Source organism: Dokdonella sp. (assembly GCF_017744955.1).
GTDB lineage: Bacteria > Pseudomonadota > Gammaproteobacteria > Xanthomonadales > Rhodanobacteraceae > Dokdonella_A.
Genome location: NZ_JAGIAG010000001.1, coordinates 457,888 through 919,260 on the forward strand (window position 1 = coordinate 457,888; position 461,373 = coordinate 919,260).

Annotated in this window: 370 protein-coding genes, 2 tRNA genes and 2 pseudogenes (2 of these 374 cut by a window edge); 192 read left to right on the forward strand and 182 right to left on the reverse strand. The window is 69.2% G+C overall.

The genetic code is table 11. The features are described 5' to 3' along the window. Positions 1–772, forward strand: partial view of a Dyp-type peroxidase gene (locus J7520_RS01870; RefSeq protein WP_291183193.1) — the 3' portion only. It extends 158 nt beyond the left edge of the window; 772 of the gene's 930 nt are visible here — the last part of the coding sequence; its start codon lies beyond the left edge, outside the window; the stop codon is at positions 770–772. A 34-nt stretch (positions 773–806) separates the two neighbouring features. Here J7520_RS01870 and J7520_RS01875 read toward each other — a convergent pair whose 3' ends face one another. Then, a complete protein-coding gene (locus J7520_RS01875; RefSeq protein WP_291183195.1) occupies positions 807–1,847 on the reverse strand; it encodes a LysR family transcriptional regulator in 1,041 nt (346 codons plus the stop codon). A 120-nt stretch (positions 1,848–1,967) separates the two neighbouring features. Here J7520_RS01875 and aceB point away from each other — a divergent pair, with 120 nt between their 5' ends. From aceB to J7520_RS01895, 4 genes are all read left to right on the forward strand, one after another. After that, entirely contained in the window at positions 1,968–3,566 is a 1,599-nt protein-coding gene (gene aceB / locus J7520_RS01880; protein ID WP_291183197.1) for a malate synthase A, read from the forward strand. A gap of 64 nt (positions 3,567–3,630) precedes the next feature. Continuing rightward, positions 3,631–4,932, forward strand: a complete 1,302-nt coding sequence (gene aceA / locus J7520_RS01885) for an isocitrate lyase (protein WP_291183199.1) — start codon at positions 3,631–3,633, stop codon at positions 4,930–4,932. 306 nt (positions 4,933–5,238) lie between these two features. Continuing rightward, positions 5,239–6,309, forward strand: a complete 1,071-nt coding sequence (locus J7520_RS01890; RefSeq protein ID WP_291183202.1) for a GGDEF domain-containing protein — start codon at positions 5,239–5,241, stop codon at positions 6,307–6,309. Positions 6,310–6,474: 165 nt separating this feature from the next. Continuing rightward, on the forward strand, positions 6,475–9,123 hold the full coding sequence (locus J7520_RS01895) for a putative peptide modification system cyclase (RefSeq protein ID WP_291183204.1): 2,649 nt from the start codon (positions 6,475–6,477) through the stop codon (positions 9,121–9,123). A 68-nt stretch (positions 9,124–9,191) separates the two neighbouring features. On the opposite strand, the gene J7520_RS01900 is transcribed toward J7520_RS01895, so the two are convergent. Next, positions 9,192–9,479 (reverse strand): NHLP-related RiPP peptide, encoded by a 288-nt coding sequence (locus J7520_RS01900; RefSeq protein ID WP_291183206.1) that lies wholly within the window; start codon positions 9,477–9,479, stop codon positions 9,192–9,194. Positions 9,480–9,683: 204 nt separating this feature from the next. Here J7520_RS01900 and J7520_RS01905 point away from each other — a divergent pair, with 204 nt between their 5' ends. Then, the gene (locus J7520_RS01905; protein ID WP_291183208.1) at positions 9,684–10,847 is read left to right on the forward strand and encodes a putative peptide maturation dehydrogenase; all 1,164 of its coding nucleotides are present in this window, start codon (positions 9,684–9,686) and stop codon (positions 10,845–10,847) included. Between the two features lie 124 nt (positions 10,848–10,971). Here the strand turns inward: J7520_RS01905 and J7520_RS01910 are convergent, their stop codons facing one another. The 5 genes from J7520_RS01910 to J7520_RS01930 all read right to left on the reverse strand — a co-directional run bounded on the left by J7520_RS01910 (position 10,972) and on the right by J7520_RS01930 (position 16,599). Beyond that, positions 10,972–11,553 (reverse strand): nucleotidyltransferase family protein, encoded by a 582-nt coding sequence (locus J7520_RS01910; protein ID WP_291183210.1) that lies wholly within the window; start codon positions 11,551–11,553, stop codon positions 10,972–10,974. Then, positions 11,550–12,608: an XdhC/CoxI family protein gene (locus J7520_RS01915; protein ID WP_291183212.1), complete on the reverse strand. Its 1,059-nt coding sequence runs from the start codon at positions 12,606–12,608 to the stop codon at positions 11,550–11,552. Before J7520_RS01915 ends, J7520_RS01910 begins: the two co-directional genes overlap by 4 nt. Before the next feature lie 169 nt (positions 12,609–12,777). After that, a complete protein-coding gene (locus J7520_RS01920) occupies positions 12,778–14,559 on the reverse strand; it encodes a potassium/proton antiporter (protein WP_291183214.1) in 1,782 nt (593 codons plus the stop codon). 72 nt (positions 14,560–14,631) lie between these two features. Next, positions 14,632–16,128 (reverse strand): YifB family Mg chelatase-like AAA ATPase, encoded by a 1,497-nt coding sequence (locus tag J7520_RS01925; RefSeq protein WP_291183216.1) that lies wholly within the window; start codon positions 16,126–16,128, stop codon positions 14,632–14,634. A 201-nt stretch (positions 16,129–16,329) separates the two neighbouring features. Continuing rightward, positions 16,330–16,599 carry an accessory factor UbiK family protein gene (locus J7520_RS01930; protein ID WP_291183219.1) on the reverse strand — a complete coding sequence of 90 codons (270 nt, stop codon included), beginning with the start codon at positions 16,597–16,599 and terminating at the stop codon, positions 16,330–16,332. 411 nt (positions 16,600–17,010) lie between these two features. Here J7520_RS01930 and J7520_RS01935 point away from each other — a divergent pair, with 411 nt between their 5' ends. Continuing rightward, positions 17,011–17,349: a P-II family nitrogen regulator gene (locus tag J7520_RS01935; protein ID WP_291183221.1), complete on the forward strand. Its 339-nt coding sequence runs from the start codon at positions 17,011–17,013 to the stop codon at positions 17,347–17,349. Between the two features lie 72 nt (positions 17,350–17,421). On the opposite strand, the gene J7520_RS01940 is transcribed toward J7520_RS01935, so the two are convergent. Beyond that, positions 17,422–17,979 carry a TMEM165/GDT1 family protein gene (locus J7520_RS01940; RefSeq protein ID WP_291183222.1) on the reverse strand — a complete coding sequence of 186 codons (558 nt, stop codon included), beginning with the start codon at positions 17,977–17,979 and terminating at the stop codon, positions 17,422–17,424. 325 nt (positions 17,980–18,304) lie between these two features. Here J7520_RS01940 and J7520_RS01945 point away from each other — a divergent pair, with 325 nt between their 5' ends. Next, complete coding sequence (locus J7520_RS01945; protein WP_291183224.1) at positions 18,305–19,882, forward strand: winged helix-turn-helix domain-containing protein; 1,578 nt, start codon at positions 18,305–18,307, stop codon at positions 19,880–19,882. 48 nt (positions 19,883–19,930) lie between these two features. On the opposite strand, the gene J7520_RS01950 is transcribed toward J7520_RS01945, so the two are convergent. The 4 genes from J7520_RS01950 to J7520_RS01965 form a co-directional block, all read right to left on the reverse strand. Next, entirely contained in the window at positions 19,931–21,073 is a 1,143-nt protein-coding gene (locus J7520_RS01950) for a serine hydrolase (RefSeq protein ID WP_291183226.1), read from the reverse strand. 235 nt (positions 21,074–21,308) lie between these two features. After that, positions 21,309–22,379: a serine hydrolase domain-containing protein gene (locus tag J7520_RS01955; RefSeq protein WP_291183228.1), complete on the reverse strand. Its 1,071-nt coding sequence runs from the start codon at positions 22,377–22,379 to the stop codon at positions 21,309–21,311. Between the two features lie 143 nt (positions 22,380–22,522). Beyond that, complete coding sequence (locus J7520_RS01960; protein WP_291183230.1) at positions 22,523–22,834, reverse strand: hypothetical protein; 312 nt, start codon at positions 22,832–22,834, stop codon at positions 22,523–22,525. Positions 22,835–22,849: 15 nt separating this feature from the next. Next, the gene (locus J7520_RS01965; protein ID WP_291183232.1) at positions 22,850–23,077 is read right to left on the reverse strand and encodes a hypothetical protein; all 228 of its coding nucleotides are present in this window, start codon (positions 23,075–23,077) and stop codon (positions 22,850–22,852) included. 174 nt (positions 23,078–23,251) lie between these two features. Between J7520_RS01965 and J7520_RS01970 the strand changes: the two genes are divergently transcribed. After that, on the forward strand, positions 23,252–23,845 hold the full coding sequence (locus J7520_RS01970) for a GNAT family N-acetyltransferase (RefSeq protein ID WP_291183233.1): 594 nt from the start codon (positions 23,252–23,254) through the stop codon (positions 23,843–23,845). A gap of 78 nt (positions 23,846–23,923) precedes the next feature. On the opposite strand, the gene J7520_RS01975 is transcribed toward J7520_RS01970, so the two are convergent. The 3 genes from J7520_RS01975 to J7520_RS01985 all read right to left on the reverse strand — a co-directional run bounded on the left by J7520_RS01975 (position 23,924) and on the right by J7520_RS01985 (position 25,816). Beyond that, positions 23,924–24,811, reverse strand: coding sequence for an RNA polymerase sigma-70 factor (locus J7520_RS01975; protein ID WP_291183235.1), 888 nt, complete (start codon positions 24,809–24,811; stop codon positions 23,924–23,926). Positions 24,812–24,893: 82 nt separating this feature from the next. Next, the gene (locus tag J7520_RS01980) at positions 24,894–25,304 is read right to left on the reverse strand and encodes a cupin domain-containing protein (protein ID WP_291183236.1); all 411 of its coding nucleotides are present in this window, start codon (positions 25,302–25,304) and stop codon (positions 24,894–24,896) included. 32 nt (positions 25,305–25,336) lie between these two features. Continuing rightward, positions 25,337–25,816: a carboxymuconolactone decarboxylase family protein gene (locus J7520_RS01985; protein ID WP_291183238.1), complete on the reverse strand. Its 480-nt coding sequence runs from the start codon at positions 25,814–25,816 to the stop codon at positions 25,337–25,339. Between the two features lie 237 nt (positions 25,817–26,053). On the opposite strand from J7520_RS01985, the gene J7520_RS01990 reads away from it, so the two are divergent. The 9 genes from J7520_RS01990 (at position 26,054) to J7520_RS02030 (ending at position 35,740) form a co-directional block, all read left to right on the forward strand. After that, positions 26,054–27,067 (forward strand): LysR family transcriptional regulator, encoded by a 1,014-nt coding sequence (locus J7520_RS01990; protein ID WP_291183240.1) that lies wholly within the window; start codon positions 26,054–26,056, stop codon positions 27,065–27,067. A gap of 147 nt (positions 27,068–27,214) precedes the next feature. Further along, complete coding sequence (locus J7520_RS01995; protein WP_291183242.1) at positions 27,215–27,994, forward strand: SDR family oxidoreductase; 780 nt, start codon at positions 27,215–27,217, stop codon at positions 27,992–27,994. 40 nt (positions 27,995–28,034) lie between these two features. Beyond that, positions 28,035–28,583, forward strand: coding sequence for an Ohr family peroxiredoxin (locus J7520_RS02000; protein ID WP_291183244.1), 549 nt, complete (start codon positions 28,035–28,037; stop codon positions 28,581–28,583). 15 nt (positions 28,584–28,598) lie between these two features. After that, positions 28,599–29,894: a cytochrome bc complex cytochrome b subunit gene (locus tag J7520_RS02005; RefSeq protein ID WP_345776897.1), complete on the forward strand. Its 1,296-nt coding sequence runs from the start codon at positions 28,599–28,601 to the stop codon at positions 29,892–29,894. 36 nt (positions 29,895–29,930) lie between these two features. Then, on the forward strand, positions 29,931–30,938 hold the full coding sequence (locus J7520_RS02010) for a bestrophin family ion channel (RefSeq protein ID WP_291183246.1): 1,008 nt from the start codon (positions 29,931–29,933) through the stop codon (positions 30,936–30,938). A 338-nt stretch (positions 30,939–31,276) separates the two neighbouring features. Next, the gene (locus J7520_RS02015; RefSeq protein WP_291183248.1) at positions 31,277–31,486 is read left to right on the forward strand and encodes a hemin uptake protein HemP; all 210 of its coding nucleotides are present in this window, start codon (positions 31,277–31,279) and stop codon (positions 31,484–31,486) included. A gap of 139 nt (positions 31,487–31,625) precedes the next feature. Then, on the forward strand, positions 31,626–33,878 hold the full coding sequence (locus tag J7520_RS02020) for a TonB-dependent hemoglobin/transferrin/lactoferrin family receptor (protein WP_291183250.1): 2,253 nt from the start codon (positions 31,626–31,628) through the stop codon (positions 33,876–33,878). A gap of 21 nt (positions 33,879–33,899) precedes the next feature. Continuing rightward, positions 33,900–34,574 (forward strand): hypothetical protein, encoded by a 675-nt coding sequence (locus J7520_RS02025; protein WP_291183252.1) that lies wholly within the window; start codon positions 33,900–33,902, stop codon positions 34,572–34,574. Positions 34,575–34,585: 11 nt separating this feature from the next. Further along, on the forward strand, positions 34,586–35,740 hold the full coding sequence (locus J7520_RS02030; protein ID WP_291183254.1) for a DUF6607 family protein: 1,155 nt from the start codon (positions 34,586–34,588) through the stop codon (positions 35,738–35,740). A gap of 157 nt (positions 35,741–35,897) precedes the next feature. Here the strand turns inward: J7520_RS02030 and J7520_RS02035 are convergent, their stop codons facing one another. From J7520_RS02035 to ppc, 3 genes are read right to left on the reverse strand one after another with little or no spacing between them, the layout of a single operon-like run. Further along, complete coding sequence (locus tag J7520_RS02035) at positions 35,898–36,197, reverse strand: addiction module antidote protein (protein ID WP_291183256.1); 300 nt, start codon at positions 36,195–36,197, stop codon at positions 35,898–35,900. After that, the gene (locus J7520_RS02040; RefSeq protein WP_291183258.1) at positions 36,194–36,496 is read right to left on the reverse strand and encodes a type II toxin-antitoxin system RelE/ParE family toxin; all 303 of its coding nucleotides are present in this window, start codon (positions 36,494–36,496) and stop codon (positions 36,194–36,196) included. The genes J7520_RS02035 and J7520_RS02040 overlap by 4 nt, the downstream gene beginning before the upstream one ends. Positions 36,497–36,542: 46 nt before the next feature. Then, positions 36,543–39,245, reverse strand: a complete 2,703-nt coding sequence (ppc, locus tag J7520_RS02045) for a phosphoenolpyruvate carboxylase (RefSeq protein ID WP_291183260.1) — start codon at positions 39,243–39,245, stop codon at positions 36,543–36,545. A gap of 322 nt (positions 39,246–39,567) precedes the next feature. Here ppc and J7520_RS02050 point away from each other — a divergent pair, with 322 nt between their 5' ends. Continuing rightward, positions 39,568–40,350, forward strand: a complete 783-nt coding sequence (locus J7520_RS02050) for a 4-vinyl reductase (RefSeq protein ID WP_291183262.1) — start codon at positions 39,568–39,570, stop codon at positions 40,348–40,350. Between the two features lie 190 nt (positions 40,351–40,540). Continuing rightward, positions 40,541–41,290, forward strand: a complete 750-nt coding sequence (locus tag J7520_RS02055; protein WP_291183264.1) for an MHYT domain-containing protein — start codon at positions 40,541–40,543, stop codon at positions 41,288–41,290. 34 nt (positions 41,291–41,324) lie between these two features. On the opposite strand, the gene J7520_RS02060 is transcribed toward J7520_RS02055, so the two are convergent. The 10 genes from J7520_RS02060 to bioB all read right to left on the reverse strand — a co-directional run bounded on the left by J7520_RS02060 (position 41,325) and on the right by bioB (position 52,868). Next, positions 41,325–42,317 carry a multidrug resistance efflux transporter family protein gene (locus tag J7520_RS02060; RefSeq protein ID WP_291183266.1) on the reverse strand — a complete coding sequence of 331 codons (993 nt, stop codon included), beginning with the start codon at positions 42,315–42,317 and terminating at the stop codon, positions 41,325–41,327. Next, positions 42,314–43,186, reverse strand: a complete 873-nt coding sequence (bioC, locus tag J7520_RS02065) for a malonyl-ACP O-methyltransferase BioC (RefSeq protein ID WP_291183268.1) — start codon at positions 43,184–43,186, stop codon at positions 42,314–42,316. Before bioC ends, J7520_RS02060 begins: the two co-directional genes overlap by 4 nt. After that, entirely contained in the window at positions 43,183–43,944 is a 762-nt protein-coding gene (gene bioH, locus J7520_RS02070) for a pimeloyl-ACP methyl ester esterase BioH (protein WP_291183271.1), read from the reverse strand. The genes bioC and bioH overlap by 4 nt, the downstream gene beginning before the upstream one ends. Before the next feature lie 9 nt (positions 43,945–43,953). Further along, complete coding sequence (locus J7520_RS02075; protein WP_291183274.1) at positions 43,954–44,382, reverse strand: endonuclease domain-containing protein; 429 nt, start codon at positions 44,380–44,382, stop codon at positions 43,954–43,956. Further along, on the reverse strand, positions 44,379–44,570 hold the full coding sequence (locus J7520_RS02080) for a hypothetical protein (RefSeq protein WP_291183276.1): 192 nt from the start codon (positions 44,568–44,570) through the stop codon (positions 44,379–44,381). The genes J7520_RS02075 and J7520_RS02080 overlap by 4 nt, the downstream gene beginning before the upstream one ends. After that, positions 44,567–45,820 carry an 8-amino-7-oxononanoate synthase gene (gene bioF / locus J7520_RS02085; protein ID WP_291183277.1) on the reverse strand — a complete coding sequence of 418 codons (1,254 nt, stop codon included), beginning with the start codon at positions 45,818–45,820 and terminating at the stop codon, positions 44,567–44,569. Before bioF ends, J7520_RS02080 begins: the two co-directional genes overlap by 4 nt. A gap of 41 nt (positions 45,821–45,861) precedes the next feature. Then, positions 45,862–48,420, reverse strand: a complete 2,559-nt coding sequence (locus tag J7520_RS02090) for a serine/threonine-protein kinase (RefSeq protein WP_291183278.1) — start codon at positions 48,418–48,420, stop codon at positions 45,862–45,864. 85 nt (positions 48,421–48,505) lie between these two features. Then, the gene (locus J7520_RS02095) at positions 48,506–51,247 is read right to left on the reverse strand and encodes a serine/threonine-protein kinase (protein WP_291183280.1); all 2,742 of its coding nucleotides are present in this window, start codon (positions 51,245–51,247) and stop codon (positions 48,506–48,508) included. Next, the gene (locus tag J7520_RS02100; RefSeq protein ID WP_291183282.1) at positions 51,244–51,810 is read right to left on the reverse strand and encodes an ECF-type sigma factor; all 567 of its coding nucleotides are present in this window, start codon (positions 51,808–51,810) and stop codon (positions 51,244–51,246) included. Before J7520_RS02100 ends, J7520_RS02095 begins: the two co-directional genes overlap by 4 nt. A gap of 44 nt (positions 51,811–51,854) precedes the next feature. After that, positions 51,855–52,868, reverse strand: coding sequence for a biotin synthase BioB (bioB, locus tag J7520_RS02105; protein WP_291183284.1), 1,014 nt, complete (start codon positions 52,866–52,868; stop codon positions 51,855–51,857). Here bioB and J7520_RS02110 point away from each other — a divergent pair. The 6 genes from J7520_RS02110 (at position 52,867) to J7520_RS02135 (ending at position 63,586) form a co-directional block, all read left to right on the forward strand. Continuing rightward, entirely contained in the window at positions 52,867–53,742 is an 876-nt protein-coding gene (locus J7520_RS02110; protein ID WP_291183286.1) for a ComF family protein, read from the forward strand. The genes bioB and J7520_RS02110 overlap by 2 nt on opposite strands. Positions 53,743–54,053: 311 nt before the next feature. Then, complete coding sequence (locus J7520_RS02115; protein ID WP_291183288.1) at positions 54,054–57,953, forward strand: NACHT domain-containing protein; 3,900 nt, start codon at positions 54,054–54,056, stop codon at positions 57,951–57,953. Positions 57,954–58,272: 319 nt separating this feature from the next. Next, positions 58,273–58,818 carry an ECF-type sigma factor gene (locus tag J7520_RS02120; protein ID WP_291183290.1) on the forward strand — a complete coding sequence of 182 codons (546 nt, stop codon included), beginning with the start codon at positions 58,273–58,275 and terminating at the stop codon, positions 58,816–58,818. Then, positions 58,815–61,667 (forward strand): serine/threonine-protein kinase, encoded by a 2,853-nt coding sequence (locus tag J7520_RS02125; protein WP_291183292.1) that lies wholly within the window; start codon positions 58,815–58,817, stop codon positions 61,665–61,667. Before J7520_RS02120 ends, J7520_RS02125 begins: the two co-directional genes overlap by 4 nt. A gap of 155 nt (positions 61,668–61,822) precedes the next feature. After that, complete coding sequence (locus J7520_RS02130; RefSeq protein ID WP_291183294.1) at positions 61,823–63,193, forward strand: hypothetical protein; 1,371 nt, start codon at positions 61,823–61,825, stop codon at positions 63,191–63,193. Positions 63,194–63,331: 138 nt separating this feature from the next. Beyond that, positions 63,332–63,586, forward strand: coding sequence for an ECF-type sigma factor (locus tag J7520_RS02135; RefSeq protein ID WP_291183296.1), 255 nt, complete (start codon positions 63,332–63,334; stop codon positions 63,584–63,586). On the opposite strand, the gene J7520_RS02140 is transcribed toward J7520_RS02135, so the two are convergent. Further along, the gene (locus J7520_RS02140) at positions 63,577–64,956 is read right to left on the reverse strand and encodes a serine hydrolase domain-containing protein (protein ID WP_291183298.1); all 1,380 of its coding nucleotides are present in this window, start codon (positions 64,954–64,956) and stop codon (positions 63,577–63,579) included. The genes J7520_RS02135 and J7520_RS02140 overlap by 10 nt on opposite strands. Positions 64,957–65,407: 451 nt before the next feature. On the opposite strand from J7520_RS02140, the gene J7520_RS02145 reads away from it, so the two are divergent. Together J7520_RS02145 and J7520_RS02150 are read left to right on the forward strand one after the other, a co-directional pair. Beyond that, complete coding sequence (locus J7520_RS02145; protein ID WP_291183300.1) at positions 65,408–65,974, forward strand: ECF-type sigma factor; 567 nt, start codon at positions 65,408–65,410, stop codon at positions 65,972–65,974. A 214-nt stretch (positions 65,975–66,188) separates the two neighbouring features. Beyond that, positions 66,189–67,700, forward strand: coding sequence for a HEPN domain-containing protein (locus J7520_RS02150; protein ID WP_291183302.1), 1,512 nt, complete (start codon positions 66,189–66,191; stop codon positions 67,698–67,700). Positions 67,701–67,998: 298 nt separating this feature from the next. On the opposite strand, the gene J7520_RS02155 is transcribed toward J7520_RS02150, so the two are convergent. Then, positions 67,999–68,424 carry a hypothetical protein gene (locus J7520_RS02155; protein WP_291183303.1) on the reverse strand — a complete coding sequence of 142 codons (426 nt, stop codon included), beginning with the start codon at positions 68,422–68,424 and terminating at the stop codon, positions 67,999–68,001. Positions 68,425–68,683: 259 nt separating this feature from the next. After that, on the reverse strand, positions 68,684–70,600 hold the full coding sequence (locus J7520_RS02160; RefSeq protein WP_291183305.1) for an AAA family ATPase: 1,917 nt from the start codon (positions 70,598–70,600) through the stop codon (positions 68,684–68,686). Positions 70,601–71,431: 831 nt separating this feature from the next. On the opposite strand from J7520_RS02160, the gene J7520_RS02165 reads away from it, so the two are divergent. From J7520_RS02165 to J7520_RS02200, 8 genes are all read left to right on the forward strand, one after another. Next, positions 71,432–74,020 (forward strand): serine/threonine-protein kinase, encoded by a 2,589-nt coding sequence (locus J7520_RS02165; protein WP_291184869.1) that lies wholly within the window; start codon positions 71,432–71,434, stop codon positions 74,018–74,020. Between the two features lie 167 nt (positions 74,021–74,187). Beyond that, a complete protein-coding gene (locus tag J7520_RS02170) occupies positions 74,188–75,801 on the forward strand; it encodes a hypothetical protein (protein WP_291183307.1) in 1,614 nt (537 codons plus the stop codon). Positions 75,802–76,034: 233 nt separating this feature from the next. Continuing rightward, positions 76,035–77,474, forward strand: a complete 1,440-nt coding sequence (locus J7520_RS02175) for a DsbC family protein (protein WP_291183309.1) — start codon at positions 76,035–76,037, stop codon at positions 77,472–77,474. A gap of 157 nt (positions 77,475–77,631) precedes the next feature. Further along, on the forward strand, positions 77,632–78,201 hold the full coding sequence (locus tag J7520_RS02180) for an ECF-type sigma factor (RefSeq protein WP_291183311.1): 570 nt from the start codon (positions 77,632–77,634) through the stop codon (positions 78,199–78,201). Then, positions 78,201–80,993, forward strand: a complete 2,793-nt coding sequence (locus J7520_RS02185; RefSeq protein ID WP_291183313.1) for a serine/threonine-protein kinase — start codon at positions 78,201–78,203, stop codon at positions 80,991–80,993. Before J7520_RS02180 ends, J7520_RS02185 begins: the two co-directional genes overlap by 1 nt. Before the next feature lie 276 nt (positions 80,994–81,269). After that, positions 81,270–83,123, forward strand: coding sequence for a hypothetical protein (locus tag J7520_RS02190; RefSeq protein ID WP_291183315.1), 1,854 nt, complete (start codon positions 81,270–81,272; stop codon positions 83,121–83,123). A 347-nt stretch (positions 83,124–83,470) separates the two neighbouring features. Beyond that, entirely contained in the window at positions 83,471–83,728 is a 258-nt protein-coding gene (locus J7520_RS02195) for a helix-turn-helix transcriptional regulator (RefSeq protein ID WP_291183317.1), read from the forward strand. 14 nt (positions 83,729–83,742) lie between these two features. Next, positions 83,743–85,053, forward strand: a complete 1,311-nt coding sequence (locus J7520_RS02200; protein ID WP_291183319.1) for a type II toxin-antitoxin system HipA family toxin — start codon at positions 83,743–83,745, stop codon at positions 85,051–85,053. A 31-nt stretch (positions 85,054–85,084) separates the two neighbouring features. Here J7520_RS02200 and J7520_RS02205 read toward each other — a convergent pair whose 3' ends face one another. The 5 genes from J7520_RS02205 to ubiA form a co-directional block, all read right to left on the reverse strand. Next, positions 85,085–85,537: an RES family NAD+ phosphorylase gene (locus J7520_RS02205; protein ID WP_291183321.1), complete on the reverse strand. Its 453-nt coding sequence runs from the start codon at positions 85,535–85,537 to the stop codon at positions 85,085–85,087. After that, positions 85,534–85,962, reverse strand: a complete 429-nt coding sequence (locus J7520_RS02210; RefSeq protein ID WP_291183324.1) for an antitoxin Xre/MbcA/ParS toxin-binding domain-containing protein — start codon at positions 85,960–85,962, stop codon at positions 85,534–85,536. The genes J7520_RS02205 and J7520_RS02210 overlap by 4 nt, the downstream gene beginning before the upstream one ends. A gap of 90 nt (positions 85,963–86,052) precedes the next feature. Next, positions 86,053–86,451 carry a PIN domain-containing protein gene (locus J7520_RS02215; protein ID WP_291183326.1) on the reverse strand — a complete coding sequence of 133 codons (399 nt, stop codon included), beginning with the start codon at positions 86,449–86,451 and terminating at the stop codon, positions 86,053–86,055. A gap of 10 nt (positions 86,452–86,461) precedes the next feature. Next, complete coding sequence (locus tag J7520_RS02220; RefSeq protein ID WP_291183328.1) at positions 86,462–86,686, reverse strand: type II toxin-antitoxin system VapB family antitoxin; 225 nt, start codon at positions 86,684–86,686, stop codon at positions 86,462–86,464. Positions 86,687–86,744: 58 nt separating this feature from the next. After that, positions 86,745–87,641, reverse strand: a complete 897-nt coding sequence (gene ubiA / locus J7520_RS02225; RefSeq protein WP_291184873.1) for a 4-hydroxybenzoate octaprenyltransferase — start codon at positions 87,639–87,641, stop codon at positions 86,745–86,747. 712 nt (positions 87,642–88,353) lie between these two features. Here ubiA and J7520_RS02230 point away from each other — a divergent pair. Both J7520_RS02230 and J7520_RS02235 read left to right on the forward strand, forming a co-directional pair. Further along, the gene (locus J7520_RS02230) at positions 88,354–88,860 is read left to right on the forward strand and encodes a hypothetical protein (RefSeq protein ID WP_291183330.1); all 507 of its coding nucleotides are present in this window, start codon (positions 88,354–88,356) and stop codon (positions 88,858–88,860) included. 62 nt (positions 88,861–88,922) lie between these two features. Then, positions 88,923–90,563, forward strand: a complete 1,641-nt coding sequence (locus J7520_RS02235; RefSeq protein WP_291183332.1) for an FMN-binding glutamate synthase family protein — start codon at positions 88,923–88,925, stop codon at positions 90,561–90,563. Positions 90,564–90,569: 6 nt separating this feature from the next. Here J7520_RS02235 and J7520_RS02240 read toward each other — a convergent pair whose 3' ends face one another. From J7520_RS02240 to J7520_RS02250, 3 genes are all read right to left on the reverse strand, one after another. Continuing rightward, positions 90,570–90,923, reverse strand: coding sequence for a PIN domain-containing protein (locus J7520_RS02240; protein WP_291184875.1), 354 nt, complete (start codon positions 90,921–90,923; stop codon positions 90,570–90,572). A gap of 9 nt (positions 90,924–90,932) precedes the next feature. Then, the gene (locus tag J7520_RS02245; protein ID WP_291183334.1) at positions 90,933–91,190 is read right to left on the reverse strand and encodes an AbrB/MazE/SpoVT family DNA-binding domain-containing protein; all 258 of its coding nucleotides are present in this window, start codon (positions 91,188–91,190) and stop codon (positions 90,933–90,935) included. Between the two features lie 70 nt (positions 91,191–91,260). Further along, complete coding sequence (locus J7520_RS02250; protein WP_291183337.1) at positions 91,261–91,869, reverse strand: DedA family protein; 609 nt, start codon at positions 91,867–91,869, stop codon at positions 91,261–91,263. A gap of 146 nt (positions 91,870–92,015) precedes the next feature. Here J7520_RS02250 and J7520_RS02255 point away from each other — a divergent pair, with 146 nt between their 5' ends. The 4 genes from J7520_RS02255 (at position 92,016) to J7520_RS02270 (ending at position 94,783) form a co-directional block, all read left to right on the forward strand. After that, entirely contained in the window at positions 92,016–93,449 is a 1,434-nt protein-coding gene (locus J7520_RS02255; RefSeq protein ID WP_291183339.1) for an amino acid permease, read from the forward strand. A gap of 39 nt (positions 93,450–93,488) precedes the next feature. Beyond that, positions 93,489–93,565, forward strand: a tRNA-Arg gene (locus tag J7520_RS02260). A gap of 301 nt (positions 93,566–93,866) precedes the next feature. After that, positions 93,867–94,346, forward strand: coding sequence for a c-type cytochrome (locus J7520_RS02265; protein ID WP_291184877.1), 480 nt, complete (start codon positions 93,867–93,869; stop codon positions 94,344–94,346). Positions 94,347–94,408: 62 nt separating this feature from the next. After that, positions 94,409–94,783, forward strand: coding sequence for a VOC family protein (locus tag J7520_RS02270; protein WP_291183340.1), 375 nt, complete (start codon positions 94,409–94,411; stop codon positions 94,781–94,783). A gap of 28 nt (positions 94,784–94,811) precedes the next feature. On the opposite strand, the gene J7520_RS02275 is transcribed toward J7520_RS02270, so the two are convergent. Continuing rightward, positions 94,812–95,414: an ACP phosphodiesterase gene (locus J7520_RS02275; protein WP_291183341.1), complete on the reverse strand. Its 603-nt coding sequence runs from the start codon at positions 95,412–95,414 to the stop codon at positions 94,812–94,814. Between the two features lie 47 nt (positions 95,415–95,461). Between J7520_RS02275 and J7520_RS02280 the strand changes: the two genes are divergently transcribed. From J7520_RS02280 to J7520_RS02325, 10 genes are all read left to right on the forward strand, one after another. Continuing rightward, complete coding sequence (locus J7520_RS02280) at positions 95,462–96,154, forward strand: alpha/beta fold hydrolase (RefSeq protein ID WP_291183343.1); 693 nt, start codon at positions 95,462–95,464, stop codon at positions 96,152–96,154. After that, positions 96,151–97,260 carry a cell division protein ZapE gene (gene zapE / locus J7520_RS02285; protein ID WP_291183346.1) on the forward strand — a complete coding sequence of 370 codons (1,110 nt, stop codon included), beginning with the start codon at positions 96,151–96,153 and terminating at the stop codon, positions 97,258–97,260. The genes J7520_RS02280 and zapE overlap by 4 nt, the downstream gene beginning before the upstream one ends. A 295-nt stretch (positions 97,261–97,555) precedes the next feature. Next, entirely contained in the window at positions 97,556–99,067 is a 1,512-nt protein-coding gene (locus tag J7520_RS02290; protein ID WP_291183348.1) for an efflux transporter outer membrane subunit, read from the forward strand. Positions 99,068–99,291: 224 nt separating this feature from the next. Beyond that, the gene (locus tag J7520_RS02295; RefSeq protein WP_291183350.1) at positions 99,292–100,461 is read left to right on the forward strand and encodes an efflux RND transporter periplasmic adaptor subunit; all 1,170 of its coding nucleotides are present in this window, start codon (positions 99,292–99,294) and stop codon (positions 100,459–100,461) included. Positions 100,462–100,546: 85 nt separating this feature from the next. Continuing rightward, entirely contained in the window at positions 100,547–103,657 is a 3,111-nt protein-coding gene (locus tag J7520_RS02300) for an efflux RND transporter permease subunit (protein ID WP_291183352.1), read from the forward strand. A gap of 106 nt (positions 103,658–103,763) precedes the next feature. Then, the gene (locus tag J7520_RS02305; protein ID WP_291183355.1) at positions 103,764–105,290 is read left to right on the forward strand and encodes a glycosyltransferase family 39 protein; all 1,527 of its coding nucleotides are present in this window, start codon (positions 103,764–103,766) and stop codon (positions 105,288–105,290) included. Positions 105,291–105,327: 37 nt separating this feature from the next. Next, positions 105,328–106,155: an NADPH-dependent 7-cyano-7-deazaguanine reductase QueF gene (queF, locus tag J7520_RS02310; RefSeq protein ID WP_291183357.1), complete on the forward strand. Its 828-nt coding sequence runs from the start codon at positions 105,328–105,330 to the stop codon at positions 106,153–106,155. A gap of 139 nt (positions 106,156–106,294) precedes the next feature. Next, positions 106,295–106,603 carry a LysM peptidoglycan-binding domain-containing protein gene (locus J7520_RS02315; protein WP_291183360.1) on the forward strand — a complete coding sequence of 103 codons (309 nt, stop codon included), beginning with the start codon at positions 106,295–106,297 and terminating at the stop codon, positions 106,601–106,603. A gap of 19 nt (positions 106,604–106,622) precedes the next feature. Continuing rightward, the gene (locus tag J7520_RS02320) at positions 106,623–107,117 is read left to right on the forward strand and encodes a hypothetical protein (RefSeq protein ID WP_291183362.1); all 495 of its coding nucleotides are present in this window, start codon (positions 106,623–106,625) and stop codon (positions 107,115–107,117) included. A 232-nt stretch (positions 107,118–107,349) separates the two neighbouring features. Then, positions 107,350–108,570: an MHYT domain-containing protein gene (locus tag J7520_RS02325; protein ID WP_291183365.1), complete on the forward strand. Its 1,221-nt coding sequence runs from the start codon at positions 107,350–107,352 to the stop codon at positions 108,568–108,570. Positions 108,571–108,640: 70 nt separating this feature from the next. Here the strand turns inward: J7520_RS02325 and J7520_RS02330 are convergent, their stop codons facing one another. Further along, on the reverse strand, positions 108,641–109,579 hold the full coding sequence (locus tag J7520_RS02330) for a DegV family protein (protein WP_291183367.1): 939 nt from the start codon (positions 109,577–109,579) through the stop codon (positions 108,641–108,643). Positions 109,580–109,906: 327 nt separating this feature from the next. Between J7520_RS02330 and J7520_RS02335 the strand changes: the two genes are divergently transcribed. Continuing rightward, entirely contained in the window at positions 109,907–110,125 is a 219-nt protein-coding gene (locus J7520_RS02335; RefSeq protein WP_291183369.1) for a hypothetical protein, read from the forward strand. Between the two features lie 540 nt (positions 110,126–110,665). Here J7520_RS02335 and J7520_RS02340 read toward each other — a convergent pair. Continuing rightward, positions 110,666–110,821 carry a hypothetical protein gene (locus tag J7520_RS02340; RefSeq protein WP_291184907.1) on the reverse strand — a complete coding sequence of 52 codons (156 nt, stop codon included), beginning with the start codon at positions 110,819–110,821 and terminating at the stop codon, positions 110,666–110,668. A 51-nt stretch (positions 110,822–110,872) separates the two neighbouring features. Here J7520_RS02340 and J7520_RS02345 point away from each other — a divergent pair, with 51 nt between their 5' ends. From J7520_RS02345 to J7520_RS02360, 4 genes are all read left to right on the forward strand, one after another. Then, on the forward strand, positions 110,873–112,321 hold the full coding sequence (locus tag J7520_RS02345) for an N-6 DNA methylase (RefSeq protein WP_291184879.1): 1,449 nt from the start codon (positions 110,873–110,875) through the stop codon (positions 112,319–112,321). Further along, the gene (locus tag J7520_RS02350) at positions 112,318–113,409 is read left to right on the forward strand and encodes a BsuBI/PstI family type II restriction endonuclease (RefSeq protein WP_291183372.1); all 1,092 of its coding nucleotides are present in this window, start codon (positions 112,318–112,320) and stop codon (positions 113,407–113,409) included. The genes J7520_RS02345 and J7520_RS02350 overlap by 4 nt, the downstream gene beginning before the upstream one ends. 336 nt (positions 113,410–113,745) lie before the next feature. After that, a complete protein-coding gene (icd, locus tag J7520_RS02355) occupies positions 113,746–115,005 on the forward strand; it encodes an NADP-dependent isocitrate dehydrogenase (RefSeq protein WP_291183376.1) in 1,260 nt (419 codons plus the stop codon). 250 nt (positions 115,006–115,255) lie between these two features. Then, on the forward strand, positions 115,256–116,890 hold the full coding sequence (locus J7520_RS02360) for a hypothetical protein (protein ID WP_291183379.1): 1,635 nt from the start codon (positions 115,256–115,258) through the stop codon (positions 116,888–116,890). 53 nt (positions 116,891–116,943) lie between these two features. Here the strand turns inward: J7520_RS02360 and J7520_RS02365 are convergent, their stop codons facing one another. Continuing rightward, positions 116,944–119,361, reverse strand: a complete 2,418-nt coding sequence (locus tag J7520_RS02365) for a hypothetical protein (protein ID WP_291183382.1) — start codon at positions 119,359–119,361, stop codon at positions 116,944–116,946. Positions 119,362–119,512: 151 nt separating this feature from the next. Between J7520_RS02365 and aceK the strand changes: the two genes are divergently transcribed. After that, complete coding sequence (gene aceK / locus J7520_RS02370) at positions 119,513–121,222, forward strand: bifunctional isocitrate dehydrogenase kinase/phosphatase (protein WP_291183385.1); 1,710 nt, start codon at positions 119,513–119,515, stop codon at positions 121,220–121,222. A gap of 135 nt (positions 121,223–121,357) precedes the next feature. On the opposite strand, the gene J7520_RS02375 is transcribed toward aceK, so the two are convergent. Continuing rightward, positions 121,358–121,522, reverse strand: a complete 165-nt coding sequence (locus J7520_RS02375; RefSeq protein WP_291183388.1) for a DUF1328 domain-containing protein — start codon at positions 121,520–121,522, stop codon at positions 121,358–121,360. Positions 121,523–121,687: 165 nt separating this feature from the next. On the opposite strand from J7520_RS02375, the gene J7520_RS02380 reads away from it, so the two are divergent. Next, positions 121,688–122,617, forward strand: a complete 930-nt coding sequence (locus tag J7520_RS02380; protein WP_291183391.1) for a methyltransferase — start codon at positions 121,688–121,690, stop codon at positions 122,615–122,617. Positions 122,618–122,635: 18 nt separating this feature from the next. Here J7520_RS02380 and J7520_RS02385 read toward each other — a convergent pair whose 3' ends face one another. From J7520_RS02385 to J7520_RS02415, 7 genes are all read right to left on the reverse strand, one after another. Continuing rightward, positions 122,636–123,373 carry a DUF3379 family protein gene (locus J7520_RS02385; RefSeq protein WP_291183394.1) on the reverse strand — a complete coding sequence of 246 codons (738 nt, stop codon included), beginning with the start codon at positions 123,371–123,373 and terminating at the stop codon, positions 122,636–122,638. Continuing rightward, positions 123,360–123,878 carry a sigma-70 family RNA polymerase sigma factor gene (locus tag J7520_RS02390; protein WP_291183396.1) on the reverse strand — a complete coding sequence of 173 codons (519 nt, stop codon included), beginning with the start codon at positions 123,876–123,878 and terminating at the stop codon, positions 123,360–123,362. The genes J7520_RS02385 and J7520_RS02390 overlap by 14 nt, the downstream gene beginning before the upstream one ends. Positions 123,879–123,938: 60 nt before the next feature. Beyond that, on the reverse strand, positions 123,939–124,718 hold the full coding sequence (locus tag J7520_RS02395) for a plastocyanin/azurin family copper-binding protein (RefSeq protein WP_291183399.1): 780 nt from the start codon (positions 124,716–124,718) through the stop codon (positions 123,939–123,941). An 80-nt stretch (positions 124,719–124,798) separates the two neighbouring features. After that, positions 124,799–125,680 (reverse strand): ParB/RepB/Spo0J family partition protein, encoded by an 882-nt coding sequence (locus J7520_RS02400; RefSeq protein ID WP_291183402.1) that lies wholly within the window; start codon positions 125,678–125,680, stop codon positions 124,799–124,801. Positions 125,681–125,746: 66 nt separating this feature from the next. Next, positions 125,747–126,538, reverse strand: a complete 792-nt coding sequence (locus tag J7520_RS02405) for an AAA family ATPase (RefSeq protein WP_291183405.1) — start codon at positions 126,536–126,538, stop codon at positions 125,747–125,749. Next, complete coding sequence (rsmG, locus tag J7520_RS02410) at positions 126,535–127,200, reverse strand: 16S rRNA (guanine(527)-N(7))-methyltransferase RsmG (protein WP_291183408.1); 666 nt, start codon at positions 127,198–127,200, stop codon at positions 126,535–126,537. Before rsmG ends, J7520_RS02405 begins: the two co-directional genes overlap by 4 nt. An 82-nt stretch (positions 127,201–127,282) precedes the next feature. Next, positions 127,283–127,741 carry a hypothetical protein gene (locus tag J7520_RS02415; protein WP_291183410.1) on the reverse strand — a complete coding sequence of 153 codons (459 nt, stop codon included), beginning with the start codon at positions 127,739–127,741 and terminating at the stop codon, positions 127,283–127,285. Between the two features lie 261 nt (positions 127,742–128,002). On the opposite strand from J7520_RS02415, the gene J7520_RS02420 reads away from it, so the two are divergent. The 5 genes from J7520_RS02420 (at position 128,003) to J7520_RS02440 (ending at position 131,940) form a co-directional block, all read left to right on the forward strand. Continuing rightward, entirely contained in the window at positions 128,003–128,971 is a 969-nt protein-coding gene (locus J7520_RS02420) for a hypothetical protein (protein ID WP_291183413.1), read from the forward strand. 84 nt (positions 128,972–129,055) lie between these two features. Then, on the forward strand, positions 129,056–130,051 hold the full coding sequence (hemB, locus tag J7520_RS02425; RefSeq protein ID WP_291183416.1) for a porphobilinogen synthase: 996 nt from the start codon (positions 129,056–129,058) through the stop codon (positions 130,049–130,051). 138 nt (positions 130,052–130,189) lie between these two features. Beyond that, positions 130,190–130,999: a shikimate dehydrogenase gene (gene aroE, locus J7520_RS02430; protein ID WP_291184882.1), complete on the forward strand. Its 810-nt coding sequence runs from the start codon at positions 130,190–130,192 to the stop codon at positions 130,997–130,999. 3 nt (positions 131,000–131,002) lie between these two features. Next, complete coding sequence (locus J7520_RS02435; RefSeq protein ID WP_291183419.1) at positions 131,003–131,260, forward strand: YkgJ family cysteine cluster protein; 258 nt, start codon at positions 131,003–131,005, stop codon at positions 131,258–131,260. A gap of 14 nt (positions 131,261–131,274) precedes the next feature. Then, positions 131,275–131,940, forward strand: a complete 666-nt coding sequence (locus tag J7520_RS02440; RefSeq protein WP_291183422.1) for a thiopurine S-methyltransferase — start codon at positions 131,275–131,277, stop codon at positions 131,938–131,940. On the opposite strand, the gene J7520_RS02445 is transcribed toward J7520_RS02440, so the two are convergent. Together J7520_RS02445 and J7520_RS02450 are read right to left on the reverse strand one after the other, a co-directional pair. Beyond that, positions 131,937–132,473, reverse strand: coding sequence for a gamma carbonic anhydrase family protein (locus J7520_RS02445; protein ID WP_291183425.1), 537 nt, complete (start codon positions 132,471–132,473; stop codon positions 131,937–131,939). The genes J7520_RS02440 and J7520_RS02445 overlap by 4 nt on opposite strands. A gap of 45 nt (positions 132,474–132,518) precedes the next feature. After that, on the reverse strand, positions 132,519–133,319 hold the full coding sequence (locus tag J7520_RS02450; RefSeq protein WP_291183429.1) for a helix-turn-helix transcriptional regulator: 801 nt from the start codon (positions 133,317–133,319) through the stop codon (positions 132,519–132,521). Between the two features lie 190 nt (positions 133,320–133,509). Between J7520_RS02450 and J7520_RS02455 the strand changes: the two genes are divergently transcribed. The 4 genes from J7520_RS02455 (at position 133,510) to J7520_RS02470 (ending at position 137,995) form a co-directional block, all read left to right on the forward strand. Beyond that, a complete protein-coding gene (locus tag J7520_RS02455) occupies positions 133,510–134,481 on the forward strand; it encodes an alpha/beta hydrolase (RefSeq protein ID WP_291183432.1) in 972 nt (323 codons plus the stop codon). A gap of 79 nt (positions 134,482–134,560) precedes the next feature. Continuing rightward, complete coding sequence (locus tag J7520_RS02460; protein WP_291183435.1) at positions 134,561–136,621, forward strand: M3 family metallopeptidase; 2,061 nt, start codon at positions 134,561–134,563, stop codon at positions 136,619–136,621. Between the two features lie 11 nt (positions 136,622–136,632). Continuing rightward, a complete protein-coding gene (locus J7520_RS02465) occupies positions 136,633–137,175 on the forward strand; it encodes a pseudouridine synthase (RefSeq protein WP_291183438.1) in 543 nt (180 codons plus the stop codon). A 76-nt stretch (positions 137,176–137,251) separates the two neighbouring features. After that, positions 137,252–137,995, forward strand: a complete 744-nt coding sequence (locus J7520_RS02470; protein WP_291183441.1) for a class I SAM-dependent methyltransferase — start codon at positions 137,252–137,254, stop codon at positions 137,993–137,995. A gap of 8 nt (positions 137,996–138,003) precedes the next feature. Here the strand turns inward: J7520_RS02470 and J7520_RS02475 are convergent, their stop codons facing one another. After that, positions 138,004–138,711 carry a winged helix-turn-helix domain-containing protein gene (locus J7520_RS02475; protein ID WP_291183444.1) on the reverse strand — a complete coding sequence of 236 codons (708 nt, stop codon included), beginning with the start codon at positions 138,709–138,711 and terminating at the stop codon, positions 138,004–138,006. An 82-nt stretch (positions 138,712–138,793) separates the two neighbouring features. Between J7520_RS02475 and J7520_RS02480 the strand changes: the two genes are divergently transcribed. Continuing rightward, positions 138,794–139,426 (forward strand): flavin reductase, encoded by a 633-nt coding sequence (locus tag J7520_RS02480; RefSeq protein ID WP_291183446.1) that lies wholly within the window; start codon positions 138,794–138,796, stop codon positions 139,424–139,426. Between the two features lie 38 nt (positions 139,427–139,464). Then, positions 139,465–140,367, forward strand: coding sequence for a DMT family transporter (locus J7520_RS02485; protein WP_291183449.1), 903 nt, complete (start codon positions 139,465–139,467; stop codon positions 140,365–140,367). Between the two features lie 196 nt (positions 140,368–140,563). On the opposite strand, the gene J7520_RS02490 is transcribed toward J7520_RS02485, so the two are convergent. The 6 genes from J7520_RS02490 to J7520_RS02515 all read right to left on the reverse strand — a co-directional run bounded on the left by J7520_RS02490 (position 140,564) and on the right by J7520_RS02515 (position 149,072). Beyond that, positions 140,564–141,268 carry a DUF3060 domain-containing protein gene (locus J7520_RS02490; RefSeq protein WP_291183452.1) on the reverse strand — a complete coding sequence of 235 codons (705 nt, stop codon included), beginning with the start codon at positions 141,266–141,268 and terminating at the stop codon, positions 140,564–140,566. A gap of 146 nt (positions 141,269–141,414) precedes the next feature. Continuing rightward, positions 141,415–142,479 carry a peptidoglycan -binding protein gene (locus J7520_RS02495; protein ID WP_291183454.1) on the reverse strand — a complete coding sequence of 355 codons (1,065 nt, stop codon included), beginning with the start codon at positions 142,477–142,479 and terminating at the stop codon, positions 141,415–141,417. Next, positions 142,476–143,579 carry a MotA/TolQ/ExbB proton channel family protein gene (locus tag J7520_RS02500; RefSeq protein WP_291183457.1) on the reverse strand — a complete coding sequence of 368 codons (1,104 nt, stop codon included), beginning with the start codon at positions 143,577–143,579 and terminating at the stop codon, positions 142,476–142,478. Before J7520_RS02500 ends, J7520_RS02495 begins: the two co-directional genes overlap by 4 nt. Positions 143,580–143,803: 224 nt before the next feature. Further along, positions 143,804–146,350, reverse strand: coding sequence for an ATP-dependent helicase HrpB (gene hrpB, locus J7520_RS02505; RefSeq protein WP_291183460.1), 2,547 nt, complete (start codon positions 146,348–146,350; stop codon positions 143,804–143,806). A 113-nt stretch (positions 146,351–146,463) separates the two neighbouring features. Beyond that, a complete protein-coding gene (locus tag J7520_RS02510; protein WP_291183463.1) occupies positions 146,464–147,675 on the reverse strand; it encodes a hypothetical protein in 1,212 nt (403 codons plus the stop codon). Positions 147,676–147,866: 191 nt separating this feature from the next. Next, entirely contained in the window at positions 147,867–149,072 is a 1,206-nt protein-coding gene (locus tag J7520_RS02515; RefSeq protein WP_291183466.1) for a hypothetical protein, read from the reverse strand. A gap of 128 nt (positions 149,073–149,200) precedes the next feature. On the opposite strand from J7520_RS02515, the gene J7520_RS02520 reads away from it, so the two are divergent. Further along, on the forward strand, positions 149,201–149,983 hold the full coding sequence (locus J7520_RS02520; RefSeq protein ID WP_291183469.1) for a TatD family hydrolase: 783 nt from the start codon (positions 149,201–149,203) through the stop codon (positions 149,981–149,983). 5 nt (positions 149,984–149,988) lie between these two features. Here J7520_RS02520 and J7520_RS02525 read toward each other — a convergent pair whose 3' ends face one another. The 3 genes from J7520_RS02525 to J7520_RS02535 form a co-directional block, all read right to left on the reverse strand. Continuing rightward, on the reverse strand, positions 149,989–150,270 hold the full coding sequence (locus J7520_RS02525; RefSeq protein ID WP_291183472.1) for a hypothetical protein: 282 nt from the start codon (positions 150,268–150,270) through the stop codon (positions 149,989–149,991). A 116-nt stretch (positions 150,271–150,386) separates the two neighbouring features. Next, positions 150,387–151,163, reverse strand: coding sequence for an ABC transporter permease (locus J7520_RS02530; protein WP_291183475.1), 777 nt, complete (start codon positions 151,161–151,163; stop codon positions 150,387–150,389). A gap of 100 nt (positions 151,164–151,263) precedes the next feature. Further along, complete coding sequence (locus tag J7520_RS02535) at positions 151,264–152,196, reverse strand: ABC transporter ATP-binding protein (RefSeq protein ID WP_291183478.1); 933 nt, start codon at positions 152,194–152,196, stop codon at positions 151,264–151,266. 91 nt (positions 152,197–152,287) lie between these two features. On the opposite strand from J7520_RS02535, the gene J7520_RS02540 reads away from it, so the two are divergent. The 12 genes from J7520_RS02540 to ilvN all read left to right on the forward strand — a co-directional run bounded on the left by J7520_RS02540 (position 152,288) and on the right by ilvN (position 166,307). Further along, positions 152,288–153,031 (forward strand): FAD-binding oxidoreductase, encoded by a 744-nt coding sequence (locus J7520_RS02540; protein WP_291183480.1) that lies wholly within the window; start codon positions 152,288–152,290, stop codon positions 153,029–153,031. A gap of 89 nt (positions 153,032–153,120) precedes the next feature. Then, positions 153,121–153,888: a hypothetical protein gene (locus tag J7520_RS02545; RefSeq protein ID WP_291183484.1), complete on the forward strand. Its 768-nt coding sequence runs from the start codon at positions 153,121–153,123 to the stop codon at positions 153,886–153,888. Between the two features lie 31 nt (positions 153,889–153,919). Next, positions 153,920–154,324 (forward strand): DUF1801 domain-containing protein, encoded by a 405-nt coding sequence (locus J7520_RS02550; protein ID WP_291183487.1) that lies wholly within the window; start codon positions 153,920–153,922, stop codon positions 154,322–154,324. Positions 154,325–154,816: 492 nt separating this feature from the next. Next, positions 154,817–156,403 (forward strand): 2-isopropylmalate synthase, encoded by a 1,587-nt coding sequence (locus J7520_RS02555; RefSeq protein ID WP_291183490.1) that lies wholly within the window; start codon positions 154,817–154,819, stop codon positions 156,401–156,403. A 70-nt stretch (positions 156,404–156,473) separates the two neighbouring features. Further along, a complete protein-coding gene (locus J7520_RS02560; RefSeq protein ID WP_291183493.1) occupies positions 156,474–157,415 on the forward strand; it encodes a branched-chain amino acid transaminase in 942 nt (313 codons plus the stop codon). 133 nt (positions 157,416–157,548) lie between these two features. After that, positions 157,549–158,964 (forward strand): 3-isopropylmalate dehydratase large subunit, encoded by a 1,416-nt coding sequence (gene leuC / locus J7520_RS02565; protein WP_291183496.1) that lies wholly within the window; start codon positions 157,549–157,551, stop codon positions 158,962–158,964. 173 nt (positions 158,965–159,137) lie between these two features. Continuing rightward, the gene (gene leuD, locus J7520_RS02570) at positions 159,138–159,719 is read left to right on the forward strand and encodes a 3-isopropylmalate dehydratase small subunit (protein ID WP_291183499.1); all 582 of its coding nucleotides are present in this window, start codon (positions 159,138–159,140) and stop codon (positions 159,717–159,719) included. A 162-nt stretch (positions 159,720–159,881) separates the two neighbouring features. Beyond that, positions 159,882–160,949 (forward strand): 3-isopropylmalate dehydrogenase, encoded by a 1,068-nt coding sequence (gene leuB, locus J7520_RS02575; RefSeq protein WP_291183502.1) that lies wholly within the window; start codon positions 159,882–159,884, stop codon positions 160,947–160,949. Next, positions 160,946–162,640: a dihydroxy-acid dehydratase gene (gene ilvD / locus J7520_RS02580; protein WP_291183505.1), complete on the forward strand. Its 1,695-nt coding sequence runs from the start codon at positions 160,946–160,948 to the stop codon at positions 162,638–162,640. The genes leuB and ilvD overlap by 4 nt, the downstream gene beginning before the upstream one ends. 74 nt (positions 162,641–162,714) lie before the next feature. After that, the gene (gene ilvC, locus J7520_RS02585; RefSeq protein WP_291183507.1) at positions 162,715–163,689 is read left to right on the forward strand and encodes a ketol-acid reductoisomerase; all 975 of its coding nucleotides are present in this window, start codon (positions 162,715–162,717) and stop codon (positions 163,687–163,689) included. A gap of 50 nt (positions 163,690–163,739) precedes the next feature. Then, positions 163,740–165,605 carry a biosynthetic-type acetolactate synthase large subunit gene (gene ilvB, locus J7520_RS02590; RefSeq protein ID WP_291183510.1) on the forward strand — a complete coding sequence of 622 codons (1,866 nt, stop codon included), beginning with the start codon at positions 163,740–163,742 and terminating at the stop codon, positions 165,603–165,605. A gap of 180 nt (positions 165,606–165,785) precedes the next feature. Next, the gene (ilvN, locus tag J7520_RS02595) at positions 165,786–166,307 is read left to right on the forward strand and encodes an acetolactate synthase small subunit (RefSeq protein ID WP_291183513.1); all 522 of its coding nucleotides are present in this window, start codon (positions 165,786–165,788) and stop codon (positions 166,305–166,307) included. Here the strand turns inward: ilvN and J7520_RS02600 are convergent. From J7520_RS02600 to J7520_RS02615, 4 genes are read right to left on the reverse strand one after another with little or no spacing between them, the layout of a single operon-like run. Beyond that, positions 166,297–167,301: a spore coat protein U domain-containing protein gene (locus tag J7520_RS02600; protein WP_291183516.1), complete on the reverse strand. Its 1,005-nt coding sequence runs from the start codon at positions 167,299–167,301 to the stop codon at positions 166,297–166,299. The two genes, ilvN and J7520_RS02600, sit on opposite strands and share 11 nt — an antisense overlap. Next, positions 167,298–169,676 carry a fimbria/pilus outer membrane usher protein gene (locus J7520_RS02605; RefSeq protein ID WP_291183520.1) on the reverse strand — a complete coding sequence of 793 codons (2,379 nt, stop codon included), beginning with the start codon at positions 169,674–169,676 and terminating at the stop codon, positions 167,298–167,300. The genes J7520_RS02600 and J7520_RS02605 overlap by 4 nt, the downstream gene beginning before the upstream one ends. Further along, positions 169,630–170,388 carry a molecular chaperone gene (locus J7520_RS02610; RefSeq protein ID WP_291183521.1) on the reverse strand — a complete coding sequence of 253 codons (759 nt, stop codon included), beginning with the start codon at positions 170,386–170,388 and terminating at the stop codon, positions 169,630–169,632. The genes J7520_RS02605 and J7520_RS02610 overlap by 47 nt, the downstream gene beginning before the upstream one ends. An 8-nt stretch (positions 170,389–170,396) precedes the next feature. After that, the gene (locus J7520_RS02615) at positions 170,397–170,891 is read right to left on the reverse strand and encodes a spore coat U domain-containing protein (RefSeq protein ID WP_291183524.1); all 495 of its coding nucleotides are present in this window, start codon (positions 170,889–170,891) and stop codon (positions 170,397–170,399) included. Positions 170,892–171,178: 287 nt separating this feature from the next. Between J7520_RS02615 and J7520_RS02620 the strand changes: the two genes are divergently transcribed. From J7520_RS02620 to J7520_RS02645, 6 genes are read left to right on the forward strand one after another with little or no spacing between them, the layout of a single operon-like run. After that, positions 171,179–171,577 (forward strand): hypothetical protein, encoded by a 399-nt coding sequence (locus J7520_RS02620; protein WP_291183526.1) that lies wholly within the window; start codon positions 171,179–171,181, stop codon positions 171,575–171,577. A gap of 33 nt (positions 171,578–171,610) precedes the next feature. Beyond that, positions 171,611–172,015 (forward strand): hypothetical protein, encoded by a 405-nt coding sequence (locus J7520_RS02625; RefSeq protein ID WP_291183529.1) that lies wholly within the window; start codon positions 171,611–171,613, stop codon positions 172,013–172,015. Further along, a complete protein-coding gene (locus J7520_RS02630) occupies positions 172,012–172,206 on the forward strand; it encodes a helix-turn-helix transcriptional regulator (protein ID WP_291183532.1) in 195 nt (64 codons plus the stop codon). The genes J7520_RS02625 and J7520_RS02630 overlap by 4 nt, the downstream gene beginning before the upstream one ends. Positions 172,207–172,229: 23 nt before the next feature. Beyond that, the gene (locus tag J7520_RS02635) at positions 172,230–173,771 is read left to right on the forward strand and encodes an alpha/beta hydrolase (RefSeq protein WP_291183535.1); all 1,542 of its coding nucleotides are present in this window, start codon (positions 172,230–172,232) and stop codon (positions 173,769–173,771) included. Beyond that, positions 173,768–174,502, forward strand: coding sequence for an ATP-binding cassette domain-containing protein (locus J7520_RS02640; RefSeq protein WP_291183537.1), 735 nt, complete (start codon positions 173,768–173,770; stop codon positions 174,500–174,502). The genes J7520_RS02635 and J7520_RS02640 overlap by 4 nt, the downstream gene beginning before the upstream one ends. Further along, positions 174,499–175,674, forward strand: coding sequence for an ABC transporter permease (locus J7520_RS02645; RefSeq protein WP_291183540.1), 1,176 nt, complete (start codon positions 174,499–174,501; stop codon positions 175,672–175,674). Before J7520_RS02640 ends, J7520_RS02645 begins: the two co-directional genes overlap by 4 nt. A gap of 13 nt (positions 175,675–175,687) precedes the next feature. On the opposite strand, the gene yjjJ is transcribed toward J7520_RS02645, so the two are convergent. From yjjJ to J7520_RS02660, 3 genes are all read right to left on the reverse strand, one after another. Further along, a complete protein-coding gene (gene yjjJ / locus J7520_RS02650; RefSeq protein WP_291183543.1) occupies positions 175,688–177,067 on the reverse strand; it encodes a type II toxin-antitoxin system HipA family toxin YjjJ in 1,380 nt (459 codons plus the stop codon). A gap of 251 nt (positions 177,068–177,318) precedes the next feature. Next, complete coding sequence (locus tag J7520_RS02655; protein ID WP_291183546.1) at positions 177,319–180,879, reverse strand: indolepyruvate ferredoxin oxidoreductase family protein; 3,561 nt, start codon at positions 180,877–180,879, stop codon at positions 177,319–177,321. A gap of 70 nt (positions 180,880–180,949) precedes the next feature. After that, positions 180,950–182,182, reverse strand: coding sequence for a sterol desaturase family protein (locus J7520_RS02660; RefSeq protein ID WP_291183549.1), 1,233 nt, complete (start codon positions 182,180–182,182; stop codon positions 180,950–180,952). A 299-nt stretch (positions 182,183–182,481) separates the two neighbouring features. On the opposite strand from J7520_RS02660, the gene J7520_RS02665 reads away from it, so the two are divergent. Further along, entirely contained in the window at positions 182,482–184,464 is a 1,983-nt protein-coding gene (locus J7520_RS02665; protein WP_291183552.1) for a sigma-54-dependent Fis family transcriptional regulator, read from the forward strand. 82 nt (positions 184,465–184,546) lie between these two features. Further along, on the forward strand, positions 184,547–186,667 hold the full coding sequence (locus J7520_RS02670; protein WP_291183555.1) for a TonB-dependent receptor: 2,121 nt from the start codon (positions 184,547–184,549) through the stop codon (positions 186,665–186,667). A gap of 437 nt (positions 186,668–187,104) precedes the next feature. Here the strand turns inward: J7520_RS02670 and J7520_RS02675 are convergent, their stop codons facing one another. Both J7520_RS02675 and J7520_RS02680 read right to left on the reverse strand, forming a co-directional pair. Beyond that, positions 187,105–187,866 (reverse strand): glycine zipper 2TM domain-containing protein, encoded by a 762-nt coding sequence (locus tag J7520_RS02675; protein WP_291183558.1) that lies wholly within the window; start codon positions 187,864–187,866, stop codon positions 187,105–187,107. A gap of 273 nt (positions 187,867–188,139) precedes the next feature. Next, positions 188,140–190,446 carry a Tex family protein gene (locus tag J7520_RS02680; protein WP_291183561.1) on the reverse strand — a complete coding sequence of 769 codons (2,307 nt, stop codon included), beginning with the start codon at positions 190,444–190,446 and terminating at the stop codon, positions 188,140–188,142. A gap of 236 nt (positions 190,447–190,682) precedes the next feature. On the opposite strand from J7520_RS02680, the gene J7520_RS02685 reads away from it, so the two are divergent. Then, positions 190,683–191,024 carry a zinc ribbon domain-containing protein YjdM gene (locus J7520_RS02685; RefSeq protein ID WP_291183564.1) on the forward strand — a complete coding sequence of 114 codons (342 nt, stop codon included), beginning with the start codon at positions 190,683–190,685 and terminating at the stop codon, positions 191,022–191,024. A 30-nt stretch (positions 191,025–191,054) separates the two neighbouring features. Here the strand turns inward: J7520_RS02685 and J7520_RS02690 are convergent, their stop codons facing one another. The 8 genes from J7520_RS02690 to J7520_RS02725 all read right to left on the reverse strand — a co-directional run bounded on the left by J7520_RS02690 (position 191,055) and on the right by J7520_RS02725 (position 201,889). Next, the gene (locus J7520_RS02690; RefSeq protein WP_291183567.1) at positions 191,055–193,433 is read right to left on the reverse strand and encodes a TonB-dependent receptor; all 2,379 of its coding nucleotides are present in this window, start codon (positions 193,431–193,433) and stop codon (positions 191,055–191,057) included. After that, positions 193,433–194,008, reverse strand: coding sequence for an S-(hydroxymethyl)glutathione synthase (gene gfa / locus J7520_RS02695; protein WP_291184884.1), 576 nt, complete (start codon positions 194,006–194,008; stop codon positions 193,433–193,435). Before gfa ends, J7520_RS02690 begins: the two co-directional genes overlap by 1 nt. A gap of 136 nt (positions 194,009–194,144) precedes the next feature. Further along, positions 194,145–195,254, reverse strand: coding sequence for an S-(hydroxymethyl)glutathione dehydrogenase/class III alcohol dehydrogenase (locus J7520_RS02700; protein ID WP_291183570.1), 1,110 nt, complete (start codon positions 195,252–195,254; stop codon positions 194,145–194,147). 215 nt (positions 195,255–195,469) lie between these two features. Further along, positions 195,470–196,435: a beta-propeller fold lactonase family protein gene (locus J7520_RS02705; RefSeq protein ID WP_291183573.1), complete on the reverse strand. Its 966-nt coding sequence runs from the start codon at positions 196,433–196,435 to the stop codon at positions 195,470–195,472. 42 nt (positions 196,436–196,477) lie between these two features. Further along, on the reverse strand, positions 196,478–196,972 hold the full coding sequence (locus J7520_RS02710; RefSeq protein ID WP_291183576.1) for a c-type cytochrome: 495 nt from the start codon (positions 196,970–196,972) through the stop codon (positions 196,478–196,480). A 57-nt stretch (positions 196,973–197,029) separates the two neighbouring features. Beyond that, positions 197,030–198,646: a quinoprotein dehydrogenase-associated putative ABC transporter substrate-binding protein gene (locus tag J7520_RS02715; RefSeq protein ID WP_291183580.1), complete on the reverse strand. Its 1,617-nt coding sequence runs from the start codon at positions 198,644–198,646 to the stop codon at positions 197,030–197,032. Between the two features lie 97 nt (positions 198,647–198,743). After that, complete coding sequence (locus J7520_RS02720) at positions 198,744–200,615, reverse strand: PQQ-dependent dehydrogenase, methanol/ethanol family (protein ID WP_291183583.1); 1,872 nt, start codon at positions 200,613–200,615, stop codon at positions 198,744–198,746. Between the two features lie 287 nt (positions 200,616–200,902). Continuing rightward, entirely contained in the window at positions 200,903–201,889 is a 987-nt protein-coding gene (locus tag J7520_RS02725; RefSeq protein ID WP_291183586.1) for a pteridine-dependent deoxygenase, read from the reverse strand. A gap of 101 nt (positions 201,890–201,990) precedes the next feature. Between J7520_RS02725 and J7520_RS02730 the strand changes: the two genes are divergently transcribed. Both J7520_RS02730 and J7520_RS02735 read left to right on the forward strand, forming a co-directional pair. Continuing rightward, complete coding sequence (locus tag J7520_RS02730) at positions 201,991–202,284, forward strand: phosphopantetheine-binding protein (protein ID WP_291183587.1); 294 nt, start codon at positions 201,991–201,993, stop codon at positions 202,282–202,284. Positions 202,285–202,324: 40 nt separating this feature from the next. Continuing rightward, positions 202,325–202,885, forward strand: a complete 561-nt coding sequence (locus J7520_RS02735) for a cysteine hydrolase family protein (protein ID WP_291183590.1) — start codon at positions 202,325–202,327, stop codon at positions 202,883–202,885. A gap of 6 nt (positions 202,886–202,891) precedes the next feature. Here J7520_RS02735 and J7520_RS02740 read toward each other — a convergent pair whose 3' ends face one another. Next, positions 202,892–204,211, reverse strand: a complete 1,320-nt coding sequence (locus J7520_RS02740; protein WP_291183593.1) for an NAD(P)/FAD-dependent oxidoreductase — start codon at positions 204,209–204,211, stop codon at positions 202,892–202,894. Positions 204,212–204,286: 75 nt separating this feature from the next. On the opposite strand from J7520_RS02740, the gene J7520_RS02745 reads away from it, so the two are divergent. Genes J7520_RS02745 through J7520_RS02765 form a run of 5 tightly spaced genes read left to right on the forward strand, consistent with a single transcriptional unit; the run spans position 204,287 to position 209,214 of the window. Beyond that, positions 204,287–205,021: a xanthomonadin biosynthesis protein gene (locus tag J7520_RS02745; RefSeq protein ID WP_291183596.1), complete on the forward strand. Its 735-nt coding sequence runs from the start codon at positions 204,287–204,289 to the stop codon at positions 205,019–205,021. A 3-nt stretch (positions 205,022–205,024) separates the two neighbouring features. Further along, positions 205,025–205,324, forward strand: coding sequence for a hydroxymyristoyl-ACP dehydratase (locus tag J7520_RS02750; protein ID WP_291183599.1), 300 nt, complete (start codon positions 205,025–205,027; stop codon positions 205,322–205,324). Then, the gene (locus J7520_RS02755; protein ID WP_291183602.1) at positions 205,321–206,289 is read left to right on the forward strand and encodes an acyltransferase; all 969 of its coding nucleotides are present in this window, start codon (positions 205,321–205,323) and stop codon (positions 206,287–206,289) included. The genes J7520_RS02750 and J7520_RS02755 overlap by 4 nt, the downstream gene beginning before the upstream one ends. Beyond that, positions 206,198–206,869, forward strand: coding sequence for a LolA-related protein (locus J7520_RS02760; RefSeq protein WP_291183605.1), 672 nt, complete (start codon positions 206,198–206,200; stop codon positions 206,867–206,869). The genes J7520_RS02755 and J7520_RS02760 overlap by 92 nt, the downstream gene beginning before the upstream one ends. Before the next feature lie 32 nt (positions 206,870–206,901). Continuing rightward, a complete protein-coding gene (locus J7520_RS02765; RefSeq protein ID WP_291183608.1) occupies positions 206,902–209,214 on the forward strand; it encodes an MMPL family transporter in 2,313 nt (770 codons plus the stop codon). Between the two features lie 208 nt (positions 209,215–209,422). Here the strand turns inward: J7520_RS02765 and J7520_RS02770 are convergent, their stop codons facing one another. Together J7520_RS02770 and J7520_RS02775 are read right to left on the reverse strand one after the other, a co-directional pair. Continuing rightward, positions 209,423–210,535, reverse strand: coding sequence for a hypothetical protein (locus J7520_RS02770; RefSeq protein ID WP_291183611.1), 1,113 nt, complete (start codon positions 210,533–210,535; stop codon positions 209,423–209,425). Positions 210,536–210,650: 115 nt separating this feature from the next. Then, positions 210,651–212,972, reverse strand: coding sequence for a winged helix-turn-helix domain-containing protein (locus tag J7520_RS02775; protein WP_291183615.1), 2,322 nt, complete (start codon positions 212,970–212,972; stop codon positions 210,651–210,653). Between the two features lie 159 nt (positions 212,973–213,131). On the opposite strand from J7520_RS02775, the gene J7520_RS02780 reads away from it, so the two are divergent. Further along, a complete protein-coding gene (locus J7520_RS02780) occupies positions 213,132–213,527 on the forward strand; it encodes a phosphotransferase (RefSeq protein WP_291184886.1) in 396 nt (131 codons plus the stop codon). Positions 213,528–213,626: 99 nt separating this feature from the next. Beyond that, positions 213,627–215,903, forward strand: coding sequence for a M13 family metallopeptidase (locus J7520_RS02785; protein ID WP_291183618.1), 2,277 nt, complete (start codon positions 213,627–213,629; stop codon positions 215,901–215,903). A 19-nt stretch (positions 215,904–215,922) separates the two neighbouring features. On the opposite strand, the gene J7520_RS02790 is transcribed toward J7520_RS02785, so the two are convergent. After that, on the reverse strand, positions 215,923–216,516 hold the full coding sequence (locus J7520_RS02790; RefSeq protein WP_291183620.1) for an NAD(P)H-dependent oxidoreductase: 594 nt from the start codon (positions 216,514–216,516) through the stop codon (positions 215,923–215,925). Positions 216,517–216,537: 21 nt separating this feature from the next. Next, complete coding sequence (locus tag J7520_RS02795) at positions 216,538–217,131, reverse strand: LysE family transporter (protein WP_291183623.1); 594 nt, start codon at positions 217,129–217,131, stop codon at positions 216,538–216,540. A 107-nt stretch (positions 217,132–217,238) separates the two neighbouring features. On the opposite strand from J7520_RS02795, the gene J7520_RS02800 reads away from it, so the two are divergent. The 6 genes from J7520_RS02800 to J7520_RS02825 all read left to right on the forward strand — a co-directional run bounded on the left by J7520_RS02800 (position 217,239) and on the right by J7520_RS02825 (position 221,781). Then, on the forward strand, positions 217,239–218,126 hold the full coding sequence (locus J7520_RS02800; RefSeq protein WP_291183626.1) for a LysR substrate-binding domain-containing protein: 888 nt from the start codon (positions 217,239–217,241) through the stop codon (positions 218,124–218,126). A gap of 272 nt (positions 218,127–218,398) precedes the next feature. After that, a complete protein-coding gene (locus J7520_RS02805) occupies positions 218,399–219,229 on the forward strand; it encodes an AraC family transcriptional regulator (RefSeq protein WP_291183628.1) in 831 nt (276 codons plus the stop codon). 77 nt (positions 219,230–219,306) lie between these two features. Then, positions 219,307–219,483, forward strand: coding sequence for a hypothetical protein (locus J7520_RS02810; RefSeq protein ID WP_291183630.1), 177 nt, complete (start codon positions 219,307–219,309; stop codon positions 219,481–219,483). Positions 219,484–219,575: 92 nt separating this feature from the next. Next, a complete protein-coding gene (locus tag J7520_RS02815) occupies positions 219,576–219,725 on the forward strand; it encodes a hypothetical protein (RefSeq protein ID WP_291183633.1) in 150 nt (49 codons plus the stop codon). Between the two features lie 91 nt (positions 219,726–219,816). After that, on the forward strand, positions 219,817–220,545 hold the full coding sequence (fabG, locus tag J7520_RS02820) for a 3-oxoacyl-ACP reductase FabG (protein WP_291183636.1): 729 nt from the start codon (positions 219,817–219,819) through the stop codon (positions 220,543–220,545). Positions 220,546–220,665: 120 nt separating this feature from the next. Beyond that, a complete protein-coding gene (locus tag J7520_RS02825; RefSeq protein ID WP_291183640.1) occupies positions 220,666–221,781 on the forward strand; it encodes a glycerophosphodiester phosphodiesterase in 1,116 nt (371 codons plus the stop codon). Between the two features lie 45 nt (positions 221,782–221,826). Here J7520_RS02825 and J7520_RS02830 read toward each other — a convergent pair whose 3' ends face one another. Genes J7520_RS02830 through J7520_RS02845 form a run of 4 tightly spaced genes read right to left on the reverse strand, consistent with a single transcriptional unit; the run spans position 221,827 to position 225,804 of the window. Continuing rightward, positions 221,827–223,080 (reverse strand): cation:proton antiporter, encoded by a 1,254-nt coding sequence (locus tag J7520_RS02830; protein WP_291183644.1) that lies wholly within the window; start codon positions 223,078–223,080, stop codon positions 221,827–221,829. Further along, complete coding sequence (locus J7520_RS02835) at positions 223,077–223,838, reverse strand: glycosyltransferase family 2 protein (protein ID WP_291183646.1); 762 nt, start codon at positions 223,836–223,838, stop codon at positions 223,077–223,079. The genes J7520_RS02830 and J7520_RS02835 overlap by 4 nt, the downstream gene beginning before the upstream one ends. Beyond that, positions 223,835–224,605 carry a beta-ketoacyl synthase chain length factor gene (locus tag J7520_RS02840; protein WP_291183649.1) on the reverse strand — a complete coding sequence of 257 codons (771 nt, stop codon included), beginning with the start codon at positions 224,603–224,605 and terminating at the stop codon, positions 223,835–223,837. The genes J7520_RS02835 and J7520_RS02840 overlap by 4 nt, the downstream gene beginning before the upstream one ends. Before the next feature lie 8 nt (positions 224,606–224,613). Beyond that, positions 224,614–225,804: a beta-ketoacyl-ACP synthase gene (locus J7520_RS02845; RefSeq protein WP_291183652.1), complete on the reverse strand. Its 1,191-nt coding sequence runs from the start codon at positions 225,802–225,804 to the stop codon at positions 224,614–224,616. Positions 225,805–225,946: 142 nt separating this feature from the next. On the opposite strand from J7520_RS02845, the gene hemF reads away from it, so the two are divergent. Further along, positions 225,947–226,876, forward strand: a complete 930-nt coding sequence (hemF, locus tag J7520_RS02850; RefSeq protein ID WP_291183654.1) for an oxygen-dependent coproporphyrinogen oxidase — start codon at positions 225,947–225,949, stop codon at positions 226,874–226,876. Positions 226,877–226,897: 21 nt separating this feature from the next. Here hemF and J7520_RS02855 read toward each other — a convergent pair whose 3' ends face one another. Next, positions 226,898–227,389 (reverse strand): DUF2782 domain-containing protein, encoded by a 492-nt coding sequence (locus tag J7520_RS02855; protein ID WP_291183657.1) that lies wholly within the window; start codon positions 227,387–227,389, stop codon positions 226,898–226,900. A gap of 260 nt (positions 227,390–227,649) precedes the next feature. Between J7520_RS02855 and J7520_RS02860 the strand changes: the two genes are divergently transcribed. Together J7520_RS02860 and polA are read left to right on the forward strand one after the other, a co-directional pair. Beyond that, complete coding sequence (locus J7520_RS02860; protein WP_291183660.1) at positions 227,650–228,405, forward strand: hypothetical protein; 756 nt, start codon at positions 227,650–227,652, stop codon at positions 228,403–228,405. Positions 228,406–228,550: 145 nt separating this feature from the next. After that, positions 228,551–231,334, forward strand: a complete 2,784-nt coding sequence (gene polA / locus J7520_RS02865) for a DNA polymerase I (RefSeq protein WP_291183663.1) — start codon at positions 228,551–228,553, stop codon at positions 231,332–231,334. A 583-nt stretch (positions 231,335–231,917) separates the two neighbouring features. On the opposite strand, the gene J7520_RS02870 is transcribed toward polA, so the two are convergent. From J7520_RS02870 to J7520_RS02890, 5 genes are all read right to left on the reverse strand, one after another. Then, the gene (locus tag J7520_RS02870) at positions 231,918–233,294 is read right to left on the reverse strand and encodes an AMP-binding protein (RefSeq protein WP_291183666.1); all 1,377 of its coding nucleotides are present in this window, start codon (positions 233,292–233,294) and stop codon (positions 231,918–231,920) included. Between the two features lie 11 nt (positions 233,295–233,305). After that, positions 233,306–233,863 carry a Sua5/YciO/YrdC/YwlC family protein gene (locus J7520_RS02875; RefSeq protein WP_291183668.1) on the reverse strand — a complete coding sequence of 186 codons (558 nt, stop codon included), beginning with the start codon at positions 233,861–233,863 and terminating at the stop codon, positions 233,306–233,308. Positions 233,864–233,885: 22 nt separating this feature from the next. Further along, positions 233,886–236,351: a DNA topoisomerase I gene (locus J7520_RS02880; protein WP_291183671.1), complete on the reverse strand. Its 2,466-nt coding sequence runs from the start codon at positions 236,349–236,351 to the stop codon at positions 233,886–233,888. 311 nt (positions 236,352–236,662) lie between these two features. Beyond that, entirely contained in the window at positions 236,663–237,811 is a 1,149-nt protein-coding gene (gene dprA / locus J7520_RS02885; RefSeq protein ID WP_291183673.1) for a DNA-processing protein DprA, read from the reverse strand. A 168-nt stretch (positions 237,812–237,979) separates the two neighbouring features. Continuing rightward, positions 237,980–239,161, reverse strand: a complete 1,182-nt coding sequence (locus J7520_RS02890) for a LysM domain-containing protein (RefSeq protein ID WP_291183676.1) — start codon at positions 239,159–239,161, stop codon at positions 237,980–237,982. Positions 239,162–239,406: 245 nt separating this feature from the next. Between J7520_RS02890 and def the strand changes: the two genes are divergently transcribed. The 5 genes from def to J7520_RS02915 all read left to right on the forward strand — a co-directional run bounded on the left by def (position 239,407) and on the right by J7520_RS02915 (position 244,967). Next, the gene (def, locus tag J7520_RS02895) at positions 239,407–239,910 is read left to right on the forward strand and encodes a peptide deformylase (RefSeq protein WP_291183679.1); all 504 of its coding nucleotides are present in this window, start codon (positions 239,407–239,409) and stop codon (positions 239,908–239,910) included. Positions 239,911–239,994: 84 nt separating this feature from the next. Next, positions 239,995–240,918, forward strand: a complete 924-nt coding sequence (fmt, locus tag J7520_RS02900) for a methionyl-tRNA formyltransferase (protein ID WP_291183681.1) — start codon at positions 239,995–239,997, stop codon at positions 240,916–240,918. Next, positions 240,915–242,270: a 16S rRNA (cytosine(967)-C(5))-methyltransferase RsmB gene (gene rsmB / locus J7520_RS02905; RefSeq protein WP_291183684.1), complete on the forward strand. Its 1,356-nt coding sequence runs from the start codon at positions 240,915–240,917 to the stop codon at positions 242,268–242,270. Before fmt ends, rsmB begins: the two co-directional genes overlap by 4 nt. 4 nt (positions 242,271–242,274) lie before the next feature. Then, positions 242,275–242,799, forward strand: a complete 525-nt coding sequence (locus J7520_RS02910; RefSeq protein ID WP_291183687.1) for a DUF4390 domain-containing protein — start codon at positions 242,275–242,277, stop codon at positions 242,797–242,799. Further along, entirely contained in the window at positions 242,778–244,967 is a 2,190-nt protein-coding gene (locus J7520_RS02915; RefSeq protein ID WP_291183690.1) for an ATP-binding protein, read from the forward strand. The genes J7520_RS02910 and J7520_RS02915 overlap by 22 nt, the downstream gene beginning before the upstream one ends. 49 nt (positions 244,968–245,016) lie before the next feature. On the opposite strand, the gene J7520_RS02920 is transcribed toward J7520_RS02915, so the two are convergent. The 3 genes from J7520_RS02920 to J7520_RS02930 form a co-directional block, all read right to left on the reverse strand. Then, entirely contained in the window at positions 245,017–246,012 is a 996-nt protein-coding gene (locus J7520_RS02920) for a glycosyltransferase (RefSeq protein ID WP_291183692.1), read from the reverse strand. Further along, positions 246,009–246,881, reverse strand: a complete 873-nt coding sequence (locus J7520_RS02925; protein ID WP_291183695.1) for a glycosyltransferase family 2 protein — start codon at positions 246,879–246,881, stop codon at positions 246,009–246,011. Before J7520_RS02925 ends, J7520_RS02920 begins: the two co-directional genes overlap by 4 nt. Before the next feature lie 71 nt (positions 246,882–246,952). Then, entirely contained in the window at positions 246,953–247,723 is a 771-nt protein-coding gene (locus tag J7520_RS02930) for a glycosyltransferase family 2 protein (protein WP_291183698.1), read from the reverse strand. Between the two features lie 269 nt (positions 247,724–247,992). On the opposite strand from J7520_RS02930, the gene J7520_RS02935 reads away from it, so the two are divergent. From J7520_RS02935 to J7520_RS02960, 6 genes are all read left to right on the forward strand, one after another. Continuing rightward, the gene (locus tag J7520_RS02935) at positions 247,993–249,030 is read left to right on the forward strand and encodes a CDP-glycerol glycerophosphotransferase family protein (RefSeq protein WP_291183701.1); all 1,038 of its coding nucleotides are present in this window, start codon (positions 247,993–247,995) and stop codon (positions 249,028–249,030) included. Positions 249,031–249,109: 79 nt separating this feature from the next. Further along, positions 249,110–250,495 carry a sigma-54 dependent transcriptional regulator gene (locus tag J7520_RS02940; protein WP_291183704.1) on the forward strand — a complete coding sequence of 462 codons (1,386 nt, stop codon included), beginning with the start codon at positions 249,110–249,112 and terminating at the stop codon, positions 250,493–250,495. A 323-nt stretch (positions 250,496–250,818) separates the two neighbouring features. Further along, the gene (locus J7520_RS02945; RefSeq protein WP_291183706.1) at positions 250,819–251,790 is read left to right on the forward strand and encodes a DUF3298 domain-containing protein; all 972 of its coding nucleotides are present in this window, start codon (positions 250,819–250,821) and stop codon (positions 251,788–251,790) included. 346 nt (positions 251,791–252,136) lie between these two features. Beyond that, positions 252,137–252,919: a 3-hydroxybutyrate dehydrogenase gene (locus J7520_RS02950; protein WP_291183708.1), complete on the forward strand. Its 783-nt coding sequence runs from the start codon at positions 252,137–252,139 to the stop codon at positions 252,917–252,919. Next, complete coding sequence (locus J7520_RS02955) at positions 252,916–254,217, forward strand: patatin-like phospholipase family protein (RefSeq protein WP_291183711.1); 1,302 nt, start codon at positions 252,916–252,918, stop codon at positions 254,215–254,217. The genes J7520_RS02950 and J7520_RS02955 overlap by 4 nt, the downstream gene beginning before the upstream one ends. A 32-nt stretch (positions 254,218–254,249) precedes the next feature. Beyond that, positions 254,250–254,573 carry a tetratricopeptide repeat protein gene (locus J7520_RS02960; RefSeq protein ID WP_291183714.1) on the forward strand — a complete coding sequence of 108 codons (324 nt, stop codon included), beginning with the start codon at positions 254,250–254,252 and terminating at the stop codon, positions 254,571–254,573. Between the two features lie 80 nt (positions 254,574–254,653). On the opposite strand, the gene J7520_RS02965 is transcribed toward J7520_RS02960, so the two are convergent. Continuing rightward, a complete protein-coding gene (locus J7520_RS02965; protein ID WP_291183717.1) occupies positions 254,654–255,583 on the reverse strand; it encodes a lipid A biosynthesis acyltransferase in 930 nt (309 codons plus the stop codon). Positions 255,584–255,719: 136 nt separating this feature from the next. Here J7520_RS02965 and dtd point away from each other — a divergent pair, with 136 nt between their 5' ends. The 6 genes from dtd (at position 255,720) to J7520_RS02995 (ending at position 264,310) form a co-directional block, all read left to right on the forward strand. Continuing rightward, complete coding sequence (gene dtd / locus J7520_RS02970; RefSeq protein ID WP_291183720.1) at positions 255,720–256,160, forward strand: D-aminoacyl-tRNA deacylase; 441 nt, start codon at positions 255,720–255,722, stop codon at positions 256,158–256,160. Between the two features lie 180 nt (positions 256,161–256,340). After that, positions 256,341–258,188 carry an RNA polymerase sigma factor RpoD gene (gene rpoD / locus J7520_RS02975; RefSeq protein ID WP_291183722.1) on the forward strand — a complete coding sequence of 616 codons (1,848 nt, stop codon included), beginning with the start codon at positions 256,341–256,343 and terminating at the stop codon, positions 258,186–258,188. An 85-nt stretch (positions 258,189–258,273) separates the two neighbouring features. After that, a tRNA-Ile gene (locus J7520_RS02980) sits at positions 258,274–258,346 on the forward strand. A gap of 145 nt (positions 258,347–258,491) precedes the next feature. Further along, entirely contained in the window at positions 258,492–260,630 is a 2,139-nt protein-coding gene (gene fusA / locus J7520_RS02985; protein WP_291183724.1) for an elongation factor G, read from the forward strand. A 145-nt stretch (positions 260,631–260,775) separates the two neighbouring features. After that, complete coding sequence (locus tag J7520_RS02990; protein ID WP_291183728.1) at positions 260,776–261,366, forward strand: ECF-type sigma factor; 591 nt, start codon at positions 260,776–260,778, stop codon at positions 261,364–261,366. Continuing rightward, positions 261,326–264,310, forward strand: coding sequence for a serine/threonine-protein kinase (locus J7520_RS02995; RefSeq protein ID WP_291183729.1), 2,985 nt, complete (start codon positions 261,326–261,328; stop codon positions 264,308–264,310). The genes J7520_RS02990 and J7520_RS02995 overlap by 41 nt, the downstream gene beginning before the upstream one ends. A 39-nt stretch (positions 264,311–264,349) precedes the next feature. On the opposite strand, the gene J7520_RS03000 is transcribed toward J7520_RS02995, so the two are convergent. The 8 genes from J7520_RS03000 to J7520_RS03035 form a co-directional block, all read right to left on the reverse strand. Continuing rightward, complete coding sequence (locus tag J7520_RS03000; protein ID WP_291183733.1) at positions 264,350–264,634, reverse strand: hypothetical protein; 285 nt, start codon at positions 264,632–264,634, stop codon at positions 264,350–264,352. Between the two features lie 193 nt (positions 264,635–264,827). Then, a complete protein-coding gene (locus J7520_RS03005; RefSeq protein WP_291183736.1) occupies positions 264,828–266,201 on the reverse strand; it encodes an ATP-binding protein in 1,374 nt (457 codons plus the stop codon). After that, entirely contained in the window at positions 266,201–266,860 is a 660-nt protein-coding gene (locus J7520_RS03010) for a response regulator (protein WP_291183739.1), read from the reverse strand. The genes J7520_RS03005 and J7520_RS03010 overlap by 1 nt, the downstream gene beginning before the upstream one ends. 67 nt (positions 266,861–266,927) lie before the next feature. After that, positions 266,928–268,070, reverse strand: coding sequence for an N-acetylglucosamine-6-phosphate deacetylase (nagA, locus tag J7520_RS03015; protein ID WP_291183741.1), 1,143 nt, complete (start codon positions 268,068–268,070; stop codon positions 266,928–266,930). Further along, a complete protein-coding gene (locus tag J7520_RS03020) occupies positions 268,070–269,113 on the reverse strand; it encodes an SIS domain-containing protein (protein WP_291183744.1) in 1,044 nt (347 codons plus the stop codon). The genes nagA and J7520_RS03020 overlap by 1 nt, the downstream gene beginning before the upstream one ends. A 2-nt stretch (positions 269,114–269,115) precedes the next feature. After that, positions 269,116–269,826 (reverse strand): GntR family transcriptional regulator, encoded by a 711-nt coding sequence (locus J7520_RS03025; protein ID WP_291183747.1) that lies wholly within the window; start codon positions 269,824–269,826, stop codon positions 269,116–269,118. 267 nt (positions 269,827–270,093) lie between these two features. Then, entirely contained in the window at positions 270,094–270,888 is a 795-nt protein-coding gene (locus J7520_RS03030; RefSeq protein WP_291183750.1) for an alpha/beta hydrolase, read from the reverse strand. A gap of 19 nt (positions 270,889–270,907) precedes the next feature. Next, positions 270,908–271,948 (reverse strand): LacI family DNA-binding transcriptional regulator, encoded by a 1,041-nt coding sequence (locus tag J7520_RS03035; RefSeq protein WP_291183753.1) that lies wholly within the window; start codon positions 271,946–271,948, stop codon positions 270,908–270,910. Between the two features lie 191 nt (positions 271,949–272,139). On the opposite strand from J7520_RS03035, the gene J7520_RS03040 reads away from it, so the two are divergent. Continuing rightward, the gene (locus J7520_RS03040; RefSeq protein WP_291183756.1) at positions 272,140–273,837 is read left to right on the forward strand and encodes an Mbeg1-like protein; all 1,698 of its coding nucleotides are present in this window, start codon (positions 272,140–272,142) and stop codon (positions 273,835–273,837) included. A gap of 222 nt (positions 273,838–274,059) precedes the next feature. Further along, positions 274,060–274,713, forward strand: coding sequence for an ankyrin repeat domain-containing protein (locus J7520_RS03045; RefSeq protein ID WP_291183759.1), 654 nt, complete (start codon positions 274,060–274,062; stop codon positions 274,711–274,713). 30 nt (positions 274,714–274,743) lie between these two features. Here the strand turns inward: J7520_RS03045 and J7520_RS03050 are convergent, their stop codons facing one another. Further along, a complete protein-coding gene (locus tag J7520_RS03050) occupies positions 274,744–276,015 on the reverse strand; it encodes a sugar MFS transporter (protein ID WP_291183762.1) in 1,272 nt (423 codons plus the stop codon). Between the two features lie 320 nt (positions 276,016–276,335). On the opposite strand from J7520_RS03050, the gene J7520_RS03055 reads away from it, so the two are divergent. From J7520_RS03055 to J7520_RS03075, 5 genes are all read left to right on the forward strand, one after another. Continuing rightward, entirely contained in the window at positions 276,336–277,484 is a 1,149-nt protein-coding gene (locus J7520_RS03055; RefSeq protein WP_291183765.1) for a glucokinase, read from the forward strand. Positions 277,485–277,496: 12 nt separating this feature from the next. Continuing rightward, the gene (locus J7520_RS03060) at positions 277,497–280,229 is read left to right on the forward strand and encodes a TonB-dependent receptor (protein ID WP_291183768.1); all 2,733 of its coding nucleotides are present in this window, start codon (positions 277,497–277,499) and stop codon (positions 280,227–280,229) included. 163 nt (positions 280,230–280,392) lie between these two features. Next, the gene (locus J7520_RS03065) at positions 280,393–282,741 is read left to right on the forward strand and encodes a family 20 glycosylhydrolase (RefSeq protein WP_291183771.1); all 2,349 of its coding nucleotides are present in this window, start codon (positions 280,393–280,395) and stop codon (positions 282,739–282,741) included. 183 nt (positions 282,742–282,924) lie between these two features. Next, on the forward strand, positions 282,925–283,230 hold the full coding sequence (locus J7520_RS03070) for a DUF3606 domain-containing protein (RefSeq protein ID WP_291183774.1): 306 nt from the start codon (positions 282,925–282,927) through the stop codon (positions 283,228–283,230). Positions 283,231–283,307: 77 nt separating this feature from the next. Beyond that, on the forward strand, positions 283,308–285,032 hold the full coding sequence (locus J7520_RS03075) for an alkaline phosphatase (RefSeq protein ID WP_291183777.1): 1,725 nt from the start codon (positions 283,308–283,310) through the stop codon (positions 285,030–285,032). 136 nt (positions 285,033–285,168) lie between these two features. Here the strand turns inward: J7520_RS03075 and J7520_RS03080 are convergent, their stop codons facing one another. From J7520_RS03080 to J7520_RS03095, 4 genes are all read right to left on the reverse strand, one after another. Further along, entirely contained in the window at positions 285,169–286,260 is a 1,092-nt protein-coding gene (locus J7520_RS03080; RefSeq protein WP_291183780.1) for a hypothetical protein, read from the reverse strand. A gap of 122 nt (positions 286,261–286,382) precedes the next feature. Beyond that, positions 286,383–288,716, reverse strand: coding sequence for a winged helix-turn-helix domain-containing protein (locus J7520_RS03085; protein WP_291183783.1), 2,334 nt, complete (start codon positions 288,714–288,716; stop codon positions 286,383–286,385). Between the two features lie 10 nt (positions 288,717–288,726). After that, positions 288,727–289,323 carry a class I SAM-dependent methyltransferase gene (locus tag J7520_RS03090; protein WP_291183786.1) on the reverse strand — a complete coding sequence of 199 codons (597 nt, stop codon included), beginning with the start codon at positions 289,321–289,323 and terminating at the stop codon, positions 288,727–288,729. Between the two features lie 46 nt (positions 289,324–289,369). Continuing rightward, positions 289,370–290,461: a substrate-binding domain-containing protein gene (locus J7520_RS03095; RefSeq protein WP_291183789.1), complete on the reverse strand. Its 1,092-nt coding sequence runs from the start codon at positions 290,459–290,461 to the stop codon at positions 289,370–289,372. Positions 290,462–290,615: 154 nt separating this feature from the next. Between J7520_RS03095 and J7520_RS03100 the strand changes: the two genes are divergently transcribed. From J7520_RS03100 to J7520_RS03120, 5 genes are all read left to right on the forward strand, one after another. Beyond that, positions 290,616–291,140 (forward strand): formate dehydrogenase subunit gamma, encoded by a 525-nt coding sequence (locus J7520_RS03100; RefSeq protein ID WP_291183792.1) that lies wholly within the window; start codon positions 290,616–290,618, stop codon positions 291,138–291,140. Then, complete coding sequence (locus J7520_RS03105) at positions 291,137–292,720, forward strand: NADH-quinone oxidoreductase subunit NuoF (RefSeq protein ID WP_291183795.1); 1,584 nt, start codon at positions 291,137–291,139, stop codon at positions 292,718–292,720. Before J7520_RS03100 ends, J7520_RS03105 begins: the two co-directional genes overlap by 4 nt. A gap of 174 nt (positions 292,721–292,894) precedes the next feature. After that, positions 292,895–295,984: a formate dehydrogenase subunit alpha gene (gene fdhF, locus J7520_RS03110; RefSeq protein ID WP_291183799.1), complete on the forward strand. Its 3,090-nt coding sequence runs from the start codon at positions 292,895–292,897 to the stop codon at positions 295,982–295,984. A gap of 184 nt (positions 295,985–296,168) precedes the next feature. Further along, positions 296,169–297,062: a formate dehydrogenase accessory sulfurtransferase FdhD gene (fdhD, locus tag J7520_RS03115; RefSeq protein WP_291183802.1), complete on the forward strand. Its 894-nt coding sequence runs from the start codon at positions 296,169–296,171 to the stop codon at positions 297,060–297,062. Continuing rightward, positions 297,059–297,310, forward strand: coding sequence for a formate dehydrogenase subunit delta (locus tag J7520_RS03120; RefSeq protein WP_291183804.1), 252 nt, complete (start codon positions 297,059–297,061; stop codon positions 297,308–297,310). The genes fdhD and J7520_RS03120 overlap by 4 nt, the downstream gene beginning before the upstream one ends. A gap of 7 nt (positions 297,311–297,317) precedes the next feature. Here the strand turns inward: J7520_RS03120 and J7520_RS03125 are convergent, their stop codons facing one another. Beyond that, positions 297,318–298,214, reverse strand: coding sequence for a PHB depolymerase family esterase (locus J7520_RS03125; protein ID WP_291183807.1), 897 nt, complete (start codon positions 298,212–298,214; stop codon positions 297,318–297,320). A gap of 230 nt (positions 298,215–298,444) precedes the next feature. Between J7520_RS03125 and J7520_RS03130 the strand changes: the two genes are divergently transcribed. Both J7520_RS03130 and J7520_RS03135 read left to right on the forward strand, forming a co-directional pair. Beyond that, positions 298,445–299,779: an outer membrane protein transport protein gene (locus J7520_RS03130; RefSeq protein ID WP_291183810.1), complete on the forward strand. Its 1,335-nt coding sequence runs from the start codon at positions 298,445–298,447 to the stop codon at positions 299,777–299,779. 216 nt (positions 299,780–299,995) lie between these two features. Then, complete coding sequence (locus J7520_RS03135; protein ID WP_291183813.1) at positions 299,996–300,934, forward strand: DUF808 domain-containing protein; 939 nt, start codon at positions 299,996–299,998, stop codon at positions 300,932–300,934. Between the two features lie 179 nt (positions 300,935–301,113). On the opposite strand, the gene J7520_RS03140 is transcribed toward J7520_RS03135, so the two are convergent. Continuing rightward, positions 301,114–301,593 carry a GNAT family N-acetyltransferase gene (locus J7520_RS03140; RefSeq protein WP_291183815.1) on the reverse strand — a complete coding sequence of 160 codons (480 nt, stop codon included), beginning with the start codon at positions 301,591–301,593 and terminating at the stop codon, positions 301,114–301,116. Between the two features lie 67 nt (positions 301,594–301,660). Beyond that, positions 301,661–304,861 (reverse strand): bifunctional proline dehydrogenase/L-glutamate gamma-semialdehyde dehydrogenase PutA, encoded by a 3,201-nt coding sequence (gene putA / locus J7520_RS03145; RefSeq protein ID WP_291184889.1) that lies wholly within the window; start codon positions 304,859–304,861, stop codon positions 301,661–301,663. A 684-nt stretch (positions 304,862–305,545) separates the two neighbouring features. Between putA and coxB the strand changes: the two genes are divergently transcribed. From coxB to J7520_RS03165, 4 genes are all read left to right on the forward strand, one after another. Next, a complete protein-coding gene (gene coxB, locus J7520_RS03150; protein ID WP_291183817.1) occupies positions 305,546–306,445 on the forward strand; it encodes a cytochrome c oxidase subunit II in 900 nt (299 codons plus the stop codon). A gap of 89 nt (positions 306,446–306,534) precedes the next feature. Continuing rightward, the gene (gene ctaD / locus J7520_RS03155) at positions 306,535–308,166 is read left to right on the forward strand and encodes a cytochrome c oxidase subunit I (protein ID WP_291183820.1); all 1,632 of its coding nucleotides are present in this window, start codon (positions 306,535–306,537) and stop codon (positions 308,164–308,166) included. 141 nt (positions 308,167–308,307) lie between these two features. Next, complete coding sequence (locus J7520_RS03160; RefSeq protein WP_291183823.1) at positions 308,308–308,895, forward strand: cytochrome c oxidase assembly protein; 588 nt, start codon at positions 308,308–308,310, stop codon at positions 308,893–308,895. A 31-nt stretch (positions 308,896–308,926) separates the two neighbouring features. Then, positions 308,927–309,796, forward strand: coding sequence for a cytochrome c oxidase subunit 3 (locus J7520_RS03165; protein WP_291183827.1), 870 nt, complete (start codon positions 308,927–308,929; stop codon positions 309,794–309,796). 95 nt (positions 309,797–309,891) lie between these two features. On the opposite strand, the gene J7520_RS03170 is transcribed toward J7520_RS03165, so the two are convergent. After that, positions 309,892–310,101, reverse strand: coding sequence for a twin transmembrane helix small protein (locus tag J7520_RS03170; RefSeq protein ID WP_291183830.1), 210 nt, complete (start codon positions 310,099–310,101; stop codon positions 309,892–309,894). Positions 310,102–310,199: 98 nt separating this feature from the next. Here J7520_RS03170 and J7520_RS03175 point away from each other — a divergent pair, with 98 nt between their 5' ends. The 6 genes from J7520_RS03175 (at position 310,200) to J7520_RS03200 (ending at position 317,573) form a co-directional block, all read left to right on the forward strand. Further along, positions 310,200–310,892 (forward strand): SURF1 family protein, encoded by a 693-nt coding sequence (locus J7520_RS03175; protein WP_291183833.1) that lies wholly within the window; start codon positions 310,200–310,202, stop codon positions 310,890–310,892. Continuing rightward, entirely contained in the window at positions 310,889–311,440 is a 552-nt protein-coding gene (locus J7520_RS03180) for a hypothetical protein (protein ID WP_291183836.1), read from the forward strand. The genes J7520_RS03175 and J7520_RS03180 overlap by 4 nt, the downstream gene beginning before the upstream one ends. Further along, the gene (locus J7520_RS03185) at positions 311,437–312,609 is read left to right on the forward strand and encodes a COX15/CtaA family protein (RefSeq protein ID WP_291183839.1); all 1,173 of its coding nucleotides are present in this window, start codon (positions 311,437–311,439) and stop codon (positions 312,607–312,609) included. Before J7520_RS03180 ends, J7520_RS03185 begins: the two co-directional genes overlap by 4 nt. 25 nt (positions 312,610–312,634) lie before the next feature. Beyond that, complete coding sequence (gene cyoE, locus J7520_RS03190; RefSeq protein ID WP_291183842.1) at positions 312,635–313,540, forward strand: heme o synthase; 906 nt, start codon at positions 312,635–312,637, stop codon at positions 313,538–313,540. Positions 313,541–313,759: 219 nt separating this feature from the next. Beyond that, the gene (locus J7520_RS03195) at positions 313,760–316,774 is read left to right on the forward strand and encodes a S8 family serine peptidase (RefSeq protein WP_291183845.1); all 3,015 of its coding nucleotides are present in this window, start codon (positions 313,760–313,762) and stop codon (positions 316,772–316,774) included. A 10-nt stretch (positions 316,775–316,784) separates the two neighbouring features. Beyond that, a complete protein-coding gene (locus J7520_RS03200; protein ID WP_291183847.1) occupies positions 316,785–317,573 on the forward strand; it encodes a hypothetical protein in 789 nt (262 codons plus the stop codon). 57 nt (positions 317,574–317,630) lie between these two features. Here the strand turns inward: J7520_RS03200 and J7520_RS03205 are convergent, their stop codons facing one another. Both J7520_RS03205 and J7520_RS03210 read right to left on the reverse strand, forming a co-directional pair. Further along, positions 317,631–318,626 (reverse strand): bile acid:sodium symporter family protein, encoded by a 996-nt coding sequence (locus J7520_RS03205; RefSeq protein ID WP_291183850.1) that lies wholly within the window; start codon positions 318,624–318,626, stop codon positions 317,631–317,633. A 256-nt stretch (positions 318,627–318,882) separates the two neighbouring features. Then, a complete protein-coding gene (locus J7520_RS03210) occupies positions 318,883–320,910 on the reverse strand; it encodes a S9 family peptidase (RefSeq protein WP_291183853.1) in 2,028 nt (675 codons plus the stop codon). A 96-nt stretch (positions 320,911–321,006) separates the two neighbouring features. On the opposite strand from J7520_RS03210, the gene J7520_RS03215 reads away from it, so the two are divergent. The 9 genes from J7520_RS03215 to J7520_RS03255 all read left to right on the forward strand — a co-directional run bounded on the left by J7520_RS03215 (position 321,007) and on the right by J7520_RS03255 (position 333,781). After that, the gene (locus J7520_RS03215; protein ID WP_291183855.1) at positions 321,007–322,443 is read left to right on the forward strand and encodes an MFS transporter; all 1,437 of its coding nucleotides are present in this window, start codon (positions 321,007–321,009) and stop codon (positions 322,441–322,443) included. Between the two features lie 157 nt (positions 322,444–322,600). Continuing rightward, positions 322,601–325,456, forward strand: a complete 2,856-nt coding sequence (locus tag J7520_RS03220; protein WP_291183857.1) for a TonB-dependent receptor — start codon at positions 322,601–322,603, stop codon at positions 325,454–325,456. Between the two features lie 52 nt (positions 325,457–325,508). After that, positions 325,509–326,642: a membrane dipeptidase gene (locus J7520_RS03225; protein WP_291183860.1), complete on the forward strand. Its 1,134-nt coding sequence runs from the start codon at positions 325,509–325,511 to the stop codon at positions 326,640–326,642. Between the two features lie 35 nt (positions 326,643–326,677). Continuing rightward, complete coding sequence (locus J7520_RS03230; protein ID WP_291183862.1) at positions 326,678–327,157, forward strand: glutathione peroxidase; 480 nt, start codon at positions 326,678–326,680, stop codon at positions 327,155–327,157. Between the two features lie 27 nt (positions 327,158–327,184). After that, positions 327,185–327,574 carry a hypothetical protein gene (locus J7520_RS03235; RefSeq protein WP_291183865.1) on the forward strand — a complete coding sequence of 130 codons (390 nt, stop codon included), beginning with the start codon at positions 327,185–327,187 and terminating at the stop codon, positions 327,572–327,574. Between the two features lie 65 nt (positions 327,575–327,639). Continuing rightward, positions 327,640–330,081, forward strand: coding sequence for a transcriptional regulator (locus tag J7520_RS03240; protein WP_291183868.1), 2,442 nt, complete (start codon positions 327,640–327,642; stop codon positions 330,079–330,081). Between the two features lie 216 nt (positions 330,082–330,297). Continuing rightward, positions 330,298–331,506, forward strand: a complete 1,209-nt coding sequence (locus J7520_RS03245) for a kelch repeat-containing protein (protein ID WP_291183870.1) — start codon at positions 330,298–330,300, stop codon at positions 331,504–331,506. Between the two features lie 70 nt (positions 331,507–331,576). After that, a complete protein-coding gene (locus J7520_RS03250; protein WP_291183872.1) occupies positions 331,577–333,181 on the forward strand; it encodes an NAD(P)/FAD-dependent oxidoreductase in 1,605 nt (534 codons plus the stop codon). Positions 333,182–333,292: 111 nt separating this feature from the next. Next, positions 333,293–333,781 carry a nuclear transport factor 2 family protein gene (locus J7520_RS03255; RefSeq protein WP_291183874.1) on the forward strand — a complete coding sequence of 163 codons (489 nt, stop codon included), beginning with the start codon at positions 333,293–333,295 and terminating at the stop codon, positions 333,779–333,781. Positions 333,782–333,900: 119 nt separating this feature from the next. Here J7520_RS03255 and J7520_RS03260 read toward each other — a convergent pair whose 3' ends face one another. Both J7520_RS03260 and J7520_RS03265 read right to left on the reverse strand, forming a co-directional pair. Then, entirely contained in the window at positions 333,901–335,358 is a 1,458-nt protein-coding gene (locus J7520_RS03260; RefSeq protein WP_291183877.1) for an ATP-binding protein, read from the reverse strand. Then, positions 335,358–336,023, reverse strand: coding sequence for a response regulator transcription factor (locus J7520_RS03265; RefSeq protein ID WP_291183880.1), 666 nt, complete (start codon positions 336,021–336,023; stop codon positions 335,358–335,360). Before J7520_RS03265 ends, J7520_RS03260 begins: the two co-directional genes overlap by 1 nt. A 252-nt stretch (positions 336,024–336,275) precedes the next feature. On the opposite strand from J7520_RS03265, the gene J7520_RS03270 reads away from it, so the two are divergent. The 7 genes from J7520_RS03270 to J7520_RS03300 all read left to right on the forward strand — a co-directional run bounded on the left by J7520_RS03270 (position 336,276) and on the right by J7520_RS03300 (position 343,194). Further along, the gene (locus tag J7520_RS03270) at positions 336,276–337,217 is read left to right on the forward strand and encodes a DUF6268 family outer membrane beta-barrel protein (protein ID WP_291183882.1); all 942 of its coding nucleotides are present in this window, start codon (positions 336,276–336,278) and stop codon (positions 337,215–337,217) included. Positions 337,218–337,230: 13 nt separating this feature from the next. Next, positions 337,231–337,893, forward strand: coding sequence for a phospholipid methyltransferase (locus J7520_RS03275; RefSeq protein ID WP_291183885.1), 663 nt, complete (start codon positions 337,231–337,233; stop codon positions 337,891–337,893). Beyond that, on the forward strand, positions 337,890–338,360 hold the full coding sequence (locus tag J7520_RS03280; protein WP_291183888.1) for a 2Fe-2S iron-sulfur cluster-binding protein: 471 nt from the start codon (positions 337,890–337,892) through the stop codon (positions 338,358–338,360). The genes J7520_RS03275 and J7520_RS03280 overlap by 4 nt, the downstream gene beginning before the upstream one ends. A 101-nt stretch (positions 338,361–338,461) precedes the next feature. Continuing rightward, a complete protein-coding gene (locus tag J7520_RS03285; RefSeq protein ID WP_291183890.1) occupies positions 338,462–339,763 on the forward strand; it encodes an MFS transporter in 1,302 nt (433 codons plus the stop codon). Between the two features lie 203 nt (positions 339,764–339,966). Further along, complete coding sequence (locus J7520_RS03290) at positions 339,967–341,013, forward strand: DUF3617 family protein (protein ID WP_291183893.1); 1,047 nt, start codon at positions 339,967–339,969, stop codon at positions 341,011–341,013. A 1-nt stretch (position 341,014) separates the two neighbouring features. Continuing rightward, positions 341,015–341,845 carry a serine hydrolase gene (locus J7520_RS03295; protein ID WP_291183895.1) on the forward strand — a complete coding sequence of 277 codons (831 nt, stop codon included), beginning with the start codon at positions 341,015–341,017 and terminating at the stop codon, positions 341,843–341,845. Beyond that, positions 341,845–343,194, forward strand: a complete 1,350-nt coding sequence (locus J7520_RS03300; RefSeq protein ID WP_291183898.1) for a tetratricopeptide repeat protein — start codon at positions 341,845–341,847, stop codon at positions 343,192–343,194. The genes J7520_RS03295 and J7520_RS03300 overlap by 1 nt, the downstream gene beginning before the upstream one ends. Positions 343,195–343,263: 69 nt before the next feature. Here J7520_RS03300 and J7520_RS19905 read toward each other — a convergent pair. The 4 genes and pseudogenes from J7520_RS19905 to rpsU form a co-directional block, all read right to left on the reverse strand. Next, positions 343,264–344,322 (reverse strand): annotated as a pseudogene (locus J7520_RS19905) (toprim domain-containing protein); the annotation flags it as partial. Between the two features lie 192 nt (positions 344,323–344,514). After that, positions 344,515–345,168: pseudogene (locus J7520_RS19910) on the reverse strand (CHC2 zinc finger domain-containing protein); the annotation flags it as partial. A gap of 370 nt (positions 345,169–345,538) precedes the next feature. Then, positions 345,539–345,985 carry a GatB/YqeY domain-containing protein gene (locus J7520_RS03310; protein WP_291183907.1) on the reverse strand — a complete coding sequence of 149 codons (447 nt, stop codon included), beginning with the start codon at positions 345,983–345,985 and terminating at the stop codon, positions 345,539–345,541. Positions 345,986–346,085: 100 nt separating this feature from the next. Then, complete coding sequence (gene rpsU, locus J7520_RS03315; protein ID WP_131996031.1) at positions 346,086–346,301, reverse strand: 30S ribosomal protein S21; 216 nt, start codon at positions 346,299–346,301, stop codon at positions 346,086–346,088. A gap of 53 nt (positions 346,302–346,354) precedes the next feature. On the opposite strand from rpsU, the gene tsaD reads away from it, so the two are divergent. Beyond that, entirely contained in the window at positions 346,355–347,401 is a 1,047-nt protein-coding gene (tsaD, locus tag J7520_RS03320) for a tRNA (adenosine(37)-N6)-threonylcarbamoyltransferase complex transferase subunit TsaD (RefSeq protein WP_291183918.1), read from the forward strand. Here the strand turns inward: tsaD and J7520_RS03325 are convergent. Continuing rightward, positions 347,355–348,305: an alpha/beta hydrolase gene (locus J7520_RS03325; RefSeq protein ID WP_291183921.1), complete on the reverse strand. Its 951-nt coding sequence runs from the start codon at positions 348,303–348,305 to the stop codon at positions 347,355–347,357. The genes tsaD and J7520_RS03325 overlap by 47 nt on opposite strands. 92 nt (positions 348,306–348,397) lie before the next feature. Between J7520_RS03325 and folB the strand changes: the two genes are divergently transcribed. Then, entirely contained in the window at positions 348,398–348,751 is a 354-nt protein-coding gene (gene folB, locus J7520_RS03330) for a dihydroneopterin aldolase (RefSeq protein WP_291183925.1), read from the forward strand. After that, positions 348,748–349,236, forward strand: coding sequence for a 2-amino-4-hydroxy-6-hydroxymethyldihydropteridine diphosphokinase (folK, locus tag J7520_RS03335; protein WP_291183928.1), 489 nt, complete (start codon positions 348,748–348,750; stop codon positions 349,234–349,236). The genes folB and folK overlap by 4 nt, the downstream gene beginning before the upstream one ends. Positions 349,237–349,264: 28 nt before the next feature. On the opposite strand, the gene J7520_RS03340 is transcribed toward folK, so the two are convergent. Continuing rightward, positions 349,265–349,498, reverse strand: a complete 234-nt coding sequence (locus J7520_RS03340; RefSeq protein WP_291183931.1) for a hypothetical protein — start codon at positions 349,496–349,498, stop codon at positions 349,265–349,267. On the opposite strand from J7520_RS03340, the gene J7520_RS03345 reads away from it, so the two are divergent. Then, on the forward strand, positions 349,469–349,870 hold the full coding sequence (locus J7520_RS03345) for a hypothetical protein (RefSeq protein ID WP_291183935.1): 402 nt from the start codon (positions 349,469–349,471) through the stop codon (positions 349,868–349,870). The genes J7520_RS03340 and J7520_RS03345 overlap by 30 nt on opposite strands. A gap of 104 nt (positions 349,871–349,974) precedes the next feature. Here the strand turns inward: J7520_RS03345 and J7520_RS03350 are convergent, their stop codons facing one another. Beyond that, entirely contained in the window at positions 349,975–350,715 is a 741-nt protein-coding gene (locus J7520_RS03350) for a pteridine reductase (protein ID WP_291183938.1), read from the reverse strand. Positions 350,716–350,762: 47 nt separating this feature from the next. Between J7520_RS03350 and J7520_RS03355 the strand changes: the two genes are divergently transcribed. After that, complete coding sequence (locus J7520_RS03355; protein ID WP_291183941.1) at positions 350,763–351,977, forward strand: SAM-dependent methyltransferase; 1,215 nt, start codon at positions 350,763–350,765, stop codon at positions 351,975–351,977. Between the two features lie 146 nt (positions 351,978–352,123). Here the strand turns inward: J7520_RS03355 and J7520_RS03360 are convergent, their stop codons facing one another. From J7520_RS03360 to J7520_RS03375, 4 genes are all read right to left on the reverse strand, one after another. Beyond that, positions 352,124–353,362 carry a multifunctional CCA addition/repair protein gene (locus J7520_RS03360; RefSeq protein ID WP_291183944.1) on the reverse strand — a complete coding sequence of 413 codons (1,239 nt, stop codon included), beginning with the start codon at positions 353,360–353,362 and terminating at the stop codon, positions 352,124–352,126. Between the two features lie 85 nt (positions 353,363–353,447). Then, the gene (locus J7520_RS03365; RefSeq protein ID WP_291183946.1) at positions 353,448–354,377 is read right to left on the reverse strand and encodes a complex I NDUFA9 subunit family protein; all 930 of its coding nucleotides are present in this window, start codon (positions 354,375–354,377) and stop codon (positions 353,448–353,450) included. 45 nt (positions 354,378–354,422) lie between these two features. Beyond that, positions 354,423–356,564, reverse strand: a complete 2,142-nt coding sequence (locus J7520_RS03370) for a PQQ-binding-like beta-propeller repeat protein (RefSeq protein ID WP_291183948.1) — start codon at positions 356,562–356,564, stop codon at positions 354,423–354,425. A 122-nt stretch (positions 356,565–356,686) separates the two neighbouring features. Then, entirely contained in the window at positions 356,687–358,732 is a 2,046-nt protein-coding gene (locus J7520_RS03375; RefSeq protein ID WP_291183951.1) for a transglycosylase SLT domain-containing protein, read from the reverse strand. Between the two features lie 194 nt (positions 358,733–358,926). On the opposite strand from J7520_RS03375, the gene J7520_RS03380 reads away from it, so the two are divergent. Further along, on the forward strand, positions 358,927–361,812 hold the full coding sequence (locus J7520_RS03380) for a TonB-dependent receptor (protein WP_291183954.1): 2,886 nt from the start codon (positions 358,927–358,929) through the stop codon (positions 361,810–361,812). 163 nt (positions 361,813–361,975) lie between these two features. On the opposite strand, the gene J7520_RS03385 is transcribed toward J7520_RS03380, so the two are convergent. The 5 genes from J7520_RS03385 to J7520_RS03405 form a co-directional block, all read right to left on the reverse strand. Continuing rightward, entirely contained in the window at positions 361,976–362,785 is an 810-nt protein-coding gene (locus J7520_RS03385) for an endonuclease/exonuclease/phosphatase family protein (RefSeq protein ID WP_291183956.1), read from the reverse strand. A gap of 68 nt (positions 362,786–362,853) precedes the next feature. Then, positions 362,854–363,534 carry a thiol:disulfide interchange protein DsbA/DsbL gene (locus J7520_RS03390; RefSeq protein ID WP_291183959.1) on the reverse strand — a complete coding sequence of 227 codons (681 nt, stop codon included), beginning with the start codon at positions 363,532–363,534 and terminating at the stop codon, positions 362,854–362,856. Positions 363,535–363,721: 187 nt separating this feature from the next. Beyond that, positions 363,722–364,366: a thiol:disulfide interchange protein DsbA/DsbL gene (locus J7520_RS03395; RefSeq protein WP_291183962.1), complete on the reverse strand. Its 645-nt coding sequence runs from the start codon at positions 364,364–364,366 to the stop codon at positions 363,722–363,724. A gap of 40 nt (positions 364,367–364,406) precedes the next feature. Next, the gene (locus tag J7520_RS03400) at positions 364,407–365,105 is read right to left on the reverse strand and encodes a thiol:disulfide interchange protein DsbA/DsbL (RefSeq protein WP_291183966.1); all 699 of its coding nucleotides are present in this window, start codon (positions 365,103–365,105) and stop codon (positions 364,407–364,409) included. A gap of 217 nt (positions 365,106–365,322) precedes the next feature. Further along, positions 365,323–366,003, reverse strand: a complete 681-nt coding sequence (locus J7520_RS03405) for a c-type cytochrome (RefSeq protein ID WP_291183969.1) — start codon at positions 366,001–366,003, stop codon at positions 365,323–365,325. A gap of 125 nt (positions 366,004–366,128) precedes the next feature. On the opposite strand from J7520_RS03405, the gene yihA reads away from it, so the two are divergent. Next, entirely contained in the window at positions 366,129–366,767 is a 639-nt protein-coding gene (yihA, locus tag J7520_RS03410; RefSeq protein WP_291183972.1) for a ribosome biogenesis GTP-binding protein YihA/YsxC, read from the forward strand. A 108-nt stretch (positions 366,768–366,875) separates the two neighbouring features. Here yihA and J7520_RS03415 read toward each other — a convergent pair whose 3' ends face one another. The 3 genes from J7520_RS03415 to J7520_RS03425 form a co-directional block, all read right to left on the reverse strand. Further along, positions 366,876–370,418, reverse strand: a complete 3,543-nt coding sequence (locus tag J7520_RS03415) for a S8 family serine peptidase (RefSeq protein ID WP_291183975.1) — start codon at positions 370,416–370,418, stop codon at positions 366,876–366,878. Between the two features lie 42 nt (positions 370,419–370,460). Continuing rightward, positions 370,461–371,045, reverse strand: coding sequence for a GNAT family N-acetyltransferase (locus tag J7520_RS03420; protein ID WP_291183978.1), 585 nt, complete (start codon positions 371,043–371,045; stop codon positions 370,461–370,463). A 164-nt stretch (positions 371,046–371,209) separates the two neighbouring features. Beyond that, complete coding sequence (locus J7520_RS03425; RefSeq protein ID WP_291183981.1) at positions 371,210–374,701, reverse strand: hypothetical protein; 3,492 nt, start codon at positions 374,699–374,701, stop codon at positions 371,210–371,212. Positions 374,702–375,020: 319 nt separating this feature from the next. Here J7520_RS03425 and J7520_RS03430 point away from each other — a divergent pair, with 319 nt between their 5' ends. The 3 genes from J7520_RS03430 to J7520_RS03440 all read left to right on the forward strand — a co-directional run bounded on the left by J7520_RS03430 (position 375,021) and on the right by J7520_RS03440 (position 380,792). Continuing rightward, positions 375,021–375,968, forward strand: a complete 948-nt coding sequence (locus tag J7520_RS03430) for a LysR family transcriptional regulator (RefSeq protein ID WP_291183985.1) — start codon at positions 375,021–375,023, stop codon at positions 375,966–375,968. Positions 375,969–375,995: 27 nt separating this feature from the next. After that, positions 375,996–377,372, forward strand: a complete 1,377-nt coding sequence (locus tag J7520_RS03435) for a glutamate--cysteine ligase (RefSeq protein WP_291183988.1) — start codon at positions 375,996–375,998, stop codon at positions 377,370–377,372. A 111-nt stretch (positions 377,373–377,483) separates the two neighbouring features. After that, positions 377,484–380,792, forward strand: coding sequence for a S41 family peptidase (locus J7520_RS03440; protein WP_291183991.1), 3,309 nt, complete (start codon positions 377,484–377,486; stop codon positions 380,790–380,792). 39 nt (positions 380,793–380,831) lie between these two features. Here the strand turns inward: J7520_RS03440 and J7520_RS03445 are convergent, their stop codons facing one another. From J7520_RS03445 to J7520_RS03460, 4 genes are all read right to left on the reverse strand, one after another. Next, a complete protein-coding gene (locus J7520_RS03445; protein ID WP_291183995.1) occupies positions 380,832–381,698 on the reverse strand; it encodes an energy transducer TonB in 867 nt (288 codons plus the stop codon). 89 nt (positions 381,699–381,787) lie between these two features. Continuing rightward, the gene (locus tag J7520_RS03450; protein WP_291183998.1) at positions 381,788–382,138 is read right to left on the reverse strand and encodes a hypothetical protein; all 351 of its coding nucleotides are present in this window, start codon (positions 382,136–382,138) and stop codon (positions 381,788–381,790) included. Positions 382,139–382,224: 86 nt separating this feature from the next. Further along, positions 382,225–382,887: a dethiobiotin synthase gene (gene bioD / locus J7520_RS03455; RefSeq protein WP_291184001.1), complete on the reverse strand. Its 663-nt coding sequence runs from the start codon at positions 382,885–382,887 to the stop codon at positions 382,225–382,227. Continuing rightward, positions 382,884–383,609: a TMEM175 family protein gene (locus J7520_RS03460; protein WP_291184004.1), complete on the reverse strand. Its 726-nt coding sequence runs from the start codon at positions 383,607–383,609 to the stop codon at positions 382,884–382,886. The genes bioD and J7520_RS03460 overlap by 4 nt, the downstream gene beginning before the upstream one ends. A 102-nt stretch (positions 383,610–383,711) precedes the next feature. Between J7520_RS03460 and J7520_RS03465 the strand changes: the two genes are divergently transcribed. Together J7520_RS03465 and J7520_RS03470 are read left to right on the forward strand one after the other, a co-directional pair. Next, positions 383,712–384,197: a GAF domain-containing protein gene (locus J7520_RS03465; protein ID WP_291184007.1), complete on the forward strand. Its 486-nt coding sequence runs from the start codon at positions 383,712–383,714 to the stop codon at positions 384,195–384,197. 43 nt (positions 384,198–384,240) lie between these two features. Then, positions 384,241–384,675 (forward strand): TfoX/Sxy family protein, encoded by a 435-nt coding sequence (locus tag J7520_RS03470; protein ID WP_291184010.1) that lies wholly within the window; start codon positions 384,241–384,243, stop codon positions 384,673–384,675. Between the two features lie 13 nt (positions 384,676–384,688). On the opposite strand, the gene J7520_RS03475 is transcribed toward J7520_RS03470, so the two are convergent. Further along, the gene (locus tag J7520_RS03475) at positions 384,689–385,267 is read right to left on the reverse strand and encodes a TIGR00730 family Rossman fold protein (RefSeq protein ID WP_291184013.1); all 579 of its coding nucleotides are present in this window, start codon (positions 385,265–385,267) and stop codon (positions 384,689–384,691) included. Between the two features lie 146 nt (positions 385,268–385,413). Here J7520_RS03475 and J7520_RS03480 point away from each other — a divergent pair, with 146 nt between their 5' ends. Continuing rightward, complete coding sequence (locus J7520_RS03480; RefSeq protein ID WP_291184016.1) at positions 385,414–386,742, forward strand: hypothetical protein; 1,329 nt, start codon at positions 385,414–385,416, stop codon at positions 386,740–386,742. Here J7520_RS03480 and J7520_RS03485 read toward each other — a convergent pair. From J7520_RS03485 to glmS, 4 genes are all read right to left on the reverse strand, one after another. Then, positions 386,673–387,272 (reverse strand): hypothetical protein, encoded by a 600-nt coding sequence (locus J7520_RS03485; protein ID WP_291184019.1) that lies wholly within the window; start codon positions 387,270–387,272, stop codon positions 386,673–386,675. The two genes, J7520_RS03480 and J7520_RS03485, sit on opposite strands and share 70 nt — an antisense overlap. 64 nt (positions 387,273–387,336) lie before the next feature. After that, the gene (locus J7520_RS03490; protein WP_291184022.1) at positions 387,337–390,213 is read right to left on the reverse strand and encodes a serine/threonine-protein kinase; all 2,877 of its coding nucleotides are present in this window, start codon (positions 390,211–390,213) and stop codon (positions 387,337–387,339) included. Continuing rightward, positions 390,210–390,752: an ECF-type sigma factor gene (locus J7520_RS03495; protein WP_291184025.1), complete on the reverse strand. Its 543-nt coding sequence runs from the start codon at positions 390,750–390,752 to the stop codon at positions 390,210–390,212. The genes J7520_RS03490 and J7520_RS03495 overlap by 4 nt, the downstream gene beginning before the upstream one ends. Positions 390,753–390,820: 68 nt before the next feature. Beyond that, a complete protein-coding gene (gene glmS / locus J7520_RS03500; RefSeq protein ID WP_291184027.1) occupies positions 390,821–392,653 on the reverse strand; it encodes a glutamine--fructose-6-phosphate transaminase (isomerizing) in 1,833 nt (610 codons plus the stop codon). Between the two features lie 206 nt (positions 392,654–392,859). On the opposite strand from glmS, the gene J7520_RS03505 reads away from it, so the two are divergent. Beyond that, positions 392,860–394,260 (forward strand): TIGR03013 family XrtA/PEP-CTERM system glycosyltransferase, encoded by a 1,401-nt coding sequence (locus tag J7520_RS03505; RefSeq protein WP_291184029.1) that lies wholly within the window; start codon positions 392,860–392,862, stop codon positions 394,258–394,260. Between the two features lie 11 nt (positions 394,261–394,271). Here the strand turns inward: J7520_RS03505 and J7520_RS03510 are convergent, their stop codons facing one another. Further along, the gene (locus J7520_RS03510) at positions 394,272–394,943 is read right to left on the reverse strand and encodes a DnaJ domain-containing protein (RefSeq protein ID WP_291184033.1); all 672 of its coding nucleotides are present in this window, start codon (positions 394,941–394,943) and stop codon (positions 394,272–394,274) included. 460 nt (positions 394,944–395,403) lie between these two features. Here J7520_RS03510 and J7520_RS03515 point away from each other — a divergent pair, with 460 nt between their 5' ends. The 7 genes from J7520_RS03515 to galE are packed head-to-tail and all read left to right on the forward strand — an operon-like array spanning position 395,404 to position 410,372. Then, the gene (locus J7520_RS03515; protein ID WP_291184036.1) at positions 395,404–396,345 is read left to right on the forward strand and encodes a cupin-like domain-containing protein; all 942 of its coding nucleotides are present in this window, start codon (positions 395,404–395,406) and stop codon (positions 396,343–396,345) included. Then, a complete protein-coding gene (locus tag J7520_RS03520) occupies positions 396,342–398,291 on the forward strand; it encodes a non-ribosomal peptide synthetase (RefSeq protein WP_291184039.1) in 1,950 nt (649 codons plus the stop codon). The genes J7520_RS03515 and J7520_RS03520 overlap by 4 nt, the downstream gene beginning before the upstream one ends. Next, entirely contained in the window at positions 398,288–406,051 is a 7,764-nt protein-coding gene (locus J7520_RS03525) for a non-ribosomal peptide synthetase/type I polyketide synthase (RefSeq protein WP_291184042.1), read from the forward strand. The genes J7520_RS03520 and J7520_RS03525 overlap by 4 nt, the downstream gene beginning before the upstream one ends. Further along, complete coding sequence (locus J7520_RS03530; protein ID WP_291184045.1) at positions 406,048–406,830, forward strand: hypothetical protein; 783 nt, start codon at positions 406,048–406,050, stop codon at positions 406,828–406,830. The genes J7520_RS03525 and J7520_RS03530 overlap by 4 nt, the downstream gene beginning before the upstream one ends. Next, positions 406,827–407,597 (forward strand): alpha/beta fold hydrolase, encoded by a 771-nt coding sequence (locus tag J7520_RS03535; RefSeq protein ID WP_291184048.1) that lies wholly within the window; start codon positions 406,827–406,829, stop codon positions 407,595–407,597. The genes J7520_RS03530 and J7520_RS03535 overlap by 4 nt, the downstream gene beginning before the upstream one ends. Positions 407,598–407,608: 11 nt before the next feature. Next, positions 407,609–409,342 carry a hypothetical protein gene (locus J7520_RS03540; RefSeq protein ID WP_291184051.1) on the forward strand — a complete coding sequence of 578 codons (1,734 nt, stop codon included), beginning with the start codon at positions 407,609–407,611 and terminating at the stop codon, positions 409,340–409,342. A 40-nt stretch (positions 409,343–409,382) separates the two neighbouring features. Beyond that, positions 409,383–410,372: a UDP-glucose 4-epimerase GalE gene (gene galE / locus J7520_RS03545; protein ID WP_291184054.1), complete on the forward strand. Its 990-nt coding sequence runs from the start codon at positions 409,383–409,385 to the stop codon at positions 410,370–410,372. Here the strand turns inward: galE and J7520_RS03550 are convergent. Next, a complete protein-coding gene (locus J7520_RS03550) occupies positions 410,303–411,133 on the reverse strand; it encodes a YdcF family protein (RefSeq protein WP_291184057.1) in 831 nt (276 codons plus the stop codon). The two genes, galE and J7520_RS03550, sit on opposite strands and share 70 nt — an antisense overlap. A 278-nt stretch (positions 411,134–411,411) precedes the next feature. On the opposite strand from J7520_RS03550, the gene J7520_RS03555 reads away from it, so the two are divergent. After that, positions 411,412–412,854 (forward strand): hypothetical protein, encoded by a 1,443-nt coding sequence (locus J7520_RS03555; RefSeq protein ID WP_291184060.1) that lies wholly within the window; start codon positions 411,412–411,414, stop codon positions 412,852–412,854. Between the two features lie 339 nt (positions 412,855–413,193). On the opposite strand, the gene J7520_RS03560 is transcribed toward J7520_RS03555, so the two are convergent. From J7520_RS03560 to J7520_RS03650, 19 genes are all read right to left on the reverse strand, one after another. Next, positions 413,194–414,447 carry a hypothetical protein gene (locus tag J7520_RS03560; RefSeq protein ID WP_291184063.1) on the reverse strand — a complete coding sequence of 418 codons (1,254 nt, stop codon included), beginning with the start codon at positions 414,445–414,447 and terminating at the stop codon, positions 413,194–413,196. 461 nt (positions 414,448–414,908) lie between these two features. Continuing rightward, a complete protein-coding gene (locus J7520_RS03565) occupies positions 414,909–415,964 on the reverse strand; it encodes a glycosyltransferase (protein WP_291184065.1) in 1,056 nt (351 codons plus the stop codon). Between the two features lie 7 nt (positions 415,965–415,971). Then, positions 415,972–417,069 (reverse strand): glycosyltransferase, encoded by a 1,098-nt coding sequence (locus tag J7520_RS03570; protein ID WP_291184068.1) that lies wholly within the window; start codon positions 417,067–417,069, stop codon positions 415,972–415,974. Next, positions 417,069–418,625, reverse strand: coding sequence for a lipid II flippase MurJ (locus J7520_RS03575; protein ID WP_291184070.1), 1,557 nt, complete (start codon positions 418,623–418,625; stop codon positions 417,069–417,071). The genes J7520_RS03570 and J7520_RS03575 overlap by 1 nt, the downstream gene beginning before the upstream one ends. Then, positions 418,622–419,959 carry an O-antigen ligase family protein gene (locus tag J7520_RS03580; protein WP_291184073.1) on the reverse strand — a complete coding sequence of 446 codons (1,338 nt, stop codon included), beginning with the start codon at positions 419,957–419,959 and terminating at the stop codon, positions 418,622–418,624. The genes J7520_RS03575 and J7520_RS03580 overlap by 4 nt, the downstream gene beginning before the upstream one ends. A gap of 4 nt (positions 419,960–419,963) precedes the next feature. After that, entirely contained in the window at positions 419,964–421,826 is a 1,863-nt protein-coding gene (gene asnB, locus J7520_RS03585; protein ID WP_291184076.1) for an asparagine synthase (glutamine-hydrolyzing), read from the reverse strand. Positions 421,827–421,828: 2 nt separating this feature from the next. After that, on the reverse strand, positions 421,829–423,022 hold the full coding sequence (locus tag J7520_RS03590) for a glycosyltransferase (protein WP_291184079.1): 1,194 nt from the start codon (positions 423,020–423,022) through the stop codon (positions 421,829–421,831). Beyond that, positions 423,012–424,823 (reverse strand): asparagine synthase C-terminal domain-containing protein, encoded by a 1,812-nt coding sequence (locus J7520_RS03595; protein ID WP_291184082.1) that lies wholly within the window; start codon positions 424,821–424,823, stop codon positions 423,012–423,014. The genes J7520_RS03590 and J7520_RS03595 overlap by 11 nt, the downstream gene beginning before the upstream one ends. 63 nt (positions 424,824–424,886) lie before the next feature. Further along, positions 424,887–426,089: a glycosyltransferase gene (locus J7520_RS03600; protein ID WP_291184085.1), complete on the reverse strand. Its 1,203-nt coding sequence runs from the start codon at positions 426,087–426,089 to the stop codon at positions 424,887–424,889. Next, positions 426,079–427,326 (reverse strand): glycosyltransferase, encoded by a 1,248-nt coding sequence (locus J7520_RS03605; RefSeq protein WP_291184088.1) that lies wholly within the window; start codon positions 427,324–427,326, stop codon positions 426,079–426,081. Before J7520_RS03605 ends, J7520_RS03600 begins: the two co-directional genes overlap by 11 nt. Next, complete coding sequence (locus tag J7520_RS03610; protein ID WP_291184091.1) at positions 427,323–428,477, reverse strand: glycosyltransferase family 2 protein; 1,155 nt, start codon at positions 428,475–428,477, stop codon at positions 427,323–427,325. The genes J7520_RS03605 and J7520_RS03610 overlap by 4 nt, the downstream gene beginning before the upstream one ends. Further along, complete coding sequence (locus J7520_RS03615) at positions 428,474–429,265, reverse strand: polysaccharide deacetylase family protein (protein ID WP_291184093.1); 792 nt, start codon at positions 429,263–429,265, stop codon at positions 428,474–428,476. Before J7520_RS03615 ends, J7520_RS03610 begins: the two co-directional genes overlap by 4 nt. A gap of 13 nt (positions 429,266–429,278) precedes the next feature. Then, entirely contained in the window at positions 429,279–430,586 is a 1,308-nt protein-coding gene (locus tag J7520_RS03620) for an outer membrane beta-barrel protein (RefSeq protein ID WP_291184096.1), read from the reverse strand. A 71-nt stretch (positions 430,587–430,657) separates the two neighbouring features. Further along, positions 430,658–431,425 carry a polysaccharide biosynthesis protein gene (locus tag J7520_RS03625; RefSeq protein ID WP_291184099.1) on the reverse strand — a complete coding sequence of 256 codons (768 nt, stop codon included), beginning with the start codon at positions 431,423–431,425 and terminating at the stop codon, positions 430,658–430,660. Next, positions 431,422–432,975 (reverse strand): XrtA system polysaccharide chain length determinant, encoded by a 1,554-nt coding sequence (locus J7520_RS03630; RefSeq protein WP_291184102.1) that lies wholly within the window; start codon positions 432,973–432,975, stop codon positions 431,422–431,424. The genes J7520_RS03625 and J7520_RS03630 overlap by 4 nt, the downstream gene beginning before the upstream one ends. Before the next feature lie 40 nt (positions 432,976–433,015). Next, positions 433,016–433,642 carry an XrtA/PEP-CTERM system exopolysaccharide export protein gene (locus J7520_RS03635; protein ID WP_291184105.1) on the reverse strand — a complete coding sequence of 209 codons (627 nt, stop codon included), beginning with the start codon at positions 433,640–433,642 and terminating at the stop codon, positions 433,016–433,018. 134 nt (positions 433,643–433,776) lie between these two features. Next, entirely contained in the window at positions 433,777–434,784 is a 1,008-nt protein-coding gene (locus J7520_RS03640; protein WP_291184107.1) for an NAD-dependent epimerase, read from the reverse strand. 143 nt (positions 434,785–434,927) lie between these two features. Further along, positions 434,928–436,220, reverse strand: a complete 1,293-nt coding sequence (gene tviB, locus J7520_RS03645; RefSeq protein WP_291184110.1) for a Vi polysaccharide biosynthesis UDP-N-acetylglucosamine C-6 dehydrogenase TviB — start codon at positions 436,218–436,220, stop codon at positions 434,928–434,930. A gap of 98 nt (positions 436,221–436,318) precedes the next feature. Then, complete coding sequence (locus J7520_RS03650; RefSeq protein WP_291184112.1) at positions 436,319–436,861, reverse strand: hypothetical protein; 543 nt, start codon at positions 436,859–436,861, stop codon at positions 436,319–436,321. A gap of 250 nt (positions 436,862–437,111) precedes the next feature. Here J7520_RS03650 and J7520_RS03655 point away from each other — a divergent pair, with 250 nt between their 5' ends. Next, on the forward strand, positions 437,112–439,571 hold the full coding sequence (locus tag J7520_RS03655) for a winged helix-turn-helix domain-containing protein (RefSeq protein WP_291184115.1): 2,460 nt from the start codon (positions 437,112–437,114) through the stop codon (positions 439,569–439,571). Between the two features lie 441 nt (positions 439,572–440,012). After that, entirely contained in the window at positions 440,013–444,476 is a 4,464-nt protein-coding gene (locus tag J7520_RS03660; protein ID WP_291184116.1) for a delta-60 repeat domain-containing protein, read from the forward strand. A gap of 156 nt (positions 444,477–444,632) precedes the next feature. Here J7520_RS03660 and glmU read toward each other — a convergent pair whose 3' ends face one another. After that, complete coding sequence (gene glmU / locus J7520_RS03665; RefSeq protein ID WP_291184119.1) at positions 444,633–446,003, reverse strand: bifunctional UDP-N-acetylglucosamine diphosphorylase/glucosamine-1-phosphate N-acetyltransferase GlmU; 1,371 nt, start codon at positions 446,001–446,003, stop codon at positions 444,633–444,635. A gap of 359 nt (positions 446,004–446,362) precedes the next feature. Between glmU and J7520_RS03670 the strand changes: the two genes are divergently transcribed. Continuing rightward, a complete protein-coding gene (locus tag J7520_RS03670) occupies positions 446,363–447,964 on the forward strand; it encodes a tetratricopeptide repeat-containing sulfotransferase family protein (protein ID WP_291184122.1) in 1,602 nt (533 codons plus the stop codon). A gap of 306 nt (positions 447,965–448,270) precedes the next feature. Here J7520_RS03670 and asnB (J7520_RS03675) read toward each other — a convergent pair whose 3' ends face one another. The 12 genes from asnB (J7520_RS03675) to atpB form a co-directional block, all read right to left on the reverse strand. Further along, positions 448,271–449,965 (reverse strand): asparagine synthase B, encoded by a 1,695-nt coding sequence (gene asnB / locus J7520_RS03675; RefSeq protein WP_291184891.1) that lies wholly within the window; start codon positions 449,963–449,965, stop codon positions 448,271–448,273. Between the two features lie 107 nt (positions 449,966–450,072). Beyond that, on the reverse strand, positions 450,073–450,660 hold the full coding sequence (locus tag J7520_RS03680) for a hypothetical protein (protein ID WP_291184125.1): 588 nt from the start codon (positions 450,658–450,660) through the stop codon (positions 450,073–450,075). Between the two features lie 42 nt (positions 450,661–450,702). Further along, complete coding sequence (locus tag J7520_RS03685; protein ID WP_291184128.1) at positions 450,703–452,655, reverse strand: right-handed parallel beta-helix repeat-containing protein; 1,953 nt, start codon at positions 452,653–452,655, stop codon at positions 450,703–450,705. 117 nt (positions 452,656–452,772) lie between these two features. After that, positions 452,773–454,113 carry a hypothetical protein gene (locus J7520_RS03690; protein ID WP_291184131.1) on the reverse strand — a complete coding sequence of 447 codons (1,341 nt, stop codon included), beginning with the start codon at positions 454,111–454,113 and terminating at the stop codon, positions 452,773–452,775. 301 nt (positions 454,114–454,414) lie between these two features. After that, on the reverse strand, positions 454,415–454,837 hold the full coding sequence (locus J7520_RS03695; protein WP_291184134.1) for a F0F1 ATP synthase subunit epsilon: 423 nt from the start codon (positions 454,835–454,837) through the stop codon (positions 454,415–454,417). A 130-nt stretch (positions 454,838–454,967) separates the two neighbouring features. Then, complete coding sequence (gene atpD, locus J7520_RS03700) at positions 454,968–456,404, reverse strand: F0F1 ATP synthase subunit beta (RefSeq protein WP_291184137.1); 1,437 nt, start codon at positions 456,402–456,404, stop codon at positions 454,968–454,970. Positions 456,405–456,541: 137 nt separating this feature from the next. Then, positions 456,542–457,405 carry a F0F1 ATP synthase subunit gamma gene (gene atpG / locus J7520_RS03705; RefSeq protein ID WP_291184140.1) on the reverse strand — a complete coding sequence of 288 codons (864 nt, stop codon included), beginning with the start codon at positions 457,403–457,405 and terminating at the stop codon, positions 456,542–456,544. Positions 457,406–457,513: 108 nt separating this feature from the next. Continuing rightward, a complete protein-coding gene (atpA, locus tag J7520_RS03710; RefSeq protein WP_291184143.1) occupies positions 457,514–459,076 on the reverse strand; it encodes a F0F1 ATP synthase subunit alpha in 1,563 nt (520 codons plus the stop codon). Positions 459,077–459,259: 183 nt separating this feature from the next. Beyond that, positions 459,260–459,793 (reverse strand): F0F1 ATP synthase subunit delta, encoded by a 534-nt coding sequence (locus tag J7520_RS03715; RefSeq protein ID WP_291184146.1) that lies wholly within the window; start codon positions 459,791–459,793, stop codon positions 459,260–459,262. A 1-nt stretch (position 459,794) separates the two neighbouring features. Then, the gene (locus J7520_RS03720; protein ID WP_291184149.1) at positions 459,795–460,265 is read right to left on the reverse strand and encodes a F0F1 ATP synthase subunit B; all 471 of its coding nucleotides are present in this window, start codon (positions 460,263–460,265) and stop codon (positions 459,795–459,797) included. Positions 460,266–460,327: 62 nt separating this feature from the next. Then, on the reverse strand, positions 460,328–460,606 hold the full coding sequence (gene atpE, locus J7520_RS03725; protein ID WP_291184154.1) for a F0F1 ATP synthase subunit C: 279 nt from the start codon (positions 460,604–460,606) through the stop codon (positions 460,328–460,330). A gap of 176 nt (positions 460,607–460,782) precedes the next feature. Beyond that, positions 460,783–461,373 carry the 3' portion of a F0F1 ATP synthase subunit A gene (gene atpB / locus J7520_RS03730; protein WP_291184157.1) on the reverse strand. The gene runs 258 nt beyond the window's last position, so 591 of the gene's 849 nt are visible here — the last part of the coding sequence; the start codon falls outside the window, past its right edge — the gene reads right to left on this strand; its stop codon occupies positions 460,783–460,785.

The following is a 461,373-nucleotide window of genomic DNA, read 5'->3' on the forward strand; positions in this document are numbered from 1 at the left end:
GGTCGGTGGCCTCAGCTGCGTGATGGGCTTCGGTTCGGCCACCTGGGACCGGCTGTTCGGTGCGCCGCGACCGGCCACGCTGCATCCGTTTCGCGAGATCGAGGGCAAGCATCGCGCCGTCTCCACGCAGGGTGATCTGCTGTTCCACATCCGCGCCGCGAGCCCGGACCTGTGCTTCGAACTGGCGACGCAGATCATGATGCGCCTCGGCGATGCGGTCGCCGCGACCGACGAGGTGCACGGCTTCAAGTACTACGACCAGCGCGACCTGCTCGGCTTCGTCGACGGCACCGAGAATCCGGTGAACCAGGAGGCCGTCGACGCGGCGATCATCGGCGAGGAAGACCCGACGTTCGCCGGCGGCAGCTACGTCATCGTGCAGAAATACCTGCACGACCTGAAGGCGTGGGAGGCCGTGCCGGTGGAGCAGCAGGAGCGGATCATCGGCCGCAAGAAACTGTCCGACATCGAGTTCGCCGATGCCGCCAAGGCTTCGTACGCGCACAACGTGCTGACCTCGATCGAGGAGAACGGCGAAGAGGTGAAGATCGTGCGCGACAACATGCCGTTCGGCGAAGTCGGCAAGGGCGAGTTCGGCACCTACTTCATCGGCTATGCGCGCTCTCCGGCGCGGATCGAGAAGATGCTGACCAACATGTTCGTCGGACTGCCGCCGGGCAACTACGATCGGCTGCTCGACTTCAGCCGGGCAGTGTCCGGTTCGCTGTTCTTCGTGCCGTCGGCCACGTTCCTCGACGGCGTCGCGGCGTAGTCCGGCGCCTGCGGAGGCGCATTCGCGGACGCGCTCAGCGTTCGGAGTGGCCGGCTTCCCAGTAGTCGCGCCGCGCGAACAGATCCGGCCGCACCAGGTCGATGAACGCGCGCGCCTCGGCGCTGAGGTACTTGCCCTTGCGCACGACGACGCCGTAGCTGCGCTGCGGGAAGTACGCGCTCATGTTGCGCACGGCCAGTCGCTCGCGATCGTCCTCGCCGATGCAGATGCCGGTGACGATCGAGACGCCGAGGCCCATCGCGACGTACTGCTTGATGACTTCCCAGCCGCCGACCTCGATGGCGACGTGATACGGCACCTTGCGCTTCTGGAAGATCAGGTCGACCAGCCGATAGGTGGTCAGCCGCTTGGGCGGCAGGATCAGGCCGTACGGCGAGACGTCCTCCAGCGTGATCTCGGGCCTGCGCGCCAGCGGGTGGTCGAGCGGCGTGATCAGCATCGGATCGAAGTGGTACAGCGGTTCGTAGGACAGGTCGTTCGGCACGTCGAGCATCGAGCCGACGGCGAAGTCGACCTGGTCCGAGCGCAGCAGGGCGAGGCCGTCGGTGCCGGTCACGTTGTGCAGGTTCAGCGGGATGTCCGGATGGCGCGCACGAAACGTGGCGACCATGTCCGGCAGCAGGTACTGGATGGTCGAGTTGCCGCAGGCGATGTCGAGGCTGTCGTGGCCGAGGCCGCGGGTGCGCGCGCGGAACGCGTCGTCGAGCGCGTCGAGGCCTTCGATCAGCGGCTGCGCCAGCTCGTACAGCGCCTGGCCTTCGCGCGTCAGCACGACGCGCCGGCGGCGGCGCTCGATCAGGCGCGCGCCGAGCTCTTCCTCCAACGCGCGCAACTGCAAGCTGACCGATGGCTGCGACAGGAACAGTGCCTCCGCCGCGCGCGACAGCGTGCCGAGCTTGGCGATCATGCAGAACGCCCGCAACTGCTTGACGCGGCTGCCTTTGTAATAGAAGCGCGTGGTCGGTGCCGCGGTCTCGGCCGAAGCCGCCGTGCCGCGGTTCTTCGTCGACGCGCGCCGTGCTCCGCGGCGCGGGGTTTGCTCGGAATTCGCCATGGCGACCAGACGCTTATAGATACATTGACAATGCTAATGCTTTTCATTGAAACATATGTTTTGTCAAAAGATGATCCTTCGGCCTAGGCTTGTTGCAGAGCATCAAAGCAGGGCCGTCCGATGGCAATTCCGCAGCAGGTGATGCGCTCGGCATCGCCGGAAGTCACGCCCCCCCTCAGCGCGGCGCAGTCCGAGGTGCTCGGCACCGATGCACTGGCCTTTCTCGCCGATCTGCACCGGCGCTTCGAGGTGACGCGGCGCGAGCTGCTCGCCGCGCGCAAGACGCGCCAGGCCCGCTTCGATGCCGGCGAGCTGCCGGACTTCCTGCCCGAGACCCAGGCGATCCGCGACAGCGACTGGATCGTCGCGCCGATTCCCGCCGCGCTGCAGGACCGCCGCGTGGAGATCACCGGGCCGGTCGACCGCAAGATGATCATCAACGCGCTGAACTCCGGCGCGAAGGTGTTCATGGCCGACTTCGAGGATTCGACCGCGCCGAGTTTCGACAATCTGCTCGACGGCCAGCGCAACCTGCGCGACGCCGTCGCCGGCCGCATCGAGTTCACCTCGCCCGAGGGCAAGCACTACGCGGTCAAGCCGGATCCGGCCGTGCTGATGGTGCGTCCGCGCGGCTGGCATCTTCCGGAACGGCACGTGCGCGTCGACGGCGAAGCGATGTCCGGTTCGCTGTTCGACTTCGGCCTGTTCGCGTTCCACAACGCGAAGGCGCTGCACGCGGTCGACCGCGGCCCGTACTTCTATCTGCCGAAGATGGAAAGCCATCGCGAGGCGGCGCTGTGGAACGCGGTGATGGAGCACGCCGAGGATGCGCTCGGCCTGCCGCGCGGCGCGATCAAGGCCACCGTGCTGATCGAGACGCTGCCGGCCGTGTTCGAGATGGACGAGATCCTGCACGCGCTGCGCGCGCGCATCACCGGCCTCAACTGCGGCCGCTGGGACTACATCTTTTCCTACATCAAGACGCTGCGCGCGAAGCGCGAACGCGTGCTGCCCGAGCGCGGCCAGGTCGCGATGACGGTGCCGTTCCTGAAGCACTACTCCGAACTGCTGATCAAGACCTGCCACCGCCGCGGCGCGTTCGCGATGGGCGGCATGGCGGCGCAGATTCCGATCAACCACGACGCCGCCGCGAACGAGGCCGCGCTGGCCAAGGTGCGCGCCGACAAGCTGCGCGAGGTCGAGGCCGGCCACGACGGTACCTGGGTCGCGCATCCCGCGCTGGTCGCGGTCGCGCGCGAGGTGTTCGACGCGCACATGCCGACGCCGAACCAGCTCGGCGTCGCGCGCGCCGACGTCGTCGCCGATCGCCAGACCCTGCTCGAACCGAGCGCCGGCACGATCACCCGCGCCGGCTTCGCGGCGAATATCGAGATCTGCCTGCGCTATCTCGCCGCGTGGATCGACGGCCAGGGCTGCGTGCCGATCCATCACCTGATGGAAGACGCGGCGACCGCCGAGATCTCGCGGGCGCAGCTGTGGCAATGGCTGCATCAGCCGGGCGTGACGTTCGACGACGGCAGCGCGATCGACCTCGACGCCTTCGCCGCCGATCTGGCCGAAGCGCGCCGGCGCCTCGGCGCGACATCGATGCCGGGCCAGAACCGCGTCGACGAGGCGGCCGACCTGCTCGACGAGCTGACGCGCGCCGACGCGCTGGCCGATTTCCTGACGCTGGCGGCGTACGAGCGGCTGCCGTAAGCGGCGGCGACTGCCGCTCCTCCTTCCCATCCACGTTCTCTCCCCACCACGACGAGATCCCGCCATGAAGAACACGCTTCCCACGGCCGAACAGATCAAGCTCGACTGGACCAACAACCCGCGCTGGGCCGGCATCCGCCGCAACTACACGGCCGAGGACGTCGTACGCCTGCGCGGCACGGTGCACGTCGAGCATTCGCTGGCGCGCCTGGGCGCGGAGAAGCTGTGGAAGTCGCTGCACACCGACGACTTCGTCAACGCGCTCGGCGCGCTGACCGGCAACCAGGCGATGCAGCAGGTCAAGGCCGGCCTGAAGGCGATCTACCTCTCCGGCTGGCAGGTCGCGGCCGACGCGAACCTCGCCGGGCAGATGTATCCGGACCAGTCGCTGTATCCGGCCGATTCGGTGCCGGCGGTGGTCCGGCGCATCAACAACGCGCTGCTGCGCGCGGATCAGCTTCATCACGCGGAGGGCGACGACAGCGTCGACTTCCTGCAGCCGATCGTCGCCGACGCGGAAGCCGGCTTCGGCGGCGTGCTCAATGCGTTCGAGCTGATGAAGGCGATGATCGAAGCCGGCGCCGCCGGCGTGCACTTCGAGGACCAGCTCGCCAGCGTGAAGAAGTGCGGCCACATGGGCGGCAAGGTGCTGGTGCCGACGCGCGAGGCGGTCGAGAAGCTCAACGCCGCGCGCCTCGCCGCCGACGTGCTCGGCGTGCCGACCCTGCTGGTCGCGCGCACCGACGCCGAAGCCGCCGACCTGCTGACCAGCGACATCGACGCGAACGACCGGCCGTTCACTACCGGCGAGCGCACGGTCGAAGGTTTCTACAAGACGAAGAACGGCCTCGACCAGGCGATCAGCCGTGGCCTCGCCTATGCGCCGTACGCAGACCTGGTCTGGTGCGAAACCGGCAAACCGGACCTGAAGTTCGCCAAGGCCTTCGCCGAAGCGATCCACAAGGAATTCCCGGGCAAGCTGCTCGCCTACAACTGCTCGCCGTCGTTCAACTGGAAGAAGAACCTCGACGACGCGACGATCGCGAAATTCCAGAAGGAAATCGCCGGCTACGGCTACAAGTTCCAGTTCATCACGCTGGCCGGCTTCCACGCGCTGAACTACTCGATGTTCAACCTCGCCCACGGCTATGCGCGCCGTCAGATGAGCGCGTTCGTCGAATTGCAGGAGGCCGAGTTCGCGGCGGCCGAGCGCGGCTTCACCGCGGTCAAGCACCAGCGCGAGGTCGGCACCGGCTATTTCGACGCGGTCACGCAGACGATCCAGCAGGGCCAGTCCTCGACCACGGCGCTGAAGGGTTCGACCGAAGAGGAACAGTTCCACGGCGGGAAGTCGCAAGCCGCCTGACGATGCGGGCCTGCGCTCGCGGAGCGCAGGCCGCCGGCATCGGAACGAGCGGGGGAGGGAGAGGAAGGACCCGACAGCCGGGGTTCGCTGCGGGTTCAACTGTTCCGATGCCGGGGCTGCAAGGCTCCAGACGCGCAGGCGCGTCGGAGCGTCGCAAACGATTTCACGGCGACGATTCGACGGTGCCGCCGCCGGGAGGCTGCCGGCGCGGTACCGGTTTCCCGGGGAGTCGGCCGCGCCGCCGATATGTGCCGGTCGTCACATGGGTTAACATTGCCGACTCGACGAGCCGCGAGTGGGGGTTCGGTGGCCAGCGTCAAGGAAGAGCTTTCCAACGTGATCGCGGATGCCGTCGCAGCCGCGTCTCCGCGTGCCGGCGTGCAGCCACGTCAGCTCTCCGAAGAGGAACACGCGCTGTTCGCGCGCACCGGCCAGCACCGCGAAGTCGCGCCCGGCGAGGTCATCTTCCGCCGCGGCGAACTCGGTCGCAGCATGTTCGTCGTCGAGTCCGGCCAGATCCAGCTCGAATTCGGCGACGGTCTTCCCGACAAGCTGATCGGCCCGCGCGAATTCTTCGGCGAGCTGGTGCTGTTCGTCGGCAGCCACACCCGCGTCGCCAACGCCGTGGCGGTGACGCCGACCGGCCTGCACATCGTCGAGCACGACGCGTTCGAAAGCCTGCTCGACACGGAGCCGCGCCTGATCGCGCAGTTCATGCGGCGCTCGTTCTCCTATCTCGTCGCCAGCGAACAGCAGCTGATCCAGGGCCTCAAACGGCGCAACGAAGACTTGATGGTCACGCTCGACTCGTTGCGCCAGGCGCGCACGCAACTGACGACCGCCGAACGCCTCGTGCAGACCGACGAACTGACCGGCCTGTGCAACCGGCGCGGCCTCTACATGTATCTGGAACGCCTGCACCAGCAGCGCCTGCCGGAAACCGTGCTCGGCCTGCTGCTGGTCGACCTCGACCACTTCAAGCAGATCAACGACCGCTGCGGCCACCTGATCGGCGACCAGGTGCTGCGCGCGATCGCCGAGGAAGTGCAGAGCGCGGCCAGCTCCACCGACGTGCCCTGCCGCCTCGGCGGCGACGAGTTCGCGCTGCTGATGCAGATCACCGGCGAAGAGGAGCTGCGCGCGCGCGCGACCCAGATCATCGCCGCCGTGCACGCGCTGCGCTTTCCCGGCGTCGGCGAAGGGCTGGTCGTTTCGGTCAGCATCGGCGCCAGCCTGTGCGCGGACGGCATCGACTGGGCGGTCTGGTACAGCGACGCCGATGCCGCCCTGTACGAAGCCAAGGGCCGCGGCGGCGACGGCTACGAAGTGAACCATTCGGGCGGGCTGGCCGACGGAATGCTGCCGCAGCTGGCCTGAGTTTCCGCGACGGTTGGCGCGAGAATTGCTGTCCTGTCGGTACTTGCCGCGTTTCAACGTATCGGAAAGGATGAGCACGGATGCGAGCGGTGGCGCCTGGCACGCCATGCGCGCAAGATCACGTCGCGTCGTCGCCGGACGCCGGGGGGAACCAGCAGTCGAACCATGAACGCGCTCGCACAATCCGCACCGCCCATCGCGCAGCCGGCCACCGTGCCGTTGCTGCGCACGCTCGTGCTCTGCGATCTCGTCGATTCGACCGCCCTGGTCGGACGCCTCGGCGACCAGCGCGCCGCCGAGCTGTTCCGCAAGCACGACCGCGCGGTGCGCGATCTGCTGCAGACGCACGGCGGCCGCGAGATCGACAAGACCGACGGTTTCCTCGCCATGTTCGAGCGCCCGATCCAGGCGGTCGCGTTCGCGCTCGACTACCAGCGCCAGCTGCGTCGGCTCGGCGAGGACGAGCGCAATCCGCTGGTCGCGCGCGTCGGCGTCCACGTCGGCGACGTACTGACCTGGGACAACACGCCCGACGACGTCGCCAAGGGTGCCAAGGCGACCGAAGTGGAAGGCCTGGTCAAGCCGATCGCCTCGCGCCTGATGCAGCTCGCGCTGCCGGGCCAGACCCTGCTTTCCGGCGTCGCCTATTCGCTCGCGCATCGCGCCCAGGGCGAACTCGGCGAACGCCTCGCGACGGTGCGCTGGCGCACGCACGGCCGCTATCAATTCAAGGGCGTCCCCGATCCGATCCCGGTGTTCGAGGTCGGCGAGGAAGGCCTCGCTCCGCTCAAGGCGCCGCCGTGGTCCGGCAAGGCGCACCGCGAAGTGCCGTTCTGGCGCCGCCCGGCGAGCCTGACGATCGAACTCGTCCTGCTCGCGATCGTCGCCGCGATACCGCTGTGGTACCTGCTCAAGCCGGCGCCGGCGATCGCGTTCGCCAATCGCGACTGGGTCGTCGTCGGCGATCTCAAGAACCTCACCGGCGAATCGAAATTCGACGAGTCGCTGCAGACCGCGTTCCGCATCGGCCTCGAGCAGTCGCGCTACGTCAACGTGCTGTCGGACCTGAAGACGCGCGAGACGATCAAGCTGATGCGGCGCGATCCGGAAAAGACCTCGGTCGATCGCGCCGTCGGCTCCGAGATCGCAATCCGCGACGGCGCGCGCGCGCTGATCCTGCCGACCATCGCCGAGATCGGCGGCCGCGTGCGCGTGACCGCCGAGGTGATCGACCCGAACACGCAGACGACGGTGTACTCCGAATCCGCCGACGGGGTCGGCGAGCCGTCGGTGCTGCCTTCGCTGGACAAGGTCAATCAGCAGCTGCGCGTGCGGCTCGGTGAGGCGCTGGCGACGGTGTCGAACGAGTCGCGGCCGTTGGAAAAGGCGGCGACCAAGGATCTGGAAGCCCTGCGTGCCTACTCGCTGGGCCGACGTGCCTACAACTCGGGGGACATGAAGGAGGCGCTCGAACTGCTGCGGCAGGCGACGAAACTGGATCCCGACTTCGCCCTGGCCAGAACGACGATCGCGAGCATCCATTTCAACGTCGGCGAGAACACCGAGGCGCTGAAGGAAATCGACAGGGCGATGGCGGCACGCGATCGCCTGTCGCCCCGCGATACGCTTTTCGTGGAAGCCCGACGAGCCCAGTTCGGTTCTCCGGCGGCGGCTCTGGAGAAGTGGAAGGCACTCTCGAAGCTGTATCCGGACTTCGCCATTGCGCGAGGGTGGTTCGGCTACATGTCGTGGCAGTACGCCAACCGGTTCGACGATGCCATCCAGGCGTACCTCGACCTGAATTCTCCGCAGAACCCCGACTCGGGGTTGAGGGACGCCACGCTGGGCGTCTGGTACCTGGGGCAGGAAAAGTACGACGAGGCGCGGCGGCGCCTGACGAACTGGTCGCAGCTCGGATTCGCGGAGTCCCGGGCCGCCGTCGACGCCGCGCAACGGCAGTTCGACAAGCTGGATTCGATTCTGAAAAGCAACAAGAACGTGGACGTCGTCGGCGAAGACGTGACCACGCAGAACGCGCGCGTGGCGTTCGCGGTCGATCAGGGACGCTGGAACGAAGCCTGGAAAACCCTGGCCAAGAGCAAGTCGGAACTCGCACCGGAAAGAGCCCGGAGTCTGCGCAAACTGCGCGGCATCGAAGTGAGCTTGCGGACGCTGATGGGCGAGGACGATGCCGTCGAGCAGCTGCGGACGTTCATCCAGGAAGAAAAGCTCGCGCTCGAAAAGGAAAAATATCTCGACCGCACCGAGACGATCTTCCATCTGCTTTTCGCGGGCTATCTCGCCGCGACGAAAGACGACGTGAAGCTCGCGCAGCAGGCCATTGCGCAGATCGGCCCCGAAGCCGCGAGCGGCGAGTATCCGGTCCTGAGCCGAATGCTGGCGGCGACGCAGGCCGAAATCGCGCGGGCGAACGGGAAGCCCGAGGAAGCGATCCGTCTCTTGCAGGCTTCGCCGCTCGACGACAGCGAGCTCTTCGTCACGCGCGTCGCTCTGATGCATGCATACGCGGCCAAAGGGGACACGGCCGCGGCCTTGAAGCAGGCGGAGTGGCTGGCGAAGCGCCGCGGCCGGGCCTACACGGAGTACAACGCCGACTGGGTGGCCCGCCCATTCAACGTGGCCCAGTCCGATCTGGCACTCCTGAGCAGCGCCGAATTCTCCGCCGCGCTCGGCGACGCGAAGCAGGCGCGCGCATCATTGAGCGCGTTCACGCAGGCATGGCCGACGGCAAGAGAGTCCAAGCCGGTTTCGGCGCGCATTCAAAAGATCGAGACGCAGCTCGCGGGTTCCTGAAACCATGCGAACTGAAAGATCGATTTTTCCGTCGAATTAATTTTTATAAAGGTATAAATAAGCCCGTTCTATTGGTCCGAGCTGTCGATATGGACGGCGGGAACGCGGAACGAGCCATATACTTGAATGATGTCCTCGTCCAATTGCCGATTCGCGGCGAGGAAAGTCTCCTTGCTTCCGAGGCGCTTGGACATCAGGCAGCTCGCCTTCAAGTTCACGACGACGTGAAACGGAATGCCCAGCTCGACCAGCGCGGCTGCGGGCTTGTCTTCGTATCGGCGACGAAATTCGTCGTTCGTTGCGAGCTCGTGAATCAGCTTACGACACTGTTCGACGGTCAGCGTGGCGTCACTCATCGGATAAAACCCCTGGATTCAGCGAAACGTCGTTCTCCGAATGACGTTTCGCAATGATCGAAAAATCGCGTCGCGACTCAAAGTGTAGCCGCGCCGCGATCTGCGCGCCAATGTGTTGGGGGAAGTCGATCTCCCTTCCGCGAATGCAGTGATGTCTTTCGGTCGTGCTAGCCTAGCCGACCGTCCGAGAAAGAATGTCAGGCCATGCGCGTCCGTCGTTGCGCCATTGTCACCATCGAGCCGCGCGAACGACTGGCGTTCGATCTCGCGCTGGTCGTGGAAGGCGGCACCGGCCTGCATTCGGTCGTCGAGTGGGCAGCGTCGGCGCCTCACGTGGACGAGGAAATCGTGCTCACGCTGGAAGAGGTCGCACTGCTCGGCCAGCTGTCCCCGTCACGATGGAGCGACTTCGAAGAACTCGCGTCGGTGCACTCGCGTGACGTGTTGGAGTCCCTGGTGCACAAGCGGCTTCTCGTCGTCGAGGCCGAAAAGGAAAGCGTGCGCGAGCAGATTTTGCGGGACACCCATTGGCGTCCCGCTTCCGCAGCAATGCACTATGCGTCGCGCTGGCGAGGAATCGATACCCAGCTGATGGAGCGGGAGTTCAAGGAATATGCGCAAAGCAGCGTGCTCGCGCAGTTGGGTCCGCCTCCGCCGCCGGTTCGAGAACGCGTCCCGGCAGAGCAGCGCACCGCATTGCCGCCTGCCGAACCCACACCCTTCGACGCCTTGCTGCTCAAGCGCGTCACCTGCCGCAACTACGATCGTTCGCGTGAACTCGCGCTCGCCGATTTCTCGTCGGTGCTGTTCCGCACCTTCGGCGCGCGCGCCGTCGTCGAGACGGCGCCCGGCGTGCGCCTGCTGAAAAAAGGCGTGCCTTCCGCCGGTGGCTTGCATCCGACCGAAGCCTACCTGCTCGTGCAGCGTGTCGAAGGCGTCGCGCCGGGTCTGTATCACTATCACCCGGTCGATCACGCGCTGGAACCGATCCGTGCGCTGTCGGCGGATGAAGCGACGGAGCTCGCCAGGCGTTTCGTCGCGGCGCAGGCCTACTTCGTCGACGCGCACGTGATGGTGATTCCCGCCAGCCGCTTCCGCCGCAACTTCTGGAAGTACCGCAATCATGCGAAGGCGTACCGAGCGCTGACGCTCGACGTCGGCTACCTGTCGCACACGATCTATCTTTCCGCGACCGAGCTCGGCCTGGCCGCGTTCATCACCGCGGCGATCAACGAGATCGACATCGAAGAGGCCTTCGGCCTCGACCCGTTGGAAGAAGGTCCGCTCGCGGTGTGCGGCTTCGGCATCCGCGCCGCCGAGCGCAAGGAAGTCGAGTTCGATCCGCTGCATGCGGTGTGGCCGGACTGAGGTCGACTGCGCTGTTCCTCCAGTCGGAGTTCACCGTGCGGTGCGGCCGCAAAGCCGAACATCGGTCGGGCCGAATCTGCATTTTTCCATCACCAGCGGATTCTTCGAGACTCCCTACGCGGGCTCACCGGATCGCATCGAGATCGATCGACGTATCGAGATCGTGCGCGAGCGACGGTGCCTCAACGGCAACGACGTCGCGTGCGCGCAGCAGTTCGCGCGCGCCGACGTCGCCGCGCAATCGCATGAGATCGTCGAACCACGCGCGCGGAAGCAAGGCCGGCACGCCGAGCACGTCCGCGTAGGCGCTCGCGGCGGCGCGCCGCGGCTGTGCGCGCCAGGCTTCGCAGAGGGCGAGCAAATGGTCGGACCGCAGCGCCGGCTGATCGGTCAAGGCGATCAATGCGCCGTCGCAACGCGTATCCAGCGCCGCGACGCCGGCGCGCAACGAGGTCGACATGCCGCTCGCGTGATCCGCGGCGACGACGCTCCGCAACGGCAATCCATCCAGCGCGGCGTGCAGGCGCTCGGCGCCGTGACCGAGCACGACGACGCAGTCCAGCGGCACCGTCGCCAGTAATGCGCGCGCGGCGCGGCGCAGCAGTGGCTCGCCGTCGATCTCGATCAGCTGCTTGGCCCGCCCGAGCCGACGCGAGGCGCCGGCGGCGAGCAGGATCGCGCCATGCCTCGGCGCGGCGCGACTCATGCACCGTCGCGCCGCGTGAGCGCGCCTTGCAACTGCGCGACGATCGCCAGCGCGATCGCTTCGGCGCCTTCGCCGCCGAGCGGCAGGCCGACCGGCGCATGCAGACGCGGCCGCAGGCGCGCGGCCGCGTCGGGACCGATCTCCGCCAGCAAGTCGTCGCGGCGCGCGGCGGGACCGAGCAGGCCGACGTAGCCGATCGTCGTCGCGGCGAGACGGGTCAGGCCGCGCGCGTCGAGCAGGTAGTTGTGGTTCATCACCAGCGCGGCGTCGAAATGCGTGCCGTCGAGCAGGGTGGGCAGCGTGTCCGGCCCGCCGCCGTGCAGGCGATCGATGCCGCACCCTTCCGCGAAGCGCGCCCAGCGCTGTCGATGCTCGGCCAGTTCGACGCGCCAGCCGAGCATGCGCGTCAAGCGCAGCAGCGGGGGTGTTTCCGGGCCGGCGCCGAGCAGCAGTACGCGCGGTGCCGGGCGCACGACGAGCGCGATCGGCTCGTTCGGCGATCCAGGGTCGTCGTTCTTCGCCGTGCCGCGCGCGTCGAAGCGATGCCGGCGTGCCTCGGCCGCCGCGCCGTGGATGCGCGCCTCGCCGCCGCCGATGAAGTCCGTGGCATTGTCGAGCAGGAGTTCGAGCGCCGCTCCGAGCTCGTCCGCCTCGATCAGCGCTTCGCGCAGCGGCGATACCGCCGCCGGCAGCGGCAGCAGCCGCACGCGCGTCGAGCCACCGCAGCCTGTGCCGCTGCCGAACACGCGATCCTCATCGCCGCTGGTGTCGAAGCGCAGGTCGGTGGCGAACCCGCGCTCGAGCACGGCGCGTGCGGCGGTTTCGAGTTCGCCTTCGAGACAGCCGCCGGACAGCGCACCGACGTGCACGCCGTGCGCATCGAGCAGGATCAACGCGCCCGGCTTGCGGTAGGTCGAGCCGGTGGTTTCGACGACCACCGCGAGTACGCCGGCTTCGCCGCGCGCGGCCAGCGCGCGCGCGCCTTCGACGACGGCGCGCAGGCCGCCGAGCGGTGTCGTCGCGTCGACCTGTGCGGATGCGGGATCGTGCGTCACGAAGTACCTCGTTCAACATGGTGGAAGCCGCGCCGGTGAGCGTCGTTCGCATGGCCCCGAAGGCATCGACGACGCACGCGGTCCGTCTTCTCCGACGGGAGGAAAACCACAGCTCCGCCAGCGCCGAACCGATCGACGACGGAATGCATGACGTTGCCCGCGCGCGTTTTCAACGCTTCCCGAACAAGCGCGCGACACCGTCGAACAGCCGCGCCGGCCGCGCCAGCGCCGTGCCGAGACGTTCCAGTTTCAAGCCGACCTTGGCCACGCCGTCGTCGGACAGCTCGCGTGCGACCAGGGTGACCGGGCCGAGTCGCACGCGGTCGCCGATCTCGATCGTATGCTCGAAACGCTGCGCGAAGTGCTCGGCCAGGGTCAGCGGCGCGTCCTTGGCGCGCACGGCCAGGCCGTAGAACTCGGCGACGTCGGCGAGGCGCACGTCGGCGTCGAAGCTGAACTCGCCGAACAGCTCGCGCTCGGCTTCGCGCGCCTCGTCCGGCGGCGCGAACAGCCAGTCGAGCCGATAGACGCGGCCGGGCGGCGCGAGCAGGTAGGCGTAGTCGCCGGGCGTCAGGGTGCCGGCCTCGTCCGTGGTCAGGATCTCGCCGCCGCGCACGACCATCGTCAGCTGTGCCCAGCCCGGCACCGACGCGCCGCCGAGGATGCGCGCCTCGGCCGCGACCGGATAGCCGACGAGTTCGCGTTCGAGCGAACCGGGCAGGTCCAGTTCGACGCGGCGGATCAGCCGCTCGCGATGCGGCAGCGCGACGTCGAACAGGCGCGCGGCGAGGCCCAGCGTCCAGCCCTGCACCAGCAGCGAGACCAGCACGACGACGAAGGCGACGTTGAAGACCAGCTGTGCGTGCGGCAGCTGCGCCAGCATCGGGATCGAGGCGAGGAAGATGCCGACCGCGCCGCGCAGGCCTATCCAGGAAATGAACGCGATCTCGCGCTTGCCGTAGCGTCGCAGCGGCGCCAGGCAGGCCACCACCGCCAGCGGCCGGCCGACGAACATCAGGAACGCGGCCACGCCGAGCGCCGGCAGCAGCGATTGCAGCAGCAGCCGCGGCGAGGCGAGCAGGCCGAGCACGAGGAACATCGCGATCTGGCACAGCCAGGTGGCCGCGTCGAGCGTGCCGAGCAGGTTCGTCAGTCCGCCGCTGACGCGATTGCCGACCATCAGCCCGGCGATGTAGACGGCGAGGAAGCCGCTGCCGTGCAGCTGGCCGGTGATGCCGAACACCAGCACCGCGGCGGCCAGCGCGAACAGCGCCGACAGCGCATGATCGAGCTGCAGGCGGTTCAATCCGCGCGCGATCGCGCCGCCGCCGACCACGCCGGCGATGCCGCCGATGCCGAACTCGACGACGAATTCCTGCACCAGCGCGAGCGGCGACAGGCCCGCCGGCGTGGTGACGTACTGGACCAGCAGCATCGTCAGCAGGATCGCGGCGGGATCGTTCGCGCTCGATTCGATCTCCAGCGTCGCGCCGACGCGCTCGCGCAGCTGCAGGCCGCCGGCGCGCAGCAGGAACAGCACGGCGGCGGCGTCGGTCGACGCGACCACCGCGCCGACGAGGAAGCCGGTCATCGCGTCCAGCTGCAGCAGCCAGCTCGCGGCGACGCCGGTCAGCACCGCGCTCAGCAGCACGCCGATCGTGGCCAGCAGCATCGTCGGTGCCAGTACCCGGCGCACGGTGGCGAAGCGCGTGCGCAGGCCGCCGTCGAACAGGATGATCGCCAGCGCCAGCGAGCCGAGTTCGTAGGCGCCGCTGTAGTCGTCGAAGGCGATGCCGCCGGGACCGTCGGCGCCGGCGAGCATGCCGATGACCAGGAACACCAGCAGCAACGGCGCGCCGAAGCGACGCGCGATCACGCTCGAGGCGATGCCGACCAGGACCAGCGCCGATGCCGCGGCGAAAACCCAGTAGATGTGCTGGATGATGGTCATGCGCCGATCATAACGTCGTCGTCGGCATTCCCGATCGGGAATGCCGTCGGTTTTCGGCGACGGGCCGGCGACTCACTCGCCGAAGCGGCGGTGCTGGATCGCTTCGGACAGATGCGTCGCGTCGATGCGGGCGCTGCCGGCGAGGTCGGCGATCGTGCGCGCGACGCGCAGCACGCGGTGGTAGGCGCGTGCGGACAATCCGAGGCGTTCGACCGCGCGATCGAGCAGGCCATGTTCGCTCGCGGACAAGGCGCAGTCGCGCTCGACTTCGCGATTGCTGAGCCATGCGTTCGGCTTGCCGGCGCGTTCGAGCTGCAGCCGGCGCGCGGCGCCGACGCGTTCGCGCACGACGGCGCTGCTCTCGCCGCCGGCGGCGTCGCGCAGCTCCGCGTGCGGCACGCGCGGCATGTCGAGCTTCAGGTCGATGCGGTCGAGCAGGGGGCCGGAGATGCGCGCTCGGTAGCGCGCAATCGCCTCCGGCGTGCAGCGGCAGCGTCCGCTCGGATCGCCGGCGTAGCCGCACGGACACGGGTTCATCGCGGCGATGAGCTGGAAGCGCGCCGGGAATTCGACCTGGCGCGCCGCGCGCGAGATGGAGATGCGGCCGGATTCGAGCGGTTCGCGCAGCACCTCGAGCACGTGCCGGTCGAACTCGGGCAGCTCGTCGAGAAAGAGCACGCCGTGATGGGCGAGCGAGATTTCGCCGGGGCGCGGGATCGAGCCGCCGCCGACCAGCGCGACGGCCGAGGCAGTGTGATGCGGGTGGCGGAAGGCGCGCTGCTTCCAGGTCGCGACGTCGTTGTCCTGTCCGGCGACCGAGCGTATCGCCGCGAGCTCCAGGGCTTCGTGTTCTTCCAGCGGCGGCAGGATGCCGGGCAGCCGGCTCGCCAGCATGGTCTTTCCGGTTCCGGGCACGCCGCTGAGCAGGAGGTTGTGGCCGCCGGCCGCGGCGATCTCCAGCGCGCGGCGCGCCTGCGGCTGACCGCGCACGTCGGCGAGGTCGAGCGTGTCGGCGAACGCGCAGGGCGCGGCAACCGCGACGGCGTTGCCGAGTTCGGCGCGCCCGGTCAGATGCGCGCAGACCTCGAGCAGCGAGTCGGCGACGCGCACGTCGGCTTCCGCGACCAGCGCGGCTTCGGCGCCGTTGCCGCGCGGCACGATCACGCGCCTTCCGACGCGCGTGGCGTGCAGCACCGCCGGCAGTACGCCTTGCACCGCGCGCAGCTCGCCCGACAGCGCAAGTTCGCCGACGAACTCGTGGCCGGCGAGCGCTTCGCGCGGCAGGCCGCCGTTGGCGGCGAGGATGCCGAGCGCGATCGGCAGGTCGAAGCGGCCGCCGTCCTTGGGCAGGTCGGCCGGTGCCAGGTTCACCGTGACCTTGCGCTGCGGGTAGTCGAGCTGTGCGTTGAGGATCGCGGCGCGCACGCGATCGCGCGCTTCCTTCACCGCCGCCTCCGGCAGGCCGACGATCGACGTGCCGGGGAGACCGCCGGACAGGTGCACCTCGCAGGCCACCAGCGGTGCGGCGACGCCGGCCTGCGCGCGCGTGTAGACGACGGCGAGGCTCATCGGAGGCCGGGCTCCGGTTCCGGAAAAAGGCCCGCCACCCCTGCCAGGGGGTGAGCTGCGCGGGGCGGCGGGCTTCCCGGGAAAACGTCGAATGGATGCGGAGGCGAGATCATCGTGGCGATCGCGGGCACGAGCTTCCCCGTCGGCGCCGCGCGACCGTCGGCGCTCGTGTCGTGGCAACGCGTGTCGGCGGTGGCGGCGCTAGTGTTTCGGCTGCGTCGTCGCCGCGCCGACCAGGCGCTCGAGCGCGAGGATCTGCTGCTCGAGCTGCTCGATCTTCTCGCGCGTGCGCAGCAGCACGCAGCGCTGCACGTCGAATTCCTCGCGCGTGACCAGATCGAGCTGGCGCAGCCCGGACTGCAGCGCGCTGCGGAAATTCGCGGTGAGGTCGTCGCGCGCCTGCGCGAGACCGGGCGGAACCAGCGCGGCGAGTCGCTGCGCAAGGTCGTCGATGGATCGAAGCTCGATCATGGCTCACCCCTTCTGGGCATGATTCGGATGGTCGGATGACGCACCGCGCGGCCTGTGCCGGTCGCTGCGGCGTGGAACTTGCCGGCACCGAGGTGCCGCCGCCGCGGGCGCATCGGCGTCCGCGGCGAAGAACGTGGTACGGCAACGCCCGCGCCGTCCTGGCGCTCGAACGGACTCGATCCGTGAGGTCCGGTTCGCGGAATCCTTGGGGTCGACCGGCGGCGGGATTGGCCCGCCGCCGGTCGGAAGCTTCCGTGCGGCGCCGGTCCTTCGGCGCTGCCCCCATACCGGAAAGTCTAGCGGGCGCGGATCGCCGCGCCAGCCGACTGTTTCGGATTTGCGTGTAGGAAATTTCCTACACGAATCGACCCGGCTATAGTCGTAACGACATTTCATGGCGGGAACTGACAGATGCACATGGTCATGGCGATCATCAAGCCCTTCAAGCTCGACGAGGTGCGCGAAGCGCTCGCCGAGGTGGGCGTCCAAGGCATCACCGTCACCGAGATCAAGGGCTTCGGGCGCCAGAAGGGCCACACGGAGCTGTATCGCGGCGCCGAGTACGTGGTCGACTTCCTGCCCAAGATCAAGCTCGAGGTCGCGGTCAGCGACGACCAGCTCGAGCGCGTCGTCGAAACGATCGCCAATACCGCCAACACCGGCAAGATCGGCGACGGCAAGAGCTTCGCCTGGAAGCTCGACCGGGTGATCCGCATCCGCACCGGCGAGCTCGATGCGGATGCGTTGTAGAGCGGGGATTGGTGATTCGGGATTCGTGAGGGGCGCGCAAAAAGGCGCCATCGCGTCTCCTTTCATCACCGGCTAGCGCAGCAGGATCCACACGCCCAGCGCGGCGAACAGCAGCGCGGCGCCGATGCGCGCGGCCTTCAGCGGCAGCTTCTCGGCGAAGCGCGCGCCGAGCCAGACCACCGGCACGTTCGCCAGCAGCATGCCGATCGTGGTGCCGGCGACGACCTGCCACAGCGGCTGGTACTGCGCCGCCAGAACGACCGTGGCGACCTGGGTCTTGTCGCCCATCTCGGCCAGGAAGAAGGCGATCACGGTCGCGATCAGCACGCCGCGGCCGGCGCCGCGCATCGCGCCGTCCTCGTCGGCCTTGTCCGGGATCAGGGTCCAGGCGGCGACGGCGAAGAAGCTCAGCGCGACGATCCATTTCAACGCGTCGGGCGACAACCAGGCCGAGACCAGCGCGCCGACCGAGCCGGCGATCGCGTGATTGACCAGGGTCGCGACGAAGATGCCGATGCAGATCGGCCACGGCCGCCGGTACTTCGCGGCGAGAATCAGGGACAGCAGCTGCGTCTTGTCGCCGATCTCGGCGATCGCGACCGCGGCGGTCGAAACGAGCAGGGTTTGCATGGGAACTCCGGCGGGCTGGGGCAGTGGACGCAATGATTCCGCGCGCGCCGCCCCGGCCCGGGTCCGACGTGCGAGAACCAAAGGTCTTGCCGGGCGATCCGGAACGATCGCTGCGCGCCATGGCGTGTTCGCCAAGTGTGTTGACGCGCTTGCCGCAACGCATCGCCGCGGCCGGCTACTCCCCAATGGAGCGCGCGGAGTATAGAGCAGTTGGACGGGCGCGGCATCCGGTCGTCGGCCGGCCGCACGGTGCGCCGGCGGGGACGCGCGATCGGAGGGCGGGACCGGCAGCTCGCGTCTCGCGCATGGCATACGATGCGCGCCGATGAGTGCCGCCCGTCCGCCGATCTACGTCCTCGACGACCTGCGCGTCGATCTCGCCCGCCAGCGCGTGACGCGGGCGCAGGCCGAACTCGACGTGGCCGGACTCAGCTTCCAACTGCTGCGCTACCTGCTCGAGCAGGGCGACCGCGTGGTCGGCTTCGACGAGCTGATCGAGCGCGTATGGGCGCCGGCGGTGGTCAACGAGGAGACCGTCACGCAACGGATCAAGCTGCTGCGCCAGGCGCTCGGCGACGACGGACGCAATCCGCGCTACGTCCGCTCCGTGCGCGGCCGCGGCTATCAGCTGTGCAGCGCGCCGCAGCGGCTGGAAGCGGAAACGGTCGCCGCCGCGCCGCCGCGCAGGCGCGCGTACGCGATCGGCATCCTCGGCGTCGCCACGCTGCTGGCGGCACTCGCCGTGGCGCTGCATCGGCCTGTCGCGCCGGCGGCGCCGGCGAATGCGCGGGACGAGCTGCTGCAGCGCGCCCGCTACTACGCCGGCATCGGCCAAGCCGACAACAACGAGCGCGCCATCGCCTTGTACGAGGAGGCGTTGCGCGCCGCGCCCGACGATGCCGCGGCGAGCGTCGGCCTCAGCCGCGCGCTGAGCGCACGCATGTGCCTGTACAACGGCGCGCCGGACGCGGCGGCGCGCGCGCAGGCACTGGCCGAGGCGGTGATCGCGCGCACGCCCGGCGACAGCGCGGCGCACAACGCGCTGGCCTATGCACACGACTGTCGCGGCGAGATCGACGCGGCGATCGCCGAGTACGAACGCGCCTTCGCGCTCGACCCGTCGGCGCGCGCCGACAGCCGCGCCTCGGCGGCGAACCTGTACGCGATCCGCGGCCGTCTCGCCGAGGCGCTGGAAAGCAATGTCGCGGCCGAGCGCTCCGGCGCGAACCTGCGTTTTCTGGATCTGCAGATCGCGCGCAACCTCGAGCTGCTCGGCTTCGACGCGGCGGCCGAGCGGCGCTACGCGAAGATCTTCCGCCTGTATCCGGACAACGTGTTCGGCAACGTCGCCTGGCCGCGCTTCCTGTTCGTGCAAGGGCGCTACGCCGAAGCCGAGGCCGCATTGGCCGAGGCGCTCGACCGTCCCCGGCACCCGCAGCTGTTCCTGCTCGCCGGCGAGCTCGCGCTCGTGCGCGGGAATCGACCGCGCGCGGCGGAGGGGTTCGGCGAGGCGGTCGCGCTGCGGCCGCACCAGAGTTTCCCGACGACCTTGGCGCGTCTCCACGGCGTGCCCGCGGCGACTCCCGACGAACTCGCCGAGCGTGCCGCCGCGGTCGCGGAATCCGCGGCCGACCTGCCGGACGCGTGGATCGAGGTCGCCCTGCTGCGCAGCGGCGCCGGCGATCGCGTTGCCGCCGTCGCCGCGCTCGGCCGCGCGGTGGACGGCGGTTTTCGCGATCAGGCCTGGCTGCGGACCTCGCCGCTGTTCCGCCCGCTGGCGGACGAGCCCGGCTTCGCCGAGGTGGTCGACCGGATCGGTCGCGCGCTAGCCTCCGAGCGCGCGACCGTGCTGGCTGCCGCCTGGCTTCCGCCGGAGCTGATCGAACCGAAGTCGCATGACTGAACCTCCGTTTCGAGCCTCCGGCGGAGCCGCGCATCGGCTCGACGCGGATCAGCGGGCCGCGCCCGCCGCCGGCGCAGCGGCGAGAACGAGATCGCGGAACAGCTCCTGCGATTGCGCGTGCGCGTTGCGCTGGTTGTAGGCGCGGCTGGTGATCACGGCGACCAGGCCCTGCTCGGGCAGGACGAAGACGTAGTTGCCGCCGTTGCCGCTCATCGCCCAGACCGCGCGATCCTTGCCGTCCACGGCGTAGTGGAAGCGCCAGATCAGATAGCCGTACTCGGCGTCCTCGCGCGCCTTCGCGTGCGGCGTCAGCATCGCCTCGACCCAGCGGGAGGAGATCACCGGCCTGCCCTGCCAGCGGCCCCCGTCGGCGAGCACGGCACCGATCTTGGCGATGTCGCGGCTGCGGTAGCGTGTGCCGCCGCCGCCCATTACGATGCCGTCGGGCGAACGGTTCCACTGCGACGTCGCGATGCCGAGCGGTTTCTCCAGCACCTCGGCCGCGAACGCGTCGAGGGACCTGCGTGCTGCCCGTTCGACCACCGCACCGGCGACGAAGCTGCCGGCCGTGCAGTAGGAGAACGCGCGGCCGTACGGGCTGTCCGCCGGCTTGGCCATCCACGGCGCGAATCCCTTGATCGGCAGCTCGAGCGCGAAGCGCAGCCAGTTCTCGGTGACGTACATGCGTTCCTCGTTGCCGCTCGAGAACGGATTGTCGTCGTCGCATTCCCACAGCGAACTCATCGTCAGCAGGTCTTCCAGCGTGAACGCCTCCTTGCGCGGATCGGCGTTGCGCAATGGGCCGAGGTCGCGGAAGTACGGGTAGACCTTCGCCGATGCGTTCGCAATCAGGCCGCGATCGATCGCCACGCCGGCCAGCGCGGCGGTCAGCGTCTTCGTCGCCGAACGCATGTCGTTCGGCGTGTCGCGCGCGCCGCCGTTGAAGTACTGCTCGTAGACGAGCCGGCCGCGGTCGGCGACGAGGACGCTAGTGATGCCCTTCAGGTCCTGCGCGGCGATGCGCGTCTGGATGTCGCCGAGCTTAGCCGTGTTCCAGCCGAGCCGGCCGGCGTCGGCGCTGCGCCAGCCGTCGGCGAGTTCTTCGGGCACCCGGTAGGCGGCGGGTTCGGCGCCGGCCAGGGCGGGGGCGAGCAACAGGCCGATCAGCCATGTCCAGTTCCAAGGTCGCATGACGCACTCCGTTCGAAAGGAGGCGCCAGTCGAGCGCAAGGGCGGATGAAGTGCCGGAAAGGCGAATGAAGAACAATGAAGGCGGCCGATCGGCGCGGTGCGGCGGGCCGACCGCCGCGACGACGGCCCGCGTCGGGAGACGCCTGGCCGGGACCCGGGCGCCGAGCGGGCGGGTGGTCGAGCGGGGGCTTGCGCGGATTCCGGCGCGCGGAGCAGACGCGGAGATCCGCCGCGCTCACTCCACCGCGCGTTCGGCGATCCGCGCGACGAACTCGTCCAGGTCGGCAGCGCCCGTATTCGCCAGCACGACGATGGTGAGGTCCGGATCGAACACGTGAAACAGCTGCGCCTGCGCGCCCATGATCCGGCCGGGTCGTTTCACGACGCGGCGCGGAACGCCGCCGAGCTTGGTGTCGTACGACCACAGGCCGTAGCCGTAGTCGTCGAGTCCCGGCGTGAACATCCGGTCGAGCGATTCCTGGCGCAGCAGCTTCCGTCCGAACAGCGCCTGCGCGAACCTCGCCAGATCCGCGGTCGTCGAGTAGAGCGCGCCGGCGGCGTACCAGTTCTCCGGATACGCCGGCAGGTCCGGCGACAGCGCCTTCAGGTCGTCGCGATAGAAATAGGTATCGGCGAGCCCGGCGACGACGTCGCTCTGGTGCAGGAAGCCGCTGTCCTTCATTCGCAACGGATCGAGGATCTTCTCCTTCAGCACGCGCTCGTAAGGAGCGCCGTACAGGCGCTCGATGATCTTGCCGAGCACGACGTAGTCGCCGTTGTTGTAGTCGAACGTCGTGCCGGGCGCGTGCACCGGATCGCCGCTGCAGAAATCGACCAGCAGCTGATCGCTGGTGTACGGCTTCTGATAGGTCGGCAGGCCGTTGCGGATCGCATCGGCGGCGTCGGTGACCCGGTCGAAGTTCGGCAGGCCCGAAGTGTGGTTCAGCAGCTGATGCACGGTGATCGTGTCGCCGCCGCGGCCGGTGTAGTCGGTCAGGTAGGTGCGGATCGGCCGCTCCAGGTCGAGCTTGCCTTGCTCGCGCAGCTGCAGGATCAGCGTCGCCGTGAACAGTTTGGTGATCGAGGCGATCTTGTACTTCGTCTGCGTGCGGTTCGGAACTTCGAAGGCGAGGTTCGCCAGGCCGAAGCTGCGCGCGTAGTCCGGCTTGCCGGGGCGCGAAATGCGGATCGAGCCGCTGAAGCCATGCTGCTTCGCATAGGCCTCGATGAAAGCTTCCGGCACGGCCGCTCGCGCCGGCGCGGTGTGGGCGAGCAGCAGGACGACGAGCGAGAGGAACAGTTTCACGGGCGACTCCCGACGGACGATGACCGCCTAGGAGACGGTGTCCGGATCGTCGGTTGCGCGGAGTTCGGGAAACGGCCGGTCGGAAACGAAAACAGCCACGCAAGCGTGGCCGTCTCGATTCACACGGTACCGATGAGCGCCGGTCAGCCCGGAGTCGCCTCGCGAGTCGCCGTCAGTCCGCCGACGACCTTGCCTGCCGCCTCGCCTTCGCGCCGTCCGAGTTCGCGGGCGGTTTCGGCCAGCCATGCGTTCGCGCTGGCTTCGCCGTCCTCGCGTAGGCGGCGCTGGTATTCCGGCAGGAACTGGAGGAACGCCGCTTCGAGCGAAGCCTTCTGGTCCTCGTAGTGGCGGGCCAGCGCGGTCTCGTCGTCGGCGCTGATCAGGTCGTTGGCGCGCATTTCGGCCAAGCTGGCCAGATAGACGCGCCGTTCTTCCTCGGTTCCTGCGTTGCTCATCGTGAGAACCTTGCCTTAGTGCTGAAGCGCCTGGCTGAAGCCCTGACCGAAGCCCTGCGTGAAGTTGTCCAGGAACGACTGCTGCGCGTTCTGGTTCATGCCGGACTGGCCGAGCAGGTTGTTCAGCAGGCCACCAGCGGCGCCGCCGAGCAGGTTGCCGAGCATGCTGGTGAGCTGGCTGAGCAGCGGCTTGACGATGCTGCTGAGGACTTGAGTGAGCGCTCCGCCGACTACGTTACCCATGACGCGTTCTCCCTTAGCAAATGTGTAATTGACGGCGTCGTTCGCCGCGGTCGCGCCCGCGCCGCGGACGTGGCAGCTAGTTTCCTTGCCGCCGGTTCAGGGTCAATCTAGGGCGTGCCCGACCTCGGGATTGCCCTAGGTCCGCAAAGACCGCGCCTCGCTTATTGAATGACCATGACCTCCGACGCCTCCCCATCTGCCGTAAGCGCCTCCACTCCGACCGAGTTCCTGCAGACGCGTCGCATGCAGCTGGTCGATCTCCACTACGGACAATCACTCGATCTCCTGCGCCTCGGCCTGGAAAGTCGCGTTGCGCGCCATATTCTCGATGCGCCTCTGGACACGCTGCGCCAAGTCGTCGGCATGATCCAGCATACGCAGCGCACCGTGCTCGAACGGCCCGGCCTCGGCATCTGGTACGCGACCGACACGCGCGGGCAGTTCATCGGCATCTTCTCGCTGATGCCGAGCACCGAGATCGGTGAGATCGAGATCGGCACGCGCCTGCTGCCGCGCGCATGGGGGCGCGGCTACGCACTCGAAGGCGGCGCGGCGCTGTGCACCCATGCCTTCGAACGGCTCGGCCTGCCCCGCCTGATCGGCCTATGCACGCCGGACAACCGCTCGGTGCCGCCGTTGCTGCAGCGACTCGGTTTCGAGCCGGACGGCCGGACCGAACAGTTCGGCCGGCCCGCGCTGCGGTTCGCGCTGCCGGCAGTCGCGTATCGCGGCATTCGCCGGCGGAAGGCGGAGGTAGCGGTCGACTGACGGATCGGCGCGATGGCGCGGACGGGCTGAGAACCGGCGGGCACGATCACACCGCGAGGGCCGCCCGATGCGCCGGCCCTATTCCAGCGAGACGAGCTGCCGAGCGGCGATGCGCGCGAGCTTGTGCGGATTGCGCTGCACGTAGATGCGCAGCACCTTCTCGCCGTCGGTGTCGTAGGACTGTGCCGACTCCAGCTCGCCGTCCAGATAGCGCAGCACGCCCCAGCGGCCGTTGATCGACGCCAGCTCCACGCGCATGTCGCGCCCGGAGCCGAGCGTGGCTGCGTAGAAGAGCTGCGCGATGCGCCGACCGCCGACCATCGGCTCCGGAAAACTGGTGACGATGCCGCCGCCGTCGCCGACGAGTTCGGCGGATTCGGCGAGCAGGTCCTTCAAGGCGGCGAAGTCGCCGCCCGACATCGCTTCGACGAAACGGCGCATCAAGCGCCGATGCGCCGCCTCGGACACGGCATAGCGCGGCCGTGCTTCGCGCAGCTGGCGCTTGGCGCGGTGCACGATCTGCCGGCAGGCGGTCTCGGTCTTGCCGAGCAGGTCGGCGATCTCCGGGTAGTCGACGTCGAACACCTCGCGCAGCAGGAACGCCGCGCGCGCGTCGGGCGCGAGGCGCTCGAGCACGGTCAGGAACGCGATCGACAGATCGCTCGAGGCTTCCTGCAACTGTTCCGGCGTCGCCGGGCCGTCGGTGAGCACCGGCTCGGGAAGCCAGATGCCGGCATACTTCTCGCGCTCGACGCGCGCCTGGCGCAGGCGATCGACGGCGCGATGCGTCGTGGTGGTGACCAGCCAGGCTTCCGCATTCTCGATGCGCGCGACGTCGGCGTCGTGCCAGCGCGTCCATACGTCCTGCACCACGTCTTCGGCCTCGGCGAGCGAGCCGAGCATGCGGTAGGCGGCACCGAGCATGCGCGGCTGCAGTCGGCTGAAGATGTGGACGGGATCTTCCATACGGACATCGGCACGGCCCATGTACCCATTGTGGCACGCACCGATGTCGTTCATCGCGCGCCGCTCGCGCCGCGCGGCCCGCTCATTCGGCCGGAATCAGCGCCGGCTTGCCCTTGTCCTTGAGCAGGACCGCCAGGAATCGCGCGGGCTCGTCCTTGCTGGCGTTGCGTCCGATGGTGTGCAGGTCGTGCGGGCCCTCATGGAAGGTCTGGCCGGCGTGCAGGGTCACCGGCGTGCCTCCGGCGACACCCATGACGATCGATCCCTGCAGGACGTAGATGAAGGCGTGTGCGTCGTGGCGATGGACCGGATCGGCTCCGCCCGGCGGATAGTCGACGAGCAGCATCACCGCTTCCTTGCCCGGGAATTCCGGCAACTCCTGCGTCGTCAGCATCGTCACCGTCGGAGCGGGAGCGGCGGCCGCGGGACCGGCCGCCGCCGCGGCGCCGGAACAGAGCAGGGCCAGCAGGCCGAGTGGAACAATCGTGCGCATGGCAATCTCCTCGAATGTGTGTGGCCGCGGGCTCAGGCCAGATTGGCCTTGTCCAGGCCGAACGGCTTGTCCAGGCTGCCCGGCACCGAACGGAAGGCGACGTTGGCGCGGTTCCACGCGTTGATCGCCATCACGGCGTAGCTCAGGTCGCTGAGTTCCTTCTCCGACCACTGCGTGCGCACGCGCTCGTAGACGTCGTCCGGCACGCCTTGCGGCGGCAGCTGCGTGAGCGCTTCGGTCCAGGCGAGGGCGGCGCGCTCGCGCGGTGCGAACAGCGTCGATTCGCGCCAGATCGCGACGTGATGCAGGCGCAGCGGGCGTTCGCCGCGGATGGTCGCCTCCTTGACGTGCATGTCCACGCAGAACGCGCAGCCGTTGAGCTGCGAAGCGCGGATGTTGACCAGATCGAGGATCGACGGCTCGATCGAGGACTTCTTCACCTGCAAGCTGAATTCGACGAACTTCTTGAACAGGTCGGGGGATTGCTGCTGATAGTCGAGACGCTGGCTCATGCGAAAGCTCCGTGGCGGGATGGGGCCGGCGCGGCGTGCGCCGGGCTGGCCGCAAGGCTATGGTCCGCAGGCGGCGGCCAGTAGGCGCCTGCGCCGATACTTGGTGTTGCCGGCGAGGCACCAATGCGCCTGGATGTCACAACGTCTCGCGCTCGGACGTCTGGAAGACATGGACACTTTCCCGACCGCCTGCGCCGCGGGCGAAAGCCGTGTCGAGATCACGTACGGGCGATGCTCGTGAACGCGCTCGTGCAGGCGCCGCTCGACGGCCGCGATCCGCTGACCTCCAGCTTCTCGGCCAGCTATGCCGGCGTGGTCGCCTTCATCGCGGTCGCCACCGAAGGCAGCTTCGCGCGCGCCGGCGACCGCCTCGGCATCGGCCGCTCGGCCGTCAGCCGCAGCGTGCAGAAGCTCGAAGGGCAGCTCGGCACGCGCCTGTTCCTGCGCACCACGCGGGCGACCTCGCTGACGCGCGAGGGCGAGCGCTTCTTCGAGCACTGCCGCCCCGGCGTGGAGCGCATCCTGCAGGCGCTGGAGGAGATGCGCGATCTGCGCGAAGGGCCGCCGCGCGGGCTGCTGCGGATCGGCGCGACGCCGGGCTTCGGACGCAAGGTGGTCGCGCCGCTGCTGCGCCCGTTCCGCGCACGCTTTCCCGGGGTCGCGCTGGAGCTGCTGCTCGACGAGCGCGACGCCGACCTGGTGACCGGCCGCGTCGACGTGGCTTTTCGCGAAGGCGTGCTCGACGACAGCCAGGTGATCGCCAAGCAGCTGATCCCGATGCGAAGGCTGGTCTGCGCATCGCCCGCGTACGCGCGCCGCCACGGTCTGCCGCAGTCGATCGAGGATCTGGCGCGGCACGCCTGCATCAACCGGCGGCTGCCCAACGGGCGGCTGTGCCGCTGGGACTTCAAACGCGACGGACGCGCCGCCGACGCGGCGCCGTCGGCCGATCTCGTCTTCAACGATCCCGAGCTGGTGTTGCACGCGGTACTGGCGGGCGACGGCCTGGCGCAGCTCCCCGCCTATCAGGCCAGCGAACCGCTGCGTGCGGGAACCCTCGTGGCCTGCCTCGAGGCGTTCTCTCCCGACGACGGCGGCCACTACCTGTGCTACCTGAGCCGGGAGCAGCTGCCCAAGCGCATTCGCGCGTTCGTCGACTTCATGAGCGCGCAGGTGCGCGCGCTGGACCTGGACTGTTGCGCACGTCCGCAGGTGGAGCGCACGGCGCCGACCGTCGATGTCGCAGCCTGACTAGCCGATTGGTGCGCGGCGGGAAACATCGCGTGCCCGCCGCCGGGGCTACTGCGCGGCGCGGCGGCTTCCTAGCATTTCCGACACGTCATCCGGCGGTCGCGCGGCGACTGACCGGCCGTCTTCTGAGGCTTCGGGAAACGCATCATGAAAATCCTCGTCATCGGCGGTACCGGCCGCATCGGCAGCAAGGTCGTCGCGCGTCTGCGCGACCAGGGACACGAGGCGATCGCCGCGGCGCCGGCGACCGGCGTCGACATCCTCAGTGGCACAGGCCTCGACGCCGCGATGGCCGGCGTCGGTATCGTGGTGGACCTGGCCAATTCGCCGTCGTTCGAGGACGGCCCGGCGATGGAGTTCTTCCGCACGGCCGGACGGAACATCGCTGCGGCCGAGGCGAGAGCCGGAGTCGGCCATCATGTGGCGCTGTCCGTCGTCGGCACCGACCGGCTTCTCGCCAGCGGCTACTTCCGCGCCAAGCTCGCGCAGGAGCAGTCGATCCGTGATTCCGGCATTCCGTACACGATCGTCCGCTCGACGCAGTTCTTCGAGTTCCTGCCGGGCATCATCCAGTCCGGGGCCGAGGGTTCGACGATACGGCTGTCGCCGGCGCTGGTGCAGCCGATCGCTTCCGAGGACGTCGCCGAGGCGGTCGCGCACTTCGCCCTGCAGCCGCCCGCCGGCGGCATCGTCGAGATCGCCGGTCCCGAGCGCGAGTCGCTCGTCGGCCTGGCGCAACGCTTCATGAGCCTCACCGAGGACCCGCGCGAGGTGGTCGCCGACGCGCACGCCGCGTACTTCGGCGCGCAGCTGCAGAACGAGACCCTGGTTCCGGCCGGACCGGCGCGGAAGGGCGCGCTGGACTTCGAGCACTGGCTGGCGCAGTCGGAGTTCGCCGGCCTGGAAAACGGGCGCGGGCCGCACTGAGTCGCAGCGGCGACGCGCAGTCGCGCGGGCGGGATGACCCATGTCCGGATTGCAACGGCCGCCGTCGGATTTCCTCGACAAGTACCACGGCGAGGAGGCTCAGCCGCTCTACACGGCGCGAGTCGGCGTGAGCGGCGGGACGACCGGGCACGGCCGGGCTTCGGGCATCGCGAGATCCGACGACGGCGCGCTCGTCACGCACCTGCGCCTGCCGGCCGCGCTCGGCGGACCGGGCGGCGGCACGAACCCGGAGCAGCTGTTCGCGGCGAGCTGCGCGGCCTGCTTCCACGGCGCGCTGGTGCTGCTGGCGGAGCGTCGCGGTCTCGTGCTGGCGGACGTCGGCGTGGAAGCCGCGGTGACGTTCGCGCGCGATCCGGTCGACGGGCAGTTCCTGCTCTCGGCCGAGGTCCGCGTGTCCATGTCCGGGATCGATCGCCGCTGCGCGGCGGAACTCGTTCGCGGCACCGAGCGCATCTGCCCCTACACCAAGCTGTTTCGAGGCGGCATCGAACACGTGGTCTCGCTGGCGCCGGAGCCGGAGCCGGAGCCGGCGATTCCGTCCGGCCGCAATCCATCGATCGAGAGCTGACGCGGGAATCCGGCCATGGCACTGAAATGGGTACGCATTCGCCCGAACCACCGGCTGCTCGCCTGGATCGAGGAGCGCCTGCCGCTGCTCTCGTTCCTGGCCGCGCACACCAGCCGCTACTACGCGCCGAAGAACTTCAACGTCCTGTACTACTTCGGCGTGCTGGCCTTGGTCGTGCTGGTCAACCAGATCCTCACCGGCGTCTTCCTGGCGATGCATTTCCAGCCGTCCGCCGCCGGCGCGTTCGCGTCGGTGGAGCACATCATGCGCGACGTCGAATGGGGCTGGCTGATCCGCTACCTGCATTCGACCGGCGCATCGCTGTTCTTCGTGGTGATCTACGTCCACATGTTCCGCGCGCTGGCCTACGGTTCGTACAAGAAGCCGCGCGAGCTGGTCTGGATCCTCGGCCTGCTGATCTTCCTCGTGCTGATGGCCGAGGCGTTCATGGGCTACGTGCTGCCGTGGGGACAGATGTCGTTCTGGGGCGCCAAGGTGATCGTCTCGCTGTTCGGCGCGATCCCTCTCGTCGGCGACGGCCTCACGCAGTGGATCATGGGCGACTACCTTCCCGGCGACGCCACCCTCGGCCGCTTCTTCGCGCTGCACGTGGTCGCGCTGCCGCTGGTCCTGGTGCTGCTGGTGACGCTGCACATCCTCGCGCTGCACGAGGTCGGGTCGAACAATCCGGACGGCGTGGAGATCTCCGAGGCGACCTCGGAAGCCGGCGTGCCGCTCGACGGCATCCCGTTCCATCCGTACTACACGGTCGAGGACCTGTTCAGCACCAGCGTCTTCCTGTTGCTGGCTGCGTTCGTGGTCTTCTTCGCACCGACCTTCGGCGGCGTCTTTCTCGAGGCGGAGAACTTCATCGCAGCCAATCCGCTGGAGACGCCCGCGCACATCAAGCCGGTGTGGTACTTCGCGCCGTACTACGCGATGTTGCGCGTCGTCCCGCACAAGCTGCTCGGCGTGGCGGTGATGTTCGGCGCGATCCTTGCGCTGTTCCTGCTGCCGTGGCTGGACCGCGGCGCGGTGCGCTCGGTGCGCTACCGGGGTCGCGGATACCGGATCGCGCTCGCGCTGTTCGCCGTCTCCTTCGTGCTGCTCGGCGCCGTCGGCGCGGGCGTGTCGACGACGTGGATCCCGCGCCTGTTCGGCCCGGAGGCGGACGTCACCGCGATCGAGAACGCGTTCGGCCGCTTCTGGATGTTCGTTTACTTCGGGTTCTTCGTCTTCCTCCATCTCTACACGCGCTTCGGATTCGAGCGGACCAGGCCGGTGCCGGCCCGTGTCCGCTGTAGCGAATGAGCGCGCGCATCTCCCTGCCGCCTACGGAAAAGCCTCATGCGTATCGGAAAGCCCTACACCGTTTGGGAATTCGTCGTCTGGACGCGGCGCGCGAGCTACGTCCTGATCGCGCTCGCCGTCGTGCCGGCGCTGCTCCGTCAATGGGCGGGATGGACGTGGCTGACGATTCCGCTCGGCGTCGTCGTCCTGCTCGGCACCACGGTCGCGCTGTCGGCCGGATTCAAGATGCAGCAGACCTACGGCCGCATGCTGGAGGCGCAGCAGATCTGGTCGTCCATCGCCAGTGCCAGCCGCGCCTGGGGCTTCCTCTGCCGCGATTCCGTCGCCGATCCGGCGCGTGCGCGCGAACTCGTGCAGCGTCATTTCGCCTGGCTCGCGGCGCTGCGCCACCAGCTGCGCCGCACGATGCCGTGGGAGACCACCGACAAGGCCTACAACGTCGAGTACCGCCGCCTGTACCGCATCCACGAGCGCGAGGAATCGCTGGAGGCGGAGCTGGCCCGCTACGTCGGCCCGGATGACGCGGCCCGCATGCTCGCCTCGAGAAGTCAGGCGCTGCAGGCGCTCGATCTGCAGCGCGCGCAGACGCGGCGCCTGCTCGACGAGGGTGGCCTCGGCCCGGCCGCGTTCGCCGAGCTGCAGAAGGCGATCCGCGACTTCCAGGAACAGCAGGGACGCGCGGAGCGGATCAAGAACTACCCGTACCCGAGGCAGCACGCCTTCATCAATTCGCTGTTCGTGCGGATCCTCTGCGTGCTGCTGCCGCTCGGCGTGATGGGCGAGTTCGCCCGCCTGGACGGCCTCGTCGACGGATGGGCGAAGGGCCACATGGTCTGGTTCGGCGTTCCGCTCGGCATCCTGATCTCGTGGATGTACGCCTCGCTCGACCGTGTCGGCGAAAGCACCGAAAACCCGTTCGAGGGCGGCGCCAACGACGTGCCGATCACGCGCATCTGCCGCGAGATCGAAGACGACCTGCGCGAGATGCTGGGCGAGGCCGTGGATCGGCCTGCGTATGGCCTCGATGAGGACATCGCGCTGTAGGCGATCGCGCCGACGTCACCGACCCATTGCCAGTCCCGGGTTGGAAGTCCCGCTCTCCTGCGCGCGGGAGTTCGTGGCGCACCGGCCCGGCCGATCGGCCCGGTTACCGTCTGCACCCGATCGAGAATCTGCACCCGATCGAGAAATGGAATGGACATCCGCAGGCCGGCGACGCGGATCGTTCTGCCTTGGCTTCGCAAGACTTCGAAGGGCAGGTGCGACACCGGCAGGCAACAATCGGACGACGGCTTCCATGCCGCAGTCCGGCTATGCCGGTGATTGACACTCAAATGAGAATCGTTATCATTTACCCCGCCACCACGACGCGGGAGTAAGCCATGTTCGAGCCACATCATGCTGCGCCGGGCGTTTTCGACTCCGGCTCGCGCACGTCTTCGGTCAGCGATCATCGTCCGCGCAATCCTGCTCCGCAGCGCATCGCCAGCGGCAAGCTGCTCGGCGGCGGCAACGAGCTGGTGATCGAGCACGCCGGACAGGAATACCGCCTGCGCCTGACGCGCAACGACAAGCTGATCCTCACCAAGTAACACGTTTCCCCGCGCGGCCGCCGCCGCGCAAGCCGGCGCGCCGCGCCGGCCATCCGCTCCAACGTCGCCAGCCCGAGCCGGACGCCATCCCGGTTCCCCGCCAGCCAGTTGTTCCGAACGACTGTCGAACAGGGACCGCATGATCCGCACACCACTCGCCGGCGCCGTGCTGGCCGCGCTCGCCGGCGTCGCGCACGCCGAAACGCCCGAGCCCGAACTCGGCATCCTCGACGAACTCGACCGCATCGTCGTCACCGCGACGATGACGCCGCGCGCGCAGAAGGACGTCGCCAGCGAAGTCAGCGTGATCGACGCGCTGGAAATCGATCGCCGCCAGATGCACGACATCGCCGACCTGGTGCGCTACGAACCCGGCGTGTCGGTGACCGGCAGCAGCAGCGGCGGCAACCGCTTCGGCACCGGCGGCTTCGCCATCCGCGGCCTGTCCGGCAACCGCGTGCGCATCGAGGTCGACGGCATCGCGGTGCCCGACGCGTTCGCGATCGGCAGCTTCTCCAGCGCCGGCCGCGACGTCGTCGACGTCGATGCGCTCAAGCGCGTCGAGATCGTGCGCGGCGCGGCTTCCTCGCTGTACGGTTCGGACGCGCTCGCCGGCGTGGTCGCGTTCACCACCAAGGACCCGGCCGACTACCTCGGCAAGGACGGCGGCCAGTTCGCCTCGGCCAAGCTGCTCTACGACAGCGCCAGCCGCGAAACCGCGCTCAGCGGCACCTGGGCCGGCGGCAGTGCGCGCGACGGCGTCGTGCTGGTGGCGACGCATCGCGACGGCCACGCGCAGAACACGAAGGGCGAGGACGACAGCGCAGGCGCGCGCCGCACGCGCCCCAATCCGCAGGACACGCGCAGCGACGCGCTGCTCGCCAAGTACGTGCACGCCGCCGACTCCGGCCGCATCGACCGCCTCACCTTCGACGGCGAGCGCGGCAAGGTCGACACCGACGTGCTCAGCAGCCGCGGCTACAGCGCGATGACCAACACGCTGACGACGCGGCTCGACGGCCGCGACGAGAGCGAGCGCCTGCGCCTGTCGTTCGGCCAGGAGTTACCGCTCGTCTCCGCGTTCGCCGACCGCCTCGACTGGAAGATCTACGCGCAGCGCAGCGAAGTCACGCAGGACACGCACGAAGACCGCTGGTCGCAGAGCGACGCCGGGCTGGTCAATCCGAAGCAGCGCTTCCGCCGCTTCACCTTCGAGCAGCGCGTGCTCGGCGCGGAAGCGACCGCGCGCAAGGATTTCCGCACCGGCGGCGTCGAACACGCGATCACCTACGGCGTCGACCTCGCGCGTACGCGCACGCAGGAGCAGCGCGACGGCTGGCAGCGCGACGTCACCACCGGCGCCGTCACCAACGTGGTTTCGCCGGACACCTTCCCGGTGCGCGACTTCCCGACCAGCGACACCACCACCGCCGCGCTGTTCGCCCAGGACGAAATGCGTCTCGCCGACGGCCGCCTCAGCCTGATCCCGGCGCTGCGCGTGGATTACTACAAGATGGAGCCGCGCCACGACGGCGTGTTCGCCGAGGACAATCCCGGCGTCCGCCCGGTCGCGCTCGACCACACCAGCTGGTCGCCGAAGCTCGGCGCGATCTGGCGTTTCGACGACACCTGGTCGGCCTTCGCGCAGTACGCGCACGGCTTCCGCGCGCCGCCGTACAACGACGTCAACATCGGCTTCACCAACCTGCAATTCGGCTACACCGCGCTGCCCAATCCGAAGCTGAAGCCGGAAACCAGCAACGGCCTCGAGCTCGGCCTGCGCGCGAACGGTCGCTACGGCTACGCCAGCGTGTCCGCCTACGAGAACCGCTATCGCGACTTCATCGAGTCGCAGTCCTTCGTCGGCACGGACCCGGAGACCGGCTTGATGCTGTTCCAGTCGGTCAACCGCAGCCGCGTGAAGATCCGCGGCGCCGAAATCCGCTACGGACTCGATTTCGGCGCCTTCGCCGACACGCTCGCCGGCTTCTCGCTGAAGGGCAACCTGGCCTACGCGCATGCCGACGACGAGACCGCGAAGGAGCCGCTGGCCAGCGTCGATCCGCTCAGCGCCGTGGTCGGGCTCGCCTACGAGCGCGACGACTGGAGCACCGAACTGCTCGGCCGCTTCGTCGAACGCAAGGATCGCCTGCCGAAGCCGGCCGAAGGCGAAGCGGCGCCGTTCGCCGCGCCGGGCTACGCGACCGTCGACTTCTACGCGCGCTGGAAACCGTACGAGCGGCTCGAAGTGTTCGGCGCGCTGACCAACCTCACCGATCGACGCTACTGGAACTGGGGCATGGTCAACGCGATTCCGTACAGCGCGGCGACGATCAACCGCTACAGCGAACCGGGCCGCGCGGTGCGCGTCGGACTGCGCGCGACCTTCTGAGCCCAACCCCACGAGGCACGCATGAGCGACTATCACGACGACCGGAATGCGCTGCCGCCCGATCCCGCCGAGCCGCCGTTCGGCGCCTGGAGCGAGGCGAACGCGCCGCGCTCGGAAGCGCCGCCGCCGCGCGCGTCCGCCGCGCTCGATCTGCCGCGCCTGGCCGAATGGCTGCCGCGGCTCGGCGCCGTGCTGTGGCTGGAGCGTCGCGAGCGGCGCAGCCCGCCGCTGCGCGCGCTGATCGGCGCGCGCGGCATCGTCCTGCTCGAGCATCCGTCGCTCGCGGTGCTCGGCCGCTGCGTCGCGATCACCGCGCACACCGCGGTCACGCCGCAGGGACCGCGCGAATGGCTGAGCTTCCGCGACACGAAGGACGAAGTGCGCGCGAAGCTGTTCCTGCTGCCCGACACCGACTACCTCGCCTGGGACGAAATGGCCGCCGCGACGCGCCTCGCGCCGACCCGCGAGGACACGCCCGGCTGGCACGCGCACACCGCGTTCCTGCGCGGCGCGCTGGCACGTTTCGGCACGGCGTGGTGCGCGCGCGTGCTGCGCTTCGATGCCGGCCGCCTGCCGTGGTTGCGCACGCTCGACGCGCAGCCGCCGCTGCGTCTTTCCCTGCTCGGCCTCGAACTCGCGCGCACGATCGCGCGCAGCGAAAGCGCCGAGCTCGTCTCGCCCCTGCATTCCGCTTGAAGGAGATTCCGATGCGCCCGTTGCCAGCCCGCAAGCTTCATGTGCGACCCACCCAGGATCGCGACGGTCGGGTCGGATCGACCTGGTGTGCTGGATCGAGTCCTCGGAAGATCCACTCACGGCCGTCCCTGGCTGCACTTCTCGCGGTTGCCGCCGTCCTGACGCTTCCCGGTTGCGCCGCGTATGCGACCAAGCCGGCCAAGGAAGCGCCCAAGCCGCTGGCCGAAGCCGCGCCCGCGAACTACGTGCCGCCCTGCGCGCAGACACCGGCCACGCCGGAGGCCGCGTTCGACTGCGATCGCAAGAGCATCCTCGCGATGGCCGGCGAGTTCCGCGTGCGCTTCGCCTTCGACGAGACCGCCGCGCTGGCGCCCGGCTACGCGCCGCACGCGCCGCAGCGCTCCGGCGGCACCGAGCTGGTCGAAGTCATCGCCGACACCGGCGAGCGCATCTCGTTGCAGCACATCCTGGTGCTCGGCAAGGACCACACGGTCGTCAAGCACTGGCGCCAGGACTGGCAGTACCAGCCGAAGCAGATGCTGCGCTTCCGCGGCCTCGGCCGCTTCGACACGCAGGCCGTCGCCGAAGCCGACGCGCGCGGCGCGTGGTCGCAGACCGTCTACGAAGTCGACGACGCGCCTCGCTACGCCGGCCTCGGCCGCTGGGTGCACGCGAACGGCGAGAACGTGTGGGAGTCCGAACGCGTATGGCGCCCGCTGCCGAGGCGCGAGTACACCAAGCGCAGCGACTACCAGGCGCTCGAAGTGATCAACCGCCATGCGCTGACGCCGGCCGGCTGGATCCACGAGCAGGACAACACCAAGCTCGCGCTGAAGCCAGACGGCAGCACGCAGGCGCTCGCGCGCGAACGCGGCATCAACAGCTACACGCGCATCACCGACTACGACTTCGGCGCCGGCCGCGACTACTGGAAGAAGACCGCGGCGTTCTGGTCCGAGCTGCGCGAGGAATGGGCCCGCTACGAGGCGGCGCACCCGAATTTCACCACCAGCCCGGAACCGAACGGCGAGCCGCGCATCGAGAAGTTCTTCGCGCTGGCGGAGCGGGTCGAGAAAGGCGAGGCGGTCGCGCCGACGGAACTGCGCGCGGTGTTCGAGGAGTACGTGCGGCCGGCGGGCGCCAAGCTCGCCGCGAGTGACCGGTAGTTCACCTTGCGGAAGCTCGGAAGAGATGGCCGCTCGCGCGCTGGCGGAACGCAGCGCAAGTAAGGCGGAATGCCACTTGCTCGTGCCGGAGGAGGGCCATTCCTCGGTCGCCGGTCAATGCCCGCGTTTGCGGGCATGACGACCGAGCGTGGTGCCTTCAAGCCGCTTCGGCGGTCAGGCGCACGCCGAGTGCACGGGCGACCTTCAACACCGTATCGAAACGGGGTTTGGCACCGGGACTGAGGGCCTTGTACAGGCTCTCCCGCCCGAGGCCCGCATCCTTGGCGATCTGCGCCATGCCGCGCGCGCGCGCAATGTCGCCGAGCGCGAGGATCAAAAGGTCGCTGTCGCCGGTCTCGAGGACGGCGCTCACATACTCCGCAATCGCTTCGTCGTCGCGCAGATAGCGCGCGGCGTCGAACGGAAGGAGTTTGGCGCGTTTGCCGGTCTTGCTCATGATTCGATCTCCAGTTCGCGGGCAATGCGCTGTGCCCGTTTGATGTCGCGCGACTGGCTCGATTTGTCGCCTCCGGCGAGCATCACGATGATCAGCGCGCCGCGGCGTGTGAAGTACAGGCGATAGCCTGGTCCGGTATCGACGCGCATTTCCGAAATGCCTTCGCCGACCGTTTTCCAGTCTCCGAGATTTCCCGCTTCCGCGAAGCGCAGGCGCGCTGCGATACGCACCTGCGCGCGCGTGTCATCCAAGGCGTCGAGCCAATCCTGAAACGCTTGCGTCAGGCGGACCGTGTACATATCGAAAGTGTATCCAATAGGATACATTCGTCAACTGGGCGGTCCGTCAGCCGGTGTTCTGCAACGCCTGCGCAACCCCGTGCACACTCGACACCAGCGCGCGGAAGACCTCGTCGTCGGGACAGTCGGCCGCGCGCCAGCGCTGCAGCAGGTCGGCCTGGATCAGGTTCATCGGGTCGGCGTACGGATTGCGCAGGCGGATCGACTGCGCCAGGCGCGGGTCGTCGGCGAGCAGGCGGTCGCTGCGCTTCAGTCGCAATACCCAGTTCACCGTGCGCACGAATTCGTCGGCGAGACGCGGGAAGAACGTCGCATGCAGGGGACCGGCGAGTTCGGAGAAGCGCTCGGCGATGCCGAGGTCGCTCTTCGCCAGCATCATTTCGAGATCGCCGATCAGCGTGCGGAAGAAGGCCCAGTCGCGCGCCATCTCCTGCAGTACGGCTTCGTCGCCGCGCGCAGCGGCGGCGTCGAGCGCGCTGCCGACGCCGTACCAGCCGGGCAGGTTCGAGCGGCACTGCGTCCAGGCGAACACCCACGGGATCGCGCGCAGGCTGGCCACGCCGCCGGCGCCGCCGCGGCGCGACGGGCGCGAGCCGAGCGTCATGCGCTCGATCACGTCGATCGGCGTCGCCGCGCGGAAGTAGTCGACGAATGCGGGCGTGTCGACCACCAGGCCGCGATAGATCTTTTCACCGTCATCGGCCAGCGCGCGCATCGCCTCGCGCCAGCGCGCCTCGCGCGTCTCCGGCGGGCGCGGGCGCAAGGTCGCGTGCATCACCGCGCCGACGCTCTGCTCCAGGCTGCGCAGCGCGAGCGCGCGGATGCCGTACTTCTGGTGGATGACTTCGCCCTGCTCGGTCACGCGGAAGTGGCCGTCGACCGCGCCGCGCGGCGCGGCCATGACCGCACGCGAGGTCTTGCCGCCACCGCGGCTGACGCTGCCGCCGCGGCCGTGGAAGAACACCAGCGTGACGCCGGCCTCGCGCGCGACGTCGAGCAGTTCCACTTGCGCGCGCTGCAATGACCAGCGCGCGGCGAGCAGGCCGCCGTCCTTGGCGCTGTCGGAGTAGCCGAGCATGATCGTCTGGCGGTCGCCGCGCGCGGCCAGGTGCGCGCGATAGACCGGATCGGCCAGCAGCGCCCTGAACGTCTGCGGCGCCGCGTGCAGATCGGCGATCGTCTCGAACAGCGGCGCGACGTCGAGCGGCACCGTGCCGATGCCTTCGACCAGCCCGCCGGCACGCGCGAGCGCGAGCACGGCGAGCACGTCGGCGACGCTGCCGGCCATGCTGATGATGTAGACGCCGAGCGCGCCGTCGCCGTAGCGGCGGCGCGCATCGGCGAGCGCGGCGAACACCGCGACGCAGCGCTGCAGCGTCGGTGCGTCCTCCGGCGCCGGCAGCGATTGCTCGCCACTGGCGCAGGGCGCGAGGCGCTGCGCGCGCCGCGCCGCGTCGCGCGGCAGTTCGCCGAGCGCTTCACCGAGCGCGTCGGCGTGCACGCGCGAATCCTGGCGCACGTCCAGGCGCGCCAGGTGGAAGCCGAACGCGTCGATGCGGCGTTGCAGTCGGCGCACGGCGAACCAGCCGGCGTGCGCGCCGCCGTGGGCGCGCAGCGATTTGGCGATCAGCCCGACGTCGGCGGCGAACTCGGCCGGCTCGCGATACGCCTGCGGTTCGTCGTGCGCGGTCGCGGCGAGGCGCGCGCCGATCAGTTGCAGCAGGCCGCGATAGGGCATGTTGGCGTGGCGCGGGCGGATCTTCGCCGCGGCCTCGGGCAGCAGCGCGCGGTAGTCGGCCAGGCGCGCGAGCACGCCGCGCTCGATGCCGACGCGATCGCTGGTCTGCGTCAGCAGGCGCGCGAGTTCGGCGCATTCGTGGCGGTAGCGCGCGAGCACGATGCGGCGCTGCGTGCGCAAGGTCGCCGCGACCGTGTCGGCGCCGACGTTCGGATTGCCGTCCATGTCGCCGCCGACCCAGGAGGCGAAGCGCAGCAGGCGCGGCAGCCGCGGGCAGGTGCCGTAGACCGCGATCATCGCGTCCTCGAGCGTCTCGTAGAACACCGGCAGCACGCGGTAGATCGGATCGGCCAGGTAGAAGTCGACGTGGTCGAGCTCGTCCTGCACCGACGGGCGCACGTGCGAGATGTCGGCGGTCTGCCAGCCGCTGGTCAGCGCCATGCGCAGGCGCGCCCAGTCGACCGCGCGCTCGCCCGCGGTGCGCGGGCCGCTGAAGTCGGCGATCAGCGCGCGCACGATCTCCTGTTCCTTCTCCAGCAGCGCGCGCCGCGACGCCTCGGTCGGATGCGCGGTGAACACCGGCTCGACGTCGATGCGCGGCAGCGCGGACAGGATCTCCCCGGCGTCGACGCCGGCCTCCTTCAATCGTTGCAGCACGTCGTGCAGGCCGTCGGGTTGCGGCCGCGCGCCGGCGATCTGGTAGTCGCGGCGCCGCCGGATGCGCTGCACGCGCTCGGCCACGTTGACCACCTGGAAATAGGTCGAGAACGCGCGGCTGACCGCATCGGCGGTGGCGGCATCGAGCCCGGCCAGCTCCTGGGCCAGCGCGGCGGCTGGCTCGTCGTTCTGGCGGCGCTGGATGGCGGCGTTGCGCGCGGACTCGACGCGCTCGTAGAACGCCTCGCCTTCCTGCTCGACCAGCAGCTCGCCGACCAGGCGCCCGAGCCGGCGCACGTCGTCGCGCAGGCCCTGGTCCTGCGGTCCGAATTCGGCATCGCGGCGTTCCTGCATCGAGGCGCTCCGAGGGGTCGAGGACGCAGCTTAGCAATTCATGCTGCTTTGCAGCGAACGGCGCTCCGGGAAAAACCGGCGCCGGGCCGCTGCGCGGATTGCGATCGGCGTCTCAGTTCGGCGATCGACCGCGCCGGATTGTGCGAAAAAGCGTCCGCGCAGACATGAATTTCACAAAGATAACTGTGGAATTCATCTGCGGCTCGCCGACGCCAACCGCACCCAACCGTTCGCGGGAGGCCGGGTCCGCCGGGCGACGACCGCACTTCCGCGCTGCCGCAGGGTGCGTGCGGCGTTCGCGCAGTGTTGTCCGAGGGAGGCCATGGCCGATATCGAGTTCCGCGTCGTCTCCGACCGACGCGAAGGTCTGTTGCTGGAGCTGGGCCGATTGATCGTGGCCAGCGGCTTCACCTTGCAGCGCCAGCGCATGACGCGCGGCGACGAGGGCGTCGTGCTGACGATGGTCGTGCGCGGTCCGGAGCAGAACCTGCTCGCGCTGGAAGATCGCCTCGGCAGCCACCCGATCGTGCAGAGCTTCGAGGCCACCAGCGTCGACGCCAGCGCCGCGGCGACCGCCGCAGCGGCACCGCCCCCCGAGCCCGCGCGTCCGCGGACGCTGATGTCCGACGCGCGCCCCGAAACCACCGCGGCGGCGCCCGATCCCGGCCGCGTCGAAGCGCTGCTCGGCGCACTGGCGCGCGAGTACCCGGACGTGTTCAACCGCGTGCTCGCGTTCGAGCACGAGATCGCGCCGGCGCATCGCGAGGCGAGCACGCGCTACGCCGGCACGCGTCTGGGCGCGTGGATCTACAAGCGCGACTTCACCCTGGGCGCGCGCCTGAACCTGAGCGATTCGGTCAAGCACATCGCGCTGCCGGCGATGCGCCAGCTGCTGCGCGGCACCGAGCTCGACGGCGAGGCGCTGCGCATCAAGAACAGTCCGTTCACCGGCATCGGCCTGCATCGCGGGGCCAGCTGCCACTTCCTACGCGGCTGCCTGGAGGGGCTGCTGAACGAGCCGGGCCATCTCGGCCGGCCGCGCATCCTGGAAACGTCCTGCCGCAACACCGGCGCCGACGCCTGCGTCTTCACGTTCGCCGCCTGAGGATTTCGCCGGCGGCCGAAGGGACGCCGGCGAGCGCGATTCATGGATGGATCGACTGCGGGTCGGCGGCGCGAGCCGACGATCCGATGCAAGCGAGTCCGCAACCGCGCCGGCCTCGTCGAGTCGGGAAGGGACAGGAGCGTCCTTTCGCGACGACCACGTTTTCGCCCACCGGAGGAGGGGGTTCGCCATGCACGACCACGTCATTCAATGCATCCATGATCCGATGCTCGCCGCGCTGTCCTATCTGATCGCGGTGCTCGGCTCCTACACCGCACTGCAGCTCGCGATCGGGATTCCGGGCGCGGCTCATTCGCGCGATCGCACGCAGGCGATCGTCGCTGCCGGCGCGGCGATGGGCGGCGCGATCTGGGCGATGCACTTCATCGCCATGCTGGCCTGCCAGATGGACGTGCAGGTGACCTACGACGTGCCGCTGACCCTGCTGTCGGCGATCATCGGCATGGGTTCGTGCATGGCCGGCCTCGCCATCGCCGGCAGCGGCGTGTTCTCCTGGTCCAAGCTCGGCATCGCGGGCGTGTTCATGGGCGTCGGCGTCGCCGGCATGCACTACACCGGCATGGCCGCGATGCGCATGGCGGCGACCACGCATTACGACGTCAACGTCGTCGCGGTGTCGGTGCTGATCGCGATCGTCGCCTCGGCCGCCGCGCTGTGGCTGGCCTTCAACATGCGCGGCGTGGCGCAGATGCTCGGCAGCGCACTGGTCATGGGCGTGGCGGTCTGCGGCATGCACTACGTCGGCATGTCGGCGGCGACCTTCGTGCCGACCAGCGAGACGGTCAGCGCGGCGACCGCCGGCGGCATCGGCGGCCAGTATCTCGGCGCGACGATCTTCGGCGTGACGACCCTGCTGCTCGCCACCGTGCTGGCGATCAGCCTGGTGCGTCAGCAGCGCCGCGCGCTGGTGCGCATCTGATCCCTCGCGCGGCGGCGTTCGACGTCGCCGCGCCTCAGGCGCCGCGGTCGGTCCGCAGCGCCTGCGTCGTGCGCGCATCGCCGGCCGCCTTGCGGCCGACGAGGAGCCCCAGACCGACGATGCCGGCGATGACGAGCAGCGCGCCGAGCGCGGCATAGCCGCTCGGCGCCGCCTCGCCGAGGAAGAGCACGCCGAGCACGCTCGAGAACAGCAGCTCGGCCGCCTGCATCGCCTCGACCGCGCCGAGCGCGGCCGGATCGTTGCGCACCATGCCGGTGGCCTGGAAGAACAGGATCGTCGCGATCGTGCCGGCGCACAGCGCGACGCCGGCGGCGAGCAGCACCTGCGACCACGGCGGCGCGCCGGCCGCGCTGCCGGCGTAGGCGGCGACCAGCCACCAGAACGGCTGGCTGGCGAGCGTCATGCCGAACACGCGCTGGGTCGCGTTCAAGGTCTCGCCGCTGCGCTCCAGGTGCAGCAGGATCGCGCGGTTGCCGAGCGGGTACAGGAAGGCGGAGGCGGCGACCGCGAGCAACGCCAGCCAGGCGTCGCGGTCGAGATGGCCGTCGAAGTGCACCGCCTGCATGATCGCCACGCCCGCGACGATGACGCCGCCGAGCGCCAGCGCGCGTCCCGGCAGGCGCGCGCGTTCGTCGCGATAGAGCAGCGGCGCGAGCAGCATGCCGGCGATCACGGTCAGCTGGAACGTGCCGGCGACCAGCCACGCCGGCGCGAACGCCGCGGCCCAGGTCAGGCAGACGCAGAACAGCGCGAAGCCGACGCCGCTCCACAGCAGCCACGCCCACGGATGCGCGCGCAGCGCGCTCCACACCGGCGCGAAGCCGCCCTGCCACGGCATCACCAGCGCGAGCATCGGCAAGGTCAGGAGATAACGCAGCGAGGCCGACCAGGCCCAGTGGCCGCCGTCGCCGGCCATCGCGCGGTTCAGCACGTAGGTCGCGGTGAAGAACAGCGCCGAGGCCAGCGCGATCAGCACCGCGCCGACGGCCTGGCGTCGCGGCGTCATCGCCGGCTCCCGCGCAGGCGCTCGATCGGGAACGTGGCGACGTCCACGCCGCGCTCGCGCCGCGGCTGGCCGGGTTCCGGCGCGTGCGCCTGCGCGTAGACGACCTCGTAGGTCGCCGGCAGCACGCCGTCGACGCGGAACGTTTCGTAGGCCTCGACCACGCGCGCCAGATGCGCCTTGCCGGTCAGCGCGCGCGCGCGCTGCGTGTCGGCGTTGGTCGCGCCGATCGCGCGCAGCTCGCGCATCAGCGTACGCGCGTCGGTGTAGGTGAGCACGAAATCGTCGCGCTCGAGCACCGGGTCGCGAAAGCCGCTGACCAGCAGCGCGTCGCCGATGTCGTGCATGTCGACGAAGCGGCTGACGTGCGGCGTGCGGTCGATCGCGGCGAACGCGGCGCGCAGTTCCTTCAGCGTGTCCGGGCCGAAGGTCGAGAACAGCAGCAGGCCGCCGGGCCGCAGCACGCGGCGGAACTCGGCCAGCGCGAGGCCGGGGTCCTCGCACCATTGCAGGCAGAGATTGGAATGCACCAGGTCGACGCTGGCGTCGGCGAGCGGCAGCGCCTGCGCATCGCCGGCGACGCGCGCGAACGCCGGCGGCGTGCCGGCGCGTCGCGTCGCCGCGTGCAGCATCGGCAGGGCGAGATCGAGCGCGAGGATGTCCGCGTCGGCGAAGCGCTCGCGCAGCGCCGCCGAACCGGTACCCGGACCGCAACCGACGTCGAGCACGCGCTGCGGCACGAAGTCCTCGCCGTCGAGCCGTTCGCGCAGGCGCAGGCCGACCTCGGCCTGCAGCACCGCGTGTTCCTCGTAGCTGTCCGCGGCGCGGCCGAAGGCGCGGCGGACGTGGTTCTGGTCGAGTCCCGCGCTCATGCCGGCAGCTCCGCCTCGAAGGCCGCGATCGCCGCGGCGACGGCCTCGGCGTGGCCGACGAACGGCGCGTGGCCGCTGTTGAGTTCCAGGAAGCGGCCGCCCGGCGCGTGCTGCGCGGCCCACTGCATCGCGCCCGGCGCGACCAGGCGATCGCGCCGCCCGGCGATCCACAGGCTCGGCATCGACAGCCGCGCGAGATCCTCGCGCAGGTCTTCCGTCTCGAGCGCGCGCAGGCCGTCCTGCAAGGCGGTGATGGATGGCTCGCCGCGTTCGAACACCTGCCGCTTGAGATCGCGCAGTTCCGCCTGCGCATTCGGTGCGCCCATCGTCTCCAGCGCCAGGAAGCGCTCGATCGCGTCGCGATAGCGCGCCTCGAGATCGGTGCCGAAGGCGGTGAACACTTCCATCGGCACGCCGTACGGCCAGTCGGGAGCGGCGACGAAGCGCGGACTCGACGCGATCATCGCCACGCCGCGCACGTGCCCGGCGTGCTGGAGCGCCGCGCGCAACGCGACCGCGCCGCCGAGCGACCAGCCGACCCACAGCGCGCGCGGCGTTTCCGCGGCGATGCGTCGTGCGCAATCGGCGACGTCGAAGCCGGTCTCCTTGCAGGCGTAGCCGTGGCCCGGCAGGTCGACCACGTGCACGCGAAAGCGCGGCACGAGTGGTTCCAGCAGCGGCGCGAAGATGCCGCCGTGCATGGCCCAGCCGTGAATCAGGACCAGGTCCGGTCCATTGCCTTGAACGTCGATATGCATAGGCGTGCTTTAGCCCTCCCCTTCAAGGGGAGGGTTGGGTGGGGATGGTGTTCGGACGGGTACGAAGTCGCCGGAGCCGGCGCGCGCAATCAACTGCGCCTGAATCGCCTCCAACAGCCCCTCGAGATTGCCGAACACGTCATTGTTCCAGAACCGCAGCACGACGAAACCGGCGCCTTCGAGAAATCGCGTCCGCCGCGCATCGTAGCCGCTTGCATCGGCGTGCTGGCTGCCGTCGAGTTCGACCACGACGCCGCGATCGAGGCAGGCGAAGTCGAGGATGTAGTCGCCGAACGGATGCTGGCGGCGGAATTTGCAGCCTTCGAGTTGGCGACCCTTGAGGTGCTGCCAAAGCGTGCGTTCGGCGTCGGTCGGCGCGTTGCGGAGGTCGCGCTGCAATCGAGCTTCGCGGATGTGGCGGTTGGTTTGGCCTTTCATGGGTGTGCAGGTCCGACACCATCCCCACCCAACCCTCCCCTTGAAGGGGAGGGCTTGAGAGCGGTCGCCAGCGCGTCGAGCGGTCGTTCGACGTCGCTTTCCTCGTTGTGTTCGGCGTCGGTCGGCGCGTTGCGGAGGTCGCGCTGCAATCGGGCTTCGCGGATGTGGCGGCTGGTTTGGCCTTTCATGGGCGGGTGGGTCCTACACCATCCCCACCCAACCCTCCCCTTGAAGGGGAGGGCTCAAGAGCAATCGCCAGAGCGTCGAGCAGTCGTTCGACATCCTCTTCCGAATGCAACGCCGACAGCGTGACGCGCAACCGCGCCTGTCCCGGCGGCACCGTCGGCGGGCGGATCGCCGGTACGTAGAAGCCGGCCGCTTCGAGTCGTGCGGAGGCCGCCAATGCCGCCGCGCTGTCGCCGACCGGCACCGGCTGGATCGGCGTGCGCGACTCCATCAATGCGATGCCGCGCGCGTGCGCGCCGTGGCGGAAATGCGCGATCAGCCGTGCCAGGCGATCGCGGCGCCAGCCTTCGAAACGTGCGATGTCGATCGCCGTGCACGTCGCTGCGGCGAGTGCCGGCGGCATCGCGGTCGTGTAGACGAAGCTGCGCGCGGTCTGCACCAGGCCGTCGATCAGCGCAGCGCTGCCGGCGACGAACGCGCCGAACACGCCGAGCGCCTTGCCGAGCGTGCCCATCAGCACCGGCACGTCGTCCTGTGACAGCTCCGCCTCGGCGACGCTGCCGGCGCCGTCGGGGCCGAGCACGCCGAGGCCGTGCGCGTCGTCGACCATCAGCAGCGCGCGCTGCGCGCGGCACAACGCGGCGAGCGGCGCGAGCGGCGCGACGTCGCCGTCCATGCTGAACACGCCGTCGGTGGCGAGCAGGGCGGCATCGCCGGGACAGGTGTCGAGCTGGCGCGCGGCGCTGTCGACGTTCGCGTGCACGTAGCGCTTCAGCGTGCAGCCGGCGAGCCGCGCGCCGTCGATCAGGCTGGCGTGGTTGAGCTTGTCCTGCACGCACAGCACCTGCGCCGCGCGCGCGCCGGGGTCGCCCGCGCCGACCAGGGCGGCGATCGCGCCGAGGTTGGCCATGTAGCCGGTCGAGAACAGCAGCGCGCGTTCGCGTCCGGTCCAGCGCGCGAGCGCTTCTTCGAGGCGGGTGTGCTCGTCACGATGGCCGCCGAGCAGGTGCGCCGCGCCGGCGCCGACGCCGTCGCTGCGCGCCGCGCGCGTCAACGCCTCGACCAGCGCCGGATGGCGCGCGAGGCCGAGGTAGTCGTTGCTGGCGAAGTGGGTCAGGCGGCGGCCGTCGACGACGATCGCCGCGCCGTCGCCGGTCTCGACGGTGCGCACGCGCCGCAGCAGCTGCGCACGCGTGCGGCGGGCGTGTTCGTCGGCGAGGCGCTTGAGCAGGTCGGGGCGTGAGGAAGTCATTGCGCGAGTCGGATCGCGCCGGCGGCATCGCCGGCGCCGGTCTACCGGGTAGGCGTCGCCGTCGACGCGATGCGCGCGCGCTCGGCGCCGCTTTGCAGCAGCGCGACGGAGTCCGCCTCGATCGCGCCCGGTACTTTCGCCAGGCGCGCGTTGGCATCGGCGAACCGCTCGGCGGCCTTCTGCACCAGCGCGCGGCGCTCCGCGGGCGAGACGTCGGCTTCCGCGCTGCGTCGCAGGTCGAACTCGGCGCGCAGGCCGTCCAGCCACGCGCCGAGGCCGATGCCTTCGGGCTGCTCGGCGAGTTCCTGCGGCAGGGCGTGCAGCATCCGCTCGATCTCGTCGAGCTGCGCCAGCTGCGCGCGCGGCGAGGTCTGCGCGCGCGCCTCCGCTTCGACCTCGAACAGGCGCACGCTGATGCGGTTGAGGCCGGTGCGCTGCTGGTCCGGATCGAGCGCGAGCATGCGCGCGTCGTAGGCGCGCGCCTTGGCGAAATCCCCGCGCGCGGCGGCGAAGTCGCCGCTCTTCGCCGCGAGGTTGGCCGCGACCGTGTGGCCGACGATGAGGTTGATCAGCGCGCGCAGGTCGTCGGGCCGGCGCACGAGCAGCGCTTCGAGGATGGTCTGGGCTTCGCGCAGTTCGGCGAGCGCCTGCCCGCCGCGCTGCGGATTGGAGGTCTGGTCGAGCAAGGCCTGCGCGAGCGATTGCAGGTTCACCGCGTAGGAATTGTCGGCCTCGTCGTGCAGCGAGCCTTCCTCGACGCGGCGGCGCACGTCCACGAAGTAGCTCTTCGCATCGGACAGCATCGCCACGCGCTGGTCGACGGAGGTACCGACGTCGTGCGCCTCGGCGTAGGTGCGCAATGTCTGCGCGCGCGCGTGCGTCAGCGCGACCGGCTCGTCCGCGCGCACGTCCTCGCGCGCGAGGGCGGCGGCGGCTTCGAAGTGCATGCGCGCGTCGTCGAACTTCTGCTGCGCCGCTTCGCTTTCCGCGAGCAAGGCGTAGATGGACAGGAAGCGCTGGCGCGAATGCACGTCGCGTCCGCCGAGCGCTTCGATCCGTTCGAGCACGCCGATCGCCAGCTTCGCCGTCGCCGCGCGCTGCTCGGGCGGCGCCACCATGCGCTCCTGCAAGCGCGCGAGCTTGATGTAGCTGGTCGCCACTTCCAGCAGCAGGCCGCGGTCGTGGCCGGCCTCGGCGGCGAGCTTGCCGAGATATTCCAGGCTGGTGTCGAGCAGGGCCTGCTGTGCCTTGGCCGTGCCCGGCACGTAGGCGATTTCCTCGTACACGGTGCCCATGAACTGGTTCGCCAGCGCGCGCACGCTGGCGAAGTGCTTCTCGGCGCGCGCGGCCTGGTCGCGCGCCAGGTGCGCCTGGCGCAACGCGTAGGCGGCGGTGCCGAGCAGGGCGGCGACGGCGAGCGTGCCGAGTCCGACGCCGATGCGGTTGCGCACGAGGAACTTGCGCGCGCGATAGGCGAACGCGCCGCCGCGCGCGCGCACCGGGCGGTCGGCGAGATGGCGCCGCACGTCGTCGGCGAGCTGCTCGACGCTGGCGTAGCGGCGCTCCGGTTCCTTGCGCAGCGCCATCAGCACGATGTTGTCCAGATCGCCGCGCAGTTCGCGCTGCAGTCGGCGGCGGTCGAGCGGGCGCGCCTCGTCGGCTTCGTTCGCCGCCGCGCGCGCGGTTACGCTGAGGCTCGGCCGCTCGGGTTCCTTCGAGACGATCTCCTGCACCAGGTCGGCGAGCTGCGTCTTGTCGGCCTTGTACGGGCTACGCCCGGTCAGCATGCGATAGAGCAGCACGCCGAGCGAGTAGACGTCGCTGGCGGTGGTGATCGGCGCGCCGCGGATCTGCTCGGGGCTGGCGTACTCGGGCGTGAACGCGTTGACCGTCGCCGAATCGGCGGCGCCGCCGTCGACCTCGATCAGGCGCGCGATGCCGAAATCGAGCAGCTTCGCGTTGCCGTTCGCGTCGACGAGGATGTTGCCCGGCTTCAGGTCGCGGTGCACGACCAGGCGCTGGTGCGCGAACTGCACCGCGGCGCAGACATCGCAGAACAGCGCCAGGCGCGCGCGCAGGTCGAGGTCGCGTTCGCGGCAGTAGCGGTCGATCGCGATGCCGTCGACGTAGTCCATCACCAGGTACGGAACGCCGCCGTCCGTCTCGCCGCCGTCGAGCAGGCGCGCGATGTTCGGATGATCCAGGCCGGCGAGGATCTGCCGTTCCATGCGGAAGCGCCGCACCACGTCGCGCCCGCCGAGGCCGGCGCGGATCAGCTTGATCGCGACGCGCTGCGTGAAGCCGCCGTCGATGCGCTCGGCGAGGAACACGGTGCCCATGCCGCCGGCGCCGAGTTCGCGGATCAGGCGGTACGGACCGAGACGGTCGCTGCCCGGCGCGGTGAAGTGCGCCGCGCCGTCGCCGAGCGCGCGCGCGAGCGGATCGTCGGTGTCGGCGTCGGCCTGCAGCAGGCGGCGCAGCGTGGCGCGCTCGTCCTCGCTCATCGGCAACGCGGCGAGCGCGGCTTCGCGCGCCTGCGGCTCCAGCGCGCGCAGGCGCTCGAAGTCGTCGGCGTAGCGGTCAAGCGGCGGCGTGTTCACGCGGCGGGCATCCCTTCGATCGGGCGCGCGAAGCGGGCGTGCGCCGCGTCCCGGTCCGTGCGACGGATGACGGTGTCGGCTTCCATCACTTCATTCCGAGCTGCGCGGCCGTGCGCTCCGCGCCGGCACGGCCGACCTGGTTCGGCAGGAACGCCTCGCGCAACGGCGGCAAGGCTTGCGCCAGCAGGGCGCGCGCCTCGGCGGTGCGGCCCTGGCGCCGCCACAGCTCGGCCCGCTCGCTGCGCACGGTGGCCAGATCGCCGGGCGGTATCTGAATCGCTTCGAGCACCCGCAACGCCTCGGCGAACTCACGGTCGGCGGTCGCGTAGTCGTCGCGCAGCATGGCGAACACCGCTCGCGAGCGCCGCGCGTAGGCGAAGATCGGATGATCGGGAGGCGCCAGCGCCGTCCAGCGACGCATCGCTTCGTCGAGCACGGCGGTGCCCGCTTCGGCGCGCCGCGCCAGGCGCTCGGCGCTGGCGAGCTGCCACAGCACGGACGCGTATTCGATCGAATTCTCGCCGTCGATGCGCTTGGCACGCTCGAGCAGATCCTCGAACTCCGACCTCGCGCGCGCGTAGTCGCCGGAAAGCGCCAGCGTGCGTGCCTGGTTGCGGCGCAGCTGCCGGCGCAACTGGTGATCGGCGCCGACGTTCGCGCGATCGAGCGCCGCGGCGGACTGGCGATCGAAGTCGAGCGCCGCGGGGTAGTCGCCGGCCGCGTCGAGCAGGTCGGCGCGATAGGCGAGCAGGGACGCCATCTCCACGTCGCCGAGCTTGGCGCCGCCGATCGCGACTTCCCATCGTTGCAGCAGTTCGGCCGCCTCGCGATTGCGGCCGAGCTGGGTGAGCACGTCGGCGAGCGTCGTGATCAGCGAGGCCATGTCCGAGCCGCCGGAGCCGATGACTTTCTCCTGCAAGGCAATCGCCTCGCGGATGGGCGCCTCGGCCTCGGCCCAGCGGCCGCAGGTCTTCATCGCGAAGGCCTGCGCGCGCAGCAGTTCGCGCCGCTCCGGCGCGTCGGCCGGGCGCACGGCGGCGACGCGGCGCAGGCCCCGTTCGGCGATGCGGGCGGCTTCGTCGCAGTCGCTGTTGGTCGCCAGCAGGCCGGCGAGCGAGCCGGTCAGTTCGACTTCCAGGTCGAGCGGCGGCGCTTGCTGCTCGGACAAGGCGATGGCCTGGCGCAGCAGGTCGATCGCCTGCGTGGCCTCGCCGCTGCGATTTCGCGCGAGCGCCAGCGACAGCAGGCTGCGCATGCGCTCGATCACGTCGTCCGGCGCATAGCGCTTGCGCAAGGCGTCGGCCGTGTTCGCCGCGGCGAGCGCGTCGGCGCCGTCGTCGGCCGAGGTCAGCTCGTTGCCGAGGAGGTCGTAGTCGGCGGCCAGGCGCAAGGCCTCGCCGCGCTCCTGCGCCTGGGCGCCGGCGAGGCCGGCGCGCATCAGTTCGACCGCGATGGTCTTTTCGCCGAGGCCGCCGTAGAGGCGCGCCAGCAGGCGCTGCATCGTCTGCTTCACCTGCGCATCCGCCTGTTCGGCGTCGAGCGCGCGGCGCGCCGCGTCGAGCAGGTCGCGCACGCTGACCTGCCGGCTCAGCGCGTTCTCCGGCGCGGCGGCCTTGAACGCGTCGGTCAGGAACGCCAGCGCGGCGCGCGCGCTGGCGGCGTCGCGTTGCGAGGCATCGCGCGCCTGCTGCGCGACCGCCTCGGCGGCCAGCGCGCGGTCGCGCTCGCGATCGAGGCGCCAGACGAACAACCCCAGCGCGAGCGCCGCGAGCAGGCTGGCGGCGACGCCGACGCGATGGCGGCCGACGAACTTGCGCAGCCGGTAGGCGCCGGTCATCGGCGCCGCGCGCACCGGGCGGCCATCGCGGTAGCGGTCGAGGTCGTCGCGGAATTCGCCGGCGCTGGCGTAGCGCCGTGCGGGATCCTCGTCGGTGGCCTTGGCGAGGATGCCGGCGAGTTCGGCGTCGAGCGGCAGCGGTGCCGGCGCGCGCTCGCGGTCGGCGCGGCCGCCGACGAGTTCGCCGAGCAGCACGCCGAGGCTGTAGAGGTCGCTGGCGGTGGTGACCGTGCGGCCCTCGCGCTGCTCGGGGCTGGCGTAGCCGGCGCTGAACACGCGCGTGGAGGTTTCGCGCGCGGCGCCGGCGTCGAGGTCGACCAGGCGCGCGATGCCGAAGTCGAGCAGCTTGATCTCGCCGGCGGCGTTGACCAGCACGTTGGCCGGCTTCAGGTCGCGATGCACGACCAGGCGCTGATGCGCGTGGCCGACCGCGTCGAGCATCGCGTCGAACAGCGCCAGCCGCTCGCGCAGGCGCGGCGCATGCTGCGCGGCGTAGGCGAGCAGGTCGACGCCGTCGACGTATTCGAGCGCGAGCCAGGGTTGTCCGTCGGCGGTCTCGCCGCCGTCGAGCAGGCGCGCGATGTGCGGGTGGTCGAGGCCGGCCAGGATCTGCCGTTCCTGGCGCAGGCGGCGCAGGCCGTCGGCCGTCGGGAAACCGCGCAGCAGCTTGATCGCGACGCGTTGCGCGAAGCCGCCGTCGACGCGTTCGGCGAGGAACACCGTGCCCATGCCGCCGGCGCCGAGTTCGCGGATCAGCCGGTACGGTCCGAGGCGATCGCCGCGCGGCTGCGCCAGCCGCGCCGCGCCGGCGCCGAGCGCGCGCGCGAGCGGATCGTCGGCGTCGGTATCGGCGTCGAGCAGGCGGCGCAGCGTCGCGCGTGCCTCGTCATCCAGGGGCAACGCGGCGAGCGCGGTTTCGCGTTCGGCGGGCGGCAGCGCGCGCAGACGCTCGAAGTCGTCTGCGTAGCGGTCGAGCGAGGGCGTGTTCACGCGCTCAGCGCCGTCTTCAACCAGGCGCGGGCGAGGCGCAGGTCGCGATCGACCGTGCCTTCCGAGACGTCGAGCGCGGCCGCGACCTCGGGCCGGCTCAGGCCGCCGAAGTAGACCAGTTCGACCGTCTGCGCGCGGCGCTCGTCGTTGGCAGCGAGGTCGCGCAGCGCTTCGTCGATGCGCAGCAGCTGCGCATCGCTCTCCGGCGTCGCCAGCCCCATCGCCTCGTCGAGTTCGACGCGCTGCACGTCGCCGCCGCGCTTGTCGGCCAGCCGCCGGCGCGCGGCGTCCACCAGCACCTGCCGCGTCGCCTGCGCGGCGACGTGGAAGAAATGGCGGCGGTCGGCCCAGTCCAGCTCGCTGCCGAGCAGGCGCAGCAGCGCTTCGTGGGCGAGATCGGTCGCGCTCAAGGTGGCGCCCGGCATGTTGCGCAGCGACTGCGCGGCGATCGCGCGCACGTTGGCGTAGACGCGCTGCATCAGCGCCTCGCGTGCGTCGGCGTCGCCGCCGCGCCAGGCGACCAGCAGACGGGTGATCTCGTGGTCGGCGCGCGGTTCGCTCACGGCGGGGATTGTACGGTCGTCGGGGTACGGTTTTCCGTCGTTTCTCAGGCCGCCGCGCAGCTCGGCGCGGGGTCCAGGATGTCGGCGTGCACGGTGCCCGATTCGACCTCGACCGGCAGCGCGTGGATGCCGAGGCGGTCGAACAGCGCGAGGTCGCGCTCGGTGTCCGGGTTGCCGGTGGTCAGCAGCTTCTCACCGTAGAAAATGGAGTTGGCGCCGGCGAAGAAGCACAGCGCCTGCAATTCGTCGCTCATCTCGGCGCGGCCGGCCGACAGGCGCACCATCGACGCCGGCATCAGGACCCGCGCGACGGCGATCGTGCGCACGAACTCGAACGGATCGAGTTCCTTCGTGCCGGCCAGCGGCGTGCCCTTGACCTGCACCAGGCGGTTGATCGGCACCGAGTCCGGATGCGCCGGCAGGGTCGCCAGCGTGTGCAGCAGGCCGGCGCGCTCGGCGCGCGTCTCGCCCATGCCGACGATGCCGCCGCAGCAGGTCTTCAGGCCCGCGTCGCGCACGTGGCCGAGGGTGTCGAGGCGGTCCTGGTACTCGCGCGTGTGGATGATCTCGCCGTAGAACTCCGGCGCGGTGTCGAGGTTGTGGTTGTAGTAGTCCAGGCCCGCGTCCTTCAGCGCGTGCGCCTGCGTGTCGGTGAGCATGCCGAGCGTGGCGCAGGTCTCCATGCCGAGCGCCTTCACCGCGCCGATCATGGCGGCGACCTTCGGCACGTCGCGATCCTTCGGCGAGCGCCAGGCCGCGCCCATGCAGAAGCGCGTCGCGCCCGCGGCCTTGGCCTGCTTCGCCTTGGCCAGCACGGCGTCCAGGCTCATCAGCTTCTCGGCGTCGACGCCGGTCGCGTAGCGCGCCGCCTGCGGGCAGTAGGCGCAATCCTCGGGGCAGCCGCCGGTCTTGATCGACAGCAGGGTCGACACCTGCACCGCGTTCGGATCGTGGTGCTCGCGATGCACCGCGTGCGCCTGGCTGAGCAGGTCGGCGAACGGCAGGTCGAGCAGGGCGCGGACTTCCTCGCGCGTCCAGTCGTGGCGGATGGCGGTCATGCGGCTTTCCGATTCGGTAGAGTGGGGCGCAGCGGGCGCTGTCGCACGGCTCGCGAGTCTCGGCGGCCACAGGAGGGCTGTCAACTTGAAAGAAGGAACTGCGGTTGACGGCCTCGCCGCGCGCGCCCTGCGCCTCGTGCTGCCGCCGCGCTGCCTGCTCTGCGGCGCGGTGGGCGCCGACGGGCGCGACCTGTGCGCGGGCTGCGCCGGTGATTTCGCGCTCAATGCGGTCTGCTGCCCGCGCTGCGCCTTGCCGTTGCAGGCGCCCGCGCCGTTGTGCGGCGAATGCCTGAAGCAGGAGCCGCCGTTCGCGAGCGCCTGGACGCCGTTCCGCTACGAGCATCCGCTGGACCTGCTCGAGGCGCGGTTCAAGTTCCGCGCCGATCTTGCCGCTGGGCGGGTGTTGTCGGCGTTGATGATCAAGCGCGCGGCCGCCGACGCGCCGATGCTGCCGGAGTTGCTGATTCCGGTGCCGCTGCACACTGCGCGGTTGCGCGAGCGCGGTTACAACCAGGCGCTGGAACTCGCCGAGCCGCTGGCGCGGGCGTTGGCGATTTCGTTGCGTGCGGATTGGCTGTTACGCACGCGTGCCACGCCGCCGCAGACCGGGCTCGATGCGAAGACGCGGCGGCGCAATCTGCGAGGGGCCTTCGCGGTTGCCGCGGGTGCGACGTTGCCGGAGCACGTGGCGCTGGTCGACGACGTCATGACGACCGGCGCGACTTTGCGGGAATGCGCGCGCGTGCTGCGTGCAGCCGGTGTCGCGCGCGTCGACGTATGGGCGTTGGCGAGAGCACCAGGCCGCTCGGCCGTCCCTTCTCCCGCGAGCGGGAGAAGGGGGCCCGAAGGGCCGGATGAGGGGACCCCGGAGTGAAACCCCTCACTCCGAGCGCTCTCCTCCGGAGTGATGAAAACGCCGGGCGGCGTAGAGCCACCCGGCGCTGCGCTTCAACGTTGCGCGCCGCTTTGGCGCTCCATGCGCTGCAGCCGACGTCGCAGGAGTTCTTCGCAGAGCGCGGCGATTATCTAATTGGTCGGCCCCGCCGTCAGCGGAACGACCACTCGCGCGGCATCGAGTGCCCCGCTGTCCTCTGCTCACGAACATCGCCTGGGGCGACAATTGACCGGTGCTGGCCGCGCGCTCTGCTAGCCGCTTGCCGTCGCCACTTACGGGAGACAACCTGCGTGGGTTCCGAGAAGAAGTCGTCGGGCGGCAGTGCCGCCGCCGGCGGGATGAATTTCCAGGCGGCGGTGACTGCCATTGCCATGGTGGACGCCATTGCTGGGCGGCGGCTGCGATGGTTGGATGCCGCTCAAGCCGACGTGCCGGCCATCGTGCTGTCGGAAACCGGCGGCGCAGGCGATGACATCGCTCTGCTCCTAACCAACGGCAAGAAAGTCGAGGTACAGGCCAAGAAGGGGCTCACGCGGGGTGACCGCCTTTGGGACAGCGTGATGAAGCTCGCCCGAGGGCTCGCCAACGACGCACAGTTGTCGGGTGTACTGGTCGTTTGCCCAAGAAGCAGCACCACGATTCGTGACAACCTGAGCGGCGACCTTCAACGGATGAGTGATGGGCGGTTCGAAGACCTCAGCGAAATCACCCTTGAGTTCCAGGAACGATTGAAGAATGCCGGCATTGAGGTCGCCGATATTGCGCCGCGGCTGCGTGTCCTGACCCTGCACTGCTTGGACGCCGACGGTGCGTCCGTCAAGGCGGCGATAGCAAGCCTTTCCACACTTTCGTCCAACGCAGACCTGGCGTGGTCGGTGCTCTACAACGAAGGCCACGCCCTTATCGAACGCAAAGGGGCTCGCGCTGCCGACCAACTCATGGACATCCTTCGCGCCGCTGGCGTGGCGCCACTGGAGTCTAGCGAGGCGCCCGGTGTCGTGCTGTCAGAGTTCCGTCGATGGACCCTCGAAAAAGACCGCACCATCCGTGTTCCGGGCCATTCCCAACCCTTGGAGGTGAACCAGGCGTGGATAGAGCTCAACGCGTTGGTGGTCGAACCGTCAAGCCTGCCGACAGAGGCCTCCGAAGCGCTGGCGAAATACCATGCTGCCACCGAGCGGTCTCGGGATCAGGGAGACACCGTTTGCGCCCGCTCATTGTCGCGCTTCGTGCACCCGTGCGTCGTGCTTGGTGGACCGGGAATGGGCAAGAGCACCTTGCTCCGCAAGCTCGCTTTCGACCATGCGCTCGAAGGTGCATTAGTGCTGCGCTTTCCGGCGAGAGCGATAGCCAATCGCATGCACGACAAAGGCACGCCTTTTGTGGAGGCCATGCTGGACTGGGTATCCAGCGGCTTCCCTCGAACCCTGACCATGGAGCATTTGCGCGCAGCTGGGCGCTGCCTGATTTTGTGCGACGGCCTCGATGAAGCGGGTTCGCGCCAGCTCCTGGTGGCCGAAGGTCTTCTTGCCTTGCAGGCCGGCTTGCCGAGTGCCGTGATCGTCGCCACCAGCCGGCCCGTGGGCTACGACCCGGCACCGCTGGCGGCGTGGCGACACTACCAGCTCCTGTCCATTCTCTCGACCGACATTCAGCCATTGATCCTGCACCATATCCGGCTGCTGTCGCTGCCAGACCAACAGACGACCGTGGGCGCATTCGCCCGCGAGCAGCTCAGTGGGAACGAGGGCGCGCGCATTGCCGCACGCAGCCCCCTTATCCTGCATTTGGTTGCCGCGATGCTCGCTGAAGGCTTGCCGCTGGCACGGTCGAAAACCAAGCTCTACGCTAGTCTTGTCGAGAGATTGAGTCGCAGCACCTCCCGCAGCGGCGACGGACCTGCGGTCGACATGCCAACCCTCTTGGCTTTCCTGCGCCTCGCGGCTTGGGAGCTGACGTCCCGGCCATCGTCGACCAAAGAGGCATTGCTGAGCGCCTGTGGAAGCGTGCTGGCGCACGAGTTAGGCGAAAGCCTACTGGCCGCCCGCAGGCTCGTTGAGAAATGCTGGGAGCATTGGGAACGCGTGGGCGTCGTGGAGACCTTGTTGTTCCGCGGCGACGAGTTCCCGACCTTCATCCATAAGACCTTTGCAGAGTATGGGGCCGCCTTGCAGTTGACCGCGCTGCCCCTCGACCAATCTGAGGCGCACATCCGGGCGCACCTCGCCCATCCCGATTGGCGGGAGGTGCTGGGCTTTGCTGCATCGATGGGCTGCCTCGACACGCTCGTACGCGAGTTGTTGACCCAACCCGGACAGGATGTGCTCCGTTCGCTCGCCCTGGCAGCCAACAGCGATGCGGATTTGAGCTCGGCGTTGCAGCTCAAACTCTGCGAAGTCGCTGGGTGCGTTATCGCCGGCCCCATCGCGCGCGAAGCGGTGATGGCTGCAGAAGCCTTCGTCGAATTCGGCCTGCGCTACCCCGAAGCAGCAGCAAACACCGGGGCATCGCTGCTTTCATCCAGGCAGCCGTGGACGCGGCTGGCAGGGCTGGCGCTTTCCACGCTCATGCCCGCTGCGGCGGCGGGGCTCCCGGCCGGAGTCGACCTTCTGACTGAAGTCACCGAACAACGCTCGGGCGTGTTCTCGCGGGTGCAGGTAGGCGACTCGGGGCTCGATATTGCTGCCTTCCCGGGGCGGCAGGTCGACATGGTCAGCATGCATGCGGTTCGCAGGGCACTCGACGAGCATTCTGCCGACCTGCCGGCGCTGGTGGCCTTCATCTCGGACGGCAACTACGCGGGGACAACGAATGGGATGATGGAGCTCGCCAGGTTGCTTCAACCGAGCCATCCGGAACTCGCGCGACAGATCGTAGAGCGGCAATGGGGACATCTATCGTTTGACTTGGACGACTTGCCCGACCACTGCGCCAGCTTGTTTGCCGCACTCAAACCCTTGCTTCCTAAGGCGCCGTCGGCCAAACCGCGCGATGCGACCGCATGGCAATTGAGCGGTGTGTTGTCCGCCGTCGATTTCAACTCCCGGCCTGCTTCGGAGCGCTGGCCGTCATGGTTGTCGACCAGCGACGAACGCGTGGAGGAGACCCTACGTGGCCTGCTCGAAGCCACAAGCGTCAATGTTGCCGAGCTGGCCCAGGAGATTGCGGATATTGAGCTTGCGGCCCAGCAGCACGGCAAGCGAGCAAGCTCCATGACCTACGACTTCACCGAGGCCGTGGATATTCGCCCGAACTGGGCAGCTGGTACGCGCGAACTCGACGTGCTTGAGCGTGCGGTGTACATCCCCATGCCATGGCTGTCTCTGACGGCTGCTCGACTAGTGCATGCACGCATCGCCCGAGACGACAACGACGTCCGGCATTGGGTCAAGCGGGCGGTGGCGCACGGGAAAGGGGCGAGCCTTCGCGTCGTGGCCGCCATGACGAAGCTTTTGCCCGCGGACCAACAATTGGGGATGGTGCTGGCGAGGGTGCAGCAGGGGGTGACGCCCGACTTGTACCATCTCGTCGATGCCCTCAGCTCCGCCGACTTGTCCTCTTCGCCGGACATACTGTCGGCGACGAAAGAGGTTCTGATGAGTCGGCACGGTCAACTAGCCGAGCGCTGGTCGAATTGGCTGAGTCAATCCGGAGTGAATGGCACGATTGATTATTCATTGCTCGACGATGCGTTCGAGCATTGGAAATCTGTCGAGGATCCGTATCCCGAGGGCGGTGGCGTGATTCCTGACAGCCCTCGGAAGCACTTACTGAAAATGATGGTGACGAAGGCGGATTTCGAACGCGCTCGGCTGCTCGATCTGGTGTGCGACCCGCGCGGCGATGTTGTGGAAGTCGCGCTCGGCGAGCTATTGAAGGACTTGGCTACTGGCCAATACGTCGATGCGTTCTTGCACGGAGTGGCCAACGGGACCCACAAGGCATCCTGGCTCAGACGTGCGTTGAAAGCAGGTATGAAACTTACCGCCGATCAAACGGCAACGGTACGTCGAATGTTATTCGCCGAGAATCGCCGCTTACGCATGGCGGCATTGGAAATCCTAAGCCTCGATGCGCGACCCGTGGGACAGGATCCGGACTTGGCCCGCCTGATCAAGGATGAAGACCCAGAAATTCGTGAGCTCGCTCGGCGTATGTCCGATAACAACACGACCAATGAGGGAGAGTAATAAGCCATCTTCCCGCGCCGGCGAAGCCGTGCTTTCGAAACGCCGCACGATCACCAAGGGTAGGCTTTCGGCAATGGCTTCGACGAGGCCACCATCGGCGATATGGGGAACGGAGCGCACGGTCGACTCCTGCTAATTAGGCGCCCAATGCCCGGTTCTGGTCAGGGAGCCCCCCAAAGGTCCGCAGAGCATACTCGCGCGTATCGCAACGCACTGCGTACCATGGGCCCACTGGGGAGATCGTCACATCGGGGTACGCGCCGTGCAGACCTTGCACTCGTCTTCCGTCAATCCGTCGCCGGCCCGCGACGATGGGGACGTGACGCGGTTGATCCATCTCTGGCAGTCCGGCGACGCCGGCGCGCTCGATCGGCTGCTGCCGCTGGTCTACGCCGACCTGCGCGCGATGGCCGCGCGACGTCTGTCCGAGGAGCGCAATGGCCCCGGCACTTTGCAGCCGACCGCGCTGGTGCACGACGTCTTCTTGCGCCTGGTCGGCGCCGAGAAGCTCGACGTCGAAAGCGGCGCGCACCTGTTCCACATCGCCGGACGCATGATGCGGCGCATCCTGATCGACCGCTCGCGCCAGGCTGATGCCGAAAAGCGCGGCGGCGAATGGCAGCGCGTCGACCTGGCCGAAGCGCTGAAGCTGCCGACCCCGGAGAACACGAACCTCGGCCTGCTCGACACGGCGATCGGCGGCCTGGAGAAGATCGACCCGCGCCTCGCGCGCATCGTCGAGCTGCGCTATTTCGTCGGCCTCAGCGTGCCGCAGGTCGCCGCCGTGCTCGAGGTCGACGAGCGCACCGTCTACCGCGACTGGGCGCTGGCGCGCATCTGGCTGCGCCGCGAGATGGAGCGGTGAACGACGACGCCACCCTGTGCCGTCGCCGGCAGGAACGCGAGGCGTTCCATGCCTTGCTCGATCTCGACACCGCAACGCGCGCTGCACACCTGGCCGAAATCGCCGCGCACGATCCCGCGCTCGCAGTCGAACTGCGAAGCCTGCTCGACGAAGCCGACGCGGATGCGAGCGATCTTCTGGACGAGACCGCCGGCACCGCGATCGGCAGCGTCATCGCGGATCGCTTCCGCCTGCTGCGCCTCCTCGGCATCGGCGGCATGAGCGAGGTGTACCTGGCCGAGCGCACCGACGAGGTCGCGCAGAAGGTCGCGCTCAAGCTCGTGCGCGGCGACCTACCGCTGCCGCTTGCCCGCGCGCGGCGCGAGCGGCAGATCCTGGCGCGCTTGAATCACCCGAACATCGCCGGCCTGATAGACGCCGGCATCGCCGACAACGGCCGCCCCTGGTTCGCGATGGAGTACGTCGAAGGCGAACGCATCACCGACGCCTGCGACCATCGTGCGCTCGACCTGCCGCGCCGCGCGCACCTGTTCGGCAAGGTCTGCCGCGCGGTGCAGTTCGCGCACAAGAACCTCGTGCTGCATCGCGACCTGAAGCCGTCGAACATCTTGCTCGACGCCGAAGGTGTGCCAAAGCTGCTCGACTTCGGCATCGCCAAGCTGCTCGACGTGACCGGCCCGCGCGAGACGCAGACGCTCGCGCTGACACCGGCCTACGCCGCGCCGGAGCAACTCCGCGGCGAGGCCGCGACCACCGCCAGCGACATCTACCAACTCGGTTTGGTGCTGTACGAACTGCTCGCCGGCATTCCGGCGAGCAAGGCGCGCGAAGCTGCGCCGTCCACGCCGGGCACCCTCGCGCCGCCACGCCTCGACCATGCCTTCGCCGCGCTCACGGCGCGCGAGCCCGACCTCGCTGTGCGCATTGCTCGTGAGCGATCCGTCAGTGTCGAGAAGCTTCGGCGGCAGTTGCGCGGCGATCTCGGCCGCATCGTCAGCAAGGCGACCGCAGACGCGTCGCACGAACGCTACGACACGGCGCAAGCGCTCGCCGACGACCTCGATCGCTGGGCAAAAGGCTTGCCGGTGTCTGCGCATCGTGGATCGTTCGCGTATCGCGCGCGCAAATTGGTTCGTCGGCATGCACTCGCCGCCACGGCGATCGCGTTGCTCGCGGTCGGGTTAGTGGCGACCAGTTTCATCGCGGTCGAGCGCGCGAAGACGGAGCGGCAGCAGCGCGAACGGGCGGAGCAGCAGCGGCAGGCAGCCGAGCAGCAGCAGAAGCGGGCGGAAACCTTGCTCGGGTTCATGCGCGATGTGTTTCACCAAGCCGAGCCGACCAACACGAACGGCGCGACTCTCGATGCCGGCGAGTTGTTGCAGCGTGCACGTGCGCGGTTGGATCAGCGCGGTGATATCGACGACGCGACGCGCGCGGCCTTGATGATGGAGGTCGCCGACGTCTTCGATACTCTCGGTCTGAGAGCGGATGCGCTGGCGGCGGCAGTGAAGGCCGAAGAGGCGTTGAAGCCGCTGCGCGATACGCAAACGCAGGAGTACCTGCGCAGCGCGGAGGTACTGGCGTCCTCCCTGAGGGAGGACGGTCGTCATGAAGAGGTAGTCGAGTTCGTCGGGCAAGTACTGCCGTTCGCAAAGGCGCATCCCGGAGATTCCAGGCAATGGGAGGCCATACTGCGTACGCATCGCGGCGACGCGCTGCGAGATCTTGGTCGACTAGGTGACGCCGAAAGCGATCTCCGGGAAGCCGTAAGGTTGCTCGACGAATCGGATGCGTATGACAGCCACGACAAAATCTTCGCACTCAACGAGCTGGCCATCACGACGCCTCTCCTCGGGCGTTTGTCGGAAGCACGGAAGCTCTTCTTGAGAGTTCGCTCTCTGCAAGGAGCCGATCCCAGCACCGACAAGCTCAATGTACTGGTCGTCGAATCCAATATTGCGCGGGTGCATCTGGCGGAGGGCCATCCGCGCGAGGCCATCGCAATAGCAGAGCCGCTGGTCGCGCAATTCGAGCAACTGGTCGGCAAGAGTCACGATCGCAGTATCGCCGCACGCTCGACTTTGGCTCGCGCATACATTGCGAATGGCGATTACGATTCCGCCGATGCGGAAGCTTGGCGCATTGCCGCGCTGATGGAAGATGGCCGCGCGGCCCCACGACCAAGATCAGATCTGCTAGTCCTGCAGGCGACCTTGGATCTTTTCCGGCTTCATCCGGAAAAGGTGATTCCTGCGTTGACCGGCGAGCTTGATGCGATCGCGCGGTTTGGCAAGCCCATAAATTTTCAGAGCATTTCGATCGAAACCATGCTCGGAGAAGCGTTGTTGCAAGAACGTCGGCTCGACGAGGCACGGAAGCAACTCGAACGTACAAGAGCCGACGCGCAGAAGGTATTCGGGGACTACCCGTCCTTGCGAAGCGCGACGATCGAAGACAGCTTGGGGCGATGCTACGTGATGCAGGGAGACTACGTGCGCGCAGCGGAGCATCTCGGGAAAGCTGCGGCGCTGTTCCGCGTCAATCAAGGCGAGGAGGGACCTTCGGTCCTGCGCAGCGAAATCCATCGTTCGTGGGCGCGAGTCTTGGCCACGCACGACCCCTCGCAACTGGACGACCTGCGCAACAAGCGCATTGTGCTCGTCCGGGCGATCGGTGGTGCCGACAAGCCGCAGGTCTGGCAGCTCGATTTGTTGATCGACCGACTAGCCGGGCAACTGCATCAGCCAGGAATCGACGCTGCCGTCCGTCAACGCGCAGAAGCAGGGCTGACGGGACTGACCGGCAGCCGCGCGCCGAGCTACGTCGGACTCAACGACTTCTACTACTAGACCTGCCCAGTCTCTCCCTCGCTTCGGCAACGCGGCAACGTTCATGTCAGGGTTTTTCCTCCAGCTGCGCAGTAGCAGGGGAGCGAGGTAGCACCGCCAGAAAGGCAAGTGTCCCGCTCGAACTTTCCTGAACGAGTCACGAGGGGTTGCCAGCGATGTCCGCATTTGAATGTTTCGACCAAAAAAAACTAGCCGAATGGTTGCGATCGGCGTATGCCGTCCTCCGTCGAGGGGCTCACTCGTTGGCATGGGTTGCCATGCTATTCGTCAGCTTTACGGTCCCCTTGGCGGAGGCGGCAATCCCCACCACTGAACGGCAAGCGCTGGTCGATCTCTACAATGCCACTTCTGGACCAAGCTGGACTAACAACACGCTTTGGCTTGGCGAGGTCGGCTCGGAGTGCTCATGGTTCGGCATTACTTGTAATGATGATGCGTCTCACGTCAAAGCAATTCGCTTAGTCAACAATAGGCTCAATGGTCACCTAGCCGATATATCCGCGTTCACATCCGTAGAATCTATAACAATAACCTACAATCCACAGCTCGGCGGAACTCTTCCGGATTTATCCGCACTTGGATCTATCAAGCAACTCTTTCTTGGAGCGAACGGATTCATAGGGTCCATACCAGATCTATCTGCTCTTACTTCTGTTGAGTGGATTGTTCTTAGTGGAAATAGCCTCACGGGGAATTTTCCTGATCTATCCGCTTTGACTTCATTAGACCGATTCGAAGCTCAGCTCAATTACATATCTGGGCCAGTTCCTACGGTCGCTCAACTGCCATCTTCATTGAAGTTTTTGTATTTGGCTGGCAATCGGCTGACAGGTGGGCCTGGTGGGCTTGACGACCCAGAGTATGACTACTCCACGCTACCACAGCTGATTGACTATGATCTATCGACCAATTGGATTGAGGGGTCGTTGCCGCCGGGTGCTTATCTCAAACACATGAGATATTTCTCGGCGGCGGGGAATTACTTCACTGGTTCCATACCAGACCCCTTTGCGGGCAATGAGACTGTATGGTACGACGTCGCATTGAATCAACTGGATGGTGTAATTCCTGAGTTTGGCAATAAATACCCAAATCTACTGCTATTCAATGCATCTCACAATGAGCTTACGGGAAGAATCCCGTCGCTAGCTGACCTTCTAGAACTTCAGTTCTTGGCTCTTGGGCACAATCGGCTTACAGGTTCATTACCAGATCATTCAAATAACCGTAAACTAGAAACATTGTGGCTTGAATCAAACCAGCTGACGGGGTCGCTTCCTTCGTTCGCTGACCTTACCTCTCTGTATTACCTCCAGTTAGGAGGCAACCAATTTTCCGGTGATCCACCGGACATTCCGGACAGTTTGATCGGCTTCGGTACCAGTTACACTTCGATCTGCCCGAACAACTTGAATCATGTACCAAATCCGCGCTGGGATGCAGCTACGGGAGTTTCACCGTGGTACGCCAGATGCGTAGAATCCGATTTCATTTTTCGAGACGGGTTCGAGATGGAGGTCAATTGAATCGATCTGCGCTTGGTTTGTTTCCGGGGAAAATCGAGTTGCGTCGTAAGCTTGCGATGCAAACGGATCTTCCCACGCCGCGGGTTCCACCACGGTGCGATACACTGAAACCATCGCCCTCAAAGTCGATGGAATTCAGTGCCAGCGAAGAGCGATGAGGCTACAAGCCTGATCCAGGCCTGGCAGGCAGGCGATGTCGACGCGCTGAGTCGCCTGCTGCCTTTGGTCTATGCCGACCTCCGTGCGATGGCCGCCTACCGCCTCGCAGGCGAAGAGAACGGCCCCGGCACCTCGCAGCCGACCGCGCTGGTGCACGACGTCTTCCTCCGTATGGCAGGCGCAGAGCGCCTGGACATCACCCGCGGCGCGCTTCTCTGCCGCGCCTACCCGTAGGAAATCGAAGCGATCTTCGCCGCTTCGTCGAGGCCGACGGAGAACTTGAGCTGGCTGCCCGGTCCGAACTCGATCAGATAGTCGTGCCAGTGAAGATTGCCTTCCGAGCGCGCGCCCTTGTAGATGAAGCGCGTCGGTGATCCGAATGGGGAAAACCGGTCGGCGAGACGTTCCGCCAGCCCGCTTTTCATCTTCGCGGCCAGCTTGCTCCCCAGCGTGGAGTACTGGCCGTGGCCACGCTGCAGCTCTTCGAAGAGCGCCCTGGCCTGCGTGGTGATCTCCGGACTTTCGCCATCCGCGGCCTCGCGCGCGGCGGCGGCGATCTCGGGGAAGAGATCGTCGAAGACGGCGTTGGTGATCATTTCCCCCGGCTCGGGATCGGCGCTGACATTGGTGAAGGCGATGATGCGCAGATTCTGCTTGGGGAAGAATTCGTCCGCCGTCGTGAAGCCGAACGACCCGCCGGTATGGCCGATGCGCTTCTGGTCTCGAACGGAGTCGACGAACAGCCCGAGCCCGTAGTCGCTCGTCCCCTCGGAAACCGTCGCCGGCGTGGTCATTTCCGCGTAGCTTTTCTTGCCGACGATCTTCCCTCGCGCCAGCGCCGTGCTCCAGCTCGCCAGATCGTCCACCGTCGAAACCAGATTTCCGGCCAACCAGCCGAAGCTGTCGTGGATCGTCGGCGCGCGTTGAAGGGTGCCCTGCTTGACCCGATAGCCGACCGCCATGTCGACGAGCCGCGATTCGTCGGCGACGGTGAAGGTTCGCTTCATCCCGGCGCGGTCGAGCAGGTGCGTGCGGACGTAGTCGCGGTAGCTCCGACGCGAAACCACCTCGACGACGCGGCCCAGAAGGATGTAGCCGGTGTTGTTGTAGGCCATCTTGCTGCCGGGCGCGAACACTAGCGGCTTCCCCGCGATGCGCGCCATCAGCTGCGCAAACGTGGTCGGCTGGGTCGCTTCCTGTTCGATATCCGGTCCGTCGAGGTATTCCGGCAGCCCGCTCGTGTGCGAAAGCAGCTGCCGCAACGTCACCTCACCGGCGTGCGGCGCATCGGGCAGGTAGTTCGACAGCTTGTCGTCGAGAGCGAGCTTGCCGGCGTCGCGCAGTTGCAGGATTGCGGCCGCGGTGAACTGCTTGGTGATCGAGCCGATTTCATAGAGCGAGCCGACGTCGGCAGTGAGCCGGCGCTCGTCGTCACGAAATCCATAGGCTTTACAGAACACGACCCGACCGTTCCGGACGACGGCGATTACCGCGCTGGGCGCCTTGGTGCGATGAAGTATCGACGCGACGTCTGCGTCTATTCGGCGGATCTGATCCGGGTCGAGCGAGTCGGCGAGAGCGGAAGCCGACACGAGGCCGAGCAAAGACGTTGCGAGTACGAAAGAGCGAAGCACAGCGACCTCTCGGGCGAATGATGACGATCCCAGGCAGCAAGTAGCGTACCAAGCGCGATTCGCCCGATGCCGCATGGATTCTTACGCACGAGCCCCGTCGCGAAGTGTCCGCGGACGCGGCGCGGGCGCCTGCGGTTCACGGAAGCAACGGAGTCAGCATCACAGATGCTCTCCCCGATGGCGAACTCCATGCAAAGCACGGCGCCTCGACGGCATTGCGTTTGGCCGTCTATCCATCCTTTCCTCAAGAACGGCGATTGGAGTCAGCACCGATCGATCCCGCGCTGGAAGCTCTCGCGCTGCGCGGTGCGATCGAGTCAGTCGACAGCGGCCGAACGTCGTCGAGTCGATTTCCACCCGAGCCGAGGCACGGGCCGATCGCATACACTGGATGGATCGTTCTCGGGGTCGGCACCGTTCAGTGAGCGCAAGCAACGACGAGGTCACGCGACTGATCCAATCGTGGCAGTCCGGCGATCCGGAAGCGCTGGAAAGATTGCTGCCGCTCGTCTACGCCGACCTGCGCGCGATGGCCGCCTATCGCCTCGCCGGCGAGGAGAACGGCCCGGGCACCTTGCAGCCGACCGCGTTGGTACACGACGTCTTCCTGCGCATGGCGGGCGCGGAGCGCCTGGACATCGCCAGCAGTGCGCATCTCTTCCACGTCGCCGGCCGCATCATGCGAAACATCCTCGTCGACCGCGCGCGTCAAGCGGGTGCGGGCAAGCGCGGCGGCGAATGGCAACGCGTCGACCTGATCGAGGCGATGGGGCTGCCGATTCCGGAGAACACGCGCCTCGGCCTGCTCGACTCGGCCATCGAAGGGTTGGAGAAGATCGACCCGCGCCTCGCACGCATTGTAGAACTACGCTACTTCGTGGGTTTGAGCGTGCCGCAGGTTGCTGCTGTGCTTGAAGTTGATGAGCGTACGGTTTACCGCGATTGGGCGCTGGCTAAGTCGTGGTTACAGCGGGAGCTGGAGGCCTGATCGGGAACGACACTGCAGTTGGGCCGGAATGCCCTTGTCCTGAAGGACTTCATGACCGGGTTCTTCGCAATCTGGTGGATGGCTGCTCTCCACCCGAAGCGGACATAACGTACCTGGGTGATCAGTCGCTGCACCGCGCGCAGCAATTCACGGATAGTCTTTGGCACGGGACGACACCGCGATCAATTGCCGCAGAGGCCCTACCGACATGCACATGAGTTTCTCCACGGAGTTGGCGGGATTCACGAGCTCGTTCCGTCGAGCGCCGCCCGCGCTCGCGAACCACGTGCTGATGAAAGAGTTCAAGAGCACGGGCCACTTTTGGCTACCGGGAGCGGACGCCAAGGTAGTTTGGGGGAAACTGCGGTATGAACCCGGCGGCGCCACGAGTTTGATGTTGGACGGCAATCTCTCGCCGGACGATCCCTACTCGAATCACATCGATGTTCCGGAGATACATGGTCGCCTGTTCAATGGCGCGCCATGCGTCCTTCGAGGTGTCTGGGGTGGTGTCGAGACCTTCTTCGGTGAGGAGGAAAGATTCCGGACCAGGTTGTACGCGCGGCAATTCCTCTTTGGCCTCGATCCCCAGGCGCCCGATCGCTTTCGTGGGATCGCGATCACGTTCTCCCATCTCAATGACTGGTTCGAGCAACCGGTTCAACTCGAATACCAAAAGGAGGAACCCCATGATTGCCATGTCCACTTTTGTCCCGCGAAGCAGGAGGCATGGAGCACCTTTCGAGATCAACCGTTCAAGTTAAACATCTTCTGCGTTCGCACGATGCCTTACGGTCCCGATTCAGGGAGGCTCGAGTTCGCCCATCAATACCGGTTGGACATCGTCCCCGAGGAGCCGCAGACACTAGAATGGCATCTCGCACTCGCCTCCCTCGTTCGCGACCTCTTCATCTTCCTGGTTGGAACCGGCGTCTATACGTTGGAGCTTCAAGCATTCGCGGGCGAAGAGTTCTTTAAGCGAGGCGTGCATATTTTTCCACATGTCGCCGTTCCGATTCTGGTGCGCCTCGATCCACACTACTTCTACTCGACTCACGCCAAAATTGGCGCTCAATTTGAAGCGCTTCTTTGCGCGTGGCTGGAGAACGCGGACAAGCTGTCCGTCATCAGAAATACGATCTCCGACCTACTAACCATTGACGGCACTTCGCCCCAGGCGGTCTTCACGCGCGTCGCGCAAACGCTCGAACACTTCCACGGACTGGTCTTTCCGGGAGAACACGGCTATGTCCCGCGTTCCACGTGGCGAGGTTTCGTGAAATGGCTCGGTCAGAACTTTCCCAATTGCTGGGAAGGGGCGAACAAGGAACAAACGGATTCGCTATCGGCGGCTAGTGCACCCCTGATCAGCCGAATCGGTGGTATCAATTCGCTGTCGTTTCGCAGTCGCATCGAGTCACTGTTCGAGGCGGTGCCAGCCAACAAACTCATGCCGATGATAGACAATCCGCGGGACTCTTCGTCATTTCTCGCCGAGTTCCTCCCTCGTCTCGAGGCGACTCGGAACTATCTCACGCACTTTAGCCCAAAGCTGCAATCCAGCGCGTTCATCGGCGCGGAGCTCGAGGCGGCAACCCTCCGGTGCTGGTCCGTTCTGGTGTTCACGATCGCGCGTTTTCTTGGGTTGCCGAATGAGTTGGCTGGAGATTTAGGTATCGCCGCTAGAAAGACGCTCTTCCTGGTTCGCACTGATGCGCAGCTCTAGATCCTGCTCACCGTCACCCAGATGCCCAGAGGTGGCGTCAGGCGATTGACCGGACTGTCGGCGCTGAGTCCGCTCTTAGCCGCCCCTCGATCTTCCTAGGTTGAGGAGCATGCCTCTTGGACTCATACATCCGTCTGCTCGGCGATCTCAAGGGCGTCGTCGACCTCGATGCCCAGGTAGCGCACTGTGATATGCCCAAGCAACAGTTGGGCTGCCGTTAGGTTCCGTGTTCGGCGGTAGATCAGCGAGCCCTTGGTCCTGTGCATCGTGTGGGTGTCTTGTAGGAGCACGACTCGTTCTACTCATCGGTAGACAACCCTTGCATATTGTCTGGTCGACAGATGTGGCGACTCCGATACACGGCCGGTGAATAGGAAGCCTGATGCTTCGAGCCCGGCATAGAGGATCCAGGAATGCACAGCCTCGCGAGTGGCGGGGTGACTTCGAACTGGACTGGCCGGCCGGTCTTCTGTTGCATCACCATAACGCGTGAAGCCATTTGCTCGCCATGAGAAACATCGGCTGCCCGGAGCTTCATCGAGTCGCAGGCGCGGAGCTTGGAGTCGATCGCCAGATTGAACAGGGCGAAGTCTAGGAACTTGTGGCCGAGTTGAAGCGAAATACGGATGGCCCAGATGTCTTTGAGCTGGAGTGGGATCTTCTGGCCAATCAGCTTGCCCTTGTTCCAAGGTTCGTAAGGCTGAGATCTGTGAAGATTTGGCATGACCAATTCTTGATGAAAGGGGCAGTTAGGTTTCTCCTACGCCCAGAACCAAGACGTGATGCAACCCAGAGCGGATATTCAGCGTGCCGATCTCTTGAGCCTGAGGTCAATCAATATAATGTTGGACGCGAGCCATAGGCAGATTCACGAGTAGTGCACCCCGCAGTTACCTGGAGATGCTCCAGCCCTCTTTCGACGACATCAGGCCCTCCTAGCGGTTTGGCGGTGATGCTCGATGAACGACTCGGGTTTTACTCTGTCAAAATGGAATTGCTTCGCAAATTGTTTGCAACTCAACCTTGCCATACCCAGGCAGCGCGTCCCACCAATCGGGCTCCGATACCAATTCAATTAACTTCTCAAGGTCCTTGCCCGCATGCCCAGCCGGCAGGTATCTCTCAAGCGCTCCCAATGAAAGAATAAAAACTCGCTCAGCTCGCTTCGCTTTCAAGAATTCCTCAAGCTGCGCTCGCTCTTCTGGTTGCAGGTCGACGCGCAGTCGGCTCTGACGAGCTTTTATGTACTCCCAAAGTTCTGCCAATGCAGTGACGTCAACAGCCATGAGCGCCTTATCCATCTCCGTGATGAGACGGGCCGCATCGACGCTCGTCGGGTCGTCCACAACCTTTTCCTTAAGGGCCTTTGCGGACGGTTTGAACAGCGCCTTCAGTGACGAATCTCCTACCTCCCGAACGTAATCCAAATCGGCAATCACTACGTGTGGAACCTTAAATGCGTTGAGGAGATTGGCGTACTGCTTGAATAGGTTCTTCCCGCCTACGCTGATGACTTCGAATACTCGGCCAGAATTCTGATGCTTCCCAAAGTGACGGAAGAGGGCCTCGAAAAATATGCGGTCCGATATGCCTTCAACAAGAACGACCAAGTCCGAGAAAAACACCCGCTCGTTGTTCTGGCTGTTCACGATGTTGAACAGGTGTTTGGCGCCAGGCAGTTGCTCAGAACCATTCAAGGTAACGATTCGGCTGCGCTGCTGTTCGGAGTAAACTCGTGACACGTACTTGATAGTCGCCGGCGATGCAAATGCAGGGGAGTGTGTCGCCATCAGGAATTGGTTCCCAGTGTCTTTGGCGAGGCGCTCGAAGAGTTCCAAGAGAATCTTCTGCCAACGCGGGTGCAGATGAAGCTCCGGCTCATCGATGACTATGAGGGCATCCTTGACGTTTAGCGCGTAGATGGCGAACAAGTACGTCATTAGCTCGCGCTCTCCCGACGATGCAGCCGAAAGCCGGAATCTAGAGCCTTGTTTGTCAAGGATCATCTCGTACCGGTTCGTCTTTATGTCCGTGCATTCAAAGTCCCAGCCATAACCCAATGCGTCGAGGGTATCCGTGAGCTTTGCAGTGCCTGGGTCCGCTTTGAATTTCTGCTTGGTCTGCCCATCTGCCTTCTCAAGCAGAGTGCGATAGCGTTCAGCCATCCGGCCTACTGCGAGCGTTGTTATGGCGCTTGACGACCGTGAAGAGGCTGCATCAACAGTCCTCTTGTAGTTCTGCTCATTGAAGTTTGCCAAGACCACGCTGGCAGACATGTCGCCAGATGACCGTGTAACGGGGAGGAAAATCATCGGAGTTGATAAAGGCAGTTCAGAGAATTCCTCTCGAACACGGTTGTGCACCTCATAGTTCTGCAGGTAGCTCATGAAAGCTAGCTCCGCAGGCGTTAGGTCCCCTTGCATCAGCTGACCATTAACGATGGAATACGTGTAGGTCTTTCCAGCTACAACCTCATCAATCTGCCAGTGCGCAGCGTCAGCGATGGCAATGTTCACATACTTACGACGAGCCAACTCCTGCAGCGTACTGGCATCTTTCTTCGCAAGCGCCATGCTCTCGACGTCGGTAGGAGTGACTTCGATAGTGAGTTCGATTCGCTGCTCTTCGGCCGCAGCGCCGCTATGCTTCTCAAGTAGGTTGGCAGAAAAGCCATCGTTATGCGCCCATTCGAATCGCTCCTGTTGCCCTTCAACGGGTGAGTGGCGAGGAATCCAGGACTTGAGAAGGTGAATTCGAAGCGCCAACACAGCAGTGTCGAGAAGGTTTGTTTTACCGCCTCCATTGGGCCCGATAATGATTGAAATCTCCTCAGCGAGTTCGAAGATTTGCTCTTCAAGGAAGCTACGGACGTTCTTCAGCTTTATTTTTCGAAGTTTCATGATCTCAGGGAGCTAGAGATATAGTAAAAATAATGGTTTCGCTGCTAGAAAATCTCTGAAATCTGATGGAGCGCTTTGCTCAATTCGCAACGTCAATGTTGTTGGGCGCGTCAGAGCACCACTCTACTCTATGGATAGATGTTCTCGCTTCCATGCATTGCAAGGGCGCTTCCATAGCCTCTCGCTCCGCCAACGGAAGCCTGCTGTTCGATCTTTGGTCTCGGCTCAGCTTGAATGTTGATTTTCCGCTTCTGGCCGGAGCAGGAGGTTGATAGTTGGATCAACCCTAGCGCTCTACTTGCCAGGCCGGACCGGTTCGGCTGATCAGTCCGGCACTAGTAATCGCGAAGCCGAAACACCCAGGCAACCATCCGCGCGGGATTCCGGGAACCAGCGCCAGTTTCGCAAGCGCATATGGCCATAGGCCACTCCGAGCTGATCGGTAGACGGTAGCATTCGCTCACCCGGCACGGGGAGGCGCCGCATGAACGTACTGCCGATGCTCGTCCATGCCGTCGCGTCCGGCAGCAGCGATGGGCCGATGGCCGAATCGTATCGACGTCGCGGGTCGGCGTCGTGATCGACGAACGCACCCTCGCGCGCTGGCGTCGCGAACGCGAGGCCTACTACCGCCTGCTCGAGCTGCCTCCGGACGAACGCGCCGCCGCATTCGCCGAGATCGCGCGCGACGATCCCGAACTCGCGACCGCGCTGCGACGGCCGCTGGCAGAAGCCGAAGCCGGCAGCGAAGAAAGCCATTCCGGTGCGGGCGGCGAGGTGGAACGCATCATCGGCCGCTTCCGCCTGCTGTGCCGTCTCGGCACCGGCGGCATGGGTGAGGTGCATCTGGCAGAGCGTGTCGACGACGTCGCGCAGAAGGTCGCGCTCAAGCTCGTGCGCAGCGACCTGCCGGTGCCGACCGAACGCGCGCGGCGCGAGCGGCAGATCCTGGCGCGGCTGAACCATCCGAACATCGCCGGTCTGATCGACGCCGGCGTCACCGACTCCGGTCAGCCGTGGTTCGCGATGGCCTATGTCGACGGCGAGCGCATCACCGCGTGGTGCGATCGTCGCCAGTTGAATCTGCGCGCCCGTGTGCGCCTGTTCGCCAAGGTCTGCCGCGCGGTGCAGTTCGCGCACAAGAACCTCGTGCTGCATCGCGACCTGAAGCCGTCGAACATCCTGGTCAGCGCGGAAGGCGCGCCGATGCTGCTCGACTTCGGCATCGCCAAGCTGCTCGACGCCACCGATCCGCGCGAGACGCAGACGCTCGCGATGACGCCGGCGTACGCCGCTCCGGAGCAATTGCGCGGCGAGACGGCGACCACGGCGGGCGACATCTATCAGCTCGGCCTGGTGCTCTACGAACTGGTCGGCGGCATGGCGGCGAGCAAGGCGCGCGAGTCGATGCCCGTGCGGCACGACGGTACGGGACTGCCGCGCCTCGACCACACCTTCGCCGCGCTCGCTGCGCGCGAACCCGCCGCGGCTGCGCGCATCGCCGGCGAACGCTCCGCCACCGCCGACAAGCTGCGACGCCAACTGCGCGGGGACCTCGGTCGCATCGTCAGCAAGGCTACCGCCGATGCGCCGCACGAGCGCTACGACACCGCACAGGCACTGGCCGACGACCTCGACCGCTGGACGCGCGGCCTGCCGGTGTCCGCGCATCGCGGCTCGTTTGCCTATCGCGCGCGCAAGCTGGTCCGTCGTCATGCCGTGGCCGCTGTCGCGGTGGTCTTGCTCAGCCTCGGCCTCGTCGCGACCAGCCTGGTCGCTGTCCAGCGCGCGCGTACCGAGCGTGTACAGCGGGAGCAGGCAGAGCAGCAGCGGCAACTGGCCGACCAGCAGCGCGGACTGGCCGAACGTCAGCGCCAGCGTTCGGAAACCCTGCTCGGCTTCATGCGCGATGTGTTCCACGAAGCGGAACCGAACAACACCGGCGGCGCGAAATTGGACGCCGGCGAACTGCTGCAGCGTGCGACACGGAAGCTGGATGCGCGTACCGATCTCGATGCGGCCACGCGTGCCGTGCTGCTGACGGAAGTGGCCGACGTGTTCCACCGGCTCGGTCATCGCGAGGCCGCGCTGGCGGCGGCGGAACGTGCCGAGCGCGAGCTGGCTCCGCTTCGCGAGGCGCATCCGGCCGACTACCTGCGCAGCGCGCAGGTGCTGGCGATGACGTTGTACGAAGCGGGGCGCTATCAGGACACCGTCGATCTGGCGCAGCGCGCATTGGCGCTCGAGAGTGCTGGCGATCGGGCCTCTCGCACGGAGCTGGCCATTCATCGCAGCCGCGCGCTGGCGCAACTCGGACAGCGCGATACCGCCGAGCGCGATGTGGCCGCGGTGCTGGCCGACTACGAGGAGACCGGCATCCGCTCCGGTGACGACTACGTCATGACGCTGAACGAACTCGCCCATCTGCACTACAAGCGCGGCGACAGTCACGGCGCGCTGGACCTGCTGCTGCGGCAGGTGGATGCGATGGCGGCGAATCCGAACCGGGATCTCGCCGGGGAGCTGGCCGTGCAACAGAACATCGCGCAGATCACCCTGACGTCGCTCGGTGACGTCGACGCGGCGATCGTGGCATTGCAGCCGTTGATTCCCCGCGTTGAAGCGCTGTTCGGCGCCGATCACAGCGACACGGTCGGCGCGCGGACTCTGCTCGCGCTTGCCTATGTTTATGCGGGCGACCTGCCGCGCGCGGATGAGCAACTGCGTGCGGGGGAAGCGGCGGTGAACGGCGGGGCGGCTTCGAGTGTCGTCACCACCGCGCAATGGCGGCAGGTCGGTGCGCGACTGGCTTTGCAGCGCGACGATCCGGCCAAAGCCTTGCGCCTGCTGCGCATGACGGAGAAGGAACCGGCGGCCCAAGGCCACTGGCAGGATTGGCTGCTCGGTGAAGCGCTGTTGCAGGCTCGTCAGTTCGATGCTGCGCAAACGATGCTCGACCGCGCCTATCAAGGCGTTCGCCGCATCGTCGGCAGCACCCCCGATCCTGCGCTCGGCCGCATCGAGGACAGCCTGGGGCGCTGCGCCCTGATGCGCGGCGATCTAACCGCGGCGCAGGATTGGTTCCAGCGCGCCGTCGAACAATTCCGCGCGACCCAGGGTGCCGACAAACCGACCACGGTGCGCAGCGAGATTCACCGGTTGTGGGCTGCGTTCCTCGTCTCCCGAACGACGGATGATCTGGATCGCTTGCGTGCCGCGCGCGAGCGCCTTGTGAAAGTTCTGGGTGGGGCGGAGAGGTTGCAGGTGTGGCAGCTCGATCTGCTGATCGACGACCTCGCGCGCTCCCTGAGCCAGCCCGGCCTCGACGGCTCGCGTCGAGCGCAGATCCGGACAGCCCTGAACGCATTCATGGGGGTAACCAATGGGCGGCAGATCGTGGGACTGTCGGGCTTCAACTGATCGCCGACGGACGGCGAGCCCCAGGGGGCGCCGGCAGAAGCGGAAACTTTCGTGTCAGGGTTTGCGCTCGGATTTGCGCAATACGCTGGGAATGATGCGCGCTGCTGCGGCTGCGCTACGCATCGTTCGCCGTTTCGCGAACTTCCAGCTTGGGGTAGATCAAGAATATGAAAGCATCGATGAGAGGGAACGACGTCGGCGGATGCCGCGTCGGTAATGCGGCCGTCCGGCTAGTGCTCGCAGCGCTCCTGCTGTCAGTTGCTCTTTTAGGTCGACAAATACACGCGGCGATTCCGGACAGCGAGCGGCAGGTGCTGATCAGCATCTATAACTCCATGGACGGCCCCAACTGGTCCCAAAGCGATGGTTGGATGGGATCTCCGGGCAGCGAGTGCGGCTGGTACGGAGTCCATTGCAATGACGGTCAGACCCATATTTCCGGTATCCAATTGAACGATATAAATATGGGTGGTCAGATCCCCGATCTTTCCGGGCTATCGGAAGTGCAGGTTATCTCATTCATGCAAAATGACTATACCAGCACTGGAAGAATTTCCGGACCTATTCCCAATCTTTCCACAATGGGCTCACTGAAATATTTTCACGTGGCCGGGCACATGCTATCCGGCTCCCTTCCCTCGGCGGAATCAATTCCTGACTCTCTGACTTGGCTGATCGTTGGTAGAAACAGCCTCACAGGCTCAGTGCCTGACTACTCCGCCCGACCCAATTTTTGGCAACTAGAAGCGTACTCGAATCAATTGTCGGGTACTTTGCCAGTTGCAAAAAAAATCTCCAACATGAGAGTAATTTCACTGGAAAACAATCGATTTTCCGGCGCTATTCCTACGCCATTTGCGGGACCAAGTATCATTTCGTATGATGTGCGCGAGAACTCCCTTTCTGGTCAATTACCAGATTTCGACAGCTATCCTGCTTTGCGCGCCTTCCATGCAGCAGACAATCATTTGTCAGGGGTCATTCCGTCACTTTCTCAGCTACCCAGGCTGCAAATACTTAATTTGCGCAACAATGCCCTCTCAGGAAGTATTCCATCCTTGGATGCTAATCCACTATTTAATACTTTTGATGTTTCGATTAATGAGTTGACAGGAAGTTTGCCGTCGTTCGAAAACAACAAGTTTATTCAATACATATGTGCATACAATAATCAATTATCCGGAGAAATGCCTCGTAGTATTTCTCATCTTGAGGGGCTGATTATATTCGACGTACATACGAACAATCTAAGCGGAGCAATATCATCAGTGGTGGGGTTGGCTGGGTTGCGACAATTCGATGTTTCTCATAACTCTCTAACAGGTACGCCGCCAAGATTTAGCGGCAACTGGAGTTTGGAGGCGGTTAGTCTGGAAGGGAATAAGTTATCAGGGCAAATTCCACCATTCGAGGCGGATTTGTTCAGTCTTGGATATTACAATGCAAGCTTTAATGAGCTGAGTGGTTCATTTCCGGATTTCTCTGGTCCTCCGCTGCTAAAAACGGTTTTGATCTCACATAACCAATTCGACGGTCCGATCCCGTCGCTCGCAGCGTTGCCGCTTCATAGTCTGGTGGCCGGCTACAACGCTTTCACGGGCGACCCACCTGATCTGCCGCCGAACTGGGCCGCAGGCTATTCACGGCTTTGTCCAAACAGTTTGAATCCGGTGCCCAGCGCCGACTGGGACGCGGCAACCGGCATCGCACCCTGGTATCGCGATTGTGCGGATGGCTTGATCTTCCGGACGAGCTTCGAGGAATACGAGGATCAGCGATAGGTTTGCGCTGCATCGCAGTTCGTGCACGGCAGCAGGGATGTTGCCGTGCACCCAGCATTCGGAATGACGTAGGACAACCCAGCCGCGTCCCAAGTCCCGTCCCTGCGAAGTATGGGAACCACCCGCCCCAGCCACGGTCGTATCGCTTTCACAGGGGTTCGCCAACCCGGCCCAGGCTCCATCGCCCACGATGGATCTCGCCCCAGCCGCCACCGGGACCAAAGGGGATTCTCATGCGCCTTCCGCTGTCGATTCTCGGCCTCCTCACGGCCGTCACGGCCATCGCCGCCACGCCGCAGGAGGTCGCCACGCAGGCGATCGGTACGCTGATGCCGAAGCTCGAGGTCGGCGCGGTGCAGGAGTCGCCTCTTCCGGGCTTTTACGAGGCGATGGCCGGCGGCCAGTTCTTCTACGTCAGCAAGGACGGCCGCTACCTCCTCGACGGCAACGCCTACGACGTCGCCGGCAAGCGCGACCTGACCGCGAAGTCGCGCGCCAGGGCGAACAAGAGCGCGCTGGACAAGATCGGGCCGGACAAGCGCATCGTATTCGCGCCGCCGGCGCCGGCGCAGACCAGGCACGCCGTGACGGTGTTCACCGACATCGATTGCCCGTTCTGTCGCCGCTTCCATCAGCAGATCGCGGCGTACAACGCGAAGGGCATCGCGGTCGAGTATCTGTTCAACGCGCTCGTCATCCATCCCAGCGCGGACGAGAAGGCCGAGGCGGTGTGGTGCGCGAAGGATCGCCCGGCCGCGTTCACCGCCGCGATGGGCGGGCAGGATCCGGGCAAGGCGACCTGCCCCAATCCGGTGGCCGAGCTGACCCGGCTGGCGCAGTCGCTCGGCATCAACGGCACCCCGACGATCCTTGCCGCGGACGGCTCGCAGATTCCGATCCAGATCGCGCAGTCGCCGGACCAGCTCGCCGCGGAACTCGATCGACGGGTGCAGAACTCCGCGGCGAATGCCCCGCCGCAAGCACAGCCTGTCGACGCGACGCCCGACGTCGCCGCACGCAAGGCGTTGCAGGCGCTGGTCCCACAGGCGTCGATCGACACGGTGGAGGCGGCGCCGATGCCCGGCTACCGCCAGCTTATCGTCGGCAGTCAGATGGTCTACGTCAGCGATGACGGCCTGTACCTGATGCAGGGCTCGCTGCACGACACCCGCAACCGTCGCGACCTGACCGTCGCGCGCGTCGCCGAGCGGAGCAAGACCAGGCTCGACGCGGCGCCGGCCGGCCAGCGCATCGTGTTCCCGGCCGCCGGCGGCAAGGCGAAGTACACGATGACCGTGTTCACCGATCTCGACTGCGGCTACTGCCGCAAGCTGCATTCGCAGATCGCCGAATACAACCAGCGCGGCATCGAGGTCGACTACCTGTTCTTCCCGCGCAGCGGCCTCAACACGCCGTCCTACGACAAGGCCGTTTCGGTCTGGTGCGCGAAGGATCGCAAGGCCGCGTTCACCGCGGCCAAGACCGGCAAGGATCCGGCACCGATGAAATGCGACAACCCGGTCGCCGACCAGTTCAAGCTCGGCACCGACATCGGCGTCGACCGCACGCCGACGATCTTCACCGCCGACGGCACCAAGATCATCGGCTATCTGCCGCCGGATCAGATGGTGGCCAAGTTGCAGTCGCTCGGCGGTGCCGGCGAGGCGCGTTGAAGAAAGGTCCGGAAGTGGGAGTTCACGGGGAGAGCCAATCAGGCGGCACTCCTGCTCGACTTCGCCTGGTACAGCCGGGGAATAGGTCAGTTCCTGCGGGACGATAGCGGCGCTGCCCTATACTGATTCGGTCGCCCGGAAGAGCCGATGTCACGCTGTGGCAGCCGCCGAAAGCAACGATCAAGCAACCCGCCTGATTCAAGCCTGGCAGTCCGGCGACCCGGCTGCGCTCGATCGGTTGCTGCCCTTGGTCTACGCCGACCTGCGCGCCATCGCCGCGCGCAGGCTGGCCGATGGGCCGCGGCAGGACACCCTCCAGCCGACTGCGCTGGTGCACGACGTCTTCCTGCGCCTGGTCGAGGCGAACGGCCTGCGCATCGACAACGGTGCGCACCTCTTCAACGTCGCCGGCGGCATGATGCGGCGCATGCTGATCGACCGCGCGCGTCGTGACGCGGCCGAAAAGCACGGCGGCGACTGGCGTCGCGCCGATTGGGTCGAGGCGATGGACCTGCCGATCCCCGAAGCGACCGACATTGGTGCGCTGGACAGCGCGCTCGACCGGCTGGAGCAGTTGGAACCGCGCCTCGCGCGCGTCGTCGAGCTGCGCTACTTCGTCGGCTTCACGGTGTCGGAGGTCGCGGCAGTGCTCGAGGTGGACAAGCGCACCGTGTATCGCGATTGGGCATTCGTCAAGAACTGGCTGCGCGCCGAGCTGGAACCCTGATGGAGCAATCGGTGCTGGCGCGGGACCGGCACGCGTACTCCCTGTTCCGGGGGCTGCTCGAACTGGCGCCGGCCGAACGCGAGGCGCGGATCGGCGAGTTGGCGCGCGACGACCCCAAGCTGGCCGCGACGATGCGAGCGATGATCGCCGACGCCGAGAGCGAAGGCGACGACGAGGACGACGCGACCGGACGGCTGATCGGTGGGCGCTTCCGCGTGCTGCGCCGGCTCGGCACCGGCGGCATGGGCGAGGTGTACCTGGCCGAGCGCGCGGACGACGTGCAGCAGCAGGTCGCCGTCAAGCTCGTGCGCGGCGCATTGCCGGCAGCGCGCGCACGCCGCGAGCGACAGATCCTGGGACGGTTGAACCATCCGCACATCGCCAGCCTGATCGACGCGGGCGTGATGGCGAACGGGCGGCCGTGGTTCGCAATGGACTACGTCGAAGGCGAGTCGGTCGTCGTCGCCTGCGACCGACTCGCGCTCGGATTGCAGGCCAGGGCACGCCTGCTCGCGCAGGTCGCGCGCGCCGTGCAGTTCGCACACAAGAACCTGATCCTGCATCGCGACCTGAAGCCGTCGAACATCCTGGTCGACACCGAGGGCGCGCCGCGCCTGCTCGACTTCGGCATCGCGAAATTCCTCGACGCGACCGACGTGCAGGAAACGCAGACCTTCGCGATGACACCGGCCTACGCCTCGCCGGAGCAGCTGCGCGGCGAGACCGCGACGACCGCCAGCGACATCCATCAACTCGGCCTGGTGCTGTACGAACTGGCATGCGGCATTCCGGCACACAAGGCGCGGGAGGCCGCCGGTCGCGGCGCGGTGGCGTTGCCGCGGCCGGATCATGCATTGGCGGCTTTGGTATTGCGCGACCGAGCCGAAGCCGAGCGCATCGCGCGACATCGCGGTTTGAGCCTCGACAAGCTGCGCAAGGCATCCAAAGGCGACCTCGCGCGCGTAATTGCCAAGGCCACCGCCGACGAGCCGCACGAACGCTACGACACGGCGCAGGCGCTGGCCGACGACCTCGAACGCTGGGCCGCCGGCCTGCCGGTCGCGGCGCATCGCGGTTCGTTCGCCTATCGCTTGCGCAAGCTGGTGCGGCGTCATGCGATTGCCGTGGCGGCGATCGTCTCGCTCGGTCTCGGCCTCATCGCCGCGACCCTCGTCGCCGTCGACCGCGCGCGCACCGAGCATCGGCAGCGTGAGCAGACCGAGCAGCAGCGGCAGCGTGCGGAGACGTTGCTGGGCTTCCTGCGCGACGTGTTTCGCGAAGCAGACCCGAACTCGACCGATGGGGCGACGTTGGATGCGAGCGAGTTGCTGCGGCGTGCGGGCGCGAAGCTCGGCCAGAACGGCGAGTTGGACGCACCGGTGCAAGGCGTGCTTTCGACCGAAATCGCATCCGTATTCGCGAGCCTGGGGCGGCGGGCGGATGCATTGGCGGCTGCGGAACGAGCCGAGCGCGAACTGCGGCCATTGCAAAGCCAGCATCCCATCGACTACCTGCGCAGTGTCGAAATCCTCTCCAATGCCTTGCGCGAGGCCGGTCGCAGCCAGGAGATCGTCGACCTCGTCGATCGCACACTACCGCTGGCGACGGCGACATTCGATCCCAGCCGTCGCTGGCGGGGCGTGCTGCTGTTCTATCGCGGCGACGCGAAGATGGTGCCCGATGGTCTCGATGCGGCAGAGGCGGATTTGCGTGCGTCGCTGGCGGACTATCGCGAAGCGAGTGTGAGCGAGGGGCAGGACCTCGCGGCGACGCTCAACGGGCTGGCGCATATCGCCTACCTGAAAATGGATGCGCGCCAGTCGCTGGATTGGCTCCGCCAGCAACAAGCCGCCGTCGCTTCGGATCCACATGCCGACAAGCTCGATGCACTGATGTTGCAGAAGAGCATCGCCCAGGTCCATTCGGCTTTGCTGGGCGACGCGAAGACGGCGATCGGAATCTTGGAGCCTTTGGTCGGCCGGTTCGACGCGCTGCTCGGCAAGTCGCACGACCGCAGCATCGACGCGCGATTGGCGCTCGCGATGGCGTATCTGTCCAATGGCGATGGGTCGAAGGCCGACGAGATCATCAAGGCGCTGGACGTTTTCGTCGATGCTCGAACGGACTTCTTGAATCCGATCACGCGCCAATCGCTCTTGCAGGTCCGCGCGAGGTTGGCACTGTTCGAAGGTGACGCGAAGCAAGCGCTGAAACTGTTGCAGGAAGGAATCCGACCCTCCGAACCGAAGGTCCAGTCTCTGCAATGGCTGCTCGGCGAAGCGCTGCTGCAGGATGGTCAGGTCGCGGCAGCCCAGGCACAGCTGCAGCAGACGTTGGCGGAGGTCTCCGCGAAGTATGGCGAAGCGGCTGATCCCTTGCGCGCCAATCTGGCCGACAGCCTTGGCCGATGCCGGCTGTTGCAGGGCGACTATGACGGTGCGGAAACGTACTTCGACGAGGCTGTGGCTCAATACCTCGCCAGCCAGGGAGCGGACGCGCCCGGAACCCTGCGTAGTGAAATACATCGCCTCTGGGCGCGGGCGCTAGTGACAAGAGAGCGCTCGTTGCTGAATGCCTTGCAAGTCAAGCGCGACGATCTTGTTCGCGCGCTCGGCAGCGCTGGCAAACTGCAAGTGCGGCAGGTCGATTTGCTGATCGACCATGCCAATCGTGAGCTGGCAGGCCCCGCTGTGGAAGTCGGTGCCCGCGAGCGGGCCGAGATACAGCTCGACGCATCAGCCGGCGTCACCCGCAATCGACATCACTATTCCGGCCTGACCAGCTTCTACTGAATGACGGCGCACCTGTGTCGCCGGAAACTAAGTCCAAGCTCGTCGAGATGATGTCATCTTTCCTTACCGTTCTACGGAGATATGCCCCGCGCACGGTAGATCAGAGCCTACGGCTTGCACCGGCGCTCATTCATACAATGAAGAGGGGTGCAGTACATGGCGACAATGACGATAGCCGTTGCGCAACGCAGCAACGGCTCCACGCAAACGTGTGGACTTTCCTGGCGCGACCTCGCCGCAAGACTCCGAGCTTGGAATCTCTGCGAATGGTTCGGCTTGACCCTACTGTTCGGCGTGTTGCTGGTGATGCCTGTAAAGGCGGCCATTCCCGACAGCGAGCGGCAGGCGCTATTGCAAATCTACCAAGCCTTGGACGGGCCGAACTGGACCAATCAGGGAGGCTGGAACGGCCCACCGGGGACAGAGTGCTTCTGGGACGGCGTCTACTGCAGTCTCGATCTTAGAGTGCACGAAGACGGCCCCAATGTGCGTTATGTCTCCTTGGTTGGGCAATCTCGCCAATGCACATCAGCCAGCGGAGTTAGCGGAACGTTGCCGGCGCTAACAGAACTGACCCAGCTCTATGGATTGGGTATACAAAACGGCACCCTAACTGTGGCGCCTGCCGCTTCGGAGCTCCCTGCTTCGCTTGAGGAGCTGAGCCTTTGCGCGTGTGGATTGACAGGTCAAATTCCAGACTACTCATCGCTTTCTTCGCTGCAAGTGCTCTATCTCGGCTATAACCGGCTATCGGGTGTCTTTCCGTCTTGGCTCGCCAATGCCCGAAGTTTGAAGGGAATCCTGTTGCAGGGGAACTTTCTGTACGGATCTGTGCCCGACCTGTCGGCACTCACTGAGCTGACGACGTTCGATGTGCGATTCAACGCCTTTTCCGGCCAGATCCCACCGCTTTCCGGACTGACGGCGCTCGTCGAATTCCTTGCTTCCGAAAACTGGTTCAGCGGCTCGCTCCCTGCGTTGCCGGAGAGCCTCAAAGTCCTCGTTTTGGACGGCAATTACCTGGACGACATGTCCAGCATCTCAGGCGCGACCGGCCTAGTGTCAATCACCGCATCCAAAAATTCATTCTTTGGCCCGATGCCAGATATTTCCAATCTTAAAGACCTGCAATATCTATACGTCCCGGAGAATAGCTTTACCGCGTTGCCGCTTGCGTTCGGAGCTGCCGGCACCGCCTCGCCGTACGGTCTTCAGCTACAGGCCGATCACAACAAAATTACCGGCGATGTTTCCGTGGATTCCGACGGCCTCTCCATTCTGGACCTGAGCGACAATGAGCTTCCCGCGAAGCTAGTTAGCATTCGCGCCCCTGCGTTGATGTACTTGTACGCCGAAAACGCAAACCTCTACGGCACACTCCCTGATTTCTCCGGCATGCCAGGCATTCAGCAGATTGTGCTCGACGGCAATCAACTCAATGGTGGCGTCGAAGACCTATCCGAACTTCCGTTGCTATGGAATGTGCAACTTTCGAATAACCGATTCTCTGGATGGCTTCCCGCACTTCCGCCGCAAATCCAGTATTTCGGCGCGCGGGGCAATCTTTTCACCGGGCCAATCGCGGATTTCTCCCCCATCTCCGGCATCGTGAGTTTCGACGTGCGCAACAACTTGCTGACCGGCACAATACCGGACTTGTCCGTGCTCACCGGAGCTAACAATACAGTCGGGCCGTACGTCGGGGTGCTGGTATCCGGCAATCAACTGGAGGGAAGCCTGCCGCAGTCGTTGCCAACGGCGCTGTATGAATTGGACGTGGAATACAACAGGTTGTCGGGGCCTATCCCCAGCATCGACGCACTGCCGAGTCTGAGCGAACTCTGGCTTGCCGGAAACGCATTCACTGGTACTCCGCCAGCCACGCCGGCTTCGCTGCGGCGAGGCTCGCTCTGTCCGAACGACCTCGACCACGTCGACAGCGCGAATTGGGATGCCGTGACCGACGTCAGTCCCTGGTATTCAGCTTGCACCGATACCGTTTTTGCGGATGCGTTTGACAATGCAGCAGCCTCCGTGCCGGCACACAAACGTGGCGGGAGAAGCGAACGACTGCCAGCCTTGATAGCGCCGCCGGTGCGAGCCGAGGGCGGCAGGCCAACCAGCGATTGATACTCCGAGTCGGGATCGCGGAGTGTATTGAGTGTGACCGAAACAACCACCGATCCCACTCCAACGGCAACTTCCTGACCCCGCGCACCCACCCATCGCCGGGTGCGCGGGGTTCAGCAGCGCGTTCCAGGTCGCCGGCAGGATCGCGGAGGTCGCGCCCAGCCCGGGGACAGCGTTGCGTGGCGAGCTAGGCGGCGCCGAAGTCCGAGGAGAGGTTTGGCCGGCGATCGAAAGGCGGCAGCTCCGTTCGAAGCCGCGCCTCCCCTGATTGCGCCCTGGACGAGTTGACTATTGGGCGTATTTGTCAAATACTGGCCAAAATCTCCAATTATTTGACAAATACATCAATGCAGACGGTGCCGGAGCTAGGCGAGGCAGCCGCCGCACGACGACGGTTCCTCGGCCTGAAACAGGGCGAGGTCGCCGCCCGTGCGAATGTCTCGCAAGAAGTGCTGTCCCGCTTCGAGCGCGGCAAGCTGGCCGAGTTCGGCTCGCGCAAGCTGCTGGCCGTGCTGGCCGTGCTCGGGATGGAACTCCAGTTCGTGGAAACCGCCGCCGCGGGTTCGTTGGACGAGCTGCGACGTGAACGTGGAGGAGGCGCGTGAGCCTTTCCGTCTACGTGCTCGGGCGCGAGGTCGCGACCTTGGCGGCGGTCGGCGACTTCCGCAGTTCGATGGCGTATCACGACAAGGTCGCCGCCGAAGAGGTCGTTTCCCTGACGATGCATGTGCGGCGCGATCCCTATCTCTGGGACGACGTCCTGCACCCGATCTTCCAGATGAATCTGCCGGAAGGCTACCTGTTGCAGGTATTGCAGGAACAATTCGGTCCGCACATCGGCGCCAGCCCGATGGCGTTGCTGTCGGTGATCGGCCGGAACATGATCGGCCGCGTGCAGGTGGCGCCGCCGGGCGCAGACCTGGAGCAGCCGCCCAAACCGGTCGACGTCGCCGCACTGCTGCAAGGTGACAACTCGGAGGAGGCCTTCGCCGAGCTGGTGCGCCGGCATGCCGCCAGCGGCGTGTCGGGTGTCGTGCCCAAGTTCCTCGACGGCGATGCCGAGAAAGTCCGCATCGGCCCGCACAAGAAGACCACGCTGTTCACCCACCGGCACATCATCAAGGGCTCCTCGCGGCTGCTGCCGTTCGTGTCATTGAACGAACATCTGTGCATGGAAGTCGTCCGCCGCGTCATGCCCGCCGCGGCGACCGAGGTGTCGCTAGACGGCCAGGCCTTGGTCGTCCATCGCTTCGACGTGGACGAGAACGGCGTACGCCGGTGGGGAATGGAGGACTTCTGCGCGCTGCTCGGTCTGCGCCCGGCGGCCAAGTACGAAACCACCTGGGAGCGCATCGCCAAGGCGGTGCGCGATCACGTGCCGATCGCCCACCGCTCGGACGTGTTCCGGCCGATGGCGACTCTGCTGCTGCTGACCTACGCTCTGCGCAACGCGGACTGTCACGCCAAGAACGTGGCTCTGCGCTATACCCGGCGAGACGACGTCCATCTCACGCCGGCTTACGACATGATCACTACCGCGGCATATCCCGAGTACGCCAGGAATCCTCCCGCAATCGCCTTCATGGGAAAGAAGACCTGGGATCCGGGCAGGAATCTGCAGACGTTCATCGCCACCACGTTCGGATTGCCGCCGCGCGAACAGACCGACATCGTCGACCGGATCGGCACCGCGATGGCCGAAGTGGGTCCGCAAGTTCGCGCGGCGATGGCCGAACATTCCGGCTTCGAAGCGATCGGCAAGCGCATGCTGCTCGCCTGGCAGGAAGGTCTCGCCGGTCTGCGCGACAAGCGCGTCTACGCGATGGGTGAGATTGCGTTGGGCGACGCCTTCAGCGGATTCTCAGAACCCGTGGCTGTTCCGCAGGAAAGAGCCGTCGTGGGGCGTTCCGAGCTACTCGGCAAGCGATGAGCACGCCCATCGGCGAAGCGTTTCAGCGGCCTCACCGAAACAACCGCCGATCCAGTTCCAACGGCAACTTCCTGACCACGCGCACCCCGCCCATCGCCGGGTGCGCCGGGTTCAGCAGCACGTTCCAGGTCGCCGGCAGAATTGCGGAGGGCACGCGCAGCGCAGGACTGCGCTGCGCGGCGAGCCAAGTCATGCCGAACTCGGCGGAGACGTCCGGGCGGTGCGCCCAGTCCTTCGGCAGCGTGGCGGGGTCGAGCGATTCGATCGTGAGGCCCGGCGGCAGCGCGATTTCGAGCAGTTGATAGCGATCCGGCAGGTCTTCCTCGTCGACCTCGAGGTGCACGCGCAATTCGAGCAGCGCGCCGGCAGCCGATTCGGCGGTGTAGACGATGCGCACGCCCTGGCTGTGCCAGCGGCCGTCCGCATACAACCCGCCGATGCCGTCGAGCGTGTCGTACGCCGACAGGCGCCAGAGCGTGGTCAAGCGAACACGCCGTACTGGATCTGCCGCAGGCGGTTCTCGACCAGGCGCGCGCCGTGCTCGGTCGCGACGAGGTCGATCGGGCGCGTGTCGCGGTGTCCGGGCAGCAGGTGCTGCTTGGGTTTGCGCAGCCAGCGCAGGGCTTTCTCGCGGTCGCCGAACACGTCGTCGGCGAGCGCGGCGATGCGCGCCATGCGCACCAGGCCGTCGGCTTCGCGCGAGGTCAGCGGGGACTTCTCGCCGATGCGCCGCCGCAACGTGCGTTCGGGGCCGACCACCGAAAAGATCTCGGCCGCGGCGAAGCCGTAGCCTTCCAGACGGCGCACGGTCGCGGACGGCAAGCCTTCGGCGATGGCTTCGACGAGATCGCCGTCGGTGTGGATGTCCGGCAGCGCGAGCACTTCGGCGATGTGGGGAACGGAACTCATGGGGCGACCTCCTGCCAGTTGCCATTATGGTGGCGGCAAATGGCCGGGGCAAGACGGGCCGCCATCCGGCTAAGTCGACGGCGGCCGATCTCACGCGGCCGCGATGCGCAGCCGTGGCTCGATCTCGGCAATACGCTCGAAGTCACGGTCCAGATGCAGCAGCGGTTCGTCCAGTTCGATGCAACTGGCCGCGATCAGGCAATCGTTGGCGCTGCGTACGGTGATGTCGGCCCAGCGGCAGCGCGCATAGAGGCCGGCGGCATGGATTGCGGTGAGCTGGGGTTCGGCGCTGTGTGCGACCGGCACGGCCTCGAACGCGCGCTGCCATGCAGCGAAGCGTTGCGGCGAATCGGCGCCCTGCAGGATTTCCTGCAAGATCACCGGCAACATCAGAACCTTGCGCCGGCGCAGGGCTTCGTCGAGCTGGTCGGCGACTCGGCCGCGGCCATGGCGCAGATAGTCGATCCAGACCGATGAGTCGACGATCACGATCGGACGATCACGGTTCGTGAACGAACCACTTCGACGGCGCGCTCGCCTTCGGCTCGTAGCCGTCGGCGACGCCGCCGCTGCCGCGCAATGCCAGCACCGCGGCGTAGCCCGGTTCGCGCACGAAAGCCTGCAAGGCGGCTTCGACCGCCTCGCGCTTGGTCTTCACGCCGGCCTTCTTCATGGCGCGGCGGACCAGCCTGTCGTCGAGCACGATATTGGTACGCGAGAGCATGCGATACACCTTGGATGTGTATGGTGTAGTGATCCTATCACGGCGGCGCGGCGTCGGTTCAGCGCACCGCCAACGCCATCGCCAACCCCACCCATAGCGCCAATCCGACCCAGTTGTTGTGCCGGAACGCCGCAAAGCACGCCATCCGGTCACGCGCGCGGATCAGCCACTGCTGGTAGCCGAACAGTCCCACCGTGGCGGCGAGGCCGACGAAGTACGGCCAGGCGAGGTGCGCGCGCGTGCCGGCGAGCAGCATGGCGAGCAGGAAGGTCGCCATCAGCACGCCGATGATGACGCGGTCGGCGTCGCCGAACAGGATGGCGGTCGATTTCGCGCCGGCGCGGATGTCCTCGTCGCGGTCGACCATCGCGTACTCGGTGTCGTAGATGGTCGAGAACAGGATGTTGGCGAGAAACAGCAGCCAGGCGAGCGGCGGCAGCGAGTTGGTCACCGCCGCGAACGCCATCGGGATCGACCAGCCGAACGCGGCGCCGAGTACGACCTGGGCAAGGTGCGTGACGCGCTTGGTGAACGGATAGATCGCGGCGAGCGCGGCGCCGACGAAGGACAGCTGGATCGTCAGCGCGTTGGTGAACAGCACCAGCACGAAGGCGAGTGCGAGCAGGCCGCCGAACAGCGTCAGCGCTTCCTTCTTCGACACGCGCCCGGCGGCCATCGGGCGACCGGCGGTGCGTTCGACCTTCGCGTCGAGCCAGCCGTGGTCGGCGTAGTCGTTGATGACGCAGCCGGCGGAGCGCATGACGAACACGCCAAGCGTGAAGATGAGCAACAGGCCGATCGGCGGGAAGTCATTCGCCGCGAACCACAACGCCCACCACGTCGGCCACAGCAGCAGCAGGGCGCCGACCGGGCGGTCCATGCGCATCAGCACCAGGTAGTCGTGCGCGCGGCCGCGGTAGCGTGTCGGCAGGCGCGCGAGCAGCCAGTCGAGCACCTGGCCGGAACGTTTGGACGTATCAGCCGGGCGCGGCGCGGCGGGTTTGCGTTGCGGCGGTGGTTCGGGCTTGCGCGCGAACGAGGGGATCGGCGGCGGCGCTTCGGAGGCTTCGGCCATTCGTGTCTTCGCGGACTGCGGTTTGGCGGTCGGCGTCGGGTTTGTCGGTGGCGCGACAGCGGGTGCCGGCGCTTCCGGTCCAGGAAGAGGTGCGGCGTGCTTGGGCGACTCGCGGGAGACCGACGACTCCGGTGACGCGACCGGGCTGTCGAGCGTCATTGTCGACAGGGACGCTTCGGTAGCCACGGCCGCCTGCGTCTTCGCAGGCGGCAGATTTGCTGTCGGCGTCGTTGCCGTCGATGGCGCGGCAACGACGGGCGCAGGCGGTTTCGATTCGCGAATGGGCGCCGCGCGATCGGGGGATTCGCGGGGTACGGACGATTCCGGTGATGCAACGGCTCTGTCGAGCGGAGTCATGGGCGGCGGTGTTCGCAGGGCCTCAGACGCGGCCGTCGTCGCGGATTGCGGCTTGGGCGTCAGCGTCGCCGTGTCGATGCCATGCGCAGGCGTTTCCGATTGAGGAACGAGCGGCGCGCGATCGGGCAACGCGGATGGCACCGCCGGTTGCGACGATGCAGTCGTACTGCCGAGCGGAGCCATCGTCGGCGGCGTTTCGGCTGCCGCAGCTTCCGCTGTTCTCGCAGGTTCCGCCTTGGCTGCAGCTGCCGACGTTACCGGTGGCGCGCCGGCAGCGCGCGCCGACACGTCCGGCTCGCGAACGGGCGTCGCGCGATCGACCGAAGCGCGTGGCATCGCTTCCGACGGCGCAGCGGTTCCATCGAGCGGAGCCATCGACCGCGGCGCATCCGGACTCGAATCGAGCTCGGCCGCCGGTGGCTTGCGACTGCGCGGCGTGCGCGGCGGCGCCGTGCGAGCAGGCGCCGCCGCTTCGCCACTGTGCGACGCCGCAACTTCCGTCGCTTCACCGCTCGCGCGCGTCCGACGCGTCGTCGTCGATGCGGCGCGCGGTTTCGACGGCGCGCGCGGGGCTTTCGGCGCGACATTCTCCGTACCGTCTTCGACCTTCGGCGCGGCGCGTCGGCGTACGGGTTTCGCGGGGGTGGCGCCTTCCGGCGTCGCAGCGTCGCCTTGCGGAGACGCTGCGCTGCGCCGGCGCGGCGTCTTCGGGCGCTCGTTCTCTTCCATGCGCGAAGTGTAGCGGCAACGCTCGCCGCGCAACGTGGGCTATGCTGGATCGACGTGCATCCGGAGGAGTCGCTCATGGACAAGTGGTTGCCCGCCCGCTATCTCGCGTTCGCGCTGTGCCTGGTGGTATTCGTGCTCGCGCTGGCCGGCTGGCGCTACGGCATGGCCAACCAGCTGCTCGCGATCGTCTCCGGCGTGCTGGTCGCGATCGGCGTCACCGACATCGCGCAGAAGAAATCGACCCTGCGCCGCAACTACCCGATCCTGTCGCACATCCGCTTCTTCTTCGAAGACGTGCGACCGATGCTGCGCCAGTACGTGGTCGAGTCGGACAACGAAGAAGTGCCGTTCTCGCACGTGCAGCGCGCGATCGTGAAGCAGCGCGCGAAGAACGAACTCGATGTGCGTCCGTTCGGCAGCGAGCTGGACATGTACGCCGAGCGCTACGAATGGATCAACCACTCGCTCGCGCCGAGCGTGATCGCCAGCCACGACTTCCGCATCGACATCGGCGGCCCGCAGTGCGCCAGGCCGTACTCGGCCAGCGTGTTCAACATCTCGGCGATGAGCTTCGGTTCGCTGTCGCCGAACGCGATCCTGGCCCTGAACGAAGGCGCGCGGCGCGGCGGCTTCTACCACGACACGGGCGAGGGCTCGCTGTCGCCGTACCACCGGCAGAACGGCGGCGACATCGTGTGGGAGCTCGGCTCGGGCTACTTCGGCGCCTGCGAGCGCGCCGGCGTGTTCAGCGCGGAGCGGTTCGCCGAGAAAGCCGTGCTCGAGCAGGTCAAGATGATCGAGATCAAGCTCTCGCAGGGCGCCAAGCCCGGCCACGGCGGCGTGCTGCCGGCGCCGAAGGTCAGCGCGGAGATCGCGCTCACGCGCGGCGTGCCGATGGGCGAGGACTGCATCTCGCCGTCGCGTCACTCCGCGTTCGACACGCCGGAGGGTCTGCTGCAGTTCGTCGCACGCCTGCGCGAGATGTCCGGCGGCAAGCCGACCGGCTTCAAGCTCGCGGTCGGCCATCCGTGGGAGTGGTTCGGCATCGCCAAGGCGATGACCACCACCGGCATCCTGCCGGACTTCATCGTCGTCGACGGCGGCGAGGGCGGCACCGGCGCGGCGCCGCTGGAGTTCACCGATCACGTCGGCGCGCCGCTGCGCGAGGCGCTGATGCTGGTGCACAACACGCTGGTCGGCTTGAATCTGCGCGACCGCATCCGCATCGGCGCCAGCGGCAAGGTGATCACCGCGATCGACCTCGCGCGCACGCTCGCGCTCGGCGCGGACTGGTGCAACGCCGCGCGCGGCTTCATGTTCGCGCTCGGCTGCATCCAGTCGCAGAGCTGCCACACCGACCGCTGCCCGACCGGCATCGCGACGCAGGACAAGGGCCGCTGGAAGAAGCTCGACGTGCCGGACAAGGCGGCGCGCGTGGCGAGCTTCCACGAGAACACGCTGAAGGCGCTGAAGGACCTGATCCAGGCCTCCGGCCTCAACCATCCGACCGAACTCGGCCCCGAGCATCTGATCCGGCGCGTGTCCGGCAACGAGGTGCGTTCGCTCGCCGCGCTGTACCGCTTCCTCGAACCGGGCGAGCTGCTCGCCGGCGTGCCGGAGCATGCGGTGTTCCAGCGCTTCTGGGCGGTCGCGCGGCCGGATACGTTCGCGGCGCCGACCGAGCTTTCCGCGCGGCGGGCGACGAAGTTGCGGTGAAGAGGCCTACGACTTCAGCAGTCGCGTCCCATCGAGTCGTGCAAGGGGTTTGTCGAACGTGCCGAAAGGCGTATGTCCCGCCGCGCGTGCGACTTCGAGCATCAGGCAGTCGCTGAAGCCTGGTCGTGTTCTCTGACGGTAATGCGCAAGAGCGGCCGCGGCGATGTCGCTGCGTTCGACGACCAGAAGCTGGTGATTGAGCAGCATTTCGATCGCCAGCGCGATTTGCGCGGGCTTGCGCTGGTAGACGGCATCGAGCACCCATACCGTCTCGGCCAGCGCGAGCAAAGGCACCCAAACTCCTTGGGCGACAAACTCTTCGGTGGCGGCAACGTGCGCCGGATCGTCGCGTACGAGCAGGCGGTCGTGTCAATCGCTCGTATAGTGTCTGCGCAGATGCTTCGTGATACCGGCCTTGAGTTCGGCCAGCGTTTTCCGCTTCGGTTCGTCGTCGAACAAGATGGAGTGAATCGCTTCGGAACGGTGTACCCCGACCCGACGCACGACGACGCGGTCGTTGTCCAGCTCCCAGGCGATCGTCGAACCCGGACCGATACCGAGCTTGCGCCGCATGGCGGCAGGAACGGAAACCCGCGCCCGTGCAGTGAGTTTGCTGGTTGCGTTCATGGCTTCATTACCCGAGTAGTGGAAGGCGACTCTCGCTCGGTCGGCTGTCGCATATAACAACGCTGTTTCTTCATGCGGGACGCCTGTTCCGCGCGCGCCAACGCAACGCCAGCACGGCGAGCGTCTCGATCAGCAGCAAGCCGACGACGACTGCGATCCCCGCCTTCAGCGGATCCCCGCCGCTGCCGCGCAGCGCGTAGCCGATGCCGAGCAGGGCGGCGTCCCAGGCGAGGTTGCCGAGCACGATCGCCAAGGTGAACGGCGCGAGCGCAAGTGCGAGCACGCCGGCCGGCAGCGGCAGGTAGATGCGTACCACCGGTGTGACCTGGCCGAGCAGCGTGGCGATGAAATGATTGCGCCGATACAGGCCGGCGAGGTGGCGGTAGCGCTGCGGCGGCAGGAACACCCAGCGGCCCCAGCGTTCGACCGCGGCTTCGGTGCGGCGCTCGCCGAGCGCGCGGCCGAGACCGTACCAGGCCAGCGCCCCGAGCGAGGAGCCGAGCGTGGCCGCCAGGATCGTCACGACCAGCGCGCCGCTGCCGCTGACCGCGGTCATGCCGAGGAACACGTACAGCACGTACGAGGGCACCAGCGGGATGAGTTTTTCGCCCAGCGCGATGACGGCGATGCCGGGCAGGCCCCAGGCGAGCAGGGCGGCGAGCGGGCCCGGGATGTCCATCGGCGGCGGAAGTCCGAAACGTGACGAAGCCGCCCACCCTAGCGCGCGCGGCGCGGACCGCGCAAACGCCGGTCGTCATGCCCGCAGCGCAGCAGGGGAATCGCGCGGCGCTCGGCTATGATCCGCGGTCATTTGGGAGGACGTCGATGAGCCTGATCGCGCAACTGATGCGGCACAAGTCGGTCGAGCAACTGCAGTCGGAACTCGGCCAGCGCGGCGAATTCCGTCGCGTGCTCGGCCTGTGGCAGCTCACCGCGATCGGCATCGGCGGCATCATCGGCGTGGGCGTGTTCGTGCTCGCCGGGCAGCAGGCGGCGGTCAACGCCGGGCCGGCGGTGGCGCTGGCCTTCATCATCGCCGGCATCGCCAGCGCGGCGGCGGCGCTGTGCTACGCCGAGTTCGCCGGGCTGATTCCGGTCACCGGCAGCGCCTACACCTACAGCTACGCCACGCTCGGCGAGCTGGTCGCCTGGCTGATCGGCTGGGATCTGCTGCTCGAATACGCGCTGATCGTCGCGGTGGTGGCGATCGGCTGGTCCGGCTACGTGCAGTCCGCGCTGGCCGGCGCCGGCATCGTGCTGCCGACCTGGGCGCAGGGCGCGATGGGCACCGGCGAGGGCCGCGTGTTCAACGTGGTCGCGGCGCTGGTCACGCTCGGCATCGCCGCGCTGCTGATCTTCCGCACCGAATGGGGCGCGCGCTTCAACACGCTGGTGGTCGCGATCAAGGTCGCCGCGGTCGTGCTGGTGATCGGCATCGGCGTGTTCCACATCGATCCGGCGAACTGGCATCCGTTCATCCCCGAGCGCGTGATCGGCGCCGACGGCGTCGCCCATTTCGGCTTCCAGGGCATCGTCACCGCGGCGGCGGTGGTGTTCTTCGCCGTGTTCGGCTACGACACGCTGACCACCGCGGCGGAGGAATCGAAGAATCCGCAGCGCGACCTGCCGCGCGCCGTGCTGCTCTCGCTCGGCATCTCGATGGCGATGTACCTGGCGGTGTCGATGGTGCTGACCGGCATCGCGCACTACCCGACGCTCAACACCGACGCGCCGGTCGCCGACGCGTTCAAGAACCTCGGCCTGCACTGGGTCGCGATCACGATCTCGGTGTCGGCGGTGTTCGGCCTGATCAGCGTGCTGTTCGCCTTCATGCTCGGCGCCGCGCGCATCTGGTTCGCGCTGTCGCGTGACGGCCTGTTGCCGAACTGGTTCGCCAAGGTGCACCCGACCTACGGCACGCCGCACCGCCCGACCATCGTGCTCGGCGTGTTCACCGCGCTGGTCGCCGGGTTCTTCCCGCTCGGCGAGGTCGCCAAGCTGGTCAACATCGGCGTGCTGTCGGCGTTCATCGTGATCTGCGCCTCGGTGATCCTGCTGCGCGTGCGCAAGCCCGACCTGCCGCGCGCGTTCCGCACGCCGCTGGTGCCGCTGGTGCCGCTGATCGGCATCGGCTTCTCGATCTGGCTGCTGTCCGAACTCGCCGCGGTGACCTGGCTGGTGTTCGTGGTCTGGGTCTCGCTGGGCCTTCTGATCTACTTCGCCTACGGCATCCGCCACAGCAAGCTCGCCGGGCGCTGATCGCGAAGTCGCGGGACTTCATGCGACAATGGGGATCACGCGCTCGTAGCTCAGCTGGATAGAGTACCGCCCTCCGAAGGCGGTGGTCGGAGGTTCGAATCCTCTCGAGCGCGCCATTTCGGGGCGAGAAATTCGGTTCGACCAAGAGCAGGCTGCCGCATGGTTCTGCGCACCTGCCCGTGGGGGCGGGGTGATGCTGCGAACTGCGGCAACACGCCGCATCCGGGCGCGCAGGGAGTGGCACCGCGCTGCGCATCGCACCGGCCTGGTGCCTTCCCGGACCTGGATACGGCCGTTATACTCGTCAGGCTTATTTGGGGCATACCCGACGTATCGGGTATCGACCATTCCCGCTGAGGTGGTTTCGTGACCAATCCTGTCACTCAGGCCGATTCGGTCTTCTTGAAGCGTTTCGCGATGCTGATCGGCTTTCTCGCGCTGGTCGCGGTGCTGCTGATCGCGTTGGCGATGCACATCTACTCCACCCATCCGCCGTCGGAGAACCCGGACAAGGCCAAGCTCGCCGAGCAGCGCATCGCGCCGGTCGGCGGCGTCTACGCCGGCGACACCGGTCGCGCCGCGATGCAGGCCGCGCAGGAAGCGGCGGCGAAGGCCGCGGCCTCGCAGGTCGCCTACGGCGGCACCACCGACGGCAAGACGATCTACGGCAACCTGTGCCACACCTGCCACGACGCCGGCGTCGCCGGTGCGCCGAAGGTCAGCGACAAGTCGGCCTGGGCCGCGCGCGTCGCCGCGGGCGAGGACATCTTGCTCAAGCACGCGATCGAAGGCTTCACCGGCAAGACCGGCGTGATGCCGCCGAAGGGCGGCAACCCGGCGCTGAACGACGCGCAGATGAAGGCGGTCGTCGAATACATCCTCAGCCAGGTCAAGTAACCGCGCTCGACCTGAGTCAGGAACGCCGCCCACGGGCGGCGTTCGCATTTGTGGAGAAGGCGATGAATCTGGCGACCGTCGAGATCAAGGCCTTCCTGCCCGCCGTCGACTTCGAGGCCTCCAAGCAGTTCTATCTCGCGCTCGGCTTCGAGGTTCCGTGGTCGTCCGCCGACCTCGCCTACGTCCGTCACGGCGAAACGAGCTTCCTGCTGCAGGCGTTCGACGCGCCGGCGTTCGCGCGCCACTTCCAGATGCATCTGCTGGTCGAGAACGTCGACGACTGGCACGCGCACGTGCTCGCCTCCGGTGTCGCCGCGCGCTTCGGCGTCGAGGTCGGCACGCCCGAGGACCGCAGCTGGGCGATGCGCGACTTCACGCTGTTCGATCCGAGCGGCGTGATGTGGCGGGTCGCGCAGAACATCCCGCCGGTGACCTGAGCGCGCGATCGTCGCGAGAGCGCGAGTCCTAGTCCGGCGTCGTCGCTTCCAGCCGCGCCCACTCGGCGCGCGCATGGACGAGCAGCTGCGGGAAGAACGCCGCGAAATGACGCTCCAGCGCGGCCGCGTTCGCTTGCAGCGCCGGCAGCGCCTCGGTCAGCGGATTGGCGCGCGACAGGCGCGTGGACATGCCGCGCAGCACCTCGGCGATCATCGCCGTGTCGCGATAGCGTTCGGGCAGGTCGTGCGCGAGCAGGTAGCGCACGAAGCCGCGCATGGTCGGTGGCAGTTCCGCGTCGCGACGCGTGAGCAGGTCGCGCACGCGCTGCGAGAATTCGTACAGCGTGCCGGGGCCGTAGCGGGTCCAGTCGCGCGCGAGCAGGTGGTCGAACCAGATGTCGAGCAGGATGCCGGCGTAGCGGCGGTAGGGCGGCTCAAACAACGCGCGCGCCGCGGCGACTTCGGCGTGCGTATCGGTGTAGACGTCCACCGCGCGATGCAGCGCGATGCCGAGGCGTACGCCGCGCGGCAGCGCCGGATCCACGCGTCCGCGCAGGAAATCGGCGATCAGGCCGCCGAACATGCCGTCTTCGTGCGGTGCGGCGACCAGCGCGTGCGCGAGATGGTTCACGGTGCGGGCAGGGGAGCGTGCATCGGCGCACGCTATCATGCGCGGCGATGAATGCCGCGAACGCTTCCGACTCTCCCGAATTCCCCGCCGGTTCCGCGACGGTGCTGCTGCAAGGCGCGGCCGGCACGCTCGAACTCGTCTGCGCCACGCCGGAACCCGCGCTCGCGCGCGCCGGCGTCGCCGTGATCTGCCATCCGCATCCGCTGCTCGGCGGCGGCGGCACGATGACGAACAAGGTGGTGACCACGCTTGATCGCTGCCTGCTCGATCTCGGTTTGGCCACCGTGCGCTTCAACTTCCGCGGCGTCGGTCGTTCGGAAGGCGTGCACGACCACGGCATCGGCGAGACCGACGACCTGATCCGGATCGCGCGCTGGGCGCAGGCGCAGCGGCCGGGTGACGCCTTGTGGCTGGCGGGCTTCTCGTTCGGCAGCTTCGTCGCGATGCGCGCGGCCGCGACGCTCGATCCGGCGCAGCTGATCCTGATCGCGCCGCCGGCCGGGCGCTGGGATTTCGGCGATGTCGCACCGCCGCGTCATCCGTGGCTGATCGTGCAGGGCGAATCCGACGAGGTCGTCGACCCGGCCGCGGTATACGCCTGGGCGGCGACGCTGCAACCGCCGCCGACCGTGGTGCGCCTGCCGGACACCGGCCATTTCTTCCATCGGCGCCTGATCGAACTGCGCGAGGCGCTGAAGGCGCCGCTCGCCGACCGCTTGCCGCCATTGCGCACGGCATGAGCCTCGCCGCTGGAGCAGCCGGCGCGGACACGCCGAGCGCGCGCTATCTCGCCGGCGTCGCGGCCGGCGAATGGCAGGACGATCCGGCGCAGCGCGCGGCGCTGGTCGCGCTCGACCGGCTGCACGCCGAACTCGCCGAACGGCGCACGCCTTCGCTGTGGCAGCGGCTGCGCGGCGAAGCGCCGGACGCGCCGCGCGGACTGTACCTGTGGGGACGCGTCGGCCGCGGCAAGACGTTCCTCTGCGACCTGTTCTACGAATCGCTGGCGACGCCGGCGAAGCGGCGCGTGCATTTCCATCGCTTCATGCAGGACGTGCACGCCGAGCTGCGTTCGCTTGACGGCCGCAGCGATCCGCTGGTCGAGGTCGCCGCACGCCTCGCCGGGGAGGTGCGCGTGCTGGTGCTCGACGAGTTCTTCGTCGGCGACATCGGCGACGCGATGATCCTCGCCAACCTGCTGCGCGCGCTGTTCGAGCGCGGCGTGGTGCTGGTGACGACGTCGAACACGCCGCCGCCGGAGCTGTACAAGGACGGGTTGCAGCGCGAGCGCTTCCTGCCGGCGATCGCGCTGATCGAGCGGCATTGCGAGGTGCACGAGCTCGCCTCGCCGCAGGACTTCCGCCTGCGCGCGCTGAAGCGGGCGCCGGTGTACTACACGCCGCCGGGCTCCGCCGCCGAGCGCGCGATGCTCGCCGCGTTCAACCGCGTGGCGCACGGCGCGGCGCGCGAGGACTTCACGACGACGTTGAACGAGCGCCCGGTCGCCGTGCGGCGCGAGGCCGATGGCGCGATCTGGTTCGAGTTCGGCGCGCTGTGCGAAGGGCCGCGCGCGGTCGCCGACTACATCGAGATCGCCAAGGCGTTCCACACGATCCTGGTGTCCAACGTTCCGCAGTTCACGCCGCAGACCGACGACGCGGCGCGGCGCTTCATCGAGCTGGTCGACGAGGTCTACGACCGCGGCGTCAACCTGGTGCTGTCGGCGGCGGCGCCGATCGTCGAGTTGTACGACGGTGAACGCCTGCGCGCCGAGTTCGCGCGCACCGAGTCGCGCCTGATCGAGATGCAGAGTGAGGAATACCTCGCGCGCGAGCATCGCGCCTGAGCGACGTACGACGCTTCCGCTCGCTTCACCGGCGAAACGAAATCCTTTTCCGCACCGTCCCTTGAATTCGCGCGGCGCTGGCCCCACGCCTGTCCGAACGGGGCAATCTGAACGGCGTGGAAACAGCGCGCGCCACATCGTGCCGGAAGTGACTTCTGTCATTGTCCACTTTGCCAGCCGGCGCTTACGTTGCGCGTCCGGCTCGCCGCCAGCGGACATGACGTCCGGCACATCTTGATCGAGGCGTTCCTGCCTCAGTATTATTGAACTCTAAAGTTCAGTTAATGGATGTGTCATGACGAGTGAACTCGATCGCGCGCGCCTGCGCGCCGCGCCTGCCGCGACCCTGCCGCTGCGTGTCCTTGCGCTGGCCATGGGGATTGCCCTGGCCGGCTGCGCCGCGGGTCCCGATTTCCGCAGCCCGACCCTGCCCGAGGGCAAGGGCTATCGCGCCGGCGCTCTGCCGGAGGCGACCGTCGCGACCGATGCGCCGACCGGCGATGCGCAGCGCTTCCTCGACGGCGCCGACGTGCCGGAGCGCTGGTGGACCGCGTTCGGCAACGACGAACTCGATCGCCGCGTCGAGCGCGCGCTCGCGCACAGTCCGAGCATCGCCTCGGCCCAGGCCGCGTTGCGTCAGGCGCAGGAGAACGTGAACGCTTCGCGCGGTTCGCTGCTGCCGAGCGTCGATGCCAACCTCGGCGTGACGCGCGGCAACCAGAACGCCGTCGACGGCAACGCGTTCACCCTGCACAACGCCGGCGTCAGCGTCGGCTACACGCTGGACCTGTTCGGCGGCGTGCGCCGCGGCGTCGAGGCGCAGTCCGCGCTCGCCGACTACCAGGAATTCCAGCTGCAGGGCACCTATCTGAGCCTCGCCGGCAACGTGACCACGGCGAGCTTCCGCGAGGCTTCGCTGCGCGGCCAGATCCAGGCGACCGAGGAAGTCATCAAGCTCTACGACGAGCAGCTCAAGGTGGTCGAGCGCCAGCACGAGATCGGCGCGAAGTCGCTCGGCGACGTGCTCGCGATCCGCACCCAGGCGGCGACCTCGCGCGCGCTGCTGCCGTCGCTGCGCCAGCAGCTCGGCGAAACGCAGAACCAGATCGCGGTGTACCTCGGCCAGTTCCCGTCGGAAGCGGAATTCGCCGCGCTCGAACTCGACGCGCTGGACCTGCCGCGCGAAGTGCCGCTCAGCCTGCCGTCGGAAGTCGCGCGCCAGCGTCCGGACATACGCGCGGCCGAGGCGCAGCTGCATCGCGCCACCGCCGATCTCGGCGTCGCCACCGCGAACCTGTATCCGCAGATCACGCTGAGCGGCAGCCTCGGCTCGCAGGCGCGCGACGCCGGCGACCTCTTCAGCAGCGGCAGCAAGGTCTGGGGCATCGGCGCGAACCTGCTGCAGCCGCTGTTCCACGGCGGCACGCTGCGCGCGCAGAAGCGCGCGGCCGAGGCCGGCCTCGACAAGGCGGCGGCGGACTACCAGCAGACCCTGCTCGGCGCGTTCCAGAACGTATCCGACGCGCTGCGCGCACTCGAACTCGACGCCGAGAACCTGAAGGCGCAGGCCGAAGCGGAGAACTCCGCCTCGCGCAGCCTCGATCTGGTGCGCGGCCAGTACAAGGAAGGCGCGGCGAGCTATCTGCAGATGCTCGACGCGACGCGCCAGTACCAGCAGACGCGCATCGGCCTGATCCAGGCGCGCGCGGCGCGCCTGGCCGACACGGCGGCGCTGTACGCGGCGCTCGGCGGCGGCTGGCAGGGCGAGGTCGGCAAGCTCGCGGCCGCGTCGGTCGCATCGAAGTAGGAACGGCGCAGGCGCACGGAATGTGCCGATAGCGCGAGCGCGCGAGCGTTCGCGGCGAGGAACGCGGCTCCGCCGCGACCGTCCGTTCGCGAACCGCGCCGGCACATCGGGTTTCGCGAAATTTGCGGAACCTTCATCGAATAGACACACGTTTGGAATGCGGGCAGGACGCCCGTTTGGCGATTCTTGCGGTCCAGGACGATCGCGAACCCAGAGCTCCCCGTATGCAAACCCGAACCGAAAAGAAGAAACCGAGCACGACCAAGCGCATGGTCATCATGTTGGTGCTGGTCGGCCTGTTGCTGTTGCTGCTGGTCGGCTGGAACGTCGGCGGCCGCATGGCGATGAAGGACGCGATGTCGAAGATGACCCAGCCGCCGCAGACGGTCAGCTCGACCAAGGCGGGCAGGCAGGAGTGGCAGCCGCAGCAGTCGGCGGTCGGCACCCTGCGCGCGGCGCGCGGCGCCGATCTCGCCTTCGAGGTGGCCGGCCTGGTGACCAAGGTCGCCGTGCGCTCCGGCAGTGAGGTCAAGCAGGGCGACCTGCTGGTGCAACTGCTCGACGCCGACGAACAGGCGCAGCTCCAGCAGCTGCAGGCCGCCGCGGCGCTGGCCGAGGTGACGTTCGGCCGTGCCAAGCAGCAGCTCGCCGCGCAGGCGGTCAGCAAGGCCGACTACGACACCGCGGCCGCCGACCTGAAGGCCAAGCAGGCCGCGGTCGCGCAGCAGCAGGCGGTGATCGCCAAGAAGCAATTGCGCGCGCCGTTCAGCGGCCGCGCCGGCATCGTCACCTTGAGCCCGGGCGCCTACGTCAATCCCGGCGCCGCGGTGGTGACCTTGCAGCAGCTCGATCCGATCTACGTCGACTTCTTCGTGCCGCAGCGCAATCTGGCCACGTTGAAGGTCGGCCAGAAGACGACGCTGAAGCTCGACGCGTTCCCGGACCGCTCGTTCGAGGGCGAGTTGAGCGCGATCAACCCGAAGGTCGACGGCGACACGCGCAACGTGCAGGTCGAAGTGCTGGTGGCCAACCCGGACAAGGAACTGACGCCGGGCATGTTCGCCGACGTCGAGGTCGCGGTGGGCACGAAGGAGTCGATGCTGACGCTGCCGCAGAGCGCGGTGACCTTCAATCCGTACGGCGAAACGGTGTTCCTCGTCGCGCGCTCCGGCAAGAAGGACGCGCAGGGCAAGGAAGAAGCGCCGACCGCGCAGCAGGCCTTCGTCACCACCGGCGCCAAGCGCGGCGACCAGGTGGCGATCGTGAAGGGAGTCGAGGAGGGCGCCGAGGTCGTCACCAGCGGCCAGCTCAAGCTGAAGAACGGCACGCCGCTGGTCATCGACAACTCGGTGCAGCCGCCGGATCAAGCCAATCCCAAGCCCCAAGAGCATTGAGGCGCCCGATCCACATCCAGGATTGCCAAGCTGACGGCACGTCCTTCCCGCACAGGCGGGAACGGCGGGCCCGCGGAAACTGCCCATGAATTTCACCGACATCTTCATCAAGAAACCCGTGCTGGCGATCGTCGTCAGCCTGCTGATCCTCGTGCTCGGATTGCGCTCGATCAGCGATCTTTCGGTGCGCCAGTACCCGAAGACCGAGAACGCGGTCGTGACCGTGTCGACGACGTACTACGGCGCCGACGCGCAGACGATCGCCGGCTTCATCACGCAGCCGCTGGAACAGGCGATCGCGCAGGCGCAGGGCATCGACTACCTGTCCTCCTCGAGCCTGTCGGGCGTGTCGACGATCACCGCGACATTGCAGCTCAACTACGACTCGAACCGCGCGCTGACCGAGATCCAGACCCAGGTCAGCTCGGTGCGCAACCAGCTGCCGCCGCAGGCGCAGCAGCCGATCATCTCGGTCGCGGTCGGCGAGACCACCGCCGCGATGTACCTCGGCTTCTACAGCAACACGCTGCCGACCAACAACATCACCGACTACCTGATCCGCGTGGTCAAGCCGCAGCTCGACTCGATCGCCGGCGTGCAGACCGCCGAGCTGCTCGGCGCGCGCCAGTTCGCGCTGCGCGCGTGGCTCGATCCGGCGCGCATGGCCGCGCACGGCGTCACCGCCGGCGACGTCTATTCCGCGCTGTCGGCGAACAACTACCTGACCGCGGTCGGCGCCAGCAAGGGCGACGCGGTGACGGTGCCGCTGACGGCCTCGACGGATCTGCACTCGGTCGAGGAGTTCCGCCGGCTCGTCGTGCGGCAGAAGGACGGCGCGATCGTGCGCCTCGAGGACGTCGCCAACGTCGTGCTCGGCGCCGAGGACTACGATTCGGCGACCGCGCTGAACGGGCAGCAGTCGGTGTTCCTCGGCGTCAAGGTCGCGCCGGACGCGAACGTGCTCGACGTCGCCGCGCGCGTGCGCGAGGTGTTCCCGGAGATCCAGAAGCAGCTGCCGACGGGGCTCAGCGCGAACATCGGCTACGACGCCACCAACTTCATCAACACCTCGATCGCCGAAGTGGTCAAGACGCTGGTCGAGGCGCTGGTGATCGTCACGATCGTGATCTTCCTGTTCATGGGCAGCTTCCGCGCGGTGATCATCCCGGTGGTGGCGATGCCGCTGTCGCTGGTCGGCACGTTCTTCGTGATGCTCGCGCTCGGCTACTCGATCAACCTGATCACGCTGCTCGCGCTGGTGCTGGCGATCGGCCTGGTCGTCGACGACGCGATCATCGTGGTCGAGAACGTCGACCGCCACATGAAGGAGGAAGGCAAGACGCCGATGCAGGCGGCCCTGCTCGCCGCGCGCGAGCTCGGCGGGCCGATCCTCGCGATGACCATCGTGCTGATCGCGGTGTACGTGCCGATCGGCTTCCAGGGCGGCCTGACCGGCGCGCTGTTCACCGAGTTCGCCTTCGTGCTGGCCGGTTCGGTCACCGTCTCGGCGGTGGTCGCGCTGGCGCTGTCGCCGATGATGTGCTCGCGCTTCTTCAAGGCCGAGCAGGAAAGCGGCCGCTTCGTGCAGTTCATCGACCGCCAGTTCGAGCGCCTGCATCGAGGCTACGAACGCCGCCTGCACGGCACGCTGGAGACCTGGATCGTGCCGGTGGTGATGGGCGTGTTGCTGCTCGGCGGCACCGTGTTCCTGTTCATGAACTCCAAGTCGGAACTGGCGCCGGAAGAGGACCAGGGCATCGTCGTCGGCATGTCGCTGGGCGCGCCGAACGCCTCGCCGGCGCAGACCGTCTCGGTCATGAACCAGGCCTACGACGTGGCCAGGACGCTGCCGGAAAGCGACCTGGTGTTCCAGTTCACCGGCTTCTCCGGCCCGAACTCGGCGCTGACCGGCATCGTGTTCAAGCCCTGGGACCAGCGCACGCGCAGCGCGCACGTCATGCAGGAGGAACTGCAGGCCAAGTGGAGCGGCATCGCGGCGGCGAACACGGTCGCGTTCCAGTTCCCGGCGCTGCCGGGTGCGAGCGGCATGCCGGTCGAGGTGGTGATGAAGACCACCGAGCCGTTCGAGAACCTGTACCAGGTCTCGCAGGCGGTGCTCGACAAGTTGCAGAAGAGCGGCCTGTTCTTCTTCGTCGACACCAACCTGAAGATCGACAAGCCGCAGAGCACGGTCGCGATCGATCGCGACCTGGTCGCCACGCTCGGCCTGACCCAGCAGGACGTCGGCGCTTCGCTCGGCGCCGCGCTCGGCGGCGGCTACGTCAACTACTTCTCGATCGCCGGGCGTTCGTACAAGGTGATCCCGCAGGTGTTGCAGACCGACCGGCTGAATCCGGAGCAGGTGCTGGACAACTACATCCGCGTGAGCGACGGCTCGGTGATTCCGTCCTCGACCATCGCCACGATCAAGAACGAAGTCGTGCCGCAGTCGCTGACGCGCTTCCAGCAGCTCAACTCGGTGACCTTCCAGGGCGTGCCGATGGTCGCGCAGGGCGAGGCGATCGCGTTCGTCGAGCAGACCATCCGCGAGACGGCGCCGAGCACCTACCAGATCGACCACTCCGGCCAGGCGCGCCAGTTCGTCACCGAGTCGGGCGGCTTCGCCCTGACCCTGCTGTTCGCGGTGATCATCGTGTTCCTGGCGCTGGCGGCGCAGTTCAACTCCCTGCGCGATCCGATCGTGATCCTGGTGTCGGTGCCGATGGCGCTGTTCGGCGCGCTGGTGTTCATCAACATCCTGCCCGGCCTGGTCGGCATGAAGGCGATCGGCTTCGGCTGGAACACCTCGCTGAACATCTACACGCAGGTCGGACTGGTCACGCTGATGGGCCTGATCTCCAAGCACGGCATCCTGATCGTGCAGTTCGCCAACGAGATGCAGCGCGCCGGCATGGGCAAGCGCGAGGCGATCGAGCACGCCTCGGCGGTGCGCCTGCGTCCGATCCTGATGACCACCGCGGCGATGGTGCTCGGCGTGATTCCGCTGGTGATGGCCTCCGGCGCCGGCGCCGCGGGCCGTTTCAACATGGGCCTGGTGATCTCGACCGGTCTGACCATCGGCACGCTGTTCACGCTGTTCGTGGTGCCGGCGTTCTACATGCTGCTGGCCGAGGACCACCACGCCGAGAAGGCCAAGGACGTGACCGCCGGCCTCGACGAGGCGGCGCTCGCCTGATCGTCCCGAGCGCGGCGCGCGGCCACGGCGGATGCCGCGGCCGCGCGCCGTTTTCGCGTCCGGGACCAAGATTGGCTTAAGGTTCCGCCGCTAGACTGCGGCCACCATGCCGCCCACCTCTTCCCTCGCGATCCCCGCCGCCACGCGCCGCGCCTGGCTGCTCGTCGTCTGCGTGCTGCTGTACGCCTGCGTCCTGCAAGGCATGCGCCCGCTGTATTCGCCGGACGAGGGCCGCTACACCAACGTCGCGCTCGGCATGCTCGACAGCGGCGACTGGATGCGGCCGATGCTGCATCCGGAGGTCGAGCACTGGTCGAAGCCGCCGCTGACCTACTGGAGCATCGCGACCAGCTTCGTCGTGTTCGGCCGCAGCGAGTTCGCCGCGCGCCTGCCGGGCACGCTCGCCTTCGGCTGCACGATCCTGCTGCTCGGGCGGCTCGGGCGCCGCTTCGTGCCGGAGCAGCCGTGGTTGCCGGCGCTGGTCTACGCGAGCTTCGTGTTTCCTTCGCTGGCGGCGAACCTGGTCACCACCGATTCGCTGCTCGCGTTGTGGGAGACCTTGCAGGTCGTCGTCTTCGTCGAGCTGTGGCACGCGGCGACGCCGCAGGCCGCGCGCCGCGCACGTCTTCTGCTCGGTCTCGCCGCCGGTCTCGCCTTCATGACCAAGGGACCGCCGGGCCTGCTCGCGCTCGGTGCGTGTCTGGTGTTCGCGTTCTGGAGCGAGCGCTGGCGCGGATTGTGGCGCGCGTTCGGCTGGGACGCGCTGCTGGTGTTCCTGGTCGTCGGCGGCACCTGGTATGCGGTGATCGCCTGGCGCGAACCCGCTGTGCTGCGCTACTTCCTGGTCGAGGAAGTGGTCAACCGCGTCGCCAGCGACAAGATGCACCGCAACGCCGAGTGGTACGGCGCGCTCAAGGTGTATCTGCCGACTTTGCTGGTCGGCAGCCTGCCGTGGCTGCCGGTGCTGGTCGGCGGCGCGTGGAAGCATCGTCATGGCGTGCTCGCGCGCCTGCGCGCGGACGACCAACGGAAACTGCTCGCCTGCTGGCTGCTGCTGCCGCTGGCGGTGTTCGTCGTCGCGCGTTCGCGCCTGCCGCTGTACGTGCTGCCGCTGTTCGCGCCGCTGGCGGTACTGACGGCGCGGATGCTGGTGCCGCTGAATCTGCGCTCGCGCGGCGTTCTCGCGCTGGTCTGCGCCTGGTGCGCGGCGCTGGTGCTGGCGCGCGCAGTGCCGGCGTGGCTCGACGTCGACGGCGACGACCGTCGCCTCGCGGCGGAGATCCGCGCGCAGCTCGCGCCGGTGCCGGACGAGGTCGCCTTCGTCGACACGGCGCCGCGCTTCGGCTTGCGCTTCTACCTCGGCAGCAAGATCGAACGGCTCGACCTGCCGGGCGAATCGCCGACGCCGCAGGCCGAGGATCTGTCGACCGAGGTCACCGAATCGGAAGGCTGCCGCCTGCTGGTCGTACGCGAGGAGCAGCGCGATGCACTGGAACGCGCACTGCTCGCGCACCAGATCGAATGGTGGCGGCTGCGCGACGCGCGCGGCTACGCCCTGCTCGCCGAGATCGCCGAGGACTGCGCCTGGAAAGCGCAGCCGGACGGCCGCATGACGGAGAATGCGCACCCTTGACCGCTTTGCGCGCCGACATGCCCACGGAACGACACCGATGACCACGCCCCATCTCAGCCCGCTCGGCCAGGCAGTCGCCTACGCCAGCCGCTACGACGCGAGCCTGCTGTTCCCGATTCCGCGCGCGCAGGGCCGCGCGGAACTCGGCCTCGGCGATGCGCCGCCGTTCCACGGCGTGGACGTCTGGAACGCCTACGAACTGTCCTGGCTCGACGCGCGCGGCAAGCCGCAGATCGCGCTGGCCGAATTCCGCGTGCCGGCGTCCTCGCCGGCGATCGTCGAGTCGAAATCGTTCAAGCTCTACCTCAACAGCTTCAACCAGGAGCGCGTCGGCGACGCGCAGGCGCTGCGTGCGCTGCTCGTGCGCGATCTCTCGGCGGCGGCGGGCGCGCCGGTCGAGGTCGCGATCCTGCCGCCCGAACGCTTCGCGCAGGCGGGGTTCGCCGAACTCGACGGCGAATCGCTCGATTCGCTCGACGTGGCGATCGACGACTACGGCCCGCCGAACGCCGCGCACCTGCGCCTCGCCGACGCCGCCGGCGAGGCCGAGGAAAGCCTGACCTCGAACCTGCTGAAGTCCAACTGCCCGGTGACCGGCCAGCCGGACTGGGCCAGCGTGCAGATCCGCTACGCCGGCCGGCGCATCGATCGCGCCGGCTTGTTGCGCTACCTGGTCTCCTTCCGCGAGCACGCCGGCTTCCACGAGCAATGCGTCGAGCGCATCTACGTCGACCTGATGCGGCGCTGCGCACCGGCGCGGCTCGAGGTCTACGCGCGCTACACGCGACGCGGCGGGCTCGACATCAACCCGTGGCGCGCGAGCCACGCCGGCGCGCCGCCCAACCCGCGCGGCGCGCGGCAGTAGGCGCCGCCCGGCGATTCTTCACGGGCCTGTCACATGGCCGGCGTTGCGATTTGTAATCCTTCGGGACGGGCTGTGCTCACCCGCCGTTAAGCGGAATGGGGTGTAATGTTCAGCTTCGTAACGGAGAGGAGACCGGACGATGGGCAGCGACCCGAACAAACCGAACTTTTCGAATGTGCAGAGCGGCGCGCAGACGACGGCGCCGGTTCCACCGAAGGCGGATTTCAGCAACGTGCAGTCCGGCGTCACCTCGACCGCACCGGCCGAGCCGCCGGCGCCCGCCACCTACACCGTGGCCAAGGGCGACAGCCTTTCGAAGATCGCCAAGAAGGTGCTCGGCAACGCGAACCGCTGGCGCGAGATCTTCGACGCCAATCGCGACCAGCTCGACAATCCCGACCTGATCCAGCCGGGCCAGGTCCTGAAACTTCCCGCCGACAAAGCCTGACCCACGGAGACACAAGACGATGAAGATCCAACGCCAACACGTCACCCTGATCGTCGCGCTGGCCGGCGCGCTCGCGCTCTCCGCCTGCGGCAAGAAGGAAGAACCCGCTCCGCCGCCGGCCGCGACTCCGGCCCCGGCGCCCGCGCCGACCACGCCGCCGCCGGCCGCGACGCCGGCTCCCGCTCCGGTCGCCGTCGCCTCGGTCGATCTCGGCAACGCGGTCGACGCCGAAGGCAAGAAGGTGACGGCGCCGATGACCACCTTCGCCGCGAAGGACACCATCTACGCCGCCGTCTCGACCACCGGCAGCGCGCCGACCGCGACGCTGACCGCGAAGTGGACCTACCAGGACGGCCAGCTGGTCAATTCCTCCGACCAGCCGCTCGCGCCGAACGGCGACGCCGTGACCACCTTCCACATCGCCAAGCCGGACGGCTGGCCGGCCGGCAACTACAAGGTCGAGATCCTGCTGGACGGCAAGTCCGTCGCCACCAAGGACTTCAGCGTCAAGTGACGACCGCCGCCGCGGCTCGCGGCGCGGTGTGACTCTCGAGAAGCGCGGAGCGATCCGCGCTTCTTTTTTTGTTCGTGCATCCCGCCCGGCGAGGAGATCGGCCGCCTGCGCGGCCCCGTCGATGTGACTTTCGGTGAGGAAGCGTGTCGAACTGCCGCGTTTACCATTCTTCACTGGAGAGTTGGACCACACCCCCTTCAAATGTGCGGCACGTCACAATCAGGGGTGTGTCATGCAAGGCAGTCACGATTTCGGACTGGTCGTCCTTTCCTATGTCATCGCGTCGCTGGCCGGCTTCGTCGCGATCGAGTTCGCCTCGCGCATGCGCGTGCACGGCGCCAATCGCGTGCCGTGGCTGATCGGCGGCGCGCTGGCGATGGGAACCGGCATCTGGTCGATGCACTTCGTCGGCATGACCGCGTTTTCCCTGCCGGTGCCGATCAGCTACGACACTGGCATCACCTTGCTGTCCTGGGTCGCCGCGGTCGCGGTGTCCGCGCTGGCGCTCTACCTGGTCGGCTACGGGCAGCTCAAGCACTGGACGCTCGCCGTCGGCGCGCTGGTGATGGGCGCCGGCATCTGCGTGATGCACTACAGCGGCATGTGGGCGATGCGCATGGACCCGGGCATCAGCTACCAGCCGGCCCTGTTCGCCGCTTCCGCCGCCATCGCGGTGGCCGCCTCCGGCGCGGCGCTGGTGATCATCGCCTACCTCAAGGAAGTGCGCAGCTGGCGCGACGTGGCGATGCGCGTCGGCGCCGCGCTGATCATGGGCGTGGCCGTGGTCGGCATGCACTACACCGGCATGGCCGCCGCCGAGTTCGCCAACGGCGCGTTCTGCTCGACCGGAAACCAGCTGCTCGCCGACGAGCTGCCGATCCCGACCACGCTCGGCACCTTGCTGATCCTCGGTTTCGGCATCGCCTTCACCGTGATCGACGCGCGTGAAGTCACCGCGGCGCGCCGCGCCGCGCGCGAGCGCGAGACGCGCGTGCGCCATCTCGCCTTCGCCGACCGCGAGACCGGCCTGCCGAACCGCGCGCGCCTGTCGCAGCTGATCGTCGAGCGGATCCGCGCGCGCACGGCCGACGGCTTCGCCCTGGTGACCTTCCGCGTCGAAGGCCGCAACGGCCGCGCGCCGACCGCCGAAGTGATGTCGTGGATGCGCGAGCGCATCAGCCAGGCGCTGCCGGGCGTGACCATCGCCCGGACGCAGCCGGAACACCTGGTCGTGATGATCGACGGCCGCGTCGACGACGTGACGCAGGCCTGCGCGCCGCTGATCACCCTGCTGCGCCGCGAATTCGCGGTGCAGAATCGCTACCAGCTCGTCACCAACAGCGCGCATTGCCCGAGCGACGGCGACAACGCGCAGTGGCTGCTGCTGCGCGCGGCGCCGAAGTCGGCCATCGCGGACCATTTCGCGCCGGCGCCGATGCTCAAGCCGGCCTGATCGCGTCGATCCGCGCGAAGGGCGCCGGCGATCGGCGCCCTTCGCCTCAGGCGGGCGCCGCCCGTTCTGCCTAGAACGCGTATTCCTCCGCCGCGAAGCCGAGCGTGACCGCGCCGGTGCCGACGTTGATCATGCCGGTCACGCTCATCGGGCTCTCGTAGACCTCGACCGCGCATTCCGCGCACGTCGCCTTCAGCTCCGCGTAACCCGGCAGCGCGGCGAGATCGGCGAGGTCACCGCCGTAGCTGACGCACAGGATCGGCGTCAGCAGACCCGCGCGCACGCGCTGCGCGGCGTGGCCGAACAGCACTTCCGCGCCGTGCTCGAAGCCACGCAGCTTGGCCACCGGCCCCGTCTCGCCGCGATACCCGCGCAGCAGCGGCTTGATGTCCAGCGCGGTGCCAAGCGCGGCGCTGAACCAGCCGACGCTGCGATCGCCTTTCTTCTGCGCGCGCGCCCGCAGGTAGTACAGGTCGCGCGGCAGCATGTAGCCGTAGGTGTTGCGCGCGATCAGCTCGATGCGCTCGCGCATCTGCCCCGGATTCTGCCCGGCCGCGCGCAGGCGCACCGCTTCCACCGCCGTCACGCCCTGCGCGGCGAACAGGTTCTCGGTGTCGATCACGCGCAGCAGGAACGGCCCCGGCACGCCGGCGGCCTGGCGGATCGGCCGGTAGTCCTTGAGGATCGCGTAGCTCGCGCGGCTGGCGTTCGCATGGATCGGGCTGCGCGTGGCCGTGATGGTCAGGCAGAACACGCAGTCGTAGTCGAGCACGAGGCGGCCGAGGAAGAGGTCGCGGATCTGATCGGCCGAGTAGGGCTCGGTTTCCGCCGCGTGGCCGCGCGTGCCGAGGTTGTCGTCGAGGAAGCGCTGCCGCACTTCCGGCGAGCGGTCATCGACCAGCGTCTCGCCGTCCAGGTGCACGCCGATCGGCAGCACGGTGATCTCGTGCTGCTGCAGGAATTCGGCCGGCAGATCGCAGGCCGAGTCGACGACGATGCCGATGCGCATGGCGCCCCCTCGCGGCTGCTGCATTCGGGGGTGAACCTACCACTGTGGGGTGGGGATGGGTTCTTGCGGTGCAGCGAATGGGGGTGGTTGGACGAAGACGAGTCGGGTCGGAGCTTCTGATGTTGATGCGTTGTCGCGGGAAGCTCGCCCCAGGTGAGGTCGTGAAAAGGGCTCGCTGTGGTCGTCGTAGCGTAGCGCCGTGCTCGGCGCGTCAAGGCCAAGCCCTTCGGGCGCGCTGCGCGCGGCCTTGACTCGCCTGCGCGCGGCGCTGGGAGGGTGACGCCCACAGCGATCCCTCCTGGGTCGCGGGCGAATCGGAGAACGGTCATGCACAACGCACCCGATGAACTTGCTCTACAGATCGCTGATCTGCGCTATACGCTCTCGCGTGACATCCCCGCCATGAAGCGGCACGTGCGCATCCAGACCGGTTACGGCTCGGTTGAGTTCTATGGCACGCAAGCGCGCAAGATCGCTGCGTTGTGCGAAGAACTGTTGCGGCGGAAGTTGCAACGCCTCGGCCGCCAACGTGGATTGCGACGCTAGCGGATCGCGCCGGGCGGCAGCGCGCCGCCCGGCGCTTCCTGGGCTCTGTAGCGGCGGCGACTTTGCTCTGCCCTCTTTGTGGCTGGGAGTGGTTTCAACAATGTGCGGGTGCGCGCCGTGGAACACAGCTCCTGCGCGAGCCTCTGCTAGAGAACTGGTCATGCGCCCTGTCGCTGCTAGTTCAGGGAAGGTGTCGTGGCGCGATGGTAGGCGATTCCGATGCAAACGGGGCCAAGGCAAGATGGCATTCCCGCACACCGGAGGTCTGCGGACCCTAGGGATGGGCGTTTACTAGGGCCTTGGTGCCGGCGCCACAGGACCAGGAAAGCTGTTTCAGAAAATGAGACAGCAGCCCTCTATTCCTCTATCGTTTGTGCACTACCTTGGGGGGAAGTTGTGGATAACTCGTGCCGAGTCATGGACATGTTTGGCGGATCCGCCGAACACGTTTCGGACAACGACGCATTGCGAGTGCATCTGACTCGCACTCGAGCAGTGGCTCGCGCTTGGGCTGAGACCCTGTCCACCGAACGACGGGCCTTACAGGCGGCGATATTCACGCGTCACGCCCTGGAAGTGTTCGCGCGCCAAAGGGTTCCCGGAGCAACGCTGAGTGCGGCTCCATTCGTAGAAGGAACCACCATTGATCCAGTTGGCTTGGGTCTCGCCGAAACGATAGGCGTAGAGGCCGCCCATCTCTCGGTTGCGGAAGGAGTGCACTTCTTAACTCGCCTATATCCCTCCCTCATGCCTGAGGATCGGCGAGGCGTGCTGGGCGCTTACTACACACCTCCCGCACTAACTCAACGGTTGGTTGACCAGGTAGCAGAGGCAGGGGCGGACTGGCGTACAGCTCGGATACTTGATCCGGCGGCCGGGGGTGGAGCATTCATGGTTGAAATCGCCATGCGTATGCGCGCAGCAATGATCGACTGCCGTCCCGAGTTCGTTCTCGCTCAAATTGGAACGCGCCTTCTGGGACTTGAGATTGACCCTTGCGCAGCTTGCCTGGCTCAGAGTGCTCTGGAAATCGTGTTGGGCGACTTGGCAGCAGCTGCCAAGCGCAAGGTTCCGGCCATGGTTTTGGTGCGAAATACGCTGGAAGAGTCTCCGGTACCTGAATACGACGTTGTTTTAGGCAATCCGCCTTATGGTCGAGTAGCGTTGTCGCCATTGCAGCGCGACCGCTACCAGCGGAGCCTCTATGGTCATGCCAATCTCTATGGGGTGTTCACTGACGTCGCCTTGCGATGGGCACGCCCTGGTGGATTGATCGCATATCTCACTCCCACAAGCTTCTTGGCGGGGCAATACTACTCCGCGCTGCGAGCACTTCTCGCCAAGGAAGCGCCTCCGGTCGCTGTCGACTTCGTCCACGCTCGTAAGGGTATCTTCGAGGATGTTCTCCAAGAGACCATGATTGCGGTTTACCGTCGTGCGGCTGAGCAGGGGCGTGTGCAAATTCACTATCTGACGATGGAGAGCGAGCGGCAGGCATCGGTAATACGTAATGGCACGGTCGGAATACCCACGGATGCCGCTGCGCCGTGGTTGGCTCCGCGGCAACCAGAGCACAGTGCCCTCATCCATAAAACTGAGTCGATGCCGGCGCGACTCGCTGACTGGGGCTACTCCGTTTCCACCGGACCCCTGGTGTGGAATCGGTTCAAGGATCAGTTGAGTGATTGGGGCACGGAAAAAAATGCTTTCCCGCTGATTTGGGCGGAGTCGGTATCTTCGGAGGGTAAGTTCGCTTTCCGAGCAGAGAAGAAAAACCACCACCCATATTTCAAATTGGAAAAAGGCGACGAATGGCTTTTGGTTTTAGAGCCTTGTGTGCTCGTTCAGCGGACGACATCTAAGGAACAAGCGAGAAGGCTGATTGCTGCTGAGCTTCCTGCCTATTTTATCGATGAGCACGGTGGCGTGGTCGTGGAGAATCATCTCAACATGATCCGCTCGTCGCAAAAGCCCAAGGTGTCTCCCGCGGTCCTCGCTACCCTTCTTAACAGCCGGGCCTTGGACGAGGTGTTCCGCTGCATGAATGGTAGCGTTGCTGTGTCTGCCTTTGAGTTGGAGGCTCTGCCATTGCCTCAGCCGGCGGAGTTGAAGAAACTTCGCCAGCTTGTGAGAGAAGGCGCTTCGCGTGAAAAGCTCGAAGCGGAATGCGATCGTCTGTACGGCCTCAAGCGATGACTGCGATGTTTCCTCCTTATGCGTCCAAGGGGTTGGTCCTTGAGCGGTTGCCGCTCATCTTCACAGAGGGAACTCCTAACAGGCAGTATTGCGTACGTGACCTTGCTGCCAGCACAGTTTTCACTGCCTTGTACGTTGGTGCCGTAGAGGGACAGAATGTCTACTTTGGGCCTGTGCACATCTATCGTATGACGGACGTGCAGGCGGATAAAGCAGATAGCTATCAGCGATTGGCGTATCGGGAAGCGGTCCGGAAGAAGAATGTTTTCATTGCGGGCAGGCGCTGGTACGCCGACAACACGCGGGAGCCGATACGAGACGAAACCCTACGGGATGGTTTGGTTGCCATCGGCGCAGTCATCAGCCGAGCCGACTTACCAACGACGTCTGGCGCGCCGCGCTATGCATTAAAAAAAGACTTTGCTGCGTTATTCGATCCCGCTCTAACGGGAGATACGCTGGCTACTGCCATTACAGCATTTCAAAACGCTCACCTCAGCAAGGGAGCTTTGACGCGTATGGCTATCATGCGGGCGGGTGCAGCTACGGCCTCCGTGGCGGAAGGAGTGAGGGTCAACTTTCCAAACGGAGAAACACGCGTTTTAGCCTCAGGTCCTAGTTCGGTTATAACGCGGGCTGTCGTCGAGCGTTTCGCTCCAAAGTTCCTGGGCAAGCCGGCGGTTCTTTGGCTCAGCGAGAGCAGCAATAAAGTAGTGGTTCGGGACGAAACCATTGCTTCTTCGATTGGGCTTAAGATTGAGGCAGACAAAAATCTGCCAGATCTCATTCTTTGCGACTTAGCACCTGCTCATCCGCTCTTGGTGTTCGTAGAAATCGTTGCGACCGACGGAGCTATGACGCCGATGCGCCAGCAGGCGATATATACACTGACTGATGCGGCAGGCTTCGAGCGAAAGCATATTGCGTTTCTGACGGCATACTCCGATCGCCAGTCGCCTGGGTTCAAGAAGACCGTGGCACAGCTCGCATGGAATACGTATGCGTGGTTTTCCTCTGAGCCGGAGAACTTGGTCCTTATGCGTGCTGGCGCTGAGGCTTTGGGACTTTCGAGGCTGATTCAGTTGTAAGCCTGCAGGCGCGCAAGATCATCGTGTTTTGCGAAGACTTCATGCGGCAAATGCAGCGTGCAGCGCCGCTAGGATGAGTTGCGGGCGCTAGCGCGTCACGCCGGGCGGGGATAGAACGCCGTGTCGTGTAGCGGGTTCCCCTCCGGTGGTGAGATGACTCGCCGAGGGCAGCGCGCGCTGCGATCGCCGCTTCGCGCGACTTGCCGGAACTAGGCCGAGCGAGCCGCGCTCGCGAGCCAGCGGCTTCATAACCACCCCCGAACGCGCGACAATACCCAACTGCCTTCCCGCCCGGCCGCCCCGGCCGCGCTCCCCAGACCCTTGCTGGAGAACCCCATGACGGAAACCTCGCCCACGCCGCCCGCCGGCGGCGCCAAGATCACCATCGCCAACGGCGTGCTCAACGTGCCGGACAACCCGATCGTCCCGTTCATCGAAGGCGACGGCACCGGGCCGGACATCTGGCGCGCGTCGGTACGCGTGCTCGACGCCGCGGTCGAGAAGACCTACGGCGGCAAGCGCAAGCTGCACTGGATGGAAGTGCTCGCCGGCGAGAAGGCGTTCAACCAGGTCGGCAGCTGGCTGCCGGACTCGACCGTCGCGGCGTGCCGCGACTACCTCGTCTCGATCAAGGGCCCGCTGACCACGCCGGTCGGCGGCGGCATCCGTTCGCTCAACGTGGCGCTGCGCCAGATGCTCGATCTGTACGCCTGCGTGCGTCCGGTGCGCTGGTTCAAGGGCGTGCCCTCGCCGGTGAAGGATCCCTCGAAGGTCGACATGACGATCTACCGCGAGAACACCGAGGACATCTACGCCGGCATCGAATTCCAGGAAGGCACCGAGGACGCGGTCAAGTTCGCCGCGCTGCTGAAGGAGCACTTCCCCGACCGCTTCAAGAAGGTCCGCTTCCCGGCCACCTCCGGCTTCGGCATCAAGCCGGTGTCGAAGGAAGGCACCGAGCGCCTGGTGCGCGCGGCGCTGCAGTACGCGGTCGACAACGATCGCAGCTCGGTGACGCTGGTGCACAAGGGCAACATCATGAAGTTCACCGAAGGCGCGTTCCGCGACTGGGGCTACGCGCTGGCGCAGCGCGAGTTCGGCGCGGTCGAGCTCGACGGCGGGCCGTGGTGCACGTTCAAGAACCCGAAGACCGGCAAGACGATCACGGTCAAGGACGCGATCGCCGATGCGTTCCTGCAGCAGATCCTGCTGCGCCCCGGCGAGTACGACGTGGTCGCCACGTTGAACCTCAACGGCGACTACCTCTCCGACGCGCTGGCCGCCGAAGTCGGCGGCATCGGCATCGCGCCGGGCGCCAACATCAACTACGTGACCGGCCACGCCGTGTTCGAGGCGACCCACGGCACCGCGCCGAAGTACGCCGGCCTGGACAAGGTCAACCCGGGTTCGGTGATCCTGTCCGGCGAGATGATGCTGCGCTACATGGGCTGGACCGAGGCCGCCGACGCGATCATCGCGGCGATGGACAAGGCGATCGGCGCCAAGTTCGTGACCTACGACTTCGCCCGCCTGATGGAAGGCGCGACCGAAGTGAAATGTTCGGAGTTCGGCGACCGCCTGATCGCTGCGATGTGATTGCCCGCTGCCCGGCGCTCCGAGAGGGCGCCGGGCAGACGCCCGACCCCCGAACCTGAACGACGCGGACGCCTTCGAGCGGCCGTCCGGCCCGCTCCCGGCGCGTTTTTGCCCGCCGTTTCCGATCCGTTACCCCGCCGTTCCCGCTCCGTGCCGACTTCGCGCGGCAACGTCCCGACACTAGGGTCGCGGACGCGCGTTCTCTCGCGCGCGCGTTCCCTGATGTTTCTCGATTCACTAGGACTCGCTCATGAAAAAAACTTTCCTCGCCGCCGCCGTGGCGGCCTTTTTCGCTCACGATCCCGTCGCGTTCGCGCAAACCGTTCCGTGGCGCGTCGCCATCGGCGACAGCGCCAGCGTCATCGTTCCCGGCCTGCCTGCCGGCGCCCGCTCGGTCACCGATGAACTGCTCGGCGATCTCGGCAAGGGCTACGTCGGCGCCCGCCTGACCAGCCCGGACCTGGCCCAGGGCTACTGGGCGATGAAGCAGGGCACCTGGACGCAGTACACCAAGCTTGGCGTGACCGGCGCGACGCAGGGACCCGCGCGTACCGGCGGCGAAGCCGGTCACGTGTTCTACGCGATCTCGACCGGTGGCTCGGGCGCGGGCGCGGACGGCCAGCGTGTCTTCATCGGCAGGGCCGGCGTCCCCAACGACGCGACCACCGCCACCTGGGGCGTCTGGCGCTGGGACACGACCAAGAACGTCGAGGTCGCGCGCGGCAACGCCAGCAGCGGTGCGCTGAGCCCGAACATCGACGCCGACTGGGCCTACCAGAACCAGTCCGACACCTTCCAGGGCGCGCGCGCGATGAACGGCGGGCAGGTGCTGATCAACGCCTACGTGCAGTCGCCGACCGGCGCGTCGAGCCTGTATCTCGCCAAGAGCGTGCCGGGCGAGGGCATGAAGCCCTGCGCGCTGCGCAATTCCGTCGATCGGCGCATGGCTCCGGGTCTCGTCGACGGCGACACGTTCAACACTAGCTGGAGTTTCTCCAACCTGACGCTGACGCCGGAAAATCGCGTCTACGGCGCACTGGACGCCAGCGGCGGCCGCACCGGCATCTGGGAGCTGTGCTCCGGTTCCGGTCCGGTCGCGCTGGTGGTCGACGGCGAAACTGGTGCGCGCGGGCCGGACATCGGCATCGCCACGGCGGTCTTCACCAGCTTCGAGCCGGCAAGTCCAGGCCTGCCCGGTTCGCTGTACTTCTTCGCCCGCTTCCGCCCGACCTCCTCGGACCTCTCGCGCAGCGGCCTGTTCTGGCACGACGGCACCAGCAGCAAGCCGCTGGCGATGAACGACGCCGCCGGCGTGTACGGGCCGAACTGGCGCGGCTCGACGTGGAATTCGTTCGACACCGGCTCGCTGACCTCGGCCGGCGAGTACGTCGCGTTCCAGGGCCAGGTCAGCACCTCCGACGGCGGCAATCCCTACGGCCTGTGGCGCGTGCGCGCCGGCGGCACGCCGCAGCTCGTCGCGATGCGCGGCATCAACGAGACCGGTCCGGAAGCCGGCCGCCAGTGGGACACGTTCTACGGCAACGCGGTGCTCGCCAACGGCGACATCATCGCCGAGGCGCGCACCCAGCCGGGCAGCGAATACGCCGTGTGGCTGCTGAAGAACGACGGTTCCGCGCCGCGCCGCATCCTCAAGGTCGGCCAGTCGGTGTCGGTGCCGATCGCGTCCGGCACCGTGCAGGCCGCGGTCACCAGCTACGACATACCGAGCGGCGCAGCGCAGTACAGCCGCGGCGGCGATTCGTGGATCGGCGCCGACGGCTCGCTGCTGATCAGCGTCAATCTGGCCACCTACGGCTCGGCGATGATCACGGCGCTGCCGTCCAATCCGATCGACAAGATCTTCGCCAACGGCTTCGACGGCTGACGCCGACTTCGTGCGTCCCGACCGGCAGCGGTCGGGACGCACGGCCGAGCATTTCAGTCGAAGCCATTGCCGAACAACCGGTCCGGCAGCACACCCCAAGGCAGGATGTAGCGCGCCAGACCGGTGCGGCCGCGTGACTGCCATGTGCCGTAGACGCTGCCGTCGGCGAGCACGCGCCAGCGCCACGGGAAGTTGTCGAAGGGTGGGGTGTCGCTGGCCCCGAACGGCAGCAGCGCGCGTGTTTCGAGTGTGATGGCATCCAGCAGCTGCAAGCGCGCACCGTCCGGTGTCGTCGCCGAAAGCAGGTAGCTGCCGCTGCCGAAGGCGTGCGGAGGTCCGTACCCGCCGGGGCGCGACGCGCGCACCTCGCCGTCGTCTGTCAGACTCCACAACGCGCCTTCTTCAAAATCCCGAGTGTTCAACAGCCAGTGGCCGTCGACCGGACCGTAGAGATCCGTCGGTACGGTCCACACCGGCGTCACTCCGGTCAGCGGTATCGGCGATATGGCGATGCCCTGCGGATCTATGCGACGCCAGAGCGGCGGCGCATTTGCGTCCGGATTCTGCGACACCAGTACCGCGCCGCCATCCGGTGTGGGAGCCGCCGGCCAATACGCATTGGGAAAGTCGTGCCGCCAGGCCAGCGTGCCGTCGTTCGCGATCCGCAAGACACTGAGGTTGAATGGGGAGCAGCCGACGTCGCAGATGATCAGGCCCCTGGCGACCAAGGTCACGCTGCCGTCGTCGTGCATTCGTGCGGACAGGACGTGAAAGGTATCGTCCAGCATCGGATGGATCTGCACGGAAGACGCCCCGTCCGCGCGCTCGACCGATTGCCACGCCAGCGCTCCTCTTGCGACGGTCAATACGACGACTCGTGCTGGCGTGGCGAACAGGCGGATCTCCGGATAGCTCCACCCACCGGTCGCGGCCGGAACCGAAAGATCGATCTGGCCGTTCGCATCGATGTGCTGGATCGATACCGTCCTGTCTGGGTGAGTCGTGCTACCGCCGTCCTGGCGAACGCCCCAGGCGTCGCCTTCCGTCGTCAGCGCCGCGGCGATCCATCCCGTGTCGCACCAGGTGCAAGCGTCCACGCGCCAGCGTAGGTCGCCTTCCGGGGATCGTGCTTCCAACTGCGCGCCGAGGCTCGCGACGATGCCGACGCCTTCCACGGCATCGAGCGAATACAGCCAGGCCGGACCCTGCACCGACCGACAAGGCAGCGGATAGCGGACGATCCCGCCGTCGTCGTGCAGGCGCACGACGCGCGGATAGACGGCGCATGGATTGTCAGGTTCGAGCGATCTGTCGCCGACCAGCAGCTCCGTTTCGCCACCGGCCTGTCGCGGTTGGCTGGCCTCCGCATGCACGCCGCCGAGTGAGCGGCTCCACACGGTCAGGCCCGTCGCTGTGACTGCATCGGCGAGAAGGTCGGCGTCCGTCCACCGCAGTGCCAGCACCCCCGAATCGCGCACGACGAAGCGATCGGCGGGAATGCGCCACAGTACGCTGCCGGAAGCCGGATCGATGCGATGGACTTCGGCGGGCGCGCTCCACGTTTCGGCCAGAGCGTAGACGGCTCCGTCGGCGTCGTGCGCGACGTGCTGATACGAAGACGAGATCGCCGAGCCGGCGATCCAGAGCAGGCGCTTGCCGCCGGCATCGTAGCGTGCGAACAGGCTGCGCCCGGTGCCGCCGACGAGCACTGCGCTGCCGTCGGGCAGCACGTCGAGATCGGTGAGGCGGATGCCGCCGCAATTGCTGCAGGAAGAGGTGTCCGATCCGAGTCGCGTGCCGTCGAGATCGAAGCGAGCCAGCGTCGCCTGCGTCGTCGAAACCGCCACCCACAAGTCGTCGTTGGCGCCGAGCGCGAGCGCGCCGCCCCAGAAGCCTCCAGCGTCTTCGACGACGTCGGCCGTCCACTGCACGACGCCGTCGCGACCGATGCGCGCGAGCAGCGGCGGGCGCAGGACGACGATCGAGCCGTCGGGCAAGGCTTCCATGCGGACGCAATCGCTGTTGCAGATTCCGGAATGGGGGATCGGCACCGACCATTGCAGCTGAAGGGCGTTGTCGAAGCGCATGGCTACGGCATCGTCCTGATGCGCGCCTGCAAGCAGGTAGAAGCCGGTTTCATCGGGGTCGGGGCGCAGAACGACATCGGATTGCGACTGGTCGTCGCCGGCGGCCTGCGTGCGCGCCAACAGCACGCTGCCGTCCGCAGCATAGCGCCGCAGCACGACATCGCTGGAGGCCCCCGCCGTCACGGCGATACGCTCGCCGCCGGCCACCGCCAAGGTGGTCGACGACAGCGAATGGGCTATGCGGTCGTAGGCGAGGCCCTCGCGCCAAAGCGACGTCGTCCATTGCGGAGAGACTTCGGATTCTCCGGCGTGCAGACGGGCTGCAAGCAAAAGCAAAAGCAGTAGAACCGCCAGGCTCCATGGCCTCGTGGGTTGCGCTCGCATCCGATCGATCCTCCCCGCGTATTCGCGCCGACGCTCTTCGCGGCCTCCCTTCGTGACGCACTGTAACATTGACGTTGCGACGACGCCGCCGAGCATCCAGGTTTGGATAGACTCGATCGGGCTCCGCGGACGACGCTATGGGAGGTTCGACATGTCCAGCACGCCGGCGCGCGCCGCCGCGCTGATCCTCGACGCCTTCCTCGACTACAACGAGCGCTTCGCCGACATCACGCGGCGCGCGAAGCGGCATTTCGAGCAGCGCGACTGGCGCGCGGCGCAGATCGACGCGTTGGCGCGCATCGATCTCTACGACGTCTGCGTCGCGGAAACATTGGCGCGGCTGGAACTGCTGCTCGACGACCGCGTGCGCTCGCGTTCGCTGTGGTCGGCGATGCGCAATGAATACGAAGCGCAGGTCGAATCGCTGATCGACCGCGAGCTGACCAAGACCTTCTTCAACACGCTGTCGCGGCGCTTCTTCCACACGCTCGGCGTCGACGCGGAGATCGAGTTCGTCGCGCTCGACCTGGACCCGACCGTCGGCATCGCCGAGCAGGTCGCGCTGAGGCGCTACGAAATCGCGCCCGATCTCATCGCGACCTGCGCGCGCCTGCTCGACGACTATCCGTTCGCGATCGGCTACGTCGACGTCGAGCGCGCCGCCGCGGCGATCGCGCGCGAGATCGCCGAGCGCACCTTCGAGGAAGGCGTGCCGCTGCGCGCGATCGAACTGCTGCGGCCGGTGTTCTATCGCGAGCGCCGCGCCTACCTGGTCGGCCGCATCGACGACGGCGAAGGCGGCGTGCCGCTGGTGATCGCGCTGACCAGCACGCCGGCCGGCGTGCACGCCGACGCGGTGCTGACCAATCTCAACCAGGTCTCGCTGCTGTTCGGCTACGCGCGCAACGCGTTCCACGCCGACCTGCCGACGATCGGCGACACCGTCGTGTTCCTCGAGGCGCTGATGCCGCACAAGCCGGTCGGCGAGATCTACAGCGTGCTCGGGCGGCTGAAGCAGGGCAAGACGGAACGCTATCGGCATCTGTTCCGGCATCTGTCCGAGCATCCCGGGGAACGGCTCGTGCGCGCCGACGGCGAGCGCGGCATGGTCATGGCGGTGTTCACGCCGCGCGACTATCCGGTCGTGATCAAGCTGATCCGCGACCGCTTCGCCTATCCGAAGGACATCGCGCGCCGCCAGGTCGAGGAGAAGTACCGGCTGGTGTTCGGCTACGACCGCGTCGGCCGTCTGGTGGACGCGCAGGAGTTCCGCAACCTGCGTTTCGCGCGGCATCAATTCGACGCCGACATGCTGGCCGAGCTGGTCGACGAGTGCGCCGAGACGGTGGAAGCCGACGGCGATGAAATCGTGATCCGGCATTGCTACATCGAACGCCGCCTGCGGCCACTGAATCTCTACGCGCGCGAGGCCGCGGCGGATGCGGCCGAGCGGGCCGTGCTCGACTACGGCCAGGCGATCAAGGATCTCGCGCGCAGCAACATCTTTCCCGGCGATCTGCTGCTGAAGAACTTCGGCGTCTCGCGCATCGGCCGCGCGATCTTCTACGACTACGACGAACTGTGCCTGGTCGAGCAATGCCGCTTCCGCAAGCTGCCGCAGGCGCGCGAGGGCGACGAGACGCGCCCGCTCGAGGATTGGCTCAGCGTGCGCGAGAGCGACGTCTTCCCGGAACAGTTCCCGCGCTTCCTGGGTCTGCCCGAGGCATTGCGCACGGCGCTGCTGCGTGCACATCCGGAAATCTTCGAAGCGACCTGGTGGCAGTCGCTGCAGCAGCGCTTCCACGCCGGCGAGCACGTCGACGTGCCGCCGTATCCGGCGTCGGCGCGCCTGCCGGACTGAAACGCGCGGCGGATCGTTCGGCGAACGTGCGAACGAGCATCAGCCGCCTGGGAGGTGTTCGGACGGGCACGCACCGAACATGTGACGAACAGGCGCGAGCCACCGCCGGATCGTGCCCGACGGCGGCTCGCTCGATCAAGCGCGCGGCTTGCGGCCCATGATCAGCGAGGCGATGAACAGCACCAGGAAGATCAGGAACAGGACCTTCGCGATGCCGGCGGCGGCGCCGGCGATGCCGCCGAAGCCGAGGACGGCGGCGATCAGGGCGATGACGAGAAAGACGATGGCGTAATGCAGCATGGTGCCTCCTTTGTGCCGGAGCGATCCAATACGAGCACCCTTCCCCCGCGAACGACCATGCCGATCCGCGCATGAATCGCGAGTGACTTCGTTCCCGCGCGAGTGCGCCGCGAGCGCGCAACGGCCTGTGCTACGCTCCCGCGATCCGATCCGAAGGGGTTTGCAATGAACAAGTTCGTCCGTGTGTTGCCGCTGGTCGTCGCTCTGGCCGCGTGTGGTGCGGAGCAGCCGGCGGCGCCGACTGCCGCCGCGCCGAAGCCCGCGCCCGCCGATCAGCCGGCGCAGCCGGCTCCGCCGCAGAGCGCCGGCGACCTGTTCGCCGCGAAGCTGGACCAGGTGCTCGCCGGCGACTGGCGTTCCCCGGAGAACAAGGCGCGCGATCAGTACCGTCATCCGAAGCAGACGCTGGAGTTCTTCGGCATCAAGTCCGGCGACACGGTAGTCGAGATCACGCCCGGCGGCGGCGGCTGGTACACCGAGGTGCTGGCACCCCTGCTGAAGGGCAGCGGCACGTACTACGCGGCGATCGCGCAGGACGCGGCCTCCGACTACACGCGCAAGAACAACGAGAAGTACCGCGCCAAGCTGCAGGAGAAGCCGGCGCAGTACGGCGAGGTCAAGCTGGTCGAATTCGATCCGAAGGCGCCGGCGTTCGGCGCGCCCGGTTCGGCCGACGTCGTGCTGACCTTCCGCAACGTGCACAACTGGACCGAGGACGGCAGCGCCGCGCCGATGTTCAAGGCGTTCTTCGAGGCGCTCAAGCCGGGCGGCACGCTCGGCGTGGTCGACCATCGCGCCGCGGCCGGCGCGGACCTGGAGAAGATCAAGGAGTCCGGCTACCTGCCGCAGGACTACGTGATCAAGCTCGCCACCGACGCCGGCTTCAAGCTGGTCGACCAGAGCGAGATCAACGCCAATCCGAAGGACACCAAGGACTACGAGAAGGGCGTGTGGACACTGCCGCCGACCTTGGCGCTGAAGGAACAGGATCGCGACAAGTACCTGGCGATCGGCGAGTCGGATCGCATGACGCTGAAGTTCGTCAAGCCGCAGGGCGACGCGATCTTCCAGGGCGGCGACAAGCGTCAGAACTGACGCCGGCGCGCCCGCGGCTCAGGGACCTTCGGCCAGCGCGAGCGCCGGCGGTCCCTCGATCGCCGCCTGCCAGGTGCGCTCGAGCACGGCGAAGCGGCCGGCGTTCCTCGCCAGCAGCACCAGGGTGCCGTTGCGGATCGGCACTTCGCGCCCGTGCAGGCCGTCGTGCTCGAAGTCCGTCACGGCGGGCACGCGGTGCTGCACGATGTAGACGACGCTGACCGGTTCGCCGTCCTGCGGCATGACCATGTGCACCGTGCGCCAGTTGCCGACCGGGCATTCGGCGACGTAGGCGACGCCGTCCGGGACCGCGGCGAGCGCGACGCCGCGATCGGCGAACGCCTTGCGCACGTCCGCTTCCGGCAACGATGCCGTGCGCGACCAGGCGGCACGCTCGGCCGGCGCCGTCACGTGGTCGGCGACGAGTTGCGAGAGCGGCGCCGGCGCGACGGCCGTGCGGCGCCACAAGCCGACGGCGAGCACGAGACTGGCCGCCGCGGCGAGCGCGATCCAGCCCAGCCGCACGCGACTCGCACTGCGCCGCCGGCGTTCGCCGGTCAGCTGCGCCAGCAGGATGCGATCGGCGAGACCGTCCGGCACCGGCACGCTCAACGCCGCGGCGAGATGCGCCTCGAACGCCTGCGCGCGCGCGTAGGCGTCGGCGCAGAACGGGCAGTTCTGCAGGTGCTCGCGCGCGGCGCGGTCGCCGACGTGCGGATCGCTGCCGAGCAGGCGGCGGAACTCAAGGCAGTCCATGCAGCGCCGCCTCCTTCGTGGTTTCGCCGTCGAGCAGGGCGCGCAGCTTCTGCCGCGCACGGAACACCTGGGTCATCACGGCCGCTTCGCTGATGCGCAATTCGCGCGCGATCTCGGCGCAGGAAAAGCCGCCGAGCACCTGCAGCACCAGCGGCTCGCGGTACTTCGGTTCGAGTTTCGCGATCGCCGCGCGCAGCACGGCGTCCTCGCCGAGGTGCTCGGGACCGGGCGCGGCGTCGCCGAGTTCGAGCTCGGCGATGTCGGTGGTCGGCATCGGCTTGCGTTCGTACAGGCGCGCGTGCTCGCGGCGCAGGATCGTCGTCAGCCACGCTTTGGCGGCGACGTTCTCGCGCAAGGAATCGAGGCCGCGCCAGGCGCGCAGGAAGGTCTCCTGGACCAGGTCCTGCGCGAGCGCTTCCTGGCCGCACAGCCAGAAGGCGTATCGGTACAGCTCGCCGGAATGCGCGCGCACGAGGGCCTCGTACTGGTGCTGACGTTGGCTCACGTCAGCACCAGACCGGACTCGGGCGGCGTCGCTTGCAGATTCCGTCATGCGACGGCGATGTTACTCCGGTATGCCGTCGAATCCGTCCTCGAAGATCGTGTCCGACGCCGTCACCGTGAACTCGACCGGCAGCGAGATCGGATCGTGCGCCGGATCGTTGCTGTGCACGCAGACGTTGGCGTTGTAGACGCCCGCCGCCAGCGCCGCGGCGTCGAGCGTGACGTCGACCGGCGTCGCCGCCGCGCCCGGCGCGATGCTGCCGGCGGCTGGGCTCAGTGCCAGCCACGGTACCGTGCCCGGCGTGGCGCAGTCGGTCTCGGCGGTGTCGGCGGTCCAGTCCAGCGCGGCCGTGCCGGCGTTGGCGATCGAGAATGCGGCCGTCGCCGACGAGCCCGCGGGAGCGGTGCCGCTGAGCGAGGTCTGGTCGACCTCGGCGATCGGGCCGGCGGCGGCTTCGATCGTGATCGTGCCGGCCATGCCGCCGCCGCCGCTGCTGCCGTGCACTTCGCAGTAGTAGCCGACCGTGCCGGCGGTCGGGAAGGTCACCGTTGCCGACCAGCCGTTGCTGGCGGGGTCGCCGTTGCCGGTGCCGACGCCGTCGCAGCCGTTCGCGCAGCGGAACGGGGTGATCGCGCCGTCGTCGGAGAGGACGTTGTGGAAGCCGAGGCCGGCGGGATCGTTCTTGAACGTGACCGTGTCGCCGACCTGGATCGTCAGGGTCGCCGGAAAGAAGTTGCGGCCGCCGGGCCCGTTGCGGGCGAGCACTTCATGATCGGTGGCGAAGGCGGACAAAGGGGCCAGCGCGACGGCGCCGGCCACGAACGCGAGCAGGATGCGCATACAGGTTCTCCCCGGAGTGGAACCCGTTGAGTACCGCCAGCGCGGCCGATGGTTGCGGGTCCGGCGGAAGCCGGCGGCGCTCAGCGAATCCGTTCGAGCAGGCCGTCCAGCTCGTCCAGGCTGTGGTAGTGGATCACCAGCTTGCCGCGGCCGTTGCGGCCGTGCGCGAGGTTCACGCGCGTGGCGAGCTTCTCCGCCAGGTCGCGCTCCAGCGCGGCGATGTTGGGGTCGCGCGCGGTCTTGCTCTTGGCGGCGCCGGCGCCGAGCGGCGCGCCGAGGCGGCGCACGGCGTCTTCGAGCTCGCGCACCGACCATTCCTTCTCGGCCGCCTCGCGCGCGAGCGCGACCGCGCGCATCGGCGGCTGCACGGTGGCGAGCGCGCGCGCGTGGCCCATTTCGAGCTTGCGGTCGTCGAGCAGGCGCTTGATGTCGTCCGGCAGGTCGAGCAGGCGCAGCAGGTTCGACACCGCCGCGCGCGAGCGGCCGACCGCGTCGGCGACCTGCTGGTGGGTCAGCTCGAACTCGTCGATCAGGCGCGTCAGCGCCTGCGCTTCCTCCAGCGGCGACAGGTCCTCGCGCTGGATGTTCTCGATCAGCGCCATCGCGACCACGGCCTGGTCCGGCACTTCCTTGACCAGCGCCGGGATTTCGGCGAGGCCGGCCTGCTGCGCGGCGCGCCAGCGGCGCTCGCCGGCGATCAGCTCGTAGCGGCCCGGCCCGATCGCGCGCACCACGACCGGCTGGATCAGGCCCTGGGCCTTGATGGACGCGGCCAGCTCCTCGATGCGCTCGGCGTCGAAATGATGGCGCGGCTGGTACTTGCCGGGCTTGATCGCGGCGGTTTCGAGCGTGCGCAGTTCGCCTTCGGCCTCGTTCGCCGTCGCCGGCGCGCCGGGATCGCCGCCGCCGAGCAGGGCGTCCAGGCCGCGTCCGAGTCCGAGTCCTTTTTTCTTCGCCGCCATAGTGAGTTCTCCGTGCGATCGTCCGTGATCGCGAAAATCGGGAAGCGGCCGTCCCGGCCGCCGTCTTCAATGAGTCGCCGCTTCGACCGCCGCCGGCCCGCGTTCGCGCCGCAGCATCTCGCCGGCGAGGCCGAGGTAGGCGATCGCGCCGCGCGATTCGCGGTCGTACAGGTTGATCGGTTTGCCGTGGCTCGGCGCTTCGGCCAGGCGCACGTTGCGCGGGATGATCGAGCGGAACACCTTGTCGCCGAAGTGCTTGGTCAGCTGCAGCGAGACTTCGTTGCCGAGGTTGTTGCGCACGTCGTACATCGTGCGCAGCAGGCCCTCGATCTCCAGGCGCGGATTGAGCCGCGCGCGCACCGCCTTGATCGTGTCGAGCAGGCTCGACAGGCCTTCCAGCGCGAAGTACTCGCACTGCACCGGAATCAGCACGCCGTGCGCGGCGGTCAGCGCGTTGATCGTCAGCAGATGCAGGGTCGGTGGACAGTCGATCAGGATCGTGTGGTAGCGGTCGCCGAGCTTGGCCAGCTGGTCCTTCAGGCGCATCTCGCGCGCCAGCGTGTCCATCAGCTTCAGCTCGGCGGCGGTCAGGTCGCCGCTGCCGGGCAGGAGATCGAAGCCGGCCTCGGTGGTCTGGATCACGTCCTCGATCGCGGCTTCCTCGAGCAGCACCTCGCAACCGCTCGGCTTGGCCGTGCGCTTGTCGACGCCGGCCGCCATCGTCGCGTTGCCCTGCGGATCGAGATCGATCAGTAGCACCTTGCGCTTGGTCTCGGCCAAGGCGGCGGCGAGGTTGACCGCAGTCGTGGTCTTGCCGACCCCGCCTTTCTGGTTTGCCACCGCGATGATGCGCGTCATGCCGAAGGTCCCTGCCATTCCGGCGCGTCCGGCCGGACCCGCTTGATTACCACGACATGCCGTTCCGCGTCCAAACCCGGCACCGCCAGCGCGTCGACCGATTCGACGCGGAAGCCGGCCGGCACGGCGGCGAGTTCTTCTTCCGGAAAACGCCCCTTCAGCGCCAGCCAGAGGCCGTTCGGCGCGAGAAGGCGCCCACCCCAGCCCAGCATCTCGGCCAGGCTGGCGAATGCGCGGGCGGTGACGCAGTCGTAGGTGCCTTCGACGGCCTCGACGCGGCTTTCCAGCACGCGCACGTTGTCGAGCTTGAGTTCGCGCACGGCCGCGCGCAGGAAGCGCGTCTTCTTGCCGTTGGAATCGACCAGGGTCACCGAGCGCTCGGGCGCCGCGATGGCGAAAGGAATGCCAGGCAGGCCGCCGCCGCTGCCGAGGTCGGCCAGCGTCGCGCCTTGGACGTAGGGCAGGGCGGCGAGCGAGTCGAGCAGGTGGCGCGTGACCATCTCGTCGACGTCGCGCACCGCGCTGAGGTTGTAGGTGGCGTTCCAGCGCGCCAAAAGCTCGACATACGCCAGCAGCCGCTCGATGGCGGCGGCGGGGAGGTCGAGCTGGAGAGCTGCGAGGCCGGCGACGAGGCGCTGCCGCAGCCGATCGCGATCCGACATGCGGCTTGGGTTCGGCGGGGCGGGCGCGAAGTATCGGTGCGGACGCGGCGGAAATCCATCCGCGTCCGCGAAAAGAAACGCGTCAGGCCAGCGCGGCGAGGTCGACGCGGGCGATCAGCAGGCCGCTGTCGCGCAATTCGGCGTTCAGCGACTGCTTCAGCCAGGCGCGGCGCGCGTCGGCCGTTTCGGGCAATCCCGGAGCCGCCAGCCAGCGGTGCATCGCGTTATGCAGCAGGGTTTCGACTTCCTCGATGACGAGGTCGGCGCGGCTCGGGTCGAGCACCTGGAAGTAGACCACGCCGCGGTAGCGCTGGCCGGCGAGGGCGAGATCCTCGACCGGCACGGCTGCGCCGGCCAGGCTGATCTTGTGCGCGACGCGCTCGACCAGCGGCACCACCAGGTGCGTGCCGGAGCCGACGATGCGCACGTGGCCGCCCATGCGGCGGAAGGTGTAGACGTGCCCTTCCGGAATGCGGCGGATGGAGGCGACGACCAGCAGAGCCAGGGCGCCGAGTGCAGCAAGAATGATCGGGGACAACATTTTCTTTTTCTCTACTGCTGGTTGCGAAACGTACTTCGCGTTTCGTCGAGATTCACGGGGCGGCTGAACTAACAGTTAATTAACAGTTTGCCGCGCGGACTCATAACTAAAGCTGAATGAATCCGGCCTCCGGCGCGAAACGCTCGCGCGTTCCGCATGAGGGTTACGCCGTCCCGCGTCGCGGAATGACACTCGAAATGATTCCCGGCGCCGCCGTTTTGCGCCTGTATCCATCGTGACCTCCCACCGATGGATACGGCCGTGATTCCGAAACCCGCAAATGCCCGCGCACCGCGCCCGGGCTGCCAGCGCTGGCTCGCGCTGGGTGCTTTCCTCGCCTCCTCGGCGTCCGCCCAGGTGGCGACCCAGGTGACATTCGACGCCTCGGCGAACGTGCTCGACCCAGCCGAGCGCGACGAGATCGTCTCGCACACCGCCGAGGCCATGCGCCGCTGGTCGCGCCTGCTCGCGATCGACGGGCCGCGCTCGATCGAGGTCCGGGTGAGCATCACCGACCAGGCCACGGCCAGTGCCGCCAGCGCGGTCGGCATCCCGGTCGGCGAGGCCGAAGGCCGCCAGTTGCTCGAACAAAGCGTCGCCTACGAACTGCGCACCGGCGTCGACCCGAATGGCGCCGATCCGGACATGTACTTGCAGATCGGCCTGGACTATCTGCGCAACACCCTGTGGTTCGATCCCGATCCCGGTGCGCGCAGCGCCCCGGTACCGTCCAACCGCACCGACGCGATGAGCACGTTCCTGCACGAAGTCGGCCACGCCGTCGCCTACAACGGCTGGTCGGATGCGACGACCGGCATTCCGCCGGCGACGCTCTGGTCGACTTTCGACCGCTGGATGATTCCCGGATCGCCGACGCTGTTCAGTGGCGCGAACGCCGTCGCGGCCTGGGGCGTCGCGCCGGACCTGACGACCGGCAACAACAAGCACTGGGGCAATGGCACGGCGATCGCCGCGCCGCGGGTCGAGTGGCAACCTGCACGCCCGGTCGAGTGGCGCAACGGCCTCGCGGTGCCGCCGCTGGCGCCGGCGCCGCCGTCGATGTCGCCGGCGGTCGCCGGCATCGCCGCGCAGGACTCGCTCATCCTGCAGCTGATGAACGGCGTCGTCTTCTACAGCGGCCACCGCTACGACATCTCGCCGCTCGACGTCGCCGTCCTGCGCGACGTCGGATTGCCGCTCGACGCGCTGTTCGCGAACGGCTTCGACTGACGCCGAAAGCGACACCGCGCCGCAAGGGCGCCGTCGGCACGCGGCGTACAATGCGCGCCTCGCTTCGCCGACGGTACGCAGCTCATGGCCTATCCGAACACCCGCCCGCGCCGCATGCGCCGCGACGCGTTCTCGCGCGCGCTGATGCGCGAGACCGACCTGAACGCCTCCGACCTGATCCTGCCGGTCTTCGTGCGCGAAGGACGCGACGTGGCCGAGCCGGTGCCGTCGATGCCGGGCGTCGAGCGCGTCTCGATCGACCGCCTGCTGCGCATCGCCGCGGACGCGCAGCAGCTCGGCGTGCCCGCGCTGGCACTGTTCCCGGTCACTCCGCCCGAGGCGAAGTCGCTCGACGCGCGCGAGGCCTGGAACGCGGACGGTCTGGCGCAGCGCGCCGTGCGTGCGCTGAAGAAGGACTTCCCCGAACTCGGTGTGATCACCGACGTCGCGCTCGACCCGTTCACCACGCACGGCCAGGACGGCCTGATCGACGAATCGGGCTACGTCGTCAACGATCCCACCGTCGAGGCGCTGGTGAAGCAGGCCGTCTCGCACGCCGAAGCCGGCGCCGACATGGTCGCGCCGTCGGACATGATGGACGGCCGCATCGGCGCGATCCGCGCCGCGCTCGAAGCCGGCGGCCACGTCCACACGCGCATCCTCGCCTATTCGGCCAAGTACGCCTCGGCGTTCTACGGCCCGTTCCGCGACGCGGTCGGCTCGGCCGGAAATCTCGGCAAGGGCAACAAGTACACCTACCAGATGGACCCGGCCAACAGCGACGAGGCGCTGCGCGAGATCGCGCTCGACCTCGACGAAGGCGCCGACATGATCATGGTCAAGCCGGCTATGCCGTACCTGGACGTCGTGCGCCGCGCCAAGGAGCGTTTCGGCGTGCCGACGTTCGCCTACCAGGTCAGCGGCGAGTACGCGATGCTGAAGGCCGCGTTCCAGAACGGCTGGCTCAACGAGCGCGCCTGCGTGCTCGAAGCGCTGACCGGCATCCGCCGCGCCGGCGCCGATGCGATCCTGACCTACTTCGCGCTGGATGCCGCGCGCTGGTTGCGTGAAAACGCTTGAGATGAAACGGCGAGTCCATCGCTGGTCCGATGTCCCGGCGAACGCCGGGAGCCGATGCTTCGCCAGCCGCACCAGCGCTCGCGTACGGGCCGGAGCTTGCGCGATGGCCGCCTCGATACCGGCGCAGCCGTGACCTCGATCGGCCGCTACGCCGTCTTCGGCCAGCCGATCGCGCATTCGCTGTCGCCGCGCATCCATGCCGCCTTCGGTGCGCAGCTCGGCATCGCGCTCGACTACCGTGCGATCGAGGCCGGTCGTGACGGATTCGCCGCACGCGTCGCCGCGTTCGCGCGCGACGGCGGTCGCGGCGCGAACGTCACGTTGCCGCTGAAGCAGGACGCGCTCGTGCTGTGCGCCGACCTGAGCGAGCGGGCGCGTCGTGCCGGCAGCGTCAATACGCTGATCCGCGTCGGCGACGGCTGGCACGGCGACAGCACCGACGGCGCCGGACTGCTGCGCGACTTGCGCGAACGCCACGGATTCGACTCGTGCGGTCGCCGCGTGCTGCTGCTCGGCGCCGGCGGCGCCGCGCGCGCCGCCGCGTTCGCGTTCGCCGACGCCGGCGCGAGCGAACTGGCGATCGCCAATCGCACGTTCGACCGCGCCGCCGAGCTCGCGCAGGCGATCGGCGACGCCGCGCGTGCCGTGGCGTTGGATGAGCTGGAAGCGCTCGGCCGTTTCGATCTCGTCGTCAACGCGACCGCCGCCGGCCACGCCGGCACGTCGGCGGCGCTGCCGCGTTCGCTGCTCGACGCGGATGCGTTGTGCTACGACCTGTCCTACGGCAAGGCCGCGCAGGCCTTCCTCGATGCGGCGCGCCGAGCCGGCGCGAGCCGCGCCAGCGACGGCCTCGGCATGCTGGTCGAGCAGGCGGCCGAATCCTTCGCCGTCTGGCACGGCACGCGTCCGGAGACGGCGGCCGTGTACGCCGCGCTGCGCGAAGGCTGACGCATGGACTGCCGCCCGCACTGCGGCGCCTGCTGCATCGCGCCGTCGATTTCCTCGCCGATTCCCGGCATGCCGAACGGCAAGCCGGCCGGCGTGCGCTGCGCACAGCTGACCGACGACAATGCCTGCGCGATCTTCGGTCGACCCGAGCGACCGGCGGTGTGCCGCAACCTGCGGCCGTCGCCGACGATGTGCGGCGCCGACCGCGCACAAGCGCTGGCGACGTTGAACGCGCTCGAGCAGGCCACCCGGCCCACCTGATTCAGGAGATGACGATGGAAGCGGAGTTCTGGCTGCAACGCTGGCGCGAGAACCAGATCGGTTTCCACCAGACGCGCACGACGCCGTCGCTGGAACGCTACTGGAGCACGCTCGAGCTGCCGCGCGGCAGCCGTGTATTCGTGCCGCTGGCCGGCAAGTCGCTGGACCTGCTTTGGCTCGCCGCGCGAGGGCATCGCGTGCTCGGCATCGAACTCTCGGCGCTGGCGGTCGAGCAGTTCTTCGCCGAGAACGAGCTGACGCCGGCGATCCACCACTCGCGCTACGGCCGGCACCACCTCGCAGGTCCGATCGAGCTGATCCAGGGCGACGCGTTCGCGCTCGACGAAGCGGCGCTGGCCGACTGCACCGGCGTGTACGACCGCGCCGCGCTGATCGCGCTGCCGCCGGCGACGCGCGCCCGCTACGTCGGCGAGCTCTACGCGCGCCTGCCGCCGGGCTGCCGCGGACTGCTGATCACGCTGGAATATCCGCAGCCGCAGAAGAAGGGGCCGCCGTTCTCGGTCGAGGAAGACGAGGTGCGCGCGCTGTACGAGCCGCGCTGGAACGTCGAGCGCTTGGAACGCCGCGACGTATTGGCCGAGGAGCCGCGCTTCGTCGCGGAAGGCCTCAGCGCGCTGACCAGCGCGGTGTATCGCCTGCGGGGCAGGTCTTCCGGCTAGGCGGACTGCGCCAGGTACCGGTTCTTCAGCTTCACGTACTGCCGCGCGGAGTAGTACAGCTTGTCGATCTCTTCCGTCGACAGCTGGCGCACGCAACGCGCCGGATTGCCGATCCACAGCTCGCCTTCGCCGACGATCTTGCCGGGCGGCACCAGCGCGCCGGCGCCGATCATCGCGTGGCGCTGCACGACGGCGCCGTCGAGCACGGTGGCGTGCATGCCGATCAGGCAGGCGTCGCCGACCGTGCAGGCGTGCAGGATCGCGCCGTGGCCGATGGTGACGTCGGCGCCGACGAGCAGCGGGAAGCCGCCCGGCGTGTACGGTCCGTCGTGGGTGACGTGCAGCACGGCACCGTCCTGCACGTTGGTGCGCGCGCCGATGCGGATGCGGTGCACGTCGCCGCGCGCCACCGCGCAGGGCCAGAACGAGGCGTCCTCGCCGATCTCGACGTCGCCGATCACGACCGCGCTCGGATCGACGTAGGCGTTCGCGCCGATGCGCGGAAGAAGATGGTCGTACGGTCGGATGTTCATCGACGAGGGGGCGGAGTCGGCGCCCAAGCGTAGCAGGCGTGACGCTCAGGGATCCGACGACGCGAGTTCGCGACACAGCGCCGCGGTCGCCTCGTCTTCGGCGAAGCAGCTCTCGATGCGCATTTCGTCCAGCGTGACGTCGCGTGGCGTGGCGAAGGTGGTGATGGTGGAGAAGAAGCGCAGCTCGCGGCCGTGCTTGCGGAACACCACGCCGAGCAGCGGCGCCGGCGCGGTGTCGAGGTCGCGATGGCGCCAGTGCGCCGGCACGTCCGGATAGGCGAGCACTTCCTCCAGCAGGGCGCGTGCGGCGGCGTCGGCCGGTGCGGCGCGCACGGTGGCGTGCAGATGGCGCATCAGCGAGCCGGCGACCTCGTTCCAGTTCGCCACCGCACCGCGCAAGTCGGCCGGATCGAAGAAATGCCGCAGCATGTTCCGATGCGGACTGTCGCGGCCGTCGAGCAGGAAGCGGTTGACGCGCAGCGCGGCGCGGTTGGCGCCGAGGATGTTCCAGCGCCGGTCGATCAGGAACGCCGGGTACGGTTCCTGCTGCGCGAGCAGCAGGTCGATCGCGCGGCGGATCTGCGCCAGCGCCGGCTGGTCGAGCGAACGTTCGGCGTACTGCGGCGCATAGCCGGCCGCGACCAGCAGCTCGTTGCGCTCGCGCAGCGGCAGTTCGAGCGCGTCGGCGAGACGCGCGACCGCTTCGCGGCTCGGCTGCGACTTGCCGGTCTCGACGTAGCTCAGGTGCCGGCTCGACAGACCGGCTTCGAGCGCGAGATCGAGCTGGCTGAGGCGCCGCGCCGCGCGCCATTCGCGCAGCAATACGCCGATCTGGGGCATGGACATCGAGGGCGGCGCCGGAAGGAAAACGCGTCGAGCATAGCCGTCCGTTCCCGCCGCAGCCATGCGCGCCTGCCACGGCAGCGGACGCCAGGCGATGACCTCGGAGGTCATGGCGCGATGACCCGCCGCGTCATTGCCGGTCGATGCGGCGGGGCGGAGCATCGCCGCACCTTTCCCGCATCAGGATTCGTCCATGCATCGTCGACGTTTTCTCGCTCTGGCTGCCGCCGGCGTCGCGGCCGGCGCCGCCGCTTCGTTCGGTTCGCAGGCGGCGACGGCCGCGGAGGCACCGCTCGACGCGGCGGCGTTCGCCGCCGCGCGCCGCTTCGTGCGCACCGCGTTCGGCCACATCGCCTACGTCGAGCGCGGCGAGGGTGCTGCTGCGCTGTTCCTGCACGGCTTCCCGTTGAACGGCTTCCAGTGGCGCGGCGCGTTGCCGCGGCTCGCCCGCCATCGCCGTTGCATCGCGCCGGATTTCCTGTCGCTCGGGCATACCGAGGCGGCTGCGGGCCAGGACGTCGGTCCGCAGGCCCAGGCGGCGATGCTGATCGCGCTGCTCGACGCCTTGAAGATCGGCGCGGTCGACCTGGTCGCCAACGACAGCGGCAGCCAGGTGGCGCAGCTGCTGGTCGCGCGTCATCCCGAGCGCGTGCGCACGCTGCTGCTGACCAACGGCGACACCGAGATCGACAGTCCGCCGGCCGCGCTGGCGCCGGTGATCGAGCTGTCCAAGGCCGGGCGCTACTGCGACGAATGGCTGGCGCCGTGGCGGGCCGACACGGCGCTCGCGCGTTCGCCGCACGGCATCGGCGGCATGTGCTATGCCGATCCGGCGCATCCGACCGACGAGGCGATCGAAACCTACTTCGCGCCGATCCTGGCCACGCCGCAGCGCAAGGCGCTGATGCACGCCTATGCGATCGCGCTCGAGCACAACCCGTTGCTCGGCATCCAGTCGGCATTGAAGCGCAGCACGATTCCGACGCGGATCGTCTGGGGCACCGCCGACACGATCTTCTCGGCCGATAGTCCGGACTACCTCGCCCGAAGCTTCGGCGCCTCGCGCGGCGTGCGGCGGCTCCAGGGCGCCCGGCTGTTCTGGCCGGAAGAGCGCCCCGACGTGATCGTCGAGGAAGCGCGCCGGCTCTGGGGCGTCGCCGCCTGAGCGGTCGAACGCGGCGGCGCGCTTGATTTCGCCGCCGCCGTGCGCCACGTTGGCGGTTCGTTCCGCACGCCTTCTTCTCATGGATCACGCCAACCCCCTGCTCGCGGCGCACGGCCTGCCGCGCTTTTCCGCCATCCGCCCCGAACACGTCGAGCCCGCGATCGACGCGCTGCTCGCCGACTACCGCACGCGCATCGACGCGTTGCTCGCCTCCGACGCGCCGCGCGACTTCGCCGGCGTCGTGCTGCTCGGCGAGGAGCTCGAGGACCGCCTCAACCGCGCCTGGGCGCCGGTATCTCATCTGCACGGCGTCGCCGACAGCGAGGCGCTGCGCAAGGCCTATGCGGCGGCGCAGGAGAAGATCGTCGAGCACGCCAGCGAACTCGGCCAGAACCGCGCGCTGTATGCGGCGGTGAAGGCGGTCGACGACGCGCCGGCGACGAAGGGCCTGCCGCGCGCCGCGCGCACCCTGGTCGAGCACGAACTGCGCGACTTCAAGCTCGCCGGCGTCGCGCTGGAAGAGCCGGCGCGCTCGCGCTTCCGCGAGATCGAGAACGAGCTGGCCAGGCTCGCCACCGAGTTCGAGGAGGCCGTGCTCGATGCGACCGACGCCTGGAGCGAGACGCTGAGCGACGAGGCGCAGCTGGCCGGCATCCCCGCCTCCGGCCGCGCCGTGCTGCGCGCTTACGCGGAGGAGAAGCAACAGGACGGCTGGCGGGTCACGCTGAAGCAGCCGAGCGTGCAGGCGGTGCTGACCTACGCCGACGACCGCGCCCTGCGCGAGCGCGTCTACACGGCCTACCAGACGCGCGCGTCGGACCAGGGGCCGACCGCCGGCACGTTCGACAACTCCGCGCGCATCGAGAAGATCCTCGCCCTGCGCCACGAGGCCGCGCAGCTGCTCGGCTTCCGCGACGCCTCCGAGGAATCGCTGACGACCAATATGGCGCCGTCGCCGGAAACCGTATTCGCGTTCCTGTACGACCTCGCCGCGCGCGCCAAGCCGGTCGCGATGCGCGAGCTGGCCGAGTTGCGCGCGTTCGCCGCGGACGAACTCGGCATCGCCGACCTGCAGCCGTGGGACGTCGGCTACGCCGCCGAGAAGCTGCGCGAGAAGAAGTACGCGCTGAACGAGGAAGAGCTGAAGCCGTACTTCGCGCTCGACGCCGTCCTCGACGGCTTCTTCGAGATCGTGCGGCGCGTGTTCGGCGTTTCTCTGCGCGTGCGCGAGGACGTCGACGTCTGGCATCCGGACGTGCGCTACTACGATCTGCTCGACGCGACCGGCCGTGTCTTCGCCGGCGCCTACGTGGACCTGTACGCGCGCAGCGGCAAGCGCGGCGGCGCGTGGATGGACGTATGCGTGAACCGCTTCGTGCGCGCCGACGACGGCGGCACGCAGCTGCCGGTCGCTTTCCTGACCTGCAACTTCGCGCCGCCGACCAGGGAAACGCCGTCGCTGCTGACCCACGACGACGTGCTGACCCTGTTCCACGAGTTCGGCCACGGCCTGCATCACCTGCTGACCGAGGTCGACTATCCCGGCGTTGCCGGCATCAGCGGCGTGGAATGGGATGCGGTCGAGCTGCCGAGCCAGTTCATGGAGAACTTCGGCTGGCAGCGCGAGGCGCTCGACCTGTTCGCGCGCCATTGGCAGACCGGCGAGAAACTGCCCGACGAGCTGTTCGCGCGCATGCAGGCGGCGCGGCACTTCCAGGCCGGCATGTTCCTCGTGCGCCAGCTCGAATTCGGCCTGTTCGACTTCCGCATCCACCGCGAATTCGATCCCGCGCGCGGCGCGCGCGCGCTGGAGATCCTGCGCGAGGTGCGCGAGGAAGTCGCCGTGATCCGGCCGCCGGAATGGCAGCGCTTCCCGCACGCGTTCACGCACATCTTCGCGGGTGGCTACGCGGCCGGCTACTACAGCTATCTGTGGGCGGAGGTGCTGTCGGCCGACGCGTTCGAGCGCTTCGAGCAGGCCGGCGTATTCGACCGCGCCACCGGTGAGGCGTATCGCAAGTCGATCCTCGCCGTCGGCGGCTCTCGACCGGCGCTGGAGAGCTTCGTCGAGTTCCGCGGGCGCGAGCCGAAGCCGGACGCGCTGCTGCGCAGCTACGGTCTGCTCGACGAGCGGAACTGATCCGGCGCGCCGTGCTGGTCCTGCTCAACAAGCCGTACGGCGTGCTGTGCCAGTTCACCGACCGCAGCACGCCGCCTCGGCGCACGCTGGCCGAGTTTGTGCGTGAAACGGACGTCTATCCGGCCGGACGGCTGGACTACGACAGCGAAGGCCTGCTCGTGCTGACCGACGACGGTGCGCTGGCGCATCGGCTGACCGATCCGCACCACAAGCTCGCCAAGACCTATCTGGTGCAGGTCGAAGGCACACCGACGGAAGCGGCGCTGGAAGCGCTGCGCCGCGGTGTCGAGCTCAACGACGGCCGCACGCGCCCGGCCGGGGCGGAGGCGCTGGCCGCGCCGCCGCAGTGGCTTTGGCCGCGCGATCCGCCGGTACGCTTCCGCAAGAGTGTGCCGGATGCCTGGCTGCGGCTGACGCTTCGCGAAGGCCGCAACCGCCAGGTGCGCCGCATGACCGCGGCGGTCGGGCTGCCGACGCTGCGCCTGATTCGCGAACGCATCGGCGACCACGAACTCGGCGACCTGCTTCCGGGCCAGTCGCGTCAGCTCGCCTGAGATCGGGAATTGCCGAAAAGTGCGGTCATGGACGGCCGCTCTTGATTTTGCCGATCGTGAATGGTCGCATGTGCCGATGACGTTCAAGGATTTGTTCTCCGGCCATTCCGAGGTCTACCAGGCCGCGCGCCCCACCTATCCGGCGGCGCTGTTCGACTGGCTGGCTGCACAGGCCCCGGCGCGCGATCTGGTCTGGGACGTCGGCTGCGGCAACGGCCAGGCGAGCACCGCCTTGGCCGCGCGTTTCGCGCGCGTGCACGCCAGCGACCCGAGCGCGCAGCAGATCGCCAATGCCGAGGCTCGGCCGAACATCGACTACCGCGTCGAGCCGGCCGAGCGATGCAGCCTCGCCGACGCCGGCGCCGACCTCGTCACCGTCGCGCAGGCGATGCACTGGTTCGACCTGCCGCGCTTCCACGCCGAGGTCCGCCGCGTGCTGAAGCCGCGCGGCGTGTTCGCCGCCTGGACCTATGCCGACTGCCGCGTCGACACCGCCGTCGATGCGGTCAAGCAGCGCCTCTACGTCGACCTGACCGGTCCGTACTGGCAGCCCGAGCGCGTGCACGTCGAGAACGGCTATCGCGACCTGCCGTTCCCGTTCGAGCCGATCGCAGCGCCGGCGTTCGAGATGGTGATGCGCTGGAACGCCGCGCAGTTCCTCGCGTATCTGCGTTCGTGGTCCGGCACGCAGGGCTATCTCAAGGCACACGGCGTCGATCCGGTGACGTTGATCGAACCCGACCTGCTCGTCGCGTGGGGCGATCCATCGAGCCTGCGCGAGGTGCGCTGGGACTTCCACCTGCGCTGCGGAAGGGTCTGAGCCGCGCTTCAGTGCGGCGGCGTGCGAAGGTCGATCCGCAGCGCACGCAGGCCGGCGCGGCCGGTCGCGCTCAGCGCCAGCGAACGCGATCCCTCGACGCGGCGCAGCCAGCGCCGTTCCAGCAGGCGCCGCGTCAGTTCGCAGCCGAGCGCGCCGGCGAGATGGAAACGCCGCTCGGTCCAGTCCAGGCAGCTACGTCCGCGCAGCCGCTCCAGATCCTCGTCGGCGCCGAGCAGGCCGACTTCGCGCAGGCGCGCGGCGCCTTGCCGCGTCAGGCTCAGCGAATCGGCTTCCAGCTGCACGTCGCGCGCATCGCGCAGACGCTCGAACAGCGCCACGCCGAGGCGGCCGGCGAGGTGGCCGTAGCAGGTGCGCGCGTACGCCAGCGCCGGTTCCGCCTGCGCGACGCGCGTCGCCTGGCGCGGGCCGGAGCGCAGCACGACCAGGGTCTCGAGCAGGTGCGCGACCTCGTCGCCGGCGAGCCGGTAGTAGCGATGGCGGCCCTGCGCGAGCACCGTGAGCAGCCCGCCTTCGACGAGCTTGCGCAGGTGTTCGCTCGCAGTCGGTGCGGCGACGCCGGCGAGCGTCGCGAGTTCGGTCGCCGGCCGCGCGCTGCCGTCGATCAGCGCGAGCAGGATCGCCGCGCGCGCCGGATCGACGAAGAGGCCGCCGAGCTCGGCGAGCTGGAACTGCGTGAGCGGACTCGCGGACGACATGGACGCAGCCTAGCGCGGTCCGCCGGCGCACGCTTCGTCGCGCGACGAAGCGGCGCCGTCCGCAGCGCCCGACAATCGCCGCATGACCTCGCCTCCGCCGTCCATCCGCATCCGTCCGAGCATCCTCTATTTCGGCACGCCGGTGCTGCTGATCACCAGCCGCAATCCCGACGGCGGCACGAACATCACGCCGATGTCGTCCGCCTGGGCGCTGGCCGACCGCGTCGTGCTCGGCCTGACCGGCGGCGGCCAGGGATTGGCGAACCTCGAACGCGAGCGGGAGGCCGTGCTGAACGTCGCCGCGCCGGCCTTGTGGTCCGCGATCGAGGCGATCGCGCGGGCCACCGGCCGCGACCCGGTGCCGGCCTGGAAAAGCGAGGTCGGCTACCGCCATGTGCCGGACAAGTTCGCCGCCGCCGGACTGACGCCCTGCGCCTCGACGCAGGTGAAGCCGCCGCGCATCGCCGAATGTCCCCTGCAGCTGGAGGCGCGGGTGGTCGAGGTCCGCCGCCGCGACCTCGCCGCGTGGCGCGCGGACGCCGGGCATTTCGCGGTCGTCGAGACCGAGGTCGTCGCCGTGCACGCGCACGCCGACGTCGTCGTGCCCGGCAGCGATCACGTCGATCCGACGCGCTTCGACCCTTTGCTTTACGTTTTCCGCCACTATGTCGCCGGGGGCGAGCGCCTCGGCCGGACATTCAAGGCCGAAGTCTGAGCGCAGCTTCCGTCCCGATTCCTTCGAGCGAGCGAACGATGGCCGATCCGACCGTTGGCGATGCGACTGCCCCTTCCGTCGACTGGCGCACGCCGCTGGAACTGACCCTGCTCGGCGCGATCTGGGGCGGCTCGTTCCTGTTCATGCGCGTCGCCGCGAAGGACTTCGGCGCGTTCGCGCTGGTGGAAGTGCGCATCGTGCTCGGCGCGCTGGTGCTGCTGCCGTTCCTGTGGCGCGCGCGGCGGCTGATCACTGCCGCCCACTGGCGCCGTTTCGCGATGATCGGTGCGCTGAACTCGGCGATTCCGTTCTCGCTGTTCGCCTGGGCCGCCGCGCGCGCGCCGGCCGGCATCGGCGCGATCGCCAACAGCACGACGGTGCTGTTCACCGCGCTGGTCGCGTTCTTCATCTACGGCGATCGCATCGGCACGCGGCGCGCGATCGCCCTGGTCACCGGCTTCCTCGGCGTGGTCGTGCTCGCCAGCGGCAAGATCGAAGGCGAGAGCATCGGCGCAGCGGCGCTCGCCGGCACGCTGGCCTCGGTGTGCTACGGCTTCGCGGTGAACTTCACCAAGCACTGGCTCGCCGGCATCCCGCCGTCGGCCGCGGTCGCCGGCACGCTGAGCTGCTCCGCCGTGATGCTCGCGCCCCTCGCGTTCTTCACCTGGCCGGAAACCTCGCCGCCGCTGAAATCCTGGCTCGCCGCCGGCGCGCTCGGCGTGCTCTGCACCGGCATCGCCTACGCGCTGTTCTTCCAGCTGATCCAGCGCGTCAGCGCCTCGCGCGCGTCGACCAACACCTACCTCGTGCCGCTGTTCGGCGTCGGCTGGGCCTGGCTGCTGCTCGGCGAGCAGCCGACCTGGACGATGCTGGTCGCCGGTGCGCTGATTCTCGGCAGTGTGGTGGTGAGTCAGCGCGAAGTGGCGGCGGCGCCGCGCTGAGGCTGGAGTCTCGCCAGGCGATCGGTCGATGCGTGCGGCTTCAACGGTGCCGAGGCAGGACGCTTCGGCGCGCACGCGTCGGCGGTTTCCTTTTCCGCATGCTCGCTTCAATGCGGCCGAGGTTGCTGGCTTCGGACCTTCCGCACGGCGCGTCCTCCGTCGGATTGGCGCCTTGGTCGCTTCACGGATGCCGACGCTACGGCTTCTTCGCCAACCGATTGCCTGATCCGGTCTGATTCAATCGCGGCTGCGCGCCCCGGCTCCAGAACACTTGGTTGCCGACGCCGGTGACATTGATGATTCCCAAGGCCTCGGCGTGCACCGTGTTGTCGGAGCCGTACACATTCACGGTGTCGCAGTCGCCACGCAGGTCGATGCGGTTGCCCGAGCCGGTCAGGTTGACGACGTCGTCGCCGGCGCAGTCGTACTCGAAGCTCTGGTCGCTGCCGGTCATCTGCGGGCTGCCGCCGCTGCGGCGCGGCGCCGGGTCGGCGTCGCTCGCGACGGAGGAGGACGCCGCGACGGCAGGCGCGGCTTGCGTGCCCAAGGACATCGCGGCGTTCTGGCGCAGGAAACTGCCGGCGCCGTTCATGCGCGTCACGAGCGGTGCGCGGCCGTCGATGGAGCGCTGCCATTGGACCGCGTTGCCGGAGCCGTCGATGGAAACCTCGCCGACGCTCTCGACGCGCACGTCGTTGTCCGCGCCGTTCACGTGCACGGCGGCGCAGGTGCCGGTGATCGTCGCCTGGGCGCCGGCGGCGTTGATCTCGACGGTGTCGCCGGCGGCGCAATGCAGGGCGACTACGCCTTGAGCCGATTCGACGACGTGCCGCTTCGCCTGTGCCGCGACGCAGGCGAAGCAGAGCAGCAGGCTGCCGCCGAGGATCATGGAATGACGCATGCTCGAATCTCCTTGGACGCTACGGTGGCGAAGTACCACGGCTTCCGGTCCGATACGTGAAGTGCGCGTTCGCCGCGCACCGCGGTACGACTGGGGAAACCACCGATGGTGGATGCGGGGCCGATTCGCTACGTACAGCGCGTGCGTCAGCGATTGGTGAGCTGGATCTCGATGCGCCGGTTCTTCGCGTACGCTTCCGGCGTATCGGCGTTGTCGAGCGGCTGGAACGAGCCGAAGCCGTTCGCCGACACGCGATGCGCGGGGATGCCCTGCACGACGAGGTACTTCACGATCGCCACCGCGCGGGCGCTGGACAGCTCCCAGTTCGACGGGAAGCGCGGCGTGTTGATCGGGCGCTTGTCGGTGTGGCCGTCGATGCGCAGCACCCAGTCGATGCCGGACGGAATTTCGGCGGCGACTTCCTTGACGGTCTGCGCCAGCGTCGCCAGGCGATCCTGCGCCTCTTCGCCGAGATCGGCCGAGCCGGAGTCGAACAGGATGTCGGTCGGCAGCACGAAGCGGTCGCCGACGATGCGCACGTCGCCGCGCTCGCCGAGCGCGGCGCGCAGCTTGCCGAAGAATTCCGAGCGATAGCGTTCCAGTTCGCCGACGCGGTTGGCGAGCGCGACATTGAGCTGCTTGCCGAGGTCGGCGATCTTCGCGTCCTTCGCCTCGACGTCCTTGTTCGCGATGTCGAGCGCGGCCTGGATCTTGCCGAGCTGCTCGTTCAGCGCGGCGAGCTGGCGATTGAGCAATTCCACCTGTGCGCTGGCGGCGGAGGTCAGGTCGGTCTGCTTGACCAGGTCCTGCTTGGAGGAGTCCAGTTGCGCGGCCATGCTCGCGACCTGCGCTTCGAGCTGCTGCTTCAGCGCGGTGAGTGCGGCGATGTCGGCGTTGAGCTTGGCCGCTTCGCTGGTCGCCGCGTCGCGTTCGCCGCTGATCGTGCCGAGCGAGGCGGCGAGTTCCTTGGCGCGCGCGTCGAGCGCGAGTTTCTGCTCCTCCGACAAGGACAGCGTCTTCGCCAGTTCGGCGACCTTCGCGTTCAGCGCGTCGAGCGCGCGGTTCTTGCCGGCCAGGGTGTCGCTGAGCACGAACTGGCCGATCGCGAAGATCAGCAGCACGAAGATCATGACCATGATCAGCGAGGTCAGCGCGTCGACGAAGCCGGGCCAGATGTCGAACGCACGGCGCCGCCGGATGAGACTGCTCATCGGCGCGGCTCGCGCTCGGCGACCATGCGCTCGGGAGAGGCGGGCGGCGAGCGCGGACGCTGGCCGTCGAGTGCGGCGGCGATCGTGCGCGAGAGCAGGCGCAGTTCGCCGCGCAGCTCGTCGGACAGGCTCGCCGGAGCCTGGTTCTGCGCGGCGAGCTGGCGCAGCACGTTCTTCAATTCGTCCTGCGTCTCGGCGGCGGCGTGGCGCTCGCGCGCGTCGCGGCCGAGCAGGTCGGCGAGGCGGCCGAGCTGCGCGCCGAGTTCGCCGAGCTGCTGGTTGGTGCCGTGGCGTTCGCGCTCGGCTTCGACGATCGCGCGCTGCATGCGGTCCAGGCCATCGGCGGTCTGTTCGAGCAGGGCCTGCACGTAGGCCGGCACCGACGCGTCGGCTTCGAAGCTCGATCCGGACGACAGCCGCGTCATGCCCGACAGCCATTCCTCGACTTCGTTGTAGAAGCGGTTCTGCGCGTGACCGGCCTGCAGGTCGAGGAAGCCGATCACCAGCGAGCTGGCTAGGCCGAACAGCGAGGTCGAGAAGCTGGTCGACATGCCGCCGAGCGGCTCCTTCAGGTTTTCCTTCAGCGCGCCGAACATCGTGACCGCGTCGTTGCCGACATTGAGCGTGCCGATGATGTCGGACACCGAGCGGATCGTGACCAGCAGGCCCCAGAAGGTGCCGAGCAGGCCGAGGAAGATCGCGAGGCCGATCAGGTAGCGCGACAGGTCGCGCGACTCCTCCAGGCGCAACTGCACGCTGTCGAGGATCGTGCGCATCGACGGCGCCGACAACGCGGCGCGCCCGCGTTCGCGGCCGTCGAGCATGCGCGCCATCGGTGCGAGCAGGCGCGGCTTGCCGGGGGCGCGCTGATCGGGGCTCGAGCGCTTGAACGTCTCGATCCAGCTCACTTCGCGCGACAGCACGAAGATCTGCCGCAGATTGACGATGACACCCGTGGCGAGCACGGCGAGGATCACGCTGTTGAAGAACGGATTGGCGGCGAAGATCGCGCCGAGCCGGGTCGCCAGCAGCGCGGCGAGCAGGCCGACCGCGAACAGGAAGGCGAGCATCCAGGGAAGTACGCGTTGCGGGTTGCTCATCGGCGGGCTCGGCTGGAAACATCGGTGTTCGGACCCGCGGATGGTGCCTTGGTTCCGTGGCCTTGCGCGCGGGGTCGCGCAGCGCACTTCATCGCGCGTTCATCGCTGCGGCTCGGCGCGACGGCGCGATGATCGCTGGCCGAGCGTTGCGCTTCGTCGTCCTCCGCGCACGCCCGCGGCGCGGCTTTCCCGCGAGCGAGAGAGCTGACGCCGCCGGGCGCACGTCATTGCCGCGGCTTGGCGCGATGCGTCGGCGTCGCCGTCCACGGATCGTCGGGCCAGGGATGCTTCGGATAGCGGCCCTTCAATTCCTTCTTCACTTCCGGATAGGTGCGTTCCCAGAAGCTCTTCAGGTCCTGCGTGACCTGCACGGGCTTGCCGCCCGGCGAGAGCAGATGCAAGGTCAACGGCACGCGGCCGCCGGCGATGCGCGGGGTGTCGGCGAGGCCGAACAACTCCTGCAGCTTCACGCTGAGCACGGGCGCCGCGTCGGCCGCGTACGCGATGCGGCGTTCGAGGCCGCTCGGCACGGTGATCGCGGTCGGCGCCTGCGCGTCGAGTGCGCGGCGCTGTTCGTAGTCGAGCTGCGCGGCCAGCGCCTGCGAGAGTTCGGTGGCCTGCAAGGCGTCGAGGCGGCGCTTACCGTCGAGGTACGGCGCGAGCCACCGCTCCAGGTCGCGCAGCAGGGCCGTGTCGGAAAAGTCCGGCAGGCCGAGTTCGGGCGACCATGCCCGCAGCGATTGCACGCGCAGGCGCAGCTCGCGCGCAGGTTCGCTCCACGGCAGCGCGTCGAGGCCGAGTTCGCGGATCGCCGCGAGCAGGGCGGGCACGGCGTCTTCGGGCGTGGCCGGTACGGCACGGCGCTCGAGCACGATCGCGTCGAAACGGCGTTCCTCGAACGCCTCGACCGCGCGCGTGTCGCGGTTCCAGCGCACGCGCCGTGCGCGCGCGTAGCGCTGCGGGAAATCGCGTTCGAGCCGCTGCGGATCGAACGGCGCCGCCGCGTAGATCAAGCTGTCGCGTGCTTCGAAACGCAAGTCGACGACCACCAGCCACGGCTCGCCGTACAGCGCGCTCGCTTCGCCGAGCCGCGCGCCGCGGCCGTTGGCGAGCTGGTAGCGGCGCGGATCGTTCGGATCCTGGCGCGCGACGCGATCCGGGAACGCGTGAATCAGGACGTCTCCGGCCGCGGTGCCTTCGGCGAAGGCGCGGCCGTCGCCGGCGTCTTCTCGCTCGGCGCGAATCGGATCGGCGGAACCTGCATTCGCGCGCCGCTTCCAGGCCTCCGCCGCCTGCGCGATCGCGGAAAGCGCAGCGGGGTCGGCACCGAGTTCGCGCGCGCCGGCGCCGCGGCGCGCGCGCCACGCGTGCAACGCGCTCGCGCGCAGGCGGAAGTCGTCGTTGCGCATCGCTTCGCCGCGCAGCGGATTGCGCGCCTCGATCAGCGCGGCCAGGTCGCAGGCGAGCGCGCGTTCGCGCGTCGTCGCGGTGCGCAGCACGGCGGCGCCGAGACGCGGCTGCGCGCCGAGCGCGAGCAGGCGGCGGCCGAAACCAGTGATGCGGTCGTCGCCGTCGAGCGCGCCGAGCGCGCGCAGCAGGTCGCGTGCCTGCGCCAACGCGCCGGACGGCGGCGGATCGAGCCAGCGCAGCGCGTCCGAACCCCAGGCGGCGAGTTCGAGCGCCAGCTGCGACAACTCCACCTGCGCGATTTCCGGTCGGCGCGCGGCCTCCAGGCGGCGGCTCTGAGGCCACAACCGGTAGCAGGCGCCGGGACCGAGGCGGCCGGCGCGGCCGGCGCGCTGATCGGCCGAGGCTTGCGCGACGGCGACCGTGTCGAGCCGCGTGAAGCCGGAGTTCGGATCGAAGCGCGGTTCGCGTGCGAGGCCGAGATCGACCACCGCGCGCACGCCGGGCAGGGTCAGGCTCGATTCGGCGACGTTGGTCGCCAGCACGACGCGGCGCGTGCCGGGTGCGGCCGGCGCCAGCGCCGCGTGCTGATCGGCGAGCGACAGTTCGCCGTGCAAGGCGACCGCCTCGACCTCGTGGCGCCCGTCGCCGGAGGACAGCGCCGCGCGCGCCTGCTCGATCTCGCGGCGGCCGGGCAGAAACGCGAGCACGTCGCCCTCGTTTTCGGCCAGCGCCTGCTCCACCGCACGGCGCAGATGGAACGGCCAGCCACGCTCGGGAAACGCCTCGCCGGCGCGCGCGGGCGGATGCGCGAGGCGCACCGGAAAACTGCGGCCTTCGCTCGCCAGCTGCGGCGCGTCGAACCAGCGTGCGACGCGCTCGCCGTCGAGCGTCGCCGACATCACCACCAGGCGCAGGTCCGGGCGCAGGTTCGCCTGCACGTCGAGCGCGAGCGCGGCGCCGAGGTCGCCGTGCAGGTGGCGCTCGTGGAATTCGTCGAACAGGATCGCGCCGACGCCGGCGAGTTCGGGATCGTCCTGGATCATCCGCGTCAGGATGCCTTCGGTGACCACGACGATGCGCGTCGCCGCTGACGTCTTCGACTCGAAGCGGATGCGGTAGCCGACCGTCGCGCCGACCGCTTCGCCGCGCTGCGCGGCCATGAACTCGGCCGCCGCGCGCGCGGCGATGCGGCGCGGTTCTAGCATCAGGATCGTGCGTCCGCCGAGCCAGTCTTGCGCGAGCAGCGCCGGCGGCACGCGCGTGGTCTTGCCGGCGCCGGGCGGCGCCTCGAGTACCAGCCGTGGGTGCTCGCGCAGCGTGGTCAGGATGCGCGGCAGCAGGGTGTCGATCGGAAAGGACAAGAGGCGTGCGGGCGAGGGAAGCGACGGCGGATTGTCGCTCAGCGGCGCCGTCGCCGGCACAAAAAAAGATCCCGCCTTGAGGGCGGGATCTTCGAACGCGGAGCCGGTGCGGCTTATTCGCAGTTCATGCCGTTCACGTCGGCGATCCGTCGCCAGTCGCGCGTGCCGACGCCGCCCGGACCGTTGGTCTGCGCGTCGGTTTGGCCGTTGTAGGTGAAGTGCATCTGGTCGCAGTTGGGGAAGGAGAAGGTGATCGTGCCCCAGTTGTGCACCTTGAGCGTGCCGAGGAAGTCGCCGGCGAAGCCACCGTCCGTCTGATACGTGACGTTGGTGGTGACCGAGGCGTCGCCGGGGTTGAAATTGCCCTGGGCGGCGAGCCAGAACGGCATGCCGAGCGGATCGTAGGTGTACCAGCTGGCGAAGAAGGTGCGCTTGCCGTCCGGATTGTTGTAGACCTGCGTCTGCATGCCTTCGCCGGAGTGCGCCGGGTCGAGCCAGGTGGTGGCGAAATAGCCGTCGATCGGCAGCGGGGCGAAGGCGTCGGGATAGCTGGCCTGGGTCGGCTGGTAGCCGGGCACCTCGAACTCGACCATGTCGCTGTCGTTGCCGGTATTGGGGTTGACCAGCAGGAAGAAGTTGTACGCGTAGTAGTGGATGTACTTGTCGCCGAACGGATAGCTTTCCAGGACGTAGGTCGTGCTGGTGAGCACCGGCGAGTCGTACCACGCCTCGGAGATCACCGTGTTCGGCTCGACCGCCGCGCGCACGATGCTTTCCGGATTGGTGTAGTTGTTCGGCGCCTGGCTGATCAGCAGCTGCGGGAAGGTCGGGTAGTAGTCGCTGTTGGTGCTGTCGCGGTCGATGCGCAGCAGGGTCATCGCGTTCTTGCCGCCGTCGTCGTTGTACGGCGTGACACGGCCCGCGCTGCTGCAGGCAATGCGCCAGATCGTGATGGTGACCGGCTCGAGGCGCGCCTGGCCGGAGTCGTTCCTGGCGTACAGGTTCACGCGCTTGCTGATGGTCGGACCCATCGGCTGGTCCGGCAGCGGGTCGGCGGCGCAGCTCGGCGGATAGGCGCGGTACGCGTTCGGCGCCGGCACGCCCGGGTACTGGCTCTTGGTGCCGGCTTTTTCCTGTGCAACGGAGCTTTCCACCGTGGTGGTCCGGGTCGCCTTCAGACGGGCGAGGTCGCCGTGGATCTTGGCCACCGAGGCCTGATGCGTCGCGATCGCTTCGGACGACAGCGTGCGCGCCTCGTCGGCGAGCGCCGGGAGAGCGATGACGCCGGCGGCGAGCGCGAGCGTCAAGCGGATTGAATTTTTCATCGGTGAATCCCCATCAGTGAATGCGAGCGAGCATGGTTGGAACGCGATGAATTCGCAGTGAACCGTTCAGGTGCGACGTCGGTTCCGCCACAGAATAGCTTTTTGTTCGTATGGAAATCGCAAACCCGTCGATGAACTCGGCGATATCCGCGCCTGCGGATGCGCCTCTCGCGCATCCGCAGGCGCACGCCTCATTCGCAGGTCAGACCGTTCACGTCCGCGATGCGCTTCCATTCGCGCGCGCCGCTGCCGCCCGGCGCGCCGGTCTGATCGTCGGCCTGGCCGTCGAAGGTGAAGCGCATCGTGTCGCAGCTGGGGAAATCGACTTCCAGGGTTCCCCAGTCGTGCAGCGTGAGGTCGGCGGTGTCGAAGCCGCCGGCGAAGCCGCCGCCGGTCTGATACGCCGCCTGCAGGGTGATCGACTTGGCGCCGGCCTGAAAGGCGCCCTGGCCGATGATCCAGAACGGCGTTCCTTCCTGGTTGAACGTGTACCAGGCGGCGAACATCGACCGCGCTCCGTCCGCCTGGGGATAGATGTCGATCAGCATGCCTTCGCCGCTGTGGGCCGGGTCGAACCAGGAGGTGGCGAAATAGCCGGTGATCGGCATCCCCGCGAACGCGTCGGGGTAGGTCTCCTGCGTCGGCGCATACGCCGGAATGTCGGCATTGGTCGGCGCGACGTTCTGCAGGAACGGGTTGATGCGCAGCTTGAACGCCTGGTTGAAGAAGAAGTAGCTGGAATTGGCGCCCGGGAAGTTCTCCAGCACGTACGTCGTGCTGTCGATCATCGCCGCGCCGTAGAGAACGTTGGCGGCGACGGTGTTCGGTTCGTCCGTCATGCGCGGGTGGCTCTTGACGGAGTCGTCGAAGCTGATGTTGCCCTGCGACACCTGGACGAACGGCAGCGTCGGGTAGGCGGTCGCCTTGTGATCGACGTCGGCGGCGCGATCGAAGCGGATCAGCGTGATGGCGTTCGGCGTGCCGTTCGGAGCGTAAGGCGTACCGACGCGGCCACTGCTGCAGGCTACGCGCCATACGGTGACGGAGACGTTCTCGATGTAGGCGCCCTGCGCCGACAAGGCGTAGAGCGGGACGACGCCGGTGAACAGGGTGGGACCGCTGGCCTTGTCCGGCAGCGGATAGGAGGCGCAGCTGGGCGGATAGGCGCGGAAACGGTTAGCCTCGGGAGTTCCCGGAAGCGGCCGGTCGCCCATCGCCTTCACGCCGGCGGTCCCGGTCGAATCCGGGGCCGACGCGCGCGACGTCGCCAGGGCGTGCATCGCCGCCTCGTGGAAAGCGACCTCCTGCGGCGACAGCAGAGTTTGCGTCCCGGCGGCAGCAGGCACGGCGGCGGCGCTGGCGGCGAAGGCGAGCAGCGAGAGGAAGTGGTACTTCATGGAAGGCTCCTTGTGGCAAAACGCGCAAGCATCGCCCGCGATTCGAGGGTGGTGCTCGACAGCAGACGACCGTCCCCGGCGTGGCGGCGACGGTCGGATTTCGGTGAAAACGTTGGGAGAAACCGCAGTTGATCGATATCGGCGCCAATCTTACTCATGAATCCTTCCGTCCCGACTTCGAGAAGGTGCTCGAACGCGCGCGCGAACACGGCGTCGAGCGCCTCCTCGTCACCGGCGCCAGCGCCGGCGGCAGCCGCGCCGCCCGCGAACTGGCGCGCGCGCATCCCGGCTTCCTGTACGCGACCGCCGGCGTGCACCCGCACCACGCGCACGAATACGATCAGGCCACAGACGAGCTGCTGCGCGATTTCGTCGCATCGCCCGAGGTCAAGGCGGTCGGCGAGACCGGGCTGGACTACCACCGCAACTACTCGCCGCACGCGGCGCAGATCGCCGCGTTCGAGCGCCAGCTGGCGATCGCGGTGGACTGCGGCAAGCCGTTGTTCCTGCACCAGCGCGACGCGCACGCGGACTTCCTCGCCTGCCTCGACGCGGTGCGCGATCGCATCGCCCGTGCCGTCGTGCACTGCTTCACCGGCGAGCGCGAGGAGCTGATCGCCTACCTCGATCGCGGCTGGTCGATCGGCATCACCGGCTGGATCTGCGACGAACGCCGCGGCCTGCACCTGCGCGAACTGGTCAAGCTGATCCCGGCCGATCGCCTGATGATCGAGACCGACGCGCCGTACCTGCTGCCGCGCGACCTGCATCCCAAACCCTCGCACCGGCGCAACGAGCCGATGTACCTCGCCCACATCTGCGCCGCGGTCGCCGCGGCGCGCGGCGAGGACGTCGCGTCGACGGCCGCGTCGACGACGGCGAACGCGCGGGCGTTCTTCGGGCTCGACTAGCGGCGCTATCCGCACGCGCAGCCACGTGTCGGCGTCGGATCGTAGTCGACCTGCCAGTTCCAGTAGCCGCTGCGCAACCACAGGCAGGCGCGGCGATCGGGCGATTCGCGCAGGTCGATCGCGAACGATTCGGCGTCGCGCGCATCGAGGCGCACGCGTACGTGCACGGCGCGATCGGCACGCACGTCGTCGATGCGGCGTGGTGCGTTGCCGTCGACGCCGGCGATTTCACGGCCGTCGACGATCAGTGTGTAGCGCGAGTGCGGCCCCGGCGGCGGACGCTCCATCAGCATCTTTTCGACGGGACTATGCGGGCGCGCGAACGGCGCGATGCAGACACTGCCGAAGACCGGCGCGGCGGTGGCGGAAGCAGCGAATCCCAGGCGCGATGACGCCGCGCACGTCAGCTGCGCAGGCCGACGCCGCGGTGGAGCAGGAACATGCCGATCGCGGCGAGCGCGACGGCGAGGCCGATCATGACCGCGAACGAGGCGACCAGCGACACGTCGCTGATGCCGAGCAGGCCGTAGCGGAACGCGTTGACCATGTACAGGATCGGGTTCGCGTGCGAGATCTCCCGCCACGGCGAGCCGAGCGCGTCGACCGAATAGAACACGCCGCCGAGATAGGTCAGCGGCGCCAGCACGAAGGTCGGCACCAGGGCGATGTCGTCGAACTTCTTCGCCCAGACCGCGTTGGCGAAGCCGGCCAGCGAGAACACGATCGACGTCAGCAGCACCGTCGACAGGGTGATCCACGGGTGGTACAGGTGGATGCGCGTGAAGAAGAGCGAGATCGCCAGCACGATCGCGGCGACCAGCAGGCCGCGCAGCAGCGCGCCGGTGACGTAGCCGGCCAGGATCACCCACGCCGGCATCGGCGAGGCCAGCATCTCCTCGACGTGGCGGCCGAACTTGGCGCCGAAGAACGAAGAGGAAATGTTGCCGTAGCTGTTGGTGATCACCGCCATCATGATCAGCCCGGGCACGATGTAGTCGATGTACTGGATGCCGGGCGCGACTTCGCCGATGCGGCTGCCGACCATGCGTCCGAAGATCACGAAGTACAGCGTCATCGTGATCGCCGACGGCAGCAGGGTCTGCATCCAGATGCGCAGGATGCGCACCACCTCGCGGCGCGTGATGGTGTGGAAGGCGATCAGGTTCGCGGAAGAGGGCATCTCAAGTTTCCTGGTCCAAGACGTTCACGCATCGGAGCGGAGTGGCTCCGCGCAAGCATCCTTCCCTGGAGCGGTTCCCGGTCGGCATCCTGCCTCCCCCTCACGCGGCCTGAGGGCCGCGTTCGACCAGTCGGACGAACAGCTCCTCCAGCCGGTTCGCCTTGTTGCGCATCGAGCGCACCGTCACGCCGTGCGCGGACAGGGCCGCGAACAGCGAGTTGAGGTCGTGCTCGCGCGACATCTCGGCCTCGATCGTCACCTCGTCGACGCGGCTCAGGGCGACGCCGGCGACGTCCGGCAGCGCGGCGACCGGGGCGGCGAGGTCGAGCACGAAGGTCTCCACGTCGAGCTTGGACAGCAGCTGCTTCATCGAGGTGTTCTCGATGATGCGGCCGTGGTCGATGATCGCGATGTTGCGGCAGAGCTGCTCGGCTTCCTCGAGATAGTGCGTGGTCAGGATCACCGTGGTGCCAGCCGCGTTGATGCCGCTGATGAACTTCCACATCGAGCGGCGGATCTCGATGTCGACGCCGGCGGTCGGCTCGTCGAGGATCAGCAGCTTCGGCTCGCTCATCATCGCGCGCGCGATCATCAGGCGCCGTTTCATGCCGCCGGACATCGCGCGTGCCGGCTGGAACGCCTTCTCCCACAGCACCAGCTGCTTGAGGTACTTCTCGGCGCGCTCGGCCGCGACGCCGCGCGGGATGCCGTAGAAGCCGGCCGAGTTGACGCAGATGTCGAACGGCTTCTCGAACAGGTTGAAGTTGAGCTCCTGCGGCACCAGGCCGATCAGGCGCATCGCCGCGCTGCGCTGTTCGCGCACCGACACGCCGAACACGCGCGCGTCGCCGCCGGTCGCGTTGACCAGCGAGGAGAGGATGCCGATCAGGGTCGACTTGCCGGCGCCGTTCGGGCCGAGCAGGGCGAAGAAATCGCCCGGCTGCACGGTCAGCGAGATGCCTTTCAGCGCTTCGACGCCGTTGGCGTAGGTCTTCTTCAGCTCGACCACGTCGAGCGCGGGGACGGAATTCATCGGGTGACAGGGCCGTTCTTGCGCGGAGCCGCCGCGGCAGCCTGTTAGTATATCGGGCTCGCCAGTCGCCGACCGGCTCCACGCCGCATCGATGGAACACTTCCAGCTCCGCCTCGCCGCGAGCCACATGCTCGCACCGTCCGTCCGCCATCTGGCCTTCGAGCGCGCCGACGGCCAGCCGTTCGCGTTCGTGCCGGGACAGTTCCTGCAAGTGCACTTCCACTACGCCGACGGCAAGCCGACCAAGCGCAGCTATTCGGTCGGTACGGTCGGCGACGGCAGCGGCCAGGTGCAGCGCATCGAGATCGCGGTGTCCTACGTCGAGGGCGGTGCCGCGACGGCGCTGCTCTCGCAGCTCGACGAGGGCGGCACGATCGAGGCCAGCGGCCCGTACGGCCGCTTCTGCCTGATGGACGCCGACACCAACCGCCGCTACCTGCTCGTCGCGACCGGTACCGGCGTCACGCCGTATCGCGCGATGCTGCCGCAGATCCGTGCGCTGACCGCCTCGCGCGGCTGCACCTTCGCGCTCGTCTACGGCGCGCGCAACGAGCAGGAACTGCTCTACGGCGAGGAGTTCGAGGCCTTCGCGCGCGAGGTGCCCGGCTTCTCGTTCCACCCCTGCTTCAGCCGCACGCCGCGCGCCGTGCCGCGTCCGCACGACCGCAACGGCCGCGCGCAGGTCGCGCTCGGCGAACTCGGCCCCAACGCGGAACACGACATCGCCTACCTGTGCGGCAATCCGAATATGGTCGACGAAGCCTTCGCGATGCTGAAGGAAGCCGGCCTGCCGGTGCCGCACATCCGGCGCGAGAAGTACGTTTCCTCGCGCTGAGCGCGGCGCCGCGGCCTGTCGCCTAGGCTGCGGTCTGATATACCGTGACGCCGCGCCTCCCGGTCGGAGAGGTCGTGGGGAAGGGCGAGATGCGGGGATTCCTGATGACGGTCGGCCTCGCCGGTGCGCTGCTGTCCGGCCTGGCATTTGCATTGACCCTGCTCGAGCCGATCCTCGTCGAGCGCTCGGCCAGAACCCTGCTGCAACGGGAAATCGAACGCCGCGTCGGCCACCGCATCGGTGAACTGTCCGATTCCAGGATCGGCGCCTTGGCACGTCGGACCCTCGATCGGGTGGGCAAGGATGCCGAGGCGGTCGAGCAGGCGATCCGCAAGGACCTGCCGCAGCGCATCGCCGACGTCGTCGGCAACATGCTGGATGCCGGATGCGAGTGCCGCCGGCGCATCGCGCAATTGCTGACGCGCAATTTCGAGGAGCGCGCCGTCAGTCTCGAACAGATGCGGCAGCGCCTCACGACGTGGATCGAAGCGGCCTACGCCTCGGTCGCCGGCAACCTGTTGCGCGAGGTCCGCATCTTCACCGGCACCAATGCATTCGCGTTCGCGTCGATCGGTCTGCTGGCCTGGCGCCGCCGCGTGGCCACGCTGCAACTGCTGCTGCCGGCTGCGATCGTGCTGTGCGCCGTCGCGATCACCGGCGGGTTCTATCTGTTCGGCCAGGACTGGCTGCATGCGATCGTGTTCAACGACTACGTCGGCTTCGCCTACACGGCCTGGATGCTCGTCGTGGCGTCGCTTCTGGGCGACATCGTGTTCAATCGCGCGCAGGTGACGACAGCGCTCGTGAATGCATGTCTCGAAGCCGCGGGTTCCGCCTTGCGCGCGGTTCCCTGCTAGCGAATGGAAAGGGGCGGCGAAGGCAGATCTCATGGCCAAGGCGAACAAGATGACCGACGCGGGCGGCGTGAGTGCATTCCTCGACGCGCTCGATCATCCGCACAAGCACACCATCCTTGCGCTGCGCGATGCGGTGCTCGGTATCGCCCCTTCGATCGGCGAGGAGATCAAATGGAATGCGCCGAGCTTCCACGTCGCCGAGCATTTCGCGACGATGAACCTACGTGCGAAGCACGGCGTGCTGCTGATTCTTCACCTCGGCGCCCGGAAGGCCGCTTTGCCGGTCGGCGCGATTGCCGATCCGCAGCGCCTGTTGAGCTGGCTGGGCCCGGATCGGGCCTCGATCGCCTTTCGTGATGCCGACGACGTGGCCGCGAAGAGGGACGTTCTCGCGGCCATCGTCCGGCAATGGATCGCCTATCTGCCCGGCGGATGACGAGGCAATTCATGGCCCGCCGATGCGCGAAAGCGCAGGGCGGCGCTGACCCGAAAAGACGTCTGGATGGCCATATGCTGGTTCGGCTCTCCCAAGAATCGTGCCAACGATTCCGCGCGACGTAGCGCTTGACATACCGTCTTTGGCTCGTTTAGGGTCGGTTCCATGTCGCATCGCAACAGTCACTGTTCGACCGCTTTCCGCCTCGCTGAAGCGACGGCCGGTCGCACGCTGCTTGTGCAGCGCGGCGCGCTCGTCCTTGTACTCGTACTCCTTATTACCACCGGAGGTGCGGGTTAGGGCGCGCGTCGAAAGCGAAACAGGCTGAAGACCCCCAAGAACCCCGCACCGGAAACGGATGCGGGGTTTTTTTATGGGTCGTTTTCGGGATTGCGCGGCTTAGAAGACCGCAAGAACACCAGGAAGCTTCGGCTTCGCAGTACCCATCGGCGGCCGCCCGCGGCCGCCCTCTCAACAAGATTCGGGACCGAGATGAACGCTGAAACCACCACCACCGACAGCGAAGCCGACGTAGCCGCACGCCGCGTCCTGATCTTCGACACCACCTTGCGCGACGGTGAGCAGTCGCCCGGCTTCTCGATGAGCCGCGCGCAGAAACTGCGCATGGCGCACGCGCTGGAGGAGCTCGGCGTCGACGTCATCGAGGCGGGCTTCCCGATCGCTTCGGAAGGCGACTTCGAGTCGGTGCGCGCGATCGCCTCCGAACTGCGCACGGCGCGCGTGTGTGGCCTGGCCCGCGCGCAGATCAAGGACATCGAAACCGCCGCGCGCGCACTCGCACCGGCGGCGCATGCGCGCATCCACATCTTCCTCGCCACCAGCCCGCTGCATCGCGAGCACAAGCTCGGCATGAGCAAGCAGCAGGTGGTCGACACCGCCGTCGCCGCGATCCGTCGCGCGTGCGAACTGTGCGACGACGTCGAATTCTCGGCCGAGGACGCGATCCGCACCGAGCCGGAATACCTCGCCGAAGTGTTCGCCGCGGCGATCGAGGCCGGCGCGCGCACGGTCAACGCGCCGGACACGGTCGGCTACACGACGCCGGGCGAGATCCAGCAACGCTTCGCCTGGCTGCGCGCGAACGTGCGCGGCATCGAGCGCGCCGTGCTGTCCTCGCACTGCCACGACGACCTCGGCATGGGCGTCGCCAACAGCCTCGCCGCGGTCGCCGGCGGCGCGGGTCAGGTCGAATGCACCCTGCTCGGCATCGGCGAACGCGCCGGCAATGCCTCGCTGGAGGAGATCGTGATGGCGCTGCGCACGCGCCGCGACCTGTATCGCGCGACCACCGCGATCCGCACCGAGCGCCTGCAGCCGGCCGCGCGCCTGCTCGCCAACCTGGTCGGCGCGACGATCCCGCGCAACAAGGCGATCGTCGGCGAGAACGCGTTCGCGCACGAGTCGGGCATCCACCAGCACGGCGTGCTGAAGCATCGGGCGACCTACGAAATCATGCGGCCGGAAGACGTCGGCTGCGCGCGTTCCTCGCTCGTGCTCGGCAAGCACTCGGGCCGGCACGCGCTGCGCGATCGGCTGAAGACGCTCGGCTACACGCTCGACGAGGCCGCTTTCGAGGACGTGTTCACGCGCTTCAAGGCGCTGTGCGACCGCAAGAAGGAAGTGCACGACGGCGACCTCGAAGCGCTCGCCGTCGGCCGCGATCCGGAGGCGGCCGGTCCGTGGACGCTCGAACACCTGCACGCCGCCAGTCACCTCGGCGGCAGCGCGTCGGCGTCGGTACGGCTGTGCCACGAGGACGGCCGCCGCGTCAGCGAAGCGGCGATCGGCGACGGCCCGGTCGACGCCGTGCTGCGCGCGGTCGCGCGCGCGGTCGGCTGCGATCTCGCCCTGCACGAATTCAGCATCCGCGCGCTCGGCGAGGGCGGCGACGCGCAGGGCCAGGCCACCTTGAGCGCGCGCCACGACGGGCGCGACCTGTCCGGCCGCGGCGTATCCACCGACATCGTCGAGGCGGCCGCGCTGGCCGTGCTCGAAATCGTCAACCGCATCGAGCATTCCACGCAGCGCGTCGCGACTGCACTCGCCGCCAATCACTGAGCAGCAACGAAGCACGCGCCAGGACGGCCGCTCACCTGCCACCGAACGAATCCAGCAAAGGCCCGACGTCATGAACCACGCACCGCTCATCTGGCACAACGGAAAACTCAAACCCTGGGCCGAGGCCACCGTGCACGTCAGCGCGCATGCGCTGCACTACGGTTCCTCGGTGTTCGAAGGCGAGCGCGTCTACGCGACGCCGCGCGGACCGTGCTACTTCCGCCTCGAAGACCACACGCGGCGCCTGTTCGAGTCGGCGCGCATGTACGAGATCGACATCGGCTACACCGAGGACGAGATCAACGCGGCCTGCCTCGAGTTGATCCGCGCCAACGGCCTCGACAGCGCCTACGTGCGGCCGATCGTGTTCCGCGGCGCCGGCGGGCTCGGCGTGCTGCCGGCGGACGGCTCGCCGGTCGACGTCTCGATCCTGGCGCTGAACTGGGGCGCCTACCACGGCGATGCGCGCGAACACGGCGCGGACGTGTGCGTGTCGTCCTGGAATCGTCCGGCGCCGAACACCTTCCCGAGCTGGGCCAAGGCCGGCGGCAACTATCTGTCGAGCCAGCTGATCGCCTTCGAGGCGAAGCGCGGCGGCTACGCGGAAGGCATCGCGCTCGGAACCAACGGCCTGCTCAGCGAGGGCGCCGGCGAGAACCTGTTCGTGTTCAAGAAGGGCAGGCTGCTGACGCCGCCGACCAGCGCCGGCATCCTCGCCGGCATCACGCGCGACAGCGTGATCGCGCTGGCCGGCGACCTCGGCGTCGCGGTGGAGGAGCGCGACCTGCCGCGCGAAGCCCTGTACGCGGCCGACGAGGTGTTCATGACCGGCACCGCCGCCGAGATCACGCCGGTGCGCTCGGTCGACCGCAAGCCGGTCGCCGACGGCAAGCCCGGCCCGATCACGCGCGCGTTGCAGGATGCGTTCTTCGGCCTGTTCGAAGGGCGCACGCCGGACCGGCGCGGCTGGTTGATGCCGGTGCACGACGAGGCGTTGGCGAAGGTCGCGTGAGCGACGTTCGACTTCGTTCCTGCACGTTTCCGACGGCCGGATGAGGCGAGGGCGCAGGGCACGACGGTACGTCGGATCCCGTACCCGCGAGCATGACGGCCGAAACCGAGTTTTCCCCATCCCCCAAAGAACCATGACCACACCACGCACGCTGTTCGAAAAGATCTGGGACGCCCACCTCGTCGCACCCGAGTCCGCCGCCGCGCCGGCGCTCCTCTACGTCGACCTGCAGCTCCTGCACGAAGTCACCTCGCCGCAGGCGTTCGACGAGTTGCGCGCCCGCGGCCTGAAGGTGCGCCGGCCGGATCGCGTCGTCGCCACGCTCGACCATTCGACGCCGACCTTGCCGCCGGCGGCCGACGGCCGGCGTCCGTACGCGACCGCCGAGGCCGAAGCGCAGGTCGCCGCGCTCGAACGCAACGCGCGTGAATTCGGCATCGAGCTGCACGGCTGGGGCAGCCCGCATCGCGGCATCGTGCACGTGATCGGTCCGGAACTCGGCGTCACGCAGCCGGGCATGACGATCGTCTGCGGCGACAGCCATACCTCGACGCACGGCGCGTTCGGCGCGCTCGCCTTCGGCATCGGCACGACCGAGGTTGGCCACGTGCTGGCCACGCAGTGTCTGTTGCAGCGCAAGCCGAAGACGCTGGCGATCCACGTCGACGGCGAACTCGGCCCCGGCGTCGGCGCCAAGGACCTGATCCTGCACGTCATCGGTCGCATCGGCGTCAACGGCGGCACCGGCAGCGTGATCGAGTATCGCGGCGGCGCGATCGAAGCCCTGTCGATGGAAGAGCGCATGACCGTGTGCAACATGTCGATCGAAGCCGGCGCGCGCGCCGGTCTGATCGCGCCGGACGACACCACCTTCGCCTGGCTGAAGGGCCGCGAGCGCGCGCCGCAGGGCGCCGCCTGGGAGGCGGCCGTCGAACGCTGGCGCGGCCTGCGCAGCGACGAGGGCGCGCAGTACGACGCCGAGATCCACGTCGATGCGAACGCGATCCAGCCGTCGATCACCTACGGCACGCACCCGGGCATGGTCGTCGAGCTCGCCGCGCGCGTGCCGGCCGCCGCCGACGCGCAGGAGCGCCGTGCGCTCGACTACATGCAGCTCGAGCCGGGCCAGGCGCTGGCTGGCACGCCGGTCGACCTGGTTTTCGTCGGCAGCTGCACGAACTCGCGCCTGCCGGACCTGCGCGAGGCGGCTTCGCTGTTGCGCGGCCGTCGCATCGCGCCGGGTCTGCGCATGCTGGTCGTGCCGGGTTCCGAGCAGGTCAAGCTCGACGCCGAGCGCGAAGGTCTGCACGAGGTGTTCCGCGCCGCCGGCGCCGAATGGCGCGAGCCCGGCTGCTCGATGTGCCTTGGCATGAACGGCGACATCGGCAAGCCCGGGCAGCTCATCGTCAGCACCAGCAATCGCAACTTCGAAGGCCGGCAAGGACCGGGCGTGCGCACGGTGCTCGCCAGTCCGCTCGTGGCCGCGGCGACGGCGCTGGCGGGCTGCATCGCCGATCCGCGCGGATACCTGACTTCGGAGGCGGCTTAGTGGGAGTGAGCGGTCAGCGGTGAGCGGTGAGCGGAAAAAGCAAAAAGCCTGTCACGCTCTTCCCGCTCACCGCTCACCGCTCACCGCTCACCGCTCACCGCTCACCGCTCACCGCTCACCGCTCACCGCTCACCGCTCACCGCTCACCGCTCACCGCTCACGAGATTCCTCCCATGAGACCCCTCACCACCATCCACTCGCGCACCGCCGTGCTGCCGTTCGAGAACATCGACACCGACCGCATCGTGCCGGCGCGCTTCCTGACCACCACGCAGCGCCGAGGCCTCGGCCGCGCGCTGTTCCACGACTGGCGCTATCGCGAAGACGGCAGCGAGAACCCGGACTTCGCCTTGAACCAGCCGGCGGCGCAGGGCGCCGAAATCCTCGTCGCCGGGCGCAACTTCGGTTGCGGCTCCTCGCGCGAGCACGCGCCGTGGGCGCTGGCCGACTACGGCATCCGCGCGGTGCTGTCGTCGGAGATCGCCGACATCTTCCGCAGCAACGCGCTGAAGAACGGCGTGCTCGCGGTGGTGCTGGCCGAGGGCGAGCATCGCTACCTGCTCGACCATCCCGGCGTCGAACTCGCGATCGACGTCGCCGCCGGCACGATCGAGCTGCCGGACGGCGGGCGTTTCACGTTCGAGCTCGACGCGTTCGCGCGGCATTGCCTGATCGAAGGCGTCGACCAGCTCGGCTTCCTGCTCAAGCACGCGGACGCGATCGCGGCGTTCGAGCGCGCATGCGAAGCCGCGTAGTTTTTCCTTCTCCCGCTTGCGGGAGAAGGTGGCGCGCAGCGTCGGATGAGGGGCGATCGGAGTGGAGCGCTCGCTCCGATCGCCCTCACCCGCGCCTGCGGCGCGACCTCTCCCGCAGACGGGAGAGGTGAATCCGACATTCATGGGAATCCAGAGAAAAACATGAAAGCCAACATCGCAATCCTCCCCGGCGACGGCATCGGCCCCGAAGTCACCGCCGCCGCGGTCGAAATCCTCGCCGAGATCGCGCGCCGCCACGGCCACGACTTCGCCTTCGCCGAGCACGCGATCGGCGGCTGCGCGATCGACGCGCACGGCGAGCCGTTGCCGGCGGCGACGCTCGCGGCGTGCACTGCGGCCGACGCGGTCCTGCTCGGCGCCGTCGGCGGTCCGAAATGGTCGGACCCGAAAGCGAAGGTGCGCCCCGAACAGGGCCTGCTCGCCCTGCGCTCCGCACTCGGCGTGTACGCCAACCTGCGTCCGGTCAGCGTGCATCCGCGCCTGGCGAACCTGTCGCCGCTGAAGAACGAGAAGCTCGCCAACGTCGACGTGCTGTTCGTGCGCGAGCTGACCGGCGGAGCCTATTTCGGCGCGAAGACGCGCAGCGCCGACACCGCCACCGACGAGACGAAGTACAGCGTGGCCGAGATCGAGCGCGTCGCGCGCCGCGCCTTCGAACTCGCCCGCGCGCGGCGCAGCCACGTGACCTCGGTCGACAAGGCCAACGTGATGGAGACCTCGCGGCTGTGGCGCGAGACCGTCACGCGCGTCGGCGCCGACTATCCCGACGTGCGGCTCGAGCACCAGCTGGTCGACTCGATGGCGATGCTGCTGCTGACCCGCCCGGCGGCCTACGACGTGGTCGTGACCGAGAACCTGTTCGGCGACATTCTCACCGACGAGGCCGCGGCGCTGGCCGGTTCGCTCGGCCTGCTGCCGTCGGCCTCGCTCGGCGAAGGCCGCGCCGGCTTGTACGAGCCGATCCACGGCTCGGCGCCGGACATCGCCGGCCAAGGTCTCGCCAATCCGCTCGGCGCGATCCTCAGCGCGGCGATGCTGCTGCGCCATTCGCTGCACCTGGACGCCGAAGCGGTCGCGGTCGAGGCTGCGGTCGAGAGCGCGCTCGCCAGCGGCGAGCTGACGCGCGATCTCGGCGGCAAGGCCGGCACGCGCGAGCTGACCGATTCCGTGCTGGCTGCCTTGGCCGCACAGCGGAAGGCCGCCGCATGAGCGAGCCCGGCGCGAAGCGGATCGAGGCCGTGGTGGAAGTTCCGCTGCGCAGCGACGTGATGAAATCCGGCCCCGATCGCGCGCCGGCACGCGCGATGCTGTACGCGACCGGGCTCGACGAAACGGCGATCGCCAAACCGCTGGTGGCGATCGTGCACACCTGGTCGAACATCTCGCCGTGCAACCTCAATCTGCGCGAGCTCGCCGTCGCCGCGGCCGAGGGCGTGCGCGCGGCCGGCGGCACGCCGATCGAGTTCAACACGATCGCGGTCACCGACGGCATCGCGATGGGCACGCCCGGCATGCGCGCGTCGCTGGTCAGCCGCGAAGTCATCGCCGACTCGATCGAGCTGGCGGTCGACGGCCATTCGCTCGACGCGATGGTCGTGCTGTGCGGCTGCGACAAGACGATTCCCGCGGCGGCGATGGCGCTCGCGCGATTGAACATTCCCGGCGTCGCGCTGTACGGCGGCAGCATCGCGCACGGACGTCTGGACGGCCGCTCCATCACGATCCAGCAAGTGTTCGAGGCGGTCGGCGCGCACGGCGCGGGCCGGATCGACGATGCGCGCCTGCACGAGGTGGAGAGCCGCGCCTGTCCGGGCGCCGGCGCCTGCGGCGGCCAGTTCACCGCCAACACGATGGCGATGGTGCTGACCGCGCTCGGCCTGTCGCCGCTCGGCTTCAACGACATCGCCGCGACCGACGCGGCCAAGCACGCGGCCGCGCGCCGCTGCGGCGAACTCGCGCTGGAAGCCCTGCGCGCGAATCGCCGCCCGCGCGACGTGCTGACGCCGGCCGCGTTCCGCAACGCCGCACGCGTCGCCGCCGCGACCGCCGGCTCGACCAACGCGGTGCTGCATCTGCTGGCGATCGCCGACGAGGCGCGCGTGCCGCTGACCTTGGAGGCGTTCGAAGAGGCGTCCGTGTCGACGCCGGTCGTCGCCGACCTGATGCCGGGCGGACGCTATACCGCGGTCGAGATGACGCAGGCCGGCGGGCTGGCGCAGGTGCTGCGCGAGCTGCGCGCTGCCGGTCTCCTCGACGATGCGCCGACGATGACCGGCAAGGCGCTGTTCGCCGAACTCGACGCGGCACCGCCGGCGCCCGCCGACCAGGCGGTCGTCGTGCCGGTCGCGCGCGCGTTCAAGCCGCGCGGCGGCTATTCGATCCTGTACGGCAACCTCGCGCCGGAAGGCTGCGTGCTGAAGCTCGCCGGCAAGGGCCGCCTGCACTTCGACGGTGCCGCACGCGTGTTCGAGAGCGAAGAGGAAACCTTCCGCGCCGTGCAGGCGGGCGCGATCGAAGCCGGCGACGTCGTGGTGATCCGCAACGAGGGCCCGGTCGGCGGACCGGGCATGCGCGAGATGCTCAGCGTCACCGCCGCGCTGGTCGGCCGCGGCCTCGGCGACGACGTCGCGCTGATCACCGACGGACGCTTCAGCGGCGCCACGCACGGTTTCATGGTCGGCCACATCGCGCCGGAAGCCGCCCGCGGCGGTCCGATCGCGCTGCTGCGCGACGGCGACCGCATCGTCATCGACGCGGCGCGGCGCGTGATCGAGACCGACGCCGATCTCGATGCGCGCCGCAAGGACTGGCACGCGCCGGCGCCGAAGGTGCTGCACGGCGTGCTGGCGAAGTACGCGAAGCTGGTCGGCTCGGCGGCGAAAGGCGCCGTCACCTCGTGAATCCCGCTCCGACGTCATTCGCGCTCGCGCGGGAATGACGACAGAAAAATCCCCGATTCCATCTGGAGAACCGCATGACCGTCACCACGCAAGCCCTGCAAACCTCGCGCATCGCCATCCTCGGCTACGGCAGCCAGGGCCGCGCGCACGCGCTGAACCTGCGCGATTCCGGCCTCGACGTCGTCGTCGGCCTGCGTCCCGGCGGCCCGACGTCGGCCAAGGCGACCGCCGACGGCTTCGTCGTCGCCACGCCGGAAGACGCCGTGAAGAGCGCCGACCTGGTCGCCGTGCTGACGCCGGACATGGTGCAGCCGAAGCTGTACGAGGAAGTCATCGCGCCGAACCTGAAAGCCGGCGCGGCGCTGCTGTTCGCGCACGGCTTCAACGTGCATTTCAAGACGATCGCGCCGCGCGGCGACATCGACGTGATCCTGGTCGCCCCGAAAGGCCCCGGCTATCTCGTGCGCACCGAGTTCGAGATCGGCCGCGGCGTGCCGTGCCTCTATGCCGTGTACCAGGACACCACGGGCGAGGCGGAGGAGCGCGCGACGGCGTACGCGGCGGGGCTCGGCGGCGCGCGCGCGCTGCTGATCGAGACCGACTTCAAGGAGGAGACCGAGACCGACCTGTTCGGCGAGCAGGCGGTGCTCTGCGGCGGCGCCAGCGAGCTGGTGCAGAAGGGCTTCGAGACCCTGGTCGAAGCCGGCTACCGGCCGGAGATCGCCTACTACGAAGTGCTGCACGAGCTGAAGCTGATCGTCGACCTGCTCTACCAGGGCGGCATCACCAAGATGCTGAGCTTCGTCTCCGAGACCGCGCAGTACGGCGACTACGTCAGCGGTCCGCGCGTCGTCGACGCGGCGACCAAGGAACGCATGAAGGCGATCCTGAAGGAGATCCAGGACGGCACCTTCGCGCGCAACTGGACCGAGGAATACAAGGCCGGCCTGCCGAACTACCGGCGCATGAAGCAGGCCGACCTCGACCATCCGATCGAGAAGGTCGGCGCGCAGCTGCGCGCGAAGATGGTGTGGCTCAACGAGGCCTGATGCCGTCCCTTCTCCCGCTCGCGGAGAAGGAAACGCCTGGAGACGACGACATGAACGCTGTCCTGCAAACCGAATCCGCCGAGGACGAACACCCGCTCGCCGGCCGGGCGATGACCGGCGCCGACATCGTCGTGCAGGTGCTCGCCGACGAAGGCGTCGAGGTCGTGTTCGGCTACTCGGGCGGCGCGATCCTGCCGGTCTACGATGCGGTGTTCCGCTACAACCGCGAGCATCTGCGCGCGGACGGCGCCGAGCCGCTGCCGCTGATCGTGCCGGCCAACGAGCAGGGCGCCGGGTTCATGGCGCAAGGCTACGCACGCGCTTCCAGCAAGGTCGGCGTCGCGCTGGTCACGTCCGGTCCGGGCGCGACCAACACGGTCACGCCGGTGCGCGACGCGATGGCCGATTCGATCCCGATCGTGGTGATCTGCGGCCAGGTGCCGACCGCTGCGATCGGCTCGGACGCGTTCCAGGAAGCGCCGATCAGCAGCATCATGGGCGCCTGCGCCAAGCACGTGTTCCTCGTCACCGAAGCCGGCAAGCTCGAAGCGACCTTGCGCAGCGCGTTCGAGATCGCGCGTACGGGACGGCCGGGACCGGTGGTGGTCGATATCCCGAAGGACGTGCAGAACGCGAACCTGCTCTTCGCCGGCCGCGGCAGCCTGCCGCTGCCGGGCTATCGCGCGCGCTTGCGCGCGGTCGACGCGGCGAGCGTGTCGGACGCCGAATGCGCGCGCCTGTTCGACGCGCTGGCGCGTGCCGAACGTCCGCTGGTCTACGCCGGCGGAGGAGTGATCGCGGCAGAAGCGGCGCCGGCGCTGCGCGCGTTCGTGCACGAGTTCGGCATCCCGGTCACCACCACCTTGATGGGGCTCGGCGCCTGCGACACGACCGAACCGTTGTCGCTGCACATGCTCGGCATGCACGGCACCGCCTTCGCGAACTACGCGATCGAGGACTGCGACCTGCTGCTCGCGGTCGGCGCGCGCTTCGACGACCGCGTCGCCGGCGTACCGGCGAAGTTCGCGCCGCGCGCGAAATTCGTCGCGCACCTCGACGTCGACGCGGCCGAGGTCAACAAGGTCAAGCGCGCCGACTGGCACCACCTCGGCGATCTCGCGCGCGCGTTCGAGCGCCTGCGCGCCTACGGCGTCGCACAGGGTTTCCGGCCGCGCGACAGCGGCGCCTACGCGGCCTGGCACGCGCACGTCGCCGAGCTGAAGAAGACCTACGCGATGAACTACGACCGCGAGGCGGCGCGCATCCAGCCGTACGCGGTGATCGAGGCGATCAACCGGCACACCGACGGCCGCGCGATCATCGCCACCGGCGTTGGCCAGCACCAGATGTGGGCGGCGCAGTACTTCGATTTCCGCGCGCCGCGGCTGTGGCTGACCTCCGGCTCGATGGGCACGATGGGTTTCGGCCTGCCGGCGGCGATCGGCGCGCAGTTCGCGCGGCGCGATCTGGTGGTGGTCGACATCGACGGCGACGCCAGCATCCGCATGAACCTCGGCGAGCTGGAGACCGTCACCACCTACAAGCTGCCGATCAAGATCGTCGTGCTGAACAACTACGGCGACGGCATGGTGCGGCAGTGGCAGAAGCTGTTCTTCAAGGGACGCTTCTCCGGCAGCGACAAGAGTCTGCATCGCAAGGATTTCGTCAAGGCGGCGCAGGCCGACGGCTTCGAATGGGCGCAGCGCCTGGAGCGCCGCGAGGACATCGCGCGCGTCGTCGCCGACTTCGTCGCGTTCGACGGGCCGGCCTTCCTCGAAGTGGTGATCGATCCCGACGCCGGCGTGTATCCGATGGTCGGGCCCGGCATGGCCTACTCGGAGATGATCACCGGCGATTTCATCGCGTCGCGGTGCAAGCCGACGGAGCAGGAGGTGGGGCCGGCGGAGATGTTTTGAGAAGAAGTGAGCGGTCGGCGGTGAGCGGTGAGCGGAAAAAGCAAAAGCCTGCCACGCTCTTCCCGCTCACCGCTCACCGCTCACCGCTCACCGCTCACCGCTCACCGCTCACCGCTCACCGCTCACCGCTCACCGCTCACCGCTCACCGCTCACCGCTCACCTCCAGGCCATCGAACCCCATGCGCCGACTCATCTCCATCCTCCTGCAAAACGAAGCCGGCGCCCTCGCGCGCGTGGCCGGCATGTTCTCGGCGCGCGGCTACAACATCGACTCGCTGACCGTGGCGGCGACGCACGACGCGACGGTGTCGCGCCTGACCCTGGTCACGGTCGGCGACGACGCGGTGATCGACCAGATCGTCAAGCAGTCGCGCAAGCTCATCGACGTGATCGAGATCGAGGACCTGACCGGCGGCGGCGCGATCGAGTCGGAGCTGCTGATCGTGCGCCTGCACGTGGCGGACGCGGCGCTGCCCGGCTTCGTCGCCTGCCTGCGCCGGCATCCGCGCGCGCACGTGGTGGAGATCGTCGCCGGCGTGCGCACCGTCGAGTACGCCGGCAGCGGCGTCGAGGTCGACGAGTTCCTCGCCGAGCTGGCGCGCGTCTCGCGCCCGCTCGAATTCGCGCGCAGCGGCACGGCGGCGCTGCCGCGCGGCAGCGCGCCGCGCTTCGATGCGCTGGCGGCGGCGGTCAGTACGTGACGGTGACCAGGATCACGTCGGCGTAGGTACCGCTCGGCACCGGCGCCTGCGCGGGCACGCGGCCATAGACGTTGAACGACTGCGCCGATCCGGTACCGGTGCCGACGAGGGTGTCGGTGCCGAGCGTGCTTCCCCACGACAGGCCGCGCGCGCTGTCTCGATACAGGCCGTACGCGATCGTCGAACCACCGCTGCCGAGCATGCGCCGCGTACCGCCGAGGGCGTGCTGGCCGGCGTCGAGGCCGAGCTGCCAGGCGGTGCGCGCGGTGCAATTCATGCCGATGGTGGAGAGCTTGTCGATCGGCGCGGCCAGGCTCGACGTGCTGCCGAAGTCGAGGTCGCTGGCCGTCGTCAGCCGGCAGAACGGCTGCACGTTGGCGCTGGCGGTGAACGGGAAGCTGCCGAGGTTGGCATTGCCGCAGCTGGCCGGATAGGTGCCCAGGCTCAGCAGCGCTTCGTTGTAGTTGTAGGAAAGCTTGGTGTGCGCGGCATTGAAGACGTCGCTGTAGGCGCCGACGCCGAGCCCGGCCTGCGCGGCCGGCACCTGGCCGTAGACGGGAATCGAACCGGTGCGCGTCTCGCCGTTGGCGAGGATCGTGAACGACAGGTCCTGCTGGAACGGCAGGTAGGTGGCATTGTCGACCGAGCCCCAGATCTGCGTGCGAGCGGAGTTGCGGTAGATCTGGAAGGCCATCGTGTCGCCGGGCGTGCTGGTCATCTGGCGCGGGTTGTAGCCCGGGCTCTGCACGCCGGTGCCGATGCTGAAGCACATGCGCACGTACACGCCGTACAACCCGCCGAGCAGGCCGCCGTTGTAGGTGCAGCGATAGTTGAGTGTGGCGCTGGCGTTGACCAGCGCGCCGCCGGGCGCGACGTCGCCGAAGGCGAGATCGGTCAGTGTCGCCGAGCACGTGGTCGTCGCGCGCGCCGGCGCGGCGCCGAACACGAGAGCGAGCCCGAACAGCGCGATCATCGCCAGCCGCAGGCGCTTCATCGCGGCTCCTCCGCACGGCACGGCAGCGGGCCGAGCCGGATCGCATTCTCGTTCGCGCGAGGCAGGTCCAGCTGCACGCGGCAGACGCGGCCTTCCGGCGTGCGCACGCGCAGCCGCACCTGTTCGTCGAGATCGTCGAGATAGACCGCGCCGTCGTAGCCGACCGGCGTTTCGCCGGCCCGGCCTTCGACCTGTACGCGGCTGCCGAGCGCGAGCGGATGGCCGCCCGCGTCGTGCAGGATCAGTTCGGCCGCGCGCACCGGCTTCATCGCGAAACGCACCAGGGTACCGGCGCGATCGCGCGGAACGGCGACCGCTTCCACGCGGTCGATGCGCATCGTCGCCGGCAGGTCCATCGGATCGATCGACAGCTGGTTGCGCTGGTAGGCCTGCAGGCGCGTCACCAGCAGCATGCCGTCGTCGTCGGTGCGGCCGATCGGGCGATTCTCCAGCCGCACCGGCACCTCGGCGACGCCGTCGGTGGAGACGACGGCGAACGCGTCCTCGACGCGTCGCGCGGCGAACGTGTGGTCGCCCATGCGGATCAGCGAGCCGCTCGCCTCGGCATAGGCGTAGCCCTCGCCGCCGAACGTGCCGGCGCCGCCGGTCCATTGGCCGCTGTCGCCGAGCCAGCCGACTTCCGCCAGGCCGCCGTGCGCATCGCCGCCGCGCGCCTGCACGCGCCAGCCGAAGCCGCCGTCGGCCGGCACCGGGCGGCCGGCGTCGACGGTGGCCGAAGTGCGTCCGCGCGCGCGTTGCAGCCCGGCGTTGACGCTCTGGCTGCGGTCGAGCGCGAGCACCAGGGTCGCGAACGCCGAGCGATCGGCGGCCTCGTCGAGGTTGCGGTTGAGCCCGACGTTCAACGACACGCGGCCGCCGAACGTGCGCGACCAGTACGCGCTCGCGTAGCGCGAATCGTCGGCGCCCGGGTAACGCAGGTGCACATAGCCGACGGCGAAGCTGCCGGCGGCCGCGCTGTTGAATCCGAACACGGCGCGCTCGCTCACGCGCGCCGGCGGCGGGCCGTAGCGCGCGGCGACGTCGCGGTAGTCGCCGAACGTGCGCGTGCTCTCCAGTCCGACGGCGAAGCGGCCGTCGGTCCAGTCGTAGCCGAGATGCAGCAGCGAGCCGGAGCGGCCGTCCGCGGTGCTGTGCGCGGCCGCCGCGCCGAGGATGCCGGCGCTGCCGAGCTGCAATGCGCCGCCGCCGCCGGCGACGAACACGTCGGCGCTGCCTTCCGCGTGCGTTTCGAGCGTCAGCCGATCGCTCCAGCCGTAGCGCAGGTTCGCGCTGCCCATCGGCTGGCCGGCGTAGTCCCACGAGGCCATCCCGTAGCGCTGGCGCACGAAGCCGAGGCCGGCGGACCAGTCGGACAGTCCGGCCTGCAGCAACTGGCGCGAGCCGTAGAACGGCAGCTCGTAGCTGCGGCTGCGCCCGAGCGCATCGGTCAGCACGACGCGGGCGACGCCGGCGCCGTTGACGGTCGGGATGGTGGTCAGCTCGAACGGGCCCGGCGGCACGCTGCCGCTGTACTGGCGCATGCCGCCGACGTAGAGGTCGACGGTCGAGGGCACTGTCGCCTCGCCGAAGAACGCCGGCAGCGGCGTGATCACGCGGTCGGGCTGCAGGCCGAAATCGCGGCCGATCTGCACGCCGCCGATGTAGGTCGGACGCGTCCAGTCGAGCGCGCCGGTGGTGGTGTCGCCGACGCTCAGGCGCAGCATCGAGTCGGGAAACGCGAGCTGCCAGCTGCTGTCCAGGCGCACGGTCCGGTCGCTCCCTCCGGTGCCGTCGCCGAGGCGATGGATCTGGCTGGTGCTGAACACGCCGGCGCGACCGGCGAACGCGCGCAGTTCGGTGCTCGCGTCCAGTTGCGTCGCGTCGCCGTCGCGCGCGCCGCGCACGTCGTAGTTCAGCAGCAGGCCGGTGGCGCCGTCGGCGTGCGGCACGCGCTCGTCCGGCGCGTTCAGCCGCGTCGTTTCGTAGGCGAGCCAGTGCGTCGGCGCCTGGATCGCCACGCGCTGCTGCGTGGACTGGTAGTCGACCTGCACGCCGTCGAGATCGGCCGGCGCGAGCGGATCGACCGCGTCGTCCGGCAGCACGAAGCCGAGCTGGCGCAGCGTCGAGGTGCGCGCGTAGAGCTTGCCGCCGCGTTCGTCGAAGTGCGCGATCTGCCCGGTGTCGGCGCCGTTCACGCGTACCTCGAGGTAGAGGCTGGTGCCGCGCGTCCAGTCCTCGCCGTCGGCGATCAGCGCCGGATCGGACCAGGCTGCCGGCGTCGCCAGCGTCAGCGCCGCGCAGCAGGCCAGCCGCAGGCGTGCCGCTGCGCTACGGCGATGCAGCGAAGACGGCGATCGTCTGTTCGTCGATGGCACCGTTGATTCTCGATGACAGGCGATCGCCGGTCGCGAGCGCCGGCGCGTCGGCCGCCAGCGGCCAGCGCATCGTGCTGCCGGCCAGTACGTACCCGACCAGGCCCGCGACCAGCTCCGTGCGATGGCCTTGCGCGTCGATGCGCACCAGGTTGCCGAGCTGCGCGTGCGCATTGCCGCGATTGGCGACTTCCAGCACGCGCCGCCCGCCGTCCTCGAGCAGGCGGCCCTGCAACTGCGGCGCGGCCGGCGCGTCGCCGGACGGCGTCAGGAACACCGGCACCGAGTAGCGCAGCACGAAGCGCAGGCCGCGCTGTGCGTCGGCGTCCTGTTCCGGCGGCTGCGCCGAGTCCAAAGGCAACTCGTCGACCAGCACGCGGTAGGCGTCTTCGCGCGCGCCGTTCGCGGGCGCCGTGCGGATCACGCGCACCAGCTGGCGCGCGCCCGGCGCCAGTTCGATCATCGGCGGACTGGCGACCAGGGCCTGCGAAGGGGCGAGCTGCTCCTCGCCGCTCTGCTGGATCCAGTGCAGCACGCGTACCTGCGCGTGCAACGTCTGGCTGCCGGTGTTGCCGAGCCAGAGGCCATCGGCGTTGCGTCCCGGCGCCAGCGTGAGCGAGGTCGGCGTGACCTGCAGGCCGCTGGCGCGCGCCGCGGGTCCGGCGCAGCAAAGCCACGCCGCGACGCAGGCGAGGGCGAGCCGACGCAGGGACATCGGCGGCCTCAGTAGGTGACGGTCGCCGTGATCACGTCGTTGTAGCTGCCGGCCGGAAAGTTCGCGCTCGGCACCCGGCCGTAGACCGGGACGCTCACCGCCGAACCGGTGCCGCTGCCGGCCAGCACGTTGCCGCCCGCGCCGGTGGTGCTTCCCCAGACGTCGCCGGCGCCGCGCGCGGCGGCGCGATACAGCTGGTACGGGACCAGGTTCGCGCCGTTGGCCATCTTGCGCGAGTTGACGTCGGTGCCATTCTGGCCGTTGTCCAACGCGACCGTGTACGCGGTGCCCGGCGTGCAGTTCACGTTGAGCGTGCCCTGGTTGTCGATGTTGGTCGCCGTCGAGGCCTGGCTGCCGAAATTGACGTCGGTGGCGGCGACGGTGTGGATGTCGCAGGAACTGGTGATGACGATCTTCACGTTGAAGGTCGTCGTGTCGGTGGCGGCGGAAGCCGCACCGGTGGCGAGGGCCGCGAGAGCGGCGGCGAGGATTCTGGCGTGCATCGGGGTCTCCTTGGAGAGGGGCGACGGAATGTCGGTACGGACCGCTACGCAGAAGTCATGCCAGCTACAAAAATGACAAATTAGTCATTTCTATACTTAGAAACAGTTCTCCGATTGGTCCGCCGGCTGGCTCCGCCGCCGCGGCTGTCGAAAAATGCCCGCTTCTGACGCCCCGTCCGGACGGTTCGCTTCCTTCCGCCGTGGCGGACGACGTCCTGTAAAGGACGCTTGACAGTCTTTCCGGCCGGAGATAGCCTCTTGTCAAGGAAGCTTGACAGGGGCGAGTCATGTTCAAAGAGCTCTGGTGTGCCGGCGCGACGCGCAAGTACTGGTGGGCGTCGACCCTGCTGATGCTCGGCTACGTCCCGACCATCGTCTTCGCGATGTCGAAGATGGCGTCGATCCAGTCGCCGCCGCTGCGCGCGCTGATCGCGCTGTCGCCGATGCCGTTCGTGCTCGGCTTCGTCTATGTCGAGTACACGCGCATCCGCCGCACCGACGAGTTGCGCCAGCGCGTCGAGCTCGAAGCGGGCCTGGTCGGCCTGGTCGTCTCGATCCTGGTCCTGACCGCGCTCGGCCTGCTCGACAACGCCGGCGTGATCGAGCTGCCGCTGCTGCTCGCCGCACCGTTGATGTGCGTCTTCTACTTCTGCGCGCAGATCTGGGCGCACCGGCACTACCAATAGGCCGCCGCGCCGGACTTCTCCAGGGACCCACGCATGCACTACAGCCGCAAACGCTACCAGGCCGCCGTGCTGATCCTGATGGCGATCTACGCCGTCGCGATCGTCGTGCTGTGGCCGCACGTGCGCGAAGCGCAGGGCCTGACGGCCAAGGCGGCACTCGCCATTGCGCCGGCGCTGCCGGTGATCGGCGTGGTCTGGCTGATGACCTGGCGGGTCATCCACAGCGACGAACTCGAGCAGCGCGTGCACCTGATCGCGCTCAGCGTCGCCAGCGGCGTGGTCGCCTCGCTGAGCCTGATCGTCGGCTTTCTCGGCGCCAGCGGTGTGGCCGCGCCGCGCGACGACGCGCTGATCTGGGTGTTCCCGAGCTTGTGCGCGGTCTACGGCCTCACGCGATGGGGCGTGTCGCGGCACTACGGCAAGGGCAGCGGCGAATGAACAACCACGTGCGCGAGCTGCGCGAAGCCAGCGGCTGGTCGCAAGGCGAGCTCGGCGAGCGGCTCGGCGTGTCGCGGCAGACGATCAACGCGATCGAGACCGGCAAGTACGACCCGAGCCTGCCGCTGGCGTTCCGCATCGCGAAACTGTTCAAGCAATCGATCGAGTCGATCTTCGACCCGGGGGAATGATGGCAATCGACAAACGCAAAGCATTGAAATTCGCCGTCGCTGCGGCTTTCGTCGCCGTGGTCGGCGTGCACGAATGGACCAAGTCGCGCGCGCCGAAAGGCGCCGCGGAATCGCGCCAGGGCGCGGCGATCGTGCAGAAGTCCGGCGAGCGCGGCTTCACGCTCGGTTCGCTCGCGTTCGCGCCCTGCGAACTCGCGCAGCGCAACTCCGCGGCGACCACCGCTGCGTTCTGCGCGCCGTTCCAGGTGCCGGAGAACTGGGACCGGCCCGACGGCCGCAAGATCGACCTGCATCTGGCGATCGTGCGCGGCGAAGCGTCGGCGGCGGCGCGCGATCTCGTCGTGCTGCTCGCCGGCGGGCCGGGCCAGGCCGCGACCGAAGCCTATCCGCGCGTCGCCGGCGCGTTCGCGCCGCTGCTGCGCCAGCGCAACCTGGTGCTGATGGACCAGCGCGGCACCGGCGCCTCGCACGCGCTGGACTGCAAGCAGGAGCTGGATGACGACGACGCCGCGTCGGCGCAGGCGGTCGACATCGCGAAGATCCGCGCCAATACGCAGGCCTGCCTCGCCGAAGTCTCCAAGAACGCCGATCCGGCGCAGTACACGACCAGCGCCGCCGTACGCGACCTCGAGGCGCTGCGCCAGGCGCTCGGCGCGCCGCAGTTCGACCTCGTCGGCGTGTCCTACGGCACGCGCGTCGCGCAGCAGTACCTGATGCGCCACCCCGACGGCGTGCGCAGCATCGTGCTCGACAGCCCGGTGCCGAACGAGCAGGTCCTCGGCTCCGAGTTCGCGCGCAATCTCGACGACTCGCTGAAGGCGCAGTTCGCCGCCTGCGCGAAAGAGCCGGTCTGCGCGAAGGCGTTCGGCGATCCGTACGCGAGCCTGTACCGCCTGCGTGACCAGCTCGCCGCGAAGCCCGAAGAGGTGAGCCTGCGCGATCCGCGCACCTACGCGGTCGAGAAGAAGCCGCTCGGCGCGCTGCGCCTCGCCGGCCTCGTGCGCATGTTCGCCTATTCGCCGGAAACCGCGGCGCTGCTGCCGCTGGTCGTCGACCGCGCGCTGCACGGCGACTACGCGCCGCTGGTCGGGCAGTCCGAATTCATCGCCGGCGAGATGTCCGACCTCGCCGAGAGCGGCATGCAGCTCTCGGTGGTCTGCGCCGAGGACGCCGACCAGCTCGCCGATCGACCGCAGGACGCCGCGCTGATGCTCGGCGACCTGTTCTCGCGCGTCTTGCGCGAACAGTGCGCGATCTGGCCGCGCGGCACGCGTCCGCCCGACTTCCACGCGCCGGTGCGCAGCGACAAGCCGGTGCTGATCCTGTCCGGCGAGTTCGATCCGGTCACGCCGCCGCGCTACGGCGAGGCGATCCTGAAGGGCCTGTCGAACGCGCGTCAGCTGGTCGCGGCCGGTCAGGGCCACAGCGTGATGGGGCGCGGCTGCCTGCCCAAGCTGGTCGCGCGCTTCGTCGACACGCTCGACGCGAAGAACCTCGACGCCGGCTGCATCGCCGACTTCGGCGCCACGCCGGCCTTCATCGATTTCAACGGAGCTTCGCCATGATCGAAGTCAGAGACCTGCACAAGAGTTTCGGCGCGGTGAAGGCCGTCGACGGCGTCTCGTTCGCCGCGCGCGACGGCGAGATCACCGGCCTGCTCGGCCCGAACGGCGCCGGCAAGACGACCACGCTGCGCATGCTCTACACGCTGATGCGGCCGGACACCGGCGCGGTGCGCGTCGACGGCATCGACGCCGCCGCCGATCCGCTCGGCGTACGGCGCCGGCTCGGCGTGCTGCCGGACGCGCGCGGACTCTACAAGCGCCTCAGCGCGCGCGAGAACATCGACTACTTCGGACGCCTGCAAGGCCTCGACGCCGCCACGCGCCGGCGCCGCGCCGACGAACTGATCGAGGCGCTGGAGATGGCCGACATCGCCGAGCGCCGCACCGAGGGCTTCTCGCAGGGGCAGCGCGTGAAGACCGCGATCGCGCGCGCGCTGATCCACGACCCGAAGAACGTGATCCTCGACGAACCGACCAACGGCCTCGACGTGATGGCGACGCGCGCGATGCGCACGTTCATGCGCCGGCTGAAGGACGAGGGCCGCTGCGTGCTGTTCTCCAGTCACATCATGCAGGAGGTCGCCGCGCTGTGCGATCGCATCGTGGTGATCGCGCGCGGCCGCGTCGTCGCCGACGAATCGCCCGCGCAACTGCTCGCGCAGACCGGGCAGGCCACGCTCGAAGACGCCTTCGTCTCGATCATCGGTTCCGAAGAAGGACTCGCCGCATGAAATCCCTGTTCACCGTCTTCTGGAAGGAAATCCGCGAGAACCTGCGCGATCGCCGCACGGTGATGAACACGCTGCTGACCGGGCCGCTGTTCGCGCCGCTGGTGTTCGTGCTGATCATCAATACCGCGGTCACGCGCGAACTGGACAAGGCCGAGCTGCCGCTCGACGTGCCGGTGGTCGGCGCCGAGTACGCGCCGAACCTGATCGCCGCGCTGAAGCAGCAGAACCTGCGCATCAAGGACGCACCGGCCGATCCGGAGCGCGCGGTGCGCGAGCAGGACGCCGATCTCGTGCTGCGCATTCCGAAGGACTACGCCGAGGCGTGGCGCAAGGGCGAGTCGGCGCAGGTCGAGCTGATCTTCGACGCCTCGCAGCGCGACGCGCAGGGTTCGGTCTCGCGCCTGCAGCGCGTGCTCGACGCCTACGGCCAGCGCACCGGCGCGCTGCGCATGATCGCGCGCGGCCTGGCGCCGGACCTGACCCGTCCGCTGGTGGTCGCCGCGCGCGACCAGTCGACCGCGCAGAACCGCAGCAGCACGCTGTTCGGCATGCTGCCGTACTTCTTCATCCTCGGCGGCTTCATCGGCGGCATGGCGCTGGCGATCGACACCACGGCCGGCGAGCGCGAGCGGCAGTCGCTGGAACCGCTGCTGGTCAATCCGGTTTCGCGCGGCAGGATCCTCGCCGGCAAGCTCGCCGCGACCAGCCTGTTCGCCTTCGTCACCGTGCTGCTCAGCATCGTCGCGTTCTCGATCGCCGGGCAGTTCCTGCCGACCGAGAAGCTCGGCATGGCGCTCGACATCGGCGTGCGTTTCGCCGCGTTGACGCTGTTCGTGATGTTGCCGCTGGTGCTGCTGCTGGCGACGTTGCAGACGCTGGCCGCGGCGTTCGCGAAGAGCTTCCGCGAGGCGCAGACCTATCTCTCGCTGCTGATGTTCGTGCCGGTGATCCCGACGCTGATGCTGTCGGTGTTCCCGATCAAGACGCAGACCTGGATGTACGCGGTGCCGCTGATGAGCCAGCAGGTCGCGATCACGCGCTTCCTGCGCGGCGACACGGTCACGGCGCAGCAGCTCGGCCTGTGCTTCGTCTGCACCGCGGTCGCCGCGCTGATCGTCTATCTGATCACCGCGCGCATCTACGACAGCGAACGGCTGGCGATCTCGGCCTAGGTTCCGCGCCGCGTCAGTCGCCGATGTAGGTGCGCGTGCGCGCCAGCACGGTACCGGCTTCCGCCGCGATGGCGCGGAAGGCGGCGGAGACGCGCGCGTCCTCGCCGACGCGCCGCCAGAACGTCGCCGCCATGCGCGCCGCTTCGCGCCAGTCGGCCTGCTGTTCGGGCGAGGGCAGGGCGATCTCGTAGCGGTGCGCGACGACTTCGCCGCTGACCAGCGGGCGGAAGCGCATCGGCAGCATGTCGTAGACCGGGGCCAGCGGCAGAGGGCGCCGGTCGACGAGATGCAGCGAGGCGTTGCCCAGATGCATGTCGCTGTTGGCGATCAGCGCGCCGTACCAGCCGACGAGGCGCAGGCGCCGTGCGTCGTCGGCGTCGAGCCAGCCGTCGCGCTGCAACTCGTGCGCGAACGTGCGCCAGTCGATGCGGCCGTGGCCGTAGTACGCCGCATCGAGCGCGGTGAGCGAGACGAGACCGCGGCGGCCGAGGACTCGCGTGCGATCGAACCGCGTCGATTGCAGGAACACGCGACCGGCGGCTTCGACGAGCGCGCTTTCCGCCGCGGGAAGCGCGTGCTCGCGCAATACCGCGCCGGCGTGGTGTTCGGCGATCAGCAGATCGGCCCAGCGCCGGCCGGCCGGCGTTTCCAGGCGATCGCTGAACTTGACGATGACCGGACGAAAGCCGTCTTCCGCACGCAGCGTGATCGCGAACTTCGGCTGCTCGCCCCCCGCAGACGAGCCGACCGCCTCGCCGCGCAACGCGGCCTCGGCGAGCTGCGGATAACGTGCGTCGCGTTCTTCCACCGCGACCGCTCCCTGCGGATCGAGAATGGCGTGCAGCGCGCGCTGCAAGGACGCCTCGCCGAGGACGAGGTCGCCGGGCAGGTCGCCGCCGTGACGCAGCATCGCCAGCACGGCGTCGTCGCCGCGCCAGAGCAGGATGTCGTCCGGTGCGCCGATGTCCGCCGCGACGCGGCGCGCGAACGCACGGCCGAGAAAACCCTGCGGTCGCTGGTCGTCGAGGAACCACGGCAGGCCGGGATACAGGCCGGCGGCGAAATCGCCGTGCGTCAGCGCCGGACGTTCGCCGTCCGGCGCGAAGAAGAATTCGTCGCCGTGCAGCGCATGCAGCTCGCCGATCCGTTCGGATCGCGCCTCCGCGTCGATGCGGTACAACGGCCAGTGGCTGCCCATTCGCGCGACGTCGTGCGCGAGCGCGTAGCGCGCCGCACGTGCGCGGCCGATGCGTACGATGCGCTCGCCGGCCTGCGTCAGCAGACGCGAAACCGTCGGCTGGCTGATGCCGAGCTCAGCCGCGATCGTTGCCGCCGGCAGGACACCTTCGCGACGCAGCAGGGTTTCGAGACGATCCCATCGAGCCTCGTCCATGAAGCGATTTGAATAGATCCATGAATGGATAGTCAAGGCGATTCGCGTGAGAATCCGCCGAGCAGGAAAATAACTTATTGATTTTCTTGTTGGTATCGAGAGGCTTGAGTCAGGTCCTGGCCAAGCCCCTGCGATCATTGAATAGATATCCGCAGAAGAAGCGGGCCTCGGACCGCTCCTGCGGCGAGGCCGAATCCGCCTTCTGGCGACCCATCCCCGAATGTTCCGAGGGTCCGAATGGCGCTACGGCCTCACGCCGCCGCGCGTTGCGCCACCGGATTGCGCCATGCGGCGAGCAGGTCGTCCTGCCGCTTCATCGCGTTCTCGAAGTGGCGTTCCTTGACGTGGCCGTAGCCGCGGATCAGTTCCGGCACCGAGGCGACGTCGACCGCCAAGGCGTGGTTGTCGCCGCTCAATCCGGCCAGCAGCTCGTCGATCGTCCTGGTGTAGTCGGCGATGAGGCGGCGTTCCATCTTGCGCTCGGCGGTGTAGCCGAACACGTCGAGCGCGCCGCCGCGCAAGAACCGCAGCTTCGCCAGCAGCTTGAACGCCTTGAACACCCACGGGCCGTACTCGGCCTTCTTCAGGTTGCCGTCGGTGTCGCGCTTGGCGAACAGCGGCGGCGCCAGGTTGAAGTGCAGCTTGTAGTCGCCGTCGAAGGTGTCCTTGAGGCGCTGCTCGAAGTCGCCGCTGGTGTACAGGCGCGCGACCTCGTATTCGTCCTTGTAGGCCATCAGCTTGAACGCGTAGCGCGCGACGGCTTCGCTCAAGCCCGTCGAACCGGGCGTCTTGGCCGCTTCCGCCGCGCGCACCTTGTCGACCAGCGCGCGGTACTTCTGCGCGTAGGCCGCGTTCTGGTAGTCGGTGAGGAAGGCGACGCGGCGCGCGATGCGCTCGTCGAGCGAGGCGCTCAAGGTTTCGTCGTCGAGCGCGGCGGCGTTGCCGTTCGACGCCGTGCGGCGCACCGGCAGCGCGAGCGGGATCGCGCCGGACGGCGTGTGCGGATTGGGCAGGCCGGCGGCCTTGCGCACCGCGACCGGGTCGTGCGCGGCCATGCGGCCCCAGTTGAACGCGGTCTTGTTCATCTCGATCGCCGCGCCATTGAGTTCGATCGCGCGCATCAACGCGTCCTCGGACAACGGCACCCAGCCCTTCTGCCAGGCGTAGCCGAGCATGAACAGGTTCGCCGCGATGGTGTCGCCGAGGAGGGCGGTCGCCAGCTCGGTGGCGTCGACGAGTTCCGGCGAGGCGCCGTCGAGGGCGGTCTTCACCGCGTCGACGATCTGTTGCGCCGGGAACTGCATGTCCGGCTTCATCGTGAAGGTGCCCGGCATCGCCTCGTAGGTGTTCAGCACGACGCGCGAGCGGCCGGCGCGGATCTTCGACAGCGCCCAGTAGTCGTTGACGACGACCATGTCGCAGCCGAGCACGAGGTCGGCCTCGCCGGCGGCGATGCGCACGGCGTGGATGTCTTCCGGCACCTTCGCGATGCGCAGATGGCAGGTGACCGCGCCGCCCTTCTGCGCGAGGCCGGTCTGGTCGAGCACGGTGCCGCCCTTGCCTTCCAGATGCGCGGCCATGCCGATCAGCGCGCCGATCGTGACCACGCCGGTGCCGCCGATGCCGGTGACGAGGATGTTCCACGGCTGCGCCAGGTCACTGGCGAACACGGGGGCGGGCAATGCGGCGAAGTCGACATCGGCCTTGCCTTTCTTCTTCTTCAGGCCGCCGCCGACCACCGAGACGAAGCTCGGACAGAAACCCTTGGCGCAGGAGAAGTCCTTGTTGCAGTTGCTCTGGTCGATCTCGCGCTTGCGGCCGTACTCGGTCTCCTTCGGCAGCACCGAGACGCAGAACGATTTCTCGCCGCAGTCGCCGCAGCCCTCGCAGACCAGCGAGTTGATGAACAGGCGCTTCTTCGGATCTTCCATCTTGCCGCGCTTGCGGCGGCGGCGCTTCTCGGTGGCGCAGGTCTGGTCGTAGATCAGCACGCTGACGCCCTCGATCTCGCGCATGCGCTTCTGCACCGCGTCGAGCTCGTCGCGGTGGACGAACTCGACGCCGGCCGGGAAGATCTCCGGCCTGGACCACTTGGCGACGTCGTCGCTGACGACGATGATCGTCTGCACGCCTTCGCTGCGCACCTGGTGCGCGATGTCCGGCACGGTCAGGGTGCCGTCGACCGGCTGGCCGCCGGTCATCGCGACCGCGTCGTTGTAGAGGATCTTGTAGGTGATGTTGACCTTGGCGGCGATCGACTGGCGGATCGCCAGCGAACCGGAGTGGAAGTAGGTGCCGTCGCCGAGGTTCTGGAACACGTGCCTGGTTTCGGTGAATGGCGCCTGCCCGCACCAGGTCACGCCTTCGCCGCCCATCTGCGTGAAGGTGTCGGTCCTGCGGTCCATCCAGGTGACCATGTAGTGGCAGCCGATGCCGCCGAGCGCGCGGCTGCCGTCCGGTACCTTGGTCGAGGTGTTGTGCGGGCAGCCCGAACAGTAGTGCGCGGCGCGCGGGAAGTTCGCGCGCGGCAGGGTCAGTTCCTTTTCCTTCGCCTCGATCCAGGCGACGCGCGCCTTGATCGCCTCGCTGGTGAAGAAGCGCGACAGACGGCGCGCGATCACCAGCGCGATCATCGCCGGCGTCAGCTCGTTGGTGCTCGGCAGGATCCAGTTCCCTTCCTCGTCGTACTTGCCGACGATGTGCGGGCGGGTGTCCCAGTTGAACATGTATTCCTTCATCTGCGACTCGATGAAGGAGCGCTTCTCCTCGACCACGATGACGTCTTCGAGGCCGCGCGCGAACTCGCGGATGCCGACCGGCTCCAGCGGCCAGGTCATGCCGACCTTGTACACGCGGATGCCGATCTCTCTCGCGTCGGCCTCGCTGATGCCGAGGTATTCGAGCGCCTGCAGCACGTCGAGGTAGCTCTTGCCGGTCGTGACGATGCCCAGGCGCGCCTTCGGCGAGTCGAGCACGATCTTGTCGATGCGGTTCGCGCGCGCGAACGCGCACGCCGCCTGCACGGCGTACTGGTGCAGGCGCATTTCCTGGTTCAGCGGCGGATCCGGCCAGCGGATGTTGAGGCCGCCGGCCGGCAGCGCGAAGTCCTCCGGCAGCACGATGTCGAGCTGGTGCGGATTGACGTTGACGCTGGCCGACGATTCGACCGTCTCGGCGATCGTCTTGAAGCCGACCCAGCGGCCGGTGAAGCGCGACATGGCCCAGCCGAGCAGGCCCATGTCGAGGATGTCCTGCACGCCGGCGGGATTGAGCACCGGCATCATCGCGCTGACGAATTCGAGTTCCGAGCCGTGCGGCAGGGTCGAGGAACGGCAGGCGTGATCGTCGGCGGCGAGCGCGAGCACGCCGCCGAACTTGGAGGTGCCGGCCGCGTTGCCGTGCTTGAACACGTCGCCGCAGCGGTCCACGCCCGGACCCTTGCCGTACCACATCGCGAATACGCCGTCGTATTTCGCGCCGGGGAACAGATTGGCCTGCTGCGTGCCCCAGACCATCGTCGCGCCGAGGTCCTCGTTGAGGCCCGGCGTGAACTCGATGCTCGACGCCTTCAGGTGCTTCTTCGCCTTCCACAGCTCCAGGTCGAACCCGCCGAGCGGCGAGCCGCGGTAGCCGGAGATGAAGCCGGCCGTGTTCACGCCGGCCGCGCGGTCGCGCATCTGCTGCATCAGCGGCAGCCGTACCAGCGCCTGCACGCCGGACAGGTAGATGCGGCCTTCAGTGCGCGTGTACTTGTGTTCTAGCGTGTACTCGCGGTCGATCGACGGCGCGAGGGCGGCGGCGGGAACGGACATGGTGGCTACCGGTGAGGGGGCTGCGGGCAAGAGCGGAATTGTAGCAGGCGGTCGGCTCCCCCTCCCGGAGTCAGGGCGCGGCGGCGGAGTCCCCGGCCGGCTTGGCGCGGAACGGGAACGTCTGCTGCACGATCCAGCCGTCCGGCATGTAGTCGCCGACCACGCCGTACTTTTCCGGCAGCGGCTTGTGCTCGGGCACCTTCACGGCGGTGCCGAACAGGTAGTCGAGGAAGGAATAGTGCGCGGCGTAGTTGCGGTCGATCGCCTCGTCGTCGGAGGAGTGGTGCCAGTGATGGAAGTCCGGCGTCACGATCAGATACTTCAACGGCCCCCACGGCAGGTGCACGTTGGCGTGGTTCAGCACGGCCTGGAAGCCGACGATGATGATGTAGGCGTTGATGACGGCCTCGCTGAAGCCGAGCACGAACAGCGGCGCCAGCACGCACACGCGCGTGAACACGATCTCCAGCACGTGCTGGCGCGAGCCGGCCAGCCAGTCCATCGTCTTGGCGCTGTGGTGCACGGCGTGGAAGCGCCACAGGAACGGGATCTCGTGGTAGGCGCGGTGCGTCCAGTACTGCGCGAGGTCGGCGACCAGGATGCACAGCAGCAGCTGCGGCACGAACCAGATGCGCTGCACCGCGAGCTGGAAGTCGTGGCTGACGGCCCAGGCGAAGCCGTGGTGGATGACGAAGTTCACCGTCAGCAGGATCACGCCGACGAGGAAATGGTTGACCGCGAAATGCTTCAGGTCGGTCTGCCATTCGCGACGGAACACGGCCTGTCCCTTGTACAACGGAAACAGCTTCTCGATCGCGATGAAGATCAGCGTCGAGCCGAGCAGGTCGAGGATGAACCAGTCCAGGCCGATGTAGGGCGTATGGTCCGGGAAGTTGCCGACCGGCACGCGCGAACCGCCGAGCGCGACGGCGAGGATCACCAGCACGAACGCCACCAGGTTGAGGTTGCGGCGCACGCCGAGCACCAGATTGGCCAAGGACAGCCCGCCGGCGACCAGTAGCGCGACGAACATCGCCTGGCGCAGCAGGTCGACCGAATACTGGCGGCGCAGCTCGGGCGTAGTCAGGTATTCCGGAAAATGGAACGCGAGCACGCCGAGGAGGCAGAGGAAACCGAGCGCGAGCGCGACGATCGTCGCGATCAGCCCCTGGCCGAACTTCAGCTCGCCGCTGCCGTGCAGCAGACGCTCGGTGTCGCCGGCGGTCGCGCGCACGAGCTCGACGTTCGCCTTCAGCGCATCCCCGAGCGTGTACGGCGTGCGGCTGACCGAGGGGTTGGACATGCGGGCTTCCCGTGACTGGTTCGGGTGCTGATTCTAGGCGAGTCCGGGTGCCGTGCAGGATCGCAGGTCGCGCCGGCCGATTCCGCTCGCGGGCGAGACGCAGTGGAGCGAAAGCGGCGGCGGACGTGCCGGCTCCGCGGACGCGGCTCGCCGCTCATGCTGCGCTGCGGTTTGCGAAATCCGCCTGATCGGGCCACGCTCCCGATCCCTGGCGGGAAAGCCCGCGGCGCGAGCCGCCGCATCCTGCGGATCGCTGCGACGAAGGCTCGTGATCCGCGCTTCGCGGAGGATGGTTGCACATGAGCGAGTCTGGCCTGGTCGTACGCCACGCGTCCCGCGTCATCGAGGCGGTGCGCGGCGAGCTGCGCAACTCGCTGGCGCCGCACGTGGCCAAGTCCTGGGACCGCTGCCTGACCGAATACGGCATGCAGCCCGGCGACGCGCGCGCCACCGCGGTGCTCGAGGCGACCCAGCTGCGCGAGCGGCAGCAGCGCATGGGCGAGCTGCTCGGCGTCGCGCGCGCCGAGATGGAAAGCCTGTACGAGCAGATCTCCGGTTCCGGCTACGCGGTGATCCTGGCCGACGCCGACGCGACGATCCTGCACACGATTACCGACCCGACCCTGAAACGCGAATTCCGCCACGCCGGCCTCTGGCTCGGCGCGCTGTGGGACGAGCGCCACGAAGGCACCAACGGCCTCGGCACCGCGATCGCCGAGCATGCGCCGGTGACGGTGCATCGCGACGAGCACTTCATGGGCTACAACGTCAACCTGTCCTGCTCGGGCGCGCCGATCCTCGACGCGCACGGCGGCCTGCTCGGCGTGCTCGACGCTTCATCGGCGAACTGCAGCGACACGCGCCTGATCCAGCGCCACACGATGGCGCTGGTGACGATGTCGGCGAACCTGATCTCGCGCTTCCACTTCCTGCACGAGTTCCCCGACGCCTACATCCTGCGCTTCCACAGCCGCCCGGAGTTCGTCGGCCTGCTGCACGAGGCGCTGATCGCGGTGGCCCGCGACGGCACGATCCTCGCCGTCAACGAGAGCGCGATGGCCCAGCTCGGCCATCCCGATCGCAGCCGGCTGGTCGGCCGGTCGATCGAATCGCTGTTCCAGTTCGCCTTCTCCAGCCTTCAGCAGCGCGCGGCGACCGATCCGCGTACGATCTGGCCGATCCGCGAGGTCGAGCACGGCCGCCGCTTCTTCGCGCTAGTGCGCTCGCGCGAGCAGTCCATCGCGCGCGCGCCGGCCGGCGGCGCGGCGCGCGCGCAGCCGGTGTCGTCCGCCGTGGAAGGCGGACGCCGCCACGTCATCGGCGATCCGTCGATGTTGCACAGCCTCAATTGCGCGCAGCAGCTGTTCGGCAAGCGCGTGCCGATCCTGCTGCAAGGCGCCACCGGCACCGGCAAGGAGGCGTTCGCGCGAGCGCTGCACACGTCCTGCGCCTGGGCCGGCAAGCCGTTCGTCGCGGTCAATTGCGGCGCGATTCCCGAGTCGCTGATCGAAAGCGAGCTGTTCGGCTACACCCGCGGCGCGTTCACCGACGCCGACCGTCACGGCCGCCCCGGCAAGATCCTGCAATCGAGCGGCGGAACCTTGTTCCTCGACGAGATCGGCGACATGCCGCTGACCTTGCAGACGCGCCTCCTGCGCGTGATCGAGGAATTCGAGATCGTGCCGCTCGGCGGCGACCAGGCGATCACCGTCGACCTGCACGTGATCAGCGCCAGCCATCGCGACATCCGCCAGATGGTGCAGGACGGCGACTTCCGCGAGGATCTCTACTACCGCCTCGCCGGCACCACGCTGCAACTGCCGCTGCTGCGCGACCGCGAGGATCGCGCCGAGCTGATCGAGAACCTGCTGCGCGAGGAAAGCGACGAGGCGACGCCGGTGCGCATCCAGCCCGACGCGCTGCACGCGCTGCTCTCCTACCACTGGCCCGGCAACATCCGGCAGCTGCGCAACGTGCTGCGCACCGCCGCCGCGCTGTGCCAGGACGGCACCATCCGCATCTCGAACTTGCCGCAGGAACTGCTCGACGCGGCCGCGAAGGGCGCGCCGCCGGCCGCCGCGCGCGAACTGCCGATCGCGTTGACGCCGAGCGCCGCCGAGAGCTGCTGCCGCACGCCGCTCGACATCGCCGAGCATTCGGCCTTACTGCGCGAGCTGGAGCGCAACCGCTGGAACATCACGCACACCGCCGACGCGCTCGGCGTCAGCCGCAACACGCTGTACCGCAAGATCCGCAAGCACCGCATTCCGCTGGCCGAGTGACGCGCGCCGTTCACGATTTTCGCTAGAGGGCCGCGCGGCGCCGCTTGCTAGCATGCACGGTCCGACGTCGATGGGGCAGTGCATGCGCAGCAGGTTCTGGTTGACGATGCTCGGCGGCGGCTTCGCGCTGCGCGCCTTCGCCGCCGATGCGCTGCCGACGCCGCCGAAGGACGACCTGCCGACCGTCGTCGTCACCGCCACGCGCAGCGCGCAGGACGCCTACGAGGTGCCGGCCTCGATCGACGCGGTCGACGTCGAGGCCGATTCCGACACGCTCGGCGTGAATCCGTCCGAATACCTCGGCACGGTTCCCGGCGTGCTCGCGCGCGATCGGCAGAACTACGCGCAAGACGAGCAGATCTCGATCCGCGGCTTCGGCGCGCGCTCGACCTTCGGCGTGCGCGGCGTGCGCCTGTACGTCGACGGCATCCCGGCGACGATGCCGGACGGGCAGGGCCAGGTCTCGCACTTCAATCTCGATTCGGCGGCGCGCATCGAGGTGCTGCGCGGGCCGTTCTCGGCGTTGTACGGCAATTCCTCCGGCGGCGTGATCCAGCTGTTCACCGCCGACGGCAGCGCTCCGCCGCAGTTCGACTTCGGCCTCGCCGGTGCCAGCTACGGCACCTGGCGCGCCAGCGCGAACGCGCGCGGCGCCAGCGGCGGGTTCGACTACAACCTCGACCTCACGCACTTCCAGACCGACGGCTACCGCGATCACAGCCGCGCCGAGCGCGAATCGGGCAACGCCAAGCTCGGCTGGAAGATCGGCACCGGCGGCAAGCTGACGGTGCTGCTCAATTCGGTCGCCCTGCCCGGCGCGCAGGACCCGCTCGGCCTGACGCGCGCGCAGTTCGAGAACGATCCGCGCGGTGTCGCCGCGGTCGCCGAACAGTTCGACACGCGCAAGAGCGTGCACCAGACGCAGGGCGGCGCGATCTACGAGCAGGACCTCGGCGGTGGGCACGCAGTGCGCCTGCTCGGCTACGCCGGACGGCGCGAGGTCGAGCAGTACCTGTCGGTGCCGAAGTCCGCGCAGGGCAATCCGCTGCATTCCGGCGGCGTGGTCGACCTCGGCAGCGGCTACGGCGGCACCGACGCGCGCTGGACCTGGCGCGACGAACTCGCCGGGCGCCCGCTCGAACTCGCCGCCGGCCTCGCCTGGGATCGCCAGCGCCAGCATCGCCGCGGCTACGAGAACTTCGTCGGCGATGCGCTCGGCGTGCGCGGCGCCCTGCGCCGTAACGAGATCGACACCGTGCGCGACTTCGACCAGTACGCACAGGCGAGCTGGCGCTTCGCCGAGGCGTGGACGCTGAACCTCGGCCTGCGCCACAGCCAGGTGAAATTCGACTCGGCCGATCGCTACGTCACCGCGACCAATCCGGACGACAGCGGCAAGGCCGACTACGGCGCGACCACGCCGGTCGCGGGTCTGCTCTGGCGCGCGAGCGAGGCGGTGCACGTCTACGCCGCCTATGGCAAGGGCTTCGAAACGCCGACCTTCAACGAACTCGGCTACCGCGCCGACGGCCGCGCCGGACTCGCCTTCGACCTGACGCCTTCGCGCACGCGCAACGGTGAGCTCGGCCTCAAGCTGCGCCCGGGCGCAGGCCTGGAAGCGAACCTCGCCGTGTTCCGCGCCGACACCCGCGACGAGCTCGCGGTCGCCAGCGCCGCCGGCGGCCGCACCACGTACCAGAACATCGGCAAGGCACGCCGCGACGGCGTCGAATTCTCGCTGGACTGGCGCTTCGCCGAACGCTGGCGCCTGCAGTTCGCCTGGACGCGCCTCGACGCGACGTTCCGCTCGCCGTTCGCCACCTGCGTCGGCACGCCGTGTACGCCGACGCCGGTCGCCGCCGGCACGCACATTCCCGGCATTCCGAAACAGAACGCGCATCTCGCGCTCGGCTGGGGCGTCGAACGCGGCTGGCGCGCCGCGTTCGACGCCGATGCCGTCGCCGCAGTGCCGGTCAACGATCTCGGCAGCGACCGCGCGCCGGGCTACGCCGTCGCCGGCGTCGATCTCGGCTACGGTTTCGATCTGTCGTCCGGTCAATGGCGCACGTTCCTGCGCGTGGACAACCTGTTCGATCGCCGCTATGCCGGCTCGGTCATCGTCAACGACGCCAACGGGCGCTACTTCGAGCCGGCGCCGGGGCGCACGGCGATGCTCGGTGTGCGCTGGACGTGGTCGCGCTGAGATGGCGACCATGATCTGAAACTTTACAATCGAGCGGCGAAACTTTCGGATCGATGCCCTTTGCCGCATCGATCGATCCTTCGCTGTAGGAAGATGCGCCGATCGCTACTGCCGCGAGCGATCTCATGAGTAGAACTTGTGGGCCATCGATGCACAGGACTTCGCTCCTGGCTAGCGAAATCGCAGCCTGCTTCTACTGTTTCTCCGAATTCTCGCCGCTCGACATCGAGGAATGGGTCGATGGCGAGCCCATCGGACAAACAGCCCTTTGTCCGCACTGCGGTGTCGACGCTGTCATTGGATTTGACGACTCAGTGGACCGAATCTGGCTGGCCGAAGCTCACCATCGAGGTTTTGGCTGAGGCTGCTCGACTGGCCTCGTGGCTCGCAAGGTCAGTCGAGCGTTCCCCACTCTTATTGGGGTGTGAGGATGTCAATCACTCGATCCCGCGCACCGGCAGTTCGACGCGATCCCCCGGATCGTGGTCGAGGCGCACCTTCTGCGTCGAGCCGAGGTATTCGTAGACGACGTCGTAGGCGACGACCTCTTCGCTCGGTTCGTTGACCTCGCGGCAGCGGCGTTCGGTAGTGGTGTAGGTGTTCTTGTTCTGCTGGCCTTGCTGGATCTTCTTGCCGGCGTAGCCGCCGCCGACCGCGCCGGCGACCGTGGCGAGGTCGCGTCCGCGGCCGCCGCCGACCTGGTTGCCGATCACGCCGCCGGCGATCGCGCCGATCACGGTGCCGGCAACCTGGTGTTCGTCCTTCGGCCGTGCCCGGTGCACGACGCGCTCGTCGCGGCAGACCTCGCGTTTGTGGTCGACCTTGCGCTTGATCGGCTGCACGCTGATCACGTTGGCGTAGCGCGGCGCGTTCGCCGGAGCTGCGGGCGCGGCGGCCCGAGGTGCGGCCGCTTCCGCCGAGGTGGCGGATACCGGTGGCGGTGCGGCCGATTCGGCTTGCGGCGGGCTGCCGGAGCCTCGCGGTGCGGCGGCCAGTTCGCGTGCGGTCGGCGCCTGGTCGGACGACTTCGACGGTTCGTTCTGCGGCGGTGGCGTGCCGGCGGGTTCGTTCGGCGCAGGCGCCGCGGCGGGCGCCGCCGTGGTGGCGGTCGCCGGCGGCTTGTCGCCGCAGGCCGCGAGGCCGCCGAACAATGTCGTCGCGATCGCGATCTGCAGGCTGAGTGTGGTGAGAGTCTTCATGGCGACGCCCCAGCTGAAGTCATGCGCCCAGTGTACGGCGCACACCGGCGCGATCCGCCGATCCGGGGATTCCCGTTTGGTGTTCGCTCAGGTGCCTCGCGGGGCATCGTTCACGTGGCGCGCGGCTCTTCTCCCTCTCCCGCTTGCGGGAGAGGGGTGGGGTGAGGGTGGGCGGAGTGAGACGCATGTTTCGCGCGGGTTGCTTTCACGGCTTCCCTCACCCGCGCCTCCGGCGCGACCTCTCCCGCAAGCGGGAGAGGTAACCGCGACGCCTCAGCCCTTGCGCGCCCGCGCGAACGCATCGGCGAACGCGCTGTTCACCGGCGACGGCGCGGAAGCGGGCTTGCGCGCGGGTTGGTCGCGCCGGCCGCCGCCGCGATCGCCGCGTTCCTCGCGCGCGCTGCGCGCTTCGCCTGGCACATCGTCCAGACGCATGCTGAGCGCGATGCGCTGGCGCTGCAGATCGACCTCCATCACCTTGACCTTGACGATGTCGCCGGCCTTGACCGCCTCGCGCGGATCGCGCACGAACTTGTGCGACAGCGCCGACACGTGCACGAGGCCGTCCTGGTGCACGCCGATGTCGACGAAGGCGCCGAACGCGGCGACGTTGGTGACACGGCCTTCGAGCACCATGCCGACGACGAGGTCCTTCAGGTCCTCGACGCCTTCGGCGAATTCCGGCGCGACGAAGGCCGGGCGCGGATCGCGGCCGGGTTTTTCCAGTTCCTTCAGGATGTCGCGCACGGTCGGCAGGCCGAAGCGTTCGTCGGTGAACTGCTCGGGCTTGAGCCCGCGCAGCAGCGAGCCGTCGCCGATCACCTGCTTCGCCTCGCGGCCGCAGGCGGCGATGATGCGCGCGACTACCGGATAGGCTTCCGGATGCACGCCGCTGGCGTCGAGCGGCTCGTCGCCGTCGCCGATGCGCAGGAAGCCGGCGCACTGCTCGAACGCCTTGTCGCCGAGGCGCGGCACTTTCTTCAGCGCCTGGCGCGTGCGGAACGGGCCGTTCTCGTCGCGATGCTTGACGATGTTCTCGGCCACGCTGGAGGAAAGCCCGGCGACGCGCGCGAGCAGTGGCGCCGAGGCCGTGTTGACGTCGACGCCGACCGCGTTGACGCAGTCCTCGACCCTCGCGTCGAGCGCGCGGGCGAGCTTGATCTGGTTGACGTCGTGCTGGTACTGGCCAACGCCGATCGCCTTCGGCTCGATCTTGACCAGCTCGGCCAGCGGATCTTGCAGGCGGCGCGCGATCGACACCGCGCCGCGCAGGCTGACGTCGAGCTGCGGGAACTCCTTCGCCGCGAGTTCGGACGCGGAATACACCGACGCGCCGGCCTCGCTGACGACGATCTTGGCGATCTTGCCGCCGAGTTTCTTGATCACCTCGCCGGCGAGCTTGTCGGTTTCGCGCGAAGCGGTGCCGTTGCCGATCGCGATCAGCGCGACGCCGTGCTTGATGCACAGCGCGCCGAGTTCGGCCAGCGACTGGTCCCATTGCCGGCGCGGCTCGTGCGGATACACCGTCGTCGTCGCCAGCAGCTTGCCGGTGGCGTCGACGACGGCGACCTTGACGCCGGTGCGGATGCCCGGATCGAGCCCCATCACCGCCTTCGGTCCCGCCGGCGCGGCGAGCATGAGGTCCTTGAGGTTGTCGCCGAAGACGCGGATCGCCTCGTCTTCCGCCGCTTCGCGCGAGCGGCCGAACAGGTCCAAGGTCAACGACAGATGCAGCTTCACGCGCCAGGCCAGGCGGCAGGTCTCCAGCAGCCACGCATCGGCGGCGCGACCGCGCGCGGCGATGCCGGCCTGCGCGGCGACGCGGCCTTCCGCCTCGCTGTGGCCCTGCTCGGGCTCCGCGGTCGGCAGCAGTTCGAGCGCGAGCACGCCTTCGTTGCGCGCGCGCAGCAGCGCGAGCAGGCGATGCGAGGGAATCTTCGCGATCGCTTCGGCATGGTCGAAGTAGTCGCGGAACTTCGCGCCTTCGTTCTCCTTGCCTTCGACCACCTTCGCGCGGATCTGGCCCTTGGCCCAGACCCAGTCGCGCAGCTCGCCGACCAGCGCGGCGTCCTCGGCGATCGATTCGATCAGGATCTGGCGCGCGCCGTCTAGCGCGGCCTTCACGTCGGGCACGCCCTTTTCGGCGTCGACGAACGCGGCGGCGCGTTCTTCCGGCGCGACGGTCGGATCTTCGCGCAGGCCCGTCGCGAGCGGTTCGAGTCCGGCTTCGCGCGCGATCTGCGCTTTGGTGCGGCGCTTGGGCTTGTAGGGCAGATACAGGTCTTCCAGGCGCGCCTTGGTGTCGGCTTCGAGAATCTGCGTCTTCAGCGCTTCGTCGAGCTTGCCCTGTTCTTCGATGCTGGCGAGGATCGCCGCGCGGCGGTCCTCCAGTTCGCGCAGATAGCCCAGGCGCTCTTCGAGCAGACGCAGCTGCGTGTCGTCGAGTCCGCCGGTGACTTCCTTGCGGTAGCGTGCGATGAACGGCACGGTCGCTCCGCCGTCGAGCAGTTCGACGGCGGCCTTCACCTGCGCCGGCTGTGCGGCGATGTCCTGGGCGATGCGGTGTTCGATGGAAAGCATGCGGTCGATCGATTCCTGATGTGAAAAGCGCGGCCGGTTAGGCCCGCCGTGGAATTTCCGAAGTCTCGGCGAGTGCTCGCCGTCGTTCCGCACGGACCGCAAAACGAACCGGCGGAAAAGCCAAGGGCCGCGTTCGCGGCCCCTGGAGCCATGGTAGCAGCGTGCTCGCCGCGCGCCGATTCTTGCGCGCGGCGAGCGAATAGAATAGGCGCCCGTTTTCCTCTATCGGCTGCCGCATGCCCACGATCCCGCCCTGTCCCCAATGCACGCTCGAGAATACCTATCCGGACGGCGACAACTTCGTCTGCGCCGATTGCGGCTACGAATGGCCGCAGGCCGGACAGGCGCGGAGCGAGATGGCGCCGGTCGTGCGCGACAGCAACGGCAACCTGCTCGCCGACGGCGACACGGTGGTGGTGATCAAGGATCTCAAGGTCAAGGGTTCGTCGATCCCGCTCAAGCAGGGCACGGTGATCAAGAACATCCGTCTGGTCGAGGACGACGCCGAGCACATCGAAGGCCACTCCGACAAGATCAAGGGCCTGGTGCTGAAGACCTGCTTCCTGCGCAAGGCCTGATTGAGTCGGGCCTGATCGCCGCGCGCAGGGTCACAGCGAGAGCCGCACGCCGATCCATGCGCCGCATGGCGCCGCGGGACCGTAGAAGCGCGGATCCTCGAAACCCGCGAAGATCTCGTCCGCCTCGCCCAGCGTGCCGAAGGTGACGTAGCGCCTGTCGAACACGTTGTCGACGCGCGCGAAGAAACTCAGGCTCCGGTTGAACGCGTAGTTCGCGCGCAGGTTCAGCACGGCGTAGCCGGCGGTTTGCCCGAGCAGGTTGGCTTCGTCGCCGCGCAGGTACTGGCCGGAGTTCGCGACCAGGTCGGCGCCGAGGTCGAGCGACGGCGTGAGCGCGAAATCCGCGCCGAGCTTGAGGCTGTGCCTGGGCAGGCTCGGAATGCGGTCGCCCTTGTGCACGAAGATGCGCCCGTCCTCGTCGGCGTGCGGATGGTGCGCGCTGCTCTCGGCGAACGCGGTGCGGTAGGTCGCGTCGAGGTAGCTGTAGTTCGCGTGCCAGCGCAGGCGCCGCTCCCACAGTGCGCCGGACAGGCTCGCTTCGAGTCCCTGTCGGCGCGTGTCGCCGACGTTGGCGAAGAAGCCTTCGTTCGACTGCACGCCGCCGGTGGACTGGAACAGGATGTCGTCGACGTTGGTGGTGCGGAACAGGCCGACGTGCCAGTTCAGGTGCTCGCCGTTGCCGGGGTTGCCGAAGGTGCCGCGCACGCCGGCTTCCCAGCTCTTCGCGACGACCTGTTTCAGCGGCGGATCGGACAGGAACTGGTTCGGCAGCTTGCACGGCGCGTCCTCGTCCGCGCAGGTCAGCTCGACCGGCGTCGGCGGGCGTGTCGACTCGCTGTAGCCGCCGTAGAAGTTCAGCGCCCGGCTCCATTGGTAAGTCAGTCCGGCGGCCGGGTTGAAGCGCGAGAAGCGATGGCGGCCGTCGAGGTCGGGATTCTCGCCCGTCAGGTCGCGGATCTGCGTGCGCGTGCGGTTGCTGCGGCCGGACAAGGTCAGCGCGAGCGCGTCGGTGATCGACAGCGTGTCGGTCACGAACACGCCGGTGCTGCGCGTGCGGCTGCGCACGCGCAGCGCGTCTTCCGGCACGAACAGGCCCGAGTCCGGCGAGGTGCTGCGGTCCTCGCGCAACATCGCCACCTCGACCGCGGAATCGAATACCAGGCGGCCGTCGGTGTGGTCGAGGCCGACCACGAGCTGGTTCTCCATGCCGCCGATCGGCTGGTCGAAGCTGAGCTGCAACGTGCCGCCGTTGCTTCGCTGCCGGCGATGGCTGAGGTGGTTGATCGCGTCGTACTCCGAGGAGATCGGGTTGCCGTGCTGGTCGAGCACGCGCTCGTCGCCCCCGTCCTCGCACAGGACGTCGTCGTCGTCCTCGCATTCCTCGAAGTCGCTGCCGTCGCCGTTGTAGGAGCGCGTCTTCACTGCGCGGTGGAACAGGTTGAACGACAGCCGCGTGGCTTCGCCGAGATCGAATTTTCCTTGCGCGCTGACCAGGTCCATGCGGTTCGCGGTCTCGTCCGGCGCGGTGAAGATCGCCTTCCAGTCGCGCGCGAGCAGTTCGGCCGGGGCGGCGCCGTTGCCGGTCAGGTCGGTGTCGGCGTGGCCGAGGTGCAGGTCGAGCGAAGCCGCCTCGCCGCGCCACGACAAGGTGCCGTAGAAGTTCTTCGCGTTGGACGGCGACAGGTCGCGCCAGCCGTCCTCGTCGAAGCGGTTGCCCATCAGGTACCAGCCCCAGGCGCCGGAATTGCCGGCGGTCTCGAAGGTCGCCTCGGTGCGGCCGAACGAGCCGCCGTAGAACTCCACGCGCGTGCCCGGATCGCTGAAGCCGGTCTTGGTCTGGATCGAGATCGCGCCGCCGAGCGTGTTGAGCCCGAACACCGGATTGGCGCCGGCGAGCAGGCTCATGCGTTCGATCGCCGCTTCCGGGATCAGGTCCCAGTTGACGGTGTCACCGAACACCTCGTTGACGCGCACGCCGTCGAGATACACCGACAGGCCTTCGGACCCGCCGAGCAGCGGCGTCGCGGTGAAGCCGCGGAACTGCAGATCCGGTTGCAGCGGATTGTTCTGTGCGCTGTTCGCGGTGACGCCGGCGAGATGGCGGCTCATGAACTCGCTGAGGTCGAGCGCCTGCGCGCGGTTCAGCGCCTCGTCGTCGATCGACTGCACCTGGTAGGGCAGCTTCGTCGCGGCGATCTCGGTGCCGGCGATCGGCGTCACGCCGACCACGCCGACGAGGTCGAGCACGGTGACGTTCTCGAGATTCTCCGGCGGTGCATCCGCGGCGCCCGCGCCGCCTGGAACGCCGAGCAGCGCGGCAGCCAGCAGCGCGGCGCGGCGGCAGCCGCGCGGCGACGGCTGTTTCCGATCGGAAGCGGCGTGGTAGTCGCCGCGCCGCCGCGGAAGCATCAGGACTTCAGTACACCGGATTGCTTGGCCGCATGCGTCGCCAGCGCGTCCATCAGCGGCGGATTGAGGCAGTCGTAGGGTTCGAGCCCGACTTCCTTCAGGCGTCCGCGCACGGCGCCCATGTTGGCCGGGTCGGCGCCCGACTCGATGATCGAGGAGACGAACGCGGCGAAGCCGGGCGGTGCCCAGCCGCTCTGCGGCGACAGCTCGGCGTGGATGAAGTCCAGGCCGTGGAACGCGTGCTTGTCGTTCTCGATGCGGCCGAACATGTGCACGCCGCAACCGCTGCAGGCGTGGCGCTGGATCGTGGCTTTCTCGTCGACGATCTTCAGCTTGTCGGCGTTCTCGGTCACGCTGACCTTGTCGCGCGGTACCACGCCGACCACCGAGAACAGCGCGCCTGCCGGCTTCCAGCACTTGGTGCAGCCGCAGGCGTGGTTGTGCAGCACCTGCGATCCGATGCTGACCTTGACCGGGTTCTGCGCACAGTGGCAGACCAGGGTGCCGCCGGCGAAGCCGTCGGCGGCGGGCTTGATTCCGTTGTCGACGGATGGATGGATTGCAACGGCCATGATTGCCTCCCGATTGGCGGCCGCGGTCACGGCCTTGTTGAAGAGAGCGGCCACGGATGACCGCTGATGGAGCTTGCGAAGCAGACGCCGGGCGAGTTCTCGTTGCCGTCCGGACAGCGGCGGTTCCGGACGGGCCGCATCAATACCGAATCACCGAGCGGATCACCTTGCCTTCGTGCATCAGGTCGAACGCGTGGTTGATCTGCTCCAGCGGCAAGGTCTCGGTGACGAACTCGTCGACCTTCAATTCACCGGCGAGATAGCGATCGACGTAGCCCGGCAGCTGCGAGCGACCCTTGACGCCGCCGAACGCCGAGCCGCGCCAGACGCGGCCGGTGACGAGCTGGAACGGACGCGTCGAGATTTCCTGGCCGGCGCCGGCGACGCCGATGATGATCGACTCGCCCCAGCCCTTGTGGCAGCACTCCAGCGCCGAACGCATCACGTTGACGTTGCCGATGCATTCGAACGAGAAGTCGACGCCGCCGTCGGTCAGATCGACGATGACCTGCTGGATCGGCCGGTCGTAGTCCTTCGGATTGACGAAGTCGGTGGCGCCCATCGCCTTGGCCATCTCCCATTTCGACGGATTCAGGTCGACGGCGATGATGCGCGAGGCCTTGGCCATCACCGCGCCCTGCACCACGGCGAGGCCGATGCCACCGAGGCCGAACACGGCGACCGTCGCGCCGGGCCACACCTTGGCGGTGTTCAGCACGGCGCCGATGCCGGTGGTGATGCCGCAGCCGAGCAGGCAGACCTTGTCCAGCGGCGCCTTCGGATTGATCTTCGCCAGCGCGATCTCCGGCAGCACGGTGTACTCGGAGAACGTGCTGGTGCCCATGTAGTGCAGGATCGGCTTGCCCTTGATCGAGAAGCGCGAGGTGCCGTCCGGCATCAGGCCCTTGCCCTGCGTGACGCGGATCGCCTGGCACAGGTTGGTGCGGCCGGAGGTGCAGAACTTGCACACGCCGCATTCGGGCGTGTACAGCGGGATCACATGGTCGCCGGGCTTGACGCTGGTCACGCCGGGGCCGACTTCCTGCACGATGCCGCCGCCCTCGTGACCGAGGATGACCGGGAACAACCCTTCCGGATCGGCGCCGGACTGGGTGAACGCGTCGGTGTGGCACACGCCGGTCGCGACGATCTTGACCAGCACTTCGCCGGCGCGCGGGCCTTCGAGGTCCACTTCCTCGATCTCGAGGGGTTTGCCGGCTTCCCAGGCGACGGCTGCTCTCGTCTTCATCGTTCTCGTTCTCCTTCGATCAACGTCCTCGCGGCAAGGCTGCAATGCGCATGCCATTCGCCGCGCCGATTCGGGCCGTGTGCAAGGCCCGGTTTTTGCTCGCGTTCCGCGCCGGCATCGCGCGGCGTGGAACGTGGGTGAAACGGAAATGGAACACCTTCCGGCGCATCGTTCGCAGCGCGCGGAACAGTGCGCGCGAGGTCTTCGCGCGCCCTTCACTGCGGAATGACGACACCCCACGGCAGTTCGCCGACGGCGATTTCCTTGATCACTTCCAGCGCGTTCGTGTCGACGACGCTGACGCTGTTGGAGCGGCCGTTGGCGACGTAGAGCTTCCCGCCGTCGGGCGTCAGCGCCATGTTCCACGGCCGCTTGCCGACCGGGATTTCCTTGATCACCTTGTCCGTCGCGGCGTCGATCGCCGTGATGCTGCCGGCGCCGCCGTTAGCGACGTAGACGCGCTTGCCGTCCACGCTGGCGATCGCGCCGGCGGCGCGCAGCGCGGTCGGGATGCTGGCGGTCTTGCGGCGCGCGGCGAGGTCGATCACGTCGACCGCGTTGGCGGCTTCCTGCGCCACGTAGACCTTGTTCGCGCCGACGAAGGCGGCGCCGCGCGGATGGCCGCTGGTGGCGATCGTGCCGGTCGAGGCCTTCGCCGCGACGTCGATCACGTCGATGTCGTTGGAGCCTTCGTTGCTGGTCAGCAAGGTCTTGCCGTCCGGCGTGAACTCGCAGTGCTCGGGATTGCGTCCTTTGGTCGGGATGCGCGCCTGGATCGCGAACGTCGCCGCGTCGATCAGCAGCACCACATGCTGGCCTTCGGCGCAGACGGCGAGCGTCTTGCCGTCCGGCGCCAGGCGCACGCCTTCGGCGTCCTCGCCGATCGCGACCTTGTGCCGGATCGTGTCGGCGGCCGGGTCGATCGCGACCAGCTGGTCGTGCTCGGCGTCGACGACGTAGATCGTCTTGCCCTTCGCGTCGGCGTCGATCGCCTGCAGGCGCTTGCCGAGCGCGCCGTTCGCGCTCAGCGTCTTGACCACGGCATCACTCGCGGTGTCGACGACCGAGATGGTGCCGCTCTTCTGGTTCGGCACATAGGCGAGCGGCGCGGCGTGCGCCGCGAACGAGGCGGAAGCGAAGACGGCGGCGAGCGGGTAGGCGAGGGTGGTGCGCGAAACCATGCATGCTCCGATCGGGTGCGGTGGAACACCGATGGTGCCGGATCACCAGTTCTTCGCGGAAGGGTCGCCGGCGTATTTCGAGCGCACGTAGGCGATCAGCTTCCACAGCTCGTCGTCGGTGACCACGCCTTCGAACGGCGGCATGTCGCCGACGACCTTCTCCTGGCCGACGCGCGTATAGCCCTTGGCCTGGAGCGCGGTGCTGCCGAGCTTGACCAGGTTGAACAGCGTGGTGTCGTCGCTGCCGTAGACCCAGGTGTCGTTGATCACCGGCGGGCACATGCCACCGCCGCCGCCGGCGCCGTGGCAGCCGCTGCAGGCCTTCGACACGAATAGGTCCTTGCCCTTGGCGATCGCCTCGGCGTTGTCGGTGTAGGGATTCTTGACGATGTCCAGGCCGTGTTCGTTCTTGCCGCCGGCGGCCGCCGGCTTGTCGGCGTCGCCGCGCGCGCGGGCGTCGTGGAGCGCGCCCAGCGAAAAAACGGTGGCACAGGCCACCGCGAAGGCGGCGGCGGTCAGGGAGGTACGCAATCTCATCAGGGTCTCCATCGTGTTGCGTCGATTCGTCGCCGGCGGGCGAGCCCGGTGTCGCGGTCAGCCATTCGGCCGTCCGCCGAGCAGCGCTTCCACCTGCGCATTGCGCTTCTCGCGCGCGATCTGGAGCGCGGTGCGGCCGTCCGCGCCGCGTGCGGCCGCATCGGCTCCGGCGGCGAGCAATCGCTTCGCCGCGGCGACGTTGTCTTCGGCCGCGGCCAGCATCAGCGAGGTGATGCCGGCGCGGTTCGCCGCGCCGACCTTCGCGCCGCGTTCGATCAGCAGCGCGAGCACGTCGTCGGCGCGTTTGGCGGTGGCGAACATCAGCGGAGTGTAGCCGGCGTTGTTCGACGCGTTGACGTCCGCACCGGCGTCGACGAGCTGCTTGACGCGCGCGAGGTCGCCGTAGGTGATCGCGACCGCGAGCGGGCTCCAGCCGCTGTCGCCGTAGCGGTTCTTGTCCGCGCCCTTGCGCAGCAGCAGGTCGATCATTTCCGCGTCGTTGCGGTAGACGGCGGAGGTCAGCGGCGACCAGCCGCTGCGGTCGGGCAGGTCGATCTTCGCGCCGCGCTCGAGCAGCAGTTCGGCGATCGCCAGGTGGCCTTCGCGCACGGCGGTCTGCAGCGCGTTGTAGTCGAGCCCGGCGATCTCGTCCGGATCGGCGCCGTGGTCGAGCAGGTAGCGCACGCGGTCGGGATCGTTGCCGAGCACGGCGTCGACGAGTTCCTTGCTCGCGTCGGCGCCGGCGGCGAGGCGCGACTTGGTCGCGGCGAGTTCGGACGGCGAGGATTGCGGTGCGTCGCGTCGCGCGTCGAGATGGGCCTTCTCGATCGCGGTGTACGGGCCGTGCTCGGGCAGATCGCCGGAGACCACGCACTCGGCGCAGCGCACCAGCGGCACGCCGTAGTCGACCAGGATCGCCTTGATCTCGTCGCGATGCGCGTCGAGCGCGCGGTCGAGGCGCTGCTTGAGGTCCTTGTCTGCGCGGCGCACGCCGAGCGAGATCGCGAATTCGAGCGGCACGCCGTCGTCGAGCGTGTTCATCGGCAGGAGCGTCAGCGGCGCCTTCTTCCTGGTCGCGTAGTAGCCGCCGATCGGGCCCCAGGTCTCGGCTGCGTCGAGCGTGCCGTCGACCACCGCCTGGACTTGCTTGGCGGGATACTCGGCGGTGCTCGAGTTCGAATCGAAATTGACGTACTGGACCTTGGTCTTCTCCAGCACGCCGTGCGCACGCAGCGCCTCGCGCGCGGGCGAGCTCTGCAGCACGCCGATGTTCAGCGTCTTCAGGACCGGCGCGTCGAGCGAACCGATCTCGTAGCGGCGATCGCTGCGATGGACGAGGACGAAGGTCGACTTGAAGTACGGCTTGGTCGTCAGCGCCATCTCGAAGTCGGACGGCACGTCCATCAGCACGTCGCACTTGCCCGCGGTCAGCGTGTTTCGCACGAGGCCGCGGCCGTAGTACGGGTACCAGTAGTACTCGAGCGTCGTGCCGAGGCCCTTGGCCAGCACCTCGGCGATCTTGTTCTGGAAACCTTCGCCCTTGTTGTCGGACAGCGGCGGGTTGCCGGGATCGGCGCACACGCGCAGCGGCGCGATGTCCTCGACGGCGCCGGCCGGCGCGGCGGCGAGCAAGGCGGTCGACAAGGCCAGGGTCTTGAACGCACTTCGGAACACTTCGATTGGAGAAACCGGCCGCGCCATCGACGACACCCGCTCGGGAAAAAAGAAACCGGGGCCCAGTCCGGACCCCGGTGGACGAAACGATGGCGCGCTACTTCTGCGCCACCTTCTTGCCGACCGCTTCACCGGTGTCGACGCGGAACGTGAACAGCGAACCGCCGGTCGGAATCTTGTCGAAGCCGCTCTCGTAGGCGAGGCCGACCGCGCCGAGCGCTCCGAACGGATCGGACGGGTCGAGACCGCCGGCGATCGGCAGGCCGATCCAGCCGCCGATGCCGGTGAAGATCGACACGTACTGGTGGCCGGCGACCTTGTAGGTGATCGGATTGCCGATGATTCCGGACGACAGCTTCTTCGACCACAGGATCTTGCCGCTGTCCTTGTCGACCGCGCGGAACCAGCCGTCGAGCGTGCCGTAGAACACCACGCCGCCGTCGGTGACGAGCGCGCCGCCCCAGGTCGGGAACTTCTCGTTGATCTCCCACTTGGTCTTGCCGGTGGTGACGTCGAACGCCTTGAAGTTGCCGAGGTTGCCGGGCTTCTCCGGCTTCATCGCGACGTTGGCGAACACGTAGACGATGCCGGTCATGATCGCGCCGCGCTCCTTCGGCTCGTCTTCCATGTACCAGTTATTGGTCGGGCAGAAGAAGATCTTCGGGTCCTTCGGATCGACCGCGCACGGCTGCTGATCCTTGCCGCCCATCGCCGACGGCGAGGCCTTGACCGGCTTGTTGAGGTCGAACGGCGAGTGTTCCTTGACCTTGATCGGGCGGCCGGTCTTGAGGTCGATCTTCTCGGCCCAGTCGACGTTGACGTACTTGTTGGCGTGCAGGATGGTGCCGTCGCGGCGATCGATGACGTAGGCGAAGCCGTTGCGGTCGAAGTTGACCAGCACCGGCTTGCCGTCCAGTTCGACCAGGATGTTCTCGTTGATGCCGTCGTAGTCCCACTGGTCGAACGGCGTCTTCTGATAGCCCCACACCGCTTCGCCGGTGTCCGGTTTGCGCGCGAAGATCGTCATCGACCACTTGTTGTCCTGATCGCCCTTGTTGCACTCCTCGTGCGTCTTGTACTTGCAGCGGTAGGTCGGGCTCCACAGGCCCGGGTTGCCGGTGCCGTAGTAGAGGAGGTCGAGTTTCGGGTCGTAGGTGATCCAGCCCCACGGCGCGCCGCCGCCGCGCTGCCATTCGTCGCCCGGATAGCTGCTCACGCCGAGGTCGCCGAGCTGGCCGTGCTCGGGATGCGCCTTGTTGAAGTCCTTGCCGAGGCACACGTCCTTGTCGGGACCGGTGCTGTGGCAGACCCAGGCCTCCTTGCCGTCGGCGAGCCGGTAGGCGGCCAGGCGTCCGCGCGCGCCGAACTCGTTGCCGCCCATGCCGGTGATGACCAGGTCCTTGACGATCAGCGGCGCCGGGGTCGAGGTCTCGCCCTTCTTCGGCTGCGCGTGCTTGACCTTCCACGCCTCCTTGCCGGTCTTCGCGTCGAGCGCGATCAGCTGACCGTCGAGCGTGTTGAACACCAGTTTGCCGTCGGCGTACGCGGCGCCGCGGTTGACCGTGTCGCAGCAGGCCACCGCGACCGCGTGCTCGTCCTGCTTGGGCGTGTACTTCCACAGCACGTGGTAGTTGTCCGGCTCGGACAGGTCCAGTGCCCAGACGTAGTTCGGATAGCCGCTGACGTAATACATCGTGTTGCCGACGACCAGCGGCTGGCCTTCGTGGCCGCGCGGGCCGCCGGTCGACATCGACCAGACCATCTGCAGGTTCGCGGCGTTGTTCTTGGTGATCTCGCTCAGCTTGCTGTGGCGCGTGCCGGCGTAGTCGCCGCTCGGCAGGCCCCAGCCGTCGGGGTTCTGCGACAGCTTGACGACCTCGTCGTTGGCCGCCGCGGTGCCGGCAGCGAACGCGGCCGCGAGACCCGCACACAGCGCGAACGATAGGCATCTTGCGGACGATCTGCTCATTTCGGTGCTCCCTTGGGCGGACTGGCGCGATAGGCGCGGATCGATCGCAGACCTGCCGTCCCGCTGTCGGGCCGGCCCTGCGACACACCACTTTCAGGTGCAGTTGACGTGCCAGATCGGCGCGTGCGGGAGAATTTCCCAAGGATCAAGCGATTGCGCGTGCTGCGATGCAGCGTCGCCGGCGCGGCTGTGCCACCCACGGAACACCCGTGCCTGCGGCATTGCGCCGCAGCTGGCATAGCGCCGTGAAACGTCGGGGGAGCGGCGGGACGGTCCCGCCGGGGCGCTCAGACGCCGGCGTGGTGGACGCCGTCGACCTCGACCAGCAGCTCGCGCCGGCAGATGTCGCCGGCCAGCAGCAGCAGACCGGCGAGATCCGGCGCGTGCCGGCGCAGGGCGGCTTCCACCGCATCCGCATCGGCCGGATCGCGCACGTACACCTTCAGCAGGCTGCGCGTGCCGAGTTGCCGCTCGGGCATCGACGCCTGCTGGAACAGGCTGTCGAGGTTGGTCAGCGTCTCGCCGATCTGCGCGTCGAGGTCGTCCTCGTGCCGCGAGGCGTGGCCGACCACCGCGGCGGTGCCGGAAATCAGCAACTGCTCGGACTGCATGCGCATGCCGCGCGCGAAGGTCGGCGCGGTCGGACCGTACTGGCGCGGATAGCGCCAGGCGCTGACCTGGCGCGGATTCTCGATCGCGGTGCCGGGCGTGCGTGCCGCCAGCCCGTAGACCTGCAGCACGCGCACGTCGTCCTGGCGGCCGATCGCGGTCGCGGCCGGGTAGCGCGTCTGCGCGCCGGAGTGCATGCCCTGCGCGCGGCCGTCGCAGAACTGCCGGTAGCGCTCGGCGTCGCCGTCGCCTTCGTTGATCGCGTCGAGGTAGTTCCACAGCCGCAGCAGGTGCGGCGTGCCGCTGGCGCCGACGAAGGCGGTCAGCATGCGGTACGCGTGCGCGGCGGCGCCGACGATGCCGCCGTGCGCGGCCTCGTCGACCTCGATCGCGAAGAACATGTGTTCGCCGTCGCTGCTCCAGCGCAGGTCTTCGTGACGACCGCTGCGCACCGGCGCGATACCGCGCCAGACCTCGAACGGCGCCTCGCGCAGGGAACGCAGGCCGACGCGCAGCGTGCGCGGATCGTCCGGCACGTCCGCCGCGCCGAAGCCGATCACGGCGAGCACGTCCGGCCCGGCCAGCAGCGCGTCGGCGGCACCCGATTCGTAGCCGATCCGCAGGGGCGGCAGCAGCGAGGCGGGTTCGGTCAGCGGCTTGGACATCGGCAAGGCGGCGGTGAAGCGGCCGGGAGGCGCGCGGCGGGTCGCGGATGATACACTGGCCGGATACCTTTCCGCCCTCCAATCCTCCGCGCCCTGCACCGATGTCCACCAACGCCACTGCCGCCGCGCAGACCCCTGCCGAGCAGGAGCTCGCGCAGCTGCTGACCGAGAGCCTGAACATCGACTGGGTCAAGCCCGAGGACATCGATCCCGAAGCCGCCCTGTTCGGCAGCGATCTCGGCCTCGATTCGATCGACGCGCTCGAGTTGGCGCTGGCCGTGTCCAAGCGCTACGGCTTCCAGCTGCGCTCGGACAACCCGGACAACCAGCGCATCTTCGGCAGCCTGCGCGCGCTCGCCGCGCACATCGAGCAGCATCGCGCGGCGGCCGCGTGAGCGTGAGGCTCGCGCGGAACACGAGCCTACGTCCGGCCGCATGAGCGCATTGCAAAACCGCCCACGCACCGCCCTGCTGGTGGTCGACGTGCAGCGCGACGTGGTCGCGAACGCGTTCCGCCGAGACGAGGTCGTCGCCGTCGTCGCCGGACTCGTCGAGCGTGCGCGCGCCGCCGCGACGCCGGTGATCTGGGTGCAGCACGAGGATGCCGAACTGGTTCCCGGAAGCGACGGCTGGCGCCTCGTCGAAGCGCTGGTTCCGGCCGCCGGCGAAGCGATCGTCCGCAAGCGCTATCGCGACGCTTTCGACGACACCGACCTCGAACCGATCCTCGCCGACGCGCGCGTCGGCCGCCTGTTCGTCACCGGTGCGCAGAGCGATTTCTGCATCCGCTCGACCCTGCACGGAGCGCTGGCGCGCGGCTACGACGCGGTGCTGGTCGCCGACGCCCATACGACGGACGACATGCCGCTCGGCGATGCGTCCCTGTCCGCCGCGCAGATCGTCGCGCACATGAACCGCTACTGGCACGGCCAGACCGCGCCGGGACGCAGCGGCGGCGCGGTGCGGGCCGTCGACGTCGATTTCGCGACGGCGTAGAGCCGCTCAGGCCGGATCGACCGGCGTGTTGCCGCCGGTGAATTTCGTGCGCGCCTGGCGCCGCCGCGTGACCAGCTCGCCGATCCATGCGCGCAGGTTCTTCACGCCGTAGGCGGCGTAGACGAGCTTGAAAATTTTCAGCTTGCGCATCACCAGCGGGCTGTCGAACACGTCGCCGGCGAGCATCGAGATCACGCCCTGCTCGAGCTGGAACTGGTTGCCCGGATAGGCGAACAGGTGGCGCATGACCGGCGAGTTGAAGCGATAGATGAACCACGAGAACACGCGCACGCCGCGGCGGATGCGCTTCTCGAACGCGATCTGCAGTTCCGCCTCGCGTGCCGGCGCATCGAGCGCCGCGCCGACCGTCGCCGCCGCCTGCTTGCCGCTGTGCATGGCCAGATACACGCCGGAGGAGAACACCGGGTCGACGAAGGCCCAGGCGTCGCCGACCATGATCCATCCCGGTCCGTGCATGCGCTCGCAGATGTAGGAATAGTTGCCGGTGACGCGCACCTCGGAAACCATCTTCGCGCCGGTCATGCGGCGGGCGAGATCGGGCATGCGCGCGAGCGTGGCGAGCAGGAATTCCTCGTTGCGGCCACGGCGCTGCTTGAGGTACTCCGGCCAGCACACCGCGCCGATGCTGGTGATGCCGTCGCGCAAGGGGATGCACCAGCACCAGCCGTGCTCGAAGTTGTAGATGCTGATGTTGCCGGCGTCGTCGCCCGGGCGCCGCTCGACGTCGCGGAAATGCGCGAAGATCGCCGCGCTCTGGTGCTTGTCGTTCTTGCGCTTGAGCTTGAGCGCGTTGCCGAGCAGGGTGTCGCGGCCGCTGGCGTCGACTAGGTACTTCGCGCGCACGGTCAGCGCGGCGCCGTCCGCGTCCTTCGCGTATGCGGTCACGTTGCCGATGCCGCCGAGTTCCACGCGCTCGACCTTGACCCCTTCACGGGCGTCGACGCCGTTCTCGCGTGCGTGCTCGAACAGCATCTGGTCGAATTCCTCGCGCTTGACCTGGAAGGCGTGCGGCGGCGTGCTGCCGATCGCGCGGCTGAACTGGAAGGTCTGGTAGCTGTCGCCGGACTCGAAGTCGGCGCCGTGCTTGACCACGCCGAGCGCGCGCACCTTCTCCATCACGCCGAGCGTGTCGAAGATCGGCAGGTTCGCCGGCAGCAGCGATTCGCCGATGTGGAAGCGCGGATGGCGGTCCTTCTCCAACTGCAGCACGCGCCGCCCCTGGCGCTGCAACAGGGTCGCCACGGTCGATCCGCCGGGACCGCCGCCGACCACCAGCACGTCGCACTCGATCGTTCCCTCAGGCATCTCGCTTCCCACGTCCGTCCCCGTCGCGCAAAGGCGCCATGTTACATTCGCCTTCGCCTCGACGCGTATCCTTTCGTGTCCATCATCGCCCCCACCACGCCATCGACTTCGCTCGCGCCGCGTTCGCGCTGGCTCGCATTCGGACTGGCCGTCTACGTCGTGTCGCTGGCCGCGGCGCTGGCGAGCGGCAACGTATGGCTCGATACGTTCGCCGCGCTGGTGCTGGTCACCTTGCTGCTGTCGCCCGGTCTGCGCCGGCGCAGCGGCGTCGCCTGGGTGTTGTGGCTGCTCGCCGGCGCGAGCTTCCTCGCGCTGGCGGCGTGCGGCCACGGCCGGTTGGCGCTGGACGTGCTGCCGATCTTCGTCAACGCGGCGCTGTGCCTGCTGTTCGCGCGCACCCTGGCGCGTGGGCGTGAACCCCTGATCGCGCGCATCATCGAAGTGCTCGAAGGGCGCGAGCGTCTGGCTCTGCCGCGCGTCGCCGCGTACGCGCGCGGGCTGACGCTGGCCTGGGCGCTGCTGTTCGGCGCGCAGGCGACGCTGCTCGCGCTGCTGCTGACGTTCGCGCGGCCAGACGGTCTGCTCGATGCGCTCGGCCTCGCGGCGCCGTTCGTCGTGGCCGGCAGCGCCTGGCGCTGGTACCTGCACGTCGGCAGCTACGCGCTGGTGTTGACCTTTCTGGTGCTCGAATACGCGTTCCGCCGCCGCTACCTCGCGCATCTGCCGCACGCGCCGATGGCGCAGTTCATCGCGCGGCTGATGCGGCGCTGGCCGGCGCTCGTGCGCCGCTTCGCCGACGAGATGGACTGAGCCATGGACGGGCCGCGGCAAGGTCGCCAGTCCATTCGCATCGGCGCGGACCATCCGAGCCTGCCGGGGCATTTCCCCGGCGCGCCGGTGGTGCCCGGCGTGGTCCTGCTCGACCGCATCGCCGCCGCGCTGGAACACGCAGGCGCCGGCCGCCTCGCCTACGTCGGCGCGGTCAAGTTCGCCGCGCCGCTGCTGCCGGAACAGGACGCCGAGCTCAGCTGGACGCTCGACGGCGTGCGCGTGAGCTTTCGCATCGAGCGCGCCGGATCGACGATACTGTCGGGCCAGGGGGAGGTGGCATGAACGATCATTGGAGCAAGCGCAAGGAAGGCGGCGGCCGCTTCGCGATCTGGCTGATCCGCACGATCGGATTGAACCTCGGCCGCGGCGTCGCGCGTGTGTTCCTGTATCCGATCACGCTGTATTTCTATTTCCGCCGGCCGTACGAGCGGCGCGTGTCCTACGCGTTCCTCGAGCGCGCGTTCGGGCGGCGCGCGAACGCCTGGCAGGTGATGCGCCACATCCATCGCTTCGCCGGCACGATCCTCGATCGCGTATTCCTCCTCGCCGACCGCTTCAAGGCTTTCGACGTGCGCGTCGAAGGGCTCGACCAGCTCACCTCGCGCATCCGCCCGGAACGCGGCGTGCTGCTGCTCGGCGCTCACGTCGGCAGCTTCGAGGTGCTGCGCATCCTGGCGCAGGAATCCGACGCGCCGCGCGTGTGCGTGGTGCTCGACACGCAGAAGACGCCGGCGCTGACCGAGCTGCTGCACGCGCTCAACCCGGAAGTCGCCCGCAACGTCATCGACGCCTCGCGGCCGAGCAACGAGATCGTGCTGGCGATGAGCGAGGCGGTGGAGTCCGGCGCGCTGGCGACGCTGCTGGCCGACCGCGCGCGCGAGCACGAGGCGACCGTGGTGGTCGACTTCATGGGCGCGCCGGCCGCTTTCCCGGCCGCGCCGTTCCTGCTCGGTTCGCTGCTGAAGGTGCCGTTGGTGCTGTGCCTGGGCCTGTATCGTGGCGGCAACCGCTACGATCTGTATTTCGAGGCATTCGCCGACCAGCTCGAACTGCCGCGCCGCGCGCGCGAGGTCGAGCTGCAGGCGGTAGTGCAGCGCTACGCCGCGCGGCTCGAACACTACGTACGGCTGGATCCCTACAACTGGTTCAACTGGCATGACTTCTGGAATCTCGAAGGCCTGCGCGTCGGCCGTCCTGCTCGGCGCAGCGACGCTCTGGTCGACGCCGCCGTGCAGCGCGTCGCCTGAGACGGGCACCGACGCCGCGGCGATCGTCGCGACCTTGAAGCGCGCGACGCCGGCGCGCACGCCCTACGTCGAGGTGCGCTACTCGGGCCTGCTCGATCGTCCGCTGATCCTGCGCGGCGAGCTGGAATATCTCGGCCCCGGCCGGCTCGGCAAGCGCGTCGACAGTCCGTACCGGGAACAGACCACGGTCGCCGACGGCAGCGCCACGGTGCGCCGCGGAGAGCGCGCGCCGCGCACGTTCTCGCTCGGCCAAGCGCCGGAACTGGAAGGCTTCCTGCGCGGCTTCTCCGCCCTGCTCGGCGGCGACGCCGGGGCCCTGCAGCGCGACTTCACGCTGAGCGCCAGCGGCACCGCGTCGAACTGGCAGCTGCGGCTGAAGCCGCGCGACGATCGCCTCGCGCGCCGCGTGCAGGCGATCGAGGTCGACGGCGCGGACGGCACGCCGCGCTGCTTCCGCACCCACGAAGGCGACGGCGATCTGGCGATCCTGCTGGTCGACTCGCTCGCCGAGACCAAGCTCGGCGTGCGGCCGGGGCAGGGAGAACTGGACGCGCTGTGCCGCGGCGTGGCGAAGCGATGACGCGCGCCGCGACGGCAGGGCAGGGCTGAGGCGTGCGGCGTTCCGGTTGGCCGATCCTGCTCGTCTGGTTGCTCGCGTTGGCTGCGCTCGCCTTCTTCGCGATCCGGCATCTTCAGGTCAGCACCGACCTGCGCAGCTTCATGCCGCCGCCGCAGACCGCCGAGCAGAAGCTGCTGATGGAGCAGATCGGCGACGGCCCGGGTTCGCGCCTGCTGCTGCTGTCGATCGAAGGCGCGCCGGAAGGCCAGCTGGCGAACCTCAGCCGCGGCCTCGCCGACGCATTGCGCAAGGACGCCGGACATTTCGAGCAGGTCGTCAACGGCGCCTTCGACCCGGCCGCACTCGACGATGCCTTGCTGCCGTACCGCTACCTGCTGTCGCCGACGCTGGACACGCACGCCCTCGACGCGGACTACCTCGGCGAACAGCTGCAGCAGCGCGTCGAGGATCTCGCCTCGCCGGCGGCGGCGCTGCTGAAGCCGCTGCTCAGGCGCGATCCGACGCTGGAGACGCTGGTCCTGGCCGAGCGCTGGTCGCCGCCGAAGGCGCCGGCGCTGCGCGACGGCGTCTGGTTCTCCTCCGACGGACACGCCTTGCTGCTGGCGCAGACGCGCGGCGCCGGTTTCGATCCCGCCGCGCAAGGCGCCGCGCTCGACGCGCTCGAAGCCGCCTTCGCCGCGCTGCCGGAGCGCGGCGCGGCCAAGCTCGCGATCAGCGGCCCGGGCTACTTCACGGTGCTGATCAACGCCAAGACGCGCGCCGAAGCCGATCGCCTCGGCGCGATCAGCACGATCGGCTTCGTGCTGCTGCTGCTGCTCGCCTACCGCAGCCTCGCCACCTTGCTGCTCGCCGCGCTGCCGGTGCTGAGCGGCGGTCTCGCCGGCATCGCCGCGCTCGCGTTCGGCTTCGGCAGCGCGCACGGCATCACACTGGCGTTCGGCTTCACCTTGCTCGGCGTGGCGCAGGAGTATCCGATCCGCCTGCTCAGTCATCGCCGCGCCGGCGAAGACGCCGTCGCCAGCGCGCGCGCGCTGTGGCCGTTGCTGGCGACCGCGATCGTTTCGGCGGCGATCGCCTATCTCGCCTTCTTCGCCTCCGGCGTCGCCGGCCTGCAGCAGCTCGCCGTGTTCACCATCGCCGGCCTGCTCGTCGCCGGCTTCTCCACGCGCTACCTGTTGCCGCGCGTGCTGCCGGCGCGCTTCCGCGACGTCGCCGATTCGCGCGCGATCGCCGCCGCGACGCGCTGGCTCGATCGCGTGCCGCGTCCGCGCTGGCTGCCGTGGCTGCTGCTCGCCGTCGGGCTGCTGGTGCTGTGGCGCGCGCCGGGGTCGCTATGGCAGAACGATCTCGCCGCGTTGACGCCGGTGCCGCAGGACCTGCTGCTGCGCGACGCGAAACTGCGCGGCGAACTCGGCGCGCCGGACGTGCGCTATCTGCTGGTGCTGCACGCGGCGGACGCCGACGGCGTGCTCGCGCTGTCCGAATCGCTGGAGCCTGAGCTGGATACGCTGGTGAAGCAGGGCGCGCTCGACGCCGCCGAAGTGCCGAGCCGCTACCTGCCCAGCCTGCAGACGCAGCGCGCGCGTCAGGCGAAGCTGCCGGACACGGCGACGCTCGACGCCGCGCTGGCGGAGGCCGCTCGCGAGCTGCCGTTCCGCGCCGGCCTGTTCGCGCCGTTCGTCGCCGACGTCGAACGCGCGCGTGCGCTGGCGCCGCTGACCGCCGAACGGTTCGCCGCCACGCCGCTCGGTACGCGCCTCGCCTCGATGCTGGTGCGCCGCGACGACGGCTGGCTCGGCCTCGGCACCTTGTCCGGCGTGCACGACGCAGCGGCGCTGGCGGCGTTCGCCGAATCGACGCACGGCCGCGTCGGCCTGCTCGACCTGAAGGCGGCGTCGGAATCGCTGGTCGTCGCCTATCGCGAACGCATCCTGCATGCGCTGGGCCTGGCGCTGGCCCTGCTCGCGCTGACCGTCGTCGTCGCCTTGCGCAGCGTGCGCCGCGCCTGGCACGTGCTGGCGCCGATGTCGCTGGCGACGGTGCTGGTGTTCGTAGTCGAGCGCGCGGCCGGGATTTCGCTGTCGCTGTTCCATCTGGTCGCGCTGACGCTGGCCGCCGGCCTCGGCCTGCACTACGCGCTGTTCTTCGAGCGCCCGGTCGCCGATGCGGCCGAAGCGCGCCGCACCTTGCATGCGACGCTGGTGTGCGTGCTGTCGGCCTTGCTGGTGTTCGGCCTGCAGGCGTGGTCGTCGCTGCCGGTGCTGCGCGCGATCGGCCTCACCGTCGCGCTCGGCGTCGGCTTCCACTTCTGCCTGTCGATCCTGATGGCGCGTTCGGTGCGCTAGAGCAATTGCGGTCCGCAGCACGACGCACGCTCGCCTCTCCCGCTTGCGGGAGAGGTCGCGTCGGAGGCGCGGGTGAGGGGAGCGCCGTGGCGCCGTCGCAAGCGCTCGCTCATCCCACCCTCAGGCTGCCCGAGGGCAGCCTTCGATCCCGTTCCGGGAGAAGGGAAGGCTGCGTTGCGGGAAGCGGGAAAGCTGCCCCCGGAAGTGCCTAGCCGTCGAACCCGTCCGCGAAGATCGCGTCCGACGCGATCGGCGTCAGCATGAACGCGGCGATGCCCTCGTCGGCGTCGCGGCCGAATCCGACGATGACGCCGTCGGCGTTGATCGCGGCCGCCTTCTGGAAGCGCGCGAACGGACCGTGGTCGTCGACGACCTCGTATAGATCGTAGGCGACGCCGTCGCGGTAGACCCAGATCTTCAGCCCCGGCACGCAGCCGCTGGCCGTGCCGATGCCGGCGCTGCCGACGATCACGCCGGCGTCGTTGATCGCCGAGGCGCAGCCGTTCTCCTGGTCGAGCACCGCGCCGGGAATTTCGGTGAACGAGCCGTCCGCGCCGAACACGACCGGCACCAGGTTCGGCGTTTCCACCGCGAGGCCGAGGCCGACCGCGGTGCCGGCGGCGTTGACGGCGGTGGGGAGGCTCGGGAATTCCTCGCTCATCGCGCCGAGCGAGTTCACCGCCGGCGTGCCGACCTGGCCGCCGGTGGCGTGGATCGTCGAGGAATGCACGTTCCAGTAGCCGACCAGCTTGCCGGACTCGTTGACGCCGAGCCAGCGCGCCTGCTGGAACTCGACCGTCGGATCCTGGACGCCGTAGTCGACCAGGCCGCCCTCCGCGGTCCAGACGAAGGCGCGTTCCTGCGCCGGCACGCCGAAGCCGCCGACCACGACGCCGGCGTCGTTGATGTCGTTCGGGCTAATGTTGATGTTCGGATCGTCGCTCAGACGGATCGACTGGTCGGGCGCCGCCGCGGTCCAGAGCAGGCCGGCGACCGGATTCACGTAGTCGAGGAACACGCCGACGATCTGGCCCTGGTTGTTGAGCGCGTAGGCGTAGATGTCGCCCGCGCCGGGCACGCCGAGCGGATGCGCGGTGCCGTCGGCGTCCCACAGCACGGCGCGGCCGTTGAAGTCGGCGTCCATGTATCTGCCGACGATCTGTCCGACGTCGTTGATGTCGGCCGCCTGCACGACGCTGCCGCCCGGCACGCCGAGCACGGTCAGGTGGTACATCGGCGCGCCGGCAACGGCGTCGGCGCCGAACGCGGCAGCGAGGACGGCCGGCAGCAGGCGCGGCAGGAATCGGGTCGGAGTGGGCATCGTCAGGGATCTCGTACGACCGAGCGGGGCGCTCGTGAAGGTCCGACGTTCGGCGAATCGCCGCCGCCGCGCATGTAGAAAACGTGTATCGCGCGTGTGCGGACGGCGTAGAAGGTCAGTGCCGGGCCGAAATCACCTCGCTGACGCTGCGCTCGCCGGCCAGGCTTCGCGCGCGCTCCAGCGCCGTCGCGGCCGCCGCCGCGCGGCCGAGCGCGCTGTAGACCAGGGCCTCGCTCCAGGCCGCGCGCATGTCGCGCCCGGCCCAGGGCGCGATGCGGCCGTTGACCGAGGCCGCCTCGTCGAGGCGCCCCGCGGCGAGGAGCTCGCGCACGTACGGCAGGCCGACGCGGACCATCTCCTCCGGGATGGCGCGCGCGGTCGCGCGCGCCATCGCGTCGGCGAAGCGGCGCAGCGCGTCGTCGCGCTCGCCGGCGGCGGCGGACTGCTCGGCCTCGGCCAGCGTCAGGCGCACGGCGATGCCGGCGTCGGGCGCGGCCTCGTTCCAGGCACGCAGGCGCGCGATCTCGGCCGCGGCGGCGGGGAGGTCGCCGCCCTGCTGCCAGGCGCGTACGCGCAGCAGGCCGGCCTGCGCGTACTGCTCGCGGTTGCGCGCTTCCAGTGCCGGCGTCATCGCATCCCCGGCGAGTTCCGCCGCCCGGGCCGGATCGCCGCGCGCCAGCGCGATCTCGCCGGCCAGCGACTCGCCGAGCGCGCGCGCGATCGCATCGGCGTGCGCATCGCTGCCGTCGCGCAGCCCGGACAGCAGCAGGTCCGCTTCGCCGAGACGCCCCGCGCCGACCAGCGCGGCGGCGCGTGCGAACGTGTACTGCCAGCGCTGGCGCGGGTTGGCGCCGGCCGCGGCCGCCACGAACGGTTCGCTGGTCGCCAGCGCGGCGGCGTGGTCGAGCAGCAGCAACTCCGCCTCGACCATGACGATCTCGCTGGCCGCCAGCGCGTCGGCGGCGGCGTAGCGCTCGAAGCGCGCGTGCACGTTCTCGAGCAGCGGCAGCGCGCTCGCCGGCTGGCCGCGCTGCATCGCGTTGATGGCGAGATTGAGATCGACCAGGGCGACGCCGAGCGGATCGTTGCCGAGTTCGTAGAGCGTGCGCGCGCGGCCGTAGTCGGCCGCCGCGCGTTCCAGTTGCAATCGCTCGGCGGCGACGTTGGCCAGGCCCATGTGCGCCTTGGCGAGCACCGCCGGCTCGACGCCGTCCTGCAGGCCGGCCGCCTCGGCGAACGCCGGCTCCGCCGCGTCGAGGCGGCCCTGGCGCATCGACGCCGAGGCCAGCGTGTTCAGCGCGCGCGCGCGCAGGTCCGCGTCGGCATCCGCCGGCAGGCGTTCGAGCAGGCGCTGCGCCTCGTCGCGGCTGGCTGCGTAGTCGCCGGAGGAGAACGCGACCTGGGCGCGGCCGAGCGCGATCTCGGGACTGGCCTGCAGCGCTGGCGGCGCCTGCTCGATCACGCGCCGCGCGACCTCGATTTGACCGCTGAGCACGGCGGCGTTGACGCGCTGGCGCAAGGTCGCGGCCGCCAGCGCCGCGCCGCCCTGCTCGTCGCTCGGCGGCGTGCGGCCGAGCCGGATCAGCAGCTCGTCGGCGGCTGCGCGCGCCGCCTTCAGCGCGTCGTCCGCGTGCGTCTCGATCTCGACCGTGCGCGCCGCGCCGGCGGCGGTCAGCCGCATCGCCCAGACCCCGTGCGCGAGGTGCGCCTCGCCCTGCACGCGCCAGGCCGAGCGCGGTTCGTCGCGCGCCGGGTCGGCGCCGCGCGCCTTGATCAAGGCGAGCACGGTTTCGCTCGGCGTGGTCGCCATGCCGCCGCGACGCAGCTGCATCGCGATCAGGTCCATCAGGCCGAGACGCAGCCAGGCCGACTCCTCGCCGGCGTCGACGACGACCGGCAGCACCAGCGTGGAATCCTGCGCCGATTCAGTGGCGACCGGGGCACCGCGCTGCGACCGCCAGATCGCCGAACCGGCCAGCCCGAGCAGCGCGACCGCGACCACGGCGATGCCTGCGCCGAGAACCGCACCGCGACGCCGGCGCGGCGGTGTCGCCGCGGGCGTCGCCGCGGTTGCGGGTTGCGCCGTTTCCTCGGGCGCCGCCGGTGCGGGCTCGTCGTCCTCCTCGTCCAGCGGCATCACCCAGCGGTAGCCGAGCCGCGGCACGGTGCGGATGCAGCGCTGGGCATTGCCGTCGTCGCCGAGCACGCGACGCAGGCGCATGATCGCGTGGCTCAGGGAGACCTCGCTGACGTCGGCGCGGCCCCAGACCGCGGCCGCGAGTTCGTCGCGGCCGACCGGCCGGTCGCGGTGCCGGATCAGATGGATCAGGCAGTCGATCGTGCTCAGCGGCAGGTCGACGCGTCGTCCGTCCTCGAACAATTCGCGCGCCTGGGAATCGAGCCGGAACGCGCCGAATCGAAAGAACGGTGTCGCCATGCGGCTAGGTTACCCGCAGGCCCGCGCGCTCGCACGCCGGCGGCCGGCGCACCGCATAATCGCCGCTTTGCGCCGCCGCCCGCCATGCCGACCGGATCGAACCCGAGCCTCCCGTTGCCGAAATCCGACTGGGCCGCATTGATCCCGCACGCGGGGTCGATGTGCCTGCTCGACGAGGTCGTCGGCTGGGACGCGGCCGGCGTGCATGCGCGCACCGACTCGCATCGCCGCGCCGACCATCCGCTGCGCAGCGACGACCGCCTGCGCGCCCTGCACCTGTGCGAGTACGGCGCGCAGGCGATGGCCGTGCACGGCGGCCTGGTCGCGCGCGCCGCCGGCGGCGCGGCCAAGCCGGGCTACCTGGTGTCGCTGCGCGAGGTGGAACTGCACGTCGCGCGCATCGACGACCTCGCCGGCACGCTCGACGTGCACGCCGAACGCCTGCTCGGCGGCGAAGGCAGCTGGCAGTACGCGTTCCGCGTCGAGCACCGCGGCGCACTGCTGGCGAGCGGCCGCGCGGCGGTGATGCAGGCGCGGGAACGCGGCCCGCGCTGAGCGCGCGTCGCGTGCCATTTTGCACACTCGACGCCGGCCCGGCCCGGCGCGACACTGCGCGCTCGTCGAACGCGAGGCTTGGAAATGAGGATCACGAGGATGGGCGAACACTCGATCGGCCGCGCCGCCTGCGGCGCGTTTCTCGGCATCGCGTTCGCCTTGGCCGGCAGCGCCGGCGCGAGCGAATCCGCTGCCGCGCCATTGCCGCCGAAGCCGCCCGCGCCGGGCTCCGATCGCGACCTGCACGACTGCATTCCGTCGGCCGGCTACACCTGGTGCGTGCGCACCAGCCGATGCGAGCGACCGTGGGAGCTGGCGCGCGCGCAAGGCTTCGACAACACCAGCGAAGCGTTCGACCGGTTCTGCGGTGCGGCGACGCCGGCCGCGACGGCGGCCAAGCCGGTGCTCGGCAGTTTCGGTTTCGACGCTTCCGGCATGGACCGCAGCGTCGCACCCGGCGACGAGTTCTTCGAGTACGCCGACGGCAACTGGGTGAAGCACACCGAGATTCCGGCCGACCGTTCCAGCTACAACAGCTTCACCGTGCTGACCGAGCAGGCGCGCAAGGACACGCGCACGATCCTCGAGGAAGCCGCGGCGCAATCGGGCGCCGGCGGCGATCGCGCGAAGATCGGCAACTACTACGCCGCGTTCCTCGACGAGGCCGGCATCGAGGCGAAGGGCGTCGCGCCGATCAAGGCCGAACTCGAATCGATCGCCGCGATCGCCGACAAGAAGTCGCTCGCGCGCGCGTTCGGCGCCTCGCTGCGCGCCGACGTCGACCTGCTCAACGCGACCAACTACTACACCGACCGCCTGTTCGGCCTGTGGGTGTCGCCGAACCTGCGGAGGCCCGAAGGCTACGCGCCGTATCTGGTGCAGGGCGGCCTCGGCATGCCCGATCGCGATTTCTACCTCGAAGGCGGCCGCATGGCCGAGCTGCGCGCGCAGTACGCGGCCTACGTCGCCCAGCTGTTCGCGCTGGCCGGCGTCGCCGACGGCGAGGCGAAGGCCAAGCGCATCCTCGCGCTCGAAACCGCGATCGCGCGCGCACACGCCAGCCAGCTCGACACCAACGACGTGCGCAAGGGCGCCAACGAATGGGCGGCGAAGGAATTCGCCAAGCGCGCGCCGGGCCTGCACTGGAGCGTCTTCTTCGACGCCGCCGGCCTGCAGGCGCAGCCGAACTTCGTCGTGTGGCAGCCGAAGGCGGTCGGCGGCATCGCCGCGCTGGTCGGTCGCGAGCCATTGGCGACCTGGAAGGACTATCTCGCCTTCCACGCGCTCGATCGTGCCGCGACCTATCTGCCGAAGGCGTTCGCCGACGCGCATTTCGCCTTCCACGGCACCGCGCTGTCCGGCACGCCGCAGCAGCAGGAACGCTGGAAGCGCGCCGTCGACGAGACCGATCACGCACTCGGCGAGGCGGTCGGCAAGGTCTACGTCGAGAAGCATTTCCCGGCCGCGACCAAGGCGCGCGCCGAGGCGATGGTGAAGAACGTCGTGATCGCGTTCGGCCATCGCATCGACGCGCTGGAATGGATGACGCCGGAAACCAAGCGGCGCGCCAAGGCCAAGCTCGCCGGTCTGGAAGTCGGCGTCGGCCATCCGGAAACCTGGCGCGACTACACCGCGCTCGAGGTGCGCCGCGACGACGCGCTCGGCAACGTGCAGCGCGCGAGCCTGTTCGAGTACCGGCGCAATCTCGCCAAGCTCGGCCGGCCGGTCGATCGCGGCGAGTGGTTCCTGCTGCCGCAGGAGGTGAACGCGCTGAACGTGCCGCTGGAGAATCGCCTGATCTTCCCGGCGGCGATCCTGCAGCCGCCGTTCTTCGACGGCGCCGCCGACGATGCGGTCAACTACGGCGCGATCGGCGCGGTGATCGGACACGAGATCAGCCACAGCTTCGACAACAGCGGCGCGCTGTTCGACGAACACGGCAAGCTGGCGAACTGGTGGACGAAGCAGGATCTCGAACATTTCGAGGCGGCGGGGAAGGCGCTGGCGGCACAGTTCGACGCCTACAAGCCGTTCCCGGATCTCGCCGTCAACGGCAAGCTGACGCTGGGCGAGAACATCGCCGACGTCGCCGGTCTCGCCACCGCCTACGACGCCTACAAGCTCGCGCATCCCGGGGCGGGCGAGACGCTCGACGGGTTCACGCCCGACCAGCGCCTGTTCCTCGGCTGGGCGCAAGCCTGGCGCAGCAAGGCGCGCGAACCGGCCTTGCGCAACACGTTGCTCACCAACGTGCACGCGCCGGGCCGCTACCGCGCGCTGACCGTGCGCAACCTCGACGCCTGGTATCCGGCCTTCGACGTGAAGCCCGGACAGAAGCTCCACCTCGCGCCGGCGGAGCGCGTGAAGGTCTGGTAGGCGATGCCCGCGCGCCGCGTTACGCGGCGCGCATCGCGTCGCCGTGGAGCGCGTCGATCCAGCCGGCGAAGGCGTCGAGCAAGCGGTGCAGCGACGCCTCGACGGCTGCGTCGACGAGCGCGCCGTTCGCGTCGAACGCCTGCGCGGCGTCGCGCACGAACAGCATCGGCGCCGGCAGCACCGCCGACTCGGTCGCCGCCAGCACCTGGCGCAGCGCGGCCTGCGCCAGGCGCGTGCCCCAGCGTCCGGGACTCGCGCCGAGGATCGCCACCGGCTTGCCGACCAGCACCTCGACCGGCGCCGGCCGCGACAGCCAGTCGAGCGCGTTCTTCAGCACGCCGGGAATCGACTGGTTGTATTCGGGTGTCGCGATCAGCACGCCGTCGGCGCCGGCGACCGCCTCGCGCAAGGCGCGCACGCCGTCGGGGCCGTCGCCGGTCGCGCGCTCCAGGTCCTCGTCGAACAAGGGCACCCCGCGCAGGTCGTGCCGCACGACGTGCACGTGCGCGGGTGCGATGCGCGCGGCCGCGTCGAGCAGCCGGCCGTTGTAGCCGTCGCGGCGCAGGCTGCCCGCAATGGCGAGCACGCGAATGGAACCGTCCGGGAAGCGCATGTCGATCTCCTTGGTGGCTTTTCAGGTAGGCAGCAGCAGCGCCGCCGCGCAAGCGACCAGCAACAGGCCGAGCGCGCGGTCGACGCGCTCGCGCAAGCGGCCGTCGCCGAGCCGTCGCGCGAGCGCACGGCCGAAGCCGGCCCACAGCAGCAGGCAGGGAATCGGAATCGCGACGGCGAGCGGCGCCAGTCGCAGCCAGGTCGTCGCTGCGTCCTGCGCGGGCATCGCGGCGACGATCGTCAGCATCATCACCCAGGTCTTCGGATTGGCGAGCTGGAACGCGCACAGCGCGAAGAAGCCTCGCGGCAACGCCGCCGTCGCGCCGGCGGACGAGCCGCGCCACGCCAGGCGCAGACCGAGCCAGGCCAGATAGCCGGCACCGAGGGCGGCGGCGACCGCACGCAGCCAGGGCCATGCGCCGAATGCGGCGCCGACGCCGAAGACGACCAGGCTCAGCACCAGCAGACCGCCGCCGACGATGCCGGCGACGGCGGGCAGCGCGTCGCGGACGCGGGCGGCGGCGGCGTGCATCACGATGAGGTTGTTCGGGCCGGGCGTGATCGCGGCGACGGCGAGCAGGCCGGCGGCGGCGAGGAGGGATTCCGCGGGATTCATGTATGGTCTCGCGACGGCACCAGCGGCCGTCGATCAAGTGAACATGGTCGCCATTCTTCGCCGCCGACGTGGTGCGTACCGGCACCGACTGGTCTAATCTTCAGACCATGAAGGAGCTTCCGCTCAACGCCCTGCGCGCCTTCGCGGCGGCGCATGCGCACGGCGGCGTGCGTGCCGCCGCGCGCGAACTCGGCGTCGCGCACTCCGCGGTCAGCCGCCACCTCGACGAACTGGAGCGTTGGCTCGGCGTCGGCCTGTTCGAGGAGCTGGCGCGCGGTCGGCGCGGTTGGCGGCCGACGCCGCAGGCGCGCGCGCTCGGCGAGCGCCTGCTCGCCGCGCTGCGCGAGATCGAATCGGCGAGCGCGGCGATCCGCGAGACGCGTTCGCCGTTCACGGTCACGATCTCGACCACGCCCTCGCTGGCGGCGCGCTGGCTGCTGCCGCGTCTGCCCGGACTTTCGCGGGCGCATCCGCGCATCGAAGTGTCGGTGGTCGTGAACCAGCGCCTCGACGACTTCGCCGGCGGTGACGTCGACCTCGCCCTGCGCATGGGCCGCGGCCCGTGGCCGGGTCTGCATTGCGAGGTGCTGATGCACGATGCGCTGGTGCCGCTGCTGAGTCCTGCGCTGTGGCAGGCGAGCGGACGTCCGCGCGACCCGGCGCAGCTGGCCGGGCTGCCGCTGCTGCACGACCGCGATCCGCAGACCGGCTGGGAACGCTGGCGCGCGGCGTTCGGTCCGCCGCGGCTGGCCTTGCAGCGCGGTCCGCGCTACGCCTCTTCGGACCTGCTGCTGCGCGCCGCGGTGCAGGGGCAGGGCATCGCACTCGCGCGCGAGCGCCTCGCCGCGGACGAACTCGACGCCGGCACCTTGCTGCGGCCGTTCGGCACGCGCTCGCTGCCGCTGCCGGATGCGTACTGGATCGTGCGGCCGCCGGGCGCGATGCGCGCGGCACTCGCGGCGGTCGTGCACTGGCTGAAGCAGCACGTCGACTGAGCGCGTCACTCGCGCCAGAAACGCGCGAATCTCCTCTGGCGCCGCTGCGGCGCGTCGCACGCGTTCCACTCCGCTCGCTCCCGCTCTGCGCTACGGAAACACGATTCGGTCGGGCGCGCAAAAAAACACAGCGATTCGGTCGGGCCGTACGGCGGAAGTCCGCCGCGCGTGACGACGTCGGCTCGGAAGCGGGGCTGCGAAGCACAGACGCGAACGGGCGGAACGGAGTATGTTGCGCGCCTCGGACACGCCCTTGCGCGAATCGCCATCCCATGACGGAACTCTCGGTCCAGCTGCTGCTGCGCACGGATACCCTGGCGATCCGCGACGTGGTCTGCACCGGCGAATGCCGGCACCGCAGCGCGGAGGAGTGCTCGAGCCACACGCATCTGGTGTTTCCGTACCGCGGCGTCTACGTGCGCCATCTGGGCCGCGACCTGGCGGTCGCGGAGGCGAACCAGGTGCTGTTCTTCAATCGCGACGAGGGCTATCGCGTCAGCCATCCGGTGGCCGGCGGCGACGCCTGTCTGGTGCTCGCGCTCGACGAGCCGTGGCTGCGCGAACTGGTGCCGAAGAGTCAGATCCGCGAAGGCGGCGCGCTGGCGTTCCGCCGCCAGCGCCTGCGCATCGACCCGCGCGCGCAGGCGCTGGTCGCGCTGCTGCGCCACAGCCTCGCGCGCGGCGCGGCCGAGCCGCTGGAGGCCGAGACGCTGGCGCTGACCTTGCTGCGGCGCGCGGTCGGCGAGCGCACCTCGCACGCGGCCGGCGCCAGCGCCGGCCGGCAGCGGCTGGTCGATCGCGCCAAGCTCGTGCTCGGTTCCGATCCGGCGCGGCGCTGGACGCTGGCCGAGATCGCGGCCGAGGTCGGCGTGTCGCCGGTGTACCTGACGCAGGTGTTCCGCCAGGTCGAGGCGATGCCGCTGTATCGCTACCAGCTGCATCTGCGCCTGGCGCGCGCGCTCGACCTGCTCGGCGACTACGACGACCTGACCCGGCTCGGTGCCGACCTGGGTTTCTCCAGCCACAGCCATTTCAGCGCCGCGTTCCGCCAGGTGTACGGCCGCACGCCGGCCGAGTTCCAGCGCTCGGTGCACGCTCGCTAAAGTTTCCGACAGCGCCGCCGCGCCCTCGCGTGGTCTCCTGTGCCTGCCCGAATCGCGGGCATCAGCGGAGAGAACTCATGAACGACAAGACCTGCGCTGCCTGCGGCGGCACGCTCGCCACGCGCAATGCACGAGGGCGCAGCCGTGCGCTGCGGACACGCGTCGCCGAGTACGGCCGCCGCCCGTGGCGCGATTTCCGCGTCGATCCCGCGCCGTCGCGCGGCTACGCATCGCTGTTCCGCGTCCGTGGCTGAGCGCGCGTCGCTAAAGATTTCGACAGCGACGCGGCGACGGAATTGGTCTGCTATGTCCACCCGATGTCCGGGTCCAACCAGGAGTACGAATCATGACTGCGAAAACCTGTGCCGCATGCGACTACGAGCTGGACGCGAACGCGATCAAGGTCGAGATCGGCGGCAAGACCGTCGAGGTGTGTTGCGAGGATTGCGCGCGCGCCCTGCAGGAAGCGCACGCGGCGGCGAAGAAGAGCGCGTGAGGCGGATGCGATCGCGCGGCATCGGCAGCCGCCGCGCGATCGCCCATTCGAATTGCGGCATCATGCGCCGATTCTCCATCGGGTTCGGCACATGAATCGAAACAGGCGCGCGCTGGTCACCGGCGGCAGCGGTGACATCGGCGGCGCGATCGCGCAGGCCCTGGCGGCGGACGGATGCGAGGTGTTCGTGCACGCGAATGCGCAGTTCGCACGCGCCGAGGCGGTGGTCGAGTCGATCCGTGCGAACGGCGGCACCGCGCACGCGCTTTCCTTCGATCTGGTCGACGGCGCGGCCACGCGCGCGGCGCTCGACGACCTGCTCGAGGGCGGGCCGATTCCAATCCTCGTACACAACGCCGGCGTGCACGACGACGCGCCGCTGGCCGGCATGCGCGAGGAACAGTGGCGGCGCGTGATCGACGTTTCGCTGCACGGTTTCTTCCACGCCAGCCAGCCGCTGCTGCTGCCGATGGCGCGATTGCGCTGGGGCCGCATCGTCTGCGTGTCGTCGGTCGCGGCCGTGCTCGGCAATCGCGGCCAGGTCAACTACGCGGCGGCGAAGTCGGCGCTGCACGGCGCGGCGAAGTCGCTGGCGCGCGAGATGGCGTCGCGCGGCATCACGGTCAACGTCGTCGCGCCGGGCGTGATCGCCGGGCGCATGAGCGAAGGCGCCTTCGGCGAGGCCGAGATCAAGGCGCTGGTGCCGGCCGGTCGCGCCGGCACGCCGGAGGAGGTCGCGGCATTGGTGCGCTTCCTGTGTTCCGAGGAGGCCGCGTACGTCAACGGCCAGGTCATCGGCATCAACGGTGGCATGGCGTGACGCCGTGCGCGGTCGCGCAACGCCGCGGTAACGGACGTTTCATGCACGCACGGCAAGCTCGTTCGCGAAGGGGGCAACCACATGCGCGGCGCGTTCGACGCGTCGCGCCGGGAGTTTGCCATGCGCTCCATCCTGCTCGCGATCGGCTTCGCCGCCGTGTCTAGTCTCACCGCCCACGCCGCCGAGGGCGACGACGCATTGAACAGCCGTCCGATCACCAATGCGCCGCTGGTGATCGGCCACCGTGGTGCCAGCGGCTACCGCCCGGAACACACGCTGGCTTCCTACGAGCTGGCGATCGACCTCGGCGCCGACTTCGTCGAGCCGGACCTGGTCTCGACCCGCGACGGCGTGCTGGTCGCGCGCCACGAGAACGAGATCGGCGGCACCACCGACGTCGCCGACCACTCCGAGTTCGCCGCGCGCCGTACCACCAAGACCATCGACGGCAACGCCGTCACCGGCTGGTTCACCGAAGACTTCACCCTGGTCGAGCTGAAGACGTTGCGCGCGCGCGAGCGCCTGCCGGAGCTGCGCCAGCGCAACACGCTGTACGACGATCGTTACGAGATTCCGACTCTGGACGAAGTCATCGCGCTGGTGAAGTCCAAGCAGCACAGCCTGCACCGCACGATCGGCCTGTATCCGGAAACCAAGCATCCGACCTACTTCCGCAGCATCGGCCTCGCGCTGGAGACGCCGCTGGTGCGCACGCTGCATCGCGCCGGCTATCGCAACGCACGCGCGCCGGTGTTCATCCAGTCCTTCGAGGTCGGCAACCTGCGCGATCTCAGCCGCATGACGCGCCTGCCGCTGGTGCAGCTGATCGACGCCGCCGGCCAGCCGTACGACTTCACCGCCAGCGGCGATCCGCGCACCTACGCCGATCTGGTCACGCCGGCCGGGCTGCGCGAGATCGGCCAGTACGCGAGCGGCGTCGGCGTGGCGAAGAACCTGATCGTTCCGCGCGCCGCCGACGGCACGCTGCTCGCGCCGACCACCCTGATCGACGACGCGCACGCGGCCGGCCTGGTCGTGCACGCCTGGACCTTCCGCAACGAGAACAGCTTCCTGCCGCTCGACTTCCGCGTGGGCGACGCGGCGAGCCCGGTCTACCCGAGCCTGTACGGCAAGGCCTTCGACGAGTACGCGCTGTTCTTCGGTCTCGGCCTCGACGGTGCCTTCAGCGACAACCCGGACACCGCGATCGCGGCGCGCGCGGCGATCGCGCGCTGAGCGTCGACACGCAGGCCGGCCGGCACATGGACGTGCCGGCGCGCATTACTGCGATTCGCGCGCCAGTCCCTGCGGCGCGGCATGCCGGCCCCGCGTCAGCCAGCCGACGATCGGCGAGGTCATCAAGGTCGTCACGATCGCCATCACGGTCAGCATCGTGAAGAGCTCGTGGCCGATCACGCCGGCGTCGAGACCGACCTTCAGTACGATCAGCTCCATCAGGCCGCGCGTGTTCATCAGCGCGCCGAGGGTGAGCGCCGAGCGCCAGGGCAGCCCGGCGATGCGCGCGCCGGCACCGGCGCCGAGCAGCTTGCCGGCGATCGCCACGGCGAGGACCAGGCCGAGCATCGGCAGCGCCGCCGCGGCGAACGCGTCGGCGCTGGTGTTGAGCCCGGCCAGGGCGAAGAACACCGGCATCAGCGCGAGCACGGCGACGTGCTCGATGCGTTCGATCAATATTTCCAGCAGGCGATCGTCGCGCGGCAGGCACAGGCCGAACAGGAACGCGCCGAACACCGCGTGCAGGCCGAGCCACTCGGTCGCGGCTGCCATCGCGCAGGCGCCGGCGAGCAGCACGCCGAGTACGCCGCCGGTCGGCCGTCCGTCGTCGGCGTGGCGCGCGAGCCAGCGTGCGATCAGCGGGCGCAGCAGCACGAAGCCGAGCGCGGCGATCGCGGCGAGTCCGACGAGCGCGCGCGCGAAGCCTTGCCAGCCCTGCGCACCGACCAGCGCGACGACCAGGGCCAGGAGAATCCACGCCAGGGCATCGGCGATCGCCGCCGCGGCCAGCGCGAGCTGGCCGACCGCGCCGCGCGTCAGATCGCGATCCTTGAGGATGCGCGCGAGCACCGGGAATGCGGTGATGCCGAGCGACACGGCGAGGAACAGCGCGAACGGCCAGAAGCCGACGCCGTCCGGCGCGTAGTGCGCGTGCAGCAGCGGCGCCAGGCCGAGGCCGAGCGCGACCGGTACCACGACCGCGAGTACGCCGATCCAGGCCGCGGCGAGGAGGCCGGCGCGCGCCCCGTGCGGCGCACGCAGCTCGGCGCCGATGACGAACATGAACAGCACCAGGCCGATCTGGCTGATGCCGTTCAGCGCGACCAGATGCTCGGGCGCGAACAGCCAACGATGCAGCTCCGGCGCCAGCGCGCCGAAGGCGATCGGGCCGAGCAGGAAGCCCGCGATCATCTCGCCGATCACCGGCGGCTGGCCCAGCCGTCCGAGCAGCCAGGCGAGCAGGCGCGCCAATCCGAGGATCAGCGCGAGTTGCAGCAACAGATGCGACGTCGCGTTCACGGCAGCGGCGGATCGACCACCTGCGGTGGCGTCGAGTGCGAACGGCGATAGCTGTCGACGACGTGGCCGTAGTGGATCACGCGCCGCAGTGTGTACCAGACGATGCGCGCGATGTCGCGCACCGGGCGGAAATGGCTGGCGCGGAATTCGCCGTGGTAGCGCGACTCGATCGGCACCGAGACGATGCCGAGCCTCTTCTCGCGCGCGGCGGCGATCAGGATGGCGGCCTCGAAGACGAAGTCGTCGGCTTCCAGGTCGGCCAGCTCCAGCGCGCCGCGCGGGTAGTAGCGCTGCCCGCTCTGCGTGTCGGCGACCGGCACGCCGCAGCCCCAGGAGATGCCCCAGTCGGCGACCGCATTGGCGCGCCGCCGCGCCGGCGGCTGGTTCTCGCGGTTCTTCAGCCGCGCGCCGATCACGATGTGCTCGGGATAGCGCCGCGCGGCGGCGAGCAGACGCGGAATGTCGGCGGCCAGGTGCTGGCCGTCGCCGTCCATCGCGATCACCGCGTCGAAGCCGAGTTCGCGCGCCTTGCGGAAGCCGTCGCGCAGGCCCTGGCCCTTGCCGAGCGGCGTCGGGTGGCGGATCACGGTGATCGGCAGGCCGGCGACGCGTTCGAGGGTGGCGTCGGTGGAACCGTCGTCGACCAGGATCACGTGCGGGCAGAGCGCGAGTACGGACTCGACCACGCCGCGGATCGCGCGCTCCTCGTTCAGGGCCGGGATGACCACCGCGACGCGCGCGGCATCGGTCGCGCTCATGCCAGCACCTCGACCCGCAGCGAGCTGTGCGTTCCGTACGGCAGGCGCAGCTCGGCGGCTTCGCCGCGCGCGAGCGCGCGCAGCAGCGGCAGCGCGGCGGTGACCGGGTGCGTCGCCGGGTCGATCTCGACCGGCGTCGGTTCGTGGCGCAGGCGCAGCACGGCGCGCTTGCGCTCGTCGGGATCGGCGTTCAGCACGAAGGCGGCGCCGAGCGAGGCCTGCGCGTGCACGACCTCGGCCAGCGGGCCGGCGGCGGCGCTGTCGTAGGCGGCGAACAGCACCGGCTGGCGCCCGGCCAGCGTTTCCAGCGCGGCTTCGAGCAGGCCGGCGGCGAAGCTGCCGACGCCGGCGGCGAGCGCGGTCGACGCAGCGCGGCAGCCGGTGGCGACGGTCCAGTAGCCGGCCGGCGCGTTGTGCACGGAATTGTGGAAGCGCGTCGGCGAGACTTCGAGCGGCGCGCTGGCCAGCGTGGTGCAGACCGCGTCGGCGGTGGCGACGTCGCCGCGCATCGAGGCGAATACGCACGGCAGCTCGCCCGGCGGGCGCGCGGCGGCGGCACAGGCCTGCCCGGCGATCTCGCAGGCGAGCAGCACCAGATCCGGCGCGCGGCGGCGTTCGCCCGGCGCGAGCAGACTCGCCGGCGGCTTGGCCGCGCCGGCGTCGGCGAGGTCGGCGCCGGCGCGCAGCGCTTGCTCGGCGCTGGTCCAGTCCGGCCATTGCGGCGACCACCAGCCGATGCCTTCGATGTGCACGCGGAGCGCATCCATGCCGGTACTCAATGCGCGCGGCCGAAAGCGAGCGTGCAGTTGTTGCCGCCGAAGCCGAACGAGTTGCTCAGCGCGACGCAGATCGCGCGCGGTTCGTTGTCGAACGCGAACGAGGCGCTGCAGGCGGGATCGGGCATGACGGCGTTGAGGCAGCCGGGCACGAATGCGTGCTCCATCGCCAGCAGGGTCAGCACGCTTTCGAGGATGCCGGCGGCGCCGAGCGTGTGGCCGGTCCAGCCCTTGGTCGCGCTGACGCGGGTCGAGGCGTCGAACACCTCGCCGATCACGGCGGCTTCGACGGCGTCGTTCTTCGGCGTCGCGGTGCCGTGCAGGTTGACGTAGTCGACCTCGCGCGGCGACACGCCCGCGCGCGCCAGCGCGTCGGCCAGCGCGCGGCGCGCGCCGAGGCCTTCCGGATGCGGCGTGGACATGTGGTACGCGTCGGAGGATTCGCCGTAGCCGAGCAGGCGCGGCGCGTCCGCCGCGCCCTCGCGCTCGAGCAGGGCGAAGCCGGCCGCCTCGCCGATCGACAGCCCGCGCCGTTCGGCGTCGAACGGGCGGCAGGGCTCCGGCGCGACCAGCTCCAGCGCGTTGAAGCCGAACAGCACGCTGCCGCAGAGCGTGTCGACGCCGGCGAGCACCGCCGCGTCGGCGACGCCCAGGCGCAGCAGCCGCTCGGCCTTGGCGAAGATCTTCGCGCTCGACGAGCAGGCGGTGGCGACGGTCAGGCAGGGGCCGCGGGTGCCGAGCGCGGCCTGGAGGAACGCGGCCAGCGAATGCGGCGTGTGCAGCATCGGTTCGCGCAGGGGCGCGGGAAAGCGGCCGCCGTCGAGTTCGCGGTAGGCCTGCTCGGTCGCGCCGATGCTGGCGGTCGAGGTGCCCACGACCAGCGCGACGCGCCCGGCGCCGTGGCGCTCGATGCAGGCGCGCGCGGCGTCGAGGAAGCCGTCGGCGCCGAGGCCGAGCCAGGCGAGGCGGTTGTTGCGGCTGTCGTGTCCGGCCTGGGCCGGCGGCAGCGCCGCGGCCTCGACGCCGTCGACGCGGCCGATCGCGCAAGGCAGCGGTTCGCGCGTGAAGTCGTTCGCGCGCAGGCCGCTGCGGCGCGCGTGCAGCGCGGCGGCGTGCGCATCGCGTCCGCGCCCGAGGGCGGACGTCGCGGTGTACGCGGTGATGGCGAGAGGAGGAATGCGGCTCGGCACGTCGCAAGCGGGCGAAGGGACTTTTGGAATTATGACACGCCGCCGCGCGCGGCAAGCCGGGCGGCTGCGGCGTCGTACCGCGGCGGCGCCGTGCGCGGCCCTGCTACGATCCTTCACGTCTCGACTTTCGCCGGACTCGACCGTGACCACCGCTGCGCCGTCCCCGCAACTCGACGCCATCGCCGATTTCCTCGGCGACCTGCAGGATCGCGTGTGCGACGCGCTCGCGCGGGCCGACGGCGGTGCGACGTTCGCGGAGGATGCCTGGCAGCGAAGCAGCGCCGGTTCCCTTCTGGGCGGCGGTCGCTCGCGCGTGCTGAAGAACGGCGCCGTGTTCGAGCAGGCCGGCGTGAACTTCTCGCGCGTGTCCGGCGAACGCCTGCCGCCGGCGGCGAGCGCGCATCGTCCGGAACTGGCCGGGCGCAGCTGGAGCGCGCTCGGCGTGTCGCTGGTCGTGCATCCGCGCAATCCGTACCTGCCGACCACGCACATGAACGTGCGCTACTTCGAGGCGCGCGCCGACGGCCAGGCACCGGTGTGGTGGTTCGGCGGCGGCTTCGACCTGACGCCGTTCTATCCGTTCGACGAAGACGTGCGCCATTGGCACACGGTCGCGCGCGATCTGTGCGCACCGTTCGGCGAGGACGTCTACCCGCGCTACAAGCGCTGGTGCGACGAGTACTTCCACCTGAAGCACCGCGGCGAGACGCGCGGCGTCGGCGGGTTGTTCTTCGACGACCTGAACGCGTGGGACTTCGAGCGCTGCTTCGCCTTCACGCGCGCAGTCGGCGACGGGTTTCTCGATGCGTACCTGCCGATCGTGGAGCGGCGCAAGGCGACGTCGTACGGCGAGCGCGAGCGCGAATTCCAGCTCTATCGCCGCGGCCGCTACGTCGAGTTCAACCTCGTGTTCGATCGCGGCACCCTGTTCGGCCTGCAATCGGGCGGCCGCACCGAATCGATCCTGATGAGCCTGCCGCCGCGCGTGCGTTTCGAATACGGCTACGTGCCGGAACCGGGCAGCGCCGAGGCGCGGCTGGCCGACTATCTGACGCCGCGTGACTGGGTGTGAGCGGTCGAAGGCGCGTGCGGCTTACTTCCACTCGTACAGGGTGAAGTACACCGGCGCCACCGGTCCTTCCTTCGGGTCGCGGATCAGCCGGCCGCTGCCGTCCTCGTCGTAGAAGGTCTGCACCGGACCCTGCGGCTTGCGGATCTTGATCATCCACAGGCGGCCGTTCTGGCGGTATTCCTCGACCGTGTCGTCGCCCTGCTTGCGCGTGGTGATCTGGCTGGCGGCGACGCGCTCGGCGTTGACGGTGCGATCGCGCGAGGCCTTGTCGCGCACCAGGCGCGCATCGGGCTTGGGCAGCGGCGCCAGCGGATCCTGATCGGCCTGCGCGGCGTCCGCCGGCTCGGCGTCGTTCGTCGCGGCGGGCTCCTGCGCCTGCACGCCCGGATCGTCGATGCCGGGCGGCGGCGGCACCTCGGCTTTCGGCTTGCGCTCGGCGGCGATGGCGGGCGCCGTGGCGACGAAACCGGCGGCGAGCAGGGCGGCAAGAAGAAGACGGAGTTTCGGGGTCATGGCGGCGCCTCCTTGGAATGAAGGGAGCCTAGCAGACCGCCGTTGAACCTGGGCGAACGCGCTGCGCGTTCCCGGTGATCGTGCGCCTCGGGCATCGCGACGCTCGTTCGCGCTGCCCGCTGCGGTCGGCCGCACCAGCGCCGATCGGAGACGGGTCCGGTTGCCGCATCGGAGCGGGTGCGGCCTCGCGATGCGATCGCCGTTCGGATCGGCGCCGCGCTTTTGCGTAGCAGAGGACGGTCCCCTTCTGGAGTCCCGCCATGTTTCCGCGTCCGCTTTCCGCCCTGTTCGCCGCCGCCTGTGCGTGGCTGGCCGTTCCCGCCGCCGCACAGACGACCTTCCTCGCCGGCGTCGAGGCGATCGACGCGCCGATGCAGGTGACGCCCTGGTACAACGGTCCCATCACGCGCATCGGCACGGTCCAGTACTGCCTCAGCGATCCGCCGATCTTCTCGGATCGCGTGATGGGCTACGCCGGCTTCAGCCACCCGCCGCCGGACTTCACCCCGGCGCTCGGCGAGGTGTTCTACACGCATGTCGTGCTCGGCCATCCGGGCAATCCCTGCACCGGCAGCGCGGTCGGCATCGAGCTGATCCTGCCGCCGGGCATCGAGATCGCCAATTCGGCCGTCGATCCGGTGTTCTGCTTCGGGATCCTGCCCAACCCCAATCGCCTGCACAATCTCGATACCGATCCCGACTACGGCTGCCCGACGAGCTTTCCGCTGGGGCTGGAAGGGTATGCCGTCCGGCCGCTGCGCGGCGGACTCGGCCACAGCGGCGCATGGGGCATGCACCAGGGGTTCTGGCTGGAAATCCTGATCCCGCTGCGCGCGACGCAGGTGCAGCTCGGCAACGACGAGATCGTCTGGCGCGTGAATCCGGATGTCGGCGTGGTCGGCTACCCGCACGTACCGGCATTCGCCAACGGCGACGTGATCTTCCGTGCCGCGATGGAGGACACGCTGCTCAACCTCGATCTGTGCACGCTCAATCCGCCGCCGCAGGGGTGCTGAGATAGGGCCCATCATCCGGCTTCCGCCGGCCGCGTCGGATTCGGTCGGTTCGCAGGCGGGAGGATCGGCAGGCAATGACGGGCCCGGCGTTGCAAAGCCGGCGGGTGCGCGCCAAGCTGCGGGCCCGCTGCCGTCCCGCATTGCCATGTCCGCACCGCGTCCGCGCCTCGTCCTCATCGACGGTTCCTCGTATCTCTACCGCGCGTTCCACGCGCTGCCGCCGCTGTCGAACGCGGCCGGCGAACCGACCGGCGCGCTGTTCGGCGTGGTCAACATGCTGCGCGCGATCCTGAAGCAGAAACCCGACTACGCCGCCTTCGTGCAGGACGCGCCGGGGCCGACGTTCCGCGACGCGCTGTATCCCGCCTACAAGGCGACGCGGCAGGCCACGCCGGAGGATCTGATCGCGCAGGTCGAACCGATGATGCAGATCGTCTCCGCGCTCGGCTTTCCGATTCTGCGCGTCGACGGCGTCGAGGCCGACGACGTCATCGGCACGCTGGCCAGGCGCGCCGTCGCCGAAGGCATCGACGTGACGGTGTCGACCGGCGACAAGGATTTCGCGCAGCTCGTCGAGCCCGGCATCGAACTGGTCAACACGATGACCAACACCACGCTCGACGCCGCCGCCGTGATCGAGAAGTTCGGCGTGCGGCCGGACCAGATCGTCGACTATCTCGCGCTGATGGGCGACAGCGTCGACAACATCCCCGGCGTCGAGAAGTGCGGACCGAAGACCGCGGCGAAGTGGCTGGCCGAGTACGGCAGCCTCGACGGCGTGATCGCGGCTGCGGAAAAGGTCGGCGGCAAGATCGGCGAGAACCTGCGCAAGGCGCTGCCGCAGCTGCCGCTGTCGCGGCAACTGGCGACGATCAAGACCGACGTCGAGCTGGAGCAGGGGCCGGGCGATCTGCATCTGCGCGATCGCGACGTCGACGCGCTGCGCGGGTTGTACAAGCGCTACGAGTTCAATGCGGCGTTGAAGGAACTGGAAGCGTCCGGCGCGTCTGCGATCTCGCTCCCGCGAGCGGGGGAAACCGTGGGCGCGGGAGCGGAGAGCGGCGCGGATTCCCCCGTTCGCGCGGACGCCGGCGCCGAGGCGCTCGACGGCACGCTCGTCGGCCCTGGCGAATACGAACTGGTGACGACGCGGGCGCAGCTGGACGCATGGATCGAAAAGCTGCGCACGGCCGAGCTGATCGCATTCGACAGCGAGACGACCTCGCTCGATCCGATGTCGGCCGAGATCGTCGGCCTGTCCTTCGCGGTGGAGCCGAAATCGGCCTGCTACATCCCGCTCGGCCACGACTATCCCGGCGCGCCGGCACAGCTGCCGCGCGAGGAGGTGCTGGCGGCGCTGAAGCCGATTCTCGAGGACGCGCAGCGGCCGAAGCTGGGGCAGCACGCGAAGTACGACGTCAACGTGCTGTCGAACGTCGGCGTCACGGTGCGCGGCATCGCGCACGACACGATGCTCGAATCCTACGTGCTGCATTCGACCTGGCGGCACGACATGGACACGCAGGCCAAGCGCGTGCTCGGCTACGAGACGATCCACTACGAGGACGTCGCCGGCAAGGGCGCCAAGCAGATTCCGTTTTCGCAAGTCGACGTCGATACCGCGTGCCGGTACGCCGCCGAGGACGCCGACGTCACGTTGCGCCTGCACCGCGTGCAGTGGCCGCAGCTGGAAGCCGACGAAGGGTTGCGCTCGGTCTATCGGACGATCGAAATGCCTTTGGTGCCGGTGCTGGCGCGCATGGAGCAGCGCGGCGTGCTGATCGACGCCGTCGCGCTGAAGCGGCAGAGCCATGAGCTGGCCAAGCGCATGTACGAGTTGACCGAGCGCGCGTACGCGCTGGCCGGGCGCAACTTCAGCCTCGACTCGACCAAGCAGCTCGGCGGGATCCTGTTCGAGGAACTGAAGCTGCCGGTGATGGTGAAGACGCCGGGCGGCCAGCCGTCGACCAACGAAGAAGCGCTCGAGGCGATCGCCGATCAGCACGAGCTGCCGCGTGTGATCCTCGACTATCGCAGCCTCGCCAAGCTGCGCAGCACCTACACGGAGAAACTCGCCGAGACCGCCAATCCGCGCACCGGTCGCGTGCACACCAGCTACGGCCAGGCGACCGCGGCGACCGGGCGCTTGTCCTCGACCGATCCGAACCTGCAGAACATCCCGATCCGCACCGAGGAAGGCCGCCGCATCCGCCAGGCCTTCGTCGCGCCGGACGGCTGGAAGATCGTCGCGGCCGACTATTCGCAGATCGAGCTGCGCATCATGGCGCACCTGTCGGGCGACGCCGGCCTGCTCGCCGCATTCCACGGCGGCCAGGACGTGCATCGCGCCACCGCGGCCGAGGTGTTCGGCCTGCCGCAGGAGCAGGTCGACGCGAACCAGCGCCGCGCCGCGAAGGCGATCAACTTCGGCCTGATGTACGGCATGAGCGCGTTCGGGCTCGCGCGCCAGCTCGGCGTGCCGCGCGGCGAGGCGCAGGACTACATGGCGCGCTACTTCGCGCGCTATCCGGGCGTGCAGCGATTCATGGAGGAAACGCGCGAGAAGGCGCGCCGAGACGGCTACGTCGAGACCCTGTTCGGGCGGCGCCTGCATCTGGACTACATCAATTCGCGCAACGCCGCGCAGCGCGCCGGCGCCGAACGCGCCGCGATCAACGCGCCGATGCAGGGTACCGCCGCCGACATCATCAAGCGGGCGATGATCGCGGTCGACGCCTGGCTGCTCGACCGACAGGATTCGGCGCGCATGCTGATGCAGGTGCACGACGAACTGGTGTTCGAGGTGCGCGCCGACGCGATCGATTCCGTCGTCGCCGGCGTGCGCGAGCGCATGTCGGCCGCGGCGGAACTGGCGGTGCCGCTGGTGGTCGACGTCGGCGTCGGTGCGAATTGGGACCAGGCGCATTGAGCGAAGCGGAAGTTCGCGCCGGACGTTCGGAACAGCGGAGCAAACTGGGAGAAGCGGATAAGTCGCTTTTTTCCTTTGGTTTTTTTGCCGCATCTTCCACCGGGGTGCGGTTCGCGACGGCGTCGTTTTCGGCTTCTTCGCTCCGTGAATGAATGCCCGCTAAACGTGACCGCCGCGGTCCTGGAAACTTTTCGGCGCAATGCCCATCTATGTTTCCGGGCGCACGCAACGGCGCCCTGGTTCACTCACCTCCCTGAGTGCAACCCCGCGAAGGCCGGTCCCTCCCCAGACCGGTTTTCACCGCCCCGAGGGCTCCCCCTGGCCCTCGGGGCATTTTATTTGTGCGATCCGTCCGGGATCGCCGCGACCTGCCGATCTTGCGAGGCGTAAGGCGGTTGTCTTTCGGGGGCGTCTACTCGCGGCCATCCATGGCCGCACTTCTCAAGTGAAGCACGGCTTCGAGTGGGGCGTTCGGGTGTCGAAAAGCTACCGGTCGTCATTCCCGCAAACGCGGGAACCCCACGTGCCTTCCGCGTCCGCAAGCCGTTGGCTCCGCGCGGAGCCATCCTGTACGTCGATTCCCTCAGGCGTCGCCGTCGCGTGACAGCGCGGCGAGCAGCGCCGCGCGCGGCAGCTTGCCGGTTTCGTTGCGCGGCAGCGCGGCGAGCTTGCGCAGCGGCCGCGGCAGGAAGGCGGGGTCGATCTCGGCGCGCAGTGCTTCGAGCAGCTCCGCTTCCGATCGCTCCGGCGCGACGACCAGCGCGGCGATGCGGCGCACGCCGATCGCGTCCGGCTCGTCCTGCTGCACGACCGCGGCGTCGCGCACGCCCGGCAGGGCGAGCAGGCGGCGCGTGAGGTCGGCCAGCGAGGCGCGCTTGCCGGCGATCTCGATCAGGTCCGCATGGCGCCCGCACAGGCGGAAGCCTTGCGGCGGGCGGAGTTCGACCAGGTCCTGCAGCGCAACCGGTTGATCGAAATGGGCAGCGTCGACGAGGGTGCCGTCCGGCTGCGGACGCAGGCGGATGCTCTCGTACAGCCGCCAATCGGTCTCGTGCGCGGTGCGGCGCTGCGCGATCACGCAGGTCTCGGTCGAGCCGAACAGTTCCAGCACGGGCGCGCCGTAGCGCGCTTCGGCGGCGGCGGCGAGCTCGGCGTCCAGCGGCGCGGTCGCCGAGGTGATCGCGGCGAGTTTCGGTAACGCCACCGGATCGGCGAGCAGGGCGCGCAGATGCACCGGCGTGGTCACCAGCAGGCGCGGTTCCGGCACGTCGGCGAGCGCGGCGGCGACGTCGGCCGGGAACAGCGGCTGGCCGCCGTGCACGGCGAACGGCCCGAGCAGCGGCAGCAGGACCGACATCTCGATGCCGTACATGTGCTGCGGCGGCACCGTCGCGACGACGTGCGCGATCGCGCCAGGCGCGAGCTGCATGGCCTCGCTCAGCGCGGCGACGTTGTAGGCGGTGCTGGCGCTGAAGGAGCTCCAGCGCTTCGGATTGGGCTTCGGCTGGCCGGTGCTGCCCGAGGTGTAGCCGATCGCCGCGATCTGCTCGCCGGCGATCCGCGGCAGCGTCGGCGTCGCCTCGCCGCCGAGCGGCGGCAAGGTCACGAAGCGGTTCGAGGCCGCTGCCGGCGGATGTTCGCCGAGCGCGTAGCTGCCGGCATTGGCGGCCAGCGCGTCCTCGATCGCCTGGCGCGCGCGCGAGGGCGGCAGCAGGTTGGTCTGGCCGCGGGCGAGCACGGCGCAGAACGCGACCAGGAACGCGTAGCGGTCCGTGCACAGGTTGACGGCGCTGCTGCAAGTCGAAGGCAGCACGGCGGCGACGCTGGCGACGTCGGCCAGGAATTCGGCGACGCAGATCGTGCGACCGCGACGCCAGGCGAGCGGACGTTCCGCATCCGCCAGATTGAGCAATGGCAGCACGCAAGGCCGACGCCCTGCGCGTTCGATGACAGCAACCATAAATCCCCGCACTAGTCCCGCAGTACCGCCCCGGTGATAGCGTCGCGGATTGGCGTCGGCCGCTCAAGTCCCCCCACGGTTTCGTTCAGGATCGCGTCGAGTCGGTCGCCGAACCGCATCCGCACTTCCTCGGCGCTGCGCGCCGGCGGTTCGCCGTGGCGATTGGCGCTGGTGGAGACCAGCGCGCCGCCGAAAGCGCGGCAGAGCGCGGCGGCTGGCGCGTGCGCGGTCACGCGCAGCGCGATGCCGGCATGGCCGCCGGCGATCCAGCCCGGCACGCCGGCGGCGCGCGGGAAAATCCAGGTGTGCGGGCCGGGCCAGCTGGCCTGCGCGTGCGACAGCGCCGCGGCGGGCGTCGCGGCGAGGTCGATGTACGGCGCGACGTGCGCGAATTCGGCGCCGATCAGCAGCACGCCCTGGGTCGGCGGACGCTCTTTCAGCGCGAATAATCGTTCGAACGCGATGCGGTCATGCGGATCGCAGCCGAGGCCGAACACGGCCTCGGTCGGATAGGCGACGACGCCGCCGGCGTGCAGCGCCTCGGCGGCGAATTTGGCGGAGCCGTTCATCGGCGTGGCGGCCGATTCCGATTCACGACGTCGAGACCTTCTTCGCCGCGGCTTTCTTCGTTGCGGTCTTCTTGGCGGCTTTCTTAGCCGGCGCTTTCTTGACGGGAGCCTTCTTCGCCGCGGTTTTCTTCGGAGCCTTCTCCGCCGCTGCCGCGGTCTTCGCCGCCTTGCCCTTGCCGAAGCGTCCGCCACCGCGCTTGGGACGGTTCGGCGCCGCGGCGAGCAAGTCGACGCACTCGGCCTCGGTCAGTTCGCGCGGTTCCTTGTCCTTCGGGATGCGCGCATTCTTCTCACCGTCGGTGATGTACGGTCCGTAGCGGCCGTTCAGCACCTGAACGCCGTTGCCGAAGTCCTGGATGATGCGGTTCGCGGCGGCCTCGATCTTGGCGCGGATCAGTTCCAGCGCGCGCGGCAGTTCGATCGTGTACGGGTCGTCGCCGGGCTGCAGCGAAGCGTACATCGAGCCGTGCTTGACGAACGGGCCGAAGCGGCCGACGCCGACCGTGATCTCCTCGCCGTCGTCGGCCTTGCCGAGGTTGCGCGGCAGCTTGAACAGCTCCAGCGCCTCCTCCAGCGTGATCGTGTGCATGCTCTGGCCGGTGCGCAGGCTCGCGAACTTCGGCTTGTCCTCGTCGTCCTTGCTACCGATCTGCGCGAACGGCCCGTAGCGGCCGAGGCGCACCTGCACCGGCTTGCCGGACTTCGGATCGACGCCGAGCTCGCGTGCGCCGGTCGCCTCGGAGCGGTCGACGGTCTCGTTCTTGTCGTCGACGGTCGCCTTGAACGGCTTCCAGAACTTCGTCAGCAGCGGTACCCAGTCCTCTTCGCCGCGACTGACCGCGTCGAGTTCGTCCTCGAGCTTGGCGGTGAAGTCGTAGTCGACGTACTGCGCGAAGTGCCCGGACAGGAACTTGCCGACCGCGCGGCCGACGTCGGTCGGCCGGAAGCGGCGCGATTCGAGGATCACGTATTCGCGATTGAGCAGCACCTGGATGATGCTGGCGTAGGTCGACGGGCGGCCGATGCCGTATTCCTCCAGCGCTTTCACCAGCGAGGCCTCGGAATAGCGCGGCGGCGGCTCGGTGAAGTGCTGGTCGGCCTCGATCGCGGCCAGCGGCACGGCTTCGCCGATCGTCATCGCCGGCAGCTTGCGGCCCTCGTCCTCGTCCTCGGCGTTCTTCGCGTCGCGGCCTTCCTCGTACACGGCGAGGAAGCCCGGATCGACCACGGTCGTGCCGCTGGCGCGGAACATCGAATCGCCGCCGGCGTCGAGGTCGACCGAGACCGTGTTCAGCGTCGCGTGCTGCATCTGGCTGGCCAGCGCGCGCTTCCAGATCAGCTCGTAGAGCTTGCGCTGTTCGTCGTTGAGGTAGGCCGCGATGTCCTTCGGCCGGTGCAGGGCCGAGGTCGGGCGGATCGCTTCGTGCGCTTCCTGCGCGTTCTTGGACTTGTTGCGGTAGAAATGCGGCTGCTCGGGCAGCGCGCGCGCGCCGTAGTCACGGCCGATGACTTCGCGCAGCTCGGTGATCGCGTCCATCGACAGCGACACCGCGTCGGTACGCATGTAGGTGATCAGGCCGACCACGCCCTCGTCGCCGAGCGCGACGCCTTCGTACAGGCCCTGCGCGATCTTCATCGTGCGGCTGGTCGAGAAACCGAGCTTGCGCGCGGCCTCCTGCTGCAGGGTCGAGGTGGTGAACGGCGGCGACGGGCGGCGCTTGCGCTCCTTCGACTCGACGTTGGCGACGACCAGGCGCCCTTGCGCGGAGCGCAGCAGCGCGTCGCGCGCGGCGTGCGCGTCGGCCTCGTTGGTCAGGTCGAACTGCTCGAACTTCTTGCCGCGCAGCTTGGTCAGGCGTGCCTTGAAGGCCTGGTCCGGATGCGCGCAGTCCGCTTCGATCGTCCAGTATTCGCGCGCCTTGAACGCCTCGATCTCTTCCTCGCGCTCGACGATCATGCGCAGCGCCGGCGACTGCACGCGGCCGGCGGAGAGGCCGCGCTGCACCTTGCGCCACAGCACCGGCGACAGGTTGAAGCCGACCAGGTAGTCGAGCGCGCGGCGCGCCTGCTGTGCGTTGACCAGGTCCATCGAGAGCTGGCGCGGATGCGCCACCGCTTCCTTGATCGCGCGCGGCGTGATCTCGCTGAACACGACGCGATGCAGCGTCTTGCCGTCGAGCAGCTTGCGCGACTTCAGGATCTCGGCGATGTGCCAGGAGATCGCCTCGCCTTCGCGATCCAAGTCGGTCGCCAGATACAGGGCGTCGGCCACTTTGGCCGCCTTCGCGATCGCGTCGACGTGTTTTTCGTTGCGGTCGATGACCTCGTAGTTCATCGCGAAGTCGCGCTCGGGATCGACCGCGCCTTCCTTCGGCACCAGGTCGCGCACGTGGCCGTAGGACGCCAGCACGTGGAAGTCCTTGCCGAGATACTTGTTGATCGTCTTCGCCTTCGCCGGCGATTCGACGATCAGGAGATTCTTTGCCATCGGGAGTCCTTGGTCGGCGTCCGGCCGGTAGCGGCCGGACACCCGCGCGGATGATGCGCGTCAGCGGTAAAAGCCAGGTGACGAGCGCGTCGCGTTCCTCGTCGTTCTTTCTCTAGTGGATACATGGGGCCGGCGGGGTGTCAAGCGAAGCGAGTGGCTCAACGCGGCTGTGGAGCACCTGCGATTCGATTCCAAATAACTGTTTTCATTGCAAATTATGGCTCGGGAGGGCGGGCGTTCGCGAGGCCGCTCCCGCTCGTGCGGCGGTTCCGGCCTGCGGTCGCGGGCCATTGGATCGACGTTCGCGCATTTCAGGAGCCCAGCCGCCGTGCATAAGTGCCACCGCCGCTGGCGACCACCTCGCCTTCGAGTTCGAGCATCAGCAGCATCGACGCCAGCGCCGGGACCGGCAGGCCAGTGCGGGCGGCGAGCTGGTCGACGCCGACGGCATCGTGGCCGAGTGCGGCGAGCAGCGCCGCGTAATCCGGATCGTCCGCGCGCGCCGGGCTCGTGGACGACGTCGTGGCAGTCGGCGGCGACGCCAACCGCTCGCGCAGCCGCGCGCCGAGGCCCTGCGCCAGCGGCGCGAGTTCCGCGGCGACTTCCTCGACCGTCTCGACCAGCTTGGCGCCGTCGCGGATCAGCCGGTGGCAGCCGCGCGCGAGCGGGTTGTGGATCGAGCCCGGGATCGCGAACACCTCGCGACCGGCCTCGGCCGCGTTGCGCGCGGTGATCAGCGAGCCCGAGCGGAGGCTGGCTTCGACGACCAGGGTGCCGAGCGCGAGCCCGGCGATGATGCGGTTGCGGCGCGGGAAATGGACGGGGCTGCCCGGCGTGCCGGGTGGGAATTCGCTGACCAGGGCGCCGTGCGCGCGCACGCGCGCCGCGAGTTCGCGATGCCTGGGCGGATAGACCAGGTCCGGTCCGGTGCCGAGCACGGCGACGGTGGTGCCGCCGGCGTCGAGCGCGGCCGCATGCGCGGCGCCGTCGATGCCCTCGGCGAGTCCGCTGGTGACGACGAAGCCGACCGCGCTCAGCGCGCGGGCGAACGACGTCGCGGTGGCCAGACCGCCCTGGCTCGCACTGCGGCTGCCGACGATCGCGATCTGCGGTTGCCACAGCAGGCCAGGCTCGCCGACGACGAACAGCGCCGCGGGCGCGGACGGGATCTCCTGCAGCAGCGCGGGAAAATCCTCGCCGTCACAGGTCAGCAGGAAGTGCGCCGGTTCGGCCAGCCAGGCCAGATCGGCGGCGAGGAGGCCACCGTCGGGTATACGCAGCCAGTCGCGACCGGCGTCCTCCAGCGAGCGCGGCAGCTCGCCACGGCGCGCGGCCGCGAGCGCGGCTTGGGCAGTGCCGCGCGCGGCGATCAGCTCGCGCAGCGTCGCAGGCCCGATGCCCGGTGTGCGCAGCAGGATCAGCCAGGCCTCGAGCTCGGCGCGGTTCGCTTCGACGTCCATCGCGGCAGTCTAGCTGCGCGCCGCGAGCGGGCGCGGCGGAAACTTGTCGCGAGGTCGTGTAGGAAAAGAGCGGTGATCGGTGATTCGTGATTCGGTCAAGCCGTCCGTCTGCACGTCCTCACGGCTTGCTCTCCCGAATCACCAATCACGAATCCCCAATCACGGCTCTTACGGCGTCTTGTCCGGATCGTGCAGGAAATCGCCGACGTGGATCGGCTTGACCGCGTCCATGACCAGGCCGTAGCTGACGCGCTGGAAGGTGCGGAACACCATCACGTGGCCGATGAATTCCGGCGGCAGGGTGACCTTCGAGTCGCGCGGGTTGAAGAACTTGCGGAAGCTGGCTTCGGGATAGTCGGTACGATCGACGACCTGTTCGCCCGGGTGGTAGATGCTGAGGGTCGTGCCGTTGTCGATGCCGTCCTCGCTGCCGCGCGAGAGCGCGACCACCTGGCGCGGGCCGACCGCGTTGAGCGCGTCGCTGAAGGCGATCACGCGCATGTTCTCCGGCACCTGGGCCGGCGCGTGCGGCGCGTACTGGTCGTCGTAGGGCTTCTCGTCGATCGGCAGCACGTAGTCGCCGGGGCGCACTTCGAAATCCGAATAGGTGACCAGGGCCGAGGACACGTCGGCGCTGCGCGTGACCTCGACGATGCCGAAATCGATCATCTCGTAGCCGAGGAAGCGCACGTTGCCGGCCAGGGTGCGTTCGATCGGGCCGTGGCGCCACAGCATCGCGGGGCGGCCGTCGCGCTCGTCGGGCTTGTCGAACGGGCGGCCGGTGCCCTGGCGATAGACCTCGCGCGGGCGACCTTCGTCTTCCGGCGGCATGTCGTAGTAGCGGCCGATCGGGCGCACGAGGGCCAGGCGCTGGCCGGGTTGCGCGGCGAGTCCGCGGATGTAGACCAGCTGGCCGGCCGCGCCGCGCAGCTGGTTCTCCTCGATGCCGACGACGTGCGGCGCGTTCGCGTAGTCGTCTTCGCCGACGATACGCGTGTGCTTGAGCCACTGCTTCAACGCCGACAGCGGGATCGCGGGAATCGCGTCCTCGTCCTGGCTGACGCGCGCGTGAGGCCCGATGGAGCCGGAACCGTGGCCGACGCGGCCGCCGTTCAGCACCAGCTCGTCGCCGGGGTAGATCAGGTGCGGATTGCGCACCTGCGGGTTGTCCTGCCAGATCTCGGGCCAGTGCCACGGCTTTCGCAGGAAGCGCGCGGAGATGTCCCACAGCGTGTCGCCCTTCTTGACGACGTAGCGGTCCGGCCGGTCCTTCGTCCATTCGGTGGTAGCCGCGTAGACGGACAGGGCGAGCAGCAACCCGGCGGAAACCGCAAGAAGTTTTTTAAGCATGGTCGCCAAACCCCTGTTCCCCAATGGCTTGGGAAGTGTATATGAAAGGTTAAGGAGGAAAAAACGACAGAGATCGCAAAATACCGCGCGCGCCGCGATCTGGAGGCCGGCGAGCGCCGGAAGCGTTAGAATCGCGTTTCGATCCACCTTGCGAGCGGTCGAGACGGCCGCATCTGGGTTACCGGTGCGATCGTCCCGGGTCGCGAGAATCCCGAAGCGAGCCTCCCGCCCGCGCTTTCCACATTATGTCCAAGCTGACCATCCTCGAATTCCCCGACCCGCGTCTGCGCACCGTCGCCCAACCGGTGACCGTCTTCGACGCCGCGCTCAAGCAGCTCGTCGCCGACATGTTCGAGACCATGTACGCCGCCCCCGGCGTCGGTCTCGCCGCCACCCAGGTCAACGTGCACCAGCAGCTGCTGGTCGCCGACATGTCCGAGAACGGCGACAAGCCGCTGGTACTGATCAATCCGCGCATCCTGGAGAAGGACGGCGAGCAGGTCTACCAGGAAGGCTGCCTCTCGTTCCCCGGCATCTTCGCCGATGTCGACCGCGCGCTGCACATCAAGGTCGCCGCGAAGGACGCCGACGGCAAGGAATTCACGCTCGACGTCGAAGGTCCGCTCGCCGTCTGCATCCAGCACGAGATGGACCACCTCGTCGGCAAACTGTTCGTCGACTACCTCTCGCCGCTGAAGCGCTCGCTGCTGCTCAAGCGGATGGAGAAGAAGCGCAAGCAAAGCGCTTGAGTGCCGGGATTGGGATTGGGAAGCCTGCCGAACATGTAAGCTTCTCCGAATCACCAATCCCGAATCGCCAATCCCCGCTCTTCCATGCGCCTCGTCTTCGCCGGCACCCCCGATTTCGCCGTCCCTTCGCTGCGCGCCTGCCTCGCCAGCGGCGCCGAAGTGGTTGCGGTCTATACGCAGCCGGATCGTCCGGCCGGGCGCGGACGCCAGCTCACGCCGAGTCCGGTCAAGCAGGCCGCGTCTGCGGCCGGTCTGGCGGTCGAGCAGCCGGAAACGCTGCGCGATGCGCAAGCGCGCGCGCGTTTGCGCGCCTACGCGCCGGACCTGATCGTCGTGGTGGCCTACGGGCTGATCCTGCCGAAGTCGGTGCTCGCGCTGCCGCGGCTCGGCTGCTGGAACGTGCATGCCTCGCTGCTGCCGCGCTGGCGCGGAGCGGCGCCGATCCAGCGCGCGATCCTCGCCGGCGATGCCGAGACCGGCGTCGATCTGATGCAGATGGAAGCGGGCCTCGACACCGGGCCGGTATTGCTCGAACGGCGCACGCCGATCGCGCCGCAGGACACCGGCGGCACGCTGCACGATCGTCTCGCCGCGCTCGGCGCCGAGGTTCTGGGCGACGGACTCGCGCGCGTCGTACGCGGCGAAGCGTTGGCGGCGACGCCGCAGCCCGAGCAGGGCGTCACCTACGCGCACAAGCTGGACAAGGCCGAAGCGCGGCTGGATTGGAACGAATCCGCCGCCGCGCTCGCGCGCAAGGTGCGCGCGTTCGATCCGTGGCCGGTCGCCGAAGCCGAGCTGCACGGCGAACGCCTGCGCCTGTGGGCGGCCGAGCCGATCGCGCAAGCCGTCGATGCCGCGCCCGGCGCGATCGTCGCGACGCATCGCGACGCGATCGACGTCGCCACCGGCGACGGCCTGCTGCGCATTCGCGAGCTGCAACGCGAAGGCGGTCGCCGCATCGGCGTGCGCGACTGGCTCAACGCGCGCCGCGACCTGGCGATCCGATGAGCGCGCCGCGCCAGCCGAAGCGGGGCGGAAAGCCGCTGACGGCGACACCCGGAGCGGCGGTGCGCGTCGAGGCGGCGCGTGCGCTGGCGCGCATCGTGTTCGACGGCACTTCGCTGCGCACGGCCCTGGCCGACGCCAATCCGCGCGTCGCCGACCCGCGCGACCGTGCCCTGCTGGCGGCGTCGCTGTTCGAAGCGTCGCGCTGGTGGCTGCGCTTCGACGCGGCCGTCGCCTTGCTGACCGAAAAGCCCTTGCCGCCGAAAGCGCGCGAGATCCGCGCGCTGCTCGTGGTCGGCCTCGCCCAGCTCACGACGCTCGGACTGGCCGACTACGCCGTGGTCGCGTCCTGCGTCGACGCCGCGCGCGCGCTCGGCCAGCCGCACTACGCCGGATTGGTCAACGCGCTGCTGCGGCGCTGGATGCGCGAGCGCGGCGAACTGGAGGCGAAGCTCGATGCCGATCCCGTCGGCACGAGCGCGCACCCGCGCTGGCTGATCGAGGCGATCCGTCGCGACTGGCCGGAGCAGGCCGCCGCGATCCTCGCCGCGAACAATCGCGAGGCACCGCTGACCTTGCGCGTGAACCGGCGTCGCGCGACGCGCGACGAACTGCTCGAGCGCCTGCGCGCGGCGGAAATCCAGGCCGACGCGCACGAGGAGCTGCCCGAGGCGATCGTGCTCGCCGAAAGCTCCGAGGTGTCGCGCCTGCCCGGCTACGCCGAAGGCGCCTTCTCGGTGCAGGACGGCGCCGCGCAGCGCGTCGCCGATCTGCTCGATCTCGCCGACGGCCAACGCGTGCTCGACGCCTGCTCGGCGCCGGGCGGCAAGGCCGCGCACGCGCTCGAACGCGCGGCCGTCGATCTGCTGGCGCTGGACAGCGACGAGAAGCGCCTCGTTCGCGTCGGCGAGAACCTCGCGCGCCTGGGCCTGCGCGCCGAACTGCGCAGCGGGGACGCGACGCTGCCTTCGACGTGGTGGGACGGCCGCGCATTCGAGCGCATCCTGCTCGACGCGCCGTGCTCGGCCACCGGCATCGTGCGGCGCCAGCCCGACATCAAGCTGCACCGCCGCGGCGCCGACGTCGCCCCGCTCGCGGCGCTGCAGGGACGTCTGCTGTCCGCGCTGTGGCCGCTGCTGGCGCCGGGCGGGCGGCTGGTCTATGCGACCTGCTCGCTGCTGCGCGCCGAGAACGAAGCGGTGCTCGCCGAATTCCTCGCCGCTTGCGATGATGCGCGCGCGCTGCCGTTGCCGCAGCGCTACGGCCACGCCGCCGGCAGTGGCCGCCAGAACCTGCCGGGCGAGGGCGGCATGGACGGTTTCTACTATGCGGTGCTCGAGAAGAAGAACGCTTAGCGCGGTGCTGCTCGCCGCGTTCGCGCTGACCGGCTGCGATGCGATCCGCCAGCAGCAGCCGGGCAGCCTGGTCGTGCGCAACGCGCGGCTGATCGCCGGCGCCGGCGTGGCCGCGCTCGAGCTCAGCCTCGACTGCCGCCTCAGCGGGCCGGTGCAGGACGCGCTCGAGCACGGCATTCCGATCACCCTGCAGGTCGATCTCCAGGCGGGGCGCTGGCCGCACGCGCAGATGCAGACGCGGCGCGTCGAGCTGCGCTACTTCCCGCTGTCGCGCCGTTATCAATTGCGCGAAGGCGGCGGCACCGATCCGCGCAGCTATCCGACGCCGGCCTACCTGGTCGCCGCGCTCGGCGCACTGCGCTTCGACCTTCCGGCCAGCTTCGCCGAGCTGCCGGCGACCACGCCGCTGTCGGTGTCCGCGCGGCTCGATCCGGCCGCGCTGCCGGGCGCGCTGCGCCTGCCGGCACTGTTCGAGCCGGCCTGGCGCCTCGCTTCCGCGAACTACGCATGGACGCTCGCGGCGCGCTGAACTTCTTCCTGCGCCGCGCGCTGCCGGCTTTGGCCGTCGCGGCGCTGCTGCTCGCTTCGTTGAAGCTGGCCGAGGACGCCGCCAGCGACAGCGTGCGTTTCGCCGCGCACTACCGCTGGGTGCTCGGCGCGGCGATCGTCGCGCTGGCGGTGCTGGTGCTGGCGATCGGCCAACGCTTGTGGCGGTTGCGCGCGGACATCCACCGCGGCACGCCCGGCGCGCGCCTGAACCGGCGTCTGCTGCGCATGCTGATCCTGCTCGCGGTGCCGTCGATCGTGGTCGTGTACGGTTTCGCGCTGCGCTTCCTCGACGCCACGGTGGAGAACTGGTTCAGCGTGCGCCTCGAACAAGGGCTCGACAACGCGCTCGAGATCGGCCGCATCGTCGTCGACGAGCGCCTGCGCATGGCGGAAAGCGCGAGCACGGCGCTCGCCGCGCGGCTCGCCGAGGAGCCGGCGGCGTCGGCGCAGGACGTGCTCGACGCGGAGATCGACCGCCTCGGTGCGACCCAGCTGGCCGTGTTCGGCGACGACGGCCGCGTGCAGGCCACCGCGAGTTCCGATCCGCGCCATCTCGATCCGCCGCTGCCCGACAGCGCGCTGCTGATGCGCGTGCAGGGCGAGCGCCGCTACGCAGCGGCGGAGCCGCTGGGCGACGCGCTGGTGCTGCGCGTGGTGCTGCCGATCACCGCGGACGGCGACGTGCGCCGCGGACAGCGGCTGCTGCAGGGCCTGTTTCCACTGCCGGAGCGTCTGCAGCCGCTGACGCGCGGGGTGGAGAGCGCGAGCTTCGATTTCCAGCGCCTGAAATTCCTGCGCGGTTCGCTCAAGCTGACCTTCGCCCTGATCCTGACCTTCGTGCTGTTGCTGTCGGTGCTGGTCGTCGTGCTCGCCGCGTTCGGCGTCGCGCGACGGCTGGTCGCGCCGGTCGGCCGTCTCGCGGCCGCGACGCGTGCGGTCGGCGCCGGCCGCTACGACACGCCGCTGCCGCCGGCCAGCGACGACGAACTCGGTTTCCTGGTGCGTTCGTTCGCCGAGATGACGCGCGAACTCGAGTTCGCCAGTTCGCGCGCGCAGAAGAGCACGCGCGAGACCGAACAGCAGCGCGCCTGGCTCGAAGCGGTGCTCGAGCGTCTGTCGGCCGGCGTGCTCGGCTTCGACGGCGACGGCCGCCTGCGCGTGGCCAACCGCGCGGCCGAGGCGATCCTCGGCGTGACGCTGTCACGCTACGTCGGACGCAGCGCGGTCGAGCTGAAGAACGAGCGGGCCGATCTCGCCGCCTTCGTCGATCCGCTCGCGCGGCACCTGCGCGAGAACCTGCGCGAATGGCGCGAGGAAGTGGTGGTCGACACCGTCGCCGGCCGCCGCATGCTGATGCTGCGCGGCGCCGCGCTGCCGGATCAGGCCGGCTACGTCGCCGTGTTCGACGACCTGACCGTGCTCAACCGCGCGCAGCGCGACGCCGCCTGGGGTGAGGTGGCGCGACGTCTCGCGCACGAGGTCAAGAATCCGCTGACGCCGATCCAGCTCGCCGCCGAGCGATTGCGTCGGCGCTTCCTGGGTCGCCTGCCGCCGGACGAGGGCGAACTGATCGACCGCGCCACGCACACCATCGTGACCCAGGTCGAGGCGCTGAAGACGATGGTCAACGCGTTCGGCGACTACGCGCGCCCGCCGCAGCTGGCGACGCGTCCGATCGCGCTGCACGCGCTGCTCGGCGAGGTGCTCGACCTGTACGAGAACGACCAGCGCATCGGCCTGGTGCGCCGTTTCGCACCGGGCGAGCCGCAGGTGCGCGTGGACGCGGTGCGTCTGCGCCAGGCTCTGCACAATCTGCTGAAGAACGCGCTGGAGGCGATCGGCGAATCGCGCAAGCCGCAGATCCAGGTGAGCACACACCTGATCCACGTGGACGAGCAGGACTGGGTCGAACTCGTCGTGGCCGACAATGGCCCCGGCTTGCCGCCGGACTTCGGCGAACGCTGGTTCGAGCCGTACACCACCAGCAAGGCGAAAGGCACGGGCCTGGGTCTGGCGGTGGTCAAGAAGATCGTCGAGGAGCACGGCGGCAGCGTGCGCGCGGGAAATCGCGCGCAAGGCGGCGCGGAATTCGTGCTGCGATTGCCGCTCGGCGGCGAAACCGCGATCGCCGGAACCGCCGCGCTCTGACGCTTCACCGCCGACCGCGAAGGACTCGCGCGGCCATTCCGCGCACGCTTCAGGTGCGCGCGAGCGCGTCGACCGCGGCCACCAGGCGGCGGCGGAAGTCGGCGTCGTTGCGTTCGTACCAGGCGCGCGCGTGCTCGCTGAGCGACTTGCGCTCGCGCGCGTCGAGGGCGAGCAGGCGTTCGATCGCGGTCTCGAGCGCGCCGTCGTCGACGAAATATGTCGTCGCCAGCCGCTGCGACCCGGTGCGCGCATACGGCACCAGCACGCCGCGCTCGGGTCGGATCAGCTCGTTCATCGGCGGCGCGTCGGTGGTCAGCACGATCGCGCCGACGCTGGTCGCCTCGACCAAGTGATGGCCGAAGCCTTCGGTTTCCGACGGGCACAGATGGAACAGATGCCGGTTCTGCAACTGGCGCAGCTCCGTGTCCGGCAGATAGCGCGTGACGTAGCGCAGATTCGCCGCCTCCGGCAGCGGCGAGGGCAGCTTTTCGCGCTGCACGATCGTCAGCGACGGCCATTCGGGGTGGCGCAGCCACAGGTCGACCAGCGGCTGGGTGCCCTTGTTGCCGCTGCGGCCGGCGAGGTGGAAGAACGTCGCTTCGCGCGGCACCGCGGCGAGCCGGCGATCGCCACTGGTGAAGCCGACGTAGTCGGTGGGCAGGCCGAGCGCCTCGAAGATCGACACGGCGTGGCGGGTCTTGGCGAACACGCGATCGACCGCGCCGAGGTGCGGCGCGTACTCGGGCTTGAACCATTCCGGGTTCGGCACCAGCGCGCTGCGCCGTGCCAGCAGCGGATACTTGCGCCAGGCGCGCTCGAACATGATGTTGACGTCGAAGCGCCCGTGCGCGGGACCGCCGCGCCAGCGCGCCCACGCCAGCTTGGCGCGCAGCTGCAGATGCCGCAGTTCGCGCCGCGGCCCGCCTTGGCCGATCGCGCTGACGGTGACGTCGAAGCCGGCCTCCTCGAGGACGCCGGCGAGCAGGCGCAGATCGCGCGACAGCCCGGCGCCGTTGTCGCGCGCGGCGACGTGGATGCGGCTCACGCGCGCGACTCCGTTTGCGCGACGTTCTGGCGCAGGTCCGGCGGCGGCATGGTGAATTCGGCCGCGTGCAGGTCCAGCCCCCGCTCGCAGCGCGTGCGTCGGTTCGTGCGCGTGTCGCGCAGGATGCGGTTGTTGGGCATCGAAAGATCGTTCGGATCGTCGGGTGCGCGCGAGGTGTGATGCAGATGCACGGCGAGCGCGGCGAACTTCAGCTGCCGCCGCGCGACGCCGGCGTTCTCCAATCGCGCGCCGAGTTCGAGGTCTTCGCTGCCGTAGCCTTCCATCGTCTCGTCGAAGCCGTTGACGCGTTCGAGATCGGCGCGCCAGAAGCTCATGTTGCAGCTCATGATGCGGCCGCGCCGACCGCGCGCCTTGTGTCGCGCGAGCCACGGCCAGCGCAGGGCGTGATGGCGGCGGAAATCGTGCGGCGCGTCGAACTCGCCGTCCATCCAGGGGCGGAACACCGGTTCGCCGCCGCCGAGCAGACGGGCGGATTCGCGCATCGTCGCGCGCAGGCGACCGCCGGCGAGGAAGCGTCCGGCTTGCGCGAAGGCAAGGTGGTCGGCGACGAAGCGCGGGTGCAGCAGCATGTCGCCGTCGACGATGATGACGTAGTCGCCGGTCGCCGCGGCGATGCCGCGGTTGCGCGCGCGCGCGGCGCGGAAGCCGCTGTCTTCCTGCCACAGGTAGGAAATCGGCACCGGGAATCCGCGGGCCTCGCGTTCGAGCCGCTCGCGCGTGTCGGCGGTCGAGCCGTCGTCGGTGACGACGACCTGGTCCGGCAGGCGCGTCTGCCGCGCCACGCTCGCCAGCGTCAGTGCCAGCGCCTGCGGCCAGTTGTAGGTGAGTACGATCAGGCTGACGCGCACACGCGGGTTCCGGGGTCGGGAGCTGCGAAGACGGGACAGGGCGTTTTTTCGTTGCGGGAGGAACGCGGCGATCAGATGCGTCCGCCGTGTCCGAGCAGCCACAGCTTGATGAACTTCTGCCGCACGTAGTTCGCCTTGACGTAGGCGTAGATCAGTCCGCGCCAGCCGTCGAGGAAACCCGCGCGCAACACGTAGCTGCGGAAAAACCGCCAGAACGGATTGACGATGATGTTGAGCAGGCTCGCGCGGCGTCCCTTGGCGTGCATGTGCTCGGCCATCATGCGCGCGTAGCGCTCCAGGCGCATGAGCTGGTCGGACATCGAGCGATAGGAAAGATGTTCGAGATCGCCGGCCAGCGTCGACACCTTGCCGTCCACGCTGGCGTGCTCGTGGATCTCGCGGCCGCCGCGCCAGCCGCCGTGGCGGCGGTCGAACAGGCGCATGACGCGATCGGGATAGGCGTTGCCGTGACGCAGCGGCGCGCCGAAATACTGCGACAGGCGGGCGAAGCGGTAGCCGGCGTGGCCGGCGAATCCGGACGCGCGGGCGTTCTCGATCGATTCGCGCAGGCGCGGCGTCACGCGCTCGTCGGCGTCGAGGCACAGCACCCAGTCGTGCGCCGCCGCCTTGACCGCGAAGTCCTTCTGCGAGCGATAACCGTCGAACGCACGCTCGATCACGCGCGCGCCCTTCGCCGCGGCGCGCTCGCGCGTGCCGTCGGTGGAGCCGGAATCGACCACGACGATCTCGTCGCAGAACGCCAGCGAGTCGAGGCAGGCGTCGATGCGATCCGCTTCGTTCAACGTGATGATGCAGGCGGACAGACCGGGTTTGGCGGACATGGGCGAGCGCATGGAAAGAGGGGAGGGGTGCCGCCGCGAACGGCCGCATTGGACCACAGGAAAATGTCGGCCTGTTCGCCGCGTTTCGGTGGTGGTATTGCGGCGTTCTCCGGCGGCCTCCCAGTACGGCGCCTAGGGTAGCGAACGGCGCCGGTGCCCGCACGGGGGCTTTTGTTCGCGCCGCGCAGCCTACATGCTACGCGGGCGGGGAAGCGGGGGCAGACCCAACGGCGCCGTCGACGGCGACCGGTTTGTGCAAGGAATCACGCGTGTTTCGCTACCTGTTGTTTGCCACCGAACTGTATGCCCTGCCGATTCTGCGTCCGCTCGAGGCGGCGATCCGCGCGCGCGGCGGCGAGGCGGCGTGGTTTCTGCCCGGGACCGCCGCGACGCACCTGCGCGAAGGCGAGCGGCGCCTGACCGACGCGCGCGCGGTCGCGCAATGGGCGCCGCAGGCGGTGCTGGCGGCGAGCAACTGGGCGCCGCATTTCTTTCCCGGCGCCAAGGTGCAGCTGTTCCACGGCTTCAATGTCGAGAAGCGCGCCGACCAGCGCGGTCATTTCCGCATCCGCGGCTTGTTCGACCTGTACTGCACGCAAGGCCCCGCGACGACCGCGCCGTTCCGCGAACTGGCGCGCGCGCACGGCCATTTCGCCGTGGTCGAGACCGGCTGGCCGAAGCTCGATCCGTTGTTCGCGACGGACGGCGGCGAGGCCGCCGCGCTGCGTCCCGCCGACGGCCGCCCGGTCGTGCTGTACGCCTCCACATTCACCGAGAGCCTGAGTTCCGCGCCGCTGCTGCGCGAGGAAATCGCGCGCCAGATCGCCGGCGGCGAGCGCTACTGGCTGCTGACCCTGCATCCGAAATCCGATCCGCGCTGGATCGCCGAGTACCGCGCGCTGGCCGGGCCGAACGCGCGCTTCGTCGAAAGCGACGCGCTGATTCCGGCCTTGCGCGCGGCGGATGTGCTGGTGTCGGACACCTCGTCGGTGGTGTCGGAGTTCGCGGTCCAGCGCAAGCCGGTGGTGACCTTGCGCAACCGCGCGCCGAAACCGCACATGATCGATATCCAGGCGCCGGAGGAACTCGGCGCGGCGCTGACGCAGGCGTTCTCGCCGTCGGACGCCCTCCAGCGCGAACTCGCCGCCTACGCCGATTCGATCCATCCGTGGCGCGACGGCGGCTCCAGTGGCCGCGTGCTCGACGCGGTGGCGAGCCTGCACGCCGGCGATCTCGGCCCGCTCGCGCGAAAGCCGGCGAATCTGTGGCGCAAATGGCAGATCCGCTCGCGGTTGAAGAAATTCTGAGCCGCGCCGGTGCACCCCGGCGCGGCTCGATGCGCTATTCTCCTTGTCTCGTTTTTGCAACATGTAAACGGAAAGGCCTATGGCGGGCGCGCGCATCCTCGTCGTCGACGACGAGCCGGACATCCGGTCCACGATCAAGGACATCCTCGAAGACGAAGGCTACGTCGTCGACCTGGCCGAATCGGCCGCGGCCGCGCGCGAGGCGCGTCGCCGCCAGCGCCCGGACGTGGTCCTGCTCGACATCTGGATGCCCGATCTCGACGGCATCAGCCTGCTGCGCGAATGGAGCGAGCGCGGCGGCCTGCCCTGCCCGGTGGTGATGATCAGCGGTCACGGCACGGTCGAGACCGCGGTCGAGGCGACGCGCCTGGGTGCCTGGGACTTCATCGAGAAGCCCATTTCGCTGACCAAGCTGCTGCTGGTGGTCGGCCATGCGCTCGAGGCGGGGCGGCTCAAGCGCGAGAACGAAGGCCTGCGTCGCCAATTGCCGGCGCCTGCCGAGCTGGTCGGTTCCGGGCGCGCGACGCAGGCACTGCGCACGCAGCTCGACAAGCTCGCCGCGCACGACACCGGCGTGCTGGTGCACGGCGAGCCGGGCACCGGCAAGGAGACCTTGGCGCGTGCGCTGCACGAGCGCAGCGCGCGGCGCAGCGGACCGTTCGTCACCGTCGCCGCCGGCGCGATCGCGCGCGAGCACGCGGCGCTGGCCCTGTTCGGTGCCGAGGATGCGAGCGGCTCGCAGCAAGGCCTGATCGAGCAGGCCAACGGCGGCACGCTGTTTCTCGACGAAGTCGCCGATCTCGATCCGGAATTGCAGCTGCGCCTGTCCAGCGTGATCGAGCGCCGCGTGCTGATCCGCTGCGGCGGCCACGAACCGGTCGCGATCGACGCACGCGTGATCGCGGCGACCGCGCAGGATCTGGAATCGCTGGTCGCGGCCGGGCGCTTCCGCGAAGAGCTGTACTACCAGCTCAAGGTCGTGCCGCTGGCGGTGCCGCCGCTGCGCGAGCGCGGCGACGACATTCCCGAGCTGCTGCGCTACCACGCGGACTGGTTCGCCAATCGCGACAAGCTGCCGTACCGCCATTTCCCGGTGGCGGTGCAGAACCGCCTGCGCCACTACGCGTGGCCCGGCAACCTGCGCGAGCTGCGCAACCTGGTGCAGCGCCTGCTGGTGCTCGGCAGCAGCGGCGACGTCGGGCTCGACGAGGTCGAACTCGCCCTCGGCCAGGTCGCCGCGGTGTCGGCGTCGCCGGCGGCGGCGATCGACGCGCCGGCGATCGATTTCAGCCTGCCTCTGCGCGAGGCGCGCGAGCAGTTCGAGCGTGCTTACCTGCTGCATCAGCTCGACGCCGCCGGCGGCAGTGTCGGCCGGTTGGCGAAGGCGGTCGGCATGGAGCGCACGCACCTGTATCGCAAGCTGAAGGATCTGGACATCGATCCGCGGGGTGGCATGCGGGAGTAGTCGCGGGAGCCTCGAAGGACTTCGATGGTCGTCATTCCGCGAAGGGAAACCTCATCCGGCGAACTCATCACTCCCGCGGATGCGGGGCGGCGAAGACTTGAAGATCGTAGCGAACATTCGCGCAGCGAACGGCCCCAACGGTGCGCGGAGGGATGACCGCGTGTCATCCACTTTGACTTTTCCCGGGCGCGATCCGGAGCAGAATGGACACCGGTCCGTCGGTGCTCGATGAAGCGCCTCCCGTTCGCGCGGGAATGACGACCGTCGAGGTTTCGCGGTAGATCACGGCGATCGTGGATGATCGCAGGGACAAGGAGAAGGCAATGGCGTTCGGAAGGATGAAGGCCGTACTCGCCGCAGCGGCGATTCTCGTGACGCAGGCGCACGCGGCGGAAGCGCTGAGGATCGAGGCGCACAAGGTCGAGGCGAAATCGACCGCCTACGAGATCGCCGCGCAATACCCGAGCACCGGACTCGCGGCGATCGACACCGAGATCAAGGCGTGGATCGACGCCGAGGTCGCGCAGTTCAAGAAACAGGCGGCGCCGGAGCCGGGATCGGCGCTCGGGCCGTGGACGCTCGACATCGCCTACACCGTCGAGCGCAACGACACCGAGGTGCTGGCGCTGTCGTTCACGGAATCCACGTACACCGGCGGCGCGCACGGAAGCCATTTCTTCCGCACCTACAACTATCTGCTGCCGGACGGCCGGCGCGTCGATCTCGCGCAGATCCTCGACGGCCGCAAGGGGCTCGCCAAGCTCAGCGCCTTCGCCGTCGCCGACCTGGACAAGCGTCTCGGCGGCCCGGACGGCATGACCGATGCGCAATGGATCCGGCGCGGCGCCGGGCCGGACTGGGGCAACTTCGAGAATTTCCTGCTGCTGTCCGATGCGCTGAAGATTAAGTTTCCGCCGTACCAGGTTGCCGCGTATGCGGCCGGTCCGCAGGAGGTCAGGGTCCCGCTGTCGGCGCTCGACGGCGTCTTGCGCGCGGACCGGCGCGCGCCGGTCGCCTCGTTCGACTGCGCGAAGGCGGCGACGCCGGTCGAGCGGGCGGTCTGCGCCGATTCGGCGCTGGCGCGGCTCGACCGCGAGGTCGCGCAGGCCTACGGCGTCCGGCTCGGCGCCGTCGAAGCGGAGGCCGACAAGCAGGCGATTCGAACGACGCAGCGCGCCTGGCTGCAGCGCCGCGACGCGGCGTGCAAGGAGAAGGAAACGGCGGGTTCCGAGCTCGGCGCCTGCCTGACCGGCGTCTACCGCATGCGCCTGGACGAGCTGTCGGCCCAGCCGTGAGGCCGCAATCCGGAGCCTCGTTCAGCTGCAGTTTGCTGCGACGCGGAACTTCCGCGTCATCGGCCGGTCATATCCATCAGTTTCATTCACACTCCAATTGGCGCCGCCGCGGCAACGCGTGGCGCCGTTTTTTTGGGCTTGCTCCTGCGATCGTCCCCGATCGCTGCCGCGAATGGGTGACGGTCTTGGACGATCTCCTCTCCGCAAGTCCCCGCTGCGGCCATTCGGAGCCGCGCTTCTGGAATGACGCATTTTCTGTTTTGCAGGACGGCTCGGATTTTCCGGTCCGACGCCGCCGTATTTCCCATTCGCGGCGAGGTGCCGCGCCAACGTAAGGAATGAAACCATGCGACTCGACGGAAAAGTGGCGATCGTGACCGGCGCGGCCAGCGGCATCGGCAAGCGCATCGCCGAGGTCTACGCGGAAAACGGCGCGGCGGTGGCGATCGCCGACATCAACCTCGACGCGGCCAACGCGACCGCGCAGGAACTCGCCGCGAAAGGCGCCAAGGCCATGGGCGTGAAGATGGACGTGACCGACGAACAGGAGGTCGACGACGGCGTCGCCGCGGTGCTCGAGAAGTTCGGCCAGGTCGACATCCTCGTTTCCAACGCCGGCATCCAGATCGTCAATCCGATCGACAAGTTCGCCTATGCGGACTGGAAGAAGCTCACCGCGATCCACCTCGACGGCGCGTTCCTGACCACGCGCGCCTGCCTGCGCGCGATGTACGCGCGCGGCAAGGGCGGCGCGATCATCTACATGGGTTCGGTGCATTCGAAGGAAGCCTCCAAGCTGAAGGCGCCCTACGTCGCCGCCAAGCACGCGCTGGTCGGCCTGGCCAAGGTCGTCGCCAAGGAGGGCGCCGAGCACGGTGTGCGCGCGAACGTGATCTGCCCGGGCTTCGTGCGCACGCCGCTGGTCGAAAAGCAGATTCCGGAACAGGCCAAGGAACTGGGCATCTCCGAGGCCGAGGTGATCAAGAACGTCATGCTGAAGGAGACCGTCGACGGCGAGTTCACCACCGTCGACGACGTCGCCGCCGCGGCGCTGTTCTTCGCCGGCTTCGAGACCAACGCGCTGACCGGCCAGAGCCTGGTCGTCAGCCACGGCTGGTTCATGCAATGACCGCCCGCCGCGGTCGCGGCGCGGCGGCGCGCCAGGTCGCGGGTGCGCGTGCGGCGCGCGGCGCACCGCCGCCGCCGTCGCGCCGGCGCGCGAAGCCGAAACCCGCGCCGAGTCCGGCGGAGTCCGCACGCGACTACGAGACCGTCGCCCTGGTCCTGCAGGGCGGCGGCGCACTCGGTTCGTACCAGTGCGGCGTGTACGAGGCGATGCACGCGGCCGACATCCGCCCGACCTGGTTCGCCGGCACCTCGATCGGCGCGATCAACGCGGCGATCCTGGCCGGCAACGCCCCCGAGCATCGGGTCGAACGGCTGCGCGACTTCTGGCGCACGATCTGCGAGCCGGGCGGCTCCTACGCGCCGGCGGTCGCGGTCGTCGTGCGCAGCGCGTTGGCCTGGCTGCCGGCCAGCAATGCGCTGGCCGCCTGGGCCAACACGCTCGGCGCGCTCGGTGCCTTGGTGCAGGGCCAGCGCGGCTTCTTCAGTCCGCGCGAGCAGCCGCCGTACCTGTTCAGCGACGGCAGCGCGAAGGCGACCAGCTTCTACGACACGACTCCGCTGCGCGAGACGCTGGAGCGCTTCGTCGATTTCGATCGCATCAACGAGGACGACGGCGTGCGCCTGTCGGTCGGTGCGACCAACGTCGCCAACGGCAACTTCCGCTATTTCGATTCGGCCGTGGAGCGCATCGGCCCCGCGCACGTGATGGCGTCGGGCGCGCTGCCGCCGGCGTTTCCGGCCGTCGAAGTGGACGGCGAGCACTACTGGGACGGCGGCCTGGTCTCCAATACGCCGCTCGACTACGTGCTGGCCGGCACGCCGCGCCGCGACAGCCTGGTGTTCCAGGTCGATCTGTGGAGCGCACACGGCGACCTGCCGAAGACCTTGATGGAGGTGCTCGAGCGGCAGAAGGACATCCAATTCTCCAGCCGCACGCGCTTCGGCACCGATACCGTCGCGCGCATCCAGAAGCTGCGCAACGCGGTCGGCGAGCTGTTGCAGCAGGTGCCGAAGAGCCGCCTGGATCCGGATCTGGTGGCCACGCTGGAGCCGTGGATCTGCGACCGCGTGTTCAACATCGTGCACCTGATCTACCAGGCCAAGCCGTACGAGGAGCAGTTCAAGGACTACGCCTTCGGCCTCGGCACGATGCAGGAACATTGGGACGCCGGGCTCGCCGACATGCAGCAGACGCTCGAACACCCGCCGTTCTTCGCCAAGCCGGCGCCGGAGGCCGGCGTGGTCACCCACGACGTGCACCGCGTCGCCGCGGCGCGGCGGCGCAGCCGGAAGAAGTAGCGGGCATCGCGTCGGCGCGCGATGATCGCCGCATGACGACGGATTTCATCGCGCGCCTGCGTGCGCAGATCGGCGGCCCGCGCGACGGCGCCCTGCTGCGCTTCTCGCTCGGCCAGGCCCTGCTCGGCAACGGCGACGCCGCCGGTGCCGCGGTCGCGCTGCGCGAGGCGGTCGCCTTCGACGAAAGCTACTCGGCGGCGTGGAAGCTGCTCGGCCGCGCCCTGGCCGACAGCGGCGACGCGGGCGGCGCGATCGACGCGTTCGAGCGCGGCATCGCCGTCGCGCAGGCGCGCGGCGACGTGCAGGCGGCGAAGGAGATGGGGGTGTTTTTGAAGCGGTTGAAGGCGGCGGGCTGACGCGCGGGGAGTGAGCGGTCAGCGGTCAGCGGTGAGCGGAAAGGCGCGTATGGGTGGCGGGGCGGGTATTCCTGCTCTGGCTAGAGACGTCCGGCGGCGGCGAGCAACTCGTCCACCAGCTTGGTCGGCCAGCGCTTGTAGGCCCACTGGTACTGCGGGAAGGCGAGCTGCACGCAGCCCTCGACCCCTCGGTTCAGCGCGGCGCAGGCGCGTTCGAGGTCCGGGTCCATCAGTTCCGGCGGTGCCGGCAGGAAATGCAGGCGGTAACCGGCGCCGCGCGGCAGGCGCTCCATGAAGCTGAACAGCACGCAGGCGCCGGTGCGCTGAGCCAGGCGCGGCAGCAGCACCATCGTCGCCGCCGGCACGCCGAACAGCGGCGCGGGCACGCCTTCGCCGGCACGCGGCTGCTGGTCCGGCAGGATGCCGACCACGCCGCCGGCGGCCAGCCGCTTGTACAGCGTGCGCACGCCGGCGCCCTCGGCGCGCACCTGCTCGACCGGCAGCGCGCCGCGCACCTTCAGCAGCAGCGGCTCGACGACATCGTGGCGTGGCGCGCGATACAGGATCGCCAGTGGCGTCTGGCTGGCCAGCCAGTAGTTCAGCAGTTCCCAGCAGCCCAGGTGCGGCGCGGCGACGATCAGGCCGCGGCCGGCGGCGAGCGCGTCGCGGAACAGCGCCTCGCCGCGCGTTTCGCGGATCAGGCCGAGCGCGTCGGCCGGGTCGTTGCCCCAGATCTTGGCGATCTCGCAGAACGACTTGCCGGTCTCGATCGCCGCCTCGCGACCGCGCGCGTGTCTGGTTTTGGTGCCGTCTTGCGTTAATACCAGGGACAGGTTGCGCTCGATGATGCGGCGCGTGCGACCCGGGACGTGCCACAGCAGGCGGCCGAGCAGGGCGCCGAGCACGTGCAGCAGACGCAGAGGCAGGCGACCGCCGAGACGCAGACTGCCGTAGAGCAGCGCGACCGGCCAAGCGAGAGGGGGTGATGGGATGGCGGGCGGCGGCTTCATGTGGGGCGCGGCATCGTGACGGGCGCGAGTGTAACGAGCGCGCCCGCGGCGAGCGCGCCTGCCGGCATCGCAACCGCGGCATTGACCGTGCCGCGCCGCGCCGGCGAGGATGCGGCGCCCGAATCCGGAGTCCCGCATGATCGCCCTGATCCAGCGCGTCAGCGAAGCGCGCGTCGACGTCGACGGCGTCACCGTCGGTGCGATCGGCGCCGGCCTGCTCGCGCTGATCGGCGTGCAGCCGGGCGACGGCGAGGCGCAGGCGCAGCGCCTGCTCGAACGGGTGCTCGGCTACCGCGTGTTCGCCGACGCGGAGGGGCGCATGAACCGTTCGCTGACCGACATCGGCGGCGGCCTGCTGCTGGTGTCGCAGTTCACCCTCGCCGCCGACACGCGCTCGGGCATGCGGCCGGGCTTCTCCACCGCGGCCGCGCCGGCCGACGCCGAGCGCTGGTTCGACCGGCTGGTGGAACTGGCGCGCGCGCGCCATGCGGGGGTGGAAACCGGGCGCTTCGGTGCCCATATGCAGGTGCATCTCGTCAACGATGGACCGGTGACGTTCCGCCTCGAGGCGAACTGACCGTACGGCGGCGACACGGACGCCGCGTCCGTCTCCGATGCTTGCAACTGCAACGATTGGTGGCGCCGCGACAGGCGCGCTGCCCGAATCACGTATTCAAAGCGCATCAATAGCTTAAGCCGACCTTGACGCGGCTCCTATACTTTCTTTCCTTTGCCGTACAGAGCTACCGGAACCCACATGGCCGCCGAACACAATCAGGAGCAGCAGTCCGAGATCAAGACCCTGATCATCAAGGGCAAGGAGCAGGGCTACCTGACCTATGCCGAAGTCAACGATCACCTGCCCGACGACATCGTCGATCCGGAGCAGATCGAAGACATCATCGGCATGATCAACGACATGGGCATCGAGGTGCACGAAGTCGCACCCGATACCGAGACGATGCTGCCGGAGACGCCGGTCGCCACCGACGACGACACCGCCACCGAGGAAGCCGTGGCCGTGCTCAGCGCGGTCGACGCCGAGGTCGGCCGCACCACCGATCCGGTGCGCATGTACATGCGCGAGATGGGTACGGTCGAGCTGCTCACCCGCGAGGGCGAAATCGCGATCGCCAAGCGCATCGAGGAAGGCCTGAACCAGGTGCAGACCGCGCTGGCGAGCTTTCCGTGGTCGATCCAGCTCCTGATCGAGGAATACGACCAGCACACCGAGGGCAAGAAGCGCCTGTCCGAAGTGCTGGCCGGCTTCGCCGACCAGGAACAGCCGGAAGTGGTGATCGCCGAGAACGCCGCCGACGGCGACGGCGCGGCCGAGGAGGAAGAGGACGACGCCGACGGCGAGGGCGAGGAGGCCGGCCCCGGCGATTCCGGGCTCGACCTGGCCGAGGTCGCGCGCCGCATGGACGATCTGCGCCAGCTCTACGCCAAGTTCCAGAAGACCGCCGACAAGTACGGCGCGGCCGACCGCAAGTCGCAGAAGCTGCGCGACGAGATGGCCGAGGCGTTCCTCAAGCTCAAGCTGCCGGCGATCATGATCGACAGCTTCGTCAAGAAGCTGCGCGACGTGGTCAACAACATCCGCCACCACGAGCGCGTGATCGGCGACCTGTGCATCAAGCACGCGCGCATGCCGCGCAAGGATTTCCTCAAGCTGTTCCCGTCCAACGAGACCAACGTCGAGTGGGCCGACGAGCTGGCGCGCAAGCGCCAGAAGTGGTCGCCGGCGGTGAAGACGCAGCGCGACGCGATCGTCGCCGAGCAGGAGAAGCTGATCTCGATCGAGACCGCGCTCTACCTCGGCGTCTCCGACATCAAGGAAATCAACCGCGCGATGTCGATCGGCGAGGCCAAGGCGCGCCGCGCGAAGAAGGAAATGGTCGAGGCGAACCTGCGCCTGGTGATCTCGATCGCGAAGAAGTACACCAACCGCGGCCTGCAGTTCCTGGACCTGATCCAGGAGGGCAACATTGGCCTGATGAAGGCGGTCGACAAGTTCGAATACCGCCGCGGCTACAAGTTCTCGACCTACGCGACCTGGTGGATCCGCCAGGCCATCACCCGCTCGATCGCCGACCAGGCGCGCACCATCCGCATCCCGGTGCACATGATCGAGACGATCAACAAGCTCAACCGCATCAGCCGCCAGATGCTGCAGGAGATGGGCCGCGAGCCGACTCCGGACGAGCTGGCGATCAAGATGGAGATGCCCGAGGACAAGATCCGCAAGGTGCTGAAGATCGCCAAGGAGCCGATCTCGATGGAAACGCCGATCGGCGACGACGAGGATTCGCACCTCGGCGACTTCATCGAGGACTCCACGATCGTCTCGCCGGTCGATTCGTCCACCAACATCGGCCTGATGGAGACCGTCCGCGACGTGCTCGCCGGGCTGACCCCGCGCGAGGCCAAGGTGCTGCGCATGCGCTTCGGCATCGACATGAACACCGACCACACGCTGGAGGAGGTCGGCAAGCAGTTCGACGTCACGCGCGAGCGCATCCGCCAGATCGAGGCCAAGGCGCTGCGCAAGCTGCGCCACCCGAGCCGCTCGGAGCAGCTGCGCTCGTTCCTCGACCTGGAGTAGGCGCCGTCGGGGGCCGGGGCGGGGGGAAGACCCCGCGCCGACCGCGAACGGCCGCCGGCCTGCTAAAATCGCCGATCGCGATTGCGGGCCTGTAGCACAGCGGTCAGTGCAGGGGACTCATAATCCCTTGGTCCTCGGTTCGAATCCGAGCGGGCCCATACCTCCGGACCCCGCGCGGAACGTCGCTGTCAGCGGCGGCGTCGCGTGGGGTCACGTAACAGCAATCTTCGGGCTTTCCCATCAAGCGGCACGTCGCTAGCGGCGATGCGCCGACCGGTTCAATCAGACACGAGAGACGACATCATGGCCAGGCAGAAGGAACTCAAGCTCTATCGCAACATCGGCATCATCGCGCACATCGACGCCGGCAAGACCACGACGACCGAGCGCATCCTCTACTACACCGGCAAGAAGCACCAGATCGTCGACGTGCACGACACCAAGGACGGCAAGGGCTCGACCACGACCGACTACATGGAGCAGGAGCGCAAGCGCGGCATCACGATCCAGTCGGCCGCGGTCTCGGCCGAGTGGAAGGGCTACCAGATCAACGTCATCGACACGCCCGGGCACGTCGACTTCACCATCGAGGTGAACCGCAGCCTGCGCGTGCTCGACGGCGCGGTCGTGGTGTTCGACGGCGTCGCCGGCGTGGAGCCGCAGACCGAGACGAACTGGCGCCTGGCCGACCAGTACAACGTTCCGCGCATGTGCTACATCAACAAGATGGACCGCATCGGCGCGAACTTCAAGAACGCCGTCGACGGCATCCGCAACCGCCTCGGCGCGAACGCGGTCATCTGCGAAGTGCCGCTCGGCAGCCACGACGACTTCATCGGCATCGCCGACCTGATCGCCAACTGCGGCTACATCTGGCTCGGCGACGACAAGGACAGCAAGTGGGAGACGATCCCGCTCGACCAGGTCGCCAACCATCCGAAGGTGCAGGCGTTCACCACCACCGCCGACAAGGAGTGGGTCGCCAACCTGCTGTCGCTGCGCGAGGCGAGCATCGAGTCCGCGGTCGAGTTCGACGACGCGGCGATGGAAGCCTACCTCGGCGGCGAGACGCCCTCGCTGGAAACGCTCAAGGCCTGCATCCGCAAGGGTTGCGTGGCCGGCAAGCTGGTGCCGGTGTTCTGCGGCTCGTCCTACCGCAACAAGGGCGTGCAGCACCTGCTCGACGGCGTGGTCGACTACATGCCGTACCCGGGCGAGAACGGCGGCATCTCGATGGTCGACGAGGACGGCAACGTCGTCGGCGAGCAGGAAGTGAAGGACGACGCACCGGCGCGCGCGCTGGCGTTCAAGGTCATCAACGACCAGTTCGGCACGCTCACCTTCACGCGCATCTACTCCGGCGTGATCAAGAAGGGCGACACCCTGCTCAACGCGACCCGCGGCAAGAAAGAGCGCATCGGCCGCATCGTCGAGGTGCAGGCGAACGCGACCAAGGAAATCGACGAAGTCCGCGCCGGCGACATCTGCGCGTTCGTCTCGATGAAGGAAACCGAGACCGGCGACACCTTGTGCGATCCGGCCTCGCCGGTGCTGCTGGAGCGCATGCGCTTCCCCGACCCGGTGATCAGCGTCTCGGTCGAGCCGAAGTCGCGCAACGACATCGACAAGATGTCGACCGCGCTCTACAAGATGGTCAAGGCCGATCCGTCGCTGAGGCTCGAAGTCGACAAGGAAACCGGCGAGACCGTGCTCAAGGGCATGGGCGAGCTGCACCTGGAAATCACCATCGACCGCATGCGCACCGAGCTCGGTGTGGAAGCGAACATGGGCAAGCCGAAGGTCAGCTTCCGCGAGGCGTTCGGCGGCCGCGTCGAGCACACCTACACGCACAAGAAGCAGTCCGGCGGTTCGGGCCAGTTCGCCGAAGTGAAGATGATCTTCGAGCCGGGCGAGCCCGGTTCGGGCGTGCAGTTCGTCGACGAGATCGTCGGCGGCCGCATCCCGCGCGAATACATCCCGGCGGTCGAGTTCGCGATCAAGAGCGAGTCGCAGCAGGGCCAGATCGCCGGCTACGAGGTGGTCGACTTCACCGCGCGCCTGATCGACGGCAAGTACCACGACGTCGACTCGTCCGCGCTGGCGTTCGAAATCGCCGGCAAGCAGGCGTTCCGCGAAGCGCACAAGATGAGCCGGCCGAAGCTGCTCGAGCCGGTCATGAGCCTGGAAGTGGTCACCGAGCCGGACTATCTCGGCGACATCATCGGCGACATGAACCGTCGCCGCGGCTCGGTGAGCGAGCAGGGCCAGCGCGGTCCGCAGGCGTTCGTGAAGGGCTTCGTGCCGCTGGCGGAGATGTTCGGCTACATCAACTTCCTGCGTTCGGCCACCAGCGGCCGCGGCAACTTCTCGATGACGTTCGATCACTACGCCGAAGTGCCGGCCAACCTGGTCGACAAGCTGATGGAGAAGGAGGCGAAGTAAGCCTCCGCCGAAGGCACCCGCATCCGGCGCCCGCCTCGCGCGGCGCCGGATGCGCACGCGGCGCAGGGCGCTTGTCGCGCCTGCGCCGCGCGCCTATAGTCTCGCCGCGCGACTTCGGATCGCGTATGCGTCGCGGGGCGAGATCATGGCCGAAACACCGGCGAGCGAGACCGGCCCTCAGCAGGCCGATCAGTTGTTCGCGCTCGTCTACGAAGAGCTGCGCCGCATCGCGCGCAGCCGGCGTCGTCAGGCCGGCAATCCGGCCACGCTCGACACCACCGCGCTGATCAACGAAACCTGGCTCAAGCTCGCCGCCTCGCGCGAGGCGAAGGGGTACTCGCGCGCGCATTTCCTGTCGCTGGCCGCGCGCGCGATGCGCCAGGTGCTGGTCGACCACGCGCGCAACCGCGGCCGCCAGAAGCGCGGCGGCGATCTCGCCCTGACCACCCTGGACGTGAACCAGTCCGACCCCGGCGGCGACCTGTTCGAAGTGCTCGCCCTCGACGCCGCGCTGGCGCAACTGTCGGCGCTCGACGAGAGCATGGGCCAGATCGTCGAATGGCACGTGTTCGGCGGCATCGGCCTGGACGACGTCGCCGAGCTGCAGGGCGTCAACGTGCGCACCGTGTTCCGGCGCTGGCGCGCCGCGCGGGCGTTCCTGGTACAGCAATTGGGACTCACGAGCGGACGAAGCGATGGACAGCGCACGCTGGCGACGGATCACCGCGATCTTTGAACGAGCGGTCGAGCTGGCTCCGGCCGGCCGCGCCGCCCTGCTCGAACACGAATGCGCCGGCGACGCCGAGTTGCGCCGCGAGGTCGAGGCGATGCTCGCCGCCGACGCGACCGGCGACACCTTCGATCGCCACGCGCAGGATCTGCGCGGCAGCGCCGCGGCCGACTGGGTCGAGTGGAACAGCTCCGACAGGACCCCCGCCTCGTTCGATGGCCACACGATCGGTCCGTGGCGCGTCGTGCGCGAACTCGGCCGCGGCGGCATGGGCCTGGTGTTCCTGGTCGAGCGCGCCGACGGCCAGTTCGAGCAGCTCGCCGCGCTGAAGCTGATCAAGCGCGGCATGGACAGCGACGCCGTGCTCGCGCGCTTCCTGCGCGAGCGGCAGATCCTGGCGCGGCTCGAACATCGCAACATCGCGCGCCTGCTCGACGGCGGCCTGATCCCCGACGGCCGTCCGTACTTCGTCATGGAGTACGTCGACGGCGTGCCGATCTCGCAGTACTGCGCCGAGCACGGCAGCGATCTGGCCGAGCGCCTGCGCCTGTTCTTCGGCGTCTGTGCGGCGGTGCAGTTCGCCCATCGCCAGCTGGTCGTGCACAGCGACCTGAAGCCGTCGAACGTGCTGGTCGGTGCGAACGGCGACGTCAAGCTGCTCGACTTCGGCATCGCCAAGCTGCTCGGCAGCGAAGGCGCCGCCGCCACGCAGACCAGCAACCGTCCGCTGACGCCGGCCTACGCCGCGCCGGAGCAGATCCGCGGCGAGCCGCTGACCACCGCCACCGACGTCTACGCGCTCGGCTGCCTGCTGTACGAACTCCTGACCGGACATCGTCCGTTCCGCCTGCATGACGAGCCGAGCCTGGAGCAATTGCGCCAGGTGCTCGACTCGACCGGCCCGGTCGCGCCGAGCCACCTGCGCGCCGCCGACGCGCCGGTGCCGCCGCAGCGCCTGCGCGGCGATCTCGACACGATCGTGCTGAAGGCACTCAAGCGCGAACCCGATCGGCGCTACGCGACCGTCGACGCGCTGGCCGAGGACCTCAAGCGCTTCCTCGCCGGCCTGCCGATCGCGGCGCATCGCGACAGCAACCTGTACCGCGCGCGCAAGTTCGTCGCGCGGCACTGGCTGGCGACGACGATGACCGCGCTCGCCGTGCTCGCGCTGAGCGCGGCGATCGCGGTCGCCGCCTGGCAGGCGCGCGAGAAGGCGGCCGAGGCGCGCGCGTCGAGCGAGGTCGCCGGCTTCCTGGTCGGCCTGTTCGCGGCGTCCGATCCGACGCACACGCGCGGCGCGATCGTCAGCGCCAAGGACCTGCTCGATCAGGGCGCGGCCCAGCTCGACCAGCCACGTCTGGCCAATCCGCTGCTGCGCGCGCGCTTCCTGCACGCGATCGCCACCAGCTACGCCTCGCTCGGCCTGTACGATCGCGCGCTGCCGCTGGCCGAACAGGCCCTCGCGCTGCGCCGCGAACACCTCTCCGCCGACGACCTCGCCGTCGCCGAGAGCATGGACGGCCTCGGCCAGATCCACGCCTTCACGGCGAACTACGACGCCGCCGAACCCCTGCTGCGCGGCGCACTGGCGACGCGGCGCGAACACCTGTCGAAGGACGATCCGGCGGTGATCGAAAGCCTCGGCCACCTCGGCAATCTGCTGCAGGACCGCGGCGAATTCGAGGCTGCCGACGAGCCGTTCCGCGAGGCGCTCGATCGCGCCGAGCGGCGCTACGGCGCCGGCGCGGTCGAAACCGCGCGCAGCCTGGACGACTACGCGACGAACCTGCAGAACATCGGCAAGCCGGTCGACGCCGAGGCGATGTACCGGCGCGCGCTGGCGATCCGCGAGCGCCAGCTCGGCGCGGACAATCCGGACGTCGCCTCCTCGCTGCACAACCTCGGCGTGATCCTGACCACCGCCGGCAAGTACGTCGAGGCCGAGGACGTGCTGCGCCGCGCGCTGGCGATTCGCCGGAAGGTCTACGGCGACGCGCACCCGCTGGTCGGCTTCACCGAGCTCGAACTCGCCTCCGTGCTCGAGAGCCGGCGCGACCTCGACGCCTCCGAAGCCTCGGCGCAGCGCGCGCTGGCGATCCTGCGCGGCAGCCTCGACGAAAGCCACCGCAAGATCAGCGACACCTTGAATCTGCTCGCCATCCTGCGCGTGGACCGGCGCGCCTACGACGACGCCGTGACGCTGTTCGGCGAGGTGGCGCAGCGACATCGGCGCGCGCTCGGCGCCGACCATCCCGACACGCTGGTGACCGAGGACAACCTCGCCACCAGCCTCTACTACGCCGGACGCTTCTCCGAAGCGGAAGCCTTGCAGCGCGAACTGACGACCAAGTTCCGCGGCGACGCCGGCAGCGGCGCCAACGTCAAGAACCTGCAGCACCTCGCGCGCACGCTGGAACAGCAGGGCAAGGGCAGCGAGGCGATGGAGGTCGCGCGGCGCGCGCTGGAGTTGCAGCGCGAACTGACCGGCGAGCAGTCGCGGCCCTACGCGCTGGTCCTGCGCGAACTCGCGCTGGCCGAGTTCTTCGGCGGCGAATCGGACAAGGCCGAAGCGCACTATCGCGAAAGCGTCGCTCTGGTCGAACGGCTGGCCGCGACCGGCGGCTTCGGCAGCTACGGCTGGAAGATCCCGTTCGCCGACTTCCTGGTCGGCGCCGGGCGCTGCGACGAGGCGACGCCGTTGCTGCACGCGGCTGCGCAGGAGATGGACAAGGCCGACAACGCCAATCCGATCTGGCGACCACAGGCGAACCTTCTGCTCGGCGCGTGCCTGCAGCGGTCGGGACGATCGGCCGAGGCCAAGCCGCTGATCGCCGGCGCGCGCACGGCCTTGCAGGCGTTGCCGGCGATCGAGCGCGATCTGTACCCGACCGCGCGGCGCGAATACGCGGCCGGCGGCGATCGCGTCGCGGCGGCGCCGAAGCGCGACTAGGCGGCTACGCCGCCCGGCCGCTCGTCGGCCAGTCCGGCGTCACGCCTCGAGCGCGGCGCGCAGGCGGCCCGGCGCGGCGGTTTTCTTCATGGTCGGCGGATCCATCGGCTTGGTGCCGTCGGTCGACTGGCCGTTGTCGTTCTTCTTGTCGCCGTCGGTCGGCGCGGGCGTGCCCGGCTGGGTGCCCGGCTGCGAGCCGCCGCCCGATTGCGTCATCAGCAGGACGAACCGCGCGGCGGCGGACATCGCGCGGCGCAGCGGAGCGAACACGTCGGTCGTCGAAAGTGTGGTGGCGTGCAGGGGTGATGCGAGCGAGCTGTTCATCAGCGAATCCTCTGGAATTGAGCGGAAGCGTCGGCCGCGTTTCCGGCAGCCGGCCAACAGGGGATACGCGCAAAGGCCCCGTGTAGCGACATTGTGGCACTGTACACATCGCGCGGCACCCGGCGCCGGCTTTTCCGTGCCCTGCTCGTCGGCGTGCCGGAGTGGAGCGTTCCTCCCCGGATCGCCGCGCACGTCACGCCGCCGGAAACACCACCTCGACGCGCAACCCGCCGCCCTCGCCTTCGCCGAGAACGAGCCGCGTCCGGTGCAATTCGGCGATTCGCGCGACGATGGCGAGGCCGAGCCCGCTGCCGCCGCCGTGGCGGTCGTCGCCGCGGCGGAAGCGGTCGAGCATCGCCTGACGCAACGCCGGCTCGATGCCCGGACCGTGGTCGCGGATCGCCAGCCGCGCCCGGCCGGATTCGCCGGCCAGCGTCACCTCGATGCGGCCGCCGCGCTCGCTGTGGCGCATCGCGTTGTCGAGCAGGTTGCGCAGCAGGGTGCGCAGGCCCGGTTCCCAGCCGTCGACGTGGCGCGCAGCCGGATCGACGACGACGGCGATCTCCAGATCCTTGTCGGCCGCCGCGGCGCCGAGTTCGGCGAGTTCCTCGTCGATGCAGCGGCCGAGATCGACGCGCTCGAACGCCGGCGGCTGCGCCGCATCCCAGCGCGCGAGTTCCAGCATCTGGTTGACCAGGCGGCTCAGCCGCCCGAGCCCCAGCGCCGCCTGGCGCAGCGATTGCTCGCGCGCGGCCGGCGTCGCCGCGGCCTGCGCGTTCTCGACCTGGATCAGCGCGCCGGCCAGCGGCGTGCGCAGCTCGTGCGCCGCGTTGGCGGTGAACTCGCGTTCGCGCCGGAGCTGCGCGCCGGCGCGGCCGAACAGGCCGTTCAAGGCCGCCACCAGCGGCTCGATCTCGCGCGGCAGCGCCGAGCCGCCGATCGGTTCGTTCTGGTCCGGCCGTCGCGCGGCGACGCGTTCGGCGAGCACGTGCAGTGGAGCCAGGCCGCGCCGCACCGCCCAGCCGAGCAGCAGCGCCAGCAGCGGCACGCCGATCAGCAGCGGTGCGATCGCCTCGACCGCGAGCGCACGGGCGATCTCGCGACGGCTGTCGTAGCGTTCGCCGACGCGCACCCAGTGCTGGTTCTCGCCGAGCAGCGTGAACACGCGCCAATGGCGCCCCTTGACCTGGATGTCGGCGAAGCCGGCCGGCGCGGCGTCGAGCGGCACCTCGGCGAGGTTGTCGGAATTGAGCAGCAGCCGGTTCGCGCCGTCCCAGTACTGGAAGCCGATCTGCATCTCGTAGGGATGGCCGCGCACGGTCAGCGGCTGCTTGCCGTGCGCGCGGCGCCAGACGTCGACCTGCAGCGGCGCGTTCGCCGCCAGCGCCTGCGCGCCGGCGTCGCTGACCAGGGCGCCGATCGTGCGCGCGTTCTGCGCCAGGCGCGCGTCGCCGAGTTCGTCGACTTCCTCCATCGTGAAGCGGTAACTCAGCGCGACCAGCGGCAGCAGCACCGCGGCGAGACAACCGAGCACGAGCGCGGTGATGCGCGCCTTCAGCGAGAACATCACGATTCCTTCGCCAGGAGATAACCGAGACCGCGCACCGTACGGATCGCCTCCGGTGCGAGCTTGCGACGCAGCGCGTGCACGTGCACTTCGAGCGCGTTGCTCTCCACGCCCTCGTCGCCGTAGACGGCGCGCTCCAGCGTCTCGCGCAGCACCACGCGCCCGGCGCGCTCGGCCAGCGCACGCAGCAGCAGGAATTCGGTGCGCGACAGCTCCAGCGAGCGGCCGGCGTAGTTCGCCTCGCGCGTACGCAGGTCGAGGTTGAGCGCGCCGGCTTCGACGCGCTCCTCGGCCAGGCCGTGCGCACGCCGGTGCAGCGCGCGCAGGCGCGCGGCGAGTTCGTCCAGGTGGAACGGCTTGATCAGGTAGTCGTCGGCGCCGGCGTCGAGCCCTTCGATGCGCTGCGGCAGCGCGTCGCGCGCGGTCACCACCAGCACCGGCAGGCCGAGCTTGCGTCGGCGCAAGGTCTTCAGCACGTCGAGCCCGTCGATCTTCGGCAGGCCGAGATCGAGCACGAGCAGATCGAACGCGCCGTCCTGCGCCGCCGCCAGCGCGGCCGCGCCGTCGCGCACCCACACGCAGGTGTGCGACCAGCGCGCGAGCGCATCGCGCATGCCGGCGCCGAGCAGTTCGTCATCTTCGACTACGAGTACGTGCATGGCCCGCACCAGAGGAACGGCCGGCAGCGTAGCGGCTCCGGCTTAGGCCAAGCTTAAACCGCCCGCGTCACGCCGAAGCGACGCCACCGATCCAGCTGCGACGGACGTCGAGTGCCGCGTCGAGTTCGACCAGGTCGGCGCGCATGCCCGCGGCGATGCGTCCGTGCGAGCGCGAGAGGCCGAGGAAGTCGGCCGGATACGTCGAGGCCATGCGCGCGGCCTCGTCGAGGCCGACGCCGAGCATGGCCACCGCGTTGCGCACGGCGCCGGCCATGTCCAGCGCGGAACCGGCGAGCACGCCGTCGGCGGTCTCGCAGCGGCCGCCCCGACAGGTGACGGTTTCGCCGGCCAGCGCGTAGCTGCCGCTGACGCCGCCGACCGGCGGCATCGCGTCGGTGACCAGCAGCAGCTTGCCGCGCGGCTTGGCCGCCAGCGCGACGCGCAGCGCGGCGGGATGCACATGATGACCGTCGGCGATCACGCCGCACCAGCTCGCGCAATCCTCCAGCGCGGCGCCGACCACGCCCGGTGCGCGGCCCTGCAGCGGCGACATAGCGTTATATACGTGGGTGAAGCCGCGCGCGCCGGCGTCGAGCGCGGCGCGCGCCTGCTCGTAGCTCGCCGCGCTGTGGCCGATGCAGACGATCACGCCGCGCGCGGCGAAGTCGCGCACCAGCGCCGGCGCGACGCGCTCGGGCGCCAGCGTCAGCACGGTCACGCCGTTGCGCAGCGAACAGACCATCTCGATCTCGCGCGCGTCCGGCACGCGGAACTTCGCCGCGTCGTGCGCGCCGCGCCGCTCCGGTGCGATGTAGGGGCCTTCGAGATGGATGCCGAGCACGCCGGGCACGCCCTCGGCGATCGCCGCGTCGACCGCGGCGATCGCCGCGCGCATCACCTCGACGTCGTCGCTGATTAGCGTCGGCAGGAAGCCGGTGGTGCCGTAGCGCCGGTGCGCGGCGCCGATGCGGCGGATCGTCTCCACCGTCGGCGCGTCGTTGAACAGCACGTCGCCGCCGCCGTTGACCTGCACGTCGATGAAGCCGGGCAGCAACGTACGGCCGCCGAGGTCGTGGGCGTTCGCGTCGCGCGCGCGCGCGTCGCCGGCGTCGAGCAGCGCGGCGATGCGCTCGCCTTCGACGAGCACGGCGAGATCGTCGCGAAAACCCGTCTCGGTCAGGATGCGGCCGTTGCGCAGGATGGTCTTCATCACACCGTCTCGGTGACCTTGTTCAAGTGGGGCGGCGTGTCCGGATCGCGTCCGCGGCGCAGCGCGAGTTCGTTCGCGGCGGCGTAGAAGCGCTGCACGGCGACCAGCGGCGCGCAGGCCGGATCGAGCCGCGGCGGCAGCGCCAGCGTGGCGCCGTAGTCGCCGCCGGCGACCCATACGCGCGCGCCGCGCGCGCGGAATTTCGCCGCGATTTCGAGCGTGCCGTCGCGCGTGTCGTCGTCCTGGGTGAAGAACAGCACCGGGAAATCGCGCTCGACCAGCGCCATCGGCCCGTGCTGCACCTCGGCCGAGCTGAATGCCTCGGCGTGCAGTCCGCAGGTTTCCTTGAGCTTCAGCGCGGCCTCCTGCGCGGCGGCGAGACCGAGGCCGCGGCCGACCACGAACAGGTTCTGCGCGCCGGCGAGACCGTCGACCAGCGGCGACCAGTCCAGCGGCCAGGCGGCGTCGAGCGCGGCCGGCACGCCGGCGAGCGCGGTGCGCAGCGCGTCGTCCTGCTTCCATTCCGCCGTCAGGTGCAGCAGTGCGGCGAGCGAGCAGAGAAAGCTCTTGGTCGCGGCCACGCTGCGCTCGGGGCCGGCGCGCAGCGGCAGCAGGAAGTCCGCCGCGTCGGCCAGCGGCGAATCCTCGACGTTGACCAATGCGACCACGCGCGCGCCGGCGCGCTTGGCCGCCTCGGCCTGCCTGAGCAGGTCCGGGCTGCGACCGGACTGGGAGATCGCGACGAACAGGGCGCCGTCGAGATCCGGCTGCGCCGCGTAGACCGACTGCACCGACGGCGCGGCCGAGGTCGTGGTCACGCCGAGGCGCGTCTCGAACAGGTACTTGGCGAACGTCGCCGCGCAGTCGGAGCTGCCGCGCGCGCCGGTCGCGATCAGGCGCGGCGGTTCGGCGCGCAGCGCGGCGGCCAGGCTGCGCACCAGGCTCGCGTTGGCGTCGAGCTGGCGCGCGATTGCGGCGCCGGCTTCGCGCGCCTCCTGATACATGCGCGTGGTTTCGGGGGCGCGCGGGGTCGCCGTGTTCATGTTCAATCGCTCCTCAGTTCGGCGACGAAGTCGTAGGCGTCGCCGCGATAGTGGGACTGCGTGAGTTCGATCACGCGGCCGTCGGCGAGAAAGCCGCGCCGCTCGATCAGAAGGCCGGCGCTGCCGGCCTTCACGTGCAAGAGGCGCGCGGATTCGGCGTCGAACGCGACCGCGCGCAGGCGCTGCAGCGCGCGTCGCGGGCGCAGGCCGCGGCGGTCGAGCGCGGCGTACAGCGAATCGCGCACGCTGCGTGCGCCGGCCAGCGCGAAGGCCGGCAGCGTGCTGCGTTCGAGCGCGAGCGGCTGCTCGCCGCCGAAGCGCAGGCGGCGCAGGCGCAGCACGCGCGCGCCGGGCGCCAGGTTCAGCGCCGTCGCCTCGTCGGGCGTGGCGGCGCCGGCTTCGCTCGACAACATCTCGCTGCGCGGTTCGATGCCGCGCGCGCGCAGTTCCTCGGAAAAGCTCGCCAGATGCGAGAACGGCCGCACGATGCGCGCGCCGACGAAGGTGCCCGAACCCTGCCGCTGCACCAGCAGGCCGTCGGCGACCAGCCCCTCGATCGCCTTGCGCACGGTGACGCGCGAGACGCCGTGGCGTTCGGCGAGTTCACGTTCGCCGGGCAGCGGCTGGCCGGGTGTCAGCGCGCCGCTGTCGATCTGGCGCTGCAAGGCGCTGCGCAGGTCGAGGTAGGCGAGAGGGCGGGCGGCGGCTGGCATGGATGTAGTATACCACTTCAATACCAGTTAGGGCCGGAGGGTATGGCGCTTCGGGGGAATGCAAAGAAGATTTCTCGCAGAGGCGCAGAGACGCGGAGAAAGAAAGAGAAAGAGGGAGAAAGGGGGAGAAGGAACAGGTTTTTCTCTGCATCTCTGCGCCTCTGCGCCTCTGCGAGAAATGCTTCCTTGAATCCCGTCTGCCCAGAGAAACCTCTCCAATCCGTCGTAATTTCTCCGCGCCTTCGCGAGAAATCGCTCTCGACACCCTCAATCCGCGACCGACGCGAGCCAGGTCGAAACGAGATCGAGCACGACGTCGGGCAGCTCGCGATGCGGCACATGCCCGCAGCCGCGCAGGAGGTGCGCCGCGGATGGCCCATGCACGAGGGCGGCGATGCGCTCGGGGTGTCGTGCCGAGCCGTACTCGTCGTGTTCGCCGTGCAGGACCAGGGCCGGGCAATGCACGCGACGCAGGTCGTCGTCGAGCGTCCAGTCGGCGAAGTCGGGTGCGAGCCACGTGTCGATCCACGCCGACAGCACCCAGGCGGCCTTGTCGCCGTGGTAGCGGCGCAGGCGATCGAGTTGGCCGGGCTGTGCGAACGAGCGCTTCGCGTCGAGGATGCCGGCGATCGTGCGGTCCTCGACGAAGGCCTGCGCCGATTCGGTGATCAGCGCGCGGCACGCCTCCGGATACGCCGCCGCGCAGCCGACCGCCATGCCGCCGCCGACGCTGTGGCCGAACGCGACGAAGGCGTCGAGCGCGAACGCCTCGCGCACGCAGCGGAAGTCCGTGCGCGCTTCCTCGCCGATGAAGTCGCTGCGCAGATGGTCCGGGCGTGCATCGGAGCGGCCGAAGCCGAGGCGGTCGTAGGCGATGACGTCCCTCGCGGTCGCGGCGGCGAGGCGTTCGGGAAAATCGCGCCAGAGTTCCACGCAGCCGAGCGAGTCGTGCAGCAGCACGATCGGCACGCCGCCGCGAGCGGAATCGTGCGTCCAGTGCCGCGCGAACAGCCGGCCGCGGCCGGCGTCGATCCGGACCTCTCGCGTCGCGACGGAAGGCATGGCCCGGCGGCGCGCGGCTTCAGGACGAGGCGGCGGTGCGCACGCGCGCGGTCGAGTCGCGGATCACCAGCTGCGGGCTGAAGCCGCGATTCGCCGGCGGCGCCGCGCCGGCCGGGGGTTTCAGCTCGGCGATCAGGCGCAGCGCGGCGTGGCGGGCGATTTCCTCGGTCGCCTGCTTGGCGGTGGTCAGCGCCGGCCAGCTCTGCTTGGAGAACGGGCTGTCCTCGAAGCCGGCGATGGACAGCTCGTACGGCACGTCGATGCCGTTCGCCTTCGCCGCGGCGAGCACGCCGGCGGCGATCTCGTCGTTGGAGCCGAAGATCGCGGTCGGCCGGTCGCGCAGCGCGAACAGCCGGCGCGCGCCGCGGAAGCCGTCCTCGAAGGAGTAGTCGCCGGGGATCACCAGCTTCTTGTCGAGCGGAATGTCATAGGCCTTCAGCGCCGCTTCGTAGCCCTTGAAGCGCTCCGGGCTGGAACGATGCTCGGCGCCGCCCCAGAGGAAGCCGATGCGCTGATGGCCGAGCTGGATCAGGTGCTCGGTGATGTCGTAGGCGGCGTCGCGGTCGTCGACGTAGACGCAAGGGTAGCCGTCGTTCGGATCCTCGGCGGCGGAGAGGATCCGCACCAGGCGGATGCCGTGCGCGGCGAGGTGGCGGATCAGGTCCATGCGCTCGGACATCGGCGGCGCCAGCACCAGGCCGGCGAGGCGCGCGCGGCGCACCAGGTCGAGCAATTCGTCGGCGAGATCCGGCACGCTCGAATCGCAGGGGTGGATCTGCAGGCCGAAACCCTGTTCGCGGCAGGCCGAGAGTACGCCGTTCTGCACGCTGATGACGTAGTACGGATTGGGGTTGTCGTAGACCAGGCCGAGCGCGTACGACGTCGCGCTGCGCAGGCTGCGCGCGGACTGGTCCGGTGCGTAGTCGAGGTCGTCGATCGCGCGCTGCACGCGCTCGCGCGTGGCCTCGCGCACCGACAGCTCGTTGTTGATGACGCGCGAGACGGTCTTCAGCGACACCTTCGCGCGGCGCGCGACGTCCTTGATCGTGGGTCGGTTCACTTAGGGCCGCCTTGCACTCATTGCGGCCATCCTAGCCGCCGCCGTGGGATCGTGAAACCGGTCACAGGCCGCCCGCCATAGGGTTTTTCCTAGCTAGGCCGCGCCCCGGCGGCCTGCGAAGCTGGGCTTATCGTCCGCAATGCTCGGGTGGTGTCATGTCTGCGATCGGCGCTTTCGACTCCGTTTCACGGGTGTCCTCGTTGCCACCGGAGCCGCCGCGGCCCCAGGTGCAGCCGCAGTCGCAGCAGCCCACGCCGGTCGGCGACGGCCGCTTCAGCGAGCAGGTCGGCGGCACGCGCCCGCAGCAGCAGACCGATCTGCAGATGGCGCAGATGGCCAACGATTCCTACAGCCTGCCCGGCGCGACCACGCACGCGACCGGCACGCAGTCGGAAGCCGAACTGAAGGCCGCGGGCTGGACCCGCCTGCAGCCGGCGCCGGGCGAGAATCCCGATCATCTGATCGACGCCAACGGCAACCGCGTCAACATTGATCCGGCCTCGCTCGACGATCCGTCGACCGGCTTCCGCGCCGCGATCTACCAGAACCAGCAGGGCCAGTACGTCGTCGCCTACGCCGGTACCGATCCGTCCGAGATTCCGGACCTCAAGGCCGACGCATCGCAGGCGTTCGGCCTCGGCGCCAAGCAGTACAACCAGGCGATCAGCCTGGCGAAGAAGGCCGAAGTCGCCTTCGGCGACGGCAACGTGGTCTTCACCGGTCATTCGCTCGGCGGCGGTCTCGCTTCGGCGGCCGCGCTGGCGACCGACGCCAGCGCCGTCACGTTCAATTCGGCCGGCCTCAGCAACGAGACCTTGCGCGACCTCGGCTTCAATCCGAACGCGGCGCGCGAACAGGTCGCCGACAGCGGCCAGGTGCGCCGCTACACGGTCAATTCCGATCCGCTGACGCTGGCGCAGCAGGACGTTCCGGCGATCCCGATTCCGTTCACGCCGCTGACGATCTCGCCGCCGAACGCGGTCGGTCACGAGCTGCGCATCGCGCTGCCGGAAGGCACCACGCCGGTCATCGGCGCGCACGGCGGCAGCGGTAACGGCACTTCCTACGTCGAGGCGCTGCGCACGCGCACGCCGTACGACGCGACCAATCCGGGTCTGCTGTCGAACACGGTGCAGAACATCGGCGAGTTCGAGTTCAACACGCTCGGCAGCGTGATCGGCGGCGTCAAGAACATCGTCACCGACGGCATCGACGTGGTGAAGAACACCGCCGGCGACATCCGCGGCGTGGTGCAGAACGAATTCGCCAACGGCAAGATCGCCGAGGGCACGGCGAGCATCGTCGGCGACGTCGTCGACGGCGGGCTGGATCTGGCCGGCAAGGTCGTCTCCGACGGCGTGTCGACCGTGGGCGACATCGCGCGCAATGCGACCGACGGCGCCGGGCAGATCGTGCGCGATCTCGGCAAGTCGGTCGGCCTCGAGAAGCCGGCCGGTTTCGTCGCCGGCTTGATCGAAGGCGGCGGCAACCTGCTCAGCAAGGGTGCCGACGGCCTCGGCAAGGGCATCGCCTGGGCCACCGACAAGCTCGGCGACGGCCTGGAATGGGGCATGGACAAGCTCGGCGACGGTCTGCAGTGGACCGGCGAAAAGGCCGTCGAAGGAGCCAAGTGGCTCGGCGACAAGACGGTCGAAGGGGCCAAGTGGGTCGGCGACAAGACGGTCGAAGGGGCCAAGTGGGTCGGCGACAAGACCGTCGAGGGCGCCAAGTGGGTCGGCGACAAGGTCGTCGAGGGCGCCAAGTGGGTCGGCGACAAGGTCGTCGAGGGCGCCAACAAGGTGGTCGAAGGCGCGCAGTGGGCCGGCGACAAGATCTCCGACGGTGCGAAGTGGGTCGGCGACAAGGTCTCCAAGCTGTGGCCGTTCTGATCGCGCTGATCGGATAGATCGATTGCCCGAACACCGACCGCGTTCCGCCTCGGCATCGGCCGCCTTCGCTATGCTGGGCGCCTCGGGCCGTCACGGCCGTTCGCATGGGTGGCGCCGATGATTCCGCCGCATCTTCCCGGTCCAGCGACTGCGATTCGTCTCGCGCTGTCGGCTATGCTGCTCGTCTGTAGCAGCGCTTGTGGCCAATCAGGATCCCGTTCGATGACCCAACAGACCTTCACCGAGCCGTCGGCGGCAGCGCTCGCCGAAGCGGCCCAGGCCGGCGACGAACTGCGCGTGCGCAAGCTGGTCGCCGACGGCGCCAATCCGAACGCGCAGGGCGCGCGCGGTCTGCCGCTGCTGCAATGGGCGATGTTGAACCAGAGCCGCCGCGGCTTCGAAGCGCTGCTCGCGGCCGGCGCCGATCCGACGCGCGGCGACGCCGGCGGCACCACCGCGGTGCACCTCGCCGCACAGGCCGACACGCCGTACTGGCTCGAAACGCTGCTGGCACGCGGTGTCAGCCCCGACACGCCGAACACGATCACGCAGGCGACGCCGCTGATGGCCGCGCTGCAGGCCGAGCGCGGCGCGAACGCCGATCGTCTGCTCGCGGCCGGTGCCAAGCTCGACCAGACCGATCGCCAGGGCGACACCGCGCTGCACGTCGCCGCGCAGATCAACGACGCCGGCCGCGCGCTGCGACTGCTCGAAGCCGGCGCGAATCCGACGCTGAAGAACGCGCAGGGCGTGACCTTCCAGCGCTACCTGTTCATGACCAAGGACGCGGTGCTCGGCGCCGACGTGCGTCAGCAGCGCGAAGCGGTCAAGGCCTGGCTGCAGCAGCACGGCGTCGCGCTCGAAGGCGCGCACTGAGGTCGCCACGCGGCGACAGCGCGCGCTCCGTCACTCGCGCCCGGCGCGGTAGCCGCGCAGCGCGTAGTACAGGATGTACAGATAGCTCGGCAGCATGATCGCCAGGAAGACGAGCTGGAAGTCGTGCCGCTCGCGCAGCAGCGCGAACAGCTGCGGCACGATCGCGCCGCCGGCGATGCCCATGATCAGCAGCGCCGAGCCGGTTTCGGTCAGGCGGCCGAGCCCGGCGATCGCGAGCGGGAAGATCGCCGGCCACATCATCGCGTTGGCGAAACCGAGCGCGGCGACGAAGCCGACCGAGACGTAGCCGCGGGTCAGGAACGCGCCGAGCGCGAAGATCGCGCCGAGTGCCGCCGACAAGGCCAGGTAGCGCGCCTGCGAGACGAAGCGCGGGATCGCGATCAGGCCGGCCAGGTAGCCGGCCAGCATCGCCGCCAGCGTGAACGAGGTGAAGAATTTGGTCTCGTCCACCGGCAGGCCGAAGCTGCGGCCGTAGGTGCCGATCGCGTCGCCGGCCATGACCTCGACGCCGACGTAGAGGAACAGGCACAGCACGCCGAGCCACAGGTGCGGATAGGCGAACAGGCCCTTCGCGGCGGCGCGGCCCTCGTCGCTGGCGCGATTCACTTCGGCGGCGCGGATCTCCGGCAGCGGCGAGCGCACGATCCACACGCCCAGTCCGGCCAGCACGATCGCCATCGCCACGTACGGCAGATGGATGCGCGCGGCGAACGCGTCGAGCAGCGCCGCGCGGCCGGCCGCGTCGACGCTCTCCATCTGCGTCTTCAGGTCGCCGAGGCCGTGCATGACCAGCGCGCCGAGCACCAGCGGCGCGAGGATGCCGGCGACCTTGTTGCAGATGCCCATGAAAGCGATGCGCTGCGCGGCGCTGTCGATCGGGCCGAGGATGCTGATGTACGGATTCGCCGCGGTCTGCAGCAGGGCGACGCCGGCGCCCATCACGAACAGGCCCGACAGCGCGCCCGGATACCAGCGCCGCACCGCGAACTCGCCGAAGGCGAGCGCGCCGGCCGCCATCACCAGCAGGCCGATCGCCATGCCCTTCTTCATGCCCGTGCGGCGCAGCAGCCACGACGCCGGCAGCGCGAAGAAGAAGTAGGACAGGTAGAACACCATCAGCACCAGGAACGCGTTGACGGTGTCGAGATCGAAGGCGAGTTCGACGAACTGGATCAGCGGGCCGTTGAGCCAGGTGACGAAGCCGAAGATGAAGAACAGCAGGCCGATCACCAGCATCGGCGTGAACGTATCTTGCGGCTTCGACGCGGTGGTGGCGGACATCGAGCGGTTCTCCCCGTCAGTGCTGGCGCTGCGGCCGGGAGGCGTCCGGGCGCGCTCCGTGGAAAGCCGTAGCAACGTTGTCATCGCGAGGCCATTTCGCCGCGCGCGAGCGATTCGATTCTCCGATCCATGGCGCGAAGGCGCTTTCCTGGCCGCTTCGATGCGTTCTTCCGAACGCCGGAAACGGCCAGGAACTTACCCACGTTTCCACAAGGCGTCATTTTGCAGTGCAAGATTGACAACGTTGTCATCGAGTTCGAGACTGCGCCGCGACGATCACCGCCGAGCGAAGCGGCGACGCGCAACGGAGAGGGAGAGAAGTGGGCAGCGAACCCGGCCAGCGAGTTCTCGCATCGGCGCCGACGGCACCGTTGATCGCCGCCGACGTCGGCGGCACGCACGCCCGCGTCGCGCTGATCGACGCGGCCGACGCCGCGTTCGCGGTGGCGCGCTACGAGAAATACGCCTGCGGCGATTTCGCCAGCCTCGACGCGATCATCGCCGCGTTCCGCGACGCGCACGTGCAGGCGCCGGTCGAGTGCGTCGCGCTGGCGATCGCCGGCTACGTCATCGACGACGCGGTGGTCAATCTGAGCCTGCCCTGGCCGGTGTCGATCTCCGGCCTGCGCGATGCGCTCGGCTTGCGCGAACTGGCGATCGTCAACGATTTCGAGGCCGCCGCGCACGCGCTCGGCCATCTCGGCGCGGACGACGTCAGCCTGCTCAGCGGACCGGCCCATGCGGCCGAAGGGCCGCTGCTGCTGGTCGGCCCGGGCACCGGTCTGGGCGCGGCCGTGCGCATTCCTCATCCGCATCGGGTGCTGGTGCTGGCGACCGAAGCCGGCCAGGCCACGCTCGCGCCGGACAGCGAACTGGAGTTCGCCCTGCTGCGCGAACTGCGCGCGCGCGGTTCGCGCGTGCTGATCGAGGACGTGATGTCGGGCACCGGCCTGGCCAACCTGCACGCGGCCGTGCGCGCCTTGCGCGGCGCGCCGCCGAGCGCGCTGACGCCGGCGCAGATCACCGCCGCCGCACTCGAGCGCAGCGACGCGCACGCGATCGAGGCGGTCGAGGTGTTCTGCGGCTGGTTCGGCAGCGTGCTCGGCGACCTGGCCCTGCTGTACGGCGCCACGGGCGGTGTCTATCTCGCCGGCGGCGTGCTGCCGCAGATGAAGCCGCTGCTGTTGCAGAGCCGCTTCGTCGAGCGCTTCCTGGACAAGGGCGTGATGCGCGAAGTGCTCGCGCGCACGCCGGTGCGACTGGTCGAGCACGCGCGTCTGGGCGTGATCGGCGCGGCGAGCTGGTTCCTCGAACGCGATTCGAGCCGGCGCGACTCCAGACACCACGATTCGAACACCCGCCGCGCGGTCGGCGCGGACACGCCAGCGGGGACCGCGGCGCCACCGAGCAAGGATCGGCAAGACCCGGCGAGCGGCGCGCAGCGAACGCGTCAGCGGACCACGACCTGAGAGGGGAACGAAATGATCCAGTACCAGAGAACGCTGTTGTCGGCGAGCATCCTCGCCGCATTCGCCCTCGCCACCGCCGCGCACGCCGGCGCTGCGACCGAGCCCGCGACGCCGGAAGGCGCCGACGCCGCGCAGGACGCCGGAACGGCGGACGGCAAGACGTCCGGGCAGGAGATGGACACCATCGTCGTGCACGGCATCCGCGAGAGCCTGAAGCGCTCGCTCGAAACCAAGCGCGACGCCGATGCGATCGTCGACGCGATCACCGCCGAGGACATCGGCAAGTTCCCCAACACCAACGTCGCCGAGGCGATGGTGACGGTGCCCGGCGTGACCATCGACCGCCGTTTCGGCCAGGGTGAGCGCGTCAGCATCGACGGCACCGACCCGAGCCTGAATCTGTCCTTCATCGACGGCCATCCGGTGGCGCAGGCGATCTGGCTGTACGGCGAGCAGCCGAACCGCGGCTTCGACTACACCCTGCTCGCGCCGGAAATCCTCGGCCGGCTGGAGATCTACAAGTCGCCCGAGGCGCACCTGCCCGAGGGCAGCCTCGGCGGCACCGTGATGATGCACACGCGCCAGCCGCTCGATCTCGACGCCAACTCGATCTCCGGCTCCATCGGCTACAACTACAACGACCAGGCCGACGGCGGCCGCCCGACTGGCTCGATCCTGTACAACTGGAAGAACCAGGAAGGCACCTTCGGCTTCAACGTCGCCGCGCAGCGCTACGAGGAGAAGGTCGACCGCCAGGGCGTGGAGATCTTCAACTACCACAAGGTCGCCGAATACGCCGAGCACAGCGCGGCGGTGGCGACGCAGGTCGCCAACGGCGAACTCGACCCGAACGCGCTGGTGCCCGACGAGATCAACGCGGCGTACTTCCAGCAGACGCGCAAGCGCGACAGCGCGGTGGTCAATCTGCAGTTCAAGCCGAGCGAGGAGTTCGACGCGACGCTGAGCGGCATGTGGATCCGCGAGAACTTCGACAGCTACAACCAGTCGGTCTACAACTTCATCCACTGGAACGCCGGCACGATGGCGGCGGTCGACCACCTGACGCAGGGCGACAACGGCCTGGTCGTCGGCGGGCATTCGTCCGGCCCGAACGCCGGCATCATCTACGACAACCAGCTGCGCCAGTCGGAAGTCACCACCAAGGGCGCCGACCTGCGTCTGAACTACCACGGCAGCGGCTGGGGTCTCAGCGGCCAGGCCGGCGTCAGCAAGTCGGAGAACCCGAAGATCGGCCAGTACCTGCTCGAGCCGGTCTACTACGGCGACTTCAGCTGGACGCTGCGCGACGGCTACACGCTCGACGATCCGCAGTCCGGCCGCGACCCGTCGCGCTGGGGCGGCGGCTGGCTCGGCAACAACGGCATCTTCTCCGCGCACGCCAAGGAGACCTACGGCCAGCTCGACTTCAGCAAGGACCTCGGCGGCTTCTTCAACCAGCTGCTGGTCGGCGTGCGCTACAACAAGCACGACGAGGACTACGCGCTGAACGTCTACGGCGGCGTCAATCCCGGTACGCTGGCCGACGTCGGCACGATCGGCTTCACCGACATCCTCGGCGAGTTCGGCGGCTTCTCGCGCGATCACGCGCGGCACATCCAGGTCGGCCGCGGCAACATCCTGCGCTGGATCCGCAACAGCCCGCTCGATCGCGCGCATCCGGATCCGGGCAGCTTCCTCAACAACACCTGGGCGCTGACGCAGAAGAACAGCGCCGCCTACGCGCAGCTGAACTTCGGCGGCGACGGCTGGCGCGGCAACATCGGCCTGCGCTACGTGCACACCAAGACCGACGGCTCGGGCTTCAACCTGCCGGGCAGCATCGCGCCGACCCTGCCGGCGCAGCCGGGCTGGTGGCAGACCAAGAGCTCGACGCACAACAACGTGCTGCCGTCGTTCAACCTCGCCTACGACCTGGCCAGCGACGTCGTGCTGCGCCTGGCGGGCGCCGAGGTCATCGCGTGGGCGCCCTACAACCAGATGGTCAACAACACCTTCCTCAACGACACGGTGCTGACCGGCACCGGCGGCAACGCCGGCCTGAAGCCGTACAAGTCGACCAACTTCAACCTGTCGGCCGAGTGGTACTTCGCCGAGCAGTCGGTGCTGGCGGCGTCGGTGTTCTTCAAGCACGTGCTGAACTTCATCGACACCACGCCGGCGACCGAGCGCCACTACAACTCGATCCGCGACACCGACCCGACGCAGTGGGCGAGCATGATCGGCAGCGGCGGCTGCACCGCCGACGGCTTCTGCGACTACCAGGTCTCGCGTCCGCACAACGCCGGCAGCGCGAAGATCAAAGGCGTGACGCTGACCTACCAGCAGGCCTTCGGTGAAACCGGTTTCGGCGCGATCGTGAACTACACCTACGCCGACGGCGAGACCAGTCAGGGCAATCCGATGCCGTACCAGTCGAAGAACTCGCTCAGCGTCGGTCCGTACTACGAGAAAGGCCCGTTCAGCGCGCGCCTGAACTACAACTGGCGCAGCCACTACCTCGCCGGCGGTTACGTCGCCGGTGCGCCGCCGGCGGTGGTCGGCGACTACGCCGATCTCAGCGCGAGCCTCGGCTGGCGCTTCACGCCGAACCTGATGGTGACGTTCGACGCGATGAACCTGTTGAACGAGAAGTACCACCAGTACGCGGTCGGCAACAAGGACCAGCTGTTCGCCAAATACACGACCGGACAGCGCTACATGACGAACCTGCGCTTGAACTTCTGAGCACACTCCGGGAAGGTGGGCACGGCTCGCCGACGTCACGCTCGGCGAGCCGCGGAACGCCGGGCGAGGAGTTCGACGTTCCGCCGGGTCTCCAGACTCCAACGCGGCGAATTGCGGGCCGGCGGATCCGGCCCGTTTTTTTGATCGAACGGAGGTACGACCGATGCGCCTGATCGCGACCGGAACCCGAAGGCTCGCCGCGGCCGTACTGTGGCTCGCGCTGTGCGGCGGCTGCGCGAAGCAGGCGACCGTGGCGCCGGACGCGAAGGCGGCCTTGCCGCTGTTGCCGGTGCCCGCCGAGGTCGAACGCCGGCCCGGGCATTTCCTCGTTCGCGACGGCATGCCGCTGCGCGTCGACGCGCGCGATGCCGAAGTGGCCGGCATCGCGCGCCGCTTCACCGACCGGCTGGCCGGAACGCGTGGACTGCGCCTGACGGTACAGCCGAGCGAGGACACCAGCGCAGCCACCGGAGCGATCGCGTTCCGCCTCGACGCGCAGGCGCCGGCCGGCGAAGGCTACGCCGTCGACGTCGACGCGCAGCACGTCGTCGTCCGCGCACGCGAGCCGCGGGGTCTGTTCTACGGCGGCGTGACGCTGTGGCAGCTGCTGACCGCCGACCTCGCCGCGACGAAGGCGATCGAGCTGCCGGCGTTGCGCATCGTCGACGCGCCGCGCTTCGCCTGGCGTGGCGCGATGCTCGACTCGGCGCGCCACTACCAGCCGCCGGAGTTCGTCGAGCGCTTCATCGACCAGCTCGCCCTGCTCAAGCTCAACACCTTCCACTGGCACCTGACCGACGACCAGGGCTGGCGCATCGAGATCAAGCGCTATCCGAAGCTGACCGAGATCGGCGCGTGGCGCCGGCCGGCCGGCGCCGCCGGCACCGACGCGAACGGCCAGCCGGTCCGCTACGGCGGCTACTACACGCAGGAGCAGATCCGCCGCATCGTGCGCTACGCCGCCGAGCGCAACGTGACGATCGTGCCGGAGATCGACGTGCCCGGTCACATGCAGGCGGCGATCGCCGCGTATCCCGAACTCGGCTCCGCCGGCGACACGCCGGTGGTGTCACCGGACTGGGGCGTGCACAGCTATCTGCTCAACGTCGACGAATCGACGCTGGCCTTCATGCGCAACGTGTTCGACGAAGTGATCGAGCTGTTTCCCGGCCGTTACATCCACATCGGCGGTGACGAGGCGGTCAAGGACCAGTGGCAGGCGTCGCCGCGCGTGCAGGCGCGGCGGCGCGCGCTCGGCATCGCCGACGAGGCCGGGCTGCAAGGCTGGTTCGTCGCGCGGCTGCAGGATCATCTCGCCGCGCGCGGCCGGCGCTTGATCGGCTGGGACGAGATTCTCGAAGGCGGCCTGCCGGCGGAAGCGACCGTGATGTCCTGGCGCGGCGCGCAGGGCGGCGTCGAAGCGGCGCATGCGGGGCACGACGTGGTGATGTCGCCGAGCCCGGACCTGTACCTCAATCATCTGCAGAGCGATGCCGCCGACGAGCCCGGCGGCCGTTTCGAGGTGCGCAGCCTCGCCGACGTCTACGCCTACGATCCGCTGCCCGGCACGCTCGACGCGGAGGCGGCCAGGCACGTGCTCGGCGCGCAGGGAAATCTCTGGACCGAGCATCTGCGCACGCCGGCGCGCGTCGAGCACGCCGCGTTCCCGCGCCTGGCCGCGCTGGCCGAAGTGTTGTGGTCGCCGCCGGCCACGCACGACTGGTCCGCTTTCCTCGCCCGGCTGGTGCCGCAGATGCGGCGCTGGCACGCGCTCGGCGTCGATGCCGCGGCGAGCGCGTTCGAGGTGCGCATGGCCGAGCCGGTCGCGACGAAGGCGGGCGTCGTCGACGTCGCGCTGTCGAGCCAGTCCGGCCTGCCGATCCGCTACGCGCAGGACGGCCGCGATCCGCGGGCGGATTCGCCGCTCTATCGCGACCCGCTGCAACTGCCGTCGCGCGGCGAATTGCGCGCGGCGGTGTTTCTCGGCACGCAACGCGCCGGGCCGGTGCGTCGTTTCGAACTGGCGCCGGCCGACCTGCTGCGCCGGGGCAGCGATCGGTTGAAGCAATGCAGCGGCAAACTGACCCTGCGCCTCGAGGACGACGCGCCGCGCGAGGGCGAGCGCGCGTTCTTCGACGTCGACCTGTTCGATCCGTGCTGGATCTGGCCTGACGCTCCGCTCGCCGGCATCGGCCGCGTCGAGGCCGTGGTCGGCCAGCTTCCGTACAACTTCCAGCTGTGGAACGACGTGCGCAACATCGTGCCGCGCCCGGCACCGATGTCACCGTCGGGCGAGCTGCTGATCAAGCTCGGCGGTTGCGATGGTGCGGTCTGGGCCGCGTTGCCGCTCGCCGCGGCGGCGTCCAATCCGGCGCTGAGCACGCTGTCGGCGGCGCTGCCGCCGCGCAGCGGCAAGGCCGACCTCTGCTTCCAGTTCAGCGGCGAAGGGCACGACCCGCTGTGGGCGATCGACGAGATTCATCTGGTCCCGGACTCGCCCTCCACAATGTGATCAACTGCACAAATTTCGCTCTTCCAAAAGAAAAATGTGAAGCGCATCAAGGTCTTCTCCTCAGCTCTGGCATGAAAATTGATTGATCTTTCGCAGGGGCCAGGAAGGCGCGCTGGCGAAAAGGACGTCATTCGGCCGCAGCGGCAGGCGAGGCGGCGCATCGCAGGCGGAAGGTGTTTCCAGATGACGCAGTTGAACAAGCCCCGGCTCGTCAGTGAGCGACAAACCACGGCAGTTTTTTCGAGCGATGCGCCCTCGGCGGCCGAGCGCCGGTCCACCGTCGCGGCGCAGGACGTCTGCGACACGGCGCGGGTCGACATCGAGAACTGGCATTCGCGCCGCTACTGGTCCGAACGGCTCGGCCTGAGCGAGACCCAGCTCGCGCGGGCGGTGCGCGCGGCCGGCGCGGCCGTCGTGCAGATCGAGCGCTATCTGGCCGAGCGCCGCGCGCGCCGCGCGCAGCGGCGGCGGGAGTCCACGCGCAGCTGAGACGAGCATCGCCGCACGGACGATGTGGATCGTCATGAAAATCCCGATACTGCGCGAATCGATTCGGAGTCCTCCAGATGCGCAGATCCCTTCCCCGTGCTCTTTCCGCCAGCGTGCTGGCCTGCCTCGGCCTCGCCGCCTGCGCGACCTCGTCGCATTCGCCGGCGCCGGTTCCGGGCGTCAACGGCGAACCCGCGCGCATCCCGTCGATCCGTGAGACGAGCGAGGAGAGCCCGGCGAACTGGTTTCGCGACGGCGCCCGCGCGGCGCACGCCAACGCCCTGACGCCCGCGCACGCGAAGAACGTGATCGTCTTCCTCGGCGACGGCATGAGCATCCCGACCATCACCGCCGCGCGCATCCTCGACGGCCAGCGCAAGGGCGGCAGCGGCGAGCAGAACCGGCTCAGCTTCGAGAATTTCCCGGCGACCGCGCTCTCCAGAACCTACGAGACCGACTACCAGACGCCCGACTCGGCCGGCACGATGACCGCGATCATGACCGGCGTGAAGACGCGCTACGGCTTCGTCGGCATCGACCAGGTGCCGACCCGCGGCGACTGCGCCGCGAGCAAGGGGCACGAGCTGGTCAGCGCGCTGGAACTGGCCGCCGCCGCCGGACAATCGACCGGTGTCGTCACCACCACGCGCATCACCCACGCGACACCGGCGGCGACCTACGGTCATCTGCCCGACCGCAACTGGGAAGTCGACGCGGAGATTCCGGAAGCCCAGCGCGCTGCCGGCTGCGTCGACTTCGCGCGCCAGCTGGTCGACTTCCCGCTCGGCGGCGGCGTCAACGTCGCGCTCGGTGGCGGTCGCACCGAGTTCATGCCGTCCACGCAGCACGATCCCGAATACGCCGACCTGCCGGGCAAGCGCCTCGACGGCCGCGACCTGGTCGCCGAATGGAAGAAGAAACCCGACGCGGCCTACGTCTGGAACGCGCAGCAGCTGTCGGCGATCGATCCGGCCAAGACGCGCCATCTGCTCGGCCTGTTCGAGCCGGAGCACATGAAGTACGAGATTGAGCGCGCCGCCGATCCGGCCGGCGAGCCGAGCCTGGCCGACATGACGCGCGCGGCGCTGTCGATCCTGCAGAAGAATCCGCAAGGCTATTTCCTGATGGTCGAAGGCGGGCGCATCGACCACGCCCACCACGCCGGCAACGCGCACCGCGCGCTGACCGAGACGATCGAGTTCTCCAAGGCGGTCGAGGCCGCCAACGAGATGACCTCGGCCGAGGACACGCTGATCCTGGTCACCGCCGACCACGCGCACACCTTGAACATCGTCGGCTATCCGGCGCGCGGCAATCCGATCCTCGGCAAGGTGCGCGGTTCCAGCAACGAGGGTCCGCCGGGCAAGGAGCTCGCGCACGACGCGACCGGCCTGCCGTACGCGACGCTGAGCTACGCCAACGGCCCCGGTTACGCCGGCGCCAGCGATTCCCAGCCCGAAGGCGCCAAGCGCTACCCGCATCGCGCCGGCGGCTACCAGCCGGCGCGCAACGGCCGTCCGGACCTGACCGAGGTCGACACGGAGAGCCCCGACTACGAGCAGGAAGCGCTGCTGCCGCTGGCGTCGGAAACGCACGGCGGCGACGACGTCGCCGTGTTCGCACGCGGCCCGGGCGCCGCCGCGGTGCGCGGGTCGATGGAGGAGAACGCGTTGTTCCACGTCGTCGTGCAGAGCGTCGACGCGTTGCGCGAGCAGCTGTGCAAGCTCGGTTCCTGCGACGACAAAGGCGTCCCGGTCGAGCAACCGAAGCGGTCGCAGCTGCTGCGGTCGGGAAAGAACTAGCGGCGAAAGCCGGGTTCTCGCAGAGGCGCAGAGAGCGCAGAGAGGAGAAAAGGCCTTCAACAGCTTTTCTCCGCGCGCTCTGCGTCTCTGCGAGAGACGCTTTTCCCGCAAACCGAAAATCGTCCGCCGCTGAAGTTCAGCCGTCGAAGCCGTCGCGGAAGATCGCGTCGTCGGCGACCGGCGTGGCGACGAAGCTGCCGACCTGGAAGTCGCCGACGCGGCCGAGGCCGACGATCACGCCGCGGTCGTTGATCGCGGCCGCCTTCAGCAGGTACGGATAGCCCGCGTCGCCGTCGCTCTGCTGCAACAGGTCGTAGGCGACCCCGTCGACGTAGACGAACGCCCTGAAGCTCAGCGTGGCGAAGTCCTGCGCGCGGCCGACGATCGCGCCGGAAGCGTTGATGTCGAACGCGGCGCCCGAACTCAGGCCGAGCAGGGCGCCCGGAACCGCGCTGGCGGTCCCGTCGCGGAAGGTGACCGGCACCGAATTGCCGCTGCCGTCCAGGTCCATCTCGCCGACCGCGGTGCCGTCCTCGGCGAGGCCGTGGGCCATGCTGGCGACGTCGTCGACGCCGGCGGCGATCGGCAGGATGCCGGGCGAGCCGAAGCGGCCGATCGTCGCGTGCGACACCGCGCCGATCGCGTTCCAGCCGCCGACGATCGTGCCGGCGTTGTTGATCGCCGACCAGTACGCCTGCGCGTCCGGGCCGTTCGGCGGCACGCCATCGTCGACGAGGCCGCCGGCCTGGGTCCAGCTGAACGCGCGGAACGCGCCGTCGAGCGAGGCCAGGCCGACCACCACGCCGTCGTCGTTGATGTCGGCCGGATCGAGCTTGTGCGACTGGTCGTCGCCGATGATCACGAAGTCCTGCGGCGCGGCCGCGTTCCAGATCAGCGCGGTGGTCTGCGCGCCGTCGTCGGTGATCGTGCTGGCGTAGCCGACGATCTGGCCGGAGGCGTTGATCGCGGTGGCCATCGCCTCGTCGCGACCGGCCGGACGCGGCAGCGTGATCACGTCGGTGCCGTCGAACAGGAAGGCCTGGTTGTAGCCCTCCTCGGAGACGTAGTAGCCGACCGCCTGGCCCGCCTCGTTGACGGCGTTGACGTACACCCCGGCGGCGCCCGGGACGACGATCGGCGTCAGGTGGTAGCGCGGCGCCCCGCCGGCGTGCGCGGCCGCGGCCGGCAGGCAGAGCAGGGTGGACAGGACCAGGGCGGGACGGAACATGGATAGGACTCCTGCGGCAACGGCGTCGCGGCGGACGGGAGCCGGCAGCCTGCGTCGGCGCTGTGTCCGGCGCATTCGGATCGCGCTCGAATCGCGCTCGGATCGCATTCCCGGCGCCGCGCTCAGGGTGGCGGAACGCCGAGCGCGCGCGGGATCGCGCGCTCGCCGGCGAGGCGCCGCGCGGTCTCGAACGCGGCCGCCCAGGCCTCGCGCCGGCCCTGGGCGCGGGCGACCGCGAGCTGCACCAGCGCCGCGTCGTAGTCGACCGACGCCCACAGCGCGACCTGGTTGGAGATCACCGCCGCGTCGGCGACGCGGCCCTGCGCGAGCAGGAAATCGACGTAGTCCTGCGCCACGCGCAGCAGGGTCAGCGGCACGCCCTGCGTCTGCGCCAGCGCGAAGGCCTCGCCGAAGCGGCGCGCCGCCGCCTCGGCGCGGTCCGCGGCCCAGGCGCGGTTGGCCGCGGCGGCCAGGCGCAGCGGCGTGCGCGCGTTCGGCGCGGCGGCGATCGCGTCGACGTCGAGGTCCGCCGGCGGCGCGTCGCGGCGGCCGAGCGAGCGCTCGATGCGCGCGCGCAGCAGTTCGACGTCGGCACGGATCAGGTCGCTGTCGGCCGAGGCGAGCGCGCCGGCGGGCACCGGGGCGAGCTCGGCCAGCGCGGCGGCGCCGTCGCCGCGGCGCCAGGCGAGTTCGGCGCGCAGCAGGCGGATGCGTTCGTTCTCCGCCACGTCGGCCGGGCGGCCGTCGTTGGCGGGATCGTCGAGCAGCTCGCCGGCCTCGTTGTGGCGACCTTGCTGCAGCAGCTGCTGCGCGCGGTACAGGCGCATCGACAGGCGCGAATACGGACTCGGCACGCGCGCGCGCTGCGCCCACGAGGCGTCCATCGCCTCCCAGGCGCGCGCGTTGTCGAGCTGCGCGCGGCGCGCCTCGAACAGCAACTGCAGTTCGCCGATGCGTTCCTGCACCAGGCCGAGAGTCTCGAAGCGCGCGATCGCCGCGACCAGGTACGGCTCGGCTTGCGCCGGATGCGCGCGCAGCAGTTCCATCGCGCCGATGTTGCCGTCGACGCGCGCCACGCCGCCTTCGTCGCCGGCGCGCTGGAACGCGTCGCGCGCGATGCCGTAGTCGAGCAGCGCCGCCGGGTAATCCTCCAGCGAGGTGCGGCTGACCGCGCGGCCGTTGTGCAGACGGCCGCGCAGCTGCGGTTCGGGAATGTCGCCGAGCGCCTGGATGCCGTCGCCGAACCAGCGGCCGGCGTCGGCGTACTCGCCCGAGCGCACCGCGACCAGGCCGCGCGCGGCGAACACTTGCGCGCGGAAGAACGTGTCGCCGTCCGGCGCGGCAAGCAGCGCTTCGAGCGCCGTGCGCGCGTCGTCGAGCCGGCCGGCGCGAATGTCCACTTCGGCCAGCTGCAGACGCAGGCGCGGCGCGTCGTGCGCCAGACGCGCGTCGGCCAGCAGGATCGAGCGCGCCGTGTCGATCTGGTTGGCGAGCAGGGCGGCCTGCGCGCGCTGCAGTGTCTCGGCCACCGTCTCGGCTTCGACCGCCGCGGCCGGCACGCGGCCGAGCGCGGCGACGAGCCGGTCGGCCGCTCCGCGCAGCGCGCCGATCGCCGTCGCGTCGTCGTGGCTCGCCACCGATTCTGGGCTGCCGTCGCGCGTCGCGCGCACCTGCGCGAACCAGCGCGCCTGGCGGTGTTCGATGCTGCCCTCGACCCATGTCGCCGCCGGCGCGAGCCGGTGCCAGGCGGTAGCCGGATCCTGCGCCGATGCAGCGCCGGCTTCGTCGAGCGCGCGCAGCTGGCCGACCGTCTGCTCGCTCGGCTGCACGACGAAGCCGCCGCGCCGCAGCCGCTCGGCGATGAGGTCCATGCCGCCCAGGCGCAGCCAGCTCTCCTCGCCGTCGCCGGTGGCGAGCGGGAGCACGACGAGGCGTGCGGGATCGGTCGCGACCACCGGCGTGCGACGTTCCCGCATCGCCACCATCGCGATCGCGACGACGGCCAGCGCGACGACGGCGGCGGCGAAGACGGCCGCATGCCGGCGCCGCCGCGGCGGCGCATCGACCGCCACGGCCTGCGTCGTCGTCGCCGATGCGGTTTCGTCGGCGACGGCGGCCGGCGCCGCGTGCGCCGCCTCTTCCGCGACGGTCGCCGCCGCCCACTGGTAGCCGAAGCCGGAGACGGTGCGGATCGCCCATTGCCTCTGGCCGTCGTCGTCGAGCGCGCGGCGGCACTGCACGACGAGCTGGCCGAGCTGCACGTCCGAGGCTGCGCCGTGGCGCCACAATGCGGCGATCAGCTCGTCGCGGCCGACGGCGCGATCGCGCTGCTCGACCAGCATCAGCAGGCAGGCGAATGCCCGCGGCGGCAGGACGATGCGCGCGCCGTCCCTGCACAGCTCGCGCGTCGACGCGTTGAGCGTGAACGCGCCGAAGCGATACGTCGATGCAGCCATGCGGTGCCTCTCAGAGGCACTCCAGCGCGGCGACCGAGCGCGTCAGCCGCGGCGAGAGGTACGCGTGCGAGCCGCACGGCAGCAGGCCGGCGTCGGCGAAAGCGGTGCGATACCAGGTCGGCGAGCGCGGCAGGTAGCCGCGCGTGTCGCCGCCGACGCGATCCTTCGCCGTGAACACCTCGATGAAGGCGACCCCTTCGAGCAGGTCGGCGAAGCCGGCAAGCCCGCGGCGCAGTTCGCGGGTCGGCACGTAGTGCAGCATGTCGGCGCAGACGATCAGATCGAAGCGCGTGTCGAAGCGCAGCTCGCCGAGCTGGCCGAAGGTGGCCAGGCCGATGTTGCGCGCGCGGCCGTAGCGCTCGACCACGTACTCGCTGGAATCCAGTCCGCGGTACTCGATCGACGGCCGCAGGCGCTTGAGCACCGTGCGCCACGGCGCTTCGCCGCAGCCGACGTCGAGCACGGTGCGGATCGGCCGCGCCAGGTAGTACTCGGCGAGGTGCACCGCCAGCGCGACCTTGCGCGCGAGTTCGGCGCGCGAGCCGACGCGATGCCGCTCGCTGCGGTACCACTTGTCGAAATAGGCGCGGTCGTAGAGTTTGCTCATCTGGGAAATTGCCGGAACCGACGGAGCGCGCATGGTAGCGGGCCGCCTAGCGGCGGTGCGCGGCGCGTGCGCGCGGCGCGCCGAACGCCTCGCGCGCGGACTCGATGCGGCCGGCGTGCGACGGATCGTAGCCCGGCAGGCGCGCGATCTTCGCGCGCAGCTCCGCGTTGCCGAGCAGGGCGAGGAAATCCTGCATCGCCGGTTCGGCCAGCAATTCCTCGCGGCAGAGGAAGAAGTAGCGCTCGCTCAGCAGCGGTACGAAGCCGAGGCCGAAGCGGCGCGCCGGCACTTCCAGGCCGAAGCCGGCGTCGGCCATGCCGCTTCCGACGTAGGCGGCGACCGCCGCGTGCGTGTATTCGGCGTTCTCGTAGCCTTCGATCGCGCGCGCGTCGAGTCCGGCCTGCTGCAGCACGAGGTCGAACAACAGCCGCGTGCCAGAACCCGGCTGGCGATTGACGAAGCGCAGCCCCTTGCGTCGCAGGTCGGCGGGACCGCGGATGCGCTTCGGGTTGCCGGGCGCGACGATCAGGCCCTGACGCCGCGTCGCCAGATGGATCAGGCGCCAGTCCGCGCCGATGCGCGCGGCGTAGTGCGCGGCCGCCGCGGCTTCCAGCTCGCCGATCGGCAGGTGCAGGCCGATGAGGTCGCATTGACGCTCGATCAGCGCGCCGAGCACTTCGTCGGAGGTGCGGTACTTGAGGTCGATCGGAATCTCGCGATCGACCAGGAATTGGCGCAAGGTCTCGACCGCGAAGCCGTGGCTCGCCTGCAGGCGCAGCGCCGGTCGCGTCTGTGACAGCACGCGCTCGATTTCCACCTCGACTTCCGAGGCGAGGCTGTCGAGCATCGGCGCGAGCCGCGCGGCGATGCGCTGGTCGGCCCAGGCCAGCCGCTCGCCGAGCGCGGTCAGGCGTGCGCCGCGACCGCGCTGGCTTTCGACCAGGCTGCGACCGAACGCGCGCTCGCCTTCGCGCAGCAGGCCCCAGGCGTAGCGATAGGTCAGCCCGGCCGAACGGCAGGCCGCGGCGAGCGTGCCGCTGCGCTGGATGCCGACCAGCAGCGCGGTCAGCCGCGGTACCAGCGGCGTGCCGTCCGCGCGGCGCAGCTGCCAGTGCGTGTCGATCGCTACCTTGAACATGCTCGGCGATCCAAAGAGGCTTTCGGAAGCCTATTGTAGACGGCGGAAGGCTGCGGCAGAGTCCCGTGGCGATCGAGGCGGTGTCCATCAAATAGGCTTGCGACAGCCTATGCGGCGTGCACCGGACTTCCTTCGACCCTCTTCGAGGAACGCCATGGCAGCCACTCCGCTACCTCTCAATCCGCCGTCGCGCCGCAGCGCCGATCTCGCGCCGGAGCAGGCGCGTGCGGTCGCCGCGGCGCTCGACGCGCATCGCGATGCGCCGGGCGCGCTGCTGCCGATCCTGCACGCGGTGCAGGACCGGCTCGGCTACGTGCCGCCGGAGACGCTGGCGTCGATCGCCGACGCGCTCAATCTCACGCGCGCCGAGGTGTACGGCGTCGTCACGTTCTATCCGCACTTCCGCCGCACGCCGCCGGGTCGCCGCGTGATGCAGCTGTGCCGCGCGGAGGCGTGCCAGGCGCTCGGCGCGCGCGCGCTCGAAGCGCACGCGAAGCGGACGCTCGGCATCGACTTCCACCAGACCACCGCGGACGGCGCGATCACGCTGGAACCGGTTTATTGCCTCGGCAATTGCGGCTGCGGGCCGTCGCTGCTGGTCGGCCGCGACGAGCTGCATGCGCGCGTGACGCCGGAGGCGTTCGACGCGCTCGTCGCGGCGGCGAGGACGGCGCTGTGAGTGCGTCGCCGCGCATCACGGTGTACGTGCCGCGCGACGCGACTGCGCTCGCGCTCGGCGCCGATGCGGTCGCGCAGGCGATCGCCGAAACGGCGCAGCGGCGGGGCATCGAGGTCGCCGTCGTGCGCAACGGTTCGCGCGGGATGTTCTGGCTCGAACCGCTGGTGGAAGTGGCGACGGCGCAGGGGCGCGTCGCGTACGGCCCGGTCGCGGCGGCCGACGTCGCCGGACTGTTCGAGGCGGATTTTCTGCACGGCGGCGCGCATGCGCTGCGCCTCGGCGCGGTCGAGGAGCTGCCCTGGTTCCGGCAGCAGCAGCGCCTGTGCTTCGCGCGCGCCGGCGTCATCGATCCGCTCAGCGTCGAGGACTACCTCGCGCACGGCGGCTATCGCGGCCTGCGCAACGCGCTGGCGATGAGCGGCACCGATGTCGTCCAGGCCGTGACCGACTCCGGCCTGCGCGGCCGCGGCGGCGCCGCGTTCCCGACCGGCATCAAATGGAAGACCGTCCTCGACGCTCCTGCCGAGGTCGACTCCCCGACCCCCGATCCCCGATCCCGATCCTCCAAATACATCGTCTGCAATGCCGACGAAGGCGACTCCGGCACGTTCTCCGACCGCATGCTGATGGAAGGCGATCCGCTCTGCCTGATCGAGGGCATGACGATCGCCGGCGTGGCGGTCGGTGCGCGGCAGGGCTACATCTATCTGCGCAGCGAATACCCGCATGCGCATCGCGCGCTCGAAGCGGCGATCGCGAATGCGTACGAGGCGGGCTACCTCGGCGCGAACCTCCTCGGCAGCGGCAAACGCTTCGATCTCGAAGTGCGGCTGGGCGCGGGCGCCTACATCTGCGGCGAGGAAACTTCCCTGCTCGACAGCCTCGAAGGCAAGCGCGGCCAGGTGCGCTTCAAGCCGCCGCTGCCGGCGATCAAGGGATTGTTCGGCCGGCCGACGGTGATCAACAACGTGATCTCGTTCGCCTCGGTGCCGATCATTCTCGACCGCGGCGCGCAGTTCTACCGCGACTACGGCATCGGTCGTTCGCGCGGCACCTTGCCGATCCAGCTGGCCGGCAATCTCAAGCGCACCGGACTGGTCGAGAAGGCGTTCGGCGTGACCTTGCGTGAACTCCTCTACGACGTCGGCGGCGGTTCGTATTCCGGCCGGCCGATCCGCGCGGTGCAGGTCGGCGGACCGCTCGGCGCCTACCTGCCCGAGTCGCAGTTCGACACCGCGCTCGACTACGAGGCGTTCGCGAGCGTGGGCGCAATGCTCGGCCACGGCGGCATCGTCGCGTTCGACGACACGGTCGACATGCTCGACCAGGCGCGCTACGCGATGGAGTTCTGCGCGGTCGAATCCTGCGGCAAGTGCACGCCGTGCCGGATCGGTTCGACGCGCGGCGTGGAGGTCATCGACCGCATCCGGGCGAACGTCGATCGCGCTGCGAACCTCGCGCTGCTCGACGATCTGTGCCAGACGATGCGGCACGGCTCGCTGTGCGCGCTCGGCGGGCTGACGCCCGATCCGGTGGTCAGCGCGTTGAAACATTTTTCCGAGGATTTTGCGGGGCGTTGACGCGGAATTGGAGAGCGTCGGACGCGGATTTTGTCGATGAACGCGGATAAAAAATACAGAACAGTAGAGAAGCGCGCTGGCGTGAAAAGAGCATCTGAGGTCGAACGAAGAATTTCGCTCCATCCGCGTAAATCCGCGTCGATCCGCGTCAAAAAAGCTCCAGGCAGGTGACCCATGTTATCCATCGTAGAACTCGATTTCGGTACGCCCAGGTCCACGTCCGCGCAGCAGGTCGCGCTGACGATCGACGGGCGCGAGGTCAGCGTGCCGGCCGGCACGTCGGTGCTGCGGGCGGCGAGCGAGGCGGGCATTTCGATTCCCAAGCTCTGCGCCACCGAGCTGCTCGACGCGTTCGGTTCGTGCCGGCTGTGCCTGGTCGAGATCGAAGGTCGCAGAGGCTATCCGGCTTCGTGCACGACGCCGGTCGAGGCGGGCATGAAGGTCACGACGCGTTCGGCCGTGCTGCAGAAGATCCGCCACGGCGTGATGGAGCTGTACCTGTCCGATCATGCGCCGGGCAACGACGAGCTGCCGACCGAGATGCGCGCGATGGTCGATGCGGTCGGCGTCACCGAGGTGCGCTATGGATTCGATGACGCCAATCACGTGCATCCGACCTCGGGGCAGGGCGCGCAGCAGGCTTCCAAGCCCTCCGCTTCAAGGGGAGGGGTGGGTGGGGATGGTGTTGCTGTTGCGTTGGATGGTCACGAGAACCATCCCCTCCTAAATCCTCCCCTTGAAGGGGAGGACTTCAGAGCAGTTTCTCTTGAAAGGGAGGACTTCAGAGCAGTTTCCCCTGAAGGGGAGGGCTTCGGAGCGGCCTTCCACGGCGGGAACGGCCGCAACGCGCTGTACTCGCCGAAGGACGAATCGAACCCGTACTTCACCTTCGACCCCGCCGCCTGCATCGTCTGCTCGCGCTGCGTGCGCGCGTGCGACGAGCAGCAGGGCACTTTGGCGCTGACGGTCGAGGGGCGCGGTTTCGCCTCGCGCATCGTCGCCAGCCAGGACGAGGGATTCATGGCCTCGGAGTGCGTCTCGTGCGGCGCCTGCGTGCAGGCGTGTCCGACGACCGCGTTGACCGAGAAGACGCTGCTCGCCCGAGGCCCGGCGCAGAGCAGCGTGACCACGACCTGCGCCTACTGCGGTGTCGGCTGCTCGTTCCGTGCCGAGATGCGCGGCGAGGACGTCGTGCGCATGGTGCCGAACAAGGACGGCCACGCGAACCACGGACACTCGTGCGTGAAGGGCCGCTTCGCGATCGGCTACGTGACGCACAAGGATCGCATCCTGAAGCCGATGATCCGCGCGAAGATCTCCGATCCGTGGCGCGAGGTGTCCTGGGAGGTCGCGATCGGCCACGCGGCGAGCGAGTTCAAGCGCATCCAAGCCAAGTACGGGCAGGACTCGATCGGCGGCATCACCTCGAGCCGCTGCACGAACGAGGAGACCTACCTCGTGCAGAAGCTGGTGCGCGCGGCGTTCGGCAACAACAACGTCGACACCTGCGCGCGCGTGTGCCATTCGCCGACCGGCTACGGCCTGAAGAGCACGCTCGGCGAATCGGCCGGCACGCAGAACTTCGATTCGGTGATGCAGGCCGACGTGATCCTGGTCATCGGCGCGAACCCGACCGACGGCCATCCGGTGTTCGCCTCGCAGATGAAACGCCGCCTGCGGCAGGGCGCGAAGCTGATCGTCGCCGATCCGCGGCGCATCGACGTCGTGCGCACGCCGCACGTCGAGGCCGCGCATCACCTGAAGCTGCGGCCCGGCACCAACGTCGCGCTGCTCAATTCGCTCGCGCACGTGATCGTCGACGAAGGCCTCGTCGACGAGGATTTCGTGCGCGCGCGCTGCGAGGACGCGGCGTTCGCCAAGTGGCGCGCCTTCGTCGGCGCGGCGAGCCACTCGCCCGAGGCGATGGAGGAAGTCACCGGCGTGCCGGCGCGCGAGGTGCGCGCGGCCGCGCGCCTGTATGCGACCGGCGGCAACGCGGCGATCTACTACGGCCTCGGCGTCACGGAACATTCGCAAGGCTCGACGGCGGTGATGGGCATCGCCAACCTCGCCATGGCGACCGGTAACCTCGGCCGCGAGGGCGTCGGCGTGAATCCGCTGCGCGGGCAGAACAACGTGCAGGGCTCGTGCGACATGGGCTCGTTCCCGCACGAGTTCCCCGGCTATCGCCACGTCGGCGACGCCGCCGTGCGCGCGAGCTTCGAACGGGCCTGGGGCGTGCCTCTTCAGCACGAGCCGGGCCTGCGCATCCCGAACATGTTCGAGGCCGCGCTCGACGGAGAGTTCAAGGGGCTCTACATCGAGGGCGAGGACATCGCCCAGTCCGATCCGAACACGCAGCACGTGACCGCGTCGCTGACCTCGATGGAATGCGTCGTCGTGCAGGACCTGTTCCTCAACGAGACGGCGAAGTTCGCGCACGTGTTCCTGCCGGGTTCGACCTTCCTGGAGAAGGACGGCACCTTCACCAACGCCGAGCGCCGCATCTCGCGCGTGCGCAAGGTCATGCCGCCGAGGAACTCCGACGGAAGCCGGGGCTATGCCGACTGGGAGATCACCCAGCTGCTGTCCAACGCGATGGGCTATCCGATGCACTACGCGCATCCGTCCGAGATCATGGACGAGATCGCGCGGCTGACGCCGACCTTCCACGGCGTCAGCTTCGCGCGCATCGACGAACTCGGCAGCATCCAGTGGCCGTGCAACGAAGCCACGCCCGAAGGCACGCCGACGATGCACGTGCACGAGTTCGTGCGCGGCAAGGGGCGCTTCATGCTGACCGAGTACGTGCCGACGGCGGAGAAGGTCAACGCGAAATATCCGCTGATCCTGACCACCGGCCGCATCCTCACCCAGTACAACGTCGGTGCGCAGACGCGGCGTACCGAGAACAGCCGCTGGCACAGCGAGGACTGCCTGGAGATCCACCCGCAGGACGCCGAGGATCGCGGCATCACCGAGGGCGACTGGGTCGGCATCGAGAGCCGCGCCGGGCAGACCGTGCTGCGCGCGACGATCAGCGAGCGCATGCAGCCGGGCGTGGTCTACACCACGTTCCATTTCCCGTTCTCGGGCGCGAACGTGATCACTACCGACAACTCCGACTGGGCGACGAACTGCCCCGAATACAAGGTGACTGCGGTGCAGATCACGCGCGTGACGCAGCCGTCGGATTGGCAGCAGCGCTATCGCGCCTTCAGCGACCGGCAGCAGGAGTTGCTGCAGGAGGCGGTGGTCAAGTAGGCGTAGGCGCGAAAGGCGATCCTCACCTCTGCCATCATCCCGTCCTTCGCGTCGTTCCCGCGCCGGCGGGAATCGGCCTTGATCTTCGCTCTTCCTTCTACGAGCCGCACCGAAAGAAGACATGGGATTCCCGCCGGCGCGGGAACGACGAACGAAACGCGTTTAGCAACGACGAGCCGAGTGCATGCCGCCAACCCCGCGACCATCATCGAACGGCGAGCTTCCGCGAGGCGCCGTCACGCGCGACGTCGAGCGCCACCGCGACGGTGGTGCGGTGGCGCGCGTGCGCGACGCGATCGCCGAGGAGATTCCGATCGCCTTCGTCTACAACGAGCGCCCGCACGCGGTGATGATGGCGACGCCGGTCGACCTCGACGACTTCGCGCTCGGCTTTTCGCTGAGCGAAGGCATCGTCGAGCGGTCCGCGCAGTGCTTGGCGGTGGAAGCGGTCGAGGCGCTGGCCGGAATCGAGCTGCGCATCGCGATTCCGCCGGAGAAGGCCGCCGTGCTCGAGGATCGCGTGCGCCAGCTGACCGGACGCACCGGCTGCGGGTTGTGCGGCGCGCAGACGCTCGAAGCGGCCGTGCGCCATCCGCCGGCGGTGAGCGGCGCGCCGCAGGTGCGCGCGACGGCATTGCAGCGGGCGCTCGGCGAGATGCCGGCGAAGCAGCTCGTCAGCGCAGCCACCGGCGCCGCGCACGCGGCGGCCTGGGCCGATCTCGACGGCCGCATCGTCTGGCTGCGCGAGGACGTCGGCCGCCACAACGCGCTCGACAAGCTGATCGGCGCGATGCAGCGTGCCGGCGCCGATCCGCGCGCAGGATTCCTTCTCGTCACCAGTCGCGCCAGCTACGAGCTGGTGATGAAGGCCGCAACGGTCGGCATCGGCTTTCTCGCCGCGATCTCGGCGCCGACCGCGTTGGCGATCGCGCTGGCGCAGGAGGCCGGCGTCACGCTGGTCGCCTTCGCGCGCGCCGACGGCTATGGCGTCTACGCGCACGGCAAGCGACTGCTGGCGGAACGTACGGCGAGCCCCGGCGATGCGCCGGGCCGCCCCGATCGGGAGCGAACGGCATGACGACGCAAGCGCACGACGGCTCGGCGCCGCTGATCAAGATGGCCAATGACATCGCCGACTATTTCCACTCCGAGCCCGACCGCGCGGCGGCGATCGACGGCATGGTCGACCACCTCACCCGCTTCTGGGAGCCGCGCATGCGCCGCAAGATCGTCGCTCATTACGCCACGCGACACGGCGAGGGGCTCAGCGAGCTGGCACTCGCGGCCGTGGCGCGGCTGGCGGAGCGGGAGCGGACGTCGGCCTGAGGCCGGCTCACGGTCCCAGCGCGAACGGGCAGAGGTGGTTCCAGATCTGTCCCAGGTGCTGCACGGTGTAGGTATGGCCGCCGGTGAACGGCACGTAGAACAGCGTCTGGCCGCTGACCCAGCCGCCGTTCTGGAAGCGCGCCGGATCGCCGCTGGCGGTGTACGGCGGCGAGGCCAGCGGATCGCTGTTGCCGAGATGGATGTCGACCGGGATCTTCGGCTGCGCGCCGGACAGCAGGGCCGTGCAGGTCGGCGGGAACGCGCCGCTGTCGCTGCAGGCGTACTGCTCCAGCGAGCCCGCGCTGACCCCGTAGGCGGCGAAGAAGTCGGTGTTGCTCAATGCCAGCGCATGGCCGAAATGCGCGCCGGCGGAGAATCCCCAAAGATAGATGCGGCTGCGTTCGACGTTGTAGCCGGCGGACACGTCGTCGAGCGCCGCGCCGAGTTCGGCGCCGTCGCCGCCAGCGCCCCAGCCGCCCTGGGTCGAGGTGCCGACGGTAGCGATCACGATGAAGCCCTGGCTGTCGGACCAGCTCGACCAGTCGCTGCGTACTTGCTGCGCGGCGGCCGCCATCGAGGCGGGCGCCGTCGATCCGCGCAGGGCGAGCAGCAGCGGCCACGACCGCGTCGGCGTGTAGTTCGGCGGCAGGTGCAGGTAGTAGCTGCGGTTGCCGTAGCCGGGCACGGCGATCGTGCGCGTGACGTTGCCGGGGAATGCGCCGCCGCTGCCGTTGGACGGATCGTGCGGGATCGCCGGCGCGCTCTCGAAGCCGTTGGCGAAGATCGTATCCGACGCCGAGCCCGAGCACAGGCCCGGCGGCAGACGCACCGTCGTGGCGGCGCCAGCGGGGAGCGCGAAGGTGGACGAGAAGAGGAGGAGGGCGGCGAGGAATGCGGAACGCATCCGCCGAATCTTCCCGCGGCCGAGGTTAGCCCGCGGTTAGCGCGCCGTTAGCGAGAGTGCCCACGGGAGTGTCCGTACGTTAAAGTAGGGTTTGCTCGACGGTCGGTCGCGCGGACGCTCCCTCCCTGCGCTGCAAATGCGGCAGCGCACGATGATGGATCGCCGAACTTGCGGCTAAGATCGTTGCAGACTCGTTAATGAACCCGAGCCGTCCGGAAAAGGAGTGACCCATGCAGCGTAACCCCCGCCGTCCACGGCTCGTCCCGGCGCTTGCCGCCCTGCCTCTGGCGTTGGCTGCAGCCCTGGTCGGTCAGGATGCGCAGGCCAGCGCGTTCCAGTTGAAGGAAAACAGCGTGCAGGGCCTGGGGCGCGCGTTCGCGGGCGAGACTTCAGCGCCGGGCGACTGCGCCGTCGTGGTCAACAACCCGGCGGCGATGAGCGAACTGGGCGACGGCAACTGCGCCCAGGCCGACTTCAACATCATCAACTTCGAAACCAAGTTCAAGGGCGGCGGCAACGACTTCCTCGGCCGCCCGCTGACCGGCGGCAACGGCGGCGACGGCGGCGTCACCAAGCCGGTGCCGGCGACGTTCTTCACCCATCGCCTCAACCAGGATTGGGTCGTCGGTGCGGCGATCTACGCGCCGTTCGGTTTCGAGACCGAGTACAAGGACACCTGGGTCGGCCGCTACGAAGCGCTGAAGTCGAAGCTGCAGTCGATCGACCTGACCTTCTCGGCGTCCTACAAGCTCAGCGACAGCCTCTCGGTCGGCGCCAGCTTCATCGTGCAGAACACCTCCGCGGAACTGACCCAGGCGATCGACTTCGGCACGATCCTGGCGACGCCCACCGGCGGCGCGCTGCTGCCGCAGGAAGCCGACGGCTTCGGCAGCCTCAAGGGCAACGACTGGGGCTACGGCTTCGGCCTGGGCGCATTGTGGAAGCCGACCGACTCCGATCGCATCGGCATCAACTTCCATTCGCAGATCGACCACACGATCGACGGCGACGGCAAGTTCAAGGTGCCGGTGAACCTGCGCCCGCTGCTCGGCACCGCGTTCACCAACAGCGGCGGCAAGGCCGACTTCGACACGCCGTGGTTCGTCAACGCGAGCTGGTGGCACACGGTCAACGATCGCCTCAGCGTCGGCGCCAATCTCGGCTTCACGCACTGGTCGAGCTTCAAGCAGCTCGTGGTGGACTACGACAATCCGGCCCAGCCGAACTCGGTGTCCGAGTTCAAGTGGGACGATTCGTGGTTCTACTCGATCGGCGGCGACTACCGCTTGAACGATCGCTTGACCCTGCGCGCCGGCGTCGCCTTCGACGAAACGCCGACGATCGACGCGACGCGCACGCCGCGCGTGCCGGACGGCGACCGCACCTGGGGCTCGATCGGCCTCGGCTACCAGGTCAACGACCAGCTCAGGATCGACGCGGCCTTCCTGCACATCTGGGTCGACGACGGCAAGGTCGATCACGAGGCGGCCACCTTCAGCACGCTGAAGGGCAAGTTCACCAGCAAGGGCAACGTGCTCAGCGTGTCGGGCCAGTATCGGTTCTGACCGCCATCGGTTTGGGGAGACGTGGCGGGCGCCTTCGGGCGCCCGCTGCCTTTTCGGGGTTCTGTTCGGCGAGCCCGATCCGTCGGGCGGAACGCGAACGCCGCCTCGTCGCATTCCGGCGCGGCGCGACGACTGCTACAGTCGCCCGACTCTCGTCGCCGGCGAGGGCGGCTTCGTCGATCGCGTGATCGACCGGCGCCGCCCGCCGCGCGGCGCATGCGCTTTTCGACACACGAGGTTCGCCGCGTGGCATCCAGCCTGCTTCTGCTGCTCGACGACATCGCGACCGTGCTCGACGACGTCGCCGTCCTCACCAAGGTGGCGGCGAAGAAGACCGCCGGCGTGCTCGGCGACGACCTCGCGCTGAACGCGCAGCAGGTCGCCGGCGTGCGTGCCGATCGCGAACTGCCGGTGGTGTGGGCGGTGGCCAAGGGCTCGATCGTCAACAAGGCGATCCTGGTTCCCGCCGCGCTGCTGATCGGCAGCCTGCTGCCGTGGCTGGTGACGCCGCTGCTGATGGTCGGCGGCGCGTTCCTCTGCTTCGAGGGCGTGGAGAAGCTGGCGCACAAGTTCCTGCACGCGAAGGAGCACGACGCCGATACCGCGCAGCACGAGCGCGCGATGGCCGACGACTCGATCGACGTGGTGGCGATCGAGAAGGAGAAGATCAAAGGCGCTGTGCGCACCGACTTCATCCTGTCCGCCGAAATCATCGTGATCGCGCTCGGCACCGTGGCCGGCAAGCCGTTCGGCACCCAGCTCGTCGTGCTGGCGGGCATCGCGGTGCTGATGACGGTCGGCGTGTACGGTCTGGTCGCCGGCATCGTCAAGCTGGACGATGCCGGCCTCTATCTCAGCCGGCGCGAAGGCGCGGGCACGCAGGCGCTCGGCCGCGCCATCCTGTCGATCGCACCATTGCTGATGAAGGGCCTGTCGATCGCCGGCACGGCGGCGATGTTCCTGGTCGGCGGCGGCATCCTCGCGCACGGCGTGCCGGCGCTGGGGCACGCGCTGGAAGCCTGGTCGGCGGGCATCGGCGGCGTGCTCGGCATGCTCGGCTCGATGGCCGCGAACGCCGGCATCGGCATCGTCGCCGGCGTCGTGGTGCTGGGGGCGGTGGAGCTGGCGAAGAAGCTGTTCGCGAAGAAATCCTGAGCCGCAGCGCGGCCGCGCTCCGGCTTGCCGCGACTAGCCGGCGCCGCCTCCGTCGGGGAGCGCCGACCCTGGGACGTGCTAGCCGGCCGGCCGGGCTGGTGACGCCGCGCTATGCCACCGGGACATGAAGGGCCTTCGCTGCGGCGGCGATCCGGTGGGCGTGTGGAGTTTCCGCCGCGCTACCCGTCGGAGGGCGGCCGCGCGACGCCGCTCGCGCCGCGCCGCAGGTAATGGCCGGACGCCGCAAAGCGCTCGTTGCCGGCGAGCCGGCCGTCGACCTTCCGCTCGATCGCGAAGCCTTCCGAGCGATACAGCTGCAGCGCCGCGTCGTTGCCGAGCAGCACTTCCGCGGCGATGTCGCCGTCGCAGGCGTCGATTGCGTGGCGCAGCAGCGCGCGGCCGATGCCGCGGCCTTGCATGTGCGGGATCACGTACAGCCAGGTCAGCTCGCCGTCGCGCACGGCCGCGAAGCCCTGCACCTCGCCGTCCAGCACGGCCACGGTGACGGCGCCGTCGAACAGGCCTTCGTTCTCGGCGGTTTGTTCGAGCGTCAGATAGGCCGCTTCGAGCCCGGCCGCGCGCAACTCGCCGATGCGCGCGCGATCGTGGATCTCGCACAGGCGATGCCAGTCGTCCGGCGTGTAAGGGCGCAGCAGCATGGCGACCCGGCGTCGCTGTCCCGCGATCGCGCCGCATCGGCGCCGATCGCGGGGCGGGCTTTCGCGACTACTCGCCCAGCGTCAGCAGCGAAGCGTTGCCGCCGGCCGCGGTGGTGTTGACCGTCAGCGTGCGCTCGGTGGCGAAGCGCAGCAGGTAGTGCGGGCCGCCGGCCTTCGGGCCGGTGCCGCTGAGGCCTTCGCCGCCGAACGGCTGCACGCCGACCACCGCGCCGATCTGGTTGCGGTTGACGTAGCAGTTGCCGACCTTGGCGCGGCGCGAGATGTGCTCGATGGTCGCGTCGATGCGGCTGTGGATGCCGAGCGTGAGGCCGAAGCCGGTGGCGTTGATCGCGTCGACGACCGCGTCGAGCTGGTCGGCCTTCCAGCGGATCACGTGCAGCACCGGGCCGAACACTTCCTGCGTCAGCAGCGACAGCGACGGCAGCTCGAACGCGCGCGGTGCGAAGAAGGTGCCGTGCTCGGCGCCTTCGGCGAGCGCGACCTGCGCGATCTTCTTCGCCTCGCGCTCCATGCGCTCGGCGTGGTCGCTGAGCGCCTTCTTCGACGGCTCGTCGATGACCGGGCCGACGTCGGTGGAGAGCAGGGCCGGATCGCCGACGACCAGTTCGTCCATCGCGCCGGCGAGCATCTTGATCACCTTGTCGGCGATGTCTTCCTGCACGAACAGCACGCGCGCGGCGGAGCAGCGCTGGCCGGCGGAGTCGAACGCGGACGCGATGACGTCCTTGACCAGCTGCTCCGGCAGCGCCGAGGAGTCGGCGATCAGCGCGTTCTGGCCGCCGGTCTCGGCGATCAGCGCGGCGATCGGCGCGTTGCGCGCGGCCAGCGTGCGGTTGATCGTCCAGGCGGTCTCGGTCGAGCCGGTGAAGCAGACGCCGGCGATCTCCGGCCGCGTCAGCAGCGTGTTGCCGATCATCGAGCCCTTCGCCGGCACGTATTGCAGCACGCCTTCCGGCACGCCGGCCTCGTGCAGCAGCTTGACCGCGGCGTGGCCGATCAGCGTGGTCTGGTCGGCCGGCTTGGCGATGACCGCGTTGCCGGCGGCGAGGCCGGCCGCGACCTGGCCGGTGAAGATCGCCAGCGGGAAGTTCCACGGGCTGATGCAGACGAACACGCCGCGGCCGCGCAGGAACAGCTGGTTGCTCTCGCCGGTCGGTCCGGGCAGCTGTTCGGGCTGGCCGAACAGCTTGCGCGCCATCGCGGCGTAGTAGCGCAGCAGATCGGCCGCCTCGCGCACTTCGGAGATCGCCGCCGACAGCGTCTTGCCGGCTTCGTGCACGCACAGCGCGATGAAGTCGGCGCGACGCTGCTCGAGCAGGTCGGCGGCGTGTTCGAGGATCGCGGCGCGGCTTGCGGCCGGCAGCGTGTCCCAGTCTTCCTGCGCGGCGACCGCATTGGCGAGCGCCTTCTCGATCGTGGCGGCGTCGGCGTTGCGGCTCTCGCCGATCACGCGGCGGCGGTCGGAGGGATCGGTGACCAGTCGCAGCTCGGCCGTGCTGTTCGCGCCCGGCACCAGCGGCGCGGCCTTCCAGCCGGCCTTGTTCGCGTTGACGGCGTCGGCCAGGGCCTTGAGTTCGTTGTCGTTGGCGAGATTGACGCCCATGGAATTCTTCCGTTGTTCGCCGAAGAGACCGATCGGCAGCGGGATGCGCGGATGCGGCTTGGAGGGAAATGCGCGGACCGTCTCGCAGGGATCGGCGACGAGGTCGCGGATCGACACGTCCTCGTCGACGACGCGGTTCACGAACGAGGTGTTGGCGCCGTTCTCGAGCAGGCGGCGCACCAGGTACGGCAGCAGGTCCTCGTGGCTGCCGACCGGCGCGTAGACGCGGCACGGCACGTTGAGATTCTTCTCGCCGATCACCTCGCCGTAGAGGTCCGCGCCCATGCCGTGCAGGCGCTGGAACTCGAACGGACGGCCCTGCGCGTAGTGGTGGATCGCCGCGATCGTGTGCGCGTTGTGGGTGGCGAACTGCGGGTAGATCGCCTCGCTGCCGGCGGCGAACAGGCGCTTGGCGCAGGCGAGGTAGGACACGTCGGTGTTCGGCTTGCGCGTGTAGACCGGATAGCCGCCGTGGCCGAGTTCCTGCGCGCGCTTGATCTCCGAATCCCAGTACGCGCCCTTGACCAGGCGCACGCACCAGCGACGCTTGGCCTTGTGCGCGGTTTCGGCCAGCCAGTCGATCACGAACGGGCAGCGCTTCTGGTACGCCTGCACGGCGAGGCCGAAGCCGTTCCAGCCGTCCAGCGACGGATGCGCGAACACCGCGCCGATCACGTCGAGCGAGAGTTCGAGGCGGTCGGCTTCTTCGGCGTCGACGGTCATGCCGATGCCGTTCTTCATCGCCAGCTGCGCCAGTTCGAGCACCTTCGGCATCAGCTCGGCGTGCACGCGCGCGCGCTTGGCCACCTCGTAGCGCGGATGCAGCGCCGACAGCTTGACCGAGATCGACGGCGCGTCGAGCACGCTCTTGAACGGACCGCGCTTGCCGAGCGCGACGATCGCGTCCTTGTAGGCCTTGTGGTAGCGCTCGGCATCCGGCTGCGTCAGCGCGGCCTCGCCGAGCATGTCGTAGGAGTAGCGGTAGGCCGCGTTGTCCTTCTCGGCGGAGCGGTCGAGCGCTTCCTCGATCGTGCGGCCCATGACGAACTGGTGGCCCATGATGCGCATCGCCTGGCGCACGGCGAGGCGGATCACCGGCTCGCCGGCGCGGCCGACCAGGCGTTTCAGCGCACCGGTGAAGTCGCGGCGCGTTTCCTCGGCGAGGTTGACGAGCCGGCCGGTCAGCATCAGGCCCCAGGTCGAGGCGTTGACGAATACCGAGTCGCTGCCGCCGAGGTGCTTCTTCCAGTTCGCCTCGCCGAGCTTGTCGCGGATCAGCTTGTCGGCGGTGATCTTGTCCGGGATGCGCAGCAGGGCTTCGGCCACGCACATCAGCAGCACGCCTTCCTCGCTGGAAAGATCGTACTGGCGCATGAAGGATTCGACCGCGCTCTGGTCGCCGGCCTTGCTGCGCACGCGCGCGACCAGCTCGGCGGCGCGCGCGAGCACCAGTTCGCGCTCGGTCGGCGGCAGGGTCGCCTGCGCGAGCAGTTCGTCGACGGCTTGGGTTTCGTTACGCGACCAGGCAGCGGTGATGCGTGCGCGTGCCGGCTCGGTCGTCGCCGGCAGCTCGGGATTCAGAAGTTCGCTCAAGGCGGTCGTGCTCGCAGGAGTCGAGGAGCGACGCCCGGATCGGCGCCGCAGAGCGGCGTAGTGTAGTGACGAGGGTGTCGGGGGTCGAGCGCGCCCCTCCGGGCGCGCGAGGGCGAGGCAGGAGCCGAGCGGCTGCGCTCCATGGGCGGCTGCTCGGCTCAGTCCCGCGGTCGCGAGAAGGGCGAGGCAGGAGCCGAGCGGCTGCGCTCCATGGACGGCTGCTTGGCTCAGTCCCGCGGTCGCGAGAAGGGCGAGGCAGGAGCCGAGCGGCTGCGCTCCATGGACGGCTGCTCGGCTCAGTCCCGCGGTCGCGAGAAGGGCGAGGCAGGAGCCGAGCGGCTGCGCGCCGACGATCGCCCAGTCCCGTCCCTCCAGGCCCGATCCGGCGGCAGAGCTGCCGAGCGGCGCTTTCCGAAGCCTGCGCGCCCTCAGCTTCTCGCGGCAGTTTGTCGCAGCGCCCGACGCCATCCGCCTCGCTGTTCGCAGCCGGCGCCGAAGCCTTGGCGCAAGGCATTGTGGCGGATGGCCGCGCGGGCGCGATCCACCCCGCCGAGGCGGCATTGCAGCGCGTCGCAGCGGGCTTTCGCGGTTGCCGCTGCCGTGCGCCGTCCACTATCATCGGCGAGTTTCCTTGCAGCCGTTCAGTACGCAAGCATTCGATCGACGCCTCGGGCGAGGGTCGGCGTCGTAGCGGCACGGCGGCACATCCGGGTTACTCGAGACAAGGTGATGGCGATGATTTCATCCGGGGTACGGCGCGTCAGTCGCGTCTTTGCGGCGCTCGCGTTGCTGGCGAGCGGTACGGCGTTCGCCAATCCGGAGCCGTGGCAGCTCAATCTGACGCGAGGCGTGACGCCGATCTCGCAGCGCATCCACGACGTGCACATGATCGCGTTGTGGGTCTGCGTGGCGATCGGCATCGTCGTGTTCGGCGCGATGATCTACGCGATGGTGAAGTTCCGGAAATCCAAGGGCGTGGTGCCGGCGCAGTTCAGCCACAACTCCACGCTCGAGGCGATCTGGACCGTGGTGCCGATCATCATCCTGGTGGTGATGGCGTGGCCGGCGACCAAGCTGCTGGTGGACATGGCGGACGTCGAGAACTCCGACATGACGATCAAGGTCACCGGCTACCAGTGGAAGTGGCGCTACGAATACGTCGACTACTTCAAGAAGCCGACCCAGGTGAATTTCATCTCGACCCTGGACGCCGAGTCGAACCGCATCCGCCAGCCCGGCTCCGGTCTCGATCCGAAGTCGGTCAAGGACGGCAGCTTCGACAGCTACCTGCTCAACGTCGACAAGCCGCTGGTGCTGCCGGCCGGCGTGAAGATCCGCTTCGTCATCACCGGCGACGACGTGATCCACTCCTGGTGGGTGCCGAGCCTCGGCTGGAAGCAGGACGCCATCCCGGGAATCATCAACGACCAGTGGACGAAGATCGAAACCCCCGGCATCTATCGCGGCCAGTGCGCCGAACTCTGCGGCAAGGACCACGGCTTCATGCCGATCGTGGTCAAGGCCGTGCCGAAGGCGGAGTTCGAGCAGTGGCTGTCGGAGCAGGAGTCGGCCGCCGCGGCGGCGAAGGCTCCGTCCACGGCGCAGGTCGCCGCGACTCCTGCGACGCAGGGTTGACGAGCAGTTCGTGCGCTCATTCGTGAGCGCGAAAGCAAGAGAAAAAGCGGTCGTCAGGGACCGCACTTTTCAATAGAGGTTCCAAGGCCATGGCCGCTGCCAATCCCGCCATTCACGACGCGCACGACGACCACGATCACGACCACAAGCCGCAGGGCTTCCTGGATCGTTGGTTGTTCACGACGAACCACAAGGACATCGGCACGCTGTACCTGGTCTTCTCGCTGACGATGTTCTTCATCGGCGGAACGATGGCGATGCTGATCCGCGCCGAGTTGTTCCAGCCGGGCATGCAGCTCATGCAGCCCGAGTTCTTCAACGAAATGACCTCGATGCACGCGCTGATCATGATCTTCGGCGCGGTCATGCCGGCGTTCGTCGGTCTCGGCAACTGGATGATCCCGCTGCAGATCGGCGCGCCGGACATGGCGCTGCCGCGCATGAACAACTGGTCGTTCTGGATCCTGCCGTTCGCGTTCCTGCTGCTGCTGTCGACGATCTTCATGCCCGGCGGCGGCCCGCAGGGCGGCTGGACGATGTACCCGCCGCTGGCGCTGCAGGGCGGCATGAACGTCGCGTTCGCGATCTTCGCGATCCACCTGATGGGCATCAGCTCGATCATGGGCGCGATCAACATCATCGCGACGATCCTCAACATGCGCGCGCCGGGCATCGACCTGCTCAAGATGCCGGTGTTCGTGTGGAGCTGGCTGATCACCGCGTTCCTGCTGATCGCCGTGATGCCGGTGCTCGCGGGCGCGGTCACGATGCTGCTGACCGACAAGTTCTTCGGCACCAGCTTCTTCAACGCGGCCGGCGGCGGCGACCCGGTGATGTACCAGCACATCTTCTGGTTCTTCGGCCATCCCGAGGTCTACATCATGATCCTGCCGGCGTTCGGGATCATCTCGGAGATCATCCCGACCTTCTCGCGCAAGCCGATCTTCGGCTATCAGGCGATGGTGTACGCGATCGCGTCGATCGCGTTCCTCTCCTTCATCGTCTGGGCGCACCACATGTTCTCGGTCGGCATGCCGCTCGGCGGCGAGCTGTTCTTCATGTACGCGACGATGCTGATCGCGATCCCGACCGGCGTGAAGGTGTTCAACTGGGTCTCCACGATGTGGGGCGGCGCGATGACGTTCGAGACGCCGATGCTGTTCGCGATCGCGTTCGTCATCCTGTTCACCATCGGCGGCTTCTCCGGCGTCATGTGCGCGATCGTGCCGGCCGACTTCCAGTACCAGGACACCTACTTCGTCGTCGCCCACTTCCACTACGTGCTGGTGACCGGTGCGGTGTTCTCGATCATGGCGTCGGCCTACTACTGGCTGCCGAAGTGGTCGGGCAACATGTATTCGGAGAAGTGGGGCAAGATCCACTTCTGGTCCAGCGTGATCTCCGTCAACGTGCTGTTCTTCCCGCAGCACTTCCTCGGCCTCGCCGGCATGCCGCGCCGCATTCCGGACTACAACGTCGCCTTCGCCGACTTCAACATGATCAGCTCGATCGGCGGCTTCTGGTTCGGCGCCAGCCAGCTGATCTTCGTCGGCGTCATCATCCACTGCGTGTACTTCTCCAAGCAGCGCGCGACGGCGCGCGTGTGGGAAGGCGCCCGCGGACTGGAGTGGACCGTGCCGTCGCCGGCGCCTCACCACACGTTCTCGACGCCGCCGGTGATCCAGCCGGGCATGCTGGCGCACGACGACGTCAGTCATTGATTCGTGCGATCGTCCCTGATCGCGACATGAGCGAGGGACATCGCGGTTTTGAAGTACGAAGTTCGACCGGAATCCAGGAGCGGCCATCCATGGCCGCACTTCTCAACTAACAGCAGCTTCTAGCACGCCTCTCACAGGTTCATGGAGTCCAAGACTGTCGCCAACCGCAACGCGAACGTGCTGAAGACCGGCGCGATCGTCGTCGCGTGCTCGTTCCTGTTCGGGTTCGCGATGGTCCCGGTGTACCGCATCGTCTGCGAGCACGTGTTCGGCATCAAGCTGGCCAACGGCGCGAGTGCGCCGACCAGCCTGGCGAACATGGTCGAGGACACCAGCCGCACGGTCACGGTGCAGTTCGTCACCAGCGTCAACAGCAAGCTGCCGTGGAGCTTCGCCGCCGAGCGCACCAGCGTCGAGGTGCATCCGGGCAAGCTGACCGAGGTCTGGTTCGACGCGACCAACGTCAGCGGCGAGGCGATCGTCGGCAACGCGGTGCCGAGCGTCGCGCCGAGCAATGCCTCGCTGTACTTCAACAAGACCGAATGCTTCTGCTTCACCGAGCAGGTGCTGAACGCCGGCGAGACGCGCCGCATGCCGGTGCGCTTCTTCGTCGACCCGCAACTGCCCAAGAGCGTGCGCGAGCTGACGCTGTCGTACACGTTCTACCCGAACGAAGTCGCCACCCAGCGGCTTTCCGAAACCGGTTCACCGCGCCCGGCGGCCGGTTGATTCCGTAACTCATCGCACGAGGCCCGCCGCCATGGCGCAAACACAAGGTGCTTACTACGTCCCCCACGGCAGCCACTGGCCGATCGTCGGCTCGTTCGGCCTGCTCGGCACGGTCGGCGGCGCGGGAATGTGGCTGAACGAGCACAGCAGCGTCGGCAAGCCGGTCATGGCGGTCGGCATCCTCCTGCTCGTGATCATGATGTTCGGCTGGTTCGGCACGGTCATCCGCGAGTCCGTGCGCGGCATGTACAACAAGCAGGTGGACACCTCGTTCCGCATGGGAATGATGTGGTTCATCTTCTCCGAGGTGATGTTCTTCGCCGCGTTCTTCGGCGCGCTGTTCTACGCGCGCGAGCTGGTGGTGCCGTGGCTCGGCGGCTACGGCAAGGGCGGCCTGACCAACTACTTCCTGTGGCCGGAATTCACCGCGGCGTGGCCGACCAACGGCCCGGGCGACGTCGGCGGCGCGTTCGAGACGATGACGCCGTGGGGCATCCCGCTGCTGAACACGATGCTGCTGCTGACCTCCGGCGTCACCATCACGATCGCGCACCACGCGCTGCGCGCCGGCCATCGCGGCCGCCTGCTGGTCTTCCTCGCCCTGACGGTGCTGCTCGGCGTGGTCTTCCTCGGCTTCCAGATCTACGAATACGCGCACGCCTACGGCCATCTGAACCTGACCCTCGGCAGCGGCATCTACGGCAGCACCTTCTTCATGCTGACCGGCTTCCACGGCCTGCACGTCACGCTCGGCGCGATCATGCTGGCGGTGATGTGGTTCCGCTGCGCGAAGGGCCACTTCACCAAGGACAACCACTTCGGCTTCGAGGCGGTCGCCTGGTACTGGCACTTCGTCGACGTGGTCTGGCTCGGGTTGTTCCTGTTCGTCTACGTGCTGTAAGCGCCGGGGTTCGGGATTCGGAACGGGATGAAGCGGCCGCGCATCGCGCGCGACTTCTTCGAGTTTTCGAATCCCGAATCTCCAATCCCGGCCTTTCAGCCGCCGATGCCGTGCGGTTTGATCAACCCGGTCGCGATGGCGATGATGACCAGCACGATCAGCAGCACGGACAGGCCGATGCGGCGCATCAGCGCCTTCAGTACGCGGTCGCTGCCGCTCTTGTCGGTCATCATGAAATAGAGACCGGCGCCGAGGTTGTAGATGATCGCCGCCAGAAAAAGCAGGATCAGGATCTTGCTGAGCATCTCGAACCGCTCCGCGCGACCGCGGGGAGCGGCGACGTTGGCGAGTATACGCCGCCGTGACGGCTAGACGCTGGCGGAGACCGCGCCCGTTCGCGGTCGTGCTGACCTTGCTCGGCGTCGCGCTGTTCGTCGCGCTCGGCAGCTGGCAGTGGCGGCGCGGACAGGAGAAGGCGGCGCTGTTCGCCGCGTTCGATCGCGGCATCGCGCAGGCGCCGGTACCGCTGCAGCAGGCGCGCGGCGATGCCGACGGCGTGAGCTATCCGCACGTCACCGTCCGCGGGTACTACGCCGAGCCGGCCTACGAGTACGAACTGGAAAACCAGGTGCGCGACGGCCGCGTCGGCGTGATGGTCTACGCGCTGTTCGAGCCGGCCGACGGCGGCGCGCCGCTGCTGGTGAATCGCGGTTTCCTCGCCTATGCGGGCGGCGAGTCGCGTTATCCGGCATTGCCGCCGCTGCCGCGGGACAAGGTCACCTTGTCCGCGCTCTACGCGCCGCCGCCAGGCGCTGGCCTGCGCCTCGGCGGCAACGGTCTGGCGGCGCAGAAATTCCCGAAGAAGATGATCTATCTCGATCTCGCCGAAATCTCGACCGACCTCGACCGCACGCTCGATCCGCGCGTGCTGCTGACCCTGCCCGACACCGCCGACGGCACCGCCTTCGTGCGCCAGTGGCGACCGGAAGTGTTTCCGCCCGAGCGTCACTACGGCTACGCTCTGACCTGGTTCACGTTCGCCGCCGTCGTCGTCGCCACGTTCGCGACCCTGCACTGGCGCAAGATGCCCCAATGACCCCACGCACGCGCAACCGCATCGGCCTGCTCCTGATCATGGCGCTGTTCCTCGCGCCGCTGATCGCCGCGTACGTACTGAACGCACTCGACTGGCGTCCGGGCGGCACGCGCAACTACGGCACCCTGATCGAGCCGCCGCAGGATCTGTCCGCCGCGCGCTTCGTGTTCGCCGACGGCCGCACGCTGCAGTGGAAGGACGAGGACTGGTCCTGGACCGTGTTCGCCCTGCCCGGGCCCGGCTGCGCGGAGAAGTGCCTGGCGCGCATCGAAGAGCTGCGCCGCGTGCGCCTGACGCTGAACCAGAACGCCTATCGCGTGCGCGTGGTGGTGCTCGACGACACGCTGGCGCCCGAGCGCCTCGCGTCGCTGAAGCCGGTCGAACTCGCGCGCGACGTCGACGGCAAGCTCGCCGCGCTGCGGCCGGGCGGCACCGACGAGATCGCGGTCGCGTTCGCCGATCCGCACGGCTTCCTCGCGCTGCGCTACCCGGTCGGCTACGACGCGAACCTGCTGCGCAAGGATCTCGCGCGCCTGGTGAAGCGATGAGCGCTCGCTCGCTCCTCGCGCCGGCGCGCATCGCCGCGTTCGCCACCGCGTTCGCGTTCGTCGTGATCGTGTTCGGCGCGTTCGTGCGACTGTCCAACGCCGGCCTGTCCTGCCCGGACTGGCCGACCTGCTACGGCAAGGCGACCTGGCCCGGCCACGAGCACGAGATCGAGCACGCCAACGCGAGCTTCCCGGAGCGCCCGGTCGAGACGCACAAGGCCTGGCGCGAACAGGTGCACCGCATGATCGCCGGCACGCTCGGCCTGCTGGTGTTCGCGCTCGCGCTGGCCGCGGCGTGGCGCCGCCGCGTGCTGGTCGCGATGCTGATGCTGGCCGCGCTCGCGGCGGCGCTCGGCGTGTTCCTGTACATCCGGCAGATGTACGCGGCGTCGGCGCTGCTGTCGGCGATCGCGATCGCGCTGCCGCTGCTCGCCGCGCTGCGCCTGGATCGCGCTGCGCCGTGGCGCGCGGCGGTGATCACGTTCGCGGTGGTGATCTTCCAGGCCATGCTCGGCATGTGGACGGTCACCCTGCTGTTGAAGCCTGTCGTCGTGATGGGCCATCTGCTCGGCGGCCTGCTGACGTTCTCGCTGCTCGGTTACGTCGCGCTGCGATTGGGCACGACGCAGGCGCCGACCCCGGAACAGCGGCGCCTGCGACCGATGGTGATCGTCGCGCTGGTCCTGCTCGCGGCGCAGATCGCGCTCGGCGGCTGGACCAGCGCGAACTACGCCGCGCTCGCCTGCGGCGCGGATTTCCCGAAATGCGCCGGCAGCTGGTGGCCGATGACCGACTTCCGCGAGGGCTTCGTGCTCTGGCGCGGCATCGGCGTGAACTACGAAGGCGGTGTGCTCGACGCGGCCGCGCGCGCGGCGATCCAGATCGCGCATCGCATCGGCGCGCTGGTCGTGTTCGGCCACGTGCTCGCGACCGCCGTACTCGCCTGGCGCCGCGGACTGCGCGCGATCGGTGCGCTGGCGGCGCTGCTGCTGTGCACGCAGGTCGCGCTCGGCATCGCCAACGTCAAGCTGCTGCTGCCGCTGCCGGTCGCGACCGCGCACAACGGCGTCGCCGCGCTGCTGCTGCTGTCGCTGATCGCGCTGCTCGTGCGCGTGCAGTCGCCATCCGCGCCGTCGCCTGCCGCCGCATCGCGGCGGCAAGCCGTCTAGTGCCGTCGTGAAGCATGATGCCGCCGTGAAACAACGCAGCCTCGCCAGCCAGTACTTCGAACTCACCAAGCCGCGCGTCGTCGCGCTGATCGTGTTCACCGCGGTGATCGGCATGCTGCTGGCGGTGCCGGGCGTGCCGCCGCTGCGCCAGGCGATCGCCGGCGCGATCGGCATCTGGCTGGCGGCGGCTTCCGCGGCGGCGCTGAATCATCTGATCGACCAGCGCATCGACAAGCTGATGGCGCGCACCTCGCACCGGCCGCTCGCGACCGGCACGCTGACGCCGACGCAGGTGCTCGCGTTCGCGCTGATCCTCGGCACGCTGTCGATGGCGATCCTGATCGCCTTCGTCAATCCGCTGACCGCCGCGCTGACCTTCGCTTCGCTGATCGGCTACGCGGTCGTCTACACCGCGTACCTCAAGCGCGCGACACCGCAGAACATCGTCATCGGCGGCGCCGCCGGCGCCGCGCCGCCGGTGCTCGGCTGGGCCGCGGTCACCGGCAGCGTGCACGCCTACGCGCTGCTGCTGTTCCTGATCATCTTCATCTGGACGCCGCCGCATTTCTGGGCGCTGGCGATCTTCCGCCGCGACGACTACTCGCGCGCGCAGGTGCCGATGCTGCCGGTCACGCACGGCGTCACCTACACGCGCTGGCACGTGCTGTACTACACCGTGCTGCTGCTGGTGATCACGGTGCTGCCGTACCTGACCGGCATGAGCGGCCTGTTCTACCTCGGCGGCGCGCTGGTGCTCGGCGGCGGCTTCCTCTACTACGCGATCCGCCTGCTGAACCCGCCCGACGATTTCTTCGCGATGCGCGTGTTCAACTACTCGATCATCTATCTGATGGCGCTGTTCGCGTTCCTGCTGGCCGACCACTATCTGGTGTCGGCGACGGGCGAACTCGCCTGGCAGCGAGTCGCCTGACGAAGCGGACGCGCTGCGCGCTTCCTCCGCCGCTCGGCGGAGGCGCTCCTCGGTCGTCGGGGACGACGACCGAATCGTAAGGTTCGTGACAGCTTTCGCTTCCTAGAATCCGGTCGCCGACGGCAATACCGGTTTCGCGAACTCCCGGCGACCAGACGCGTCGCCCACTCGACAGAACGCTGACCAACGCCGGCTCGCCTTCCCGTCTGCGAGGTCGTCATGGTCTTGTCGCGAATTCGATATCCGCGCCTGCACGTGCGCATGGCCGCATTCCTGTTGTGCACCGGCGTGGCCGCCAGCGGCGTCGCTTCGGCGGCCGCTCCCGAGAATCTCGGCAACGGCCTCGGCAAGCTGCTCGAGAGCCATCTGGCGACCCGCGGCTTGAGCGGCAGCGCCTTGCAGGGCGTCGCGCCCTACGACGGCTACACCACCGAGCAGGTCGCCGCGCTCGCGCGGTCGGCGATCTCCGACTCGCAGGGCCGCTACATGGTCCGCATCAATCCCGACGGCAAGGTGCCGATCGCGGCGCTGGCCGCCGATCTCGGCGCGGCGATTCCGTCGCTGCAGATCAAGGCGGTCGACGCGAAGTACCGCAACGTCGGCGTCATGGACGCCTACGTGTCGCTCGACGACGTCGCCGCGCTGTCCGGCGCGAGCGGCGTGCGTTCGGTGATCCTCGAACTGAAGCCCTATCACTCGACCAGGCGCGCGACCGGCACCGTCGCCTCGCCGTCGTCGTCGGAGGCGAACGACGGCGACGTCTTCCGGCGGCTGGGCTCGGTCTTCGACGAAGGCGTCACCCAGCACCGCGTCGACCGCATCGACCGCTTCTACAACGCCGGCGCCGCTTCGGACTACGAAGGCGCCGGCATGAGCATCGGCTTCCTCTCCAACAGCTTCGGCGCGAACGCCTCGGCGATGCACACCGACGTGACGAACTTCGACCTGCCGGGCGCCGCCACCAATCCGGTCAACACCCAGGCGGTGACGGTGCTGGAAGACGACGCCACGCCGGGCAGCGACGACGAAGGGCGCGCGATGGTGCAGATCGGCTACAAGATGGCGCCGAAGGCCAAGCTCGCGTTCGCGACGGCGAACTTCGGCGAAGTCGACTTCGCCAACAACATCCGCGCACTCGCCGGCATCCCGGCGAACCAGTATCCCGGCCAGACCTTCGCCGCCGATACGATCTGCGACGACGTCGGCTACTTCGACGAGCCGTTCTTCCAGGACGGCATCGTCAGCGCCGGCGTCGACGACGCCACCGCGTTCGGCATTTCCTACTTCTCCTCGGCCGCCAACGACATCGGCGTCAACGGCTACGATTCGGAGCTGCGCTGGGTGCCGAACGGCACCGGCATGACGGCCGCCGACGGCAATTCGGCGCTGGCCGGCACCAACATCAACCTGGCCAACGTGCCGCCGGAGCTGTACGCCGGCGGCTTCCACAACTTCAATCCGAACGCGGGCCAGCTCGACGTCGCGCAGACGGTCAACATTGCCAGCGGCCAGAACCAGCCGCAGACGATCCTGCAGTGGAACGAGCCGTACGACCAGAACACCGCGCCGAACCTGGTCCAGCCGCCGCTGTTCACCGGCCACGGCACGATCACCAACACGCAGACCTCGGTCAGCTTCACGATGCCGGCCAGCCTCACCGCAGGCGCACTGTACGAGTTGACCTCGACGGCGGACTCCGGCAGCAGCGTCGATTCGATCGTGACGATCAAGGACCCGAGCGGCAACGTCCTCGTCGACCATCAGGACACCACGGTCGACGAAGTCGCGCGCTTCTTCGCGCCGGTCACCGGCGGCAACTACAGCGTGACGGTCGACCGCTACGGCACCACCACCGGCGCGCTGACCGTCAACCTGTACGCGACCAACGGCTTCAACGGTCCGGCGGTGAAGACGCGCATCAGCCTGCTCGCGTTCACCACCGCCGGCGCCTACGTGCCCGCCAGTTCGCTGACCGACAACAACCTCGCCACCAACGAGCCGATCCAGCTCGGCCAGACGCCGCGCTCCGGCGGCGCGCAGCTGCAATACGTGATCGCGCGCGCGAACGTGCCGACCGGTCCGAACGTCGCCACGCACGTGCGCTACCTCATTCCCGGCAACGGGCTCGGCGGCGTCGGCCCGGCCGAGTACTTCACCTACGGCACCGTCACCACCGGCGGCCACGCGATGGCCAAGGGCACCAACGGTACGGCCGCCTACGACGTGTTCCGCCCGAATCTGCCTGAGCCGTTCACCTCGCCGGGACCGGTGCGGATCTATTACGACGACAGCGGCAGCGGCGAGCAGTTCGCGATTCCCGAGATCCGGCGCGAGCCGCGCATCGCGGCGGCCGACGATGCCGCCAATACCGTGCTCGCGCCGAACTTCTCCGGCACCAGCGCGGCCGCGCCGCACGCCGCAGCGATCGCCGCGCTGGTGCTGGAGGCGCACGGCGGCCGCCACGCGCTGTCGCCGGCGCAGATGACCGATCTGCTCGAACACAGCACCTTCCCGCACGACCTCGATCCCTGGGCCGCCGCCGGCGTGGCGCGCACCGGCAGCGGCGCGCGCATCGCCATCCGCATCGGCAGCGACGGCAGCAGCAACGCCGGCACCGGCGGCCAGGACACCAACGCGTTCACCGTGACCTACACCGGCAGCGGCAGCCTGGCGACGCTGGTGTTCAATCCGCAGGGCACGGCGACCACCGCCGGCAACGTGTCGGGCGGCGAGAACGGCGTCGCCGACGTCGCCGGATCGAATCCGCCGACGGTCAAGTACAGCGTAGTCGACGCGCCGGGCCTGGTGTTCACGCCGAACACGCGCGCGTTCGCCGTCGGCAGCCAGTCGACCCTGCCCGCCGGCAAGGTGACCGCGACCTACTCGAACGCGGCGCCGGCGCCGTCGGCCGCGAACCAGTGGTGGACGATGACGCTGACCTTCGCCGACGCGGCGTTCACGCAGGACAAGGTCCTGCGCTATTCGGTCGGCCGCGCGGAGCAGCATTCGGCCGACGACCACACGCGCACGAACTACCTGGCCGACCTGTTCGGCGGCGGCGTGTCGATTCCGAGCGGCAACGTGGTCCAGGACGGCATGACGTTCAGCGGAACCACGACCGACGGCGAGACCTTCAGTGGCGTGATCCGCAACCGCCTCGGCGCCGGCTACACGGCGGCGGACGGCTACGGATTCCTCGACGCCGAAGCGGCCGTCCAGCATGCCGTGCCGTAGGAGGACGCCCATGAACACCGCATTCCGTCACGGCGCGCCGCGCGCGCGCCAGCCATCCGAGGGTATCTCCGTGCGCATTCGTCGTTCGATGTTGAGCGTGGCGCTGCTGGCGCTGCCGCTCGCCGCCGCTGCCGCCGTCAGCGAGAATTTCGAAGAGGTCACGCCGCCGGCCCTGCCCGACGGGTGGACCGCCGCGATCGCGACCGGCGCGGCCAGCGACCGGCCGTGGACGAGCGTGGCGGTCGGCTACGCGAACTCGCCGTCGAACGTCGCCTGGATCGACGACGTCGACGACTACGCCGACATCAGCCTCGTCTCGCCGACCTATTCGCTGCCCGCGAGCGGCACGGCGACGATCACCTTCCATCACAGCTACGGGCTGTGGGCGCCGGACCCGAGCGATCTCGACCACGGCGCCTTCAACGGCGGCGTGCTCGAAGTGTCGATCAACGGCGCGCCGTTCCAGGATCTGCTGACCGCGGGCGGCACGTTCAGCGATGGCCATTACGACGCCACGCTCGATCCGTCCTTCGACAGCCCGCTGGCGCAGCCGCCGCTGCTCGATCGGCCGGTGTGGAGCGGCCGCTCGGCGGATTTCGTCGCGACCACGGCGACGCTGCCGGCGACCGCGAACGGCGGCACGATCCAGCTCCGCTGGCGCCTCGGCACCGAAGGCGGCGGCCGCAGCCACGACACGCATTCGGGCTGGTGGATCGACGACTTCGACTGCGACCAGTGCACGCCGGCGGCCGACGACACGATCTTCAAGGACGGCTTCGACGGCCCCGGCCAGCCTTGAGGAAGCCGCCGGCCCGATCGCGCCGCCCGGCGCGATCGGGCCGGGCGGCGCCGCGGATCAGTCGCGCGGAGCGTCGCCGCGCTCGTCCAGCGACCGCCGCGCGTAGCGCTGCGCGAGCACCGCGCAGGCCATCAGCTGGATCTGGTGGAACAGCATGACCGGCAGCACCAGCATGCCGAGCGCGGGATTGCCGGCGAACAGGATCTTCGCCATCGGCACGCCGCTGGCGAGGCTCTTCTTCGAACCGCAGAACACGATCGCGATCTCGTCCGCGCGCGCGAAACCGAGACGGCGGCTGAGCAGCGTGGTCGACACCATGACGACCGCGAGCAGCACCACCACCACGGCCAGCGTGCCGAGCAGCGCGCTCGGCGGCACCTGGTGCCACAGGCCCTCGGCCACCGAGGCGCTGAAGGCGACGTAGACCACCAGCAGCACCGTGCCGCGATCGGTATAGGACAGCACCCTGCGCCAACGCTCGATCGTGCGGCCGATCCACGGCCGCAGCAGATGGCCGGCGACGAACGGCACCAGCAGCTGCAGCACGATGTCGCCGATCGCGCGCAGCGGCGAGGTGTCCGCGCCGCGCGTGGCCAGCAGCGCGGCGACCAGCAGCGGCGTGACGAACACGCCGGCGAGATTCGACAGCGACGCCGCGCACACCGCGGCCGACACGTTGCCGCGCGCGATCGCGGTGAACGCGATCGACGACTGCACGGTCGACGGCAGGCAGCACAGGTAGAGCACGCCGAGGTAGAGCGTCGGCGTGGCGAGGATCGCCGCCAGCGGCTTCAGCGCGAGCCCGAGCAGCGGGAACAGGGCGAACGTGCTCGCCAGCACCAGCAAATGCAGCTTCCAGTTGGTCAGTCCGGCGAGGATCGCTTCGCGCGGCAGGCGTGCGCCGTGCAGGAAGAACAGCAGGGCGATGCCGGCGACGGTGAGGTAATCGAACGCCACCGCGACGCGGCCTTCGCACGGCAGCAGCGCGGCCAGCGCCACGGTCGCGAACAGCGCGAGCGTGAAGCCGTCGAAGAGGGTGCGCAGGAATTTCACGAGGGTATCGGCTTGGAGAACGCTCAGGTCGGCGGCCTAGTGTGCGATCGCCTCTCCCGCTTGGGGAAAGCCGCTGTTCTTTGCCGTCGCCTCTCCCGCTCGCGGGAGAGGTCGCGCCGCAGGCGCGGGTGAGGGAAGACGCGGCGTTGCGCTCCGATTTCCCTCACCCCGACCCTCTCCCGCAAGCGGGAGAGGGAGGACGGCGAATGAGCACTCGCACGCGCGGCGAGGGCCAAGTCGGGTTCGATCCCGCCACTCACCCGCCGATCAGGTACTTCTGCCAGAACAGCATCGTCGCCGCGCGGAAGTAGTCCACGTTCGACTTCTTGCGGAAGCCGTGGCCCTCGTCCTTGAATTCGAGGAACCACACGTCGCCGCCGTTGCCGCGCACGGTCTTGACGATCTGCGCCGCTTCGCTCGCCGGCACGCGCGGATCGTTCGCGCCCTGCGCGACGAACAGCGGCTTGGTGATCGCCTTCGCGTTGGTGGTCGGCGAGATCTTCTCGAGGAAGTCCTTCATCTTCGCGTCGCGTTCGTCGCCGTACTCGGCGCGGCGCAGGTCGCGCCGGTAGCTTTCGGTGTTGTTGAGGAACGTGACGAAGTTGGAGATGCCGACGATGTCGACGCCGGCGCGCAGCCGCGCGTCGTAGCGGGTCATCGTCGCCAGCACCATGTAGCCGCCGTAGGAACCGCCGTAGACGGCCACGCGCTGCGCGTCGAGTTCGGGCTGCTTGCCGATCCAGTCGAGCAGGGCGCCGATGTCCTTGACCGAATCCTCGCGCTTGAAGCCGTTGTCCAGCTGCAGATAGCTCTTGCCGTAGCCGGACGAGCCGCGCACGTTCGGCACCAGCACGGCGACGCCGAGCTGGTCGACGAGAAACTGGATCTCGGCGCTGAACACCGGCCGCGCCTGCGCCTCGGGTCCGCCGTGGATCTGGATCACTACCGGGAGCTTCTTGCCGGCGGCCGCCTTCGGCCGATAGTAGAACGCCGGAATCGTGCGCACTTTGCCGCCGGCCTTGTCGAAGGTCGGGAAGCGCACCAGTTCGGGCGAGGCGAACGTCGACGCGTCCAGGCCGCCGACTTCGCTCTCGGTCCAGCGTTCCACCGCCGGTTCGGGGTACGGCGGTGCGTGGCGCACGCTTCCGTCCTCGGTTTTGGCGCGGCGCGAAACCGTGTTCGCCTCTGGATCGACCGTGTAGACGTCGCTCGGCGACACCGCCGAGTTCAGCGAGAAGGCGATGCGCTTTCCGTCCGGGCTGAACTCGACGCCGCCGATGACGCCCTTGGGCAGCGTCGGCAGCGGCAGCTCCTTGCGTGTCGCCGCGTCGAGCAGATGCAGCACGCCGAAGCCGTCCTCGTTGCTGACGAAGGCGACGCGCCGGCCGTCCGGCGACAGCGCGTAGTCCTCGACGTCCCAGGCGATGCCGGCGCTGAGCGGCACGACCTTGCCGGTCTTGAAGTCGTGGAAGCGCAGCGTGCTGAACTCGCTGCCCTCGTCGGAGGTGAAGTACGCGCCGCTGCCGTCCGGCGCGAAGCGGAACGCGCCGAACGAGGCCTTGCCGCCGTCGACCGGGAAGCGCGTCAGCTTGCCGCTGTCCAGATCGACCACGCCGGGGCGCACGTCGTTGATCGAGACGTACTGCTGCACCAGCAGCTTCTTGCCGTCCGGCGAGAAATCGCTGGCGTTCCAGCTGCCGCCCTCGGTCAGCACCGGCTTGGCCGCGCCGCCGTCGAGATCGAGCACCCACACGTCGGTGTCCTTGCCGTTGCGCGCGGTGCTGCTGTAGGCCAGGCGCGCGCCGTCGTGCGACCACAGCGGGCCGTCGTTGCGCGACTTGCCGTCGGTGAGCAGCCTGGTCTCGCGCGTGGCGAGGTCGAACCAGTACAGCTGCCAGAACTCCGAGCCGCCGACGTCCTTGCCGAAGACGAAGCCGTTGCGCTTCGGGTTGGGCATCGCCGCCGCGATCGGCTCGTCGTAGAAGGTCAGCTGCTCGCGCGCACCGCCCGGCGTCTTCACGCGATGCACCTGCGCGGTGTTGCCGAAGCGCGTGGTGATCAGGAGGCCCGAACCGTCGGCGATCCAGCCGCCGAGCCCGGCGCTGCGCGTGTTCGCGTAGCGCTGCAGCTGCTCGCCGAGCGCCGCCGGAATCTCCGGAACGTTCTCGCTGATGCGATTGCCGCTCTCGATGCGCGGCACGTCGGCCGCATTCGCCGCGGCGCCGGCGAGCGCGCCGGCGAGCGCGAGGGTGGTGAAGGCGAAACGGCGTCGGGCGCGTGGCATCGTGGTCTCCCGCTATCGTGGAACGGGCAAGGGTAGCGTGTCGGCGCGCCCGGACCCAGGCTTGCCTCGCGGCGCGTCCGCGGCGATCCTCCGGGCATGTCTCCGCCGACGCCTGTCGCCGCGGTGTTCGAGACGGACGTGCCGGTGCGGCTCGACCGCCTGCCGTGGTGCCGCTTCCACACGCTGGTGCTGGTCGCGCTCGGCATCACCTGGGTGCTCGACGGTCTGGAAGTGACGCTGGCCGGCGCGCTCGCCGGCGCCTTGCGCGCGAGTCCCGTACTGCGCCTGTCCGACGTCGAGATCGGGCTCGCCGCCAGTGCCTATCTCGCCGGCGCGGTGTGCGGCGCGCTGTTCTTCGGCTGGCTGACCGACCGTCTCGGCCGCAAGCGTCTGTTCGGCGTGACCCTCGGCGTGTACCTGATCGCGACGGCGCTGTCCGCGTGCGCGTTCGACTTCTGGAGCTTCGCCGCGCTGCGCTTTCTCACCGGCGCCGGCATCGGCGGCGAGTACACGGCGATCAACTCGGCGATTCAGGAGCTGATTCCGGCGCGCTATCGCGGCCGCACCGATCTCCTCGTCAACGGCAGCTATTGGATCGGCGCCGCGCTCGGCGCGCTCGGCGCCGTCGTGCTGCTCGCGCCGGGGAGGCTGCCGCCCGATCTCGGCTGGCGCGTCGCGTTCGGCCTCGGCGCCGCGCTCGGCCTGATCATCCTGTATCTGCGCCGCTTCCTGCCGGAAAGCCCGCGCTGGCTGATCGTGCACGGCCGCGTCGCCGAGGCCGAGCGCATCGTCGCGGCGATCGAGGCGGACGCGGGGCAGGCGGACTCCGCGCCGGCACCGCGCATCCGCCTGCGCGCACGCGGCGACAGCGGTCCGTTCGACGTGGTGCGTTCGCTGCTGCGCCTGTATCCGCGGCGCGCGGTGCTCGGCGTCGTGCTGATGGCGTCGCAGGCGTTCTTCTACAACGCGATCTTCTTCACCTATGCGCTGGTTCTCGGCCGCTTCTTCGGCGTGCCGGCCGACCGCGTCGGCCTCTACCTGCTGCCGTTCGCCGCCGGCAACTTCCTCGGGCCGCTGCTGCTCGGCCGCTGGTTCGACACGTTCGGGCGGCGGCCGATGATCGCCGGCACCTACGCGATCTCCGGCGCGCTGCTCGCGCTCAGCGCGTGGCTGTTCGTCGAGGGCTGGTTCGACGCGACCACGATGACGCTCGCCTGGACGATCGTGTTCTTCTTCGCCTCCGCCGCGGCCAGCTCGGCCTACCTGACCATCGGCGAGAGCTTTCCGCTCGAAGTGCGCGCGCTCGCCATCGCGCTGTTCTTCGCGCTCGGCACCGGCCTCGGCGGCGTCGCCGGACCGTGGCTGTTCGGACGGCTGATCGGCGCCGGCGATCCGGCCGCGATCGCCGGCGGCTACGTGTTCGGCGCCGCGCTGATGCTGCTCGCCGCGCTGGTCGAGCTGGTGCTCGGCGTCGCCGCCGAGCGGCGCCCGCTGGAGGAGGTCGCCGCGCCGCTGTCGCGCGCGGACGGCTGATTCCGGCGCTCGTTCGTGACGCGGCGCGCGAATTCAGCCATTGGATCGTACGAACTGTTTCCTACGACTTTCATCGGAGCTACCATGGCCGCGCTGGACGTGCCCTTCGCGGCACATGGCGTTGCGGCTGATGTCGTCCTCTGGGGGAGCCGATGCTATGAAGAACAGCCGTGCGAGATTCGCACTGGTCGCGCTGGCGTTGACGGGCGTGCCGGCGGCGGCGCAGGAGCCGCCGCAGGACACGAAGACGACCACGCTGCAGCCGATCGAAGTCGTCGGTTCGCACATCCGCCGCATCGACGTCGAGACCCGCCATCCGCTGCTCACGATCGAGCGCGCCGAACTGCTGCGCACCGGCCTGACCGACGTGGCGGACATCCTGCAGACGATCACCGCCAACGGGCAGACGCAGAACCGCAACATCAACAACGGCGGCAACGGCGAGTTGCGCGTCAACCTGCGCAGCCTCGGCAGTCACCGCACCCTGGTGCTGGTCAACGGCCAGCGCTGGGCCGGCGCGCTCGACGGCGGCGTCGACCTGACCGCGATTCCGCTCGCCCTGGTCGAGCGCGTCGAGGTGCTGAAGGACGGCGCCTCGGCCATCTACGGGTCGGACGCGATCGCCGGCGTGATCAACATCGTCACGCGGCGCGAGTTCGACGGTGCCGAGCTGGGCGCGTACTTCGGCCAGTACGACCAGGACGACGGCTTGCGCCGATCCTACGATCTGACCTTCGGCCGCGGCGGCGACGGCTGGAGCGCGGCGATCGGCCTGGAGTACGAACACTACGATCCGGTCATGGCCGGCAGCCGGCGGATCTCCGGCACGCCGCTGCCGAACCTGCCGGCGACGGCGACCGGCTCGTCGGCGACGCCGTACACGAACCTCACGCTGGAAGGCACCTACACGCCGCTGCGCCTGATCGACGGACGCAGCGGTACCTCGCCGGACGATTTCCGCCGGTTCGATTCGCGCTCGGACAACTACAACTACCAGGCCGGCACGTACATGCAGACGCCGGCGGGGCGCAAGGCGGTGTTCGCGCAGGGCCGCTACGAAATCAGCCCGAGCCTCGCCCTGGTCGCCGACCTGCTCTACAACCGCCGTACCTCCTCGCAGCAGCTGGCGGCGCCGGTCGTGCTGTTCTCGCCGTTCTCCAGCGGCCCCGAGTCGCTGCTGTCGATCTCGCCGGACAACCTCTACAACCCGTTCGGCCAGTCGGTGATCGCCGTGCAGCGCCGCCTCGTCGAAGGCGGGCCGCGCCGCTTCGAGCAGTCCGTCGACAGCAAGCGCGCGCATGTCGGCCTCGACGGCCTGTTCTCGCTGGCCGGCCGCGACGTCGCCTGGGGCGCCGACTTCACCTGGATCCGCGCCGACGAACGCTCGCTGACCGATCCGTACTTCGACAACCGCGCGCTCGCGCTCGCGATCGGGCCGTCGTTCCGCGACGCCGCCGGCGCCGCGCGCTGCGGCACGCCGGACGCGCCGATCGCCGGCTGCGTGCCGCTCGACCTGTTCGGGCCGCCCGGTTCGATCACGCCGCAGATGCTTGACTACATCCGGCGCGCCACGCACGCGAGCCGGCAGTCGGAGCTGCGCGACTTCAACCTGCACGCGAGCGGCACGCTGCTGGATCTGCCGGCCGGCGGGCTCGGCGTCGCCGCCGGCGTCGAGCATCGCAGCGACCGCGGCGAGGAGCGCATCGACCCGCTGATCCAGAGCGGCAACGCCAACGGCAGCGGCGGCGGCTCGATCGCGCCGACCCGCGGCAGCGATCGCGTCGACGAGGCCTACGTCGAATTCGACGTGCCGGTGCTGAAGGACCTACCGTTCGCGCGCAGCCTCGACGTGTCGCTGGCGTCGCGCTATTCGCGCTACTCCGAGTTCGGCAGCACCACCAATTCGCAGTTCGGGCTGCGCTGGAAGCCGTTCGACGACCTGCTCGTGCGCGGCAACTATTCGGAAGGCTTCCGCGCGCCGAGCCTGTTCGAGCTGTTCGCCGGTACGCAGGTCATCAACGGCCAGTTCTTCGACCCGTGCGCGGCGGCCAACGAACCCGGTCCCTCGGTGATCGCGCGCTGCCGCGCGCTGGGCGTTCCGCCGGGCGTGGAGGACCCGCAGGCGGTCGAGGTGACGACCGCCGGCAATCCGAAGCTGCAGCCGGAGACCGCGACGACGCGCACGCTCGGCCTGGTGTATTCGCCGCACTGGCTGGAAGGTCTCGAGACGAGCCTGGACTGGTACCGCATCCGGCTGCGCGGATCGATCCAGGAAGTCGACGCGGGCTCCGTCCTGGACGGCTGCTACCTGCACGCCGACCTGACCGCGTGCAGCCAGATCCGGCGTGCCGCCGACGGCACGCTGACCGCGATCCGGCAGATTCCGCGCAATCTTCCCGGCGGCCTGGAGACCGAGGGCTTCGACGTCGGCGCGCTGTATCGGCGGCCGACCGCGTTCGGCGACTTCACGCTGCGCTGGGAGAATTCCTACGTCACCTACTTCGGCGAGATCGGCCAGCCCGAACGCCTGCAGCGGCTCGCGGACGGCTCGCTCGCGCAGGGCAACGTGGTCGGCCAGAACTCGCTCGGCTACGGCACGGTGTGGCGCCTGCGCTCGGTGCTCGCGCTCGACTGGCAGCGCGAACGCTGGAACGTGAGCGTGGCGGCGCGGTACTTCTCCTCGATCAAGGAGGACTGCAGCGGCGTGCTCTTCTACGCACAGCGCGTCGGCGATCCGGCGCTGCGCAACCTGTGCTCCGAGCCGGACCGCATCGTCGAACAGGACGACTCGGGCATCGGCCAGCCGGCGCCGCGCAATCGCGTCGGCAGCGTGACCTTCGTCGACCTGGATCTCGGCTGGAGCGCGCCGTGGGGCGGCCGCGTGACGCTCGGCGTGCGCAATGCGCTCGATCGCGGTCCGCCGGTGTCCTATTCGGCCGGATTCCGTGGCTTCTTCGCCGACTACGACCTGCCGGGGCGATTCTGGTACGCGAGCTACCGGCAACGCTTTTGAAGACGCACGGCGCGGCGATCGTCCGCCGCGCCGGCCATCGAGGAGAACGGCGATGACGACACGACGCGAGGTACTCGCCATGGCGGCCGCAGCGGGCGCTGCAGGCCTGCTCGCGCGCTCCGGCTACGGGCGCGCGGAAGCGGCCGGGTGGAAACCGTTCCGCGACACCGTCGCGATCGACGGCGAGGGCGGGTTGTTCATGCTGCTGTCGGCCACGGACGAGGAGGACGCCAGCGACCTCGCCGCCGCGCGCGCCAGCGGTCTCAGCGGTGTCCTGCTCACGGTGGCGCCGAACTCGCGTTTCCGCTACGACGTCGAAGGATTCGAGAAGACCAAGGAACTGATCGCCAACTGCCGGCGCAAGATCGCCGCGCACCCCGATACGCTCCTGCTGGTGGAGTCCGCCGCCGATCTGGAACGCGCGCGCAGTTCGCGCCGGCTCGGCGTGATGCCGCGCTTCCAGGGCTGCGAGCCGCTCGGCGAGCACCTCGACCGCGTCAAGCTGTTCCGCGAACTCGGCGTGCGCGTGATCCAGCTGACCCAGGCCAGGCGCAACCTCGCCGCCGACGACTGCATGGAAGCCACCGACGGCGGCGTCAGCGCGTTCGGACACGCGGTGGTGGCGGAGCTGAATGCGCAGAAGATCGTCGTCGATCTCGCGCACGGCTCGCCGAACACGATCGCGCAGGCCATCCGCGCCTCGAAGGCGCCGGTGCTGATCAGCCACACCGGCTGCCGGGCGCTAGCCGACGTGCCGCGCAACACCAGCGACGAGAACCTGCGCGCGATGGCCGATCGCGGCGGCGTCGCCGGCATCGTCTTCTGGCCGTACCTGCGCACGGACCGGCAGCCGATGGCCAGCGACGTGGTCGCCCACATCGAGCACGCGATCAAGGTCTGCGGCGAGGACCACGTCGGCATCGGCACCGATTGCGCGATCGCGCCGATCGAGCGCACGCCGGAGTACGAGAAGCAGAACCGCGAGAACATCCAGGGCATGATCGAGGGCGGCTGGTTGAAGCAGAAGAATCCCGACGGGGTGCATCTGTTCATCACCGACCTGAACGTCGCCAACCGCTTCGAGCTGCTCGCCGGCATGCTCTCGGAGCGCGGCCATTCCGACGCGCGCATCGCGAAGATCCTCGGTGGCAATTTCGCGCGCGTGTTCGCGGAGGTGTGGGGGTAGTAGACTGCCGGCGTCCGCGACACGAGGGCTCCGCCGTGACCACGATCTACGATTTCAGCGCGAAGACCATCGACGGCGACGAACGCACGCTCGACGCCTATCGCGGCAAGACGATGCTGATCGTCAACGTCGCTTCCAAATGCGGCTTCACCCCGCAGTACGCCGGGCTCGAAGCCCTGTACGAGAAATTCCAGGGCCAGGGCCTGGTCGTGCTCGGCTTCCCCTGCGACCAGTTCGGCCATCAGGAACCCGGCGACGAAGCGGAGATCAGGAATTTCTGTTCGCTGAACTACGACGTGACCTTTCCGATGTTCGCCAAGATCGAGGTCAACGGCGCCGGCACGCATCCGCTGTACAAGTATCTCAAGAAGGAAGCCAAGGGCCTGCTCGGCAGCGAGTCGATCAAGTGGAACTTCACCAAGTTCCTGGTCGACAAGGACGGCAAGGTCGTGCGCCGCTACGCCCCGACCGACACGCCGGAGAGCATCGGCGGGGACCTCGCCGGCACGCTGTGAGTCCGCCCCCGACGCGATCGCCGGCCGATGATAGCGCCGCTGCTCGCCGCTCTCGGTCTCGCCGCCGGCGCGCCCGCGCCGGCGCTCAGCGTGATGTTTCCCGATCGCGACAATCCGAACTACTACTACGTCATGAGCTGCCGCGGCGCGCTCGTCGAGCGCACGCGTCTGCGTCCCGGCAGGGGCGGCGCGCCGAAGACGCGGACCGGCCGTGTCGTGTTCCGCTGCGACGGACCGATGACCACGCACGTCCGACGCAGCGAAGTCGAACCGCCGCACGATCGCGGCACCGACTGGGCCTGGCGCTTCGAGAACGACAGCGGCGTCGAGATCCTGTCCGGCCACGGCGCCGAGCGGACGCCGTCGACGCGGCGCGGACTCGACCTCTACGTGCGCGAAGGCTATCTCGATCCGTGAGCGCCGCGCGGCGAGCCGGCGCCGCGCCGTCGACAAGACCTTCCCGCTGACGCATGACGCCGCGCATGGCTTCGCTTCCCTATCGCTTCGGCGCGTTCCAGCTCGACCCCGCCACGCGCACCCTGCTGCGCGACGGCGTGGCGACGACGCTGCCGCCGAAGGCGCTGGATCTGATCGTCTACCTGATCGAGCGGCGCGACCGCGCGGTCGGCCGCGACGAGCTGATCGCGGCGGTGTGGGGGCGCGTGGACATCACCGACAACGCGCTCGGCCAGGTCGTGCTGCAGGCGCGCCGCGCACTCGACGACGGCGGCGAAGGCGGCCAGCGCAGCATCGTCACGGTGCCGCGCTTCGGCTACCGCTGGGCCGCGCCGGTGACGATCGAGGCGCCGCCGGTGAAATCGGGCGAGCCCGTCGCCGAGGTGCCGCCGCCGATCGGGACGCCCGTGGCGGACGCCGCGGCGGCCGGCGAGACGGTGTCCGCCGCGCCGGTGGCCGTCGCGGCATCCGAACCGGCGATACCGCGGCCGTCTCGGCGCTGGCTGTGGCTGCTGCTCGCCGCAGCACTGCCGCTCGGCCTCGCCGCCCTCGTGCTCGGCTGGCGCAGCCTGCAGCATCCGGCGGGTGCCGCGGCGGCGGCCGTGGTCGTGCTGCCCGTCGCGGTCGACGCGCCGCCGGACTCGGCCTGGGTGCGCCTCGGCGTCATGGACTTGGTGGCGCAGCGCTTGCGCGCCGCCGGCCAGGCGGTGGTGCCGAGCGACAACATCGTCGGCCTCGTCGCGCGCTTCACCGACGCCAACGGCGTGCTCGACGCCGATGCGCTGTCCGCCGCGGCCGGCGCCGCGCCGGTCGTCGACGCCAGCGCGCGCCAGCTCGGCGAACGCTGGCAGGTCGTGCTGCAGACGCGCGGACGCTCCGCGCGCGGCGAAGGCGACGACGCCGACGTCATCGTCGCCGCGCGCCTCGCCGCCGACCGGCTCGCGCTCGCGCTCGGCCTGCAGCCGCCCGGCGCCGACGATGCGAGCGGCAGCGACCGCCTCTTGCAGCAGGTCCGCGCGGCGATCCTGTCCGAACAGCTCGATCTCGCCCACCGCCTGCTGCTCGAAGCCGGCGCCGACGCGCGCGCGCAGCCGGAGGTGCGCTTCCGCCTGGCCGAGATCGACTTCCGCGCCGGCCGTCTCGACGAGGCGCAGCAGGCGTTGACCGCGCAGCTCGGCGACGGCGGCGCCGACGAGCCGGTGCTGCACGCGCGCATCCTCAACACGCTGGCCAACATCGCCTACCAGCGCAACCAGCCCGGCCAGGTCGAGGACTATTCCGAACAGGCGCTGCGCTGGCTCGGCGATCACGACGATCCGGAGGAGACCGGCCGCGCCCTGGTCGGCCGCGCCAGTGCGCGCACCATGCTCGACCGCTACGACGCCGCGCTGGCCGACTACGCGCAGGCGCGCATCGCCTTCACCGCGGCCGGCGACCGCCGCGCCCTGGCGCGCATCGACACCTACACGGCCCTGCTCGACATCAACCGCGACCGGCCGGCCGAGGCGCTGCCGCCGCTGCGCGACGCGGTCGAACGGCTGCGCACCTACGACGCGGTGGTCGAGGAGCTGCACGGCCGCGTCGGCATCGTCATGGCCGAGCTGGCGATGCTCGACGCCGCCGCCGCGCTGGGCCAGTGCGCGCGGCTCGACGAGCTGGCCGAACGGGTGTCCGACCCGCGCCGCCGGCACTACGCCGGCGTGGTCTGCGTCGAGGCGCTGCTCGCCAACGGCAAGCTCGGCGAGGCCGGTGCGCGCCTGCGCCGGATCCGCGAACAGGCGGCGGTGCCGGAGGCCAGTCTCGTGCACCAGTCCGAATTCCAGCTGCACCGGATGGCCGCCGAGCTCGCCTGGGCGATCGGCGACGCGCGCGGGGCGGCGGATGAGGCCGGCGTCGCGCTCGCGCTGCCGGCCGCCTACGACTCCGCCGGTGCGCGGGCGCGCACCTTGCTGCTCGCCGGTCGGGCGCAGCGCGCGCTCGGCCGTGCCGACGCGGCCGCGGAGATCGCGGCGGCGGCACGGCGCTTGGTCACCGACGCGCCCGACGAGTCCGACCCGCGCGTCTACACCGCCCTCGTCGCGGCCGAGCAGGCGCTGGCGCAGGGCGACCTCGCCGCCGCCGATGCCGCCTTCACCGAATCGGCCTGGGCCGCCGACGACAGCCGCGTGCCGGCCAACGTGCTCGCCGCCGCACAGACCCAGGCGAGCTGGCTGATCGAGCGCGGCGAGCTGGAGCGCGCCGGCATCGTCGTCGGCCGCGTCGCGCGCTGGGCCACGCGCAGCTACGAAGCGGCCCTGCTGCAGGCGCAGCTGTACCGCGCGCTCGACCAGCAACTGCCCTGGCAGGAAGCGCTGCGCCAGGCGGTCGCCCTGGCCGGCGAGCGCGTGATTCCGCCGCGTTTGCGCTCGCCGCGGCCTTCGCTACATCTGGACGACACGTCCGCAAACGCCGACCAAACGACGCACTAACGGAAATCGCATGCCCCGTGGCGCCGACGGCGCGATCGTGGCCGCCGGTCCAGGACGTGCGCGGAGCGGGAACCGCCGCCCGGGCGGCCGTCGTATCCCCCGAGCGCGACGTCCATCCTCCTCCTGCGTGGCGGTTCTTCCGCGCACCCCTGGGCCGGAACGGCCAGGGAACCGTTCCTCCAGATCTTCATACATCTTCCTTGGGAGGCCCCGTCCATGTTTCGTTTCGACATCCTCGCGCCCGTCCGTCGCGCCGCCTTGTTCGCCCTGATCGCCGCCGCCCCGGCCGCGCAGGCCGACGGCGGCTTCCTGCAAGTTGGAGACATGGCCTCCGCTCGCGCGCTGCACGGCGCGATGGCCTTGCCGAACGGGCGTGTGCTGGTGCTCGGCGGGATCGCCGACTTCGGCGCCATCGTCGGCATCGCCGAACTGTACGACCCGCTGACGATGAGCTTCGTCGGTACCAGCCTGCCGAACCGGGCGCGCATGCGGCCGACCATGGTCGGCCTGGCCGACGGCCGCGTCTTCATCTACGGCGGTCGCGACGACAGCGGCTATCTCGCCGACGCCGAGATCTACGATCCTGCCAGCGGGCAGTTCACGCCGGCGGCCAGCACGGCGGAGACGCGCTACGTCGTCAGCGCGGTGCTGCTCGCCGACGGCAAGGTCCTGCTCGCCGGCGGCTTCACCCGCGAAGCCGGCCCGCTGTCCAGCGCCGAGGTGTACGACCCGATCAGCGACCAGTACACGCCGACCGGCAGCCTCAGCGGACCGCGCGTGCAGGTCAACGCGGCCGTGCGCCTCGACGACGGCCGCGTGCTGATCGCCGGCGGCAACAACGACACCGACGGCCAGCTCGCCAGCGCCGAGCTGTACGACCCGGCCAGCGGCACCTTCTCGCTGACCGGTGCGCTGCCCGCGCCGCGCGACAATCACGACGCCATCGTGCTGCGCGACGGCCGCGTGCTGATCGTCGGCGGCGACAGCGGCATCGAGGACAACGGCTTCCCGCACTACGTCCCCGAAGCGTTGCTCTACGACCCGGCCAGCGGCCAATTCACGCCGACGGGCAGCCTCGCCCATCCGCGCGACTTCCCCGCCACCAGCCTGCTGCCGGACGGTCGCGTACTGGTCGCCGGCGGTTCGCATCTGAGCGGCAACCCCGGCACCGTGACCGTTCCCGAAGCGGAGATCTACGATCCGGCGACCGGCACCTTCAGCGAGGCCGGCTCGATGATCGTGCCGCGCGACGAACCCGTCGCGGCCAACCTGCAGGACGGCTCGGTCCTGCTCGTGGGTGGCTTCGCCTTCGCCGGCGACACCGTCGGCGACATGCCGAGCGCGGCGGTGGAGCGCTACGTGCCCGCCGTGCAGGATTCGATCTTCGAGGACGGCTTCGACGGCGCGCCTCTGCGCCGCCGCTGAGGGGAATCCCCGCGGTCGGGCAGCACGTCCCCGACCGCGCCGGCGGCGGGGTTCGTGTGACAATCGCGCGATGACGAACTACGACGCGATCCTGATCGGCGGCGGCCACAACGGCCTGGTCTGCGCGACCTATCTGGCCAAGGCCGGCCTGAAGGTGCTGGTGCTCGAGCAGCGCCAGGTCGTCGGCGGCGCGGCGGTGACCGAGGAGTTCCATCCGGGCTTCCGCAATTCGGTCGCCGCGTACACGGTCTCGCTGCTGCAGCCGACGGTGGTGCGCGACCTCGAGCTCGACAAGTACGGACTGCGCGTCGTGCTGCGCCGCGCGAACAATTTCCTGCCGCGACCGGACGGCAGCTATCTGCTCACCGGCGCCGGCCGCACGCGCGAGGAAGTGGCGAAGTTCTCGCGCAAGGACGCCGACGCGCTGCCCGAGTACGAACGCCGCCTCGACGCGATCGCCGACGTGCTGCGCGCCCTGGCGCTGGAGCCGCCGCCGAACGTCACCGACGGCGGCTGGCTGAAGGCGCTGCCGGAACTGGCGCGCGCCGGTCGCCTCGGCAAGCGCCTCGGCGCGCTCGACGCGACCTTGCGCAACGACCTGCTCGACCTGTTCACGATCTCCGCCGCCGAGTATCTCGACCGCTTCTTCGAGAGCGAGCCGATCAAGGCGGTGCTCGGCTTCGACGGCGTCGTCGGCAACTACGCCAGTCCCTACACGCCGGGCAGCGCCTACGTGCTGCTGCATCACGTGTTCGGCGAGGTGAACGGCGTCAAGGGCGCCTGGGGCCACGCGATCGGCGGCATGGGCGCGATCACCCAGGCGATGGCGCGGGCGGCGACGGCGGCGGGCGTTGAGATCCGCACCGGCTGCGGCGTGCGCGAGGTGGTGGTCGAGCGCAACGGATCGGGGCCGGGCCGCGCGGTCGGCGTGGTCACCGGCGACAGCGATACGCTGCGCGCGCGCGCGATCGTCGCCAACGTGAATCCGAAGTTGCTGTACGAGCGCCTGCTCGCGCCGGCGGCGGTACCGGCGCCGACGCGCGAGCGCATGGCGAACTGGCGCTGCGGCTCGGGCACGTTCCGCATGAACGTCGCGCTGTCGACGTTGCCGAGCTTCTCCTGCCTGCCCGGCGAGGGCGATCACCTGACCGCCGGCATCATCCTCGCGCCGAGCCTGGACTACATGGACCGCGCCTACCTCGACGCGCGCGCGCACGGCTGGTCGCGCGAGCCGATCGTCGAGATGCTGATTCCCTCCACGCTGGACGATTCGCTCGCGCCGCCCGGAAGCCACGTCGCCAGCCTGTTCTGCCAGCACGTCGCGCCGGTGCTGCCGAACGGCGCGAGCTGGGACGCGCATCGCGAGGAAGTCGCCGACCTGATGGTCGACACGGTCGATCGCTACGCGCCCGGCTTCAAGGCGTCCGTGCTCGGCCGGCAGATCAAGTCGCCGTTCGACCTCGAACGCGATTTCGGCCTGATCGGCGGCGACATTTTCCACGGCGCGCTGTCGCTCAATCAGCTCTTCAGCGCGCGGCCGATGCTCGGCCAGGCGAACTACCGCGGCGCGCTGCCGGGTCTGTACCTGTGCGGTGCCGGCACGCATCCCGGCGGCGGCGTCACCGGCGCGCCGGGACACAACGCGGCGAAGGTGATCGCGCGCGACCTGCGTTGAGTCGCGGCAACGGTATCGCGCAAAAGCGGTCACCCGCCGGGCGGGCGGAAGCGGAAATACTGGGCGGATTGCCCAGTTCGCCGTTGCGGCGACCGACGAAGGAGTTCCGTCATGCCGACGTTTCCGTTCCGCTTGATTCTTCCCATTGCCCTGTTCCCCGCCGTCGTGCTGCTCGCCGCATGCACCGCCGCCTCGCCGCGTCCGTCGAAAGCCGAGGCCGAGCGCGAAGTGGCGGCGGCCGAGCGCGCGTTCGCACAGACCATGGCGCAGCGCGATCTCGCCGCCTTCACCCGCTCGCTCGCCGACGAGGCGATCTTCTTCGGCGATTCGGGGCCCCTGCGCGGCAAGGCTGCCGTCGCCGAGGGTTGGGCGCCGTACTTCAAAGGCGCGACGGCGCCGTTTTCGTGGGAGCCGGAGCGGGTGGAAGTGCTGGAGTCGGGCACGCTCGCGCTCAGTACCGGTCCGGTGCGCACACCGGACGGGAAGATCGTCGGAGTCTTCAATTCGATCTGGCGTCGCGAGGCGCCGGGCACGTGGCGCGTCGTGTTCGATAAGGGCGGCGAAGTGTGCGGCGCCGGCAAGCGCGGCGACGGCGGCTAGGACGATCGAGGCGAGCGGCAACGGCGCGTGCGTTCGCCGCCCCGATCGGCGCGTTCCGCCTCCGCGCCACGGCGATTGAGACGACGCCGAGGACTTGCGCCCGGGCGCGTCGCGATTCTTCAGGACGTCTCGGCGATCGGATCGAGACAACCTGCGCTCGCCGCCAGTGCCGGCGCGCGCAGGCACGCATCGGCGAGTGCGATAGGAGCGGCGGGCAGCAGCGGAAACGACACCGTGATGCCGAAGCCGCGCCCGTCGAGGCCGTCGCCGGTGACGATCGCGGCGCCGTGCGCGGCGGCGATGCGCGCGACCAGCGAAAGCCCCAATCCGCTGCCGCGCTGGTGGTTGCCGGTGACGCGGAAGAAACGATCGAAGATGCGCTCGCGATCGGCCGCGGCGACGCCGGGCCCGTCGTCGAGCACCTGCAGCTGCGCGCACCCGCCGGCGGGCAGGCAGCGCACGGCGATGCGTCCGCCGCACGGCGTGTAGCGCACCGCGTTGTCGACCAGGTTGCCGATCAGGATGCCGAGGTCGTCGACGTTGCCGAGGATCGCGCATGGCTCCGCGTCGAGCGCGATCGACTGGCGCTTGTGCGCGGCGATCGCGTCGAGCTCGTGGGTGACGACGGCGACGATGTCGGCGAGCTCGATCGTCGTCCGCTCGGCGCTGCGCTCGGCGTCGAGGCGCGCCGAGTCGAGCAGTTGCTGCGACAGGCGCGCACTGCGTTCGGCACTCTGCACCAGCTGCCGCAGCGGCACCTGCGCCTCTTCCGGCGTCTTCGACCGCTGCGCCACCTGAGCATGGGTCAGCAGCGCCGCGAGCGGCGTGCGCAGCTCGTGCGCGGCCTCGGAAAGGAACTGTCGCTCGTTGCGCACCGCACGGTCGAGTCGGGCGAGCAGCTGGTTGAACGAGTCGATCAGCGGGCGTATCTCGTCGGGCAGCGCGCCGCCGCGCAGCGGCGCGAGATCGAGCGGATCGCGGACGGCGATCGTCCGCCGCAACGCGACCACCGGCCGCAGCGAGGTGTGGATCACCCGTCGCATCGCGAAGCCGAGCACGAGCAGCATCAGCAGCGAGACGCCGAGGCCGAACAGCACCCATTCCCTGAACTCCTTGGCCAGTTCGCCGACCGGCTTGGCCACCTGCACCTGCACGTCGCCGTCCGTGTTCGACAGTGCGTAGACGCGCCATTCCTCGCCGTCGATGGTCCGCTGCGCGTAGCCGTCGACGAGGTCGGGCTTCAGCGGCGCCGCCGGCGCGCTGGGCGAACGCACCACCATGTCGCGGCGCGGCTTGATCCAGAGCTGGAAGATGAAGCGGCCCTTGAGGGAGTGGCCGTGGCGATCGGCGCCCGACGGCGGGTTTTCGCGAGGACGCAGGTTGGCCGCGCCGGAGAGTTCGCGCACGTCGCCCGGCATCGACTGCAGGACTTCGCTGCCGATGTCGGCGAGCAGGCGGTCGCGCAGGCCCGACTGATCGCGCTTGAAGGCGAAGGCGAGGCAGGCGAGGGAGACCGCCCAGGCGGCGACGAAGGCCGCGAGCAGCATGACGAACAGGCGTGATCGCAGCGATCGCATCACGATTCCTCCCCGAGGCGGTAGCCGTAGCCGTGCACGGTGGCGATCAGCTCGTCGCCGAGCTTGCGCCGCAGCTGGTGCACGTAGACCGCGATGGTGTTGCTTTCGATCGCGCCCGAGCCGCCGTACACCAGATCTTCCAGGCGGTCGCGCGCGATCGCCTGGCCCTGGCGTTCGATCAGGGCGAGCAGCGTACGGTACTCGTGCGCACCCAGGCGCACGGGTTCGCCGTTGCGTGTGACGTGGCGCCGCGCGGGATCGACCACGATGCCTTTGTAGCGCAGCAGCGGCGCGACGCGGCCCTGGCTGCGTCGCAGCACGGCGCGCAGGCGCGCCAGCAGCTCGTCGATCGGGAACGGCTTGACCAGGTAGTCGTCGGCGCCGGCGTCCAGGCCGCGGATGCGATCGCCGAGCTGGTCGCGCGCGGTGATGATCAGCACCGGCGTCGCGTCGTAGCGCTCGCGCATCGCCGCCAGCACGCCGAGGCCGGAGCCGTGCGGCAGTCCGAGGTCGAGCAGCACCGCGCCGTAGGCGTGATCGACGACGGCGATGCGCGCGGCCGCGGCGTCGGCGGCGTGGTCGACCTGCCAGCCGTCCTGGCGCAGCGCGGCGGCGATCGCGTCGGCGAGCAGGGGATCGTCTTCGACCAGCAGGATGGTTTGCACGGGACCTTGGGAGAACGGCGCGGCCTGGACGGCGCACTGTGCTCGATTCGCGTTTAAAGAATTCTTAAATCCGGCCGGACAGACTCGCCGCCGAAACACGCTTCCGCTTCGCCGGACAGTTCGCCCCCAGCACGGGCGGGAGCCGGTACGGCCGAAAGGTTCCTCGCCGTGCCGCTTCCCGCCCGCCGCTGTGTCCACATGTGGACAGTGTGCATCCGGCGCGTCGAATCCGCTCAACCGAGGAAAGCCCGAATGAACATCCGCATCCGGCATCGCCGCCGATACGCCGGCGCTCGTGTCGGTACGCTCGCCGTCGTGCTGTTCGCCGCCGCGCTGCCGGCTTCCCCGTCGCGAGCGGCCGAGCCCGGGCCCGACGACTGGAACGGGAGCCTGTCCGGCGGCGCCCTGTTCCAGCCGCAGGCCGATCTGGACGACGGCGGCAAGGTCGGGCGCTCGTCCGCCGCGCTGGCGGTATCCGCGCAGCGCCGGTTCGGCGCGGGTTTGAGCATCGGCGGCAGCCTGCGCTACGAATACGAGAAATGGGATTTCGACCAGCCCGCGGCGTTCGGCGGCGGTGCGCCGTGGAAGAACGTCCGGCGCCTCGGCGTCGCCGTGCAGGTCCGCTCGCGCCTGAACGACCGCTGGGATCTGATCGTCGCGCCGATGGCGCAGTACGCCGGCGAGCAGGACGCGAAATCCTCCGACGCGCTGCGCTACGGCAGCGCATTCGCGGTCGCGCGCCAGTTCGGTCCGGACCTGCGGGCCGGCTTCGGCGTGGTCGTCCTGCACGACATCGAGAAGAACCGCGTGCTGCCGTATCTGGACGTCTCCTGGAAGATCGACGAGCACTGGCGCCTGGGCAGCGCGAAAGCCGCCATGCCGACCAGCCTCGGCGCGCTCGAACTGGTCTATCGGCGCGATCCGCGCTGGAGCCTCGGCCTCGGCGCCGGCTTCGGCGACAACCGCTTCCGCCTCGACGAGCACGGGCCGATGGCGGGCGGGGTGGTCGAGTCGAAATCGACGCCGCTGTACGCGCACCTGTCGTTCCGTCCCGATCCGGCGCTGAGCCTCGACGCCTATCTCGGCGCGACGTTCCGCAACGAGCTGCGCATCGAGCGCAAGGGCCTGCGTGACGTCACGCAGAAGTACGACGCTGCGCCGATCGTCGGTTTCTCGGCGAGCTTCTCGCCGTGAGGTCCGTCGCAGGATGAACGCCTGGCTGGAAACGCGCGGCGAAATGGCGCGCCGCGACCGTTCGCTGTTCCTCCGCTCGTGGCTGCGCGACCCGCTGCGCATCGGCAGCGCGTGGCCGTCGGGGCGCGCGCTGGCGCAACGGGTCGCGCGGCACGTCGGCGCCGTCGACGCGCCGGTCGTCGAGCTCGGCGCCGGCACCGGCGCGATCACGCGCGCCCTGTTGCGGAGCGGCGTGCCGGAACATCGCCTGGCCTTGATCGAAGCCGATCCGCACTTCGCGCGCGCGTTGCTGTTCCGCTTTCCGCAGGCGCGCGTGCTGCACATGGACGCTGCCGCGATCGGCGAGGTCGGCCCGTTCTTCGGCCGCGTGCGCGCCGGCGCCTTCGTCAGCGCGGTGCCGCCGACATCGCTGTCGACGCGGCGCCTGTACGCGCTGCTCGCCAGCGCCTTCCGCCATCACCTGCGCAGTGACGGCGTGTTCTACCAGTTCACCTGTCTGCCGCGCTGCCCGGTGCCGTCGCGCCTGCTGGCGCGGCTCGGCCTGTGCGCCGAACGCGTCGGCTGGGTCGGCGCGAACCTGCCGCCGGTGGCGGTGTATCGCCTGCAGCGCAGCGGCAAGCCGCCCAGCCCGGCCGCGGCGCGGCGGCTCGGCCAATTCGAAGGAGCCGAACGATGATCCGATTGAACGTGAACGGGCAGATCCATGCGATCGACGTGGAGTCGCATACGCCTCTGTTGCGCGTGCTGCGCGAACGGCTGGGCCTGGACGGCGCGAAGCCGCGCTGCACCGACGCGAGCTGCAGCGCCTGCATCGTGCAGGTGGACGGACGCGCGCAGCGCGCCTGCGCGATCGACGTGGCCGAGCTGGTCGGTGCGCGGATCGTCACGGTCGAAGGGCTGGCGGCGAGCGAAGGTCTGGCGGCTGGCGAGCTGCACGCCGTGCAGAAGACCTGGATCGACGAACGCGTGCCGCCGTGCTCCTGCCAGTCCGGTCTGATCGTGGCGGCGGCGGCGCTGCTGCAGCACAACGCGTCCCCGAGCGAAGCGGAGGTCGACGCCGCGCTCGGCGCCTGCCGCTGCGCGGCGTATCCGTGCGCGCGCCGCGCAGTGCTGTCGCTGGCCGAGCGGGTCAACGCCTGGTGATCGGATGCCGGCGCTTTCCCGCACGGGCGGCGGGCGCGACAAGTCGAGGCGAAACTCGGTAAGGTTCGCGGCTGGCCACCGCCGCTGCGACGAACGCCTTCATGTCCGAATCGACTACTGTCCTGCCCGCGTCGGCGGCGCCGACGAACTCCGCCGGCCGCGTGCTGTTCGCGAGCCTGATCGGCACGACGATCGAGTTCTTCGACTTCTACATCTACGCCACCGCAGCGGTGCTGGTGTTCCCGAAGCTGTTCTTCCCGGCGTCCGACCCGACCTCGGCCCTGCTGTCCTCGTTCGCCACCTTCGCGCTCGCGTTCTTCGCGCGCCCGATCGGCTCGGCGCTGTTCGGCCACTACGGCGACCGCGTCGGGCGCAAGGCGACCCTGGTCGCCGCGCTGCTGACGATGGGATTGTCGACGGTGGTGATCGGCCTCCTGCCGACCTACGAATCGATCGGCCTGCTGGCGCCGCTGCTGCTGATGCTGTGCCGCGTCGGCCAGGGCCTCGGCCTCGGCGGCGAATGGGGCGGCGCGGTGCTGCTGGCGACCGAGAACGCGCCGCCCGGCAAACGTGCGTGGTACGGCATGTTTCCGCAGCTCGGGGCGCCGATCGGATTTCTCTGTTCGAGCGGCGTGTTCCTGCTGCTGACCGATTTCCTCGACGACGCGCAGTTCTTCGCCTGGGGGTGGCGCATTCCGTTCCTGGCCAGCGCGCTGCTGGTCGGCGTCGGGCTGTACGTGCGTCTGAAGCTGACCGAGACGCCGGCCTTCCTGCGCGCGATCGAGAACGAGGAGCGCGTACGTCTGCCGATCGCGACGGTCTGTACGCAGCATTGGCGGCCGCTCGCAATCGGCACCTTCGCCGCACTGGCGACCTTCGTGCTGTTCTATCTGATGACGGTGTTCGCGCTGTCCTGGGGTACCAGCGCGCTGCACTATCCGCGCAAGGATTTTCTGTTGTTGCAGATGGTCGCGATGCTCGCGTTCGCGATCGGAATTCCGCTCTCGGCGGTATTCGCCGACCGCCGCGGGCGGCGCGCGATGCTGCTGATCGCGACGTGCGCGATCTTCGCGTTCGGCCCGTTGTTCGCACAGATGTTCGTGGCCGGCGAGCCGGCCCGGGTCACCGCGTTTCTCGCGCTCGGCTTGTTCCTGATGGGGCTGACCTACGGTCCGCTCGGTACCGCGCTGGCGGAACTGTTCCCGACCGCGGTGCGCTACACCGGCGCCTCGCTGGCCTTCAACCTGGCCGGCATCCTCGGCGCTTCGCTGGCGCCGTATGCGGCGACCTGGCTCGCCGCGCGCCATGGTGTGCAGGCGGTCGGCTGGTATCTCAGTGCGGCGGCGCTGCTCACCGCCGCGGCATTGCTCGCGATGCGCCGAACGCCGGAGCCTTCGACCTAGCGATCCGCATCATGGAGATCTGACGGCCGCGCCACTTGCCTGCGGCCGCGCAGCGCGTCACACGGGAAGTCCGTCGGCGACGATCAGGTCGTGCCTCGAGCCATCGGGCGGTGCGCAGATGCGGCTTTACGCATTGGGATTTCCCCCGCGCTTCTGCGTAGAAGCTGGGGCCCGGCGCCTTCCGCGCCGCACGGAGCCGTCCCATGAATCCGTTCCGCCCGCATCGCGTCGTCGCCGCCGCGCTGTTTTGCACGGCCATCTCCGCCGCGGCCGCGCCCGACAGCGGCGACCGATATCGCGTCACCACCCAGATGAAGATGGCCGGCATGTCGATGCCGGGCAAGCCGGTCGACGTCTGCACCGCCCGCGCCAACCCGGTCAGCGAGCAGGCGATTCCGAAGGACAAGGATTGCGAGGTGCAGAACTTCCGCATCGACGGCAGCAAGGCCTCGTACCACATCGTGTGCACCGGCAAGAACGCGATGAGCGGCGACGGTGAGATGGAGACGCTGCCCGACGGCTATCGCGGCAGCATGAAGGCGCAGGTGCAGGGCCAGTCGATCACGATGAGCTACGAAGGCAAGCGCATCGGCGGCTGCGACTACGCGACCGAATCGCCGGAGGCGATGGGCAAGGCGATGACGGCGCAGGCCTGCGAAGCGCAGCTGGGTTCGCCCGTGTCGTATTCGATGTATGTCGGCCCGAAGGCGGCTTGTCCGACCTACAAGGCGAAGTTCTGCGCGAACGTCAATCGCACCGCGGAGCAAGCCGTCGATCCGGCTCGCTTCGCCGAAACTGACCGTACGCTCGGCGCGGCCATCTGGCCGGCGATCGAAGGCTGCGGCGGTTCGCGTACGGCGATCCTGGCCAAGGCGTGCGGCCGCGCGGAATCGGGCGGCGATCTGGATTTCGTCGGCGACTACTGTCCCGACCTCGCGCCGCGCCACTGCGCCGATGCCGATCCGAACCGCAGCGGCCGCTTCCTCGTGCGCCACTGTGGCGATCGCGCGCGTGCGCTGGCCGCACAGCAGTGCGAAGGGCGCGGCTACACGGCGATGCAGTCCTCGCCGTATCGCGGTTTCTGCCACAGCTACGCGGCCGAACGCCTGCGCGAGCGCAATGCCGGCACGCAAGGGCAGCCTGCGAACGATGCAAGCGCGACAGCGCCGGCCGCGCACGACGCGCCGGCGAAGAAGCCGTCGCTCGGCGACCGCTTCAAGGCGCTCAAGGATCGCCTCGGCGGCGGCTGAGATGCGCCGCATCGTCGTCGTGCTCGCGTTGCTCGCCTGCGCCTGCGCGCATGCACAGGCGCAGGGGGATCGCGCACCGGTCGACGCCTATCCCGACGTCGCTGCGGCGTACTGGGTCGAGCTCGACGGTCGACCGCTATGGGCCGGACGTGCCGATGCGCGCCTGCCGATGGCCAGCCTGGCCAAGCTGATGACCGCATTGGTTGCGGTCGAGCAGGGCGGCCTCGATGCGTGGGCCGAGGTCTCCGTCGCCGCGGCGGCGGAGACCGGCACGCGCATCGGCCTGCGTCGTGGCGAGCGCGTCGCTCGGCGCGACCTGCTGCTCGCTGCGATGGTGCGTTCGGCCAACGATGCCTGCCGCGCGCTCGCCGACGCCGTCGGCGCCGTGATCGACGCGCGCGATCCGACCGGTGCGTTCGTCGCGCGCATGAACATGCGCGCCGCCACGCTCGGCATGACGAACACTCACTACGCCAACCCCTGCGGTCACGACGATGCCGCGCAGTACGCCAGCGCGCGCGACCTCGCCGTACTGGCGCGCGCGGTACTGGCCGAGCCGTCGCTCGCCGACGCCGCGCAGCGGCGCGAGCTGCGCTTCGCGACCCGGGCGGGACGCGTGCTGTCCGCGCGCACGACGAACGCGCTGCTCGACGGTCTCGCCGGCGCACGCGGCCTCAAGACCGGCACCACGACCGCCGCCGGTCGCTGCCTCGTCGCCGTCGTCGATCGCGACGGGCATCGCGTGCTGGCCGTGCTGCTGCACGCGCCGGAGCGCTGGTGGGACAGCGTCGGGCTCGTCGAGCTGGCGTTCGAGGCGTCGAACGAGCGCTGATGCGCACCTCGCACGCGATCGCGATCCTTCTCCTCGCCGTACTGCTCGCCTATGCGAACGCGTTCGGCGCGGCGTACCAGTTCGACGATTTCGCCGCGATCCTCGCCAACCCGGCGACGCAAAGCCTCGCCGGCTGGTGGCAGGCGCTGCCCGGCATCCGCCCGCTGCTGAAACTGAGCTATGCGCTGACGGCCGAACTCGGCGGCGGCACGATCGCGGTGCACGCGACCAACATCGCGATCCACGCGGCCAACGCGTGTCTGCTGTGGGCGCTGTGGCGGCGCTGGCTGCCGCGGCTGGCGCCGACGCTCGAACGCGTCGATCTGGCGGCCTTGCTCGGCGCCTTGCTGTTCGCGCTGCATCCCGCGGCGACCGAGGCCATCACGTACGCGAGCGGGCGCTCGATCTCGCTCGCGGCCGCACTCGGACTCGCCGCGTTACTTGCCGACGACGTCGCACGTGCGCAGTCGTCGCACCGCGTGCTGGCCTGGGTTGGTCCCGCACTGTTCGCCCTTGCACTGGCCGTGCGCGAAACCGCGCTGGTGATTCCGGCGATACCGCTGCTGCGCGCGTGGGCGTGCGGAGAATCGCTGCGCGTCGAGCTTCGGCGATCGCACCGCTACGCGTATGTGCTGATCGCGGCTGCGCTCGCCGCCATCGTGACGCCGGGCTATCACGTGTTCTTCGGCGTCAGCTTCGCGACGCGCGATCTCGCCGCGCAGGCGATGAGTCAGGTGCTCGCGCACGGCTATCTGATCTCCCATCCGCTGATCGGTCGCACCAATGTCGATCCCGATCTGCGCGTGCCGGCGGCGTGGTCGCCGACGCTGAGCGCGTGCGCGTTGCTGCTCGGTGCGCTCGTCGCAGCGATGCTGCTCGCGCGTCGTCGCCGGCCGTGGCTGGCATTCGCGATCGGCTGGTACTTCCTGCAGCTCGCACCGGCCAATTCGCTGCTGCCGCGGCTCGATCTCGCCAACGATCGCCATCTCTATCTCGCCCTGGCGGGGCCCGCGCTGGCGCTGGCGTGCGTGCTCGTGCGTCTACGGGCGCGCAGGCTCGCCGGCGCGGCGGCGGCACTCGCGCTGTGCACGACGCTCGCGCTCGCGACGCTTCATCGCAACGCCGACTATCGCAGCGAGACGGCGTTGTGGCGGGCGACCGTGCGCGACTCGCCGCACAAGTCGCGCGCATGGCTCAATCTCGGCTATGCCCATCGCCTCGACGGCGACCTCGTGGAGGCGGCGGCGGCCTATCGCTGTGCATTGCTGCTCGACCCGGCGAACGCGCAAGCCGCCGTCGACCTGGATCTCGTCGCGCCGAACGACCGCCTGCCTGGGACATGTCCGTGAGAGGATCGAACGCGACGACATCGTGTCGACGATCGCTGTGTCCACGAGCGGATGGTCGGAGTGAACCGCTCAGCCGCGCGTGGCCTTGTTCGCGAGCAGCCGGCGCAGCTCTTCCTTCTCCTCGTCGGAGAGTGCTCCCTCCGCCTGCCTGCGCGTGAGGTCGTCGCGGCGCTGGCGCGTGGTCTGCCGTTCGAGCTGCACGATCGCGTCGAGCAGTTCCGCGCGCGCTTCCTCCTCGCCGCCGGGGAATTCGACCACGGCGAGTTTCTGCAGCGCCTTGGCTTCCTCGCGTTCGGCGTAGTGCTCGAGCAGGGCGCCGGTGGTGACGTCCGGTCGCGCGCGGCAGAAGCCGATCAGTTCGATCAGCAGCGGAATGCCGGGCTGGCGCAGCTCGGCGAACGTCCATGGCGGTTCGATCGCGCCGGCCAGCGACGGCCGTTGCACCAGCAAGGTGATCGCCGCGCGGACCAGCGAGCGCTGTTGCGGGCGCGCGGGGCGATTGGCGCTCGGAGGCGCGGTGTCGCCGTTCGAGACGGCCGTCTTCACGCCGCTGATGCGTTCGAGCTCGGCGTACATCAGGTCGCGGAAAGCGCCATCCGGAATCTGCCCGAGCAGCGGCCGCGCGCGTTCCGCCAGGCGCGCCTTGCCGTCGAGGCTGGCGAGGTTGACGTCCTTGCCGAGCTCGCCGAACAGGAATTCGCTGAGCGGCGTCGCCTGCTTCAGGCGCTGCTCGAAACCGGCGAGTCCTTCCTTGCGCACCAGCGAGTCCGGGTCTTCGCCGTCGGGCAGGAACAGGAACAATGCCTGGCGTCCGTCGCGCATGCGCGGCAATACCGATTCGACCGCGCGCCACGCCGCCTGGCGACCCGCGCGGTCGCCGTCGAAGCAGAAATAGACGTCGGCGCACTGGCGGAACAGGATCTCGGCGTGATCGCGCGTGGTCGCGGTGCCGAGCGTCGCCACCGCCTGCGTGACGCCGAACTGATGCAGGCTGATCACGTCCATGTAGCCCTCGACGACGATCAGGCGCGGGATCTTCGCGTGCGCCTCGCGTACCTGCCACAAGCCGAACAGTTCGCGACCCTTGTGGAACAGCGGCGTCTCGGGTGAATTCAGATACTTCGGGCCTTCGCCCTTGCGCGCGTGGTCGCCGGCGCGCCCGTCCTGCGCGCCTTCCGCAGCGGCGTCGTTCCCGCGAACGCGGGCATCGGAGGAAAGGGGCGAATCGGGTTCGCGCGCCCTCGCGGATGAAGACGTCTCCTGGGGGCCTGCGGAAACCGGAGCACTGTCGTCGCCGCCGGATTTCGCTTTCGGCTTGGTCAGGATTCTGCCGCCGAACGCGATCGTGCGGCCGCGCCGATCGAGGATCGGAAACATCACGCGGTCGCGGAAGCGGTCGTATTTTCCGCCGCGCTCGCCGCTGGTCAGCATGCCGGTCTTCTCGAGCAGGGCGATGCGCTGTGCGCTGGTGCCGAGCGCGTTCTTCAGCGCATCCCAGCCGTCGGGCGCGTAGCCGAGCTGGAAGCGCGAGAGGATCGTCGGGTCGAGCCCGCGTTCGGCGAAGTAGGCTCGCGCGGTTTCGTTCGCGTCGAGCTGGCGGCGATAGAACCTGGTCGCCGCGTCGAGCAGGTCGTACAGATCGGTGGCGTCTTCACGCGGCGCCGCGCGGCCGCCTTCGTACGGCACCTTCAGGCCGGCGCGGCTGGCCAGCTCCTCGACCGCGTCGGGAAACTCGAGGCGGTCGTAGTTCATCAGGAAGCCGATCGCACTGCCGTGCGCGCCGCAGCCGAAGCAGTGATAGAACTGCTTGGCCGGACTGACCGTGAACGACGGCGAGCGCTCGTCGTGGAACGGACAACGCGCGGACCAGTCGCGCCCGGCCTTCTTCAGCTGGATGCGTTCCTGGATCACGTCGACGATGTCGACGCGCGCGAGCAGGTCGTCGATGAATTTTTCGGGGATGCGGCCGGCCATGAGCCCAGGATGATGCCATGCGGCGGCCCGTCGGCGGGCTGCCGCAGCGGGCATCAGTCCCTAAAAGTAGTGGTCGCGATCAGAGCCGTCGTAGCGACCGCCGGGCAGGCAGCAGTTCTTGAAATCTGCGCGCCGAACCGCATGGGCAGGGATCGTTGCGACCGAGTTTCTCGATCAGCAGCTTGTCGCCGTGCACGAGGCGCTCGCCGCGTTTGACGCGCGTCTCGGACGGGAAGCCTTTGCGACGCTTACGCGTGATCTCGAAAGCAGGGTTCGGCGATTTCGCTGGCGTTCTTCATGGCGCACCTCCTGTGGGAGGCTCACGTGTCCACGTGAGCGGTGGTGGCGGCCGACGCCGATCGAGTCGGACTCAGCCGCCGAGCTTCTGCTTGATCAGGGCCGAGACCTTGCCCATGTCGGCGCGGCCGGCGACCTGCGGTTTGACCAGGCCGACGACCTTGCCCATGTCCTTCGCGCCGCTCGCACCGGAGTCGGCGATCGCCTTCGCGACGACCGCGTCGATCTCGGCGTCGCCCAGCTGCGCGGGCATGTAGGCCTGGATCACGCCGACTTCGAATTCTTCCTTGGTCGCGAGATCCTCGCGCCCGGCGTCGCGGAACTGCGTGATCGAGTCGCGCCGCTGCTTCAGCATCTTCTCGATCACGGCGAGCACCTGCGCGTCGTCGAGCACGATGCGCTCGTCGACTTCGCGTTGCTTGATCGCCGCGTTGATCAGGCGGATCACGCCGAGGCGGTCCTTGTCGCCGCCCTTCATCGCGGCCTTCATGTCTTCGCTGAGTCGGGCTTTGAGCGACATCGTCGTTTCCTCAACACAAAAAACCGGCAGCGCGCGAGCGCTGCCGGCCGATGAACAGCCTCATCTTGAATGCGGACCTCGCGGACCGCATGGACGGGAATCAGTACAGGCGCTGGCGCTTGGTCACGTCGCGCGAAACGCGGCGCAGGTGACGCTTGACGGCGGCGGCGCGCTTGCGCTTGCGCTCCTGGGTCGGCTTTTCGTAGAACTCGCGCTTGCGCACTTCGGCCAGGACGCCGGCTTTCTCGCAGGTGCGCTTGAAGCGGCGCAGGGCAAACTCGAACGGTTCGTTTTCGCGAACTTTGACGCTTGGCATATCTTCTCCGTTGATCGTCCCGGGCTGTCGGGAGAGCCGTGTATTCTATCGCGATGGATCAAGACTTTGCAAAGGCGGGCCTGTCCGGCCCGGTACTCGGCGTCGAAACCTCCTGCGACGAGACCGGCGTCGCGGTCTACGACGCCGGCCGCGGCCTGCTCGCGCACACGCTGTACAGCCAGATCCGCATGCACGCGGACTACGGCGGGGTGGTGCCGGAGCTGGCGTCGCGCGATCACGTCCGCAAGCTCCTGCCGCTGGTGCGCGAGACCCTGAGCCGGGCCGATCTGAAGGTGGCCGACCTCGGCGGCGTCGCCTACACGGCCGGGCCGGGCCTGGTCGGCGCCCTGCTGGTCGGCGCGACCGCGTCGCGCGCGCTGGCCTGGGCGCTTGGCGTGCCGGCGATCGCCGTGCACCACATGGAAGGCCATCTGCTGGCACCGCTGCTGGAGGCCGACCCGCCGCAGCCGCCGTTCGTGGCGCTGCTGGTCTCGGGCGGGCACTCGATGCTGATCGAGGTCGCCGCGATCGGTCGCTACAGGCTGCTCGGCGACACCTTCGACGACGCCGCCGGCGAGGCGTTCGACAAGACCGCCAAGCTGATGGACCTGCCGTATCCCGGCGGCCCGGCGCTGGCCAAGCTGGCCGAGCAGGGCCGGCCCGGCGCGTTCCGCTTCTCGCGGCCGATGACCGACCGGCCCGGCCTCGACTTCAGCTTCTCCGGCCTGAAGACCCAGGTGCTGCTGGCCTGGCAGGCCAGCGACCGCAGCGAGCAGACCAAGGCCGACGTCGCGCGCGCGTTCGAGGAGGCGATCGTCGAGACGCTGGCGATCAAATGTCGCCGCGCGCTCGCCGCGACCGGCGCGAAATCGCTGGTGGTGGCCGGCGGCGTCGGCGCCAATCGGCGCCTGCGCGCGCAGCTCGCCGAAGCCGGCTCGCGCGAAGGCTTCCGCACCTATTTCCCGCGGCCGGAGTTCTGCACCGACAACGGCGCGATGATCGCGCTGGCCGGCAGCCTGCGCCTCGCCGCCGGGCAGCACGAGGCGCCGGCGATCACGGTGCAGCCGCGCTGGGCCCTGGAGGCCCTGCCGGCGGTGTAGCGTTCGCCGCGCGCGGATGCGCGCGCACGAAGGCGAGCACGTCGTCCAGCACCGGTGCCTGCGCGTGCTGCGACGGCGACAGCGCGAACAGCAGCGTCGAGTGGTCGATCCCGGGATAGAGCTCGAGTTCGACTTCCTCGTGTTGCGCGCGCAACGCTTCGGCGAGCAGGCGGCTGTTGGCCGGGTCGACCTCGTCGTCGTCCTGGCCGTGCAGGAGCAGCATCGGCGGCTCCGCGCCGCGCACGAGATTCAGCGGCATCGCGCGCTCCTGTACCGCCTCGTCGTCGCCGAACACCGCCAGCATGTCGTCGTCGTCGGAATCCTGCGGCAGGAACAGATACACGCCGGCGAGGCCGATGCAGCCGGCGAGATCGCGCGGCTGCAGGCCGACGGCCGCCAGCCATTGCGGATCGGTGGCGAGCAGGGCGGCGATGTGGCCGCCGGCCGAGTGACCCATGACGAAGACGTCGTCCGCCTCGCCGCCGAACTCGCCCGCGTGCGTACGCGCCCACGCGACCGCACGCGCGGCATCGGCCATGAAGCCGTCCGGCGCGACGTCCGGGACCTTGCGATAGTCCGGCACCATCGCGACCAGGCCGTGCGCGGCGAGCGCGTTGCCGACGAAGCGATACCAGCCGCGTTCGCCGTGCGTCCAGTCGCCGCCGTAGAAGAACACGACCACCGGCGCGTGCTCGGCGCGCGCGGGGCGATAGACGTCGAGCGCGAGTTCGCGGTCGGCGTCGAAGACCAGATCGCGTCGCTGCTCGACGCCGCCCGGCGTGTGCTCGGCGTTGAGGCTGGCGAACAGGACGCCTTGGCATGCGGCCAGCGTCGTCGCCGCCAGGAGAACGGCGGCGCGCAGGAAGACCGCCGTTCCGCCTCGTCGCTTCGGGCCCGGGTTCATCGGCGGAGTATGCCTCGCCAATGCGCAAGGCTGTCGCCGTGCCGCGAAAGCGGCGATCATCTGCCCGGATTCCCGATCTCCGATTCCCGCCCATGGACCGCGTTTTCATCGAAGACCTGCGCATCGACACGATCATCGGCATCTACGACTGGGAGCGCACGACGCGGCAGACGATCGCGCTCGACGTCGAGATGGCGTTCGACAACACCAGGCCCGCGGCGACCGATCGCATCGAGGACACGCTGAACTACAAGGCCGTGTCCAAGCGCCTGATCGCCTTCGTCGAGGCCTCGCATTTCGAACTGGTCGAGACCTTGGCGGAGCGCTGCGCCGCGATCATCCGCGAAGAGTTCGGCGTGCGCTGGCTGCGTCTGAAGCTGTCCAAGCTCGGCGCGGTGACCGGTTCGCGCGCGGTCGGGGTGATCATCGAGCGCGGCGAGCCGTGACGGCGCGCCATCGCGCCTGGCTCAGCCTCGGTTCGAATCTCGAACCCGACCGCCATCTGCGCGCCGCGCTGGCCGAGCTGCGCGCGCGTTTCGGCGAGCTCTCGGTTTCGCCGGCGTATCGCTTCGCCGCGGTCGGTTTCGAGGGGCCGGACTTCGTCAATCTCGCCGTCGGCCTCGACAGCGATCTGGATCCCTACGCGCTGAACGACTGGCTGCACGCGCTGGAGGACCGCCACGGTCGCCGCCGCGACGTGCCGCGCTACTCCAGCCGCACGCTCGACGTCGACATCGTGCTGTTCGACGACCTCGTTCTCTCGGGGCCCGGCCATCTGGAGATTCCGCGCCCGGAACTCGCCGAGCCGTTCGTGCTGCAGCCGTTGGCGGACATCGCGCCGGACCTGCGCGAGCCGCGCAGCGGCAAGACGCTGCGCGAACGCTGGGCGGAGTTCGGAGAACAGGCGGCGGGCGTCCGCGTGGACCTGTAACCTGAATGCTGAAATAGTGTGATAGATTTCACGAATATTGCGCCGGAACAGGGGAGGCGCATCGTGCCTCGGGGGTGCCGTGGTTCGTTGGTTCGAACGCCTGTTTCCCGGCCGATCGTTGCCGGTTTCCTCTCTGTACGGCGCGGAAGGCGCAGATAGCCGTGGCGCGCTCCGCTTCCGCCCACGCCTGATCGGGCAGCTCCTGCAGGATCATCAGGATCTGCGCGCCGCGATGCGCGCGCTGCTCGATGCGTGCCGTCATCCCGACGAAGATCGCCGCATCCACGCCCTGCGCGAGGTCGCGGCGATCTTTCGCCGAAGCGGACTGGCGAAATCCGCGCAGCTCTATCCGTACCTGCGTTGGGGATTCCAGAACGATCGCTTCGCCGCGCGGCAGCTCGAGGCCGTTCACGTCGAGGTGTCGCGTGGAATGCGCGGCGTCGACGCGATGCTCGAGGAATATCTCGCCGGCCCGTGGCTGAGCGGACAGCGTCGCCGTTTCGTCGCCGACGCGGCCAGGGCGGCGCAGCGATTGGCGGGCGCGTTGAAGCGGGAGGAGGCGAGCGTGTTTCCGCTCTATCTGCCGCCGGGGCAATATCGCCACGTGCGCGATGCCGCGGTCGCGGCGGCTTAGTGCCAGGAGCGTTTTGACGCGGATCTTGCCGATGGACGCGGATAGAGCACTCTTCCAGAAACTCTTGATCCGCGTTTTATCCGTGTCGATCCGCGTCAGAGGCCTTAAGGCCCCAGCAAGCTGCGCCCGCCGTCGACGCGGACGATTTCGCCGGTCACGAACTTCGCGTCGCGCAGCAGCCACAGCGCGGTCGTGGCGACGTCTTCGGGCGAGCCGACGCGTTGCAGTGGCGTACGTGCGATCAGCGCCTGCTGCTCGGCCGGCGGCTTGCCGGCTTCCGGCCACAGGATCGCGCCGGGCGCGATGCCGTTGACGCGCACGGCCGGGGCGAGCTCGAGCGCGAGCGCGCGCGTCGCCGTCGCCAGGGCGGCCTTGGCCATGGCGTAGACGCTGTGCTGCGCGAGCGGACGTTCGGCGTAGATGTCGATCAGATTCACGATCGCGCCGCGGCTTGCCGTCAGATGCGGCGCGGCCGCCTGGGCCAGGAACACGGGCGCGCGCGCATTGGCGGCGAACAGTTCGTCCCAGTGCTGCGCCGTGATCGTGCCGAGCGGCGTCGGAAAGAACGTCGAGGCGTTGTTGACCAGGCCGTCCAGACGGCCGAAGCGCTCGACGACCGCGTCGACCAGCGCCGGCAGACGTTCGAGGTCGCCGAGTTCGGCTTGCAGCGCCAGTGTGCTGTCGGCCCGTTCGCGTTCGAGCTCGGCGATCAGGGCGTCGAGTTCCGTGCGCGAACGCCGGCAGTGCAGGGCGAGATCGTAGCCGGCCGCGTGCAGCGTACGCGCGAGCGTGGCGCCGATACGGCGTGCGGCGCCGGTGACGAGGGCGACCGGACGTTGGTTCATCGTTGTGTTCTCCACGTCGGCCGCTATGCTGCGGCTCCGATTCCGTCATGGAGAGTGCCGCAGAAGCGCGCGGCCAGCCAGCCCTGAACGCCCAGCTGCCAGAACCCGACGCCGACGAGCGCGCGCTGTCGGAGCGCCTCGCCGCTGCGATCCGCGCGGAGATCGCCGCCGGCGGGCCGATGCCGTTCTCGCGCTACATGACCTTGTGCTTGTACGCGCCCGGCCTCGGCTACTACAGCGCCGGCCGCACGAAATTCGGCGCGGCCGGCGATTTCGTGACCGCCCCGGAACTCGGCGACCTGTTCGCGCGCAGCATCGCGCGCGCGTTCGCGCCGACGCTGCGCGAACTCGGCGAAGAGGCGGATTTCCTCGAACTCGGCGGCGGCAGCGGCGCATTCGCGCTCGACTGCCTGCGCGAACTCGCCGCGCTGGGCGCAGCGCCGCGGCGCTACCGCATCCTCGAACCGAGCGCGGACCTGCGCGAGCGCCAGCGCACGCGCGCGGCGCAGGAGCTGCCGCGCGAACTCGCCGCGCGCATGGAGTGGATCGAGCGACCGCCCGAACAAGGCTGGCGCGGCGTGCTGTTCGCCAACGAAGTCGTCGACGCGCTGCCGACGACGCGCTTCACGATCGCTTCGGGCGAGGTGTTCGAAGAGTACGTCGCGCTCGACGGCGAGCGCTTCGTACCCGTCGACCGGCCCGCCGACGCGCTGGTCGCCGGCGCGGTGCGCGCCGCCGAACGCGCGCTCGACGCGCCGTTCGCCGACGGCTATCGCTCGGAAATCCTGCCGCAACTGCCGTATTGGCTGCAGGCGATCGCCGCCACGCTGGAAACCGGCGCGATGCTGTTCGTCGACTACGGCTATCCGCGCCGCGAGTACTACCTGCCCGAGCGCAGCGACGGCACGCTGATCTGCCACTACCGCCATCGCGCGCACGCGGACGTCCTGCTCTGGCCGGGCCTTTCGGACATCACCGCCTTCGTCGACTTCACCGCGCTGGCCGAAGCCGGCACCGGCGCCGGCTTCGACTTCGTCGGCTACGCGCCGCAGGGCGCCTTCCTGCTCGCCAGCGGGTTGGTCGAGATCGTCACCGAAGCCGAAGCGGCGTCGGATCTCGAGCGCCTGAACCTGGGCGCCGAAGCCAAGCGGCTGACCTTGCCCGGGATCATGGGCGAGCGGTTCCAGGCGATCGCGTTCGCTCGCGGTGTCGAGAATGTCCTGCCGGGTTTGCGCGCGGTCGATCGCTCGCGGCGGCTGTAGCGCACCAATCGGCTTCGGCAGGGCACTACGCCGCTCACGCTCTCGCGTTTGTGAGAGACGATGGGGGAGCAAGGCATTCCACGAAGGCTTCCACTGCCCGGTGCACATGCACTGAGCTCTCCCGCGAACGCGGGGGCCGCACGCGCTCAGCTCCGGGGCTTCGACGTCTGCTTGATCGCCTCGATCGCGTGCACGCGCGCCTCGCGCATCGCCGCGCCGATCGCGGTGCCGGAAAGGCCCTGGGCGACGAACTGCGCCGCACTGATCGCGGTCGCCGCGGCGTGCGCGGCGCGCAGATAGTCGGCTTGCGGGTAGGCGTCGTCGGCATGGCCGAGACGGCCGCGCTTGTCGGCTTCGCAAGCGAGCAGGAAATTCCGCAGGCGCTCCGGCCGGCGGAATGCGTCGAGTTTCTCCAGCAACTCCAGCACGGTCGAGGCGCGCAGCTCGAACGCACGGTGCGCCTCGAGGTGATGCCGGCAGACCAGCTCGGCCAGCGCGGCGTGTTCGGTCGGCACCTTCAGCCGCGCGCACAGCGCGCGCAGCGGCGCGACACCGTTGTGCTCGTGGCGCACGTGTCGCGGCAGCTCGTGCTGGGGCGTCAGCGCCTTGCCGAGATCGTGCGTCAGCGCGCACCAGCCGATCAGGTCGTCGCCGGGCGCGAGCCGCGCCGCCGCGTCGAGCACCAGTTCGATGTGCGTGCCGGTGTCGATCTCCGGATGGAATTCGGCGCGCTGCGGCACGCCGTACAGCGCATCGACCTCGGGGAACACCACACGCAGCGCGCCGCAATCGCGCAGCGCGCGCACGAACGCCGACGGCATCGGCTCGGCCAGGGCCTTGCGCGTCTCGGTCCAGACGCGCTCGGGCACCAGATGATCGACTTCGCCGCCGTCGACCATCGTGCGCATCAGCGCCAATGTCTCGTCGGCGATGCGGAATCCGAGCGGCGCATAGCGGGCGGCGAAGCGCGCGACGCGCAGCACGCGCACCGGATCCTCGACGAAGGCGGGCGAGACGTGGCGCAGCAGGCGTGCCTGCAGGTCGCGCCGACCGCCGTAGGGGTCGACGATCGCGCCTTGCGCGTCGACGGCCATCGCGTTGATGGCGAGATCGCGGCGCTCGAGATCCTGTTCCAGCGTCACCGAGGCGTCGGTCTGGAACGCGAACCCCCGATAGCCGTGCCCGGTCTTGCGTTCGGTGCGCGCGAGCGCGTACTCCTCGCCGCTGTGCGGATGCAGGAACACCGGGAAATCCTTGCCGACCGGCTTGTAGCCGAGGCGGCGCATCTCCTCCGGCGTCGCGCCGACGACGACGTAGTCGCGATCGGCGACGGGTTTGCCGAGCAGTTGGTCGCGCACCGCGCCGCCGACGAGATAGATCTGCATGCGGTCGATTGTGCCAGAGCACTCGTGCCGGAGCGCTGATGCCGGGAAGGTTATCTCGCAGCGTTCGCACCGGGGCGCCGTCGCCTCAGTCGCGTTGCCGCATCCTGCGTCGCTCGCGCGCTTCGCCGAGCAGGCGCGGCACGACGGCCTCCATCGGCGTCGCGACGATGCCGAGCGACGCCAAGCCGTCGCGGGTGCCGACCGAATCGAGCTTCAGCGAACGGAAGTTGTCGCGCGAGATCGGCTTGCCGGGCAGCCATTCGCCGATGCGCGCCTGCAACGCGCCGAGCGCATCCGGCAACGGCACGACCAGGCGGCGCTTGCCGATCATGTGCGCGGTCCAGCGCACCAGTTCGCCGAGTTCGATCGTGCGCGGACCATACAGTTCGTAAACGTGGCCGCTCGTCGCCGAGTGCGCCAGCGCACGCGCGAACGCCTCGGCGACGTCGCCGACGTAGACCGGCGCGAACTTCGCGTGCGCGCGCGCCAGCGGGAGCATCGGCGCGATGCGCAGCAGGCCGGCGAAGCGGAAGAACAGGCCGTCGCCGTCGCCGAAGATCACCGACGGGCGGAAGATCGTCCAGGCGAGTCCGGAAGCCTGCGCGCGCGCTTCGGCCTCGCCGCGGCTCTTGAGATAGAAGCTCTCGCCTTCGCCCGCGCGCAGTGAACTCATCTGCAGCAGGCGCGGCACCTTCGTCTCGACACAGGCGGCGATCAGCGACTGCGTCAGCTCGACGTACACCTTGTGGAAGCCGCGGCCGTCGTCGCGCGGTTCGTTGAGGATGCCGACCAGATTGATCGCGACGTCGGCGCCGGCGAGCCACCGCACCAGCGTCGCGCGATCGTGCACGTCGGCGTTGACGACGCGCACGCGCGGCAGGGTTCCGAGTTCGCGATGCTGCTCGCGATTGCGCGACAGCACGGTGATCGTGTGGCCGGCCCGCTGCAGGCGCGGCACCAGGTGGCGGCCGACGAAGCCGGTGCCGCCGAGGATGACGATCTGCGATGGCTTCATGGCCAGCTCCCGCTGGAACTCCAGGAGGGAGTCAATCTACGCTTTCTACCGAGCGGGATCGAATCCGTTGACGAAAATAGCCTCTGTCAGGCGGATGATGTGGCGAAACACGCCGGCGCGGCTGCCGGCGCCTATCAGCCAAGTTCCGCCGCCGAGCTCCGTTGCGGCCAATTGGTTTTCGGCGGCGAGTTCTTCGCCGAGATAGTCCGTTGAAAAGAGGATCTGGCCGTCCGTACCGTCGACGAGGTGCAATCGACCACCCGCGGCGACCAGTAACTGATGCACATCGCCTGTGAGTTTGTGTATGGCGGTGATCGGACTGCCTAGGTTGAACTGCCTAAGCATGTTACGTGTACCGGCATCGTAGAAGCTTAGCCGGGAGCCGGAGAAGACCGCGAACTCACGTCCGTCATTCCCTGCTTCCAACAGGATTGCGCCGTCGGCGCTCACGGGCAGCGTCCACGCAAGCAGATGTGTCTGTGCATCGAAGGCACGGATTGAAGATGGCAGGAGCGCGACGAGGAGTTGTCGTGGACTGTCGTCGAAGCGGCCTATCATGACGCCGTTGCATCTGAAAGCGGGATCGTCCATGGCAATTGAACGCCACAGCATGCTGCCGTCAGCGCTTGAGAAGACGAACAGGCGAGTGCCGACCACCTCTCCGCCTACGGTGAAAGCGCAGGTAACTATTTCGTCATTGCCGTCGGCATCAAGGTCGACGGCTGTCGTGCCTACGGCGGTATACCTCCGTCCTGTGCCTTCTGATTGGGTTTCTGCTCGCCAATCTATGTTGTGGTTGTTCCCATCGATACCCAGAATCGCTCCGCCGGTGCTGGCGATGATGATCTTGTTCGGACCTTCGGCCCGATGGGCGACGAGAACGGTTCGCGGTTGTATGTACCATGGGTCTTCGGCGTCGATCGGCGGGAGTGGAGACTGCCATTCGGCCCTACTCGTCAAGGCATCTACCTGGGTAACGACGCCCTGAATGTATGAGTGGCCTTGCGACGCATACAGAAATTCGTACCTGCCATCGCGGTCCGTGTCATCGAGGTCGACCGCGGTATACGGTCCGGGGCGACTTGCATCGAACTCCCAGAGCGTCGACCCGGTAGAAGCATCTACGATACTGAGCCAGTTCTGATCGGCAGAGTGGATATCTTTTCTGCCGAAAACGATCGCAGAGCTTCCGTTGCGTGCAATGTCGAGTGCTGTGATCGCCGAAACACCGTAGGCGTCGTTCGGGATGGTGAGACGCACTTGATGCGTGCTTGGATCATAGATCCGGACGCCGTCCCATTGGCCGTCGCCCTGGATAATCTCATCGAGGCCGTCCCGATCGAGGTCGGCTGTCGCCAGCGCACTGGTATTGGTGGTTTCGGCGTCCCACACGGGCGAGAAGGGAGAGCTTTGAAAGATCGTGAAGCGATCCCAGATACGTGCGGCCACGAATTGCCCGCTGCTGCCTTGCTGAAAATGACCGGCGGCGAGGAATGTCCCAAAGCCGTCTTTGTATGACCAGTCGATCGATCGTGTTGCGCCATCCAAGACGTAGCCAGGCGTGGCGGCGACCACGATCTCGAGCGCCGGATCGGCATCCAATTGTGCCAGCAGAACGTCCGCACCTCCGTTCGGCACCGACCAACGTAGCGAACCTTTGGTGAGATCGTAGGCATTGACGAAGTTTCCTGACCAGGGACCGCTAGTCACGATCAGCTCGTTACTACCGTCTGCGTCGATATCGCCGATGGCAGCTCCCGCTGAAGGGCTTAGCCCGAGGTCGAAGTCCAAGTCGATCACGCGCACCTCAGCCAACGGCCATCCGGCGAATTCGCGCAGGATGCCATTCGTCGCGAGAGCGAACAGATGCGGGACGCCGTCGACAACGTGCACCATGATTCGGATGAGCGCTTCGCCTTCGAGGAGGACGATCTGCTTGAGCTCCGGCCGTGTGGACCTTCTACCGATGATTTCGATCAGGGGAGTTCCGCTTGTAGCGGTGATCGCCACATCCTCAACACCGTCGCCGTCGAAGTCGGCGACGACGAAGCCAGCCGCGCCTACGTTTTCGAAGCCGGGCACGATGCGATCAACCTCTTGAATCTGCGGCACCTCCCCATGTGCCGGCGCGCCAGCCGCCGCCGCTAGTGCAGAACTCAATCCCAAAACCAAACGTAGTACGCGCATGCAATTTCCCCCACCCAATAGCCTGCGAATCTTGCGATGGAACTCTCTCGCACTCAATCAAGCAACGCCACTTCCGTTGTTTCCAACTCGTATCCGAGGGGCGAAATCGCTTCTTGGCGGAATCAACGTGGTGAAAAGGCCGCTGTTCCCCGATCGTCGCTCGCAGTCGCGGCAGGCACGCACACCACCGCCTTGCGCGGCGTCTCGTCGTCCGGCGCACGGTACGCCTGGCCGATCTTCGGCAGGCGCGAGGACAGCGGCAGCGCCTTGCCGTTCATGCGCCAGTCGTAGATCACGCTGAAGGCGAGCACGCGCGAGACGTACTCGCGCGTCTCCTTGTACGGGATCGTCTCGATGAAGAAGTCCGGATCGAGCGCGGAGCGCGCGTCGAGCCAGCGTCCGACCGGCGAGGCGCCGGCGTTGTAGGCGGCGCTGGCGAGCCAGGGGCTGCCGTCGTACTTGTCGGCCATGCGGCCGAGGAAACGCGTGCCGAGCTGCACGTTGAGTTCCGGGTCGAACAGGTCCTGTGCCTTCGAGTACGACAGGCCCTCGGCCTTCGCCATCTGCTTGGCGACGCCGGGCAGGAGCTGCATCAGGCCGTAGGCGTCGGCGTGCGAGCGCGCGTCGGTCATCCAGGCGCTCTCGGCGCGGATGATCGCGTAGGCCCAGGCCGGATCGATGCCGGCCTTGCGCGCCTCCCGCCGCACGTGCTTCTCCATGCCGAGCGGAAAGCGCTGCTCGTAGAGCTTCTGCGTGTCCGGATCGGCGGAGAACGCGAACACGGCGCGGTCGTACCAGCCGCGGCGATAGGCGAGGTCGGCGGCGAGGCGGCGCTGGCTCGCATCGAGCTTGCCCATCGCGAAATCCCACTCGCGCCGCGCCTCGCGCAGCATGTCCAGTTCGCGGAATTCGTAGGCGCGCTCGAGGTCGGCCTGCTTGGCCAGCGTCACTTCGGCGGCGTCGCTGCCGGCCAGCTTGCTCGGGCAGATCGCGTACGGCTGGCCGCTCCAGTCGGCGGCGAGGAAGCCGTAGAAGTTCGCTTCGCGCGCGAGGTCGGCGTAGATCGGCGCGGCTTCGGTCTTACGCCCGAGCTTGTCGAGCAGGCGCGCGCGCAGGTAGCGCCAGCGTGGGTCGGTCTTCTGCGTTTCGGACAGGCCGTCGAGCGCGCTCAGCGTTTCCTGGTAGTCGCCGCCGGTCAGCGCGATGCGCACCTGCCACTCGCGCGTCGCTTCGTCCTCGGCTTCCTCCGGCAGCGCCTTCAGTCGCGCCAGCGCATCGGGCGAGTAGCTGGTCGCGCGGTACAGCGCGATCGCGTGCAGGATGCGGTTCTTCTGCGCGGCGTCCCATTGGAAACGTGTCTGCAGATCGGCCCAGGCGGTTTCGGCCGCCGAGCTGTTGCTGCGCGCAAGGCGCGCGAAGGCGTAGGAAACCGCATCGCGCGTGTGCGTCGTGTCGGCCCAGACCTTGGCCTTCGCCAAGGTGCCGGAAGGATCGCGCAGCGCGGTGACGATGCGGTCGGCATCGGTGCGCTCGGCTCCCGCGAGCAGCGGCGCTATTTCAGCCGCCGCTTCGGCATTGCCGGCCGCGGCGGCGCGGTCGAGTCGCTCGCGGATGCGCTGGTCGTCGAATGCGCCGCTGCTGTGCGCGGCGGCGAGCACCGGATCGCAGGCGGACGGCAGCGCGCGCGCGCCTTGCCACAGCGCATCCAGATCGCGGGTGAAGTCGAGCTTGTCGCCGGCGGCGAGGCGCGCCTGCAAGGCGTTGCACTGCAGATCACGATCGGCGCTGCTCTGCCACAGGGCGCGGAACGCCGCCCAGTCGCCGCGGCGCGCGAGTTCGCGCAGGTAGGCTTCGCGCAGGTCGCGCGCCGCAAGGGTGTCGGGCCAGCGTTTCAGGAAAGCCTCGACCTCGGCGCGATCGAGCTTGGCCACGCGCGGCCTGAGCGCGGTCAGTTCGATATATGGCGTCAGCGGGTAGCGCGCTTCCTCCAGCTCGGCGGCGTAGCGCTTCCACGCCGTTTCCTGCGGCTTGGCGGCGAGCGCGAGCGCGGTGCGGAATTGCGCGCGTTGCTGCGCGCGATCGGCCGCGTGCAGCGGCAGGGCGACGAGCGCGGTGAAGATCAGGGCGAACGGATGCAGCAGAAATCGTCGAATCGCACGTACGGGCATTACGCGGACAACCGGCGGCAAGTGCAGCACCAGTGTAGCGTGCGGCGGCAAATGGTGCTTTGCGGAAAAAACGGACGTGTTTGGCGTTCGCCATGCGCGTCTATGGCAATGCCGTTTGAGTTGTTTTACATTTTCTTTACGTCGGCCGGGGGAGGGCGGCGCAGCTGGGGCATTCTTTCGTACGGGAGATAACGATGAAGCCACACCGCTTTAAGCCGCTCGCGGGTCTGACCGGGCTGGCCTTGTTGGGAATCTGCATGGCGCCGGTCGCGGCGCAGGAAAGAGGCGGTGACGATACGCAGGTATTGCAGGCGATCGAAGTCACCGGTTCGCGCATCAAGAAGGCCGAAGTCGAGAGCCAGACGCCGATCCTCACCATCACGTCCAAGGACATCGAGGCGACCGGTCTCGGCTCGATCGGCGACGTGATCCAGCGTCTCTCCGTCAGCGGTTCCTCGTTGAACACCAAGTTCAACTCGGCCGGCAACTTCGGCTTTCCGCCGGACGGCGGCGGCGTCGGTTCCGGCTCGACGACGATCTCCCTGCGCAACCTCGGCGCCAAGCGCACCCTGGTCCTGGTCGACGGCCTGCGCTGGATCAACGAATCCTCCGCCTCGGGCGTCTCGGCCGCGGTCGACCTCAACACGATTCCCGCCAGCGTCGTCGATCGCATCGAGATCCTGAAGGACGGCGCCTCCTCGCTGTACGGCTCCGACGCGATCGCGGGCGTCATCAACATCATCACCAAGAAGAAGGACAAGGGCCTCGGCCTGCACCTCTACGGCGGCGACTATTCGACCGGCGACGGCAAGACCTGGTCGGGCAATGTCTCCTTCGGCGCCAGCACCGACAAATTCGACTTCTTCGCGGACGTCAGCCACTACAAGCAGAATCGGATCAACTCGTCGGATTGGACCCAGTCGAAATATGCGATTCCGGGAGTGGGCAGCGCCCCGAATCGGGGCTGGAGTTCGTATACGCCGTTCGGGCGCATCGATTTCAGCGTGCCGGGCGGCGGCGATTTCGGCGGCCTGTGTCCCGACGGCGTTTGCGACATCACGGCGAATGGCGTGGCCGGCCCCGGTGGATTGCAGCGCTTTCCCGACGGATACCATGGGTTCTCGACCGCGGACCGCTTCAACTACGCGCAGTACAACCTGCTGCTGACGCCGCAGAAGCGCACCGGATTTTTCGCGCAGGGCACCTACCACATCACCGATCACGTGAACTTCTACGTGAAGGGCTTGTACAACGAGCGCGATTCGACCAACCAGGCCGCACCGGAGCCGATCGGCCTGGGCCAGGGTTTCTGCGCGGCGTTGGACCTGTGCTATCGCGTCGGCGTCGACGTGAGCAATCCGTACAACCCGTTCGGCTTCAGCCTGAGCGCGGACGATCCGAACTTCGGCATCGGTCGCCGACCGATCGAAGGCGGCCCGCGCGTCTACAAGCAGACCGTCGACACCAACTACTACGCGGCCGGCTTGAACGGCGACTTCTCCGTCGGCGAACGCCAGTTCTTCTGGGACGTGAACTACGTCAACAGCACGAACAAGGCGAAGCAGACCGTCACCGGTACCTACAACATCCGGCACATCATGAATGCGCTCGGCCCGGTCGACCTGTGCACGGCGCCGTGCGTACCGATGAACATCTTCGGCGGGCCCGGCACGCTCACGCGCGAGATGCTCGACTACATCCTGTTCACGGAGCGCGACCGCAGCCGACAGGAGCTGGAAGTCTGGACCGCCAACGTCTCCGGCAGTCTGTTCCAGCTGCCGGCCGGTTCGCTCGACGTCGCCGCCGGCTACGAGCATCGCAAGCTGGACGGCTCCTACTCCCCGGATCCGATCGTGGTCGCGGGCGACTCGAACGGCGTTCCGTCGCGGCCCACCAAGGGCGGTTATTCGGTGAACGAGTACTACCTCGAGCTGAACGTCCCGCTGCTGGCGGATATGTCGTTCGCCAAGCACCTGGACCTCAGCGTGGCGTCGCGGTACTCGGATTACTCGAACTTCGGCAACACGACCAACAACAAGTTCGGCCTGCGCTGGCAGCTGGTGGACGACCTCACTCTGCGCGGCACGTACGCCGAAGGCTTCCGCGCGCCGTCGATCGGTGAGTTGTACGGCACGTTCTCGCGCTTCGACGCGCAGCTGGTCGATCCTTGCAGCGGCAACGTCACGCCGAACTGCACCGCGCTCGGCGTGCCGCCCGGCTACGAGCAGGCCAATCCGCAGATTTCCGTCATCACGGGCGGCAACCGGAATCTGAAGCCCGAGGAATCCAAGAGCACGACGCTCGGTGCGATCTACAGTCCCGGCTGGGCCGAGAACACGGCCTGGTCGCAGCGCCTCGACTTCGAGTTCACCTACTACAAGATCAAGGTCGACAACGCGATCCAGGCACCGAATGCGCAGACGCAGCTGAATCGCTGCGTGGGCACGACCGACCCGTTGTTCTGCAACGGCATCACCCGTGCGCAGAACGGCGCGATCAACGGCTTCAACAACACATTGCGCAATCTCGGCCGCATCGACACCAGCGGCTTCGACCTCGGCCTCAACTGGCTGAGCCCGGAAACGACCATCGGCCATTTCGGCGCGAACTGGCAGATCACGTACACGAAGGAGTACAAGTCCGTCGCCAACGATACCGGCGCCGCGGAGCCGACACGCGTCGGCGTCGAAGTGGCCGACAGCGGCATTCCACGCATCAAGTCGACACTGACCACGAGCTGGGGCATTGCTGCTTGGAACGTGAGCTGGACTTTGCGCTATCTGTCGAAGCTGACCGAGGATTGCGGCAACGCGACCTCGTTCCCGATCTGCACCGATCCGGAGAACGTGTTCGGTGGCCGCTCCAACGGCACGCACACGCTCGGCGCGACGACCTATCACGACGCGCGCGTGAGCTGGAAGGTGCCGGTCAGATACGACTTCAGCGTCTCGGCCGGCATCAACAACATCTTCGGCAAGGACGCGCCGGTATGCCTGTCCTGCTCGTTGAACGGCTACGACGCGTCGAGCTACGACCTGCCGGGCCGCTTCAGCTACGTCGAGGCCAGCGTCAAGTTCTGACCGAGCGGTTCAAGGGAGGGAGAAGGGCCGCCTCGCGCGGCCCTTTTCTTTTTGCGGTCGTCGGTGATCGCTGTGGTCCGTCGGCTCACGAAGCCGTGTGAGAACGCAGCCGTGCTCATCCGTGCCGCACTTCTCAACAACGCGCCATGCGATGGCCGGTTGCTCAGTCGTTCCGCGGCGAACGCAGCAGCGATTTCGGCAGTCGCAGGCTGGCTGCGATCGGCAGGTGGTCCGATACCGGATACGGCAGCGCCCACAGGCGTTCCACTTCGAGCGCGCGCGAGACGAGGATGTGGTCGAGCGCGCGGCGCGGGCGCCAGCTCGGGAAGGTCGGCGGTGCCTGCGCGGGGCGCACGAGCGAGGTGCGTGCGTACAGCATCTCCAGTTCGCTGCTGTCGGCGGGCGTGTTGAGATCGCCCATCAGCACCGCGTTCGCATGCGGTCCGATCAGCTCGGCGATGAAGGCGAGCTGGCGCGCGCGCGCCTGCTGCCCGAGCGAGAGATGCGCGACGACCACGATCAGCGCGTCGTCGCCGTGGCCGAAGCGCGCCCACAGCGCGCCGCGACCCGGAATGCGGCCGGGCAGCGGGTAGTCGAGCACTTCGTCCGGCTGGCGGCGCGCGAGCAGGCCGTTGCTCGACGTCGCCAGGCGCGAGACGCGGCGATTGGGCTGATGGCTCCAGTACGGGAAGCCGGCCGCTTCGGCGAGGTACTGCGTCTGGTTGAGGAAGCCCGAGCGCAGGCTGCCGGCGTCGGCCTCCTGCAGGCCGACCAGATCGAACTCGCCGATCACGCGCGCCAGTCCGTCGAGGTTGGCGCGCTTGCCGGTCGGCAGCACGTGCTTCCAGCTGTGCGTGACGTAGTCGCGATAGCGCTTGACGCTGCCGCCGGCGAGGATGTTGCAACTGAGCAGGCGCAGCCGCGGCGCGTCGTCGACGCCGGGCGCGGCGACGGCTGGCGCGGCTGAGGTCATGGCAGGAGGCTAGTCAGCGCCGGCGACGCCCGCAAGCGTCGCCGGTCACGAATCGCGCTCGGCGCGCGTCACTTCTTCTTCGCCGCCTTGGCCGGCTTCGCCGCGGCGCCGTGTTCCTTCTCGGCCAGGTAGTCCACCAGCTCGATCAGTTTCGGATAGCCGCCGGCCGCCTGCGCGGTGACGCGATACTTGCCGGCGACGATGATGGTCGGCGTGCCGTCGACGCCGAAATTCTTCACCAGCTCGCGTGCGCGCGTGAGCTTGCTCTCGACTTCGAACGAGCCCGCCGTGGCGAGGAACTTCGCCTTGTCGACGCCGTGCTCGGCGTAGAAGCCGGCGAGATCCTCGATCGTGCGCAGCGGCACGTGGTCGCGATGCAGCGCGTCGAACAGCGCCTGGTGCGTCTTCTCGAGTACGCCGAGCGACTGCGCCGTGTAGTAGGCGCGCGCGAACGGCTCCCACTGCGCGTTGAAGATCGCCGGCATGTAGCTGAAGCTGGCGTACGCCGGCAGCGAGGCTTTCAGCTGTTCCGCATAGGGCTGGAAGTTCGCGCAGTGCGAGCAGGCGTAGGAGAACACTTCCAGCACTTCGACCTTGTCGCCGCTGGCGGTCGGCTGCGGCGGGTCGATCGGGAAGTAGTTCTTGCCTGCTTCCCATTCGGCGGCTGCCGGCTTGGCGGCGGTTTGCGCGCCGGCGCCGGTCGCGAAGAGCAGCGTTCCGGCGAGCAGCAGGCCCAAGTGCTTCAGCATGATCGTGTCCTTGAGGTGGGTTGAGGATGCGCAGACTACGCCAGACCACGGCGGGGCGCGATCGTTCCTGCGCGTACGCTGTCGCCGCTCGATGCGGCGGGCGGCCTCACGGAGGATCGGCTGGGCTGCCGATCGCGAGCGCCGCGGCGTCGAGGAATACGACAGCGGCCGTGCCGGCCGCTGTCGCTCACTTCTTGGCTTTCTTCGCTTCCTGCGCGACCAGGTACTGCGCGATCTCGACCATCTGGTCGAAGCCGACCTCCGCTTCGCTGTTGATCGCCACGCGGTACTTGCCGTTGATGATCAGCGTCGGCGTCGAGTCCACGCCGTAGGCCGCTTCGCGGCTGCGGATCTGCTCGAGCTGTCCTTCGACGATGAACGACTGCGCGGTCGACAGGAAGTTCTGCTTGTCGGCGCCGTGCTCGGCGTAGAAGTCGGCGAGCTGCTCGATCGTGCGAATCGGAAGGTGGTCGCGATAGAGCGCGTCGAACAGCGCCTGGTGCGTCTTGTCGAGCAGGCCCATCGACTTGGCGGTGTAGAAGCCGCGCGCGAAGACCAGCCAGATCGGCTGGAAGTCGGCCGGCATCAGGGTGAATTCGGCGTTCTTCGGCAGGCTCGCCTTGAGCTTTTCCGCATAGGGCTGGAAATGCGCGCAATGCGGGCAGGCGTAGGAGAACACTTCGAGCACTTCGACCTTGTCGCCGGTGCCGGTCGGCGCTGGCGGGTCGATAACGGCGTAATGCTTGCCCGCCTCCCATTTCGGCGCATCGGCCGCGCTGGCGACGGCGGCGAACAGGAGACCTGCGGCGAGGATCAGCGAACGCGCGAACATGGCGATGACTCCGTTGCGGATGGGACGACCGGCCGGGCGATCACGGCTTGCCGGCGCTTTCCTTCTCGATCAGGAACTTGACCAGCGGCGCGACCTTGTCGACCGCGCCGGCGGAGGCGGCGGTCAGGCGGTACTTGCCGGCGACGACGATGGTCGGCGTCGAATCGACGCCGTACGCCTTGATCATCGAATCGGCGCGTTTCATCTTCGTGTTGACCGCGAAGGAGTTCGCCACGCCGACGAAGTCCTCGGCCTTGATGCCGGCCGTCGTCGCGTAGAAGGCGCCGACGTCCTCGATCTTCGGCATCTGCTTCACCGGACGGCGGGTCTTCGGATCGCTGATGCGCAAGCTGCCCTCGTCCTTCCAGATCGCATCGAAGGTCGCTTCGTGCGTCTTGTCGAGGATGCCGAGCGCCTGCGCCGCGTAGAACGCGCGCTGGAACACCGGCCAGTCCTCGTCCGGACGGAACGCGGCCGGCAGATAGACCATTTCCACATTGGCCGGCAGGCCGGCCTTCAGCTTCGCCATCGTCGGCTGGAACATGTTGCAGGCCGGGCAGGCGTAGGAGAACACCTCGACCACTTCGACCTTGTCGCCGGTGTTGGTCGCCTGCGGCGGCTCGATCACGAAGTAGTGCTTGCCGGCCTCGAAGCTCTCTTCGGCGGCGTGGCCGAGAGCGGCGAAGGCGAGGCCGAACAGCAGGACGGACATTCTCTTGAGCGTCGGGCGCTTGAACATGGAGCTCTCCGGAATCGATGGGCGACCCACGATCGCCGCGATGGCCGCGGCGCAGTGTCGAATGGCTTCGCGATCGTCCGTGATCGCTGCGGTCGGCCGAGGCGGCTGCTCGCAGAGCGGCAACCGCTCCGGATCGTCATCCGCGTCCGTCCCTGGCCGCGCTTTCAATACGGGGGCGCGGCTGAACTTCGCCGCAACCGCTGCGGCGCGTCGTGGACTACTTCGCGGTGGTCGCAGTTCCCGCCGCGGCCGCCGAATGCAGGCCTTCGACGTACGAGGCGACCGCGTTGATGTCCGCTTCGGTCAGCGCACCGGCGATGGCCGGCATGATCTTCGCGTTGACGTCGTCGCCCCAGCTGGCGCCGCCCTTCCAGTCCTTCAGCTTGGTGGTGACGTAATCGGCCCACTGGCCGCCGAGCTGCGGATAGCCGGTGCCCGCCATGCCGCGGCCGTCCGGTCCGTGGCAGGCCATGCAGGCCGGCACGCCGAGCTTGGCGTCGCCGCCGCGGTACAGCGCCTGGCCGCGCCCGACCAGCTGCTCGTCGGCGACGCCGGGCAGGGCGGACTTGGTGGCGAAGAACGCGCCGATGTCGTGCATGTCCTGCGTCGACAGCGGGGTCGCGAAGCCGAGCATGATCGGGTTCTGCCGCTTCTGCGACTTGAACGCCTCGAGCTGGCGGGCGATGTAGGCCTCGTTCTGGCCGGCCAGCTTCGGATACTGCTTGTCGGTCGGATTGCCGTCCGCGCCGTGGCAGGCGGCGCACACCGCGGCCTTGCCTTCGCCGGCCTTGGCGTCGCCGAACACCGGAGCCGCCGACTCGGAGGCCACGGCCGCGCCGGCCGTCAGCAGCGTCGCCAGCGCAAGCGCGTGTCGAACATGGGCGCGCGGAAAGCTCATACACTCGACTCCAGAAAAAGGGGGATGACGCGGAACCCCCGTCGCGCAGCCGCTCGCGGCGCGCCGACGGAAACCGCGGAATTATCTCCGTGACTCCGGAGGCGGTCAAACCGCCATGAGTGCCCATGCCCACCCATCCGTTCCGCCAGACCCATTTCCTGACCAGCGCCAACCGCATCGAACAGCTGCCGGCCGACCTCGGCGCCGAGGTCGCTTTCGCCGGCCGCTCCAACGCCGGCAAGTCCAGCGCGCTGAACGCGATCTGCGACCAGCAGGGCCTCGCGCGCACCTCGAAGACGCCCGGACGCACGCAGCTGCTGAACGTGTTCGCGATCGGCGACGGCGCGCAGCGGCTGATCGACCTGCCCGGCTACGGCTACGCCAAGGTGCCCGAGGCGATGCGCCTGCACTGGCGCGGCGTGATCGACAAGTACCTGCGCGAACGCGCCTCGCTGCAGGGCCTGGTGCTGGTGATGGACTCGCGCCACCCGCTGAAGGAGTTCGATCGCGACATGCTCGCCTTCGGCGCCGCCAGCGGCCGGCGCTGCCACTGCCTCTTGACCAAGTCGGACAAATTGTCGCGCAGCGAGGGCGCGCGCACGCTCGCTGCCGTGCGCAAGGTGCTGGCGGCGGAGTTTCCGCAGGCGAGCGCGCAGTTGTTCTCGTCGCTGGCGAAGAGCGGGCTCGACGAGGCGCGCGGCACGGTCGCCGGCTGGCTCGGGCTGGGCGCCGAAGCGGCACTGGGAACCGGCCGAAACGCCTGACCGCATGAACGGCCGCCGGCGCGTCGCCCGGCGGTCACGGTCGGAGCACCACTCGGCGTCGCAGGCAGAGCCGGCACCGGCCGGCCCTGCCGCGTCGTCATGGCCGCGTCAGTGCGCGCAGCCGGTCAGCTTGACGTCATCGATCGCCCAGTTCGCGCCGGCGCGATGCGGGAAGCGGTCGTGACCGAGGCGGAAGCGGAACTTCACAGTGCGGCCGGCGAGGCTCTGCACGTCGAGGACCGAGTTCAGATACGCCTGCGGATCGCCGCACCAGGCCTGCCGGCCGGCCAGCGGATTGCCGAACGCGCCCGATACGCTGCCGTCGAACGGATCGGTGAGCGGCGCGGTGAGCTGTGTCCAGATCGTGCCGCCGTCGCTGGAGGCCTCGACGATCGCCGCGTCGTTGCAACTGCCGGCGCCGCCGGATTTCAGCGCCTGGCGGCTCCAGAACTTCAGGCTCAGCGTGTCGAGATCCGCCGGCAAGGCCAGGCTCGGCGAGATCAGCCACTGGTCGTTGATCGCACCCGACGCCGGCGCGTTGGCCTGCCAGGCATGGCTGCCGCTGTTGGCGGCGGCGCCGAGCGACCAGGCGTCGACGCTGCCGCTCGCCGCGCCGTGTGCCCAGCCGGGCGCGCCGCTTTCCAGGTCGTCGTCGAACAGCACCTGCGTGGTGGCGTCCACCGGGCAGTCGCCGGGCAGGGCCAGCGTGGTGAACTCGTGGCCGGCGACGAGCGCCGCCGCTTCGAAGCCGTCGGCGAAGACCGTGTCGGCCGCGGCTCCGCTGTCGCCGCAGGGGTTCTGGGCGATCACGCGCCACCAGTAGCGCGCGCTGGAGTCGAGCGATTGCCCCGAGCCGACCGTCCACGCGGTATCGGTGGTTTCGTGCGAGAGCACGATATTCGCGAAGCCCGGATCCGTCGCGATCTCCACGCGGTAGTCATACGCGCCGGCGGCCGCGGCCCAGGTGAACGTCGGCGTCGGCGAAACGTCGGCGCTGCCGTCCGCCGGGCTTTTGCCGCCCGGCGCCGCCGGCGGCACGTCGAATACGCCGAGCTCGAGGTCCAGCGTTTTCTCGATGCTGCCGGAGGCGGCGCGGATCTGCAGCGGATAGCGGCCCGGCACCGCCGACGCGGTCGCGGCCACGCTCAGCGTCGAATCGGCCGGCGGCGTGGCCGGGTTCGGATCGAAGGCGGCACTCGTTCCGGCCGGATTTCCGCTTGCGCTCAAGTCGACCGCGCCGCCGAAGCCGACGATCGGATGCAGATGCACCGCCGCCGTCCGCTCGCCGCCGGTGCATACCTGCAGCGCCGACTGCGCAGCGGTCAGCGAGAACGACGGCTGCTGCGAGCAGTTGCTGCACACCAGCGCGAAGTCCTGGTCGGTGGCATCGCCGCTGCCCGGCACGCCGTCGCCGGCGATGTTCGACGCCTTCACGCGGATCGTCAGGTCGCCGATCGCACCGGCCGGCAGGAACACCGCCTCGTAGTTGTTCTTCGCGTCGGCGTTGCCGCCGGTCACGCTCCACTGGTGGTCGAAGCGGTTGCCGAGGTAGGTCTGCCCGCCGATCTCGACTTCGAGGTCGAGGTCGTTGACCTGCGGGCTGGTGCCGAGCGCGCCGGGCGCATCGGTGTAGGCGAGTGCGATGCGCACCGGCCGGGTCGGATCGGCGACGCCCCAGGCGAAGCTGCGCGTCTCGCCGCTGGCGTCGAACACCTCGCTCTGGTCGAGCAGCACCTTCGGTGTCGCATCGAACATGTCGCCGAGGTTGGGCATGCCGTAGCCCTGCGCGTTGCTCGGCAGGTTGTCGTTGGCGTAGACGCCGGTCAGATAGCTCGGATGCGCGATCAGCCAGGCCTTCATCATCGCCGGGCTCGGTGCGCGCGCGCCGCCGATTTCCTCGAGGCTGCCGGCGGCGTCGCCGGCGCCGCCGTGCTCGATCCACCAGTAGGCCAGCGAGGCGGCGCCCGATATCGCCGGCGCCGAGTGGCTGGTGCCGCTGGAGGCGGCGAATTCGGTCTGCTCCGGCGATTCGGGGTAGTAGCGGATGCACACGCCGCCGCCCTGGAAGCCCGAGTACACGCTGGCGCCGGCCTGGATGTGCGTGCCGGGCGCGATCACCTCCGGCTTGACGCGCTGACCGGGGACCGGGCCGCGGCTGGAAAAACCGGCCACCGATTGCGGATCGTCGGCGGCATCGCTGCCGTCGTCCGGGCAAATGTCCTGCGGGCTGCTGAACGGACGCAGGTTCTCCGAGGCGCCGACCGTGATGACGTTCTTGGCCGAGCCGGGCGAACCGACCGAGCTGATGCCCGGCCCGTCGTTCGCCGCGGAGACGACGTAGATCATCGGCTGGTTGCCGGCGGCGTCGACGTCGACGTCGCGCACGGCCGCGTCGTAGAGCTGGTCGCGTTCGCCGTAGGTGCCGCTGGCCGCCGAGCCCCACGAGTTGCTGCTGATCTTCGCGCCGCCCGCGGCGTTCGCGCCGATCACGCCCTGGTCGTTGCCGCCGCAGCCGTTGACGTCGTAGCTCGGCGGAGCGCTGACGAAGATCGTGGTGGAGCCCACGCGCGCGAACGGATTGATGCCGAGGCCGAGCTGCTGGCCGTCGGCATCGCGGTACGGATAACCCTCGCGCTGGTCGTAACCGGCGATCACGCCGGCATTCAGCGAGCCGTGGCCGTCGGCGGCGCCGACCTGGTTGTCCGGGCGCGCCGAGCAGTTGCGGAAATACGCCACGCGCGGCGGGCGCGCGAGATCGCCCTGCTCGTGCAGCATCTCATCCTCGGTGTTCAATACGGTGTCGCCGGTGCCGCCTTCGTCGATCGTGCTGTCGGTCACGTCGACGATCGGGTAGTCGGCCGGCGTCTGGCTGAAGCCGCGGTCGAGCAGGAACTGGAGATAGCTCGGCGAGGCGATTCCCGGCGCGAAGTCGCCGCTCATGATCAGGGCCTGCTTCTCGTCGAACAGCCGCGTCGGCAGGCGCTCGCCGACGAAGGTCACGTCCGCGCGCTGCGCGATGTCCGGGACGTCGCTCAGGCGCACGCGCAGCTGCAGGTTCTGGAACTTCAGCACCGGCGCCCAGGCGAGCGTGGCCGCCCCCGGCCCCAGCGGCCCGCGCTGCACGGCGGGAAGCACGGCCTTGCTCTGCACGAAGCGCTGCGTTTCCTCGACGCCCGCGTGCGCGTACACCTGCACGGTGACGTCGACCTCCTCGTCGCCGTTCGCCGGCGCGGCCAGGCGCCGGGACAGGCGCGGATCGACCTTCAGGAAGCCGTGGAACGGCGCGCTGAACTGCAGCCACGATGCGCTGCCGCGCAGGCCGTCCAGGCGCGCCTGCGCCGCTGCGTCGGCCCAGACGATGTAGCCGTTGCTGGCGACGTACTGCACCGGCGTGACGCCGCGCGCGACGAGCGCGTCCAGCCACTCCTGGCGCACCGGTCCGGTGAACTGCACGAGCTGCAGGCGCGCTCCGCTCGGCGCGACATCCGAGAACGGCGCCGGTGCGCGCAGCCCGTCGCGCTGCGTGTCGAACGGATGGGCGCTGAACTGCAGCAGGTTGCGTTCCGCGTCGAGCGGCGAGGCGGGCGAGGTGTTCGTGGCGCCGGCGGCGGCCAGCGCGGCGAGGATGGCGGTGGCGATCGGTTTGCGCATGACGGTTCCTTGGAGACGGTGGGTGGCGGCCGACGGGCCGGCTCAGCTCGGCGTGCGTGCCGGCCCGTCGCGCAGGTCCAGCACCAGCACACGATCGGTCTGCCGGTCGACGCCGACGAAGAAATCCGCGACGCCGACGTCGACGAAGCCGCATTTGCGGTAGAACGCGATCGCGCGCGGATTGCGCTCCCAGACCTTCAGCCAGAGCTCGGCGCCGCCGAGCGCGGCGGCGGCGCGGCGTGCCTCTTCGAACAGGCGCTGGGCGACACCGGCGCCGTGATGGGACTTGTCCACGTAGAAGCGCAACAGCTCGACCGGCGCGGCTCCGCCGACGCAGGGCGGCGGCGGACCGCGGCGGACCTGCGCGTAGGCGACCAGCTGCGCGTACCGATGGGCGAGCAAGGTGACGATGCCGGCGTCGCCGAGCTCGCGCGTCTGCTGGGCGAGGCTGTAGGTCGACGTCAGGTGCATCGCGAGGTTCGCCGGACTGTTGTACTCGCCATAGGTGTCGGTGAAGGTGCGCGCGGCGAAGCTGGCCAGGTCCGCGGCGTCGGCGGGTACGCCGCGGCGGACGGTGTACGCGGCGGTCGGGATCGATTCTGCGGTCGTGTCGAGACGCAGGTTCATTGGGAAAGGCCGTCCTTGTCGTCAGCGGGAAGAGGGGTGTGCGGCGCGGCCGCTCGCCGCGACGCTGCGCCCCGTGTGGTCGGTGCGGACTTGCGCCGAAGCGGCGCACGCCGGGAAGCAGCCGCCGCTGCGCGGCGGCTGCGGATTGCTGCGGCGTCGAAGGATCAGTCGCGGGCGCCCCGTGCGCTCGGGCAGCTGCCGCCGCCCTGCTCGAAGCCGTCGTCGAAGATCACGTCGCTGCAATTGACCGGCGCGGCGTCGCCGAACACCGAGAAGCCGAAGTCCTTCGAGCCCGCCGCGAACATGTTCGGGCACTGGTCGAAGGTCGACCAGGCCGAACAGCCGGTGCCGAGCATGCCTCCCGGATTGCGCCACACCGCCGGCTGGTTGTGCTGCTCGCTGGTGGCGCCCCAGAAGCCGAGGATCGGCGAGGAGATGTCGACGTCGGCGAACGACCACGCCACCCAGTACGTGCCCGGCACGAGCGGGCAGTTCTGCGTCAACCAGACGCCGATGCGGTTGGCGGGCGCATCCAGGGGAATCGCCGGCACGCCATGGGCCGAGCACAGCGCGTCGTTGCCGGGACGGCCGTTGCCGTCGTCGGCGAGGATGCGCAGGTTCACCGTCGGCGGCAGCGGATTGCCGTTGTTGCCGTAGGCGGAGAACTCGAAGCCGGACACCGCCCATCCGTTGCCGGTGACGACGAAGTCGTCGGCGCCTTCGGCGGACAGGCCTTCGGTTTCCGGCGGCGCCACGATGGTGTTGTTGAACGCGTGCACGTCGGTGCTCTCGACGGCCTGGTCGTACAGCGGCTCGGACGGCGTCACCGCGAAGGACACCGGCACCGCCACGCGCTGGTGGCGCGGGTCGTCGCTGAACACGCAGATCGTGGCCTGGTGCAGGCCCGGGCTGAGCCCGCTGGCATCGAGCGTGACGGTGACGTCCTGCGGCGCGCCGTCGGCGAGGATCGTGCCGCTGGTCGGACTGAGCGACAGCCACGGCACCTCGCCGGGAGCCGAGCAGCCGACCGACGGTTTGGCGATCGCCAGCGCGCTCATCTCGTCGAACGGGAATTCGCCGGCCGCCGGCAGGGTGCCGATCGCCTGCGAGGCGGCGGTCAGCGGATCGATCACGCGCATCTCGCCGACCGGCTGGTTGGTGGTCGAGTCGACGTAGAACGCGGCCCAGTACAGGTCGCCGGTCTGCGCATCGAACTTGAGGTCCTGCACGTACTGCACGTTGAGGCCGAAGCCGTCGATCACGCTGGCCGCGCCGGTGGTTTTGTCGATGGCGATCAGGCTCTGGCCGTACAGATCGATGCCGTACATCAGGCCGGCCGGCGACACCGCGATGCCGGAGATGTAGCGCACCGGATGCACGCCGGGACCGTCGATCGGGCCGATGCGGGTGGCCTGGCCGGTCGCGAAGTCGATCGTGTACAGCGTCGCGCCGGCGCTGCCGAACTGGTCGAGGAAGTTGACCGCGTACACCGTGCCGGTGAGCGGGTCTTCGGTCAGGCCGCCCCAGGTGCGCGTCTCGGCACCGGTGATCTGGCCCAGTTCGGTGAACGCACCCGTCGCGGTGTCGACCGTGCCGTAGGTGCCGGGCATCAGCTCCCAGCTGTCGTTGACGATCACGTAGAGCTTGCTGAAGTCGTTGCCGACGAAGGTCGCCGCGTAGATCCAGTCGCTGCTGTTGTTGACCGGGGTGTAGGTGGCCGCCGGAGCGAGCGCGTCGAAGGACACCAGGCCCGGCAGCAGCGCGCTGATGCCGTAGGCCGGCACGGCGAACGCGCCGGTTGGCGCATGCGGCGCGGCCGCGGCGCCGCGCGGGCGCTGGGCGGCGAGCGTGCCGCCGAAGGTCGTGCCCGGCACCGGCGCGGCGGCGTCGAGCCGCAACGGCGCGAGGTAGCGCGGCGTCTTCGGGAAGTGCGCCTGCGTGCCGCCGGGCGCTTCGCCCAGGCTCCAGTGCAGGTCGCGGTTGCCGGTGTTGGCGATGGTCAGGCTGCGCGTCGTGCTGCCGCCGGGACCGGTCACCGCCGTCAGCGAGGCCTGTGCGACGGCGAGCGTCGGGTCGCCGGCCGAAATGCGCACCTCGCCGCTGTCCGCGGCCGAGCTGACCTCCGGGGTGTAGGTCCACTCGATCGCCGAATTGGGCCGCAGCGCCGGCTGACGGTAGGAGTACTTCGTGTACAGGCCGTGCGGATCGGCCTGCAGGCCGACCGTCGCCCAGTTGCCGTTGTCGGCATCGTTGCCGAACGCCGTCGACAGGTATTCGAAGCGGATCGTGTCGCTGTTTTCGCGGAAGACGATCTCGAACGTGGCCGAGCTGGTCGCGATGGCGTAGCTCTCCAGGTCGTGCCACTGCACCACGTAGGTGCGGTTCGGCGCGGTGCCCAGCGTCTGCACGTAGACGTCGCCGGACACGTCGTCGAGGTCCATCCACATCGGTGCGAGGTAGGTCGGCACTTCGGTGCCGAACGTGCTCGGGATGTCCTCGTTGAACGAGAAGCCAGGCGGCGGGGTCGAGCCCTGCGGCGGCGTGCAGCTCGCGTCGGCGAATTGCAGCAGGCCGTCGATGGCCAGGCACAGGTCGCTCGACTGGCGCCCGTAGAAGCGCAGCGGGAACGGTGCGGCGACGTAGCCGGTCTCGTTGCCCCAGCCGTCGCCGGGCACGAAGCCCATCGGCGTGCCGGTCGCGGAGATGTCGACGAAGTTCGGTGCGACCGAGTCGTCGTAGGCGTAGCGGGGCAGGGTCTGGTAGCTGGTCCAGCTCGCCGTGCGCTGGGTGTCGGCCGTCGCCACGATCGTGCGTACGTAGGTGTGGCTCTGGCCGGGGCCGATCGGCGTCGGATCGTAGGTGACGACTGCGCCGTCGAGGCTGTCGACGACCGACTGATAGGCGAGCGCGGCGGTGCCGTTGTTGGTCAGCGTATAGCAGAGGTTGACCTGGTCGCCGACGTTGACCTCGACCTCGGTGTCGTTGCCGCACTCGTTCGGATCGCCGGTGTACGGCGTCACGTGCAGGCTGATGGCCAGGTCGCCGGCGCCGCGGCCGACGTGGCCGAGCACGCTGAAGCCGTAGTCGCGCGGGCGGGTGTCGAGCGCGCCGCACCCGGCGGGCGTGCCTCCGTCGGTCGTGCACGAGGCAGTGGCGTCGCCGCTGCCGTTCCGGTGCAGCGCGGGTTGGTTGCGCTGCGTCTCGATCCGGCCCCAGTTCCAGCCGCCGCCATGCTCGGCCGCGTCGAACGACCAGGCGGCCCAGTAGCGGCCGGCCGGCAGCACGCAGGGCGAGGCCAGCGGCAGCGTGATCCGCCGACTCGTGGCATCGTAGTCGACCGTCGTGGACGGCGCCGAGCACAGCGCCTTCGCGCCGGGTGCGCCGTTGCCGGCGTCGGCATAGACTAGCAGCGAGACCGTCGGCGGCGACGCCGAGTCGCGCGGCGCTGCGGCGTCGAAGGCGAAGCCGGTCACGCTCCAGCCCGCCGGGTCCTCGACGACGAAATCGTCTGCGGCGATGGAGCGGTCCGCAGCCGCCGATGAAGGAGCGGCATTCTCGTAGGATGCGACGAAGCGGCCGCCGGTGCTCTGGTCGTACAGGGTGCCGCCGAAGAGCGTCTTGACCCTGGCGGCCTTCGGCGCGACGTGCGTGGTCACGGAAGAACGAAGCGGACTGTCCGGGGCCGCCGCGGCGGTGGCGGCGGCCACCGTCAGCGAGGCCAGGACCGGCCGAATGAAGTGTCTACCCATTGTCATTGCGAGTACCCCCATCGAGATGCCGGACACGGCGAGTGGGCCGCCGCCGCGGTGCGGGCGGCGGCGGACCGTTCATGTTTCCTGACAGAATGTCGAGGAGACCATTCGTCCGAGTGCGATAGACGTCTATCCGCCTATCCGTCCTGTGGGGTCGGAGTGTGGGCGTGATTTTGCAAAAAAGAGAAATATCAAATACCTCGTTGCCTCATCAGGAAATCCAATGAATCTGACCCTGCGACAGCTGCGCTACGCGCTGGCCGCCGCGCGCTACGGCAATCTGACCGAGGCGTCGCGGGCGCTGCACGTCTCGCAGCCGTCGATCTCGATGGCGATCACCCAGATCGAGGAGTTCTTCGGCCGTCAGGTGTTCGTGCGCCAGCGCGGCGCCGGCGTCTCGCTGACCGCGTTCGGGCAGGCGGTGGCGGCCAAGGCGCGGCAGGTGCTGGCCGAGGTCGAGGCGCTGGAGGCGCTCGCCGGCGACAACGCGCTGCCCAGCGGCGAATTCGTGCTCGGTTGCTTCGAGGATCTGGCGCCGTACTGCGTGCCGTCGATCCTGGCCCGGCTGCGCGCGAAGTATCCGGCGATCGGCGTGACCGTGCGCGAAGAAGGATTCGACACGATCGGCCGTCGCCTCGACGACGGCGCCGTCGACATCGCGCTCAGCTACGACCTGGGCCTGCCGGCGACGGTGGCCACGACGGTGCTGTGCGAGCTGGCGCCGCAGGCGCTGCTGCCGGCCGATCACGCCCTGGCCGCCAAGGCGGCGGTGTCGCTGGCCGAGCTGGCCGAGGAGCCGCTGATCATGACCGACCAGGCGCAGAGCTGGCAGCACGTGCTCGAACTGTTCCATCTGCGCGGCGTGCGGCCGACGCGGGCGGTGCGCACCGGCTCGTTCGAACTGCAGCGCAGCATGGTGGCGAACCGCTTCGGCATCGCAGTGGCGTACTCGCGCCCGCACGGCGACGTCAGCTACGACGGCCAGCCGCTGGTGCGCAGGCCAATCTCCGACCCGCTGCCGCTGCAGCGCATTCTGCTCGCCTACGACCGCAAGAGCGCGTTGTCGGCCGCGCAACTGGTCTTCATCGAGGAGGCGAAGACCTGGTTCGCCCAAGTCTGGCCGGACCCGGCCGCCGGGCACCCTTTTAAGGAATCCGCGCAAGCCCCATAGTGCGGTGCTCCCAGCCGAGGTTGCCCCGTGTCCGGACCTTCCGCCGTCAAAGAAACCCCGATCTCCGGCCGCGCCGAGCTGGTGGAGTACCTCGCCGCCGGCGAGAAGCCGGCGTCCGCCTGGCGCATCGGCACCGAGCACGAGAAGTTCGGCTTCCGGCTCAGCGACCTGCGTCCGCCGACCTGGGAAGGCGAGCAGGGCATCGGCGCTCTCCTGGAAGGCATGACGCGCTTCGGCTGGCAGCCGGTCACCGAGCACGGCAAGCTGATCGCGCTCCTGCGCGAGAACGCTTCGGTCACCTTGGAGCCGGCGGGGCAGCTCGAACTGTCCGGTGCGCCGCTGGAGACGATCCACCAGACTTGCGCGGAGGTCTCGCAGCACCTGCGCGAGGTCAAGGCGGTCGCCGACGAGATCGGTCTCGGCTTCCTCGGCATGGGCTTCCAGCCGAAGTGGCGGCGCGAGGACATGCCGTGGATGCCGAAGGGCCGTTACAAGATCATGCGCGAGTACATGCCGAAGGTCGGCAAGCTCGGCCTCGACATGATGACGCGCACCTGCACCGTGCAGGTCAACCTCGACTACGCCGACGAAGCGGACATGGTGAAGAAATTCCGCGTCGGGCTCGCCTTGCAGCCGATCGCGACCGCGCTGTTCGCCGATTCGCCGTTCACCGAGGGCAAGCCGAACGGCTACCAGAGCTATCGCTCGCACATCTGGACCGACACCGATCCGGATCGCACCGGCATGCTCGACTTCGTGTTCGAGCCAGGCTTCGGCTACGAGCGCTACGTCGACTACCTGCTCGACGTGCCGATGTACTTCAGCTATCGCGACGGCGAGTACGTCGACCTCGCCGGCAAGTCGTTCCGCAAGTTCATGGCCGGCGAACTGGCCGAACTCCCGGGCGTGAAGCCGACCTTGCGCGACTGGGCCGACCACACCACCACCGCGTTCCCCGAGGTGCGCCTGAAGAAATACCTCGAGATGCGCGGCGCCGACGGCGGTCCGTGGGGCCGCTTGTGCGCGCTGCCGGCGTTCTGGGTCGGCCTGCTCTACGACGCGACCGCGCTCGACGCGGCCTGGGACCTGGTCAAGGACTTCACGCGCGAGGAGCGCCACGCCTTGCGCGACGGCGTGCCGAAGCACGCACTCAAGCTGCCGGCGCGGATCGGCGGCGCTCGCGGCACGGTGCGCGACCTCGCCGACGAGGCCTTGAAGATCGCCGCCGAAGGTCTGCGCCGACGCGCATGCCTGACGCCGGCCGGCGCCGACGAACGCATCTTCCTCGACGCGCTGCTGCAGATCGTCGATGCGAACCAGACGCCGGCCGAGCGCAAGCTGGAACTCTTCCACGGTCCCTGGAACGGCGACGTCGACCGCGTGTTCCGCGAATTCGCGTACTGAAATGGCTTTGTCGCGACGCAGCGCCGGCCGGGCGTGACTTCCGGCGCAGGCGCCGCCGCGTGGCTAGTGCAAGATCGAGGCTCCTCCGTCCGAATACGGAAAGCCCCGCCCATGTCCGCGCGTCGCCCTCTCTCGCTCGCCATCCTTGCCGGCCTGTTCCTCTCGCCCGCCGCGTTCGCCGGCACCAAGCTGCTGCGTTTCCCCGACGTCTGCGGCGACAAGGTCGTATTCACCTACGCCGGCGATCTGTGGACCGCCTCGACCCAGGGCGGCACGGCCGCCCGCCTGACCGCCGGGCCCGGCCTCGAAGAGTCCGCGCGCTTCTCGCCGGACTGCTCGACGATCGCCTTCACCGGCCAGTACGGCGGCGACGACCAGGTCTACACGATCGCCGCCGGCGGCGGTGAGCCCAAGCAGCTGACGTTCTATCCGGCGAAGGGGCCGTTGCCGCAGCGCTGGGGCTTCGACAACCAGGTCTACGGCTGGACGCCGGACGGCAAGGCGGTGCTGTTCCGCTCGTGGGAACAGTCGATCAGCGAAACCAATCCGCGCCTGTACACGGTGCCCGCGACCGGCGGCCTGCCGACTCCCCTGCCGATGCCGGTCGCCGGCGTCGGCCGCTATTCGCCGGACGGCAGCAAGATCGTCTACTCGCCGAAGTACCGCGATTTCCGCACCTGGAACCGCTACGTCGGCGGCTGGGCGCAGGACCTGTACATCTACGACTTCGCGGCGAAGTCGGCGAAGAACATCACCAACGATCCGAACACCGATCGCGATCCGGTGTGGATCGGCGACGCGGTGTACTTCCTCGCCGACCGCGGCGCGCACCTGAACCTGTATCGCTACGACACCGGCAGCGGCGACACCAAGCAGCTCACCGACTACCAGGGCGCCGACGCGCGCTGGGCCAGCGGCGACGGCAAGAGCCAGATCGTGTTCGAGGTCGACGGCCAGCTGCACCTGTACGACACCCAGGCGAACCAGGATCGCGCACTCGACATCACCGTGCCGAGCGACCTGGTCCGCGCGCGCGCCGAGGAGCGCAGCGTCAAGGACAAGATCGAGGACTTCGCGCTCAGCGCGAACGGCAAGCGCGCGCTGTTCACCGCGCGCGGCGAAGTGTTCAGCGTGCCGGTCAAGGAAGGCATCACGCTGAACCTCACGCACACGCCTGGGGCGCACGAGCGCGAAGCGGCCTGGTCGGCGGACGGCAAGCGCATCGTTTACGTGTCCGACCAGAGCGGCGAGGAAGCGATCTGGGTGCGCGACGCCGACGGCGGCAACGCCAAGCAGCTCACCAGCGAAACCCTCGGCCGCCTGTACGCGCCGCGCTGGTCGCCGGACGGCGCGCGCATCGCCTTCGTCGACAGCAACAACAACGTGCGCATCGTCGCGGCGAGCGGCGGGCCGGCGCCGGCGGTCGCGCACGATCCGGTGTTCCTGCGCCGCGACCACGTCTGGTCACCGGGCGGCCACTACCTGGCGTTCTCGCTGACCGACAAGAACGACACCAAGCCGCGACTGCACGTGTACGACCTCGCCGCCGCCAAGAGCGTGCGCGTCGGCGACGCGAACTTCGATTCGTTCTCGCCCTCGTTCTCGCCGGACGGCCAGTACCTGTACTTCCTCGGCAACCGCGAATGGGCGCCGCAGCTGTCCAACATCGAATGGAACTTCGCCGCCAACCGCGACACCGGCCTGTACGCGCTGGCGCTGCGCAAGGGCATCGCCAATCCGTTCGCGCCGCGCAACGACAGCGCGACCGGCGAGGAGAAGAAGGAAGGCGAGGGCGATAAGAAAGACGACGGCAAGCCGAAGGCCGCCGCCGACGTCAACGACCGGATCGATTTCGAAGGCATCGACTCGCGCCTCGTGCGCGCGCCGATCGAGCCGGACAACATCGCCGGATTCGAAGTCTCCAGGAAGGCGATCTTCTACGTCGTCACCGACGCCCAGTACTACGGTCGCGACGGCGCCTTCAAGTCGAAGCTGAAGTCGTGGTCGTTCGAGGAGCGCAAGAGCACGGACCTGTTCGAAGGCGTCGACGACGCCTCGCTGGCCGCCGACGGCAGCACGGCCCTGATCCGCAGCGACGGCGCCTTCAAGCTGATCGACCTCAACGCGGGCAAGCCGGAGCCGAAGGACGTCAAGACCGACGGCCTGTTCGCGCTGGTCGATCCGAAGGCCGAATACGCCGAGATCTTCCGCGAGACCTGGCGCCGCTATCGCGACTATTTCTACGTGCAGAACATGCACGGCTACGACTGGCCGGCGATCCGCGCCAAGTACGAGCCGCTGCTGACCTGGGTCGGCGACCGCAGCGATCTGAACTACCTGCTCGGCCAGATGGTGGCCGAGCTGAACATCGGCCACGCCTACGTCGACGGCGGCGATCTCGGCCTGCCGCCGAAGCCGCACGTCGGCCTGCTCGGCGCGCGTTTCGAGCTCGACGCCGCCAGCGGCCAGTACCGCATCGCGAAGATCCTGGAAGGCCAGAACGACGAGGAGCGCTACCGTTCGCCGCTGACCGAGCTCGGCATCGACGTGAAGGAGGGCGACTACGTCGTCGCGATCAACGGGCAGCCGCTGACCGCCAACGACAGCCCGTACCGCCTGCTGCGCACGGCGCCCGGCCAGCTCGTGCAGCTGACCGTGAACGGCAAGCCCGGCAGCGACGGTGCGCGCACCGTGCTGGTGCAGCCGATCGACAGCGAAGAGCCGCTGAACTACTACGCCTGGGTGAAGCACAACCGCGAATACGTCGCCAAGGCCAGCAACGGCGAGATCGGCTACCTGCACATCCCCGACATGGGCGCCGACGGCATCCGCGAGTTCATCAAGTGGTACTACCCGCAGCTGCGCAAGCAGGGCCTGATCGTCGACGTGCGCGACAACGGCGGCGGCAACGTCTCGGCGATGGTCATCGAGCGCTTGTCGCGCAAGCTGCTCGGCCTCGACTACGCGCGCGGGCTCGACGTGGTCGGCACCTATCCGAACGAGACCTTCCTCGGCCATCTCGCCGCGCTGTGCAACGGCACCACCGCCTCGGACGGCGACATCTTCTCGCACATGTTCAAGCAGGCGAAGCTCGGACCGCTGATCGGCGTGCGCACCTGGGGCGGCGTGGTCGGCATCAGCGGCTGGGGGCAGGCGATCGACGGCGGCAACATCTTCGTGCCGCAATCCGCCAGCGCGAGCGCCGACGGCCAGTACGTGGTGGAAGGCCACGGCGTCGATCCGGACATCGTGGTCGAGCAGGACGTCGCCTCGCTGCTCCAAGGCAAGGACCCGCAGCTCGACCGCGGCATCGAGGAGCTGAAGAAGACGATCCAGGCCGCGCCGGTCAAGCTGCCCGCGCGTCCGGCCGATCCGAACAAGGCGCCGGACAGCATGCGCACGAAGGGCGCGTCGAGCTGACCGCGCTCGGACGGGCGACGGCGGCCGCGCCGTCGCCCGTCAGCGTTCGGGCTTGCCGCACAGCGACGCGCTGCGCTTGAGCTCGAGGCTGTGGGAGTTGGTCGTGCCGATGCAGTCCAGTCGCCGCTGCTCTTCGTCTCGCGTCTGCGCCACCGGCCCGGCGCCGATGTACTTCGTCTGCGTCGGGCCGATCTTCCAGTCGATCGTCACGATGCCTTGCGCTTCGACCGGCGTGCCGTAGCGCTCGCCCGGCTGGTAGCCGTACTTGAGCGCCGTGGCGACCGAGGCCTCGTCGAGCGACGGCGTGCCGCTCGACTGGTAGACGCGGGCGTCGACGGGGCGGCCGTCCGCGGTGATCGTCACCAGGACGTCGACCCGTCCTTCCTGGCCGGCGCGAAAGGCGGCGGCGGGGTACTCGGGAATCACGCGGCGCGTGACCCGTGGCGAGCGGAAGCGCGGACCGCTGCGGACGCCTTCGCCACGAAGCCCCGAGGAAGTCCGCGCATCGTCGCCGACGGCGCTGCCTGCCGGGGCGCCGACACCGGCGTCCGGCGAATCGGAATCCGACGCAAGCGGCGTGCGGCCTTCCAGGGCCGGAATGCTTTCCGGTGCCGCGACGCTGCGTTCGCGGTTGCGCGAGGTCGTCTGGGGCGCAGCGGCGCCGGGTTTCGGCTTGGCTGCCGCGGGCTTCGCGACTGCCGGAGCGGCAGGCGCCTGGACGGACGCGGCCGGGTCCCACAAGTGGATCAGCACCATGCCCAGGTCGGGCTGCGACGGCAGCCTGTGCCAGCGCGTGTCGATCAACCAGACGAGGAACGCCGCGTGAATCGCGACGACGAAGAACGCCGCCCGCCAATCCAGGGAGGGCCGCCGCCAGCTGCCGGAGGGTCCGTATGTCGCAACCATCGCATCGATCTCCCTTGAGGCCGAGGGAAACAGCTATGGCGGAGGCATACTCCTGAAGGCGGGCGCAGTCAATCGACCGCCACGGCGGCTCAGGCCGAGCTGACGTCGCGCAGCGTCCAATGCTTGCCGACCAGCAAGGTCATGCGGTGCTGGATGATCGCGTGCGGCAGCACGGTGATGACGGTGACGCTGACGTGCACGTCGGACTGGTGCGCTTCGACCGTCGCGGACGGATCGTTCTGGCCCAGCGACGGATCGACCGCGTCCGGATCGGGCTGCATCGCCTTCCAGCGCTGCCACAGGGTCGGTTCGCGCAACGCCTGCTGCAGCAACGCCGCGAAGCTTTCGGCCGAGCCGCCGCCGAAGGAGAGTTCGTGCGATTCGCCGCGTGCCTTCGGCAGATCGTCGATCGAGAAGATGAAGCGCTGTCGGGTAGCCATGGCGTTCCTGCGTTGGGACTGGCGCGAGTCTATCAGCGCGACGAGGCCCGCTGCGCAACCGCGCGTGGCGTGGAGTCGCGCGGCCGCTACGCCAGGACCGCGGAGAGTGCCGTATCCCTGCGGTCCTCGCCGTGATCGAGCACGCCGAGCAGCGGCGCCGCCAGCCGCGCGCGCAGCGTGGCCAGGTTTTCCTCGGCGCGCGCCATGTGCGGATCGATGTGGTTGGCGATCCATCCGAGCAGCGTGCAGCCGTCGGCACGGATCGCGCGCGCGCTGAGCAGTGCGTGGTTGAGGCAGCCCAGGCGCAGGCCGACGACGAGGATCACCGGCAGTTCCAGCGCGCGTGCGAGGTCGGCCTGCATCAGCGTTTCCGACAGCGGCGCGAGCCAGCCGCCGACGCCCTCGACGACGACGCGATCGGCGCTCCGCGCGAGGCGCGCGTATGCGGCGCGCAGCGGCGCGAGTTCGATCTCCACGCCGGCTTCGCGCGCGGCGATGTGCGGCGCGATCGCCGGCTCGAACGCGTACGGATTGCCGTCGGCGTACGTGGGCGCCGGCTCGCTGGCGGCGATCAGCGCTTCGGTGTCTTCGTTGCGCAGGCCCTGCGGGGTGACGCGGCAGCCGCTGGCGACCGGCTTCATGCCGACCGCGCGCAGTCCGCGCGCGCGCAGGGAAGCGAGCAGCGCGACGCTCGCGTAGGTCTTGCCGATGCCGGTATCGGTGCCGGTGACGAAGACGCCGCGATTCACGACGAAGCCGCCGTCAGTGCCTGCAGTTCCCGCGCGGCGCCGCGCCGCACCTGCGCCGCTGCCGGAATCAGCAGCAGATAGGCGAGGCCGGGCAGCCAGATCGTCGCCGGCCGTTGCGCGAACGGCAGCGTCGCCGCGAGCGCGATCGACAGCAGCGCGATCGACGCGAAGACGACGTTGCGCCGGATCGACATGCGCGTCACCAGCCGCTCCGCCGCGGACAGGCCGATGGCCGCGTGCTGCTTCTCGGCGTGCCGGTACAGCAGCGCGAACACGCTCCAGATCGACAGGCCGCCGATGCCGAACACGACGAAGGCCGCGCGCAGTTCGAACACCGTCCCGATGCCGACCGCATGCTCGGCCAGCCAGCCGCCGCTGAGCGAGGAGAACATCAGCGAGAACAGGATGCGCAGCGGGTAGACGTAGATCAGCACCAGGAACACCAGCAGCAGGCTCAGCCGGACCGCGCCGGCGTCGTCGAGGTCGTAGTGGCGACTCCAGTCGCGATGGCTGCGCCACAACCGCGCGATCAGCAGGAAGCAGGCCGCGAACGTCGGCACGTCGCGCAGCGCGGCGAGCATTTCCGACACCGAGGTCGGCATGCGGCCGATCGAGATCACCAGCAAGGTCACGGCGAACGCGAACGAGGCGTCGACGAAGCCTTCCAGCCGGGTCGGCTGGTGCCGGCGCACCTTGAGCACAGCATCGACGGACGCGGCCATCGGCAGACGGAGAGGAGCACGCGATTCGTGCTCGCGCAGGATAGGCAATACCACGAACGCGTCAAAGGGTAGAATGTGGACCTTTCCGCTTCCCGCCCGCCGATGTTCACCGCCGCCGCCCTGCGCACCGACGACAAGTCCGCCCTGTACGCCGAACTCGGCGCGCAGATGCGCGGCTTGCTGCACGGCGAACGCGACCGCGTCGCGAATGCGGCGAATTTCGCCGCGCTGGTGTGGCAGCAGGTTCCCGACATCAACTGGTGCGGTTTCTATTTCTTCGACGGCCGCGAGCTGGTCGTCGGGCCGTTCCAGGGCAAGCCCGCCTGTGTGCGCATCGCGCTCGGCAAGGGCGTGTGCGGCACGGCGGCGGCGACGCGCGAGACGCAGCTGGTCGCCGACGTGCACGAATTCGCCGGTCACATCGCCTGCGACGGCGATTCCAATTCGGAAGTCGTCGTGCCGCTGTACGACGGCGATCGCCTGATCGGCGTATGGGACGTCGACAGTCCGCACCTCGCGCGCTTCGACGCGGACGACCGCGCCGGCATGGAAGCGTTGTGCGCGATCTACCTCGAGTCGATCGCATGAATCCGCGCCGCGCCCGCCTGCGCGTTGCATGGGGAATCTCACGATGAGCAGTCGCGACACCAAGATCCGCAACGTCGGCCCGAAATCCGCCGCCTGGCTGCGCCAGGTCGGCGTGCGCACGACGGAGGATCTCGCGCGCATCGGTCCGGTCGAGGCCTTCCTCAAGGTCAAGCGCGCCGGCTTCCGGCCGAGCCTGAACCTGCTCTACTCGATGGCCGGCGCGCTCGCCGACTGCCACTGGGCCGAGCTGCCCGAGGAGCAGAAGCAGGAACTGCTGCTGACGCTGGACGCGGCCGAGTCGGCCAACCCGATCCGCACGCGCTGGGAAAAGCAGAAGGCCGCCAGCGAGCCCGCCGTGGCGCGCAGCACCGAGAGCGACGGCGCGAACGAGATGCCGGCCAGCAACCTGTTCGACGATCCGGACGGCGGCGGCTCCGCGCACGGCGACGCCGACCGCGACCTCAGCCGCTTCGACTGAATCGCGGCCGCGCTCAGCGCACCGCGGCGTAGGCGCGCGCGTCCTCGCGCCAGCGCGGCGTGCCGCGGATCGTCGGCAGCACGTCCTCGACGCGTTCGACCAGCGACCACATCGCCAGGTGCTCGCGATTCATGAAGCGCTGCTCGACGATCTGCTCCATGAAGCGCTGCAGCGGCTGGTAGAAGCCGTTGGTGTCGAGCAGCACGATCGGGTTGAAGTAGAGCCCGAGCCGCTTCAGGGTCAACGCCTCGAACAGCTCCTCCAGCGTGCCGCTGCCGCCGGGCAGCGCGACCACCGCGTCCGAGCCGGTCAGCAGGCGATGCTTGCGCTCGCGCATGTCCTCGACGATCTCCAGATTGACCACGTCCGGATGCTGCCATTCGATCTCGGTCATGAAGCGCGGAATGACGCCGACCACCTCGCCGCCGGCGGCGAGCGCCGCGTTGGCGAGCGCGCCCATCAGGCCGACCGCGCCGCCGCCGTAGACGACCGTGCAGCCGGCCTCGGCCAGGCTGCGGCCGAGCGCGGTGGCGGCGTCGTGGTAGGCGCGGTCGCAGTGGGCGCTCGAGGCGCAGTAGACGCAGACGCGCATGCGGGGTTCTCCGAGGCGGGGGCGGCATAGGGTAGCCGGCTGGAGCGCGATCGGCGCAGGCGGCGAGCGTGCGCGAATCGACAATCGGCCGTCGTTCGCCGCGGCTATAGTGCGCGCGCGTTCCGCACGCACCCAGGGGAGTCACCATGAAACGACTGCTTTCCGTCGCGAGCGCAGTGGCGCTCGCGGCCGTTGCCGGCCCGGCGTTCGGCTGGCAAACCACGATCGCCGGTGGAGGGACCTTCCAGCAGAACCTCGCGCATGGCTCCGCACTGGTCGCCAATGCCGCCGGCGAGGTCTGCCTGCTCAGCAACGACCGCGACTTCAGCGGCGTCGCCTTCGCTCACGTCTACGGATTCCAGGCCGCCACCGGCGTGCCGACGCCGCTGCATTCCTCGCTCGGCTCGCGCGAGCTGGCCACCTTCGGCATCGACTGCCGCTTCGGCGATCCGATCGTCGGCTACTCGGCCTACAGCAACTACGACGCGCGCCGTTCGAGCCGGCTCGCCGGGTTCCTGCCGACGCCCGGCAGCCTGGGGCCGGATTTTCCGCTGGTCACCTACGCCGCGATCGAACCGGTGCGCATGGGAGTGGACGCGGCCCGGCACGCGGTGATCCTGCGCGACAAGATCGGCGGCGGTTCGGTCGACCTGCAGGCCTACGATCTCGCCACGCTGTCGCCGCTGTGGCAGGCCAACGTGACCACGATGCCGCTGTCCTATCCGCGCGTGCGCGACATGCAGGTGGCGGCCGACGGCTCGGTCACGCTGATCGGCACGGCCGACGACACCAACACGCCGACGGTGGGCGTGTTCCTGCTCAAGTACGACGCCAACGGCGTTCCCAACGGGCCGAACTTCCAGTTCGCCGATCCGGCGTTCGGCCAGGTCGGCGAGGTGGCGCTGTCGCCCGGCGGCATCGGCTACGTGGTGCGCCGCGACCGCGAGTTCATGCGCGACGAACTGCTGCGGATCGACGCGCAGACGCCGTGGGGCGTGCCGCTCGACATCGGCTGCTGCGGCACGCGCATGGTGGATGCGCTCGCGACGCTGCCGGACGACGGCGCACTCGCCGTGTCCAACGACGTGTTCGGCTGGGCCAGCGCGTTGTCGCGCTTTCGCGCCGACGGCACGCTGATGTGGCGCGCCGACAGCGTGCCGGTGGACATGCCGGGCATGCAGCTGGTCGGCCTCGTCGGCGATCGCGCCGGGCGGGCGCTGGCGGCCTACACCGAGCCGATGCCGTACGGCCCGCCGCAGGCGCTGCGTTCGGTGCGGCTGCGCGCCTATTCGGAGACCGGCACGGAACTGTGGACGCGCGCGATCGACAACGTGCGCTTCGACGACGGCGCGCCGCTGCGCGCGGCGGTGAGTTCCGACGACGTCGTCGTGCTCGCATTGAACGTCTACGACGTCGGCAGCAACGTGTCCGGCATCCTCGTGCAGGGCTTCCCGCTGACCCAGCCGTTTCCGTAGGCCTTGCGGCGAAGGCCGCGGACGGGATTGGGCGCCCGCGGCCCCGCGCGCAGTCGAAGCCGCCGGCGAACAGTCGGTCGCGGCATTCGCCGTTGCCGACCACGCCATTGCCGTAGACGCGCGCGCCGTAGCGCGCCGACTCGGCGGAGATGGAACCTTCCTAGGAAGACGGCGGTTGGGTCGCGGCCTGCGATCCTCGTGCCGTGACCTTGCGTCTTCCAAGCGGAGGCGGTCAACCGCAGCTCGATCTCGCCGACCCCGCCGCTACCGTCGTCGGCGGTCACGCGGGCGCCGACGAAGCGCGGCGCGTAGCCGGCGGCGGTCAGCATGAGGCGGCGTCCGCGCATGGCGAGGTTCTGCGTGATCGGCTCGTCCGTCGCGCTCTCGATGCGGCCGCCGTCGGCTGCTGCATCGATGCAGCCTTGCAGACTGGTCGCGCGCGGCGCGGCGCCGAGCCAGGCACGGGTGGCGGCCGCGACGAGGCCGGCATGGCTCGCGAGCAGCACGAGCGCACGACGCAGAAACGACATGGGGAAGCCCTCCCTCGGAATTCCGTCGCTGCAAGCGCAAAACGACGGCGGGAGAGAGCAGGCGTCAGCGCATGGCGACCAGGGCGGCGTTCGCCGCGACCAGTTCGGCCGGCGCGAACGGCAGCGCGGCGATCGCGTCGCGTGCCGCGCGCGCGGCCTCGTCGGCGTCTTCGGCGTGCAGGCGGCGCCGGCAGCTCGCGCGCTCGACCGCGACCCAGGCGCGATCGACACGGACGGCCGCGCCGCCGGCGGCCAGCTCCTTGTCCGCGGCGGCGAGCTGCGGCAGCGCGTCTTCGCAGTCGCCGCGCTCGGCCGCGACGCGCGCGGCGATCAGGCGCAGCTTGCCGAGCCGCGGATGCCCGGCCGGGAACGCGCGTTCGCCGGCGGCCAGCGCGGATGTCGCCTCGGCGCGCGCGGCGTCGAGCTGGCCGGTCTGCCGCAAGGCGGCGGCGAGCGCGGCCTGCGCCTGCAGGGTGTCCTGGTGTTCGGCGCCGAGCTTGGCCGCGAGCAGCGCGTGCGCGGCGCGGATCTCCTCCAGCGCCGCATCGCCGCGACCGCGCTCGGCCAGCGTATTGCCGAGGCCGAGCCGCGCGATGCCGACGAGATAATGGTCCTCGCCGAGCGCCGCGATCGTCGTCGCCACCGCCGCGCGCGCGTTCGTCTCGGCGTCGTCGTAGCGGCCGGCGCTGCGCTGCATGCCGGCGAGGTTGTTCTGCATCGTGGCGACGGTCGGATGCCGGTCGCCGTAGGTCGCGCGAGCCGCGCGCAGCGCCGCTTCGAGATACGTGATCGCGCCGGCCGTATCGCCCTGCTCGAAGGCGATCACGGCGAGCGAGTTGAGTCCGTTGGCGACGCTCGGATGATTCTCGCCGAGCAGCTTCTTCTGCAACGCGACCGCGTGGCCAATGCGCTCCGCCGCCCCGGCGCGATCGCCCTGGCGGCGCAGGGCGGTGCCGAGGTTGAACTCGCTCTCGGCCAGATCCGGATGTTCCGCGCCGAGCAGGGTGCGCCGCGTCGCCATCGCCTGCGCGAACAGATCGGCCGCCGCCTTCGCGTCGCCTTGCTGAAGTACGACCACGCCGAGATCGTGCTCGACCGCGGCGGTCTGCGTGTGCGTCTCGCCATCGCGCGCACGACGCAGCGCCAGTGTCTCGCGCAGCGTCGCGGCGGCGCCGTCGAGGTCGCCGCTGCGGAAGCGGATGCCGCCGAGCGCGGCCAGTGCGCGCATCTCGGTTTCCGCGTCGTCGCCGCGCGCCCGCGCGAGCGCGGCTTCGGCGAGCGCGCGCGCATCCGGCAGCCGGCCGCGTTCGGACAGCACTTCGGCCAGGCGCAGCTCGATCCCGCCGCGCCGGTCCGGCGAGCGCGCGAGTGCCTCGCGCAGGTCGCGCTCGGCTTCCTCGAACTTGCCTTGCGCGGCGAAGATGCGGCCGCGCTCGACCAGCGCCTCGGCGCGGGCCGCGTCGCCGTCGCCGTGGCCGAGCGCGCGCTCGGCGAGTTCGGCGGCGCGCGCGTAGTCGCCGAGCTGGCGATAGGCGCTCGCCAGCGCGGTCGACAGTTCCGCTTCGAGTTCGGGTTGCGCGTTCAACGTCTCGGCCAGGCGCAGGGCGCCGCGGTCGAGCAGTTCGCGCGCGGACACCGTGCGACCCTTGCTCTCATCCGGCGTGACGCCGTCGAACAGCGCCAGCACGAAGTCGCGCGCGGCGTCGGCGCGCTCGGCCTCGACGCGCGCCGCGCGCGCCTGCCACAGCGTCGCGGCGAGGCCGGCGAGGATCGCCAGCGCGAACGCCGCGCCGACGGCGAGGCCGAGACGGTGCCGGCCGACGAACTTCGCCGCGCGGTAGCGCCGCGAATCCGGCCGCGCGCGAATCGGCACGCCGCGCGCGTGGCGGTCGAGGTCCGCGGCGAGTTCGGCGGCGCCGGCGTAGCGCTGCGCCGGGTCGCGTTGCAGGGCCTTGGCGAGGATCAGGTCGAGCTCGCCGGCGACGCGCTTGCGCAGCGCGCGCGGCTCGCTCGCGCGAGCCTGCGCTGGAGTCTGCGCCGCGGCGCCGGTCAACGCCGCCGAGGCGGCGCGCAGGCTGGCGTCCTCGCGCCAGTGCGGACGGCTGCCGGTCAGCAGTTCGTGCAGCAGCACGCCGAGCGCGTAGACGTCGGTGGCGGTGGTGACGGCGCCGCCGTCGCGTTGTTCGGGCGCGGCGTAGGCCGGCGTCAGCAGGCGCGCTTCGGTGCGCGTCGCGTCGCGGTCGCCGTCGTCGAGCAGCCGCGCGATGCCGAAGTCGAGCAGCTTGAGCGTGCCGTCGCCGCGCACGAGGATGTTCGACGGCTTGAGGTCGCGATGCACGACGAGGTTGCGATGCGCGTAGTCGACCGCCGCGCAGATCGCGCCGAACAGCGCCAGGCGCGCGTCGAGGTCGAGGCGCCGTTCGTCGCACCAGGCGGTGAGCGGCTGGCCGTCGACGTATTCGAGCGCGAACCACGGCACGCCTTCCTCGGTGAGCCCGCCGTCGAGCAGGCGCGCGATGTGCGGATGGTCGAGCCGCGCCAGGATCGCGCGCTCGCGCGCGAAGCGTTCGCGTTCGTAGGCGTCGTGCAGGCCGTAGCGCAGGATCTTGATCGCCGCCTGCTGCTCGTAGGTGCCGTCCGCGCGCATCGCCGCGAATACGTGGGCCTGTCCGCCGGCGCCGATCGCGCGGCCGACGCGCCAGGCGCCGAGGCGGCGGCCTTCCAGGCCGCTCTCGATCAAGGCGGCGGCGAGGCGGCCGCTGCCGTCGTCGAGCGGCGTTGCGCGGCCGGCCTGCTCGAGCAGATCGGTCAGCGCCTCGCGCAGTTCCGCGTCGTCGATGCCGGCGAGGAAGTGTGCGCGCTCCGCCGCGTCGAGCTCGAAGGCACGGTCGAACAACGGCCCGAGTTCGAGCCAGCGCCGCTCGATCGCGCCGCCGCTCATTCGATCGCCTGCTGCAGGAAGACGCGCGCGCGCGCCCAGTCGCGCACCACGCTGCGCGCGACGATGCCGAGCGCCTCGGCGGTTTCCTCCACCGACAGGCCGGCGAAGAAGCGCAGCTCGACCACGCGCGCGAGGCGCGGTTCGAGCGCGTCGAGGCGGTCCAGCGCCTCGTTCAGCGCGAGCATCTCGGCGGCCGCGTGCGCGCTCGGAATCTCGATCGCGTCGAGGTCGAGCGGCGTCTCGTTGCCGCCGCGCTTGCGCGCCATGCGCCGGCGCGCGTGGTCGACCAGGATGTGCCGCATCGCGGTGGCCGCGTAGGCGTAGAAATGCGCCCGGTCGTTGAAGCCGTGCGCGCCGTCGGCGAGGTTCAGCCAGGCCTCGTGCACCAGCGCGGTGGTGTCCAGCGTCTGCGCCGCGCGTTCGCCGGCGAGCTGGCGCCGCGCCAGTTCGCGCAGGCGCTGGTACACCTGCGGCCGCAAGGTCGCATCGAACTCTCCCGCGTCGCCGCGCGACGGCGTGACCGGATCGGGATCGCGCATGGCAGCTCCGTTGACGGAGCTATGCTAGCTCAGGCGCGTGCCCGCGGTGATCGCGGCCGTCGGCTGCCCTATTCGACCGTGACCGACTTGGCCAGGTTGCGCGGCTGATCGACGTCGGTGCCGCGCAGCACGGCGACGTGGTAGGCGAGCATCTGCAGCGGCACGGTGAACACCGCCGGCGCGATCAGGTTGCCGCCGGAGGCGATCTTCAGCACCGCGCCGCGCGTCGTGTCCTGCGCGACCGCCGCGTCCGTGTCGGCGAACACGAACAGTTCGCCGCCGCGCGCGCGCACTTCCTGCAGGTTCGAGTTCAGCTTCTCGAGCAGCTGGTTGTTCGGCGCGACGGTGATCACCGGCATGTCCTCGTCGACCAGGGCGAGCGGGCCGTGCTTGAGTTCGCCGGCCGGATAGGCCTCGGCGTGGATGTAGGAGATTTCCTTCAGCTTCAGCGCGCCTTCCAGCGCGACCGGATAATGCACGCCGCGGCCGAGGAACAGGGCGTGGTGGCGCGGCACGAAGCGTTCGGCCAGCGCGGCGATCTCCGGCTCCAGCCGCAGCACCTCGCCGATCACGCGCGGCAGCGTGGCCAGTTCGGCGACCAGGCGCTCGTACTTGTCGTTGGCGAGCCCGTTCAGGCGTGCGAGTTCGAGCACCAGCAGGGCGAGTGCGGTCAGCTGCGTGGTGAACGCCTTGGTCGAGGCGACGCCGATCTCCGGGCCGGCGCGCGTCATCAGCACCAGGTCCGATTCGCGCACCAGGCTGGACTCGGGCACGTTGCAGATCGCCATCGAGCCGAGATAGCCGCGCCGGCGCCCGTCGCGCAGCGCGGCCAGCGTGTCGGCGGTCTCGCCGGACTGCGACACGGCGAGGAACAGCGTGCCGGGCTGCACCACCGCGTGGCGGTAGCGGTATTCGCTGGCGACCTCGACGCTGCAAGGCAGGCCGGCGATGCCTTCGAGCCAGTAACGCGCCACCAGGCCGGCGTGGTAGCTGGTGCCGCAGGCGACGATCTGCACGTGCCTGACCTGCGCCAGCAGCTGGTCGGCGTCGACGCCGAAGATGTTCGGCAGCACGCGGTTCTCGCTGATGCGGCCCTCGAGCGTGTCGGCGACCGCGCGCGGCTGCTCGTGGATCTCCTTGATCATGTAGTGGCGGTACTCGCCGCGATCGACCGCGTCGGCGGACAGTTCGCTGGTGCGGACCGGCCGCTCGACCGGCTCGCCGTCGGCGTCGCAGATCTCGACGCGTTCGCGGCTGATCTCGACGATGTCGCCTTCGTCGAGGTAGACGAAGCGGTTGGTCTGCTTGATCAGCGCCTGCACGTCGGAACCGAGGAAGTTCTCGCCTTCGCCGATGCCGACCACCAGCGGACTGCCGCGGCGCGCGCCGACGACGCGCTCGGGCTGGTCGCGGTTGATCACCGCGATCGCGTAGGCGCCGTGCAGGCGCTTGGTCGTCGCGACCACGGCCGAGCGCAGGTCCGCGCCGCCGGTGAGCGCCTGTTCGATCAGGTGCGCGATGACTTCGGTGTCGGTCTCCGACTCGAAGCGGTAGCCGCGCGCCTTCAGTTCCTCGCGCAGCTCGGCGTGGTTCTCGATGATGCCGTTGTGAACAATGGCAACGCGTTCGCTGGAGACGTGCGGGTGCGCGTTCACCGTATTGGGCACGCCGTGCGTCGCCCAGCGCGTGTGCGCGATGCCGGTGCTGCCGGCGACCGGCGCGGATTCGTACAACGCTTCGAGCTCGCGCACCTTGCCTTTTGCGCGTACGCGCGCGAGACGTCCCTGCTCGATCACCGAGATGCCGGCCGAGTCGTAGCCGCGATACTCCAGCGCCTTGAGACCGGCGATCAGCACCGATACCACGTCACGATCGGCGGTGGCCGCTACGATTCCGCACATAGAAAGTCCTTGACTGAGGATTGAACGCGCAGCGCGCGTGCGCCTTGCTGGCGAGCGGCGGCGCTGCGAAGATGATAGGCCTTTCGCGACCTCGCCAGAGCGTGCGCGGGGGCAGAAGGACGGCAAGTCGTCGCGATCGACGGCGATGGCCGCTCGCGGCGAATCCCCGGACGGGTTCGCGAGGCCCTGCACGGAGAACGAGTCCGATGTTCCAGTTGTTGCGTCAACGCTCGGCGCGCTGGCTGTTGATGCTGGCGCTGCTCGAACTCGTGCTGCTGGCGTTGTGCGTCAAGCTCGCCTCGCACCTGCGTTTCCTGTCCGACGAGCCGAGCCTGGTCGGGTTCTCCGAATACATCTGGCCGCGCGCGCTGCTGTTCGCGGCGGTCATCGCGGGCGGGATGGCGGCGCTCGGGCTGTATCAGTCGCATCTGCGGGAGACCTGGTTCGGTTTGCTGGCGCGGCAGGCGGTCGGCTTCCTGCTCGGCGGCATCGCGCTGATTGTCGTCTACTACGTCTTTCCGCTGGCTTACATCGGCCGCGGCGTGTTCGGCCTCGCCCTGCTGTTCGGCTTCGTCGCGATCGCCGCGTTCCGCGTCGTGTTCGCGCGCCTGGTCGACACCGAGGCGCTGAAGCGGCGCGTGCTGGTGCTCGGCTCCGGGCGGCGCGCCGCGCTGATCCCGCAGCGCATGCGCCGCCGCTCCGACCGGCGCGGCTTTTCCATCGTCGGCTTCGTGCGCATGGGCGAGGAGGAGGTCGCGGTGCCGACGGAGCATCTGCTCGAACGCGAGGCGCCGCTGCGCGCCTGGGCCGAGCGGCTGCAGATCGACGAGATCGTGGTCGGTCCCGACGATCGCCGCGGCGGCCTGCCGATGGAGGAACTGCTCGACTGCAAGCAGGCCGGCATCGTCATCACCGACCTGCCGACGTTCTTCGAGCGAGAGTCGGGCAAGATCAAGCTGTCGCTGATCGAGCCGTCCTGGCTGGTGTTCTCCGACGGCTTCGACACCTCGCCGCTGCGGCTGGCGATCAAGCGCGTGTTCGACGTCTCGATCGCGCTGGTGGTGCTGGCGCTGACCTGGCCGCTGATGCTGCTGACCGCGCTGGCGATCCGCCTGGAGTCGGGCAAGGGCCAGCCGATCCTGTATCGGCAGGAACGCGTCGGCGAGCACGGCGAGGTGTTCGCGCTGACCAAGTTCCGCAGCATGCGCACCGACGCCGAGCGCGACGGCGTCGCGCGCTGGGCCACCCGCAACGACGACCGCGTGACGCGCGTCGGCCGCATCATCCGCAAGACCCGCCTGGACGAGCTGCCGCAGCTGATCAACGTGCTGCGCGGCCAGATGAGCCTGGTCGGACCGCGCCCGGAGCGCCCGCAGTTCGTCGCCGAGCTGGCCGAGAAGATCCGCTACTACAACCTGCGCCACAGCGTGAAGCCGGGTCTGGCCGGCTGGGCTCAGCTGCGCTACGCCTACGGCGCGTCCGAGGAGGACGCCGCCGAGAAGCTCAAGTACGACCTGTTCTACGTCAAGAACCACAATCTGCTGTTCGACGTGATGATCCTGATCCAGACCGTCGAGATCGTGCTGTTCGGCCGCGGCGCGCGCTGAGCGCATCGCCGTCAGCGCGGCGCCGGCCGCGCGCTGGCGACCTTCAGCGGACGCAGGCGCGAGCTGTACCAGTCGCTGACGCGGCCGTGGTCGAACTCGATCCACGACGGGCCGTAGTCCCAGCGCTCGATGTTCTCCATCACCGGCCGGCCCTCGATCGCGCGCACGCTGGCCGCGTCCATGCCGATTTCGATGCGCTCCTCCTCGTTGTGGCTGGGCGCGGGCGGCGGCGGTGGAACGGCGACGAAGCGGCGCTGTTCATGGGTGTCCTGCGCGTGGGCGGGTTCGTCCTGCCCGATCTGGCCCCACACCACCCAGGTGAGGGCCGCCGCGGCGAGCAGCGCGAAGACGGTCCGGCGCAGGCCGGTCCGCCGCGTCGCCTCGGGCCGCGTCGCGCCGGGCCGATCGGGCGCCGGGGTGCGGCTGTACGGGGTTGGATCGGGATGGACCCGCGCGCCGGGCAGGCGGCCGTGGCGCCGCTCGAATGCCAGCGCGGCCTGGTAGGCGGCGGTCAGTTCCTGCAGCCGGGCGGCCGCCTCGGCATCGTCACGGTGTTGCGGATTGCGGTCCGGATGCAGCTCGGCCACGCGCCGTCGATAGGCGTTCTTCAGTTCGGCCAGGCTGCAGTCGGGGCGGAGTCCGAGCTGCTGGTAGAACGCGACGAAATCGGTCGGGCGGTTCATGCGGGGCGGCGGAGGTGGCTTGCTCGGCTGAAATCCTCTCGCAAAGAGTGCGCCATCGGCGCTAAAATGTGAACTGTTTCGCAGTTTTTGCGGTCCCAGGCTGGCCCGCACTGCGACGAAGACAGGGGCCGCCGTCGGAGACGGCGAACGAGGCAGCGAAAGGGTTCGCGCGCAGGACATACAGGGCGATGCGAAAGGTCGGTTCAGCGACGCAGGCAGGGGGCGCGGCCCGCGCGGCTTCGCTGCGGCCGGCGCGCGCGATCCGGCCGGGCCGGTTCCGGCACGCATCCCTTTCGTCCCGGCGTCCGACGACCGCCCGCACCCTTCCGCGCCAGCCGCGGCCACCGATTGCCGTATCTCCAGGAGCGGCTGCCGCATCGGCGGTCGCACGATTCCCTCGCGACGCGGCCGTCGCCGCGACGAGGCATCCGGGCAGGATCAGGGCGGGAGGGCGACGAGCATGAGCACCAATCACGCGCAGATCGCGGATTTCGCGGATTCCGCGCCGCACGGCGAATCGACCTGGGTCGACCGCCGCAGCGACCTCGATGAACGGGCGTTCGTCCGCGACTACCGTGAGCCGCGCCGGCCGGTGGTGATCACCGACGCCGCCTGCGCCTGGCCCCTCTACGGCCACGGCACGCCGGACTATTTCCGTCAGCGCTACGGCGAACACGTCGTGCGCGTGCGCGGCCAGGACTACCGGCTGCACGATCTGATCGACCTGCTCGACGCCTCGACCGTCGAACGGCCCGGCCCGTATCCGTGCAAGTTCGAGATCGCCAAGACCTTCCGCGACCTGCTGCCGGAAGTGACGCCGCGCTTCGCCTACAGCCTGCCCGACCGGCAGGCCGGCGTCGGCATGCCGCAGCGGCTGTTCGGCGCGGTCAACAACCTCGAGATCTTCTTCGGCGGTCCCGGCGGGGAGTTTCCGTACCTGCACTACGACGTGCTGCGCCTGCACGCCTGGATCACGCAGATCCACGGCGACAAGGAATTCACGCTGTACGCGCCGGGGCAGGAGCACCTGCTCTACGTCAATCCGGAAGTGCCGTGGCAGTCGAGCATCCGCGATCATCATCATCCGGACTACGAGCGCTATCCGCTGTTCCGCGAGGCGAAGTGCCAGAAGGTCGTGGTGCGCGCCGGCGAGACGCTGTTCCTGCCCTGCGGCTGGTGGCACACCGCGCGCAGCCTGAACATGACCATCTCGATCGCCTTCGACCAGCTCGGCGCCGACAACTGGCGCGACTTCGTCGGCGACGTCGTCGACGAGCGCCGGCGCGTCGGCAAGCGCTGGCTGGCGAGCGCGCTCGGCGCGTATCTGACCGTGCTCGGTCCGCTGCTCTCGGTGCTCGAGCGCTTCGGCGCCAACGCCGCGGTCGAATGGGGGCTGCGGTGAGCCGGACCGCTGCGCACGCCGCCGACGTGCTGCTGGCGCCGCTGCTCGCGCAGGCGGCCGCGCGGCCGCAGGCCGAAGCGGTCCGCGCCGGTGCGCTCACGCTCGACTACGCCGGCCTGCTGGCGCAGACGAGTGCGCTGGCGGCCGCGCTGCATCGGGGCGGCGTCGCTTCCGGCGACCTCGTCGCGCTGTCGGCCGAGCGCAGCGCGGAGACGATCGCCGCGCTGCTGGCGACGCTCGCCTGTGGCGCGGCCTACCTGCCGCTCGATCTGGATTTTCCCGACGCGCGCCTCGCCGCGATGTGCGAGGACGCGCGCCCGCGCTGCGCGCTCGGCGACGCCGCGCTGCGCGCGCGCCTGCCGCGCGGGACCACCTGGATCGACCGCCGCGCCGCGCTCGCGGCGCCCGCGGACGCCGTCGCGCCGGTGCACGGCGAACTCGCCTACGTGCTGTTCACCTCCGGCTCGACCGGCCGCCCGAAAGGCGTCGCCATGCGTCGCGCCGCGGTCGCGCACCTGATCGACTGGCATCGCGCGCACGCGCGCCTCGGCCGGCCCGCGCGCACCTTGCAGTTCGCGCCGCTCGGCTTCGACGTCTCGTTCCAGGAAATCTTCTCGACCCTCGCCGGCGGCGGCACCCTGGTGCTGCCGAGCGACGCGGAGCGGCGCGATCCGTACGCCCTGCTCGACCTGCTCGCGCGCGAGCAGGTCGAGCGCCTGTTCCTGCCCTACGTCGGCCTGCAGGCGCTGGCCGAGGCGGTGGCGACCGGTGCGCCGGCACCGCAACGTCTCCGCGACGTGATCACCGCCGGCGAGCAGCTGCGCATCACGCCGGCGATCCGCGCGCTGTTCGCGGCGCTGCCCGGCGCGGTGCTGCACAACCACTACGGCCCGACCGAAACGCACGTGGTCACGGCGCACGAGCTGTCCGGCGATCCGGCCGCATGGCCGGAGCTGCCGCCGATCGGCGCGCCGCTGCCGTGGGTGGACGTGCGCGTGGTCGACGGCGAAGAGTGGGGCGACGCAGTCGCCGAAGCGTCCCTCACCCCACCCTCGGCATCCGCCGATGGCCCTCCGCTCTCCCGCTTCGCAGGCGAGGGGCAGTCGCGGCAGCCTTCGGCTGCGAATGTATTCGAGGGCGAGCTGTGGCTCGGCGGCGACTGCCTCGCCGCGGGCTACATCCACCAGCCGGAATTGACCGCCGAACGCTTCGTCGAGCAGGGCGATGCGCGCTGGTACCGCAGCGGTGACCGCGTGCGCCGGCACGCGGACGGCGTGCTCGACTATCTCGGCCGCCTCGACGAGCAGATCAAGTTCGACGGTTTCCGCATCGAACCGGCCGAGATCGAGGCCGTGCTCGTGCGTCACGCCGCGGTGGCCGAGGCGGTCGTCGTCGCGGCCGGCGAGGACGGCGCACGGCGTCTGGTCGCGCACGTCGTGCCGCGCGATCCGAGCAGCACCGAAACCCAGCTCGCCACGGCGCTGCGCGCGCACAGCGCGAAGACGCTGGCGGCGTACCTGGTGCCGCAGGAGTTCGTGTTGCACGCGGCGCTGCCGCTGACCGCGAGCGGCAAGATCGACCGCCGCGAACTCGCCCGTCAAGCGAGCGCGAGCGTGCTGCACTGGCGCGCCGGCGCGCCGCTGCGGGAACAACTGGTCGAACTCTGGCAGCAGCTGCTCGGCGTCGGCGACCTCGACGCGGAGGAGAACCTGTTCGAACGCGGCGCACGCTCGCTGCTCGTCGTGCGCGCGCTGACCGAACTGCGCCGCCACGGCCACGTGCTCAGCGCGGCGCAGATGTACGAGCATCCGAGCGCGGCCGCGCAGGCGGCGCTGCTCGGCGCGGACGCACCGGTCGAGGCGGTGGTGGAAGCGGACGTGCAGCAGCGCGGCGAGCGCCAGCGCGCCTCGTTCGCGCGCTTCGGCCCGCGCGGAGGTGCGCGATGAGCGATGCAGCCAGCGACGGCGTCGCCATCGTCGGCATGGCCGGACGCTTTCCGGGCGCGGCCTCGGTCGACGAGCTGTGGGCGAACCTGCTCGCCGGCCGCGAGAGCATCACGCGCTTCACGCCCGAGCAGCTCTCGCCGCTGGTGCCGCGCGAGCTGCGCGAGCATCCGCGCTACGTGCCGGCGCGCGGCGTGGTCGCCGACGCCGACCGCTTCGACGCCGGCTTCTTCGGCATCTCCGCGCGCGAAGCGCAGCTGATCGATCCGCAGCAGCGCGTGTTCCTCGAGCTGTGCTGGAACGCGCTCGAGCACGCCGGCATCGATCCGGCGCGTGCGCGGGGCGGCGTCGGCGCCGCTTCGATAGGTGTGTTCGCCGGAACCTCGAACAATGGCTATCGCAAGCTGGTCGAAGCGCGGCCGGACCTGGTCGCCGCGGCCGGCGAGTTCGCCGCGATGCTGGCCAACGAAAAGGACTACGTCGCCACGCGCGTTGCGCACAAGCTCGGCCTGACGGGACCGGCGATCAGCCTGTACACCGCCTGCTCGACGTCGCTGGTGGCGATCGCGCAGGCCTGGTACGCGCTGATGAGCTGGCAGTGCGACGTCGCCCTCGCCGGCGGCGTCAACATCGCGGTGCCGCAGGAGTCGGGCTACCTGCCGGCCGAGGGTGCGATCGAGTCGGCCGACGGCCATTGCCGTCCGTTCGACGCCGACGCCACCGGCACGGTGTTCTCCTCCGGCGCCGGCGTGGTGGTGCTCAAGCGCCTCGCCGACGCGATCGAGCACGGCGACACGATCTGGGCGGTGATCCGCGGCGTCGGCGTCAACAACGACGGCGCCGACAAGGCGAGCTTCAGCGCGCCGAGCGTGCGCGGCCAGGCCGCCGCGATCCGTCTCGCGCTGGCCAGCGCCGGCGTCGAGGCCGACTCGATCGGCTACGTCGAGGCGCACGGCACCGGCACGCCGCTCGGCGATCCGATCGAGATCGAAGCCCTCGCGCGCGCGTTCGCCGCCGAGCGCGGCAGCGGCGCCGCGCCGACCTGCTGGATCGGTTCGCTCAAGGGCAACCTCGGCCACCTGGTCGCCGCGTCCGGCGTCGCCGGCTTGATCAAGGCGACGCTGGCGCTGCATCACGGCCGCATCCCGGCCAGCCTCAACTACCGCACGCCGAATCCGGAGATCGACTTCGCGCGCACGCCGTTCAAGGTCGTGCAGCGCGCCAAGGCGTGGACGCGCAAGGCCGCGCCGCGCCGCGCCGGCGTCAGTTCGTTCGGCGTCGGCGGCACCAACGCGCACGTGGTGCTCGAGGAAGCGCCGCAGCGCGCGCCGTCCTCGGCCGGGCGGCCGGTCGCGCTGCTGCCGCTGTCGGCGCGCGATCCCGACGCGCTGCGTCGTCGCGCTGCCGAACTGGCCGACGCGCTCGCCGCGCACACCGACGCCGACCTCGCCGACATCGGCGCGACCCTGGCGCTCGGCCGCAAGACGATGGCGGTGCGCGGCGTGGTCGTCGCGCGCACCGTCGCCGAGGCGCGCACACGCCTCGCGCGCCTCGCCGCCTGCCGCGCGGCCAAGCCGAAGCTGGTGTTCCTGTTCCCCGGCCAGGGCTCGCAGCACGCCAACATGGCGCGCGAACTGGTCGCCGCGGAACCCGCGTTCCGCGAATCGTTCGAGCGTTGCTGCGAACTCGCCTCCCGGCACCTCGACCTCGACCTGCGTGCGCTGATCCTGCCGATGACGGGCGACGAGAAGCGCGCCAACGCGCAGCTCGCCGAGACGCGCTGCACGCAGCCGGCGCTGTTCGCGGTCGAATACGCGCTGGCGCGCTGGTGGCAGTCGATCGGCCTGGACGCCGACGCGATGATCGGTCACAGCATCGGCGAATACGTCGCCGCGACCCTGGCCGGCGTATTCACGCTCGAAGACGCGATCGCGCTGGTCTGCGCGCGCGGCGCGGCGATGCAGGCGCAGCCGCCCGGCGCGATGCTGGCGGTGCGCGCGGCCGAGCACGACGTCGCCGCGCGCCTGCCGCTCGGCGTGACGCTGGCGGCGGTCAACGCGCCGGAGCTGGTCGTCGTCGCCGGCGCCGAGGACGCGCTCGATGCGTTCGCGAAAGAGCTCGACGCCGAACGCATCGCCAGCACGCGGCTGAAAGTCAGCCACGCCTTCCATTCCGCCTCGATGGACGGCGCCTTGCCGGCATTCGAGCGCGCCTTCGCGCAGGTGCGCCTGGCGCCGCCGACGCGGCCGTTCCATTCCTGCGTCAGCGGCCGGCCGATCCGCGCGGACGAGGCGACCGACCCGGCCTACTGGCTGCGCCAGCTGCGCGAACCGGTACGATTCGCCGACGCGGTCGCCGATGCGCTGGCCGACGGCCCGGCGCTGTTCGTCGAAGTCGGCCCGTCGCAGGCCTTGACCACCTTCGTGCGCACGCAATTGCGCGAAGGCGACGCCGCGGCTGCCTCGCTCGGCGCGGCGTCGCGCAGCGGCAGCGACGCCGAGCACCTCGCCCAGGCGCTCGGCGAATGCTGGCGGCAGGGCCGCGAGCCGGACTGGGACGCGTACTTCGCCGGCGAGAAGCGCCATCGCGTGGTGCTGCCGGGGTATCCGTTCGGCGGTGAGCGATACTGGATCGAAACATCGGCGCCGGCCGCGAGCGGCGTCATCGGAGCCGTCGAGATGAGTCCACCCGCCGCACCCGTCCCGCCGACCGCACCGCCGCGCGGTGCGCGCCTGCGCGCGGAGCTGCGCGAGCTGGTCGAGAACCTCAGCGGCGAGCCGGTCGGCGCGGCGCAGGACGGCGCGAGCCTGCTCGAACTCGGTTTGGATTCGCTGTCGCTGACGCAGGCCGCGCTCGAACTCGAACGGCGCTACGGATTGAAGCTGAAGTTCCGCCGCCTGATGGAGGATCTGGACAGCATCGACAAGCTCGCCGACCTGCTCGACGCGACGCTGCCGGCGGACGCCCCGGCGCCTGTCGCGATGCCGGCGGCGGCTGCGCCGGTGGCGGCCGACGCGCCGCTGCTGACCCAGCTGATCCAGAGCCAGATGGCGCTGATGCAGCAGCAGACACAACTGCTCGCCGCGCTCGCCGGCGGCGCCGCCGCGGCGCCGGCGCCCGCGCCGGCCCGCGTCGTGTCCCCCGCGGTGCAGACCGCCGTTGCGGTCGAGGAGACGGCGAACCTGGTCGAGCGGCCGTTCGGCGCTTCCGCGCGCATCACCTTGAAGGGCGATCTCGCGCTGAGTCCGTCGCAGCGCGCCTACGTCGACGACTTCACGCGTGCCTACAACGCACGCACCGCGCAGTCGAAGGCGTTCAGCCAGCAGCACCGCGCGCGCATGGCCGATCCGCGCGTGGTCACCGGTTTCAATCCACTGTGGAAGGAGCTGGTCTATCCGCTGGTGGTCGAGCGCTCGAAGGGCGCGCGGTTGTGGGACGTCGACGGCAACGAATACGTCGACTGCCTGAACGCGTTCGGCGCGAATTTCCTCGGTTACCAGCCGGACTACGTCGCCGACGCGTTGAAGCAGCAGATCGACCAGGGCTTCGAAGTCGGTCCGCAGCATCCGCTGACCGCCGAGGTCGCCGAGCTGATCGCCGGCATGACCGGCATGCAGCGCGTCGCGTTCTGCAACACCGGCTCGGAAGCGGTGATGGGCGCGATGCGCGTCGCGCGCACGGTGACCGGGCGCAAGACGATCGCGATCTTCACCAACTCCTACCACGGCATCTTCGACGAGGTGATCGTGCGCGGCACGCGCAGCCTGCGCTCGATCGCCGCCGCGCCGGGCATTCTCGCCAGCGCGGTCGAGAACGTGCTGGTGCTCGACTACGGCAGCGAGGAATCGCTGCGCATCCTGCGCGAACGCGCGCACGAACTCGCCGCGATCCTGATCGAGCCGGTGCAGGGCAAGAATCCGTCGCTGCAGCCGCGCGAATTCGTGCGTGCGCTGCGGCCGATCTGCGACGAAGGGGGTTGTGCGCTGATCTTCGACGAGGTCATCACGGGCTTCCGCATCGCGCCGGGCGGCGCGCAGGAGTTCTACGGCGTGCGCGCCGACCTCGCCACCTACGGCAAGATCATCGGCGGCGGCCTGCCGTTCGCCGCGATCGCCGGCAGCGCGCACTGGATGGACGCGCTCGACGGCGGCGACTGGCGCTTCGGCGACGATTCCCACCCGGAAGCCGGCGTGACCTACTTCGCCGGCACCTTCGTGCGCCACCCGCTCGCGCTCGCCGCGGCCAAGGCGGCGTTGACGCACCTCCAGCGCAGCGGGCCGGAGCTGCAGCGCCGCCTGAACGCGCGCACGGCGATGTTGATCGAGCGCTTGAACGCGATCTTCGCGGCGCACGCGGCGCCGCTGCACGCGGTCGGCTTCAGCTCGCTGTGGCGCATCGTCGCCGACGAGGGACAGCCGTTCGCGAGCCTGTTCTGGTACGCGCTGCGCGCCAACGGCCTGCACGTGTACGAGCAGTTCAACTGCTTCCTGACCGAGGCGCATACGGACGACGACGTCGAGCGCATCGTCGCCGCCGTCGAGGCCGCGACCGCGGCGCTGATGCGCGAGCGGTTGCTGTCGCCGCGCGACGGCGCGAGTGCGGCGGTCGGCGCGTCCGCTGTCGCGGATGCGTTTCCGCTGACCCAGGGCCAGCTCGAGAAATGGCTCGGCGGTCAGTACGGCGGCAGCGCGGCGCTGGCCTACAACGAGGCGGTGGTGCTGCGCTACGACGGCGCGCTCGACGTCGCGGCGTTGAAGCGCGCACTGGAATGGGTGTGGTCGCGGCACGAGGCGTTCCGCCTGGCGATCGCGCCCGACGGCCGCACGCAGAGCCTGCGGACGCTGCCGCCGCTGCCGCTGCGCGACCGGGATTTTTCCGCCGAGGCCGACGTCGAGGCCCGCCTCGACGCGTTCTGCCGCGAGGCGATGCACGAGCCGTTCGATCTCGACGCGCCGCCGCTGCTGCGCCTGAACCTGATCCGGCTCGGCAAGGATCGGCACGCGCTGCACGTGCTCATGCACCATCTCGCGATGGACGGCTGGTCGCTGGCGGTGTTCTGCGAGGAACTCGAAACCGCCTACAACGCCTACGCCGCGGGCGGCGAACCGGAGCTGCCGCCGGCGCAGAGCTATCGCGCCTACGTGCTGGACGAGCGCGCGCGGCGCGCGTCGAACGCGGCGCAGCTCGACTACTGGCGCGCGCGCCATCTCGACCCGCCGCCGCCGCTCGCCTTGCCGAGCGACCGTCCGCGCGCCGCCGTCGCCACCGACTTCTCCGCCGACAGCGAACGCCACGCATTCACGCCGGAGCTCGCCGACGCGTTGCGCCAGGCGGCGCGGCGGCGCGGCGCGACCTTGTACGGCCTGCTGCTGGCCGGCTTCGCCGCGTGGCTCGCGCGCGCTTCCGGCCGGCGTGACTTCGTCGTCGCCATTCCGTTCGCCGGCCAGGCGCTGGCCGGCAGCGGCGCGTTGATCGGCGACGGCGTCAACACCTTGCCGCTGCGCCTCGCGGTCGCGGAGGGCGCTTCGACCGACGCGCTCGTCGCCGACGCGCAGCGCGCGCTGCTCGACGCGGCCGAGCACCAGGATCTGACCCTGCTCGATGTCGTGCACGCGCTGGGTCCGCGCCGCCGCGATGCGCAGGGCGCGCTGGCCGAGGTCGTGTTCAATCTGAACCCGCGCGTGCGCGCGCCGGCCTACGACGATCTCGCGGTGACCTGGCAGGACTGCCGTCACGCGGCGCTGCTGTGGGATCTGTTCTTCAATCTCAACGACGACGGCCATGCGCTGAGTCTCGACGTGCACTACCGCACGGCGCTGTTCGACGCGGCGACGATCCGCCGCTGGATCGGCGAGTTCGAGCGGACGCTGGCCGCGTTCGTGCCGCCGGACGGCGCCGCGCGGGCGCCGCTGCCGCCCGACGCGGATTCCGCCGCGCCGGTCGAGCCGGCCGCGCCGACGTTGCCGAGCCTGATCGAAGCGCAGGTGCAGCGCGCGCCCGATCGCGTCGCGATCGAAGGCGAGGGCGGTTCTCTGAGCTACGCGCAGCTCTGGCGCGACAGCGCCGCGTTCGCGGCGAACCTGCGCGCCGCCGGCGTCGCGCGCGGCGATCTGGTCGGCGTCTGCATGCCGCGGCGGATCGAGCTGCTGCCGGCCCTGCTCGGCGTGCTGCGCGCGGGCGCGGCCTACGTGCCGCTCGATCCGGCGTTTCCGGACGCGCGCCTGCGCACGATGATCGAGCAGTCGGCGCTGCGCCACGTCGTCGTCTTCGACGGCGCCGAGCTGCCGGCCGCGGTGCAGGGCGGCGACTTCGCGCGCGTCGCCTACTCCGCGAAAGGCGCGGCCGCGACCGGGCTGCCGCGCATCGACGGCGACGATCTCGCCTACGTGCTGTTCACCTCCGGCTCGACCGGCGTGCCGAAAGGCGTGCGCGTGTTGCAGCGGAATCTCGCCAACTTCCTCGTCTCCATGCGCGAGCGCCCCGGCCTCGACGCCGACGACGTGCTCGCCGCGGTGACCACGCTGTCGTTCGACATCGCCGGCCTGGAGCTGTATCTGCCGCTGATCGTCGGCGCGCGCATCCGGCTGCTCGGCGAGGCCCAGACGCACGATCCGCTCGAACTCGCGCGCGCGCTGCGCGAAGCGCATGCGAGCGTGCTGCAGACCACGCCGACCTTGCTGCGCCTGCTCGTCGATGGCGCGGGTGAGGAGGCCGTGCGCGGACTCAAGCTGCTGGTCGGCGGCGAGGCGCTGCCGCGCGACCTGGCCGAGCGCGTGCTGGCGCCGGCGCGCGAGCTGTGGAACCTGTACGGCCCGACCGAGACGACGATCTGGTCGAGCGTGGCGCGCGTCGAGCGCGGCGGCGGCGCGGTGCCGCTCGGGCAACCGATCGCCAACACGACGCTCCATCTGCTCGACGCCGAAATGAAACCGGTGGCGTCCGGCGCGGAAGGCGAACTCTGGATCGGCGGCGCCGGCGTCGCCGACGGCTATCTCGGCCGCCCCGATCTGACCGCCGAGCGCTTCCGCGCCGATCCGTTCGCCGCCGACGGCAGCCGCATGTACCGCACCGGCGACATCGGCAGCCTGCGCGACGGCGTGCTGCATTTCCACGGCCGCGCCGACGACCAGATCAAGCTGCGCGGCCATCGCATCGAACCCGGCGACATCGAAGCCGCCGCGCGCGCCGAGTCCGGCGTGCGCGAGGCCGCCGCCGTGCTGCGCCGCTTCGGCGGCAACGACGAGCGGCTGGTGCTCTACGTCGGTGCGCCGACCGTCGCCGGCGATCTCGCCGCGCGGCTGCGCGAACGTCTGCGCGAGGCCTTGCCGCCCTACATGCGGCCGCAGCAGATCGAGGTGCTGGCGACGCTGCCGCACACCCCGAACGGCAAGATCGACCGCAAGACGCTGGCCGAATTGGCCGTATCGACTCAGCCGGAGGCGGCGCCGGAAGCGGACGCGCCGACGGAGGCGTCCGGCGACGCGCGCGAAGCGTACCTGGGCCGGCTCTGGAGCGATCTGATCGGCCTCGCCGAGGTGCGCCCGGACGACAACTTCTTCGAACTCGGCGGCCATTCGCTGCTCGCGGTCGAGATGGCCACGCGCGTGCAGCGCGACACCGGCGTGCGCCTGAACCTGATGGCGGTCGCGACCGGCACGCTCGGTTCGCTGGCGAGCCAGTTGCCGGAGCAGGCCGCGACGGCGGCGCCGTCGCTGCTCGGGCGGCTGTTCGGGCGTGGCGGCCGCGGGCGGACCGGTTCATGAGTTCGTCGGTGCGTCCGATCCCGTTCGGATCGCCCGGACGCGAGCTGTTCGCCGTCGCGCACGTGCCGGCGCCGCAGGTGCCGCTGCGCGGCGGCGTGCTGATCTGCCCACCGTTCTTCCACGAGCAGTTCCTGAGCTATCGGCTGATCTCGCTGGTCGCGGCGCGGCTCGCCGCGCAGGGCTGGCTGTGCCTGCGCTTCGACTATTTCGGCAGCGGCGACTCGGCCGGCGACGACGACGCCTTCAGCCTCGCCGGCGCGACGGCCGACACGCGCACGGCGCTGGCGCTGCTGCGCGGACTCGTCGCCGACGCCCCGTTGCTCCTGCTCGGCGTGCGCGCGGGCGTCTGGCCGGCGCTCGCGGCGACCGACGCCGACGGCGTGGCGCGCGTGTGCCTGTGGCAGCCGCTGTCCGACGGCGCCGCCTGGCTCGACCAGCTCGGTGCGATGGACGCGCACGAGCGCGCCTCGCGCCAGCGCTATCCGCATCTGCGCGCGCCGCGTGCGGCGGTCGCCGACCGCCTGCTCGGTTCGCACGTCGGCGCCGCCTTGCGCGCCGAACTCGCCGCACAGCGCACCGTCGCGCCGAGGATCGCCTTCGACGTCGTCGGCGACGGCACGCTCGCCGACGGCGCCACGCCGCCGCATCGCTTCGATCTGCCGCCCGCGCTGGCGGGCTGGGAGACCGACCTGACCATCCGCAACGTGTTTCCGGGGCGCGAGCTGGACGGTCTGGTCGGAACGCTGGTCGCCGCCTGGTCGGCAGGGAAGGGTGCATGAGGGAACAGGTGCTGGAACTGGGGGACGGCCTGTTCGGTGTGCTGACGCTGCCTGCGGAGAGGCGGCCCGGCAGCGCCGTGGTGGTGCTGCTGAATGCCGGTCTGGTGCATCGCGCCGGTCCGTTCCGTCTCTCCGTGCAGCTCGCGCGCACGCTCGCCGAGGCCGGGCAGGCGGTGCTGCGCTTCGACCTGCCCGGCGTCGGCGACGCGCCCTTGCGCGGCGCCGACGCGCCGGCCGTGGTCGCGCGCATTCTCGACGCGCTGCAGGCGCGCTTCGGCGAGACCGGTTTCGTCGTCGGCGGCATCTGTTCGGCCGCCGACCTCGGCTGGAAGGTCGCCTTGGCGGATCGGCGCGTGCGCGGCCTGCTGCTGCTCGACGGTTTCGCCGCGCGAGGCGGCTGGTTCCGCGTCGGCCAGCTGCAATTGCTGCTGCGGCGTCCGCCGCGCAGCTGGCCCGGCATGCTGCGCCGGCGCGCGTTCGCCGCGGCCGAGATCAGCGACGACGACCTGCGCGACTGGCCGTCGCCCGCGGCGGCGCGCGCGCAGATGCACGAACTGCTGGCACGCGACGTGCGCGTGCTGGCGCTGTATACCGGGGGGGCGGCGTACTTCCTGCATCGACGGCAGTTCGCGGCGACGTTCGGCGTCGCCGAGCGCGAGGCGGGAATCACGTTCGACTACTGGCCCGAGTGCGATCACTTGTTCATGTACGGCGAGGATCGCGCCAGGCTGCTGGGGACCGTGCGCGACTGGTGCGCGCGGAGTTGACGGGGGACAGCGTGGATCGCATCGACGCCGCGGACAAGCGTTCGCACCTGTACCCGGCCTTGCCGCCGGACGCCACGCGCCTGCGCGTGGTCGCGCTGGTCGGCCACGTCAACGCGCCGACCTGGATCGCCGAGACGCTGGCGGCGATCGTCGACAGCGACGTGGCCGACCTGGTCACGATCGGCGCGGTGACGGCGCCGGCGCCGCGCCACCTGCCGCGGCTGCTCGAATTGTTCCTGCACGCCGACGCGTGGATCGGCGGCGTCGCGCGCATGGCGACCGCGCGCTGCTCGCTGCCGGGACGATTGCCGCAGACGATCTTCATCGGCTGCCGCGCCCGGCAGACCGAGCCGACGCTGGAACTGGCCGACGAGGACCTGCAGCGTCTCGCCGAGGCGAAGCCGGATCTGATCGTCTCCATCGGCCTGCCGCCGGCCGGTCCCCGCCTCGCCGCCGCCGCGCGGCTCGGCGTGTGGACGTTCGAGCGCTACGCCTTCGACCCGCTGCGCTCGGCGCTGTGGCTGCTCGATCCGGTGATGCGCGGCGACCCGGTCACGCGCGGCGGCCTGCTGGTGCATCTGTCCGAGCTCGGCGACTGGCGCGTGCTGCAACCGCTGCGCAGCGCGACCTCGCAGCTGTCGTTCTCGCGCAATCGCGCCAACCAGTTGCTGCGTACGCCGGCGCTGCTGGTGCGCGCGCTGCGCGAGCTGGCGCTGGGGCGGTCGCCGGCGCTGCATCCGGCGCCGCAGTTCCAACCGCCGGGAACATTGGCGATGTGCGTGTTCGGCCTGCGCTTCGTGCTGCGCGGGCTGCGCCGCCAACTGCCGCGGCTCGGTCGCGTCGAATCCTGGTTCCTCGCCGTGCGGCGCGGCCGCCGCCTGGATCCGGCGGCGCCGCGGCTGGACGAATTCCAGCGCGTCGACGCGCCGCCCGGACATTTCTGGGCCGATCCGTGCGCGCTGCGCCACGACGGGCGCGACTACGTCTTCGTCGAGGACTATCCGTACGCGACGCGACGCGGCCTCATCACCGCGATCGAGCTCGGCGGCGACCTGCGCCCGGCGCGCACCTGGGTCGCGCTGGAGACCGCCTGGCATCTGTCCTATCCGTGCCTGTTCGAGTGGAACGGCGACATCTACATGACGGTCGAGTCGTCGGAGACGCAGCGCGTCACGCTGTATCGCGCGCGCCGCTTCCCGGACCAGTGGGAGCAGGTGTCCCACCTGCTGCACGGCTGGAACATCGTCGACCCGACCCTGCATTTCGACGGCACGCGCTGGTACCTGTTCGCCACGGTGAAGGAAAGCGCGCTCAGCTACGACGATCGCATCTGGGACGACCTGTTCCTGTTCAGCGCGCCGACGCCGCTGGGGCCGTGGCGGCCGCATCCGAACAATCCGATCGTCAGCGACGTGCGCGCCGCGCGCCCGGCCGGCCGCCTGTTCGTGCACGAAGGCCGGCTGATCCGGCCGTCGCAGGATTGCAGCGTCGAGTACGGCTACGCGGTGGTCTTCAACGAGGTCACCGAACTCGATCCCGAGCGCTACGCGGAGCGGCCGATCGGGCGCCTCGAGCCGAGCTGGGACGCGCACCTGAAGGGCTGCCACACCTATTCGACCAGCGCCGACCTGGAAGTGCTGGATGCGAAGATCCTGATCGGACAAGGCCGCGAGCACGCGCGCGCGAACGCGACGTCGACCGCGCGGCCGGTGTCGAACGAACCGATGTCGGAGGAAACATCATGAACGCAGAGGCGATGATCACGGACCCGGCGGGGCGGATGCGATGAGCGCGAACACGATTCTCGTCACCGGCGGCGCCGGCTACATCGGCAGTCACGTCGTGCGCCAGCTGCGCGAGGCCGGCGAGCGCGTGGTCGTGCTCGACGATCTCAGCACCGGCTTTCGCGAAGCGGTGCTCGACGCGCCGCTGGTGGTCGGCCAGGTCGGCGACGAGGCGCTGGTCGAGCGCGTGCTGGGCGAACACGCGGTCGACACCGTCATGCACTTCGCCGCGCGCACGATCGTGCCGGAGTCGGTCGCCGATCCGCTGCGCTACTACGGCAACAACACGGCGCAGACGCGCAGCCTGCTCGATCGCTGCGTGAAGGCCGGCGTGAAGCATTTCGTGTTCTCCTCGACCGCCGCCGTGTACGGCATCCCGGGCGACGGCCGCGTGCGCGAGGATTCGCCGACGCAGCCGATCAATCCCTACGGCAGCTCCAAGCTGATGAGCGAGTGGATGCTGCGCGATCTCGACGCGATCGGCGCGCTGCGCCACGTCGTGCTGCGCTACTTCAACGTCGCCGGCGGCGATCCGCAGGGCCGCATCGGCCAGAGCACGAAGAACGCGACCTTGCTGTTCAAGGTCGCCTGCGAGGTCGCGCTCGGCCGGCGCGCGCAGCTCAGCGTGTTCGGCACCGACTACCCGACCGCCGACGGCACCGGCGTGCGCGACTACATCCACGTCGAGGATCTGGCCGCCGCGCATCTGCGCGCGCTGGACTACCTGCGCGCCGGCGGCGCCTCGACCACGCTGAACTGCGGCTACGGCCACGGCTATTCGGTGCGCGAGGTGATCGCGGCGGTCGAGCGCGCGCACGGCGCCGGTATCGCCGTCGTCGAGCAGCCGCGCCGCGCCGGCGATCCGCCGTCGCTGATCGCCGACGCCGCGCGCGCCGGCGAGGTGCTCGGCTGGCGTCCGCGCTACGACGACATCGACGTCATCGCGCGCACCGCGCTGGCGTGGGAACGCAAGCTCGCCGCCGCCGGCTGACGCGCGCGCCAGCGATAGACCAGCATGCCGACGATCTCGTGGATCGCCGCGTCGGCCTTGCGCAGCGCCGACGTGCGCGGCAGGAAGTAGCCGATGCCGCGCGGCGGCACCCAGGCGGAATCGCTGGCGATCGCGCAGGCGTCGAAGCCGGCGGCGCGGAACGCGACCAGCGCGCGCGGCAGGTGCAAGGCGGAGCTGACCAGCGCGATGCGCGACGGCGGCGGTTGCGGCAGCGCGCGCAGATGCTCGGCGTTCTCCCAGGTCGTCATCGAGGTCCGCTCGGTGACGATCGCCGCGGCCGGCACGCCGAGGCGTTCGGCCAGCGCGGCGAGCACCTGGCTCTCCGGTACGCGTTCGTCGGCCGCGCCGGCGATGTACAGATGCACAGCACCGGCGCGCTGGAACGCGGCGGCGCCGGCGAGCAGCCGGCGCAGGCTCGGCGCGGACAAGGCGACGACGTCGTCGGCGTCCTGCGGATCGCCGTCGAACCCTCCGCCGAGCACGACGAGCGCGTCCGGCAGCGGCTCGGAGCAAGCCGCCGGATCGCCCGCGTCGATCTCGACCAGGCGCACCAGCGCATTGGCGCCGAGCGGGGTCATCGCCACCAGCGCGAGCATCGCCAGCGCGACCGCGGGCAGGCGCAGACAGCGCCGGCGCGCGCCGAGCAGGACCAGCGAGGCGGCGATCAGCCAGGTCAGCGGCGAGAGCAGGAAATCCGTCATGGCGTTCGAGGGCGCAGCGGCAAGGCGGTGGCGCGCCATGATCGCATCCCGCGCGTCGCCGCGGAGGTCATGCTGACTCGCACCGGAACGCGCATTCGCCGTCGCCGATCGCGCGCGCGCGGGCGGCGTACACTCGCCGGCGGATCGCGTGCGGCCGGCGCATCGGCGACTCGTCGATCTTCCCATCGGCGGATCCGGACTGCTTCCGGACTCGCCTGCGCGAGCGGTCCGCACGTGTCCGGTCGCGAGCGGCACATTCGCGTGCCACGGGAATCCCGGCGTCGGCCGAGGATTCCTTCCTGAGTCGGCCAACGAACATGTCGAAACTGGTTCTCGTGTCATTCCTCGCCGCCGGCGGCGCGGCGCTCGCGGTGATGGGGGCGTCGCGGCCGGGCAGTCGCGATGCGCCGGATCCGCCGCCGCGGCCGGCCGTCGATGCGGGCGTCGCGGCGGCGCATTCCTCGCACAAGCGCGCCTCGCTGCCGGAAACGGCGCCGCGTGCCGGCGGTTGCGCCGACCTGTACGCGGCCGGCGATTTCGCCTTGCTCTCCGCCTACGACGCGCCGACCGCGATACCGGAACTGGCGCGTCCGCAGAAAGGCGTCGGCGTGCGCGAGCCGACGTTCGGAACCTGCCTGGTGCGCGCGACCGACCGCCAGGCGGACTATCCGAACGGCGGTTTCCTGCGCAACGACTATTCGCGCCGGCAGGCGTTCAACGCCGACGATTCGCGTTATCTGGCGTTCTCGACGGACGGCTACTGGCATCTCTACGATGCGGCGAACTTCAAGCATCTGGGCGTGCTGAAGGGGCTGGCCGGCGACGCCGAGCCGCAGTGGCAGCCGAACGATCCGCAACGGCTGGACTACCTGCCGCTCAACGGCGGCACGGTGATCGACCAGATCGACATCCGCCGCGGCGCCTCGAAGGTCGTCGCCGATCTGAAGGCCGCGCTGCCGGCGTGGGGCGCCACGGCCGAACACATCTGGACCAAGTCCGAAGGCTCGCCGTCGGCCGACGGCCGCTACTGGGGCTTCCAGGTCGAGAACGGCAAGTTCGAACTGCTCGGTTTCCTGGTCTGGGACCAGCAGAACCAGCGCGTGGTCGGCGCGCGCGAGGGGTCCGAGCGGCCCGATCACGTCAGCATGACGCCGTCGGGGCGCTGGTTCACGATCTCCGACGACGATACCGGCACGTGGGCTTGGTCGCCGGACTTCACGCAGAAGAAGAAGCTGCACCACAAGAGCGAGCATTCCGATCTGGCGATCGGCGCCGACGGCCACGACGTGTACGTCTCGATCGACTACCAGAGCAACGGCGGCGACGTGTTCTACGCCGACGTCGACGCCTGCCCGGCGGTGCCGGCGGACGTGCGCGACGCGCCGGTCTGCCCGCGCACGGTGCTGTTCCGCAGCTACGTCAACGGCAGCGTCGGCGCGATGCATTTTTCCGGCAAGGCCTACGACCGTCCCGGCTGGGTGCTGGTGTCGACCTACGGCACGACGCCGCAGCGCAACGGCGCGCTGCCGTGGTTCGCCGACAAGATCTTCGCGCTGGAACTGAAGGACAAGCCGCGCGCGCTCGGCATCGCCTATCACCGCAGCATCGGCGTGACCGGCCTGGGCTACTGGTCCGAGCCGCAGGCGACGGTGGATCGCGGCTTCCGGCGCATCCAGTTCTCCTCGAGCTGGCAGAGCACCAACGAGGGCGACATCGAGGCGTACCAGGTGCTGTTGCCGGACGGCGTCCTGGACGAGTGAGGCGCTGATCGACGCACGCGTTCGAGCAGATGATGGTCGAAGCGCGAGCTGTTCGCGCTGAGGCCGCTCGCCCGAGGTTCGAGGCGTGGTGCGAGAAAGCGTGCTCTCGCAGAGGCGCAGAGAGCGCGGAGAAAAATCCAGGCGCGAGCTGTTCGCGCTAAGGCCACTCGTCCGAAGTTCGAGGCGTAGTGCGAGAAAGCCTGCACTCGCAGGGGCGCAGAGGACGCGGAGAAAAATCCAGAGTGCTCTTTCTCCGCGTCCTCTGCGTCTCTGCGAGAAACCAGCTTCGACCCTCGCCCCAAAAGCGCGAGAGCCGATGCCGTTTTCCGCCGAGCTGACCTAGTGCACCGCTCCGGGCGGCAGCTGGATCAGATACGCCTCGATGTCGCTCTGATCGGTGCCGTACCAGCTCGAGTTGAACAGGATGCGCGTCAGGTCGCGATTGACCGACGATTGCGGTTCGGACCAGTACGCCAGCGGCGTCACGCCCACGCTGTTGTGGTAGGCGAGCTCGTAGACGCGCGCCTGCGGCGCGAGCTGCATCGCGAACACCTTGTTGCCGTACCAGGGCATCGTGCCGTCGCGGCTGAGCGCCGTGCCGTACGGCGTGATGATCACCCAGCCCGGACGCGCATAGGCCTTGCCGGAGATGTGCAGCGCGGTGGTGCTGCCGTTGACGTAGGTCGGGAACAGCACGGTGCGCGGACATTCGGGCGGATTGACGGCGTCCGCCGGGACGGCCGGGCAGGCGTCGATGTCGATGTAGAACACGTCGCCGCCGTTGCTCTGGTAGTCGAGCGAGACGTACATGTCGTCGCCGTTCGCGCCGATCGCCAGATCGGAGTGCTCGGTGGTGTGGTGGAGCTTCTTCTTCTTGGTGAAATCCGGCGACCAGGCCCAGGTGCCGTCGAAACCCGAACTGGTGAACCAGCGGCCCGACGGCGTCATGCTGACGTGATCGGGACGGTAGGTGTTCTGGCGGCTGCCGACGAGCCGGTTCTGGGCGAGGTCCCACACGATGAAGCCGAGTGTCGAGTAGCCGCCGTCCTCGACCATGAAGCCCCAGTAGCGCGCATCGGCCGACGGCGAGCCTTCGGACTTGGTCCAGATGTGCGCCGCGTTCTGCGCCCACGCCGGCAGCTGGCCGCGGAAGTCGGCGACGGTCTGGCGCGCGCCGGTGCTGACGTCGAGCGAGTACATCACGGTGCCGCCGTTGTTGGGCACGTAGTACAGCAGGTTCGGATTGGTCGGGTGCCACTGCGGCTCGGCGTCGCCGGCCAGGCCGTCGAGCACGTGCAGGTAGGCCAGCGAGTTGGCGTCGTACAGGTGCCAGTAGCCGTTCGAGCCGAACACGAAGAAGCGCGTGTTGTCGGCATTGAACGCCTGCCGGCGCGAATAGTCCTCGCGCAGGAACGCGGCGGGCGGATATTCGACGCGGTGGTCGGTGGTGCGGACCATGCAGGTGCCGAAGGTCGATTCGCTGAACGGCACGGCCTTGACCGGTTTCGGCGATGCGGCCAGCGACGGGCCGGCGCCCCTGCCCTCGGGCAGCGCGAACGATTCGGGATAGAAGCCGGCGCAGGGGCCGGTCACAGACACGAACTCGAAGCTGCCGTCGAAGATGGTTTCGCCGGGAAGCGGCGAAGACGCTTTCGAGTGGGGGACGAAGCCGCAAAACGCGGCGAAAAAAATCACGAACGCAAAGGAATTTCTAACTTTCATTTTCTCGAACGACCTCGATGAACGCCGCCGGAACCAGGCGGTGGACGGCGATTCTGGGAGGCGTTTTCGAGCCGAATTGCGATCGGCATCACGAAAGTTGCGTGTCCGACGCGGGTCACCGAGCCGACGTCCGAATTACGTGATGGCTTTCAAAAAAAGAATTTACCGGAAAATGGAAAGCGTTAAATAAATATACTTTTGCGTCGGAATGACGCGACGGAGTCCGTCGTCGGAATGTGAAATCTCCGTCGGGGGGACTCGCGACGCCGGCTCGGCGGCGCGGGAGCCGCCCCCGATAGCGGCGACAGTGGGGTTCGCGGAGAGGGGGGCGCCTAGTAGATGCGCGGCGGGCGCAGGCGGCACAGCAGATGGATCAAGGCGCTCGCACGCACGGCCGCCAGCGCGAGGAACACGCGCTTGAACGGGGCGAGTTCGGCGCAGCGCAGCGCCTGCGCATACGGCAGCGGCGGCGGAACGGACAGCAAGCCCGAGATCGCGCGGCGCGGTCGCTCGGCGGATTCGTCCCCGGCGATCGCCGCCCGGCTGGACGCGTAATAGAGCCAGGTCGCGAAGCTGTGGGCGGCGAGCGCGGGCGCCGTGCGCTTGAGTTCCTCGTCGGAGGCGATTTCGGTCGCCAGCAGGAAGTACATGGCCTGCTCGGCGATCCGCCGCTCGCGCGGCACCTCGCGTTTGGCGAAGTACTGGCTGGTCAGCGAGGACGGCGAATGGACGTAGTGGTACAGCGCCTCGTCGACGTAGGCCAGGCGCTCGGCATGCGCCAGGCTGGCCATGATGAAGAGCGCGTCCTCGTGCATCGAGACCGCTTCGCTGAAGCGCACGGTCTGGCGTTCCAGCAGCTCGCGCCGAAACAGGCAGGTCCAGACGAAGCCGTGCACCGAGGACGCATCGCCGAGCCCCGCCAGCGGCTTCAGCCAATGCTGCACGATCGCCTCCCGTCGGTGGACGCCGGCGGCGAAGCCTTCGATGTTGGAGTGCGAGCGCTCGCGGCCGGCGCCGATGAAGTAGCGGCACACCGCGACGTCGGCGGCGTGTTCCTTCGCCGCCGCGTACAGGCGCTCGAACATCGGCGGCTCGGCGAAGTCGTCGGCGTCGCAGAAGCCGACGAATTCCCCGCGCGCGCGGGCCAGGCCCGCGTTGCGCGCCTTGCTGCAGCCGCCGTTGGCCTGGCGCAGATGGACGAGATTCGCATGCGCGCCGGCGTAGCGTTCGCAGAGCGCGGCGGTGCCGTCGGTGGAACCGTCGTCGACGACGATGATCTCGATGCCGCCGAGGCTCTGCGCCAGCAGCGAATCCAGGCAGGCGCCGAGGCGCTCCTGCGCGTTGAACGCGGGAACGACGATGCTGACCGTCGGGCGTGCGGACTCCATCGGCGCCTCAGATCGGACCGGACAGGGACAGCGCGGTCTGCAGCGAGGCGGCGACCAGCGCGTCCGGCCGTCCGTGCGCGCGGTAGTAGTCGAGGCTCGCCTGGGTCATGCGCGCGCGCGTCTGGTCGTCATCGAGCAGGCGGCGCACCGCCGCCAGGCACGATTCCGGGCTGTCGAACTCCAGATAGTTCCGCTCCGGCGCGAACGAGCCCGGCAGGCGCATGTGCAGCCGCTCGGAGACGATCGCGCGCGACATCGCCAGGTACTCGGCGAACTTCCAGCCGATCGAGCGATGCAGGCCGCTGCTGGCGATGCAGACAGGATGCTCGCGCACCAGCGCCAGGTAGTTGCGCTTGCGCGTCAGGCGCGCGTCGTCGACGACCAGGTCGGGAAACGCGCGCCGCGCGAACGGCGTGGCGCGAAAGCCGCAGGTGGCGCGGTCGCCGACGTCCTCGCGCAGGGCGCGCATGCAGCCGGCACGCAGGGCGTTGATCTCGACGCGCTCGGCGGCGGTTTCGGCCGACGGCGCCTGCTCCGGATCCCAGGCTTCGGCGAGGAACAGCACGCGCGGCTTCAGGTGCAGCGGCGGCGGCGCTTCCAGGTCGCCGAGGCGCGGCGTGAACAGGCGGTCGCCGAGCAGGCGATCGAGCCCGAGCGCACGCAGGCGCGACTTCAGCCGCTCCTGCCCGTGCAGCAGCCGCGTGCGCTGCCAGGCGAGCAGGCTCGGTGCCGCGTCGTGCACCCACACGTTGGCGCCGAGCGGCAGCACGCACTCGGGCGCGGCGCACATCGCCACGTAGCGTTCTTCCCAGCTGCGCTTGAAGTAGACGTCGACGCGGCGCAGCAGCTCCTCGCTGACCTCGCTCGCGTCGTGCACGTCGTAGCCGATGCGCAGACCGTTGGCGATCACCACCAGGTGCGAGGCGCGCACCTCGGTGAGATGCGCGGGCAGGTCGGGCTGATGGAAGTCGGTCGGCAGCAGGCGCTGGCGCAACCGGATCCGCCCGGCGCGCGCGAGCATGCCGAAGCCGGCGTAGATCTGCTGCAGGTGCGGCTCGTCGGCCTGGCACAGCAGCTCGCAGGAAACGGCGGCCGAGCGTGTCATCAGGCGGTGCTCCGTTTCGTGCGCAGGCGGGAGGAGAGCATGGCGACCGCGTCGCGCAGGTCCCGCTGGCGCAGGACCCAGGCGACGGCGAGCGCCGCGGCCAGCGCCGGCAACGCGATCAGGCAGTGCGCGAACGCGCGCAGCCGGTCGCCGTCGGCCGGGCCGATCCAGTGGTTCGCCGGCAGCACGATCGCGATCAGCACCAGGCACGGCAGCACGACGCCGGCGAGGTCGCGGCCGAAGCCGGGCGGCCACGGCACGCCGAGCAGACGGCGCACGGCCCAGGTCGACAGCGCGGCCGACTGGATCGCCGCGATCAGCGTCGACAGCGCGATGCCGCGCAGGCCGAGCTCGCGCGCCCACAGCGCGTTCAGCGCGATGCAGGTGGCGACGCCGGCGAGGCCGATGGCGACCTGCGTCCACGCCCAGCGCGCCGCGTGCAGCACGCGGTAGCTGAAGTACGCATGCGCGCGCGCGATCACCACCAGCGACAGGAAACCGAGCGCCTCGACCGTCAGCAGGGTCGAGCGCGTGTCGAAATGCCCGCGCTGCAGCAGCAGTTCGACCACCGGCTGCGCGAGCAGCGCGAGCAGGGTCGCGCACGGCAGCGTGAGGAACAGCAGGAAACGCACGCCGTGCGCGTAGGTCGCCGCGGCGCCGGCGGAATCGCCGGCGGCGAACAGGCGTCCGAGCGGCGGGTAGTAGGTGGTGATGACGGCCTGCGCGAACACTTCCAGCGGCAGGTAGGCGAGCATGCTGGCGTAGCTCAGCGCCGAGATCGAGCCGGAATCGAGCAGCGATACGAAGTACTGGTCGACGAAACCGGTCAGCATCGCGCCGGCCGAGCCGACGAACAGCGGCAGCAGGTGTCCGAACGGCGCGCGGAAATCCGCGTGCGAATAGTCGAACGCCGGGCGGATGCTGCTGGCGAGTAGGTCGCGGTTGCCGTACAGCAGCAGGCCCGCCTGCATCGCGTAGCCGAGGATCACGCCCCAGATCAGCGCGGTGACGCCCATGCTGTGCGCGAACAGCAGCGCGCAGCCGACCACCGCGACGTTGTTGACGATGCCCTCCAGGCCCGGCAGCACGAAGCGCTCGCGCGCGAGGCTGAGCGCCGACAGCAGCGAGGACATCGTGATCAGCCCGACGCAGGGCAGCAGCATGCGCGTCAGCGTGACCGCGCGCTCGTGCGTGTCCGGCGCCAGCCCCGGCGCCATCAGGCGCACCAGCGCGCCGGCCTTCAGATACATCAGCACGCTGCCGGCGAGCGCCAGCAGCAGCACCAGGGTCAGCAGCGTGTTGGCGCCGCGCCAGACGTCGCTGCCCGTGCGGCCCGCGAGGTTGGCGACGAAGCGCGGCACGAATGCGATCGTCAATGTCGAGGTCAGCAGGCCCGGCAGCAGCAGGGGCAGCGAGTAGGCGACCCAGAACGAGTCGAGCATGCCCGAGGTGCCGAACAGGCCGGCGATCAGCAGCGTCTTGCCGAGCGCGAGCAGCTTGCCGCCGAGGTTCAGCCCCGACAGCACGATCGTCGCCTTGCGCGAGCCGGCGCTCACGAGCCGCCGCCGGAGGGCCGGCGCAATCCCGGCAGGCTGCGTTCGAGCAGCGGGAAGCGTTCCAGCATGCGCTCCTGCGCGCTGACTTCAGCCGTGTCCTCGGCGGCCGGCCGGCTGCCCATCTTCAGCCGCATGTAGCGTTCGAGCAGTCCGCACAGCACCCAGTAGGTGCCGAACACGTTGTTCTCCAGGAACGGGCTGCCGTAGAGGTTGCCGAGCGCCGCGCTGATCGTCGTGACGGTGAAGGCGACGGCGAGCGCGCGCGCTTCCGGATCGTCCGGCGGTACGTTGCGGCGCAGGAAGCCGCTCAAGCGGAACAGCGCGTAGAACACGAACAGCAGCGCCGCCAGTCCCTGCACGCCCATCTCGGCCAGGGTCAGCACGTAGAAGTTGTGCGCGTCGTAGCCCTTGTGGCTGGAGTAGTTGCCGATCTGCGTCTTGAAGCGGTTCAGGCCGACGCCGAGCGGATGCTCGGACCACATCGCGATCGCGCCCGACCAGATTTCCCAGCGGCTGGTGGTGCTCTCGTCGAGCACTTCCGCGCCGTGCGTGTCGCGCTGCTTGGTCTCGGCGACGCGCTGGGTCACGCTGTCCGGCAGCAGGCTCGACATCGACACCAGCGCCGCGCCGAGCACCACGGCGAACACGACGTTGCGCCGGAGCAGCAGCAGGACCGCGCCGGCGATCGCGATGAAGTAGGACTGCCGCGAATAGGTGACCAGGATCGCCATCGCCACCAGCGCGATGCCGACGATCGACGCCAGCCGCCACAGGCGCTGCTTGCGCATGAACAGCGCCAGGCCGATGAACATCGGCAGGAATATCGCGTAGTAGATGCCGGCGCGATTCGCGTCGCGGTAGTCGGCGCCGAACGGGCCGGAAGCGCGATGCGTCTCGTTGAAGGTGCCGATGCCGTAGTCCAGTCCCTGCCGCACGGCCTGCAGGCCGGCCAGCGCGGCGACCGCGAGCACGGCGATGATCAGCAGCCGCGTCGTCGGCAGGTCCTGCCGGCAGCGCAGGTACATGAAGTACAGCAGCGGCGACAGCAGCGCGTTGCGCAGGTAGTTGACGTCGAGCATGAAGTTGCCGGGCGCGACGAGCTGGGCCAGCACGAACGCCTGCAGCAGTGCGACGAAGAACACCACGATCGCCGGCTTCAGCAGCGCCGGCTCGCCGTGCAGCGCGTCCTTCTCCGAGCGCGCGAGGATCGCGACCAGCGTCACCGCGAACAGCACGTTCGGCAGGTTCACGCCCGGGATGCCGGTCTCGAACGAATAGTGCCCCTGGTAGACCGTATAGAGGATCTGGAACAGCAGCAGCGCGCGCAGCAGCATGGCGTCAGCCCGCCGTGGCGCCGTCGAGGAAGCGCCGCGCCCACGATTCCAGCGAGACGATCGACCACAGGATCTCGCCGTGGTCGGCGGCGCCGGCCAGATGCGCGGCGAGGTAGTCGCCGGCGACGCGCGCGTCGAGCAGGCCGCGCTCGCGGAACGCGCGGCTGCCGATCACGTCGGCGGCCAGGTCGCGCAGGTCGCCGCGGAACCAGTCTGCCAGCGGGATCGCGAAGCCCTGCTTCGGCTTGGACAGCTGCGCCGGCGGCAGCCAGCGCGCGGCGACCTTGCGCAGCAGGTACTTGCCGCGACCGTCGCGCACGCGCATCTCGTGCGGCAGGCGCACGGCGAACTCGACCAGGCGATGGTCGAGCAGCGGCGCGCGGCCTTCCAGCGAATTGGCCATCGCGGTGCGGTCGAGCTTGACCAGGATGTCGTCCGGCAGATAGCTGTGCAGGTCGATCGCGACGATGCGGTCGAGCGGGTCGCCTTCGGGCACCTCGCGCAGGGCCTGCTCGAGTCCGCGGTAGTGGTTCGGCTCGGCGCGGCCGAGCAGCGCCGCCGCGGTGTCCGCGCGCGTCAGCGCGACGCCGCTCAGGTAGTCCTCGGGGAAGCGCTGCGCGAGGCGTTCGCCGATGCGGCGCAGTCGATAACCGTGGCTGCCCGGCAGCAGGTGTCCGCCGACGCGCGCGGCCAGCGCGGCGAGCGGCCGCGCGGCGCCGAGGCGGCGCAGGCGCAGGTAGCGCAGGTAGCGGTCGTAGCCGCCGAAGGCCTCGTCGCCGCCGTCGCCGGTCAGCACCATCTTGACGCTGCGGCGCGCCAGTTGCGCGACCAGGTAGGTCGGGATCGCCGAGGAATCGGCGAACGGTTCGTCCAGGTGCCAGACCAGCTTCTCGAACAGGTCGACCGCGTCGGGCTCGACGATGAACTCGTGGTGGTCGGTGCCGAAATGCTGCGCGACGCGGCGCGCGTCGGACAGTTCGTTGAAGGCGTCCTCGCGGAAACCGATCGAGAACGTGCTGACCGGCCGGTTCATCTGCCGCGCCATCAGCGCGACCACCACGCTCGAATCGAGTCCGCCGCTGAGGAACGCGCCGAACGGCACGTCGGCGACGAGGCGGCTGGACACCGCCTGCTCGAGCCGCACTTCCAGTTCGCTTTCCGCGTCCGCTTCGGACAGGTCGCGACGCTGGCCGAATTGAAGCGTCCAGTAGCGATGCAGTTCGCAGCGGCCGTCGACGTAGCGCAGGTAGTGCGCCGGCGGCAGCTTGCGCACGCCGGAGAAGATGCTCGCCGGCGCCGGCACGTAGCCGAAGCACAGGTAGGCCTGCACCGCGTCGGCGTCGATCTCGCGGCGGAAGCCCGGCACCTGCAGCAGGGACTTCAGCTCGCTGGCGAAGGCCAGGCGGCGGCCGTCGTCGTCGTAGAACAGCGGCTTCTCGCCGAAGCGGTCGCGCGCGAGCAGCAGCGTGCGCGAGCGCGCGTCCCAGATCGCGATGGCGAACATGCCGTGCAGGCGCTCGAAGCAGCGTTCGCCGAATTCGAGGTAGCCGTGCACGATGACTTCGGTGTCCGACTGCGTGGCGAAGCGGCAGCCGCGCTGCTCCAGCTCGGTGCGCAGCTCGCGGTAGTTGTAGATCTCGCCGTTGAACACGACCTGCACGCGGCCGTCGGCGCCGTGCAGCGGCTGGTGCCCGCCGGCGAGGTCGATGATCGACAGGCGGCGCATGCCGATCATCGCCTGGTCGTCGCGGTAGATGCCTTCGTCGTCCGGGCCGCGATGCACGATCGCCGCGTTCATCGCGCGACCGACGCTTTCCTGCGCCAACGGCTGGCCGGGTGCCGCGACGATGCCGACGATGCCGCACATGCTCAGGACTCCTCGAGGGCGGCGTCGACGCCGTCGCCGATCGTGCCGGGCGCGGCACCGCGATACAACGCGAGCAGGCGTGCGACCACGCCGTCGATGCCGGCGCGGCGTGCGACGTCGGCGCGGCCCTGCCGGCCGAGCGCGCACAGCGCATCCGGCGGCATCGACTGCGCCTCGCGCAAGGCGCTCGCCAGCGCCTCGACGTCGCCGACCGGGAACAGCCAGCCGTTGCGCCGCGTGGCGATGAAATCCTCGCTGCCGCTGACCTCGCTGGCGATCACCGGCAGGCCACTGGCCATGAATTCGAGCAGCGAGTTGGACAATCCCTCGATGATCGACGGCAGCACCGCGACGTCGGCACCAGCGAGCGCCTGCTCGACGTCGTCGCGATGGCCGACGAAGGACAGCTGCGCGGCGATGCCGAGCTGGTCGGCGAGCGCGCGCAGCTTGGGCTCGTCCTCGCCCTTGCCGACCAGTTCCAGCTCGGCCGCCCCGGCCTGCGGGAACGCGCGCTGCCAGCCGCGCAGCAGCGTGTCCAGGCCCTTGTGCTGCTGCAGGCGGCCGACGTAGACCACGCGCAGCGGCGCCTGCGGCGGGCGCGGCGCGTGCTCGGCGCGGAAGCGCTCGACGTCGACCGCGTTCGGCAGGTGCACGACCAGCTCGGCCGGCAGCCCGCGCGCGACCGCTTCCCGGCCGATGCGCCGGCTGATCACCTGGTAGGCCGATGCGCGGCGCAGCAGCGACTTGAACCAGCGCGTGGCGAGACTCGGCTGCGACACGAGCAGGCCGCGTTCGAGCTCCCACTGCCCGGTGAACTTGACGATCGTCGGCAGTCCCAGGCGACGACCCGCGCCGCAGCACAGCGCGGCGAGATAGTGCGCGATGTGCGCGTGCAGCGCGTCGTAGCGACGCCGCCGGCGATGCAGGAACAGCAGCAGCCGCGTCCACAGCACGAGGCTGCCGAGGCCGCTCACGTGCGGATAGGCGAGCCGGCACACCGGCAGGCCGTCGACGCGCTCGACGCGCCGTTGCGATCCGCCGGCGAAGCGCGGCGTCAGCACCGTCACGCGGTGCCCGCGCCGGCGCAGCGCGCGGCCGAGCGTGCGCACCTGCGATTCGGCGCCGCCGCCGCCGTAAGGCGGGAACGGGCTCTCCAGCACCATCAGGACGCGCAGCGGATGCGGATCACGTGCCATCGAGATGCCTGCGCAGCCACAGTTCCAGCACGAGCATCTGCCAGATCGCGCCGGAATGGTCCCAGCTGCCGCGCATGTGCTCTTCGATCAGCGCCTCGACGCAGGCCGGCTCGAACCAGCCGCGCGCGCGGGCGCGCGCATCGAACAGCACGCCCTTGACCATCTCGATGAAGGCCGCGTCGCTGCGCAGCCACACCGCGATCGGCAGGCCGAAGCCCTGCTTCTTCTTGCGCAGGATCGCCTCCGGCAGCACCTCGGCCATCGCGCGCTTGAACAGATAGCGCTTGTGCGTGCGGCGCACCTTGAAGCGCGCCGGCAGCCGTCCGGTGTAGGCGACCAGGGCCGGATCGACGTAGGGATAGCGCACGCTGACGCCGCTCGCCTTGCACGCGCCGTGCACCTTGACCAGGTCGTTCTGCGCGATCGCCATCGAAAGATCCAGGCGCATGATCCGGTGCAGCGGGCTCGCCTCTTCGCCGCCGCGCGCGTACAGCTCGCGCATGAACTCCAGCGAGGCGTCGCGGCCGACCTCGGCGCGGAACGCCGGCGTGAGCAGCTTTTCGTAGTAGTCCGAGGCGAACGAGTCGTCGGTGTAGAAGCGGTCGGGGTTGGGCAGTGAGGAGCGGCGGAAGAAGTTGTCCACGCGCTGCAGGAAATGGTTCGAACTCCGTCCGGCGCCGTGGCCGATCGCGCGGCCGAGCGCCTTCAGCGGCGCCGGCAGGCGATAGAACGACTCCATCACCCAGTCCTTGGCGTAGCGCTGGTTGCCGCCGAAGATCTCGTCGCCGCCGTCGCCGGCGAGCAGCACGTCGACGCCCTGGCGGCGCGCGAGGTCGGCGCAGGCCAGGGTCGGCACCGCCGAGGCGTTGCCGAACGGCTGGTCGTAGTGGCGCACGATGGATTCGACCAGCGAGGTGGTCTGCTCGCGGCCGACGGTGGCGAACGACGGCTCGGCGCCGCAGGCCTCGGCGGCGAGCCGCGCGAAGTCCAGTTCGTCGTAGCCGGCCTCGGCGAAGCCGATCGAGAAGCTGCGCACGCGCCGCTTCGGCTGCTGCCGCGCGAGGATCGACACGATGCTCGAACTGTCGGTGCCGCCGGACAGGAAACAGCCCCACGCGGCCGCTTCGCTTTCCGGACGGTAGTCGTGCACGGTCGAGACGATGCGCTCGCGCAGTGCCGCGGCGAGCCGGTCGTCGTCGCCGTCGAGGTCCTGCGGGTAGTCGGGCAGGAAGTAGCGTTCGAGGTTCAGCGTGCCGGCGTCCCAGGTCGCGCGCGTGCCGGGTTCGAGATGGGCGATCTCGCGGCAGATCGTGTGCGGCGCCGGGATGCAGCCGAAGTTGAGGTAATGGTAGACGGCGACCTTGTCGATCGTGCGCGCGCACTGCGGCAACGCCGCGAGCAGCCGCAGGTCGCTGGCGAGGTAGCAGTCGCCGCCGTGGCGGAAGACGTACAGCGGCAAGGTCGAGAAATGATCGGTCACGGCGACCAGACGCGCGCGGCCGGGCTGCCACAGCAGCTGCGCGAAGCGGCCGCGCCAGCCGGCCTGCACGGCCTCGCCCGCGTAGGCGGCGGTCCCTTCGGCGGGATCGCCGGCGACGAGGTCGGCCAGGGCCAGCCAGTGCGTGCCGTCGGCGGCGACGCCGTGGCGCACCGCGCCGCGCACCGCGACGGCGATGCGCTCGTCGCCGCTCGGCAGAAGCGTATAGCCGTCCGGAACGGCGAGCGCCGGTGCCGCGTTGGCGCCGATCGCGAGCAGCAGATCGCCGATGACGCTGATGGACGGGGGAGTCGGGTTCGACACGTGCAATCCTGGGCCTGCGACAGTTCGTTTCCACGCGACGGTGCTCCGTCGCGGCGTTTGATTTCAGCCGATTCTCGCGTAGACCGCCTCGGTGCGGCGGATCAGCGCGTCGATGCGGTAGTGCGTGCGTACCTGTTCCGACGCGGCGGCGGCGAGCCGCGCGCGCAGAGTAGCGTCCGTGCTCAGCGCCTGCATGCAGGCGGCCAGTTGCGCGGCGTCCTCGGAGCGGAACAGCAGTCCGGTGCGGCCGTCGGCGACGATCTCCGGATTGCCGCCGACGTCCGAGGCGAGCACGGCGCAGCCGGCCTCCATCGCCTCGAGCAGGACGTTGGACATGCCTTCCTCGCGCGAGGGCAGCACCAGGAAATCGGCAGCGGCCATCAACTGCCGGCTGTCGCTGCGTTCGCCGAGCAGGCGCAGGTCGCGTTCCAGCCCGAGCGCCGCGCTCTGCGCGTGCAGCTCGGCTTCGAGCGGGCCGCCGCCGGCGACCAGCAGCAGCGGCCGCTGCGCCGGCTCGATCCGCGCCAGCGCGTCGAGCAGCAAGGGCACGTTCTTGGCCGGCACCAGCCGGCCGACGAACAATCCCAGGCTGCGGCCGGGCGTGGCGCCGAGCTGCTCGCGCAGCGCGCCGCGGTCGACCGCGCGCGCCAGCGGCGCGATGCCGTTCGGGATCACCTCGATGCGTTCGAGCGGAAAGCCGGTGCGGCGCGCGGTCTCCTGCGCGCCGGCGCGCGCGTTGGACACCACCGCGTCGGCGCGCGCGAGGATCCAGCGCTTCAATCGCCACTGCCACGGCGAGTAGTCCAGGCACAGGCCGCGCACCGAGGCGACGAAGGCGCTGCCGCGCGCCGACCAGAGCACCGCGCGCACCCACAGTTCGGCGGTGAACGAAAAACAATGCACGACGTCGTAGCGACCGCGGCGCAGCGCGCGCGCGAGGTTCCAGGCGAAGCCCGCGTCGATGCGGCGGCGCTTGGGCAGCTCGATCACCTCGACGCCGGCGGCGATCAGCTCGTCGACGAGGAAGGAGCGCTTGCGGAAGTACATCAGCGTCGGCTGCCAGTGCGCGCGGTCGAGATTCTTCAGGAAATGCGCGATCTGGCGCTGGCTGCCGCCGACTTCCATCTCGTCGGTGACGATCAGGAGTTTCTTCGGCGCGGCTTCTTCGCCGGCCCGGCCGCGGGCGCGCGCGCCCGTCGCGAGCGATGCGGCGGAATGGCGCTGCGGCGGCGACGCCGCTTCCGGCACGGGGGTCTCAGCGCGCATGGGCCACCTGGCGGAACAGGTCGAGCAGCTTGCCGGCCTCGATGCGCGCGTCGAACTCGCGCTCGATGCGCTGGCGCGCCGCGCGGGCGACGCTGTCGCGCAGCTCGGCGTCGGCGAGGATGCGGCGCAGCGCCGCGGCGAGCGCGGCCGGATCGCGCTCGGCCACGAGCAGGCCGTCGTGGCCGTCGGCGACCAGTTCCGGGATGCCGGAGACGAAGGTGCTGACGACCGGCGTGCCGACCGCCATCGCTTCCATCAGCGCGACCGGAATGCCGTCGCGGTTGCCGTCGGCGGTCACCACGCTCGGCAGCACGAAGCAGGCGGCCTCGTGCAGCAGGGCGCGCACGTCGGCCTGCGGACGCGCGCCGAGCAGTTCGACGCGGTCGTGCAGGCCGTGCCGCGCGATCGCCGCTTCGAGTTCGGCCTGCTGCGGTCCTTCGCCGACGATGCGGCAGCGGAAGCGCACGCCGTCGGCGGCGAGCAGCGCCAGCGCCTCGATCAGCACGTCGAAGCCCTTGATCGGATCGAGCCGGCCGACCGCGGCGATCAGGTCGCCGGCGCGGCCTTCGCGACGGTAGGCGAACGCCGGCAGGTCGACGCCGCAGTGCACGACGTGCAGCCGCTCGCGCGCGAGCGGCGTGACGCGTTCGCTGAGCCAGTCGACGCCGTAGCGCGAGATCGTCACCGGAATGCTCGCCGTGCTGAGTTTCTCGTGCAGCAGATGATCGTCGACGAAGATGTCGTGCGCGTGCGCGGTGAAGCCGAACGGCTTGTCCAGCGCCTGCGCCAGCGCCATCGCGACGGTCGAGGGATAGGTCGCCCAGTGCGCGTGCAGCACGTGCGGATCGAAGCGTTCGATCCAGCGAAGGCGCGCGATGCCGCGGCCGAGCGCGACCAGCGACTTCGCCGCCGCCAGCGGCTCGCCGCGCAGGCGCCACAGGATGCGCAGCGCCGCCGCGCCGAACGCGAGCGGATGTCGCAGCCAGCCGCCGAGCTGGGCCGCCACGGCGCCCAGGCCGCGCGCCGGATGCTGCACGCGTTCGAGCAGGGGAACCGCTTCGGGCTGCACGAGCTTCTCGCTCGGCGGTTTCAGCGACAGGATGCGCACGTCGACGCCGGCGGCGACCAGGGTCGCGATCTCGCGCGCGATGAAGGTTTCCGACCAGCACGGAAACAGCGACACGACGTAGAGCACGCGCAGCGGCTCGGCGGTCGGTGCGCGGGTGGCGGCGCTCATGTCCGCTCCGCTTCGGCGTGGCGCGTGACCGACCACAGGTGCGCCGAGCCGCCACGCAGGAAATCGAACAGGCCGAGCACGGCGTAGCCGTTCATGCGCACGAAGGTGGCGGCGATGCGCAGCACCAGGTGACGCGTCAGCGACGGCCGCCATAGGCCGGCCAGCGCGGCCGCGTAGAAGCCGAGCTGGGCGAGCAGCAGCAAGAGCCATTTGGTCGAGGTCGGAGCCAGCTGCGCGTTCGTCAGCAGCACGACGAGGAGCAGCCACGGCGCCAGCAGGCGCAGCCACTTGTGACCCCACAGGCGCCAGCCGAGCGGATGTGTCCACGGCAGCAGCAGCGACGGCTGGCGCGCGATCAGCTGGAAGTTGCCGGCCAGCGTGCGCCGCTTGCGTCGCGCTTCCAGTTCGGCGTCGCCGGACGGACGGTCCCAGGCGCGCGCGTCGGCGGCGAACACCACGCGCGCGCCGCGACGCGCGATCTCGAGCGGAATCCACAGGTCGTCGAGGATCAGGCCGGGCGGAATCGCCGGCAGCAGCGAACGCCGCGCCGCGTACAGCGCGCCGCTGACGCCGACCACCGAGCCGCTGTCGGCCTCGCTGCGGCGGATCAGCTTCTCGTAGCGCCAGTAGAAGTCGACGCCGCCGGCGAAGTCGCCCTCGCCGCGTTCGAACATCAGCTCGCCGCTGACCGCGCCGACCGACGGATCGGCCAGCGGACGCAGCAGTGCGCGGATCGCGTCGGCTTCGATGCGCTGGCGCACGTCGGTGAACACGACGATCTCGCCGTCGAGCCCGGCGACGAGGTCGCCGAGGCAGGCCGACTTGCCGCGCCGCTGCGGAAAGACGTGCACGGTCACGCGCGGGTCGTCGCATTCGCGCAGCAGGGCCGCGGTCAGATCCTCGGAGCCGTCGGAGGCGATGTGGATGCGCAGGCGGTCGGCCGGATAGTCGAGTGCGCGCAGGTTGGCGAGCTTGGCCGGCAGCTCGGCCGCCGCGTTGTAGGCGACCATGACGAGGTCGACGCGCGGCTGCCAGTCCGCCGCGTCGACCGGGCGCGGCGCGTAGCGCGCGCGCAGCCGCATGGCGAGCGCGTAGCCGACGAAGGTGTAGCCGAGCGCGAGCGCGCTGGCGAGGAAGGCCAGCCGCGTCATGCCGGACTCCGCGCTTGCCCGAGCAGCCGCGCGCGCAGGCGCTCGTAGCCGCGGTCGCCGAGCGTGCGCTTGGCGAGGTCGAGCGCGGCGTAGCGCAGCCGTGCGCGCGAGAGGCCGCGGCCGGCGAGCCAGCCTTGCAGCGTGGCGAGGTCGAGCTGCGCCGTCACCGCCATGCGCGGCAGCACGTGCGCGGCGGCGTCGCGGATGCCGCCCGGCCGGGAACTCAGCACGTGCGTGTAGCCGCACTCGCGCGCGGTCTCGGCGAGCTGCGCCGGCATGCGGCCGCCGGGCGGCGCGAGCAGGCGCACGCGGCGGCCGATGCGGTCCTCGATCTCGGTGCGCGAGCGCGTCAGGTCCTCGCGCAGTTCGGCCGGCGTCAGTTCGGTGAAGTAGCGATGGTCCCAGCCGTGCGACTGGATCGACAGGCCCTGGTCGGCCATCTCGCGCAGCTGTGCCCAGCTGGCGAAGCCGCGCGTGCCGACGCGGCCCGGATTGACGAAGAAGTCGGCGCCGACGCCGGCGTCGAGCAGGGCCGGCGTCGCCAGCGTGTAGTTGCTGAGGTGGCCGTCGTCGAAGGTCAGCAGCGTAGCGGCGGGCTTGCCGCCGGCGAGCCAGTCGCGCGCGCTGGCGCCGCCGCCGCGCCGCGCGAGTTCGGCCAGGTGCGCGGCGAACTGCGCCGTGGTCACGCTGTAGTGCGCGTCCTGGCCTTCGCTCGGGCTGCCGGCGCCGCTGAGCGCGTGATACATCAGCGCGATCCGGCGGTCGGCGTAAGGGGTCGGGGAAGTCATGCCTGCGGCCGTCTCAGCGCTGGAAGGTCACCGCCAGCATGATCGAATTCTCGCGATAGCTGTTGTTCGGCGTATCGCTGTCGCGGCGCTCGTGGCGCGCCTGCAGCGACCACAGCCAGTGGCGCGAGCGCCGGTAGTTCAGCGAGGCGCCGTAGGCGAGGTCGTCGTCGGTGCGCGAGATCTGCGTGTAGCGGCGGCGCTCGCCGCCGACGTTGGCGTCGATCCACAGCGTCGGCAGGAAGAAGTAGCCGGCGTCGACGTAGAAGCCGGTCGAGTGCTGGTTGAAGCCGATGTCGGTGGCGTCGACCAGGACGTAGTCGAGCTCGCGCCAGAACGGCGCGACGCTGAAGTAGTACTTGTCCTCGCGATGGCGCACGTCGAGGTTGACGCGCTTCTCGACGTAGACCTGCGGCGTCAGCACCGAGCCGTTGATGCCGCTGCCGATGCCGGTGTTGCGGATCTGCTCGGGGCTGAAGACCAGGTCCTGGGCGGCGTCGGAATACTGCCGCGCGAGCCAGATGCCGACGCTGGTGGCCGGCGTCGGCGACCAGCGCGCACTCGCGCGCAGCAGCGCGCCGGAGCGCGAGCCGTCGTTGCGCAGGTCCAGGTGGCTGTAGCCGAGCGCGCTCTCCAGCGTGAAGCTGCGGTTGCTGCGCTGGTAGCCGACGTAGGCGTCCTGCCGCTCGTAGTCGAACGGCCGCGACGCGGCGCGGTCGTAGCGCACCTGCGAGCCGGTCGCGTTGGCGCTCAAGGTGTCGGTCGGCGTCAGCGTGTAGAGCAGCGCGGCGAGCGCGGAATAGCGGTCGCTGTTGAACTGGTTGCTGGTGTCGGCGTAGGTGTTCGTGTAGCGCACGTCGAACTGGCCGTGCAGCGCCTCGCCGAACTTCGCGTGCAGGCTCGGGCCGGTGGTGAAGACGTTGGTCTGCTGCTGGTTGGACGGCGCGTTGCTCTGCAGCGCGTTGACCGGCTCGCGCCCGGCGTTGTCCTGGAAGAACCAGTCCAGCCGCTCGGGCAGCAGCGTCCACACCGCGGTGCCGGCGAGCAGGGTGTGCAGTTCGTCGCCGAAGCGGCCGTGCAGGTAGTCGCGGTATTCGAGCGAACCGGCGACGTTGGCCCGCAGCGTCGAACCCTTCTGGTTGACGGTGAAGTCCAGCCTCGGCGCCAGCACGTCCTCGCTGACCGGATCGTGCTCGCTGTAGTTGATGTTGTCGCTGTGCTTGAGCGACACGCCGACGGAATAGTCGAGCACGGGTTCGGCCGCCGCGGTCGAGGCGGCGAGCGCGAGGCCGAGGGCCGCGGTGAGAGCACTGCGCTTGGGCATATCCGGTCTCCCTCCATCCGTCCGCGGCGATCGCGGCCCGGGTTCGATCGCGAATGACGCGCTCGCAGTGATCAAGGCAACTGGTTGAATACGACGCCGGCGAAACGGTTCGGGTCGAACGCCGCCGCCGCCTGCGCGATCGCCGCCGGCGTGTCGCGGCCGTAGCCGGCGACCAGCACGACGAAGTCGGCGAGCTCGGACAGGATGCGTGCGTCCGGCGAACCCTTGGTCGCCGGACCGTCGAGGAACAGGTAGCGGTCCGGATAGCGGCAGCGCAGCGAATCGAGCACCGCGCGCATGCGGAACGAGGAGAAGTACTCGCCCGTCAGCTCGCGCGGCTTGCCGGCCGGGATCAGGCGCAGGCGCGGAATGCCGGTACGGTAGATGATCGGTTCGACGCCGATCGCCGGATGGTCGAGGTAGTCGATCAGGCCGGGGCCGGCTTCGATGCCGAGCGCCTTCTGCTGCGCCGGGTGGCGCGGGTTGCAGTCGATCAGCAGCGCGGTCTTGGCCTCGTCGAAGGCGAACGCGGCGGCGAGGTTGCGCGCGACGAAGCTGCCGCCGCAGCCGGAGCTGACCGGCACGACCATGGTGACGAAGTTCTGGTCGCCGCCGAGGGCGAGCAGGCGCGTGCGGATCTCGCGGAACGCGTCGGCCTGCATCCGCGCGGTGTCGTCGCGGTGGATCAGGCGGCGCTCGTCGAGCTGGCGTGCCGACAGCTCGCGCGATTCGCTCATGCGTGCGATCGAGCGGCTCGCGGCGCGGCGCTCGGCGAGCTGGCCGACGCTGCTGCCGGGCTCCAGCGGATCGGACAAGGGCGCGTTCTCGTCGGCCGTCACGGCAGCACCTCCATGCGCACCCAGTACATCATCACGTAGGCGATGCCGACCGCAGCGATGATCGCCAGCAGCAGCGTGCCGTGCACGAAATTGCGGCGGCGGTCGCCCGGCGTGGCGTAGACCGGAATCGTCGCCAGCACCGGCACGCCGGCCATGCGCTCGATCTGCGCCGCCGAGCGCGCGCGCGGATCGAAGCGCGCGTAGCCGAACAAGAGGCCGAGCGGCAGCACGATGCCGAGGCCGAGGCCGGCCATCGCGAAATGCATCATGCGCAGGCCGGACGGGCGCAGCGGCATCACCGCCGGCTCCTGGATGCGGAAGGTCAGGCCCTGCTGCTTCTGGTCGAGATCCATCGATACGCGCGCGTTCTCGCGGCGCTTGAGCAGGTCCTGGTAGATGTCGCGGTTGACCTCGTAGTCGCGCGTCAGCTCCGACAGCGCGTTCTCGGAGCTGGCGATGCGCTTGCTGCGCTCCAGTTCGTCGTTGAGCATGGTCTGGCTGGCGGCCAGGCGCGAAGCGGTGGCGCCGTGGTTGCGGCGCACCTCGTTGAGCTTGCTGCGCAGCTCCGTGTACAGCGGGTTGTACTGCACGGTGTTGTCGATCGAGGACGGATTGGCGGCCTTCGCGGTCGACTTCTGCGCCTCGTTGCGCTTGAGCGCTTCCTGCAGGTCCTGCATCTGGTGGCGGATGCGCACGACGTCCGGATAGTCGTCGGTGTAGGTCAGCAGCAGCTTGTCGAGCTGGCCCTGCAGCTCGGCCAGCTGGGCGCGGATCTGGCCGTCGCGCGTCTGCACCGCGGTGATTTCCGACTCGCCGGAGACCTGCGCCACCAGCGCACCCTCGCGCGAGGACTGTTCCATCATCTCCATGCGCGCCTGCTCGACCTGGCTGCGCAGCTGGGCGATGCGCGCGTTGCTGTCGGCCTCGCCGCCCGGGCGGGCGTCGACGTTCGCTTCGCGATAGGCCTTCAGCTTGTCCTCGGCGTCGGTCAGCTTCTTGTGGTACGCCTCGACCTGGCCGTTGATGAAGTCGAACGCGTTGCGGCTCTCGCGCTCCTTCGCGGCCAGGCTTTCCTGGATGAAGGATTCGGCCAGCCGCTGCGTGACGCGGTACGAACGGGCCGGGTCGCCGTCGGCGTAGGAGATCTCGATCAGGTTGTCGCGCGGGCTGGTGATCTTCGTGCGATTGGTGATCGACTCGATCATGCGGTCCTGCTCGACCGGCGACGGCGGCGGCTGCCGCGCCATCCAGCCGCCGACGTCGAGGATCTCGCCCATGACCTTGCGGCTGAAGATGACCTCGCGTGCGATCGAGGCGCGGTCGGCCACCGTGGTGGCGACCGCGCGGCCTTCCATCAGGCCGGTGACGATGTTGCTTTCCTGCACCAGGATCGTCGTCGAGGACTCGTAGCGCTTCGGCCAGGTGGCGCCGATCACCAGCGCCGCCAGCGCGATCAGCGCGAACAGCGTGCCGAGGGTCAGCATGCGTCGCCGCGCCTCGGTGAGGAGGATCGGGGCGAGTTCGCCGAGTGGAGCCAGTGAGGTGGCCATGGGGATTCGCTGATCGCTGGGCTACGCCGCGGGGCGCGTGTCAGAACACGCGCTCGGGCACCGTGATGACGTCGCCGGGTTGGGCCGGGTAGTTGGTCGCCAGATCGCCCTTCTGCAGGATGCGGTCGAGCCGCACGGCGTAGGACTTGGTCGCGCCGTCGCCTTCCTTGCGGTACAGCTCGGTGCGGTCGGCGGCGGCGAAGTCGGTGGTGCCGCCGGCGGCGAGCACGGCGTCGAGCATCGTCATGCCCTGGCGATACGGCACCGAGATCGGCTGGCGCACGGCGCCGGTCACGCGCACGCGCGAGAGGTATTCGTGGCTGCGCAGCTCGGTCAGGATCACCGCCACCTGCGGATCGCGCACGTAGGTCTTGAGCTTCTCGGTGATCGCCGAGGCGACTTCCTCGGGCGTCTTGCCGCCGGCGGGAATGTCGCCGACCAGCGGCACCGAGATCATGCCGTCGGGACGCACCGGCACCTTCGCGTTCAGGTCCGGGTTGTGCCAGACCGACACTTCGAGAATGTCGTCGACGCCGATGTGATAGACGTTGACGGCCTGTGCTTCGGGATTGACCGGCGGCGGGGCCGAACTGGTGCCGCCCCCGGTGGCGCAGGCGGATAGCAGCAGAACGACCAGCAGGGCAAGGACTTGGGTGCAGCGGCGCATGACTCCCCCTTCCCTAAAAAGTGTGAATTGTTTCACATTTTACCCGCTCTCTGCGGCGCCGCAAGCGGAGCCGGTTCCCGCGGAGCGCCGTCTGCCGCAGCGGGAGGCGGCAGACGACTTTCTTAACAATTCGCCTAGGTGCGGTAGAACTCCCGATACCAGTCCACGAAGCGCCCGACGCCGACTTCGACCGGCGTGGCCGGCGAATAGCCGGTGTCGCGCGACAGTTCCTCGACATCGGCGTAGGTGTCCGGCACGTCGCCCGGCTGCAGCGGCAGCAGGATCTTCTCGGCCTTGCGCCCGAGCTTGCTCTCGAGCACCTCGATGTAGTGCGCCAGCTCGACCGGCTGATGGTTGCCGATGTTGTAGACGCGGTACGGCGCCGCCGAGGAAGCCGCGCTCGGATCGAGCGGGTCGAAGGCGGGGTCGCCGCCGGGAACGCGGTCCAGCGTGCGGATCACGCCTTCGACGATGTCGTCGACGTAGGTGAAGTCGCGCGTGTGCTTGCCGTGGTTGAACACCTCGATCGGCTCGCCGGCGAGGATCTTGCGCGTGAACAGGAACAGCGCCATGTCCGGCCGGCCCCACGGGCCGTAGACGGTGAAGAATCGCAAACCGGTCGTCGGCAGCGCGTAGAGATGGCTGTAGGTGTGCGCCATCAGCTCGTTCGCCTTCTTCGTCGCGGCGTACAGGCTGACCGGATGGTCGACCGAGTCGCGCACCGAGAACGGCAGCTTGCGGTTGGCGCCGTAGACCGAGCTGGACGAGGCGTAGACGAGGTGTTCGACGCCGCCGTGGCGGCACGCTTCGAGCACGTTGATGAAGCCGACCAGGTTCGCCTCGATGTAGGCGTACGGATTGGTCAGCGAGTAGCGCACGCCGGCCTGCGCGGCGAGGTTGACGACGCGCTGCGGACGGAAATTGGCGAACGCCTTCTCCAGCGCCGGACGGTCCTCCAGCGAGGCGCGCACGAAGCCGAACTTCGCGTGCGGCGTCAGCCGCGCCAGGCGCGCTTCCTTCAGCGTCGGATCGTAGTAGTCGTTGACGTTGTCGTAGCCGAGCACCTCGTCGCCGCGCGCGAGCAGGCGTTCGCTCAGGGCCGATCCGATGAAGCCGGCGGCGCCGGTGACGAGGATGCGCATGATGGTGTTCTCGTTGAGGTTGCCTGAATGTTCCGACGCCGCGTTCCTGCGTCGTGCCGGCGCGAGCCGGGATCCATCGTGCTCCGAATCGCACGGTGCAGGAAGCGAAATCGACTCCGGCGTGCGCCGGAGCCGGGTGAATCTCACAACCGATCGTCGACCTGTTCCCGCGGCAGCGCCTGCTTGACGTCGAACAGCACGCTGCCCGGCTTGCCGAGCGCGCGGATGCCGTCCGCACCGAGCTCGACGAACTGGTGGTGCGCGACCGCCAGGATCACCGCGTCGTACTGGCCCGCCTTCAATTCCGATACGAGATCCAGCCCGTATTCATGACGCGCCTCCTCGGCGCTGACCCACGGATCGTAGATCTCGACGTTGGCGTGATAGCTGGCGAGTTCGGCGACCACGTCGACCACGCGCGTATTGCGCAGGTCCGGGCAGTTCTCCTTGAAGGCGAGGCCGAGCACCAGGATGCGCGCGCCGGCGGCGTGGATGCGCCGCTGCGTCATCAGCTTGACCACCCGGTGCGCGACGTGTTCGCCCATGCCGTCGTTGATGCGGCGGCCGGACAGGATCACCTCGGGGTGGTAGCCGATCTGCTGCGCCTTGTGCGTGAGGTAGTACGGGTCCACGCCGATGCAGTGGCCGCCGACCAGGCCCGGCTTGAACGGCAGGAAGTTCCACTTGGTGCCGGCCGCGGCGAGCACTTCGCTGGTGTCGATGCCGAGGCGGTGGAAGATCAGCGCCAGTTCGTTGATCAGCGCGATGTTGAGGTCGCGCTGGGTGTTCTCGATGACCTTGGCCGCCTCGGCGACGCGGATGCTGGAGGCCTTGTGCGTGCCGGCGGTGACCACCTGCCGGTACAGCGCGTCGACGAAGTCGGCGGTTTCCGGCGTCGAGCCCGAAGTCACCTTCAGGATCGTCTCCAGGCGATGCTGCTTGTCGCCGGGATTGATGCGCTCGGGGCTGTAGCCGGCGTAGAAGTCGACGTTGTACTTCAGGCCCGATTCGCGCTCGATGATCGGCACGCAGACCTCTTCGGTCGCGCCCGGATAGACGGTCGATTCGAACACCACTACGCCGCCGCGGCGGATCGCCTTGCCGACCGTGCGGCTGGCCGATTCGAGCGGGCGCAGGTCCGGGCGCTTGGCGTCGTCGATCGGCGTCGGCACCGTCACGATGAAGACGTTGCAGGCGGCGAGGTCGGCCGCGTCGGCGCTGAAACGCAGCTGCGACGAAGCCTTCAGCTCGTCCGGCGTGACTTCCAGGGTGTGATCGCGGCCTTCGCGCAGTTCCGCGATGCGCGCGCCGTTGATGTCGAAGCCGAGCGTGGGCAGCTTGCGCCCGAAGCCGACCGCGAGCGGCAGACCGACGTAGCCGAGGCCGATGACGGCGACGCGCGTGGCGTCGGGACGGGGCAGGGCGGCGGCGTCCATCGCGGGCTTCCGAATCGAGGGGGGCGCAAGTCTAGCAGGCTGTCGGCAACCGGCCCGCTCCAGCGATTCAAGGAGGATTCGCCGTCGGCGACGCGGCATCAGTCCGTACTGTGCGGCACCAGCAGCCAGGCAGTACGGCAGCCGGACAGCAGCAACAGGATCGGCGCGCTGGCCAACAGCGAACCCGCCATCGACAGCAGGGCGGACGGGGACATCGTCAGGCTCGGCCGCGCGAGCAGCAGCAGGCTCGGCGCCAGCACCAGCCGGTTGCCGAGGATCGAGAGACCGAATCGGCGCGCCAGCATGCCGCGCGGGGCGCCGCTCGCGCTCGCGCGCCGCATGATCAAAAGACTCTGTCCCGCGCGCAGGAGGCCCGCCGCGCTGATCGCCGCGATGACGATGCCGAGATTGTCGGCCGGCACGTGCGGCACCAGCATGACCAGCGACAGGATCAGGACGACCAGGAAATCGCTCAGAGTCTGCCGCGCCAGGGCCTGCAGGGTGGGATCGCCACGCAGTCCAAGCGTGCGGATGTTGAAGGTCAGCGCGACGAAGACGAGTCCTACCAGCCCGCCGCTGACCTGCGCGATGGCGCTGAAGTAGCTGTTGAACGAGGCGACGAACTCGGCGATCGGGTCCATGCGGGAAAATCCTAGCACGCCGACTCGAGTCCTCTCCGCTCGCGTCGACGCCGGCCGCGGTGCGCTTTTCGGACATGTGGAGGGTGCGTCGACTCCGGTAGAGTGCGCACGCAGGTTCGGGATTTGCAGAGTTCCGAGCGTTTCGGGGAGGTCGGGTACTGGTGGGCGATTCCGCACGAGCGACCCAGCGGGAAATCACGCCTGAATCCACCCTTCCCATCGAAGTCGTCGTGCAAGAGCATCTCCGGTAATGGCTGTCGCTTTCAACGCGGGTGAGCGCCCGATCGAACATCGGTTCGCGCAGTTTCGTTTGATTCCCGCCGCGCGCGAGCTGTGGAAAGACGGGCAGCTTTGCCACACCCCGCCGCTCGTGTTCGACTGCCTCGTCTACCTGTTGGAAAACCGGCAGCGCATGGTTGGGCGCGACGAGCTGGTGTCGGCGGTCTGGGGCAGGGTCGACGTCGCCGACCAGCAGGTCAGGCAGCTCATCCAGCGCGCGCGTCAGGCGGTCGGGGACGAGGCCAGGAGCCAGCACGTCATCCGCACCGTCTCGGGCAGCGGCTACCGCTGGGTCATGGCGATCGAGAGCGCCGAAGCGCCGGTCGATGCGGCGTCGACGGCGAGTTCGGCCGCGTACGCGCCGCCGGCCCTCGAACCCGCGGCGCAGGATTGGGCGCCGGATTTTCGGTCGGACGTGCCCGCTGCGAGCTCGCCGTCGCCGAGCCCGGCATCCGAGCCGGATGCGCGGCCGCTTCGCAGGCGCGCACCCGCGTACGCCGGGAAGGCGGTGATGGTGGCTGGCGTGCTGGCGCTCCTCGTCGCCGCATTCGTCTACTGGCACGAGCGCCGGGCCGGACCCGCGCGGCCGCCGCAAAGTCCCGGCGTCGCGTCGCCCGCGCTCGCCGTCCTGCCGCTCGAAGTGACGGGGCCGCTCGACGCCGGCTGGGTCCGGCTCGGCGCGATGGATCTGATCGCGCAGCGCCTGCGCAGCACGGGCATGCCGGTGAGTCCGAGCGACAACGTCGTTTCGGCCACGCTCGCGGTCGGCGAGGCGGATACGCCCGAGCGCCTCGCCAAACTGCGCGCCACGCTGGGCGCCGCCACGCTCGTGCAGGGGGCGGCGGTCAAATCGGCGGCCGGCTGGCAAGTCGATCTGAGCGCGGTTTCCGCCGACGGCCAGCGCCGCACGGCGCAGGCGCAGCGGCCCGACATCGTGGAGGCCGCGCGCGACGCCGCCGATTTGCTGCTGGTCACGCTCGGGATGGAGCCGCCGCCGCGCGAGGAGAACAGCCGCGACGACCTCGACTGGCTGTTGCAGCGCGCACGTGCGGCGCTGCTGGTCAATCAGCTCGATGCGGCGCGTTCGATTCTCGCCGGCGCGCCCGAATCGCTGAGCCACGATCCGCGCGTCCGCTTCGCCGCGGCACGGATCGAACAGCGCGCCGGCAAGCTCGACGTGGCGGAGAGCGCTCTGCGCGCCTTGCTCGGCGATCCGGCGCTCGCGGCGGATGCGGACACGCGCGTGGACGTGTTGATGGCGCTCGGCGACGTCGAGATGTCGCGCGTCGACTGCGCCGCGGGCGAACGGTTTTTCGATAGGGCGCTGAACGGACCGCAAGACCGCAGTACGGCGCGCCACGGCAAGGCGCTTTCGACGCGCGCCACCGCGAGAGCGTGCCTGTCGCGTTTCGACGATGCCATCAAGGACCTCAGCGCGGCCGGTCCGCTGCTGGATGCCGCGGGCGATCGGCTCGGACGCGCGAATCTGAACAATCATTTCGGCCTGTTGGAGCTGTACCGCGGCCGCCCGGCGCAGGCCGTCGGCTATCTCGAGTCCGCGCGCGCGATTCATCAGTCGTTCGCGAGTGTCTACAACGTCCGCGGAGATCTCGCCCTGCTCTGCAGCGCGTTTTCCCAGCTGTTGCGCTGGCCGCAGGCGCTGGACGCGAGCGCAGCTCTGTGGGCGATGCACGGACAGGTCGACGATGCCAGTACGCTCTATCTGATGGCGGGCGTGCGGGCGCGCGTCCTGGTTGCGACCGGGCAATACCGGGAAGCAGAATCCCTGCTGCGCGGCGTCGAAGCCGCGCATCCCGAAGGCGGCGACAAGCCGCTCGCATTGACGTTTCACGAGGCCAAGGCAGACCTGTTCTGGGCGCGTGGGGATGCGACGCGGACGATCGCCGCGATCGACGCGGCGTGGAACCTCATCCCGCCCTCGAAAATGCGCGACGACGAGGACCTCTATACCGTTCTGTTGCGGCAGCGCGCCGCGTTCTCGCTAGGTCAGGCCGCGTCCGACGACTCGCGCCTGGGGGTGCCGGGGATCGAGTCGAATGCGGCGGCCGTGGTCCCCCTGCTCGTCGCGCAGGCCGAACGCGACGATCGCGCGGGCCGTTTCGACGAGGCCGAAGCCGGTTTCCGCAAGGCCGTCGCAAGCGCGGAGGCGCGCGACGTTCCGGCTAGCCTGGTGCTCGCGGTGGATGCCTATGCGCGCTGGCTGCTGGCGCGCGGTCGCCTCGACGAGGCGCGCGAAACGGCGGGGCGCATTTCCGCATGGGCCGATCGCGACTTCGACAGCGCGCTGCTGCAGGCCATCGTCTTTCGCGCGAGCGGCGCGAAGGCGGCCTGGCAGGAATCCCTGCGCCGCGCGAGCGCGCTGGCGGGGGAGCGAGAGCTGCCCGCGGCGGCGGAGGGCGAGGTTCCGTAGGTCCGCTCGATCTGCGGACGAGGGGGCGCGCGGTTTCGACGTCGATGCCGTGTCGCAGCACGGATGGGGCCGGATTGCCCTTTCGGAGCGGCGCTCATACGCCGATTCGATGTTGTGCGCTGCGGCATCGTTGATGACGGCAATCGCGCGGCGACGACCAGACGACGGCGCAACGACGGCCTCCGGCTCGACTCGTCCCATGATCGCGCCGCGAAAAGAGGGCCGGGTATCCGTCGAGCGCATGCCGCGGCATGCGATCCCGACGGCCGCTCGCCCTCGCCTACCGACATCGAGACGCCAGCCCCAGGGAGCCGCAACGTGAAAGGTTCGTCAGAAAATTCATCCGGTTGTTCCGAGCGCGCGCGCAGCCCGCGCCGGCTTCGACAGCCGAGCCTCCAGCGCGGCCGCCGGATCTGGTGCGGCCTGGCGACGCTGTTGGGGGTGTGGCTCGGAAGCGCCGCCGCGCTGGCGCAGAGCCTGGTCGATCCCTCGTTCGTTCCGTCGACGAACGACGTCGCTTACGCGTCCACGCTCGCCGTGCAGGCCGACGGCAAGGTCGTCATTCCGGTCATCTCGAGCTCGCTCGGCACGGCCAGCCTGCGGCGCCTCGGCACGGACGGCTCTTTCGACGCGACGTTCGCGCCGGTCGACCTCGACCGCGAGCCGCAAGGCCTGCTGGTTCAGCCCGACGGCAAGATTCTCGTCTTCGGGGCGGGGCTCTCCACGGTCGGCGGGCGGGCGGTGCAAGGCATCGCTCGCGTCAATCCGGACGGCTCCGTGGACGGCGGCTTCACGACGCCCACCATTCAGGGGCAAGGCGTAAGGAGAGCCGCGCTGCAGCCCGACGGAAAGATTTTGATCGGCGGGAAATTCTTCAAAGTGGGCACCGTCGAGGTGCATCACCTCGCGCGGCTCAACGCCGACGGCTCGTTCGACCCCGGTTTCGTCACCACGAGCCTGCCCGCCGGCACGTCCAGCGACGGCGTCTTCGGTCTCTCCCTGCGCGCGGACGGCAAGATCGTGATCGGCGGCTGGTTCATGGCTTCGGGGACGAGCGAGCTGTCCACTCTGCTGCGTCTGAACGCCGATGGCTCCGTCGACAAGAACCTCACCGCGATCAGCGGTCTTGCGCAAGTCGGCGGGGCGACGCTCGCGCTGCCGGACGGCCGATTACTGGCCAGTGGCTCCAACGCTTTCTCGGAGAACGCGCTCGTGCGCTTGAATGCGGACGATTCGCTGGACACGATGTTCAATCCCACCTTCGGCGAGAAGATCGGCGGCTTCTTCGTGCAGCCGAACGGCAAGATCGTCGTCTCGGGCCTGTTCTCCACCGTGAACGGCCAACCGCACAACTACATCGTGCGTTTGAACGGCGACGGATCGACCGACAATGGCTTCGATCCGCAAGGCAACAGCATCGACACGTACTACGTGACGTCGCTGGCCGCACAGGCGGACGGAAGAATCCTGATCGCCGGCACCTTCCAGTACGTGGGAGCGACGCCGCGCCCTGGCCTCGCGCGGCTGCTGGTGTCCGAGCCCGCGACAGCGCGGCTGCAGTTCGGCGCATCGCGCAGCGAAGTGCAATGGCAGCGCGGCGGATCCGGCATGGAGCTTGCGCGCGCGAGCTTCGAGTCGTCCGTCGACGGCGTCGCGTGGCAAGGCCTCGGCGAAGCGGCGTGGAACCAAGGCACCTGGACGCTCGGCGGAGTGATTCTGCCTTCCAGCGGCAGCCTTTGGCTGCGCGCCCGCGGTAGCGCATCGACGGGCGGTGCGATGGATAAGGGTTTCAGCGGATCGATCATCGAGTCGACACGGCAGATGGTCGCGACGGTGACGCCGTTCGCCGGCGCAGGCGGCTCCATTTCGCCGTCCGCGCCGCAGTTCGTCGACACGGAGCTGCCGGCCAGCTTCACGCTCACGCCGTCCGCCGGTCAACAGGTTCTCGGCGTGAGCGGAACCTGCGGCGGCAGTCTGAGCGGAAACACCTACACGACGCTGCCGCTGAACGCCGATTGCACGGTGGTGGCGAGCTTCACGTCGGCGGACAACTTCGTCGTCACGCCGACCCTCGTTTCCGGCCGCGGCTCCGTTTCCCCGCAGACACCGCAAGGCATCGCGCCCGGCGGCCGTGCGAGCTTCACGCTGACCCCGGACACGGGATCTGCCATCGACAGCGTCGGCGGAACCTGCGGCGGAAGCCTCGACGGCGCGGTCTACACCACCGACGCCGTCAGCGCGAACTGCACGGTCGACATCCGCTTCTCCGTCGTCACCGTGACCGCGACGGTGGCGGTCTCCGGCGGCCACGGTTCGATCTCGCCGACGGCGCGGACCGTCGACTACGGCAGCACGGCGACGTTTTCGGTGATGTCCGACTCGGGCTACAACGCGAACGTCAGCGGCTGCGGAGGCACGCTGTCGGGCGGCCTCTACACCACGGCACCGCTGACGGCGGACTGCACGGTGAGCGCGAGCTTCAGTTCGTTCATGGCCGTCGGCGACCTGGAGGTCTGGGTCTCCAAGGTGGCCGACGAAGGCACGATGCCGGACCCCTGCTTCACGCAGCAGAACACGCAACTGACGGTCGCCAAGGGCGAGCGGGTGGAATACTGCGGGCGCTTCACCAATCACAGCGACCGCGCGGTCAGCCGCTGGGTCGTCTATCGGGACGCCCTGAACGGCGTCGTCAATCCGATGAGTCTCGCGGTCGGCGGTGGCGGCTTCAGCTATCCAATCCAGCCGGGCGAAAGCATGCTGTTCGTCGGCGACAGCGACTCGGTACTCGAGACGACCGATCTCGCCGTGACCTACACGGCCCTCGGCATCGGTTCGTTCACGGACTTGCCGCGGTACGCCGTCGACGACGGCGCTCCTTTCGAGGCGATGAACCTGTCGGCCTCGCACAATGCCGTCGACCTGGGACTGATGCGGCAGGGCACGACGCGAAGCGTCGAGCTGCCGTTCTCCTTCAATTTCTACGGCATGCCCGTCGACCGCCTCTGCATCGGCAACGACGGTGTCGTGCAGCCGGCCCTGCGGACCTGCAGCGAACCGCCCGACCTGATCACGCCGATGCTGATCATGCCGGCGCTGCGCATCTCGAACTTCGGATACATGACGGGCGACTTCGGCCGCTACGGAAGCTACGCGGGAGGAAACGTTTACTACGAAATCCAGGGCAAGGCGCCGCGCCGGCGCGTGGCGATCGAGTGGCGAAACAAAGAGGTCGCCGGAACGAGCGGCGCCGGCGTCACGTTCCAGACGCTCATCGACGAGGCCAGCAGCGCGATCACGTTCCAGTACGTCTCGATGGGTACCGACGATCCGGCCGCCGCCGATGGCAACGGCACCCTCGCGGGGCTTCATCTGACGCAGGGCTTCTCGCAAATCTATCCGAGCGGTCCGCTGCTGACGAACGGCAAGGCGATTCGCTGGACGCCGACGACGCAGCCGTTCTCCGCCGTCGCGAAGGCCAGCGCGCGCATCACGGTGGTGGCGCCCGACGTCGCTGTCGACCCGCCAGCCGTTGCCGCTACCAGCCCCTTGGGAGGCAATGCGACGATCGAGTTGAACATCGCCAACCGCGGCAATGCGGCGCTCGACTGGCGGCTCGCCGCCGGCGGCGACGGACGTGGCTTCCGGATCGCGCAGAGCCATTCAGGCGCATTGACGAGTCCTGCTGCGCTGTCGGGCGGTGCCGGTCGGGTCGGATCGGCGGTGCCGACACGACGCCCTGCGCTCGAGGGGCGGCCGGCATCCGCGTCTTCTCTTTCCGCCATCGCCCCGGAAACGCGGACGAACATCGCCGACTTGCAGGTGCCTGCGTACGGACACGCGACCGACGGCGTCAACAGCGACACCTCCAGCCCGGTCGTGCTCGATGCGGCCGCGCCTTCGGTCGTCTCGCCCACTGCGCTTGGAAGCCACGGTTTCATTACCGCGCCCATTTATACCTTCGCGTTCGCCGACGACCGTTTCGATCGGCTCTACGAGCTGACCCTCGGCGCCTGCGGCAGCGACGCGGGCTGCGTCGGTCCGTACCTGCGCCTGGACGGCATCGCCGCTGCGACCGATCCGAACAGCAGCGACAACGCGTTCGTGCTGGCGGGGGCGCAGATCGTGCCTTGGGCCGGGTTCGACGCGCGCTATCAGCAGTGGCGCGGCATGAAGTGGGACACCGCGACGCGGACGCTCTACGCCGTCGCGTCGGATTGGTTTCCCTTCGGGCTGACGCCGCCGGCTCCGCCCTATCGCAGCGATCTGTACGCGATTTCTGCGCTCACCGGCGTCGCCACGCACGTCGCGCGAATCGACGACATCAGCAGCGACGGCACCGTCATCGCCGACATCGCGATCGACAACCACGGCAACCTGTACGGCCTCGACATGCTGACCGACTCGCTGGTGGCGATCGACAAGACCTCGGGCCACGTGCGGACGATCGGCTCGACCGGACTCAACGTATACCTGTGGGACATCCAGTCGATGGATTTCGACGGCACCACCGGCGCGCTCTACTACGCCACCTGGACACAGGACTCGACCGTCGGAGCGCAGATGTTCGTGCTCGACACGAAGACGGGCTCGGCGAATCTGCTCGGCGTCATCGGAGACGGCCACAATGGCGTGCGCGGCCTTTCGATCGCGAAGCCGCGCGGTCCCTGCGTCGACGCCGACGCGGTGCCGTGGCTGTCGCTCGATCGCACTGAAGGCAGCGTGGCCGCGGAAAATTCCGCTGCCGTCGCGATCCGGTTCAACGCGATCGGTCTGGCGCAAGGCGTCTATCGCGCGAACCTCTGCGTCGACAACAACACGCCGTACAAGCGCCAGATCGTGGTGCCGGTGACGTTTACCGTCGCTTCCGGCGACAGCATCTTTAGGGACGGTTTCGAAGCGAATTAGGATCCTGTTTTCCCTTCTCCCGCTTGCGGAAAAGGTGCCGAAGGCGGATGAGGGGAAACGAAGCGCAGCGCTCCGGCTTCCCCTCCCCCGCGCCTGCGGCGCGACCTCTCCCGCAAGCGGGAGAGGTCCAGTGCAAGAACATGAACCAAAGATGCGCTAGCCGGATTTCTTCTTCGGCCGCTGCCAGCCCGGCACCGTCGTCTGCCGCGCGCGCGCGACGGTCAGCTCGCCGGCCGGCGCGTCGTGGCCGATCACCGAGCCGGCGCCGATGGTCGCGTCCCTGCCGATCTTCACCGGCGCGACCAGGGCCGAGTTGGAGCCGATGAAGGCGCCGTCTTCGATCGTCGTCGGGTGCTTGTTCACGCCGTCGTAGTTGCAGGTGATGGTGCCGGCGCCGACGTTGACGTGGGCGCCGATCTCGGCGTCGCCGAGATAGCTGAGGTGGTTCGCCTTCGAGTTCTCGCCGAGGCGCGCCTTCTTGGTCTCGACGAAGTTGCCGACGTGCGCGCCGGCGCCGAGTTCGGTGCCCGGGCGCAACCGCGCGAACGGGCCGATGTCGCAGGGACCGTGGGTGACGACGCCGTCGAGGTTGCAGTGCGAATGCACCACCGTGCCGGCGGCCAGGGTCGAGTTGCGCACGCGGCAGAACGGCCCGATGCGCACTTCGTCGCCGAGTTCGACCAGGCCTTCGAGGATCACGTCGACGTCGATCTCGACGTCGCGGCCGACGCGCACGTCGCCGCGCACGTCGAAGCGCACCGGGTCGGCGAAGCGCACGCCGGCGGCGGCCAGGTGCGTCGCGCGCAGGCGCTGGTAGGTGCGTTCGAGCGCGGCGAGCTGCCACGGGTCGTTGGCGCCGAACACCTCCTGTGCGTTGATGCACAGGCTCGCCTCGGCCGGCTCGCCTTCGTCGTTGGCCTGCGCGAACACGTCGGTGAGGTAGTACTCGCGCTGCGCGTTGTCGTCGGACAGATTGTCGATCCACACGCGCAGGCGGCGCGCGTCGGCGGCGAGGATGCCGCTGTTGACCCAGGTGATCGCGCGCTGCTCGGCGCTGGCGTCCTTCTCCTCGACGATCGCGCGCACGCGGCCGATGCCGTCGCGCACGACGCGGCCGTAGCCGTAGGGATTCTCGAGCTGGGTGACCAGCGCGGCCAGCGGCGACTCCAGCGCGAGCAGCTTGCGCAAGGTGTCGACGCGGATCAGCGGTACGTCGCCGTAGAGGATCAGCACGCGCGCTTCTTCCGGTACGCGCGGCATCGCCAGCTTGACCGCATGGCCGGTGCCGCGCTGCTCGGGCTGATGCACCCAGTCCAGGTCGCCGAGATCGGTCAGCGCGGCCTTCACCTGCTCGCCGAGATGGCCGTAGACCAGGTGGATGCGCGCGGGCTGCAGCGCGCGCGCGGCGTCCAGCACATGCGCCAGCATCGGCCTGCCGGCCAGCGGCATCAGCACCTTCGGTTTGGCCGATTTCATCCGCTTGCCCTCGCCGGCGGCGAGGACGATCACGTGCAAAGGACTGGTCACTGGGATTCCCTGTCGAGACGTGGGACGCATTCTAGGTGCGATCGTCCGTGATCGCGACGACTGGAGAGGCGCCCGGTCGGTGCAGGAATCGCAGTCGGAAGGCCCACCGGCGGCCATCCATGGCCGCACTTCTCGATCCGGTGCGATCGGCCGTGATCGCGATGACCCAGGGAAGGACCTCCACTCGGCGCGGAAATGGCATTCGGAGGGGATTCCCTTGGCCATCCGCGGCCGCGCCCTCGGCAAGGCGCATCGCCTCGTGGACGTCGGCCCGTTGCGCGGCGGCGGACGCATGCTCGTCGCCCGCGGCGGTCCCTAGTAAGCTGAAATGCTTTCCCGATACGGAAGCGATTCGCGCGATGACCGCTGCGCTCGACCCCTCGACATCCGGCGACCGGCGCCTCGACGGCCTCGGCGCTTCGGCGCTGCTGTTCCTGCGCCAGGGCGAGCGCAGCTTCGACGCCGGCGACTACGGCGCGGCCGAACGCTGTTTCGCGCAGGCCCGCCGCGAGGCGCCGGAGCACGCCGAGCCGATGCGGCTGCACGCGCTCGTGCTGCAGCGGCTGCAGCGGCCGGCCGAGGCGGTCGCGTTGCTGCAGCAGGCGGTTCAGCGTCGTCCGGACGACGCGCTGATCCACGACGCGCTCGGCAGCGCGCTCGGCGAGATCGGCCGGACCGACGCGGCGCTGGATGCCTTGCGCCGCGCTTGCGCGCTCGACCCCGGACTCGCGTCGGCCTGGGCGAATCTCGGCAACGCGTTGACGCTGGCGGGTCGCACCGAGGAGTCGGAAGTGCCGCTGCGGCGCGCACTCGAACTCGCGCCCGCGCTGCAATCGGCGCGCTTCCTGCTCGCCGAGGCGCTGATGATGCTCGGCCGCGTGGAGGAATCGGCCGAGCAGTATCGCGAGCTGCTGCGGCGCTACCCGCATTCCGGCCAGGCCTGGTGGGGACTGGCCAACCTGAAATCGGTGAAGCTCGGCACGGACGACGCGCGCGAACTCGGCGCGCTGGTGCAGCGGTGCGACCTGCCCGACCACGAACAGCTGACGGCGCGCTTCGCGCTGGCCAAGGCACTCGACGATAGCGCGCGCCACGCCGACGCGTTCCACGCCTACGTCGAGGCGAATGCGTTCGCGCGGCGCGGCTTCCGCTGGGATGCGGCGGGATTCGAGCGTTGGCTGGAGCGCGTGACGACGAGCTTCGAACGCGCGGCGGTGGAGCCGCCGGATATGGAATTCGGCCGCGAAGTCGTTTTCATCGTGGGCTTGCCGCGCTCGGCCTCGACCCTGACCGAGCAGATCCTCGCCGCGCATCCGCAGGTCGAGGGCGCCAGCGAACTGGTCGACCTGGGCGTCGTCATCCGCGAGGAATCGCGCCGCCGCGCGCGCGACTTCCCGGATTGGGTCGCCGATGCCGATGCCTCCGACTGGCGTCGCCTCGGCGAACGCTATCTCGAGCGCACCGCGCGCTGGCGCACCGAGCGCCCCCGCTTCACCGACAAGGCGCCGAGCAACTGGATGCTGACCGCCGCGATCCGGCGCATGTTGCCCGGCGCGCGCATCGTCGACTGCCGGCGCGATCCGGTGGAGACGTGCTGGTCGTGCTTCCGCCAGATCTTCTGGCGCGAGCACGAATACAGCTACCGCCTCGAGGATCTCGCCGCGTACTGGCGCCGCTACGATGCGGCGATGCGGCAGTGGGGCGCGCAGTGGCCGACGCGCATCCGCGCACAGGTGTACGAGGAACTGCTGGCCGATCCGGAAGCGCAGACGCGTGCACTGCTCGAGTTCTGCGACCTGCCGTTCGATTCCGCCTGCCTGCGCCCGCACGAGGCCACGCGCAGCGTGCGCACCGCCAGCGCGGCGCAGGTGCGCCAGCCGCTGCGGCGCGACACCGCGCGCACGGCGCGCTACGGCGACCTGCTCGATCCGCTGCGGCGCGCGCTGGGGCGCGGGCGCTGAGGCATCATCGATTCGAGCGGAGGCGTTGGCTGTTCATTCTTTCTGCGCGTTGCGCAAAGAGCGCCCTCACCCCGGCCCTCTCCCGCAAGCGGGAGAGGGAGCGTGGAGCGTTCCTCTGAATACGAAGGCACGGCTACACGCCCCGTCCCGTCGCGCGGAAAGACCGGCTTTCACCTCTCCCGCTCGCGGGAGAGGTCGCGCCGCGGGCGCGGGTGAGGGGAGCTCGGAGTGCAGCGTTCCACTTGCTCCATCCACCTCGCACGCCCGCACCCGCAGCGCGCCACGAACAGCCGCCGGATAATCGCCTCAGGAAGCCACTTTGGCGGAGGCCGCATCCTCTTGCTCCGCTACGTGCACGCGCCGGATCGCGCGTCCCGACGGATCGGCGTTGCCGGCGAACTCCTGCGACCAGCGATAGGCGGTCGGCGTCGAGCAGGCGATGCTCGGGCCGCCGGGCACCAGGCGCGCCGCGTTCTCGCCGGGGAAGTGCTTTTCGAACAGGGTGCGGTAGAAATACGCCTCCTTGCTCGCCGGTGGATTGATCGGGAAGCGCTGCGCCGCGATCGCCATCTGCGCGTCGCTGACCTGCGCTTCGGCGTGGGCCTTCAGCGAATCGATCCAGTTGTAGCCCACGCCGTCGGAGAACTGTTCCTTCTGCCGCCACAAGATCGCGTCCGGCAGCAGGCCGCGGCCGGCCTCGCGCAGGATGTGCTTCTCGATGCGGCCGTCGACCGGGCGCTTGGCCGACGGCGCCGTGCGCATCGCCGCGTCGAGGAAGTCGCGGTCGAGGAACGGCACGCGCGCTTCCACGCCCCAGGCCAGGGTCGACTTGTTCGCGCGCAGGCAGTCGTAGGAATGCAGCGCGTCGAGCTTGCGCACCAGCTCCTCGTGGAACTCGCGGTCGTTCGGCGCCATGTGGAAGTAGAGATAGCCGCCGAAGATCTCGTCGGCGCCTTCGCCCGACAGCACCATCTTGATGCCCATCGCGCGGATGCGCCGCGCCAAGAGGTACATCGGCGTCGAGGCGCGGATGGTGGTGACGTCGTAGGTCTCGATGTGGTGGACCACGTCGGACAGCGCGTCGAGTCCTTCCTGCACGGTGAAGTGGAACTCGTGGTGCGCGGTGCCCAGGTGCTCGGCGACGGTTCTCGCCGCGGCGAGGTCGGGCGAACCGGCGAGGCCGATCGAGAAGGTGTGCAGGCGCGGCCACCAGGCCTCGGAGCGGTCGTCGTCTTCGATGCGGCGCGCGGCGAAGCGCGCGGTGATCGCGGCGATCAGCGAGGAGTCCAGGCCGCCGGACAGCAGCACGCCGTAAGGCACGTCGGTCATCAGGTGGCTGTGCACGGCGCGCTCGAGCGCGGCGCGCAGCGCGCTGGCGTCGGCGGGGCCGTGCTCGACCGCGTCGAACTCGCGCCAATCGGGCCGGTAGTAGGTCGCCGGCGCGGCCATCGCGCGCGTCTGGTAGCTCCCGGGCGGGAATTCCTCGACGCTGACGCACACGCCCTGCAGGCCCTTCAGTTCGGAGGAGACGTATAGACGTCCATCCGCATCGCGGCCGACGTACAGCGGGACGATGCCGATCGGATCGCGCGCGATCAGCCAGTCGCCAGCCGCCTTGTCCCACAGCGCGAACGCGAACATGCCCTTCAGCTCGTTGAGGAATCCGGCGCCCTGCGCGCGATACAGCGGCAGGATCACTTCGCAGTCCGAATCGGTGCGGAACGGATAGCCGCTGGCGAGCTGGGCGCGCAGCTCGCGGTGGTTGTAGATCTCGCCGTTGACCGCGAGCACCTGGTCGCCGTCGCTGGACAGCAGCGGCTGCGCGCCGTTGTTGACGTCGACGATGGCCAGGCGCTCGTGCGCGAGCACGGCGCGTTCATCGGCGTAGACGCCGCTCCAGTCGGGGCCGCGGTGGCGCAGCACACGCGCCTGGCGCAACGCCAGCGCGCGCAACGCTTCGGCGCCGCCGGCCGGATCGAAGATGCAGAAGAAGCCGCACATGCCGATGGATCCCGGATCGAGGAAACGCAAGCTCACTACGCCGCGGTCGGCGCTGTCAAATGGAGAATGCCCATGAGCGCACGCCGGTTACCATTGCGGGCGGTGCGTCAGCGCGACGGCGGCCGGGCCGCCGACGACGTGACGTCCAGCGCCTTGCCGTCGACCTGTTCGAAGCGGAACGCATAGTCGAGATGGAAAGGCAGCGCGCGCTCGCGTTCCTGGTACTCGGTCCAGACCGTGCCGTCCGCGTCGGCGGTCTGCACCGGCACGCGCGTGCGTTCGATCAGCGGCGAGAAGCGCCATTGCGCGCAGGCCATCCGGACGCTGCCGAAGAAGGGGTCGCCGGCGGTCGCCGCGGCGGCGTCGAGCGCCTGCACCTCACGGACGCGACCGGCGGGATCGACGATCAGGCGCACGCGAATCGAATGCGGCGGCAAGCGCTCGGCAAGCAAGGCCGACGGATACTCGGGCAGAAGGTTGTCCGTCGCGGCGACGGGCGATTCGTAGCGGACTTCGTCGGAATGCTCGTAGCGGTCGCCGGCGTCGGCCGGAAGCTGCTGTGACAGCACGGCGCCGTCGCGCGGTTCCGTCGGGCGCCGCGGAGCATGGCTGCACGCCGCGAGCGACAGGAGCGCCGACGCGAACAGCGTGGCCGTGCGTGCGCCATTGGGCGCGCGATGTGCGGAAGTCGGCATCGCCCGATGGTAGCCGCACGACGCGCGGCGTTCGAGCGGCGCTCAGTCGAAACCGTCGTGGAAGATCGGATCGTTGCGCTCGACTGCGCCGATGTCCGGCGCGGCGCCGCCGTAGCCGTCGTTGATGCCGGGCAGGACCAGGCCGCGGTCGATCAACGCGCTGGTTTCCGTCGGCGTGAAGTCGTCCTGCGCCGGGGCGATCAGCGCCGGCGCCGCCTGGATGCCGTGCGTCTCCTGGCCGGTGCCGGCCTGCAGCGCGGCGAGGTTCGCGTAGCGGGCACCCTGCCACCAGACCAGGGTCTGGCCGGCGGCGTCGAGCGCGTCGTAGTCGAGATCGAGCGCGATCGGATTGTCCTTGACGAAGGCGCGATCCGTGCCCGAGTAGAGGTTGTTGCGGCTGACCAGCCCGCTGCTGTAGCCGGGCGGCATCAGCCAGATCGCATCGGTCGACGGCGCCGTGGTCAGGAAGCTGTTGTGGTAGACGAAGGTCGGCCCGACCGGCGTGGAGTAGCCGCTGTTGATCTTGATGCCGCTGGCCGATTGGCCGTCGACCAGGCCCGAGCGCGTATTGCCGATGTCGTAGGCGACGTTGCGCACGATCCACACCGGTCCGACGCCGGCCGGCGCGATCGCGAAGGCCATCAGCGAGTCGCGGATGCGGTTGTTCCACAGGCGCACGTTGGCGCAATGGCCTTCGGTCTCGGTGGCGTCGTCGGCGTGGTCGTAGAAGCGGTTCTCGTAGATGTCGGTCTCGTTGCTGAAGCCGCTCGGCGGCGGCGAGCCGCCGCACGAGCCGATGCCGTTGAAGGTGCCGTGGATCGCGTTGCGGCGGATCACGTTGCCGCGGCCGACGTCGTCGGTGAACAGGACCGCGTCGTTCTCGGCGCCGCTGCCCTTGGTCAGGCTCCACGGCCAGTGCGCGATCGAGGTGTCGCTGATGTCGTTGCGTTCGACCAGGTTGCGGTCGCCGCCCTTGATCCACACGCCGGCCATGCCGACGTCGTGGATGCGGCTGCCGCTGACGGTGCAGTCGCTGCTGTAGCGCAGGTAGACGCCCTTGCCGTACTGGTCGGCGCCGTAGTGGCGGATCTCGAGGTTCTCGACGCGCACGTGGGCGAGTCCGGACAGGTAGAAACCCTCGTTCAGGCGAGCGACCTGGATCTGCCGCTGCGCCGGCGCCGAGCCGTCGTTGAACTTCAGCGACAAGGTGGTGCCGTCGAAGACGAAGCCGCCCGGTGCGCCCGCGGCGAGCGCGCGCAGCTCGGCGAGGCTCGAATAGCGGTATAGACGTCCCTGGTCGGTGACCACGTGCGCGGTGGCGAAGCCGGTCGCGCGCGACCACACGCCGCTGCCGGCGTTGGTCCAGCTCGCGCCGGCGGCGATCGCGGCGTCGGCGCCGTCGAGCACGGCGCCGGTCGCGCCGCGGAACACGATCGGCTGCGCGGCGGTGCCGGAAGCCGGCACGCGCACGCTTTCGCGGTAGACGCCGGCGGCGATCGAGACGAGGTCGCCGGCGCGCGCGAGGTCGGCGGCGCGCTGGATCGTGCGCAGCGCGCGGGTCGGGCTGCTGCCGTCGTTGCCGTCCGCGCCGCCGGGTGCGACGTACAGCGTGCGCGCGGGAACGAAGCTGCCGGCTTCGGCGCGCGTCGCGAACGTCGCCGTGCGGCTCGGCGTGGCGCCGGTGCCGTCGGGATCGCTCAGCGTGACGCGGACGTCGTAGCTCGCGCCGGCGTCGAGCCAGAACAGGCTGCCAACGAAGTGCGTCGCGTCGACGCGCACCAGCGGATGCCCGGCGCGGAACGCAGCCTCGCCTTGGCGGCGCCATTCCAGGCGCGCGCTCGCGTTGCGGTTGGCGTCGCCGGAAACGCCGGCGACCAGGCCGCCGGCCTGCAAGGTGCCGTAGGCGTCGAGCGAGCCGAAGCCGATCGCGTTCTGGGCGAAGGCGGGAGTGCAGGTGGCCGCGACGAGGACGGCGAGAAGGAAGCGCAGGAACATCGAACCACGAGGAAGCGACAGGCGGCGGATACTGCCACGCCGTCGCGCGGCGGGTGTGAGCGGCGCGTTAGGGGCGGTGTCCAGGCAGGCGGCGCGTCCGGCGAGCGACGGACGCGCTCATCGCGACGGCGGCGCCAGATGCCCGTCCTTCTGCACGACGAACTCGACCGATCCGTCGGTGCGATCGAGGATCTCGACGCGACCGGCGACGGCCACGCCGCGATAGCTCGGCACGCCGGCGACGAAGCGCTCGATCATCCAGCGATCGCCGTCGGCGGCGGCGAGCCGCAGCGGTGCCCGTGCCGTGCCGAGGCGTTCGGTCAGATCGGCGTAGAAGTTGCGATGCGCGATGCCGATGTCGTGCATGCGCCAGGCGATCGCCATGCCGTGGACGCAGGCGACCGCCGCGACGACGCCGAGCGCGATCCTCGGCGCGAAGCGCAGCCGCGTCCAGGCCAGCGTCGCGATGCCGACCGCCGCCGCGCTGGCGAGATACGCGTACTGGCCGTAGCTGGTGCCGAGCACCAGCACCGGCGCCAGCAATGCGGCGAACAGCGCGAGCCAGGCGACCGGCCAGCGCCATCCGAGCGTGCCCAGCGCCACCAGCGCGGCGCTCAGGCAGGCGGCCGCGCCGAGCAGACGCGGCGGGCTCTTCGCCAGCACGGGAGCGACTTCGAACAGCGGCGGCAGGAACGGAAACAGCAGGTATTCGGCGAGCCGGCGCGGAACGTTGCCGACGCTCCACGCATAGGCTTCGCTGCCGGGCGGCGTCGCCAGGATGACCGGAAGGCGCAGCAGCAGGTAGATCGCCACCGGCGTGGCGGCGAGCGCGATCATGCCGAGCACGGCGCGCGGGCGCGGATGGCGATACAGGGCGGGCAGCAGGGCGAAGGGCAGCACGATCGCCGCCTCCTTGCACAGCAGCGCGGCCGAGCTCAGCACGACGATCAGGACGCCGGTCACGAGGTCGTGCGCGCCGGGTGGACGTGCCATCCGCTGCAGCAGGCGCAGACTCGCCAGCGCCAGCAGCAAGGTCAGCAGGTCGGCCAGGGTGGCGACCCAGCCGTGCACGTAGGCCACGTACGGCGACAGCACGAAGAGGATCGCGGCGAACACCGCGTGCCGCCGCGGCGCGCCGGCCTTTTCGACGCACACTCCGAGCAGCACCGCATTCAGGCTGCCGAGGCCGACGAAGACGGCGTGCATCAGCACGGGTTCGTCCGCCAGCGTGTAGGAAAGCGCGAGCCAGAGATTGAAGGTCAGCGGGCGGTACTGGAAGACGCCGAGACGGGTCCAGGATTCCCACGGCAACGCAGCCCAGTCGGCGACGTCCGCGCGCGCCCACCATTGCAGCTCGTCGTGGCTGAAGTAGCCGGGATTGAGGATCAGCGGCAGTTGCAGCAGCAAGAGCAGGGCGAAGAGGCCGAGCCAGGTCGACGGTGCCGAGGCGGGTTTCATCGGCGCGAGTTCGCCACGTTCGTGCGGCGGCTGCAACTGCCGGGATGAGGCATTGCCGGATGCGGCTGCGTCGCGACGAGGCGCTTCGGCCAGTTTCGTCGTTCCGGCCTCACTCGCGCTGTGCGCTCGCTCTTCGGACCTTCGCTCGCCGTCGAGGGAGTGACGGCGGGAGAGGTTCGTCGAGACGTCGCCGGAGGCACCAAGCCGTCGTGCTGCGGGCGGCTCCGGACGCCGGACAGCAAAACGCCGGCGGATGCCGGCGTCTGCGTGGATTCGCGTGAGCGTTCGGCGCTCGCGGGATTCAGTGCTTCAACGACTGCCGCAGCTTCTCCAACGCCTGCAGCTGCGCCAGTGCCTGCGCCAGCTGGGCCTGCGCCTGCGCGACTTCGAGCGCGTCGGTGCGGTTGGAGAGCGCGCGTTCCGCTTCGTCCTTCGCCTTGCGCGCGGCCGACTCGTCGAGATCCTTGGCGCGGATCGCGGTGTCGGCGAGCACGGTGACGACGGTCGGCTGCACTTCGAGCATGCCGCCGGAGACGTAGAAGAACTGCTCCTCGCCGCTGGCCAGCTGCACGCGCACCTGTCCGGGCTTGAGCCGCGTGATCAGCGGCGCATGGCGCGGCGCGATGCCGAGCTCGCCCATTTCGCCGGTCGCGATGACCATTTGCGCCTCGCCGCTGAAGATCTCTTCCTCGGCGCTGACGATGTCGCAGTGGATGGTGCTCATGTCTTTCTCGCTTCGCTCGTTCGACGTGATTGGTGATTAGTGATGGGTGATTCGCCAAAGCCGATCGCATGGTGCGAAGCGCGCTTTGCCATTTTTCGAACCACCGATCACGCTGTCCGAATCACGGCTCTCACGCGGCCTTCTTCTCCATCGCCTTGGCCTTCTCGAACGCCTCGTCGATGCCGCCGACCATGTAGAACGCCTGTTCCGGCAGGTGGTCGCATTCGCCGTCGCAGATCATCTTGAAGCCGCGGATGGTCTCCTTCAGCGTGACGTACTTGCCCGGCGCGCCGGTGAACACCTGGGCGACCGTGAACGGCTGCGAGAAGAAGCGCTCGATCTTGCGCGCGCGGTAGACCGTGTTGCGGTCGTCTTCGCTGAGCTCGTCCATGCCGAGGATCGCGATGATGTCCTTCAGTTCCTTGTAGCGCTGCAGGAGGCCCTGCACGCGGCGCGCGGTCTCGTAGTGCTCCTGGCCGATCACCAGTGGGTCGAGCTGACGGCTGGTCGAGGCGAGCGGATCGACCGCCGGATAGATGCCGAGCGAGGCGATGTCGCGCGACAGCGCCACGGTCGAGTCCAGATGCGCGAACGTCGTCGCCGGCGACGGGTCGGTGTAGTCGTCCGCCGGCACGTACACGGCCTGGATCGAGGTGATCGAACCGGTCTTGGTCGAGGTGATGCGCTCCTGCAGCACGCCCATTTCCTCGGCCAGCGTCGGCTGGTAGCCCACCGCCGACGGCATACGGCCGAGCAGCGCCGACACTTCGGTGCCGGCCAGCGTGTAGCGGTAGATGTTGTCGACGAAGAACAGCACGTCCTTGCCCTTGCCGCTGGCGTCCTTCTCGTCGCGGAAGTACTCGGCCATGGTCAGGCCGGTCAGCGCGACGCGCAGGCGGTTGCCCGGCGGCTCGTTCATCTGGCCGTACACCATCGCCACCTTCGACTGCGTCTTGTCGTCGAGCTTGACGACGCCGGCGTCGATCATCTCGTGGTAGAAGTCGTTGCCCTCACGGGTGCGCTCGCCCACGCCGGCGAACACCGACAGGCCCGAGTGCTGGGTCGCGATGTTGTTGATCAGTTCCAGCATGTTGACGGTCTTGCCGACGCCGGCGCCGCCGAACAGGCCGACCTTGCCGCCCTTGGCGAACGGGCAGACCAGGTCGATGACCTTGATGCCGGTTTCCAGCAGCTCGTTGGCCGCCGCCTGGTCGTCGTAGGACGGCGCGCTGCGGTGGATGACCCAGCGGTCTTCCTCGCCGATCGGACCGGCTTCGTCGATCGGATTGCCGAGCACGTCCATGATGCGGCCGAGCGTGGCCTTGCCGACCGGCACCTTGATGCCCTCGCCGGTGTTCTTCGCGACCAGACCGCGCTTGAGGCCGTCGGTGGAGCCGAGCGCGATCGTGCGCACGACGCCGTCACCGAGCTGCTGCTGCACTTCGAGCGTGATCGGCTCGGCGGTGCCCTCGACCTTCAGCGCGTCGTACACCTTCGGCACGGAATCGCGCGGGAATTCGACGTCGACGACGGCGCCGATGATTTGTACGACTTTGCCCTGGCTCATTGGAGTGACTCCATTTGTATCTGAATGCGGTTGGATGTGAGCGGCCTAGCGGTGAGCGGTGAGCGGAAAGAGCGAGAGCGTCGGCGCTGGCTGCTTTCGCCGCTCACCGCTCACCGCTCGGCCGCTGACTTCCTTCATCACACCGCCGCCGCGCCGCCGACGATTTCCGAAATCTCTTGCGTGATCGCCGCCTGGCGCGCCTTGTTGTAGACCAGCGTCAGCGAACCGATCGCCTTGGTCGCGTTGTCCGAGGCGGCCTTCATCGCGACCATGCGCGCGGCATGCTCGCTGGCGAGGTTCTCCAGCACCGCCTGGTAGACCAGCGACTCGACGTAGCGCGTCAGCACGTGCTCGAGCACGGTCGCCGCGTCCGGCTCGTAGAGGTAGTCCCACGCGTGCGTGGAGGCCAGCTGTTCCGACGGCGGCAGCGGCAGCAGCGCGTCGATCGTCGGCTTCTGCGTCATCGTGTTGACGAAGTCGTTGTAGGCGAGGTTCAGGCGGTCGACGCGACCGGCCGTGTACTCGTCCAGCATGACCTTGATCACGCCGATCAGCTCGGCGATCTGCGGCTTCTCGCCCAGATGCGTGACCGAACCGACCATGTTGACCTTGAGGCGGCGGAAGAACTGTGTCGCCTTCTGGCCGATGCAGACGACGTCGACCTCGACACCCTTGTTCTGCCACTCGCGGATTTCGGCGAGCAGGCGGCGGAACAGGTTCGTGTTGAGGCCGCCGCACAGGCCGCGATCGGTCGACACGACGACGTAGCCGACGCGCTTGACGTGCTCGCGCTCGACCAGGAACGGATGCTTGAACTCGACGTTCGCATGCGCGATGTGGCCGATGACCTGGCGCATCAAGCGCGCGTACGGACGCGAGGCCTTCATCAGGTCCTGCGCCTTGCGGATCTTCGACGCCGAGACCATTTCGAGCGCGCGCGTCACCTTGCGCGTGTTCGCGACGCTCTTGATCTTGGTGCGGATTTCTCTTGCGCCTGCCATTCGATTCTCCGTGAGCGGTCAGCGGTGAGCGGTGAGCGGGAACAGCGAGAGCGTCGAAGCATTGCGCTTTTTCCGCTCACCGCTCACCGCTTTACCGCTCACAGGCGGTCACCAGCTGCCCGTCTTCTTGAACTCTTCCAGGCCCTTCTTGAACGCGGCCTCGATGTCGTTGTTCCAGTCGCCAGTGTCGACGATCTTCTTCATCAGGTCGCCGTAGTTGCTGTGGAAGTGCGCGTGCAGCGCGCCCTCGAACGCCAGCACCTTGTTCAGCGGCAGGTCGTCCAGGTAGCCCTTCTCGGCCGCGTAGACCGACAGCGCCAGCTCGGCGATCGACAGCGGCGCGTACTGCTTCTGCTTCATCAGCTCGGTCACGCGCTGGCCGCGCTCCAGCTGCGCGCGCGTGGCGGCGTCGAGGTCGGAGGCGAACTGCGCGAAGGCGGCCAGCTCGCGGAACTGCGCCAGCGCCAGCTTCACGCCGCCCGACAGCTTCTTGACGATCTTGGTCTGCGCCGCGCCACCCACGCGCGACACCGAGACGCCGGCGTTCACGGCCGGGCGGATGCCGGCGTTGAACAGGTCGGTCTCGAGGAAGATCTGGCCGTCGGTGATCGAGATCACGTTGGTCGGCACGAACGCGGACACGTCGCCTGCCTGCGTCTCGATGATCGGCAGCGCGGTGAGCGAGCCGGTCTTGCCCTTGACGGCGCCCTTGGTGTGCTTCTCGACGTATTCCTCGTTGACGCGCGCGGCGCGCTCGAGCAGGCGGCTGTGCAGGTAGAACACGTCGCCCGGATACGCCTCGCGGCCCGGCGGGCGGCGCAGCAGCAGCGAGATCTGGCGGTACGCCCAGGCCTGCTTGGTGAGATCGTCGTAGATGATCAGCGCGTCTTCGCCGTTGTCGCGGAAGAACTCGCCCATCGCGCAGCCGGAGTACGGCGCCAGATACTGCATCGCGGCCGACTCGGAGGCCGACGCGGCGACGATGATCGTGTGCGCCAGTGCGTCGTTCTCTTCCAGCTTGCGCACGACGTTGGCGATCGACGACTGCTTCTGGCCGATCGCGACGTAGATGCACTTAATGCCGGAGCCCTTCTGGTTGATGATCGCGTCGACGGCCAGCGCGGTCTTGCCGGTCTGGCGGTCGCCGATGATCAGCTCGCGCTGGCCGCGGCCGATCGGGATCATCGAGTCGACCGACTTGTAGCCGGTCTGCACCGGCTGGTCGACCGACTTGCGCCAGATCACGCCCGGCGCGACCTTCTCGACCGGCGAGGTCTCCTTCGCGTTGAGCGGGCCCTTGCCGTCGATCGGGTTGCCGAGCGCGTCGACGACGCGGCCGAGCAGTTCGCGGCCGACCGGCACTTCGAGGATGCGGCCGGTGGTCTTGGCGGTGTCGCCTTCGCGCAGGTGCTCGTAGTCGCCGAGCACCACCGCGCCGACCGAGTCGCGCTCGAGGTTCAGCGCCAGCGCGTAGGTGGGCGCGCCCCCGGGAGCGGCGGGCAGCTCGATCATCTCGCCCGACATCGCGTCGTTGAGGCCGTGCACGCGCACGATGCCGTCCGACACGGAGGTCAAGGTGCCTTCGTTGCGCGCTTCCGCGGACAGCTTGAACTGTTCGATGCGGCTCTTGATGAGTTCGCTGATTTCGGACGGATTGATCGTGGTAGCCATGGTGGTGGTTCCTGCTCGCGCATCCGGGTGGATGCGACGTGGGTCCAAGGGGTCGAAAGTGAAAAGTCGAAAATCAACGCTCGAACGAGGCGCGGCCGCGCCAGGGTTGAGCTTCGACTTTTGACCTCCGACGTCGAACTGCGAAGAAACCCGCCGGCGCGATCCGCGCCGGCGGGGCCTGAATCAATGTGCCAATGCCTGCTGCAGACGCGCCAGGCGACCACGCACCGAACCGTCGATGACGACTTCGCCGGCGTCGATCACGACGCCGCCGAGCATGCCTTCGTCGATCGTCTGCTCGACCTCGATGTCGCGGCCGAAGCGGCGCTTCAGCGCGTCCTTCAGCTTGGCGGCCTCGGTCGCGTCGATCGGCGTGGCCGAGCGCAGGTTGACCTTCAGCACGCGCTCCGCTTCGTGCTTGAGCTCTTCGAACAGCGCGCCGATTTCCGGCAGCACCGGCAGGCGGCGGTTCTCGGCCAGCACGCGCACGAAACCGGCGAACGCCGAATCGGCGGGCTCGCCTTCCGGCGTGACCAGGGCGGCGAGATCCTTCTGCGCGACGCGCGGATCGCCGAACAGCGCGGTCACGCGCGGATCGGCGGCGACCTGCGCGGCGAAGGCGAGCTTGCCGGCCCAGTCGCCGAGGGCGTTGCCCGAACGCGCCAGTTCGAACGCGGCGCGTGCGTACGGACGGGCGAGGGTGAGTGCGCTGGACATGTCAGATCTCGGTGACGAGCTGGTCGATCAGGGCCTTGTGCGCGTTCGCGTCGATCTCGCGCTTGAGGATCTTCTCGGCGCCGGCGACCGCGAGTGCGGCGACCTTGCCGCGCAGTTCCTCGCGCGCCTTGTGCGCCTGCGCTTCGATGTCGGCGGCGGCGATCGCTTTCTGCTTGGTCGCCTCGACGATCGCGTCCTGCTTCGCCTTGTCGACGATCTGCGCGGCCTGGTGGTGCGCCTTGTCGACGATGGTGGCGGCTTCGGCACGCGCCTTCTTGATCTCGTCGGCGACGCGCGCGTCGGCATCGGCGAGCTCCTTGCGCGCCTTTTCCGCTTGCGACAGGCCTTCGGCGATCTTGTTCTGGCGGTCTTCGATGGCCGCGATGATGTGCGGCCAGCCGAATTTCATGACGAGCCAGACCACCGCGAAGAACGCGAAGCCCTGGATGACCAGAGTGAGATTGGGAATCATGGAATGCTCCTGCGTCGCGGCGACCTCATGCGGCCGCCGCGCAGAACTGCGGATTCGTCGACTTACTTGACGCCGAGGGTGGCGAGCAGCGGGTTGGCGAACAGCAGCAGCAGGGCGATGGCGACGCCGATGATCGGCACCGCGTCGAGCAGGCCGGCGACGATGAACATCTTGGTCTGCAGCATCGGGGTCAGTTCCGGCTGGCGCGAAGCGCCTTCGATGAACTTGCCGCCGAGCAGCGCGAAGCCGATCGCGGTGCCGAGCGCGCCGAGGCCGATCAGAAGGCCGGCGGCGATGACGGTCATGCTCAGCAGATTGCCGACCTGGGCGATGTTTTCCATGGTGTTCTCCGGGGTTCTCAGACTAGGTGAATGGAAACTGGTGACTGATGACGCGATCCAACAAAGACTGCTTTCAGTTGAAAAGTGCAGGCATGGATGCCTGCTTTTTGATCTTCGCGATCAAGGACGATCGCACAAGCAACGAAACCCTTGTGGCGGCCTGCTCTCAAAAGCTTTTAGTGATGCTCCGCCGCCATGCTCAGGTACACGATCGTCAGCGTCATGAAGATGAACGCCTGCAGCGTGATGACCAGAATGTGGAACGCCGTCCAGGCGAATCCGGCGATGAACTGGCCGAAGCCGAGCAGATAGGTCGAGACGTGCGCGAGACCCGCGCCGAGCGTCATCACCGCGATCAGGATGAAGATCAGCTCGCCGGCGTACATGTTGCCGAACAGTCGCAGACTCAGGCTCACCGGACGCACGCATTCTTCGATGATGCGCAGGAGCAGGTTGGCCGGGAAGGCGTACTTGCCGAACGGCGCGGTGAACCATTCCTTGAAGAAGCCGACCAGGCCCTTGTGCTTGATGCCGACGTACTGGATCAGCAGGAACACCGTCAGCGCCATGCCGAGCGTGGTGTTGAAGTCGGCCGTCGGCACCACGCGCAGATAGGCGTGCGCCGGATCGTGACCGGCCAGTGCGTGGCCGCTGCCCCACAGCCAGGGCAGGAAGTCGACCGGGATCATGTCCATGAAATTCATCAGGAACACGAGGCAGAAGATCGTGATCGCGAGCGGCGCGATGATCTTGCTGTTGCCGTGGAA

Excerpts from the sequence above, each read along its gene's own strand:
- J7520_RS01910 (WP_291183210.1), bottom strand. The coding sequence starts at position 11,553 with ATGAGTCGCGCCGCGCCGAGGCATGGCGCGATCCTGCTCGCCGCCGGC.
- J7520_RS02060 (WP_291183266.1), bottom strand. The coding sequence starts at position 42,317 with ATGACGCCGCGACGCCAGGCCGTCGGCGCGGTGCTGATCGCGCTGGCC.
- J7520_RS03345 (WP_291183935.1), top strand. The coding sequence starts at position 349,469 with ATGCGCGCGCTGCTCGATGCGTGCCGTCATCCCGACGAAGATCGCCGC.
- ilvB (WP_291183510.1), top strand. The coding sequence starts at position 163,740 with ATGAACGCTGTCCTGCAAACCGAATCCGCCGAGGACGAACACCCGCTC.
- J7520_RS01950 (WP_291183226.1), bottom strand. The coding sequence starts at position 21,073 with ATGCGACCTTGGAACTGGACATGGCTGATCGGCCTGTTGCTCGCCCCC.
- J7520_RS02725 (WP_291183586.1), bottom strand. The coding sequence starts at position 201,889 with ATGTCCAAGCCGCTGACCGAACCCGCCTCGCTGCTGCCGCCCCTGCGG.
- J7520_RS01980 (WP_291183236.1), bottom strand. The coding sequence starts at position 25,304 with ATGCGCACGATTGTTCCACTCGGCCTGCTGGCCCTGCTCTGTTCCGGC.
- J7520_RS03215 (WP_291183855.1), top strand. The coding sequence starts at position 321,007 with ATGTCTCCGCCGACGCCTGTCGCCGCGGTGTTCGAGACGGACGTGCCG.
- J7520_RS03375 (WP_291183951.1), bottom strand. The coding sequence starts at position 358,732 with ATGCCCGTACGTGCGATTCGACGATTTCTGCTGCATCCGTTCGCCCTG.
- J7520_RS02730 (WP_291183587.1), top strand. The coding sequence starts at position 201,991 with ATGTCCACCAACGCCACTGCCGCCGCGCAGACCCCTGCCGAGCAGGAG.
- J7520_RS03300 (WP_291183898.1), top strand. The coding sequence starts at position 341,845 with ATGCGCACCTCGCACGCGATCGCGATCCTTCTCCTCGCCGTACTGCTC.
- J7520_RS02455 (WP_291183432.1), top strand. The coding sequence starts at position 133,510 with ATGCATCGTCGACGTTTTCTCGCTCTGGCTGCCGCCGGCGTCGCGGCC.
- J7520_RS02385 (WP_291183394.1), bottom strand. The coding sequence starts at position 123,373 with ATGGACTGCCTTGAGTTCCGCCGCCTGCTCGGCAGCGATCCGCACGTC.
- J7520_RS02515 (WP_291183466.1), bottom strand. The coding sequence starts at position 149,072 with ATGAAGTACCACTTCCTCTCGCTGCTCGCCTTCGCCGCCAGCGCCGCC.
- J7520_RS02495 (WP_291183454.1), bottom strand. The coding sequence starts at position 142,479 with ATGAGCAGTCTCATCCGGCGGCGCCGTGCGTTCGACATCTGGCCCGGC.
- J7520_RS03095 (WP_291183789.1), bottom strand. The coding sequence starts at position 290,461 with ATGTTCAAGGTAGCGATCGACACGCACTGGCAGCTGCGCCGCGCGGAC.
- J7520_RS03720 (WP_291184149.1), bottom strand. The coding sequence starts at position 460,265 with ATGATTCCCAATCTCACTCTGGTCATCCAGGGCTTCGCGTTCTTCGCG.
- J7520_RS02155 (WP_291183303.1), bottom strand. The coding sequence starts at position 68,424 with ATGCCAAATCTTCACAGATCTCAGCCTTACGAACCTTGGAACAAGGGC.
- coxB (WP_291183817.1), top strand. The coding sequence starts at position 305,546 with ATGATTTCATCCGGGGTACGGCGCGTCAGTCGCGTCTTTGCGGCGCTC.
- J7520_RS02880 (WP_291183671.1), bottom strand. The coding sequence starts at position 236,351 with ATGGCAAAGAATCTCCTGATCGTCGAATCGCCGGCGAAGGCGAAGACG.
- J7520_RS03655 (WP_291184115.1), top strand. The coding sequence starts at position 437,112 with ATGGCTGTCGCTTTCAACGCGGGTGAGCGCCCGATCGAACATCGGTTC.
- aceB (WP_291183197.1), top strand. The coding sequence starts at position 1,968 with ATGGCAATTCCGCAGCAGGTGATGCGCTCGGCATCGCCGGAAGTCACG.
- J7520_RS03180 (WP_291183836.1), top strand. The coding sequence starts at position 310,889 with ATGACCCCACGCACGCGCAACCGCATCGGCCTGCTCCTGATCATGGCG.
- J7520_RS02620 (WP_291183526.1), top strand. The coding sequence starts at position 171,179 with ATGTTCAAAGAGCTCTGGTGTGCCGGCGCGACGCGCAAGTACTGGTGG.
- J7520_RS03235 (WP_291183865.1), top strand. The coding sequence starts at position 327,185 with ATGATAGCGCCGCTGCTCGCCGCTCTCGGTCTCGCCGCCGGCGCGCCC.
- J7520_RS02890 (WP_291183676.1), bottom strand. The coding sequence starts at position 239,161 with ATGCTTAAAAAACTTCTTGCGGTTTCCGCCGGGTTGCTGCTCGCCCTG.
- J7520_RS03245 (WP_291183870.1), top strand. The coding sequence starts at position 330,298 with ATGTTTCGTTTCGACATCCTCGCGCCCGTCCGTCGCGCCGCCTTGTTC.
- J7520_RS02040 (WP_291183258.1), bottom strand. The coding sequence starts at position 36,496 with ATGTACACGGTCCGCCTGACGCAAGCGTTTCAGGATTGGCTCGACGCC.
- yjjJ (WP_291183543.1), bottom strand. The coding sequence starts at position 177,067 with ATGGACGAGGCTCGATGGGATCGTCTCGAAACCCTGCTGCGTCGCGAA.
- J7520_RS03635 (WP_291184105.1), bottom strand. The coding sequence starts at position 433,642 with ATGCGCCGCTGCACCCAAGTCCTTGCCCTGCTGGTCGTTCTGCTGCTA.
- fdhD (WP_291183802.1), top strand. The coding sequence starts at position 296,169 with ATGCCGCCAACCCCGCGACCATCATCGAACGGCGAGCTTCCGCGAGGC.
- J7520_RS02220 (WP_291183328.1), bottom strand. The coding sequence starts at position 86,686 with ATGCTCTCGCGTACCAATATCGTGCTCGACGACAGGCTGGTCCGCCGC.
- atpD (WP_291184137.1), bottom strand. The coding sequence starts at position 456,404 with ATGAGCCAGGGCAAAGTCGTACAAATCATCGGCGCCGTCGTCGACGTC.
- J7520_RS01945 (WP_291183224.1), top strand. The coding sequence starts at position 18,305 with ATGAGTGCCGCCCGTCCGCCGATCTACGTCCTCGACGACCTGCGCGTC.
- J7520_RS03445 (WP_291183995.1), bottom strand. The coding sequence starts at position 381,698 with ATGGTTGCGACATACGGACCCTCCGGCAGCTGGCGGCGGCCCTCCCTG.
- J7520_RS02055 (WP_291183264.1), top strand. The coding sequence starts at position 40,541 with ATGCACGACCACGTCATTCAATGCATCCATGATCCGATGCTCGCCGCG.
- J7520_RS03680 (WP_291184125.1), bottom strand. The coding sequence starts at position 450,660 with ATGCCGACTTCCGCACATCGCGCGCCCAATGGCGCACGCACGGCCACG.
- J7520_RS03495 (WP_291184025.1), bottom strand. The coding sequence starts at position 390,752 with ATGCGCGATCCCGATCCGGTCACGCCGTCGCGCGGCGACGCGGGAGAG.
- J7520_RS03090 (WP_291183786.1), bottom strand. The coding sequence starts at position 289,323 with ATGAGCAAACTCTACGACCGCGCCTATTTCGACAAGTGGTACCGCAGC.
- asnB (WP_291184891.1), bottom strand. The coding sequence starts at position 449,965 with ATGTGCGGCTTCTTCTGCATCTTCGATCCGGCCGGCGGCGCCGAAGCG.
- J7520_RS02445 (WP_291183425.1), bottom strand. The coding sequence starts at position 132,473 with ATGAACATCCGACCGTACGACCATCTTCTTCCGCGCATCGGCGCGAAC.
- J7520_RS03430 (WP_291183985.1), top strand. The coding sequence starts at position 375,021 with ATGAATCTGACCCTGCGACAGCTGCGCTACGCGCTGGCCGCCGCGCGC.
- J7520_RS02050 (WP_291183262.1), top strand. The coding sequence starts at position 39,568 with ATGGCCGATATCGAGTTCCGCGTCGTCTCCGACCGACGCGAAGGTCTG.
- J7520_RS03020 (WP_291183744.1), bottom strand. The coding sequence starts at position 269,113 with ATGAACACGGCGACCCCGCGCGCCCCCGAAACCACGCGCATGTATCAG.
- J7520_RS03120 (WP_291183804.1), top strand. The coding sequence starts at position 297,059 with ATGACGACGCAAGCGCACGACGGCTCGGCGCCGCTGATCAAGATGGCC.
- J7520_RS03535 (WP_291184048.1), top strand. The coding sequence starts at position 406,827 with ATGAGGGAACAGGTGCTGGAACTGGGGGACGGCCTGTTCGGTGTGCTG.
- J7520_RS03610 (WP_291184091.1), bottom strand. The coding sequence starts at position 428,477 with ATGACGCGGCTGGCCTTCCTCGCCAGCGCGCTCGCGCTCGGCTACACC.
- J7520_RS03475 (WP_291184013.1), bottom strand. The coding sequence starts at position 385,267 with ATGCGCGTCTGCGTCTACTGCGCCTCGAGCGCCCACTGCGACCGCGCC.
- J7520_RS03515 (WP_291184036.1), top strand. The coding sequence starts at position 395,404 with ATGAGCACCAATCACGCGCAGATCGCGGATTTCGCGGATTCCGCGCCG.
- atpE (WP_291184154.1), bottom strand. The coding sequence starts at position 460,606 with ATGGAAAACATCGCCCAGGTCGGCAATCTGCTGAGCATGACCGTCATC.
- J7520_RS02960 (WP_291183714.1), top strand. The coding sequence starts at position 254,250 with ATGACGACGGATTTCATCGCGCGCCTGCGTGCGCAGATCGGCGGCCCG.
- J7520_RS03685 (WP_291184128.1), bottom strand. The coding sequence starts at position 452,655 with ATGTTCCTGCGCTTCCTTCTCGCCGTCCTCGTCGCGGCCACCTGCACT.
- J7520_RS03350 (WP_291183938.1), bottom strand. The coding sequence starts at position 350,715 with ATGAACCAACGTCCGGTCGCCCTCGTCACCGGCGCCGCACGCCGTATC.
- fdhF (WP_291183799.1), top strand. The coding sequence starts at position 292,895 with ATGTTATCCATCGTAGAACTCGATTTCGGTACGCCCAGGTCCACGTCC.
- J7520_RS02740 (WP_291183593.1), bottom strand. The coding sequence starts at position 204,211 with ATGCCTGAGGGAACGATCGAGTGCGACGTGCTGGTGGTCGGCGGCGGT.
- J7520_RS02415 (WP_291183410.1), bottom strand. The coding sequence starts at position 127,741 with ATGTTGTCCCCGATCATTCTTGCTGCACTCGGCGCCCTGGCTCTGCTG.
- J7520_RS02335 (WP_291183369.1), top strand. The coding sequence starts at position 109,907 with ATGCACAACGCACCCGATGAACTTGCTCTACAGATCGCTGATCTGCGC.
- J7520_RS03045 (WP_291183759.1), top strand. The coding sequence starts at position 274,060 with ATGACCCAACAGACCTTCACCGAGCCGTCGGCGGCAGCGCTCGCCGAA.
- J7520_RS02160 (WP_291183305.1), bottom strand. The coding sequence starts at position 70,600 with ATGAAACTTCGAAAAATAAAGCTGAAGAACGTCCGTAGCTTCCTTGAA.
- J7520_RS03580 (WP_291184073.1), bottom strand. The coding sequence starts at position 419,959 with ATGCTGCTGCGCGCGCTGCTGCTGTTCCAGATCCTCTATACGGTCTAC.
- J7520_RS03450 (WP_291183998.1), bottom strand. The coding sequence starts at position 382,138 with ATGGCTACCCGACAGCGCTTCATCTTCTCGATCGACGATCTGCCGAAG.
- J7520_RS02440 (WP_291183422.1), top strand. The coding sequence starts at position 131,275 with ATGGAAGCGGAGTTCTGGCTGCAACGCTGGCGCGAGAACCAGATCGGT.
- J7520_RS02540 (WP_291183480.1), top strand. The coding sequence starts at position 152,288 with ATGGAACACTTCCAGCTCCGCCTCGCCGCGAGCCACATGCTCGCACCG.
- J7520_RS02020 (WP_291183250.1), top strand. The coding sequence starts at position 31,626 with ATGATCCGCACACCACTCGCCGGCGCCGTGCTGGCCGCGCTCGCCGGC.
- J7520_RS02340 (WP_291184907.1), bottom strand. The coding sequence starts at position 110,821 with ATGGGCGGCCTCTACGCCTATCGTTTCGGCGAGACCCAAGCCAACTGG.
- J7520_RS03355 (WP_291183941.1), top strand. The coding sequence starts at position 350,763 with ATGGAGAGTGCCGCAGAAGCGCGCGGCCAGCCAGCCCTGAACGCCCAG.
- J7520_RS02655 (WP_291183546.1), bottom strand. The coding sequence starts at position 180,879 with ATGTCCGTTCCCGCCGCCGCCCTCGCGCCGTCGATCGACCGCGAGTAC.
- fabG (WP_291183636.1), top strand. The coding sequence starts at position 219,817 with ATGAATCGAAACAGGCGCGCGCTGGTCACCGGCGGCAGCGGTGACATC.
- leuC (WP_291183496.1), top strand. The coding sequence starts at position 157,549 with ATGACCACACCACGCACGCTGTTCGAAAAGATCTGGGACGCCCACCTC.
- J7520_RS02030 (WP_291183254.1), top strand. The coding sequence starts at position 34,586 with ATGCGCCCGTTGCCAGCCCGCAAGCTTCATGTGCGACCCACCCAGGAT.
- nagA (WP_291183741.1), bottom strand. The coding sequence starts at position 268,070 with ATGAAGACCATCCTGCGCAACGGCCGCATCCTGACCGAGACGGGTTTT.
- J7520_RS03640 (WP_291184107.1), bottom strand. The coding sequence starts at position 434,784 with ATGCGCATCCTCGTCACCGGCGCCGCCGGCTTCATCGGATCGGCCCTG.
- J7520_RS02005 (WP_345776897.1), top strand. The coding sequence starts at position 28,599 with ATGGCACTGAAATGGGTACGCATTCGCCCGAACCACCGGCTGCTCGCC.
- J7520_RS01985 (WP_291183238.1), bottom strand. The coding sequence starts at position 25,816 with ATGAGCCAGCGTCTCGACTATCAGCAGCAATCCCCCGACCTGTTCAAG.
- ctaD (WP_291183820.1), top strand. The coding sequence starts at position 306,535 with ATGGCCGCTGCCAATCCCGCCATTCACGACGCGCACGACGACCACGAT.
- J7520_RS03485 (WP_291184019.1), bottom strand. The coding sequence starts at position 387,272 with ATGTCGTTTCTGCGTCGTGCGCTCGTGCTGCTCGCGAGCCATGCCGGC.
- J7520_RS03140 (WP_291183815.1), bottom strand. The coding sequence starts at position 301,593 with ATGCTGCTGCGCCCTTACACGCCGGACGACTGGCATCGCCTGTGCGAG.
- aceK (WP_291183385.1), top strand. The coding sequence starts at position 119,513 with ATGTCCAGCACGCCGGCGCGCGCCGCCGCGCTGATCCTCGACGCCTTC.
- J7520_RS01960 (WP_291183230.1), bottom strand. The coding sequence starts at position 22,834 with ATGAGCAACGCAGGAACCGAGGAAGAACGGCGCGTCTATCTGGCCAGC.
- J7520_RS02170 (WP_291183307.1), top strand. The coding sequence starts at position 74,188 with ATGAAAGCATCGATGAGAGGGAACGACGTCGGCGGATGCCGCGTCGGT.
- J7520_RS02450 (WP_291183429.1), bottom strand. The coding sequence starts at position 133,319 with ATGTCCATGCCCCAGATCGGCGTATTGCTGCGCGAATGGCGCGCGGCG.
- J7520_RS02770 (WP_291183611.1), bottom strand. The coding sequence starts at position 210,535 with ATGCCCACTCCGACCCGATTCCTGCCGCGCCTGCTGCCGGCCGTCCTC.
- J7520_RS03385 (WP_291183956.1), bottom strand. The coding sequence starts at position 362,785 with ATGACCTCAGCCGCGCCAGCCGTCGCCGCGCCCGGCGTCGACGACGCG.
- J7520_RS03415 (WP_291183975.1), bottom strand. The coding sequence starts at position 370,418 with ATGCGCAAACCGATCGCCACCGCCATCCTCGCCGCGCTGGCCGCCGCC.
- J7520_RS02165 (WP_291184869.1), top strand. The coding sequence starts at position 71,432 with ATGGGTGAGGTGCATCTGGCAGAGCGTGTCGACGACGTCGCGCAGAAG.
- J7520_RS03715 (WP_291184146.1), bottom strand. The coding sequence starts at position 459,793 with ATGTCCAGCGCACTCACCCTCGCCCGTCCGTACGCACGCGCCGCGTTC.
- J7520_RS03170 (WP_291183830.1), bottom strand. The coding sequence starts at position 310,101 with ATGCTCAGCAAGATCCTGATCCTGCTTTTTCTGGCGGCGATCATCTAC.
- tviB (WP_291184110.1), bottom strand. The coding sequence starts at position 436,220 with ATGGACGCCGCCGCCCTGCCCCGTCCCGACGCCACGCGCGTCGCCGTC.
- atpG (WP_291184140.1), bottom strand. The coding sequence starts at position 457,405 with ATGGCAGGCGCAAGAGAAATCCGCACCAAGATCAAGAGCGTCGCGAAC.
- J7520_RS03260 (WP_291183877.1), bottom strand. The coding sequence starts at position 335,358 with ATGCGATCGCTGCGATCACGCCTGTTCGTCATGCTGCTCGCGGCCTTC.
- J7520_RS03440 (WP_291183991.1), top strand. The coding sequence starts at position 377,484 with ATGTCCGCGCGTCGCCCTCTCTCGCTCGCCATCCTTGCCGGCCTGTTC.
- zapE (WP_291183346.1), top strand. The coding sequence starts at position 96,151 with ATGAGCCTCGCCGCTGGAGCAGCCGGCGCGGACACGCCGAGCGCGCGC.
- J7520_RS03465 (WP_291184007.1), top strand. The coding sequence starts at position 383,712 with ATGTTCACCGCCGCCGCCCTGCGCACCGACGACAAGTCCGCCCTGTAC.
- J7520_RS02280 (WP_291183343.1), top strand. The coding sequence starts at position 95,462 with ATGAATGCCGCGAACGCTTCCGACTCTCCCGAATTCCCCGCCGGTTCC.
- J7520_RS02150 (WP_291183302.1), top strand. The coding sequence starts at position 66,189 with ATGAGTTTCTCCACGGAGTTGGCGGGATTCACGAGCTCGTTCCGTCGA.
- J7520_RS03220 (WP_291183857.1), top strand. The coding sequence starts at position 322,601 with ATGAAGAACAGCCGTGCGAGATTCGCACTGGTCGCGCTGGCGTTGACG.
- J7520_RS03310 (WP_291183907.1), bottom strand. The coding sequence starts at position 345,985 with ATGTCGCTCAAAGCCCGACTCAGCGAAGACATGAAGGCCGCGATGAAG.
- J7520_RS02600 (WP_291183516.1), bottom strand. The coding sequence starts at position 167,301 with ATGAAGCGCCTGCGGCTGGCGATGATCGCGCTGTTCGGGCTCGCTCTC.
- J7520_RS02380 (WP_291183391.1), top strand. The coding sequence starts at position 121,688 with ATGAACAAGTTCGTCCGTGTGTTGCCGCTGGTCGTCGCTCTGGCCGCG.
- icd (WP_291183376.1), top strand. The coding sequence starts at position 113,746 with ATGACGGAAACCTCGCCCACGCCGCCCGCCGGCGGCGCCAAGATCACC.
- J7520_RS02815 (WP_291183633.1), top strand. The coding sequence starts at position 219,576 with ATGACTGCGAAAACCTGTGCCGCATGCGACTACGAGCTGGACGCGAAC.
- J7520_RS02110 (WP_291183286.1), top strand. The coding sequence starts at position 52,867 with ATGCGGCTTTCCGATTCGGTAGAGTGGGGCGCAGCGGGCGCTGTCGCA.
- J7520_RS03365 (WP_291183946.1), bottom strand. The coding sequence starts at position 354,377 with ATGAAGCCATCGCAGATCGTCATCCTCGGCGGCACCGGCTTCGTCGGC.
- J7520_RS02710 (WP_291183576.1), bottom strand. The coding sequence starts at position 196,972 with ATGAGATTGCGTACCTCCCTGACCGCCGCCGCCTTCGCGGTGGCCTGT.
- J7520_RS02000 (WP_291183244.1), top strand. The coding sequence starts at position 28,035 with ATGTCCGGATTGCAACGGCCGCCGTCGGATTTCCTCGACAAGTACCAC.
- J7520_RS03195 (WP_291183845.1), top strand. The coding sequence starts at position 313,760 with ATGGTCTTGTCGCGAATTCGATATCCGCGCCTGCACGTGCGCATGGCC.
- rsmG (WP_291183408.1), bottom strand. The coding sequence starts at position 127,200 with ATGTCGGATCGCGATCGGCTGCGGCAGCGCCTCGTCGCCGGCCTCGCA.
- J7520_RS03615 (WP_291184093.1), bottom strand. The coding sequence starts at position 429,265 with ATGACTTCCCCGACCCCTTACGCCGACCGCCGGATCGCGCTGATGTAT.
- J7520_RS03270 (WP_291183882.1), top strand. The coding sequence starts at position 336,276 with ATGAACATCCGCATCCGGCATCGCCGCCGATACGCCGGCGCTCGTGTC.
- J7520_RS02475 (WP_291183444.1), bottom strand. The coding sequence starts at position 138,711 with ATGTCGTCCGCGAGTCCGCTCACGCAGTTCCAGCTCGCCGAGCTCGGC.
- J7520_RS03160 (WP_291183823.1), top strand. The coding sequence starts at position 308,308 with ATGGAGTCCAAGACTGTCGCCAACCGCAACGCGAACGTGCTGAAGACC.
- J7520_RS03695 (WP_291184134.1), bottom strand. The coding sequence starts at position 454,837 with ATGAGCACCATCCACTGCGACATCGTCAGCGCCGAGGAAGAGATCTTC.
- J7520_RS01965 (WP_291183232.1), bottom strand. The coding sequence starts at position 23,077 with ATGGGTAACGTAGTCGGCGGAGCGCTCACTCAAGTCCTCAGCAGCATC.
- J7520_RS03340 (WP_291183931.1), bottom strand. The coding sequence starts at position 349,498 with ATGACGGCACGCATCGAGCAGCGCGCGCATCGCGGCGCGCAGATCCTG.
- J7520_RS02640 (WP_291183537.1), top strand. The coding sequence starts at position 173,768 with ATGATCGAAGTCAGAGACCTGCACAAGAGTTTCGGCGCGGTGAAGGCC.
- J7520_RS03390 (WP_291183959.1), bottom strand. The coding sequence starts at position 363,534 with ATGCTGAAGCACTTGGGCCTGCTGCTCGCCGGAACGCTGCTCTTCGCG.
- J7520_RS03380 (WP_291183954.1), top strand. The coding sequence starts at position 358,927 with ATGAAGCCACACCGCTTTAAGCCGCTCGCGGGTCTGACCGGGCTGGCC.
- J7520_RS03135 (WP_291183813.1), top strand. The coding sequence starts at position 299,996 with ATGCGCTTTTCGACACACGAGGTTCGCCGCGTGGCATCCAGCCTGCTT.
- J7520_RS03075 (WP_291183777.1), top strand. The coding sequence starts at position 283,308 with ATGCGCAGATCCCTTCCCCGTGCTCTTTCCGCCAGCGTGCTGGCCTGC.
- J7520_RS03050 (WP_291183762.1), bottom strand. The coding sequence starts at position 276,015 with ATGTCCGCCACCACCGCGTCGAAGCCGCAAGATACGTTCACGCCGATG.
- J7520_RS02560 (WP_291183493.1), top strand. The coding sequence starts at position 156,474 with ATGAACCACGCACCGCTCATCTGGCACAACGGAAAACTCAAACCCTGG.
- J7520_RS02265 (WP_291184877.1), top strand. The coding sequence starts at position 93,867 with ATGCTGATCGGCTTTCTCGCGCTGGTCGCGGTGCTGCTGATCGCGTTG.
- J7520_RS03185 (WP_291183839.1), top strand. The coding sequence starts at position 311,437 with ATGAGCGCTCGCTCGCTCCTCGCGCCGGCGCGCATCGCCGCGTTCGCC.
- J7520_RS03670 (WP_291184122.1), top strand. The coding sequence starts at position 446,363 with ATGACCGCTGCGCTCGACCCCTCGACATCCGGCGACCGGCGCCTCGAC.
- J7520_RS02525 (WP_291183472.1), bottom strand. The coding sequence starts at position 150,270 with ATGGAGCGTCCGCCGCCGGGGCCGCACTCGCGCTACACACTGATCGTC.
- J7520_RS01900 (WP_291183206.1), bottom strand. The coding sequence starts at position 9,479 with ATGAGTGACGCCACGCTGACCGTCGAACAGTGTCGTAAGCTGATTCAC.
- polA (WP_291183663.1), top strand. The coding sequence starts at position 228,551 with ATGTCCGCACCGCGTCCGCGCCTCGTCCTCATCGACGGTTCCTCGTAT.
- J7520_RS02130 (WP_291183294.1), top strand. The coding sequence starts at position 61,823 with ATGTCCGCATTTGAATGTTTCGACCAAAAAAAACTAGCCGAATGGTTG.
- J7520_RS02015 (WP_291183248.1), top strand. The coding sequence starts at position 31,277 with ATGTTCGAGCCACATCATGCTGCGCCGGGCGTTTTCGACTCCGGCTCG.
- J7520_RS03025 (WP_291183747.1), bottom strand. The coding sequence starts at position 269,826 with ATGCCAGCCGCCGCCCGCCCTCTCGCCTACCTCGACCTGCGCAGCGCC.
- J7520_RS03360 (WP_291183944.1), bottom strand. The coding sequence starts at position 353,362 with ATGCAGATCTATCTCGTCGGCGGCGCGGTGCGCGACCAACTGCTCGGC.
- J7520_RS03010 (WP_291183739.1), bottom strand. The coding sequence starts at position 266,860 with ATGCACGTACTCGTAGTCGAAGATGACGAACTGCTCGGCGCCGGCATG.
- J7520_RS02470 (WP_291183441.1), top strand. The coding sequence starts at position 137,252 with ATGACGTTCAAGGATTTGTTCTCCGGCCATTCCGAGGTCTACCAGGCC.
- J7520_RS02330 (WP_291183367.1), bottom strand. The coding sequence starts at position 109,579 with ATGCGCATCGGCATCGTCGTCGACTCGGCCTGCGATCTGCCGGCCGAA.
- fmt (WP_291183681.1), top strand. The coding sequence starts at position 239,995 with ATGCGCCTCGTCTTCGCCGGCACCCCCGATTTCGCCGTCCCTTCGCTG.
- J7520_RS03550 (WP_291184057.1), bottom strand. The coding sequence starts at position 411,133 with ATGGCGCGCCACCGCCTTGCCGCTGCGCCCTCGAACGCCATGACGGAT.
- bioH (WP_291183271.1), bottom strand. The coding sequence starts at position 43,944 with ATGCATATCGACGTTCAAGGCAATGGACCGGACCTGGTCCTGATTCAC.
- J7520_RS02315 (WP_291183360.1), top strand. The coding sequence starts at position 106,295 with ATGGGCAGCGACCCGAACAAACCGAACTTTTCGAATGTGCAGAGCGGC.
- J7520_RS02690 (WP_291183567.1), bottom strand. The coding sequence starts at position 193,433 with ATGCTTCCGCGGCGGCGCGGCGACTACCACGCCGCTTCCGATCGGAAA.
- J7520_RS03370 (WP_291183948.1), bottom strand. The coding sequence starts at position 356,564 with ATGCGCGTACTACGTTTGGTTTTGGGATTGAGTTCTGCACTAGCGGCG.
- J7520_RS03395 (WP_291183962.1), bottom strand. The coding sequence starts at position 364,366 with ATGTTCGCGCGTTCGCTGATCCTCGCCGCAGGTCTCCTGTTCGCCGCC.
- J7520_RS01905 (WP_291183208.1), top strand. The coding sequence starts at position 9,684 with ATGCGCGTCCGTCGTTGCGCCATTGTCACCATCGAGCCGCGCGAACGA.
- J7520_RS02665 (WP_291183552.1), top strand. The coding sequence starts at position 182,482 with ATGAGCGAGTCTGGCCTGGTCGTACGCCACGCGTCCCGCGTCATCGAG.
- J7520_RS02685 (WP_291183564.1), top strand. The coding sequence starts at position 190,683 with ATGCCCACGATCCCGCCCTGTCCCCAATGCACGCTCGAGAATACCTAT.
- J7520_RS03250 (WP_291183872.1), top strand. The coding sequence starts at position 331,577 with ATGACGAACTACGACGCGATCCTGATCGGCGGCGGCCACAACGGCCTG.
- J7520_RS03570 (WP_291184068.1), bottom strand. The coding sequence starts at position 417,069 with ATGACACGCTCGGCCGCCGTTTCCTGCGAGCTGCTGTGCCAGGCCGAC.
- J7520_RS02075 (WP_291183274.1), bottom strand. The coding sequence starts at position 44,382 with ATGAAAGGCCAAACCAACCGCCACATCCGCGAAGCTCGATTGCAGCGC.
- J7520_RS02940 (WP_291183704.1), top strand. The coding sequence starts at position 249,110 with ATGGCGGGCGCGCGCATCCTCGTCGTCGACGACGAGCCGGACATCCGG.
- def (WP_291183679.1), top strand. The coding sequence starts at position 239,407 with ATGTCCAAGCTGACCATCCTCGAATTCCCCGACCCGCGTCTGCGCACC.
- J7520_RS03130 (WP_291183810.1), top strand. The coding sequence starts at position 298,445 with ATGCAGCGTAACCCCCGCCGTCCACGGCTCGTCCCGGCGCTTGCCGCC.
- leuD (WP_291183499.1), top strand. The coding sequence starts at position 159,138 with ATGAGACCCCTCACCACCATCCACTCGCGCACCGCCGTGCTGCCGTTC.
- J7520_RS02990 (WP_291183728.1), top strand. The coding sequence starts at position 260,776 with ATGGCCGAAACACCGGCGAGCGAGACCGGCCCTCAGCAGGCCGATCAG.
- J7520_RS03005 (WP_291183736.1), bottom strand. The coding sequence starts at position 266,201 with ATGTTCTCGCTGAAGGCGCGCATCACCGCGCTCGTGCTCGGTTGTCTC.
- J7520_RS02510 (WP_291183463.1), bottom strand. The coding sequence starts at position 147,675 with ATGAAAAATTCAATCCGCTTGACGCTCGCGCTCGCCGCCGGCGTCATC.
- J7520_RS02195 (WP_291183317.1), top strand. The coding sequence starts at position 83,471 with ATGCAGACGGTGCCGGAGCTAGGCGAGGCAGCCGCCGCACGACGACGG.
- J7520_RS02405 (WP_291183405.1), bottom strand. The coding sequence starts at position 126,538 with ATGACGCGCATCATCGCGGTGGCAAACCAGAAAGGCGGGGTCGGCAAG.
- J7520_RS03525 (WP_291184042.1), top strand. The coding sequence starts at position 398,288 with ATGAGCGATGCAGCCAGCGACGGCGTCGCCATCGTCGGCATGGCCGGA.
- J7520_RS02625 (WP_291183529.1), top strand. The coding sequence starts at position 171,611 with ATGCACTACAGCCGCAAACGCTACCAGGCCGCCGTGCTGATCCTGATG.
- J7520_RS02320 (WP_291183362.1), top strand. The coding sequence starts at position 106,623 with ATGAAGATCCAACGCCAACACGTCACCCTGATCGTCGCGCTGGCCGGC.
- J7520_RS02175 (WP_291183309.1), top strand. The coding sequence starts at position 76,035 with ATGCGCCTTCCGCTGTCGATTCTCGGCCTCCTCACGGCCGTCACGGCC.
- J7520_RS02025 (WP_291183252.1), top strand. The coding sequence starts at position 33,900 with ATGAGCGACTATCACGACGACCGGAATGCGCTGCCGCCCGATCCCGCC.
- J7520_RS03200 (WP_291183847.1), top strand. The coding sequence starts at position 316,785 with ATGAACACCGCATTCCGTCACGGCGCGCCGCGCGCGCGCCAGCCATCC.
- hemB (WP_291183416.1), top strand. The coding sequence starts at position 129,056 with ATGGCCTATCCGAACACCCGCCCGCGCCGCATGCGCCGCGACGCGTTC.
- J7520_RS02780 (WP_291184886.1), top strand. The coding sequence starts at position 213,132 with ATGTGCCTGCTCGACGAGGTCGTCGGCTGGGACGCGGCCGGCGTGCAT.
- J7520_RS03285 (WP_291183890.1), top strand. The coding sequence starts at position 338,462 with ATGTCCGAATCGACTACTGTCCTGCCCGCGTCGGCGGCGCCGACGAAC.
- J7520_RS03065 (WP_291183771.1), top strand. The coding sequence starts at position 280,393 with ATGCGCCTGATCGCGACCGGAACCCGAAGGCTCGCCGCGGCCGTACTG.
- J7520_RS02295 (WP_291183350.1), top strand. The coding sequence starts at position 99,292 with ATGCAAACCCGAACCGAAAAGAAGAAACCGAGCACGACCAAGCGCATG.
- ilvN (WP_291183513.1), top strand. The coding sequence starts at position 165,786 with ATGCGCCGACTCATCTCCATCCTCCTGCAAAACGAAGCCGGCGCCCTC.
- J7520_RS02535 (WP_291183478.1), bottom strand. The coding sequence starts at position 152,196 with ATGAATTCCGTCCCCGCGCTCGACGTGGTCGAGCTGAAGAAGACCTAC.
- J7520_RS03290 (WP_291183893.1), top strand. The coding sequence starts at position 339,967 with ATGAATCCGTTCCGCCCGCATCGCGTCGTCGCCGCCGCGCTGTTTTGC.
- J7520_RS02840 (WP_291183649.1), bottom strand. The coding sequence starts at position 224,605 with ATGGATGCGCTCCGCGTGCACATCGAAGGCATCGGCTGGTGGTCGCCG.
- J7520_RS02400 (WP_291183402.1), bottom strand. The coding sequence starts at position 125,680 with ATGGCGGCGAAGAAAAAAGGACTCGGACTCGGACGCGGCCTGGACGCC.
- J7520_RS03240 (WP_291183868.1), top strand. The coding sequence starts at position 327,640 with ATGGCTTCGCTTCCCTATCGCTTCGGCGCGTTCCAGCTCGACCCCGCC.
- J7520_RS03400 (WP_291183966.1), bottom strand. The coding sequence starts at position 365,105 with ATGTTCAAGCGCCCGACGCTCAAGAGAATGTCCGTCCTGCTGTTCGGC.
- dprA (WP_291183673.1), bottom strand. The coding sequence starts at position 237,811 with ATGGACGTCGAAGCGAACCGCGCCGAGCTCGAGGCCTGGCTGATCCTG.
- J7520_RS02630 (WP_291183532.1), top strand. The coding sequence starts at position 172,012 with ATGAACAACCACGTGCGCGAGCTGCGCGAAGCCAGCGGCTGGTCGCAA.
- J7520_RS01995 (WP_291183242.1), top strand. The coding sequence starts at position 27,215 with ATGAAAATCCTCGTCATCGGCGGTACCGGCCGCATCGGCAGCAAGGTC.
- J7520_RS02930 (WP_291183698.1), bottom strand. The coding sequence starts at position 247,723 with ATGTCCGCCAAACCCGGTCTGTCCGCCTGCATCATCACGTTGAACGAA.
- J7520_RS03125 (WP_291183807.1), bottom strand. The coding sequence starts at position 298,214 with ATGCGTTCCGCATTCCTCGCCGCCCTCCTCCTCTTCTCGTCCACCTTC.
- J7520_RS03280 (WP_291183888.1), top strand. The coding sequence starts at position 337,890 with ATGATCCGATTGAACGTGAACGGGCAGATCCATGCGATCGACGTGGAG.
- J7520_RS03080 (WP_291183780.1), bottom strand. The coding sequence starts at position 286,260 with ATGTTCCGTCCCGCCCTGGTCCTGTCCACCCTGCTCTGCCTGCCGGCC.
- J7520_RS03325 (WP_291183921.1), bottom strand. The coding sequence starts at position 348,305 with ATGAACCCGGGCCCGAAGCGACGAGGCGGAACGGCGGTCTTCCTGCGC.
- J7520_RS02800 (WP_291183626.1), top strand. The coding sequence starts at position 217,239 with ATGAAGGAGCTTCCGCTCAACGCCCTGCGCGCCTTCGCGGCGGCGCAT.
- J7520_RS02530 (WP_291183475.1), bottom strand. The coding sequence starts at position 151,163 with ATGCCCTCTTCCGCGAACCTGATCGCCTTCCACACCATCACGCGCCGC.
- J7520_RS01920 (WP_291183214.1), bottom strand. The coding sequence starts at position 14,559 with ATGACCATCATCCAGCACATCTACTGGGTTTTCGCCGCGGCATCGGCG.
- J7520_RS03405 (WP_291183969.1), bottom strand. The coding sequence starts at position 366,003 with ATGAGCTTTCCGCGCGCCCATGTTCGACACGCGCTTGCGCTGGCGACG.
- J7520_RS01930 (WP_291183219.1), bottom strand. The coding sequence starts at position 16,599 with ATGATCGAGCTTCGATCCATCGACGACCTTGCGCAGCGACTCGCCGCG.
- J7520_RS03225 (WP_291183860.1), top strand. The coding sequence starts at position 325,509 with ATGACGACACGACGCGAGGTACTCGCCATGGCGGCCGCAGCGGGCGCT.
- J7520_RS02300 (WP_291183352.1), top strand. The coding sequence starts at position 100,547 with ATGAATTTCACCGACATCTTCATCAAGAAACCCGTGCTGGCGATCGTC.
- J7520_RS03460 (WP_291184004.1), bottom strand. The coding sequence starts at position 383,609 with ATGGCCGCGTCCGTCGATGCTGTGCTCAAGGTGCGCCGGCACCAGCCG.
- J7520_RS02290 (WP_291183348.1), top strand. The coding sequence starts at position 97,556 with ATGACGAGTGAACTCGATCGCGCGCGCCTGCGCGCCGCGCCTGCCGCG.
- J7520_RS02670 (WP_291183555.1), top strand. The coding sequence starts at position 184,547 with ATGCGCAGCAGGTTCTGGTTGACGATGCTCGGCGGCGGCTTCGCGCTG.
- J7520_RS02270 (WP_291183340.1), top strand. The coding sequence starts at position 94,409 with ATGAATCTGGCGACCGTCGAGATCAAGGCCTTCCTGCCCGCCGTCGAC.
- J7520_RS02750 (WP_291183599.1), top strand. The coding sequence starts at position 205,025 with ATGGACGGGCCGCGGCAAGGTCGCCAGTCCATTCGCATCGGCGCGGAC.
- J7520_RS03470 (WP_291184010.1), top strand. The coding sequence starts at position 384,241 with ATGAGCAGTCGCGACACCAAGATCCGCAACGTCGGCCCGAAATCCGCC.
- J7520_RS03070 (WP_291183774.1), top strand. The coding sequence starts at position 282,925 with ATGACGCAGTTGAACAAGCCCCGGCTCGTCAGTGAGCGACAAACCACG.
- J7520_RS02080 (WP_291183276.1), bottom strand. The coding sequence starts at position 44,570 with ATGAAAGGCCAAACCAGCCGCCACATCCGCGAAGCCCGATTGCAGCGC.
- J7520_RS03590 (WP_291184079.1), bottom strand. The coding sequence starts at position 423,022 with ATGGCACGTGATCCGCATCCGCTGCGCGTCCTGATGGTGCTGGAGAGC.
- J7520_RS03275 (WP_291183885.1), top strand. The coding sequence starts at position 337,231 with ATGAACGCCTGGCTGGAAACGCGCGGCGAAATGGCGCGCCGCGACCGT.
- J7520_RS03650 (WP_291184112.1), bottom strand. The coding sequence starts at position 436,861 with ATGGACCCGATCGCCGAGTTCGTCGCCTCGTTCAACAGCTACTTCAGC.
- J7520_RS03085 (WP_291183783.1), bottom strand. The coding sequence starts at position 288,716 with ATGGCTGCATCGACGTATCGCTTCGGCGCGTTCACGCTCAACGCGTCG.
- galE (WP_291184054.1), top strand. The coding sequence starts at position 409,383 with ATGAGCGCGAACACGATTCTCGTCACCGGCGGCGCCGGCTACATCGGC.
- J7520_RS02790 (WP_291183620.1), bottom strand. The coding sequence starts at position 216,516 with ATGCGCTTCCCGGACGGTTCCATTCGCGTGCTCGCCATTGCGGGCAGC.
- J7520_RS03165 (WP_291183827.1), top strand. The coding sequence starts at position 308,927 with ATGGCGCAAACACAAGGTGCTTACTACGTCCCCCACGGCAGCCACTGG.
- J7520_RS02490 (WP_291183452.1), bottom strand. The coding sequence starts at position 141,268 with ATGCGTCATTCCATGATCCTCGGCGGCAGCCTGCTGCTCTGCTTCGCC.
- J7520_RS03505 (WP_291184029.1), top strand. The coding sequence starts at position 392,860 with ATGTTCCAGTTGTTGCGTCAACGCTCGGCGCGCTGGCTGTTGATGCTG.
- folB (WP_291183925.1), top strand. The coding sequence starts at position 348,398 with ATGGACCGCGTTTTCATCGAAGACCTGCGCATCGACACGATCATCGGC.
- J7520_RS02735 (WP_291183590.1), top strand. The coding sequence starts at position 202,325 with ATGAGCGCATTGCAAAACCGCCCACGCACCGCCCTGCTGGTGGTCGAC.
- J7520_RS02345 (WP_291184879.1), top strand. The coding sequence starts at position 110,873 with ATGCCTGAGGATCGGCGAGGCGTGCTGGGCGCTTACTACACACCTCCC.
- J7520_RS02785 (WP_291183618.1), top strand. The coding sequence starts at position 213,627 with ATGGGCGAACACTCGATCGGCCGCGCCGCCTGCGGCGCGTTTCTCGGC.
- glmS (WP_291184027.1), bottom strand. The coding sequence starts at position 392,653 with ATGTGCGGAATCGTAGCGGCCACCGCCGATCGTGACGTGGTATCGGTG.
- J7520_RS03490 (WP_291184022.1), bottom strand. The coding sequence starts at position 390,213 with ATGAGCGGCGGCGCGATCGAGCGGCGCTGGCTCGAACTCGGGCCGTTG.
- J7520_RS03030 (WP_291183750.1), bottom strand. The coding sequence starts at position 270,888 with ATGCCTTCCGTCGCGACGCGAGAGGTCCGGATCGACGCCGGCCGCGGC.
- J7520_RS02035 (WP_291183256.1), bottom strand. The coding sequence starts at position 36,197 with ATGAGCAAGACCGGCAAACGCGCCAAACTCCTTCCGTTCGACGCCGCG.
- J7520_RS02645 (WP_291183540.1), top strand. The coding sequence starts at position 174,499 with ATGAAATCCCTGTTCACCGTCTTCTGGAAGGAAATCCGCGAGAACCTG.
- J7520_RS02010 (WP_291183246.1), top strand. The coding sequence starts at position 29,931 with ATGCGTATCGGAAAGCCCTACACCGTTTGGGAATTCGTCGTCTGGACG.
- J7520_RS02965 (WP_291183717.1), bottom strand. The coding sequence starts at position 255,583 with ATGAAGCCGCCGCCCGCCATCCCATCACCCCCTCTCGCTTGGCCGGTC.
- bioC (WP_291183268.1), bottom strand. The coding sequence starts at position 43,186 with ATGAGCGCGGGACTCGACCAGAACCACGTCCGCCGCGCCTTCGGCCGC.
- J7520_RS03510 (WP_291184033.1), bottom strand. The coding sequence starts at position 394,943 with ATGAACCGCCCGACCGATTTCGTCGCGTTCTACCAGCAGCTCGGACTC.
- J7520_RS02825 (WP_291183640.1), top strand. The coding sequence starts at position 220,666 with ATGCGCTCCATCCTGCTCGCGATCGGCTTCGCCGCCGTGTCTAGTCTC.
- dtd (WP_291183720.1), top strand. The coding sequence starts at position 255,720 with ATGATCGCCCTGATCCAGCGCGTCAGCGAAGCGCGCGTCGACGTCGAC.
- fusA (WP_291183724.1), top strand. The coding sequence starts at position 258,492 with ATGGCCAGGCAGAAGGAACTCAAGCTCTATCGCAACATCGGCATCATC.
- J7520_RS02615 (WP_291183524.1), bottom strand. The coding sequence starts at position 170,891 with ATGCACGCCAGAATCCTCGCCGCCGCTCTCGCGGCCCTCGCCACCGGT.
- J7520_RS02675 (WP_291183558.1), bottom strand. The coding sequence starts at position 187,866 with ATGAAGACTCTCACCACACTCAGCCTGCAGATCGCGATCGCGACGACA.
- J7520_RS03565 (WP_291184065.1), bottom strand. The coding sequence starts at position 415,964 with ATGGAGTCCGCACGCCCGACGGTCAGCATCGTCGTTCCCGCGTTCAAC.
- J7520_RS01970 (WP_291183233.1), top strand. The coding sequence starts at position 23,252 with ATGACCTCCGACGCCTCCCCATCTGCCGTAAGCGCCTCCACTCCGACC.
- J7520_RS02480 (WP_291183446.1), top strand. The coding sequence starts at position 138,794 with ATGACCTCGCCTCCGCCGTCCATCCGCATCCGTCCGAGCATCCTCTAT.
- J7520_RS02375 (WP_291183388.1), bottom strand. The coding sequence starts at position 121,522 with ATGCTGCATTACGCCATCGTCTTTCTCGTCATCGCCCTGATCGCCGCC.
- J7520_RS02915 (WP_291183690.1), top strand. The coding sequence starts at position 242,778 with ATGGACGCTCGCGGCGCGCTGAACTTCTTCCTGCGCCGCGCGCTGCCG.
- J7520_RS03100 (WP_291183792.1), top strand. The coding sequence starts at position 290,616 with ATGGCAGCCACTCCGCTACCTCTCAATCCGCCGTCGCGCCGCAGCGCC.
- J7520_RS02875 (WP_291183668.1), bottom strand. The coding sequence starts at position 233,863 with ATGAACGGCTCCGCCAAATTCGCCGCCGAGGCGCTGCACGCCGGCGGC.
- J7520_RS02660 (WP_291183549.1), bottom strand. The coding sequence starts at position 182,182 with ATGTCCAACCCCTCGGTCAGCCGCACGCCGTACACGCTCGGGGATGCG.
- J7520_RS03295 (WP_291183895.1), top strand. The coding sequence starts at position 341,015 with ATGCGCCGCATCGTCGTCGTGCTCGCGTTGCTCGCCTGCGCCTGCGCG.
- J7520_RS02325 (WP_291183365.1), top strand. The coding sequence starts at position 107,350 with ATGCAAGGCAGTCACGATTTCGGACTGGTCGTCCTTTCCTATGTCATC.
- J7520_RS02810 (WP_291183630.1), top strand. The coding sequence starts at position 219,307 with ATGAACGACAAGACCTGCGCTGCCTGCGGCGGCACGCTCGCCACGCGC.
- J7520_RS03630 (WP_291184102.1), bottom strand. The coding sequence starts at position 432,975 with ATGGCCACCTCACTGGCTCCACTCGGCGAACTCGCCCCGATCCTCCTC.
- J7520_RS03690 (WP_291184131.1), bottom strand. The coding sequence starts at position 454,113 with ATGAAACCCGCCTCGGCACCGTCGACCTGGCTCGGCCTCTTCGCCCTG.
- J7520_RS02485 (WP_291183449.1), top strand. The coding sequence starts at position 139,465 with ATGGCCGATCCGACCGTTGGCGATGCGACTGCCCCTTCCGTCGACTGG.
- yihA (WP_291183972.1), top strand. The coding sequence starts at position 366,129 with ATGCCCACCCATCCGTTCCGCCAGACCCATTTCCTGACCAGCGCCAAC.
- J7520_RS02360 (WP_291183379.1), top strand. The coding sequence starts at position 115,256 with ATGAAAAAAACTTTCCTCGCCGCCGCCGTGGCGGCCTTTTTCGCTCAC.
- J7520_RS02435 (WP_291183419.1), top strand. The coding sequence starts at position 131,003 with ATGGACTGCCGCCCGCACTGCGGCGCCTGCTGCATCGCGCCGTCGATT.
- J7520_RS02720 (WP_291183583.1), bottom strand. The coding sequence starts at position 200,615 with ATGAGCAGATCGTCCGCAAGATGCCTATCGTTCGCGCTGTGTGCGGGT.
- J7520_RS03620 (WP_291184096.1), bottom strand. The coding sequence starts at position 430,586 with ATGCCCAAGCGCAGTGCTCTCACCGCGGCCCTCGGCCTCGCGCTCGCC.
- J7520_RS01940 (WP_291183222.1), bottom strand. The coding sequence starts at position 17,979 with ATGCAAACCCTGCTCGTTTCGACCGCCGCGGTCGCGATCGCCGAGATC.
- J7520_RS02500 (WP_291183457.1), bottom strand. The coding sequence starts at position 143,579 with ATGAGCAACCCGCAACGCGTACTTCCCTGGATGCTCGCCTTCCTGTTC.
- J7520_RS02395 (WP_291183399.1), bottom strand. The coding sequence starts at position 124,718 with ATGCGCATCCTGCTCGCGTTCGTGGCCGGCGCCGTCGCGCTGGCCCCT.
- J7520_RS02860 (WP_291183660.1), top strand. The coding sequence starts at position 227,650 with ATGTTTCCGCGTCCGCTTTCCGCCCTGTTCGCCGCCGCCTGTGCGTGG.
- J7520_RS02835 (WP_291183646.1), bottom strand. The coding sequence starts at position 223,838 with ATGAGCGCGACCGATGCCGCGCGCGTCGCGGTGGTCATCCCGGCCCTG.
- J7520_RS02365 (WP_291183382.1), bottom strand. The coding sequence starts at position 119,361 with ATGCGAGCGCAACCCACGAGGCCATGGAGCCTGGCGGTTCTACTGCTT.
- J7520_RS02775 (WP_291183615.1), bottom strand. The coding sequence starts at position 212,972 with ATGGCGACACCGTTCTTTCGATTCGGCGCGTTCCGGCTCGATTCCCAG.
- J7520_RS03060 (WP_291183768.1), top strand. The coding sequence starts at position 277,497 with ATGATCCAGTACCAGAGAACGCTGTTGTCGGCGAGCATCCTCGCCGCA.
- J7520_RS02210 (WP_291183324.1), bottom strand. The coding sequence starts at position 85,962 with ATGAGTTCCGTTCCCCACATCGCCGAAGTGCTCGCGCTGCCGGACATC.
- J7520_RS02795 (WP_291183623.1), bottom strand. The coding sequence starts at position 217,131 with ATGAATCCCGCGGAATCCCTCCTCGCCGCCGCCGGCCTGCTCGCCGTC.
- J7520_RS01895 (WP_291183204.1), top strand. The coding sequence starts at position 6,475 with ATGAACGCGCTCGCACAATCCGCACCGCCCATCGCGCAGCCGGCCACC.
- J7520_RS02680 (WP_291183561.1), bottom strand. The coding sequence starts at position 190,446 with ATGCTTTCCATCGAACACCGCATCGCCCAGGACATCGCCGCACAGCCG.
- bioF (WP_291183277.1), bottom strand. The coding sequence starts at position 45,820 with ATGACTTCCTCACGCCCCGACCTGCTCAAGCGCCTCGCCGACGAACAC.
- rsmB (WP_291183684.1), top strand. The coding sequence starts at position 240,915 with ATGAGCGCGCCGCGCCAGCCGAAGCGGGGCGGAAAGCCGCTGACGGCG.
- J7520_RS03000 (WP_291183733.1), bottom strand. The coding sequence starts at position 264,634 with ATGAACAGCTCGCTCGCATCACCCCTGCACGCCACCACACTTTCGACG.
- J7520_RS02950 (WP_291183708.1), top strand. The coding sequence starts at position 252,137 with ATGCGACTCGACGGAAAAGTGGCGATCGTGACCGGCGCGGCCAGCGGC.
- J7520_RS02550 (WP_291183487.1), top strand. The coding sequence starts at position 153,920 with ATGGCCAAGGCGAACAAGATGACCGACGCGGGCGGCGTGAGTGCATTC.
- J7520_RS03480 (WP_291184016.1), top strand. The coding sequence starts at position 385,414 with ATGAAACGACTGCTTTCCGTCGCGAGCGCAGTGGCGCTCGCGGCCGTT.
- J7520_RS03555 (WP_291184060.1), top strand. The coding sequence starts at position 411,412 with ATGTCGAAACTGGTTCTCGTGTCATTCCTCGCCGCCGGCGGCGCGGCG.
- J7520_RS01935 (WP_291183221.1), top strand. The coding sequence starts at position 17,011 with ATGCACATGGTCATGGCGATCATCAAGCCCTTCAAGCTCGACGAGGTG.
- J7520_RS02185 (WP_291183313.1), top strand. The coding sequence starts at position 78,201 with ATGGAGCAATCGGTGCTGGCGCGGGACCGGCACGCGTACTCCCTGTTC.
- J7520_RS02235 (WP_291183332.1), top strand. The coding sequence starts at position 88,923 with ATGGACAAGTGGTTGCCCGCCCGCTATCTCGCGTTCGCGCTGTGCCTG.
- J7520_RS02255 (WP_291183339.1), top strand. The coding sequence starts at position 92,016 with ATGAGCCTGATCGCGCAACTGATGCGGCACAAGTCGGTCGAGCAACTG.
- J7520_RS02610 (WP_291183521.1), bottom strand. The coding sequence starts at position 170,388 with ATGTCCCTGCGTCGGCTCGCCCTCGCCTGCGTCGCGGCGTGGCTTTGC.
- J7520_RS03600 (WP_291184085.1), bottom strand. The coding sequence starts at position 426,089 with ATGCGCGCTGAGACCCCCGTGCCGGAAGCGGCGTCGCCGCCGCAGCGC.
- J7520_RS02995 (WP_291183729.1), top strand. The coding sequence starts at position 261,326 with ATGGACAGCGCACGCTGGCGACGGATCACCGCGATCTTTGAACGAGCG.
- J7520_RS01875 (WP_291183195.1), bottom strand. The coding sequence starts at position 1,847 with ATGGCGAATTCCGAGCAAACCCCGCGCCGCGGAGCACGGCGCGCGTCG.
- J7520_RS02700 (WP_291183570.1), bottom strand. The coding sequence starts at position 195,254 with ATGAAGACGAGAGCAGCCGTCGCCTGGGAAGCCGGCAAACCCCTCGAG.
- J7520_RS02870 (WP_291183666.1), bottom strand. The coding sequence starts at position 233,294 with ATGGTTGCTGTCATCGAACGCGCAGGGCGTCGGCCTTGCGTGCTGCCA.
- bioB (WP_291183284.1), bottom strand. The coding sequence starts at position 52,868 with ATGACCGCCATCCGCCACGACTGGACGCGCGAGGAAGTCCGCGCCCTG.
- asnB (WP_291184076.1), bottom strand. The coding sequence starts at position 421,826 with ATGTGCGGCATCGTCGGCATCGTCGCGGCACCCGGCCAGCCGTTGGCG.
- ilvD (WP_291183505.1), top strand. The coding sequence starts at position 160,946 with ATGAGCGAGCCCGGCGCGAAGCGGATCGAGGCCGTGGTGGAAGTTCCG.
- J7520_RS02805 (WP_291183628.1), top strand. The coding sequence starts at position 218,399 with ATGACGGAACTCTCGGTCCAGCTGCTGCTGCGCACGGATACCCTGGCG.
- atpA (WP_291184143.1), bottom strand. The coding sequence starts at position 459,076 with ATGGCTACCACGATCAATCCGTCCGAAATCAGCGAACTCATCAAGAGC.
- J7520_RS03605 (WP_291184088.1), bottom strand. The coding sequence starts at position 427,326 with ATGAGCGCCGCCACCCGCGCACCGACCGCCGAGCCGCTGCGCGTGCTC.
- J7520_RS03420 (WP_291183978.1), bottom strand. The coding sequence starts at position 371,045 with ATGAACCTGCGTCTCGACACGACCGCAGAATCGATCCCGACCGCCGCG.
- J7520_RS02760 (WP_291183605.1), top strand. The coding sequence starts at position 206,198 with ATGACTTCTGGAATCTCGAAGGCCTGCGCGTCGGCCGTCCTGCTCGGC.
- leuB (WP_291183502.1), top strand. The coding sequence starts at position 159,882 with ATGAAAGCCAACATCGCAATCCTCCCCGGCGACGGCATCGGCCCCGAA.
- J7520_RS02305 (WP_291183355.1), top strand. The coding sequence starts at position 103,764 with ATGCCGCCCACCTCTTCCCTCGCGATCCCCGCCGCCACGCGCCGCGCC.
- tsaD (WP_291183918.1), top strand. The coding sequence starts at position 346,355 with ATGGATCAAGACTTTGCAAAGGCGGGCCTGTCCGGCCCGGTACTCGGC.
- rpoD (WP_291183722.1), top strand. The coding sequence starts at position 256,341 with ATGGCCGCCGAACACAATCAGGAGCAGCAGTCCGAGATCAAGACCCTG.
- J7520_RS03210 (WP_291183853.1), bottom strand. The coding sequence starts at position 320,910 with ATGCCACGCGCCCGACGCCGTTTCGCCTTCACCACCCTCGCGCTCGCC.
- J7520_RS02250 (WP_291183337.1), bottom strand. The coding sequence starts at position 91,869 with ATGGACATCCCGGGCCCGCTCGCCGCCCTGCTCGCCTGGGGCCTGCCC.
- J7520_RS03255 (WP_291183874.1), top strand. The coding sequence starts at position 333,293 with ATGCCGACGTTTCCGTTCCGCTTGATTCTTCCCATTGCCCTGTTCCCC.
- J7520_RS02955 (WP_291183711.1), top strand. The coding sequence starts at position 252,916 with ATGACCGCCCGCCGCGGTCGCGGCGCGGCGGCGCGCCAGGTCGCGGGT.
- J7520_RS02855 (WP_291183657.1), bottom strand. The coding sequence starts at position 227,389 with ATGACCCCGAAACTCCGTCTTCTTCTTGCCGCCCTGCTCGCCGCCGGT.
- J7520_RS02245 (WP_291183334.1), bottom strand. The coding sequence starts at position 91,190 with ATGAACGCAACCAGCAAACTCACTGCACGGGCGCGGGTTTCCGTTCCT.
- J7520_RS02755 (WP_291183602.1), top strand. The coding sequence starts at position 205,321 with ATGAACGATCATTGGAGCAAGCGCAAGGAAGGCGGCGGCCGCTTCGCG.
- J7520_RS02350 (WP_291183372.1), top strand. The coding sequence starts at position 112,318 with ATGACTGCGATGTTTCCTCCTTATGCGTCCAAGGGGTTGGTCCTTGAG.
- J7520_RS02945 (WP_291183706.1), top strand. The coding sequence starts at position 250,819 with ATGGCGTTCGGAAGGATGAAGGCCGTACTCGCCGCAGCGGCGATTCTC.
- J7520_RS03530 (WP_291184045.1), top strand. The coding sequence starts at position 406,048 with ATGAGTTCGTCGGTGCGTCCGATCCCGTTCGGATCGCCCGGACGCGAG.
- ilvC (WP_291183507.1), top strand. The coding sequence starts at position 162,715 with ATGACCGTCACCACGCAAGCCCTGCAAACCTCGCGCATCGCCATCCTC.
- J7520_RS01925 (WP_291183216.1), bottom strand. The coding sequence starts at position 16,128 with ATGAGCCTCGCCGTCGTCTACACGCGCGCGCAGGCCGGCGTCGCCGCA.
- rpsU (WP_131996031.1), bottom strand. The coding sequence starts at position 346,301 with ATGCCAAGCGTCAAAGTTCGCGAAAACGAACCGTTCGAGTTTGCCCTG.
- aceA (WP_291183199.1), top strand. The coding sequence starts at position 3,631 with ATGAAGAACACGCTTCCCACGGCCGAACAGATCAAGCTCGACTGGACC.
- J7520_RS01975 (WP_291183235.1), bottom strand. The coding sequence starts at position 24,811 with ATGGAAGATCCCGTCCACATCTTCAGCCGACTGCAGCCGCGCATGCTC.
- J7520_RS02460 (WP_291183435.1), top strand. The coding sequence starts at position 134,561 with ATGGATCACGCCAACCCCCTGCTCGCGGCGCACGGCCTGCCGCGCTTT.
- queF (WP_291183357.1), top strand. The coding sequence starts at position 105,328 with ATGACCACGCCCCATCTCAGCCCGCTCGGCCAGGCAGTCGCCTACGCC.
- ppc (WP_291183260.1), bottom strand. The coding sequence starts at position 39,245 with ATGCAGGAACGCCGCGATGCCGAATTCGGACCGCAGGACCAGGGCCTG.
- J7520_RS02555 (WP_291183490.1), top strand. The coding sequence starts at position 154,817 with ATGAACGCTGAAACCACCACCACCGACAGCGAAGCCGACGTAGCCGCA.
- J7520_RS02705 (WP_291183573.1), bottom strand. The coding sequence starts at position 196,435 with ATGGTTTCGCGCACCACCCTCGCCTACCCGCTCGCCGCCGTCTTCGCT.
- J7520_RS02545 (WP_291183484.1), top strand. The coding sequence starts at position 153,121 with ATGCGGGGATTCCTGATGACGGTCGGCCTCGCCGGTGCGCTGCTGTCC.